Below are 461,373 nucleotides of genomic sequence, written 5' to 3'. Positions count from 1 at the left end.
CAGGATCAACTTAATCAAGCTCGCTCCGTAGTGGGGCAAGAGAACGCTGAGCCGCTCGGTGTGAAAATGACAACCGTTAGTCCAACAGGCGACACGAAAAAGATTGATGTCACGCTGTTCATGGTGAACCCGGAAGGTTGGCTTGCTCCAACGGTTACCGAAGGGTCTCCGATTACGGATCAGACCAAAGGGCAAGTTGTGGTTGATCATAAGTTGTCTGAATCTGGTGTCACGATTGGCACGGTTCTCGTCGATCAAGCTTCGGGAATGGAGTGGACCGTTGGTGGATTTGTACAAAATGAGTCCTTCAGTCACTCCCCGGTAGTGTTCCTGAATGAACAGGAATGGCTTGCGCTTCAAGGAGGTTCACGAACTTCACAAGGTTCAGCTGACACCAACGCCAATGCTCCAATGTACAATGCCATTGCGATCAAGGGTGAAGGCGAGCAGGTAGATAGTCTGAGTGCTGCAATGCCTAATACGGAAATCATCACGAAGTCGGATGCCGTATCGGCGATTCCTGGATATAAGGAAGAGCAGGGATCGTTGCTCATGATGATCGCTTTTCTATATGTCATCTCGGCGTTTGTGCTTGCGGTATTTTTCTATGTCATCACGATTCAGAAAACGAGTCAGTTCGGCATATTGAAAGCGATCGGAACGCGGAATGGTTATCTGGCGGGCAGTGTTTCTTTACAAGTCTTGGTCCTGTCCGTAGGTAGTCTAGTGATGAGCGTACTATTGGTTCGACTGTTTGAGTCCATTTTGCCAGCATCGATGCCGTTTCAATTAGGTTTATCCACCCTCGCCTTGACCTGTGTATTATTCATCCTCATGTCTGTGGCGGGTTCGTTATTCTCGGTGTGGAAGGTTACCAAAATTGATGCACTTGATGCGATTGGGAGGACTGCAGCATGAGAAACCGATTGGTATTGCAGGGAATTACACAGACTTTTGAAGATGGTGGCAGCAAACGCACGATTCTGGACAAGCTGGATCTTGAGGTAGCCGTAGGGGAACTCGTGGCTGTGATGGGGCCATCCGGCTCGGGCAAAAGTACATTCCTGTCCATTGCTGGCGCACTGCTCGAACCAACGGAAGGACAGGTTCTACTGGATGGAGCCTCTATCATGGGCAAAAGCAAACAGGATATATCCGATATGCGACTACAGCAACTCGGGTTTATATTTCAAAGTGCCAACCTCATTCCTTATCTGAAAGTGGAAGAACAACTCATGGTCGTTGCAAAGCTCGCCGGAACGGAGAAAAGCAAAGCGGAGAAAAGAGTGAATTCTCTACTTGAAACGGTAGGCTTGACTCATCGGAGGAAGGCGTATGCGGAGAAGCTGTCCGGCGGGGAACGTCAACGGGTCGCCATTGCACGGGCCTTGATGAACGATCCGGCTGTTCTGCTCGCGGATGAACCCACAGCCAGCCTGGACGCGGAGCGTGGGCTGGATATTGTCGGCATGATTGCACGGCTCGTAAAGGAGCAGGGAAAGAGTGCCGTGATGGTTACGCATGATGAGCGAATTTTGCCGCTCTGTAGCCGGGTTCTTTTTTTGGAAAAGGGAAAGCTGGTGCAGCATTAGAAGGAGCATGGTCTGAGAGTCTGGGGACAATATTGATCCAAGGCTAAAGGGCAAAGAGCGTGAGATAGATGAGGGTCACGTATTCCCGTTGGGGAAGGTGGCCCTCTTTCTGTGTTTTCATCTATAATTGGGAGAGGAGTATATAGATGAAAGATTTTATTTTACATAGAGAGGAACGGATGCGGTTGAGCAGCTTAAATACAGAACAGTTCCCGGCATTGAGTACGTCGATTCATTGGGGGATTATTGAGGCGGAGTTCAGATTAAACGAGATCGTGGATGAAACGTTAGTGAGCAATATCAGCATCATTCCGTTTGTCGGGGATCAATGTGTTGTCTTTCAACTGGATAATGGAGATTGGGAGCTGCCTGGAGGGACGCTTGAAGCAGGTGAGCCGTATATGGATGGACTGAAGCGCGAACTGATGGAGGAACTTGGGGCAGAAATGCGTTCCTATCAGATTTTTGGCCAATTCCACTGTACATCCAGTGCGTTGGAACCGTATCGACCGCATATCCCGCATCCCCATTTTGTACGAATCATCGGATATGGTGATGTTGAACTTGTCGGTGATCCGCTGAATCCAGAGGATGGAGAGCAGGTGGTTGCAGTTGAAGTGGTAGAGATTGATGAAGCAATTCGGAGGTTCCAGAAGCAGAACAGATATGACATTGCGGAGATGTATCAACTGGCTCATATGCTGCGAGAAGAAGCTAAATAGTCATTTGAGGACCAGGTAGTTTAATGCCGATATCCTACGGAGGTAATGATGATTCGAGATAAAATTAACGAGCTGCTGGATACTTTACCCGAATTGGAACTGAACCGCGCATATTGGGGAATTGAGCGTATTCATCAGGAATATATGTTCAAGAAGAATTTGCAGGATAAAGGGGTTGTTGTCACCGAACTGTACGAGGAATCCGAAGGGATTGTAAAGCAATGGGACAGAGCATTCGCTAATAATATCGATGATGTGGTCAAAGAGTCTATCCATTATAGCCAGTACAAGTGGCATATGTTCAGTTATGAACAACAGAAATGTCTGACACATGATGAAGCACGAGATGCTTTTAATGCCGAGCCAAAAGATGAAGTATATGTGATGTATGAAAATGGTGGTTGGGTGCTTTTATACGAAAACGCGAATCGGATTATTGCAGCGGATTTTAATTCGGAGCAGGATATCTATATCTTCGACCGGGCGTTTACATGGACGTACGTGTATACGCACGAATCCATGTGTGGCCCTTATTTTTATAAAATAGAACAAGTATGAATTTTGAACAAAAAGGGATAACATCGTATTCAATAAACTCTGACTTGGGAGTGATATTTCTTGCAGGAACTGTTTAAGAAGATCATCAATACAGACGTCAAACCCATATTTGCCAAACACGGCTATTCCAAGAAAGATTTGAATTTCACCAAAGCGGCTGGAAACCTCGTATATAAGTTCAACGTCCAGAAATCAAAGTATAACAGCAGTAGGCATGTGAAGTTTTATATTAACTGTAGTGTCCATTCCACCGAGCTTGCGGAGTTGCAGTCCGTTGCATCGAGTGGGGCCATATTGGAGAAACAATCGCATTTTACCTGCCGGATCGAGGAAATAGTCCCATCCGCCCCAGACCACTATTCCCTAACGCCTGATATCGATCCAGACGCTTTATCGAAAGAATTGGTGTCGCATTTGGAAGAGGGCATTTCATTCCTACACTCGCTAACAGGAGCCAAAGATATAATCCATTATTATATGGCGAAGACAGTGCTACATTTAAGTGAAGAAACTTTCTGCTTTCTGCTACAAGCCGGTGATACGGAAGAAGCCAAGCAATATTTAGAGCAACTACATGCCAAATACGGGGCCGAAAAGCGATGGGCGATATTTGAAAAGAGATATGCAGCCATTTTTGGGGAGTATGGAATGTAATCTTTATGGTAAGAAAACAAGCTGAATTTAACAATAATATCAATTGCGCTTTCTTCCAGATAATATTTCTGAGATAAAGATGTTAATTTGGAAGGACTGCTAATCATGAATAATATACGGGTTCTACTTTATATAATGTGCGCTCAATAGTTGGACCGAGATCAGCATCCGATTGATGAAATTTAATCCTGAAGTATAGACTTTTTAGAAAGTTCTTTATATTATTTTTTTGCCTAAACGATAGTAAAAATTCTGGGTCTTTCTCCACATCACCAAAACGTTCAATCCATTGCTTTATGTAAGTTTGACTAAGTATCCTTCTATTTAAGATACTAATGATGGATTTCACCATTCTTTCATCCTCCCCATCGGAGTACACGCGTTCGTTGACGGTTATCTTTTGATAAACTAGGTCGAGGATAGTTAAGAGATCAGTCTCATCTAGTTCGGTACACTGAGCTAAATCATCTAAAACATCTGCTGCGTGTGCTATGGCATGAGCCCAGCCTTTTACTTCGTCATATCCACGGTAATCACGCTCTTTTTGTACATTATAGAATACGTTCTCTTTGATCTGATGAATGTGTTCTTTTGAGAGAAATGGTGATTCTCTATGCCTGAGTAAAAAGAGCGATATAACCAACATAGAGAAAGATCGAGTGAATACAGAGTCTGAATTCGTTTCTCCAAGTCTAAAAAGCAAGTGGCTTTCATCCAAGACTATGGGTAAGATCTGCTCTAGTTCGTTTACAGATAGAGCATTACCGGGAATCCAATTCGATAAGGTAGTATAAATTAATTCATCACGCAGTTGGGCATCCAAAGAACCGATGTTATGTATCATTTCTTGTACCAATGGGAATATATCTGAAGGTGCTTGGTAGTCATTCTCTTTTATTAAGATTAAATTTTCTTTTAGATCCATTCTACACGCTCCTATGAGTAAACTTCATTCAGGTTGACTTGGTTATATTATACAATTTCTAAGGAGAGATGCCCACATGTCAAACGATAAAGGAACACTCAGAACATGCGAACAAGGCCATTCGTTTTATAAAAAAAGCGATTGCCCTACCTGTCCAACGTGCGAAGCTGAACGTAAACCTACAGAGGGATTTCTAGCTTTGCTGTCAGCTCCCGCCAGACGAGCCTTGAAGAATAAAGGCATTGCGACACTACAGCAACTTGCGGAGTACACGGAGAAAGAGATCCTGAAACTCCATGGAATCGGACCATCTGCAATGCCCAAACTGCGAAGCGCTTTGGAAGAAGAGGGATTATCGTTTAAGAAGTAACCCTCTTTACGCTGTTCCACTAATCCAAACCAGAAGCGGAAGTAATCTCCTCCATCGTTACCCGATACAACAAGTTACCTTCACTGAGTAGCAGACGATGTTGGCGAAAATCCTGCCGTGCCTGCTTAAAGGGCTGATCATCTTCATTTAGCAAATCAATCTTCTGTCCTTTGCTCAAACTTCCAGGCTTCTCCATTTTCTTAATTACAAACGTCCCATGTTTACCGTACCCGGCATCGAACAAGAAATGATAACCATCCGTACTGAAGCCCGAGGAACCGGAGATGTTTGGATTCATGAATGTAATGTTGGGTTCACGGGTGCCTCCTGAGATACAACCGAGTTCAAAATCGGTATAAAAGTAAAACCAGACCTGCTTCTCATTCACCACATTGAGTGCGTAACAATCCGCAATGTCAGCTGCGCGGTTTTCGTAGAGCTTATTGCCGTGCTCATCCCAGGCCAGCAGACCGCTTGATCCAATTGGATCGTTCCATCCGTAGTTACCAAAAATCCCTTCATCGAAGTAACTGGTCCAGATCGTTCCCTTCTCTGTGACCTGCACACTCTGGATACCGTCTCCCAACAGAAACTCGCGAATTGTATTTCCGTCCAGATCACACACTTTGGCATTCAGATCAAACTTTTCATTTCCGTAATTCGCACACCGTGCTCCGACGAGCAGCAGATGATCATGTAATGGTTGTACGTAATGATAATTGAACGTCTGTCCCCAGATGACAACTTCCTCGATAGTTTGATCAGTCACAATAAGCACTTTGTACGTATAGCTTTGATTCAATTTACTTTGGACGAACATACCTCGGTTTCTTTCAGGGATCTGATTTATCAGCAGCACATAGACAAGGCCATCGCCGCCCCACTGGGTGGAAACGATATCGAAGCCTTCGACATAATTTGAAATATCTGCAAAAGGCAAAAGTTTTACTTTGGGATTGGACATATCCATATCCTCCTTCGTATTCGAATGCAGAGTCACCATCTGCATATGTATAAGAGCATTATGACGTACGCGTACTATGTTGAACATGGTGCAAGTATAGCGAAGGTCTTTTTTGGCTTTTGCAGCATCTGAATACGATGGTTTAAAATGGATGCTTCGTCCTTGACACTCGTAGTACAATAAGGAAGTTGTGTAAAATTCTATAGGATAGGAGGATGCGAGGTAGCTATAGAAGAGTATCAGAATATACATACAACGCATTTGGAGTAAGGAGATAGAAGCACCCATAGATTTGATTTGCAATGTTGTTATTACGAGGAAGATTCATCTCAGAAAAACAAAATGATATAAGGAAGTGTTACAAGGTGGAACCACATATTCAAGAGCAAAAAACAGACTACCGTCCACTAGGCGTGTCGGGATTGGGTGGTTGGCTGATTCTCACCCAGATTGGATTATTTCTTACGGTGATTTTCCTGGCGATCCAATTGATTCTGTATTGTTTGCCCATGCTTACAACAGAGACTTGGGAGCTGCTAACTTCGGAGCAATCTGAATATTATCACCCGCTATGGGGACCGGTTGTTATTTTTGAAACAGTATATAACACGCTCTTTTTTGTGTTTGGCATTTATACGATCATTGCTTTTTATAGCAAAAAATCGATCTTTCCTCGTCTTATGATCATGTTTTATAGTGTCAGTCTGGCCGTTAGTATCATTGATTATTTATTGTTGCTTCAGATTCCGATGGCAAGAGAACTTGAGGATGGAAGCTCTTTAAGGGATATTGGCAAATCGGTACTCACTTGTGCCATCTGGATTCCCTATTTTATCAAGTCGGAACGAGTTCATAATACATTTGTAAGATAAATGGGTTGCAGGAAATGCCCGATCTTGGATAGAAGCTATCTGAGGTCGGGTTTATTGATTCTATTGAAAGTATCTATAAACGTAAAGTAGGTACCTGTGTTAAGGAATCTGTTCCAAAAAGGAGGAGAAATATTGAAAATATATCTGGTAAGGCATGGGATGGATGAGGAAGGCTATCGAGGTGGATGGAGTGAGCGTGGACTTACGGAACAGGGGATCAATCAATCTAGGAAACTGGGAGAGCATTTGCATCATCATGCTGAGGAGTACAATATACATACGATTATTAGCAGTGATCTTCCTCGTGCAGTACAGACTACACGGGAAATTGAGAAACAATTAAACATGAAGGCTAGTTTAATGAAAGATTGGCGGGAGATGAATAACGGAGAATTGGCAGGCATGCTCCATAAGGATGCGGAAGAACATTATCCAGGGGTTTATTTCAACACCCTTGAGATGCATTCCCCTTTTCCAGGAGGAGAAAGTCCAAGGGATTTTTATAACCGGATAAGCATATCTTTCGATAGTCTTCTTAGAGATATAGAGGAACACACAGTCAAGTCCAATGTCCTGTTAATTACTCACGGCGGAGTGATTAACATCCTGTATTATCTGCTTGAGAAGCGGGAATGGAGCAATCAGTCCAGCTTTTATCCCATGGACAACACCAGTGTACATACCGTTGAAAAGGGAAGGCATGGTTGGAAACTTAGCAACGCAAATGTGTTGAGTCATCTAGATTAGTTGTTTACTATATAAATTGAACTAAACATTTACAGAAAACGGAGGCGATGACATGAGTAATCAACCCATTGAACTGCTCCAACATTTGAAGTCTTTATCCGGCCCATTTCCAACGTGGGATACGGGGCAGTTGCCGGAGCGGCCGGGAAAGCTATTTTTGGAGTGGTTGAGATTGGCGGTTGAGAACGAAGTGAAAGAACCTCATGCCATGACGATCTCCACCGTGGATCACGATGGTTATCCTGATGCGCGGGTGTTGATTTTGAAAAACGTAATCGACGAAACGTTCTATTTTGCCTCCAGTTCGGAGAGCCGAAAAGGGCAGCAGTTGAAGGAGAACCCCCATGTGGCTCTCACCTTCTACTGGCCTTCACTGGGAAGACAGATTCGGATAAAGGGAATTGCCGAGGATCAGGGAGATCAAGCGGGCACTGATGATTTCCGCAAACGTTCAGCTGGAGCGCGAGCAGTTGCAATGACAGGGCATCAGAGTGAGATTTTGGATAGTGAGGAACTGCTGGATCGTGCCATTGAAGCTCAGAAAGAGCGTATTCAACGTGACCCTGATGTCGTTACACCTCACTGGCGTTTATATGCCGTGAATGCACAAGAGGTGGAGTTCTGGCAGGGAGATTCGGAGCGTAAGCATGTACGAGTCCAATATGTGATGCAAGAGGGGCAGTGGAAGACACGCCGATTGTGGCCTTGAATGTACAACAGATGAGTTAGGCAACACGGATCGAACGGTTATGTGTTTCTTTTCTTAACAATCTCAGGGAGGGTGCATCTATGAAAACGATTGAAAGTTTCCTCGAACCATTTCCGGTGTTGGAAACCGAACGGACGATACTCCGGCCGCTTACCTACGATGATCTCGATGATATGTATTGCGTTGTACCCGCTGTCTCGGAGTTCACCACCTGGGACGCGCATCAGAGCAAAGAAGACACGAAAGCTTTTTTGGATTTTGTCATGAGCCGGTATGATGTGAATTTAATAGGCCCATGGGGCATTGAAGATAAACACACCAAGAGACTGATTGGGAGTTGTAACTATCTGGGGTGTGATAGCGATAACAGGAGAGTTGAGTTGGGATATGTGTTATCTGATCAATATTGGAATCAAGGCTACATGACCGAAGTGGTGAAACGAATCATCCAATTTGGATTTGACGAGGTGGGATTGGAACGAATCCAGGCTCAATGTTTAGTGAAGAACACGGGCTCCGCGAAAGTTCTGGAAAAGGCCGGCATGCAATTCGAGGGTGTTCTGAGGAAATATATGAAGGTGAAAAATGAACTTCAGGATCTGAAGATGTATGCCATTGTAAAAGAAGATTTCAATACTTGCGTTAAATAAAGAAGGTATTTTAAAAGTCGTGTGTCATTATCATACTGGCGAGCCATGGATTTTCCTATAATCCTGAATTTATCAATTGTCTAATTCAATAATCATATGCCAAGTTCTCGCCCATTCCCGATCATTGAGGAGATGGGTTTTATTTTTGTTTTCAACAACCAACGTACATAATGTCATATCGTCAACCGTGTGCCTTCCGCTATAATCTTCAAGTTATCCAAATGTGGATTGAATGAAGGAATCAGGAGGTACAACGAATTGATAGCCAAAAACAAATATAAATCACTCGAACTGGAAACACCCGGTGTGTATGAGCTGGAAGGGCTTGAAGTGGGAGTGACATCGAACTGCAATTATAAATGTGACTACTGCTGCGCCTACAATCGGGATGATGGAGCATGCATCGGCAGTCAGGAAGTCATCCGTATTATCAGTGAGCTTCCTCGTCTCAAGCGTGTGCGATTGTCCGGGGGAGAAGTTACCCTGAAATACCAGGATTGCTTGGAGATCGTGACGTACTGCGCGGCACATGGCATTGATACACAATTGAACAGTAATGCCAGTCTGCTGACAGAAGAACGGATTCTTGCATTACGTGATGCAGGTTTGTCCAACATTCATATCTCGTTCAATTATACGGATGCGGAATCGTATGCTGCGTACTACCGTGTGCATCCCCGCATGTATGAGAGACTGGAGCAGAATATCCGTTTGTGTACGGAAGCTGGTCTGGAGACGGTGCTGGAAACGTTGCTATTTGAAGGTAACCAAGCGAACATGCAGGCCATTAGTGATAAGGTATATGATCTGGGTGTGCGCATCCATGAGATCCAGAACAGCATTAAGATGCCGCATACCGATTGGAGTCAGATTGTATCCAGAGGGTCCCTCGTTCGATCTGTGACGGAGCTGATTGCGCATAAAAAGCCGGATACAACGCTCTATTTTACCTGTATGGACCGGTTCGCTGAACAGTTGAATTTGCGTGAACAACCTGGGGTGTATTTCTCTAATTGTGTGGATGGCACGAAACAGCTGCACTTGCACGGCAACGGGGATATTCTCATCTGTGAGTTATGCCATCCTGTCGTCATTGGCAACATCTATAACGGAACGTCGTTGAAGGATATCTATGCCCAGCAGCCACCGGCGTTAACAGATTTTCTGGAAAAGCGTCCTTGTCCCGCGTACGATGCCCTTTTTGCAGATGCATAACAGCAAGATCTGACGAAGATATTTTGATATTTATGTTGAGCGAGATATGTACACGATAACAGAGACATTTAAGGCTATATAGATTGAAAATCAAGGTGATCTGATTTCCTCAATGGGAAAACGGATTGCCTTTTTTGATACTTTCATTTGGTTTCAGATTCATTTAAGCTACCCGGCCTAATATGGCCTTAAGAACTTAGATGAAGAGGTGAGCTTTACATGATGAAAATCTATCAGAAACCAACCCGGAAAGACCCACATAAAAGACCAATCTCCCCAAGAAAGCGAAGATGGCTCATCATCACACTTGTCATGGTGCTCGCGGTAGGTGGAATCCTGTACAGCCTTGCTGACCGTTATCTGATCCGGCATGTGCAGGTGGTTGTAGCGGATGAAAACACGGCAACGACAGCAACGGGCAACACGAATAATTCCACCAGCACTTCAACCACCGCAACTGATGTGAATGCAACGTCAGATGATTGGAATTATTCGAGTGATGATATGGAGGTCCATATTGATAAGGTACAGTCAGGATCTGGCTCGGATCAGACTACGTATTATGTCGCTGATGTTCAGCTAACAGATACAAGCAGCCTGCGAACCGCGCTGGCGGACAATAGCTTTGGAACAAACATTACCGAGAATACGTCAGAGATTGCCGCAGACAACAATGCGATCTTTGCCATTAACGGTGATTATTACGGATTCCGTGATGATGGTGTCATTATCCGAAATGGGACGTTGTATCGGGATAGCCCGACACGGGATGCACTGGCCCTGTTCAATGACGGAACGATGAAAACATATAACGAGAACGAGATATCTTCCTCTGAACTGCTGGCCGAAGGCGCAACCAATACGTTATCCTTTGGGCCCATTTTGATTCAGGATGGCGAGATCGTCAGTGATTTTAGCAGTGTGAAAATCGATAACAACTTTGGCAACCGCTCCATTCAGGATGCGAATCCAAGAACTGCGATCGGCATGATTGCTCCAAATCATTACGTCTTCGTGGTGGTGGACGGACGGCAGGACAACAGTCGTGGCATGACCTTGGCAGAACTGGCTGATGTCATGAAAGGCCTTGGAGCAACCGAAGCCTACAATCTGGACGGTGGCGGTTCATCCACGATGTATTTTATGGGCAGAGTCGTGAATAACCCGCTGGGACGCAACCAGGAACGTGGCGTAAGTGACATTTTATATCTGACGGAGGGACAAGGATCATGACGATATTAATTCCATCATATGAACCCGATGTGCGTTTACTGAATCTCGTTCTGCAGTTACAGACATTTAAACTTGGACCTATTGTGATCGTGGACGATGGCAGTGGACCCAGTTACCGTGGCATTTTCGAAACGGCAGAAGCCTATGGCTGTACGGTCCTGACACATCCCGTCAATCTGGGCAAGGGCAGGGCGTTGAAGACGGGATTTCAGTATATTAAGGAATACGGACCTCAGGGAGGTGTCGTGTGCGCAGATAGCGACGGACAGCATCTGCCACATGATATTAAACGTATCTTCGAAGTCCTGCTCGCACAAACGACACCCGGAATTGTACTCGGCAGTCGTCGTTTCGGTGGTAAGATTCCAGCACGCAGTCGTTTTGGCAACACAGTCACACGAGCGGTCTTTTCCCTCACGACAGGTACCAAGGTATATGATACGCAAACGGGTCTACGCGGTTTTCCCTACGCCATGCTGGACTGGTTGAACCAGATTCCCGGGGATCGGTTTGAATACGAGATGAACATGCTGTTAACGGCACACAAGGAAGGGTATGAGATTACGGAGGAGTTTATTGATACGGTGTATCTGGATCACAATGAGTCCTCTCATTTCCGCCCACTGGTTGATTCGTTCCGGATCTATATGCCCATTCTGATGTTCAGCACATCTTCGGTACTGTCTGCTCTGATTGATTTTGGATTATTATTCGTTATGCAGTATTTCACACATAATCTGTTTCTGTCGGTTGTTGCAGCAAGACTGTGCAGCTCCATCTTCAACTATACGATTAATCGGAAGTACGTGTTCTCCGCAGGACGAACTTCGAAGGTTCGGCAGTCTTTGCCCAAATACTTCTCACTTGTTCTACTGGTGCTGTTATTAAACTATGGTTTACTGTATTTTTATAATGAAAAACTGATTATTCCACTGCTCGCAGCCAAACTATTGACGGAAGTGTCCATCTTTGTATTCAGCTATTGGGCGCAGCGTAGATTTGTCTATTAACATAGAGAGAGTGGGCATATAGCTATAGCTTGCTCTCTTTTTTTTCAATCAAAACTGTTTCAAAAGAATATCCTGCGCTTCTTGTTAACAAAAAAGGTCAAGAACAGGGGTAAGCATACCCTTATTCTTGGCCTTTTAAACTCACAGGAGGACGAGTGTTACATCAGCTTCTTAATCTCATCCTTCAGGATTTCGGACTGGGTGCCGAAGATGACCTGCACAGCTCCACCACCGAGCCTCATGACGCCGGAAGCGCCGAGCTGTTTGAGCGCCCGATCGTTGACGGCTTTGTCATCCCTAACAACTAGCCGGAGGCGAGTGATGCATGCGTCGATGCTCTCGATATTATCTGTTCCTCCGATCTCTGCGAGCACTTTGCCAGCCTTGGTGTCGGCGGACGCTGACACGGCGGAAGTATCAGCGGGGGCATTGGCATCATAAGCGTCATCCTCGCGCCCGGGCGTTTTCAGGTTGAACTTGACAATCATGAACCGGAACAGGAAATAATAGACGACCGCAAATGCGAGTCCGACCGGAATCATGAGCAGCGGATTGGTCGACAGCTTCATGTTCACGAGGTAATCGATCAGACCTGCAGAGAAGGCGAAGCCCAGCTTAACATTCAACAGGTACATAATCAGGGCCGCTGCACCGGTAAGAATGGCGTGCACCACGTACAGCAGAGGCGCCGCGAACATGAAGGAGAACTCGAGCGGCTCGGTAATACCTGTTAAGAACGAAGCCACCGCTGCGCCGATAAAGATCGAAGCGACCATTTTACGCTTTTCAGGCCGAGCTGTATGAATCAAGGCAAGCGCTGCCGCCGGAAGAGCGAACATCATAATCGGGAAGAAGCCAGACATGAACATGCCTGCTGTAGGGTCTCCGTTGAAGAAGCGGGTCAGGTCGCCGTGCACAACTTCCCCGGCTGCATTGGTATAATCTCCAATCTGGAACCAGGCGATGGAGTTGAGGACATGATGCAGACCGAGCGGGATGAGTAGGCGGTTGGCGATCATAAACACCATGGAGCCAACGCCTCCAAAACCTACAATCCAGGCGCCGAAAGCGCCGATGGCATCCTGAATTGGGCTCCAGACCATGCCGAACAGGATGGCCAACACCAGCATGGAGCCGGCGGTGACCATCGGCACAAAACGTTTGCCGGAGAAAAAGCCGAGCCAATCAGGAAGCTTGATATTATGGTATTTTTTATACATATAGGCTGCAAGCAGTCCGGCAAATATCCCGCCCAATACGCCCATATCCAGCTTGACATCGTCAGGAATATAGCCGAATACACCTGGGACAGCTCCCAGAATCCGCGTCAGCACCATATAAGCGATCAGGGCGGAAAGCGCGGCGACCGCATCCCCCGCCAGTCCGATTGCCACCCCAATGGCGAAGATGAGCGCAAGGTTGCCGAAGATCGCCCCCGCTCCCTCATTCAGGAATGGAACTACATACTGATTAAGAAATCCCCCGATCACGGGACCGAGCGGAATGTCCTTTTCATAATTAAGAAGACCGAGGCCTTGAAGGATACCTGCCGCAGGCAGGGTAGCTACAGGAAGCATCAGGGATTTTCCCAGCTTTTGCAGTGATTTCAGCATATTATTCTTCCTTTCTTTGATTTAGGTTATTTGGACAAGCTGACTTTCATGATCGTTCCCATGCCTGCTTCTACGCTGCCATACTCCGGGTGCGACTCCCATGGCTGTTCAGCCGCATTCGCAACGATGACAGGGGTGATGACCGGATAACCTGCCGAAGCGATCGCATTCAGGTCAAATTCAATCAGGGTCTGACCGATAGTGACCTGATCCCCGGTTTGCACTTGGGGGGTGAAGCCCTGTCCTTTCAGGCTGACAGTATTCATACCGATATGCAGCAGCAGCTGCAGCCCGGAAGCATGCTCAACCATTACGGCATGGTGTGATTTGATCAGGTGTACCACAGTTCCGTCGATAGGGGCGACCAGCCTGCCCTCCTGGGGAATCATTGCGACTCCCGGTCCCGTAAGTCCTTGCGCAAACGCTTCGTCAGGCACTTCTTCCAAACTGACGCAGGTTCCGGTGAGCGGGGAGGCGACGGATATTGTTTCAGATGTTTTGGCAGATTTGTTGTTTTTCCATTTCCAGATCATTGTGTGTTGTCCTTTCTGTTGTTGGTTTTCGCATGGGTTTGAAAAAGCCGGTATAAATGCATTGCGAGAAAAGCCGTTTCTTCCTCGGGCACTTCTGTACCCAAACCCTCGGCCATTACAGCGCTCAGTTTTCTGGCCAGCTGATATTCGGACGTATATTCATTTTTCACATATTGTGCGAAGGTGGGCGCCGTCATCGGCTGCTGATACAGGCGTTCCATGGAGAAGCGCAGGTGTATCATGAGTCTTGCATGGCTAAGGCTGCCCTGATCAAAGCGAACGCCACCCTCCTCTTCAATAATCGACAGAAGCTTGCTGATCACATTGGATACCTTAACCAACTGTCCGACAGGGACGTGATTTACGGAGGAGTACACATGGTATGTCAGGAACCCGGCCTCATCCTCCGGTACCTCTACGCCAAAGGCCTCTCCGATCATGGCCGCCGCTTCCGAGGCGATTTCGAATTCTTTCGGAAAACTGAGCTTTGTCTCCGTAAGGAAAGGATTCAGAATCTCCATCCCGTTACGGATACGATATAAGGTGAACTGAATATGACTCGGAAGAGCAAGGTAGATCTTGTCATTCAGCTTGCCTGGAAACTGATCAGCGATGAGACGGATAATTCGGTCAGAGACGTCGATGACATTGGGGTCCAAGTCCCTCATTAGCTCCTGCGCCTGTCCCCACTCCTCCCGGTCTTCCAACCGAAATCTTTTCTCAATCCGCGGATCATCGGCCTGAACGATACTTTCCACCTTAAACGCAAATCCCAACCCTTTGCCAATCAGTACATACTCCTTGGTATTCTGGTGCGAGCGGGCAAGAACAATATTACTGCCGACGACTCGCTCCACCTGCAGAATCATTCCTTTACTCACGGTTCCCCGCCTCCTCGTTTCTAAAGTTAACGCTTTCATGCTTCCGGAACGCAAAAAGAGCCAAGAAGCGAGTATAGTTTCATGTTCGCTTCTTGGCTCATGCCCTCTGGGGTGGTAACACGCCAATTCATTTTATGTTTTTATCAGAACGTTCTTCCTACATAATATAAAAGCTGATCTGCCACCGTCAACCATAAATTTTGTCATCCATCTGTTCATTGTTTAATATAGGAATGTGTAAACGAAAAGGTACCTGCCGTAGATGGAGCCAAATCTAACATGAATAGGAGTATGCCGATGTATCTTCGAAGTGTGGAACTCATGTCGGCCAAGATCGAGAATCGGGACCAATATCCTTTTGACATCCCCGCGATCCGGTCTTTGGAACGGTTGGAACTTAGGAATAACGTTACTTTTTTTGTAGGTGAAAATGGTTCAGGTAAATCTACGCTGCTGGAAGGCATCGCTGATCAATGTGGATTCAATACCGCAGGGGGCGGCAGGAATAATGCCTATGAGACACATGCTTCGGAATCCTCACTCGGGAATTATCTCAGGCTGGCATGGTTGCCCAAAATAACGAATGGTTTCTTCATGCGCTCTGAATCATTCTATCAATTCGCATCGCATGTGGATGAGATGCCGGAGTCGCTTCCATATTATGGCGGGCGTTCATTACATGAACAATCGCACGGGGAATCTTTTCTGAGTCTGTTCGTCAACCGCTTCAGTTCTAAAGGCATCTATCTGCTCGACGAGCCCGAAGCCGCATTGTCCCCAGCCAGGCAGCTTTCCTTATTGCGTATCCTTCATGATCTGTCAGGCACTTCGCAATTCATTATTGCAACGCACTCACCTATTCTGCTCGGATATCCGGGGGCGGAAATTTTAAGTTTTGACGATAGCCATATACAAGAGGTAACCTATGAGGATACCGACCATTATCAGATTACTCGCAGCTTTCTGGAGAACCGCGACCGGATATTGAATGAACTTTTTAAGGACTAAATTAAGTTATCCGTGTAAACAAGGGAAAATACTAAACCATGCAACGTAAAATGTATTGTTGAGGAGTGATCGGATGAAAGTTGGTTTGCTGATTATTGATATGCAAGAGAGTATTGTGCGGAAAAAGATGGACCAGACTTCGATAGACCATGCCTGTGAGTACATTAATCATGTGGCTAATGTGCTGCGCACGAATGGCCATGTGGTCGTTCACGTACAGGATGTGGAAGGTATGGAAGAGGCAGCGCCAGATGAGTATCGCATTATTCCCGAGGTAGATGTGAATGAGAAGGATATCACGGTTACGAAGGAAGCGTCCAATGCTTTCTGGCAGACTGATCTGGAGCAGGTGTTGAAGAATCATGGCATTGAACTATTGATCATCGCCGGTTTTGCCGCAGAGGAATGTGTTCTATTCACCTACAACGGAGCGATGGAGCGAGGTTTCCGGCCGGTGATGTTGCAAAATGGAATTCTTAGCACACATCACGAAGCGGTGATCTCAACGTACAGGGACCGCAACGTGATCTCATATCCTGTAGTTGATTATCTAATTCAATAAGTGTTGGCTAAAGGCAAGTGGATACTTGGTGAAAAATATAGATAATAAGAACAATAATCAGGCTCTGTATGGAGTCTTTTTTTTTGCACGACTTTTCATGTCCGCTGTGAAAGTAAGGTTATCTATGGTTTAAATCAAACTTTGCCTATGTCTGCTGGGGTTGAAACGATATATTGAGATCGGGACAGAGCAAGCTCGTTGTGGATATCGTAAAGTCTTGTATGGATCATTAACGAACTAATGATAAAGGAGAGGTGCAATGAAGATGAATGTAGAAATTACGCGTATTTTGGCAGAACAAAAGGAATTGTTTCTCAATCTGTTCAACTTGTATTTATATGATCTGTCCGAATTCTCGGGCGAAGATCTGCTGGAAGAGGGTACATACGATCCAACCAACACGTATCTATATTTGGAACGCGATGAGTTGCATCCGTTTTTGATTCAGTACGATGGGAAAGTGATTGGATTCGTCCTGGTGTGTTCACCTCCATATGTGCCGGAAGAAGTGGATTATACCGTGCAGGAGCTGTTCCTGGTCAAAAAGTATCGCGGACAGGGACTGGCAGCACAAGCGGTCGATTCGGTTTTTGCTCAGTTTCAGGGTAGATTCAAAGTAGAACAGCTCGCTAACAATGCAGCAGCAGTTTCGTTCTGGAAAAAGTATTATGAGCAGCATCAGATTGAATATACCGAGTCTGAATATAACATTGAGATTGACAATATCACTGGCAGCCACCGGATTTTGTCCCAGACTTTTGTGTGTAAAAGAGAGAAATAATATGTAAATTAGAAGGTGATTAGCTTGTTTATTATCGTTGGAACTAAGGGGAATTTGAAGTGGATTTCAGGTGTATTTCAGGCAGAAGATGTCGCTAAACAGTACATGGATCTTATACCTGATGAGCTTAAGGTATACCAAGAATTCATTCAGATAGAGAACATCACCTATCCTTTTTATATTATAGAGCGTCAGGAATCTCTATTTAGGTTTCTAGGCAAAGATGAAGTGATTTCACTTTTCGATCATACGGAAGTATCAGAAGACGAAGATGAGGTGCACTTCAATATCTACACAGTGGATTCAGATTATAGACCGAAGAAACCTGGAACAGATTACATGGGAGCACTGAGGCATGATCATGTGACCAATGAATTTATAGAAATGTATCGAGAAGAAGGAACAGCGTTTCTGAATAGACGAAGGGTTTTATGAATGTAAGGAAGTTTTTTCACGGTCCTATTTTGCTTCTCCTAATTTGGGAGTTAGATAGGATCTTTTTCAATTTCCATTTACCAATACATGGGTTATGATGAATTAAGAGGAGTCTATGGGAGTGAGCGTGTAAGGGGGCGCATGTAGGTATGCCGAAGCATCATTTTGTTATCGAAAACAAATCGCAAGTAGACGGGAATATTCATACCTACTACTCATGGGATTCACAAGGGAGAATACATGGAAGTGGATTAACCACGGAGAATCATACAACCTTGGAAGACGAATTCATTGCATACCTCTATGATTCTCTTCAATGGTTGGATACATGGAATCCATCTACCTGTATGCGATGTAGTGGACTGAACAACGATGGAATAACTGTTATTGAAGAACAGGATGCTTTGTTAAAGTTTCATCAACTGATTCGGGCTTGGATTGATGTGTTCAGCCATGCGCCAGATCCGATTGTTCTAACAGGGAATTACTGTTTTGATGAAAAAGAACAGAAGGGCTGCTACGAGAAACTCGTGTACAATAAAGTTGAATTAATCGACGAATTACATAAGCTTGCGAACATGGCAGAGTATGCAGGGGTAAATGGAAAATGTATTGTGCATTTTGGGATATAAATCAATAAAAATGTTTTCTGATTAAAATCGTATGCTGTTGAGAAGCAACCCAACAGAGAGGAGCAGAGATATGACTAGTCGTATTGTAGTTACGGGTGGAGCTATTATTCGAGATCATATGGGAAGGGTTCTGCTGCAAAAGAGATCAGATTATGGAGATTGGGGATTACCCGGTGGTGGTATGGAGCCAGGTGAACGAATCGAAGAAACCATGATTAGAGAAGTGAAAGAGGAAACAGGGCTTGAAGTGAGCTCTTATGAATTGTCCTCGATCTACACGGGTGAGAGGATGCACTATACGTATCCGGATGGAAATGAAGTAGTATTTGTAATGTTTTTATTTGACGTTATTGCGGAGTTGGAAGGAAAATTCTGTGATGATCAAGTAACTCTTTTATTTGAAGATGAACAAAAGGAATCATTACAGCTTGTTTTCAGATATCTTGATGAGATTGATATTTCGACAATAAACAATGTGCAGAAGCCTATATTTGTAGATTTGAAGCAAGGAGAGTCTAAACTATTACGCGAGTGATAGCGTTAATACAGTAGTTTTATATTGATATCGAAAGGAGTTTTTACATTGCCTTGGCCTATGGTTCATTTTGCAATTGCATCCGAATTGATCTCCGAGCCATCCCCGGAATTGTTATTGGGAAGCCTCGCTCCTGATTCCATCCATGTAAGAACCAATCTCCGTACCGAAAAGGCAAAAACCCACCTCATGCCAGAGGAAGGGAGATTTGCAACAGACGAAGAATTTAAAGCCTTTTTTGAGTCAAACAAACAGTTAGCTTATAGTGATCCCAAATTTCTGCAATATCTGTGCGGTTACATCGCCCACATCTATACGGATCGCGTGTGGACATTTGATATCTATCCTGCGTATGAAGTCCGCCCCAATGGAAGAAGCGTGTATACACATGATGTTAAGAAGCTGGAGTTTATGATTTTACGGAATCGGAACAAGGCCAACGATTGGTTAAGTGAGCTGAACGTGGGGAGAGCATTTGAATTAGGCGGACTGCTGGAAGCTGAGGTGTATCAGTATAGGGCAAAGAAACTGGAGTTTTTAGATAACCCTGACAACGAACCTTTGGGTGACTTCAACATTATATCCATGGAAGCTATGGAGGAGTTCATACATACAACAGGATTAGCGCTAAAACAATTGTATACAGAATGGAATGTGTATGAAGTTTTATGTGAAAGGAAATAGCATGATGCAGAAAACAAATCCGATTTTATGTTGAAAGGAGGAGTGACGTGGTCAATATCCATAAGGGAAGGTATTCAGCTCAGATCGAGGGAGAGTTTGTTGTTTTTATCATCGGAATGAGGATTAATCGTCTGTGGGCTATACATAAATGGCTGCCTGTTCTACAGTCCATGGGCCCGATGATTAAAGAGCTGTATATGAATCCGGAGACCGGATTTCTAAGTACAGAGTATTTTGTAAGCTGGCGTGGGGTGACGTTACTCCAATACTGGCGGTCTTACGATGAATTGGAGAAATACGCACGGGGCGGACTGCACTTGGAAGCTTGGAAAAGATTCAACCGCTCCATTGGTTCCGATGGAACTGTGGGCATCTATCATGAAACGTACAAGGCTCAGTCAGGTTCCTTCGAGACCATATACGCCAACATGCCCGAATTTGGATTAGCTAAAGCGTCTGAACATGTACCTTCGACAGGGAAGATGGAGACATCCCGACGCAGAATGGGCGGCGAGAATGAACCGGCAGTGGAAACACCAAAGAATCCCTAAAGTAGTGAATAGAGAGGAGCATGTTATGAAGGCTGGACTTCGACCAGAAGATATACATTCCAAGCAACTTAGCTGGCTGTGTATTGAACCCATGCTTGTTTCGGTACGGGGCAGAGATATGGCAGCCAAAACAGAACTATACCGACAGTTAAACGAAGGGCAACAAGCTTTATTTCTATTCTATTCCTATCATAATCATACGAAGAGTCTGGCAGAGTTTTATTGGTTTTCGGCATATAACATCATCGAGATTAAGAGCTGGGATGGGATTAAAAATGGGATGCAATATTTTCGTTTAGATGAAATGGTGAATGTACTGGACCAGATTGAATGCCTGATTACGGACCGAAACAAAGTGGGTGAAGCGTGGCGTGAGGTGCTGGCAACGGATCTGGAGAAGGACCCTATCTTGCTTCAGAGAACAGAAGTGTTGTATGCGACCTATCAGACCGTGGCGCAAGCAGCGATTGCACACATGAACGAGATGATCCTGCAAAATCAGGAGATGTATCTGGAGATAAAGCAGAGTTAAGGCAGTACCTTGATAATAAAATGAACAGCTCATGCTTTGAATGTTTTGGATGAGTACATAGACGAACTGCTCCTACGGAGTGGTTCTTTTTAGTATCTATGCAGTGCTGATGCAACAAACCTGCAAGATCCTGCAACAAAACGCGATTCAGTGGGATTGTCGGAACTATGCTTGTAATATGAGTTGTGAGAGGAGGGGCAACACGTGAAAATCATTTTTGAAGAGGATTCAACAATAGAGCAAAAAGTAGCCAAGGTAACTACTCATCCGGCGGAGAAGTCGAAGTGGGACCGTATTCAGAAGGCAATCTGCGCATCGGAGACTCAATTAACGGTCATCCATGCCAAGAATAATCGCAATATACAGATCCAACTGGGTTCGGTGGTTGCCTTTGAATCAGAGGATCGGATGTGCGGTGTCCGGGTGATCTCAGGTGAGAGGTACTTGCTACCTAAACGTCTGAAATTTGTAGAAGAGGATCTGGATGACGTTCATTTTGTAAAAATCAATAATCAGACCATCATCAATACTCGATACATCACCGCATTCTCTGCAACAGACCATGCCCGAATTAAGGTAGACCTGAACGATAGCTCCAGTTACTTCGTCAGCCGTTTTTATATTAAAAACTTTAGGGGGAAATTATCATGATCACTCAACTTAGACATTCTTTTTTTCAAGTATTCACTATAATGACGCTATGGGTCACGCTCTTGGCAACAATATTCTTTGGTGATCTGCCCATTAAGATGTCCTATTTATGGAACATAGCGGGTATTGCTTTCATTGCTGCTGTAGTGTTTGGAATGATGTATAACCTGCTATGGAACCATTTTACGTTAAAACCGATTTGGAATATCGTCATTTCTTCCACATTCAATATTGCAGGAGGTATGGCAATGGTATGGTTATTCTCGGTAGACATGTTCCAATTTATCGCTCCCTGGTTCCCCGGCATGTGGTTATTATCTATCGTACTGCACATTATCGCGTTTTATTTTTATGCTAGAATGGATAGCAGGAAAAAAGCGGAAGAGTTAAACAACATCTTGAAGTAGGTAAGGGGAACAAATATGAACGAGGAAGAACTATTGCAGTTGTACGGGTTGGAACCTGATGAGGTAAACCGAGAGGCTATTCGTCAGTTGCTTCATCAAGAGATGGAGAACCGACAGTCAGAGGATAACGAAGTTCTGAAACTATTGTGTATCATGTTGTTCTGTATCGGAAATGTAGAGGACACTGGACTGATCTGGCAGGCCAAACAAATGAATCAGGATACGAGCAGTTATATTGATGTACAGTTATTATGTGGTGCAGGATATGAGGAGACCTTGTTTTATCTGGAAAAGAGGGACGGTGAACAGGCGCACAAGGAGTTGCTGTATCTTAGACAGTGCGAGCCATATGATTTTGTTGATTTCTCCAAAGTGGAATGGGTCTTGGACTATAAACGATATTACGGTGTTTGATATAAACGAGTTAACGGACATATTGGAAGGAGGGGGAGTATGCCAAGTTTGCATGACAACATCATATTAAGCTACGAAGTAGATCTAGAGAACGAAAGAATCAGGATGCGTACTCGTTCAAGTCATGCAGTGCCGAAAAATATGGATGTCTTATTCTCTGGTGTAATGGCCCATGCGTTTGATACACCGCTGCATGGGAGCATTATTTTCGATCTGGATGAGTGGGATTTAAAGCATTTTATCCCTTATAATCGAGAGGTGTTAGAGTCGGGGAAGGGCTACGGCTGGCTGTCAGTTTCGATTCCTATGACGAATTGCACACCCGGCTGATTGAGGAAAAATACAAGTACATGGTGATCTCATCCTCGTATGGATTGAGTGGTTGGGTTCTGGCGAAGAACGTAGAGATTTCTGTTCAAGAAGCGAGGTGAATGGGATGAAGCCTGAATACACGCAACATGGTAGCAAGAGGAAGACAGGAGTAAGAACAGGTATTGTTATGCTCGTTATTCTGTTCGTTGTTCTGTTAATGACCAATCCAAACGAAGAGGATTTTGTTGCTTGGCTCTCAAGTGAACATGGCATCCATTCTTCGTATGATGTGGTTGAAGGCAGGACGTTTACGCAGACAATCGACGGTGACGAAAATAGGCTTCACTATAAAGGTGGACACATACGTCATATGGGGATATTTTCAACGTACAGTTATCTTTTCTTGGATCATGAAGAAAAAGAGATCCAGATTGAAGCGGTCGGCATAATGAAAATGCTATTTAATAGGTAGGTAGATTGATTGTGGGGCAGTTACAAAAGTTGGACGAAATTTCTGCTGATAATCGCGCTCTTTGCATGAGGTAACGTGCAGAGAAGCGTGTTTTTTTTGCGTGAAAAGCGAGAGAAACAGAGAAGGTCTACTTCGTTTATTCGCAAATTCCACATTATGGGTTATGATGTACCTTGAGAGAAAATTTTACATACATAGGAAGTATTTTTATGTAGACGATTGCTGATTGGAGGACGGAATATGAAAAAGTTAACTTTAGTTTCATTAGTATTTCTACTTCTGGTGGCCTGTCAGAACCAGGGAAACACTGACGATGCACAGCAAACAATAGATTCATCACCCTTTAATGTCACAGAAAAAGAGGCACAACAGAATGAAGAAATATCGACATCCCAAGAGAAGGAAGACACCCCACCAGAGTACCTCGATGAAACAAGCTATACCGGGGATAAATTGGAAATTGTCAAACTTATGAATGCACGTATGCGTTATTTATACGAAAAGGATGAAGCAGCATATATGAGTCTGATTGATCCTGAATCTCCTATATTAGGGATGGGAAGATACACAGTTCTCAAGGTTACTTCCATGAGCGAGATAACTATACAGGAGCAGAGGAAGCTCTATCAGGCAGTGGTGATGGTTAACGAGATAAATGAGAACGACGAAGAGTATAGCAATACGATGGTGTTTTGGAAAAAGAAAGAAGATGGCGATTCTGCGCAATGGGTTATTGCAGATATTGATTAATAGAATAATGTCTGACACATGGAAGATGCTTATCTTCACACAACATAAAGGGTGATCTAATGATGACAAGGCGATTAATACTGATTGAAGGATTACCGGGTTCAGGCAAGTCAACGGTTGCCCAAATGGTATCCGAAATTTTAAAGGGCCAGGGCAAGGAGGTACAACTCTTTCAAGAAGGAAATCTGGATCACCCTGCTGATTACGAGGGCGTATCTTTTTATTATGCTGGAGACTTTGAGGTTTTATTGAAAAAACATGAAGAATACAGAGAAATTCTAGTAAGCAATGCAACTGCCCATGGCGATGGTTTTCTGATTCCTTATCGTAAGATGAGAGAACAGTGGGGAATAGAGCTTCCCGATCACATTGTACAGGATATTTTCAACCGAGATATTTACGAGATTCCTTTTGAGCAAAATGTGAAGCTGATCACCGAGAAGTGGCAAGATTTCACCAACAACGTGTTAAGCACGAATGATGACTGCATCACGATATTTGAGTGTTGTTTTATCCAGAATCCACTAACCATGGGCCTCGTAAAATGCGATCAATCCAAAGAGCAGAACGTGCAGTATGTATTGGAACTGGGGCGTATCATTCATGCGCTGAATCCGCTTCTCATCTATATCGACCAGAAAGATATATCCTTTACCTTTGATAAGGCGGTTAGTGAAAGACCCAAAGAATGGTCAGAGGGATTCATTCATTATTATACGAACCAGGGTTTGGGGCAAGCGCAGGGGTATCAGGGTGTTCAGGGTACGGTACAAGTTTTACAAGAAAGAAAGAAGCTGGAGTCCGAGATCTACGACTTACTTCAGATGGATAAGGTATGGCTGGATAATTCGGAATATGACCGCGAGGTTTGTAGGCAGAAACTAGAAAAGATTCTGAAGTAACTGATGGCGCTAGAATCATCATCGAGAGCAGGTGAACTAAACAACATGAAAAAAACGTTATTTGAACTTGTTAATGAAGTCGAAGATGAAGTGACTTTTATGGCTTTCCTGCAACAATTAGCTAAGGATCGGGAAGGTCATGCAGATGAATGGCAGAATGATTCCATAGCGTCATTTTTGGAAGCGGCAGCCGAGTGGGGGCAAGCGTCGGTAGATGGATTAATCCATTACGAGAAGCAGGTTAACCCATGGAAGAGATGTGCTCAGATCCTGTATATGGGCAAAATTTATGAGTAAATAGATAGATTTTAACGAGTGGAGGAAAAAAGAAAAAATGATGCATATTCATCTGACAGAAGAAGATTACTGGGAAATGAACAAATTTGCGATGTTTAAACTGTATGGGAAGGGGATGCTGATTGCTGTATGTGTGCTGCCTGTGGCTATTACCATCATATTTAGACAACTGGATTTTTCATGGGTACAAGCCATTATTGCTGCCGTGCTTTGCAGTACATTTGCCAATGGTATGACTTACATACGAACCAAAAGGAAAATTAAGAAATTGGCACGAGAGAGCAAAGGCATACTGGGTGATCATCAGCTTGAAATCTCAGAGCAAGAGATTCGCTGGAGCAATGATATGACTTCAGGTGCAACACAGTGGAAAGGTTTGGAGAGCTTCAATGAGACAAAAAATTATTTCTTTATTTTCATTAATAAGGCAAGTGCACATGTGATTCCAAAACGATCTTTTGAATCGCAGGCGGAAGAAGTTCAGTTTGCAGAACAGGTCCGAACATATATGAAAACTGCTCATCATAATACATAACGGAGGATTATTGGCATGGTTTTGTTGGAAGTAGCATTGATTGTTGTAACAGCTTTATTGTTAGGGATTGGGGCAAAAAGCAAAAGGAAACTGTTGCTTAAATGGGGTATAGCCAGTTTGATTTTATTGCTCGGACTCGTTATTTTTTCATTCGTCACGGGATTCATAGATGGAGTGTCTGATGGATGGTCAGCAAGATGAATATTTAGAAAACAAAAATATATCGGTTGAGCATCTTCAGGAATAGAGGGCTTATGGACATTACATTTATTCGTCATGGTCACGGTGAACACTTGTTAGATTACCCTAATCAATTAAATCGCCTGCATCCTGGTCTCACTGAATTGGGAAAACGTCAGGTTATAGCGTTGCGTAAACAAGTGGTTGTTGCGCCTGAAGACGTCATTTTGGTTAGTCCAACCAAACGTACTATTGAAACGGCACTCCTTTTAGCTGAAAATATCAATCTTACGTTCAGCCCGCTGGTTGGCCCAAGAATGTTTCCTCAGAATCCGGATTTTATTGCTTATGTCTGCGATCAGATCTATTCCAAGGAAGAGCTCAGCCATAAGTATCCTGGCATAAGAATGGTTGAGCTGGGGCTGGATTGTTGGGAAGAAAGTATTAATCAGATGGATGCATGTCGTTTCAAGATATTAGCTGAACAGCTTCTTGAATGGTGCAGGCAACAGAGTGGCAATACGTTTATCATTTCCCATGATGGCACGATAACGAACTACAGAATGTTACTCGGAGAACAAGGCTTAACCAAAAGTGATTTTCTTGGTGAATCAGGGCTGTACACAATGAGGAACGTTTAACGATTCTGTGGAGCAGGCAAATAGTTCAATCGCAGAGCTTGTTAGACAAGTTGAATTTTTCGAAGTCTACTGAATTAGTAGACAATCTCTTCTATTACACATTACAGAAGCAATCTGCTTTATAAGCCACTATAACCGCACTTAGGGGGATTTTCAATGAAGTTATCGGATTATGAATATCTAACTTTGGCTCTGGAAGAAGCAGAACAATCACTGATTGAAGGAACGTATCCGATTGGTGCGATAATCGTGGATGTGGATGGGAATGTTGTGAGTAAAGGCAGGAACCGAGTCTTCTCGGATTGCGACCCCACCGCACATGCTGAGGTGGATGCCATTCGTCGGGCCGGACAACATTTGCTGGATGTAGAGAATAAGAAATTCTCGAAGAAGAAAGACTTGACGCTTTATACTACCTGTGAACCTTGTCCTATGTGTTCTTGTACCATATTAATGTCGGGCATTAAGAAGATTGTATGGGCAGCCGATGATGAAGAGTATGGAGGGCTTCGACGTTTCAAGGAAGGGCCTCATTTTATCCATATGTTCGACACGTTATCCTGTGTTGCAGCACCATACCTTGATCTGGAAAATAAACAGAGAGCTTTGCTCGCCAAATGGAATATTGGTAGAGGGGTACTTAATACAGAGTGGGAGATTCCCAAACAATGAAATCTGTTCCGTTCTCCATACTTTTAGCCAGTGTCATTTTGGGTATCTCGTTTATTATTGGATGTATATTGTTAACGACTCAGGAGAGAAATAGTGAACTGACTCAGGCAGTAGAGCAAGAAGTGCCAAGTGATAAAGTATTATTGACGATGCAAGAAACTGCCGAGTATCTGAGTATGACTGAAGAACAGGTGATGAGTATTATTAAGGCGGAACAAGGGAGCTTTACCGTATCAGGTTTCTTTGATGGGAGAATGTTTCCGTTCATTAAGGTTCAGGATCAATTTTTTGTTAGTAGAGTCGAATTGGATCTGTGGATTCAGGAAGCATCTTCAAGTCACAGAAGATATATTAATGGACAGATGCAGTAGTCTATCGGAACGATCGCATAATCCAATGAAAGGGGATGAATCCACATGGAATTCGTAGGAGAGAAGGTCAGAATAACAACAGTTACAGAGCTAGATCTTGACTTCATAGGGCAACTGGAATGTGATGCAAGCATATGGAACTTTGAGGAGACTGTTGAGACGGATGAGGAGAAGGTTCGCGAGAAATATCGCAGCCATTTTGCAGTCGTAGATGAGAAACCGTATGCCTATGATTTCGTTATACGCCGCTTGAATGATCCGGAAGATACACCCATTGGGATCGTTCAGATGTGGAGTTATGTGGATTACCGAAAAAGCTGGGAACTTGGATTCGCAGTACTTTCAGAATACGCAGGCAACGGATATGGGAGCGAGGCCACCCGTCTTTTGTTACAATTTGCGTTCCAAGCGTTACAAGCTCATAAGGTTGTCGGCATGTGCAATTCACAGAACGTTCGCTCTGCCGCACTGATGCAGCATGTGGGTATGACACGGGAGGCCGTTTTCCAGAAAGAACTATGGTGGAACAATCAGTGGACAGACCAGTATTTTTTCTCGATTTTGGATAGTGAGTTAAGCCAGTCTAATAGAATAGGTGAGGGAGGAACTCAGATGACTACGTTGGTTCTGCTAAGTGATTTGGTATTCGAATCTAACGATACATTGGATCAGAGAATACGAAGCTTATTCAACAGTGAACAGCCTTCCATCGGATATATCCCTTCATGTTCGGATCCGGATCGGAAATATTTTCAGCACACTAGACGTTACTATAATCAGATAGGAATAGATAACATTCACTATTACGATCTTGATCTGGAGTATGATGAGAGCAGATTTAACTCTATTTTCGAGTGTGATGCAATTCATCTATCTGGCGGTAATACGTTTTATTTTCTAAGTCTATTACAGAAGAGAAATGTACTTGGTTTGTTGCGTTCCTATGTGAAGAGCGGCGGCATTCTGATTGGGGTCAGCGCAGGCAGTATTCTGACTACACCTACCATAGAGATCGCTGGGTATGGGGAAGATGCAGATGAGAACAATGTAGATCTGAAAGATATGAAAGCACTGGGGCTTGTTGATTTTGAGTTTGCACCGCACTGGGATGGTTCCGAAGATGCCTTGGATTCATTAAAAGAGTATACCCGTGTTAACCGTATGGCTGTATATGCGTGTCAAGATGGTGGCGGGCTTGTAATGGATGGTGAAAGCGTAGATTTATATGGGAATGTGCGTCTCGTAGATCACAGAGAGAGTGGGTCTGTTGATGAGTGATGTTACGGTCTACCATTATGATGCTTTCTCCACAGTTCCTGGTCAAGGTAACCCGGCAGGAGTGGTCTTTGATGCTGATCATTTCAGTGAGGAGGAGATGCAGCAGATTGCTTATCAAGTTGGTTTTAATGAGACGGTATTTGTGTTGAACTCTGAAGTAGCTGACGTCCGATTACGTTATTTTACGCCGGGCCATGAGATTAATCTGTGTGGTCATGCCACAATGGCATCACTGTATGGTTTGAAGACGCGTGGTATGTTGGGTGACCAAGAGTTAATCACGATTGAAACCAATGTAGGTATATTGCCCATACGATTTGAGCGCGATGCCGACACCCTTTACATGGAAATGAAACAGGATCAACCGCAGTTTATACCGTTCCAGGGGGATATCGAGAAGCTGGTAAACGCCATAAACCTCACTCTGGATGATGTCGACCTTTCTACGCCAATTGTTTATGGGAGTACGGGAACGTGGACGTTATTAATTCCCATTCGTGAATTGAACTCTTTTATAAAAATGAAACCGGATTCTTCCTTGTTCCCAGGAATTTTAATTGAGAATCCCAAAGCTTCCCTGCATCCCTTTTGTTTTGAAACCCGTGATGCCGATGCCATGATGCATGCCAGACATTTTTCCTCACCTTATTCAGGTACGACGGAAGATCCAGTGACTGGAACAGCCTCCGGGGTGATGGGTGCTTATTATTTAACCTATGTGAAACCGGAAATTGATGAGGTCCAGTTTGTGGTAGAGCAAGGGCATGAGGTGCGTAGAGATGGAAAGATTCAAGTGAGTGTGAAGCGGAATGGTGAGGATATGGATGTCAGAATAAAGGGGACAGCTGTTTTTGTACGTGAATTGAACGTTGAATTGCACACCTGATGATATACATAAGCAAAAAGCGTGAAGGGAGATTAACATGTTGCAAATTATCGATATTCGGCAGAAGCCGGACGTGCTGCAAGAGGCAGTACAGTATTTCTGGAAACAATGGGGCACGGAATCAAGCTTCCATTTTTATCGGGATTGCATAGAGCGTTCTGTGGATACAGCGAGTGATGTGCCCAGGTTTTATGTGATGTTGGACGGAGACCGGATTGTTGGTGGGTATGCTTTGTTACGAAGTGATCTGAATAGCAGACAGGATCTCTTTCCATGGTTTGCGTGTCTTCATGTTGATCCAGAATACCGGGGCCAGAATCTGGGTGGACAACTTCAAAACCATGCATTATATGAGGTGAACTCAAAAGGGTATGACAAGCTGTATTTGTGTACTGATCTGACGGATTATTATGAAAAAAATAACTGGGTCTATATCGGTAAAGGATATCTGCTTGATGATGAAGAGACGAGAATCTATGAATATCAGATTTGATTTCGGACATGAAGGAGGAAATGCTGTGAACGAATCATTACAGGAGCAAATTCAATTTCTCATTGAAATTGATAAACTAAAAACGATTGAACGAAAGACGAAAATTATGCACGGTGAGAGACTTGAAAATGATGCGGAGCATTCCTGGCATCTGGCGATGATGGCCTTGATTTTACAGAGTCACGCCAACAAGGATGTTGATATGCTCAAAGTCATTAAGATGCTTCTCGTTCATGATCTGGTTGAGATCGATGCGGGAGATACTTTTGCCTACGACACGGTGGGGAATATGGATAAATATGATCGTGAAATCAAAGCGGCTCATCGGCTGTTTGGTATGTTGCCTAAGGAACAGGCTGAAGAACTACTCCAATTATGGTTGGAGTTTGAAGCAAAACAGACACCTGAAGCGCAATTTGCCTCCTCTCTCGATCGGTTGCAGCCGCTTATCCACAACCATCAGAATGAGGGAGATACATGGCAGAAATATAACATTACAAGTGATCAGGTGTTAAACAGAAACCGTGAGATTGCGAGCGGTTCCGAGACATTGTGGGAATATGCGCAGCAGCTTATTCAGAGATCCGTAGATCAGGGAATCTTGACCCAATCATAGGGATACATTTTAACCTACGCACTTTGAAGATGGGGGAGAAGCATGTATGGGATATATCATGGAGCTAAGAAAACTGGTGGGTTCGCGTCCTCTAATTATGGCGGGCTCATGTGTACTCGTGTTCAATGAGGAAGGTCACCTGCTGCTACAAAAACGTACAGATAGCTTCGATTGGGGAACACTTGGGGGATCCATGGAACCCGGGGAGTCTTTGGAGGAAACAGCTGCGCGGGAATTGTATGAAGAAGCTGGACTGAAAGCAGAATCGTACAAACTCATTAGCGTTTTTTCAGGTGAGGACATGTACTATCAGTATCCACATGGTGATGATCTTTACAACGTCATGGCTGTTTATGAAGCTGTAGGTATCAAGGGCAACCCAACCATTATGGATGATGAAGGGCTTGAACTCCGATATTTTGATCTGAATCAGCCGATCCCTGAGATCAATCCGTTTACAGAGTATGTGTTGAAGAAGGCCGGATATATCCGAACTCACTAGTAAGAGGAGGGCATGTAATGACACAGGATTTCTATTGTGATGAGGTGCTCAGCGGTAAAACACAAGTCAAAGTTGTCATGGAAACCAATAACGTTATGGCTTATCATCACACTCGGCCATACTACAAGCATCACATTGTTGTAATTCCCAAGATACATATTCAGTCCTTCATTTCAGAAGAGGAAGAGAATAATGATGAGCTACTCATAGAAATGATGCAGGTCATTAAAAAAGTAGCTGCTGACCTGTTAGCTCAGACAGGCTCATCGAAGATTGTAACTAACTTGGGCAGTTATCAAGACTCGAAGCATCAGCATTGGCATATAGTCAGTGGTGAACGAACTTAGGAAACTGTATACCGGATTAACAAACTTCCACCCTTCACATACGGATGTGGAAGTTTTTTTATGTTGAATCAATAAGCACACTTAACAACTCTTACATCTACCAAAAAGATAAATAAGGGAAAATATGCTAGAATAGGGAGTGTAATTTAAAGTGTCTATTAGGAGGAATACTAATCATGATGGTTGGTTCTATCGTTACGATATTTGCAATGTTGATTAATGTGCTGTTATACGGACTGGGTGTGTATGCGCTGATCCTGTTTATTAAGCTGGCCCGACGCGGAATTCAGGCACTGGATATCTACCTGTATGAGAAACGCGGAGAGAGGTTCTAACGTTCAACATCTCATACTCGAACAGGATTATCATTTTTCTCTCAGTGTTTTATCTTTCCTAATCTAGTATGATTAACGCATCATCCTAGTAAAGAGAGGGTTAATAATATGGAAGCTTTTTTAGAGCAAATTAACGAATTAAACGAGCTTCAGAAAGACTTGGTTAGCATACATCCTTTATTTGCAGAACATTACCCAGTGGTTGTCGCCTATGAGGCTTTATTATATATCTATGATTATTCGTCCAAGACTCAACAATACGTGTGGGTAAAGACGGTGCCGGATGATTTATATATTCCAGATGAATGCCTTGCCGCCATGCCAGTGCCTCATATGGACGGACAAATGTGTGCGATCGTAACGGATGCAGCGTTCAAAGATCTGGAGCAGAAAGTTTATCTGTTCCATGAATATGTTCATTGTTATGTATATGAGAAATACGATGAGCGGATCGTGAACCGTCTTCAGATTAAACATAAAATGACGCAATTGAAGCGTGTGACATGGGAACTGGATTATGAATTTCCGTATGAGGATGAAATCGTTATGGAGCGGATTAACGCATTGTTGTCTGCTTTGAAGAGTAAAGACCTGACACGAGTACACACCGCCAGAAAGGCGTTGTTCACTTCATTAAATGAAGAACAAGCCGAGTACTGGAGTTGGTTGGAGTGGAACGAGGGTTACGCGCGTTATATTGAGAATCTCATTCGGGCAAAATTTGGACAGGAAAGCAATCATATGGGAGACACCGCCCCGTTTAACCGCCTGATGTTCTATGAATGTGGGTCGGAATACATTAGTCTGCTTGTGAAGGAGCACCCGGAGTACCATACGGATCTGGAGCAGCTGTTTGACCGGATGCAATTGGAGAGAACACAGGGTTAATTACGCAATTACGATGTGAAAAGATGTAACTTAGTGAAGGTTCACTATTCGTGTAATCTGTACGTTGCACCAGCAGGTTATATCATCTTTTATAATAGAATACTTCCCGATAAAAAGGAGATCAACTCTATGCCGTTACCTATGGTTCATCTCAATATCGCTAATCGAATTGCAGACTTGCTGCAAATGCAGGCTGCACAAGGTTCATTCTATCTGGGGAACATCGCCCCGGATTCCATACATATGCGTGAAGGCACAACCAGAGAGGATAAGGAATACACCCATTTTAACCCGAAAGATAATGAAGATTACTTTGGTGAACTGAAGGAACTTTACTCATTCTATATGCAACAACTTACTGATGAAGGATGGAAGTGGTTTGTGCGAGGATACTTTATGCATGTGCTGACAGACTATTACTGGTTCCGGAGTGTGCATCCTGAATTCATCGAACGGGTCAACAAGGTAGATCAACATACAGGCATTAGTAGGTCCAATGAAGAACTGTCGCGTTTATATTATCAGGAGACGGACCAGATCGATTTCAATCTCTATCAAGGTTCAAGTTGGAGTGAAGAGGTATGGCAGCTGCTCAACAGCTCGCCGGGTTATGACATGAGGGATCGTTTAACTGCTGATGAGATTATTCGCTGGCGGGATCACACGTTTTCTTTTCTTAATGGGGAAGAACCGGGAATTACTCCTCAGTTCATTACGGGTGAGAGAGTTCAGTTATTTGTGGAAGAGACCGTAGAGCGACTGATCGCTTTGTTGTCTTCATGGGACCCGGAGTTACGTAACTGGATATGACTACAGATAGTTTAGTGCAGTTGAGTCATTAGAAACTGTATCCATTATTTTTCTGTTCATTACTTGTCTATTTAACACGAAGTCAGGGGGGCACGCAGTATGGTGAGATATGTAGGAGTGTTGCTCATAGTCGTCATTGCCACGTTCATTGCAGGGTGCAACAAACCGAATGAATCGAACGTGAAAGAAGGGCTTCCTGTACTGATCACTTTAACGTGTAATCCCAACCCCGGCTTGGAACCATGCCAAGATGTTAAGTTTGATCGACCTGACGAGATTCAAATTATGATGGAGGCCATACATAAGGCAGTGCGTATGCAGGGTATTCTTGATTATGGTACACAGTACGTCATGAGCATAACAAATGCGGACAGCTCGATAACACGGTATGATTTTTCATTGGGAATGGATCCCAAGATGCAAGGCTTGTTAGTAAACCAGGAAGACACGCATACTGGATATAGCATATCCCTTGAGGATGCGAATCAACTAAGAAGACTGATTCAGCGACGTACAGATTAAGAAGGTATGGAACGGAGAAGAACCTGTGGATGACAAAATTACCATTGAACCTATGACACGATTGGATGCAGATGGAGCGTATCAGGTGTTTGAGAGAACCATTCCAGCGGCATTCGAGCAGGAGGGCATAGGCTCGCTTCTGGATGATATCCAGGATGAAATAACACACAAAAAAGCGATGATTCACACGGCATTGCAAGCAAAGGACCACATCAAATCAAGTGTGTTTTTCCTCGTCGCCAAGAGGGGAGATGTTATTGTAGGCACGATCTCGTATGGACCTTGTGGTGAGGAGATTCGAGAATGTACAGAGGACCGAGTAAACGACATTGGAGAACTGGGTAGCCTGTACGTGATGCCCGAGGTTCAAGGTCAGGGGATTGGTTCGGCGCTCATACTGGCACTGGTTAACGAATTGCAGCGGCGTGGAATTCAGCAATTCTGTCTGGATAGCGGTTATCAGATCGCACAAAAGAAGTGGCAACGTAAATTCGGTGAACCCTATGTGGTGGCAAAGAACTACTGGGGTGAAGGAATGGATCATATGGTTTGGTTGTGTAAAGTAGAGAATTTTATAGTAAAATGAACAAAAGAGATGACAACCTGTATTGTACAGGGGTCATCTCTTTTACTGGTTAAGTCCAACTAAATATTTTTAGTAGAACTTGTATGGCCAAATCTTTTGCATCAATCGTGGACTATTCTTCGTACAGTGTATCATGTGTGTCTTCGATGTACTCCAGCAGATCACCAGGTTGACATTGCAGGGCTTTGCAGAGTGCATTCAAGGTGGTGAAACGAATGGCCTTACCATTTTCATTTTTAAGGATCGAAAGATTGGCTGGAGTAATGCCTACGATTTCAGACAGCCGGTTCAGTGACATCTTCCGCTCTGCCATCATCACATCCAATTTGATACGAATCAACGTTATCGCCTACTTTGCGGTTAGATTGTATTTTTATTTTCCTCTACGGCGTGAACGGCTTTCTTCAGTGCGGAAGCAATGATTAGAAGAACCACTCCGCCCAGTACAAAGTCGATATACGACAGGGAACCCACCATCAGTTGACCATTGGTGATGTCTAGTTTACTCAATGCTTTGGAGAACAGGAGATCGTCGGAATAGGAAAAGAGGGAACCCATCACGATGATAAAGAGGCCAAGTCGAGATAAAATGGCAACATTCTCATACATGAACAAACTGTTATTCCCCACATGACGAAGAAGGCGATGCATATACCATAGAAACATGTGAGCCAGTACTATCATACTCATGTTTGAGAGGAATGAAAGTCCGATAAATCCTGGTTCCGTATACAATACCGGGTCCTGATTAAAGGTAATGTACCCATAACTGAATATGGGTTGAAAGGGCCCTAAGCTCTGTGTGAACCCGCTGTCTGGGAACCAAAGATGTGCGACATGATCCATAATAATAAAGAAGGTAACAATAAATAGTGCATAAAACAAGATCTTACAAATTTTAGATCCAACACTAAACATCCAATTTGATTTCATAATAAACCCCTTTGACAATTAGTTTGAGGAAGGTGTAGTGGCCGCCTCTTAACCTTAATATACGGGGAAGAAATATAAAAATCAATAATTATTTATTGATAAACGATAAAAATATATTGAAATATAGAATTGTTATTGTTAATTTATAGTTAGGAAAAGGAGTGAACATATGTCTATCCAGTGGAACATACCCGAGCAAAGGCTTTCCCCTCATGCGGTGAACTTATGGAGAATCAGCGCCATCATATGGAATGTGATAGGCCTTCTGATCCTTGCCGTCCTGTTAATACTTGATTCTATCTATGGATGGAAGGCGTGGATTGGTTGGATACTGTGGGGCGTTACGGCCATATCGGTGCTCTATGCAGTGTGGGATATTTTCATCCAGCCTTCATGGTTATACAAGCATTGGTACTATGATGTGAATGAGGAGTTTCTGCAAATAAAGCGTGGGGCGCTAACCAAGGTACATCAGACCATCCCTATGGCCAAAGTGCAATCGGTTACAACAAATCAAGGACCGTTGATGCGAAAATATGGACTCTATTCCGTATCGGTTGGCACGATGGGTTCATCTCATGAAATTCCGGCATTGCCCGAGGAAGTTGCGCTTGCGCTCCGTCATCAGATTGCGTCCTATGCACGGATTAATGAGGTGGATGAATGATCGATATGAAGCGACATCATCCATTAACCATACTGTGGAGCCTGTGGAAACTGGTGAAGAATTCGTTCGCCATCATCCTGTTTTTGTTTGTTTTCCGTCAGGGCTCAGGATCCCAATGGCTCTTCTATGGAAGAATCGCGTTTTATGCAGGTATTTCTATCGGCATCGTGTCAATTATCTGGAAGTGGATTAGCTCTCGTTATACAGCGGATGATAAGGCCTTTCACATCTACAGTGGGGTGTTCAACCGTACTCGAAGAACGATACCGTATACCAAGGTCCAGAACGTGAACCGGCATACGACGTTGTTTCATCGGTTGTTCCGCGTGACGTCGATCCGATTCGAGACAGGGATTAAGGGAGAAGATGCTACCTTTCAGTTAAACGTTGTTTCCCTTTCCGAAGCGGAGCAGTTGGAGAAGATTGTAGCGGGTTATATGGCAGAAGATGCAGGTACAGTAGGTGTAATAGAGGAACATGAACCGTTTGATACAGTTAAGGTTATGGAAGAGGGAGAAGCGAAATCCCGCTCTGTTATAACAGATGAAGCCAGTTCTCTGCCTGTAAAAGAAAAACAGGAACGGGTTGTTCATTATCTTTCCACCCGCAAGGACATATTCAAGGCATCCTTTACGTCGCTTAGTTTTCTCGTACTGATTCCGGTTCTGGGCACGCTTTATTCCTGGGTGAAAGATTTCTTCCCCGATGAAGAAGTAACGGAAAGTTTATTATTAACCTGGCTTGATTCCTGGTGGATTGCTAGTTTGATGATTTTGGTTTTATTGATCATATCTATTGCTCTAGGCATAGTCAGAACCTTCGTAAAGTATGGAAATTTTCAGATCACCTCGGATGCCAAGCGGATCTATATCACGAAGGGTATGATGGAGCAAACGTCATTTTCAATCCTGAAAGAACGCGTTCAGGCCGTGAAAATTACACAGTCACCGATGAAAAGGCTGCTTGGATTAGCCGAAGTAGAACTGACCACTGCGGGTGGTCTGGGAGAGTCTGAGCAGGAGATCAACTCGCTATATCCCTTCCTGCCTGTGAAGCAAGCATATACCCTGATTGAGGAGATTCTACCATCCTATCGGGTTACGCAGGAGATGGAAAAACTTCCACAAATATCACTATGGCTGCGCCTGCTCAAACCTAGCTGGGGATGGATCATGATCACAGGTTTATTGTGGTATTTCAAACCATTGGTGTTAGGGCAGAAGCATGCCTGGTGGATGATTTCAGCGATTCTGCTTGTGTGGATTGCAACATGTAGAGTGATGGACTTTTTCCATACCCGATACATGCTGCATCAGAATTTCATTCAACTTCGAACCGGTGCGCTCACTTCAACACTCTTTATCTCCAAACGTGAGAAAGTCATCGAAGTGCAGATCACCCGTAATGTGTTACAGCGTTGGTTTGGTGTAGCTTCCATTCATACCGTAAACCGTGCCAAACCTGTACTGCATCATCGGGCAAATGACGTTCCCCTGGATACGGCGAAAATATTTCAATCCTGGTACATGGGACGTACCCAAGATGTTCAGACTCGTTAATCACAAGAGCAAGGGCAGGAAGACCGCATCAGGTTATTCTGTACTTGCTCTTTTTACTTGAAGTCCCAGGAAGCAGATTAGAGGAGGAAGGACATTTTGATGAAAGCTGTATTCTTTGATGTGGATGGTACATTGCTGAGCGAAATAGATCGGAGTTTATCACCGCGGACAGCAGAGTCAATCCGGGAATTGATTCGTAAAGGCGTTCAAGTCGTACTCGTCACAGGCAGGCCCTATAATTTATGCGAAGAATTCAGAAATCTCGGAATCGAAACGATCATCTCGGCGAATGGGCAAGTGAAGATGGCGTCACCCATGCATTGAAGCAATTTAAGATTTTATAAGAATGTACGTATAAAAAAAGATGAAGGATATCCCAATTGTGGATTTTCATGTAGAATGATATAGCACGTATTAAGCCCTAAAGCATAGGGTGGTTATCGAAGGGTGACTTATGAAAAAGATTGTTATCGTAATCCTGTCTCTTGTCGTACTTGTTGGTGTATCCTCTTCCGCGTATGCTCATCCAGGCAGACTGGATAAGAACGGTGGACATAAGTGTTCAGCCAAATCCAAGCAAAAGGGTCTGTGCACGGGTTATCACTATCATAAAAAGAAAAAGTAACGGGTGCTTCACATTGTTGAATAGGGGGAAAGAGTGATGGATCATATTAAAGCTGTTATTTTTGATTTGGATAATACAATTCTGAACAGAACGATGACCTTTGACGTCTTCACCCAGAGTTTGATTAAGACTTATTTTGGTCACCTTGAGTCAACCGAAGATATAAGCAAACGAATTATTGAACTCGATCAGGATGGTTATAAGGACAAGCCCCTTCTGTTCAACGAGCTGCTGCATGAACTGCCTTGGGCAGAACATCCGCCACATGAAGAATTGATGGAGTTCTATGGCAGAGAGTATGTGCGAAGTTCAGTTCTGATGGAAGAGGCACGAGAAATCGTTCAGCATCTGCGGGGGAAATATCGAACCGGATTAATTACCAATGGGCAGACCGATATTCAGTATGGGAAAATCGATCAACTTGGTATCCGGGATGACTACGACCATATTATTGTTTCAGAAGAGGCTGGAGTCAAAAAGCCTGATCCTCGGATCTTTCAGCTTGCACTTGAGCATTTTGGTCTAACCCCAAAGCAGTGCATCTACATTGGCGATCATCCGGTGAACGATATTCAAGGAGCAGCAAGCGTAGGCATGAGCACCATCTGGATGAAGGTCAACCAACCTTGGCAGGACAGCATCACGACTAGTCCTTTACATACGATTGAACATCTAAGTGAGCTAAAGGAATTGCTGTAGAAGGCGATTATATTAAATAAATATAACCTTTACACAAAACGGAGTAGACTTTGATAATCACGGTCTGGAAAGCGAGGTACATATGGAGATTAGACAGATGGCTACAGCGTTTTTGAGCAATGGTTCAGATATGCTGATGATGAAGAAGGCGGGCAGCAGACTATTTGATTTTGAATTCTGGGGTGGCATCGGCGGGCACCTGGAACAAGGAGAGCTGAACACACCCATGACCGCCAGCTATCGGGAGATTGAAGAAGAGACCGGGTTCAAGCAAGAGGATATCGAACACTTTCGACTTCGATATATCCTGTTGGAAGTTAACGGTGGTGAGATTTGGCAGCAGTTTGTATATTTCGGAGAGACGAGGCATCGACATGTTGTGCCCTCCGATGAAGGAGAGTTATTCTGGATACCGCTGGATGAGGTGCTGGACTTGCATTCGTCTATTCTGATCAAAGCAACGCTCAGGCACTATTTACAACACCCAGGAGCAGAAGATATCTGGATTGGCAACGTTCAGAGCGGAACAGACCTAAAGGGCACTCCACAGGTAATATGGAACAGAATGCAAGAAACGAAATCATTTGAGCCAAAGGAGTCTGTAAAGATCAAGGTCCCTTAATCAATTCAGCAAGTAGTTTGCTGCACAATAAAAGACATGAACCCGTTGGAGGGGGTCATGTCTTTTTAATATCATCATCTGCTGTTCCTGCGGATCTCTTCTTCTCCTGTGCATTTTGTTTACTCGGCCTTCATCAAGACTACGCTATAATAATTCGATCTTTCCTTTGTCTGTTCCGATGTTCTATAGCTTCCTCATAATCCCCGATCAGTGTATCAAAAATATGCTCCCACGATCGCTGCTCAGCCAGCTTCCTGCCTTCCAATCCCATCATTCTCAATTGGTTCCTGTGATCTCCCCAGAGACATATCTCCCGTATCAGTGCGTCCGCCTGACCTGGCTCGAACAACACACCATTGCGGTGGTGAGATACCAGATCTTTTACACCTCCGGCATTAGCCGCCAATACAGGAAGCCCTGAAGCCATCGCTTCCAGCACCACATTACCAAATGTCTCGGTAGAGGAAGGAAACACAAACAGATCTGCCGAAGCATATATAACAGCAAGTTCTTCCCCATGCATATACCCTGTATAGGTGACATTGGGTGGGGTTTGAAGACGCATTTTGGGAAGAGATGGGCCGTCACCAACGATAATCCAGTGTACACGGGATTGCATTTCCTGGGGCAACTGCTGCATGGTAGTTGTGAGTGTAGCGATATCTTTTTCCGGGGCAATGCGACCAACGTAGAGTAAAATAAGGGGAGCGGTAATGTGGTATCGTTCACGGATATCCGAGCTGCGTTTATCAGGGGAGTACAAGTTGCAATCAATCCCGCGAGACCATAGCTTCAGACGCTGAATGCCTTGGACTTCAAGAGTGTTTAACGTTTCCTGTGATGGAGTGAGTGTCGCATCACAGGCACGGTGAAACCATTGGATATATTTCCAGTAGAGCGGAATCATACTCTTCAACCGGTAATATTCAAGATAACGATCGAAGTGGGTATGGTAGGAGACAACATGCGGAAGATGATGCTTGAGCGCATACCTCAGACCAAGCAGTCCCATATTAAAAGGTGTGGCGATATGCAGCAGATCGGGTTGAAAGGTCTGTAGCTGCTTGTGCGTGTCTGCTCTGTTGGGTAGAGCAATGCGACATTCGGGATACAGAAAAAAAGGAATGTTGGCAACCGATCTAACTTGAGTCTCATGGCTTCCTTCAATGACGGAGTTCGGAGTAAACAGCAGATGTTCAATTCTTCTGCGGTTCAGATGGTGACTCAAGCGGTGGAGCGTGCCAGCAACACCATTGGTTTCCGGAAGATAGGTGTCTGTGAACAAGGCCAGGCGCATCATTACCCCTCCCTAGACTCGTGATGCCAAGATCATAACAGCGGAACATTTTCCCGAGGTCAAGTGCATGTTAACTTGGCGATATTCCCAGTAAATTTGATAAAAGTGATACACATTACCATTTTCTATAAATTCAACTTGTATAGCGTATTCTGCTATGATGTAATAACGTGTCGGCGTAGTTGAAATTGAAATTTACACGATAACGGAGAGGGCAGAAAAAAACTGAAGAAGCGAAGCGGGCGCCTTTATCACCGGATTTTCCCCTTTAATAAAGGGAATGAAAAAATCTGGGGATAACAGCGATCGGAAGTTTATTCTGGCCGCGTAGTGGTCCAGTGTAAAAATTCGTTAAACTATTCAGACAGAGAGATACAGGAGGCAGAGAAAGATGAACAAGTTACAAGAAGAATTGCAGGAGTTGTTACCACTCGATCAGCTTGAAGAGATGTCAGGTGAAGAAGTGGTGGGGAGTGTTGCCATGGACCTTTATCGGGCTGAATTTGGAACGATTCGAGAGAGTGGGTCGGAACTTCCGCAAGTGCTGCGAGATATCATTCTGATCATCGATCTGGATACCGAGCTGTCCATGAACGGGATGACCGGTTTCCTTGAGAATGCCAGCGGGCAGTATCTGGTTGAGACAATAGCAGCGATGGAGCGGACCGGCAATGAGGCAGATGCTGTGATCCTGAAGAAAATAGAGCAGATGTTGTCCGAAAGCGGCATAACTCACGGGCAATTACGAGATAATGTGAATGGCCTGTCCGAAGACGACATCACGACAAGTCTGCAAACACACGGGGAACAGATTCATGAGGTATTGCAGGAGATTGAATTGGAAGCCGCGAATTTAAGCATGCAATCGGATAATGAAGAAAGCTTCGACCTGCTGTATCAGTATGTGGATATCAACAAAGATCTCCTGAAAAAGGAGATGCAGCACTTCTTGTCTAATTGAATGGGAAGAGGAGGCGAAATGACACACATGAATAAAAGATTAGCAATGGAATCCGTTCTGGTCACCTTGTTATTCATCATCGGTTTTGTGGTCTGGAATATCGTTCAAGGCATGATTAAGACTATGAATTACGTACCTGATCTGACAAACACAGCTTCTTCCAGCACCTCACTGCAATCCAAGGTTACTTTTGGAACTATTGTTCGGTGGGATACAACAACCATAATAATGGCTGTTGCCGGGTTCATTTTGCTCGCCGCTGCATATTACAGTCTTCGAATAGGAATGCAGCGCTGGACACAGCGTTCCTGAAGGTTTGTCCATATAGGACATGTTCCTTACGCTGCTTTCGCAGCACATGAATTAAAACTCAATAACACGGCCCTGAGTCTATTAGACTCAGGGTTTTTGCTATGACTAATGTTTTTCCGCTTTGAAGGGGAAATTTTCTAGATCCAAGGTCCAGGCAGAATCCGTTACAATGATCTTGTAAGCGCTTATTGTTTTGGATAGAGAGAGGAGGAGAGACAGAGATCATGATTACAACCAATCAGATTTATCTCGATCAGACATGGCATAGCAAAGAGGACATATTTGATTTTATATCTGCGGAGGCAGAGCGTTACGGCATCACTACAAACCGTGCGCAACTTGCGGCTGATCTGTGGGAACGCGAACGTGTCTACTCCACCGGACTTCAGGATCACTTTGCGATTCCCCATACCCAGAGTGAAGTTGTAACACGTCCGGCAGTGATGGTCATTCGATTACGGGAGCCCATTGATTGGGAGTCTCATGACGGCAAGCCAGTAAAATATATTTTTGCCATCCTTGTGCCTAAAGGTCACGTAGACGTATCCCATCTGCAAATCATCTCTTCACTTGCCACCTTATTACTAGAAGATTCATTCAAAGAAGCCATCGCAGAAGCGGTGCAGCCGGAAGATGTATATACGTTGCTTCATCAATATACGGAAGGACTGGTGTCATAATGAAAATCGTAGGTGTAACGTCATGTATTGCAGGTCTCGCTCATACTCCGATGGCAGCCAAAGCATTGGAGAAAGCAGCTCAGCAACTGGGTTATGAGATCAAAGTGGAACAGCAGGGAGCCATGGGGCAAGTCAATAAGCTGACGGAAGAAGATATTGCTGCAGCGAATTTTGTCCTGATTGCAGCGGATCAAACGGTGAAGGACATGGACCGGTTTGGCGATAAAAAAGTCGTTCGTGTCAAAATCGGTCACGCCGTAAGTCAGGCGGAAGCGGTATTAACCAGAGCCGTTGAGGCTGTGAACGCACAAGCTTAACCCCACCTTCCACATGAGGAGAGAGTACGATGAGAAAATGGTTTGGTGAAGCAAAAACACATCTAATGACAGGGATCTCCTATCTGCTGCCGGTCATTATCGCGGGTTCCCTGGTCGTTGCCATCTGTAAAATTATTGCACTATCGATGGGCATTACTGATCTTGATCCGTACAAAGATGGAAGCGGATTCTTGCATATTTTATATCTCGTGCAAAATGTAGGATGGAGCGGCATCGGATTGTTGACGATTGTCCTGTCCGGTTATATTGCGTACTCCATTGCCGACAAACCTGCGCTGGCCGCAGGTCTGATCGGCGGGGTGCTGGCACAGCAGACCAACGCCGGTTTCCTGGGCGCGTTGATCTCAGGCTTCTTTGCCGGATACATCACCTTGTGGGTTAAAAACAAAGTTAAGATTACAGGTCCGGCCGCTGGCTCGGTACCGTTAATTATTTTGCCGCTGATTACCGTCGGTTTAACCGGATTTCTAATGGCGGTCATTCTGGGTGGCCCGCTGGGCGCACTGAATGAATATCTCATTGCTTGGGTTCAAAACATGAGCCAGAGCGGAACGAATACTGTTCTACTTGCGATTATTCTGGGAGCGATGATCGGATTCGATCTCGGCGGACCGGTCAACAAAGCGGCATGGATGGCAGGCAACGCCCTGTTCCTGTCCGGTGTATATCTGCCAAATGTTTTCATTAATATTGCCATCTGCATTCCGCCGCTCGGTTATGGCTTGGCGACATTGCTGATGAAGAAACGTTTTTCCAAAACCTATCAGGAAGCGGGCAAAGGTGCAGTGATTATGGGCGTGATCGGGATCACGGAAGGTGCAATTCCGTTCACACTGCGTAATCCTGCCAAAATGATTCTGGTCAACATGTTTGCCTGTGCAACGGGTGCTGCTCTGACCGCATTGCTGGGAGCACATATCATTATGCCACCAATCGGCGGCTTATATGGAGCTGTATCGGTAGGTACTCCAATCGCGTACCTTGCCGGAGGCATTGTCGGCGCACTGATCGTGGCGGGAGGCACCATGCTGGTGAACTTCCGTGATGAAGAGGAGAAACAGCCTGCCAAGACTCAGGAAGCTTCGGTGAAGAAAAACGGGGAGGAAATCGAACTCGTTTTTGACTAAAAGTACATGTTCAAAAAGATCGGTTTTCAGTATCGAGAAGATGGGATTTCGGCTGAATTCCATCTTCGATGCTGATGATGCCAACAGGCATCCCTCGTAATCAAAAGCGGACTTTTTTGAACAACCTTTAAAAAAGCATCTGGAGGGATATAGAGATATGAGTGACAGAAATCGCACCAAAGTACATGTGATTCCACATACACACTGGGACCGGGAATGGTATTTTACGACCTCCCGTTCCAAAGTGTATCTCGTCAAACACGTCAAGGAAGTATTGAATGCACTGGAGAATATCGAAGGATTTCATTATTACCTGCTGGATGCACAAGGCTCGCTGCTGGATGATTACATACGCTGGTGTCCCGAAGATGAGGAACGGATCCGCCAACTGGTTTCAGCCAAACGACTGATGACGGGACCCTGGTATACACAGACGGATCAATTGGTGATTTCCAGTGAATCCATAGTCCGAAACCTGTATTATGGTATGCAAACAGCACAAAAGTACGGACATGCGATGAAGGTTGGTTATGTCCCGGATGCATTTGGACAATCGGCACAGATGCCGCAGATCTATCGCGAGTTCGGTATAGAACGTTTCCTGTTCTGGCGGGGTGTCTCGGATAATACGAATCCACATACGGAGTTTACGTGGGAAGGGTCAGATGGTAGCCGTGTATTTGCGGTGCAGATGCCATTCGGGTATTACTACGGCGGTAACATCCCGGAAAATGAGGAAGATCTGATTCCTTATCTGGAGAAGCAGATCGGTGCACTTGAGCGGAAAGCCTCCACCAAACATATCTATTTCCCTAATGGGTTTGATCAGGCCCCTGTACGATTGAACTTGCCAGAGTTGATTGAACGCTTCAATGCACTGGATACCGAACGCGAATATGTGATGAATGAACCGGAACGTTTTCTGGCGGAGATCGAAGCCGATAGTCAGGATCTGCCCGTACTTCGGGGTGAATTAATGGAAGCCAAGCACATGCGGATTCACAAGTCCATTTTTTCCACCCGGGCAGATCTCAAGCAGCAGAATAACCGGATTGAGAATCTGATCGCCAATACGCTCGAACCTGTACTTGCCATCAGCCATTCTCTTGGGAATGACTACCCGCATCGTATAGTTGAGGACATCTGGAAGCTGTTGTTCGAGAATGCGGCCCATGACAGCATCGGTGGTTGTAACAGCGACACAACGAATCAGGATGTTGCGTTCCGTTACAAACAGGCCTATGATATCGCACTGAATCTGCTCGACCTGCATATGCGGATGATCGCTTCAACGATACAGCAGGAAGAGACGTTTGCATTCACTTTGTTCAACACGCTACCGTATGTGCGAAGCGGGGTTACCGAGATCGAAGCTTATATTCCGGAAGAGTCCTTTGTGATTCGGGATACGAAGGGGCGCGAGTTGGCCTATACCATTGTGGAAAAAGCAGACCAGACCGATTATGTGCTTGGACAGCATATTGATCTTAATCCAAGTCGCAAAGTTCATCTGCCGGATCGGGTGTATCGCGCCAAATTGCTGGTGGAACTGCAAGAAGTTCCGGCAATGGGCTACACCCAGATTGTTTTTGATTTCAGTCAGGGTGCTGCACCTGTCATGGAGCGTCGTAACGGGGACACGATCGAAAATGAATATTTCAGCATCGCGCTGCAACCGAACGGCACCTTGCGAATTACGGACAAGCGATCTGGCCGAATGTATGCGGATCAAATGCTCTTCGAAGATAATGGGGATGACGGAGATTCCTACAATTATTCTCCACCCGAGCGGGATCTGATTGTTTCTTCGGCAGGCAGCCAGATGAGTGCGACGACCACACAAACGTCCGTTTCTCAGACACTATCCCTGCGTTTCACGCTGGATGTTCCCTACGATCTGGAAGAGCGCGCCGCAGGCATCACGTCGGGAGCATTGCCAATGCAGGTGCAGGTATCTCTTCGCAAAGGAGAGAATCTGATCCGTTTCCACGTTCAGGTGCAGAATGAAGTGTTCAGCCACCGTCTACGTGTCCTTTTTGATACAGGAATTGCTCCCGCCCTATCCATTGCAGATCAGCCTTTCGGTGTGATTGCCCGTCCCACCTCATTGCCAGAAGTGGAGATATGGGAGCGTGAACAGTGGCAGGAGAAACCGATCACGATTGAAGCGATGCAGAGTTATGCCGGGTTGAACAACGGTTCGCATGGTATGGCTGTGATGACGGAAGGTGTACGTGAGTACGAGATTGTTGGCGAGCATATGGATACCATTGCTCTGACCTTGTTCCGTACATTTGGTTTCATGGGTAAAGAAAACCTGTTGTATCGTCCCGGACGTGCATCCGGCGAGAAAATTGTAGCCACACCAGACGCACAATTGCTTGGGGAATTATCCTTCACCTTTGGCTTGCATATCCAGACTTCCGGATTCGACGAAGCAAATGTAGCCCGTGCAGCACGTGAATATTTGACACCGATCAGCAGTTATCAGCTATGCGACTTTTTGAACGGAAGACTGATCTTTGCTTTCCGCGATGAGGAACATGTGCTGGAACCCGACTATAGTCTGATGTCGTTCAGCGACGATTCCAATGTGGTACTCAGTAGCTTTAAGAAAGCAGAGCAGAGTGAGGGCTACATTGTACGTGTCTTCAATCCGTATCTGTCACAGCCTGCAAATGTGAACATACACTTCAATCAGCCTGTACATGCAGAGCGTGTATCTCTTGCTGAACAACCACTGGAACCTCAGCAGAGGTTAACCGATGGAGAAGAGTTTGTTCGTTTGCCGGAGCTTGCACATTGCAAATTGATGACTGTACTTGTATCGATATAAAGTGAAGTTTATATTTACACAACCCTGATCAGAAGGGAGGTCGGATATCGGTATGATTTTTCCAACAAAACGGTTGAAAAAGCTGTTCCACCTCATTCATGGTGAAGGACAGGAACAGTCTTGGACGAGCCAAGCACTTGCAGACAGGCTGGAAGTTACGGTGCGTACCATTCGGGATGATCTGAAAAAGTTGGATCATATCCTTGCGGGGCATGGCGGGAGCCTGGAATCCAAGCGTGGGCGGGGATATTCTATTCGTGTGCATGATGCACAGCGGTATGATGAGCTGTTGGAGGAACGACAGGATGATCGGCAAAAAGGTGCGCCAGTACCTGGATCGCCTGATGAGCGTATCCGTTATGAATTGTTCAAGCTGCTTGGTGAACCGGGTCATATCAAGATGGAAGACCTCGCTGATCAGCTGTATATAAGCCGTGCAACGTTGAACAATGATCTGAAAATCATTCGTCATATTCTGGAGAACTACCATCTTCAGCTTCAGATCAAGCCAGGACATGGTGTGAAGGTCGTCGGAGACGAGCAAAGGTTCCGTTATTGTCTTGCCGAGTACGCCGATGCGCGAGATGAAGAACTGGGAGCGGAAGGCATGACTGCTGCACAGGAACATTTGCTGTATCCAATCGAACCCGCACACATCCGCGAGATCGTCATTCGCCATGTAGGCAAACAGAATGTTCGTATTGCAGATGTGGCCCTGAAAGATCTGATTACGCATCTTGCTGTTATGGTATTGCGTATTAAACAGGGACATGAACTAGAGCAATTCGAGAAAGTGGAGGCGAATGTTCAGGATCAGCAACTTGCGCAGCAGATTATTCAGGATCTGGAGTTGTTATATTCCATTCATTGTCCAGTTGGAGAGCGAGATTATCTGCTGCTACACATTGTTAGCAAAAAAATGACCGCTACTGATTGGATTGGACTTCGAAGTGACCCGTTATATGTTGCTGTACAGCAGATGCTGGGTCATATCTATGATCGGTACACCTATGATCTGCGTGATGATGACCGCTTGCCAAATGATCTGTATGCGCATCTGAAACCCATGATTACGCGCTTGGAACATGGTATGAATATGCGGAATCCATTGCTGGGACATATACGTAAATATTATCCACTCGCCTATGAGATTACGATCAGTGCAGTGAAACAGCTACAGACATACGTACCTCATGAGATCAATGACAGCGAGATTGGTTACCTGGCTCTCCACATTGGTGCAGCGTTGGAACGTAAATACCAGATACCTCATCGCAAACGGAAATCCGTATTGCTGGTCTGTGGGTCAGGATACGGCACAGCTCGAATTCTTGAATCCAGATTACGTTCGTTATTTGCCGAGCTGGAGGTCTCACGTGTAGTTTCGCTACGGGAGTACGAGGAGATGGGGATTGTGCCCGAAGACTTGGTCATTTCCACGATTCGGTTACGGGAGTCCAAAGGCAAACCGTCGGCTGTCATTGCTGCGATTCCATCTGAACGCGATATGGCAACGATCACACATCTGGTGCGAACCAGTGATGAGCAGGAGGAAATGACGCTGCTGCGTTACTTTGACCCTGACTTGTTCATGTTTCGGTCCGATCAGCCTGACAAAATGACACTTATGGCTGAGATGAGCGGGGCTCTGTTGGAGAAGGGGATTGTAACGGAGCAATTCTGGCCAGCTGTGCAGGAGCGGGAAAAGATGGCTTCAACCGCGCTTGGAAGAGGCATGGCGATTCCGCATCCCATGGAGCTGAGTTCAACCCGTACGACCGTATCCGTATGTCTGCTCGAGAAGCCGATTCCGTGGGATGAGGAGAATGAAGTGCATGCTATATTTATGTTGTCCATCTGCAAAGAGGATTACGAACAGGCGATGGGTATCTATGATCTGTTTGTAGAATTGATCCGGCAGGAGGAGCAACTGGAAAGCCTGCGATCCTGCGGCAGCTTTGATGCCTTTGCCCAACTTGTATGTGAAACGTTGAGTCTGAAAAGTACCGAAGTGTATTAATATATATATTTACTAATGGATAATTACACGGACACTTCGAGTACAGAACAACCTTCCGAGCGCTGTATCCCAGATTTTTTTGATTCCCTTATATAAAAATCAAAAACCGTCCTTCATCAGATTTTTCTGACAGAGGACGGTTTTATTTTTTCACAGACGATAGATTAGATATGTTTGGATATGACTTCTTCCAGACCCTGAGCGACAGAATGTGCACCCCGCGCTAAATGTCTTTCATACAGATGCAGGCGGACAAAACTTTCATCGGTACCCATGGCTTCGGAGAAAATTCCACTGAGCCCGCGAGCGCGGCGGTCGATCTGTAATAGCAGTTCGAGCGAATCGCCCATCGGATAGAACAGTACTTCCAACTCATCCAGATGCCCACGGAACTTGTGTGTTGGTACAAATTCGAATTCCTGCACAAATGGCAGATTTCCGCCCAATTTCGGTGCATAGTCGTTGGTCACTTCACGCAGCTTGAAGCCAAGGATATCAATGGCATCGAGCACGGTATCCATGTCTTTGCTAGGAACAACATGCAGTCTGTCCCGATCTGAGGGGTCCACGGCGCTGGAGATATCGAGGCCTGTCTCTACCCACACCTCTGCACGGTGTAGTGTAATCGGCAGATTTTCTGGCAGGTCAAATGAGAAGTCTTTCTCCAATTTGGCTCCAGGCTGTAAGGTGAAACCTTCGGTGAGCAAATATTTGGCTATAACGGCTGTTTCTTTGACTTTACGATCATCGCGCTCCCGTATGTAATGGGTTTTGATTGAAAGATAGATTCGATCTACATTCTGTTCCACATCTCCACCTTCAATGTACACAACCCCCGAGATGATTCCTCCAGGTGTGACCTCTGGTGTATGCAATTCCGTATTTACTTTGGCTGCTCCAACACCTACACTGGCTAACATTTTCTTAAAAAATGACATGCGCTCAACCTCCAGATCAGATGGTTTTATTATAGGGGATACATACGACTTCGACCTTAATACGGAAACTGGAAGAGAAGCGTTTCAAATTTTAGTAAAGATATATCGCATATCCAAACAGGAGATTCGCCTAGCCGATGTCGAATATTAGAATAAAGGGATTTTTTGTCAGGAGATGAAGGCGATTGAACACAGAATTTTCAGAACAGAAATATGGTGAAACGGGTGTCAAAACCAGCTTCGAGCAGATGGCGAACGGGGAACAGAAATATAAAATGATATCAGAAGATGGCAGTTATTATTGTAGAACCGTTGCTTCTTCCCAGAGAGCATGGCAGAACAGTCATGTACATATCCATCTAACGGAGTTTTATGTGGTGCAATGCGGATGGATTGCTTATGCCAGTTATGGAGACGATCAGGTGCTTTCGATTCAAGTGATGCGTGAAGGAGAGCATATCATTGTCCAACCTGGAATCCACCATAATATATACATGTCTGTACATAGCGCGATCCATACCATCAAGCATGGGACCAATATCTCCAATGATTGGACGGCATCACCCGAGTTGGATAAGTTAACTCAATCTTTAACAGAGAAGGAGTTGCTCCAGAAGTATGATTAACCAGACGGGAGGAGCAGAAAGATGCGTAAAAGTACAATATTTTGGATTACGGGAATGACGATAATTCTCTTGGTGACTCTGCTCATATACAGTTATGTAATTCCAAGTGTGAGTGCACAGGATGTTGTGATGGCAGGCACAATCAGGCAGATTGATACGGATGCAGTTGAGATAGAGTTAGAGATAACGCGAAAAAGAGAAGACAAGGATCAACATATGGTGTATCCCGTTGTTCCGGGATGGGCAGGGGTCACATTCATTGAAGAACCAGATGATGCGTGGTACATGCCTTCGTCTGTTGGCAGCTCCTATTTTGATCAGGTCATTCTGGAAAAGTATCTGAAGGCGCAGGGGGAAACCATGAAATTAGCCGATAATCTGATGGGATTTGCGATACCTGATGAGACAGGGAGTTACAAGTTGCGGTTAACGCTCAGATCTTTCGATGGAACGACTCAGCCGCTTGAGAATCCCATGGTGTATTATGTTCACAACGAGCAGTTGTTGGGGAAGGATCTGAGTTGGGTTACGGGTGAGAATCTGGAAATTATTAAGGAGTATGCAGAGTGATGAATGTATATGAATCGAACGAAATCACCGTACGTTTCTTGGAGATTGAAGATGAACACCAGCTGATGAAGTGGCTGACGGACCCTAAGGTTCTTCAATACTATGAAGGGCGTGATCGGCCGCATGATTTGGAGATGGTTAGAGAGCATTTTTACAATCAGGATGATAATGCTACCCGTTGTATCGTCGAGTATGGAGGAAATCTGATTGGATACATTCAGTTCTATGAGCTTGAGGAAGAAGAACGAACGGAGTATGGTTATGAAGACACGGATGAGATTATCTATGGGACGGATCAGTTTATTGGTGAGGTAGATTACTGGAACAGAGGCATTGGTACACAGTTGGTACAATCGATGCAGGTTTATCTGATAAACGAAAAACAAGCCCGTAAAGTGGTTATGGACCCTCAAGCCTGGAACTTGCGAGCGATATCCTGTTACGAGAAATGTGGTTTCCAAAAGATTAAGCTGTTGGAGAAACATGAGCAGCATGAAGGACAGATGAGAGACTGTTGGCTCATGGAATATGCGCTTTAGATAATACTAAACGTTATTTTTAATCATAGTAACAAGGGGGAATAATGGATGGATGAAAGATTTCCGATAGGACCATTTGTACACACGGGTGAAGTTACTTTGGCACAGCGGGAGAAGTGGATTCAGGACATTGCTGAGTTGCCTGAACGCGCGCGAGAAGCGGTAAAGGGACTGAGTGAAGAGCAATTAAGTCTGCCGTATCGAGAAGGTGGATGGATGCTCAAACAGGTCATTCACCACATGGCAGACAGCCATATGAACAGTATGATTCGTTTCAAGTTGGCACTGACAGAGGACACACCTACGATTCGACCTTATTATGAAGAGCGTTGGGCTGAACTGAGTGATTCCAGGGACCTGGATGTCGAATTCTCGCTTCAGATTCTGGATGCGCTCCATCGTCGTTGGGTGTTTCTGTTAAACGCGTTGGCAGATGCAGATTATGCCAAGCAATTTTATCATCCCTCATCGGAAGAAACGACAAGACTGGATTACAATTTGGGCATGTATGCTTGGCATGGCAAACACCATGTTGCTCATATCACATCGCTTCGAGATCGGTTGGGAATATAGTCTAGGAGTAATACCTTTTTAAGGAGGATTCATTAATGACTGTACATATCAGACTATTAAACGAGAGTGATCCTGTCATTATATCCAAGGCGTTCCAGGAGCAGGGTTGGGGGAGATTCCCTGAGCAGTATACTCATTACTTGGCTGAACAACAGAATGGGGAACGTGTAACCTTGGTAGCGGAGTTGAACGGAGAATTTGCCGGATACGTGAATGTATTGTGGCATTCCAAATACCCTTCTTTCAGGGAACAAGGCATCCCCGAAATTAACGATTTCAATGTGCTAATCAAGTTTCAGCGCCAAGGTATTGGTTCACGGTTGATGGACCGCGCAGAGGAAGTTATTTCGGAACGAACGGATGTAGCAGGTATTGGTGTAGGTGTATTTACCGATTATGGCAAGGCGCAAGTTTTATATGCCCATCGCGGATATATACCGGACGGTCATGGTGTTCACAGACACGATCATTACATTCAGCCAGGTGAAGAAACAATTATGGACGACGATGTTGTACTTTATCTGACGAAGAAGTTAAAAGGCACGCAATAATTTCATGATATATACAATGACAAAATATGTCATGTATAGTAGTTGTTAAATATCAGATGTGTGTGACTGGCGTAAACGTGGAGTGAACCACGAGGAAGCACATATATTATATGCCGTACGCCTGGGCAAAGTGTTTGATCTTTTGATCAAACACTTTATTTATTATTCAGGGAACGAAAGGACTGGTGGCGGCAATGAAATATTATGAAGTTGGTAACTTACAAGATGTTTACATGGACACGAAGGGTAGGTAATAAAAAGATGACTATTCGCCTTTTTCAAGCGATTGATCAGTCAGCAGTGCTGAAAATGATGACGGATCATCACTTTCAATTTCCTTCGTTTATACGCGATCAGTATCCTGCACGCTGGGATTCATATTTAAATATGACGGATGAACGTATCAGTGCTTATTATGTCATGGTTGACGAAGCAGATGTTATCATAGGTCATGCTGGTTACATCTTTCAGCCTACTGTTAATCGGTATGAGATTGTTGGCGTTGTTACATGCAAATCACACCTTCGACAGGGAGTAGCACGTACACTAATCACAAACATATGTATGAAAATAGCTGAGTTCGGCAGTGGTGAAGTCATGCTTTACACACTTGATCATGAAGAAAATGAAGTAGCGCTCGTATTTTATGAACGAATGAATTTTCAAAAGGAAAGTATCGATATGAATTATTATACCTCAGGGTTTCATAGACTTTCACTTGTTAAAACACTATAAGTAACTTCATGAGATTCATTGATAACTTAAGATTGATACTCATAAATAAATCCACTTATGATAAAAAAGCTGTCTTGCATGTTATACTCTATTGGAATTTGAGGAATGATAAGCAGGATGTTGAGAGATTCGATGATCAGAGGAGTGATTGATCCATGTTTAGCAAGGTCGGCCAAATTATGTTGTATGTCAATAATCAAGATGAATCTCTGGCTTTTTGGACCGAAGTCGCAGGATTCCACATTGTGGATGAAGTAAACCTTGATGGGGGCATGAGATGGTTTGAGATTGCGCCTACCGCAGACTCGCAGACGAGTATTATTCTCCATGACAAAGAGTTCGTCGAACGGATGTCGGCGGGTGTAAATCTGGGCACACCTTCGTTAATGTTCTTCACCGAAAATCTGGATCAGTTATATGCTGACTTGTCTGGTAAACATGTAACGGTGGGAGAGATTGTTGAGATGCCCACCGGGCGTGTCTTCAACTTTGCAGATAACGAAGGAAATTACTTTGCAGTCTTGGAACGGGCGAAGTAAATTACAACTCAAAACCGCTACGATTGTAAGCGATCGACATCCATGTCGGTCGTTTTTTTGTTGGGAACATGCTTATGAAATGCAGTAGAAAAACATAAGAAAAATAGAGAATTAATGGGTAAAAATGTTATAATAGAGTGTGGCTGATTTAATGAGAATTATGAGAAATAAATAGTCGGATATGAAGGTTCGGATGGAGAATTTAAGGAGGAATGTGTTGTGGAAAAGACCATTAAAAGTGTACAGGATCTGTATGATATGCTCGATGCGGACTTCAGATCTGCCAAGCAATTCTGGGAGCCATTCTATCAAGATCGGAACAGGCCCATCCCCTTTTTCCCAAACAAACCGGATGAGAATCTGGTAGCTCATGTGAACGCAGGTCTGCTGACAGGTGGCAAGGCATTGGAACTGGGTTGTGGCCCGGGCAGAAATGCATTGTATTTAACCCGCCAAGGTTATCAGGTAGATGCTTATGATCTTTCCGAGACAGCGATTGCCTGGGCTAAAGAGAGGGCGGCAGAAGAGCAACTGGACGTGCACTTCGAATGTCGATCCGTGTTTGAACTGGCCCCAGAGCAAAAATATGATCTGGTCTACGACTCGGGTTGTCTGCACCATCTGTTACCTCATCAACGCATTCCCTACATAGATATGATCCACAATGCACTCCGGCCTGGAGGATATTTTGGAATGACTTGTTTTGCTCCTGGTTATGGCGATATTGGTGGGCCGGAGATCGTTATGAATGATTGGCAGGTGTATCAAGAGAAGTCGATGCGAGGTGGTCTTGCATTCACGGAGGAGAAACTTCGCTACATGCTGGAAGATGGTTTCGAATGTGTGGATTTCCGTGAGATGAAGGCGATGGAGCAGCATGAACCGTATTTTGGTGTACCTTTTCTCTGGGCCACGTTGTGGAGAAAGAAAAACTCGTAAGAGTAAGGGAATGATATGCATTGAAAATAGAGGAGGCGTGGTATCGGAATGGAAACAGGAACAGGAACAGGAACAGGAACAGGAAGACACTTTATCATTACAGGTACCTCCAAGGGAATCGGTTTACAACTTGCGGATTTATTATTGGCTAAGGGGGATTACGTTTACGGCATTTCACGCGGGCGTTCGGATCTGTTGGAATCAGGCGAGGAATGGAGTGGGCGTTACCGTCATATTCAGTACGATCTAGCCGATCTGACCGGGATTGATGATTTAGTTAAACGTGTATTAGACCAAATCCCATGTCAGGAAGCTAGTTTTATTGGGCTCATTAATAATGCAGCGATGCTGGAGCCACTAAGACCTATCAATCAATGCAGTGCGGAAGAGATAAGTCGGAGTCTCAACATCAGTCTTGCAGCGCCAATGATATGGAGTTCTTCTTTTATTCAACAAACGAATCACCTGTCCGCCAGACGTAAGATTGTTAATCTCTCATCGGGTTCGGCAAGTTATCCCGCTCCATCAATGGCAGTGTATTGCACATCCAAAGCAGGCTTGAACATGTTCACCCAATGTGTATCTTTGGAGCAAACGGGCCGACAGAACCCTGTTGAGATTATGGCTTTTGATCCGGGCATGGTCGATACAGACTTACAGGCTGCTGCACGCGGAAAAAGCACAGAGGAATTTGCGCTATCGGGACTGTTCAATCAAGTATACGAGGCTGGCCAACTAAGATCGCCACGAGATGTGGCACAGCAGTTGGTCGAGCGGATCGATGAACATAGTGACGCAAGCCATGCTATACAGACTATGGAGAGTTGAGTTGGATATACGTATTTCGGCCCGTGTTCGATACGAAGTATGGATACCTTTTGATATAAGCCCATCTTCCCTGTACACTGGAATCAGCGATCGGAAGAATGATTCGTAAGGGTGACGGTGACGTCTCGGCAGTAACGGGGTCTAATTACCCTTACCCTAGTCGACCGTAGAAGATCAGAAACGTGGTGAAGTCTCTTGTTTAAAATTATGCTCATTGAAGACGACGAATCGTTGTTCAGTGAAATCAAGGAACGCTTGTCCCAATGGTCGTATGACGTGTATGGTGTGCAGGACTTTGGCAAGGTATTGCAGGAGTACAGCGTAATTCAGCCGCAACTGGTCATTATTGATATTCAGTTACCCCAATATGACGGGTTCCATTGGTGCCGGATCATTCGTTCGCACTCCAATGTGCCGATTATCTTTTTGTCCTCACGGGATCATCCTGCCGATATGGTCATGTCCATGCATTTGGGTGCAGACGATTTTATCCAGAAGCCTTTTCACTTCGATGTATTGATTGCCAAGATCCAAGCAACTTTGCGGAGGGTGTACAACTATAATACAGAGCATATTGAACTTCGAACCTGGCGTGGTGCGGCTATTGAATATGTGAAAAATACGTTGACCTGTGGGGATGAATCCGTCCTGTTAACCAAAAATGAGATGTTCATTCTTAAAGTGCTGATTGAGCACAAAAATCAGATTGTTACCCGTGAGGATCTCATCCGGAGCTTGTGGGATCATGAGCATTTCGTGAGTGACAATACGCTGACGGTTAACGTGAACCGGTTACGGAAGAAGCTTGAACCCATCGGCTTGGAGCGGTACATTGAAACCAAAGTAGGTCAAGGGTACATGGCAACGGAAGAGGCAGAAGCATGATCGGAAAGTACATACGAGAAAGGGCTAGTTGGTTATGGCTAATGGCAAGTATGCAGCTTATTATTTTATTGGTGGCCTACATGGACTCGTCCATTCCATTCCAATCTGTGGTGTATATCGTAGTCCTGAATGTGGTGGTATGTGTTGTTTTTATTTGGGCGAGATACCTGAAAGAGACTCGTTTCTATAAAAAATTGAGCACATGGGATCAAACCTATGATCTGGGAGAACTCGATATCGCCGAAAGTCCATATGAGCAGATCATACATGAGGCCGTTAGTTCCCAGACAGAGCGGTATCGTAGGGAGTCGTCACATCATTTTATTGCTCTGGAACAGGAGAAGGACGAGATGTTGTCCTGGATTCATGAGGTGAAGACCCCACTGACTGCGTTGCAACTGATGATCGAGCGTTTGCCAGATGACAAGTTACAGAGCCAAATGACATATGAATGGTTACGAATCCATCAGTTGCTGGATCAGCAGCTTCATCAGAAGCGTATTCCGTTCATGCATAATGATCTGTTCATCGAAGAGACGGAATTTGAGCCGGTATTGAATAGTGAGATTCGAGCGCTGAAATCGTGGTGCATATCGAAGGGCATTGGCTTTGATGTTTCGCTAATGGCATCCAGTGTGCTCACAGACAGCAAATGGTTAGGCTTCATCCTCCGGCAATTGTTAAGTAATGCGGTGAAATATAGCGATTCATCGGACATCCTCATTGAAAGTCGGGAACAGGATGGACACATGATACTCCTAATTCAGGATCACGGGCGAGGGATTGAGGCTCAAGATCTGCCGCGTATATTTGATAAAGGGTTTACGTCTACCCGAGGCAGGATGGACGGATCGGCGACCGGGATGGGGCTGTATCTGGTTCGTCAGGTGGTCCAAACCCTTCATATGAGCATTCATGTAGAGTCTTCTCTTGGCGAGGGCACAACCGTCACACTTACTTTTCCGCGGAAGAACGACATGGTGCATCTTGCAGGCGTGTGACAACAATGTCACATGCTTTTTGGTTTTGTTCGTTGAATCACACGATAACATTGCACATCCCGCCTATGATATAGACATGGACATTTTGCAGAAGTTCAAAGAGGAGTGAGTGGGATATGTGGATACTGGAAGCCAAAAAAATTCATAAAGTCTATGGCAATAAACTGAACAAACAGGAAGTGCTAAAGGGGATTGATCTTGGGGTAAGCAAGGGAGAGTTTGTTGGTATTATGGGGCCTTCGGGTTCAGGTAAAACAACGCTGCTTAATGTACTTTCCTCCATCGATCGGGTGAGTCAGGGCACGATTGATATTGAAGGCAAGGAATTCACCGGAATGAAGGAGAAACAGCTTGCTGAGTTCCGCAAACAACATCTGGGCTTTATTTTTCAGGAATATAATCTGCTGGATACCCTTACGGTAAAGGAAAATGTATTATTGCCGCTTTCGATCACGAGCATTCCAAAACAGGAGGCACACCGGAAGTTTGAACAGATTGCCCGTGAACTGGGAATCTACGAATTAAAAGACAAGTATCCATCTGAGATTTCGGGTGGGCAGAAACAGCGAACGTCCGCAGCACGGGCATTTGTCCACGATCCAAGTATCATTTTTGCGGATGAGCCGACAGGAGCGTTGGATTCCAAGTCCGCTTCGGATCTGCTCGGCAAGTTAAGTGATATGAACAGCGCACGAAAGGCGACCATTATTATGGTTACCCATGATCCGGTTGCCGCAAGTTATTGCAGCAGAGTGATCTTCATTCGAGACGGTCAGATCTACACCCAGCTTAATAAAGGAGACGAGTCCCGGCAATCGTTCTTCAACGATATTATTAAAACCCAGGGCGTGTTGGGTGGTGTACAGCAATGAGCTTGAATTATATCATCATCCGCAATCTAAGGAAAAATCTGAAGAATTATTATCTTTATGTATTTGCGCTTGTGTTCAGTGTGGCTTTGTATTTTTCCTTTGTGACGTTACAGTATGATCCTTCCATGGATGAGGTAGCTGCTTCAACAAAAGGTGCGGCGGCTATAGGCGCGTCTTCGGTATTATTAATCGGTATTGTCGGCATTTTTCTGTTATATGCCAATACCATTTTTATTAAGCGACGCAGCAAAGAAATTGGATTATTTCAATTGATCGGACTGACAAAGGGCAGAATTTTTGGCATTTTGAGCGCGGAGAACAGTATCCTCTATTTTGGCTCCATGGCCATTGGTGTGTTGATTGGGTTTCTTGCATCCAAACTGGTATTGATGATATTGTTCAAAATTCTTGGTGTGGATGTGATAACAAAACTGTACTTCTCTCCGATGGCATTACTGCAAACGGTGATTGTTTTTACGATCATGTATCTGCTCATCATGCTGATGAATTATTTCTTTATCAAGCGGCAGAGTATTCTTTCGCTCTTTAGGGTATCGGCCACTTCGGAGCAGCAGGTGCAGAAGATGTCGTTTGGACAGATGATTGTTGGTGTTTTGGGCATTGCCCTCATTGTGTATGGATACTTCGTGTCTGCACGGCTGTTCAGCGGCGAGGCAATGGATATGCAGAAGTTGATGTATACGATGATTCTGATTCTGTTCTCGGTCATATTGGGGACATACCTGTTCTATAAGGGATCGGTAAGTTTTATTTTTAATCTGGTTCGCAAAAGTAAAAACGGCTACCTATCCATTCATGAGGTGTTATCGTTATCTTCAATCATGTTCCGAATGAAGTCCAATGCTTTGCTGCTGACGATTATTACAACCGTGTCGGCGCTTGCTATTGGCATGCTGTCGCTCAGTTACATTTCGTATTACTCGGCAGAGGCGCAGGCCAAGGAAAGTTTGCCGGAGGATTTTTCTTTTGCTCAGGTGGATGTGAAAGATCGTTTTGTAGCCGAGTTGGAACACAAACTGATTCCATATGAAGAGAATCACAGAGAGCCGATTTATATTGAAATTGATGCTCAAGAAGTGATGGATGAGTCCATGACGGAACAGTACCTGTTCAGTAGTGTGGTGAGTGACAACATGGTAGATAACATTGATTTGCAACCAGGCGAAGTGGTCTTTATGGGATATGGAAATGCCGTTCAGCAGTTAATTTCCATTCAGGAGAAAGGACCGATCGTCTTGCACGGGTTAAAACATACGCTGGCACAACAACTGATCGGAACAACCAAACGTGGTGTCCTTCCTGCGTACTATACTGGGGGTACGCCTGTAGCGGTGGTAGATGAGACGGTATATCAGCAACTGAGGCAGGATATCGATCCCAAGCTGCAGAAAGCCGAGTGGGCTGACTACTATGGTGTACGTATTGTGAACGAGGGGCAGGCTGAAGAGGCATATGCCGTGTATAAGGAGCAGGAGTTGGAAGCCCCAAGCTTCTCCCAGATTGAGTTCAGAAATAACCAGCGTACCACGATGGGACTGATTATGTTTATTGTTGGTTTCCTGGGGCTGACGTTCTTAATCACATCGGGATGTATCTTGTATTTTAAACAAATGAATGAGAGTGAAGAGGAGAAGGGGAATTATACCATTCTGCGAAAACTCGGATTTACGCAAGGCAATCTGTTGCGTGGCATTCAGATCAAGCAGTTGTTTAACTTCGGTATTCCACTCATCGTGGGATTGAGCCATAGTTACTTTGCCGTGAAATCAGGTTGGTTCTTCTTTGGTACAGAGCTGGCAACACCTACAGTCATTGTGATGATTGTGTACACGTTGTTATATTCGATCTTTGGTCTGTTGTCTGTGTGGTACTATAAACGGGTGATTAAGGAAGCTTTGTAGAACTGGTATCAGGCGTATGTGAATATAAAAAAATAGTTTGAGTAGAGGGCAGCTGTAATATATACAGACTGTTCTTTTTTCTTTTGTAAGTATATTACCTCTTAAAAAAAGGATGATAATGGAATTGAGTCGAAATGATGATAGAGTCAAGGAATCTGATCCACGGATGACAATGAATCGAGGAGAGGTGATGTTCAATGAATTTGGCAAATAAAATCACGTTGGCTAGAATTGCGTTGATTCCATTGTTTATGATCTGTTTCCTTGATCAGCATAGCTTGATGTTTGCACTAGTTATATTTGCAGTAGCGGCAGGTACGGATAAACTGGATGGATATGTAGCGAGAAAATATAATCAGATCACGAATCTGGGAAAGCTTCTTGATCCGCTGGCGGATAAACTGTTGATTGCGGTAGCGTTGATCCTGATGGTTCAGGAGAATATGATCAGTTCATGGATTGCTGTAATCATTATTGGGCGTGAAATAGTCATTACAGCGTTACGAATGGTGGCAACAGAGCAGGGCATTGCTCTTGCAGCCGATCGATATGGCAAGATCAAAATGGTACTTCAGGTGGCAGCGATTATTGCAATTTTGTTGAACAATGTTCTGTTCAGTTTGCTGACGGAGGTGCGAGTTGATTTAATTCTATTGTGGCTGGCGGCAGGCGTTACGCTGTTATCCGGTATGAATTACATTATCGTAAATTATAAACTGCTCATGAGATAAAAGGAGAGAATGGGATATGTTTAAAGGAAGTATAGCCCCTAGCACCGAGCGAGATTCAGAGTATGTTCGCGAGCAACTAATTGCATTTAATGCTGCGCATGTAAGCGAGGAATTGAGGCATCGTTACGAAGAACTGAATTTTAATATCAAAAATGAGAGCGGTGAGATTGTTGCGGGTGTGCTTAGTACACTTTGCTGGAACTGGCTGGAGATTGATATTCTTTGGGTGAATGCTAAACAACGGCATCGGGGATATGGTTCACAGTTGTTGCTTGAAGTTGAGCGAATTGCGCGAGAGAAATCTTGTGATTTTGTCATGTTGAACACCTTCTCCTATCAAGCACCGGAATTTTACAAGAAACATGGCTACCAAGTGATCACTACGATCGAGAATGCACCGACTGGACACAGTCATTATTATTTTAAAAAGGACCTCACTTAAAGGCAACGTACGCGAAATAGGATAGAATCAGGAGGGTTATGATGGTTACCATTAAAGGAATCGAACTTAAAGATTTACCGGCACTAAGCCAGCTATACCATGAGTTGATGGGAATGCCTACCAATGAGCAGCAGATGAAAAAGATGTTTCAATACATACAGCAGAACGGTCATTATCATTTGCTTGGGGCATTTTATAATGGCAAACTGGTTGGGTCCGTTATGGGGATTGAATGTATGGATCTGGTGGGTCCGTGTAAACCGTTCATGGTTGTGGAGAATGTGATTGTATCGGATCAGGTACGCAGGCAGGGCATTGGGCAGAGGTTAATGCTCCAGATTGAGCGGATTGCGAAAGATCTGGGATGTGGTTACATGATTCTGGTGTCTGGCGATCAGCGCAAGGAAGCGCATATATTTTATGAGAAACTGGGTTTCAGGGATGAGAAGGTGCAGGGTTACCGGAAGCATCTTTAAATATCCAAGCGGATGATGATTTCTTACAAAAGTGGAAGGATTACTTAAGGAGCATGGCGAATAAGGCATAGTCTTAACAAATGAAACAAATAAGAGGGAGGCACTCTCGTGCTCAAAAAATGGGCTAATGTTTTCATGATTCTGAGTCTGGTATTCGCCGTATGTTCCCCAACCTCCCATGCTGCTGCCAAAACGGTTAAAGTCACCGTGACGTTGGTGAGCGCAGAGCTTGTCGAGAATAACTCTGTCGGTAATGAGTGGGCCATCGGAGCAAGTGTGAACGGCAAAGACCTGGAAGAAGGTTCATCGGTCACCTTAAATCTGAAGTCCACAGGTACGTTGAAACTGGAGGCCATCGCCGAAGAACAGGACAAGATCCCCGATTATGGGAGTAAAAGCACCAATGTTAAACTATCTTCGTTCTCCAAATCAACCAACAAGACGCTTTCCGTAGTGGTGACCGAGAACAGAGGTCGATATTCTGGTAACACAGCAACTTGGGCGTTCAAGTTTAAGATTAGCAAGAAGTGAATAGGAACCAACTGTGAGAAAAGGGAGCCTAGCTCTCTTTTTTTAATGCGTAGATAATTGGTGATTTAAGGAAGAGAACATTTCGAGCCACACTGATCTTTGTTAAACTAAGGAAAGCAATAGACCAAAATTGAAGATGAATTATTCAAAATAATACATAGGAGGTTAACACAATCATGCGTATCGTAGATAACATTAAAGTCTGGGGGGAGCCGCTGGATAATGCTGTAAGCCAGGCGGTGACTTGCTCGCAATATGGGGATGTGCTGGGTGTGGCTCTGATGGCCGATCATCACAAAGGTTACTCGCAACCCATCGGTGGTGTTGTCGCTTATCGGAATATGATCAGTCCGTCAGGTGTCGGATATGATATCGCCTGTGGCAACAAGGCTGTGCGTACCAATCTGATGTGGGATGATATTCGGGATCAGATTCGTACGATTATGGATGACATCAATTCGACCATATCTTTCGGCGTGGGTCGGAACAATCCAACACCCGTGGATCATGAACTGTTCGACGACGCGAGCTGGAAGCTGTTTGATACCATTGAACCAGGATTACAGCATAAGCTGAAGACGCTCGCACGCAACCAACTTGGAACCGTAGGCAGTGGCAATCATTTCGTGGATATTTTTGTTGAAGAGGCCACGGGAAAGGTGTGGATCGCGAATCATTTTGGCAGCCGCGGGTTCGGTCACAAAGTGGCGAGTGGGTTCCTTAACCTGGCCGCAGGGCGTCAGTTCAGTGGCAAAGCGCCGGGTGAATCCATGGATCAGCCACCTACGTTGTTTAACCTGAACAGCGAAATGGGTGATATGTATTGGGATGGAATGACTCTGGCGGGCAGATACGCCTATGCAGGACGTGATTATGTCATTGAACAGGTGCTTGGAATTCTCGGGGCAAATGCTGAATACACCGTACATAACCATCACAACTTTGCCTGGAAAGAACAGCATATGGGTGAAGAGGTCGTCGTGGTTCGCAAAGGTGCAACGCCACTGGCACCTGGGCAGCTTGGTTTTGTCGGAGGCAGTATGGGTGATATCTCGGTGATTGTGGAGGGGATCCACAGCGAAGAGAATACCGAGTCATTCCGCAGTACCGTACATGGAGCAGGGCGCACGATGAGTCGAACCCAGGCGGCTGGCAAAATGAATTACAAGCTCCGCACACGCATGGGCGGTGAGATTAGCGAAGCACAGATGCATGAGGCGATTCGCGCCTATGGCGTGGAACTGCGGGGAGCGGGCACGGACGAAAGTCCGTTTGTGTATAAGAAACTGCAAGACGTACTGAACGCACATGCGAATACGCTGAAAATCAACCATGTGCTACGTCCCGTTGGTGTCGCCATGGCCGGAGGGAACGAATTCGATCCATACAAGGATTAGTCATATATGTGCAACTGAACATTTACACGATAACGGAGAGGGCAGAAATAACTTGAAGAAGCGGAGCGTTCGCCTAAAAGCTTTCTAAAAGAAAGCTACATCGGAAGCATACGCTATCACCGGATTTTCCCTTTCAAAAAAGGAATAAAAAAATCTGGGGATAACAGCGATCGGAAAGTTATTCTGCCATCGGAGTGCCAGTGTAAATATTCATTAGTTGAACTATATATAGAGAGAGGGTGAACTTCATGAGAAATTGTGCGATATACAGCTCTCAGTTTGACCTGGATCAGCTGTATGAAGTGATTCAATCCATTTATCCTGAGGGTACGATTAAACGCCGGGAAGACAAAACTCATATTCAAGTGACTCAGAAGAAATGGCTTAGTAAAAAAACCAAAGGCTTCAATATCATGACCAGCCAGACACATCCCGAGGAATTTACGACAATGATTCAGGGAATGCTTGGATTTTTGAGTCAGATTGAGGGGCGCAATGCTTCGCTTCAGGAAAAGGTATTGATCAAATGTTCCACACTCAATATGGTGGTTGGCATTGAGACAGAAGAGGATATCTCGGAAGAATTCTTCGGCGAGTTATTGCAACTGGCTGATGCTCTGGATGCTGTGATCTTCTGGGGAGGTGGATCTCTGCTGAATGCACAAGGCCAGTTATTGCTGGATGTGAATGGAGAGTCTGAGGTAGAGGACTACACGGTGACAGCGCACACCAGTTTCCTTGACGGGGACAGACCCCGGTCGGAGTCCGGCAATCAACGCAAAATGCGTTCAGAGCAACGGTTGACGGAACAAGGCATTCCGTATAATGCAAACTTGCCTGCAAGGGACGGAGACGAGCACACCACCATTCGGTGTAAAGAGGAAGTCGCTCGCCGTGCGGTTGCATTATGTCTTGCCGCGCTTAAGGGAGAGTGTCTGGGAGCAGGTGAAAGCGCGGAAGATACAGCTGCTCTGGTTCAGGAAGTGATCGACAAGTATGAGGCTGAATCCTTTTTCTCACCCGTAGAGAAGAGGTTTATCGACCAGCACGGAGCGGAGCAGCAGGAGATCATCGCCTTCTCTTGGGGATATGAAGCTTACCACGTGATGTTGTGGGCGCTAGGTTATGTGAAGGAACTTGGTGCACCAACGGAGTTATGTAACGTAGGGAAGGATGTCGGTTATTTGCAACAGAAGGACAGCTTTGTCGACTTTCTCTCCGATGCATCTCTGCGTAACAAGAGTGAGATTCTGGATGAAGCAGATCTGATCTACCGTTATAACTGGGTGTGTGTGGATAGTCGTGTGAATGACAAAACACTTCCTGCTGGCTTGAATGGTGGAGTGGCTTATGAGCGTCACCGTGCATTGAACTGGCTGATCTGTTATCTGGATCAGGAGTGGGATGATGTGCGAACAGATACGTAGGATAGAATGATCAAGAGTTATGGCTCAGTATTCGGGTTGTGATCTTGCTGAGAATACGCTGGATAAGTTACCGAAATAGAGCTGGTTATAAGAACTTCAATTCCAACTCGTATTGAAATCAGAGAAGGGATAGTATTCGCTGAAGAAATAAAATGCGAATGTTATCCCTTTTTTTTGTGGTGTACGATGTAGATGAAACCCCTCTATCAATAAACAATGGGAATCCGGTTCGAAAAACAATCTAGTTTGACGGGTGTAACATTGCTTGGATATTGTTATGTAAATTCACGCTGGAAGTGAATAAAATATACGATTGGTTCACTGTGCGAATCAGAATCCTTTCACTTGTACCATTGACTGGACCGATCCGAATGGCGGATGGTTCGCTGCCACCGTACGTATCATCCAGGGTGACCGATATGATATGTGCGATGGGAATCTCAATTTTGGAAAACTGCCAGCGGATGACCAGCTGATCTTCTGTTTTTTTCACGTTAACGCCAAACATAGGTTGATCTCCTCCTGTTGTAATTCATATCATTGTAGTAATCTTGTAGGTCCAGTTTATCATATTATGGATAAAATTACCTTATTAATAATGAAGGGAGTGGAACTGGTTGAACGACTGGAATGCCTATCATTATTTTGAACAAAGTCTTGGTCCTTTCAGAAATCTCTCCAGCCTGTCTGCGGATGAAGCAGAAGCAGTGACTCAGCAGATCCGTCTTCAGGGAAGAAACTTTGCCAGTCGGCGATCCGCAGATTACATGGCAATTCGCAGAACGCTTGAGCAAAGAGCTTATGAGCAGTTTGTTGCCAAAGGTGGAAAGCCGCTGCAATCATATCCCCATTACCTGACGCTTGGTGCATGTGAATGGTTGTTGTCCTGGTATTCAGAACCTGATCATGTGCTCATTCCGTGGGATGATCTTCCTGTCGATGTTGTGAGTTTTACCTACGGGGACTTGTTCCCCACAATGAGGTTTGACGATGCTAAACCTTATCGTAAGCAGATTTATACCAAAGATGAAATCATCGAAGTGATACAAACCTATGGTTGGCCTCAGGAATGGAACCGGCAGGGCAATAAGGGTCCGGAACGTTATATTGAGGTGCAAGTGTGGGACGAGCGGTTCATCCAACCGTACACATGGGTGTAAGATAATGGGGATGGAACTTGATGCTAAGCCTACAGGATTAACGGTGAGACATACCGAATACAAATAGAGAAATGAGTCAGCTTAAACTCCAACACAAAGGGCGTGCCACATGACGAATCTATTTGAACATTGTTCAGGTCAAACATTATCTGCCAACCTCGGATGGCTGAACGAGCCAGCAGATTGGTCCATTGAAGACGGCAAAGTAACGATAACCGTTTCGCCGATCAGTGATTTTTTCATTGATCCGGGAGGTGAGCCGGTGAAAGCTTCAGCACCATTTTTACATACGATAGTAAAGGGAGATTTCAGCATTGTCACTCAAGTACAGGTGGATATGAAAGAACAGTATGATTCAGGCTGCCTGATGGTGAGGGTGGACGATACGAACTGGGCTAAAGTCTGCTTTGAGTATTTCGAAGAACAGCCTTCCATTCTTAGTGTCGTGACCCGCGGTAACTCAGATGATTGTGTATCAGCACCTGTAGAAGTTAACAAGCCCTATTTACGTGTAGCCCGGGCAGGTAACAGCTTTGCATTCCATTATTCTCAGGATGGAGAGAAGTGGAAGCTGGTTCGTTATTTCGGTCTGGACTGCCCGGAAGAGATCCGTGTTGGCATTGTGGCCCAATCCCCCATTGGGCAGGGGACGACGGTTTCTTTTACAAATGTACAGCTGCAACATGGGGTGACCGGAAGTGTTCGCCGGGTAGAATAACACAACTGAAGGTCGATCTTGCATTTATTTTACCCGAATGAACAACCCGAGCAGGCCCAGTACTGCAAAGGCCAGAAATGCCGTTGTATTGGAGAACACTTCAATCGTGTACCCTGCCATGGAGGAGCCGAGAAATTGCCCAGCACCTAATGCGAGAAAGGCGAGGCTGATGCCAATGGACACATTTGGACTGAATAATCTCGTTGCCCAAACGATAAATACACTGGTCAGGAAAATATAGGTACTCCCAAACATGATGGCAGAAATTAGGCTGGCAGTCATGGATGGCAGAAGGATAACCCCGAGTGAAATAGCCAATAACATGATGCCAATTCGGTAGGACCATCCAATCTGGATCCGTTCAATAATACGGCCAGCACATCCGCCGAGGATCCCCATAACCCCCATTACAATCCAGAACAACACGGCTTCCGAATCGGAGGCCCCTTTCTCGTCTGTGAGGAAATTTCGGGCAAAGGTCCAATAGATTGCAGAACTGAAACCTGTCAACAGACAAGCCATGAGCAGAGCAGACCCGGGTCTGGTTGGTTTCATACATGTCCAGAGAGATTTGGTACAAGGCAGTGTCTGGGTTGCTGGAATGACACGTCTGTTCCACCAAAGAACGACAACACCGATTGCAGCAAACAGGATGTAGGTTAGACGCCAGTAATCCGTGAACAGAAAGTAGAGTGGGCCAGATACAACAATCCCGAAGCTGGTCCCTGTATTAATCCAACTGTTGCCTCTTGCTTGCAGATGAGGAGCCAGTTCGGCATTCACTGCATTGCCAAGGGCCGGGGAAGCCCAGCCTGTGCTTAGACCCGCTAGAAATATGCTGAAAGTTAACATCCATGCATTCTGAGATAGGGCAATGCCGGTTAGACCGAGCACAGCGCTGATTCCTGCCAGTTGGATGACATAATGATGTCCCTTGCGATTAATCAACAGGGGCGCAGTTAAAAGGGACAGACAGTAGGCAATGTACGTGCCTGAGTTGATCGCACCAGAGGCCGCATCATTTAATTGTAAAGCTTCCGAAATTTCCGGCATAAACAACCCATAACTGAATCGCCCGAATGCATAACATACAGCGATGAGTGCAATGCCTGGAAAGATGATTTTTTTCATGTAATCCACCGCCTTTTTAGATAGAACGTTCATTATAATTCTCATGAAATAAAAAAGTGAGTTGAACTACTAACTCACCCGGAATGGCATTACTTGAAACTGGTTAGCGTCATATGCATCAGTTCACGGCAGACGTCATTTACATTTTCTGTCTCAGCGAGTGCGGTGGAACCCTCCAGCAATATGGAGAACCTCAATAGGTCTCGTTCACTTGCAGCAGGCGCCAATGTATGAATTAAAGTTCGCATATGTCTTTTGTGCGCGTTGACTGTCTGGACGATGATATGATCTGCATGACCTCCAAATTCTTCCTTGGCGCGTAAAAATAAGCACCCTCTTGATTCGTGTTCTTTCAGCCAGGTTGCATGTCCTTCAGCCAGATTGAGGAACATGGGTTGTGCTTTATTGTCAGCATATTGCCGGAGCTGTTCCAAATAACGCTGTTCACGTCGCAGGAGCACCTGAACAATGAGGTCATCCTTGGATTCAAAGTGATTGTATAATGTCATGATGGCGATCCCGGCATCGGAGATAATGCGCTTCAAGCCGATGGAATGGAAACCGTGGAGGTAGAACAGTTCTTCAGCCACGTTCAAGAGCATTTCTTTTTTGCTGCTCATAATCAGTGAACCTCTCCCTTCGAGAAATAAGATAGAACGATCATTATAGTTTAAGGCTATAAAAAATGGCTCACATTGTCAAATCTTGTGAACCGTTTCAATCTCCAGTTGATGCAGGGCATTTACCCATTCTGTCGAACATCCGGAGTCGGTAATTACCATCGATAGGTTATCCATGGGGGAGATCTGTGCAAAAGTGGATCGACCAAATTTGGTGTGATCGGCTACCAAAATGGATTCTTCTGCTCGCTCCATCATTTTGCGGGAAATCAATGCTTCTTCCAGCAGATAGTCCGTTACACCATCCGTTAACGAAATGCCGCCGGCAGAGATGAATGCTTTGTTAACTTTGAATTGACTCAGCAATTCATGTGCAACAGGTCCGGTAGAAGCTTGTACCGCTGTATTGATTTCACCTCCGGCAAAGATAATTTTACCTGCAAAGTCTTCCAGCGCACAGGTGAGAATTGGAACGGAGTTGGTAATGACAGTCACCTGTGAACGATTTCTTAGTTGACGCATAATCTCCAGTGTTGTTGTGCCATTGTCCAGCATCACGGTTTCGCCATCTTCAATCAGAGAGGCGGCAGCTACGCCGATGCGCTGTTTCTCATTCATCTGAAGTTGCGCTCGCTTTTGAAAAGGGGCTTCGATCATTCCTGAACGTACACGAACAGCACCGCCGTAGACTTTACGCAACTCACCTTCCTTTTCAAGTCGATCCAGATCACGCCGTATGGTTTCTGTAGATACCTGAAACAGATCTGCCAAAACCTGTACCTGAACCTTCCCTTGGGTAGCCAGATGGGTAAGAATGGTGTTTTTGCGCTCTTCATACGTTAGAGACATACGTTGTTGAACCTCCTGTATTTCGTAACCATATGTATTTTTAATTTATAGTTATGTATTCTTGTGGATTGATGTTGATTTGTATAGTTTAAAAGGTCGAGCTGAGCTTGTCAATTTGCCAGAAATTTACGTTGAATCTGGATCGAACATATGCCATTTAAAATCTTGATTATTTCCTTTATAAAAAAACATGGAACAGATAACCGATGATAAATTTAACGATGTATTGACAGTAATAACATGTGAAGATAAGATCATATGAAACAACATAATACCACACAAAACAACATATAAAGTAGAATGAGATGCAGAGTTAATAACATGTGTTTAGTAACGAGGAGGTTAAGACAGTGAATCGACAACTGTTTTTTCGAGAAAATGGAACTTTTAAAATCGTGCAGTTTACAGATCTGCACTGGAAAGATGGTCGTCCTGAGGATATCAGGACCCGGCAGTTAATGAAAACCATTGTTGAAGCGGAACAACCCGACCTGGTTGTGTTTACAGGGGATGTGATCTATACGGGGCCGGTGGATCAGGGGAACAAGGCATGTGAGCATCCGGAGCAGGCTTTCCGTGAGGCCGTAGCGGTTGTGGAAGAGTGTGGTATTCCATGGGCATTTGTGTACGGCAATCACGATACGGAAAATCGAATTACCCCCACTGAATTAATGGATGTCATTCAGGAACACGAGTACACCGTGACAGAGCCAGGTCCAAGCGAGATTGCAGGTATGAGCAATTACACCCTGGAGATTGCCAAATCGGACGGCAGTTCGGCTGCGGTGTTGTATTTCCTCGATTCAGGGAGTTATTCCACAGTTGAATCTATTCCCGGCTATGGCTGGATTCAGCCCAATCAGATCCAGTGGCTGATGTCTGAATCCATACGCGTCAATTCCGGCCGCAGCCGCGGGAATAAGCTCCCAGCCTTGGCGTTTTTCCATATCCCCATTCCTGAATACCAGGCCATGTGGGACACGCAGATCTGTTACGGCAGCAAATATGAACCTGTATGTTGTGCCGAAGTGAACTCGGGTCTGTTCACTGCACTGCTGGAAATGGGGGATGTAATGGGGACCTTTTGCGGACATGATCATGTGAATGATTTTCAGGGGACTTACCACGGCATTCGTCTCTGCTACGGGCGTTCGAGTGGGCATAGTACATATGGAAGGGAAGGCATGCTGCGTGGAGGTCGCGTCATTCAATTGAAGGCGGGAGAACGCAGCTTTAATACCTGGCTTCGTCTCGAAGACGGCTCAGTTTTGAAGGAACAGCCAGAACATCAACCTGAGAGCGCTTCAGCACAATAGAGAATAATAGAAGAGCAATGGAGTAGAGAGGAACATTTTGATTATGATTTTACCTATAGTTCTGGTACTCGCTTCCGGGATGGCTCATGCCGTCTGGAGCATGTTTACCAAGCGCAGTTTGAACAAAAGTGTATTTTTGTGGTCCATTATGATGATTCCAACAATTATATTGCTTCCTGTACTTATTGTAGAGTTGGTACGTGAACCTTTATCTATTCCAGCCTATGCGCTGCTAATTCTGTCGATGGGGTTGCAGGCTTTGTACTCTTGGCTGTTGTCTCAGACCTACGAACTCGGCGACTTATCTCAGATCTATCCGATTATGCGGGGAACGAGCACCTTATTGGTGCCTCTAATTGGAGTTACCTTTCTAGGGGAAACCTTATCTCCGTACGGCTGGATCGGCATTGCGTGTATGCTGGGCGGTTTTACGGTACTCAGTGGTGTCGGAAGCAGAGATATTACGACGGGCTCGCGTGTAAAAGGGTTGAAGCCGGTTTTGATGGCTTTAAGTGTAGGATTATGTACAACCAGTTATGTGTTCGTGGATAAACTGAATCTGGAACATATTTCACCCTTATCGTTACTTGAAGTAACCAACATTGGTTTTGTCGCCGGATTAACGCCTGCGCTGCTGGCTTCTCGTCAATTGCGTCAGGAGTGGAAGGTGAATCGATCGACCATCATGCTTGGCGCATTGCTGAATCCGGGCTCGTACCTGTTGTTTCTGTTTGCGTTACAGCAGGCACCGATGGCTAGACTGGGTCCCCTTCGGGAAGTAGGCACGATCTTTGCCGCATTTCTCGGCATTTTGCTACTGAGAGAACAGCAGGGGAAAAAGCGTATTCTCTGTTCCATCGTTATTTTTGTCGGTATTTTGTTGATTGGGATGTGGGGCTAAGGGAAGAACTGCGTCGCTGATCAGCCTCAAAAGTATGCTTGAATGATCGCGTGCTCTTGACGCTTCCTATAGTCCGTTCCATATCATGCGTCACATGATGAAAAACTACAAATCAGATCTCTCGATGCAATCCCCTCAGGTGTAAGACCTTAAGATCCATCTGTTCAGATGAAACTTAGGGTGGCCACCTGAGGGGATTTGTTCATTTTATTGCAGAAACCAAACGTGATATATTGGAAGCTAGTGCAGTTAAGCAGGTAGAATAGATTGAAGGAGTGAGTAGAGCATCGGGAGTAAGGAGAGGGAGCATTTGTTGCATGAGGAGAAATTCATCCGGGCAATTATGGAGCACGAGCAATTAATGCACGACCTGCGGCGAGTTCGAAGTCTGCAACTGACTCAATGTTACATAGGTGCAGGATATATTCGTAATTATATCTGGGATGTTCTACATGGATATGATCTTCGGGAACTTCATAGCGATATTGATGTTGTTTATTATGATGCGCGAGACTTGCGTGAGGAGCGAGACATACAGCTCGAACAACAGCTTCGTGAGGAGACTGGCAATGCCAAGTGGTCGGTCAAAAATCAGGCGAGAATGCATCTGCGCAATGGCAGAGATCCCTATCTATCTATTGAGGATGCTCTTCGCTATTGGCCCGAAATCGTGACTGCCATAGGCGTACAGCTGGATGAAGAGGATCGGGTGAACATCTGTGCTCCGCATGGATTGCATGATCTGTATCATCTCGTGATTCGCAAAAGTCCTTTCTTCGCGGATACTGACTATTACAATCAACGTGTTCATAAGAAGTGCTGGCAGCAACAATGGCCCAAATTAACGATAATCACAGCTTGAATTATAGTGAATCATAGAGATACGCGGAATTACGGGTACAAGAAGGGGTGTTTACGGACTTGATAAAAAAGTTCTTACAAAAATATGGACTGATCATTGATCTCGTCCTGTTGGCATGTTTTGTGGCGTTTCTGGTCTTCTGGGGCCAACGATTTCCAGTCATGTTTTTCGGAATGATCACGGTGGCTTTTATCGTGTTAAGACGGATTGACTATCAGAAGCATGTTATTTTGAAACGGATTATCCTTACCGGATTTGGCGTGGCTGCCGTATCTTTTGTCATTATTGAGGCGCTTGTATTCACACAGCTGGGTGCGAATGATCCGGAAGAGGCGGACTACGTCATTATTCTAGGTTCAGGCATTCGGGGAACGGAATTATCGTTGACTTTGAAGCAGAGGTTAGATGCCAGTCTGGACTACATTCGCAGCCATCCTCAGACACCGGTTATTGTATCGGGTGGACAGGGACCCGGGGAATCAATACCGGAAGCGCTCGCTATGAAAAACTATCTGGTTGAACAGGGGATTAGCCCTGAGCAAGTCATTATGGAAGATCGCTCCACAAGTACTCAGGAGAATTTGGCCTTTTCCAAAAAAATCATTCAGGAATCCGGGTTGGAGCACCCGGAGATCATGATTGTCACGAGTGACTATCATATGTTCCGCTCCAAATACATTGCAGCCAAGAACGGTTATGCAGCAGAATACGGCATATCTGCCCCATCACCAGGATATTTGAAACCCGTCAACATGATCCGTGAATATTTTGCTACGATCAAAACCTTTATTTAATATACAAACAGGACGAAGCGAAAGACTTATGCTTCGTCCTGTTTGTATATGTGGTTGTTATTGTTCCTTAACGTTAGGTTACTTCTCTGAAGGAACACGTACAGCTTTGGTGACCTGGGCCTCGGAAGGGACGGCTACGATTTCAGAAGAACTCCCGGTAGAACCCGCGATAGAAGGAACTGTGGCTGGTTCTACAACTTCACCCTCAGAAGGTTCAACAGAAGAAGGAGCTGGCACATCTTCGGAAGCTTCATCCTCAGGAAGAGCCACGAGTTCAGGCTTTACGGAAGTAGAGGGAACAGTTACAGCTTCGGAAACTCCGGCTGTATCCGGAGTAGCTACAATCTCAGGAGTCTCAGATACGGAAGGAACAGGCACTGCTTCAGTAGCTTTGGACTCTACTTGAACGGTATGGTTTGATGCCCATACTGCGGTGGATGTACTTACTCCTGTAATAAGCAATAGGGCCCCCATACTTAACATCCAGTGTTTCTTTTTCAGTTTCTTCACATTAAACATGTTCATCAATCTCCTTTTTAATTGTTTGCCTTCACCCGACAGGGATGAACAAAATTGAGCAGGCATTTTCCTGGTTCCCGCCATCACATTTAAAATCGTCTCGCCATACCGTCTTCGCTCTTCATGCGACATCTCTCTCACCACATCTTCATCACAGGCCAACTCACTCCAGGTATGAATGTCCCGGCGAATCATATGAATCAGGGGATTGAACCAGTGTAGGGCACTAACCCCCAATGTCAGAGCCTTGACCCACAGATCTTGATGTTTCAGATGTACCAACTCATGATGAATGACCATCCTGATGTCCATCTTGACCGTATTTTCGGGTGGAAGATATATCGTTGGTTTAAACAAGCCGACCAGTATAGGGCTTCTTACTATTGTGCTGTGAGCAAGCGTGATATTGCTTTTGAGACCCAAAGCCTCTTTGATTAATGGTAGCTGCATAGCTGCTTCACTATCACAGAGGACTGGCATAGTTGTACGTGATAGTTCATTCAAAAATCTCCGATAACAGTACACCTGCCATGCAGAAAAACCGATGACGCCAATGCCCCATACGCATAACAAGAACCAGGCTGTGGTTACAGATATGGTTGGTTCCGGGATAAATGGTCCTGCAAGTAAGCTCGAAGGTGTTGCATATTCCGTACTTGGTACAGTTGATGTAGGTGGGAATGCAAAACCCAAAAACCATGAAAGGCCAAGAGATACCGGGAACAGATAGAACAAGAGAGCCATTTTACCGAGTCTGTAGAGCCACTTGGTCGGAAAAACAGATACGGGTATGAGTCGCAGTGCCAAAATACAAACGGCAACAATACTTCCAGCCACGGTCAGACTGCACAGCATTTCAAAAAAGATGTTCATGATCTGCACCTACTTTTCCGAAAGCCATTTTTTCAGTTCTGAAATGTCATCGTCTGAAAGCTTATCACCGTCATACATGGCCGAGACCAAATTCTTGACTGAACCTTGATAGAGTCCATCAAGAACGTGCTGCGTTTCCTGTAGCTTGTAATCTTCGGGCTGTAGAAGAGGTTTATAATCATTGGTTCTTCCACGTCTCGTAACCGTTAAGGCGCCTTTATCCACCAGCCTTGATAGAAAGGTAGACATGGTCTGCGCTTTCCACGCTTTTCCCTTCTCAGCGAATATGTCTAATAGCTCTGTTGAGGTAACGGGTGGATCGCATGACCATATAACAACCATTAACTCCATTTCTGTTTCGGATAATTTCTGAATGTGGTTCACCGTGAACACTCCTTCACATCGTTATGCGTCCATAACGATTGTATTACTACACTACGTAGTACATATAAACTACTACAAGTTGTAGTGGATAGTCAAGTTATCCTGATAGATGATTGCCAAACCATGTTATAATATAGGTCATTAATAGAAGAACGATGTAGGAGTGAATGATCATTACAGCATATCAATTACCTGCGCTCTATGCGCAGAAGCGAGTTTCAATGCACGAGATGGAAGAGATTGTACGCCTGTTGGCCCAAGCCCCGCTACTATATGATGATGGACAGAGCATTCAGGTTAATGATTATATGGGAGGATTAGAGGTCGAACTTGAGCATGAGGTACGTCTTGCCGTGACCGAGTTGTATGAACTGGCTGTTCAGGCTTGCCGGACCTTCATTGATCCTTTCGCGTACGAGCAGTTTCAGGATGTGCTTGGGTTACAGGCTGAGTTATGGCAGGAGGAAGTGCTCACTCTTGCAAAGTGGATGGACTGGCTGAAGCAGATCAGTGAAGGAAAGAAAACACTGCCAGAGTATAACTTTACAGCCATGCTTGGCAACTTGCCAGAAGGATTCATGATCCATGATTTTTATGATGAGCTCCGATATCAATTGGAACAAAACCCTGCAAATACCTGGGCTCTCGAAGAGCGGGATCGCTTGTACGCATCCCTAGGGGTCAATTAAATCAAACCAACGGGTCACCAGCGGTGTTTAATCTAATATCTGTATTTTGCATGTATAGAAACATGTTGATCTATTTCTTGCGAAATCTTTACCCAGTATGGGAAATGAGGGGATACCGTGAAGAAGGTTGTATTGGCTGGTGGAACGGGTTTTGTTGGACAGGATTTTGCCCAAAGGTTCAAGAAGCTGGGTTATGAGGTGTTAATCATCTCGCGTCAGCCCGGTCATATTGCCTGGGAAGATCGTGCTGGAATCATAGAGGCACTGGAAAAAGCAGAGATGTTGATTAACCTGGCAGGCAAATCGGTGAACTGCCGTTATACGGATGAAAATCGCAAAGTCATTCTGGAATCCAGAACGCGTACAACACGTATTCTTGGGGAAACCATCCTGGCTTGTAATCATCCTCCCGAACTATGGATTAATTCGAGTACAGCGACCATATACAGACATGCTGAAGATCGTCCCATGACGGAAAAAGAGGGCGAGATCGGCTCTGGCTTCTCAGTCGACGTTGCCAAGGCGTGGGAACAGGCTTTCTTTGAATTCAGTCTGCCGTCTACGCGTCAGATTGCACTGCGAATTGCCATTGTGCTGGGCGAGGGCGGCGTGATGGTGCCCATGACAAACCTCGTGCGTTTTGGCCTGGGAGGATCTCAAGGCACAGGAACACAGCAGTTCAGCTGGATTCATATCGAAGACTTGTTCCGCATGGTGATCTATTTGCAAGAGCATCCGTACTTAAATGGTGTGTTCAATGCGTCCTCTCCGCATCCGGTGACGAATCGGGAGCTGATGGCGAGCCTGAGAGAACAGATGGGTGTTCGAATCGGATTGCCCTCTCCTCGCTGGATGCTTGAACTGGGTGCACGTTTCATTCAGACCGAGACGGAATTGGTTCTCAAAAGTCGTTGGGTCATTCCTGAGCGATTGGAGATGGAAGGCTTCACATTCACATACGGAACACTAGATGAGGCACTCGCCGAGATTTTGAATAAGAAGAACTGACCACACCGTATAAATAATAAAACACAACAGGAAGGGCAGAGGCATCTGCCTTTTATTATATATTCCAAGGCTTCTATCCAATGGCGTTTCGTCATTCGAGGTGAGGTGTAAATTTCATTTAATCAGTCAGATGAACAGAAAGAGGTTGGGGAAATGCAACTTAGAAGAGTAAGGATCGCGGGAACAGGGAAGTACCTGCCTGTACAGGAAGTCACCGATGAGGAACTGGATCGCCGCTTGGGCGTGCCTGCGGGCTGGGTCAGCAAAGCAACTGGCGTAGGTGTCCGGCATTATGCTTCGGGTGAAGAGACTTCCTCCTTCATGGGCGCGCGGGCTGCTGAAGCTGCACTGGCGGATGCAGGATTGCAATTCGGGGATATCGACTGTCTGGTGTGCACCAGTGGCACGAAGGAACAACCGTTGCCAAGTACGGCGGTATTTATCCAGCAGGCCATGGGGCAGCAAGATTCGGGCGTCCCCGCCTTTGATATGGATGCAACCTGCCTGAGTTTCCTGAACGGACTCGATGTGATCTCCTATATGGTAGATGCTGGTCGTTACCAACGAGTACTGATTGTTGCCACTGAGATTGCCTCGGCCGGATTAAATTGGTCTGATAAAGAAAGTGCGGCCCTGTTCGGAGATGGAGCGGCCGCCGTCATTATTGAACGTTCACCTGAAGGATCATCGTCACAGATCGTGCATGCGTCACTTCGAACTTACAGCCGAGGTGCGCGTTTCTCGGAGATTGCAGGGGGAGGCACACGGCTGCACGCTTCAAATTACAAGGCAGATCAGCCTGAGCCTTACCTATTTCATATGGATGGACAAGCGATCTTTCGCATGGCTTCCAGACTTCTGCCGGCATTCACCAGCGATATGTTACAGGCAACCGGTAATCGGATGGAAGATTTTCAATTGGTTATTCCCCACCAGGGGAGTGCCATGGCAATGAGATTGATCCGCAAGAAGCTTGGCATCGCTGAAGATCGATTCATGGATATCACACGACACCACGGCAACACGATTGCAGCATCGATCCCGATGGGGCTGCATGAAGCGATTAGACAGCAGCGCATTCAGCGGGGAGATCGGGTGCTGATGATTGGCACGGCTGCCGGATTATCCTTGGGAGGACTCATCTTTGACTACTAGATCTGGGGAAACTGGACAGCGTACATCTGCTTCTCTCAACGTACTTCTTACAGGCGGAAGGGCTCCGGTAACGCTCGATCTGGCACGCATGCTTCATCGGGCAGGCCATCGGGTCTATGTTGCGGAGAGTGCTGTAAGGCATCTGACCAGATTATCCAGTGCAGTAGAACAGTGCGCTGTGGTCCCACCGCCCCGTCAAGACACATCTGCGTATCTGGCGGGGCTGGAACGGTTGGCACAGGATTGGCAGATCGACCTGCTGATCCCCATGTGTGAAGAAGTCTTCTATGTGGCTCAAGGGGCAGACAGACTGCGTGCTTATTGCCGTGTTCTGGTTACGACTATGGAGCAGCTGCATGAGCTGCACCATAAATATCATTTTATCCAGCTTGCAAGCTCACTAGGTCTTTCGGTTCCGGAGACACGCCTGATCAACAATCGGCAGGAATGGATGGAAGCTCAGGCTGTTCTGGAAACGGTGGGAGAATGGGTATGGAAACCGGTGTATTCCCGCTTTGCCGCCAAAGTTCGCATGCCAGCACGCATGACCGATGACACTGGCGCAGGAACTGATCAGGAAGGAAAAGCAAGTAAAAACAAACGTCGATATTTACGAAACGACCCTCCGGAACATGGGCAGTTATCCTTTGCTTCGCCTTGGGTTGCACAGGCCTACATTCCTGGTCAGATGTTATGTACATACAGCATAGCCCACGAAGGGCAACTGGTTGCGCACGCCACGTACTATAGCCGCTATCGCACGGGTAGCGTGGGAGCGAGTGTATTTTTTGAACAGATGGAACATGAAGGTGCCCTTGCATGGGTGAGACAATTTGTGCATGCAACAGCTTTTAGTGGACAGATTGGGTTTGATTTTATAGAAGGTCAGGATGGGCAACTGTACGCGATTGAGTGTAATCCAAGGGCAACGAGCGGGATTCATCTGTTTCACCCCGGAGATGACTTGGTGCGTGCACTGACAGAACCGGAGACGTTGGTCAAAGAAAGAAAATGGATCACGCCCGCAGGGGGCAGCAAAGCCATGCTCATGCTTCCCATGCTGGGAAGCGGAGTTCAGCAGATCTTCGGCAAAGGAAAGTTCCGTGCATGGATAGCTGCTTGGCGTGGAGCGAGGGATGTGGTGTATTTAAGGCAGGATATCCAGCCTTTCTTTGAACAATTCGCGGTGGTGCTGGCCGCCTGGCGTCTGGCAAGATCACAGAAGATCTCGCTGACTGAAGCTTTGACTCACGACATAGAATGGAACGGTGAACAACAATGAACAGAGCATTGGTTACAGGAGCTACGGGATGTCTGGGCAGGCACCTCGCGATACGGCTTGTAAAAGAGGGATGGGAAGTCACGGGCATGGGCCGACAATCCAAGGTTGGTACAGAACTTGAGTCCGCAGGAATCCGATTCTTAAATGGAGATATACAGGATGAGGCCGCAGTAAGCGAAGCGTGTGCGGGGCAGGATGTGGTATTTCACTGTGCGGCTCTGTCATCGCCATGGGGCCGATATCGTGATTTTTACAGCAGTAATGTAGAGGGGACACAAAACCTCATAGATGGCTGCCTGCATAATGAGGTACAACGATTTATACATGTCTCGACGCCAAGTGTATATTTCAATTACAACCCGCGATATGACGTACATGAGAATGATCCGTTGCCAGCCAAACCAGCCAATCATTACGCAGCCACGAAGCTTCTCGCTGAACAGGTCGTCATGGAAGGGCACAGAAAGGGACTTCCGTCGATCATGATTCGACCGCGAGCCATCTTTGGTCCGTATGATCAGACGTTGTTTCCCCGAATTGTCGCAGCCAACGCGAAATCAGGCGTGCCCATGATTGGTGGCGGACAAGCTGTAATTGATCTGACATGTGTGGATAATGTGGTGGATGCCCTGTTATTGTGCCGTGATGCCTCTGACGAAGCGCTCGGCAGAGCTTACAATATCTCCAATGGCGATCCGAGGGCGTTTAATGAGTTGGTGAGCACCTTGTTTGGCATGCTGGACATGTCCCTGCGTCGCCTTAACATTCCTTATCGGATGGCATATGGCGTGGCAGCATTGCTGGAGCGTGTTCATGGCTTTGTTTCTGCGCTGGGTGAACCTGCGTTGACACGGTATACCGTGGGCTCCTTATCGATCCCACAGACATTGGATATTACGGATGCAAGGGAGCGATTGGGGTACGTCCCTCGGGTGTCCATTGAAGAGGGGTTGCAACAATTTGCAGACTGGTGGAGGGCTGAATCATGCTGACAACAACTCCGGTAGAACTATATCTGGGTGCGGCGGGTTACTGCACACATCCAGAGTTTCTGACGCTGCGCGGTGGTCGGTTGAGACCGGTGCCTTTCCCGGCAGGATTTGCCTGCATCATTCACCCCGTACATGGACCGATCCTATTGGATACGGGATATAGCTCCCGCTTTTTCAAGGAAACGGCTCATCTGCCCAATGCACTGTATCGTCATATTACACCGGTGGTTTATCGTGAAGAGGATGGAGCCGTTCATTTTTTGGCTGGGATTGGGCTGAAAGCTGCGGATATCCGGTATATCATCCTCTCCCATTTTCACGGTGATCACATCGCGGGTGTACGGGATTTCCCGGAGGCACAATTCATCTATCTGCCGAGAGCTTATGATGCTGTGCGCTCACTCGGTCCGATTGCGGCTGTGAAGGCAGGTTATCTGTCTGGGTTGTTGCCTGAAGATTTTGTAGCCAGATCCTTGCCTGTTACGCGTCAGCCGGAGCGGTGGACAAGAGCGGGAGAATCGTTCCCTTACGATGAGGTCTATGATATATTCGGCGATGGTAGTCTGCTGGGGGTGGATGTATCCGGTCATGCGGAAGGCATGATGGGACTCCTGCTGCGTACAGAAGAACATGACTATTTCCTGTGTGCGGATGCAGTGTGGTCGAGTCGGGCTTTTCGTGAACAGCGTAGACCGAATATACTTGCGGGTATTATTATGTCTGATCGACAGGAATATCACCGTAACTTTGACAAGCTTGTCCAGCTGCATCAGCGGTTTCCCCACATTCGGGTTGTGCCGAGTCACTGCCGAGATGTACTGGACGCCTGGGGTGCAGGAGGGCGGAAACGATGAGTAATACCTTTCGTATAGTGGTTCATTATGCACTCGCACGTGGGCTGCGAACATGGAAAACGCGAGAACAACTGGAGCGCTGGCAAGAGCGCCGGATTATTCGTCATGTCCGTCAGATCCGTGCCCGCTCTCCGTTTTACCAGCAGTGGTGGGGTGGCGTGGATGCGTCTGAATGGAGAAGCTTCCCGTTGATTGACAAATCAATCATGATGCAGCATTTCAATACATTGAATACGGTGGGCATTACCAAGGACGAAGCGCTGGCTCTTGCAGGAGAAAGTGAAGAAACGCGTAACTTCAAACCTTCCATTCAGGGAGTGACCGTAGGATTGTCCTCGGGTACGTCAGGGAACCGGGGGATATTTCTGGTGAGTGATCAGGAGCAGGATGCGTGGACAGGCACGGTGCTGGCCAAGTTGCTGCCTGGTGGACTGTGGAAACCTGCGAAGATAGCATTTTTCCTGCGGGCCAACAGTAATCTGTATGAATCGGTACAGCGCGGTAAGTTACAGTTCCAGTACTTTGATCTGCTGGAGCGTGTGGAGACTTTGGTGAGACGATTGGAAGAGTACCAACCTACCGTGTGGGTGGCTCCCCCATCCATGCTGCGTCTGTTGGCGGATGCCTATGTGGCAGGTCAATTGACCGCTGTACCGGACAAAATCATCTCGGTTGCCGAGGTACTGGACCGCCTGGATCGCAAGGTGCTGGAGCAGGTCTTTGGACAGACCGTTCATCAGGTTTACCAGTGTACAGAAGGGTTCCTGGGTGCGACCTGTCGTTATGGCACACTGCATCTGAATGAAGACATTGTACATATTGAAAAAGAGTACATTGATTCCGCCACCCGGCGGTTCGTGCCCATTGTTACGGATTTCTCCAGAACATCACAACCGATCATTCGGTATCGGCTGAATGATATTCTGACCGAAGCGGCGATGCCATGTGCCTGCGGATCTCTGTTTACAGCTATTGAGCGGATTGAAGGCCGCTGTGATGATACGCTTTATTTTACACAACTGCATACGGGGGTGCCGGTATCTGTCTTTCCGGATTTTGTTACCCGCGCCGTCATTGCAGCTTCACCGGATATTGAACATTATCGTGTGGTGCAACGTGGGGACGGGACGATAGAGGTATCGCTACGACTTGGAGGAAATGCAGCACTGGGGCAAGTACAGGCGGATGTGTTGCAGGAATTGAACAAGTTGGCCGACAGGATGGATTGTACTTTGCCTGAGGTGAGATTCGTTCCGTATACGTTCAAACCAGGGGTCACCAAGCTACGCAGAGTAGAGAGACAGCTTCATTGAGCTGGTGAGAAAATATTGGGGAAGAGCAGGTGACTGAATGACAGTGGTGACATACAAGATAGGAGATGGACAGCAGCGGATGCAGACAGAGGAACATAGAATTGAAGAAAGAAAGAAAAAAAGACTATCAACATCTGGTGTACATGATGATTCCGTGGCTCTCATTACAGGCACATCCAGTGGCTTCGGTATGTTAACGGCCATTACTCTTGCCAAGCAGGGATACCTTGTTGTTGCCACCATGCGTGACCTGAATCGAAGAGAAGAGTTGGTCAGACTTGCAGGAGAGGCAGGCATAACAGAACGTTTGGTGTATGAGCAGTTGGATGTTACGGATTCGGAATCGGTGCAAGCCGCTATAACCAAAGTTGTTCTGAATTATGGGCGCCTCGACATACTGGTGAACAATGCAGGATTTGCAGTTGGCGGGTTCATTGAGGAAATATCGATGGAGAACTGGCGGCGCCAGATGGAGACGAATCTGTTTGGATTAATTGCGGTTACGCGTGCAGTCTTGCCAGTGATGCGTGAGCAGAAGCAGGGGCTAATTGTTAACTTGTCCAGTGTCAGCGGTTTATCCGGTTTTCCGGGATATGCACCTTATGCTGCCTCCAAATTCGCTGTGGAAGGATTTACGGAAAGTCTGCGGCATGAGATGTCTTCCTTCGGCGTTCGGGTGGTATTGGTTGAACCAGGCGCTTATCGCACGCCGATCTGGAATAAGGGTCTGGGGGAAATTCACCGGAGCGAGGACTCACCGTATAAGCATAAGCTGGATGCGGTCCTTCGTTATTCCAAACATGCGAGTGAGACGGCACCTGATCCACAGGAGGTAGCTGATCTGATCGGCCGAATTGCAAGGATGCGTGCACCAAAGCTCCGATATGCACTGGGTAAAGGCTCGCGTGTGCTGATCATAGGTAAAGCATTGCTACCGTGGAAGTGGCTGGAATGGATCATCGCCCGTGGACTAAAATAGAGATAAGGTACGATTCACGATTGCATAATTTCCGAAAGGGAGGGATTAGCCATCTTCGAATTCATCGTTATTATTTTACTTCTTGCGATTGTGGTTCTGCTCTTTCGAATCAACAGCAAGCTGCCGGAACGTGATTGGGTGAAGGAAGCGATGGAACGGGATCGGAATCAGAAACTTAATCAGGATGCTCCAAATTAAAAAGCGGAGGTTACCAATGAAAATTGCATTCGTTTTGTTTGATGGACTGACTTTCCTTGATTTTGCAGGGTTTTATGATGTGATCAATCGGTTGAATTTCTTTGAGCAAACCAAAGGAACGACGTGGGAAACCTGTGCCATGACAGATCAGGTCACGGATGAGTCTGGCTTAACGTTGAAGGTCGATCGAGTGAAGCCGGATCTGGCAGAGTATGATCTTGTATTTATCCCCGGGGGCATGGGAACGCGTAAGCTTCGGTATGACGAGGCGTTCATAGGCTGGTTGAAACAAGCGGAGGGTGTTCCTTTGAAGGTATCCGTGTGTACGGGCTCTCTTCTGCTGGGTGCGGCTGGATTTTTGTCTGGTAAAAAAGCGACGACACATCCGTATACATATGATCTGCTTCAGCCGTATGTCGCTGAGGTGATCCAGAGCCGGATCGTGCGAGATGGAAATGTCATTACTGCTGGTGGAGTAGCCACGTCCATTGATCTGGGGATCTATGTTGTGGGACTTCTGGCAGGTGAGGAAGCGGCGGCAAATGTAAAACTTCAGATCGATTATCCGTATGAAATGCAGGGAGCGATTGAGTATGAGTGAGGGATATACGCAGGATGGGTATGTCATTCGCAATATCCACCGGGATGAAGCAGACGTATATTGGCCTTTTCGATTGGAAGCACTCAAAACGCATCCTGAAGCCTTCGGGGCTTCCTTCGAATTGTCCATTCAGATCCCCATGAATGAAGTACAGGAACGCATACATAACGAGCCCGATGATTATATTCTGGGGGCATATACAACAGAAGGAGCACTCGCGGGAATGATGGGCTTCAAGAGGGAATATGGTCTGAAGCTCAGGCACAAAGGCATGATCTGGGGCGTCTATGTAACTCCGCAATATCGGGGAAACGGTCTGGCATCGCGATTGCTCCAGGAAGTCCTGGAACGGGGAAGATATCTGGAAGGCATCAAGCAAATTAATCTGAGTGTGGTAACTACGAATGAATCGGCAAGACGTTTATATGAACAATATGGATTTGAAGTGTATGGCATTGAGCGTAACGCTCTGGAAGTGAACGGGCACGGATATGACGAGGCACATATGAATTATTTCTATACAGAGCAATCAACATCCATTGAAGATGGCTCCACAGGAGGAGTCCTATGACAGATCAGGTTGAACTTGAGATCGATGGTGTTTCGTTTGTTTTAAAAGAAGCTCATTCCTTGGATTGGTTACGGCCCATGGGTACGGTATTTCGCGTATTTGATCAGCAGGATTCAGGTAATCTCTCCTTCGGTATCGTGCAAAAGGATGGCAAGAGATTGTTCGTAAAGTATGCGGGAGCACATACCATTCATGCGAATCATACAGGGAGTCCCCCGGAAGCCATTCGTAATCTGAAATCCTCTGTTTCCGTTTATGAAGATTTGGCGCATGACACGTTGATTCGACTAACGGATCACTTTGCAACGGACCAAGGGTATGTCTGTGTATTTGATTGGGTGGAGGGAGAGAATCTCCATAACCACTGGAAGTTTCCGCCTCCGGCCAAATATGAAGATCCTCGTTCGCCATACTACCAGTTCAGACAACTTCCGGTGAAGACGCGGATTGGCGCGATGGAGCAGATTCTTGATTTTCATATCGAAGTGGAGCGGAGAGGTTATGTGGCTGTGGATCTGTATGACGGCAGTCTGATCTATGATTTTGAGAGAAGCTTCATGAAAATTTGCGATATCGATCTGTATCGAAAGGGCTCTTTCACCAATACCATGGGTCGTATGTGGGGGTCTTCCCGTTTTATGTCTCCGGAGGAATTTGAACTGGGCGAACGCATAGATGCAATTACCAATGTATTCAATATGGGAGCCATGGCGTTCGCGCTGCTGGGCGGGGAGAAAGACCGTTCATATGATAGATGGAATGCCGGAGAGGCTTTATATCAAGTTGTGATTCGTGCGGTGAATGCTGATCGGTCCCAGCGGTATGAAACGATTGCAGAACTCAGTGAGGCATGGAAACAAGCTGCGGTACAAAGGTAAGGAGTGGCGTGTGCGATTTATTCGCAATTATGCAAAATCGATTCGTATGTGCGAGTGAAATCCCGTATAATGGAAATTATTAAGGGGGTGCAGACGATGTGCAGATATGCCATGTCAGGACCATACAAAGAGCAGCAGGAAGCAGATCAAGGCAGTGAAGGCAAACGATTATTGCAAAGGTTAACGTTATAGTTATGGTTCCAATATCGAACCTGTCGTCTATGGAGATGTTGAAAATACAGGCGAGCACCTTATATACAATGAACGAGCAACAGCGTCTAGTAAGCATTAACGAACCGGGTGGTGGGCAGGCACCAGCCATTTTTATTGGGATGGCTTCTGCCGGTTCACTCATCTATTACCATGAGCAGTTACCGCCGGATCTAATGAATGAGTTGGGGAAGGAATGCAAGCTTCCATTGGATATTCCCAAACTGATTCGCAAGGTGGGAACCTTTGAGCCAGTTCATCGTGTGTGGATGGGGCCAGCGTATGCTTTTCCTGAAACCTCCGACGAGTGGAGTCAGAACGTACAACGAATTGGTCAGGACCACTGTGATTTGCTGGCAGAGCATTTCCCTGAATTAACAGATCACTTGCATGAAAAATGGCCTGTTTACGCTTATGTGATTGGTGATTCTGCTGTGGCAGTATGCTGCTCTGCAAGGCTCTCCGATCATGGGGCGGAAGCGAGTCTATATACGGCAACTGGTTATAGGGGACGCGGGTATGCAGCGGAGACAGTAAAGTGCTGGCAGCATGATGTCAAGGAGCGTGGACACCTACCGATCTACAGTACATCTTGGGATAATCTCGCTTCACAGCAAGTTGCCCGTAAACTGGGATTAATTCAGTTCGGTGTGGATTTCAGTATCACAACTGTGGAGTTGAGGAAAGGCTGTGATGTCTGATGATCCGCACTTTCGTACAAAAGGATCTGCAGTATGTCATTGAAGCGCATATCCGAATCTATCGAAACGAGTATAATTATGATCAGAGCTTTGCTGAATTTATCACCCATGCGGTGAATTCGTTTGGATGCTCAGGCAATCACGCGAGGGAGATGTTATGGGTTGTAGAGTTAGATCAGACAGCTTCCGGTTCCATAGGACTTACTCAGGTGAATGAAAATATGGCTCAACTGCGCTGGTTTCTGATCGAACCGGAAGCGCGTGGTGCAGGGTGGGGCCGGAAACTTATCGAACAGGCAGTTCTTTTTGCAAAAGAAAAGGGCTACACGTCTGTGATCCTGTGGACCAATGCGTCTTTAATCAGCGCGCGGATATTATATCAGTCCTTCGGCTTTAAAGTGATGGAAGTCCGTAAGCAGATTCTGTCAGGCCAAGAGCTTACCGAAGAAAAATGGGAACTTGCTCTGTAACTGGGACTGAGATTTAGGCATTACAGACCAACCTGTTGCGTTAACTCGTTGTTGAAGGAGTGGTACAGTGAATCGCAGAAGACGGATTCTGGGTTTGTTATCCGTATGTACTGCACTGACGGTAGCCGCGTGTTCGACTCAGACGGAAGAACAAGAATTATCAGCAACCATTGAAAGCAACCTGCAGCAGATGGTTAGCGACCCTGTCCTCCTGACCAGCAGCAATCCCAATGATTACATTGCTGGTAACCGGGAGGCTTACGAGGATATTCTGAATACGGGTGAGGCGGGACGGATTCTCCTGTTACAGCAACTCGAATCCAGTCCTGAGAATGGTCTGAAGGAATGGATTATGGCTCAGGCAAGTACTGAACTGCTTGGGGAGCATAACCCTGTAGAGGCGTGGCATAGTGGCAAGGACTGGCTCAGGCAGTATAAAATGAACGTAGAATAATGGTTCATCTCATCCATAGTATCTGATGAGCCGGAAGTACAAACCTCACCTCCAGTCAGCATGAGCAGCATTGAGAGGTTCTTGGAACCCGAAAGAATACATTATAGAGGTGAAATTCTTGAATAAGAAAATTGCTTTTTTTGATTCAGGCATCGGTGGGTTAACCGTGTTGCATAAGGCATTACAACAGTTTCCGGAAGAACAGTTTCTGTATTATGCAGATACATTGCATGTCCCGTATGGAACCAAGTCTGCGGATGAGGTTAGAGGGCATATTTTTGAATGTGTGAAAGCCATCGTTCGGGAGGATGTTCAAGCCATCGTGATTGCTTGTAATACAGCAACAAGTCTCGCTGTGAAGGATCTGCGCGCCAAGTACGATATCCCGATTATTGGCATGGAGCCTGCGGTGAAACCAGCCGTGGAGATGAATCGGGATAGTGGAAAAAGAGTGCTTGTATTTGCCACGGCCCTCACCTTGAGCCAAACCAAGTATAACGAACTGGTATCGCGTGTCGATGATCACCACAGTGTGGATTCCATTGCGCTGCCAGAACTTGTGGAATGGTGTGAACGGCTGGATTTTGATCCCAATAAAATCGCTGATTACTTCCGGTTCAAGTTGGCAGATCTCGATCTTCATCGGTATGGCACAGTGGTGCTGGGTTGCACGCATTATCCATTCTATACGTCCATTCTGCGCACGGTTCTGCCAGATCATATACAGATTATTGATGGCAGTACAGGCACGGTGAACCATCTGAAGCAGCGGCTTGGACTGGTGGCTCAGCATGGAGACAGAACAGGGGAACAGGTCACTTTCCTCAGTTCAACTGGCCGACCGGAAGAGCAGGAAAAGATGTACAGGGCACTTCAATATCTTGAGAAGAACTCCATGTAGGTAACACCATAGGAGGTGATAGCTATGCAGTCCATCTATCTTATCCGTCACGCCAGGGCCACAGGTCAGGAACCGCATGCAGAGCTTACCGATGAAGGGATCAGGCAGGCCGAGAAACTTGCCGATATCTTGGCTCATCATGCCATAACGTATATTGTCTCCAGTCCATGGAAAAGAGCCGTCCAGACGGCTATGCCATTGGGCATAGCCACGTTGCAACATATACATACGGATGAACGTCTCCAGGAGAGGGTACTTAGCTCACTCGATCTGCCTGACTGGATGGATGTACTGCAACGTACATACGATGATGTGGATTGGGTGGAAGAAGGCGGGGAATCTTCGAGAAACGCAGCTGCAAGGGGACTGGAACTATTGGAAGAGTTGTGGAGCAGACCGGAACAGCACGGGGCTGTGGTTACCCATGGGAACTTGTTGTCACTGCTGATTCGGGAGTATGAACCATCCTTTGGCTATGAAGAGTGGGCCAAGCTTTCTAACCCGGATGTGTATGTGCTGGAGCGACAACGGCCAGATGCGGGATTGCCCACCATTCGAAGAATTTGGACAGATTGAACAACAAAAGAGTGCTCCAGCGATAGTACATCAGCCAGAACACTCTTTTCGTTTATCCAAGGCATATTTATAATGCGGCAATTATGATCATAACCCATCCAGCCAAAAATGCGACTCCGCCAAGTGGGGTAATGGCTCCCAATTTGCGAACACCCGTTACACTTAAAGCGTACAAGCTGCCCGAGAACAGGATGATTCCAGCGAACATCAGCCATCCGGCGAGCATAACCAGTGAAGAGGATTCGAGACGGTCTGCCAGCAAGCCGATCAGGATGATCCCAAGTCCGTGAATGAGGTGATATTGAACGCCGGTTTCATAGATTTTGATCATGTCAGCGGATAGTTTGCGTTTGAGCGCGTGTGCGCCAAAAGCACCCAAAGCCACAGCCAGAAACATCATAATACTGCCAATTATAATCAGGGTTTGCAATGTGTTTTTCTCTCCTTTTAAGGGTAATTAGATACAACATCAAGGTGTACACGCTTGTTGTCTAGAGTTTGCGCAATTGAATCTGCCCAATGGAGTGATCAGCTTCCTTTTTCAGAATCAGTCTGGCACGCCCTTTGGTTGGCAAAATGTTTTCATGCAGGTTTTTCGCATTGATATCCTGCCAGATCTGTTTGGCGGTACGCACGGTTTCTTCTTCATCAATATTGGCGAATCGTTGATGGAAAAAGGAATCCGTGTTCTGGAACGCTGTATTGCGCAGCAGCTTGAAACGCTCAACGTACCAATGTCGTATATGCTCTTCTTCCGCATCGATGTAGATGGAAAAATCGAAGAAATCACTGACCAGCAAAGGGGTTTCTTTTTTGATCTGGAGTACATTGATACCTTCAATAATGAGAATATCCGGTTGACAGATCTGCTTCTCTTCCCCTTGGATGACATCGTAGGCGAGATGAGAGTACACCGGTGCTTTCACTTCGGGCTTGCCTGATTTCACATCGCCCATGAATTGAATCAGGGATTTGATATCATAGCTTTCCGGGAATCCCTTGCGATTCATGATGCCCTTCTCTTGCAGGACGGCGTTGGGATATAAGAAACCGTCGGTGGTGACCAGGTCAACCTTGGGTTTATTCTTGCCTCTGGCGAGCAGTGCCTGAAGCAAGCGAGCGGCTGTACTTTTGCCCACGGCAACACTTCCCCCGATTCCAATGATGTAGGGGGTGGGGAGAGCTTCTTTTTTCATAAAGGAGGCCGTCAGTTGATTCAGCTCTCGTGAAACTCTTGCATATAGGTCAATAAAGTGGGTCAGAGGCAAATATATATCTTCGACTTCTTGAATCGATACCTCTTCATTCAATCCCTTTAACTGTTCTAATTCGGCTTCCGTCAGTGGAAGAGTGGTCTGATGTTCTTTAAGTTCAGCCCATTCCTTGCGGTTAAACTCGATGTAAGGAGAGTATAAATTCATGAGATCCCGCTTTCTGTATGTAATATAATTGTGGACACAACCTTTAGTGTACCAAATTTCAGGAAACTGACAACACCTTTACATTGGACCATTCCATATTGTCTTTTGTCCAAAGGGTACGAAAATCAACTTATAGGAAAGTTTAACCCAATTTATGTTAAAGTCAACGTATACCATGCGGAAGGGTGACAGCAAATGATCGTATATGAGAGAGAGCATGATTTTGTTTTGACCGCACAGCATGAGCATGGAATAGTAGCCGGAGAGATGGCTTCCCACTGGAAAAGTGAATTATTAGCCGATTCTGCGCATCGGGACGAATTGATTCTAGCGGCCAAAGAACATGACCGGGGCTGGATTGAACTGGATTCGTCTCCGTTCTGGAATGATTACAGTCAATCGCCGTATTCGTTTCGTGACTTTCCATTGCGTCCGCGTTTTGTATTCTATCAAAAAGGCATTGAAGAAGTTCGTCAGAACAACCTCTACGCCGGATTATTGTGCAGCTTGATGTATACGGAGCTGTTTCAGAAAAATCTGGGTGCCAATGCGCAGGATGATGAAGACATCCGGGAATACCTGAACCAAGAACGTGAACATCAGTTGGATTGGGAGAAACAACTTGGTGGTGATGCTGAAGCACTGAAACAGAGGCTGCAAAGCGATGTGGAAATCATGTTGTTTTGTGATCAGTTAAGTCTGTTTCTCTGTATGGAGGAACCTGGAACACCTGCTGAACGTTATGATTTTTTTGCAGAAGGTCTCAGTTGTACGTTTGATGCCTGTTCCAGGCAACCGATTCAGGCAGAGTGGTTATCCAATGAAAAAGTAGGCCTGTCTTTTTTTCCGTTTGATGAGGATTTTACGGTTGTGTTGCCTTATAAATCGGTGCCAAAGGCAAGCATCCGCAAATTCGGTATGCAACAGGCTTATCGCCGGGCTGAATGGAAGGAACGCCGGGTGTTGATTACGGAATTGAAAGGATAACTGGAAACTCCAAGCTTGGGGAACGAGCAGCATAGAATATCAAAAAACAGGCGGGCTTCTGATGTACAGGGCGTCCGCCTTTCGTATGCATAAATCAGAGTGGGAATAAAGCAGGAAAACACAGGTTATTCCCAGAAATGTTAGTGTACAGCAGAGAAGTGCACATTAGCAGGAGGACGAATATGGACACCAGAATAGAGATATTAACAATGTGTATGGTATGGGACAAAATGAATGATCAGGTGTTACTAATGAATCGGCCGGATCGCAAAGGTTTTCCGGGATACATTGCTCCTGGGGGGAAGGTAGACTTTCCGGAGAGCATCGTGGATGGTGCCGTGCGGGAGGTTCTGGAGGAGACGGGTTTAGCTGTTAATGAGATTACGTACAAAGGACTTGATGAGTTCTGTGATCCCGAACAAGGATTGCGGTACATGGTATTTAACTATCTGGCGACTTCATTCGAAGGTCAGTTATTGCAATATCCGCCCGAAGGCGAACTGTTATGGGTGCCTATGAAGCGGGTTTTTGAGCTGCCTATGCAGGATTGGTTTGCCGAACGTATCCCGCGTTTTTTCCAAAAAGGTACGTTTGAGCGGAGTGTGATCTGGGAGAAGTCATCCGGACGTACGCTGCAAGAGACATTTATGGTATATAGTGATTCAGTTCTTGAACAGAGTGAGATCCGATAAGATAAAACGTCAGAGGGAGGAAAAATGATGGGATATCAGCATGCCCTGCAAGGATACATTGCGGCGACGAATACACATCAGTTTGATGAAGTAAGCAAATGGTTATCACCACATGCCGTCTATTGGTTTACGGGAACGTCCTGTACTACCCCTAATGAAATTCGGGCTTATTTTGAGAATGCTTGGGAAACAGTCAAGGAAGAAGTGTATAGTGCTGAAGATGTAAAGTGGATTACGACTAGCAAAGATCAGGCCGTATGTATTTATACCTATCACTGGAAAGGAATTTATCAGGGAGAGTCTGCTCATGGAAAGGGCCGGGCAACAAATGTCTTTGTTGCTGGGCCTGATGGGGAATGGAAATTAATCCATGAGCATTTAAGCTTGGGTTGAAATAAAAATAATGCCTCATAATGTATCATCCATATCTATATATTTATATCCAGATATTATGATATAATGAAGGTTACTATTTTTATGGGAGATGACTAGTCTGTGAGTAATAGTGTGTGTTCAATAGATTGAGAAAACTAGTTTGTTGAAATGAAGCGTAATATATTTGTGGATCCGCCATACATAGGCTGCTGCAAACAAGACGTAAATGACTATTGTACGATGAAAAGGTGGAGATTGGCATGAAATTGTCGTTCCGGATTTTGGACTGGGAAGAAGAGAGACCGTACGAACTCTTATTGATGGCTGATCCTTCAAAAGCAATTGTGGATGAGTACCTGAGTCGGGGTGTTTGTTTTATTGCAGAGTATGAAGGAGAGATGGTTGGGGAATTCGTATTGCTCAAGACTCGTCCGGAGACTGCGGAGATTGTTAATATTGCCGTACAGGAAGAACTGCAGGGACAAGGTGTAGGCAAACATATGATTAAGGAAGCGATGGAAGCAGCACGCAGATTGGGCTGCCGGATTCTGGAGATTGGGACGGGCAACTCCAGCTTTCATCAATTGAAGTTATATCAACGTTGCGGTTTTCGCATTATCGGGGTCGACCGCGATTTCTTTGTGAGGCACTATGAGGAAGAGATTATTGAGGAGGGTATCCGCTGTGTGGATATGATCCGCTTGGCCATAGATCTGGATGATGTTACAGAGGTCGAAGACAAATAAGAAGTATTTACTGAATCCAAAGAAGCTGCTCGGATAATTCGTGTCTGAGTAAGCTTTTTTCAGTTGGTCTCCTGAAGAGACTCCCAATTATTTGTTGAATGTGATGTCAATTGGTTAATGTTTAACTGGACGGTTTGTTTTTGAACAGAATGGACCACAATTCAATTAAGGAGGTAAAATGGGAGATCGTATGCCTATTTTGTTGTAATTCAGCGTTCGCTGTTCTACCTAAATTGCTCGATTTATTCGATTCATCTAATTTATGCATCAATTGAGCTAAAAATAGGAAATGCTCCTGAGCGTAAAAGTTTATAGAATAGATATTAGAACACGGACTTCACTTGAAGAAGAGGAGAAAGTGTAACCTTCGAACGGATCAGGACAGTATTCGACATCTGTGCGACGGTATATATAATCATTGTTTTACTTTGATTTTGAAAACGCAGACAAACCTTGACGGGAGCGTCGGACTAACGTTACTACCACCAACAGCACGATTATTGGACTTCATGAAAAATTTAGCTTAAAATGTTGAACGAACGCAAATTACGGCTTAGTCAATGATTTCCGTCAAAAACTTATGACTAAATCAAGACGGAGGGAACGTCGATGACGATCGTGGAAGGCAACAAGAAGCCCTGGGAAAGTTACTATGGCCCCAATATGGGATACGTACAGGAACAATATGAATTATTTGCTCAAGACCCTGGTTCGGTTACACCGGCCTATCGTGAACTTTTTGAACAATGGGGTGCACCGCCGATGTCTGGCAAGGATGCACGCACAACCTCGAATTCCGGTAACGCCCAATCGGCTTCCGGGAACGTAGACATTCAATTATTACAGAAAGCGGTTACAGCGGGTAAGCTGGTATGGAACATCCGTACCTATGGTCATCTTGCTGCAGATATAGATCCGCTTGGAATCAGTGAAGATACAGATACATCTTTGCTGGAGCCTCAGCATTTTGAATTAAACGAAGAAGATCTTAAAGCTTTACCTGCTTCCCTGATCTGGGAAGGTGCAGATGGACAGACAGCAACCGGATGGGATGCAATCCAACGCTTGCGTCAGATATACACTGGACCGATGGCCTATGAATTCGGCCATGTACACGAAGTTCAAGAACGTGAGTGGTTGAATCGCCGTGCGGAATCCCGTACTTCACCAGCTCCGCTTACGCCGCAAGAACGTAAAGCTTTGCTGGAACGTTTGGTAGAAGTTGAGCAATTTGAAGATTATCTTCACAAAACATTTGTTGGACAGAAACGTTTCTCCATCGAAGGTAACGATGTGCTTGTACCTATGCTGGATGAAGCTGTTCGCATTATGGCAGAAGCGGGATCAAGCCACATTCTGATGGGGATGGCCCACCGTGGACGGTTAAATGTACTGGCTCATGTTTTGGGCAAACCGTATAGCAAAATTTTCTCTGAATTCCATCATGCTCCGAATAAAGATTTGGTTCCATCGGAAGGTTCAACTGGAATCAACTACGGTTGGACGGGGGATGTCAAATATCATATGGGTGCGAACCGTTTTGTAAAAGACGGGGAAACTGTACAGGCTCGCCTTACACTGGCGAATAACCCGAGCCATCTGGAATACGTCAATCCGGTTGTTCAGGGGTTTGCACGTGCTGCTCAGGATGACCGTCGTGACCCTGGATATCCGAAGCAGGATGTGACAAAGGCAGCGACCATTTTGATGCACGGTGATGCAGCATTCCCGGGAGAAGGGATCGTTGCAGAGACACTTAACTTCAAAGCTCTGCCAGGATATCAGAATGGCGGAACCATCCATATTATCGTCAACAATCGTCTGGGCTTCACGACAGATAGCAGTGATTCCCGATCAACGTACTACGCAAGTGACCTTGCTAAAGGGTACGAAATTCCGATTGTGCATGTGAATGCAGACAATCCGGAAGCTTGTATTGCAGCCATTCGTATGGCAGCAGAGTATCGCAATCGTTTCAAAAAGGATTTCCTGATCGACTTGATCGGTTACCGTCGTTATGGCCATAATGAGACCGATGATCCCGAAACGACTCAACCTATCGTTTATGACAAGGTGAAAAACCATCCAACGGTAAGCCACTTGTATCAGGATCAGTTGAAGCAGGATTCAGTTATCGATGATGCGTCCATCACGAGCATTCGCGATGGTGTAACGAACAGATTAAAAGAAGCTTATGATCAGATGAAGAAAAATGAAGTACATGAATATTACCAACGGAAAATTAGTGAGCCAGAAGCGGTTACGATTGTGCCTACTGCCGTACCATTGGAGAATCTGCGCAGCATTAATGCGGACCTGCTGAAATGGCCTGAGAACTTCAACGTGTATCCGAAGTTACAGCGCATTTTGCAACGCCGGAGCACTTCTCTGAACGAAGGGGAAAAAGTGGATTGGAGCCTTGCGGAGACACTCGCATTTGCAACGATTCTGGCAGATGGCAAGCCAATTCGGATTAGTGGACAGGATGCCGAGCGCGCTACATTCGCTCATCGGAATCTGGTACTGCATGATTCGGAGAATGGAGCGAAGTTCTGCCCATTGCATCACTTGCCACAGGCAAGAGCATCCTTTGCCATCTATAACAGTCCGTTGTCTGAAGAATCCGTTGTTGGATTCGAATACGGATATAACGTATATTCACCAGATACACTGGTGATCTGGGAAGCTCAATTCGGGGATTTTGCCAACTGTGCACAGGTTATTTTTGACCAGTTTGTATCCGCGGGTCGTGCCAAGTGGTCTCAAAAATCCAGTCTGGTGATGTTGCTTCCACATGCGAATGAAGGTCAGGGACCTGAGCATACAAGTGCCCGTCTTGAACGCTTCCTTCAGCTTTGTGCAGAAGACAATATGACGGTTGCCAATTTGTCGAGTGCTTCCCAGTACTTCCACTTGTTGCGTCGCCAAGCTTCGTTGACTGAAACGGAAGACGCTCGTCCACTTGTGATGATGTCACCGAAAAGTCTCATTCGGAATCCGCGTGTTGCATCACCGGCAGTCGAATTCAGTGAAGGCAAGTTTGAGCTTGTGCTTGAGCAAGCCGGACTGGGTACTCAGCCAGATCGCGTAGAGCGCATTATTTTGTGCAGCGGCAAGATTGCCATCGACCTGGAAGATGCTATTGAAAAAGATAAAGCAGATTGGTCATGGCTTCACATTATCCGTGTGGAACAGTTGTATCCGTTCCCGGCAGAAGAGATCAAACGTGTACTGGCACGTTTCAGCAATGTGAAAGAACTGGTATGGGTACAGGAAGAAAACAAAAACATGGGTGCCTGGACTTATATGGAGCCTCGTCTTCGTGAAGTCGCCCCGGAAGGCACAACCGTTAGATACGAAGGTCGTCCGGAACATGCAAGTCCTTCCAGCGGTTATCAGCTTGTGCATAGTATGGAACAGCAACAGATTATTACATCTGCGTTGAAACAAACGACGAAGAATAATATTCCACTGGGGAGGTAACAGCTGTGAGTGAAATTAAAGTACCTGCAATGGGTGAGTCAATAACTGAGGGAACGGTATCCAGATGGATGGTTAAAGAAGGGGATACGGTTAATCAGGGTGATGTGCTTCTTGAACTGGAAACCGATAAAGTAAATATTGAGATCAGCGCAGAGGAAAGTGGTGTGCTGGAGAAGATCATTCGTCAGGAAGGAGAGACGGTAGAGATCGGTGAAACGATCGGTACCCTCTCAGCTGGTTCTGGAGGAGGAAGCGGTGTACCCGCTTCCGAACCGGCAGCAGTTGAAGAGAAAAAGGCCGCTACTCCTGCACCTGAAGCTCCAACACCACAAGCCCCTGTTGCGGCGGCGCCGGAGTCATCCGATAGTGCCAAGACAGCTTCACCGTCTGCTCGCAAGCTTGCACGTGAACGTGGTATCGAGTTGGATCAGGTTCAGAGCAAAGATCCGATTGGACGGGTATACCAGGACGATGTGAAGAGCCATAACAATCAGGCTCCTGCTCCTGCTGCTCCACCTGCAAATAAAGCTCCTGCGGCCCCAACAAGTGCCCCGGCTGCGGGAAGTTCCACCTATACCAAACCAGTGGAGCGTCAACGGATGTCTCGCCGTCGTGCGACCATTGCCAAACGTCTGGTAGAAGCTCAGCAGACAGCAGCCATGTTGACTACGTTTAATGAAGTAGATATGACAGCAATCATGGATGTACGTAAACGCCGCAAGGACAAGTTCAAAGAGAAACATGAGATTAACCTGGGGTTCATGTCCTTCTTCACCAAAGCGGTTGTGGGGGCTCTGAAAAAATTCCCTACAATTAACGCAGAGATTGATGGCGAAGATGTTGTGCTTAAAAAGTATTATGATATCGGCATTGCCGTATCTGCGAAGGAAGGATTGGTTGTACCGGTTGTACGTGATGCCGATCGTCTGGGATTTGCCGAGATCGAGAAGAGCATTGCGGACCTGGCATCCAAAGCTCGTTCCAACACACTGGCGTTATCTGATCTGCAAGGTGGAACATTCACCATCACCAATGGTGGAACATTTGGTTCCTTGTTATCTACGCCAATTCTGAATACGCCTCAAGTGGGTATTCTGGGGATGCATAAGATCCAGCTTCGTCCAGTGGCGATTGATGCAGAGCGGATGGAGAACCGTCCAATGATGTACATCGCGTTGTCCTACGATCACCGGATTATCGATGGCAGTGAAGCTGTACGTTTCCTTGTGACCGTGAAAGAATTGCTGGAAGACCCGGAATCACTGTTAATTGAAGGTTAGTCCATAACGTTGGATCATGGCTATTATTCATATCGCTTAACAAGAGAACCCCTGAACCGGAGTGCAGCGTGAGCTGTTCATCCGATTCAGGGGTTTCTTTTGTTATAGTGTTGTTCCGACTCTATTATATAGAGTCAGCCGTCTCAGTAGGGTTCACAGGACTATGGTGTGTATTCGAGCCAGGGGTATTCCGCTCTAGCCAGTCTACAACGTGCTGAGCCACTTCTGTACGGTTGATCTCATGCAGCATTTCGTGGCGTCCACCCGGATACAGGCGATACTCAATATGCTCCAGATGAAGCTTTTTATAATGTGAGATCAGATTAAGAACACCTTTGCCATGAAGTCCAACGGGGTCCTTCTCACCAGAGAACAGATATACGGGTTTGTGTTTGGGGATGCGCTCCATATTGTGTGGAAGATGAACTTCAAGCAGCAATTTGAAGAAGTCACGGAAAAAACCTGCTGTACAGACTGCTCCGCACAGGGGATCATCAATGAATCGCTGAACCTCTTGTGAGTCCCGGGACAGCCAATCAAACGGTGTTGTCGCAGGGCGGAAAGAGCGGTTAAATCCGCCAAATACAATCGCGTTAAGCAGCATGCTGGGATGAGTCGCACCCTGAATGCCGCACTGCAAGAAGGCAAGTTTCTCTCCAAACCGGAGCAGACCGCGTCTGCCGTTTGTCCCGGATAAAATAAAGCCATGATACTGCTCATGACCAGCGTACATAAGATGTTGTACCAAAAATGAGCCCATGCTATGTCCCATGAGAAACAGGGGCACTCCTGGGTTCTCCTTGGCGGCTACTTCGCCCAGATTAATCATATCACTTGCCATCCAGCGGAAGGCATCGACACCAGCATTACCGAGTAACTTGGCATTCTCCACAGTTTTGCCATGACCCCGATGGTCATTAGCATAGACCGCATAGCCATTTTGGGTAAGAACGCCTGCAAATTCCGCGTATCGGGCTGCCGTCTCGCCCATGCCATGTGCAATTTGCACTACACCTTTAACGTTGCATTCCGGATCGGGAAGCCAGCGGTACACATGAATACGGGTACCTTCACTAGCGACCAAGGCAAAGGTAGATTCCTGCATCTCGTGTAATTCCTCCTTCACAGGTTACATATAAGCTTGATTTATGGCAAATAAGAGCGAAGAACAGTGGTATTCCCGTTCAAAGTATAAGTCCCCAGATTGGCTGGCAACAGGTAACATTGTCCGGCCTTTAATTCAATGCTGTCTGATGCAGCATTTGCCCACTCCAAAGTTCCTTCTCCTTCACAGACAACGAGAATCGTGAAGCTGTCAGGATTTGTGGAGAGTTCCCATCGATCAGTTACAATCCCTTTTTCCACCACAAAATAAGGGCATTCCGCAAGCTTGAGCCATTCACCGGGAGTAGCGTTATTTGTTTTCATCGTTGAGGCACCTGCGCCCTCATAGGCGGTGACATTTAATGAGTCTTCAACATGCAACTCACGGGGTTTGCCATCCAGGCCTGGACGATTGTAATCGTATATCCGGTACGTCGTATCCGAGTTTTGCTGAATCTCCGCGACAACAACACCTGCACATAGCGCATGTACGGTTCCCGCAGGGATAAAGAACGTATCACCAGCTTCCACAGGTACCTGACGAAGGGTATCCATCACCGTACCGTTCTCCAATGCTTCTTTTAAGGTTGCCCGATCAACGCCTTCATTCAAGCCGTAGATGATGTGTGCGCCCGGTTTTGCATCGAGTACATACCACATTTCTGTTTTGCCAAGCTCGCCAGGAGGAAGTGCCTCATACTCGTCTGTTGGATGAACCTGAACGGACAGGTCATCGTTGCAGTCAAGCAGCTTAATCAGAAGGGGAAAACGGCCGCCTTTTTCGGAAACGCCTTTGGTTCCAAGCCATTCGGTGCCCAGTTGTTCACGAACTTCATCCAGACCCTTGCCAGCAAGTGATCCATTTAATACCTTGGTTGTACCGTTTGGATGATCCGCAATCATCCATCCTTCTCCGATATGTCCTTCAGGGGGCGTAAGGCCGAATTGCTCCAGCGCACGACCGCCCCACACACGTTCTTTGAATTCAGGTTGGAATTGTAATGGATATGGCGTAGACATCAGTAATCTCTCCTCTAGTATATGAAATGGTGGATCGCTTTAATCAGTCATGGGCATGTTGTCGCCATGAGCAAACAAGTGAATACGTTTGCATATGTAGATGTAGAACACAGATCGCAGTAATAAAAAGCCGTTAATAGCTCGCTTTGCGATTGTGTCTAGTTTATTGTATTTGGTGAACAAAGGAAATTATTTTTTCTCGATGCCGATCAGAAAAGGAGAAGTTTCCCGCTGCAATTGGCGATACATTACAACCTGTGCCTGTTCTACCGGCAGGGCAGAGGACCATTCCAATACGGCTGACGCTTCCTGTGCGCCTCCGTCATGACCGGGGTAGAGCACAACCGTAATGATTCCGCGAGGACGTAATAAAGCGAGTGCAGCCTCAAGTGCAGCGATTGTGCTGTCCGTCTCGGTTATGATGGAGGAATCTGCACTCTCCGAAGGCAGGTACCCCAGATTAAACATGACTGCACCAACCGCACCAGGCCATGACTCAGGCACCGCTTCTGCCATTCGATCATGGCTTAGTTGAAGCATGGAGATGGAACCAAGCTTGGCTTCGTCGTTTTGTTTTCGAATCCGGGCCTGTGCCAGTGTAAGGGCTTCACTTTGAATATCGAATCCAATGACTTGACCGCGTCTGCCTACTTGTTGTGCCAAAAATAGTGTGTCTGCTCCTGTACCAACCGTTGCATCTATGGCCAGATCACCTGGCTGCAGACGAGAAGCAATCCACTGATGAGCACAGCTGAGAACCGAAAGAAAGCCCATCTATGCTCGCCTCCAATACTTACCTTGCCAGGAATCCCGCTCTCGTAACTCACGATCAATGGAGTTCAACACTTCCCATTTGTTCATGGACCACATCGGTCCAATCAGCAGATCACGCGGTGCGTCGCCTGTAAGACGGTGTACGATCATTTCCGGAGGAAGCATCTCCAGTGTATCTACGATCAGCTTGATATACTCGTCCTGATCCAGAAAACGTAAGAGACCGGCTTCGTATTGCTTCACCATCGGCGTTTTGCGCATCAGATGCAACAGATGAATCTTAATGCCCTGCACATCCATGTTGGCGACTGCCCGTCCAGTGTCGAGCATCATCTCATGCGTCTCTTGAGGCAGACCATATATGATGTGTGTACACACACGTATATTCCGTTTGCGGAGTTTCTCAACCGCTTCTTCGTAACACTTCGTGTCGTGTGCCCGATTAATCAATGTTGATGTGGAATCATGGATCGTTTGAAGTCCCATCTCAACCCACAGATAAGTGCGCTCGTTCAGTTCAGCCAAATAATCAACAACGTCATCTGGCAAACAATCCGGGCGAGTGGCGATGGACAAACCAACAACACCGGGCTGCTCTAGAATTTCTTCAAAATATTCGCGTAACTCCTCAACCGGAGCATACGTGTTCGTATAGGCTTGGAAATAGCCAATGTAATGGGCTGTAGGCCACTTGAGGTGCTGTTTATCTCGAATCGTATTGAACTGGGTGACCAGATCTTCACGTCTGCTGCCGGCAAAATCTCCTGATCCACGCGCACTGCAGAAGGTGCAACCACCTTTGGCAATGGAACCGTCACGGTTCGGACAGGTGAATCCAGCATCCAGCATCACTTTGAAAACCTTGTTGTTAAATTGATCTCGCATCTCATAATTCCAGGTATGGAATCGTTTATCTCCCCACAATAGTGGGGGCTGTAATGCAGGTGCATTCATCTTAAGGGTACTCCTTTGGCTGTCGAATTACAGTAATCATACGTGAACAAAAATAGAAGCGCTATGCGTTTTCTGTCATAGACGATGAATAGCGATTATAGGTGTCTTCATGAACTTTTATCATTGTATCAAAAAACTAAAAAAAAGGGGAATCGAAACGCAAAAATAGGCCGTAAAATCAAGGGTTTTTCCTTGCTATAGTTTACACCTTATGTTATATTTAAATCAGCGTCAGACACCATCCAATGGGTATTATTCATCATAGCATTTGCATCAACGTTGACGTCATGGACCATACTATACCGTGAGGTGATATGAATGAATTCCCAAGTTAAAAACAATGAATTGAATCATGTGTCTGTTGAACTGACGGCAGAAGAAGCGCTGGCTTTAACAGGTGTTCGTTTTAATGGAAATCCGAAAGTGAAAGCGGCTGCAAGACAAAAAGTTCGCGATGCTTTCGAAAAGACATTTGATTTTTCACACCAAGATAAGGTAGACTATGAACTACTAAAGTAGTTGGACCCCAATTCCAAATAAATCGAAGAGGGAATCTTTGAGATTTGCCCAAAGTGGCAGATCCGAAGATTCCCTTTTCATTGCTCTTTACAATTTGCCAGTTCTTCGGCAAAATAAGTCTGAGACAAGTATGGGACAAACGGAGGAATAAAATGCGTTTACGTGGCAGAAAAGGGATAAGAGAAAATCTGGAGCAACAAGTTGATCTTGTTGTACTGGACCCCAAGCAACATAAAGGAAAATGGTCTGAACTGTTTGGCAATGACCATCCGATCTTTGTGGAATTTGGTATGGGTAAAGGTCAATTTATCAGCCAAATGAGTTATAAATATCCGGAATTTAATTTCATCGGTATTGATATGTATGATGAACTGGTTCGTCGTGCCAGTGAGAAAGCTCGTAATGCGTGGAGTCAGGCTGATGTGGAGACACCTCCAAACCTGAAGCTTGCGCTGGCAAATATCGAACAGATCGAGGAAGTTTTTGAGCCGGAAGAACTGGAACGCATTTATTTGAACTTCAGTGATCCCTGGCCAAAAGCAAAGCATGCACGTCGCCGGTTGACGCACCCGCGCTTCCTGAAGAAATATACGGAATTGCTTAATCCCAAAGGACAGATTCATTTTAAAACCGATTCGGAGACGTTGTTTGATTTCTCGCTCAACGCCATTGCCGACTTTGGTCTGCAAATGACCAATCTTTCTTTGAACCTGCATCGTGATGGCTTGAATGAAGAACATGTGATGACCGAGTATGAGCAGAAATTCATGGGTAAAGGCATGAACATTCACCGGGTTGAAGTGATCGTTGGGGAAGAGGCGCTGCGTGAGTATCAGCAGACACGACTGGACAAGTATAAGGTCCGCGAAGCAACAGATGAGTCTGGCGAAGATCAGGATCAGGACTAAAATCGAAATCTAACTTAAACTCATTAAAGAAGAGCGACACATGAGGTGAATGATTCATTCTCATAGGCCGCTCTTTTTTTTGCATTAACAATCAATGTACAATACTTCAAACTCACGTCTGAATTGATTTCAAAAATTCTCTGAATGAAACTCTTTGCGGCGATAATCGTTTGGTGTAACACCGTTGAACTTTTTGAACATGCGATAGAAGTATGAACTGTTGGTGAATCCGGTTCTCTCGGCAATATCGGCAACAGAATTCTCTGTCTCTACCAGCAGATGCTGGGCTTTGGCTATGCGGGTTTCGTTAATTACGTCCGTGAGCCCTTTCAGGGTAAGCTGTTTGTAGAGCCTGCTTACATAGATGGGCGACATGCTGAGCTCATCTGCAATAGAAGTTAGACAAAGGTTAGGGTCCGCATAGTCTCGCTCAATAATACCGTTGATTTTACGAATCAACTCTTCGTGCTTCAGTGTACGTTTCTCCTCGACTTTGGAACCAAGCTCATCAAACATACGATAGAAGTGTTCATGTACTTCACTGATGTCTTCGGCGTCTTTGACAGGCAGCATTAAACCATCCGAGACAGAATCAAGCGTGAGTTGATTATTCTTCTTAAGGGTATTTCGTACATGGTTCAGTGTCATCGTCAGATGGGATAAGGCTAGCTGGAAGACAGTGAAGGGATAAGCGGCTGTTTCGCCGACGATATCTGCATAGACTTGTTTGGCTTCTCGTGTCTTACCTGTCATTAGATAATCGACAAGCTGTCTTTCCTTACCTGCCGGGAATGCGTACTCCTTGGCGTGATAAGCCATGATGTCAGAGGTGTAGATCAGACAGCCTGGTCCCATGAACAAACGATGCAGTGAAGCTTCGGCTGATCTGGTGTAGGATGCAATACTGTCTTCCAATGAATCTTCTTCCGTGCCAATCGTACAGGAGATGGAGCATTTCAGATGGGTCATTACAGCAGCCTGCATCATGCGCAGCAGCTCTTCAATCCGGTTATTAGCAGGTTGCCCTAGTTCTTGATATTCCGCTTTTTCATTGAAAATGAGTGTGATCAGATCACCGCCCATATCCACAGCTTCCGCATTATAGTGGAGGTCGGCTGTCTCGGTACAGATGTTCATCATGGCGTATTTGACAAGCTGGGTCTCATCACGATACGTTTCGCAGAATTCGGTAAAATGGTCAATACGCAGCAATACGAGTCTGGACGCACGCTGAATATCAATGGAGGAACCATAGAACTTCATCCGTTCTTCCAGCATACCTCCAGTTACGGTTTCGCGACCCTGCAAGGCCCCTCGCAGAAAATCCTGCCGCAACAAATGAAGACTGCCGCGTCGCTCTGCTTCCATCACACGTAAACGAACAAGCACCTTATCAATAGGGTGATATAGTTTTCGGGATACAAGGTAAGAGAGCAGCAAGCCCGCAAAGAGAAGTCCAACACAAAACAGAACCGTGTGTGTACGCATACTCCGTATATCTGAGGTAATCAGATCATAAGGTGTTATTCTCACATAACGCCAGCCCAGATCATCGGGAGCGGTATAGGTAATGAGTGATTTTTCGCCATCGACCTTCTCGGTAAAATAAGTGGACTGCTCCGTATCCTGCATAATCGGCTTCATAAAAGCTTCACTGGAGAGATTTTTCATCAATGCACGGTCACCAAAGTCTGATAATAGATCCCCATCCTCGTTCACGATAAAGGTCCTGCCTGGTTGATCCACAGCATTCATATTCGGACTGAGCCAATCATCCTTGATATTAACAATGACAGCATAGTTAAGCTTCGCGTTGTCATTGATCGTGTCATAACAGAGATAGGTGTAGCTGTTAACCTCTGTTGCTTCAGTAGAGCCGACCTGATATGTACGCGGAATGGGCACAAAAGGTTTATAGTCGTGGAAGCGTTGAAGGATGCTTGTAATTCCCTGATCGTCGATCTCCGAGATGGATTGCTGCCCATTACGCTCATTGGAACTGATAAAGAATTCATTATTTTTAGAGTTATATACATAGATGGATTCAATAAAGGGGAGGGACATGCGGTAGTTATCGAGCTGCTCCATCGCTGATGTAATCTCATAAATATTGGGTTTGGAATACAGCAGTAATGAAGAGATGGTGTAGTCCTGATAAATCTGATATGACAATGATTTTGCAGTCTCGGTCATTTTGGCCACTTCACGGCTGGTTTGTGTAAGACTGTTCATATCTGTACGATACACCTGGCGAAGAGCAATCCGATTATAGTTGACATACAAAATAGAAGAAGCCACAAGCAGGGTAGCGACGGTACTGATAATAATGCCGATCAGAATTCGTGTGAAGACCTTCTGACTGTCGTCCGAACGTTTACGCATACTTCTTCCCCCTCGAACCTCCTGTTTTGGGTGAACAACGTAGAACTTCATATCCATACGCTAGACTTCATATCTGGATGAACAGAAGAACAAGAGTAACTTGAATTATATATTATGTATGCGTTTACATCAATGCTGGACAGGCCATTTTGCTTGTTTTGTCTACATAAAGTTCAACTTTCGCTGGATTGTTCACTAGGTGCAGCCTATGCACGATATCAACATTTGTGAACGGAGACGCGTGAATGTCTGTTCATTTCATGGTTCGTTCGTTTTGTTCATAGTTCATTTCGCAGAATCGTTCATTTTCTGACGGGAAGCTTCAGTATCCGTGAGCGAAGAGTGCATCTACAATAAAAAGAGAGCTCCACCACGCAGCACCGCAAGAAATTCGGGAGGGATCGAGCCATGCTCAAAGAATTGAACAAAAACAAAATCATGTTTCTGATGCTGTTGCCCACGCTGATCTTTTTTCTGATTAACTCGTATTTTCCGATGGTCGGTATCTATTATGCGTTCACCCGGTATGATTTTGAAGGCGGACTATTTGGCAGTCCATTTGTCGGTCTGGAGAACTTTAAGTTCCTATGGCAATCCGGAATGCTGCTGAAGCTCACAACCAACACCGTGGGTTACAATCTCGCCTTCATTATATTAGGAAATGGACTGGCGATCTTCTGTGCGATCATGCTTAGCGAGATCCGGGGCAGGTTATTCAAAAAAATCACGCAATCCGTCATGTTCTTGCCGTATTTCATCTCATTTGTACTATTAAGTGTAATCGCTTACAACATGTTCAACTATGAGTCGGGTTTTGTAAATACGGTGCTCAAACGTTTTGAGGCCGGCCCAGTCGACATTTATAACACACCCTGGATCTGGGTGTTCCTGATCATCATTTTTTATCTATGGAAAAATCTTGGATACAGCATGGTCATCTACCTGGCCGCCATAACGGGTATCAGTGACGAGTATTATGAAGCCGCCCGGATCGACGGGGCCAATATTTTTCAGCGGATCTGGTACATCACGGTACCAATGTTGAAGCCAACCTTTGTCATCCTGCTATTGTTCTCGCTGGGTAGCATTATGAAGGGGCAGTTTGACCTGTTCTATCAACTGATCGGCAACAACGGGGTGTTGTACAACGCTACAGATATTATTGATACGTATGTGTATCGTTCACTGAAAGTGACGTTTGATATCGGAATGGCAACTGCTGCTGGTCTGTATCAGTCCTTGTTTGGATTCATTTTGATCATGACCGTCAACTATATTATCCGCAAAGTTAATGAGGACTACGCCTTGTTCTAGAAGGCCCGCAGGGCAGGAGGGAGAACGATCATGAACACGCCAATGAACACTCATACGCGTACCAATACGCGTCTCAGAGATTCGGAATTCACTTTCATGTTTCAACTGATTTCCTACGGCTTCATCATTATTTTATCCATCATGTGTCTGTTGCCGTTTCTGCTTATTCTATCCGGTTCATTCAGCAGCAACGAGTCCATTGTAAGGGATGGTTATCACCTCTTTCCAACGGACTTTTCCCTGGAAGGTTACAAAATGGTGTTCAAATTCCCGACTCAGGTACTCAAGGCTTATGGGGTAACCGTCTTTACAACAGTGGTGGGCACGACGCTAGGACTGTTCCTCATCACGATGGCTGGATTTGTGCTCCAGCGTAAGGATTTTAAATATCGGAATACGTTCTCGTTTTTTATCTACTTCACAACCCTGTTTGGTGGGGGGCTTGTGCCCTGGTACATTATGTTGGCGAACTACTTCAATCTCACGGATACGTACACCGTACTAATTTTCCCGGGATTGATGACACCATTCCTCATTATCCTGATGAAAAACTTCATTCGCTCGGCAGTGCCGGATGAGTTGATTGAGTCCGCCAAAATTGATGGAGCCAATGACTTCCGTATCTATTTCAGCATTGTGTTGAAACTGGCGATGCCCGGGATCGCCACCGTAGGTCTGTTTCTGGCATTGGGTTACTGGAATGACTGGTTTACCTCATCCCTCTTCATTAACAATCCGGATATGTACCAACTGCAATTTTATCTCTATAACACGATGAACACGATTACCTTTATTGACCAGATGGCGATTGGCACAGGGATCACGCTTAGTCAGGATGTGCCAACTGAATCAACCAAGATGGCGATGGCAATCGTTGTGACGGGACCGATTTTGTTCCTGTATCCGTTTGTACAACGTTACTTTGTCAAAGGACTTACGATTGGTGCAGTGAAAGGTTAGAACGTGAACGCGCTCTGGATATCAGGCCTTTGGCATCTACTTCGGTCTGAAACATGGCGAGTCTGCGCTAACATATAAAGGTTCACCACAAAAAGGGAGGATGCGTATGCGTAACAAAACAATTCGGCACCTGTCTCTGGTACTTGCCCTGATGTTGTTCGCCGGGGTGCTTGCCGCATGTAACAACGGTTCGGGGGGATCGACGCAAGGAAGTGAGCAAGGAGGAACATCCGATAACAAAGGCGAGAAAGTAACGCTGCAATTCTACATGCTTGGGGATGCTCCCAAAGATCTGCCTGTCATTGAATCCGAGATCAATAAGCTGGCTGAGGCTGATCTGAACGTCAATGTGAAATTCAACTACACCTCCTGGACCGACTGGGATCAAAAATATAAACTGCTGCTGTCTTCCGGACAGCCGATCGATCTGATCTTCACAGCGGATTGGACATTCTACCAGTCCTATGCCAAGAAAGGCGCGTTCCTGGCACTGGATGAAATGCTGCCTACAGCAGCGCCAGCGCTGAAAGCTCACGTACCTGATGACATGTGGAATGCTGTCAAAATCAATGAAAAAATCTATACGGTTCCATCCACTTGGATTGAGTATGTAACCGAGGGAATTGCGTACCGCGAGGATTTGCGTGAGAAGTATAATCTTCCGAAGCCAGAATCGCTCGAGACACTCGAAGCGTATCTGGAAGGCATTAAGGCCAACGAACCCAATATGATTCCGATCGCGGATAGCAATGCCAACCATACGCATGGTATCCGTCAATTGACATCCAAGCTGGTTAATACAGCAGGTCAACTTCCATATGGACTGGATATTATGTATGACACACCTTCGACCGTGACGTCCTACTGGGGATCTGCGCAGCATCTGGAAGATCTGAAAACATATAAACGCTGGATGGACAAAGGATTTTTCCCGAAAAACGTACTGAATGTAAAAGACACTTCCAACTCATTGCTGCAAAATGGAAAAGCGGCTGTGGTTCTGTCCGGGGAAAACCCGAACAAATTTAATGCAGATGTAATCAAGGTGCAGTCTACGCATCCAGATTGGAAACTGGCTTATTTCCCTTACCCGAATGCGAAAGGGTTTGCACAACCGGTTCACCCGATCCACAATGGCTTTGCGATTCCGCGTAGCAGTAAAAACCCGGAAAGAGCGTTGGCATTTTACGAGAAGCTCGTGACAGACAAACGATATAACTGGTTGACTGAATACGGCGTAGAAGGTAAAAACTTTGAGGTAGACAATGGATATTACAAAATGTTGGGCGATGCACAAACGAACGGCTTCCCGCGTGAGGGCATGAACGGCTGGGCTTGGCGCAATCCGGAATTCATGCTCTATGATAAAACGTTTGATGATGTCCTGACCATGTTCGAAGATCTCGACAAAATCAAAAAGCCGGATATTTATACCGGATTTGCTGAAGACTGGACCCCGTACCAAGCCGAGAAGGCTGCATTGGAACAGGTGGAGAAACAATATTTGTATCCACTTAATGTAGGTTTGGTGGCAGATGTGGAAGCTGGATTGAACACATTTATGGAGAAGGCTAAACAAGCCGGATTGGAAAAAATTCAGGCAGAATACACCAAGCAGTGGCAGGAGTACTTGAAGTCAGCAGGCATTCAATAGTTTGTACTTTCCTTCATAAAGAAAAGGTGCCCTCAAATCCGAAGGCACCTTTTCAATGTGGTTGCAGGCTTGTTTGAAGCCGTTGGTTAGAAACATAATTGGACGAAATCTGCGGTAAGCAACAACCTGTTCGGATAAATTCATAAACGGGCCTCTTCTGTGGATGAAGGACGAACGTCCTCCAGCAGATCGATAATACTTTGAGCGCTCTCCATCGGATGAACCTTGGCGATTTCCGCCAGGTGACGTTTGCGTTTACGAACAACATCCGGGTAGTGATGAAGCAGCTTGTTCATCCATTTGACCACTACGTCAAGCGAAGTGATGGGTTCTCCCAAACCTCTTGCGGTAAAATAATGGACGTTTTCTTCTTCCTGCCCAGGGATAGGGTTGTGGAATAACATTGGAATTCCTTTGGCCAAGCCTTCGCTGCATGTCATTCCCCCAGGCTTCGTGATCAGCAGGTCGGATACTTCCATCAATTTGTCCACTTCATTGGTGTACCCGATAATATGAATGTTTTCTTTGCGATACATGGGGTTCTGTTCCATGCTGATCCGTGCTTTATCATTGCGACCCAGACAAAAAATGATCTGAATATCTTCATGCCAGCGTGTCAGCAACGGATGGACCAGCTTGTCGCTGAGCATTCCCCAACCGCCGCCCATGACAAGTACAGTGGGCATGTTCTTGAGGTTGAATCTGCTTCGGATCTCTTCTCGCCCGGGATGCTCCCAGAAGTTCGGATGCACGGGAATACCCGTGACTCGAATTTTGTCTATAGGTACGCCACGCAGCAATAGTTTGGACTTAACCTCATCTGAAGAAACCAGATAAAGATCTACTTCGCGGTTAATCCACGTCCCATGTGCATCATAGTCGGTGATGACTGTGCACAGGGGAATCTGTGCACCCAGACGTTTCAGTCTGGATATGACAGCACTTGGAATCGGATGGGTACAGACGATTGCATCGGGACGTAACTGACGGACAACGCTGCGTGTATGTGTATAGAACAGTTTATGCAACGCGAGTGTTGTCAGCCGGTTCAATGATTTTTTATATTGATGCCTGTATACGTATCCGACAAGTTTGGGTTGATTAGTAACCGTTTTTTTGTATGCCGTTATAATAAGAGGTGCAACCTTGGGATTTAAAAAACTTCCCAGTTCCAGCACTTTCGTCTGCACGTCTGGCGAGAGCTTTCGCAAATTGCTGGACAATGCATAGGCGGCTTGAGTATGCCCCGTACCAAAGCCTTCAGATAATAGTAATACTCTTTTTTTCTCCACGCTTACTTCACCTGTTCCTGCTAGGTTTTTCTGAGTCTAACATATCGGCTTTAAGACCAGAATGCAACTGTTGCAAGTGCGACTAAAGTACCTATTGTAGCACCTGCCAGAACATCGGAAGGATAGTGTAATCCCAGATAAATTCGAGAGAATCCGACAATAAGGGCCACAGGCAACAATATTAGCAATAAGATCGGATCAGTGGTCATAAATGGAACCGTGACCGAAAAAATGGCAGTTGTGTGTCCTGAAGGAAACGAGTGATCCGTCAGGGGATTACGGAATGTAATTGTATCCGGCAAGGCCAGATAAGGTCGAATGCGGGGATACAATTTTTTCGCGATGGCTACAGGAATGTGGCTAACCGCAAGAGCGATACAAGCCTGGAGCCCTGTTGTGCTCCATGGAGCTGGAGCAAGCAGCCAGATTAACAAGGATATTGCAATAGAAGAAGTTGCTCCACCCAGATGGGTGAAATAATACAGCCAAAAATTCATAAAACGATTATGAAGCCGGCCGTTGATCCACATAAAAACATTTCGATCATAATCTTGAAACTTTAAGAATAAACGGCTCATATTGGCCTCCTGCCAGTCAGGCCACCCATAATGGCGGCATTATTTCCGGTGATTTTCTGCATCCGGTTTCGTCCTGATTAGTATATAACCGTTTTTCATGAACTTGAGGTTATTTCAGGTATATGTTTATCATATTTTTAAATGTTGTCCTTTTCAAGAAGAACCCATGTAAAGAAAGTTAAATTCATGTTAAAGAGTGGATATATACCCATCTTAACTTTTTGACTTGAGCCAGCCAAAAAAGATACAATGATTCAACATGGCTGAAATGAGGTAAAAAAAATGTGAGTTTTGTTTCAAACTTTTTGAGGTCTGTTTGCGTTATTTGTTATAGAGCCTCTGACGAAGAAGAACATGCTGATGAAAAAAGCAGGGACTTTAGAAATAAAAATCAAGTAAACGGCTGAAAATAAGATATAACAGGCATGAATGCGAGGTTGTGGTATCACGAAGTGTCTATTCAGCGTTTAAAGATCACATTTCTGCTTCAGAAAGTGGAATTGGGGTTTTGACAAATGACTGAAAAGAATACAGAATCGATAAAGCAGCCAACTGATAGCAACCAAGCTTTGAAACATTGCCTGATAAATTCACGTATTACACAAAAGAACAGGGTCATATTCTGCAGATTACAAAAAAAATAAATGCAGAATCAGGAAGAGAAATGCTTGAGTAAACTGGGTTTGAAAAAAAGGGGGTAACAGAGAACGATGTTGGACGCTATATTCGTCACGATGCAGGTCATTTTGGCACTGCTAGCCGTGTACCAATTCACGTTTTCGCTGTTCGGTCTGATTAAGAAAAAGAAAAAGAAACATTATCCGGCGACAAAATCATTCGCTGTACTCGTCGCAGCACACAATGAGGAACAAGTCATTGGTGCCTTGATGGAGAACTTGAAACAACTTGATTATCCGGAAGATCTGTACGATGTGTTTGTCATCTGTGACAACTGTACGGATGGAACGGCTCAGATTGTTAGACAACATGGGTTGAACGCCTGTGTACGTACTAACGCCGATCTAAGAGGTAAAGGGTATGCCATCGAATGGATGCTTAAGTACCTGTGGAAATTGCCGCGTCAGTATGACGCAGTTGTTATGTTTGACGCGGATAACCTGGTTGACCGTAACTTCTTGCTTGAGATGAATGATGACTTGAACAATGGTTCGCGTGTTATCCAAGGATACATTGATACGAAAAATCCGGAGGATTCCTGGATTACTGCAGCTTACGGTGTATCTTACTGGTATATCAACCGTCTGTGGCAGTTGTCTCGTCATAACTTGAATATGGCGAATTTCCTCGGAGGAACCGGAATGTGCTTCGAGACTAACCTGTTGAAGGAAATTGGCTGGGGCGCAACAAGTCTGGTCGAGGATCTGGAGTTTACGATGCGCAGTGTGCAACGTAATGTGTATCCTGTTTTTAACTATGACGCCAAAGTATTTGATGAGAAGCCATTAACATTCAAAGCTTCAGCGAGACAACGCCTGCGCTGGATGCAAGGTCACTTTACAGTGGCACGCAGATATTTCTTCCCATTGCTCTGGCAGTCCATCAAGGAAAGAAGTCTGGTGAAATTTGACCTTGCTATCTATGGAGCCAATGTCTATGTTGTGTTGCTTACGTTCCTGATGACCGCTGTTATGTGGGTAGACATGGCTATATTTAGTGGTCCGCACATTGCGAATATTTATGGATACTTCCCGTTATGGGTTGGATTCGTGGCTATTGGTCTGAATATTCTGACGTTCCTGTTGTCCATGGCACTGGAGAAGGTTACTTTTGCCAAAGTTTATCTATATCTGATCTTGTTCCCGATTTATCTGCTGTCTTGGTACCCGATTACGTTCTACGCTTTCTTTACGCAGAACAACAAACAGTGGAGCCACACCCAACATACACGTGTTGTGCGGTTGGATGAGGTACAAAGCAAACAAGGGTAAGGAACATGCATGCGATACTTTGTCGGCATCGGATATAACCAATGTATAATTCACGAAAAAAAGTTGTGAAGATGTTGACAATGTGTTTTGTGGATGATATAGTATTCAAGTGCCTTAAAACGAATAGCAATGGAATCACAAGCAGAAGTCCGACTTCTCACCTGATCAACAAACATGTTGGCTGGTCAACGATCCCAATAATTTATGAAGTGTATACTCATGAAGAATTGTGTTGATTACAGGGATGTCGGTAGCTTAACCGGCATCCCTTTTATTTTTGTGTAACAGGATATTCAAAATGACCTGGAGGTGGACGGTTATTAGTAAAGATCACATGATTAATGATGAGATTCGGGCGAAGGAAGTACGCCTTGTTGGAGCTGAAGGAGAACAAATTGGGATCACGCCCATTCGCGAAGCACTGCAAATGGCGATTGACCTGAATTTGGATCTGGTCAATGTGGCACCACAGGCTAAACCGCCGGTGTGTCGTATTATGGACTATGGCAAATTCCGCTATGAGCAACAAAAGAAAGAAAAAGAAGCCCGTAAGAACCAGAAAATTGTTGACATTAAAGAAGTATGGTTCCGTTCCAATATTGAGGAGCACGATTATCAAACGAAGCTTCGTAATGTAGTTAAGTTTTTGAACGAAGGCGACAAAGTGAAATGTTCTGTTCGTTACCGCGGACGTGAAATTGCACATGCCGCGATTGGTCAACGGATTTTGGAGCGCGTTAAGGTAGAAGTTGCAGAACTTTGTACTATTGAACGTCAACCGAAATTGGAAGGCCGCAGTATGATCATGATCTTGGCTCCTAAAGCCTGATAACATTGGAGGAGGAAACACAAAATGCCTAAAATGAAAACACACAGCAGTTTGAAAGGACGCTTCAAAATTACCGGTTCCGGTAAAGTCCTTCGTTACAAAGCTCACAAAAACCACTTGCTTTCCCACAAATCCAAACGTGCTAAGCGCGTTCTGAACGGTAACCCAGTTATGGCTGCCGGGGATGTTAGACGTTTGAAACAAGGTTTGGCTAACTTGAAAGGCTAATTCTAATTAGTACATTCCGTATGGGGGATCGGCTTCGGTCGTACACATACCACGGATACATTTATATTTATTTGGGAGGTTCTTTAATATGGCAAGAGTAAAAGGCGGTTTTGTAGTACGTCGTCGTCATAAAAAGGTTTTGAAACTGGCAAGAGGTTATTTCGGTTCCAAACACCGTATTTTTAAAACAGCTAACGAGCAAGTAATGAAATCCCTGGTATACGCATACCGTGACCGTCGCAACACGAAACGTAACTTCCGCAGACTGTGGATCGTTCGTATCAATGCTGCAGCACGTATGAATGGTTTGTCTTACAACAAACTGATCCATGGTTTGAAACTTGCTGGTGTAGACATGAACCGCAAAATGTTGGCTGATCTGGCCGTTAACGACATCAATGCGTTCAACTCTTTGGCTACTGTAGCTAAAGGCAAAATCAACGCTTAAATTGTATGATACAAGCCGCCGTACCTATATGGCGGCTTTTTTTACGGCTTGGAAGAAATTCGAAGCTGAATCTCTGAATGAGTAGAGCGGATAGGCTATAGTTTGGAAGGGAACAATGAAGCCAGATAACTGGTTGAATAACAGACGATGGCAATACATAAAATACGAACGGTGAAATAATACAAAAGAAAACAGGTAAATTCCACTTAGCACTAAAGTTCACGATATGTTTTTGTTATATAACATCACATCGTTGTAACGTTAGTGTGTTAAATCACTAAATTATTAAGCGTTTTCAATAAAAAAAGAACAAAAATATGTGATATTTGGTGATGAAACATCTGGATTTTAACACTGGTTGATTGTATAATCACCTCTAGTAGGCTAGTCCTAGATTTTTCTCTCCATGTCATAATGTTCGGTTTTTCGACAGATGATACAATGCTTCAAGGGTGAGAATGCGCTTTTAATGTCGAAGAAACCATACATTCTGCATAAAAGTCATTCCTGCTATCTGTTAACCGTTCAATTGTAGGCTGGATTGGAATGAGGGATATATCATTAAGGGGGAAAAAGAGAAATGAAAAAGATGCTCAGCTTGTCTTTGGTAATGTTGCTGGCGGTATCGGTTATGCTCGCAGGTTGCGGTAGCAAACCGAAAGAAGAAACAAATGCCGGAGGAGATACAGGTGGCACTTCCACTGAAGCAAAATCCGATCTCAAAATCGGTATGGTTACTGACGTAGGTGGAGTTAATGACAAATCCTTTAACCAATCCGCTTGGGAAGCTCTGCAAGCGACTGAAACAGAAACAGGTACTGCTGTTAAATACCTGCAAAGTAAATCCGATGAAGAATACATTCCTAACTTGAACGAATTCGTTAAAGGTGGATATGATCTGACTTGGGGTATCGGTTTCCAATTGGCTGATGCAATCAAAACGGTTGCTGACCAAAACCCGGATGCTAAACTCGCGATCATTGACAGCGTAGTGGATTCTCCTAATGTTAAATCCGTAACTTTCGCTGAAGAAGAAGGATCTTTCTTGGTTGGTGTTGTTGCAGGTCTGACAACAAAAACAAACAAAATTGGTTTTGTTGGCGGTATGGAAAGCCCACTGATCAAAAAGTTTGAAGTAGGATTCAGAGAAGGCGTTAAAGCAGTTAATCCTGATGCTCAATTCATTTCTAACTACACAGGTGCATTCGATAAACCTGACTTGGGTAAAGCAGCAGCAGCAACTCTTTACAATGAAGGTGTAGACATTATCTTCCACGCTTCTGGCGCAACAGGTAACGGTGTGTTTAACGAAGCAATTGCTCGTAAGAAACAAGGTCAAGATGTATGGGTTATCGGTGTAGACAAAGACCAATCACTTGAGTTTGGTGATGAGGTAACGTTGACTTCCATGATCAAAAAAGTTGACGAAGCGGTTAAACGCGTAAACCAAGAAGTTGTTGATGGTACATTTGCTGGTGGTTCTGAGAACCTGACACTGAAAGAAAATGGTGTTGGTGTTGCTGATACTTCTACTGCTAATGTATCTGCCGATGTTCTTGCTAAAGTAGATGAGTACAAAGAAAAAATCATCAGCGGCGAAATCAAAGTTCCTACTGAGTAATTTGATCTTCGTTGGAAATAAATAATCATTGAGGCCGGTCTAGACCGGCCTTATGATTGTAAGAACAGGAACATTTGATCAAGTCATTATAACAATTGTACAAGGTAACTGTGTATCAACGCTCCGGTAGGAGCTTTTCTTTCGTTTGCGGAACCACACTATATCAGTTATAAGGGTGATTACATGGGTGCAGCAACCCCCGTCGTTGAGTTAAAACAAATTACGAAGCGTTTCCCAGGCATTGTTGCCAACGACGCCATCAGCCTTCAGCTTCGTAAAGGCGAGATCCATGCGCTACTGGGCGAAAATGGCGCTGGTAAGTCAACGTTGATGAATATTGTATTTGGTCTCTATCAGCCAGATGAAGGTTCCATTGAAGTGAATGGCAAGCCTGTCATCATCGACAGTCCTAACCGAGCAATCGATCTTGGCATCGGCATGGTGCATCAGCACTTTAAGCTTGTACAGCCGTTCACGGTAACAGAGAACATTATTTTGGGATCTGAACCAACGAAGGGTCTCAATATTAACTATAAAAAAGCAGCTGCTGAAGTTCAGCGTTTGTCCGAACAGTATGGACTCAAGGTGAATCCTCATGCCAAAATTCATGATATCTCTGTTGGAATGCAGCAACGTGTGGAGATTGTAAAAACGTTGTATCGCGGTGCAGACATTCTGATTTTTGACGAGCCTACAGCCGTATTGACTCCTCAAGAGATCAAAGAACTGATGATCATCATGAAGAAGCTTGTAGCTGAAGGCAAGTCCATTATTTTGATCACACACAAACTGAAAGAGATTATGGAAATCTCCGATACCGTAACGATTATTCGTCGGGGCAAAGTCATTGATTCGGTTAAAACATCGGAAACCAATCCGAATGAGCTGGCAGAGAAAATGGTGGGGCGGAATGTCACATTCAAAGTGGATAAAAAGCCAGCTACACCTGGAGCGAATGTGCTCGAAGTCAGTAAATTAACCGCCAAAAATAAAGAAGGTATTGCAGTTCTGAACCAACTTAACCTGAACGTACGTGCAGGAGAGATTGTCGGAATCGCAGGCGTGGATGGTAACGGTCAAAGTGAACTGATTGAAGCCCTTACCGGACTTCGGAAAGTCGAGAGTGGTTCGATTCTTTTGGAGGGCAAGGAGCTGTCCAATCATTCTCCGCGCCATATTTCGGAGTCGGGTGTAGCCCACATTCCGGAAGATCGACACAAACACGGACTTGTACTTGATTTTTCAGTAAGTGAAAATATCGTTCTGGAATCGTATTATAAAGCACCATACACCCGTAAAGGGTTCCTTAACTTCGATGCGATCAAAAAGCAGGCGAAGCGGCTTGTAGAGGCATTTGACGTGCGTACACCAAGCATCGAGACCAAGGCTCGTTCCTTGTCTGGAGGAAACCAGCAAAAGGCCATTATCGCCCGTGAGGTAGATAAAAACCCTGAACTGCTTATCGCTGCCCAGCCAACGCGTGGTTTGGACGTAGGGGCTATTGAGTTCGTTCAAAAGCAACTGATTGCACAGCGTGATCAAGGTAAGGCTGTTCTGCTGATTTCATTTGAGCTTGACGAGATTATCAATGTATCTGACCGAATTGCTGTCATCTATGAAGGCCAGATCGTTGGCGAGGTGCTGCCGGAAGAAACCAATGATAGGGAGCTCGGCTTGATGATGGCGGGCAGCACTCAAAAGAGAGGTACTGCGCATGAATAACGTATTGAAATGGTTTACGCGAGATTCATTTATTTTGCCTGTAGTAGCTATAATTATGGGTCTTATTCTCGGTGGAGTTGTTATGCTGATTGGTGGCTACAATCCAATTGAAGCTTACGGCGCATTGTTCACCAAGGTGTTTGGAGACATGTACAACTTTGGTGAAGCAGTACGGGAAATGACACCATTAATTATGACTGGACTTGCATTTGCATTTGCATCACGTGCAGGGCTGTTTAATATCGGGGGAGAAGGTCAATTTCTCGTCGGAATGACAGCTGCGACATTTGTTGGTGTTAAATTTGCGGGTTTGCCGATCTACCTTCATGCGCCACTGGCTTTGATTGCTGGTGCACTGTTTGGTGGTCTCTGGGCAGCTATTGCTGGTTATCTGAAAGCGGCACGTGGGGTTAATGAAGTTATCAGTAGTATCATGTTGAACTGGATTGGTCTGTATCTGGCCAACCTTATCGTACGCCAATTCTTGCTGTTGAAGGGCGAGAATCGCTCCGTGGATATCAGCGAATCGGCTTCGATTAGTCTCACTTGGTTATCTGAACTGATGGGCAACTCCCGTGTACACATGGGGACGTTGATTGCCCTTGTGATGGCTGTGCTCTTTTATATCTATATGTGGAAAACAAAACAAGGTTTTGAAATCCGCGCGGTAGGTTACAACCCTAATGCGGCTGAATATGCAGGTATGCATGTTAACCGGAATATCGTAAAAGCGATGTTTATCAGTGGTATGCTTGCCGGCCTTGGTGGAGCATTCCAGGTTCTTGGTGTGTTCCATTACCAGACCGTAATGTCGGGTTCACCAGGTACAGGCTTTGACGGAATAGCAGTTGCCCTGATTGGTTTGAATCATCCGTTTGGGGTGTTGTTGGGTGCAGTGTTGTTTGGTACCCTCACGTACGGATCTGCAGGTATGAGTTTTGCTGCGGATGTTCCGCCTGAGATTATTCGGATTGTGATCGGTTCGATTATCTTCTTCATTGCGGCACAAGGCATCGTGCGCTGGATACTCAAACCGTTCTATTCGAAGCGTAAGAAAGAGAAGGTGTTGTAGATGGACTTGTTGACAATTGGGCAAATTATCAATACGACGCTTGTCTTTGCTACGGCATTGATTTTTGCATCACTCGGCGGAATCTTTTCTGAAAAATCAGGGGTGACTAACCTTGGACTTGAAGGTTTTATGGTCTTCGGTGCCTTTGCAGCTGGAATCGGGGCGCATTATGCTCAAGAAGCGGGCATGGGCGGAACGACATCAGCCTGGGTGGGGGTTCTGCTTGCGATTGTATTGGGCGTACTGGTATCGCTGATTCATGCCGTTGCGTCTATCACATTTAAGGCAGATCAGATTATCAGTGGTATCGTCATTAACTTTTTGGCAGCAGGAAGTACGTTGTACTTGGTTAAATTGTTGTTTGAAGGTTCTGGTGATTCACCGTTGGTTCAAGGCTTCAGCAAGTTTGATGTGCCGTTCTTGAAAGACATTCCCTTGCTCGGAGAAGCCTTCTTCAAGAATGTATATCCAACGACATATCTGGCCATTCTGTTTGTATTCCTGACGTATTACATTATGTTTAAAACGCCATTTGGTCTGCGCCTTCGTTCTGTAGGTGAACATCCAAGTGCGGCTGATACGGTTGGTGTTAAAGTGCGTCGTTATCGCTATGTTGGCGTTATGATCAGTGGTGCGCTTGCAGCCATTGGTGGCGCTGCAATCACGTTGACAACTACGGGTACATTCTCACACAATACGGTTTCCGGCCAAGGTTATATTGCCATTGCAGCTATGATCTTTGGTAAGTGGAATCCGATTGGTGCATTTGGTGCGGCTGTCTTCTTTGGATTCTCACAAGCAATCCGAAACTATGTGCAGTTGTTTGAATGGTCACAAAGTATTCCCCAGGAAATTATTTTCATGTTGCCTTACCTGCTTACCATCATCGTTCTCGTTGCAGCGGTTGGACGTTCTTCGGCTCCGTCTGCACTCGGTGAAGCGTATGACCCGGGTAAAAGGTAAACTTGCAATATATCAATTTACTAGCCAAAAGCTTGATAAAAGGGTCCGCCTTGTGCGGGCCTTTTTTTTTGTTTTTTTGAGGGTCTCCAATCCACTTTTTCACGTTTGTTTTGGTTCTCATGCAGATACCCATATTTTCAGGTAGGGACAAAGAAACAGGCGAATTCAGTGATGGACGAATACACTGTTTTGAACGATCCGAGGAGGAGGGGAAAGTATGAAACAACAAGTTACGCGTGATGAAGCGATGAAATTAATAGGCAAAAATATTGTTGCAATCAAAAAAGACGGCACTCGGGTTACGGGAAAGCTGTTGAAAGTATCAGGTAACAAATTGGTACTAAAACGTCTGAATGGCAAAAAAGTACGCACAAAAGCGATTCTGCCACTGGTATTGTTTGATCTGCTTGCTATTGCCACACTGCCTTATGCTTATGGCGGAGGTCCCGGCTTCGGTCCGGGTTACGGACCTGGACCAAAACCAGGCCCAGGATATGGTCCAGGCTACGGACCGGGATATGGACCTGGAGGACCTGGTGGCGGTTTTGGCCCGGGGCCTGGGTTCGGTCCTTATGGTCCGGGTCCACGTCCGCCAGGATTTTTCTAGGACATTCTATAATGTTTTTTCCAATTCGTAGCAGCGGCTGATCATGATGTATCGAATCGCGCTGTATCCATTTTTTTGATAAAACTGAAGCCCTTTGGTATTGCCCTCATCCACCATCACTTTTGATCTTCGACAACCCCGGGATACTGCAAAGCTCTCTGCTTTGAGCAACAAAGATTGCCCGTAACGTTTGCGTTGCTCTTTCGGACTAACGGCCATCATATCAACATAGAGCAGTTCTCCATGCATGAGAAAATGGATGAATGCCACAGCAGCTTTATCTGGCTCCGGCGAGACAACAAAGGTCATGCCCCTGTTCATTCGCAGGGGTATTTCTTTGCGGATTTTATTAATTTCCTTTTCGCTCATATGGGATAAAGGAACAAGTTGAGTGTCAATCAGCTTCATGATGGCGCCATCATCCAGCTTGGATGTGCGTTGCCGAATCACCATGCGGAGCCTCCTTTCAGGACCAGTCGTGCTGCTCGTATATCCTATGCCCGAAGCAAGATAAAAGGTGACTGAATGAAGCGCTAGGATTAGGGCAACCTTAAAGGTTGAAGAGGGAGGAATGATGGTTCTCTGAATTTTTATGCAAAACAGGTATTGACTTATCGGTTGGAGGAATCATATAATGTTCCTAACATTTAACGAGAATATTTCATCGGCTATGAAGAGGACGAAGTTTTAAGGGCTCTTTTGATCAGAGAGTGGCTGGAATTGCTGAAACCACCACCATTATCCCTTATATACGAGCTCACCTCGGAGCTGTTTTCCTGAAAAGCACTGGATGTCACTCCTTTCGCGTATTAGGGAAAATCGTATGTCTGCGTTACAGACAACAGGTATGGGAAACGACTATGTTCGTTTGAGCTATTCGTTTTGTTGTACCTGGTAAGGTCCGTTATTGCGAAATTTCGGGCAAAGTTGGGTGGTACCACGGAAGCGATAACCTTTCGTCCCTCGCAAGCATGAACTTGTTTGCAGGGATGGAAGGTTTTTTTTGTAACTTTAAATGTCAGAATGGTGTAAATTTCGAGAGGAGGATGACTGATGGGAGCTCAAATTCCAGAAGTGCGGTCAACAGATGAATTACGTGAAAAATGGATGAAGCCGGAGGTCATTAGCGGATCCGAAATTCTGCTGAGAAGTTTGTTACTTGAAGGTGTCGAGTGCGTATTTGGTTACCCGGGCGGCGCAGTGTTGTACATTTACGATGCGATGTATGGTTTCGAGGATTTCAAACACGTTCTCACTCGTCACGAACAAGGTGCAATACATGCAGCTGATGGATATGCACGTGCAAGCGGTAAAGTTGGTGTCTGCATCGCTACTTCCGGACCAGGAGCAACGAATCTGGTTACGGGAATTGCAACAGCGTATATGGATTCAGTACCACTCGTAGTTATTACGGGGAACGTTATTTCAAGCCTGATTGGTTCAGATGCTTTCCAGGAAGCGGATATTACCGGGATTACAATGCCAATCACTAAACACAGTTACCTGGTGAAAGATGTAAAGGATCTGTCCAGTGTGATTCATGAGGCATTCCATATTGCCAATACTGGTCGTAAAGGTCCCGTACTGATCGACATCCCAAAAGATGTATCAGCGAACAAAACATTGTTTGAACCAACAACTGAACCTGTTATATTGAGAGGGTACAATCCACGGACAGTACCAAACAAACTGCAGGTTGACCGTTTGGCTCAGGCCATTCAGGAAGCAGAACGTCCAATGATTCTGGCCGGTGGCGGTGTGGTGTACTCCGGTGGACATGAAGAACTGTTCGAGTTTGTTGAGAAGACAGGCATTCCAATTACAACAACTCTTCTTGGTCTGGGGGCTTTCCCGAGCGGTCATGAATTATGGACGGGTATGCCAGGTATGCACGGAACGTACACTTCCAATCAGGCTATTCAAAAAGCTGACCTGCTGATTAATATCGGCGCACGATTCGATGATCGGGTAACAGGCAAGCTGGATGGATTCGCTCCACATGCCAAGATCGTTCATATCGATATCGATCCGGCTGAGATTGGTAAAAACATCGCAACCGATATTCCAATCGTTGGTGATGTGAAGACCGTACTGGAAATAGCCAACAAAGAAGTTGGACGTGCCGAGCGTGCAGATGCATGGAGAGACCAGATCAAACAGTGGAAACAAGAGAAACCTTACAGCTATACGGATTCAGACGAAGTGCTGAAACCCCAGTGGGTTGTTGAAATGCTGAATGATACAACCAAAGGTGAAGCAATTGTAACTACGGATGTAGGACAACATCAGATGTGGGCAGCACAATATTATAAATTTAATCAACCTCGTTCATGGGTAACTTCGGGTGGTCTCGGAACAATGGGCTTTGGATTCCCTTCTGCTATTGGTGCTCAGATGGCCAATCCGGACAGACTCGTTATCTCCATTAACGGTGACGGCGGAATGCAGATGTGTTCCCAAGAACTCGCGATCTGTGCCATTAACAATATACCGGTGAAAATTGTAATCATTAACAATCAGGTACTCGGAATGGTTCGCCAATGGCAGGAGATCATCTATGAGAACCGTTACAGCCATATCGATCTGGCAGGAAGTCCGGATTTTGTAAAATTGGCTGAAGCATATGGCGTAAAAGGGTTGCGTGCAACCAACAAGGAAGAAGCCCAGCGTGCTTGGCAGGAAGCCTTGGATACACCAGGACCGGTCGTTGTTGAATTCGTAGTGCGTAAGGAAGAAAATGTATATCCAATGGTTCCGCAAGGAGCGACAATTGATCAAATGCTGATGGGGGATGCTGACGAATGATAAGACATACGATCTCAATACTGGTAAACGATCAGCCTGGCGTCCTTCAGCGGGTATCAGGGTTGTTCGGTCGACGCGGATTTAACATTGAGAGTATTACAGTAGGTCAATCGGAAGAACCTGGGCTCTCCCGGATGGTTATTGTTACCATTGGTGATGATAAAACACTGGAGCAGATTGAGAAACAATTGTACAAAATCATCGATGTTATTAAAGTGGTTGATTTCAGCCTGAAACCGATGGTAGCCCGTGAACTTGCCCTGATCAAAGTTAAAGCAGAGCCTTCCGAGCGTCCTGAGATTCTGGGTGTGGTAGAAACATTCCGCGCATCCGTTGTAGATGTTGGTCCTGGCAGCCTGATTGTGCAGGTGGTCGGAGATACGGACAAAATTGATGCTATGATTGAATTGCTCAAGCCATACGGCATTCGCGAATTGTCCCGTACAGGCATAACTGCATTGGTACGCGGCAACGTATAAGGCTATAATGATTGAAGAGGGACGACGGTTAACTAACATATACAGTTGATCTTATGTGAGAGTGTCAGTCCCTTAAAAGTTGCAATGTAACATTTTAGTGATGTAACGCTTGAAAATATAGCTACATTCCCGCATTAATGGGCGGGTGTCTGAACGGATCGAATCAGACCAGAGACGCTTTTGATACGCCAAGCGAGTCGGTCCCTTGAGACACCCGCTCATTAATGAAGGGTTCTTTACAATACAAAGGAGGACTTATAAACATGCCAGTAACTACTTATTATGAACAAGATGCAGAGCTTAACGTATTGAAAGGAAAAACGATTGCGGTAATCGGTTATGGTAGCCAGGGCCACGCCCAAGCCCAAAACCTTCGTGATAGCGGATTGAACGTAGTCATCGGACTTCGTGAAGGTAAATCCTTCGACTCTGCAAAAAATGACGGATTTGAAGTTCTGTCCCCGGCTGAAGCTACAAGCCGCGCAGATGTAGTTCAAATCTTGCTGCCAGACGAAACTCAAGCTTCTGTATACAAAAACGAAATCGAACCAAACCTGAAAGAAGGCGCTGCATTGCTCTTCTCACACGGTTTCAACGTTCATTTCGGTCAAATCGTTGCTCCAAAAAACAGTGATGTATTGCTGGTAGCTCCTAAATCCCCTGGTCACATGGTACGTCGTACTTATGTGGAAGGATTTGGTGTACCGGGCCTGATCGCAATCGAGCAAGATGCAACAGGTAAAGCGAAAGAAATCGGTTTGGCTTATGCTAAAGGTATCGGTTGTACACGCGCAGGGGTTATCGAAACTTCCTTCCGTGAAGAAACAGAAACAGATCTGTTCGGTGAGCAAGCTGTTCTGTGTGGTGGCGTGAGTGCATTGGTAAAAGCTGGATTCGAAACATTGACAGAAGCGGGTTACGCTCCTGAAATGGCATACTTCGAATGTCTGCACGAACTGAAACTGATCGTTGACATGATGTATGAAGGCGGACTCGCAAGTATGCGTGATTCCATCAGTAACACAGCTGAGTACGGTGACTATGTAACTGGACCTCGCGTTGTAACTGAAGATACGAAGAAAGCAATGAAAGAAGTGCTGACGGATATCCAACAAGGTAAATTCGCACGCGACTTCATCCTGGAGAACCAATCCGGCCGTGCATTCTTGACAGCAACTCGTCGTAACGAAGCTGAACACCCAATCGAAGTGGTTGGCGGACAATTGCGTGAGATGATGCACTGGATCAAGAAATAAAGCATTAACTTTTAGAACATGCACTTTAAGGTATTCAAGTAAACTTAGAGCTTTAACTGGGAATAGCGGCCGTGCTTATGCGTGAGCCGCTATTGCTGGTTCAGAGAAACATTATAATACAAGTACAGGAGGTGCGAAGCGTGCGTAAAATCTATGTATTTGACACAACGCTGCGTGATGGAGAGCAATCCCCGGGAGTCAATCTGAACACTCGTGAAAAGGTGGAAATTGCCCATCAGCTCGAGCGGCTTGGCATTGACCGGATGGAAGCTGGTTTCCCGGCGGCATCTCCAGGTGACCTGGCAGCTGTCAATGCAGTGGCAAAAGCAGTTAAAAATGTGACTGTAATTGGCTTGTCCCGTTCCAGAGAGCAAGACATTGATGCGGTTAAGGAAGCGCTTAAAGGTGCACAGGACCCGTGTATTCACGTTTTCCTGGCAACTTCGCCTATTCACCGCCAACATAAATTGCGTATGGATAAAGCGCAGGTATTGGATACAGCTCGTTCCGCGATTCGTTATGCAAAGAAAACATTTTCGAAGATCGAATTCTCACTTGAGGATGCAGGTCGTACCGAGTATGATTTCCTCGTGGAAATGGTAAATATGGCTGTGGAAGAAGGCGCAGCCGTTGTGAATATTCCGGATACAGTTGGTTACCTGAGCCCATATGAATACGGAAACATTTTCAAACATCTCAAGGAGAATGTGCATGGCATTGAAAAGGTACAGCTGAGTGCCCACTGTCATAATGACCTGGGTATGGCGACGGCCAATACACTTGCAGCTATTCTCAACGGAGCCGATCAGATCGAAGGTACGATCAATGGTATTGGTGAACGTGCAGGCAACACGGCGATCGAGGAAATTGCTATGGCGCTGGAGACACGTCAGGAATTTTTCCAGGCGAAAACATCGCTGCAGTTGTCCGAGATTGCACGGACCAGTCGTTTGGTTAGTCGTTTGACAGGTATGGTTGTGCCAGGAAACAAAGCCATTGTTGGGGCGAATGCCTTCGCACATGAATCCGGAATTCACCAGGACGGCATGCTGAAGGAAAAAACAACGTATGAGATTATGACTCCAGAGTCCATCGGTCTGAAGGAAAGCAAACTGGTATTGGGTAAACACTCTGGTCGTCATGCCTTCCGTGAGCGGTTGATTGATCTGGGATATGAGCTGGAAGAAGAAGCATTGAATCGGGCTTTCGCCCAGTTCAAAGAACTGGCTGATAAGAAGAAAGAAGTGACTGATGAAGATCTGCTTGCCGTAATTGAAGAGAAATTGCAGGATGCACCTGAGGTGTATAAACTGGAATCCATCTTTGTTACGTACGGAGATGAATCGGTACCAACAGCCAAAGTCCGCATTGCGACGCTTGACGGGGATACGGTGGAGAAGCAAGCAGAGGGTAACGGATCCGTAGATGCAATATACAATGCAATTGACCAAGTGAGTGGGGAAGACGTAACGTTGTCTGACTATTCCATCAAATCGGTAACACATGGTAAGGATGCATTGGGTGAAGTACATGTTGTGCTGACTCAAAATCAGGTGTCGGTGCAAGGACGTGGCGTAAGCACAGATATATTGGGTGCAAGTGCACGTGCCTATGTGGACGGTCTGAATCAATTGATTGAAAAACGGAAGACATATACGAACCGTGTAAACGTGAACCTTTAGGTTCTGGTGCAGCAAGCACGAATCCTTCATTGAACTGAACTTTAAGCTGTGACATATACATCTGACAGGATAACATTTTGATGGATATAAAAGATCGCTTGGCCTATTTTGTTCCGTTCAGTGAGGTACGTAAAGAGTCTGACTCTCCTGTGGAGGGTCAGACTCTTTTGCTTGTATTTATAGGATTATGGCCGTAAAACACAGTACATTTTCTACAGTTTCCTATTGCATCGCCTTACGCTATCAAGCTGTTACCACGCGTATGCATTAGGTGCATGTCCACCTGGACCCGGGAAAATCTCATCCAGACGTTTAAGCACGGCCTCATCCAAAGTCACATCCAGACATTTGAGTGCGGTCTCAAACTGCTCCAGCGTACGTGGTCCGATAATCGGGGCGGTCACTGCCGGATTGGCTGCAACCCAGGCCAAAGCCACCGTATCCTGTGGTTCGCCGAGATCACGACAGAGTGCGGCAAAGTCTTCAAGCTGAGTCTGCTGCTGCTCAATCCGCCCAGCGATGCCTCCGCTGCGTGTTCCTTCCAGCTTCTGGAGAGCATTACGTCCCAGTAATCCACCATCCAGTGGACTCCATGGAATGACGCCGAGGCCCAGCTCTTTGGCTGCGGGCAATACTTCCAACTCAGGCAAACGACAGTTGAGGCTATATTTATGTTGTTCGGAAACCAGGCCGAGGAAATGACGATTGTTAGCTTCGCTTTGTGCGATTGCAATCTGCCAAGCAGCAAAGTTGCTTGATCCTACATAACCGATTTTACCCTGATGAACGGCATTCTCAAATGCGCCCCACAATTCGTTCCACGATACGGCAGGGTCCACATGGTGCATCTGGTACAACTCGATATGATCGGTCTGTAAGCGGCGGAGGGAACCTTCCAGATGCCGTCTGATTTTGTAAGCGGAGAGGCCAGCTTCGTTATTGGGGCCATCTGTATCATCATGCATGGAGCCATAGACTTTGGTGGCTAGAACCACTTTCTCGCGTCGGCCACCACCCTGGTTGAACCAACGTCCGATAATTTCTTCGGTAAGACCGGAATTTTCACCCCAACCGTAGATGTTAGCGGTATCAAAAAAGTTCACGCCTGCATCGAGTGCTGCGTCCATAATGCGAAAAGCTTCTTTTTCATCTGTAGCAGGCCCGAAATTCATGGTACCGAGACAGATTCGACTGACCTTGAGGCCTGATTTACCCAAATACGAATATTGCATGTTGCTTATCCCTCCTGCGTACCTGATTTGAATTCAGCTATATTTTAACCCAGCCGGGAGGTCAGAACAACTTGGAAAGGCTAATCTCTATTGGCTTATAGGTAAAATCTATTAAAGTCATAGATTGTATATCTTGGTCAAATGACCGTAGAATATGATACAAAAGAGAGAGTTACTATGAGACGTTACATTAAGAATCATTCATGAGTGAAATATAAGGAGTGGACAACCCAATGGCAGACGTGAAAAAAATTGCAGTTATTGCAGGTGACGGAATCGGCCCTGAAGTCGTAGCTGAGGCTGAGAAAGTACTTAAACGTACGGAGGAAGTATTCGGTTATCGTTTTGAGACAGAGCACGCGTTGTTTGGCGGAATCGCAATCGATGAGAAGGGCACACCTCTTCCTGAAGAAACACTGAGCGTATGTAAAAGTGCAGATGCAGTCCTGCTTGGAGCCGTTGGTGGTCCCAAATGGGATAACAACAGCAAGGAGCTTCGCCCGGAAACAGGCCTGCTGGGTATTCGTAAAGCACTCGGATTGTTCTCCAACCTGCGTCCGGCTGTCGTATTTGATTGCCTGAAGGATGCTTCAACTCTGAAGCCGGAAGTACTTGAAGGTACAGATCTGATGGTGGTACGTGAGTTGACAGGTGGTATCTATTTCGGTGAGAAGTTCAGACGTGAAAGTGCACAGGGCGAAGAGGCTGTAGATACATGTGCATATAATGTAACGGAAGTAGAACGGATCGTTCGTCAAGCATTCGAAATTGCCCAAGGACGTCGCAAAAAGCTGGCTTCTGTAGACAAAGCCAACGTATTGGAAACTTCCCGTCTCTGGCGTGAAGTCGTAAACCGGGTAGCACCGGATTATCCGGATGTTGAACTGGAGCATGTGCTTGTAGACAACTGCGCGATGCAATTGCTTCGTCGTCCAGCAAGCTTTGATGTTATTGTAACGGAAAACATGTTCGGAGATATCTTGAGTGATGAAGCAGCGATGTTGACTGGTTCCATCGGTATGCTTGCATCTGCATCACTGGGAGAAGGCAGCTTCGGACTCTATGAGCCGGTACACGGTTCTGCACCAGATATCGCAGGTCAAGGTCTCGCTAATCCGATTGCAACCATTCTCTCATTGGCGTTGATGTTCCGTACGACCTTTGGTTATACAGAGGGTGCAGATGCCATTGAAGCAGCTGTGTCGGATGTATTGAACGCAGGGCACCGCACAAGTGATATTGCTGTAGATAAGAGCACAGCGATCAGCACGACCGAAATGGGCGATTTGATCGTAGCGGCTATTCAGAAACAGGCGTAATTATAGTACCACCAACATGACAGCCCTTTGTTTCCAGTTATGGAATGTACAGAGGGCTGTTCCTTTCTGATTTTTGCCACGAAAAATCCTTATTTATAATTATTATAAAAAAATAATGTTTATAATCTTGACTTTAGCAAGTCCGAATGATAACATTTTACTTGTACTTGTTATCAAGTATCAAATCATTTTAATTACAGGAAAATCGTTCGCGTTTTTCTTGATGATGAGCAATCCGCAAGGATGCTTACATAATCCCAAAGGAGGAATTTTTAGTTATGGCAGAACGTTTGGTTGGTAGACCAGCACCGGATTTCGCAATGGAAACAGTATCGGGAGATGGACAAGATTTCGGTTCCGTTAAACTGTCCGATTATCGTGGCAAATGGCTTGTATTCTTCTTTTATCCTTTGGACTTCACATTTGTGTGCCCAACTGAAATTACAGCTTTGAGCGTTGCTTCCGAGCAATTCAAAGCTTTGGATACTGAAATCCTTGGCGTGAGCGTAGACTCCGTACACAGCCACAAAGCATGGATCAACACACCTGTAGACAGCAATGGTCTGGGTCAATTGAACTTCCCGCTGGCTTCTGACATCACGAAGCAAGTGGCTAAAGATTACGGCGTACTGATCGAAGAAGAAGGCGTAGCATTGCGCGGCTTGTTCATCATCGATCCAGAAGGCGAATTGAAATATCAAGTGGTTAACCACAACGATGTAGGTCGTAGTGTTGAAGAAACACTTCGCGTACTACAAGCACTGCAATCCGGCGGATTGTGTGCAATGAACTGGAAACCAGGCGACAATAACCTGTAAGCCAGATTAACTTGAACGTTTTTTGTTCAAGCCCTCATCCCGTTAGGGATTGAGGGCTTTTTGCACCCTTTTGCCGAAACTTATCACGAAGTTAATCAAAATTGTTTGAACAAGCAGCTAAGCGTGTTAATAATATATTAGAAGAAAGTCTTCTTTTTATCTGCTGAAAGAGGAATTGATGGCCGTTAAGGCGAATAGGGTATGGAAACCCGGTAAATATTCCGGTGCTCTGCATTTATAATCTGTACATGAATGTGATACACTGATGGAACTATTCCTTTTCGGAAGTGCTGGAAGTGTACGGGATTGCATTTTAACAAAAAAGTCCCGGCACGTAATAAGGAGGGTGAACAAAAATGAGTTACTGTTGTGGGGCAAGTATGGTTGGAACGAAGGGCACGCTGAAGCATTACCGCACCCAGGTTCATAATGTTCCCCTGCTGTTTTGCCCGGTGTGTCATCGGGTTGAGGTGCATTATAAAGTGGAAAACGAATATGAAATTCTGGCTGAATATGCCCATGGAGACGGTGCATCCGAGATTGACTTTCAAGATTATGTGACAGAAGATGAGGATGCGATTTTCGAAAACTGTGTAAACCGTGAGAGTGAAGATGCCATGGTCATTGTACAGCGCCAGATTGATATGGCTCTGGATTTGCTCAGACTCGCCAAAGAAACCAAAGACGAGAAGTGGGAAAGCGAACTTAAACGTCGATTAGCTGTGATGAGTCAGCGCCGACTGAAAATTCAGCATAATAAGACCGGACTATAGATGAACTCCGATATATCACAAATTAAAGATATTAAAAACGAAGCTGATTTACCTATTGGGTGAAACGGCTTCGTTTTTGTGCGTTGTTCTGGAACTAATTCGAGGTTTTTTTTAAAATAATTTCCATTCGACACTTTCTCCGATTGACTCTCTTCTATAAACTTGTCTATGATAAAAACAGACTTGCAAAAGAGGCGGAGCAAAAAATGTTCGTGTTTGGGAATAGGAGAAGGTCAGAATGGGACAAATGTATATGATTTTCCGGATCAACTGTTGGTTACCGGGAAGAATAGACCAGCTTAAGTTCCGGACATGCCATCCATATTTTCGGCTCAGCCCCCCAACGAAAGGGCACCGGTAATGAAAAATAAAATCGGCCCTTCCTGTTTCTGTGATGATATGATGTCCGAATGGCAAGTTTATCATTTACGTGAAAAGGAGGAACCTGACATGATTAGTGAATTTCAGGATACAGTGCCTCAACCAACGGATGGATTCCCGCCTGTGCATCTGGATAACAACAAGTACGAAAATGTACTGGAACATCTGGATAGCGGTATTATGTTGTTTGACAGTCACGGTGTATTGACGTTTATTAACGTTCAGATGGCAAAGTTGTTGGAGCTTCCAAGAAGTCTGTTGAGCGGCTGCACCCTGATGCAAATGCTGCATCATCCGCAGATGAGCCGATTCAAGAAAAAGAAAATATTACGTATTTATCGGGAAACCATCTTTCATCGTAAGCGCTATCATGAGTTGATTGATGAATATGGAAGGCATTGGCTGGTTACTGTGACGTATGGTGATCAGATGGATGGCGATTTTTTGTTCAGCGTCAAAGATGTATCTGATTATAAACAAATTGAACAGACCGCTTATCAAAATGACAAACTTGCGATGCTTGGGCGGATTTCAGCATCTATTGCTCATGAAATTCGTAACCCTTTGACTGCAATCCGTGGGTTCATCCAATTGCTCAGACCCCATTTGTTGCAGCTCGGCAAAGACGAGTATGCTCGGATCATACTGACGGAGATTGACCGGGCGAACGACATCATCTACGAATTTTTGAATTCTTCCAAACCGTCAGCACCACAGAAGACCGTGATGTCCGTCAACTCTTTGCTCAAAGAGGTGGTCTTGCTGACAGAAAGCGAAGGTTTGATGAAGGGGTGCGAGATCACACTGGATGAAGGGGATATCCCGCTGAATGTATCCATTGATGTCAAACAGATTAAGCAGGTTATTTTGAATATGGTGAAAAACGCAATGGATGCCATTGAGGAAGTCGGCGAAGAACATACCGGTCTAATTCGAATATCTACGGCCACGGAAAACAAGTTTGTACAGATCTCCATCGTGGATAATGGTCATGGAATGGACCATAACACGCTTGTACGTCTGTTTGATCCATTCTTCACGACCAAGGAGAGCGGAACGGGGCTTGGGCTCTCGGTGAGTTACCGCATTATCAAGAATCATGGAGGTACCATCTCTGTGGATAGCAAAAAAGGAGAAGGTACGCGGTTTATGATTATGTTACCCTTGGTATTTTGAGAAGAGTGGGGAGTCAAGGAGTCGGCCATTTGCCGACTCCTTTGTTTTATGTTGCCAATTAGGGTTATAGTTAGTAATGAATGCGAATACATAAGCTCCATAACGGAAGGATGAGATGCAGATGGAAATCCAAGGAATGGAACGAATGAATCAACAATTGATGGATCACGTGGGCAAAGTGATTGTGGGAAAAGAACATACTATAGAACTGGTGATGACAGCGATCATAGCTTCAGGACATGTGCTGCTGGAGGATGTACCGGGTACCGGGAAAACGATGCTTGCCAAATCGGTAGCTTCTTCATTGGACTGCACATTTCAACGGATACAGTTTACACCGGACTTGCTGCCCTCTGACTTAACAGGGATACATTTTTTTAATCAAAAAGAAGGTGATTTTGAATTCAGACCGGGGCCTTTGTTCGCCAATCTTGTACTTGCTGATGAGATTAACCGGGCTACACCACGTACGCAATCAAGCTTGCTGGAGTGCATGGAAGAGCGCCAGATCAGTATCGATGGCTCAACTAGACAGTTGGAACGGCCATTTATCGTTATCGCCACCCAGAACCCTGTAGATAACCAGGGAACTTTTCCGCTACCTGAGGCTCAGATGGATCGTTTTATGATGAAAATTCGCATGGGTTATCCAAGCAGTGAAGAGAGTATAGAAATTTTGAGACGTACGGTAGCCAGTCGTTCTGTTGAAGATCTCTCGGCAGTCATCAGTCGTGAAGAACTTTTGAAGGCGCAGGATACGTATAAAACCGTGCAAATCAACGAAGATTTGCTGCGATATATCATTCAGTTAACCGAAGCAACAAGACAACATCCCGAGCTCTCGCTTGGCGTAAGTCCACGTGGGGCACAAGCATTACTCAAGGCAAGTCAGGCCTGGGCTGCACTGCATGGCAGAGACTTTGTATTGCCTGATGATATTAAAGTTCTGGCGGAACCTGTGCTGGCCCACCGGCTTGTATTCCGTAACCGGGTCAGACAACAAGAGGGCTTGGCTGAGCGTATCATCCAGGAACTTCTGAATCAGACAGAAGTGCCTACGGAGAATCTCGCTACAAGCGGGCGTTAATCTTATGGCATTATTATGGCTTGTCCTGGTTGGAGGCATTGTCGTTGTTATACATGGTGTGTGGTTCGGACGACCAGCACTGCGAAAGCTCAAGTACAGCAGACAATTCAGCAAGCTTCGTTGTTACGCTGGAGATGAACTTGAGATGGTGGAGACGATATCGAATGAGAAACGGGTCTCCGTACCGTGGCTCAGACTTGAATCGATGATGCCAGTGTCGTTTGTATTTCGTTCCGGTTCGGGTATGGATATTAGCCAAGGCGAAATCTATCAGAACCATAAGAGTATTTTTACGTTGAAACCGTTTACTCGTATTACGCGCAAGCATCCTTTTGTATGTACTCAGCGTGGGATTTATCCATTAAATACAGCAACGATGACAGGTGGGGATCTTTTTGGCGTGTGGCGTTCCACCAAACCGATTCCTATGCAAATGTCTATGGTTGTGTATCCTTCATTAGTGAATGCAGAGGATCTTCCTGCAATTTATCAGGTATGGCAGGGAGAAGTGGAAGTATCACGATGGATCGTTGAGGATCCTTTCTTGATTCTGGGTGTTAGGCCTTATGGCGCAGGCGACCCCATGAATCGTATTCACTGGAAAGCGAGTGCACGTACAGGGGAATTACAAGTCTACAAACAGGGATGGACAGCTGATCCGCAGTCCTGGATTGTAGTGAACATTCAGGAATCTGCAGATATGTGGAGTGTAGTCACTCGACCGGAAAAGATTGAACGGGCACTCCGTTATGCTGCCACGGCTGCCGTGGATGCCATCGGTAGAGGGTTGCCGGCAGGATTCGCCCATAATGGTTATCATGTGGGTGGAGGCCGAGACACACTGCGGATTGAGCCGGATTATGGCACGCCCCATCTGGAACGGTTACTTGAAGCTATGGCGGAGACAGAGTTGAAATGCATGGTGCCTATGGAGCAATTCCTGAATGATGAAGTACGTTTGAATGAAGAAGCACAGCAAATCCGCAGCTATCTGCTGATTACATCCTATGTATCTGCCGCTATGGAGCATGAGATTGCACGTCTGCACGAACAAGGACATCGTGTGACGATTCTCCCGGTAGAGGACGTTAAGGGGAATACAAAGGCGGTGAGTGCATGAGAAACAGACAGGAAGCGACGACAAAGGGACTCATAGCGATGCTTGCCGTCTTGATGGCTGGCATATATCTATTTCCGATATTTACGCTCACATCATTCTACGCAATGGAACATTTGCCGTACACATTATTCATCCTGGTTGTTCTCGTAGGTGGGTTGGGACAATTCATCCAGCATAAAATTCCGGGTTTTAGCGAGAAAAGTACATTCATTCGTGGACTAACGGCACTCGTCTTAGGACTTCTCTTTGCATTCGTTGTTGGGATGAGCCTCATCCTCCCGTTGCCGGATATCATCACATTGCTACTGTGTGGAGTCATCTTGGCTTATGCAGGTCTGACCTTCCAGCCAGTCTTTCATTCTGTGTTGTTATGGCGCTTGCAGATTATGGGTGTAATCAGTGCGATCGTGCTGATGATTGCTTCGAATTCGTTGGAGTTTATGCAGCCGATACGAACCTATACCACATGGATCTATATTGCGGGAGTGATCAGCTTTGCTTTTTGGCTGGTTGGACGATATATGCTGCAATTGGATCAGGCAATGCTTAATGACGGCAAGAGAAGATTGGTATTACGAGATTTTGCACGTGCGAATCATCAGCGATTCATGTGGATGTTTGTTGTCATCGTCGCGATTGGTGCTTTCCCAAGTTTGGCTGCCTGGCTGGGGCCGCTACGTGACCGCTTGCTTGCATGGATCAGGGGATGGTTTGGTCCGATTTCCGGCGAGGAGCCACGATTACCAATGGACAATCCCAATCAGCCGCTAAATATACCGAATGATTGGAGAGAGCCGCCATCCGAGCCCTCAGTCTTCTGGAACATTCTGGGGTGGGTAGTGATGTGTGCTGTAGCAGGAGCAATCCTGTGGCTGCTTCTGAGGTTGGGACGAAAAACGATAAACAGACTTATGGAACGATTCAAAGGGATGTTACAACCAGGTGACAAAAAGGCAGAACCACGGACGGAGTATATCGATGTCAGTGAGACGCTTGATGCGCCAGCAAAAGTTAAAAAGAATTGGTTTCGGAAGAAAGAAGTGATACCTGCACAGGATGTTGAACGTGTTCGGTATTACTATCGGACTTGGATTGACAGAGCTGCTCATCGAGGAGTGGGAGTACAGGGGACACACACTCCACTCGAGGCTGCACAGACCATTATTCAGAATGGTGTGAAGTTAGAAGAAGATGAGCTGTCTGTGAGACTGCCAGACACGTATAACAGCGTACGGTATGGAGGAAAGGCTCCAGATCATTCCGATATGGTTGAGATTGACCGAATCTGGAAATCTTATCGAAGTAAATAAGTCCGGAATCCCTTTACTTTTCTTGTCACGTTCAAGTATCATGAGAGGAATACACAAGTTGGTCAGAAAAGGAGCAGACATTAATGAAGACAAATCATTGCAAAATTGTAGATTGTACGATCCGTGATGGCGGATTGGTGAATAATTGGGACTTTAGCGTGGACTTTGTTCAACAGCTGTATGCTGGATTGAATGAAGCTGGCGTTGATTATATGGAAATTGGATACAAAAACTCTCCGAAGTTACTGAAAGGTGCTGAGGAAGCAGGACCGTGGCGTTTTCTGAATGATGATTTCCTGCGTAAAGTTATTCCTCAAAAAGGAAACACCAAATTATCTGCACTGGTTGACGTTGGACGTGTGGACGAGAATGATATCTTGCCTCGCAGCGAGAGCATGCTGGATCTGATCCGGGTTGCCTGCTACAGCAAAGATGTGGACAAGGCACTTGCTCTGGTTCAAACATTCCATGATCGTGGATATGAAACTACACTGAATATTATGGCACTCTCCAATGTAATGGAGAATGAGTTGCTGGAAGCATTTGAATTGATCAAAGAAAGTACTGTAGATGTTGTCTACATTGTCGATTCTTACGGTAGTCTGGATCATAATGATGTGAAATATCTGGTGGAGAAGTTCAAGACTCACTTGCCTAACAAACGTCTTGGTGTTCACACACATAATAATATGCAGCTTGCGTTTTCTAACACATTGGTTGCGGCGGAACTTGGCGTTGAGCTGCTTGATGCTTCTGTGTATGGTATGGGACGTGCGGCAGGTAACTGCCCAACCGAATTGCTGGTAGCTCATCTGAAAGGAACGAAATACAATCTGCGTCCAGTACTTGGTGTATTGGAACAATTGATGGTTCCACTGAGAGAAAAAGAAGAATGGGGTTACATTCTGCCTTACATGATCACAGGTGCGTTGGACGAGCATCCACGTTCGGCGATGGCGATTCGTTCATCGGAAGACAAGGATAAGGTTGTTGATTTCTATGATAAATTAACAACACCAGAAGTGAATTTTGATAAGTAATTTAGTCTGAAATACAGTTGCAAATTAGGAAAACATGGACTCTAACTGGAGATCCATGTTTTTTTAGTTCTTAATGCCTTGTTTTTCTCTATATTTATGAATAAATATTCCTAGGAGTAACTATTTTTTAGTTCACGTATACAAAATTAAATGTTATTATGTACCAGATAGCATGTGTATGCATGTGAATTGAACGTTGGTTAATATGTTTATTTGTCGAATCGTGTAATAAGTTATTGAGTTTGGTAAATGTAATTCAGGATAGGTGATCCCGGGAAGGAAAACACGAATGAAGGTTAATCTGCAAGATCAGAGAAAAATAAGTTGGGTCGCTGTGTGCGGCTTATTGTGTTTCCTCGCAAGTCAATGGTTTCGTTCTTCTTCACGCTCTGATCTGTTCATATCGGGTTACCCGATTTTGACACTCTTGGGTGGGTTCGCTGCGGTAGCGGCTTGTATCGGCATCTATAATCAAAGCTGGTTGTTCAGGACACAGAAGCTAACTCTTCGTAGGACATTATTGACAACACTCTTTTTATTGATTGGTCTGTTTGAACTGGTGCATATCGTTTCATTTGCAGAAGAGATTCCAAATGGAGCCATGATGGAATCGGAGTTCTCCTTAATGATGTCAACCATGGGATCGTTGGTATGTTCAGTAGGTTTACTGCTCGTGTATACCATAAATGAGAAAGAAATTGCATTACCACGCAAATTCTTAGTGTTCAGTGGGACATTGGGTACCTTTGTTATTTTGTACATACTGGCTATTCAGGAATGGAGCATGTTGCCAAGTATGCTTGATGGGGATGTGCTTGGTGGAATCTTCACCCGAGTTCATTTTGTGGTCGGATTGCTCTATGGCATTATTGCCGTTATTTTGTTTGTACAATGGAAAAAAACCAAAGATGGTGACCTGCCAACCATTCTATGTGGTATTCTGTGTTTCTTTTTTGGTGAATGTTATTTTGTCTCAGCAACCGGGGTGAACGATCTCAATTTGCTATTAGGATTGCTGAGTAATTGTATGGCATATTTTTTCATTCAAAAAGGGCTGTATACATCCGTAGTGGACACGCCTTTCCTGCAACAGCAGGTCGCGGAAGCCAAGATGAACTATATTGCTCATCATGATGATGTAACGGGACTTCCAAACCGTCGTCGCCTTTCACAGCGGTTAAAAAAGATGATGGATGATGCCGTGGTGCAGGAACAGCTTGTTGGTGTACTGGTCCTGAATATTAATCGGTTCAAGACCATTAACGATTCGCTCGGACAGCAAGCAGCTAACCGGGTTTTGCGTCAGGTAGGTCAACGACTGAAACATTCGTCACTTCCCGGTGAAGAAGTTTTTGGGTTGGGTAGAGATGAGTTTGCATTAACGATGACAGAATTCAGTTCAACCGATACGGCGTTACGTCGGACAAGATCCATTTTGCAACTTTTTGAGAAGCCGGTCTTGGTTGATGGTAATGAGTATCATCTTACACTTGGGATCGGCATGGCCATTTTCCCACATGATGGTGAGTCACCACTGGAGATTATTCAGAATGCCGATACGGCTCTGCACAGTGCAAAGGAACAAGGAATGGAACTGAATCGATTTGCCCATGCGATGCAGATGAAGGCACAGGAGCGTTTGCAGCTTGAGAATGATCTGCGCAAGGCGTTGGATCGAGGTCAGTTCTACCTGGTCTACCAGCCGCAGGTTAATCTGCAAAGTGGGCTAATCGTGGGCATGGAAGCATTGGTGCGTTGGCAGCATCCGCAGCGGGGATCGGTATCTCCGGCGGAATTTATTCCTCTGGCAGAAGAGAGCGGGCTCATTGTACCGCTTGGTGAATGGGTGCTTCGTGAAGCGTGTGCACAGAATAAACAGTGGCAGGAAGCCGGTTATCGTAAATTGTGTGTTTCGGTGAATTTGTCGATGAGACAATTCAGACATTCCCATTTGTTGGACAATATCAATGGCATTCTCAAGGAGACAGGACTAGAGCCTGTATGGCTTGAACTGGAGATTACAGAGAGCATGACATTTGACAAAGACCGATCATTCGAACAATTGCGCAAAATCAAAGAAATAGGTGTGCATATCAGTATTGATGATTTTGGAACGGGATACAGCTCGTTGCACTATCTGAAGGATCTGCCGATTGATCGGCTCAAGATTGACCGTTCATTCGTTAATGAAGTCATGGAGGACAGCAATAACGCTGCGATTGTATCTACCATTACTTCAATGGCTCACCATTTACAACTGAAAGTGACAGCTGAGGGTGTGGAGAACGAAGATCAGATGGTCTTTCTTCGCAATCAACACTGTCATGAGGCTCAGGGTTATTACTTCAGCAAACCGATTAAAGCCGCTGAATTTGAAAAGCAGTTTTTGAGAGATGTGGATAAGCCTACAGGATAGGGGACAGCGGGGGCGCGAGGGTGCTCCTGCTTTTTTAAGATGGGGGCGTAATGAAAAAAATGGGAAATATGACTTGCATGCTATAGAGGATCATGGTATATTATTATTTGTAAAATCACTGTTAAATTCCTAAGGAACTTAACAATTAATTTTTCAATCATGCGGGTGTAGTTCAATGGTAGAACTTTAGCCTTCCAAGCTAATAGCGTGGGTTCGATTCCCATCACCCGCTTTACGAAGCAGTACCGGAGCCCTTGCAGCGCAAGGGCTTTTTCTTTTGCTCTAAAAGAAACCCAGGGATAAAAGCGAGCTATAGGATGTGTTTTGATATCGGAGTGGCGAGTAGAAAGCATTCTTTAGTTTAATGTATATAACCTTTGCTTTTTTACAATGATCTGGTACAATTACGGAGAAATTGATACTACACATGAATGAGAGGTAACCATACGTCCCATGAAGTAAACACATGAATTGAACCCCAGTTAACTGCAGACGGTTTTATAACGCAGTCAGCCAGAGCGGCTGAGCAATGAGGGGATTCGTGTGTCCAAATTCAGCTATGGGATCAGGTATGGAGCAAGTAAACCTTGAGGTTTACGTGTACCCTGTGTTTTGGGTTTCTTCGTTCATGCCATAACTTACCTTAGATCTGTCTTTGAATGCTTGATCCAACCCTAAATTGCCAAACCGCCGGCTGATGCCAGCGGTTTTTTTTGTTCAGCAAAAAGGATGCAGGAAGGATGAGGCCTCATGATGACATTGGTGCGTTTGCATGAAGTATCAAAAGAGTGGAACGGTAATGAATTGTTTACAGGATTAGATCTGGAGATTAATGAGGGCGAACGACTCGCCATTTTGGGTCGCAACGGTTGCGGCAAGACGACGTTGTTACGCATTATTTTGGGTGAAGAGCACGGTGGTGGACGGATTGAACGTCATATCCCGCAGCAGGAATGGGGGTTCATGCGCCAGCGCTCGGAGATTGCGACGGGGATGAATGTACTGGATGCGGTCCGGAGAGAGAGCGGTCAGATCTATGAAGTGAAACGGAACTTGGAAGAACTGGAACAACGTTTGAGCATTAGCACTGAAGCTGATGAAAAGCTGCTTGCAGCCTATACGCAAGTGATGGAGCAATATGAACAGCTGAACGGTTATATGTGGGAGACTGAGGTAGAGAAGGTACTGACACGTCTTGGATTATCCGCAGAGCATTGGAACAGACCCTATCATTCCTTGAGTGGTGGACAAAAAACAAAGGCACGCCTAGCGGGGCTGCTTGTCAGCAAGCCCAAATTTCTGATTCTGGATGAACCGACGAATCATCTGGATGAGGGAAGCATGCGCTGGCTTGAAGAGTGGTTATCCTCATATGAAGGTACGCTGTTATTTGTATCTCACGATCGAACCTTTATTGATCAGGTAGCATCAGGAGTGATTGAATTCAGTGCAGATGCCCTGACCAAATACAAAGGCGGATACTCCGAATACAAGGTCCACAAAGAGCGTGAATTACGGGAACAGGAAACGATCTACCGCAGGCAGGAATTGGAGCGTAAGGCGCTGGAAGAAACGATTCGAAACTACCAGGAATGGTTCCATAAAGCGCATAATTCAGCGACCGATGTGGAGGTGAAGATCACCCAGAGCTTCTACAAGGCCAAAGCTAACAAAAATATTTCACGTTACCATGCAAAACAAAAACAGCTGGAACGTTTGGAGCGGGAACGGGTGGATAAACCTCGTGAAGCTGCAAAGTTGAACATGGAATTGCAGATGAATCCATTGGCTGCGCGACAGCTTGTTGCCTTGGATGAGGTGAGTTTTTCATATACGGGTAACGAGCCAGTGCTTCGTAACCTTCGAATCACCGTTGAACGTGGAGATCGGCTTGCCGTACGAGGCCCTAATGGAACGGGCAAAACAACACTGTTGAAGTTGATGATTGGTGAACTGGAACCTTCGCAAGGCAAGGTCACACGGCATCCACAGCTGAGAATCGGTTACTTTTCACAGGAGCTGGAAGGGCTCCCCGAGAATCTGACACTTCTGGATAGTTTGCTTACCCTTCCATCCATGACACAAAGTGCAGCACGTACCATTCTGGGATGTTTCCTCTTTTCCAGGGATGATGTGTTCAAGCGCATTGGGGATTTGAGCATGGGGGAAAAGTGTAGAGTGGCATTTCTGAGACTGTATTTTGGCGGAGCAAATCTGCTGGTGCTGGACGAACCGACCAATTATCTGGACATCGATACCCAGGAAGTCATGGAGAATGTATTAAAACAGGCTACAGGTACTTTGGTGCTTGTATCCCATGACCGGATGCTGACAAAGGCACTTGCCAATCGATTGTGCGATCTGGAAGCAGGAGGAACAGCAACCCTGTTTGAAGGAGATGTGTCGGACTGGGAGCAGTCCAGCAAACTTCGGGAGCAGGCGCTGGAGACCCGGGAGTCTGATGACGAGCGGTTACGACTGGAGATGCGCCTGTTGGAGTTGCTGTCTCCTGTGAGCACTGCTGGAAAAGATAGTCTGACACAGATAGAGCATTCGAATGAGCGAGCAGTCGAGGCAGCTGAGATTCGCGAAATCCAGCAGCGCCTGAAACAATTGAAAGATAAGGGTGCAAGTATAAATTAGAACATGGACGGCTTGCTATTTCGATCTATTTTGCATATAATTATGAACGATCATCGATGATTACATCGATATAGGTTTAACTCAAAAGCAAACGTGATGATGGAGATAAGTAAGCAGTGCCTCTGGACAGGGAGGAAGCGCCGTAGATTGAGAGCGTTTCTGTAGAACAAGGCTGCCCAAATTCACTCCGAAGCGGTTCCCTGAACCTGTTTGTGTGCAGACACAGAGGCAACAGTAGGGGCAAACGGTTAACGGTCGTTATTCCGTACAAAGTGAGACAGAACCAGTTGCAGGCCAGAAGGTCCGTGCAGCATTGGATGTCTAACAAGGGTGGTACCACGGTCTTTTCGTCCCTTCAGGGGAGAGAAGGCCTTTTTTTGTTGCAATAACACCACAAAAAGGGGGCAATTACACATGAAAGAACGTTTAGAGGCATTGAAGATCGAAGCGCTGGAGCAGTTGTCTGGTGTGAATGATCCGCAGACGCTCGGTGATCTGCGTGTAAAGTATTTGGGGAAAAAGGGTGCATTGACTGAGATTTTGCGCGGAATGGGTGCACTTAGTGCAGAGGAACGTCCGGTTATTGGTCAAGTAGCCAATGATGTTCGGGCTGCCATTGAGGAAGTCATCGACAGCAAGCAGGATCAGTTCCAGAAGGAAGAGACGGCGAAACGTCTGCAATCTGAGAAAATTGATGTAACTCTGCCAGGACGTCGTGGACGTCAAGGCGGACTGCATCCACTGACCAAAGTGGTACAGGAGATCGAAGATATTTTCATCGGCATGGGATACCGCATTGCGGAAGGTCCTGAAGTCGAAATGGACTATTACAACTTTGAAGCATTGAATCTGCCAAAGAATCACCCGGCGCGTGATATGCAGGATTCCTTCTATGTTACAGAAGACTTGTTGATGCGTACCCATACGTCTCCGGTTCAAGTGCGTACCATGCAGAGCATGAAGGGCGAAGTGCCTGTTAAAGTCATCTGCCCAGGTAAAGTATACCGCCGTGATGACGACGATGCGACACACTCTTTCCAATTCAACCAGGTTGAGGGATTGGTCATCAGCGAAAACATTCGTATGAGCGATCTGAAAGGAACTCTGCTGCAATTCGTGCGCGAAATGTTCGGTTCCCACACGGAAATTCGTCTGCGTCCAAGCTTCTTCCCGTTCACGGAGCCAAGTGCGGAAGTGGATGTAACCTGTGTACAATGTGGCGGCAGCGGCTGTCGGGTATGTAAGCAAACTGGCTGGCTTGAAATTTTGGGCGGCGGTATGGTTCACCCGAAAGTACTGGAAATGGGTGGTTATGATCCGGAGAAATACAGCGGTTTTGCATTCGGAATGGGTGTAGAACGTATCGCCATGCTGAAGTATGGTGTGGATGATATCCGTCACTTCTACAATAGCGATCTGACCTTCCTGAAGCAATTCGGACGGCTGTAACTTAACAAGATTAACAAGACAATGGATCAACATATATAGAGCAAGCTTTATGAACCGGGAATACCAATTTATAGATGAAGGAAGTGAACGTCCATGAGAGTATCGACAGATTGGCTGTCTGATTATATTTCCCTTGAAGGTGTGACGCCACAGGAATTGGCGGAGAAAATCACCCGTGCGGGAGTCGAGATTGATGTAGTGGAAAATCGCAACAAGGGTGTGAATAAAGTTGTTGTAGGTTATGTGAAGAGCAAGGAGAAACACCCCGATGCAGACAAACTGAATGTATGTGTCATCGATGCCGGCCAAGAAGAAGATCTGCAGATCGTGTGTGGTGCGAAAAATGTGGATGCAGGCCAAAAAGTAGTCGTAGCTCTGGTGGGAGCGAAGCTCCCTGGTGGATTGGATATTAAAAAAGCCAAACTGCGCGGCGTTGTATCCCTTGGCATGATCTGTTCCGCCAAAGAGCTTGGCATGAACGATAAATTGCTGCCCAAAGATCAGCAGGAAGGTATTCTCGTTCTGCCGGAACAAACAGAGGTTGGCACGCCAATCAGCCAGGTTCTTGGTCTCGACGACCATGTACTTGAACTGGACCTGACACCGAACCGTTCTGACTGTCTCAGCATGCGTGGTGCGGCTTATGAAGTGGGTGCGATCCTGGGTCGTGAAGTGAAGCTGCCAAGTCCGAAAGACCAACTGGTTGAAGTGGGTGATGCAGCCGCGAATCATATCTCTGTAGAGATTAAGGCGCAGGAGCAATGCAGTCACTATGCAGCTCGTTATGTAACTGGCATTAAGCTGGGTGCTTCCCCGCTGTGGATGCAAAACCGTCTGATGGCCGCAGGTGTTCGTCCTATCAATAACATCGTTGATATCACAAACTATGTCATGCTGGAATACGGTCAACCGCTGCATGCATTCGATGCGGATAAGCTGGAAAAAGGCCATATTGAAGTGCGGATGGCCAACGAAGGTGAAACGATCGTTACGCTCGATGGCCAAGAGCGCAAGCTGGAGCCGCACATGTTGCTCATCACGGATGGCGTGAAACCTGTAGCCATCGCTGGGGTTATGGGTGGCGAGAATTCCGAGGTATCGGAAGGCACAGTGAACCTGCTCTTGGAGTCCGCCAAGTTTGACGGCGGAACCGTTCGGAAAACGTCGCGCCAACTGGGGCTGCGTTCCGAAGCAAGCATGCGTTTTGAGAAGGAAGTAGACCCGGGTGCGGTGATTACGGCTTTGGATCGTGCCGCTGAACTGATTCAGCGATATGCTGAAGGTGAAGTGCATCAGGGAATCGTGGAAGCTGGAGCGGAAGCTGCGGAGAAACGTGTCATTCAATTGTCCCTGGACAGACTGAATCGTTATCTGGGAACCGATCTTTCTTTGCTTGAGGTGAAAACGATCTTCGCTCGCTTGCACTTTGCATGTGGTGATGCAGATCAAGGATTGCTGGATGTGGAAGTACCTACACGCAGAGGGGATATTACGCTCGATGTAGACTTGTTTGAAGAGATTGCACGCCTGTACGGATACGACAACATTCCAACCACATGGATTGAAGGACCGACAACTCCGGGGGCATATACACGCTCTCAAGCCATGCGTCGCACCATTCGTGGATTGCTCTCAGGCAGTGGCTGGCAGGAAATGATCAGTTACTCCTTTGTACACCCGGATAAAGCGACATTGTTCCCGGCATTAACACAAGGCAGTAAAGCCGTAAAACTCGCGATGCCTATGAGTGAGGACCGCAGTGTGCTTCGTACGAGTATTTTGCCGCAAATGCTGGATGCTGCGGTGTATAACATGAACCGTAAACAGGATTCACTCGCTGTATTTGAAGTGGGCAATGTGTTCTTCACCGAAGAAGACCAGTTGACTAAGCAACCGCATGAGATCCCAGTACTGGGGCTGCTGCTCACCGGGAATCGTGCAAGCCAGCAATGGAATGTTGGAGCGGAGAAAGTAGACTTCTTTGATCTGAAAGGTGCACTTGAGCATCTGTTCGCCTATGTGGGGCTTGAACAACGCATTCGCTTGGTAGCAAACAGCCCTGAAGGATTCCATCCGGGACGTTCCGCATCGGTTTATCTGGAAGGCAAGGATGGTGGGGAAGGCACATTGATCGGTACAATGGGTCAATTGCATCCGGAACTGCAACAGCAGTATGATCTGAATGATGTGTACATCGCAGAAATTGCACTTGAATCGATCTACAGTGAAGCAGACGCTCATATTCGTTATCGTGAACTTCCACGTTTCCCAGCCATGGAACGTGATATCGCGGTTGTTGTGAATGAGGATATTGAAGCGGGAGATATGCTGCGCGTCATTCGTGAATCGGCGGGTGAATTGTTACAAACCGTACAGGTATTCGATGTGTTTACTGGCAGTAAACTGGGTGAACACAAGAAGAGCGTGGCGATGGCACTGGTATACCGGAATCGTGAACGTACACTGACCGATGAGGAAGTTACTGAAGTTCATGCCCGTGTCGTGGCTCGTCTGGAAGAGCAATTCGGAGCGGAATTGCGTAAATAGGACAAAAGAAGATTTTTTGAACAAAGATTAGCAGGAATTGTTTGAAGTCACATCGAATCCTTAGCATTAGAGGATCGATGTGACTTTTTTGTGATTACAGCTTAGAATCAACATACAGACTTGAAGGAGGGCACAACTGTGACTACACCTGATCGTACACGCGTCACCGTAGAAATCTACGGGACTTCCTATAAACTGGTTGGCAGCAGTGCCGACTATATGAAACAAGTAGCTAACCTGGTAGATGAGCGTATGGGCGCAATCTCCAAGCAAAATTCCCGTCTGGATACTCCGCGTATTGCGGTACTGGCGGCTGTACATATGGCTGAACAGTCTCTTCAGACTCAGGAAATCCGTAATGAACTGAAGATGCTTACTGGAGAACGTACAGAACTGAGAAACGAATTGAATCGGTTGAACGCCATACAAAATGAACATCAAAAAGAATTGGAACGACGTGACCAGGCTCTTGCTGAATTGCAGAAGCTGAAGCTTGAAGCAGAGCAGGCGCTGCAAAAGGCTGAAACGGACAAGCAAGCAGAAATGGCAAAGTTAAATTCATTGCTTGAGCAGGAGCGTGCCCAGGCCACAGAGCGATTGCAGAAATTGCAGGCTCAAGCTACGGCACAACTCAAGGAAGCAGAAGCCAAGGGAACGAGACAGCTGAAGGAAATGGAAGAAAAAGCGGCAAATCAGCTTAAAACTGCACAGGCACAGGCCGCTTCTCAGCTAAAAGAAGCTCAGAACCGTTCTGCAGCCGAATTGCAGCAGGCGCAAGCCAAAGCTGCGGCGCAATATAAGGAATTGCAGGACAAGGCTGCAGCTCAATTAAAAGCAGTCGAAAGCCGTGCTGTTGCAGAACGTCAACAAATTGAAGCCAAGGCTGCACAGCAGGTTCAGACAGCCAAGGAAGAAGCCGAGTCCGCCATTCTGTTAGAGTTGGAACAGGCTGAGAACAACCTGAAGAAAGCTCAGGAGGAAGCAGCGCTGCAATATAACGAACTTCAGCAACAGATGGAACTTCGGCTCCAGCAGGTTGAAGAAAAAGCGCTGGAACAGACTAAGGCTCTGACGGATCAGGCGAATCAGGAGCGGACTGCCTTGCAGGAACAAGCGGAGCAGAAGCGCCTGAATCAGATAAACCAATTAAATGCGGAGTTCAAAGCATTATCCGAACAGTCAGAACTCGAATGGATGGAGAAAGAAGCAGCTCTCGAGGAACAATTGCAACAAGCCAAGGAAGCCGCAGCATCTCAGGCAACGGAAGCGGCTGCGGCGGCAGAAGCCGTATTGCAAGAAGAACGAAGCAAGCTCAAGCAGCAGCTTGAGGAACAACGTAAACAGGCGGAGTCTCGACTGTTAGATGTCGAAGAGCAATTGGAAGAAGTGATGACCCAGCTCATCAGTGCACAGGACATGGTTGCAGAGCAAGAACAGCAGCTTCAACACGAGCGTGGTCAATTGGAAACGTTGCGTCATGAGCATGGGGTCCGTAAACAGGAGCAGGAAGTTCAGAGTCGCCGAATTACGGAACTGGAGCAGCAACTGGAGCAGTTGAAAGAGGACCGTTCTCAGTTGCAGGAGCTTCTGCGTGAAACGGAGCAGGCTGCCCAGCAATCCCGTGATTCACAGGAACAATGGAAACAGAAGTATAATGAAACTGTGGATAGAGAAACTTCTCTTACTGCTCAGCTGCGCAAACTTCAGGAGCAGCACGCACAGCTTGAACAGGAAGTTCAAAAGCTTCGTGAGGCTGAAGTGAAGTCGGAAGAGGAACAGCGCAGGTTGCATAAGGTGCTTGAACAGGCTCATGCCGCAGTGCGCACATTGCAGAATGAGATTGGCACGCTTACGGAACGTGAGCAATCCTGGAAAGACCTTGCTGAGCAGCGATTGGCTGAGATTGGGGACCTGGAGAACCAGATTCTCGAAGTTGCTGAACAAAATGAAACGTTGGAGTCTGGTGTGCAATCTCTTCATGATGAATTGTCCGTAGTGAAGGAAGAGTCTCGTTTCAACCATGAAGAAGCTGTGCAATACCAGAAGGACGCAGAAATTTTGGAAGAGAAACGCAAAGAGCTTGAAGTTGAGCTCAATGTTGTCCGGGAAGAGCTGAACCGACTTCAGGATAATTATAAACAAATCCGTAACGATTACAGTGATGCATTACAACGTGAAGAGAATTACAGCTCCAAGATTGATGAGTTGAGCACGGAGAAGCAAGAAATTGTGAGGGCGCTTGAAGAAGCAAGACAGTCTTCAGCTAAACTTTCCGAGCGCTACTCCGAGCAAGAGAGCCGGCTCGCCCAGACCGAGGAAGAAGCGTTGGAGTGGCAGATCAAACACGAAGAACTGTCAGCCAAACAGGCCGAGTTGTCATCCCGTCTGGAGCAGATGACGAGACGTGAAGAAGAACTCCGCTCCAGCGTTGCACAAGCGGAGCAGAATGACCAAGTGTGGCAACGCCGGGCAGATGAATGGGCGGCTCAGGAGCAATCCTGGCAGGAACGCTGGGCTGCACTTGAGAATGAACTGACCGTTTGGAAGAAAGAAAGTGCTGCAAGTAGCGAGTTGCTGGAGGGACTGGAGCAAGAACGACAGCAGCTGGACAAGTTACGTGCAGAAGCGACCCAAGAGAAAGAGATCATGGAAACTGAACTGCTTGAGATGGGGGAGCGTTACGAACTAGCGGCGAATCAATTACGTTTGTTACAGGTTGAACGTGAAATGGAGCAGGAGAAGGCAGAGCAGCTGAATACGGAATATCGTCAGTTGCATGATGAATATACGAAGTTGCAGACGGAATATAACGAATGGATTGAATTGATTGAACAGGACCAGACCTAGCGGAATGAATGGAGCAGAACTGGCTCGTGGGCAACGTACTCTGGTACAATTTGTTATACTAAAGAAGGAGCTCCCGTCGCTGCGGGGGCTCCTTGTCTTGAAACTTATTCTTCAACGATAATTTTGGAGATCATGCTGCTGTGTCCTGAACCACAGAAGACAGAACAGGACATTTCAAACTCACCAACTTTGTCCGGGGTTATGACTTTGGAGCTATTTCTGGTATCCAGTTGAAGATTCAGCTCAGGCACAAGTATACCGTGATTTCCGTTTACATTTTCATAAACAATGTTAACCGGAACGCCTTTTTTAAGACGGTACTCAGGTTGATCGAATTCGTAGTTGCTTGCCTTGATGACCAGTTCTTCACTGGCTGTAACTTCAGCATCGGATCCATTACTGTCAGATTCTGCGGACTGTTTCGCCGCTCCACACGCAGTGAGGACCAGAATTAACATACAGGCAGCGAGCCATCTTATGCCTTTCTTCATCATGTGCCTCCTTAAGCTTGATATGGATAAAATTTGAATGATTGCTCCAGTCATCATACCGCATTATGTGGATGCCTGTACACGCTGCGTATGTCGTTTTTTTGAAAATTGTACGTGTACGGCAGAGTGTTACTACCCGAATGAAATAAACCTCTTCCGGCACTGGGCCTTCAGAGGTTTAATAGAATTCATGGGGACGTTGGTGGGAGTTAGATTAACTTTTGGAGCTTCGTCCGGCATCAAAAGGGGTGGATACCGGGATGAAAAGATCGATAATCCCGATGACCAGCGCAGCGAGAATGGCACCGAGCAGGCTGACTTCAACATGATCTACAACATATTGACCAAGCCAAATTACCAGTGCGCTAACGATAAATCCGACAATACCGCGACCAAACGGGTTGACCCTTTTGCCGAAGATACCTTCAACGATCCAGCCGAGCAGGGCAATGACGAGAGCAAGCAGCAGGGCGCTCCAGAAGCCACCAACGGCGAATCCGGGAACGATCCAGCTGACCACCATTAATACAATTGCGGCGATAATAAATCGCACGACATGTCCCAGGAAATTCATGGTGTTTACCTCCTTTTATTCGGATTGAACTGAGCAGGACAACTCCAAGGGGATGGAGAGGTTGCACAATCCTGACACCTGTAGTTTGTGGTGGTATGGTTTAAGTTATGTGTGGAAGGATTCGTTAAATAGCGTAAGAAAGTTTCTTTCGTTATAATACAGATATAGTTTGGAAGGAGTTGTACACTTGGACACGAAAATTTTACACACACTGGAATATCGCAAAATTTTAAATACATTGCTTAGCTTTGCCCAGACGACCATGGGAAAAAAGAAAGCGGAGCAACTTGAACCCAGCAGTGAGCTGGAAGAAGTGAAGCGATTGCTGCAGCAAACCGATGAAGCCTTCACATTTGATCGCCTGAAAGGTTCACCTTCGTTTGGGGGGATTGTAGATATTACGGCTTCCATTAAACGTGCTGAAATTGGAGGCACACTTAACCCTCACGAACTTTTGGGAATATCCAATACAACCTTTGCAGCGCGTCGATTGAAACGTCAGATTGGTACTTTACATGAAGATGAGCCCATCGAATCACTGTTTTATATCAGTGATCAACTGTCAGAGCAAAAAACACTTGAGGATGCCATCAAAATCTGTATTGACGATAATGCAGAGGTTGCCGACAGTGCAAGCGTAACATTGGCACAGATTCGTCGTGAGTTGCGAGGCGGAGAAGCGCGGATTCGTGAAAAACTGGATTCCATGATTCGCTCCTCTACCGTATCCAAAATGTTGCAGGATCAGCTCATAACCATCAGAGGAGACCGTTTTGTTATCCCGGTGAAAGCTGAATATCGTTCGTATTTTGGCGGGATTGTGCACGATCAGTCCGGTTCGGGTGCAACATTGTTCATTGAGCCGGAATCGATTGTTGCGATGAACAACAAATTACGCGAAACCCGGATTCGGGAAGAACGCGAAATAGAAATTATTTTGCAGAAATTGACGGCGCTTGTCAGTGAGCAGGGAGAATGGCTGTTGTATGATGTCGACTTGCTGGGATCACTTGATTTTATCTTTGCCAAAGCACGTCTGGCTCGTGAATTGAAAGCAACATTGCCACGCATGAATGACCGCGGGTTCATCAAACTTAAAAAAGGCCGGCATCCGCTGATAGCGATCGAAAACGTGGTTCCAATCGATATTGAGCTGGGCAATGATTACACATCCATTATCGTGACAGGTCCGAATACGGGTGGTAAGACGGTAACACTCAAAACGATTGGATTGCTGAGCTTGATGGCGATGTCCGGTTTATTTGTTCCGGCTGAGGACGGCAGTCAGCTATGTGTATTTGATGCGATCTATGCAGATATTGGGGACGAGCAGAGTATCGAGCAGAATCTGAGTACGTTCTCCAGTCATATGACCAACATCATTCGCATTCTGAAAAACATGACGCCGAAAAGTTTGGTATTGCTTGATGAACTTGGCGCAGGGACAGATCCGGCTGAAGGTTCCGCACTGGCCATCTCGATGCTGGAGCATATGCACCGGACAGGATGTCGCATGGTTGCGACCACCCACTACAGTGAGCTGAAAGCATACGCATATGAGCGTAAAGGTGTCATTAATGCCAGCATGGAATTTGACATCAATACACTGAGTCCAACCTATCGCCTTCTGGTAGGTGTACCTGGACGAAGTAATGCATTTGCCATTGCGGAGCGACTGGGACTGCCGGGTTACATTCTCGACTACGCCCGTGGCGAAGTGAAGGAAGAGGACCAACGAATTGAACATATGATCGCATCTCTTGAAGAGAACCGTCTTACGGCTGAACAAGAGCGTGAGAAGGCAGAGAGCTTGCGCCAGGATATGGAGAAATTACGCAGTCGTCATCAGAGTGAACTGGAGAAGCTGGAACAGCAGCGTGATCGCCGGATTGAAAAAGCAGAAGAGGATGCACGCAGCATTGTGGACAAGGCTCGTGCGGAAGCGGAGAAAATTATAGCGGATCTTCGCCTGTTGGCTATGGAAGAAGGAGCTTCCGTCAAGGAGCACAAACTCATTGCTGCCCGCAAACAGCTGGACGAGGCTGAACCGGAGAAACGCAGGAAAACGGTCAAGAAGACGACAACAGCGCCGAAGACACGTGCCATTGGTCCTGGGGATGAAGTGCTTGTGTATAGTTTGAATCAAAAAGGTCATGTTGTAGAGATGTCGGGCAGCAAAGACGCTATGGTACAACTGGGGATTATGAAAATGAAAGTATCTCTGGATGACCTGGAACTACAGCAATCAGCTCCCACAGCCAAACCGAAGCAAAAACCGGTAACGGGTATGAAACGCACACGTGATGACAATGTGAAAAGTGAATTGGATCTGCGTGGCACCAACCTGGAAGAAGCCCTGATGGAGACAGACCGATTCATTGATGAAGCTTTTCTTGCCAACCTGGGCCAAGTTTATATTATTCACGGTAAAGGTACAGGAATTTTACGTTCCGGTATTCAGGATTACCTGCGTAAGCATAAACATATTAAAAGTTACCGGCTGGGCAATTACGGAGAAGGCGGAAATGGTGTGACCGTCGCAGAATTGGAATAGCCGGTCCATGAATCAATGATATTCTGCGACCTTATTCATGAAGGCCGCAGATGGGGAGAGGGGAACGGTGCGTGAAAGAAAGCATTGACCAATTGCTGTCTCATCCCTTGGGGATGGTACTCGGTTTTTTCTCGGTAGCGATTATGGAGCTGCTTGTATTTCTGGCTTGCTTCGAACTGGTGACCAAGTATAAATGCTGGACTGAGATCAAGAAGGGTAATGTGGCCGTTGCGATGGCTACAGGAGGCAAGATCTTCGGGATCTGCAACGTACTGCGGTTCTGCATACAAGCCAAATCTTCAGTGTATGAAGCCATGACGTGGTCATTTGTAGGGTTTATTCTTCTGATCATTGCCTATTTTTTGTTCGAATTCCTGACACCCGTGTTCTCCATTGATAAGGAGATCGAAGCGGATAACCGAGCTGTCGGATTGATATCCATGATTATTTCAGTCTCGCTGTCGTTTGTTATCGGCGCGAGCATTATCTAGGGGGACCAGTCATGAAGATATTGATACGGATTCTGTTTGCGGCATCGATCGTGTTTTTTGCCATCGGTGTGATCTATGTAATGAATACATGATATGAAAGAGAAAGGTTGATTCAATATGGAAACAACAATATGCCCTTGGTGTCACACGGAAATTGTATGGGATGAGGAACTTGGTCCTGAAGAAGAGTGTCCATACTGCCACAATGAATTAAAGGGATATCGAACCCTCAACATTAACATCGGTGACGAAGAGAACGATGAAGCTGAGGACGACATCTATGATGTGGATGATGTAAAGGATGAGGAACAGACTACGGATCTTACAGATCTGTGGGGGGATGAAGTTGAACTCAAATTGCCGGAGTTGCGAACATTGACCAAATATGCGGATGAAGGTAATGACCTCATTCAGTATGAACAAGGTGTCCAGAAGCAACTTGATCATCAGGAAGAAGTGCCGGAGTGCCCGAATTGCCGGGAATTCATGATTCTCGCAGGTACGCAAGCTGCAACACAGGATAACTTCATGCCAGTTGCTAACGCAGCTTCAGGCGAAGGGGCACTATTGTCACCACCGTTTAAGGTGTTGACCTATGTATGCTCGGGATGTTTCCAAGTTCAATACAGTTTGTCTGAGGAGGATCGTTTGCGTATGATTAAGAACCTGAGTACGCAGGAATAAGTGTTTCGTAGATAAGAACCACAATTTCAAAGTAATCCTAAAGATTCATCATGTTTTCCTCTGGCTTGGGGTACGTTAACCCTAAGACCTACCTGTACACAGTTCACATCAGGTGGATGAAGGAGGAGCAGATGAAGATTACTTTAGGCCGACAATCCATTCTGCTTTTGGGCGTGAATGGATTGTTTGCGTTAGCCGGAGCGCTGTCGGGAACCTTTTTGAATGTGTTTCTGTGGAAAAGCCGTCCGGATTATGCCATGTTAGGGTGGTTCACTCTCAGCCAGCAACTGGCCATTGGACTAACGTTCTGGCTTGCTGGCAAATGGGTCAAGGAACACAATAAAATGAGTGCACTACGACTAGGTACTGCGCTGTCCGGCATATTTTATATGATCGTCCTCTGGGCTGGTTCCCAAGCTGTAGACTGGATATGGCCTCTGGGTATACTACTAGGTTGTTCCCTGGGGCTATTCTGGATTGCATTTAATGTTGTGTATTTTGAAATAACGGATCGGGAAAACAGGGATCTATTCAATGGTTGGGTGGGGTTACTTGGTTCGATGACAGGAATTATAGGTCCCTGGTTCTCTGGTCTGATTATTACTCGCATGACAGACAACACAGGATATCGGCTCATCTTCACGGTATCACTCGTCTTTTATGTCATAGCGGTAGTCTTCAGTTTTTTTCTGAAAAAAAGAAAGGTGAGCGGTACATACCGCTGGTCTGAACCCTGGATACAGCTATCCAAGCCGGAGAGTCCCTGGAGGACCCTAGCCGTGGGTTTGTTCGCTCAGGGCGCAAGGGAAGGTGTCTTTGCCTTCCTGATAGCACTCCTTGTATATGTGGCCACAGCACAGGAGTACAAATTGGGGCAGTTCTCACTCATCACTTCAGCTGTGGCACTCGTAAGTTATTGGGCAGCCGGAAAATGGTTCAAACCGCAGTACAGATCGAAAGGCATGTTGATCGGCGCGCTCATTCTGCTCGTTGTGCTCCTTCCTCTTCTCTGGAAAGTAACCTACGGTACGCTGTTAATCATGGGGATTGGGAGTGCTGTTGCGATGCCGTTGTATGTACTGCCAATGATCTCGGCGGGATTCGACATGATGGGCACGAGTGGCGAAAATGTGGAGAAAAGGGTTGAACTTGTCGTATTGAGAGAGTTATGCCTGATGCTTGGCAGACTAAGTGGTTTGGTCATATTCATTGTGACGGTCATAAATAACCCATCTCTACGCATGTTAACCTGGCTTATTATTGTCCTCGGGGCTTCTCCGCTAATCGGATGGATTTTCATGCGCAAATTATTGAACCGAACACAAGGGCAAGAGCCCGCGGCTTAGCAGACTTTCATATATATAAACAGGGTACAGCTGCGGGAAAGGAAAACTTTCCTTATGCTGTACCCTGTTTGTATTGATTCATTTGCATGTTACACAGGAGATGGTTTACTTGTACGTGTCAGTGAGAACAGGTTCATATCAGGATTTGGTTTGCCCGTAATGGCATCCACAATGAAGGAAGCAGCAATCATGCTGTATACGGTCCCGTTACCTCCATACCCTTCTACAAAATATGAATGTGGATAATCGGGATGTGTACCGATCAAAGGGAGGCCATCATTCGTGTTACCAAACACGGCACCCCAGGCATAATCGACTTCAAGGTCATCTAAAAGGAAATAGGAACGGACCTCTTCAAGGAGTGTATCTCCCCGGTGCTTAGCCCGTATTTCACGTTGATCCTCCCGAGGTGTTTCTTCATCCAAACCACCTGCAATGATTCGTCCGTCTGGAGTTGTTCGCATATACAAATATGGGCGCGCTGTCTCCCAGATCATGCTGTGTTCAAACCATTCACTAAGATCAGACAAGGGTTTGGTAGCAATCGCATAGGTCGTTTTCAGATAGGCGCCACGATCCTTTTTGATGTCCTGTGTCTCGTAACCGGCAGCAAATACGACCTTTTTGGCACGGATTTTACCGTTGGAAGTGTGGCATAATACACCATCTTCATCGTATTCACAGTGTATCATCTCTGTCTGACCATAAATTCTAGCGCCACGTTTATTTGCGGATTCAAACAAGGCATGAACAAAACGATAGGGGTTCACTTCCGCATCTCCCATGGTGTACAGTGCAGCGGGTTTGCTGAAGGGGAAATGTGAGCTTATTCTATCGGCATCCCACAGTTCAGCTTCAAAACCATAACGTTTCAAGGTCTGATATTCTTCCTCCAAAAGGACTACATCATCTTCACTGCTTGCAAAACAAAGACTTGTTCGCGGGATAAACCAAGGGTCTGTATCCAGACTGCCTGCAATGTGAGTAAGCTGTTGCATGGCTTCACGACAAAGCTCATAAAAACGTACGCCTGTTGCTTCACCAAAAGTGTTAATACATGAGGTTAGTGTTTTGTCATTGGTATATTGTAAAAGACCAGTATTGGCAGAACTGCTGCCGTGGGCAATGTCTCGTTTATCAATGACAACTGTGTTAACACCCTGTTCCGTGAGTAGTTTAGATATGAGTGCGCCTCCCATGCCCCCACCAATGATGAGGCAGTCACAAGAGATGTCTTCTTGTAGCGGAGAATAATTAAATGTTGAATTGAAAGTGGAGGGCCAGAAAGGTGTGCCATAGACCAGATCCATTAGAAACATCTCCTTTATAATTAAAATTTGTATACTTTTGTGTGACCGGGTTAACAATAATTGCGCATAAACTTTATGCCGAGGAGGCCATCGAAACATGCAGAATCATACGATGCAAGCGCTGAGTCCCAAGGAATTGAACTACATTGCGGACTCTATCACCAATGAAGAACTGCTGATTAAGCAGTGTGCAGCCACAGCTTCCATCACACATAATCCACAAATTCAACAAGCATTGAATCACTATGTTCGCTCACATGAACAGCATCTGAACACGCTTGTTAATGCGCTGCAGCAACATCAGTCTCTCGCACCTACGCAAGTTCAGTAATTGAAGACAACCCTAACTGTATAGGAGGAAAACGCATGTATTCTCAATCTTTATCATCTAATGGCGCTTTTATGCAGGAGCAGGATCTGCTGAAGTCGATTCTTGCAGATTTAAGACGAACCTCGCGCGAATATACAACTGCGACAACGGAAGCTTCCTGCCCCATGACACGTCGAATGTTCACAGACCTGACCAACGATACCCTAAGATTACAAGGGGAACTGTTTAATCTGATGCAGCAAAACAACATGTACTCTGTTTCGTCCAAGGCACTGCGTCAGGATGTGGACAAGCAAATTCAGTCCGCCCACCAGACCCAACAGAAGTGTCAGCAGTTCATTCAGGAAAAGAATACGCAGAACAGTTCATATAGCCAAGCTCCTAATGTGTCTCAGCATCAACCGAATTACGGTAACCCTTATTACATGTAACCTTTGCAAAAGAGGTTTGAAGCACCTAACGTTCCAGGACCATACCACCGCTTGCCCGAATTCAGGGCAGGCGGTCTTTTGTCTATGCATCAACGTTAAATTCATGTAATATAAGTATTAATTCATTTTCAGGAACCTGGATGACGCTGGAGGGAAAACCATGAAAGATTTGAACGATCTGCAATTAAAAGTGCTGGATCTGTTGAAGGAAGACGCGAGAAGGACTCCCGCACTGCTGTCGACGCTGCTGGGGGAGTCGGAAGACAAGATCAAAAACGCCGTGGCACAGCTTGAACAAGACCACGTCATCGTGAAATACGCAACCGTCGTGAACTGGAGCAAAATAGATGATGAAAAAGTAACGGCCCTGATTGAGGTGCAGATCACGCCGGAGCGTGGTCGTGGCTTTGAAGGGATTGCTGAACGCATTTATCTCTATCCGCAAGTGAAGTCCGTATATCTCATGTCAGGTGCATACGATCTGCTCGTTGAAGTGGAAGGTGGCAACCTGCGTGAAGTCGCTAATTTTGTGTCGGAGAAACTGTCTCCGATAGACTCTGTACTTTCAACCAAAACGAATTTTATTCTTAAAAAATATAAACAGGACGGGATTATCTTTGAAGACCATCAGGAAGACAACCGTCTCATGATCTCGCCGTAAAGGAAGATGTGTCATGATAGTGAATGAACAGACAACCGGGAACAACAAGAAAATGACATCTTATCTGGCACCCCTCGTGCAGCAGATACCTCCATCCGGAATTCGTAAATTTTTTGATCTGGTTGGAGACAACAAGGATATTATTACATTGGGTGTGGGGGAACCAGATTTTGTTACACCTTGGCATATGCGTGAAGCCTGTGTCTACTCTTTGGAACGAGGCATGACTAGCTACACTTCCAACGCAGGTATGCCAAAGCTGAGAGAAGCCATTAGTGAATACCTGGATACACAGTTTGATACCAAATACGATCCCAAGGATGAGATTATTGTTACCGTGGGTGGCAGTGAAGCGATTGATCTGGCTTTGCGCGCATTAATCGTACCAGGCGACGAGATTCTCATTCCTGAACCTTCATACGTGGCGTATTCACCAATCGCTTCCATCGGTGGCGGTATACCGGTTGGTGTTGAAACCTATGCGAAAGATCAGTTCAAGTTAACGGCCGAAGCTCTTGAAGCTGGCATCACACCGAAGTCGAAAGTGGTTATTCTGTGTTATCCGAGTAATCCCACTGGAGCCATCATGACGTATGAAGAGTGGCTCCCTATTGCTGAAGTGATTAAAAAGCATGATCTGATTGTGATCGCTGATGAAATTTACGCTGAATTGACGTATACGCAAAAACATGTTAGCTTTGCAGCGATTCCTGACATGAAGGAGCGGACCATTCTCGTCAGTGGATTTTCAAAGGCTTTTGCAATGACAGGTTGGCGGATTGGTTACATGTGTGGTCATCCTGAACTTATTGCAGCCATGCTCAAAATCCATCAGTATACAGTCATGTGTGCACCGGCCATGGGTCAGGTTGCTGCACTTGAGGCATTGACGAACGGTTTGGGTGAGAAAGATCGGATGGTAGAATCGTATAATCAGCGTAGACGTTTGATTGTGCAGGGATTCAGGGATATTGGACTTGAATGCCATGAACCTCAGGGAGCATTTTATGCATTCCCGAGCATTCAAAAGACGGGTATGAGTTCCGACCTGTTTGCTGAGCGATTGTTAACGGAGAATAAAGTTGCTGCTGTTCCCGGCAATGTTTTTGGCCCTCAGGGTGAAGGTTTCTTGCGCTGTTCTTATGCTACTTCTGTAACCCAATTGAATGAAGCATTGGAACGAATCGGAAACTTTGTTTACAAACTGCAAAAAGAGGGTTAATACTAAAGTAAAATCGTTTCACAAATCCAACATTATTATCGTTGGAAAAAAATAACTTTCTTTTACAAAATAATGTGATATAATTTCAATTTGAAATAAGTTTTCATATATTTGGAAGCCATTTTTCCAAGGAGGGGTTAGCTTTGTTTTGTGTTGAATATGATTTACCGACGATTCGTGGGCACGTTCTGGCAGAAGGCGATCATGGCGACCGATGGTCGGTGAAACCCGATAACGCATCTTTGCATGACATTTCCTTGGAAGATGAAATTCATATGCTTCGTCGCAAGATGGAACAGATCTTCCTCGAAGAGAAATCATTCACATCCGATATTGTAATTGAAATTAGCAGTTTGCTGGATTTAAAGATTAATGAATATATGAAGGCTAACCCGATTAAAGGAAAATAACGTTTATGCTGAATTGAAACGTTTCATTAATCGAATTAGAAGGAGACCTGAGAGGGTCTTCTTTTTGTGTGTAAAGGTAGGGTAATCCCCCGATAAGCCAGGTTATTTTTTTGCGTGGAACAATTGTGATATATTGGACATAGGAGACTAAAGGGGGAACTGGAATGAAGAGATTTTGGGGGCTTACTGCGATCATTTCTATCGTTTTTCTGCTTGCTGGTTGTGGAGGTAAAGATGGATTTTCCATTTTTATTATTGATAACCAAGGAAATCCATCTGTAATCTCAGAACAGTTACAGGCCAATCTGCAACAGAAACTGGGTGAGGAACCCAAGGTGGAAGTGATCACCAGTGCGATGTATGATGTTCAGAAAATTATGGTAGAGTATGCGGCTGGAGGACATGATATCTTCATTTTGCCAGAAGCTGACATGAAACAATACGGAAGTAATGGCTCCAATGTTCCGCTGGATGATACGTTTGATCCCAAGAAGTATGAACGGGGGGTATTTGAGGGTGGAGTATTGGTTGAGAAGGGTGAAGGAGATGGAGGTTCAGATCTCAAGCAAGAATCTCATCTTTACGGCATTCCACTTGAAGATATGAAAATGTTTAAAGATGTAGAATATGCTGCGAGCAATTTGTTCGCCACCATTCCAGTGTCATCTTCCAATGTCGAAGAATCCAAGAAAGTGCTGAAGGCGCTGACAGAGTAAAGAAAATTCAGAATGGCTATGGAAGGAGGGAAGCGGATTGCTGATTACGGTCACAGGCGGCATAGGTAGTGGTAAAACCAGGTTTGCCCTCAAGTACGCAGCCGGGATTAGCCGGGAGGGTGTATATTTATCCACTGGTGATCATGATCCCGTTATTCCCGAATTGCCATCCGCTCATTATCGTGCCATTCATGCCGGGAACGGTCAGCATCTGACAGAGGTGATCACCCAGATTAATCGGGAATCCAATCTGTTTTTGGCGGATCAGCGAATTGTAATTGTAGACAGTCTGACTTCCTGGATGGCTGCCGGTTTCAGGGCAACAGAGGATCTGAATCATCAGCGTTCAGAGACACAGCTTTTGCTTGATGCGTTATTGTCTTATCAGGGGAAGTTGCTTGTGATTACCAATGAAATGCATGGCACATTGCATCCTACCGAGGAAGAACGAATATTTACAGCGAGAATGGCTTCGGTTAACCGGATGCTGCAGCAACATGCTGAAAAGATGTACATGCTGGTATCTGGTCTGGCTATCGATCTTAAGAGTCAGGGCATGCGAAATGAAGATGAACGATAGCGAGATGACATAGACGGGTGACATAAAGAAGCCTCCTTAACCACGAAATGGTGGCGAGGAGGCTATATTTATTAATCTATCCTTTTTATTTCTGTTTTTTGCTACGTCTGATCCACCAGATGATACATCCGATGACAATGATGGCAAGAATGACGTACACTACAATGGAATAAACGTCCATAAAGTGCAAAATGCTCTCCCATGATGCGCCAAGCGCAGCACCAATGCAGACAAGAATGATATTCCAGATCAATGTACCAATGGTTGTAAAAAGAAGGAATAAACCAAATTTCATATTGGACATGCCTGCGGGAATGGAGATCAGACTACGGACGAGGGGAACCATTCGGCAGAATAATACGGTCCACATACCATATTTGTCAAACCATGCATCGACACGGTGAATATCCTCTTTTTTGATGCGCAGAACATGTCCCCAACGTTCCACAATTTTCTCAAGGCGTTCGACGTCAATGAGTAGGCCAATACCATACAGCAACACAGCACCAAGGACGGAGCCGATGGTTGCGGCGATAATCACACCTGGAAGAGTGAGACTGGTATAGGTGGTCATGAATCCGCCAAACGGCAAGATGATTTCGGATGGAATTGGGGGAAATACGTTCTCAAGAGCAATAATGAGTGCAATGCCTATGTAGCCGTATTGTTCCATGAAATCGGTTATCCAGTTTTGCATAATCGTCTCCTTTACTTTTGGTTTCCTTCGATTTGTCGTATACTCGGCAGAGCACACCAATTCTTATATACGTGTAAAGCGATAGACGGGTTTCTGAAAAAATGGCATTCCCGTATTCATTATTATATTACCAACTGGAGGGATAACGATGGGCATATATACACGAACAGGTGACGAAGGACAGACTTCGGTTATCGGTGGACGCGTCATCAAGGATGATGACCGAGTTGAGGCTTATGGCACGATTGATGAGTTGAACTGTTTTGTAGGCCAGGCGATTAGCCTTATTGACTCTGCTCAAGGAGAATTCGAAGACCTGCGTGAACATCTGCTGGAAGTTCAACAGGAACTATTTGATTGCGGGTCGGATCTGGCCTTTGTGAAGATTAGTGAGACCAAATATAAGGTGAAAGATGAAATGGTCACACGTCTGGAACAATGGATCGACCAGTATGATGCAGAGAATCCAAAAGTGGAACGGTTCATTATTCCAGGTGGCAGTCAGCTGTCTTCTGCTCTTCATGTGTGCCGTACGGTATGTCGTCGCGCAGAGCGTCGCACGGTAACACTCGGACAACATACAGATATTAATCCGTCTGTACGACGGTATCTAAACCGACTGTCTGATTACTTCTTCGTGGTTGCACGGACGGCCAACGCGAGACAACAGGTGGCGGATATTGAATATGTGCGGAGCAAAAAAGTTTTCCGCCGCAAAGAATGAGCCAATACTATTCACCAATTGTTTACACGGTGACTGAACAAGAAGATGGCTGGCTGCTGAAGACCGTGCTTCAGCGGCGGCTGCTGGTTTCGCGTAAGCTTTTGTCCAAAATCAAGCTGACGGAGCAAGGTGTCATGTTAAATGGAGAGCGCGTATACATTAGCGTGAAGGTAGCTGCGGGTGATGTCGTTGAAATTCGGATGGAGCAAGAGGAATCGGATGATATTTTGCCTGAACCTATTCCCTTTACCGTTCTGTATGAAGACGAGCACTTGCTTATTGTAAACAAGGATGCGGGCATCATCGTTCATCCGACACATGGACATTACACAGGTACTTTGGCGAATGGAGTCGTCCATTACTGGAAATCCAAGGGCGAGCGCTTCCGGTTCAGACCAATTCATCGACTTGATCAGGAAACGTCAGGTGTGCTGGCCATAGCCAAGAACCCTTATGTGCATCAGCATGTGTCTGAACAGATGATCGCGGGAACGGTGGATAAGAAATATATTGCACTTGTACACGGCAGCATTGTCCCGGAACAAGGATCGGTGGATGGACCGATTGATCGCGATCCAGAGGAACCACACCGCCGAATCGTAACACCTGATGGTTACGCTGCAAGAACGTTGTACACGACCTTAACACGTTGGTCAGGGGGCAGTGCCAGTGCGATAAGTCTCAAGCTGGAAAGTGGCAGAACCCATCAGATCAGGGTACATATGACGTCCATCGGCTGTCCATTAATCGGTGATCGAATGTACAAGACACTACCTGTGCACGAGATCGATGAGCAGACCATGGCTGTTCGGGAAGAACGAGACAGCTGGATCGAACGGCAGGCATTACATGCCTGTGAGTTGACGTTTGAACATCCGATTCGACAGGAACGCATAACGTTCCAGGCCCCTTTTCCAGCAGATATGGCTGCGCTAGAGAAGCGTTTGAATGATGAAGCAGCTCCCAGAGAAGAACTGTAGGAAGCTGCGACGAGGGCTCTAGATTTCCTTAGATACGCACACACTGTGTTATAGCTTTCTGAACGGTCCATTCGGCTAGGCACGTTCTGCTTTAGGTTCAACCCTAGTGGGCTAATCATGTGAGGGAAGCTTCATACACCCGAACAGCATGCCGTAGGCTAATCATTATGGTTTCATGTTTTAATGTACTGATGTTTAGTAGTTTCATAATAGATGCGTTAACATGTCCAAACTTTAATAACTTTAAAGTGATTAAAGCAACGTAGTAAGGTCTTGATTCAAAAAATATAGCGAATGTGTGTTTTTGAACTCATTCGCAAAAGTCAGTAAAATTACATGGCGATGGTATCGATTTGGAGCGACTTTTGGATTTGCGAAGCAAACCAAGGGAAGCGAGAAGTCGAGACCGGAGCCACAGGAGGAACACATACATGAGCAACTTAAAAGTATATCAATATGCCAAATGCGGCACATGCCGCAAAGCTGTAAAATGGCTAGAAGCGCAAGGACATGAGATGGAGCTAATCCCCATTTTCGACTCGCCGCCGTCAGAATCTGAACTAACAGAACTGATTCAGAAGAGCGGACTGGAAGTGAAAAAGTTCTTTAATACAAGCGGGGAAGTGTACAAAGAACAACAACTGAAGGACAAGCTGCCAGGCATGTCCGCTGATGAACAGATTCGTTTGTTGGCTTCCAATGGTCGGCTGATCAAGCGTCCAATTGTTACGGATGGAGAAAAGGTGACGGTTGGATTCAAGGAAGAAACGTACGAGCAGGAATGGAATAACGCATAAAAGGTGCCAAATATCAGCCTTGAATTATTTAAAATTCAGGGCTTTTTTGGCTGAACGATGGTTGGCGGAAATATGCTATAATGATAGAATTAGTTTCGTATTTTATATGCTAGATCACGATAGGAGAGAACAAATTCAAGTGAATCAACGTAATGAACCTACTTTGTTGCTGGTGGACGGTATGGCGGTGTTGTTCCGTGCTTTTTATGCGACATCTGCAAGCGGATATATCAGACGTACAAAGGCAGGATTGCCTACCAACGCAGTCTACGGATTTATCCGTTATTTCTGGGATGCGGTTCAGACTTTTGGGCCAAGTCACGTCGTATGTTGTTGGGATATGGGCGGTAAGACGTTCCGCGGTGAAGAATATGCAGCCTACAAAGGCAACCGGGCCGAAGCTCCGGATGACCTGATTCCCCAGTTTGCCCTGATTCGTGAAGTCATGGATAGCCTGGGTATTCCGAATATAGGTGCACAAGGATTCGAAGCCGATGATTGCATCGGGACGCTTGCGAAGTATTATACCGAAGAGACCGATATGAATGTTATGGTACTGACGGGAGACCACGACATGTTGCAACTGATTAACGACCGCACGAGTATCATTATTATGAAAAAAGGCCATGGCAACTACATGGTGTACAACCCTGAAACGCTCATGGCAGAGAAACAACTGACACCTCGTCAAGTGATTGACATGAAGGGTCTGATGGGAGATGCCAGCGACAATTATCCCGGAGTACGGGGAATTGGTGAGAAAACAGCTTTGAAGCTTGTACAGGAATACGGCTCCATTGAAGGGATTTTGAGCAACATGGATAAACTGACCCCTTCGGTACGTAACAAGATTGAGAATGATCTGGACATGCTTCATCTGTCCCGCAAACTGGCAGAGATTCATTGTGCTGTTCCGGTTGCCTGTGCGCTGGATATCTGTGAATTGCGTCTTGATCCGGATATGGTGATGGACAAGTTTGAACAACTTGAGATGAAGAGCCTTGGCTCTTGGATGGGAGTGGCAATAGGGTGAGCAACAAACAGAACGTACGAACAGGAAAAAAGTGGTGGACAGGGGCTATGGCCCTCGTCCTGGCCTTGCCCGTAATTCTTTCGGGAGCAGTAAGTGCGCCACAGACAGTGGATGCCAAAGCAGCAATTAGTACCAAAGTACAGAAAGTAAAAGCAGCAGGGCGTAATTTTACCGTACAGACCGTTTCAATTCCGAAGGGAACACCGGTTACCGTGGGACTCGCGAAGAAGCAGGTTGGCCAGACGGCTACATTGCCATCGATTGTGAAAGCCTATGGTGCACAAGCAGCGATTAACGGAGCATTTTTTGAAGCATATAACGGAGCACCAGATCCATACGGTATGTTAATAGCAAATGGTAAGGTTATACATATTGGAAGATACGGAACATCCATCGGATTTAAGGAAGATGGCTCGGCGATTATGGATTCACTTCAGGTGAGTTTGACAGGTAAAGTAACGGATACAAAAGGCAAATCACGCAGTTGGTATGCGACATTTATTAATCGAACACCCTCTGCGAATGCAAGCATTACGATGCTGTACACGCCTGAACGAGGTGCCACAGTCGGGTTCAAAGGTGGTACTGCGGTTGTTATGGAGAATGGCATCGTGACCAAAAAAGTCCCTAACACCAATGTAGCCATTCCTAAGAATGGTTCCGTATTGGTCTTCACAGGCAACCAAAAGTCCTCTTCGGATCGTTTTACCGTTGGTTCAACCGTAGAAATGAATTACAGATATACTAACGCAGCGGGTAAAGAAATCCCTTGGCAAGATGTAGTGACTGCCGTGGGAGCAGGCCCGCGTTTGGTGAAAGATGGAAAAGTAGCTGTAAACCCGACGAGCGAAGGTTTCAAGGATGCCAAGATTCTTAATGCTTCCGGAGCCAGAAGTGGTATCGCAATCATGGCGGACGGTTCGGTTATGCTGGCTACCGTTTCCGGAGCGACAGTCAAGGAGTGGGCAGCGGTGATGCAGAAACTTGGAGCCAAACAGGCCATGAATCTGGATGGCGGTGCATCCTCAGGCATGTATGCCGCGGGCAAAATGCTGACTTCGCCAGGTCGGCTTTTGAGTAATACGCTGGTATTTGGTGGATCTGTGCGTTAAAAGAAAGTGATTACGGGAGGTATGATGCAAATGACACTCACATCTGATCGAAAGCCAGGGGAGGGTAATACAGCTGTTCTGGCCATTAATGTAGGACTGCCGCAGCCTCTCCCTGGGCAGAAGCGTGAAGTGCTGAGCGGCATTGTGAAACATCCTGTATCCGACGCGGTTTTCCTGTCATTCACTGGAATGACAGGGGATGCGCAGGCGGATCTGGTGCATCATGGCGGACCCGACAAGGCCGTTTGTGTATACGATTACAGTCGTTATCCAGCGCTGGAACAGCTGATGGATCGCAAGCTGGATTGGGGAGCTTGTGGAGAAAATCTGACGGTTGAAGGCTGTGCCGAAGAGGACGTCCGGATTGGTGATGTCTACGAGTTGGGCGAAGCCACAGTGCAGGTCAGTCAGCCGAGACAACCTTGCTTCAAGCTGGGAGCGCGGTATGATTATAAGGAACTGCCTGTTTATTTTCAGGAGAGTGGATATACCGGCTTTTACTTTCGTGTATTGCAAGAAGGTGAGGTAAGGCCTTCAGCGTTATTTCGACGGATCAGCACCGATCCAACTTCTATGACGGTTCTTGAAGCCAATCGAATTATGCATCAGGGGAAAGAAAATGTCGATGGTATCCAGAGATTGCTGGCCATCCCTTCGCTGTCAGACAGCTGGAGGCAAACGTTAATGAAACGATTGTCCAAGCTGGAGAACAAGTAGCAGGGTAATTATAGTGTCATCAAGTAAAGCAATGCGAATTCCTTTTTAAACTAACTTGGGAGTGTGACTAACATGACGATCTTAGGCGCAATTGAAGCAGGCGGAACCAAATTTGTATGTGGTATTGGCACGGAAAAAGGAGAAGTTCTGGAACGCGTAAGTTTTCCAACAACAACACCGGAAGAGACCATGGCTCAAGTGATTTCTTTTTTTGAAGGCAAAGGTATTGAAGCTTTGGGTGTAGGTTCATTTGGTCCGATTGATCCAATTGAAGGAAGTCCAACATATGGCTATATCACAACAACACCAAAACCACATTGGGGACAGTATAACGTGATTGGCAAGCTCAAGGAGCATTTTGATGTACCGATGACATTTGATACGGATGTGAATGGTGCGGCACTTGGAGAAGCAACCTGGGGCGCTGCACAAGGACTTGAGAGCTGTCTGTATATCACTGTGGGTACAGGTATTGGTGCAGGTGCTGTGGTTGGCGGTAAAATGGTCCATGGATTGTCACATCCCGAGATGGGACATATCATTGTACGCAGACATCCGGAGGATACATACGAGGGTTTCTGTCCGTATCATGGTGACTGCCTCGAAGGGCTTGCAGCTGGGCCAGCCATTAACAAACGTTGGGAGCAACCGGCTTATGAACTGCCTGCAGATCATAAAGCTTGGGAGATCGAAGCGCATTACCTGGCACATGCACTGATGAATTATGTTCTCATTCTCTCTCCACAGAAAATCGTCATGGGTGGTGGAGTAATGAAGCAGGAGCACCTGTTCCCGATGGTTCGTAGCAAACTGCAGGCGTTGCTGGCTGGATACGTTCAGCATCCTGCACTTCAATCCGATATCGACCAGTATGTTGTTTCACCTGGACTTGGTGACAATGCGGGACTATGTGGTTCGCTCGCGCTTGCCAAATTGGCATTGAATAAGTAGATTATTAGGGATTGACGAATTTTACCATTGTGGTATGATATGGGCAACAGCATAGCACGGTTAATGAGGAAGCACCTCTCTTGCATGGATTTTGCAGGAGAGGTGTTTTTTTGTGCTGCCTGTAGGTAGCATAACTAACCCGTGTAGGCTGAAATGTTAAGGGAGGGAACGGAAAATGGAAGTCATTTTCATGAACAGATTGTCCAGAATGTCAGATCAGAATGCAGAGTATGCACAGCTATGGATTGGAGAAGAGGAAGATAGTTGGCAGCTGGGATGGAGTCGCTACGAGGAAGGAGAGCGTGAGGACAGCATCTGGTATGAAGGGACTTCTTGGGAGGAGCTGCTTCATATTTACCGTCATCAGCTTGCCATACAGATGAGTGAGGGGTACCGACCGCAGTTGCAGGGGTTATTTCATGAGAATGATGATCTGAAGTCACGCAGTTATGGTGGACAGCGGCTCCATTGTTACAGTGAGTTGTACGGCAATGAGCAGTTATATACGGATCTGTGCACATGGCGCAGGAAGAGAGCTGTGTCTGACCGGAAGGCACCGTATTTTGTTGCAACCAATCGTCTGCTGCGCTTGATCAGTGCCTTTGTTCCGCAATCGATGGATGAACTGATGCAACTGCCGGGTGTAGGGGAGAGCAAAGCAACTGAGTATGGTACGGAATGGATGGAGATTACAAACGGGTTGGAGCGTTCAACAACATTCCCGCTGGACTGGGTATACACGGCGCTGAAGGAAGAAGAGTATGAGAGCTGGTTATACAAGCAGAGAGAGCAGAAGTACAAGCAGGAGCTGGATAAGTTCACTACGCGCAAGCAGGTGCTTGAAGGCATGAAGGAAGGATATACGTTAGAGGAAATTGTTAATCGATCTGGATTATCCCGACGCGAGTTGATTGAGCTGTTAGAAGCACTGGATCATGAAGGGTATGACACCGATTGTCTTCTTGATGTGGAACTTGCGGTGATGCCAGAGAACGAGCAAGAGGCCGTATGGAGTGCGTATGAGGAGCTGGGAGATACGTTCCTGAAGCCAGTATTACATAAGGTGTATGGAGGAGAGAAGCCCGACGGAGGAAGTCTGGAGCAGGTCTATGAAAGACTGCGCATGATTCGAATCCGCTTTCGTCGGCATGCAGAGACAGAGAAGCAAGTTGGTTAATGATCGGGAAATGAAAAAAGACGAGGCGTTTCTCCAAGAGGAGCGCTTCGTCTTTGTTATTTCATACGAGTTCATACCCAGTCTTTTTTGCGGAAAATGAAGAACATGCTGAGGCCTAGTGTAACCATCAGGCCAATCACAACAAAATAGCTGTATTTCCAGTTAAGCTCTGGCATATTCGTAAAGTTCATGCCGTATATACCGGTAATGACCGTCAGCGGCATGAAGACCGTTGTAATGGCAGTAAATACACGCATGATCTCATTCGCCCGGTTTGCAATACTGGATTGGTAGGCTTCTCGCAAGTTGCCCATCAGGTCGCGATAAGTCTCAAAGGTTTCCGATATTTTTACAGCATTCTCATAGATGTCACTGAAATACTTTTGCAGTTGGTCATCGATGAGACGCAGATCTTTTTTGTTTAGTGTGTTAATGACCTCTTTCTGAGGTCCAAGGACTTTTTTCAGCCACAGAATCTCACTGCGCAGCCCAATGATTTCATTCAGATGTGACTTTTTGGTGTGCATCAAAATGTCTTCCTCAAGCTTCTCGATCCGTGCTTCAATTCGGTCACCTACGGTGAAATAATTATCAACGATCAAGTCAACCAGCAAGTAGAGCAGACGATCCGGTGTACTGATTTCCTGTTCCCACAGGATTGGTTTCAGTGTGCGTAATTCGCTGACCTTTTGCTTCGTAACACTAATAATGAAATGTCTGCCGAGGAACAGGTTGACTGCACGCAGAAATATCTCTTCATCATCGAAACGGATGCTATTAATCACAATAAAATAATGGTTCTCATAAATTTCAATCTTTGGACGTTGTTCTTCGTCACTCAGACAGTCTTCCACAGCCAGATCATGCATCAAGAACAGCGGCTGAAGTACCGCCAAATCGTCTACGTCTGCATCAATCCAGTAAAATCCTTCCGCTGGTGGAGTCAGCGCCTGCTGAATGTCGTCCACCGGAATAAATACACCGTTGTTTACCAACCGGATTTTCATCGTTAATCTACTCCTTCTGCACCCGCCAACTTGGCGGATATTATCATTATGGGCGCAAAAAGAACAAATCAGCCGGTCGGCAGCGGAGCCTGGAGATCAGGGCTGCGTTCACTATATAATCAAACGGAAGTCACGTCCCGCTGCCGGCATGCTGATGTCAATTCTCTATGCAGTTTGTCGGAATTCGGCTGCCAGTCAGGCCTCGGGTCGCCATCCATTTAATATGTCACCTCTCACATAAGGGTTTATAACACCTTGTTTAGTATACCGCTGGTACAAGGTGCTTTCAAGCGCAAAAATGTGTCTATTTCGCGCCCTGAGGCAGTGTATGACAACGGATGATGAACGGTTCCGATCTGGAAAGCAGACGGAGAACTGCAACTTGACGTGAGGGCATTAATGTAATAAAGTAGACGGTGAACCATATTAAATTACAATCTAATACAGCGAAATCTTATCAAGAGTAGGTGGAGGGACTGGCCCGATGAAACCCGGCAACCGGCGGTATACCGCACGGTGCTAATTCTTGCAGCGACCAAGTGTCAAGTGGCACTGTTGTAACTGAGAGATGAGAGAGGCGCATATCTATTTACATATGACCTTTCTCGAAATCCGAGGAAGGTCTTTGTCATATGCCCCGACTTCTCAGCAGTGATTTTCGCTAAGGAACTTGAGGTTGTTTGTAACGTTGGATGAAAGAGTAATTCAATGTTTTTACAAGCTCAAGGCAGTCCATACCTGTATTGATGTAAAGACATCAAGCCAGGGGTGGCTGCATCTATCTATGCACAAGGAGGAGTTAGACTTACCATGCCAATCAAAATACCCGATACTCTACCAGCAAAAGAAGTACTTGAAGGAGAGAATATCTTCGTCATGGATGAAACTTCTGCATACCAGCAGGATATTCGTCCACTCCGTATCGCTATATTAAACCTGATGCCCACAAAGGAAACGACTGAAACACAATTGCTTCGTCTGGTGGGAAACACGCCTATCCAGGTGGATGTTGTTCTCGTACATCCCAAATCCCATACGTCGAAGAATACGTCTCAGGAGTATTTGGATCTGTTCTATAAAACCTTCGATGAGATTGAGCACCGCCGTTTCGATGGAATGATCATTACGGGTGCTCCGGTGGAACAGATGGATTTTGAAGACGTGAACTATTGGAATGAAATCCAGGAGATCTTCGAATGGACCAAAACCAATGTGACTTCAACCCTCCACATATGTTGGGCCTCCCAGGCAGGTTTATACCATCATTTTAACGTACCTAAGGTTGCACTTGATGAAAAGTGTTTTGGCGTTTTCCCACATACCATCAATAAACCACATGTTCCTTTGTTGCGTGGGTTCGATGAAGTATTCAACGTTCCACATTCCCGTCATACGGAAGTGAGACGCGAAGATATTGAAAAGAATGAGAATTTAGAGATTTTGGCTGAATCCGAGGAAGCGGGTATCTTCCTGGTTGCTACCAAAGACGGCAAACAGATTTTTGCCACAGGACATGCCGAGTATGACCCGTTCTCATTAAAGTGGGAGTATGATCGGGATGCAGCCAAAGGGTTGGATATCGCATTACCTAGACATTATTATCCAAATGACGATCCTTCCCGTGTGCCACCGGCTACTTGGCGCGCTCATGCCAACTTATTATTCTCTAACTGGCTCAATTACTATGTGTATCAAGAAACACCTTACGATATTGGCCCGCAAATTTAATCGAGATTACAGGAGGATGCAGCAATGGAAGACAACAGCAAGTTGAAAATCGAAAGCCGCTTAGCACAAATTGGGTCCATCAATGAACCGGTAACAGGGGCCATTAACTTTCCGATCTATCAATCCACTGCGTTTCGCCACCCGAAGCTTGGACAAAGCACGGGGTTTGATTATATTCGTACAACGAATCCAACCCGTAAAGTGTTGGAAGAAGCGGCTGCAGCGCTGGAGTCCGGTGATGCAGGGTTCGCCTGTAGCTCAGGTATGGCCGCACTGCAAACGATTTTTGCCATGTTTGGTCAAGGGGATCATCTGATTGTATCGCTGGATCTGTATGGTGGAACCTATCGTCTGCTTGAACGCATCTTGTCCCGTTTCGGTGTAACCGCAAGTTATGTGGACACGAATGACCTTGCAGCACTGGAGAAGGTTCGTCAGCCGAATACCAAAGCTGTATTTATTGAGACACCAACCAATCCACTGATGATGATCACCGATGTGGAAGCCGTTGCTTCCTGGGCGAAAAGTTACAACTTGTTGACCATTGTTGACAACACGTTGTTGACTCCATTTTTCCAACGTCCGATTGAACTGGGTGCCGATATCATCATTCATAGCGCTACCAAATATCTGGGCGGACACAATGATGTGCTGGCCGGACTAATTATAACCAAGGGTGAGGCATTATCTGCAGAGATGGCGTTCCTGCATAATTCCATTGGAGCGGTATTGTCTCCAAGTGACTCCTACCAGTTGATGAAAGGGATGAAAACGCTGGCTCTTCGCATGGAGCGTCATGAGTACAATGCGCTTACCATTGCCAAATACTTGCTTGAGCATCCAGCGGTGGGTGAAGTGTATCATCCAGGACTGTCGGATCATCCGGGGTATGAAGTGCAGAATAAACAATCTACGGGTAACACAGGTATCTTCTCTTTCAAAGTGAAGGATGCTCGTTATGTTGAACCGTTGCTGCGTCACATCAAACTGATCGCTTTTGCAGAAAGTCTCGGTGGAGTGGAATCACTCATGACCTACCCGGCGGTACAAACACATGCGGATATTCCGCTTGAAATTCGTGATGCCGTAGGAGTGGACGATCGACTGCTCCGGTTCTCTGTAGGCATTGAACATGCGGATGATCTGATTGCGGATCTTGGCAATGCTCTGACAGCTGCACAGCAGGAAGTTGAAGGAGGCGTGCACTCATGAGTGAGTCCAACAACAAGCCGAATTCCGAGTTGAAGTTTGATACCAAGTTGCTTCATTTCGGTGATGAAATCGACAAAACAACTGGAGCTTCCAGTGTACCGATCTATCAAGCTTCAACTTTCCATCATTTTGATATCTTCAATCCGCCTCAACATGATTACAGTCGTTCGGGTAATCCGACACGTCAGGCTCTGGAAGATTACATCACACTGCTGGAGGGAGGAGCACGGGGGTTCGCCTATTCATCGGGAATGGCGGCGATCTCCAGCGTGTTCATGATGTTCTCCGCAGGAGATCACATGATTGTAACGGAAGATGTTTATGGAGGTACGTATCGGTTGCTTACTACTATATTAAGCCGTATGCAGATCGAGACGACCTTTGTAGACATGACCAATATAGATGAAGTAAAAGCGGCGCTCAAGCCAAACACCAAGGCAGTTTATATGGAAACACCGTCCAACCCAACCCTTCGTATTACGGATATCGCTGCCGTGACGGACTGGTCGAAGGAACATGACCTGATCACAATTCTGGATAACACCTTTATGACACCGTACTATCAGCGTCCCATTGAGCTTGGTGTGGATATTGTCGTACATAGTGCTACCAAGTTTCTCGGGGGTCACAGTGATGTGTTAGCGGGGCTGGCCGTTGCTCGTACGGAATCACTTGGCGTACAACTGAAACAGTTGCAAAATGGACTTGGAACTGTACTCGGGGCACAAGAATCCTGGCTTCTGATGCGCGGGATGAAAACCTTGGGGGCTCGCATGGCTCATAGTGAACGGAGCACAGCCAAACTTGCGGCATGGCTTAATGAGCGCAGTGATATTACCGCTGTCTTTTATCCTGGACTGGAGGATCATCCGGGCCGCGAGGCACATGAGCGCCAGTCTACAGGATATGGAGCTGTCGTTTCATTTGACGTCGGTTCAGGAGATCGCGCAAAAGCAGTTCTTAACCGGGTGAAGCTACCTATTGTTGCTGTAAGCTTGGGAGCTGTGGAGAGTATTCTGTCCTACCCAGCGATGATGTCTCATGCGGCAATGCCGGCTGAGGTTCGCCGTGACCGTGGCATTACAGATGGGTTGCTGCGTTTCTCCGTAGGTCTGGAAGATATCGAAGATCTCATTGTAGATTTGGAACAAGCACTGCAGGAATCCTAGCAAAAGCGGGTGCCCAAATACGCCTATCCGCATCACTTAAGTTCGAATAAATTCTATTCCATATGTAAAAATTTTTACTTATTTTTAAAGCACCTGTACATAAGGTGCTTTTTTTCACATGTAACCTGTGTTACGATATGTGGAGTACAGAAATACGATGTTGCCACCAGAACTTGTTTCTCTTGAACAAGTTGGGACGGATCGTTATATAATTTCTCTTCATGAGGGAGGCTTTTTTACGATGAGTACGGTAGACCGTATCTTAGATAAAGCCCTTCGGGGCGAACGTTTGGACTTGGAAGACACGATTCAGTTATTTGAATCCAATGAAGTGGACAAAATCGGGGCAGCTGCTAATGTCATTATGAAACGTATGCACCCTGAACCATACAGAACATTTGTAATTGGGCGTAACGTCAACTACACGAACGTGTGTGATGTGTACTGCCGTTTTTGTGCTTTCTATCGCAGACCTGGTTCGGATGAAGGTTATGTACTTCCGGACGAAGTGATCTTCCAGAAGATTCAGGAAACGGAAGATGTGAATGGTACTGAGATTTTGATGCAGGGTGGAACGAATCCAAACTTGCCTTTCAGCTATTATACAGACCTGCTGAAAGCGATCAAAGAGCGTTTCCCAAACATCACGATGCACTCTTTCTCCCCAGCGGAGATTATGAAAATGGTTGAAGTATCCGATGGTCTTACATTGGAAGAGGTTGTTCGTGCCATTCACGAAGCTGGACTGGATTCCTTGCCTGGCGGCGGCGCTGAAATTCTGGATGACCGCACACGTCGGAAAATCAGCCGCTTGAAAGGTTCATGGCGGGATTGGATGGACGTTATGCAAACTGCACACCGCATCGGTATGAACACCACGGCAACGATGGTTATCGGCCTTGGTGAATCAATGGAAGAGCGTGCACTACACTTGCTCCGTGTACGTGAAGCTCAGGACGAATGTATTGCGAACAAGTATGATTCCGAAGGTTTCCTGGCGTTTATTCCTTGGACTTTCCAGCCGGACAATACCAACCTTAAGCTAGAGCGTCAGACTCCGGAAGAGTACTTGAAAACTGTAGCCATCAGCCGACTGGTGCTGGATAATATCAAGAACATTCAATCCTCTTGGGTAACCATGGGTCCTGAGATTGGTAAGAAGTCGCTTGAATTTGGCTGCAATGACTTCGGTAGCACCATGATTGAAGAGAACGTTGTATCTGCTGCTGGTGCAACTTACAAAGTTAATATTGAATCCATTCTGCGTTTGATTCGAGAGTCCGGTTATATTCCGGCCCAACGTAACACCCGATACGAGATTGTGCGTATGTTCGACGAAGAGAATTCCGTGCATGAAGATTTCGTAATGCAGAACTAATTATATTTTTTTACTACTACTCTCGTAACTACTTATCGTCAGGTGAGTAGTTATGAATCCAAGCCCGCTGACTACTCCGTTAAGGAGAGACGGCGGGCTTTTTGCTTTTTTCCGCGGATCGAGGTCATCAAACAGTACATGTTACGCAATTGCCGATATTTTATATTGAAATTGAACTGTTACAATGAAAGGGAACTTGTGTAGTCAGACATGCTGGAAGGGGAAAACCAATGAAAAGAAGAATACTTGGCAAGACAAAACTGAACGTACCTGTATTGAGCTTTGGAGCATCCTCTCTCGGTTCTGTATTTCGTGACATTGACCGGGACGAAGGGATTCGCACTGTACATGCGGCCGTAGATGCGGGGATGAATTACATAGACGTTTCGCCCTACTACGGACTGACAAAGGCGGAGATGGTGTTGGGTGAAGCCATCCGCAGCTTGCCGCGCAGTTCATATATGTTATCAACCAAAGCCGGACGGTATGGGGAAAATGAGTTTGATTTTTCACGTAAGCGCATTCTCAATAGTGTACAGGAAAGCCTGGATCGACTGCATACAGACTATATCGACATTCTGTTCCTGCATGATATTGAATTTGTGCCAGCAGAAATTATTATCGAAGAAGCTTTTCCAACATTGCTGCGTCTGAAAGAGCAGGGAGTTATTCGTCATGCGGGCATTTGTGGATTGCCCTTGCCGTTATTCGAGAAGGTACTGCCACAGATTGATGCAGATGCGATCATCTCGTATTGTCATTATTCATTGAACGATACCTCATTGTTGTCTTTGTTGCCTTTGTTGGAAAAGAAAGAAATTGGCCTTGTGAATGCTTCGCCTCTTTCTATGGGCTTGTTAAGTACCCGAGGTGCTCCTGCCTGGCATCCGGCAGATGAATGGGTGAAAGAGCTCTGCCTGAAAGCTGCCCGCTTCTGTGCAGAACAAGGCAGTGACATTGCCAAGCTGGCCGTACAATTCTCCACGTCGAATGAACGTATTCCTACAACACTGGTGAGCAGTGCCAGTCAGCATAATATCGTCAACAATGCAGCATGGATCGAAGAACCGTTGGATCAGAGTCTACTGGAGGAAGTACTGCGCATTCTGGCACCGTTGCATAATGAGACGTGGTCAAGCGGACGTCCTGAATATAATAATACAAAGCATAACAACATGACATCAGAAGCGTCCAAGGGGGAACAAGGATGAGAGCCATTGTATGTGAAGAAATAGACCGTTTGGAGCTGAAAGATCTGCCTCAACCGGAACGAGCAGAAGGGGAGGCATTGGTTGCCATTCGACGAATTGGGATCTGTGGAACGGATCTGCATGCGTACAAAGGCAATCAGCCATTCTTTACCTATCCTCGCGTACTTGGTCATGAACTGGCTGCTGTTATTGAAGAGATCGGTCCGAACGATGCAGGGCTACAACCAGGGGATCAGGTAAGTATTATTCCGTATCTGCATTGCGGTCATTGTATTGCATGTCGCAGTGGAAAAACCAATTGTTGTGCGTCCATGCAAGTCATGGGTGTGCACGTGGACGGAGGCATGAGAGAAAGGATCAGTGTGCCTGTCTCACATCTGCTCTCAGCAGAAGGTTTGACACTGGATGAGACAGCAATGGTTGAACCATTAAGCATTGGAGCCCATGCCGTCAGGAGAGCGGGAATCAAGCCTGGTGAGCATGTGATTGTTATTGGAGCCGGCCCTATTGGACTTGGCGTGATGGCGTTTTCCAAACAGGCGGGAGCCCGTGTTATCGCCGTTGATCGTAATCTGGACAGGCTGGAGCTTAGCCGGACTTGGGCCGGAGCGGATGACCTTGTACAGGCCAATGAACATACGGTGCAACAAGTCGCTGAAATCACGGGAGGCGACTATGCTACGGCTGTCTTCGATGCAACCGGTAACGTGAATTCCATGAACGAGGCCATTCAATATGTGGCGCATAGTGGTCAACTCATTTTTGTAGGGCTGGTGAAAGCGGATATTACCTTTCATGATCCTGAGTTTCACAAGCGGGAGATGAGCATCCTGGGTAGTCGAAACGCAACCCGTGAAGATTTTGAACAGGTCCTGTCCACCTTGCGTCAAAAGAAATTAAGCATGGATGGTTATATCACACACCGAGTGGAGTTTGATGCGTTGCCTTCTGCAATGGACCAATGGTTATTGCCAGATTCACATGTAGTCAAAGCCATCGTTGAACTATAATCACTACTAAGTCTGATAACAAAAAAAACGCTCTCTGACCTTGTTGGACAATACTGTCCATCCATAGGGTAAGAGAGCGTTTTTTTATTTTTCCGGATTCGTCATAATGCCCGCATGGGGATCAATGTGACGCACAATGGACTTCAACCAGATCAACTCCAGGACATGTACCTCATAATAAAGTGCACCCGGGATCTGCCTGATCCATCCTTCCGCCATCGCGAGTTGTGTTGAGTCAGAAGTAGCTTCCAGTGTTCCAGGTTCACGGCGCAGCCGTTTGCGTACAGCTTTTTCAACTTGAGAGCTTTGTGTGGTCAAAATGCATACTTTGCGTTTGGAAGAGAAGCCCCTGAACGCAATGTACACCATTTCATAAGCAATAAGGTAGGCGATTACGGAATACATCGCTTGGTCCCAGCCAAAGACAACACCAGCGGCTGTCAGTATCAACAAGTTAAGTAGCATGATTATTTTTTCGATAAGCATCCGTTTTCCGCTAAATACACGTTCAGGTGGACGGGAAGACGGATCACCGATTTCCAGCGTATCCAGTGTCCCACCATACCGCACGACGAGTCCAATTCCAAGTCCGAGGCATAATCCGCCAAACATGGCGGCAGCCAGCGGGTGCTCTACAAGTGGCGGCATGGGATGAAGCACAATGGCACCGATCGAAAAGACAACCAGACCCAGAACAGTAACCAGTACAAATTTCTTCTGCACAATCTTGTAGGACAGAAATATAAACGGAACATTGAATAAAAATAGGAATAATCCAATTCTCATTTCAGTCCAGTGGGCGAACAGGGAGGAAATGCCTGTAATGCCTCCAATAATGATCTTATTGGGGTGTAAGAACAATTCAAGTCCCACGGAGGCCAGAATTCCACCGACAATCACAAGCAACAGGTTTAACCAGCGGCGGGTTGACGATATTCTGGTCTTGGCGGTGTTTGGCACCGGATTAGCCGATATCAGAGGTGCTTTCATAGGTCAGCCTCCTTTGTGCGGCTTTCGAGCCATTCTCCCTGGGTTAGTCACAGAAAGATCGGCGTAGAGCCGCGAAATACGATAGTATGTCTGTTCTGCACAGACATGGGCATTATCCTTCTTTCTGCAGAACCTTCGGTTCTTCCTTCTTTTTCCGAGGATCTTTGAACTTGAATAGTTTATCCAATAAACGGAATACATGTTTGGACTCTTTGGTTAATAAAGGACCCAGAATGGCCAGAATTAGGACATACAGCGCGGCAAACGGTTGAATCATTGGCAGCAGTCCTCCGGCTTTACCCATGTTGGCCAAGATGATGGAAAATTCACCACGTGACACAATGGTTAATCCAATGTTGGCCGATGCTTTTGGTGATAGTCCTGCACTGCGTCCGGCCAGCATACCTGCCAGGAAGTTACCGAACAATGTAATAACTACTGCAATCAGAGCCAACCACACGGCTTCGCCACCCAGGGACAACGGATCAATGGACAATCCAAAGCTAAAGAAGAAGATGGCTCCGAAGAAGTCACGGAAAGGCAGAATCAAGTGCTCAATCCGTTTCGCATGCTCTGTTTCAGCAAGCACCAGTCCAACCAGTAATGCACCAATCGCTTCGGCAACATGAATGGTTTCTGAGAAACCGGCTACCAGGAACAAGGCTCCAAATACAACGAGAGAGAATAACTCATTTGATCGGATTTTAAGCAATTTGTTTAGTAGCGGTGTTGCTTTGCGTCCCAGGATAATCACAATAAGCATGAATCCGAGGGCAATAAGTGCGGACATGATGACGCCTCCGATGGAGGATGAATCACTAAGCACAAGTCCGGATAAGATCGAGATATATACAGCGAGGAATACATCTTCGAACATAATAATTCCGAGTATCATCTCGGTTTCCGGATTGGCCGTTCGTTTCAAATCGACGAGTACCTTGGCCACAATGGCACTGGAAGAGATGGTAGTTATACCTGCGATAATAAGTGCTTCTGCAACGGGGAAACCGGACATAAATCCGAATATTAATCCCAGCGTAAAGTTAATCCCGATGTAGATCGAGCCGCCAACTGCAATAGAGCGACCCGATTTAATTAAACGACCTACCGAGAATTCAAGTCCAAGGTAGAAGAGAAGGAACAGAATACCGATCCGGCCCATGAAATCAATAAAAGGCTGACTTTCAATGAAGCGGAAGTCCAGATGCCAGATTTTCATGGCATGTGGTCCAACGGCCATCCCGATCAGAATATAAAACGGAACGACCGAAAATCTTAGTTTTGCCGATAAAAGGCCGGCTGCCGCAATGAGCACAAGGGCCAGACCTACTTCGAATATCAAATGATCCATCTATTTACCCCCTTCCAGTCAGGAGGAGGGATTTAAACAGTTTCTGCTGATTGCGTTCGCCAACGGCTACCACCGTGGATTCTGCACTGATAACTACCTCCGGACCTGGGCTGATATGTTTTTTGTGATTTTTCTCTACAACGGCAATAACCGTTGCCCCAGAGTTTTGACGTACATCCAATTCACCGATGGATTTACCGATACATCCAAAGGTTGGTTCGATTTTGTACCACTCAATAATCAGGTCATCAAACGTGACTTCAATATTTTCAAGCTGCTTTGGTTTGTAAGTTAATCCACCAACAATAGCAGCAATTTGTCGTGCTTCGTAATCGTCAAGTGTGATCATTGAGATGCTTTGATCGGGATCATCATACTCGAAGTGGTACATTTCCCGGCGACCGTCATCATGAATAATAATGATAATTTTATCACCGCTGCTTGTTTCAACTTGGAATTTTTTGCCGATTCCCGGCAAGTCTGTTTCGCGTACATCCATGGATTGTTGCCTCCTTATAATTAGGGGCTGGCCACAGAAGACAGGCTTATTTCCCGAAAATGATAAATCTGCTGCTCAAAGGAACATCAAAAGATGCGGGTAAACAGAGCCAGAAATTCCTGACACAGCCATATGATTTGAATTTGTCGATGTGGGTACAACCAAAATAGGTACTGTCGTAAATATTGGTTTATCTAACGTGTGCTAAAAGGGTTATAAGTTATGCACAAGCGCACCGTCTTAACTACAGAGGTGTCTCCATGCAAAAGCAACCTGTTAATACGGTGTAACGGCTAGTGAAGAGCGTTCACGTATTTTGGTGCTATAGGGGTGAGGGATACATACATGCTGGTAAACTTAATAGGTAGCAGAAATAATCTGCGTTTAAACAGACAATACCACGGTTTAAAGGACAGACCCGTTGTAGGGATTCGCAGCATCAATAACAATGCGAGGACAAGAAAGACAGGCTTATTATGCGTAACCGCAATCAGCTTGGACATGACTTGTGGATATTTGCGAATAACAGGTTTCTGCTGGGATTCGGGTATTTGCGACAGCACTTCCTTGTTGGAAGTTGCGTCAACAGACACCCCAACGGCAGATTCGGACTGCATCGGAATAGGGAAGCACAAGGCTTGGAAAACGCACAAAATGATAATGATCGTGTAGTGGAGTATTCTAGGTTGTTGTCTCATTTTGGCTTCCCTCCTTTTCCGTGAAACATACTGTTATTAAAATAATAACACATTTTTGTCTTAACTCCAAACCTCTTCATAATATACTGAGAAATCATGACACGCTTTCCATCAATCCGCTTCGTATATCCCCATCGGCCTTGCCATATACTTTGAACAGGAAGGAAAGGAGTGATTCTTGTGGAACTGTTTGCTGTATGGACGGATGTATCGGGGCAAGAGGAAGCGGATCAATTTTATCGTTGTATCAAGGAAAAAACCAAAGGTTTACATATAAGTAAAAGAGGATTCCGGCTCACCTTCAAACATAATGATGGAAGAGCCACCTGGGTGTGCAGAGGGAATGAGAATCACGATGACTTCCAGCAATGGCTTCCCCGGATCAGTGATCTGCTCTCCCTTGGACTCGCCGACTTCATTATGGAGACACAAGAACGGAACATGGTAGAGGATATGATTGCCAAAGCATGTTCTGTCATGGATGAGCATGAGGTGGAGAAGGTCAATCGAATCTGCATGCCCCTTCTATTAAATGGTGATCTGGATCAGCCCGGACTTCGGGAGCGCAGGCGTACTACATTAGCCAGTGGACTACGGCAGGATCTGGAGGATGTTCACTTTTTTCACCTTGAGGGCATTATCAACTTCCGCATCCGGCCATATAAGCAGGAGCTTCAGGAATTAGTGGAGTATGCGCTGGATGAGTTCTGGATGGATCGGCAGTATGAAGAGTTTATGGGGCTATTAAAATATTTTGTTTTTTTTCAAGAAGCCAAAGTACCTCTGGTCCATCTTGTACACAAGGGAATGCATGAATTTCAGGTGCTGGATGCTGGACTTAATCTGTTACCTGTGCAAAAGGATGAACAGGTCGTTGTGGAAATGCCGGGTCTGGAACTGGAGATGGATATTGAAGATATGATTGTAAGTACACTCATCTCGATCTCTCCTGAGAAAGTAATGCTTCATACACGTACCCCGGATCTGCCAATCATCTCGACCATATGTCAGATCTTTGAAGACAAAGTGCAAATATGTAATCATTGCCCGGAATGCGAAGTGCTGCGCTCAGGATTGTTGACAGGTCTTGACGCAAGTGATCTCGGCAATTATAATAACTGTTGATCCATGATTTTTTCATGTGAACCATTGAACTAAAAGCGTTGACAAAGACAACGACCACACGCAAGATCGGTGCAGAGAGAGGAACCTAGGCTGAAATTTCCTCCGGATATCACGTATGGTTTACCCCTTTGTAGCTGCAATTTTGAAAGTGGAGTTCGAATATCGCCTTTACTGGGGATAATCCGCGAGTAAGGATCTGCCGGGTCATGCCCGTTATCGACATGCCAATGAGGGCTGTATTTCCGAATAGGATGAATCAGCTGAATTAGGGTGGAACCACGAGTATATAACACTCGTCCCTTTACCGGGACGGGTGTTTTTTGCGTTCCTTTGCATAATGACTGGAATAGCAATAGATCATCAGTCCATGAACTTTTGGACGTAAAGGTTACATTAACAGGAGGTATGAGAGAAATGGCAGTGAACATTAAATTACCGGATGGTTCGGTACGTGAGTATGCGGAAGGCAGCACCATTGAGGACGTAGCCGCTTCGATTAGCAGCGGATTGCGCAAAAATGCCGTAGCCGGCAAGCTGGATGGTATCGTGGTGGATTTGTCCACAACACTTCATGAAGGAGCGTTGGTGGAGATCGTAACTTTGGATTCCCCAGAAGGACTTGAAGTGATGCGTCATAGTACAGCTCATTTGATGGCTCAAGCAGTGAAACGTTTATATGGTAACCAAGAGGTACGCCTCGGTATTGGCCCTGTCATCGAAGATGGTTTCTACTATGATATGGATCTCGAACACCCGCTTAATCCTGAAGATCTGCAAAAGATCGAGAAGGAAATGGAACGTATTGTAAACGAGAACTTGCCCATTGTACGTAAGGAAGTTAGCCGCGAGGACGCGATCAAAACGTTCGAAGAAGTGGGCGATCCTTACAAACTGGAGTTGATTCGTGATTTGCCAGCGGACAGCGTGATCACGATTTATGAGCAAGGTGAATTCTTCGACTTGTGTCGTGGTCCTCACGTACCATCAACCAGCAAAATCAAAGTGTTCAAACTGATGAATGTTGCTGGTGCTTACTGGCGTGGAGATAGCAAAAACAAAATGCTTCAACGTATCTATGGTACGGCTTTTGTGAAAAAAGCACAGCTGGACGAACATTTGCACTTCCTGGAAGAAGCTCGCAAACGGGATCACCGCAAGCTTGGTAAAGAGCTCGAAATGTTCACATTCTCCCAACTGGTCGGACAAGGTCTGCCAATCTGGTTGCCTAACGGTGCGAAGCTGCGCCGTACATTGGAGCGTTATATTGTGGATCTGGAAGAAAGCCTTGGATACCAGCATGTATACACACCGGTTCTGGGTAACGTGGAATTGTACAAAACATCTGGACACTGGGAGCACTACCAGGAAGATATGTTCCCGAAAATGGTTATGGATAATGAGGAACTCGTTCTCCGTCCAATGAACTGTCCTCACCATATGATGGTGTACAAGTCCAGTATGCACAGCTACCGTGATCTGCCAATCCGTATTGCTGAGCTTGGAATGATGCACCGTTATGAAATGTCGGGGGCATTAACAGGTCTGCACCGTGTACGTGCAATGACACTGAACGACTCACACATTTTTGCACGCCCGGATCAGATCAAAGAAGAGTTCGCTCGTGTTATCGAGTTGATTCAAACTGTGTACAAGGATTTCGGTATCAATGAATATCGTTTCCGTCTGTCCTATCGCGATCCGCAGGACACCGAGAAATACTTCCAGAACGACGAGATGTGGGAGATGTCCCAACGCATGCTGCGTGAAGTTGTGGAAGAGCTTGACCTTCCATTCTATGAAGCAGAAGGTGAAGCGGCCTTTTATGGTCCGAAGCTGGATGTGCAGATTAAAACAGCCCTGGGCAAAGAAGAGACATTGTCTACGGTACAACTGGACTTCCTGTTGCCTGAGCGCTTTGAACTTGAATATGTGGGAGATGACGGACAGAAACATCGTCCGGTCGTTATTCACCGCGGTGTAATTAGTACAATGGAACGTTTCACAGCATTCTTGCTGGAGAACTTTGCAGGAGCTTTCCCGCTGTGGTTGTCTCCGGTTCAGGCCAAAGTGATCCCGGTATCCGGAAACTTCGACGATTATGCGCGTGAAGTGGAAGCGAAGCTGAAACGTGCGGGAATCTCTGCTGAAGCCGATCTGCGGAATGAGAAGCTTGGATATAAAATCCGTGAGGCGCAGCTGGAGAAAATGCCTTATATGTTTGTAGTCGGTGAGAATGAGCGTAATGCAGAAGCAGTATCCGTGCGTAAGCGTGGAGAAGGCGATCTGGGGATGAAACCGGTTGATGAAATTATCGCTCAATTGAAAGAAGAAATTGCAACACGTTTGGTGTAAATGAACAAATGATCTAGTAGATAACCAGTGCATAAGTTTGCGCTGATGCATCTGAATAACGTCTGGATAACATGGGTTTGACCTATGTTGTTTAGGCGTTTTTTCGTAGTTTTTGCCATGAAAAGTATAGATTCATTGCTTTTTGGAAAACCTTTGCAGTGAGGGGGAGGTTGTACAATGAAAAAGCAATTCTCAATTCAAAAGAAAACGATACGGTGTTTACTGGTTGGTTGTGTTATGTTCGCGGGAATGATGATCAGCCTGAATCAGGCAGATGCTTATACATTTGAAGAGGAAAGTGCAATACTGCATGTCGAGAGTCGGAGCAGTGAGGCTTCGATTGAGACTTCGAGCAAGCCTGATCAAGAATTTCCGGAACAGGCCGACCATCTATACAGCGATGAAGCCCAGCTGACAACCATGGTGTATATGGCTTTACTGTGGTCCCCACAACCGATGGTTATTCCGAGGCCTGAGCTTCCAGAGAAACAAGTGGCTGATCCGTCTATGCCTGTGCTAGCTCCACGTTCAGAACAGGTACTCGGTACACAGAAGGTGACAGCAACGGGATATACGGCAGGTGTTGAGTCTACAGGAAAAGGACCCAAACATCCACAATACGGAATTACGTATTCCGGTGTAAAAGTACGCCGTGATAAAGAAACGGTCTCCACGATTGCAGCTGATCCGAAGTTGTTTCCAATGGGCTCCATTCTGTATATTCCGGGCTATGGCTACGGGATTGTTGCAGATACCGGTTCGGCGATTAAAGGTAATAAAATTGATCTGTATTTTCCGACAACCAAGCAAGTGTACAAAGAGTGGGGCAAAAAGGATGTGGAGGTTCAGGTGATCAGGCAAGGTGCTGGAAAGTGTACAGAAAAGATGCTCAGCGAGTTGGCTGATGCGATCAATGTGTACAAATCTGTACCGGACTCTTGGCTGGACAAAGCCATATAATTTCACATGTGAACATGAATAACAAAAGTGCTCTCTCCACATAATACTGACTGGGGACGAACCCCGCGGTGCAGCAATGCATCGTAAATATGAAGAGAGAGGTGATTCGTTGTGGCTAAAAAATCACAAGGATTCCAAACGCCGAACGAGAAGTACAATGCTGAGTTTGGAGAAGAGAATGCAGCAGCTAAAGTGAAGCAATCCGCTCAAAACAAAGTACAAGATAATTTCCAAACACCTGATGAAAAATTCAATGCCGAGTTTGGTGTAGAAAACACAGGCCAAACAGGCCAAACAAGCCAAGGCAAAGCATCAAAATACAAAAAATAAATGAAGATTCATTAACTCAATGAAGATTCAGCACCCTGGAGCAGTAGCTCCGGGGTGTTTTACATATGCGAAGTTTTACAAAAATATCCTCACATCTCAGTCTCGAGACCGAGTTGACTTCCACCTGCCGCCGCTGTTCTCATTGCCTTGTCTGAGTTACACTGGATACATAATACAGATGAAGGAGACATGAGCGATGAAACGATCGACGCGTGACCGCTGGTGGGTTGGCATACCTCTTATTGCTATTGGTGCGATGATCTTGTTCAGACAATTGGGCTATGACATTGATGTAGGATATATTTTTAGAACATATTGGCCGTTATTTCTAATCTGGTGGGGGGTCAAAGGAATCTCCGAGATTCGCCGCAACGGGGGTTACACCTTTATTGGACCGGTAATTGTACTGGGAATCGGCGGTTACTTTCTTGCCCGTAACCTGGGATGGATTGATTATTCCATGGGGGAGTTCATCCGTTATCTCATTCCGGTAATGCTGATTGGCGGAGGATTGTTTGTATTGATTGGGCCACGACGTCGTGATCGGAAACATCATGACAAGATGCAGCCGCCTCCAGCACCTGAGCAACCATATAAACCGTTGTCTCCTGAGGATCTGGAGATGCCATCGTCGTTTGACGAACAGTTCGAGAAAACATTTGGCAAACCGAAACAGGAACAGAAGAACGATCCACATGGCCCTCATTTTACAGGATCAACAGACTCATCATCACAAGGGCATCAATATAAGAAGAAATATCAATCGTATAACTCAAATAATACCGGATATGAAGAACATTATGATGATGGCTATGGGAATGGTTATGGAGGTTATGGCAGCGGCAGTACCATTAATAAATCAGCGTTCATTGGGGATTTGTACATGGGACAGGAAGTGTTCTCGTTGAAACCGATGAACATCTCGGCTTTTATCGGAGATACCGTAATTGATTTGACCAAAGCACAGATTCCATACGGTGAGACAAAGATTGTCATTTCTTCATTTATCGGTGATGTGAAAGTATTTGTACCAGAGGATATGGATCTGGGTGTGACGGTGACGACGAATTCGTTCATTGGAGACATGTCATTGTTGAATCAGAAACGCGGCGGATTCCTGAGTAGTGCTCAGGCTGAAACTGCTCATTATCGTGAAGCCAGCAAAAAGGTGCGGATTATTGTAAGTGTGTTTATCGGAGACGTCAAAGTAAATAAGGTGGGTTAACGCATGATTCGAACAATTCTCAAGGCCAATAAGTGGGAACTGATGATGTATTTTGCGCTAACGGGTCTGATTACACTGGGCGGATTCTATCTATTGTATGGAGAGGTATTAATGGGGGCTGGTCGTCAACGAGCATGGACTTATGTTGCCGTTGTTGTGCTGGCCACCGTTATCACCGGATATATCGCTGCATTACGACTTCAGCGCAAGATCGATCTGCTTGATCTTAACATGTTGAAAGTGTCCAAGGGTAATCTGGCGGTGCGCATGCCTGAAGCGGATGACGCTTCGTTTGGTCGTGTCTACCAGGAGTTTAATGTCATGATGGATTCGATTGAGAAAAAGATGAGACTTCTTCAGCGCCTTGGTGAGCAGGAAGTCATTGAGAAGGAGCAAGCCTCGGAGCGCGCTGTGATTGAAGAGCGCAAACGAATGGCAAGAGACCTTCATGACACGGTTAGCCAGCAGCTGTTTGCAATGCATATGTCGGCTTCGTCCTTACCACGTCTGCTGGAGATGAATCCGGAACATGGCGGCAAAGTACTGGACCAGTTGATTCAGATGTCTCATATTGCTCAACGTCAGATGCGAGGACTTATTGCCCAACTTCGACCAGTGGAGTTGGAAGGGCGTGATCTCACGGCGGCACTGGATAGCTGGTTTCCTGATTATTGCAGACAGAATGGTCTTAATGGTGTGAAAGAGCTGGAACTGGATGGCGGAATCTCGGATGCCATTGAGCACCAGCTGTTTCTTGTTATTCAGGAGGCGGTAGCCAATGTCGTGAAGCATGCAGAGGCAGGGGTGGTGAGTCTGTCCATACGGGAGAGTGAACATCAGATCAGCATGAGCATCAGCGATGATGGTCAGGGATTTTTGCAGCAAGCTGAACGTCCGGGTTCATATGGGTTATCTACCATGCGTGAACGGGCGGAGAAGCTTGGGGGGCAAGTTCAGATTATATCGAAGCCAGGAGCGGGAACGACGGTACGGGTATTGATCCCCAAATTTCCGAATGTTTCTGAATGATCTAGAGGGGGAGACGGAATGAGTGGGAAAGTAAACGTGATGATTGTGGATGACCATGACATGGTACGAATGGGGTTAAAAACATACTTGATGCTGGAACCTACTTTTCATGTGATGGGAGAAGCGGGCCACGGGCAGGATGCGCTTGATCAGTTGCGTAAGTTAAATGATAGTGAATTGCCAGACCTGATCCTCATGGATCTGATGATGCCCATAATGAATGGTGCTGAAGCAACACAAGCCATCATGACTGAATTTCCAGGGATGAAGATTGTGATGCTCACCAGTTTCCTGGAGGATGATCTTGTTGTGCAAGCGATTGAAGCGGGTGCGGTAAGTTATGTACTGAAGACAGTCTCTGCTGAAGAACTGATCTATGCACTTCAAGGGGCATACAGAGGCATGCCTGTTATGACAGGTGATGTGTCACAAGCATTGACTCGGGGAATCAGACAACGAACAGCGAGAGAGAGTGAATCAGGTCTGACTGAACGGGAGAAGGAAGTGTTGTTGCTTATTGCAGAGGGGAAGACCAACAAAGACATTGGAGAAGAATTACATATCAGTATCAAAACCGTCAAAACACATGTCAGCAACTTGCTGATGAAATGCGAGATGGACGATCGTACACAATTGGCAATCTATGCGCATCGACAGGGTTGGGTGAAAACAAAAGGATAAAATCCCGTCATGACGGGAAAAACAATCTATTCATCCGTGCTTTTATCTCCTTTTTAATTGTTTTTAAGGTACGGTTAAGGTTTAAAGTACAAAATAAGGACAGTTAAAGAATATCTCTTGGGAATAAGAGATTGGGAGGTAGAGAGGCATGGACGAACGCAATTATAGATCGAACCGTCAAGACGAGGAAAACGAAACCAAACAAACGGAGAATCGCAATTCTTCCGGAACGGACGAATCCTCCTATTATTATTCTTATGGACCTTTTCAGTCCGTGAATCAGGAAGATACAGCAAATCACATGGGAAGCAATAATCAACGTGAAGAAGGCAATGTAGAGATTACAAAACCTGATCCGGTGAGACCCGTACCTACTTACTATAATAGTGAATCATCCGAGCAAGCGAAAAGATCATCGGGAGGCGGCGGAAACGGCTCAGGTAACGGTGGAGATCAAGGTAATGGCGGCAAAGGCAACTGGAACTATAATAACCGCAAGCCGCGTTCTTCCGTAAGATCACTGTTGTTCTCTTTTATTGCCGGCATGCTGGTCATTACCGTTCTGATGTACACAGCCGATAGAACAAACATGTTCACACCGGAGACCGCACTTACGAACACAGCTAATCAAAGCTCAGGACAGGAAGCGTCCACCAACACAGGCGGAGGCAACAATGTGACAGCGTCGTTACTGCCAACAGGCAAAGAAGATGTTTCTTCCGTAGTGACAAGTACAAGTCCAGCTGTCGTCAAAATCGAAACACTCGCAAAGCAGTCCTCACGTACAGGGTTGGGTCAGGGTGGATCGAATACAAGTGATCCGTTGTACCAATACTTCTTTGGCAATGGGGGCGGAACGGAAGGCAATCAAGGCCAAAGCCAGCAACCACAAAGTAGTAATCAGCTTGTGCCTATGGGCATTGGTTCCGGATTTATTTTTGACAAAGAAGGATATATCCTGACGAATCAACACGTAGTTCAGGGTGCAGATGTAATCCAGGTAACCCTGGAGAACAACAGTAAACCTTATGAAGCTAAACTGCTGGGAAGCAGCTTCGATCTGGATTTAGCTGTATTGAAAATTGAGAAAAACAGTGGTGACGATGCATTCCCTGTAGCCCCACTGGGTGATTCCAATAGTACTCAAGTCGGTGAGTGGCTTGTAGCGATCGGTAACCCTGAAGGATTCGAACACACGGTTACAGCAGGTGTGCTGAGTGCCAAAGAACGTACGATCAGCATTCCAGATGAAGAAACAGGAAAAACACGTGAGTACAGCCATTTGCTGCAAACAGATGCTTCGATTAATCCGGGTAACTCCGGTGGTCCGTTGCTTAACCTGAATGGGGAAGTTATAGGAATGAACGTTGCCGTAAGCGCAGATGCACAGGGAATTGGTTTTGCGATCCCGTCGAGCGTTATCTCTGAAGCCGTTAAATATCTCAAAGAGAACAAAGAAGTTCCCAAAGAGCCAGTACCATTTATCGGTGCATCTCTGATGGCTCTCACGCCTGAAGTTGCTAAACAAATGGGAACAGACATCACCGAAGGTTCTGTCGTTGCCAGCACGATCTTCCAATCACCAGCTTACCAAGCAGATCTTCGTGCATACGACATCATCACAGGTGCCAACGGTACACCATACGCCACAAGTCAGGATCTGATTGATTTTATCAAGAAACAGGAAATTGGCAGTGAAGTGACATTAAACGTGGTGCGTGACGGTAAAAAAATGGATCTGAAAATTAAAATCGGCAATAAAAATGATTTTGATACTTCACAAACTACAGATACACAACAGCAGCAACAACCTTAATATCGAGTAAGGATTGGCAGAACGGAAGGGTTTGAAGGCCCTTCCGTTTTTTTTGCCCTGATGATGCAGGGTTACCATGGACCAGGACGGATTGAAGACGTCTACATGAAGATGCAGATTGTGCTTCTGCCTGTTACAATGGGATAAAACGTTAGGATAAAGGAGAAAGACCATGCGCTCAACTATTTTAATTGTGGATGATGACGAAAAAATTGTATCCATGCTCCGCCGGGGGCTGGCTTTTGAAGGATATGAGGTACAGACCGCTTCCAACGGAGCCGAAGGCCTCAGCAAACTGATGGATAAGGAACCGGACATCGTTGTGCTGGATGTAATGATGCCGCAGATTGATGGATTTGAGGTATGCCGCAGATTAAGAGAAGCGGGCAGCAAAGTGCCTGTATTGATGCTGACGGCCAAGGATGAAGTACAGAGCCGGGTAACCGGACTGGACACGGGAGCCGATGACTACCTTGTAAAACCTTTTGCGCTGGAAGAATTATTGGCACGTGTCCGGGCATTGCTGCGCCGCAAGTCAGATAGTGCGGGCACGCCGGACAACCGCTTAATGTATGAAGATATCATTCTGGATAATGACTCACGTGAAGTATTCCGAGATGGGCAACGCCTGGAGCTGACGGCCAAGGAATTTGAGCTGTTGAATCTGTTTATGCAAAATCCAAGACGGGTACTGTCCCGTGATCTGATTATGGATAAAATCTGGGGTTATGATTACAGCGGTGAGTCTAACGTGCTTGAAGTGTACATTGCCATGCTCAGACAGAAGACAGAAGAATACGGTGGCAAGCGTCTAATCCAGACCATCCGGGGAGCCGGCTATATTCTGAGAGGTGACTCCTGATATGTCCATCCGGTTAAGACTAACCGCATGGTATTCTGGCATTTTGGCGGCTGTTCTTATCTTTTGGGGCGTTGTAATCTATGCCTTTGTTTATTTTAACTCCTACCAGGAAGTCGAACAGCAATTGAAGGTGAAGAGTACCCGAATTACGGAACAGATTGGTGTTAATCCTCTTTCACAGTCGCTGGATCTGGACCCATTTACAGAGAGTCAGCTTCAGGAGGCACAAATCTATATTCAGCTCTGGGATTATCAGAGCCGATCAGGCAGAATTTCCGGTAATATGGAGAAATTGGGGATTCAGTTTCCAGTATTAAAAGCCAATGAGATACTTAAAGAGCGCGGGATATCCAAAATTTATGTGGATGGGACACCGTTTCTGGTGAATCAGCTTCCCCTTTCTCTTCAGGGTACCAACGAAGTACGTGGAATCCTTCAGGTAGGGGCCAATGTAAGTTCACAGGAGCGATTGCTGGAGGCATTGCTTAATATTCTGGTCTTTGGTTGGCTGGTGGCCATGGCATTGGCCATAACCTCAGGTCTCGTTCTGGCCCGCAAGTCGATGCGTCCGCTTGTGAATGTCATTGATGCCGCCAATCAGATTCAATCGGGAGATGACTTAAGTGTACGCATTCAATATGCGGGGCCTAAGGATGAGATCGGGCGTCTGATTGAAACGGTTAATAATATGCTTGAACGTACCGAATTGTCATTCCGTGGTTTGGAGGAGACGAATGCTGCCCAGCGCCGCTTTGTATCCGATGCATCGCATGAATTGCGTACGCCGCTGACCACCATTCGCGGGAACGTAGACTTCCTGAAAAAGCTGTGGGATCAGGAGGGAACCGACAGACCGAATCTGGACGAGGAGACCGTCAAACAAATGTCGCTGGAAGCCATTGAAGATATGGCCGACGAGGGAAAACGTATGAGCAGGCTGATCAGCGACATGTTATCCCTGGCGAGAGCGGACACGGGGCAGAAGATTGAACTGAATCCGATCCCGCTGCAAATTCTCGTACAGGAAGTGGCACGCAGAGCGCAATTTTTGGATCGTGAGGCAGACTGGAATCCAGGAGATTTTTCCGTCCTTAACGGCATTTATGTTAACGGTAGCAAGGACTATCTGCAACAGATGTTGTTCATTTTCATCGAAAATGCGTTTAAATACACACCTGAAGGCTCTGTGACGCTGGATGCCGTATTATACAAAGGTCAGGTTGGACTACGCATCAGCGACACCGGTATTGGGATGGATCGGGACGAAGTGCCGTTCATCTTTGATCGTTTCTATCGGGCAGATGAATCTCGTGGGGCTACACCGGGCATAGGACTGGGACTTTCGATTGCGAAGTGGATTATTGAGGAACACCACGGATCAGTTGAGGTTGTGACCAGACGTGGAGAAGGAACCACCTTTATTATCTGGTTGCCGGTTGTCTTTGCTCCGCCTATCGAATAAAGGTATAATAGAGAGGACTGCAATTACATCGGCAACGTTGCCGAGAAAGAAAGCGGGTGGCAACCAAGTGGAAGTACTGCGAATTTCGCCGCGGGGATATTGTTACGGCGTTGTGGATGCGATGGTGCTCGCGCGTCAAGCGGCACGCAATCTGGATTTACCACGACCTATTTATATATTGGGTATGATTGTGCATAACCAACATGTGACGGATTCCTTTGAAGATGAAGGTATTATTACATTGGACGGTCCGAACCGGATGGATATTTTGAGCCAAGTAGAGAGTGGCACGATTATTTTTACAGCTCATGGTGTATCTCCTGAAGTGCGTAAGCTGGCAAGGGATAAAGGTTTGACAACAGTGGATGCAACATGCCCTGATGTCACCAAGACACATGATCTCATTCGGGAGAAGACGGCAGAAGGTTATCAGATCATCTATATTGGCAAAAAGAATCATCCGGAACCAGAAGGTGCTGTAGGTGTTGCACCAGATCTCGTTCATCTGATCGAGAAGGAAGAAGAGATCGAAGAACTGAACGTACCTTCAGGCAAAATCCTTATTACGAATCAGACCACGATGAGCCAGTGGGATATCAAACACATTATGAGCCGTCTGCTGGAGAAGTTTCCGGGCGCAGAGATTCATAATGAGATATGTCTCGCAACTCAGGTTCGTCAGGAAGCTGTTGCTGAACAGGCGGGACAGTCGGATCTGGTTATCGTTGTGGGTGATCCTCGCAGCAATAACTCTAACCGTCTGGCACAAGTGTCTGAGGAGATTGCAGGTGTGACGGCCTACCGTGTATCCGATGTCTCCGAGATTCAGCAAGAATGGCTGAAAGGTGTTAATAAGGTGGCGGTTACCTCGGGTGCATCAACACCAACACCGATTACGAAGGAAGTCATCCTTTACCTGGAGCAGTATGAGCATGACAAGCCGGAGACTTGGGAGATCAAGCGTACCGTGAACATGAGCAAATTGTTGCCTCCAGTCAGAGAAAAAACACGTACACCGTAGGGCGAAGGAAATGTAAGTCGAAGTGTATGTGGATTACAAACAAGATGTGAATAAGAAGAATCCTGTTATGCAGAACCTATGTTGGTGCTGTGGAGCGGGGTTCTTTTTTAATACATGGATAAGGAATGTGTATCTTGACGCAATAGGAGAACTATGGTATATTCACTTTAACGGATAAAAGCTTAAAAGCGAACAAGCGTTTAAGCGCGACAGAGTTTTTGGATTTAATCAGACGCACGATAAGAAATTATTGTGCTCTCATACAAGGAAGGATGGGAATTAATATGATCGTTATTGCAGGCAAGGCTACTCCGGAGGAACAGATTCAGGATATCGTTGCAGTTATTGAAAAAGAAGGGCTTCAGGTGCATATCTCTCGCGGAGAGGATCGTACGATCATTGGTCTGATTGGCAAAGTTGAACCTAAAATGCAAGAGCATCTTCGCCAAATGAAAGGTGTCGAGAATGTTGTAAAAATCTCGAAATCGTACAAATTGGCAAGTCGTGACTTCCATCCGGAAGATACGGTGATCTCCATCAAAGGTGTAGATATTGGCGGAAAAGAACTTGTTGTCATGGGCGGACCATGTGCAGTTGAATCCGCTGCGCAGATTGATGAGATTGCCGGGCTTGTAAAAGCTGCTGGTGGGCAAGTGTTGCGTGGTGGTGCATTCAAACCGCGTACAGGTCCTTACAGCTTTCAGGGAACGGGCGTAGAGGGATTGATCATGATGGCGGAAGCAGGCAAGAAACATGATCTGCTAACGATTACAGAAGTCATGACACCTGAGTATGTGGATATTTGCGCCGAGTACGCAGATATTCTGCAAGTGGGTACACGTAACATGCAGAACTTTGACCTGCTCCGAAAATTGGGCGAGTGTGGCAAACCGGTATTGTTGAAACGTGGCTTCAGTGCGACATACGATGAGTTGTTGAATGCGGCTGAATACATTCTTGCGGGTGGTAATCCTAATGTTATGCTGTGTGAGCGTGGTATTCGTACGTTTGAATCCTACACACGTAATACGCTTGATCTGTCAGCGATCCCTGTTCTGCAGTCTCTCAGCCATTTGCCGGTTATTTCTGACCCGAGCCATGGTACTGGGCGCCGTGAACTGGTGGAACCAATGACGAAAGCTTCTGTTGCTGCGGGTGCCAATGGTCTGATCATTGAGATGCATACCGATCCGGATAACTCCATGACAGGAGATGGTGTGCAGTCCTTGTTCCCTGACCAATTCGCCAACCTGCTGCAGGATCTGGAGAAATTGGCACCAATCGTGGGTAAATCATTCAGCACAGCCAAACAACCGGCAGAATTTTTCCCGGCACGTGTAGGCGTTTAATAAAAATTCTTAGTCAAGGTCTGGCTTATCAGCCGGGCATCTCATCTGCTCTCGTTTATTGCGACGAAATCAGATAGATGCTCGGTTTTTTGCATATTTTGCAGTTTTGAACGTATTTATTAATCAATGGTGATAAGAAACATTTATGATGTGAAGTTTTTTCCATGATTTAGGATAAAAAAGGGGTCGCTTTACCGCATTAAACCAGTTAAATGTATATTAAACTAGTTGTTATATGAATTTAGGTTATTTATAAAATGTGAGTATAGCTAACATACTCGCAAAAAATACCTTACATAAGTATTGACGATGTCAGGTTTTAAAATTTATAATGACGACAGAAAAAAATTCGAATTTAGACATTTTCTTTAGTGGGGTTGTTTAATGTTCGGAATATTTGGGAGGACGAATACATGTCGGTTGAAAACGTATTGAAATCAATTCAAGAGAACAACATCGAGTGGGTAGATTTTCGTTTTGTAGATTTAGCTGGTCGTGCACATCACATCTCGTTGCCAGCTTCGGCTGTTGATGCAGACACGTTCGTAAATGGAGTAGCTTTTGACGGTTCTTCTATCCAAGGTTTCCGCGGAATTGAAGAGTCCGATATGGTTATGATGCCAGACCCTGAAGCGACTTATGTCGATCCGTTCACTGCACACCCTACATTGAATGTTATGTGTGACATCTTCACTCCGGATGGCGAGCGTTATGAGCGTGACCCACGCAGCATCGCTGTAAAAGCAGAAGCTTATTTGCAAGAGAGCGGTGTAGGTACTGCTGCATTCTTCGCACCTGAATCCGAGTTCTTCATCTTCGACGATGTACGTTATGAGAGCGGCACAAACAGCTCTTCCTACTTCGTAGATTCCGAAGAAGCTTCATGGAACACCAACCGCAAAGAAGAAGGCGGAAACCTGGGCTTCAAAGTACGCACTAAAGGTGGATATGTTCCGGTAGCACCAGTGGATACACAACAAGATATTCGTAGCGAAATGTGTCGCCTTCTGGAAGAAGCGGGCTTGTCGATCGAGCGTCATCACCATGAAGTGGCGACAGCGGGTCAAGCCGAAATCAACTTCCGTTTTGATACACTGAAGAAAACAGCAGATAACCTGCTTGCATACAAATACATCGTGCACAACACTGCACGTCAATATGGTAAAGTAGCAACATTCATGCCAAAACCATTGTTCGGTGATAATGGTAGCGGAATGCACGTTCACCAATCCATCTTTGATGGCGATTCCCCATTGTTCTATGACAAAGCGGGATATGCTAACCTGAGTGAAATGGCTCTGCACTACATCGGCGGTATCCTGTACCATGCTCCGGCACTGATCGCTTTGACTAACCCGAGTACTAACTCGTTCAAACGTCTTGTACCTGGTTACGAAGCACCAGTAAACCTGGTTTACTCCAAAGGTAACCGTTCCGCAGCAGTTCGTATTCCGGTTGCAGCTGTGACACCAAAAGGTTGTCGTATCGAGTTCCGTACACCAGACTCCACAGCTAACCCATACTTGGCATTCTCCGCAATGTTGATGGCTGGTCTGGATGGAATCAAACGTAAAATCAACCCAACTGAGCTTGGATATGGTCCGCTCGACAAAAACATCTATGACCTGTCTGATGCAGAGAAAGAAAATATCCGCAGTGTGCCAGCTTCCCTCGAAGAAGCACTGGATGCATTGGCAGCGGATAACGAGTTCTTGACTGAAGGCGGCGTATTTACAAAAGAATTCATTGAAAACTACATCAACCTCAAACGTGATGAAGCGAAAGCAGTAGCGATCCGCATTCATCCGCACGAGTACAGCCTTTACTTCGACTGCTAATCAGTCGGGGATCGGAACAGAAGTTGTTCCAACTCAAAGCCTCCGGGATACGCTCTCGGAGGCTTTTACTTGAATTAAACAATGTAGTGCTTTAACTTTGCAGGGTGATAAAGGAATTTGATGACCTGAATTGGACACTTCAGTGCATATTGCTCTTGAAGCAGATAGAGAATACTGATATCATTGCGATAATATTCACCTAATATGTCAGTTACGGATGGAAAGGGCGGGGGATTTTGTGACAAAAAGAGCGTATAATTTTAATGCAGGACCTGCGGCGTTGCCACTTGAGGTACTGGAGCGTGCACAGGCGGAATTTGTAGATTTTCGTAATACAGGCATGTCGATTATGGAGATGTCACACCGTGGAGCGGTGTATGAGTCTGTACATAATGAAGCTCAGGAACGTTTGTTGTCGCTTCTAGGCAATCCAAAAGGATATAAGGTTCTGTTTTTGCAGGGCGGTGCAAGCACTCAGTTTGCGATGTTGCCAATGAACCTGCTTGGGGCAGGGCAGACTGCAAGTTACGTGATGACTGGCAGCTGGGCCAAGAAGGCTCTGTCTGAGGCGAAGTTGATCGGTGAGACGCATGTTGCTGCATCTTCGGAAGCAGAGAAATTTATGAAATTGCCGGATGTTTCGAATCTGAGCCTGCCGGAACGTACGGCTTATGTGCATCTCACTTCCAACGAAACGATCGAAGGTACGCAATTTAAGTCGTTCCCGGATACCGGTTCAGTACCTCTGATTGCGGACATGTCGAGTGATATTTTCTGTAAACCATTCGATCTCAATCAGTTCGGTATGATCTACGCGGGTGCACAGAAGAACCTGGGTCCATCCGGAATTACGGTTGTGATTGCTCGTGAGGAACTGGTGAGTGAATCACCTAAAACGATCCCAACGATGCTTCGTTACAGCACACATGTAGATAATAACTCCCTGTATAATACGCCGCCATCCTTCTCGGTATATATGGTGAATGAAGTATTGAAATGGATTGAAGAGCAGGGCGGATTGGCTGGTATTGAGCAGAAAAATACGAAAAAAGCGGAATTGCTCTACAACACAATTGATGCTTCCGGCGATTTCTACCGTGGATGTGTGGAAGCAGTAGATCGTTCCCTGATGAATGTAACCTTCCGTCTTGCTTCCGAGGAACTGGAGAAGAAGTTCATCAAGGCATCGGAGGAAGAAGGATTTGTAGGTCTGAAAGGACATCGCAGTGTGGGTGGTCTCCGTGCATCCATATATAATGCTGCTCCTTATGAGAGTGTTAAGGCACTGACAGACTTCATGAGCCACTTCCAGAAGACAAATGGATAATTAAAAGTATAGGTACGGTGTCATGGAACTTCGTGTCTAATGTTGTGCCTTACCAGAGCCTTCCACATTGACGTGTGGAGGGCTTTTCTTTAAGATTAGAGGGTTGTCGTCAACATGAAATGAAAAGGAGATTGAACACATATGGCTTTACACATCGTTCTGGTTGAACCAGAAATTCCGGCGAACACAGGCAATATTTCGCGTACTTGTGCGGCAACCGGTACCCATCTGCATCTCGTGCGTCCACTTGGATTTCGAACAGATGATGCTACATTGAAACGGGCAGGGCTGGATTACTGGCATGCCGTTCATATTGAATACCACGACTCATTCGAAGAGGTTCAGGAAAAATATCCGGAAGGTCGCTTCTTCTACGCAACTACGAAGGCAAAGAACCGTTACAGTGACTTTAATTTTCAGGATGGGGATTTCCTCGTTTTTGGTAAAGAGACGAAAGGCCTGCCACCTGAATTAATTGCTGCGAATCCCGATACATGCATGAAAATGCCAATGACTGGTGATGTTAGATCATTGAATCTATCCAATTCGGCAGCCATTATTGTATATGAAGCATTGCGTCAGCTCGATTTTCCGGGGTTAGAAGGGTAAATTGAGGTTATAAATAACGGCTAGAATTCGGTAAAAAAACATTTTTCAAAAAAAAGGACAAAAAATGTTTATTTCCAGCAGGATTCGACAAAATGTTGGCGAATCTATAAACATAGTACAAATGTACCTAGAAATTTAGAGTAAGATAGGAGAGGTGTGCCGTAGCTATGAAGCCAGCTGGAGTAGTTCGCAAAGTTGACCAATTAGGTAGGATCGTATTGCCTAAATCTTTGCGTAAAAGGTATCAAATGAATGAGGGAGATCCTGTAGAAATTTTAGTACAAGGGGACCATATTATCTTGGAGAGATATCGTCCAAAATGTATTTTCTGCGGATCCATCGAGGAAGTCAACGAGTTCAAAGAGCGTTACATATGCGCACAATGTTTAGATGAAATGACTCAGCTTCCACAACACGGATAAGAAGTAACGCCATGGGGGTTTATCAACCCCGTGGCGTTTTTTTTGTTTTCAGTATCCAGTGCATGGTTCAGTTCCATATGAATAAAAGAAGAGTATGAAATCTAAGGTTGAATGCACATAGGTAAAATCTTATCCCATACGGCATTCAGGATGCCTTGCATATTTTCTTCCTGACTATTAATACATATGACAGCTTCCTTTGAGGGAAGGATGATGCATAACTGACCATAGGCGCCATCGGCGCGGTAAGCACCATGGGAACACATCCAGAACTGATATCCGTACCCTTCTCCCCAATCACCGTCTCCAGTCTTTTCGATCTGCTGGGACGTAGCCTGCCTGATCCAATCCGCAGGTACAAGCTGTGTGCCTTCCCAAAGGCCCTCCTGCAGCAGTAACTGTCCAAATCGACTTAGTTCCTCATTGCTTATCCAAAGACCTGCACAGCCAAGTGTTACCCCCAGTGGAGAGGTTTCCCATTCCACATCATGAATGCCAAGCGGCTCAAATAACCGTGGAGTCAGGTAATCTTTCACGGTTTGGCCGGTAGCTGCCTGTAGCATGGCTGAGATCATAAACGTATCTCCACTGCTGTATGTAAAATGTTCTCCGGGCATCCGGTCCAGAGGGAGAGACATATAATGTTTTGCCCAATCTTTCTCGGTCAAAGAAGCCCGTTCATCAGCCCAAAGAGGCGGGGAGTCATGACCGGAAGACATTCGGAGCAGATCACGTAACTTCAATTCCCGTGGAGATGGGAGATTGTGATGAGCACTGGATACATGATTATAGGTGAAATAATCACCAAGTGTGGCATCCAGATGTAAGAGACCTTCTTCAAGCGCAAGACCAACAGCCATACATGTAAAGGATTTACTGATGGAATGTTGTACACGGCGTTGATCCCGATCCCTGTCCCAATGGGCAAGCAGATGCCCTTTTTGTAATATGCGAATGGAGAAAACGTTCAATTGTTGCTCAGTAATCGTTTGAATGAAACCTTTGAGTTGCTCAGACATATTAACCTCCCTAATATCAGGTGAAACCTGAGTAAAATCGGTTGGTGAAACGTTTCCGTAATTCGAATGCAAAATCAGAACCCATGTTAGTATAAACCTGGTTTGGTGTCAATTAAAGTTGTAATAACACTGACTAAAATTTCATTTTTTCGTAATAATAGTGTCTTTTGGCGCAACTTTCGGTGTAAAAAAGCATTTTTTCGAGAAAATAACGCGAAATTTGTAAAAAGGTTATTGACAGGATTTACTCATCGGGCTTATGATTTATTCGAAACGATTCGAAGAAATCGCTTCCACATTAAAAGTGTTGTAATGAAGACCAAGTGAATCAACGTTGGCTATGTTTTGAAACGATTCGAGAAAATCGTTTCGATAACCCATCGTAATACAAGGGAATCTACAACAGCCTGCAATCCAACGCCAGAGAAACGTATGAGTAAAGACAGCAGGCGATGATGAGAGGGGTTACATTATGGCACATATAACGATCGAAACTGGATCGCCAACCTTATGCATGAATACCAGCATACATGTTGTGTCCAGTGACTCCGGAGAGACTTCAGGCGGTACACTATATCTGTTGCACGGGGCGGGCGATAACGCAAGTACCTGGCAGCGATTAACCACAATTGAGATGTATGCAGCGCAATATGGTTGTACCATCATTATGCCGGAAGCGAATCGAAGCTATTACACCGATATGGAATACGGCCTGAATTACTTCCACTACATCACTCAGGAATTGCCTGAAGTATGCAAGCGTCTACTCAATCTGAATCCTGATCCTGAGAAAACGTACGTCGCCGGTTTATCCATGGGTGGATATGGTGCACTGAAATGTGGACTAACTTATCCAGAGAAGTATCGAAAAGTAGTGTCTCTATCCGGCGTAACGGATATTCAGACTCGGCTTCATGATCCCCATATGCCAGCGACCATGATCAAGGAAATGAAAGCGGTTTTTGGAGAACGTTTACAGGTAAAAGCCGATCAGGATATTTACACACTGTCGGCCAAGCTGCTGGAACAGGGTGTTCCTTTACCGGATATCCTCAGTTGCTGTGGCGATTGTGACCCCTTCGTAGAGATGAATCGCGACTTCGCGAAATACATGCAGGGGACTGCCTTTGATTTTCGGTATGTGGAGACGCCGGGGGCTCATGAATGGAGATTTTGGGAGCACCACCTGAGAACGATGTTTGATTTTCTGTACAACGACAAGACCAAAGTAGAGTGAGGAGATGCAATGTGAAACCTGCAGCCGAAGGACCTAGCAAAAAGCTGAAGGGAAACGTGAAGGGCAATTCGCTCTGGACTGAAATCTGGAAGCACCGAATGACATACACCCTGCTTATTCCGGGACTTGTCTGGCTAATCCTGTTTGCCTACATGCCGATGGGTGGCCTGTCTCTGGCATTCAAAGATTACAAGGCCAACCTGGGCATCTGGGGAAGTCCATGGAGCGGATTCGAGAACTTCAAATATGTTTTCCGTGATCCAACCTTTATTGATGCGGTATGGCGTACGCTGTACATCAATATTCTGAAACTGATTATTCAGTTCCCGTTCCCGATCATTCTGGCGTTGTTGCTGAATGAATTGCGGATGCGCAGAGGGAAAAAATTGTTCCAAACGGTTCTTACGTTCCCTCACTTTCTGTCCTGGATCATCGTATCCGGCGTAGTTATCAATGTGCTGGCATATGACGGACTGGTAAACAGCGCGCTCGGATTACTTGGATTGCCAACGATTAACTTCCTTGGATCCGAATCCAACTTTGTACCGATGTTGCTGTTGACTGATATCTGGAAATCAAGTGGATGGGGCGCGATTATATTCCTGGCTGCCATCTCCGGTATTGACCAGGATCAGTATGAATCAGCACAGATTGACGGGGCTTCCCGTATGCAACAGATGTTCAAAATTACTTTACCGAACATCCTTCCAACCATCACAATCATGTTTATTCTTTCGGTTGGTGGATTGATGTCTTCCGGGTTTGACCAGATCTTCAACTTGGCAAATGCCGCTACCAAAAATGTATCGGAAGTACTCGATGTATATATCTATCGGATTACGTTCCAGTCATCAACCGATTTCTCATTCTCGACAGCGGTCAGCTTGTTCCGTTCCCTGGTGAATATGGCCTTGCTGCTTCTTGCTGACAGATTTGCCAAATGGCTTGGCGGAGACGGTTTGTTCCGATAAGAGAGGAGGGAAAATGAGATGAGCAAGAAAGCTAACAAAAAACCGAGAATTGGTACAGAAAAAATGACACTTCTCGATTATATTATTTTCGCCGTATTACTCGTGCTTGCCCTGATGATCCTGATTCCGTTCTGGAATGTCATCATGATCTCGTTTGCAACACAAAAAGAATATGCTGACAATCCATTTTTGATGTTCCCTAAAGAATGGACATTGGATTCCTATAAGGCCTTGTTCGCTGACGGAACGATTCTGTCGGGGTACAAAAATACAATTATATTGCTAGTTATCGGCTTGCCACTCAGCTTGTTCCTGACAACAAGCATGGCGTATGGCCTTAGCCGTAACAAATTTCCGTTTAAGAAATTTCTCTTTTTCCTGGTACTGTTCACCATGATCTTTAATGGTGGTATCGTACCGCTGTACCTGATCATGAAATCACTTCATCTTACTGGTACGCTGTGGTCCGTTATCCTGGCGGGAAGCTTCAGTGCGTTTAACATGATCCTGATGATGAACTACTTCTACACCTTGCCTGAATCGCTGATGGAATCGGCGAGACTGGATGGAGCAGGAGAGTGGAGAATTTTGTTCTCCGTTGTTCTTCCGTTGGCTACACCAATTATGGCTACAATCACGTTGTTCTACGGTGTGGCTTATTGGAACAGTTGGTATGATGCGATGATATTCCTTCGAAAAGCGGATCAGTTACCGCTCCAGAATGTTCTCCGAAATATTATTGTGACATCTACGACGAATGCATCCAATGCATCCAGTGTGGATGCTGCCCAGGCAAGCAACTTCTCCATGGGCATGAAGATGGCGGCCGTATTTGTCACCATGGTACCAATTATGTGTTTCTTCCCAATGCTGCAAAAACACTTTGCCAAAGGGGTATTAACAGGGGCAATCAAGACCTGATTATACGTATAGGATTTTGCAATAAATTCTACTAAAAAACATGGGGGTAAAACATGAAAACGAACAAAAAGTTGTCAGTAAGAGCTCTCTTTGCCATCACGCTTAGTGTAGTTATGCTGATGGTGACCGCTTGTTCCAGCCAAGGAGCTTCAGGTGGTAACGAAAAAGATGCAGAGGGAAATTACAAAGATAACCTGACCATCTCTGTAGCTAACCTGACAGAAATCAAAAACGGGAACCTGGATAATGACTTCCACAAGTTCTGGACAGACAAATTCAATGTAACATGGGACTACAACTATATCGATTGGGATTCATGGGGCGAGAAGCTTCGTCTGTGGATCAACTCTGGCGACCTGCCGGATGTAGCAGTATGGAACTACGTACATGGCGATGCCATTAACAGTATTGAACAAGGTTTGTTCTACAAATTCCCGGATGACTGGAAAGAACGCTGGCCTAACGTGGCAGCAGCTTACAACTTGACAGGTCTTGGAGACAAGTTGGAAGAATTGACGGGTGGAACATATGTCCTGCCTAGACCAATCTATTTCGAGAACAAACCGGCTGACCCGCTGACAAACCAAATTGGTGTCATTGCGCTTCGTAAAGACTGGGCTGAAGCAGTTGGTTTTGAATTGAAAGATGCTTATACAACAACCGAATTGAACGAATATGCTGCGCTTGTGAAAGAAAAAGATCCAGGCAAAGTGGGTAACAAACTTGTACCTCTGTCCTACAATGCGGCAGATGCCATGACAAACATGATTATGCCAAACAGTGTGCATGCCATGACTGATTCTCCGTTCTATAAAGGAGAAGATGGCCAATTCCACTGGGGACCAGCAGATCCTGAAACGCTGACAGGACTTAAATTGATGCAAAAAGCCTATAAAGATGGCCTGCTCAATCCTGAGTTCTACACATGGAAAAACAATGAAGGTCAAAACAACTTCAAAGTAACCGGTACAGCTGCAGTAACAAGTCTGGGCGGACTGGCTTCGTACAGACAAGGTCTGGATTCCGATATGAGAAAAAATCTGGGTGTAGATAGTGATGAATTGGTACACACAGCGATCGTAGTGGGCGATGACGGGAAATACCGTAACATGGAGCAAGCCAACTTCTGGTCGGCGTTGATCTTCAATCCGGACATCAGTGATGAGAAATTCGAACGGATCATGGATCTGATCGATTACTCCGCAACAAAAGAAGGACAGTTGCTCATCAACATGGGCTTTGAAGGAACGGATTGGAAATATGATGAAAACAACGAACTCGTTAGCTTGTTGCCAGAAGGAACGGTATTGGAAGATAAATACCCAGCGCGTTTTGAAGGTCTGTACCTGCTCGGTGACGACTTCAGTGTTGTAAACCCTGCAATCAAAAAGGATTACCGTGATAGAGCTGTGAAATTGTTCCAAGAAAAAGCAAAACTCGGTACAGAAGGCAACTCGCTTGCAACATACGATTGGGATGTCAACCTGTACGATTCCAAAGCGAAGAGTCAGGCTTCATTCGACTACCAGAACGAATATGCCAACTTGATCCTCAAAAGTGGAGATCTAGAGGCGAACTGGAAAGAATGGGTAAACAGTAAAATGTCCCTGGTTCAACCTTACCTGGATGAACTGAACAAAGAATTCAAGTAATCATTCAGTCATTAATTTTGAACCCGGTGCGCGGTCTCTCCCCGAACGCAGCCGGGTTCTTTATTTCAACAACTTGTAGTGGAGGATACGATCAGATGAATAACGAGCAGTTGCTAGACCTGGTAAAACAGATGACGTTGGAGGAAAAGACAGCTCAGCTTCTTCAGTTGACTGCCAACTTTTATGAAGGAACAAATGTCGAAGGTCAGATCACAGGGCCAATGGAAGAGATGGGAATTACGGAGCAGTCCGTGGATGCCAGTGGGTCCATTCTGGGGTTGTCCGGTGCGCAGGCCATCATTGATGTACAGCAAGCTTATATGAAAAAAAGCCGTTTGGGCATTCCGCTCTTGTTCATGGCTGACGTCGTTCATGGATTCAAAACCATTTTCCCGATTCCACTGGCAATTGGTTGCTCATGGGACACAGAACTGGCTGAGAAAAGTGCTGAAATTGCAGCTCGTGAATCGGCAGTATCCGGTTTGCATGTTACCTTTGCACCTATGGTGGATCTGGTTCGTGACCCGCGCTGGGGCCGTGTGATGGAAACGACAGGAGAAGATCCCTATTTGAACAGCTTGTTCGCGGCTGCATTTGTACGTGGATATCAGGGCGATAGCTTGAAAGATGAGCCAGATCGTCTTGCAGCCTGTGTTAAACATTTTGCGGCGTACGGAGCGGCTGAGGGTGGTCGGGATTATAATACGGTGGACATGTCCGAGCGTAACCTGCGCGAGTATTATTTGCCAGCGTACAAAGCAGCGTTGGATGCGGGCGTGGAGATGGTCATGACTTCGTTCAATACGGTTGACGGTATTCCGGCAAGTGGCAATGAGAAGTTAATGCGCGGCATTTTGCGTGACGAGTGGGGCTTTGATGGTGTATTGATCTCGGATTGGGCTTCCATTCGCGAAATGATTGCGCACGGTGCTGCCGAAGATGATCGTGAAGCGGCATATCGTGCTATTCGCGCAGGAGTAGACATGGAGATGATGACACCTTGTTATGTGCATCATTTGCCTGAGTTGATCGAGAGTGGTGAAGTGGAAGAGAAGCTCATTGATGAAGCCGTTCTGCGAATTCTGCAACTGAAAGAGAAGCTGGGATTGTTCGACAATCCGCTACGTGCAGCTGATCCGGTTCGTGAACGTGAGATTGTGTTCTCCAAAGAGCACCGTCAGGTAGCGTATGAATTGGCAACCAAATCGGCTGTCCTGTTGAAGAATGATGACAGCGTGCTTCCGCTTCAACCTGATGCGAATGTAGCCCTTATTGGTCCTTTTGCACAAAGTCCTGATATTCTGGGTTGGTGGTCCTGTGAAGGCGTCAAGGAAGATGCAGTCAAGCTCGGAACAGCTCTGCAAGAACGCCTGACGAGTGGGAAAGTTCAATTCGCTCAAGGCAGTCATGTTCATACGATTACAGCTGAGCAAATTGCTGAAGCCCTGGATGTGGCAAGCAAAGCGGATCTGATTGTCCTTGCTCTGGGTGAAGACTCCGAGATGAGTGGAGAAGGTGGCTCACGTACGGATATTCGTCTGCCAGCAGCCCAATTGGAATTGGTTAAACAGCTTAAAACAGCGGGAAAACCTATTGCCAGCGTTATTTTCAACGGCCGACCATTGGATCTGCATGGTGTAATGGATGAATCGGATGCGGTTCTTGAAGCCTGGTTCCCGGGTAGTGAAGGCGGGGCAGCGATCGCAGATGTTCTGACAGGTGTAGTGAATCCATCTGCACGTCTGACGATGTCCTTCCCACAATCCGTAGGTCAGATTCCGGTCTATTACAATCATTTCAATACAGGTCGTCCGCTGAACCCGGAGAAGACGGAAGAACGTTATGTCTCCAAATACATTGACAGCCCGAATGAACCTCTGCTTCCGTTTGGTTATGGTCTCTCATACACTTCTTTCTCTTATGGTGATCTTGAAGTGTCAAGTAACGAGATGACTGCCGAAGAGTCCTTGAGCATCCAAGTACGTGTAACGAACACGGGTGAGCGCGCAGGTGAGGAGACTGTCCAGTTGTACGTTCGTGATGTAACGGGTGAGGTTGTTCGTCCTATGCGTGAGCTGAAAGGATATGTGAAGCTTGCACTGGCGCCAGGCGAGAGTGGTATAGCTACGTTTACTTTAAATGAAGAACAGCTTCGTTATCACCATTCTGACTTAAGCCATCGTAGTGATCGAGGTGAGTTCCATATTCTTGTAGGTGCAAACAGTCGGGACACGCAGAAGAAATCATTCAGACTCGTGTAATCCGGTGAATGGAAATAGTAATGTGTCAGGCCTTTTGTTATGAAAGGTCTGATGAACATAACAGGGGAGCGAAGAATGTGGTCAGTATCAAGGATATCGCCAAACAGGCGGGAGTTTCCATCTCAACTGTGTCATATGCGCTGAATGGCAGCAACAAAGTGACCGATGAGACGAGTTCCAAAATTTTGGCCATTGCCAAAGAGCTGAACTATGTTCCAAATGCCGCTGCAAGAACACTGAAAAAAAGGGAATCCAAAATTTTGGGTGTATTCTTGACCGATTTTAGTGGAGATGTGTACGGAGACTTGCTGAGTGGCATGAAAGCTGTATGTAATGCTCAAGGCTATGACCTGATCGTGTGTAGTGGTAAACAATCCCATCGCATGCTTCCAGAGAGGATGATTGACGGTGCAATCATTCTGGATCATACGTTTGCAAGTGAGGAACTGATGCAATATGCCGATCGTGGGCACAAAATCGTTGTATTGGACCGTGAGATGGATCATCCCAACATTAATCAGGTTCTGCTGGATAATAAGGCCGGGGCGACACTTGCGATGGAACATCTTATTGAACAGGGACATAAAAAAATCTACGTGGTGACTGGCCCGGAAGGTTCGTTTGACTCTGTGCAGCGGTTAAAGGCTGTGAGACAGGTGGCGGAACGTGAAGCCGATGTGGAATGGATTGAGATCACGGGAGATTTTGAGAAGAGTGGCGGAGAACGAGCCGCAGATCAGATTGTGCAGGTGTATGATGGGCCCGCAGCGGTATTCTGCCTCAATGATGAGATGGCCATTGGCTTGTGTGATCGTCTGGCAGAAAGTGCACTTGGCGTTGGTCAGGAGATTGATGTCATTGGATTCGACAATATTGAATTGAGCAAGTATGTCCAGCCGAGATTGGCAAGCATTGATTATTCCAAACGCAAGTGGGGATCACTCGCTGCTGAACAATTAATCAAAATTATTGCTGGAGAACCTGTCGATCATGAACGAATTTATGTGACATTAGTTGAGGGTGGATCGGTAAATGGACCTATGCCGTCTGATTCGGTTATATCTATGCGGAATGAACGGGCGGTCAGCTATTGATCCGGAATTTGCGTCTCGTGACAGGATTGATGCGTAAAGCAAACGGTACAGCAAGAGACAAGGCTTAGAAGAATCGAATCCTTCTTTTAAGCCTTGTCTCTTGCTATTTCGAGGATGAAGCATAGAAAAAGCCTCTCCGGAGAGAGGCTTGGCCTTTACAAGCCTTTTGTCTTGTCATTGTTGTAGGATGAAGTGAGAATGCCTGTAATGAAGAGAGTCAATACGATTGCAATAATCCAGAATGTCAGTGAAAATGACATACCCTTCGCACCTCCTGCACAAGCTCATTTTCTTCTATTATAACCATTATAAGTAGAAAAGAAATGCTTCGTTCTATTATTTGTAAAATAAAAAGTGAGTAGGCACCGGTCTGAGACTACCGTCCGAAGGGTTATTCACAACCCGATTATTCAGAATAAGCGAGGAAGATCCACCGCCATCCAGATTATAGGCGTCGATGACCCCAAGCTTGTACAAGCGCCCTTGCAATTCTTCAAGGGTAGCACCGGAACTTCCGCCTTCATTATAACCATCGACCACAATGATTAACAACTGATCATCCTTATAATTGCCAATGACTGTACGTGGTGCTCGTTTGGGGGATACTTTCCATTTGTCGGGAATTGTGGTTTTACGCCCATTCTGTAGCAGTACCGGAACAAACGTAGCCCCAAATTGCGGTTTCAGGCGATCCAGTGAGTTTTTGTCGAAGAACTTGCCTCCAACCAGCTTGCCGGCATCGTTAAGTCCTACAAAAAACAGATCTTTGAAACTGGCCTGAAAACCATTCACGTATTTCCCGTCCATGACGGTTGTGCTAAGTGGATAGCGTTTGCCACCACTGTCGGCAAAACCACCTGCGTTGATCCCGGCAATTGCGCCGTTACGCTTCACAGCCTGCATGGTCGTCTCAGAGCGCCCAGGTTCACTGTCTAGCGCCATCTGCATGGCAGTAGGGTCTTTTAGCTTGATCTTCATGGCATAGCCCTTATAGTTGCCAGGATTCACTCTGTACATTTCAATCGTTAGTCGATCACTGTCTACCCGTTCAAATGGAACGCCAAGCTTGGATGTAATGCGTTTGTTGTAGATCGTTTCCGGACGGTCCGCCTGGGCGGAAGCTTTCTGCACAAGTGTAGACATCGTACTTGTTGTTTTATTATAGAGCTGTGTCGTTCTTTTAATAGAAGAAGAAGTCTGAACAGCAGCATCTTTTGCCCCGGCAAGCTCTTGGCTAATTGCTTGGGTCCGGGGTGTAATCGTGTCCTCTGACAGTTCGGTAGGAATCAAACCTCCGGGTTCAAGCGGAGGACGAAGCAGCAGCAGGCATAATATCAATCCAACAAAAGGAGCGAGTGCAAGCATAAAAAAACGATTAACCTGTTTGACGGGTGTAATCATTTGAGCAGGTCCATCTTTTTCTGGAGTGTCTCCAGTTGTTTTTTGACTTCGCTCAGCTGGGTATACAGTTTGTTGCTGTTGTCCGTTTTGTCGCTTGCATTATCCTTGGTGAAAGTCAGCAATTCATTGAAGGATTGAACTTGTCCCTGAAGGTCTTTTACTTCCTTTGATATCGTTGTTAGCTGATTTTCGTAGTCAGTTTTTAGCGCTGCAATCTGCTGCTGATTATGGGCCTGAAGCTGGTTAATCATCTGTTGCTGGAGATGGTTACTATAATAGTAGGTTCCAACGACTCCTAGTGCAATGAGAACAATCCACATTACCAGAAACAGCTTGATTGAAGATCCGGCCTTGCCTTTGGCGCTCCGGGTGTGATGGATGTCAGAGGGCGGGGCAGATGGTTTCATATCATCACTCCTGGTCATTTATAGGTACAAAAATTTTTCCAGTCCTCATTCTATCATGCCCCTATTGATTACGCAAAAATGAAATTCTTTACTTAATAGAGTAAAAAGAGATTGCATCGGAAGGAAGTCCTAGGATACAATTTCTTATAGATGCAATAAGTAGGAACTTTGGGCAGGTTTTTCGACTTTTTTAGATAGAAATGCAGGAAGTTTATACTATATTTTGACCTTTCCGGGGATGGGAAGATGGACGTCATGGTGTTTTTATAACAAAATACGGTGAAAATAGAGCTTTTTTATCGGCTTCATCCTGTATTTTTCTGTTTTTCGACATAATCCGACCTATGCTTCGTCTATACTCGGACTGTCGCATAGACGATGGAATCATCATGACAGAAGCTAGAAGCTATTTGTCCAATACATAACAGGGGGAACAACAATGAAAAAAGTATGGCAGGTGGTCATCGTAGATATCCACCCCACCAGCATGCTCGGTACAAAATTGATTTTGGAAGAGCAGCAAGATCTGACGGTACGCGGCATGACTTCGACCGGGACAGAAGGGCTCGATCTGGTGAATATGTACCAGCCTGATCTGATTCTGATGGATTATCGTCTTCCAGAGGGACAGGCAGATCAATATATTGCCCAGATGAAGAATCTCTCAGCTCACAGTCACATCATCATTTTGACGGATGAAGACAATGTGAAGCTGTTTCGTCATCTGATGAGTCTTGGTGCAAGCGGCATGCTATCCAAACAGGCTTCCCCTAGCCAGCTGATTCATCTGATCTCTGGGTTACGTGAGGGCCATGTATCCATTCCATTGTCGTGGTTAAACAGTGCGGAGTGGGCGCAACCCGTGGAGTCTCCGACAGAAACACGTGTAATTGAATTAACAGAAACCGAAACTTTTATCATGGAAAGAATTGTTCAGGGTGTAACCTATGATAAAATAGCGAATGAGATCAACGTTAGTAGACGTTCCATTGATAATTATCTGCGTAAAATATACGTGAAGCTGGAAGTAAGTAGTAGAGCACAGGCCATCGAACGTTACGCCTTACATGCAAGACAAGTGAAGACGGGATCCTGACGAAACAGGTTTGTTTATAATCACAAACGTGTTGGTATGTTTCCGGTCATATTCGATGGCGAGCACGAATAGGTTGTAGGGCTGCGGACTGCGAGTACAGTTTCGGAATAGGGATGAAAGGGGAACGGATCGATGAAATATTTCTTTGCTTCCCGTACCAACAGGCTTTTGTCATCACCGCTGAGGGATATACGTGAGATGTCTGGCAGGGATTATTTCATTTCACTGGCAGAAGAATTGCCTGCGGAGGAGTTGTTTCCTTTCAAATTGTTGGAAGAAGCAGCGGTGTCTGTTTTTAGTTCAGGCCCCTCCGCATTGCAATATGGAGAGCCAGCAGGCTACACCCCCCTAAGAGAGTGGTTGAACAAAGACTGGAATGCACGCAAAGGCATACGAACGGTACCCGAGCAGATTCTGTTGACCACTGGTACCCAGCAGGCCATCGATCTCGTGATGCGTCTATTGCTTGAACCAGGAGATTCCGTACTGGTTGAACATCCCACATCTCCAGGCTGTCTTGAGGTCCTGGAGATGCAAGGAGCCAAGATTGTGCCCGTAATGGGTGATCGGGACGGCATACTGCCAGACCTTTTGGAGCAGCACATGCAGCAGGTTAGACCGAAGCTGCTTTTTGCTGCACCCAGTTTCTCAAATCCGACTGGTGCTTTGTGGAGTATGGAGCGGCGGGAGGCTGTTCTTGAGCTGTGTTCGCGCTATGGTGTACTGCTTGTCGAAGATGATTCTTACGGGGAGCTCCATTTCGATGGCCTTGAGCCAACGGAATTCTATCGTAAATACCCTTCACTCTTTGCACTGGATACTGCAGATCAGGGTGGACATGTTCTCTACATTGGTTCATTCAGCAAAACGGTAGCGCCCGCACTTCGAACCGGATGGGCCGCTGGACATCCGGCGCTGATTCAGGCGATGGCTTCCGTTAAACGTATTGCAGATGGTCAGTCCAGTCCGATGAATCAGCGGCTGTTGTATCAATTGCTTGCCCATTCTCCTTTTCGTTGGAGTGATCATCTATCCATGTTGAATCGGGAGTATAAGACACGTCTCAAACTGATGCTTGAACTGTTGAAGAGACCGGGCTGGAAAGGGTGTCAGTACAACATCCCTGAGGGTGGAATGTATCTGTGGGTACAGTTGCCGGAAGGATTGGATAGTGGCGCTCTGCTTAAGGCTGCTCTGCCCAAAGGTGTATCTTTTCTTCCTGGATCGTTATGCTCCACAGGTGTGCAGGATCAACGTTACATTCGATTGAACTTTAGCCATCCGGGCCGGGATGAACTGCTGCTCGGCATGAACTTAATTAGTGAAGCCATTTCCGAATTTACGGCTCGTAGCTAAGTCAGATCAAAAATAGATTATAGGCAAAATTAAAATTGGTTCATGACCAAAGTGATTACGTTATTGCATCCACTAACATTTTTATATATAATATGAATTAATGAGTTGTTGATTTCTTTATATAAGCTACAATGGTGGCCAGTTCAGAAAAAGCACTCATATATTTTATCTAACGGGGGAAAATTCAACATGTCTAATATTTTATTCGTTAAAGCAAATGACCGTCCTGCAGATCAAGCAGTCAGCGTTAAATTGTACGATGCATTCTTGAGCGCATACAAAGAGTCCCACCCAGGTGACACAGTTACTGAGCTGGATCTCTACAATACAGAATTCCCATTCTATGGTAACACTGCAATCACTGGTACTTACAAAGCGGCTAACGGTTTTGAACTGACAGCTGACGAGCAAAAAGCAGCTTCACTTGCAGCACAATTGCAAGATCAATTCCTGGCAGCTGACAAAGTGGTATTTGCATTCCCACTGTGGAACTTCACTGTTCCAGCTCCATTGGTAAACTACATTGCTTACCTGAGCCAAGCTGGTAAAACATTCAAATACACTGCTGAAGGTCCTGTAGGACTTGCTGGCGACAAAAAAGTAGCTTTGCTTAACGCACGTGGTGGCGTATATTCCGAAGGCCCAATGGCAGCTGCTGAAATGTCCCTGAACTTCCTGAAAACTGTTCTCGGCTTGTGGGGTATTCAAAACCCAGAAGTAGTTATCGTTGAAGGACATAACGCTTCTGCAGATCGTGCTGAAGAAATTGTTACTGCAGGTCTGAAATTGGCTTCCGAAGTAGCAGCAAGCTTCTAATAGCCTTCTTCTATATAGAACACACCAAAACACCTGTTGTCTCCACTGGAGATGACAGGTGTTTTTTTTTGCCTTTTCATTTTTTCGCATCCGTTACTTCAAGTGATTCCTTATCAGATATGGCCTGTATTTTTCAGGTATTGCTCCGCTGTTTCAGCGATGTGTGCAAGATCGTTCTTATGTTCAGCAGATACAGAATACGTGACATCAAGTTCATTAATGGTTCGTTCAAACATATCATTATCCTCAAGCATGTGTGCATGCTCGGTTAACGCCTGTACTCCCTTAATGGTCAGAATGTATTTCCCGCGGGAGAGACGCTCAAACCAGCCATAATAATTCTTTTGCAGAATCGCCGCGGCAGAACCTACACCGGTCTGTCTGGCAAGGGTTGCGGGAGAGGCTTCTCCGTTCGTTCGCAGAGCGGATGCGACTCGTAAGGCCTTCTCACGATATGCGGTGACCAGCTGTTTGCGTGTGCTGCCTCCGGTATTGTAATCTCCGCTGCGTTCGTCGAATTCCTTAAGCAAGCGTTTACGTCGAACCCCGCTTTTGCGGGCAACCTGATTGCGGTCCGTGAGGGGGATTGGGGCTGAGGGCTCGCACAATACATCAATCAGGGGAGCTTTGGTTTTGTAAAATGTGACCGTTAGCAGTCCCAGACCGAGTTGTCTGCACAATGCAGTCAGTTCGCTCCAGCGTTGGTTCACAGCTCCACGTTTGCTGCGATTGCGCTCAACGGCCAAATACACAAACGGGCTAAGCTTTAAGCGCTGCATGCCCTGCAACAACAGGGAGAGGTTAAATGTTTTTTTCATCTCCACAATCAGTGGTTCCTCCTGGTCCGATCTGACCCCTACGAGGTCACAATGTCTGACTTCCGCCTTCACATCGAAGCCACGCTGCTCGAAGAAAGCCTTCACAGGCGAATATAATTCGGATTCGTATTGCACTGCCATCGTTTGTGCTCCTTTCCTAAAGTGGCCTGGGATCTGGCCATGCATTGTCCGGTTTCCTAAATTTAGAACCCTCATTATATCATATTCGTTCTTTTTTTTCTGAAGGCACAAGATGTCTGATAGAACAGGGAAAAGCCAAAATTCGAAGCCGTGGATTGAAAAAAAGAGGTCAACTTATCCGAATTGCCGCATAGGTATGTAATACACTTTTCACAACAATACAAGATGTTTGGACAGAGGGTGGCGGAACTACACAGGACCGCAAGATTGGTATTCAAGCAGGAGCCGCAATTCTATTGATTTCTTCATACCATTCGGAATGGTTGACAATCACACTAAAGGAGCCATGGGAGGTACCAAGCATGAATATTTTTGAACGCGTTGCGGAACATCGGGCAGAGAGTGACCGTTTGACATGGAACGGAACATTTGAAGATTATATCGAACTGCTGAGAGAGGACCCGACTCCGGCAATGACGGCTCACGCCAGAGTGTATGAAATGATTGAATCGTTTGGCGTTGAAGAAGTAGGTGGGCATAAGCGGTACAAGTTTTTTGAGCAGGAGATCTTTGGACTGGATCGATCCATTGAAAAGTTGGTTGAGGAATACTTTCACTCAGCAGCACGCCGTCTGGATGTACGTAAGCGGATATTGCTGCTTATGGGTCCCGTAAGTGGAGGTAAATCAACGTTGGTTACTTTGCTGAAGCGGGGTCTTGAACAGTTTTCGCGGACAGAGAAAGGTGCCATATACGCCATTGATGGATGCCCGATGCATGAGGAGCCACTGCATCTGATTCCATTGGAGCTTCGTCCTGAAGTGGAAAAGGAAATTGGCGTCCGCATCGAGGGAAACCTTTGCCCATCTTGCCAAATGAGACTTCGTACCGAATATGACGGTGATATCAGCAAGGTGCCGGTGGAGCGGGTTATTGTTTCCGAAGATAATCGGGTGGGGATAGGAACGTTCAGTCCATCCGATCCAAAATCGCAGGATATTGCCGATCTGACCGGTAGCATTGACTTCTCCACCATTACCGAGTTTGGTTCCGAATCCGATCCACGTGCCTATCGTTTTGATGGGGAGTTGAACAAGGCGAACCGCGGATTGATGGAGTTCCAGGAGATGTTGAAATGTGATGAGAAATTCCTGTGGAATCTATTGTCACTCACACAGGAGGGGAATTTCAAAGCAGGACGCTTCGCCTTAATCAGTGCGGATGAGATGATTGTGGCGCATACGAATGAATCGGAGTATAAGTCATTTATCTCGAACAAGAAAAATGAGGCACTGCAATCCCGGATGATTGTCATGCCGATTCCGTACAACTTGAAAGTATCCGAGGAAGAGAAAATCTATGCCAAGCTCATTCAGCAAAGTGACATGAAGCATGTTCATATTGCACCGCATGCATTGCGGACTGCAGCTATTTTTTCCATACTTACCCGCTTGAAGGAAACGAAGAAACAAGGCATGGATCTCGTTAAAAAAATGCGGATGTATGATGGTGAGGAAGTGGAAGGATATAAAGAAGCCGATCTGCGCGAGATGCAAAATGAGTATCTGGATGAAGGGATGTCCGGCATTGACCCGCGGTACGTCATCAACCGAATCTCCAGTGCTTTGATCAAGCAAAATCTTCAGTGCATTAACGCGTTGGACATTCTGCGGGCCATCAAAGACGGTCTGGACCAACATGCTTCGATTACGAAAGAAGAGCGGGAGCGTTATCTGAATTTCATTGCTCTTGCACGCAAGGAGTATGACGAACTGGCCAAGAAGGAAGTACAGAAAGCATTTGTGTATTCATTCGAGGAGTCGGCAAGAACACTATTCGAGAATTACCTGGATAACATTGAAGCATTCTGCAACTGGTCCAAAATTCGTGACCCGCTCACAGATGAAGAAATGGACCCGGATGAGCGTTTGATGCGTTCCATCGAGGAGCAGATCGGGATCTCCGAGAATGCAAAGAAAGCGTTCAGGGAAGAGATATTAATCCGAATCTCGGCTTACTCCCGTAAGGAGCGCAAATTCGAGTACAGCAGCCATGACCGTCTGCGTGAAGCGATTGAGAAGAAGTTGTTTACAGATCTGAAAGACATCGTTAAGATTACAACCTCAACCAAAACACCGGATGCAACCCAATTGAAACGAATGAATGAAGTGATCAAACGCTTAATTGAAGAACACGGATATACCGCAGCCAGCGCCAATGAATTGCTACGTTATGTGGGCAGTCTGCTTAATCGCTAATTGGCAACGAACCATTCCGAATCAGGCTTCTGATGTCTGCTGTGAGGCTCCTTCACAGCAGAGTCAGGGCCTTTTTAGTTCAATGAGCATCTTATTAATCTAAAATGCTGACAAATAAGGTTAATTTTAAAGAGAAATAGTTCTAATGGTATATGTATGTTTAGGTATTTTAGTCTATAATCAATACATATATTTACAATTTAAAGTAATGGTGTTTATTAAGGAGCTGACTGAACCAGATATGAGCAGTATTTCCGCAACAAGACAGAAGCAACTTGATTACATGGGATTAACCGCAGGAGATCTAACACTGCTTGCCGACCATCGGCCTGTTTTTAAAAAAGTTGTTAATGAAGTCGTGGACCATTTCTACAATCATGTGGGAAATTATCCTGATCTGGTAGATCTGATCGCAAGATTTTCTTCCATTGATCGTTTAAAAGAGACGCAGAAGATGTACTGGTTATCGATGACGGATGGAATCGTGGACGACGCATATATTGAGCAACGCATTGCGATTGGGCTTGTTCATTCCCGTATTGGCCTGTCCGAAGATTATTATCTGGGTACCTATATGGTATACCTTGATATTGCAACGAGCATATTCCAGCAGGTTATCCCTGATTCTTGGCATCTTGTCATTCAGGCGCTCAGTAAAATGTTTAATCTGGATTCACAGCTTGTCCTTGAGGCATATGAGAAGAAAGAAAAAGAAAAATTATCTCAGCTTGCTGATGATCAACAACATACCTTGCAGGCGATCACGCAAATTACCCAAGAGCTTACAGGCATGATTAGTGAACTGAATGAAAATGCTCTAGCCATCTCCAATGTAGCCAAAGAAACAGCTGCTTCCCAGGATCAGGCTCAAGTTCTGCTCACGGAATTGACGGGAGAGATCCAGCAGATTGGAAAAATGGGTGAACTCATTCGCGAGATATCGGATCAAAGTCATCTTGTCGGTCTGAATGCAGCGATTGAAGCTGCCCATGCAGGAGAGTTCGGCCGTGGCTTTGAAGTCGTTGCCAGTGAGGTACGCAAGCTTGCAGCCAGTTCCCGGGATGCCCAAGGTAAAATTCAGTCTAATCTGGAGCAGATCATGAAGAAACTGAGCAATGTGCAGCAGGAGTCGGATCATACATCTCGCGGAGCACGTAGCCAAGCTTCACGCTCGGCTGAACTCGCTGTATTTGCAACAACAATGGAGAAACTGTCTCTGGATTTGAAGAATCTGGAACAGCAGGAATAGAGGTTAAAAGCATTAGGAACCTTCCATACCGTTTCAGGCTGTTTTAAGCTATAATGGGTAGACAAACCTGCCGATGTTATAGAAAATGCAGCCGGAGACAGGGGATTTGAAAGAGGTTGAGGTGATCAGATGGCTTCTATCCATGATGTAGCCAAGGAAGCGGGAGTATCTGTTGCAACCGTTTCCAAAGTGATAAACGATTATCCTGATGTAAGTGAAAAAACACGCAAAAAAGTCAATATAGCCATCGAATTATTGAAATATCAACCCAATGTGGTCGCACGTGGACTTGTAAAACGCCGTTCATGGACGGTAGGCGTATTGTTGACGGTTCCATTTACAAATCCTTTTGTGTCAGAGTTGCTGGAAGGGATCAAGACTGCACTGGAGAACAGTGGATATGATCTGGTTCGGTTGTCTACTCGATTCGATGATCCGGCGTACTCATTCATCAAACATTGCCGAAGTCGTAATGTGGATGGCGTTGTGGTATTTGGTGAAGGCAGAGAAAACGCGAGTATTCAGGAACTGGTGGATGCAGAGATTCCAACAATGTTTATTGATACGGATATGTTGGGCAAGCGTGCCGGTTACATTACTACGGATAACGCGAACGGGATCTCGATGAGTGTCAAACATCTGCATGAGCTTGGGCACCGGAAAATTGCCTATATCTCAGGGACACTTGGCCCTGCCGTAGCTAATCTGAGATTGGAAGGATATCGGGAAGGGCTGCGAGAATGTGGCATTCCGTATTCTACAGTATATCTGGAGGTCTGCGATTATTCATTCGACGGGGGAAGCAAGGCTGCCCGGCGATTGCTGGCACTTGAGGATCAACCAACGGGGATTGTCTGTGCATCAGACATGTCTGCCTTTGGAGCGATTCATGAAATTGAAAAGCATGGACTGAGTGTGCCAGAAGATATCTCGGTTGTCGGATTCGACAACACCTATTATGCGGAGGTGTTTAAACCCGGGCTGACGACGGTGAATCAGAATATCTATTCCATTGGCATTAAGTCCATCGAATATCTGATTGCCATGATTGAGAATCCGGCTTATTCTCCTCCTGTTGTGACGGAACCATCCAATCTGGTGATCCGTCAGACGACAGCACCTTTAAAAGTCTAAAGAAGTTGACACGGAGCACAGCTAATAAGCTGTGCTTTTTGGCGTTCTATATGATTAAGAAGATTTTAGAATAAGTCCTATAGTTTAACGGGTAAACAAAGTTTGATGGCAATCGTATAATGAAAGTGCTTACAATTTCTGTTGAATACGTCTATTTAATCCTGCACAACGATCTTGTAAAGGGCTGGCGCATGACAGAACAAAGGTTAATCTTCACTAACAACCAACCAAGGAGGAGATCGGATGCATTTGAGAAAATGGTGGGGCTTGTGCTTGTCGGCTGTATTGATCCTCAGTTTGTTCCCAAGTGTGGGAACAGGAGGGGCACGTGCTCAAGCGGCAGCAGACGTTAAAACTGGGGATAATGAAGTACTGTTTGAGGCTAATTTTGAAGATGGTGTGTTGGGACAATGGCGTGCACGTGCGAGTGAAAAGCTTGATATCGTAACGCAAGTAGGTCACGACAGCACACGCAGTCTCAGAACCTCTTCCCGTACCGAAACGTTCCATGGACCATTAATTGAAGTCATAGACCATGTACAGAAGGGCAGCACGGTTCATATTTCGTTTTGGGCCATGTATGATGAAGGACCTGATAGTCAGGTCATTAACGGTTCACTGGAGAAAGAGTACAATAACGATGCTTCAAGTCGTGAATATGCTACGTTTGCCTCTGCAACGCTGAACAAAGGACAATGGAAAAAAATCGAGGCGGATGTGGTGATTCCCGGAGAAAATAGTGGCATCACCGGATTCCGGATCTATGCAGAGACTCCATGGAAGACGTCAGCGGAAGTGACGCCGGACGATACGATTACCTTTTACGTGGATGATGTTCTGATTACGGAAGCCGAAAAAATTGAAATTGAGCCGAACATTCCGAATCTCGTGGATGTTGTGGGACAAGATTATGCAATGGGAGCGGCAATCGACCAGTCTGCACTGGATGCGGAAGATCCGCATTCCCAGTTGTTGACGAAACATTTTAATAGTATTACAGCCGGTAATTTTATGAAAATGGATGCGATGCAACCAAAGGAAGGGCAGTTTGTCTGGTCAGAGGCGGATCGTCTGGTGAACTTCGCCGAAGCCAATGACATGGAGGTAAGAGGTCATACGCTGTTATGGCATAGTCAGGTGCCGGACTGGTTCTTTACCGATCCGAATGATGCTTCCAAACCTGCCACGCGGGAACAGTTGCTTGCACGGATGAAAACTCATATTCAGACCATCGTGACTCGTTACAAAGGAAAGGTTCATACATGGGATGTCGTCAATGAAGTCATCTCAGATGGAGGCGGCTTGCGGAATGGGGCCAGTAATTCCAAGTGGAGAGATATTATTGGGGATGTGGACGGTGATGGGGATGACAGTGATTACATTGAGCTGGCTTTCCGTTATGCCCGTGAGGCTGACCCCGATGCTGTACTGGTGATTAATGACTATGGAATGGAGGGCAATGGAAACAAGGTAAATGATATGGTGAAGCTTGTAGAGAAGCTGCTTGCCAAAGGAACACCGATTGATGCCGTTGGATTCCAGATGCATGTGTCCATGTACGGACCGGATGTAAAGCTCATTCGTGAGGCTTTTGAGAAAGTGATTGCTCTTGGTGTGAATGTACAGGTTACAGAGCTGGACGTTTCGATCTATTCAAGTAATTCTGAACTGGAGATGCCTGTCACAGATGAATTAATGTTGCAACAAGCTTATCGTTATCGTGAATTGTTTGACCTGTTCGACGAGTTGGGAAAACGCGGCGTAATGGACAGTGTTACAGTATGGGGACTTGCGGATGATGGGACATGGCTTGATAATCATCCAGTCAAAGGACGCAAAGATGCACCATTGTTATTTGATCGTAAATTAAAAGCAAAACCGGCCTATTGGGCACTGGTGGACGCTACCACACTCCCAATATATCGTAATGAGTGGACAGCATTAAAGGCCGGCCCTGCTTTCCCGGATCACAAAGGAAAGCAAGATATTCTTTGGGGTGCTGTGAAAGGACTTGAAATTAATCATCTTGCAGATGGTACATCCGCAGTTACGGGTGAGGCTCGTGTGATGTGGGATGCCAAAAAGGTGAATTTACGAGTGGAGGTGAAGGATACCACACGTCGTAAAGGTGATCAGGTGCAGGTTTTCCTCGCGGAAGAAGTTAAGGGTACGAGTGATGCAACTTCTGAAGCTGATCTATCTGCCAAAAAGAAAAATCCGCCGACTTCAATTGGTCAATATACGTTCAAACGGGATGGCAGTAAAGGCAAGGATAAAAATGTTTACAACGTACAGGAGACCAAAACAGGTTATGTTGTATACGCATCACTGCCTATGTCAGCTGCTTTACTTACCGAAGGCCAGATTTTGTCTCTGGATTTTCGGATCACGGATGAATATGCGGCTGGAAAGACAGCTGCGATTGTATGGAATGATATTTCCAATCAGCAGCCTGACAAACCAGCCAACCGCGGGAAACTGAAGCTGGGTTCTGTTTTGAAACAAACCAAGGTCACTTATGGTAAACCTGTAATTGATGCGAAAAAGGATGACATCTGGAAAAAGGCTGCATCTGTTAAAACGGATGTCTGGGTCATCGGAAACTCAGGTGCAACGGCGACTGCACAGCTGTTGTGGGATGAGAAATACCTCTACGTATTGGCAGATGTGAAAGATCCTCTGCGAAGCAAATTAAGTTCTAATGCGCATGAGCAGGATTCAATCGAGATTTTTATTGACCAGAACAAAGACCAAACAACGTTCTATCAGGAGGATGACGCCCAGTACCGGGTTAATTTTGATAATGAGACTTCTTTTGGAGGAAATGCACGGAAAGAAAGCTTCAAATCAGCTACCCGATTAACAAGCGGAGGGTATACAGTTGAAGTGGCAATCCCGCTAGATAGCGTTCGTGCTGATGGGCAAAGATGGATTGGATTCGATCTTCAAGTTAATGATGATGGCGCGGGAGATGGCAAGCGAAGCAGTGTGTCCATCTGGAGTGATTCATCCGGTAATTCGTATCAAGATACGTCCGGTTTTGGCAGTCTGTTCCTGACTCGCAAATAGAATATTCAGCTGTATATTAGAATGTGAGAATGTCAGCTATTCAACATCGAATATCTGGAAATAAGTGTTGATTTTACAGGCTGGGACGTTTAGACTATATACATTCAAATAAACGGGTTCCAATGTATGGCAACGGCTTCAACGAAGTCTGTGGTCAAGAGTCAAATGATGCGGAGGGAGTGCCTGTCATCCAGACAGCGCACTCGCTTCTTTTTTACATTTTTGCATACATATGAGGCATTTCCCGGTTGAAAGGACAGAGTCAGTGGAGCACCTACATGGTACGTACAACTTAGAACTTGTTATTTTATCCTATATTATTGCATCGTTAGCTTCATACGCAGCCCTTGACCTTGCAGGCCGTGTAAGTCAGGCTAGCGGGGTGGCGCGGAATATATGGCTTACCTGCGGCGCAGTCTCGATGGGGCTGGGAATCTGGTCCATGCATTTCGTAGGTATGCTGGCTTTTGTTCTGCCTACGCAAGTCTCCTATTCCACCGGTAAGGTTATTTTATCTGTTCTACTGGCTATTGTCGCATCTGGGGTGGCCTTGAACATCGCGGGTAGACAATCGGGCAGGATAAGCAAGCTCATGATTGCTGGAGTACTGATGACAGCAGGGATCAGCTCGATGCATTACGTGGGAATGGCAGCAATGTCGACTCCGGTTACGTATGAACCGGGCAGAGTGGTATTATCCATTCTGATTGCAGCACTTGCTTCATTTGTGGCATTGTGGCTCATGTTTTTCTTCCGTTATCATCGATCAAGACATACTTGGGTTTACAAGATGGGCAGCGGTCTGATTATGGGTGTTGGAATCTCTGGCATGCATTATACCGGGATGTCAGCTGCACAGTTCCATCATTCACATGGCGCGATGGCAAGTTCAGGGATGCAGATTGCGCCAGGCATTCTCGCCTATTTGATTGCATCGGGCACATGTATTGCCTTGGGGTTGACGTTATTCGGGATATTTATCAATCAGCGAATGTCTCAGAAGGATCAACGGATTCATGAGAATGAGCAATGGTATCAGGCCTTGTATCATAATCATTCGGATGCGATCATTTCAGTAGACAAGGAAGGCATTGTCAAAGGTATTAATGCCGCTGTAACAACAATCACCGGTTATTCTGAAAAAGGGGTCATGGATCGTTCCATTGATGAAATCGCTCAGCGAATCGATATAGAATGGATCAGTGAATTTGATTCCATCGATTGGGATGATCATAAGCTGGAGCAGGCGCATTATATGGCCAAGATGAGGGATGTACAGGGTGAACTTCTGGACCTTAGTATTGTTGTGGTTCCTGTTGTCATTGATGGTAAACATGTGGGAAGCCACATTCTGATCAAGGACATCACGGAGGAGAAGCAGGCTCAGGAGAGTATTCGTCACCAGGCTCTGCATGATCCGCTGACGGGGCTGCCCAATCGGCGCAAGCTGGATGAAGTGCTGGCTTCTACAATTCAAGATTCAGAAGAAAAGGGGAACTCTTTTGCCGTTATGGTGATGGATATTGACCGGTTCAAGATGATTAATGACTCGCTGGGACATTCCATTGGAGATGTATTTCTAAGGGAAGTCAGTAACCGGATCATGAAAGCTATAGAAGAATCTGATCCCTTGGCTATGGAGAATGTCATGTTGGCCCGGATGGGCGGTGATGAGTTTACATTAGTTGTGACCCAGGATCAAGCGACAGAAGTACGAGTGGCAGAACTTGCAAAACAGATTGTTGAAGCCATTAAGGTGCCGTATCGACTGAAGGAGAATGACTTTTACGTGACCGCAAGCATCGGAATTGCAATGTATCCCGATCATGGGGCGGGCGTGGATGCTTTGCTGAAACATGCGGATTCCGCCATGTATGAAGTTAAGAAAAACGGCAAGAATGGTTTCCAATTCTACACGGCCCAACTGGATTCGGAACTTTATGAACGCATTGAGCTGGAAGGTTACTTGCGTAAAGCGTTGGAGCGAGATGAGATGGTTCTGTACTATCAACCACAGATTCGTACCGAGGATAGCCGCATGATTGGTGTGGAGGCGCTTATTCGTTGGAATCATCCACTCAAAGGTCTGCTCGCTCCCAATGTGTTTATCCCGCTTGCAGAAGAGACAGGCATGATCTATGAGATTGGCAACTGGACGCTACGGGAAGCATGCAGGCAGATGAAGCTCTGGCACGCCAGTGGCGGACCGCTCATTCCGGTCTCTGTTAACTTGTCCAGCCAGCAGTTCCACCAACCCAACTTGGTAGAACAGGTCAAGAATGCACTCCATGAGACAGGGCTGGATGCTCGATATCTGGAGCTGGAGATTACAGAGAGCATGATGATGGATGCAACGGTATCCACGGCGATTCTGAATGAACTGACAGCACTGGGTGTCAAGATCAGCCTGGATGATTTCGGTACGGGATACAGTTCACTGAGTTATCTGAAGCATTTCCCGATTCATAAGCTCAAGATTGATCGTTCATTCGTGACGGATATTACAGAGAGTCACAGCGATCAGGCGATTGTGGCGACAATTATATCGATGGCTCAGAATCTCCAGATGGAAGTCATTGCCGAAGGCATTGAGACAAAAGGTCAGCTGGATATTCTGATGCAAAATGATTGCCGCGAGATTCAGGGATATTATTTCAGTCGTCCGCTACCTGCGAGTGAAGTGGAGCATGATTTTTTTGTTCCTCTGCGATTGCAGGGGAATGGTGCACCAGCGGTATAATCAGAGTGAACATTTCAATTTGCCGGTCTGGAATATGAAATCCATAACCCGGTGGATGAGCTAGACTCCGATCCGGAGATACGGCAAATGATTGAAGCTTCCGAGAAAGACATTAAACAAGGCAAGCTGTATTCAACAGATGACTTGATTGAACTGGTGTGATCACTTCATTCAAGCATGGTGCAATGAAACGCAATTTTAAATATTAATTATGAAATACCAAGCGGCAAGTTCCTGTGTATGTTGGGAACTTGCCGCTTTTTTGTGTCTTATCTTACGATAATTTTATTCAAAACCTTACATAAACTTGCGGTGGTGTTTCTTGCCATCATACGTAAACCAAATCGGTTTATCTTCGACCCGTGTCTCCACATGCACCGTGCGTCCCCAGAGGCGATATAGATAAGGCAGTGTGCGTTCCATATATTTCAGATCCAGTTCAATACCCTCATATTGATGTTTGAGCACGAGTTCCCCGGTCCGCAGATAATCGGCATCCTGCACAACCAGATAAGGGGAGCCCCCGTTGACACGTGAGAATACAAGCTGATCCCGTATGTTCTCCCAGGACTTGTCGGTGATTTTCCAATCCGGCCCTTTTTTCTCAAATACGTAGAGGTCGAGATCCTCGGTTAATTGCTTGGTCATGTAATTGCGGATAAAAGAGGTATCAGAATCGAATTCACGCACCTCGAACATTTTGGCACGACCTTGCCCTGGTTTGCGGCCCCAACGTTCCTGTTCTTCACGGGTCGGGTTATCCCAGCGCCGTTCAATATCCTCGAAAATCTTCAGTCCCAGATAATACGGATTCAGGCTTTGTTTGGATGGCTGCACCACGGAGGAGTTGAGCTTCGCAAATTCGATCGTATCCTCACTGTTCAGATCGAGTTCGCGGATAATGCGCTGATGCCAGTAGGAGGCCCAGCCTTCATTCATGATTTTGGTTTCCATCTGTGGCCAGAAATATAACATTTCCTCACGCATCATACTCATGATATCCCGCTGCCAGTCGGTCAATACTTCCGAGAATTCCTGAATAAACCACATGATATCCTTCTCCGGTTCAGGTGGAAAGTGATGGACCTGAATACCTTCGGAGGGGGCTTCTTCGGTCTGCACGTCATCAAGTGACCATAGATCATCATAGCGACCTTCCGGCCGTGGGGCTTTCTCACCGCGCTGCTCCCGCATTTTCAACTCCATGTAGCGTTGTTTGTCCAAATGGCGGGGTTTAATCAGCTGTGGGTCTACATGTTCCTGAATTGCGATCACGGCATCGATAAATGCTTCAACGGCTTCCGTGCCATACTCCATCTCATAATTGCTGATCCGATCCGCCGTAGCAGCCATGCTTTCGACCATATTCCGGTTGGATTTGGAGAAGCGGGCATTGTTTTTGAAAAAATCGCAGTGGGCCAGGACGTGGGCTACGATCAATTTGTTCTGGATCAGGGAATTGCCGTCCAACAAGAAGGCATAACAAGGGTTGGAGTTGATGACAAGCTCATAAATTTTGCTGAGTCCAAAATCATATTGCATTTTCATCTTATGAAATGTTTTGCCAAAGCTCCAGTGACTGAATCGGGTCGGCATGCCGTAGGCTCCAAAGGTATAAATGATATCCGACGGGCAGATTTCGTACCGCATGGGGTAATAATCCAAGCCGAATCCATTGGCAATCTCCATAATTTCGGCAATAGCGTATTCGAGGTCGCGGATCTCATCTGTCATCTAACGCTGCCTCCTTCCCTTTTCTGGAAAAAGCTGCGCAAAGCTTTGTACACTTCGCCTTTTTCTTTGATCACATAATACATGAACTGATCCATCTTGATATGACGGTAAGCCGACATCAGTGTGCTGCTGCGGTTGTACTGATTCACCTCGCCGTACCCAAACATGTTGCTACGCTTCATTAACTCGCCGATCAGCTTCACACAGCGTTCGTTATCCGAGGTTAGATTATCCCCGTCAGAGAAGTGGAAAGGGTAGATGTTGTAACTTGAAGGTGGATAACGGCTGTCAATAATATCCAGTGCCTTCATATATACAGAGGAGCAGATGGTGCCTCCACTCTCTCCACGGGTAAAGAACTCTTCTTCAGTTACTTCCTTGGCTTCCGTATGATGGGCGAGGAAAACAATCTCCACTTTCTCATACTGACGGCGCAGAAAACGGGTCATCCAGAAGAAAAAGCTGCGCGCGCAGTATTTCTCAAACGAACCCATGGACCCGGATGTATCCATCATGGCAATGATAACGGCATTGGATTGTGGAATGATTTTGTCTTCCCACGTCTTGTATCGCAGGTCATCCGGACTGATGTGATGGATGCCAGGGGTACCAGTCGTTGCATTGCGACGCAGATTCTCCAGAATGGTACGTTTCTTGTCAATATTGGACTGCATGCCTTTTTTGCGAATATCGTTGAATACCACCGTATGTGTCTCAATCAGGTCTTTGTCTTTCTGCTTCAGATCGGGTAACTCCAGCTCAGCGAATAACATATCTTCCAATTCCTCAATACTAACTTCGGCCTCCACAATATCATGACCAGGCTGATCGCCGGCTTTTTCGCCTTTGCCGGGTTTCTGCGAAGCAGCGGGATCACGACCGATGACGTCTCCGACCTGACTGTCACCGTCTCCTTGACCAACATGTTTTTGCTTCTGGTAGTTATACACAAAACGGTACTCATCCAGACTGCGGATTGGTACCTTGATGATTTGTTTTCCATCAGACATGATGATGTTTTCTTCTGTAATCAGATCAGGCAGATTCTGCTTGATGACATCTTTCACCTTTTGCTGATGGCGCTGTTGGTCCTGGTACCCTTTGCGGTGAAGCGACCAATCTTCCTTCGACACGACGAACGAGTAAGGCTGGTGTGAATTTGACATGTAGGCACCCCCCATTGATTACGCGGCACAGTTTGGCCTGTCGGTAATTAAGTATATTCACGGGCGAGGACGATATGTGATGAGAGTGGATATAAAATGAACCAATTACGCAAGTTTACCTCGGAGGAAAGGTGTCTCGTAGGAACAGAACTGCTCCCCATTTTTTACAGAAACAGTGAACAAGTATGATATCCTTCCTTTACAATAGGAGAAAGACATCGATCTGGCATCTAATAGAGGTCGTTTAAAAAGGCCAGTTACACGTTCTGAACACAGACTATAGAGATGCATGAAAAGGAAGGATTTATGTGAATAAAAAGGCGATCAAGGCTTGGATTATGTATGATTGGGCCAACTCGGCTTATGCAACAACCGTACTGGCGGCAGTACTGCCTGTGTTCTATGCTTCGGTGGCTGCGGCAACACTGGATAAGGATACCGCCGCCTCCTATCTGGCCTATACCCATTCCATTGGCATGTTGTGCGTAGCGCTGCTGACACCGCTGCTTGGCACGCTGGCTGATTTGTCAGGACGGAAGGGTGACTTCCTGCGTGGTTTTGCAATCATCGGTGTCCTTGCCACATTGGGATTCAGCGCAATCGGAGAAGGGGACTGGTTACTTGCTTCTGCCTTACTGGTCATATCCACGATTGGTTTTGCAGGTGGAAATACCTTTTACGATGCAATGCTGCCGGATCTGGTACCTGTGGAACGAAGAGACATGATATCTTCCAAAGGTTATGCCTATGGTTATATTGGAGGAGGTTTACTGCTTGCGGTGAACCTGCTGATGATTCAGCAACCGGGCTGGTTTGGGATGGGAAGTACACTGGCAGGCACAAGACTTGCTTTTATCTCCGTATCGTTGTGGTGGTTACTGTTCTCGATACCGATCTTTCGGCATGCTCCGAGACGGCCTGCATCACCGGAGCTGCCCGGCACGTGGAAAGGGTATGCTACGGTGGGCGTGCGCAGGTTGAAACAAACTTTTCGTCAGATGCGGCGTTTTCCCCACTTAATCCGGATGTTGGTGGCTTTCTGGTTTTTTAATGACGGCATTAATACCATCATTCTGATGGCTACGATCTATGGGACAAGTATAGGCATAGGTACAGCCGACCTGATGCTCGCGCTACTGTTAACCCAGTTTATCGGTTTCCCATGCACCTTGTTACTGGGAGCCTGGGCACAGCGCTGGGGAGCGAAGAGGGTATTAATCTTTAGTTTATCTGTATACATATGTATCGTAATTCTCGGTTATTTCATGACGCAAGCGATTCACTTCTATCTGCTCGCCGGGTTGGTTGGTGTTGTGCAGGGTGTGAGTCAATCCACAGCTCGTTCCCTGTTTAGCAATCTGATGCCAGCTGGCAGAACAGGAGAGTACTTTGGGTTTGTGAATATTACAGGCAAATTCTCTTCGATCTTTGGTCCATTTGTGTTTGGTTATGTTGGGCAAATCACAGGTTCCACCCGTTGGGGAATTCTGTCCCTCATTTTCTTTTTCGTAGCGGGAATTGCTGTATTGTTAACCGTGAACGCACAAAAGGGGATGCAGGATGCTACACAGGCAGATCAGGAAGAAGAACAAAATGGGAGCATCGAAGCTCTGCTGGGAAAAGTTTAAATGTAAAAGGCTTCTCCATAAATTAGTTATGGCTTCTGGCGTTGTCCTCATAGGACATGTCTGAAGCTTATTCGCATTTGTGCAACTTGATCAAGATTGATCAGGATGAAGTGATGAAACAACAGACAGCAGAATACAGTGAAAGAGTAACAATTTATGAAAAGGTGAAAATAAAAGATTGACATGATACATTTTGTATCATAGAGTAAAACTATGAATACATACTGTATCTGAGAGTTGTCGAATGTAACCATGTGTTTTGCTTCATTCCCGGCAAGTTTCCGAACCGAATATTGCAAAATGCTGACCTATAGCGTGCGTATTACTCGTTTTGCCAAACACAAAGGTAGAGTCTGGTCTATCCCGGCTACATATCTATACTAATGAACAGAGGAGAGGCTGCCATTGATCGATGCTCAAGGTAAAGGACTTGTTTTCTTACTATGTGTTCCCCGCAGTGGTAGTTCCTTATCCACCGTCATGCTGCAAAATCATAGTCGTATATTTGCCACCCAGGAAATGTGGTTTCTGATGAATCTTGTCGATCTGCCCAAGGCTGATTCACGCGCTTATGGTGGTAGCTCCATTATTCGTCAGTTCTACAATGCCATGGTATCCGAGGATGTCTTCGAGAAGGCGTGCAGAAGTTTTGCTCTTGAAATCTACAATGGTTTCCTTGAAGGGAGCGGAGCAGACTTCATCGTTGATAAATCTCCACGGTACTATTACATGCTTGAATGGCTGGATCGTCTGTTCCCTCAGTCCAAGCGCATTCACCTTCAGCGTAATCCTCTGTCCATAGCTGCATCATTCAAAAAGGTAAATCGCCACACAGGAGAAGGATTCGACCTGATTCATAGTCTGCAGAGCCCCAAATTAAATATGAAAGCCGTTGATCTCACACTTGGGATGCTCCGCTTAAATGATTATTTTGCCAAACCTCATTCCAATGCGTACGAATTGCAATATGAGCGATTGGTTTCCAGTCCTCAGGAAGAACTTGAGAAACTATGCGCGTTTCTTGGGATTCCATATGAACAGGGAATGGAGCAGTATGGACAGTTTCTGGACAGTGCCAAGTCTGACATGTTCTACAGTATGGGCGTGGGAGATCCATTCCTCTCTTCACATCAAGAGGCACATCAGGGTTCTGTTAACAACTGGAAAAGTATATTAGAACCCCGTGAAGTTGAACTGTATTGCCGTGTGATGGGGGCAGATCTGTTCCACCGGATGGGATACAGTGAACAGCTCGCAGAAGCCGAACAATGGACGGGTGTACATTATGATGCAAGTCCTGATCAAGAGGTCATCGACCGAATCACGCATCAGTTGACAGCAGCGACCGGTTGCCAGTGGCAACCGCAATACCAGATTCTGCCGGCAGATTCTGCCGTTCGTGATCCGCTTGGGAATCTCAATGACCCAGTTGTTGAAGAACCGGAAAAGACAGACCCGACGCTGGCTGCACTGGTAACGATCAGACAGTTGCAAGCCGCATTACGGGCGGCAGATCATCGTCTGGAGCGGGGATACAGTGAGCGAGAACGCTTGAAAGTACAGCTGGCTTCTGCACAAAGCAAAATACAACGTATCAAATCATGGGTACCATTTGGTCATCAGATCAGCGCCTGGGCTTCACAGCGCAAGATTCTACGGGGAGGCAAGTCATGAGCGCCATAGCAGGAATTGTTCACAACGATGGTCAGCAGGCGCTATGGGAAGACAGCTGGCGCTTGTATGCAAGCCTGGGGCATGTCCCTGCGGATACAACAGGGGTCTGGAAAGGCAATGAGGCGTTCCTCAGCTGTCATGCCCAATGGATTACACCAGAATCGGTTAGCGAGAAATTGCCTTTATATGATGAGGAAAGTGGTCTGACGATCACGGCAGATGCCATTCTGGATAATCGGGAACAACTGGCTGATCAATTACAGATATCCAGAGCTGAACTGGCTATGTTGGCGGATAGTGAATTGATCTTGCGTGCCTATCAGCGCTGGGGAGACGATGTGGCTGTCCGATTGCTGGGGGATTTTGTATTCGCCATATGGGATGAGCGGAAGCGCAAACTGTATGCAGCGAGAGACATTACAGGCATGAGAGCTTTTTATTACCGACATGATGGTTCACGATTTGCGTTCTGCACACTCATGAATCCGTTGCTCGGGCTTGAAGGGGTACATAAAGAACTGGATGAGACCTGGTTGTCCGAATTCCTTGCCATTCCTGACATGCATGATTCAGCAGATATCAATTCGACCGTATATCGGGGAATAAGCCAGCTGCCTTCTGCACATACACTTGTCTTCCGGGATGGGAGACTGGAGCTGAAGCAATATCATCGCTGGAATGAAGTGGAACCTTTAAGGCTTAAATCGGATGGTGAGTATGTAGAAGCGTTTCGGGAGGTCTTTGGGCAGGCGGTTGGATCACGATTACGAACGCATAGGCAGGTAGCTGCTGCATTAAGTGGAGGACTGGACTCGGGAGCCGTGGTTGGTTTTGCTTCCGGAACACTGAGAAGTCAGGGCAAACGCCTGCAGGCCTACAGTTATGTTCCCGTGCCGGATTTCACAGATTATACGTCGAAAACGTTGCTCGCAGACGAACGGCCTTTCATACGTTCAACCATTAATCATGTCGGCAATATCACAGAGAACTACCTTGATTTTGAAGGCAGAAGTCCACTTAGTGAAGTAGATACCTGGCTCGACATTATGGAGATGCCCTATAAATATTTTGAAAATTCATTCTGGATTCGCGGATTCTATGAAAAAGCGAGCCAGCAAGATGCAGGCATCCTGCTCACAGGTGCACGTGGTAATTTCACCATCTCCTGGGGGCCGGCTCTGGATTATTACGCCAGTCTACTGAAAAGTGGCCGCTGGTACCGCTGGTTCCGTGAGATGCAGCAATATAGTGAACGGACCGGCATGCCCTTCTCCCGTATAGCCAAGATTACTGGGCGAAAGGCATATCCGGAATGGTTCAAGGCTCAGTCCAAAGCAGCAAGCCAGGCGGCATCTGTGCAGTTGATCCATCCTGATTTTGCACAAAGAACGGGTGTACTGGAACGACTCAAATCCATTATTGTTCTGCAAGGCGGTGCCCAAGCGGATGCACTCAAGGTCCGTGCCGAGAAATTTAATAACCTGGCCATCGCGAACAAAAATGGTGCTGTAGCCACAAAATGTTCTCTCCGTTATCGGGCTTGGGAACGTGACCCGACCAGTGACGTCAGAGTCATTCAATTCTGCCTGTCTGTACCGATTGAACAATATGTGAAACACGGGACGGATCGTTCATTGATTCGTCGGGCTACTTCACCGGAGTTGCCTGACAAGGTCAGACTGAATCAGCGGGTACGGGGTGTGCAGCCGGCAGATTGGTTACATCGCATCATTCCGAATTGGGAGGCCTTTACGGCCGAGTTGCGTGCTTTGTGTTCTGACAGCAAGGTCGCTGGCATATTAAACACGGAGCGTATCAAATCTGCCCTGGCCAACTTTCCCAGTCCCAGACCGGACCTTGCTTCACATCCAGATCTGCGATTGATGATGCACAGTCTGATTGTCTATCGGTTCATTCGGAAATTCTGAATGAGCGCACATGAAAGGAGGTGAATACGATGCAAATGGAAAAAAAGGAATGGCAAGCACCAGCTCTTGAAGTGTTGGAAGTCAATCAAACGATGGCCGGTACTGGCTACAGACAAATTGACTGGGTAACGGTACATGATGCGGATCTGTACGATCCAACTTCCTAAGTTATTAAGTTTTAATAAGTGTCATCATACTTAAAGGGCGGAAATGCAACAAATCCAGCTTTTCGCCTCCGCCCTTATATTGAGCAACATGAATATAAGGGCTTTTTTTCCATTTTAATTACGAAGGAGGCGTCGTTCATTGTTGCCTGTGCATTATGTAGCGTATGGTCTGCGCTGGTCGAGCCAAATTCGAATGCCTGAACTTCAGATCGCACCCATAAATGCGGAGACTGATTCTGATGAAGCGGATGTACACATCGAGTCTTCAGATCTGACCCTATTGTGGGAGGACTGGGATGTAGGCAGCGACAACTTTGTGGCACGAGAGGGCAGCCTTTTTTTCAAGATCGAAGATACAGGGCTGTTTCTAATGGAGCAAGGAAAACGCATTGTCGTATGCCCTATACCAGGTGCAGATGAGAAAAAGGTCAGATTATTTATCCTGGGCACATGTATGGCAGTCATTATGATGCAGCGTGGCATTCTTCCACTGCATGGGAGTGCAGTTGTCATTGATGGCTGGGCTTACGCATTTGTCGGACATTCGGGAGCAGGCAAATCGACACTTTCGGCCGCACTGGCATCACGCGGATATCCGCTTCTCACCGATGATGTTGTTGCACTGACCTGGGATGCCGGGGGAAGAGCCATCGTATCGCCTGGTTATCCACAACAGAAATTGTGGCAGCCCAGTCTGGATGGTTTCGGCATGAAGGAACAGGATTATGCAACGGTTCACGCGGAGATTACGAAGTATGCGATACCTGTTCAGCACTATTTTCATGAGATGGCTGTACCCCTAGGTGGAATATTCGAACTTGCTCCGCAACCGGAGGAAAACCTTACGTCTGTTCAACTGGTTGATGTGGCAGGGTTGGAACGATTGCATCTGTTATGCTCGCATACGTTCCGTGGTGGACTCGTTGCAAGACAGGGATTGGCACAGTGGCTGTTCGAGACGGTTTCAAGACTTTCGGCAAGTGTGGAGATTGGCAGATTGGTCAGAACGGGTGCTGAGTTTACAGCATTTGAGATGGTGGAGCGGATCACAGATCATATACGTAAAGGAGTGCATACAGGACAATGACAGCAACTACGCCGATGAATGTGGAAGACCGGGTAACCCGGAAGGAGGGCAATCTGGTCAGTGATATGGGCAGTGAGAAAGTGATGATGAGCATTAGCTCTGGAAAATACTATAATCTCGGGAGTACCGGCGGACGAATCTGGGATCTGATCGCAGAAGAACGCACGCTCGGTGAAGTGGTTGAGGTACTGGCTGCGGAATATGAGATTGAGCCGGATGTATGTCGGGAGCAGGTGGTACAGTTTCTGGAACATCTGTCCCGCGAAGGATTAATCGACGTTACTCGCGGAGTATAGAATGATGTTGCGAAAAATAAAGACTTATCTCTCGCTCCCGCGGTCGATGCGTCGACTGGTATGGGAGGCTTACATCCTCCTTGGCTGGGCACGCATACAGAAGGCTATGCCTTTTGCCAAAATCGCACCAGGGCTGGGGACGCCCATGGTTGAAACACCGATGACTGGACTTGATCGCAGCGAAGTGATCGCAATACGGAATATTTCCAAAGCGATATCGCTCGCCAGCAAATATACGTTATGGGAAAGCCGCTGCCTGGTAATGGCGATTGCCGGGATGAAGATGCTTGAGCGACGCAAGATAGAGAGTACGTTATATATGGGGACTGCGCGGAATAAGCAAGGACATATGATGGCTCATGCCTGGCTGCGAAGTGGTAAATTGATCGTGACCGGAGCTGATACTATGGACCAATATACGGTTGTCGGCGTGTTTGGCAAACGCTGTCCGGAGAAGGGATCTGGGGAGATTGTCTATGATACATGAAAGTGAACTCTATTCGTCAGGATTTCCAAAGGAGCTTAAGCTGATTTTGAGCATGATTAGAGGTGATCTGACGGCTCTATCCCCTGAAGAACTCAAGGCGCGTTTGAAGGGAAAAGATTGGCAACTCTTTCTGCGGCTGGTCTATCATCACCGTTTATACGCTGTACTTTACGTGAAAATGAAAGAATGGAACTCTGCGATCATTCCTGCAGATGTTATGGAGAGCCTGCGACAACAATATACGGCCAATACGTTCCGCATGTTACATCTGACAGCTGAGATGGAGCAGGTGTGTGGAGCTTTCCGTGAACGCGGCATCCGCAATATTACGCTGAAGGGTCCGGCGCTGGCCCATGATCTCTATGGAGATGTATCGATGCGAACCTCCAAAGACCTCGATATCCTGATTCCGTTTGATGATGTGGAAGCGGCTGAAGGCATTCTGTCTACCCTCGGTTACGTATCCAAGGAAGGTGAGCGGGCACCTACGGTGCGCAGCTGGAAATGGCGGGAACATCATATCTGTTACATCCATCCGGTCAAAAGGACTCAAGTGGAGATCCATTGGCGGCTGAACCCGGATTCGGGCAAAGAAACCGATTTTGAGTTGCTGTGGAAACGCAGCCGGTTCAGTTCCTACACACAGACACCTGTCCGTATGTTAGAACAAGAAGATCTATGGGCTTATTTGGTAACACACGGGGCACGTCATGGCTGGTTCAGACTGCGCTGGTTGCTGGATATCGATCAGATGATTCGAAGCATGCCACTCGATGTGAAGAAAGTAGAAAGGCGTCTGAAAGCGGAGGGACGTTTATCCATTGGTGCACAGGCTCTTCACTTAGTCTCAGATCTGCTGAACACACCGCTGGATGCCGAGTACAAGTCCTTGATGTTCTTGAGTGATCGTACAGGCAAACGATTAGCGAGTGAAGGCGCAAAGTTCATGAACGATATGTTGGAAAGTCCGGCTGATATGAAGTCTTATCCATCGTATCTGTTTAAACTTCGAAGTACAAAACAGAAATGGTTTTTCTTTATCGAACGTTTATATCCAAGTACATGGGATGTGGATCAACTGCCGCTTCCGCGTTCTTTGTTTTTTCTGTACTTTCCGTTACGTCCGTTTCTCTGGTTCTGGCGGCGAATTAAAAGGTATACGGTGACGGAGAGGGGTAAAGTATGATCTCGGAACTAAAGTATTTTATGCGAAAATTGCATCATGTCACGGGGCCCATTTTATACTGGAATCTGCTAGGGATGATCTCTATCAGTCTCATGGAAGGGATTGGCATCTATATGCTTGTTCCGATGCTGAGTCTGATCGGCATATTTGAGATGGGCTCCACAGGGTTAAACATTCCCTGGATTGGAGAAGTGTTGAATCGTTTTTCTGAGAATAGCCAATTGTTACTCGTATTGTTTACCTTTGTGTTGATAGTCTCCGGACAGGCATGGATGCAGCGTCTTCAGACGATCCGTAATACTCGAATCCAGCAGCAATTTGTACGAACGCTGCGCATGGAAACCTATCGTGCCATTATTATGGCGCAATGGTCATTTTTTCTCCAAAAACGAAAATCCGATTTTAACCATATATTAACGACTGAGCTTGCACGTGTGAGCCAGGGTACGAGCATTGTGCTGCAAATGACAGCCTCCCTGATCTTTACGGGGATACAGATTGGTCTGGCTTTCTGGTTATCCGCCAGATTAACAGCACTTGTGCTGGTCTGTGGATTGTTTTTATTTATTGTCTTGAGAAAATTCGTCAAGCGTGCCAAGCAGATCGGAGACCAGACCTCTGAATTCTCGCAAAGTTATTATAATGGCATTACCGAGCATTTCAACGGCATTAAGGATATCAAGAGCAATATGCTCGAGCGTTCACATATAAACTGGTTTGAGCGCATGTGCAGACAGATTGAACGCAATGTCATCCAGTTTAGCCAATTGAACAGTGGAACACAACTTATTCATCGGATGTCCGCGGCGATCATTATTGCGGCATTCATCTATCTTTCTCTCCGTGTAATGACGGTGCCTCCAACCAGTCTGCTGCTCATCATCCTTATCTTTTCCCGCTTATGGCCAAGGTTTACGGCAATTCAGTCCAATCTGGAGTACATCAGCTCCATGTTGCCTGCGTTTCGTGTGGTAAGAGAACTGCAAGCGCAGACGGCGAAGAGTCGTGAGATTAGTGAAGAGATTGCTTCATCGGATGACTCTGGACTTCATAGGATTGAGCCAACGTTACTGAAGGAAACGATCACGTGTGAGGATGTCTGCTATCGTTATGAGGGAAGTGATACGTATTCATTGAGGAATGTATATGCTTCGATTCCCGCAAGGGGCATGACCGCGATTGTGGGTAAATCCGGAGCAGGCAAGAGCACACTGATCGATCTGATAATGGGCCTTGTAAAGCCGGAGAGCGGTCGTATTCGGATTGACGGTGTGCCTCTGTCAGAGGAACAATTGCTGAGCTGGCGAAGCTCCATCGGATATGTCTCTCAGGACCCCTTCCTGTTCCATACGAGTATCCGTGAGAATCTGCGTCTGGTTGATCCCAATGCAAGTGAAGAACAGATGTGGCAGGCTTTGCAGTTTTCCTCCTCGGCAGCTTTTGTGCGGAAGTTGCCTCAGGGTCTGGATACGATTATCGGTGATCGGGGTATTCGTCTATCCGGGGGCGAACGTCAGCGATTGGTGCTCGCCCGGGCCATGCTGCGGAATCCTTCGGTACTGGTACTGGATGAAGCAACAAGTGCGCTTGACAGTGAGAATGAACGGTACATTCATGAGGCGTTGGAACGGTTAAAAGGACATGTGACCATTATTGTGATTGCACACCGATTGTCCACGATTCGGACAGCAGATCGTGTCATTGTGCTTGATGAAGGCCGGGTGATTCAAGAGGGCGGCTACCAGCAGTTATCTACTGATCCGGTAGGGACGTTCAGCAAACTTCTGAATATGCAAGCGGGTGTTGTGGGGCAGTAAAGTGAGTGGGTGACATAACGTAAAAAGGCGCGCCACTAAGGGCGCGCCTTTCATGTAAGTAGATTAGTATAATGAGCAAATCAAGAATTAATGGACCAGTTCTGTATTGGAAGGACGCGGAAACTGAAGAGCGCCGATCTGTTCCAAATGTTGTACGATTTCTTGCACGGCTTCCTCTATGGAAGAATGCTCTGTATCAATGATGAATGAAGGGGATTTTGGTACATCATAGGGAGCGGAAATGCCTGTGAAATGCGGGATGTCACCGTTGCGTGCTTTTTTGTACAGCCCTTTGGGATCACGCCGCTCACATTCTTGTATTGAACAGCGCACATAGATTTCAATGAAATCATCTGGTTCAAATAACTGTCTAACCATCTCCCGATCCTGTTCATGAGGGGAGATAAAAGCCGAAAGGACAAACAACCCGGCATCTACCATTAACTTCGATACTTCACCAATTCGCCGCAGATTTTCCTGACGATCCCCTGCTGTAAAACCGAGATCACGGTTCAGTCCATGACGTACATTATCCCCGTCTAACACATAACAGCGTACGCCTTGGTCGTAGAGATACTGCTCCAGGGCAAATGCAAGGGATGACTTTCCTGCACCTGATAACCCGGTAAACCATATGGCACGACTACGGTGCCCATTATGTTTCTCCCGGTCTTGTCTGTTGATGCTGGATGATTGCCAAGTTATATTGCGCTCTTCCTTCGACATGAGTATCCCGCCTTTTCCCTACCATGATATGTATAGTATTTTAACATATTTACAAGATTATAGCACCTTACAGATTTCTTCAAAATAAGCGTGAATCGACAAAATATCGGGTATAGATGTAGTACATACATAAGCATTATGCATATATCCAAGGCGTATTTTGCATTGAATGATGCGAAATGCCCACATCGCAGGAGGAACAATGTCATGAGCGAAAACATACAAAACATACAAGTTGGATTCAAATGCCCGGATTGCCAGCAGGATGTCCGAGCGGAGTTTATAGATGAACAGGTCAGTACGGTTCGTTGTATAGGTTGTGGCAGAGCGTATACACTCTTGAAGCCTACCATTGGTGATGAAATTCTACTGGATTGGGAACAGGAGGCTTTGTATCACAAGCTGAGGGCAGATCGGTCTGAACTGGATAATCACAATATGTCGGCTTTGATTATCAAAGTTATTGAGCTGTTGACATGGCGTGACCGGGGAGATGGACAGACCCGCGCCATACAGACCGTGAGGGAATGGCTTGCTTCCAGTGGCAAACCCCAGACCTTGCTTGAATTGTTCCATCAATCCCCGCCACAACCTAAAAATAAACGTTTTGATCGTTAATTTACATACATTAGCTGCTCCTGTGGCATATTACCTGAAGGTGTTCGTGTGTGCAAACGACTAACCGAATTTTCAGGAACAGGAGCGGATAGAATGAAGCGAATGGTTCTATATATACTGTTGGGGCTATTATCCATCAATATGGTACCGGAACAGGCTGAAGCATCACCGGTTACCGGAGCGTATCACTTTGGCTTCAAAAAGAGTCAAAACGGTCAACTGCCCTCCATTGATCAGGAAGGTTTTAAATCGATCTTACAACATAACGATGCCATTTTCCTGGGGGATACAAAGCAAAAGGAATTGTATCTCACGTTTGATAACGGGTATGAGAATGGGTTCACACCTGCCATATTGGATGTTTTGCGTACCAAGAAGGTACCAGCTGCTTTCTTTGTGACAGGTCATTATCTGAAAGATCAGCCTGAGTTGGTCAAACGCATGGCGGCTGAAGGTCATATTGTCGGTAATCATTCATGGAGTCATCCGGATATGACTCGTATCTCCAATGAAAAGCTTAGAGTGGAGCTGGAGAAGGTCAAGTCGGAAGTGAATCGTCTGACGGGTCAACAAGCGACCTTTTTACGCCCACCACGCGGGATTTTTAACAATCGCACGCTTGCGGAGAGTCATGCTCAAGGTTATGTGAATGTGTTCTGGTCCGTTGCTTACAAAGATTGGGATACGAATGTGCAACGTGGTGCACAATATGCTCATCAAGAGGTACTGAAGCAACTTCATCCGGGGGCTGTCATTTTGCTTCATTCGGTATCCAAAGACAATACGGAAGCGCTGGCTTCCATTATTGATGAGGCGCGCAAGCAAGGATATGTATTTAAAAGTCTGGATGATTTGCGGACCAAAAGTTATTGATTCATGTCATAATGAACAATGGACTAAATGTAGGTCATTCAAAAGTGTAGCAAAATATTAAAGGGCATCCTGAGCGATCAAGCTCGGAATGCCCTTTTTGTTTGTATCGTATATAGCGTATGCTACTCCAAGTACTGGATGTAACCACGTACAGATCCAGAAGAAAAGTTGGGTCATACGATACGATGTTGCGTGTAATACTATAAAACAGTGTTATAGATGATCCCAATTGTTTTCGGGCCGCAGTGACTGCATATTACACACCCAGCCGTGGTTAGTTCCACTCGGGCTCCTGTCTGTTCTTGTAAAGACTTCTGCAAGTCCAGCGCATCCTCTTCAGCCATGGTGTGCACAACGATCAGCAGGTCGGGATCAATCTGATCCTTCTGGCTAAGTGTATTTTTCAGCATTTGTTCCAGGGCTTTCTCCCGTTTTCCGCGCACTTTATAGGCAGGTGCCATCTTGCCATCCGTTACCCGGATGACAGGACGGATCTTCAACAGGCTGCCAATCAGGTTCTGCATGCCCGAACAACGTCCGCCTTTATGCAGATACTCCAGTGTATCGATGACAAACTCCGTGCGTACATTTGGTTTCATCGCCTCAATCAGGTGTGTAATCTGAGTCAGGGTGTGTCCTTTATCGGCAGCATGTACGGCTTTCATCACCATCAACGCAATTCCTGATGAGAGATTCTGTGAGTCAATGACCGAAATACGACCTTCCGGGAACTCGGAACTCGCCAGTCGTGCATTTTGATAAGTGGAGGAAAGTTCAGAAGATAAGCTGATATATAAAATCTCATCCCCTTGATCTATGTAAGGTTGAAATGCCGTCATGAAATCAGCGGGGGAAGGTGCAGCCGTTTTGGGAAGACGCCCATCTTGGCTAACACGTTCATATAGCTGTTCAGGCTTAATCTCAGCACCGTCTTTCAGTGATTCCTCACCGAACACCACATATAAGGGGATGATGCCGATATCGTGCTGCTGGATCCATTCTGGAGCCAGATCACTTGTGCTGTCCGCAAAAATTTTGATTCGTGACATGTCAATCTCCTTTGAAAACAATGATTTTGGCGAAAAATATAGATTATACTTATGTGTATACATATTCATTTTAATTATAAGGAAACATCACGCTGATGCAAACCTTTACATCATGTTGATGCCTACCAAAATAAGTGCAACAAATAACAGAATCATGATTCCGTTTAATAGGGTCCCGATCATGGCAAAGACTTTCTTTCGATTCTTGAGGACAAGACCAATAATTCCAAGGATGCTTCCAGCCAGATTGAGAATCAGACCGACCAGAATGGCTAATGAAGCCAGAACCACTGCTGGATGCAAGGCTATCTGTTCTGCCTGCAACGGGGTGAGAACTCCGATGGACTCGTTTACAGCCATGGTGGCAATAAAGAATATCAGAATGTAACCCAAGATGGCAACCAACCCAATGACAAAGCTGGCAATTCCAGGTCCAGAATGTTTCAGTGGTACCGTTGGTTGCCTCTCATGATCTGGGGGGGATGCATAATAACTGTTGTTATTGTATTGATCTGCATGGCCAGGGGGTTGATCCGTGTTGTTATAACCTGAATTATAAGAATCGTGATTATCCATAATTGTGACTTACCTCCCTTAATCATCATACTGGGTGTTATTAACCTAATCGATGAGTAATGATTCTCCTTTTAGAGGTTGTTCGAACTCGGTACTGAAATTTTGAAATTGCACTTAAAATACAACGATGACATACCTGTTTACTTTTCCATAAATATCGATAAAAATCAAGGATTTACGCTTGTTTTCTACAATTTATTGAGCAGGGATAGGATGGTTAAGTACAAACAGACATATGATCTTGGAGGTTTCGTGCCGACTGGTAAAGGAGGAGTGGATTCGCTACAATAATAGGAGTGAAGTGTAGTTGAATTAAGGGAGAGAACTTACATGCAACGAAGATGGATGATGCTTGGAGCTGTAATGACCATGCTATCGGTGGCGATCGGCGCGTTTGGTGCTCACATGCTTAAGGATACGATTGGGCCAGCGGCCATAGCTACATATGAGACGGGTGTTCAATATCACATGATTCATGCATTGGGTCTGCTCATTATTGGCTTGACGGTTGGTCAGCTTGGGGCATCGACGAAACTAAAGTGGGCAGCACGTTTGTTATTTATCGGAATTATCGTGTTCTCAGGCAGTTTGTATGTGCTTAGTATTTCTGGCATCAAGATTCTGGGCGCAATTACACCGATTGGTGGGGTAGCCTTCATTGCCGGATGGTTGTTATTGGCATTAGATGTATGGCAGCGAGGTAAGGATCGCTCCTGATTGGGCAGACGGGAATTGTGCAGGGTTTAATTCTGCATGAATCATTGAACTAAAAAAGCAACTTGCGTTAGAATGTCCCGTCATTCTAACGCAAGTTGCTTTTGGTTTTAATTCGATGAAGTTAGTTACAGAAACTCATCGATTTCATTGGTTCGGAAGGTATATACTTGTTTTTCATCGACATGGTATATGCTCACAATACTAGTATCCCGATCAAAATTCAAAATACGGCAAGGAATGCTCTGATGTTTACCGTTCTTGTTATTGACAACAATACGGGTGAGTTTATTCTCTTTAATGAGCGTGTCAATCCACGCATCAAACGAATTTCCATCGGAAACATTGGATGTTTGGGAAGATGCCTTTTTCTCATCAGCAGGTGTTTCTTGTTTGTTCTGTGTTTTGGCTGGAGCAGGTGAGGTAGGTGTCTGTGTTGCGCTGGACGCCTTCTGTGCTGCATTGGCTTGTGATTTTTTACGTTCATTGTGAAGTGTGACAAAAGAGTCCTTCTTGGACTGGAGTGTCACTTCAATAATTTTGCCTAGCTCTATGCCGGATTGAATCCGAAAGTCTGCAATTTGTTCCTCTTTGTTTATGAACTCCAACAGGGACTGCAGTGCCAATGCATTTGAGCGGCTCTTAATAAGTATATCGACATTAAATAAAAAGCCGATTTCCTCTTGATTGGATAAGGTTTCTTTCATTCATCCCAGCCCCGTTAAAAGATATGTCAGCTTAAAAAAACGCTTCACTCCACTATATCATTAAAAATGAAATTATCATAGTGCTAGAGGAGCAGAAATATGCCGATTCAAAATGAATCAACTTGCGGAGTGCCCCTTAATTCCTCCCCATAATAGAACAAATATTCTTCCTTTTTCATCCCCTGATCATCCTCTTTGCCTGCGTCAGTCGTGCATGTCTAATCTATAATTTATTTAATCAGGACAGGAAGCAACAGGGGGAATCGGGAATGGGAAATTCATATCAGGATCGATTGAGATACGTTTATAAAATTACATCTTCCAGAATTAGAAAAGCGGATTATGATCTGCATCTTACTTATCAAGAAGCAACAGTAAATGGAGAAGTGGCATCCATTGGAAATCATCAAGTGTTTCGTTTTATAGATCGTATTCGAGGCTATAAGGAGAGGGAACAAGATCTGGCAAGAATCAAGCTGGAGATCCAACAATTAAAGACCTTGAAAACCAATGCTGAACATAGAAGAACAATAAAGAAACTGCATGAAGAACTGAATAATCTGAAATTTGCCGATGATTATTTGCTGGTAGTCATTGAAAACAATAAGGATTATGACCGACTGAATTCATCAAAAGCCTTCTCCATCAACGGCAAAAAATACAAGCGTCTATTGGCGACAACAGGTGGAGCCAAAAGTTCGACGGTTATCTATGTGAGTGAGGATATTCACCCGCTTTTGGAGAAAAGATTGAATAACGGCAGAGATCCCAATAAGGAGTTGGTTCCTGCCAAACTGGAGGCATACAAGGCCCTGGCTTGTAGTACAAGCAGACCTGTGTCACATCCCGAACGGGTATTGGTTGTTCAAGATTGCATGACCCAATTTGACGCGAACATCATTCAGATTGATGATACCGAGACAGAGTACCCTCGTATTGAGCGTAGGAAAAATGAGACTATTCAGATGAATATGAGTGACGGATTTGGTCTTATCTCTCCTGCACTTAGTGAACGATGGGCATCCGAACTGGGGCATGAATATATCCCGAGTGGATTTTGTATTCGCAATAGCTTCTGTAAAGGGATGGTATTTACGTTCAATTATCACGAATTTGCAGATCAAGTTGCAGGCAAGCATATGGTGAATGATGCCTGGGGTAACCCTGTGGATATTCGAGAAGTAGACTTAATTCTCACAACGTCCATGCTCAAACTATGGAGCTCGTATGACAGTATTGACGATTACCTGTTATGTTGCGGGTATTATGGCTACACGTTCAGCGTAACGAAGGTTACACCCGAAGAATTGGAGGACGAGCGTCATTTAAACTATCAGTTCATTCAATCGCTTCAATTGGATGATAACGAGATTGTTGAACTCATTCGTCCCACAATTGACTCGATTACAGATGTACTGGGTGAAGATTATCGCAAGGCACTGTTATTTCTCAAAGGGATTCATATTCATGAGAATGACTACAGAAATAGTCCGGATGATTATATTAAAGGGCTGATGGTAGACTCGCGACTTATAGATGATCCTTTTGTACGGAGCAAAATCCATACATTAATACGTAAGCGAATGAATGAAGCCAAGATCGGAGTTCTAAGAGTCAAAGGCAATTTCAGCATTATATCTGGTGATCCCTATACATTGTGTCAGAGCATATTTGGTTTGCCTTTAACAGGATTGCTGAGTTCAGGTGAGTTCTACTCGAAATATTGGAATGAACGCCATGTTGACCGCGTAGCCTGCTTCAGGGCACCAATGACTTGTCATAACAATATCAAGGTGCTTCGTTTCCAGAATACGGATGAGATGCAGCATTGGTACCGCTATATGAATACGGTCACGATCTTGAATTCTTGGGATACGACCACGCATTCTCTAAATGGTGCAGATATGGATAGTGATCAAGTCTTAACTACGGATAACAAAACGATTCTTGGGGCAATTCAGGAGCTGGATGCGATTGTGTGTGTGCAGAAAACCGCTGCCCCAAAAATTCCGGGTGAAAAGGATCTGATCCAGGCCAATAAAGACAGCTTCGGTGATCTGATCGGTTTCACAACCAACAAAATCACATCGATGTTCGATGTATTAGCCAATTACAAGGAGCATAGTGCAGAATATCAGGAAATGATGTACCGGATTCAGTGTGGTCAGCATTATCAACAAAATGCGATTGACCAGGCCAAAGGGATTGAATGTAAAAAGATGCCGAAGCACTGGTATGATATTCGCGCTGCGGTGACCGACGAGTCTTCCCTGAAAATGGTAGCGCACAAAAAGCCTTATTTTTTCATATACAATGACCCGGAGCAGAAAAAAGAGTATACCACCTATGTAGAAAAAACGACTCAGAAGTGCTTGCAGTTATTCGGCATGACTGTTGATGAATTGTATTCGAAGAAGGAGCTGTCTCCGGATCAGGAACAGTTTCTGGCACAGTATGAACAGAGAATGCCTGTGTCTACGGCACCTTCTGTGATGAACCGGCTATGCCATCAAGTGGAAGACGAGTTCAACAAGTTAAAGCTAAAACAGACCCAAAGCCCGTTTGATCATACGATATTGAAGAGTACCAAGAAATACTCCCAAGCTCGTTATAAAGAGATTCAACGATTATATCAGATGCATAACGAAGAACTACGTAGCTATATGACCAATCTACGCAAGAGCAAGGTGAAAAAGGAAGAAAGATCAGCCCGATGGCAGTTATTTGTTTCACGTTTCAAGGAGCAGGCGTTGGAGATCTGCAATAACGAAGAAGATCTGTGCAATATGATTGTGGACATGTGTTATCGAAATGCGGAGAAATCCAAGCAATTTGTATGGGATGTCTCGGGGGAACAGATTATTCGCAATCTATTGCTCAGCAATGATCACATCATCCATTATCCGGTTAGAGACCCGGAGGGTGATATGGAATACGCGGGAAGAACCTTTAAAATGACCCAAATGCAAGTGAAGGAGCAAACTCTTGAAAATCATTCTGAATGAACGCCATCATGCCGAGCAGGCCATTGCGCATGGGAAAATGGATAAGAAGCCCACCAAAACATTGATTTGTTTAGCTAAGTATGGGCTTGAGCAGGGGAAGAGCGTCGAAGATGTGTACACGTTGTTAAATCGGTTTATGACCCAATACTATCCAGACTACAATGCTCTCCAGTGGGAGACATTTCTCAACCGTATCATTAAGCGGTTTCAGAAGTACATCCAGCTAAGAGAAGAGGCTAACAAGAGCACGTTAATCGAGATCGATCAAGTACCTGTGATGTACGAAGAACTTCAAAAGATCAAACAACTTAAAAGTAAACGACTCGAGAAGTTGGCCTTTGTTTTACTTGTCTACAGCAAGATTAACAATCGAATCAATGAAAATGATACGTACTGGATTAATAATGAATGGAAAGAAATCTATGGCGATACCCAAATGGCAGTAAGCAAAAAAGATCAGGGGTTATTGGTGCACAAACTTATTCAGTTAGGTTATCTCAAGGAAAGTCAACGTGTTGATTCAACTAACGTACAAGTTTTATTCGCTGCAGAGCATGGTGAAGTTGCCTTCCAGTTAGTTCGCTTCGATGACTTTGTGTTGGAGTACTCCCGCTGGAAAGGAGAAAATATTAAAAATTGTACCGTATGCGGGAAACGGGTGCTGGCAAAATCGAATCGAATAAAATACTGCAAGGAATGCAAAAAAACCGGTATTAATCCCATTAGAAAACCTCTCTAAAGTTAGACACAGCAATGCTTTGCATGGTTGTTCAAGAATTTCTTTAATGATAAGCCAGAGACAGGTTTCCTAGTTATGGGGGAGGTATCAACTTGGAAACAGCCTCACAAAGAAAATATGCTACATTACGCTTAGGTAGGTGAATTATGTCAAATGGGATAACTTTAGCACATGTAGAGTCTTTAATTAGAGAAGCGGTGAAACATAGTAGTCCAGGACAGCCTGGAGAAACGGGCGAAACTGAACTCGCCATCAAGCGTGCATTGGAGGCAGCTAACGAAGCTTTACAGGCTGCCGGAAAAGCAAAAGAGGCTTATCAGACGACTCGACTTGACTACCAGAGTCCAGTTGCTGATTTTGAGGAGTTAAGCATGCGGTACCCTTCTCCTGAAATAGGCTGGACGGTACAGACGTACAAGGATGGCAAACGATATCGATATGATGGAAAGACATGGGTAGAGATTGATGTATTTGGTCAAAACCTTCAGGTAGTTAATTCCGATGTGGATGGGCTCATGAGTACAGCTGAACACCTGAAATTAAATGAGATTCCGTTGGAAGTACAGGATCGGGTTTTGGTCTTTTGCAAAGAATCAAGGGTGTACCCGGAAGTATTAGGGATTCTTGCCCCCTTTCCATTCGATGGCGAGATTTTGCATGTAAAAGGCTACTGTGGAGTTTCTGGAGATACTACAACTGAAATAAGAATTGAACGATCCAAGGACCTCATTCACTGGCAGGATGTGATGGGGAGTTCACTGAAGTTTGAAGGATTTCAACATCAAGATGACGGTGAGGCTACATTTGAGATGAAAAAAGTCGAGGCTGGAGATATCTTCAGAATCAACATCATCGAAGCAGCTTCAGACATTCAACACCTTACGATTCAATTAAAGATCAGAACATAAAAAAGGAGATGGAATATAATGACACAACCAATTATTTCATGGATGGATGCTACACATAGCAATGAGATTATTACCCCTTTTGACTACAAGGTTATTGATGCGGATAGCAAAAGTGATATTTTTATTTTCAATGTATGGAACAATAAAAATGGTGCTTCGGACGTATCTAAAATGGAAGATTGCACGATTACAACGCGAGATATGACGGGTGGTACTGGTGACACGGAGGCTCATGATGTAGAAGTCGTGAAGAATAACTGGTTCCACGTTCAGGTTGACTCCTTGGGGGAGACAGATCTGGAAGAAGAAAGTTCACGTATTGGCAAGGATTTCTCCAAACCCATCGGAACAACAGGCAAGACAACCAAAGATCATACAGGAACTGCTTATGCAACACCATATACACCGGGACCGAAAGAAATCTTGGGCGTTAGTAACAATGGAAATCCTCAAGATGCGGCTGGTAACTATGTGACCCTATCCATTCAATGTGTAGTACCGCTGAATGCAAAAAGTGGCAAACAACAGTTCAAGAAGCGCATTTCCTACCGTTACGTGTAAAAAGAAATAATGAGGTGGACAGGCTGTTGCAGCCTGTCCTTTTTATTAAAAGGAGGAAGTTCTGTGATTCTAGGTAATAGACAATATACGCGCTCACCTGTATCTCAAGCTTACATATGGATTGCTGATTACTATGATGGTACTTATTTAAGCGAATTTGATCTGCAGACACAACAGGCAAACAGTTTTTATACAATTAACAAGGAAAAGTTGGTCTCTTTCGGATTGATTGGGCAAGGATCTCACGTGTATCACAATGTTGCCAACGGTGTGTTTCATATTAATGCCGATCGGTACTCTATATCTTACGTATGTAAGGATCAAGAATACCCGTTAACAGGGAGGACCTTTCTGTACAGTGATATCATTCAATTCAAGAATGTTTCTTCAGATGTAAACATGAGTGGACACCCAGGTCCTGGGAGTTCAGGAGCTTTCCATAATACGATTGAATGCTTTAACTTCGGTTACAAAAAAATGATGAATTTGAATGATGTGCAGATTAACTTTCAATGTGTGTGTTCCCTGCCGCTCAGCGGAAATGCTTTTCTCCAAATTAAAATCACCTCAGACCAGAACCTGCCAGGGGAATTGGTTATTCGTAAAAATGGATTTGTCATAGATCAAGTTGTAGCCCCGTTGAAGGCAAATTATGCTGGAATCATAAACTGGGACATTCGTTGAGATTTTGATATGAGATAGGTGGTGAGAGTATGGCGATTCAAGAAATTGCACTGGATATAGATCTATCGATTGGTGTTTTTCAAGATACGATAGTTGAGGATCAAAAGTTGAAATTAAGAGTGTTGAGCCAAGACGCTGACGGAAATTCAATCTATACAGCTAATGGATCTTGGGAGTCCACTCCCATTCGGATTCAGGATAAGATCGCTTCATTTAAAGGTGTGGCTGCAAATGTAGACGTAATGGGTGGGGCATCATACAAAATCTACTGGACTACATCTGAGGATGGCTTTGAGTGGGGGGCGTATGAGGAAATCATAGCAGATGTGACTGCTCCTAAATCTCCAGCAAAGTATGCGAAGGTGAAAATTGAAATTTTTGCTGAGAAGGAATATTCGAATTTCTACATAGATGATTTCAAGGAGAAGGGGAAATACAGTAATCCTTTTATTGAAAGTGACGCGGGTTCACTAGGCTTAAAGAAGACATATCAATTGAACATGGAACGAGCAGCGGATACTCCAACAGGGATATTGTTAAGACAGAAGGTTGAAAATATGAAATTTAAAAAAGTAGATCGAATCAGAGTAAGTAAGGGGTGAATTTATGGCAGTTCCAGCCACGACAGGCGTATTGAGATCGAATATAAGTGATATGGAGATTGGCGACTATATTGTATGTAGTGCTATACGTTTAGCAACAATAAGCGCATCAACAGCATTTTATGATCTTGGTTATTCCAATTCTAATGAAGTACCTTTGAATGGATTTGATGCAACCACTCAACAAACTGGAGTTTTTTATCTTGTCAAAGTTAATAAAGGCATTCTTGTGGCTGACCGGGTTGTGTTTAATATGGTTAGTTGGGACGCTCTTAATACAAGAGGGTTAATAGAAGGTTACGCGGATTGGAATCCTTTCGTTTTAACTCCAAAGATGACTAGCAATATTGCTCCTTATGGCGAAGCAAGTGCAAGTTCAGAGGTAAGTGCTACAAAACAAGCTTATCAAGCATTTGATCAAATTTATAGTGGAAATAAGTTTTGGCAAGCTAGTAAAGAGACAGGATGGCTTCAATATAGATTCCCAGAAGGGAAGAGAGTGTCTAAGTACAGTTTGACCGGGATTGATATAGGACAATTTTCTTTACAGATCAACCCTAAAGATTGGACATTCGAAGGTTCAAATGATGGTTTGAATTGGACAGTGTTGGATACAAGAGTTGGTGAAAATTTCACAACTTTACAAAAAAAATTATATACCTTTAGCAACACGCAAAAATTCACACACTACCGTTTGAATATAACCAAGAATAACGGTCTGAATGGCTATGTTGCGCTAACTGAATTAGAGTTGATGGACAATAATGTCGGAACATTTCGAAGTCTTACAGGTGGAGTGGCTTTTATTGATTCGGATGGAAAGAAGTCTACTTCAAAAACAGATTTAAATTTTGGGGCTTGGCCTAGAATCAACGAGTGGGACAAGTACATTGTTAATTTCCCTATAGGTAAAATTCAAGCTGGCAAAACTCTAGACGATGTTTTTCACTGGAAAAACGGTTATTCATTTACACAGGATACTCCAGAGTTGAATATATCTTTTAGTGTTTCTAATTACAGAATGCCAAGAGGAATGACTACACCTCAAGGGACTCTAATAATACTTTCGACTTCAATTCATACAAATTATGGGTATCGTCCTGTATTTGAATATAAGGAGGTGTAATGATGGCAACTGTAGGACAGCAATTAGCAACGCCCCAAACAGGATGGAAAAGATCCAATGCAATTTCCTCAGGAATTTCATATGTAGGAACTTGGGAGAGATTTGAAACAACTATAGGCTCCTATCAGTTTACTGATAATGTTGGTATGTTCTCTATTACAGCGAACGATACAATGAAATTTAACTTTACTGGTAAAAAACTTCTTTTGAAAGCATATGGAAACAATGACACAAGTGGATTTGTACTAATACTTGATGGAGTGAATCAGGGGAACATTAAGACTGCTTTCGGAACTCCATCTACTGTAGTTGTTTATGAAAAAGTTGATTTGGAAGATCGTGAACATAGCGTTGAAATAAAAGTCTTACCCTATACATCCGTTTCAGGGGCAACTAGGACAAGACTTTTGTTTGACTCCATTGATATCGATCAAGATAGGGATATTGGATTGGTAAGAGCAGTGGTAGGATCTCGATTAACAGCGCCAGAATCAGGATGGAAGAGATATGATGACAATATTTCCTCAATTAAATATGTTGGAAGTTTCACTAATGGTGCTGGTACAGGTGCATTCAACGGGTACTCTAATTACACTTCAACGATAGGCGACAAAATTGTCTTTGATTTTGAAGGAACTAAGCTAAGAATTATTGGAGCACGTTACACCAATCGAAGTGATTTAATTGAAATTTACGTTGATGGAAAATTGCATGGCACTCATTCACAACTAGGATCAGAACTTGCACAAGTACTACAGGTTGAAATTGTGGGATTACGGAAAGCAAGGCATCGGATAGAAATGGTGAATAAGTCCAGTGGATCAACGACTACTTTTATGGCTCTTGATGCAATCGATATTGATTCTGATGGTCGATTATTTCATCCAGATGAAGTAACAATTATTTCTGAACTTGAGATTGGAAAGCGAATCAGATGTAATTATGCTGTGGCTTCAAATGGTGGAGAGGGAGTGTTTAGTGGTCTTGGGAAAGAAACAGACGGCTTCATTAGAACTTCTACTACTGTACCTGCAATCAATAAAGGTGACTTTTACTTTATTATGGCAGATGAATTCAACAACAAGAATATTCTGATAGCGGATAGAAACATCCAGAGCTTTGTTTCGTGGGATCAATTAAATAGCTATGGTAGAGTTTTTGGTATTCCAGTCGATATGGGTAGGGTAGAATTTAATTTCATAGCACGTCTTTTGACAGGGAGTATAACATCTAATGATGATTATAGTGAATGGTATAAATACATTGTAACATCTACGTTAAATAACACTATTTCGGCAGGAGATAATAGTGTTTGGAATTGGAACAGTAGTAGTGCATACAGTTGGACAACAACAACTGTAACAGCCAGTTCATCTTCTAGAGCAAGGAAGGGTTTAAGTGCGGTCAATGCGTTCAATGCAGCCGCTAGTAGTACTGTAACTTCAAATACTGGATATAGACCTTTGTTTGAAGTTGAAACTCTTCCAATGAACAGATCGTTTATTAACTATAAAGGGTCGTATAAAAGGTTTGCCGCAGGAACTCCTCAAATACCCGAAACACATGCATCCACCGATAGCATTCCACCAATGACATCAAGCACCACGCCTAGTGGATTTGCAAGTGCGAGCGGATACTTCTCAACATCTGAAGCTTGGCAAGCTTTTAGCGATAAACCTTCGGGAAGTATGGTTTGGATAAGTAATGCAAGAACTGGGTGGATTTGCTATAGATTTAATATGCCTATTGTTATAACCAAATATACTATATTACCCCCATCAGATAATACTTCTGTCCTCACAAGAAGTCCAAAAGACTGGATTTTAGAAGGTAGCAATGATACCACAAACGGTTCTGATGGATCATGGGTTACACTTGACACTGTAACAGGCACTACAGGTTGGGAAATGAATAAAAAGAAAGAGTTCACTTTTTCCAATACTAACAGTTATCTTTCCTATCGGATAAGAGTTACGCTAAATAGCGGAGATTCCTCATACGTTTCAATTTGGCAAATTGAGCTGATGGAAAGAATATTAGCTGTTCCTGCTATTCCTTCAATGTGGAATACAATTTCAGTTACTTTACCATCAGAAGATTCTTTTATTAATGATGGAATGGATGATTTATCAGTTCTAGATAGGAAAAAAGAAGATTTCGTTCAGAATATGACTGTCAATGGATCGATAGGATCAGGCAAGTTATTCAAAGGAAGTATTAATCTGAAAAAATACTTCGAAATAACAAATGTAAATGTGAAGTAGTGTAAAATGCTCTAATTCTTTTAGTTTGTAGAACAATAATTAATTAGGAAGGAGATGATTATATGGCAGTTGGGGATGTATTAGCTAATCCAACTACAGGATTTTCGCGTATTGATGAACGTGACACAAATATTACATATTTTAACATAGGCACACAATCAACCAATTCCAATAACCATGGAGGAACCTATTCTACAATTCAAACTAATACAGAAATTAGATTTAATTTTGTGGGAAGTTCTCTTAAATTAATTGGTGGATTAATAGGAAGCGCTCTTTCATTTAAAGTTATGATTGATTCAGAACAAGATGGAAAAACATACATGTGTCCAGTTAATAGCAATAACAAGGTTGTTTTTTTTGAAATAGATGGACTCAGAGATAGCGAACATTCTATTATAATAAAGGATTTTAGTGTGACTTTCAGGTTGGATGCTATAGACATACTTATGGGTAAAAGTTTAATGCCCTATAGAATAACAATTCAAAATAAAATTTTACTTTCATTAGGTGATAAATATTATTCTCTATTAAATGATGGTATTCAAGAAACGACTTCTATACCTAAAATGACTAGCAATACCACTCCAGAAGGAGAAGTGCTTGTGAGTAATTCGCCTAATGGCAATGCAACTTTCGGATGGGAAGCATTTGATGGTGGATTAAGTACTAATTGGGGAGGGAATACTCTTCCTAGTACTATGCCAAAGTGGATAGGGTATAAATTCATAAAACCAAAGGTGATAGTAAAGTATAGGCTTTATGTTACCAATACAACTTATTATCCTCGTAACTATGAATTCCAAGGAAGTAATAATGGTATTAACTATGAAACTCTTCACTCAATTGTTGGAGGGGCTAGTGGTATATTGGATTATGTTATTCCGAACAGAAAATCTTATATATATTATAGGCTCTATATTACTTCGCTCAGCTCAGGTTCAACTCTTCCTTCTGTATACGAACTTGAAATGTTTGAAATGAAACCATCTTATCTAGTTCAAATGGAATCCGCAACCGAATCGAGTTTTCTGGATCGAGGTATTGAAGATATAAATGAATTCAATCAAATTTTAAAAACAAAGAAAAATCTAATAAGATTAACTACTATGCTTGGGTCAGGTAAAAGCTTTGAACACATAATTCATATGTCAAAACGCCGAGTAGATAAAATTACCCTCGGCTAATCGAGAACACTCTATACGATGTGTTCTATTTATTTTTGGGAAGGAGATGCTCCATTTATGGAAATAATCCCAGTTACATTAAACCCAAACGATATGGGTTCAGGGTTCACTCTATCTAATGGTAACCTTACCGTAGTCACCTCAACTGATTATCGTGCTATTCGTGCTACACATGGTAAGTCAAATGGTAAATGGTATTGGGAGGTTAAATATGATGCAGGAGTAAAAAACGTTCATATTGGGGTATCCAACAAATCATTCCTTTTAACAGGGAATATTGTTGCAGATAGCTCAATGTGGAGAACTTATTATGGTAACAGTGGGAACAAGTATCCGGAAAATACAGCATACAGTACAGTATGGGATATTGGGACTGTGGTGGGTGTCGCACTTGATCTTGACAATGGGACATTAGAGTTTTTCAAGAATGGTGTTAGTATGGGCATTAGTCACACTAATGTAAAAGAATTAGGAGAAGTTTATCCTACTCTAGGCTCATTTAGTGCAAATAGTAAAACAGTCACAGTTAATTATGGTGTAAGACCCTTTGTACATAATGTTCCTTCCGGATTTAAAGCATACAACTTAGTTTACTCTAATAAATTTTTAATTTCATCAGACGGCAAGCACTGTAGCATTACAAATAAATACAAAGATAATGCTATACCTGCAATGACATCTAACACTGCTCCATCAGGTGTTGTTGATGCAAGTTCGACTTATACAACATTTTATCCTTGGAAAGCATTTGATAGAATTGTGGACCCAAATGGATGGGTTGCTGCTAGTGGAATTTTGGTGGGTTGGTTAAGCTATGAGTTTCCACAGGCCAAACTGATAACTGCATATTCCATAAAATCTGGAACAACTCCAGTCAACAGACCTCCAAAAACTTGGACATTTGAAGGATGGGATGGTACGAAATGGGTTATCCTTGACACCCGAATAAATGAGCCTAACTTTACTGTAGAAGAGTTCCGTCTCTACGGGTTTAAGAATAAAGTTGGATTCAAGAAATATAGAATTAATGTTACTGCCAACCAAGGCGCTGGAGACTTCTTGGCGATTGGTGATTTTGGCATGTATGAATCCGAAAGGTTCATAACCTCCGTGGAAAGTTCAGAAGTAAGTATTCTTGAACATGGGATGAGCAAAGGAATGATTATTGATTTGGAGGATGAATTCAGCGAAAGAAGGTCATTGGTTAAAGAAAGTGAAAAAATCGGTTCAGGGAAAGTTTTTAAGAAAAAAATCGACACTAACAAAGTGCCAATCAAAAAAGCATCAATTATTTAAATCAGTAAAATGAAATTGTCTATTTATAGAAAGGAGATGGGATTATGGCAAAGCTTGTGAATATCGTACCACCTATGACATCGTATACTTCACCTTCAGGGGTAGTAAGCTACAATGGTCAAAATGGTGCATATCACGCTTATAAAGCCTTTGATAGAAGTCAAGGTACGTTCTACGGAACCTATCGTGTCACTAATACATGGGTTTCTTACAGGTTTCCAACCTCTATAAAATTGGCAGGGTACTCGATATATTGCTTGGAAAACAACTCGCCACCTCGATCTTGGGTTCTGGAAGCAAGTAATGATGCAGTTACATGGGATCTAATTGACACAAGAAATGATTATGTAGTCGCATCATGGACAGACAATAGAAAAGTCACTTTCAATATCGCTCCCACTAAAGCCTATCTCAACTATAGAGTACGGGTAACAAGAAATAACACCTCTGAAGTAATCAATATCCATGAGATTGAATTTATGGATTGGGTCTATGACAATAAGTATTTAGTGCAAAATAGCTCAACCTACAAGTATTACGCAAGCGGACAATGGCAAGTGATTTCAGGTTCACCCACCGAGCAGGACTATTTAAACTATGGTATGGACGACATCTCCATCATACCTGAATCCGCATGGTCCCAACTTCAAGGGGAAGTGGAACTATGCTACTACACGGACGATCCAACCAAAACAGAAGCATCCTTCAACATTGAAACTTATCCCTTTACCCTAGCCGAAGAATGGGAAGACAAAGAGATCAAAATCATCGAATACACCGATGACCCAAATCAAACCGAATCAACGATTACAATCGAAACCGAACCATTTACCCTCTACGACGAGTTGGGTGACAGCGTTGATGTTCTATACTACACGGACGATCCATCCAAAACATCAGCGGAACTGAATATCACGGCTAACTACTCCCCATTGGATGAACTTGAGGGAGATTTTGACGTGGTTACGTGGACGAATGATGAAGAGGTTATTGCCGGAACCCGGGACATGATGCTAACGTATGACGCGCTACCGTTTGAACAATTAATTGTGCAACCAACGGACATGGCACTCTATGGAGATGTCAAAAAGGTTATTGCTACAAAAGTAACGGGGAACAGCCCGGAAGGTATATTAAGAATGGCTGCTTCGTTCGACTCGGGGCTGACATGGAAAACGTACCGTTTCAACAAGTGGCTCGATTTGGATATTCAGAATACAACCCTATTCAAGAGAAAAGGAATGAATCTGGACACGCTCAACGCGATCCCTGAAAAGGATTTAATCGGTATTACACGAATCGCCTATTACTTCGATAGCAGCAAGCATTATGAAAACAGCTATTTGCTGGACGAAGTGAAGATGGTCGTTGATGCACCGCGTCATACTGTTGAATTAAGAGATATGTCATTACAACTGTTAAACACCACAGCAACTATCAATCTGACCTTCTCTGGTAACAAACTAACAGGTGTGCTGGAGGATGCAGATCAAGGCAAGGTTAAGTACCGCGTGTTTTTGAACGGTAAAACGTATTATCCTGCGGATGGCAATTTTACGCGACTCGCAGCTTCTCCATTCAATATTGAACTCAATATTGACGAGAGAAATGTACATTTTGGTGTAGAGAATACATTGAAGGTTGAATTTCAGGATTATTGGGGTGCCGTAGACTCATGGGAAACCCAGTTTATCGGATCGTATTCTGGATTAATGTTTATGGATGAGTCTGGAGACTTTCTGTCTGATACCTTTGGCGGTATTTTGAAACAACTTGATTATGGGGTGATCATTGCCGGACAGACGACGTTAACGAAGAGAGTCAGAATCAAAAACTTGCTTGGATATGCTGTGGATCATGTATACCTAGAGATGGATAAGAAATTCGAAACGGATGGTGTTGAAGTCCAATTATCCAGACAGGCCGACCCGTTTCTTCCGATCGAATATCTGACCTATGGTCTGATTCAGCCGGAGGATAGCATCGATTTTTATATTCGTATCGCAACGGATATTCATGCCAAGCCGAACCCGAATGGTAATTTTGAAATGAAGGTCACAGCTGACCGGGTGTAGCTCTCAATACAATGAGACAGGAAGTGAGTGTAATTAATAGCGAGGAGACTCTATTAGATAGTGTTATACATATTAAAAGTCCTGAAAATCGTTTTGCAGCAAAGTATGTTCTTTACAATCAAGTCGATGAAGAACTGTCTTCGACCCTAATAGCTGCTACAAGAAAAGTGTCCGAGATCGTATCCAGTGTATCCGTACGTGTCAGACGGTCACAGGAATTGAGCAATTCGCTATATGTAATGTACAAGGCGCAAGGAGATCTGAGCGCAACCATTCAAGCGGCATCCAAAGTTGATCTTGAAGGCATGTTGTACGTTCGGCCACATAACCGTGCACACGGCAAATATGAATTACTGGAAGCACCGCGTGTAACTGTTAATCTTAAGCCTGTTGCTGATGCAACCACGCGAAGTCAAACTCACTTGCAGACGATCAACTTTGGTGATACACAGCGTATGATGATCGGCAGAGACGAGATGGAGCAATTCGAATCGTTTATACATTTCGGTGATCTGGATACCAGAATACCCGATTTGTTACATTTGGAAGAAGCTAAATTGAGGTTATATTACACAGGAACCCTGGCACCAGGAGCACACATTGAGCTGCATCAGCCGGATACACTGTGGCGGGAGTACGGGATTACGTATGCGAACAGACCTCAGTCCATACAGCTCTTATCGTCCAGTTATATCATTGATACGACTGAACGTTATGTTGAGTTTGATATGATGGCATTACTCCAAATGTGGAGAGAAGGTATTCTTTCAAATGTTGGAATGATTATTCAGTCTAGCGGTAACACGCCAATATATTTCAACACTCGTGAGTCTTCCAAGCCACCTGTTTTGCAGATTAAATATATTACTTCTCAGATCTATTCCATCGGTCGAACCGAAATCGAAAGTGAAGTTTTTATTTATGGTGCAGGTCGTAAGGATATTAGTTCAACGTTAGTTGTACACAGTGATATTGGACTGGATTGGCTCAAATCTCAGTTGTACGTCCACCGCTATGAGGATCACATGCATCATGATATACCTCAAGTCATCGCGGTCAGCCGTCCGGATCTCGATGTAGACCTGACTGTAGCTAAACGTATCGATGCGGAACTGGATTCGAACATTTCTATTGCTGAAAGTAGAACAGAAGAGAAGGAAACATGGGTTGCTGTTTCTAAACCCGAGCTTCATTCGCAGTTCATTACTGCTATACGAACAACTATGGATACAGACGGTAATCTTGCCGTTAGAATAGGTCTGGACGACGAAAAAACTGTAGAAATCGCAGTGTCTCATCCTGACTTACCCTCAGTTATTACGGTAGATAGACAAATGTCTCTGGTCAGTACGTTAACGATATCACAGCTGTTCGATGATGGACGGGATACGAGTTTAATTGTATCCATACCTGATCTTCATGCTTCATTGGAAGTCTCCAATTATACAAAAGCAACTTCAACGTTGGGTTCTTCGCTAACGGTCATGTACGACGGTGATTCGACCGTGATTTCGGAAATTATGGTTAATAAACCTGATCTGAATAGTGTTCTTCAAGTCAGAGCCTTAGATCATGATGAGAGGGCAGCCAGTGTTGAGATTCCTTATTTGGAAGAACAGCCTGGACAAGTCTATATCTCCAGACCTGACGTGCTTTCCAGCATTGAGGTCAAGTATATGGATGTTTTGGATGGCCACATTAGTATCAAGGAAAGAGAATACTTGGATGGCTATCTTCAGGTGCGAGAGTGGAAGGATATGCAGTCTACGTTAGATGTGAGACAGATTGTCGAGATAGCTACTGAAATGACGATTTCCAAGCCTGATCTGGCCGCTTATGTCCTACCAAGAGTTATTGCGAATGAAGATTTAGATTCAATCGCAAGTATCCGTAAACGGGATGCCAGTGATTTAGTGACCACAGTGATGGTGAAGAGTCCAGGGAATCAAGCATATTTTTACATTTTATAAAATGAGTTAACTATCAAAGAGGGCATTGACCCTCTTTTTTTTGCGTTTTAGGCTCTTGCCCGACTCTAAGCACCTGTACATTATTGTGTAACAGTCGTCTTCTCGTTATGATACAATGTGTTCATCACATATTAAGGAATGAAGACCATGCGTCAAGAAGACAGCGTATTTGAACAGATTATGAAGCAAAAGAGACTGAGGCGGATCAAGGCTGAAACTAATAATCATCAAGTCAAACCAATACATAAAAGGAAACTAGCTAAGGAACCATTAAGTGAATTGGATGTCCAGTTCAAAAAGTCGGTGGCTGAATCAATAGATCGAAGTGTACTTCATAGACGTGTACTGGGAATTAGAAGAGAGTTAACGGAGATAAGGCGATTGAAAAATGATGAGTATACGTTTTAAGGAAGGCCGAATTTGATCAGTTAAATTAAATTCTGACTCCTAAACTCGAGAAGTTGATTGGATGTTGTCAAATGTGGTTAACTCCGAGATAAACACTTAAACGCTCAAAAATATTAACGATTATTATGAGAGCTGCCTCAATTCTGAGGTGGCTTTTTATATTTCAACTAAAGCATATTTTTACTATCTAAGTCTGAGAGAAGAATTACCAACAATATATTCGAACTTTAAGTACCTACATTTTCTCAAACACGGCAGGTGTCCACACGACAATCCAGAATGAGGCATACAATTATCGTGACCTGTGGAAGAGGAGGTGGATCGGGAAATTATGGTGACGATGGAGCCTATTGTAGTTGGAGAGCATGTATTGGTTGGGGTAGAAGTCAAGCTGCCCAAAACAACGTTGTTGACCATTAATACATCCAAAGGATATATCATGTGCGGAGCACTCGATGTGGGATTACTTAATGAGAAGCTCGGGGATCGCAAAATTATTGCGGCTCGGGCGGTTGGTGTGCGTACACTGGAGCAGTTGCTGCATGCACCTATGGAGTCGGTGACAACAGAAGCCGAGGCCATGGGCATTACGGTTGGCATGACGGGTGTAGAGGCTTTGTTGAAAATGATCTAATCACTAACAAAAGGGCTCCCCATATGGGAAGCCCTTCTTTAGCGTCTTAGCATTCTAATACAGAGCCGGGCACATCAGCAGCCACTAGCTCTATACACGAACTTTTTTTTGAATACTCTTATTAAATTAAGCTTCTTCCTTCGCGAACAAGGCAGCCAGATTTTCTTGGAAAGGAGCACGAACAACGCCTTTTTCCGTGATAATAGCTGTTACATATTCATTAGGCGTTACGTCGAACGCTGGATTGTATACTTTAACACCTTGCGGTGCGGTACGTTTGCCAAATCCTTCGGTCACTTCCTCCGCGGCTCGTTCCTCAATCGGAATAAGATCTCCGGATGGAGTAGACAAGTCGATCGTCGACAATGGGCTTGCTACATAGAACGGAATATTGTGAGCCTTGGCAAGCACGGCTACGCTATAAGTTCCGATCTTGTTAGCTACGTCACCGTTCGCTGCAACACGGTCTGTTCCGACGATAACGGCTTGAATCCAACCTTTGGACATGACCATGCCTGCCATGTTATCACAGAGCAGGGTAACGTCAATGCCAGCTTGCTGTAACTCAAATGCAGTCAGGCGTGCACCCTGAAGTACAGGACGAGTCTCGTCTGCAAATACTTTCAGGTGAATACCACGTTCCTGTGCGAGATACATTGGAGCAGTTGCCGTACCATATTTTGCTGTAGCGAGTCCACCTGCATTACAGTGAGTGAGTACTCCCATACCATCTTCGAACAAGGGCAGTGCATTTTCGCCGATCATGCGGCATACTTCCTCGTCTTCCTTCTGAATCAACAGAGCTTCTACTTCAAGAGCATCATTGCCCTCTTCCAGGCTCATGCCGGATTCAACGACATCATTTGCTTTTTGCATCATACGATCCAGTGCCCAGAACAGGTTCACCGCTGTTGGACGGGAAGTAGCCAGATGAGCACATATGGATTTTACGTGATCCAGCCAGCCTTGAATAGTTGTTCCGTAGTATGATTTGGCACCCAATACGACACCAAATGCAGCAGCAATACCAATCGCTGGAGCACCGCGTACTTTCATGGAGTGGATGGATTCCCATACTTCCTCGGGTGTATAGAGTTTCAGCATAAGAATAGTTTCGGGCAACAGACGCTGGTCAAGCATTTCAAGTTTGTCCTTTTTCCAGACCAGAGAGGACAGAGGCTGATTTTCAGGGGTTGTCATGGGGTGGTTCCTCCGTTCCTTATGTTAAGCCTTAGTAGTAGTAACAGCTGTAGATACAATATCCAGTACTTCACCGATGGTATTCAAGCGACGATTGTTTTTGATTAACGCTTTGCCAATGGCCAATGATTTACGCTGAGAACGTTCACGTTCAGTTGCATTTGGAATGGTATCTATATCCGCCACGTGAGCGAGTCCCACGATACGACGAACCATTTTGGTACCTGCAAAGCCGATCGAATCTCTGAACAATTGTTGCACATACAGATCCTGGTACCCTGGCACTTTTGCCATCGGATCTACCAGATCATTAGTCCAGAGGGCACGGAAACGGGATTCAAATTCAGTCCATACATCACGAACCATTTTCAGTAAAAGCGTTTCACGCTCACGCAAAGCAGTCTCATCCTGAATCCGTCCTGGCAGAGATGCGTAATTCAAGAGCAGGTTCGCAAGGACTGCCCCCACATCGAATCCCATGGGTCCGTAAAATGCAAATTCGGGATCGATGACTTTGGTCGATTCAGGTGTAACAAAAATACTGCCTGTATGCAGATCTCCATGAAGCAGTGCCTGACCATGTGTCAGGAATTTTTCCCGCAGCAAGGCCACTTCAAGGTGAAGCTCTCCATCCGTGCGAAGGGCCTCAGCTTCATCTTCAATGGAAACATCATAATTATTTTTTTCAGCGATCCGGTAGGGTTCATCAAAGATCAGATCTTCCGTTATTTTGCATTGGTCCGGATTAATGAATCTGCCCTGTTGTTCCTTCTTCAATTGCTGATCCATGCCCAAGTCGGATGTGAAGAACAGCGTTCTTGCCATGAATTCCCCAATATGCTCTGCAAAAAGAGGATAGGAAACACCTTCGATAAGGCCTTTGCGCATGATCACATGATCACTCAGATCTTCCATAACTGTTAACGCAAGGTCATCATCGTAATGATACACTTCGGGTACCATCCCCGGACACAGGCGGTACTCTTCCTGAAGAATTTCACGTTCAATGCGGGCACGTACCAGAGAGAGCGGCCATGATTCTCCAACCACTTTCGCATAAGGAAGCGCCTGTTTGATAATGATACTTTTATCGGAGTTCTGATCCGTGATGTGGAATACCAAATTCAGATTGCCGTCGCCGATCTCGTGACAATCCAGATTCGCATCTGCCGCAAATGGACCCGGTAATATTTTGGCCAGTTCAATTGCATCCTGGGGGGTTAAAGGGCGATATTGGGACAAAGGTGCCACCTCCATATATATGAAGAAACAGGAAAACCCACTTCTTTGCTTGGTATATGTCAGTATATCGGAAATAGAGCGGTTTTTGAACTTTTTTTTGAGACAAGCCAAGTTGATCCTGATTCGAACTTCCTGTTCAAGGGTAAAAACAAATAGGCCGGACAGTTGACAGAAACGCTGTTCATAAGCCTCTCCGCTACCAAGCGGTGACACATTGTTAACTCTCTGTTATGCATTGCGGGACAACCTGCTTATCACGGCATGACAGACTAATTTTAAATAAAAGGATGGGATTAATATGGCTACAAAAAACAAAACAGATCAAGCAAAATCGGTGGAACAAGTACTTAATCGTCAGGTAGCTAACCTGAACGTATTGTATGTCAAAATTCATAACTATCACTGGTACGTTAAAGGACCTAACTTCTTCACGTTGCATGTGAAATTCGAAGAGTTCTACAACGAAGTTACCGTGCAAATGGATGAAATCGCGGAGCGTATTCTGACACTAAAAGGTAGCCCAGCGGCTACAATGAAAGAGTATCTGGAGCTTTCCTCTATCCAGGAAGCAGCAGGTGGCGAAGATGCGAAGACCATGGTGCAAAACCTGATCGAGGACTTCGCTACACTTTCGAATGAATATCAGGAAGGTATCGAAGTTGCGGATGCAGCTGAAGACCAACCGACATCCGATATGCTGACAGGTTTCAAGGCTGACCTTGAGAAACACATGTGGATGCTTCGCTCTTTCCTGGGTTAATACAGCCAAAATTTAATCTAATATAGGTATGTTTCTTACGTAAGCCGTCTGCTCCCCAATCGGTTGTCAGAAATGCCTTGAGCGTCTATACTGCTGACAAGAACGATAGGGGAGGGAACCGCTTATGTTAGAACCAACGATACCGGCTTTAAAAGAATGGGCTTCTGCAATCAAAGCACTGGAAACGGGTCGCCAAATTATGGTGATGCGCAAAGGTGGGATTGTAGAGGAAACCCGACATTTTGAGCTGAAAAGTCCGGCGTTTTACCTGTATCCGACTTATGAACATCAGCGTAAAGAACTGATTAAGTCCTCGGATCAATCCTATGTTGAAGAATCACTGGCCGAATGGGTGCCCGAAGCTTCGACAATCCGTATTACTGCATATGCCGAAGTAACACAGGATCTGGAGATACGAGATCAGGAGATGTTGGATCGACTTCTTGACTTTCATATGTGGACAGCGGATTTTGCCGAAGACCGTTTGAAATGGAAACGGAAAGATCCACTCCATGTATTGATTTTACGTGTGTACCTTTTGAAAGAACCGATGGAAATCCCCGTACTGCCTGAATATAATGGTTGTCGTTCATGGATTTCTATTCCGAATGGTCCGGTGCCGCGCGAAATGACGCCGGTGGTGGACGTTGCGGATTTTGACGAACAGGTACAGAAGATTAACGAGATGCTCAAATTGTAATATTATTAATGAAGGGGCTTGTCCATAATATGGATAAGTCCTTTTTTTAGATTAGTGTGTAGCAGATACGATAAAAGCTTGATTTTCTGTGATTTTTCTCACTGTCCATCTCGACGGGAGATGTTTTCTCATTTGATTCAATCTGGTATTTATTATAGAATCAGAAAGAATAATGTTTCCTGCAAGGAATATACACTCTTAGGAAATAGCTTGATTATCATTGAGAATCAGTTTAGAATTATTCTAAAGTGTTCTTGCTTTAAAGGAATCGAGTACAAGAGAAATTCAGGGGAAGCCCTGTTCAGATATAATAGGCGCTTTTTCGTTTTCGACAGCAAACATCAATTTAATCAATGGAGGGAAACAATACACATGGCTACGAATTTCGTCATTGAAGGTCTGAAAGCGACGATCGAAGGTAAGGAAATCCTGAAAGGTATCAACCTGGAAATGAAAGGTGGAGAAATCCACGCAATCATGGGTCCGAACGGAACAGGTAAATCAACTCTGGCTTCTGCATTGATGGGCCATCCGAAATATGAAGTAACTGACGGTACAATTACACTTGATGGTGAAGATGTATTGGATATGGCAGTAGATGAGCGTGCACGTGCAGGTCTCTTCCTGGCTATGCAATATCCAAGTGAAATCGCTGGTGTTACTAACTCCGACTTCTTGCGTAGTGCAATTAATGCACGTCGCGGCGAAGGCAACGAGATCTCCCTGATCAAGTTCATTCGTCAAATGGAAGGTAAAATGAAAGAACTCGACATGAACCCTGAGTTCGCTCACCGTTACCTGAATGAAGGTTTCTCCGGTGGTGAGAAAAAACGTAACGAGATTCTGCAAATGATGCTGCTTGATCCGAAAATCGTAGTACTTGATGAAATTGACTCCGGTCTCGACATCGATGCTCTGAAAATCGTGGCAAACGGTGTAAATGCAATGAAGAGCGAAGATCGTGGTTTCTTGATCATCACTCACTATCAACGCCTGCTTAACTACATTACTCCTGACTACGTACACGTTATGATGCAAGGTCGTATCGTGAAATCCGGCGGACCTGAACTGGCACACCGTCTGGAAGCTGAAGGATATGATTGGGTTAAGGAAGAGCTGGGAATTACAGACGAAACTGTAGGTCAAGAAGCGTAAAGACAAAACGGAGGAGGATTAATCAATGACTACACAAACAATTCTTCCGGTTGAATCTGAAGCGCTTCGCGCCTTGTCGGAAAGCAACAATGAACCCGGCTGGTTGACCGAACAGAGACTCGAAGCTTTGAAGCTTGCGAGTGGGCTTGCGCTTCCTAAACTGGAAAAACAAAAAATTGAACGCTGGAATGTCAGCGAGTACGGAACATATAAAACAAGTGAAGCTATTTCTTCTTTGACAGAAGTACCTGCTTCTATCAAAGATCTGGTTCAGGATCAAGCGGAAGGCAGTCTGGTTATCCAGCGCAATTCCGGTACGGTGTACTCCAAAGTGTCTGCTGATTTGGCAGCTAAAGGAGTTATCTTCACGGATCTGGCTACAGCAGTTCGCGAACACGGCGATTTGGTAAAACCATATCTGAACACAGCAGTGAAAGCAGATGAGCATTCCCTTGCTGCGTTACATGCGGCACTTTGGAATGGCGGGGTCTTCCTGTATGTTCCGAAAAATGTCGAAATCGAAGTACCCCTGCAAGCAGTGTTGCTTACCGATGATGCATCTGCAACGTTTGCACCTCACGTGCTTGTGATTGCAGAAGCAAACAGCTCAGTAACTTATGTGGATAACTATGTATCCGGCGAACTGTCCGCACCTGTTTTCCATAATGGTGTTGTGGAAGTATTCGCAAAATCCGGTGCTAAAGTACGTTTTGCATCGGTTCATCAACTGAGTGTGAATGTAACTGATGTTTCATTCCGTCGTGCAGTCTTGGAAAATGATGCTTCGATCGAGTGGATAGTTGGTGAAATGAACAATGGCGATACAGCAAGCAACACGATGACTGTGCTCAAAGGCAATGGATCAAGTTCCGACTCCAAAGTCATCGCTGTAGGTTCCGGTTCGCAGAAAATCAACTACACCACAGAAGCTCGTCACTTCGGTAAGAATACGCCAAGTCAGATGATTACACGTGCAGTTATGCGTGAAGAAGCTTCTGCAATCATCAACGGGATCACGAAGATTGAGAAAGGCGCTACCAAAGCTGATGGACAGCAGACAGAGAAAGTATTGATGCTGAGCCCCAAAGCACGTGGAGACGCCAACCCAATCCTTCTGATTGATGAGGATGATGTAACAGCAGGTCACGCGGCTTCTGTTGGTCAAGTCAATGCCGAGCAGATTCATTACTTGATGTCGCGCGGAATTAACCGTACGGATGCCGAACGCCTGATCATCTATGGCTTCCTGGCTCCGGTGGTGGCGGATATTCCTTTGGAAGCACTGCGCACCCAATTGCAGTCCCTGATTGAGAAGAAGCTGGGACAATGAACCCGTCCATTCGCGAGCAGTTCCCGATCCTCCACCAGGAAATTAACGGACACCCGCTCGTATATTTAGATAGTGCTGCGACTTCACAGAAGCCTCGCGCTGTGATCGAAGCAGTCAAACATTATTATGAGTATGAGAACTCCAATGTACATCGCGGTGTTCATACCCTTGGAAGCCGTGCAACCGACGCTTACGAAGGCGCACGTGAGAAGGTAGCCAAGTTTATCAATGTCCGCAGTACACAGGAGATTATCTTTACCCGCGGGACAACGACAGCCCTGAATCTGGTGGCTTCGTCATACGCCCGCGCCAATTGCAAAGAAGGCGATGAAATTGTTATCACGCAAATGGAGCACCATAGTAATCTGATTCCTTGGCAGCAGGTTGCCAAGGAGACAGGTGCAACATTGAAATACATCCCGCTTCAGCCTGACGGTCATATTGAATTGGCTGATGTCGAGAAGACGATTACGAACAATACTAAAATTGTAGCAATCGCTTATGTATCCAATGTAATGGGGCTGGTCCATCCCGTGAAACAAATTGCTGAAATTGCACACCGCAATGGTGCTGTCATCGTTGTTGATGGCGCACAAAGCACACCTCATATGAAGGTGGACGTGCAGGATCTGGACTGTGATTTCTATGCATTATCTGGTCATAAAATGTGCGGACCAACCGGAATCGGTGCACTCTACGGCAAAAAGGCGCTGCTGGAGTCCATGGAACCCATTGAGTTTGGCGGTGAAATGATTGATGATGTGGGTCTATACGAATCCAACTGGAAAGAGCTTCCCTGGAAGTTCGAAGGTGGAACCCCGATTATCGCAGGTGCGGTAGGATTGGGAGCTGCCATTGATTTTCTGGAGCAGATTGGTATGGATGAGATTGCACATCATGAAAGTGTGCTGGCAGCTTATGCAACGGAACGTCTGGCCGAGATCGATGGGTTAACCATCTATGGCCCAGCGAAGCGGCATGTGGGTGTTGTTACCTTTAATCTGGGGGATGTTCATCCGCATGATGTCGCAACCGTACTGGATGCGAGTGGTGTAGCCATTCGTGCCGGACACCATTGCTGTCAACCGCTAATGCGCTGGCTTGAAGTTAGCTCAACAGCTCGTGCCAGCTTCTATCTATACAATAACGAACAAGATGTAGATCGGCTTGTCAGCGCCTTAATCCAGACAAAGGAGTATTTTGGCGATGCAACTTGATGATCTGTACAGACGTGTTATAATGGACCACTACAAAAACCCGCGAAACCGCGGAACTTTTGATAATGACGCTGTCACGGTGAATTTGAACAATCCAACGTGCGGCGACCGGATTTCACTGCAAATTTTGCTGAAAGACGGAATCGTTCAGGAAGCCAAATATACGGGTGAAGGCTGCTCCATCAGCATGTCCTCTGCATCAATGATGACGGAGGCCGTCAAAGGCAAAACGATGGAACAGGCACTCGATATCGCTAACCGTTTTTCCTCACTGATGAAAGGTGAAGAAGTCGATTTCGACGATTATGAAGATCTCGAAGCCCTATCCGGTGTGAATAAGTTCCCTGCACGCATCAAATGTGCCACTCTGGCCTGGAATGCATTACGCAAAGGGATTGACGAAGAGAACAAAGTACAATAACGATAGGGAGGTAGAGCAAGATGGCTAAAAAAGCACCAGAAATGGAAGAGTATAAATATGGTTTTCGCGATGAGCACAAATCCATCTTTCAAACCGGTAAAGGTCTGACACCAGAAGTCGTTACCGAGATTTCCCGGATTAAGAACGAACCGGAATGGATGTTGGAATTCCGACTGAAATCCTTGAAACAATTCGAAAAGATGCCAATGCCAAAATGGGGCGGAGATCTCGATGGATTGGATTTCAATGAAATTCAGTACTACGTTCGTGCTTCTGAAAAACAAGGGAAAACATGGGAAGAGGTTCCTTCTGAAATCAAGGAAACCTTTGACAAATTGGGTATCCCTGAAGCAGAACAAAAGTTCCTGGCAGGGGTATCGGCTCAGTATGAGTCTGAGGTTGTATACCACAACATGCAAAAGGAATTGGAAGACCAAGGTGTAATCTTCATGGATACGGATACGGCTCTCAGAGAGCATCCGGAAATCCTGCGCGAATATTTTGCAACAGTTATTCCGCCAGCAGATAACAAATTTGCTGCATTGAATAGTGCGGTATGGTCCGGAGGAAGCTTCATCTACGTGCCTAAGGGCGTTAAATGTGAAGTGCCTCTGCAAGCCTACTTCCGGATTAACTCCGAGAATATGGGACAATTCGAGCGTACACTCATCATTGCGGACGAAGACAGCTTTGTTCACTATGTAGAGGGCTGTACAGCTCCGATCTACAGCACGAACTCACTGCACAGTGCGGTCGTTGAGATCATTTGTAAGAAAAATGCCCGTGTTCGTTACACAACGATTCAAAACTGGGCACCAAACATCTACAACCTCGTTACAAAACGTGCGGTTGCAGAAGAAAATGCAACAATGGAATGGGTCGATGGTAACATCGGTTCCAAACTGACGATGAAATATCCAGCGGTTGTACTGAAAGGCCGTGGAGCTAAAGGTTCCGTACTTTCCATCGCTGTTGCCGGTAAAAACCAGCACCAAGATGCAGGTGCGAAAATGATCCACTTGGCTCCGGATACAACATCTACGATAGTATCCAAGTCCATCAGTAAACATGGTGGTAAAGTAACGTACCGTGGTTTGGCTTCCTTCGGACGCCAGGCAGAGGGCGCGAAATCCAACATCAAGTGTGATACACTGATTCTGGATAATGAGTCCACATCGGATACCATTCCTTACAATGAAATCATGAATGATAACATCATGCTGGAGCATGAAGCTACGGTATCCAAAGTATCCGAGGATCAACTCTTCTACCTGATGAGCCGCGGTCTGACGGATGCAGAAGCTACACAGATGATTATCATGGGCTTCATTGAGCCATTCACGAAGGAATTGCCAATGGAATACGCCGTTGAGATGAATAGATTGATCAAATTCGAAATGGAAGGCTCTATTGGTTAATACCGATACAGCGCCTTTTGAAGCTGTGAAGTTGAACCTGACTGTTGATATTAAGTGGCAGAAGGGTTCAGTTGATCGCTTATGAATATAAAAAAGATCAAGGGAGATATTCCCTTGATCTTTTTTTGTTGCCCAAAAAAGATGATGAGTAAGTGGTATATGGGATCAATGGGTCAGATATGTCTGACCGAACTATTAGATTATACAAATGAATAGAACAGATTTATTCTTCCCTTAATGAATGTTACATATATTTGAATAGATTCTAATATGAGGTGGGATATGATGCGAAGAAATATAGTTAAAAAGGGAGCAGCGATAATATTGTCTGCTGTTGTTGCCTTTACGAGCTCTCCGTTATTTTTATCAACGGCGAATGCAGCAGAAGGTGGGACGGTATCCGGTTCATTCAACGTGCTTAGTTATAATGTAGGTGGTCTTCCCGATTTGGTATCCAGTTCCAATCCCAAGGAGTACACCGTTCAGATATCTCCCAAATTAAATGAATATGACATCATTAATGTGCAAGAGGATTTTAATTATCATAATGAGTTGATATCCCAGGTCACTCTGCCCTATTTAACGACAACAAGCGGAATTGCAGGTTTTGGTAGTGGGTTGAACAGTCTGTCCAAGTTTCCATTCCGTGACTTGAAGCGTATTACCTGGGATAAGCGATCCGGTCTTTTTGACAATGGAAGTGATGAATTAACTCCGAAAGGATTTACAGCAGCTACATATGAGATCACACCTCAGGTGAAACTGGACGTGTACAACTTGCATGCAGACGCAGGGAGCGATGATAAATCGCTTGAGGCCAGACGAGATAATATCAGACAACTCTCCAATTACATCAAGGAGCACTCGGACGGGAACGCGGTTATCGTATTTGGGGATACCAATACACGGTACACCCGTGCGGCTGACAATATAGAGTTGCTCATGTCTGAGAATGGATTAAGAGATCCGTGGATCGATTTGATTCGAGGTGGAAGCATTCCAGCTGATGGGGATGCTCTTATGGATGCAAGCGATATACATGGCCCGAACTATGAAATAGTCGATAAAATTTTGTATCGCGGAAGTAAAGCGGTGTCCCTTAATGCACAGAGTTATCGTTTGGAAAATCAAACGTTTGTTGATCCGAGTGGAAAGCAACTCTCTGATCATTATCCGATTACAGCGGAATTCTTGTACAGCACATCTTCTCAGTACCAACTAAGTTCAACGATTGGAGGATCTGGGGGGACCGGTTTTAATGATCTGGATCATATTCCGGAGTCCAGACCTAGTTCAGTGGTGCTTAACTCGGGCAATCGTGTAGACGGGATTTCAACGCTGTACAGGGATGGAACGAATCTGACACATGGTGGTCAATCAAACATTGCCACACTTAACTTGGCAGACGGAGAGTACTTAACCGAGGCAACCATTAGTCAAGGGACGCGAAATGGAAATAAACGGATCTTTCACCTGGAGTTGTTGACCAATCATGGGAATAAAATTGAAGGCGGACAAAAGACATCGGATCAAATTAAACTTGAGGCACCAGCCGGTTGGTATATAGCCGGATTTTATGGAAGAGCAGGGCAGGAAATCGATCAGTTAGGTGTCATATACAGACCTCTGAATTAGGAGTATGTAGTGGTTGAACTAAAAACATAATATATGTAACTGATAGAGTAATCATAGTAGCATAATACGCCGCTTGGAAAATACGTTGGAGAGCCACAAGGTTTTCCCCAATGTTATTCTGGGTGGTGTTTTTTTGTAATAAAATAAGACCAATAGCACAAGCCATTTCATAGATTTAAGCATCTAATGATAGAAAAGGATGTGAGTGTATGAGCGTGAACCCTTTCGAGGGATATCGGATTACAAGTTCATTCGGCTATCGCATTCATCCCATTCATGGTGGACAGACATTTCATCGCGGAATTGACCTCGTGACAGAGCCCTGGAATGGTCCCGTCTATGCCTTCATGGAAGGTAGGGTACGTTTTGCTTCCGAAGGAGTTACAGGCTCCGGATTCGGCGGTTACGGGCTTACAGTTGCCCTTCAAGATCATCGAGGTTATTTGCATTGTTATGCTCACCTTTCGCGTATTGCTGTAACTGTTGGACAGCGAGTGAAGCGAGGTCAGCTTATCGGGAATCAGGGAAGCACCGGTCAGAGTACTGGACCGCATGTACATTATGAGATTCGTAAAACAAGTACGCCCTCTTACGGGTATACAGCCAGCGAAGATGGTGTGACGGAACCTGGTGCATATCTGGAGGCCGAATACGGAACTGTGACTCAGGAACAGGAGGATCCGCCGATGACCACTGAGCAGAAGAGAATAGTTGAAGCCATGCAGAAAACGCTGGAGATTCAAGGGGGATGGATTCAGCAACAGCAGCAACTTTCCAATATGGATTGTCCCACATGGGCGCAGCAAGCATTTGATTATTATCGACCGTTTATTATGAATGACAAAGGCAGTTATGAATTTTGGAGATTACTTGTTATCATGTACCGCAAGGAAAAAGGCATCCAGGTTCATTCGGACTCCGACATATAGATCTCTGCAAAGAACAGGAAGTAGCAAAGGCTGATCCACTCAGGTAGATACAGACAGACAACCATTTAACGAATGTTGCCTGTTCGCCCGGTTCATTCCACTGGAAACGTCATATGTTAGGGTATACCTGATGAAGAGGAGGCAATCACATGAGCGAAGTTGGATATGGCTGTGGGGGCAATGTAGGCGGAGTAGGCGGCGTTGGTGGATACAATATGTTCACTAACACTGGTGCAATCTTGGTACTGTTCATTCTGTTGGTTATCATCACAAAAGCATTCTGCGTGTAATCCAACATAATAGAATCGGAATAAACAAAGGGAAGCCGATTACGGCTTCCCTTTTGTCATATGCCAACATGTAAGTTGGTTATTTAAGTTACTTCTTTTTGGTTCTTCGTATGCATGCTGTCTACAATGAACAGTTACTGTACATAGATCTCAACAATAGCAATATCTCTTTCTTTCGCTAAATCGATAAAGGCCGTGGAGGTCTGAACGAGTGGTCGGAAGTAATCTGCAGGATTATTCATCACAATTAGTCCCGTCTGACCCGTGGTGAGCAGAACCCTTTTACCGATAAAATTAGGCAGCATGTGTTTGATCAGTTCCTGCGTTGCTTCAGCATTTAGCTGACCGAAGCTAAGGCTGTACAATTCACACAGAACAGAGATGAGTTCCTGTTTGGTCTGGTATACCCGATTGGTCGTCATGGCGCTGTAAACGTCTGCTACAGCAGTTATACGGGAATATGGGTGGATCTCGTCTCCACGCAGTCCATGAGGATAACCACTTCCATCCTCGCGCTCATGGTGCTGAAGTGCCACCGTTGCCAGAATTTCATCCTGAGTGGATTCTTTAATGATATCGTACCCATAGAAGGTGTGTTTCTTCATTTCATCAAATTCTTCTGTGGTCAATTTACCAGGTTTATGTAACATTTCAGAAGGAATCTTGGACTTGCCAATATCATGAAGATATCCTGCTTTGGCTACCGTTAGACATTCCTCGGGGTTATAACCCATCCAGCCGGCGATATAAAAAGCGAGCATTCCGACTTGCAATGAATGGTTATACGTATAATCGCTATCCCCGTCCAGCATAAGTAACAAGGAGACAACATCTTTTTGTTTTTCCAACTGTCCCGTTAGGGTAAGCAAAATCTCATCGACCTGTGTCTCATCAATAAAACCCTTCTCCATCGCTTGTTGAAATAGAGATTCAGTACCTTTGATCGTATCGTTAAACAAGTTAGTTAACAGACGGGTTTGATCGGAAGGTAAGGTTTGTGCATCAGAGTGTAGGTCGGATGTTGTGTGTTCTACATCTGCGTACTCGATTCCATGTTGCAGCAGTTTGGATAGGTCATCTTCACTGAGGGTGGAACCTTTCATCAGCATGTGGAGACCCGAACTGTTGTATACATCATTTTTTAACAGGTCACCCGGTTTAAGATCAGTAACATGCACTCTCACGTATAAACCACCTTTTCTCGACTAATATCGACACATATGATTATAATAACAAGAAAAAAATGGGTTGACAACGACTTATTTACTATTAACCCACTCTGTCTAAAAGGTGTAAAGGCTCATTGTTTAGTCCTCCATGGGGTTCCATGGTCCTAATTGATGTCCCTTCCATTCAGATCCATCTTCCCAGATTTCCTTTTTCCAGATCGGAACGGTCTGTTTGAGTCTTTCTATGGCGTAACGGCTTGCATCATAACAGTCGTTGCGATGAGGCGAGGAAACGGCAATGACTACACTAATCTCTGCCACATCCACTTTGCCGATTCGGTGACTGATTGCACATAACACACCAGGCCAGCGATCGGAGATTTCCACACCAATGGCCGCCATCTGAGAAAGAGCCATCGGCACATAGGCCTCGTATTCAAGATGGACGGTGCGCTGTTCACCAGTCATTTCACGAGTCGTACCTACAAAAGTAAGAGCTGCCCCGTGATTCGGTGTAATCACTAATGCGGTTGTTGCTTCCACAGACAAGGTGGACTCTGTGATTAGAAATAAGCCATCTTCAGTCCGATGCTCCAGGGAGGCAGAGCGATGTTTCTCATCGGAAATATCTGTACCATCGCCTCCAGAGACGGGAGGAATCAACGCAAGTTCATCTTCTGAGCTAAGTATAGTATCGGCAGGAGCGTATTGCTGGTTAACTGCCAAAAAGGATGTCTTTATCTGAGAAGCTGCTTCGGGGTAGGCCAGACTCAGTTTTTCTTTTAAGTCGGCAGCGGTTGGAATGTCTCCAATATACTCAAACTCCAGAAGGGATGTATTTAAACGTTCTGCAATGCCTGCAAATAGTTGAATTGTCAATTTCATAGATAGGACTCACCTCTTTTTGTTCTCTAAACCCTTTAAATATATCATAACGAAGCGGAAAATGTTATGCTTATCCATTAGAAGAATGAACGTTTATTGAAGAGCAGGGGAGGCGGTGTGATGAGCACCAGGGAGAAGCAAACATTAACGATTCTGCACACCAATGACATCCATAGCCACTTTGGCTCCATGAGCACCATCGCCGCTATGATCAATGAAGAACGTGACCAAGGTGGCAACATCCTTGTATTGGATATCGGCGATCATATGGACCGGATGGCCGTTGAAACAGAGGGAACGCTGGGTACGGCTAATGTTGATGTTATTAACCTGACGGGCTACGATGCCATTACAATTGGTAATAACGAAGGACTGACATTTACGCCAGATCAGCTCTCACAATCCTACGCTGGACTTCTGTGTCCTGTGGTATGCGGCAATGTTGTGGAGCAAGATACGGGTCTTCCGCCCGTATGGATGAAACCTTCTCTGATTGTGGAGAAAGGTCCATTTCGCGTTGGTCTGCTGGGGGCAACCGCGCCATTTACCACGTTTTACGAACTGCTTGGGTGGGATGTTTTGGACCCTGTGGAGTCACTAAGACCACAAGTGGAAGCATTACGTGATGAAGTGGATGTGGTGGTTATTCTTTCACATCTGGGACTTTCGACAGATCGGAGACTGGCGGAGCAGATTACTGGAATTGATGTTATCCTCGGTGGACATACCCATCATGTTCTCGAAGAACCACTAGTCATTGGTCAGACCGTGCTGGGCGCAGCCGGGAAATTTGGCCAATGGCTTGGGAAAGTGGTTCTTGAACGAACAAGCGTGGGAGAACCTCTCCAACTGGTAAGTAGCGGTTGTATGGCTGCCAAGCGTACATTACTGGATGATCATGTCGCGCTGGCAATTGCCACGAATCGTACGGAAGCCGAAAGGACACTTAATCAGACGGCAGTGATAACGGATCGGGTGTTGCCCATCGCGTATGACCGAGAATCCCCGTTTGCAACATTGCTTGCACAAGCTGTTCGTCATTTCACGGGGGCCCAGCTGTCTCTGGTGAATGCAGGCCAGCTTCTCGGAGATCTTCCACAAGGTAATATTACAAAAGGAATGTTGCATTCCCTATGTCCATCTCCTATAAATGCTTGTACAATATGCTTGAGTGGAAGTCATATTCGTGAAGCACTTGAGCAGTCCTTGTTGGACGATTATTCAGGTAAGCCTATTGTGGGATTTGGTTTTCGTGGTCAAATTCTAGGTACATTATGTATCGACGGAATGGAAGTTCAATACAATCCACATGCGCCTGCCTATGAGAAGATCCAGACCATATCCATCAATGGGAAGCCGATGGACGAACAAGGTGAGTATATCGTTGGAACACTGGACATGTTTACGTTCAATGTGGGGTATCCTCCTCTGGCTCAAGGATCCCGTACGCTCTATCATCTTCCGGAATTCATACGCGATTTGCTGGAAACGGAAATAAAACGACCAGGGGCTCTGGACGACAGCCTGCGAGCCCGATGGCGTCAAAGCTAAATTAAAAGTACTTGCCTTCTGCTGAAGCGGCGGCTAGTGGTAATTACATCTACGGAGCGGGAGAGGATAGGCTGTGCGTTTAGTACATATAAACTTATTGCAGCCTGGCATGAAGCTGGGGAAACGTATTTATAGTGAAGAAGGCCTTGTATTACTTAGTGAGGATGTAGAGCTAACCAGTCGGTTGATTGGACGTCTCAAGGATCTCGGAGTCGGTTATGTGTATATTAAAGATGCTGCGACAGAGGACATCATTGTTCCTGATATGTTGCAGGAAGAGACCAGAAGGAAGGCACTGGTAGAAATCAAACAGCAATTTCAGAGCATGTCAGGACTGAAAACCAAAAGTCAGATTCCTCATTTCGGTAAAGCGCTCAGTGGTGTGATGAATGCCATTCTGGAAGACATCGGCAGTCAGAAGGAAGCCATGATTATGCTGATGGACATGAACGCCAGCGATTTTGACCTGTATAATCATTCGCTGAATGTATGTGTGTACACACTGGTTCTTGGTGTCGCTTCGGGTTATACACGCCAGCAATTAATGGAGATTGGTCTGGGTGCTTTGTTGCATGATATCGGCAAGACACAGATTGCACCAGAAATCTTGCATAAACCCTCCAGATTGAGTGACGAGGAATTCAAAATCATTCAGCAGCACACTACATATGGGCACCGTATTCTCAAAGATGAACCAGGCATACCGCTTCTATCTGCGCATTGTGCATTGCAGCATCATGAACGAATTGATGGTAGCGGGTATCCCTTCGGGTTGAAAGACAAGGAGATTCATGAATATGCCAAATGGATTGCGCTTGCTGATTCCTATGATGCCATGACGACAAATCGGGTGTACAAGCAAGCCTTGCTGCCGCATCAGGCCGTCGAGGTACTGTATACAGGCTCAGGAACCCTCTATGAACAGCGGATGCTGGAGAAGTTCAGGGATTGTGTCGCAATATACCCGGTTGGTATTTCAGTCAAGCTGAGTACAGGAGAGGTTGGGGTAGTTGCATCTATTCATTCACGTGTTCCTCAACGTCCGCTTATCCGTGTTCTCAAAGATGCGGACGGCCAGACATTATCTTCCCCTTATGAAATTAACCTGCTGACGGCTCTGTCTGTGATGATCACAGGTGTAGAAGGTGTGGAGGATACACCTTCAGCGGCCCAAAATGAACAGGTGGAAAGCTGAACAACTTGAAAGATGATTAACGCTCATGTCGTAATATCCGGGCCGTTTCGTGATTCGGTCCAGAGTTGCCTGAGCGTTTTTTGTCATGTAATGGACAGGGTCCACATATGCCGGAACATTGAAAATTGTGCTATGATAAAAGATAACTCCAAAAAGAGGAACACCAGGTATGATGTAAATAAAACTTTTTAGGTTAATAAAAGGAATAAGGTGAAGAACAATGACCATGCTAAACTCAGGATCGATACAACCGATGCCTTTATCGCCGACGAATGATCCGTGGGATCCGATTGGCTCTCTGCGTACATATGGACGCCATGTGCTGACCAGTGTAGAAATGACCGTGACACATCTGTGCAATATGAGGTGTGAGCATTGTGCGGTGGGAGATATGCTTACGATGCGTGAAGCGCCGGCTCTTCCGCTCCCTCTGATGCTGAAACGATTGGATGAAGTGGAGCATCTGCAGACGATTAGTCTGACGGGTGGCGAGCCAAGCTTTAGCCAGAAAACAGTGGATGAGATGATCATCCCACTGCTCAAATATGCCAAGGAACGTGGAATTCGTTCCCAGATCAATTCGAATTTAACACTGGATATCAGCCGGTATGAGCAACTGTTACCTTACCTGGACGTGATGCATATATCTTTCAACTATCTGAATGCTGACGATTTCCATCAGGTTGGATTTGCGAATAGTGGCAGACCTGTGAAACGTGAAGTAGCAGTGAAGATGTATGAGAAAATGATTGAAAATTCCCGCAAATTGAGTGAAGCAGGCATGTTTATCTCTGCGGAGTCCATGATTAACTTCCGTACGCACGACAAGCTGGATGGGATTCACCAATTGATTCGTGAGATGGGCTGTGTTCGTCATGAAGTACATCCGATGTATAACTCAAACTTCGCTTCGTCGTTGCCCGTGTTATCACTGGACCATATGAGAGCAGCGATTCATCGTTTGCTTGATGTGCGTGACAAGGATATGTGGATGCTATTCGGAACACTACCGTTCTTCGCTTGCAGTGCAGCAGAGCAGGATCGGGAACTGATTAACCGACTGTACAGCGAACCAAATGTGACGGTACGCAACGATCCGGATGGACGCAACCGCGTGAACGTTAACATGTTTACAGGCAATGTGTACGTGACGGATTTTGCGGATATCCCGGCGTTTGGCAATATTCGAGATCGTAAGCTGGATGATGTGTTCCATGAGTGGTCAGCAGAACATCCGCTCAATCAGACAGTTAACTGCCATTGCGATATGGCTTCTTGCTGTGGGCCAAACCTGCTGGTGGCAGATATGTACTACAAAGGTGTGGATTTCAAATCAAGAAAGGCAATCACACGTTGATATTCCAGGTGTATTCCTGAAATAGATAGAAAAGGGGAGTTTCAACTTGGATATTCATACCGAATTTCATCTTGGGCAGCTGGTATTTAATCTGGTCTGTGTCTTTTTGCTCGTATTTTTGAATGGCGTATTTGTTGCAGCAGAGTTTTCTCTTGTGAAAGTAAGGCAGACACGCTTAACTCAATTGCAGAGTGAAGGAAACCGTATGGCTGGTTATGCATTGAAGGTGAATAGTAAACTGGATTCCTATCTATCGGCAACGCAGTTTGGGATTACGCTGACATCGCTTGGACTTGGGTGGCTGGGAGAACCGGCCATCTCCGAATTGCTCGTGGAGCCACTGATGTTTAAACTTGGTGTAGGAGATACAGGGCTTATATCGACGGTATCTGTCATTATCGGTTTTTGTATCATCACGTTTCTGCATATCGTGCTGGGTGAGCTTGCACCTAAATCGTTGGCAATTCAAAAAACAGACGGAGTGGCATTGTTCTTATCAGCACCTCTGCTGTTGTTCTACAAAATTTTCTTCCCGTTCATCTGGGTATTGAATATATCGGCCAATGCATTGCTGCGTCTGGCCGGGATCGAACCTGCCAGTGAAGGAGAAGCTCACTCGGAAGATGAGCTTCGTATTCTGATGAAGCAGAGTGCCAAAAGCGGGGTCATTGATAAGGATGAGATCAAACTGATGGATAACATCTTTGATTTCTCCGATATGCTGGCACGTGAAGTCATGCTGCCTCGTACCGATATGGATTGTTTGTATACCCACATGTCTTTGGAGGAAAATCTGGAGATTATTAATGCAACCAAACATTCCCGGTATCCTGTGGCAGTCGAAGACAAGGATGAGATCATTGGGTTTATCCATATCACCGATCTGCTGCTCGCTAAACCGGAGCAACAACATGATCTGGCTTCACTTGTCCGTCCCATCTTGAATGTTCCCGAATCCATGGAGATCAGCCATGTGCTGCGTCTGATGCAGAAGAAACATTCTCAGATGACGCTGGTTGTGGATGAATATGGCGGCACAGCTGGATTGCTGACTGCGGAAGAAATTCTGGAAGAGATCGTGGGAGACTTGTATGACGAGTTTGAGGATGAGCGTCCGCATATGGAACGCAGCGGGGATTCATTTTCCGTTGATGGTCGTTCGCTTATTGAAGAAGTTCATAAGTGGACCGGTGCCATCATTGAGGATGAAGAGGTGGATACCATTGGCGGATGGCTGTTTAAAGAACTTGGAGGTAGTCCAGCTAAGGGCAAAACCAAGGAACTGAATGGATACGTTTTTGAAGTGGAAGAAGCCACTCGCTTGCGAATTACCCGGGTTCGAGTGTACAAGCAATCTGTCTCTCAAAACTCTCAAAACTCTCAAAACATAAATTCGGAAGATCAGTCCACACAATAAAAAAAACCTCAAACAGACCTCTGTAAGTACCGCCTTTATGGTGGACTTTCAGAGGTTTTTTTTGATGTGTCAGCTTAAAGTGGATTAACTTACCAACCTGAAACATATGGATATAGAGACGGGAAACAATCGATTAAAATGGATGTTGCATACATGTGAACATTGAGAAAGGAGAGTTGTTCTGTGAAAGATCCGCAGCTTCGAGCATACGTTCCGTTTGTGGGACCGTTTGATCCTTGTCCGCCTGTAGAGATTCGAACGTATCTGGTTCCTCCGCAATTATTTATTCCGTTTCAGCCTATGGGGTGGCCGCAGTACAGCCCGGCGGAAGCTTTAAGAATCGGAACGTTGTGGCCAGCATTGTACAGCCCTTATACACCAGCGAGATCCAAAGGGAGGAAGGTGGAATCGGATGGAGCCTGAAGTGCCCAAAGCCTGTGATGCAAGGTATTATGAGATGTTAGAGGAGCTCCAGGCACTGGATTTTGTATTAGTTGAGCTGAACCTGTATCTGGACACCCATCCGGGTGATTTTCAGAGTATTGAACAGTACAACAAATTCAGTCAGGAGCGCATGAGAGTTGCACATGAATTTCAACAATTGTACGGACCGCTGATGAACTTTGGCCATGCATTCTCCAAATATCCATGGGAGTGGTCACAGACACCATGGCCATGGCAGGTTTGAAATAACGCCTCGGGTTTCCGTGCAACAGTGTAACGCCGGGGACTCGGGGAATATGCCAGCAATTTCGATTTTATTCAAAAAGGAGGGCTCTGCATGTGGGTGTATGAGAAAAAATTGCAGTATCCTGTTCGGGTTAGCAAATGTGATCCTCATATGGCAAAATTGCTGGCTGAACAATATGGGGGAGCGGATGGTGAGCTGGCGGCAGCTCTGCGGTACTTGAACCAGCGGTATACCATTCCGGATAAAATTATAGGGCTATTAAATGATATCGGCACAGAAGAATTTGCCCATTTGGAAATGATTGCCACCATGATCTACAAGTTAACAAAGGATGCGTCGGTGGAACAATTGGAGGAAGCGGGACTCGGGCCGAACTATGCTCAGCGCGATTCTGCCTTATTTTACACGAATTCCTCAGGTGTACCTTTTACTGCAGCATACATTGCTTCAAAGGGAGATCCGATTGCGGATCTGTATGAGGATATTGCAGCAGAAGAGAAAGCCAGGGCTACATATCAATGGTTAATCGATCTGACCGATGACGTGGATCTGCAGGATAGTCTGAAGTTTCTGCGGGAACGGGAGATCGTGCATTCGTTACGGTTCCGTGAGGCCGTGGAGATTCTGAAAGACGATCGGGATACGAAGAAGATATTTTGAAAAGGTGGAAATAGGATCCTGGCAGTCCGGTGAGGGCTGCTTTTTGTTTTGGAGTAATAGAGAACTGGAAGAAGTGTTTATGCTGAAATTGGGGTTGCTTTCTAATAAAAAAGACGACCCATTTTGAAAAGAAAAAGGATCGTCCTGGTTATAATTTTGGCGAATTAAGGCCTAGTATTCAACCACCATGGCAACATTTTGCCACCCGGCTCCAACGGTCCAGAACAAGACTTTGTCACCACGCTGAATCTGCCCGGTTGTAACCGCTCGATGCAATGCGATGAATGGACTGCTGGTTGATGTGTATCCGAACTCATCTCCGATATAGACAGCTATATCATCACCAATGCCAACGTTCTCGGATACAGCCCGAATGTTACTAATGGATAGCTGAGAGAAGCAGGCGGCTCTGATCTCGTCTGGTCCAATCTCGTTGCGTGTCAGCAAGGTACGAATGGACTCTGAAGCGGCATCCACACAGATCGAATCATCAAATGGGATGAATTTCACATGAAAGGCACCTGCATCTACACCTGTTTTGCCCAGCTTCGCCAAACCTTCTGCAGGAAAAAGAGAATTGCCATACACGCAGGTATCCGTCTGATAGATGGAATCAATGAAACCGACAGCTTGTTCATCCCGCTCTATAATAACCGCCGCTGCTGCATCACCAAAATTGGCGAAGTATACGGGATCATCGGGACTGGCGTGAGGAGCTACGTAATCAGAGCCAATGATTAAAGCCCGGCGAATTCGAGGATTGCCCAGCATCTGCCGGCTAACCTGTTCAAAAGCAGCAGTCATGCCTGCACAGTTCGCATTACTGTCAATGCAGATCGTGTGAGAAGCTCCGTTAATCAGGCGATGAATCATCAGGGAATTCGTAGGAAAGATGTATTCTGGCGTTTGGCTTGCATAAGCAATCAGATCAATATCTGCACCGGTAAGTCCGGTTTTTTCCAGTAGATTACTGGTTGCCTCAAAGGCCATGCTTAGTGAGTTTTCGTCATCGTTGTCAATTTTATAACGTGTATCACGACCAAGTGCCTTTAACAATCCACGAATATCTACACCTCTTGCATCAAAATGTTCAATATAAAAATCATTGTGCACCTTGGTTGCTGGATGATAGATATCGATATCTACAATACGAATTCCGGCCATCTTCATTCTCCTCTTAAGCGGAAGGGTGAATTCACAGCTTGTCCGCCTGGTTTATTAAGTGGTAACGGTAGATATGATTTCGAGATTGTCCAGGCCAACAGACCGACCAAGTCGGGACAATTGCATTTTTAGAATCGCGTTGTTCTCGAGGGTCAACACGACTTTTTTATATTCATCTTTTTTGAACATTTGAAGGCAGCCTTCCAAAAGAGGAACAATCTCCGGAGCAGTAACATTCAATTTTTTGCAATCGATGTTCAGGTCATACTCCTTGGTGTTAATAGGAGCGATCGTATCCTGATAGGCCGAGATGGAACGCAAACCGTCTTCTTGAGAGAAAGAACCCTCCAGTTCAATGTTTAACACCTTGTTTGGAACGTCAGTCTTAAGAATGAAATTTCCCATGCTTGATCTCTCTCCTTTAAATGAGTTAAGGCTATCCTGCTAATGGTTACACAGCCCCATTGAACCTCTGCTGAATGCTTCTAAGATGAGAGCTGGTTCGAAGGATAATTTAACCATATTATAAAGGTAGGAATGTAAAAAGATCAATAAAAAAGTCGAATCGTGTATAAAAATGTAGAAAAGTGAATTACTGTATTTCATCCAAGGTGGCCAGCAAAATATTAAATGCGCTAATAATGCGCGGGGCACCCACGCATGGTGCCAGATGCAGCAATATTCCCTTGATCTGATCCACCGTCACTCCCACACTCAGAGCCATTGTGTAATGTACCCCCAATTGTTCATACTGCCCTTGGGTAATCAATGAAGAGATAATAGCAACTTCCTTCCATTGATCCGTAATCGTGGTGCGCTGAAAAATATCCCCGTATGCCGTCCCCATAATAAATTCAGACAACTCGGGAAAATGTTCTTTGATGGGGGCTAGGGCTCTTGCACCGTACTCCCCGGAAAGTTTAGCAAAACGGTCGAGTCCCTGAGCTACATGTTCACTCATGATCTGCTCCTCCTAATTCAAAGTTACGGTGCGGTGAGCCGTGGGTGGAATTTCATCCCGATCCGTCAGAAGTTCAATAACAGTTACCTGATTTAACGTCTGGGCGGTGTTCAGCGCAGATGAGAACTCAGCAAGGGTCTCTGCTCGAAACGCAACCGCACCGAGAGATTCGGCAAATTTGGCTGCATCCATAGGCACTTCATATACTGTGCCATCAATTCTGCCTGTTGTTTTTTCCATTCCTTTGAGTGCCATGTCCAGTTGTTTGTTATTAACAACAATGAAAATGACATTCAGATTGTTGCATACCGCGGTATGGATCTCTGTCCCCAGCATCATGAAACATCCGTCACCGGTGATGCATACAACGGTCTCTCCTGGTGAAGCGGCCTTAGCACCTATCGCCATACCAATGGCATTACCCATGCATGCAAAGTACGCGTCAAACACAAAGCTGCCTGGTTTCTTGACTTTATATCGCTGGACCGCATGAAATCCATGGCTGCCATCATCGACAAACAGCTTATGATCGTACGGAAGCATTTCACTCATCCCGTCCAGCACAGAAGCCAGAGAAAGATGGGGGAGATCTGGTAAAGGAGTAGTGTAATCCAGGGGTGTCAAGGTTCTCGTTGGAGCAGAATGGTCGATCAGTGTACCCAGTAAATATTGCAGGTTTTCCTTCAAATCACCCGTGATATGTAAGGTTTGAGCGCTCAGTATCTTGCCCACAAACGTAGAATCAGCGTCAAATTGAATAAGGTGTGCCGGGTGGTTCTCAGGCTTCAGATTGCAGAGGGTCATATCACTCAGACGTGAACCGAGTACGATATAAAGGTCACTTTGGTTCAGCATGTCGTCTGCATGCGGGAAGCCACCCACACCACAAGGTCCATGGTACAGGGGATGGTCCCACGCAATCGCTCCTTTTCCACCAGGAGTAGTAATAACGGGAATGTTGAACGATTCGGCCAAATGAAGTAATTCATCATGGGCTCTGGCACGACTTACACCTTTACCAGCAATAATTAAAGGGCGGTTGGATTGTTGAATGAGAGGAAGAATGCGATTCAGGTTAGATACGCTAAGTAGAGGTTCTGGTTCGGGAATGACAATCCGGCATTGAGATAACAATTCGGTTTGTACGTCAAAAGGAAGACAGAGGTGAACGGGGCCTTTATTGGGGCCGAGTGCAATGGAAAGGGCATGATTCAGCAGTGTGCCGAAGTGATCTCCACGCTCAACCAATTTGCTGAATAACGTAGCAGGCCTGAACATCTCGGCCAGATCGGCCAGATAGGAAGAGGAGTCCTGACACTGCGGTAACCCCAGTTCCTGAATGGATTGATGACCCGTAATAAACAGTACGGGCAGATTGTTGGCCTTTGCATGGGCTGCAGCCGTAAGCAGATTGGTTCCGCCTGGACCGGATGTGGCAAAGGCAACGCCAAGTTTACCCGTCTGTAATGCATACCCGGATGCGGCAAATCCTGAGCTGGATTCATGACGGCCTGGAATGAATTCTAATCCATAATCTACCATCTTCAGGACGGCAGGACAGATGGATTTACCAATAATACCAAAGACATGAGTAACGCCTAAATTATGCAGAGTTTCTGCCAAATAGTCCGCAACTGTTCTCACGCGGGACACCTCGCTTCATGAAATAGGTTAATCGAACCATACGCATATTCCATTTGTTGAATGCAAGTTAATGTCTAAGGTTGTAAGAGGAAATATTCATTGTTATTAGGAAGAGTATCTTTTTTTGTGGTTTTTTGTCAACTTGTTTTTATGAGTCTAATTTCCTGAATCTTAAGTTGGTAACGCTTTAAGTGTTGCTGGATAAAGCAAAAATAAATGGTTATATATCCCTGCAACGAATTACCCAATCAATAGCGGGTGACAAATAATGTAAAATAATGACTGGCAATGATGAATTTCAGTCTCTGATAGCGACTTGAAAGCTGGGTGATTATTTTTTTTCGTATCAACGCATCGCATTCGTAATTCTTTGCTTTCTGCTATACTGGAAAGGAATTGGGAGGGGATGAAATGGTAGTCATCAAGATGGCTCTGATTGGTCTGGGTAAAATGGGATTACATATGGTTCATCAAATCGAGAATACAAAGATGGATACAAAGATTGATATTGTAGCGGTGTGTGATGCGAATGAGGAAGGTTTGGCGTCTTTTGCAGCTTCTCGTCCCGGGGTTCGAACGTATACGGATTACAAGCAATTGATGAATGAACATCAAATTGATCTGCTGTACATTGCAGTTCCGCCGAAATTTCATTATCCGGTTGTTATGGCAGCACTGGAGCGCAAAATTCATGTGTTCTGCGAGAAACCGTTAGCCAATAGTGTGGAAGAAGCGAAAGAGATGTTGGATGCAGCGGAGCAGGCGGGTGTCGTTCACGCCATCCACTTCTCTATGCCTCATGAACCTTCCGTGCTGAAGTTGCAAGAGATGATTGAGCAGGGTACCGTGGGGGCAATTCGCAAAATAGATCTCATTCTGCAATTCCCGCAGTGGCCACGATCATGGCAACAGAATGCATGGATTACGAGCCGGGAACAGGGCGGATTTATTCTTGAAGTGGGCATTCACTGGATTCATATGATTCAAAGCGTGTTTGGTCCCATCCGGGTAGTGAGTACTCAGGTTCAATATCCTGAGAATGGAGAATGTGAACTAGAAGTACAGGCTGCTATGGAACTGGAAGATGGGACTCGAATTCAGCTAAACGGCATCTCTCAATTTGCGGGAGAAGAACGTGTATCGATGGTGGTGTACGGTACAAAAGGTACGATTGCCCTTGAAAATTGGGAAGAATTGAAGACGGGGCTGGTGGGGCAGCCACTGTCTCCAGTGGAAGTGCTTGAATCTGACAGCGAACTGCCTGTACTTAAACATGTCATTGCCCGTGTACAAGGCAAACCAGCTAAGATATATGACTTTAACGATGGATATCAGGCACAGGTTGTGCTTGAAGCGCTGCGAAACACGGGACAATGGAGATAAGAAAAGGTGCAATCCGTTTTACTCATGGAAAAGGCACCAGTGTACCTTTTCCATGATAAGCTCCCGTTAACACCAAAGAAGCATCGCAGAGGCTCGTGTGAGCCGTCTGTGATGCTTCTTTGCTTAGATATATGCACGCGATAAGCTATATAGATATTTTCATCCATAGGTGGGTCGGGATCAAGCAAGCTTGAATCGTTTAACCAGTTGATCAAGTGCATCGGACATTTCATTCAACTGTTTGGACGTATCAGACATTTCCTGCAAAGAAGCCAGTTGTTCCTCCGTCATCGCAGATACTTCTTCTGTAGCGGAAGCGGTATCCTCCACAACAGCCGATACTTCATGAATGGACCTCATCACGGCCTCGCTACCGGAAGTTAACTGCTCGACAACAGCAGATACCTCCAGAACTTCACCACTGAGGTTATGAATATGCTGAGTAATGGTTGAAAACGCATTACCTGCATCCTCAATGGTTCGCAATCCTTCATTCACATGTAGAGTACTCTCATCGACCACCTGAACCGTACTTTGAACACCTGCTACCACGGTTTCCAATATACTTGTAATCTCTTTGGCTGAGGTTGCACTCTGGTCTGCAAGATTACGGATTTCCGAGGCCACGACAGCGAAGCCACGTCCATTTTCCCCGGCACGGGCCGCTTCGATTCCAGCGTTAAGTGCAAGCAGATTCGTTTGTCTTGCAATACCCGACATGGAGTCTGCAATGTTGATCACCTGATCAGACATCTTCGAAATGTCATTAATGGCTTCCTGTACAGAGAGGAAGGATTGTTCAATGGAACTCATTTTGCCTACCGCATTATCAATGCGTTGTTGCCCATCCACGGCAATGGATTCGGTACGCACAGCACGTTCTGCCACATCACCTGCCGAGGAGGCGACACGATTAAGTCCGGTCAGGGATTGCTGCATCGCAGCTACCATGGTTTGCGTAAGAGCAACCTGTTCATCAGCCCCTTCAGCGACACGTTCCATGGCAGTGGCAACCTCTTTTCCAGCAAGATGGCTATCGGCAACCCCTTTATCCAATCGATCGGAAGCAGTACTCAGAATCATCGCATTGCTCTGAACATCCAGCATCATTTGCTGCAAACCAGCGAGCATAGTGTTGGCTGCCTCCGCAAGTTCACGAGTTTCATCTTTCATTGGCGTAGCAATTCTCAGTGTCAGGTCACCATTGGAAGAACCGATGTCATTCAATGCCTGCTTCACGGTACGGATGTTCTTAACAATGGCACGTGACAGGACCAATGCAGTGATGAACGAGATAATGGCCACCACGACAAGTGCCCCATACAGTTCCAGGTTCAGGAGTACATTTTTTTGCTTCAGCGCTTCTGTACGATTTTCGGTTAATGTATGCTCATTGGTTCGAAACGTATCGAGGGCAGTGCGAATCTGGTCCATGTCTCTTTTACCGGGATCATCTGCAAAAAAATCTCGAATGGCTTGTGTATTATTTGCTTGGCGAAGGGCGATCACAGGTTCTCCAGCGACCTGGACCCAATCCTCCATACTAGTATGTATATCTTCCAGAAGTGCAAGTTGAGCCGGATTGTCCGAAATTAAAGCAGCAAGTTCATCTCTGAGTGTAACAAGTTGCTCTTTTCCCTGGGTGTAGGGATCAAGGTAATTGTCCTGACCCGTGATGATGTAACCACGTTGACCTGTTTCCATATCGACCATGTTTCTTTCGATTTCGTAGGTTAGGGCGTGTACTTTCATATCGTGATCAACCAGAAAATCCAGTTCTCGTTGAAGCTGACTTGTGCTGTTCTGAATCAGCAGGATGCAACCAGCCAGTACAGCCAACACGAGTAAATATCCTAATCCGATCTTATAAAAAATCTTGAAGGCCTTATGCTTTTTCATGTTTGTTATTCCTCTCTATGGGGTATATGTAGTTGTCGAAAAAAGCGGAAATGTGATAAATGTAGGTCTTTAGATAAGGTGTCTAAAGCACTATTTTTTAGTATTATACGTAAAGAAAACACTTTTGTATATAGTTTGTTTAACTATAATATAATGTTTAGGGGATTTTGTATAAGGTTAGTGGGATGATGTTTACAATCGTTGGTTTACACGTTCAAACGTTATGTTTATCATGGGAAGGGAACGATTCCAATTACACATACATATCCCAATCCGAAAGGAACATTGGACATGACTAAAAAGAAGGTATTGCTCAAACCGGAAGCAATGATTTTTGACATGGATGGTACGTTATTCCAGACAGAGACCCTGTTGTTGCCAGCTTACCAGCAACTATTTGATACATTGCGTGCCGAAGGGCATTTTGAAGGAGAAACTCCACCCGAGGAACGGATGCTGGGAAGTTTGGGCATGTTGCTCGAAGATATATGGAAAGTGGTTATGCCTGAGGCATCGGAAGCGGCACATCGCCGGGCAGACGAACTGCTGCTTCAACTGGAGATTGAGGGGCTTGATCAAGGAAGTTCTCAATTGTATCCGGGTGTGAAAGAAACGCTGCAAGCATTAAAACAACAAGGAGTACGTCTTTTTGTCGCAAGTAATGGGCTGGAGGACTACGTAAAAGGTGTAGCGTTTGCACACGAGATTATGCCTTTCTTTGAAGGGGTATACAGTGCAGGCCAGTACAAGACTCCCTCCAAGATTAATCTGGTGCAGATCCTGCTTGAGAAACATCGTATTCAGGACGCATGGATGGTAGGGGATCGCTCTTCTGATGTGGAGGCTGGTAAAATGAACGGTCAGGCGGTCATCGGCTGTGCCTATGCCGGTTTCGGCCGTGATGAGGAGCTTGCGGGCTCAGATGTGCTCATCTCTGATTTTACAGAACTGCTGCGTCTGTATGATGAAGCAGAGTAAGGCTAGTCGCGGATCAAAATGTCAGTAATCATATGAAAGCCCCCAATCCAAGATGTATCCAAGGGTTGGGGGCATTTTTATTGGGGATCAACCGATCATCTTTTTTTGCGTGTTTTCTTCAATGCAGATGGCCTGTTGCTTGCAAGCCGGGTGGTTTTTATTGGTTTGACCGGACGAATGGCTTGGTTGCGATATAGCCAAAGGGCGTACTCCAGCGGTTGAGTGATGGCTTTATAATAGATGTCCCGCTCACCGATGCGAGCAAATACTTCACGTGCAGGTTTGGGGTTAACTTCTAGCAGGTAGATACGTCCGCTTCTGTCAATCGCCAAATCCAGTGCCAACTCACATAGGTCCCCATACGTATCTTCCAGAAACGAAGCAACATCAATGCCAAACTTCTCTGCAGTTGTGTTAATCTCTGCACGGAGATCATCATCCTCGATCCATTGCTTCATGAGCCGATTCATCGCTACTGCCTGACCGCCGCCATGCAGATTGGAGGTTACGCTTTTTTCTGCACCCATACGTCCGGCACATCCGGTGAGCTCCCATTGTCCTTCTCCATTCTTCTGAACCAGCATGCGGTAATCATGCACACGCCCATTCGGAAGCTGAAGTTGAATGCCCTTTTGTACAAGATACTTGTCTTTCATATTCCAGTGCTGGAGCAACGAGCCTAGTCGTGATAAATGAACTTTACGTGGAGTGATGATACGTCGTTTCTGATCCCGCCCCTGAACAAGCACCGTATTCGCCTCGCTACTGCCACGTTCAATGCGCAGAATACCACGTCCGCCTGTTCCATTAATGGGTTTGAGATAGACCAGAGAAGAAACTTTGAGCATCCGATTCACATCAGACATATCCTGAAATAGTGTGGTTTCCGGCAGGTGCTCCCGAAAGTTGGCCTTTTGCAAAAGGGTCTGGTGGATGGTCCATTTATTGCGCAGAGGTCTGTTCAGAAAGAGCAGATGCCCATATTTCTCACGAAAAGCAAGCAATTGCTGGAACCTGCGATTACGCTGAATCCGGCAGCGATCAAAGATTAGGTCCGGGAATGATCGCCACTCCCTGGACCAGCCTTTTCCCTCATGAAAAACCATGGCTTCAATCTGTTTGCCGCCGGGGTGGACGTCGGCTGGTGTGAACACATAGATATCGAGTCCCCGCTTGCGCCCTTCAACAATCATTCTGCGATAGATGGTGCGTTCTTCAAGAGCGCGATGTTCATTTAAGTACAACGTCATAATGCCCAGAACAGGTGAGGACACAAACAATCACCTTCTTTTTGCAGTATTCCTGTCTATCATCGTTTGGACTGACGGGCAAGATAAGCGCTGTAGTGAAATATACGTTCCAATGAACGCCGTCTGATCTGTGGTTCATCAAACTTCATGGGCTTTGCATTGGCTTCAAAGAACCAGAGTTCTCCCAGGTCATCAATGCCCAGATCCATGGACATTTCTCCGAGTGTGTAACCCGATCCCCGTTCTACCTGTCTTGCGATCATTAATGAAGTGGATTTCACACGTTTCATCAGGGTCGTTGTCATTTCTTCGCCAAAAAGATCGGTCAGCAGCTTCTCAGGGTCTTCTACGCTTCCGCCGCGCGGCACATGAGTGGTAATGCTGCGGGAGCCAGCAAGTCTCGCACCTACACCGGTTACGCTCCATTGACCCTTGCTGTTCTTTTGTACAAGAACACGCAGATCGAAGGGACGTTTACGAGAGGATGCCAGTTCAATGCCTTGTTGAATGATATAGGGCGTATGTCCGGTTTCTCTGCGAATTCGTGCCCATAACTTGGCAAGTGTAGCTGCTTTATAGGTTGTGCTTTTACGTGTGGTTTGTATTTTGAGTCGATAGGGAAGACGTTCTTTTTCCTGAAATTTAAGCATCATGATTCCTTTGCCAGCTTTGCCGCTCTCAGGCTTGAGGTACAGATAGGGATACGTCCGAAGAACGGCACCCAGAGATGAAGCACTTCGCATCCGTCGAGTATAAGGGATCAGTTGCTGAGTTGATTTGGACTTCTTAAGCCATTCGAACAGATCCCATTTGTTGAAAAAGAACGGGTTATACAGTTCGATTCCTGATTGCATGCATTCATCAATTTTGCGCTGAACGGAAGGTTTTCCTTCGTCTTCCCGGTTGGGAATACGATTGTACAGAACGTGGGGAAGAGGGAAGGGTTGTGAGACCCACTTTCCACTCCCCTTGTTGTACGTATATCCTTTCACGGTGGGACCACCCACGTTCAGATCCCGCACTGTCACAATGTACACCACATATCCCATGCTCTCGCCTGTCTGTAGGATATCTTGAAAATTTTGATGATTCCCCCTGAACATGCGCTGATTATCATGCATGGTCAACACAGCAATGACAGGTTTGAAATCATCATGAAGGCTCATCAAATTTCTTCCTTCTTCCGGAACTTGCTCAAATACAGGCAGTGTTCCAAGATGTGCTCCACCGACATTTTTCCCTCCACCCGGAGTGAAGGGTGACGGAAAATGGAGCGCCCGGGTTTGGCGTTCGCTTCGAACATCCATACATGTTCCTCCTGATCAATGCCCAGATCAAAGCCAATCTCACCAATCAGATGCTGGTGCTGGGTTTCAATCGCCTGGGCCAGTGTAATAGCGACGGATTTGGCATGCTGAAGAACTTCTTCCGCACGATCGCCGAAGTTGCGACTGAGCGCCTGCTCAGGAGTCATTAGGGAGCCGCCATTTTTGATGTGTGTTGTGACGCTGCCACGTCCTGCCTTTTTGGCTCCAATTCCAACAACAACCCATTGATTGTTACCATTTTTGTGCATGTGAAAACGGAAATCAATAGGACATTCATCAATCTCAATTAGACGTATTCCCTGCTGAACAACATATCCGCGAAGTTGTTTGCCGTGTCTTCCCTGAAGCATGCGCATGAGACTGTTGAAGGACCCAAACCGCAGGAGTGCATTACCGCCTTTTTTGCGATAACGTGCGAAATATCCACGTTTGGGCGAATACGTTAGGCGGTAGATCCCGTTCCCCAGACTTCCGGCAGTAGGTTTATAGTAGACAAACTGATGGCGTTCCAACATTTCCTTCATCTGTTCAACGGATGGATTGGTAATGGATTCAGGGATATACCGTCCTGCTACCGGTTCATTCTCCAGCAATGTATAGATATCCGATTTGTTGAAAAAGCTCCAGTTGAAAAACGGAATTTTCCGACGAATAAATCGTTCCCGCAGTTGGTTAATGGCTGGTGAGAAATCTGAACGGCGGCTTGGTAACCGGTTGTAGACAACATCGGGCAGAGGTACCGTTTTACGGGTAAAGCTTCCGTTTTCATTCAGAAAAAAACCGGATACCGTCTCATTCTGCCAATTGATATCCCGGGGAGTAAAGGCATAAATATAGGATTTTCGGCTACCTTCACGGAGTAACTGTTTGATGAAACCCGTACGGGAACCAAATGGATTAGTGCTCGTTGAAGGCCCATCAGAGAGTACGCCGATCAGTGGACCTAACTGAACCTCATCATTTTGCAAGTTTCGAAGATAAATACTGCCCCGTTTGGGAACGTTCATCATATTACGGATACCTGAAGCGAGATACAGATGTTTACCTGCTTTTTTGATTGGTTTGATTGTTGCAGGTACCCGGTCACGCCCGAAGCGAAGATGCACCGTTTTTTTGCCGGACAGGTTGAGGCTCTTCATTAAAGCGTTGGATACATAAACCACTTTATCCGGTTGCTTGGTGAAATGCAGATTGCAAAAGGTCAAACTCATGATTTATCCTCCTATCCTGAAAAGATCCTTGGGCTCCATGGCAAGCGGGCGCTGCGGGCCTCAGCCGCCGTGAATCGGGATGGGTTTCAGGCCAGCTTTGCTGGATGTATTCGGCAATTTCATTGGACGAATGACGTCCGTGAGAACATGTTGTTGCAACAGATAACGGGCATAGGCAAGCGGCCGGGTATAAGTCAGGATATGCATGCGTCGGTCGCCCGCTTCTGCGAATGAGGTGCGGCCTGGTTTGGAGTTGACTTCAATTAGCCAGAGCTGGCCCTCTGCATCTGCTCCGAAATCAAGCCCCAATTCGGCTAGCCTGCCGAAACGGCTCTCCAGCAGGGTGGGGATAAGAGTAGCAGTCCGCCGGATCCTCTTCAGCAGAGTTTCTGTGCGGATCGTTCCATATCGCTGGAGCAGATATGCGTGGGCAGGATATGCTTTACCCCCACCGTGAAGGTTGGACGTGAGTGAACCTTCGGGTCCTTCTCGTACCATACATCCGGTAAGTGTCCAGCGACCTTGCCCATTCTTTTGCATTAACGCCCGTATGTCGAATGCTCTTCCATGATGGCTAAGCTCCAGATATGGCTGCACGATCATCTTACGCTCAGCCTGATGTGATGCGAGCCAGGAAGATACAGCCTGGGGATCGTTGAATGGAAGAAAAAAAGGTTCATTATCCTCGTTACGACCCTCCACGATCCATGTTGATGGAGTCGCTCCCCGAGACAAGCGAAAGGTATTTTTGCCATGAGTCCCGGATATCGGTTTGAAGAACAGTCCTCTGGGCCAACGGTTCAGCCATGTTTCCCAAGGAATATGCGATCTGATCGGGGTTGTCGGGGCAAGTTGTGACCGCAATTCAGGATTTCGAGCCAACACACGATGTACCTCCCATTTTCCTGGAAGAGAAGCGGACCAATAACGGTGTTGATCTGTGCCGTTGGTTCGTATCCGTTCCTTAAGTTGTTGTCTGACGTTCCTTGGGAGAGGGCGAAGACAACGATCCATAATAAGGTCAACCGCAGGAACAGGTACCGAATCCCACTTCCCTTGATGATAGGCATATCCCCATTGAAGAGGAAGATGGGCTGCATCATTCGATATCGGGATCACAATAATCTGAAGGGCATATTGCATACTCCCCAAACTGAGACGACGGCAGAAAAGTTCATCCGTGAAGGGAGGTGAGCCTTCGGTTGCACGTACCAGAATGGCCAGTGTCTTGATCTGAGATGATGGAAACATTACGCTGCACCTCTCCTTTATGGAATGACTTTTCAAAAACCTGCCAGGTACGTAGAGTATTCGAGCATGGCTTTGACGGAAGGGCGGATCTTGCTCTCACTCAGTGGTGTATTATCATTCTTGGATGGTTTGGAGTTAACTTCGAGCAGCCATACGCGTCCAGTGGTGTCCAGGGCCAGATCAATACCAAGTTCACCAAAATGAGCAGGGATGGCGCTCTCGATCCCTTTTGCGATATCCAGTGCTGCGGTGTGCAATCCTGCATATGCGGAAGCTTTGGCTGATCCGGACAACTGCGTTTTGGCAACAGCATCCTTGACGGTGCTGAGGCTTCCACCCCGTGCCAGATTGGATACGTAGTGACTCCCGCCGGCAATCCGTGCGACGATGGAGGTTACACTCCATTTACCGGTACGGTTCTTTTGCACGAGCGCACGGAAATCCACGGGTCTGCCACTGTTGTCAATGAGAGTCAGCCCTTGTTGGATCTGATAACGCGTTGTTTTCATTTTCCCAGACATACTGGCATACAGTTTATCCAGAGAAGCATACGTTTGTTTCCGGGTACCTCCGACGCCAGTCGCCAGAGTCAGGAAGTTTCCGTCCGTCTGACGTGAGACCCGGATGATCCCTTTGCCCAAAGAACCACGTACGGGCTTCAGAAATACAACCGGATATCGGTTGCACATCGTCTTGAGCATGGTGGATGTCTTGAGCAAATGAGACTCGGGAAGAACTCGTTTAAGCGTTGAAATGGACTTGAGTGCGTCAAATACTTCGTTTTTGTCCAGAAACTTTTCATTGAAGGTTTGCGTGCCGTAGAGCGATTTTACTTCTTTCATAAAATGCTGTACGCTAGGTTTGTTCTCAAGCTTGCGGGACGTTAGCCGGTTATTGACGACGTCTGCTACAGGCAGAACAGTCTTTTTCCAGCCGTCATCATACACCCAGCCTTTCATATAACCCGTTACCGCTCCAATATCCTCCGGTGTGAAAAAGGATACATAGGCGCCTTGCTTACGGCAGGCGTTCACCAGTTCTTGACAGAACATCGTGATGGAGCCAAAGGGCCGATCGGGCTGATCGGGATAATCCTGGCTAACCAGTACACTGATGTAGGGTCCAAGGCGAAGCGTACGGCTGGCTGAACGATAGGATACCCTCAGGACCGAACGTGGAACGAGACCGGTCTTGCTGGCAACGGTCTGATTGATGCGCAGCCCGTCATACCTTGGAACCGGAATGACAGTGACTTCTCGGCGGAAAGAGCCAAATTGCAGCTGAAGCGGCCTTCCTGAAGGGATTTTAAGCGCCTTAAGCACCCCTTCGCCCAGCATGATGACGTCGTCCTGCAGGATGCCCGAGCCGGTAACCTGAATCGTTACTTTTTTAGTGGACATCACGGATCTCCTTCCGGGCGGCAACTTGATGTCTGATCTCGAAGTTGAACGGCATCTGAACATGGCATGTGCTTCATCATATGAGGACATATAACCCTTGGTGATTGACCCATATGGATTAAATGCATTTGATTCGAGGCTGGTTATCGACGGCCTGTTTCAGATCTCCCTTGTTTGACAGGAGAGAAAAGCGTGTATTAACACGCATGAACAAACCAATCTGAGGAGGAATATTAGTGAACATTTATGACAAAGCCAATGATTTGGCCAAAGCACTGAGAGAAAGCAGCGAGGTGGAAGAGATTACTTCCGCGATGAAGCTGATTGAAGCGGATCCGGATGCAAAAGCAATGCTGGATAACTTCCGTGATCAACAAATGGAATTGCAACAACGCATGATGAGCGGGGATATGCCAGCTCCGGATGAGATGGAGAAAATGGAGAAACTGTTTGAAGTACTGAGTTTGAATCTGAACATCCGTCGTTTGTTTGATGCGGAGCGTCGCCTTAGTGTCATTATTGAAGACGTGAACAAAATTATTGCTGACAGTCTGGGTCATCTGTATGGTGGCGCTGAAGCGTAAAAAGGTAGTTCAAAAAGTCCACTTTTGATTATGAAGGATGCCTAGCGGCATCATCAGCATCGAATATGAAATTCAGCCGAAATAAGTGTGGGCTTACGAAGGTTGTTTTTTTACCTGAACCTTTCATATTAGCTCCTTACCGTTCATAGACTAGACATATAGAGTCGATCAAGAACGAAGGAGCTGTGAATGGTGAAGAGGTTGAAAAAAGCAAAACATGTGATCTATCTGCTTATTGCGTTGTCGATGCTGGTCATTGCACTGCCGCGGATTTCCTTTGCTGGAGGAATGGACTGGGTTAATATTTTTGGCATCGTATGGGTGCTGTTCTCCTTATTAATCGTTGGTGCACATCTGCATTTTATTCTCGGTGTGGATGAAGAGAAGAAACGTGCACTGGAAGCCATTCGCCGGGCGAAGCTGCGGCAGTGGGAGATGAAATTGCTGGACAAGCAGGAGCGGAGCGAGTCTGTATAAGGTACAGCACGAGATCCAACATGAGAGACCGGAATCCCTTGACACAAGGGAGCCGGTCTTTTTTGGTACCTATACGATTAGAGGTTAATTGAATGATTAAATTCAGATGGCGAACCTTCCTGTGAGAATGGGATAGGGGTGGGGTTATTTTCCTAAAGCCGTGTTATAATAGATACAGTATAGTACAGATGCATCTTCGGGGGTGGTACAGTTGGACGGACAGGAAGAGAACGTAACGAAGCATGAACAATTACTTCAACATATTGAACAACTGAAGGTTGGCAGTAAAATATCGGTACGTGGACTTGCGCGGGAGCTGGGCGTAAGTGAAGGGACAGCTTATCGCGCGGTGAAAGAGGCGGAGAACTTTGGGCTGGTCGTGACCAAGGAACGAATTGGAACGGTGCGGATTGAGAAAAGACCTCGGGGCATGTCGGAACAGTTGACCTTCGCTGATGTTGTGACCATTGTCGAGGGCCATGTGTTAGGTGGTAACGAAGGTCTCGCCAAACCGTTGCATAAGTATGTGATCGGTGCGATGAAAGAACAGGCGATGGCCCGTTATATTGACGCTGGGAGTCTGCTTATTGTGGGTAACCGTGAAGATGCTCACTCGCTTGCCCTCGAACAGGGAGCGGGCGTGTTGATTACAGGTGGTTTTGGGACAAGCCGCGAAGTACGAATTATGGCTGACGAGCTTGGGCTGCCGATTATTTCATCCAGACATGATACATTCACGGTGGCTTCAATGATTAACCGAGCGATCTTCGACCGGCTGATTAAGAAAAAAATCATGCTTGTTGAGGATATCATTGGTCAGAAACCTCGTTTGCAGGTATTGAAGGTGACCAGTTCAGCCGCAGATTTTCATATGTTGGTATCGGAGACGGGCGAACATCGCTTCCCGGTCGTGGATGAATGGAACCGGGTCATCGGGATTGTGAGCCTGAAGGATGTCAGTGAGCTGAAAGAAGATCAAAGTATTGAGAAATGCGTGATACGCCGCCCGATAACGGCCTCATTGCAGACTTCTCTCGCTTCTGCTGCCCAGATTATGACCTGGGAAGGCATCGATTTTCTGCCAATCGTGGATCGGAACCGCAAACTGATTGCGTCCGTCACACGCAAGGAAGTGCTTCAGGCCATGCGGGATGCACAGAAGCAGCCACAACTGGGAGAGACGTTTGATCATCTGATCTGGAACGGGTTTGCCGAGGAGCGCGGGGATCAGAACGAACTGTTATTTCACGGATTCATCATTCCCCAGATGGCGACGGATCTCGGTACGATCTCCGAAGGAGTTCTGTTGAATGTGATGACCCAGGCGGGCCGGCGGGCAGCGTGGGATGTTACAGGGAACGACCATGTGGTGGATAATGTAACGACTTATTTTGTTCGACCGGTACAGATTGAGGATCAGATTTTGGTTCGACCGGTCATTCTGGAAACCAGCCGTCGAACGTGCAAAATGGACATTGTGGTTACTCGTGAAGGCAGTGTGGTATGCAAAGCGGTAATGACATTGCAGTCCATTGACCATGCCTAGCAGGGTGAGTTGCCTCAGGCATGGACAAAGAGAGTACTCCCTCATTGAGAAGCTCTGCCGGGTTGCGCTGTAGCGCGGTTCTGGCTTTGCTTCAATGGAGGGAAGTACTCTCTTTTTGTTTTTGCAGACACAACAAAGCGATTCAACGAATCAGGCGGATTGTCCAGAAGTTTTACCTGATCCATTATTGGACCGTTGTTGAAGCCGGGCATAATAACTGCGGTTACGTATTCCGGCAAATACGTTATACGCACCCATAATCAGAAATAGCGCTTCCACAACCACAGATAAAGTGGAACCCGTGAAGACAAACATCAGGATCAGCGCAAGAACAACAAGCATGCCACCCATCCAGATATTCGTCCACGAACGGTACAGACCGGCGCTGGTCACATCCGAGCTTCGGTGTGAACGAATGCTGTTCAACGCTGCAAAAACCATGGCAACAGCAAAGATGGCGATTAGAGCATATTTGAGTACATCAATGAACACAAAGACGCAGCTCCTTTTCTGGAAAGCATTTACTGCCCTTATTGTACCATGCAGCGATGCAGACTAGGGCAGTTTTTTTGCTATTATCCTTGTGTTACGCAGGAACGTGCATGCGAATCTGTACCCAAACTTGCAGTACGCCTTCCATAACCAGCATCGTTTTGACCTGAACGGTGTACTCCTTTTCCCTAACCGAGTACACTTTTTGATTCAGCATGATTCGCGTCATTTTGCTATACTCGTCGATGTTGAATACATCTCTGCCCCGAAGTACCTCAAGTTCGTCTCCGAGCTTTTGTAACATCACTTTCAGAGAGGCCTCGTCTGGCCCCTTATCCGATTCTTCTGCACGGACCTTGATTTCCTTGATCACCGTTTGGCGTTTACTGTATTTTTTCAGCGTTTTGATATCCTCCTCATTCTGATGCAGCTGAAGCTGCAGCTCCTGATTGTTCAGCCACAACGCATTGTAACTCAGGTGAAATACACCATTGTAGACGACACATCCAGCGATCATTCCCAGAACAAATACAGCGGTCATTCGCATCAGCGGGCGGTAACGGGAGAATGGCGGAACCCTCATGAACGCTGTTCCCGTGTCATATTAACTCCGGCCTCCGCCGCACACCCACTTCACCAGTTCGGTTCCCATATGGGCACCCATAAAAGCAGAGATCAGATACAGGATTTGTTTGACCGCGGGAGACAGGTTACCATCCAGAAAATTGCTCTCGATGACACGCATGGGATCGATGGTGCCGCCAACAGCAGCTGCGAGTGCCCATATCTTTATTTTCCCGGAAATATCGAGCATCGTCTGTGTCGGAGGTTGAAGAGAGATCACGGCTCCAATACCCCCGATCATCGCGCCGCCCAGCACGATTCCAAACGCAATAAAAAAATCAAGAATAGCTTTGGACAAAAATGTGCTCACCCGCAACACCCCTTTCAGACCCAGCAGCACACCTCCTGTCTTCCGTCTGTAAACAGGGGGAGCGGCTTGTACTTCTATTGTATGGGCGTGCCCCCGATCGTTATGATAAAATAGAATAATAAAGTCTCCTTTTAAAGAGGTTGTTACAAATTTTAATAAGGTGATCCCATTTTTTTGATTTATCTAATTCATATATATATGAGATAGATAGGGTAGCAGACGGATCAGAAGATCATTGCTGCGACTATCTGCGGCGAAAGGAAGAAAAAAACATGAGTTCTTTTGTGCATTTGCACGTTCACAGCGAATACAGTTTGCTGGACGGCGCTGCGCGTATTCCGGATCTCGTGAATAAGGCTGCAGATCTCGGAATGACGACACTTGCGCTGACCGACCATGGCGTGATGTATGGTGCAATTCCTTTTTATAAAGCATGTATTGAACGGGGTATCAAACCGATTATAGGTTGCGAGGCATACATGACAGCAGGGTCCCGCAAAGAGCGGGGGAGCCGCAAAGATCAACCAATTCATCATTTGATTTTGCTGGCCAAAAACATGACCGGATACCGTAATCTGATGAAATTGTGCTCGATTGGACATCTCGAAGGTTTTCATTACAAACCACGTGTAGATATGGAAAGCTTGGCTGCCCATCATGAGGGCATTATCTGCCTCAGTGCGTGTCTGGGTGGTGAAGTACCACAGCACCTGCTGCATGGGCGAGAAGAAGAGGCAAGACGTGCGGCGTTACGCTACAAAAATATCTTTGGTGCCGACTTCTATCTTGAACTCCAGGATCATGGGCTTTCCGAGCAAAAAAGGGTAAATCCGCAGTTGATCAAACTGGCGGCCGAGCTGGAGATTCCGCTTGTAGCGACCAATGATGCGCATTATCTGGCGGAAGAGGATGCGGAGCTTCAGGATGTGCTGATCTGTATCGGAACGGGCAAAACTGTGGATGATGAGAATCGGCTTCGAATTGGAACGAATCAGCTTTATCTCAAAAGTGAAGAAGAGATGGCTCGTTTGTTTCCTCATGTACCGGAAGCTCTGGCAAATACCGTCCGCATTGCGGAGTCTTGTGAATTGAAGCTGGAATTCGGCAAATCGATTTTGCCGGAATACAGACCACTTCCCGATGGACTCAGCCCTTCGGCGTATCTGCGTCAACTCTGCGAAGAAGGCATGGAGGAGCGTTACGCGCAGTCCACACGATGGACTGATGCGGACCTTCGATCCGAGCTCGAACAACGTTTGTCGTATGAACTGGGTGTAATCGACAGTATGGGCTTCTCGGATTATTTCCTGATTGTCTGGGATTTTATCGCCTATGCGCATAAACAAGGCATTGTTACTGGACCGGGCCGGGGCTCCTCGGCAGGAAGTCTGGTAGCGTACACGTTGCACATCACGGATGTTGATCCGATGAAATACAACCTGCTCTTCGAACGGTTCCTGAATCCCGAGCGGATCTCCATGCCGGATATTGATATTGATTTCAGCGATGAACGGCGGGATGAGGTCATTGATTATGTGGCACATAAATATGGTAAAGCCCATGTCGCCCAGATAATTACATTTGGAACAATGGCTGCCCGTGCAGCCGTACGTGATGTCGGACGGGCACTGAATGTGCCTTATGGCGAAGTGGACAAGGCTGCAAAGCTGATTCCAGCGCAGCTTGGCATTAACATCGAACGTGCCATGGAAGCTACGCCTGAGCTGAAGGCGCTGTATGAAACTAAACCGAAAACGCGTGAACTGCTGGATATGGCCATGAAGGTCGAGGGTATGCCACGTCATGCTTCAACACATGCGGCGGGAGTGGTCATCTCCCGTGACCCGCTGACCGATGTGGTGCCGCTTCAGGAGGGCAGTGAAGGGACAGCGTTAACCCAGTATTCCATGGAAAACCTGGAGTCGATCGGGTTGCTTAAGATGGACTTTCTTGGTCTGCGTACCCTCTCGATCATTGAGCGGTGTGTACGCTGGATTGGGGAACATGGAGAAATTCCGGACTTCCGTCTTATTCCCGATGATGATGCGTTAACCTACGAGATGCTTGGGCGAGGGGACACGATGGGCATATTCCAGCTGGAATCTGCCGGGGTACGCCGTGTGCTGAAAGAGATGAAGCCAAGTAGTTTTGAAGATGTTATCTCTGTACTTGCCTTGTACCGTCCGGGTCCGATGGAGTTCATATCCAAATACATTCAGGGTAAACATGGACAGATTGAAGTGGATTATCCGCACGTGGATCTGGAGCCTATCCTGAAAGATACGTACGGTATTATCGTGTATCAGGAACAGATCATGCAGATAGCCTCCCGGATGGCGGGTTTCTCGCTGGGTGAGGCAGATTTGCTTCGCAGAGCGGTTTCCAAGAAGAAACGTGAAGTGCTGGATCTGGAGCGTGGACACTTTGTGCAAGGCAGTCTGAAACAGGGATATAGCGAGGAAGAGGCAGACCTGGTCTATGATATGATCGTCAAGTTTGCCAACTATGGCTTCCCGCGTGCGCATGCCGCGGCATATGGCGTGCTTGCATTCCAGACGGCTTATCTGAAGGCACACTATCCGGTTCATTTTATGGCATCCATGCTGACAGCCGTGATGGGCAGTCATCGGAAAGTGGCAGAGTATGTGGTGGAATGTCGGCGTATGGATATGGAGGTGCTTCCGCCGGATGTGAATGAGAGCGGTATTCTGTTTACACCTGTATTTGTATCGTCCGGCAGCACAGGAACCAGGGATCAGAGCGATGTATCGGACCAGACTGCGGGAGCAAATGCAGAGATTGACGCTGGAAACCCTGCCGAAGAACATGCTACGAACGGTAATGGAAGCTCCTTCATGGAAGATCGCGTTCATGAGCATGATGGGTATTCGGGACAAGCTGAATATGGTGAAGCACCTCTGCCGGATGATCCCGGTCCTGGACCGGATGAGGACAGTGGCGGAGTTGAGTGGCAGGCATCGACATCCATGCCTGAAGCATCCGACAACCGGAAGGAACCGGGAGTGGTGACGGCTGCTTCAAAGGGTGCAATCCGATTCGGTCTGGCTGCTGTGAAAAATGTCGGTACCCAGGCAATGGAAAGCATTATGATCGTAAGGCAGGAGAGACCATTCGACAGTCTGCTCGATTTTTGTCGTCGTGTGGATCTGCGTGTATGCAACAAACGTGTGATTGAATCGCTGATCCAGGCCGGAGCTTTTGATACATTACCTGGACACCGCGCCCAATTGCTGGCGATGCTGGATGAGACTGTTGAGGCGGCTCTGAAATGGCGCAAGGAACGTGAGGATCTGCAGATTCAATTGTTCGACTTTGTTGAGACGCCGAACTGGGAGATTGAATACCCGGAGATTCCTCCTTATTCCTCAGGGCAGCAACTGGAGCTGGAGCGTGAGTTGTTAGGCTTGTATCTTTCCGGGCATCCGCTGGATGACTATGAAGATGTGCTGGAATCGAGTGGGGCTGACCGGATCATGGAGCTGACCGAGGCGGCGGACGACACAATGACGGTCGCCGCGGGTATGGTTGTGTCTGTGAAGTCGATCACGACGAAACAGGGCAAAGCCATGGCGTTCATGGAGCTGGAAGACCAGATCGAACGCTGCGAAGTGGTTCTCTTTCCCGAGGTTTGGCGGCGTAGCCAGCAGCATGTCGGGAAAGGTGAACTGCTCGTCGTGCGTGCCAAAGTGCAGCAGCAGGACGAAGGGTTTAAGCTGCTGGCTGAGGAAGTGCTGCCGTTGTCACCGGCGGCACTGGAACAGCAGCTGCGCAGCCGTGACCGGCGCGGCAAGCCCGGCAGCGGCAGCTCTTCGCGCCCGGCGCAGTCGGCTTCGCCGCGGCGGCCAGCGGGCGCAGGAGCCGAAGCGCAGCGCAGTAGCGCAGGCGGGGATGCTTCCGCTGCGCGTAGCAGCGGGAGCCACGGCTCGGCAGCGACGCGCAGCGATGGGGCGGGCGCAGCCACGGCTGCGGCTTCCCGGCCTGGCGGTGCCGCCGAGGCGGCTGGCAGCCAGGCGCAGAACCGCGAACCGCGGGCGGTGGAGCAGCGGGTGTTTGTGAAGATTGCCCCGCATGCGGAGAAGCCTGAGCTTCTGGCACGTCTGAAGCAGCTGCTTCAGGAACATCCCGGACCTGTAGCGACAGTGCTCTTCTATGAGCAGCAACAGAAGCTGCTCGCGCTGAGTGATGCCTACCGGATTAAGCCATCACCAACCTTGTTCTCCGATATGGAGAAGATGCTGGGTGAAGGTACGGTCAAGATTAAATAAGAGGTTCTCCCGTAAGTGATAAATTCTTATTCCATATGATGAAACCTGTTTGGCTAAATGCCGAGCAGGTTTTTTTGTAATTGTTTTAGCGTGGGTCCCTCGCTTCAACCATCTGCACATTTTATGAACATTTTAACAGGTTGCTGCATACACTTGAGAACACCGAAGGACCTCGCGGTCCTCGGGGGATTGATGCGGGAGGTCGAGATATGTCATATGAAATCGTAGAAGCCATGCTGGCCCGGCGGGGAGTACGGATTGATGCAATCGCCGCAATTGTATACCGTCTGCAAAAAGGGTACCACCCCGAACTGACCATGGACGACTGTGTAACCAGCGTGAAATCCGTTCTGCAGAAACGAGAAGTGCAATATACGCTCTATACCGGTATTGCTCTCGACGAACTTGCGGAGAAACGACTCTTGCCCCAACCGTTACAAGCTATTATGGAAGCGGATGAATCCCTGTATGGAGTGGACGAGACTCTGGCCCTCGGCATTACTCATGTGTATGGTATGATCGGTTTAACCAGCTTTGGTTATCTGGATAAAGAAAAAATAGGTGTCATTCATGATTTGAACGAACACGCAACTGCCATTCATGTCTTTTTGGATGATCTGGTTGCAGGGGTGGCCGCTGCAGCTTCTGCCCGGATTGCACACAAAAATATTAAAGCCAAAAAATACCCCTCAGACCTTTAACCCCCTGTATTTCCATGCTTGTATGCTTTGGTCAATCTAATGACTTTTATGAAGGTCTTCAAGGGCGGCTGACGCTGCCCTGATAAGCTTGGGGCTACTTGCGGAAGAGGTATCAACAAGAAGATTACGTCAACCATATGAGTTATTTGTGGGGGACAAATGTCCCTCATGATCCCAAATTCTCCCCAAAGGTCCCGAACCCTTTCTTGCAGAAAAAAAGTGAGGTATGTTATCATTAGTCCAATATACGGGCTCTGAACATTAGCTTAGGGGGCGGACAAGGCATGTGGACGGTGATTTACATTGCGCCGACAGCAAAGGTTGCGGACAAGATCAAGACCAAGCTTTCGGAAGAAGGTTTTCTGGTACAGACCCGTCCCATCAGTTTATCCAAGCAGCAATTTGAGATTCGCGTCCCTTCTGGGGAATTGGAAGAGGTCCAGGAAGTGCTGAATTCCATTCTGCATTCCTGATTCGTTCGACATTGACGTGCCTTGGCAGATGAAGAAGTACCATCGGTACATAAGGGACTAATCGCGTAAGCGGAGAGAGGAATCGACTTGCATGTATTGTATGCTGCTGTCCTTCCTTCTTTTTTTGTTAGGACAAGGACCGACCTGGTTGCTCCCGGAGACCCTACCAAGATAGATTCAAACATCGGCGCAACAATCTTTCGGTTATTGCAGGTAACATCAATCGTGCTGACAGAAGCCGCTGATCCTTGCCCTGTACCGGCGGATTTTTTTGTTGTGAATGCTGGACAAGGCCCAAGGCAGCGTGTGGGTCGTAAGCGGTTTACCGTAGCACGCGGATGAAGCTGCCACAAGCAGCGCACTGCAGGTTGCGGCCATCAAATCAACGGCTGGAGAGGTGTAGTTGTGTTCAAAGATATATTCCAGAAGAAACGGAAGTACGCTACCATACCTTCCGAGCGTGCACTTCCCGGTGAAGGCCAGGAAGTCCTAGAACGCCCAAAACGTGAAATACCTGAAGGGCTTATGAACAAGTGCAGCAAATGCGGCACCATTCAATATAGCAAGGAATTGGAGAAAAACCTGAAAGTATGTCCTGCCTGTGGTTACCATATGCGTCTTAACGCCATGGAGCGCATTGCTATGGTACTTGATGATCAAGGGTTTGTTGAGTTTGACGCGGATATGATATCGGTTGATCCGCTCGGCTTTCCTGGATATAGCAACAAATTGGAGCAACAACGTCTGAAATCGGGCCTGAAGGAAGCGGTAATTACAGGGGAAGGAACCATTGAGGGCCTGCCTGTAGTTGTGGCTGTCATGAGCTTTGATTTCTTCACAGGCAGCATGGGTTCGGTTGTAGGGGAGAAAATTACCCGTGCCATTGAGCATGCAACAGAGAAGCGTTTGCCAATGATTATTTTCTCCACATCAGGTGGTGCCCGGATGCAGGAGAGTATTCTCAGCCTCATGCAAATGGCCAAAACAAGCGCGGCTTTATCCCGTTTGGATGAACAGGGGGGGCTGTACATTTCGGTCATTACGGACCCAACGACAGGTGGAGTCTCGGCAAGTTTTGCGAGTCTGGGCGATATTAATATTGCCGAACCTGGCGCTGTATTTGGTTTTGCCGGCAGAATCGTTATCGAACAGACGATCCGTCAGAAGTTACCTGATGATTTCCAGACGGCTGAGTTTAATATGCAACACGGTCAGTTGGATATGGTTGTCCACCGGAAAGAACTTCGGGCCACTCTTGGCAAGCTTTTGGATATGCATAGTGAAAAAGGAGGGGTCTAAATGGCGGGTGAGTTGCCATATGAAGCGCCTCTGGTTGAGATGCGCAAAAAGATTGATGAACTCGTACAGTTTGGACAGGAAAAAGGGATCGACTTCACCGACGAGATTGCCCGCCTGGAAGAACGTTACCATAGACTTGAAGAAGAGATCTACACTGGCATAACGGCAGCTCAGAAAATGCATCTGGCCCGGCATCAGCAGCGCCCAACGGCGCTGGATCTGATCCAGTTGATATTTACGGACTTCATTGAGCTGCACGGTGATCGCATGTTCGGAGACGATCTTGCGGTTGTTGGCGGGCTTGCCAAGTTGAATGGAAAGACAGTAACGGTAATCGGACAACAGCGGGGGAAAGATACGAAGGATAATATCGCCCGCTTTTTCGGCAGCGCTCATCCGGAAGGTTTTCGAAAAGGACTTCGCCTGATGAAACAAGCGAACAAATTTGGTCGCCCTATTATTACGTTTATTGATACTAAAGGGGCGTATCCGGGTAATACTGCAGAAGAGAGAGGTCAATCGGAAGCTATTGCTCGCAACCTGATGGAAATGGCGAAACTTTCGGTACCTGTTATTGTTGTGGTCATCGGCGAAGGTGGAAGCGGCGGTGCGCTCGCTATGGCTGTGGGTAATCGTGTGTTGATGCTGGAACATGCGATCTATTCTGCGATCTCTCCGAACGGGGCTGCTTCGATTCTCTGGAAGGATGCGTCCAAGGCAGATCAGGCGGCTGAAGCGATGAAAATAACAGCCAAAGACCTGCTCGAGATGGAAGTCATTGAAGAGATCGTCCCTGAGCCACGCGGCGGTGCTCATCGGGATTATGAAGCGTCTGCTGCTTTCATCAGTGAAGCTTTGGTCCGTCATCTCGATGAGATGAAAGGATGGAGCGGCGATCAGCTGAAACAGGATCGTTATGAGAAATTCCGTAAAATTGGATCGGTCACGTTTGAACCTCAAGCATCCATTGAAGCTCCTCAAGAGCTTGTAGAAGTCGATGCAGCGAGTAATTTGTCGGGAAATGCTGAATAATGTGACGAATTTCCTATACAAATGATTAAAAGTATAGTAAATTTAATAGTTGGAAAAAGAAAAATAGATAAAGAGTAATACCTTTAAAATCGGAGGAAACCCAAAATGCGTAAAACGAAAATTGTATGTACCATTGGTCCATCCAGTGAATCTCTGGAGAACACCAAAAAATTGATTATGGCCGGTATGAATGTGGCCCGTCTGAACTTCTCCCACGGTGATTTCGATGAGCACGGCGGACGGATCATTGCGATTCGCCAAGCATGCGAAGAGTTGAACAAAACAGTAGCAATCTTGCTGGACACCAAAGGACCGGAAATTCGGACAGGTAAACTCGAAGTTGAACCTATCGAATTGGTTCAAGACGAGTACATCACTTTGACAACAGAAGAAATTCTGGGCACCAAAGAACGTCTTTCCATTACGTATACAGATCTTCCGAATGATGTTGAACCGGGATCTACAATTCTGATCGACGACGGTCTGATCGGACTGACTGTGGTGGAAGTGCAAGGCACCGAGATCAAATGCCGTATCGTTAACGGCGGATCGATCAAAAGTAAAAAAGGTGTTAACGTTCCGGGCGTTGCCATTTCTCTGCCGGGTATCACCGAAAAAGACGCTAACGATATCGTATTTGGTATTGAGCAAGGTGTTGATTTCATCGCGGCTTCTTTTGTACGTAAAGCAAGTGACGTACTTGAGATTCGTGAATTGCTTGAAAAACACAATGCTGGACATATCCAAATCATCTCCAAAATCGAGAACCAACAAGGTGTTGATAACCTCGACGAAATCCTTGAAGTTTCTGACGGCCTGATGGTTGCTCGTGGTGACCTGGGTGTTGAGATTCCTGCGGAAGAAGTACCATTGGTACAAAAACGCATGATCGAAAAATGTAACGTTGCAGGTAAACCGGTAATCACAGCTACACAAATGTTGGATTCGATGCAACGTAACCCGCGTCCAACACGTGCGGAAGCAAGTGACGTGGCGAATGCGATCTTTGATGGTACGGACGCAATCATGTTGTCTGGTGAGACAGCTGCGGGTAAATACCCGGTTGAATCCGTTCTAACCATGTCCCGTATTGCTGAAAAAGCAGAATCGGCTCTGCCTTATCAAGAGTTGTATCTGAAACAACGTGTTGCTCAACAAACAACAGTTACAGAAGCAATCAGCCAATCGGTTGCCCTCTCAGCTCAAGATTTGAACGCAAAAGCGATCATCACTTCAACTGAATCAGGACACACTGCACGCATGATTTCCAAGTATCGTCCTGAATCTCCAATCATCGCTGTGACTACGGAAGACAGAACTTCCCGTCGTTTGGCTCTGGCTTGGGGTGTAACTCCTGTCAAAGGAAGACTGGTTGATTCCACGGATGCTTTGTTCGAAAATGCAATTGAAGGCGGCGTAAAATCCGGACTTGTTAAAGAAGGAGACCTGGTTGTGATCACAGCAGGTGTACCTTTGGGTCGTTCCGGTTCTACCAACCTGATTAAAGTAAGCCAAATTCCAAACAACGCTTAATAGCGCTTTGGATGGAGAAGCAACAGGAAAGAAGCAATGGGGCTTTATTGTCCCGTTGCTTTTTTCCATCTTATTGACACTTTACAACGATGTAACACGTATGAATGGTAGAGTGAAGGAGGCCGATCACGTGCGAGAACAGATCAACGGTAGCTGGTATGCGGCACGTCTTCGTGTACGCTATCAAGAAAGTGACCAGATGGGCGTGGTCTACCACGCGAACTATTTGAATTGGTTTGAAATCGGTCGAACTGAGATGATTCGCCAAATGGGGTATACATATCGTAAAATGGAGGAACAGGGGTTACTGCTTCCCGTAACCGGACTGGATGTGAAATATCACAAGCCTGCTCGATATGATGATGAGATTATCATTTTCACCCGTATTGCTGCATTTAGTGGTCTGCGACTGAACTATGAGTATGACATAAGACGCATGTCTGAAGAACCTGATGAGCATATGGCGATTGGAGAACGGGTATGGTCAGCTGATGAATCACTCCCAGGTGAACGGCTAGTTACAGGTTCTACCCAGCATGTGTGGGTAAATGGGGACTGGAAGCCAGTTCGGTTGGATAAGTCAGCTTCTGAGCTATACAGCGCGCTTGAAAAGGTGTGGCTTTCGGGAAAGGGGTAATACGTCAATGCGAAAATGGATGTGGGCTTTACTCTTAATCATTCCGGTGATTGAATTATTTGGTTTTATTCTGATGAGTGACTGGATCGGAGCCGGAAAGACATTGCTTCTCATGATTCTCACGTCCTTGATTGGTATAGCAATGTTGCAGTTTGAAGGGCGAAAAGTACTTGTGGACGCCAAATCCGAGATGGAGCGTGGCAAGGTACCTGGAAGAAAAATGGTCGATGGTCTTTTTATTTTTGTCGGTGGTTTCCTGCTTTTGATTCCAGGTTTTGTAACGGATCTGATCGGGTTTACACTGGTATTTCCATTAACCCGCCCGGTGTACCGCCTGTTCTTGCTGGGGTGGCTGGAGAAAAAAATGAAAAGTGGAAAAATTACGTTTTATCGTCGTCCGAAATGACAGCCGGTTGTCATGCAAAACTGGAAAAGGCTTCGCTCAGCAGATGATTTCTGTTGAACGAAGCCTTTTCTATTGACCCAGTGTGCTCATAAGATGATGCCTCATCGGACACGTCCGTTGATGATATACGTCCGGAGGTCGCGTAGTACGTTAGCCCGATTGAACGCATCAAGTATCACGAGACTGACAGGGCCGATAATCAAGCCAAGCACACCAAACAACTTCAAACCCACAAACATGCCAACCAGCGTGGCGAGTGGGTCGAGCCCTACACTACTTGCAAGTACCTTTGGTTCAATAATCTGACGGGCGATCAGTAAAATCAGATAGATAACACTAATGCCAATGCCCAGATAGAGATCCCCATTCATAAACAGGTATGCAGCCCAAGGCACCATGACCAGACCGACACCCAGATAAGGAAGCAGATCGACCAAACCAATCATCAGAGCGATGGTGAAGGCTGAGTTAACTTGCAATATAAGCAGTCCAATCATGACAAATAGTGCTGTAATCGAGATCATGATCAATTGTGCTCTTACATACCCAAACAATGCCTTTTTCAGGTCAATCCATATGTCTGATATTGGCTTGCGAATGGAAGAGGGCACCCAGCCCGATACGGTGATGCTATGCCGGGTCCAACTTTTGCTAATGAAAAATGTAGACAGCAGGACAACAATTAATACCGCGCCCATGTTCGGCAGGGAGGTCAGAAGACTCAGGATCATATTGAAAAATCCGGTGACCAGATCGGTAACGGCTGTACCTACCGTTTCGGTCGTTTTACTAATATTGCTGTTGATGGTTTCCTGATAGTTGGGATTTTCCTTGTAAAATTCATTGATCTGCGCAGTCAAACTCTGAATGGTGTCATTCTGCGTCCAGCGTACAAACGTGTCCTTGATCTCATCTACATGAAGATCAAAACTTGTCGTCAGTGAAATGACTTCTTTTACCATGCGGGTAATCGCCGCAGATAGCACCACCGCAATGGCTCCAAAATAAAGGATTAATGAAAGAGTCACAGCCAGCCAACGGGGGAATCGTGCTCGATGCTGAAGCAGTTTCACTAATGGATTCATGGCATAGGCGATAATCCAGGCAATCGCAAAAGGATACAGAAGCGGGAACAGCCAGTATATGGCAACAGCGATCAGAATGGTCGCAATGATAACCCATAAGCCGCGGAGCAGACGTTTCAGTATAATTTTATCCAAGCATCAACTCTCCTTATTTCAATTAAGCCGACCTATATATGCTCAAGATGACAGGATTAAAAATAGATGGCTATCTTAATAGATATAGAGCATTTACCACGTTTTGAAACGCCGTGATGTTACCTGAGCTTGTTCAAAAGCTGACTTTTAAACAAGCTTTGCCGGGATTCTTTCTTTTGCCTAGAGTATGCCTTAGTATTACAGAATATAGCAATATAAAGTTCTTCATACGACAGAATTGTTTAAAAAACATTAAATGTCAACCTTGTTTTTGTAAAGGCTTTCAAAAATGCTTTATCGGTCCGATAAAGAAGTTTGATGTGCGAATGAACTCTCATCATGTTCACATAAACGACAAAATCCAGTATGATGTTATAAGTAAATACCGATTGACAGATAGGAAAACCGCATTTTGAAATATTTGTTAATTTTAAAATGAAAATGTTTACAAAAAGAGGATAGGTGCACTTTGGCACTTATATGGCACTCTGGAATGGTTCCTGATTTCGCTTATTAAAGGAGAGATGTAATATGACAGCTACCAAAGGTCTGGAAGGCATCGTTGCAACAACCTCTTCGATCAGTTCTATTGTAGACGGTGTGCTCACATACCGTGGTTACGATATCGACGATTTGGCTGAACATGCTAGCTTTGAAGAAGTTGCCTATTTGTTGTGGTTTGGTAAATTGCCAACAACAGATGAATTGAAATCCCTTCGCAAAAGCCTGAGCGATTACGCGCCGATTCCGAGCGAGTTGATTGCACAAATCCAATTGTATCCGAAAAACGTCAGCACCATGGCAGCACTTCGTTCCGCTGTTTCTGCACTTGCATTGTACGATGAGCAAGCGGATGAGATGACAACGGAAGCGAATGAGAACAAAGCGGTTAAGTTGCAAGCCCAGTTGCCAACGATTGTGGCAGCCATCGCCCGTATCCGTCAGGGCAAAGAACCTGTGGCTCCAAAAGAAGGCGCTTCCATCGCAGAGAACTTTTTATATATGATGACTGGTGAAGAACCATCCGAGACTGCAGTGAAAGCATTGGACCAAGCGCTTGTCCTGCATGCGGATCACGAGTTAAACGCTTCGACATTTGCAGCCCGTGTAACGGTTGCTACGCTGTCGGATATCTATTCCGGTGTAACTTCCGCTATTGGCGCCCTGAAGGGGCCACTGCATGGCGGTGCTAATGAAGCCGTTATGAAAATGTTGAATGAGATTGGCACGCCTGATCGTTTGGAAGCGGCTATTCAGGAAAAACTGAACAACCGTGAAAAGATCATGGGCTTTGGACATCGCGTATACAAAAACGGTGATCCACGCGCCAAACATTTACAGAAGATGTCCAAGGAACTTGGCGAGATGAACAATGATACGCGCTTGTATGAAATGTCTGTGAAGATCGAGGAACTGGTAACAGGACAAAAAGGACTGAAGCCTAACGTAGACTTCTATTCTGCTTCTGTATATACCCAACTGGAGATCGAACAGGAACTGTTTACTCCGATCTTTGCCATCAGCCGGGTGTCTGGATGGACTGCGCATATTCTGGAACAACTTGCGGATAATCGCATCATTCGTCCACGTGCGGAGTACACTGGCCCTACAGAACAGAAATACGTTTCTATTGAACTTCGCTAATAGCCGCAAAAACAGTATAATAATATGGACGAGGTGAAGGGTTGGAAAGCAGGGGCGTTACTAGCTTAAGCTCTCAGGACCCTTCTCTCAACAAGACTAGTGGTATGATGAATACTGCATATACGAAACTTAGGAGGAATTTTAACTATGAAATTAGAAAAATTTGCTCACCCAACTGAAGGCGAAAAAATTCAAATTGATAACGGTACACTTCAAGTACCTAGTAATCCGATCATTCCATTTATCGAAGGTGACGGTACAGGCCGTGATATCTGGAAAGCTTCCAAACGTGTATTGGATGCAGCTGTTGAAAAAGCTTATGATGGCAACAAAAAAATCGCATGGTATGAAGTGTTTGCTGGACAAAAAGCATTCGATACATACGGTGAGTGGTTGCCGAATGATACACTGGAAGCCATTCGTGAGTATATCGTAGCGATCAAAGGACCATTGACTACACCAATCGGTGGTGGTATCCGTTCCCTGAACGTAGCCCTGCGCCAAGAGCTTGACCTGTACACTTGTTTGCGTCCTGTTCGTTATTTCGACGGCGTACCTTCTCCAGTTAAACGTCCTGAGCTGGTAGACATGGTCATTTTCCGTGAGAATACGGAAGATATCTATGCAGGAATCGAGTATGCTGAAGGTTCTGAAGAAGTGAAAAAAGTGATCCAGTTCCTGCAACAGGAGATGGGCGCTAACAAAATTCGTTTCCCTGAAACTTCCGGTATTGGTATCAAACCAGTTTCTTCCGAAGGTTCGAAACGTTTGGTACGTGCAGCAATTCAATACGCAATTGATCATAACCGTAAGAGTGTTACCTTGGTACACAAAGGTAATATCATGAAATTTACTGAAGGTGCCTTCAAAAACTGGGGATACGAAGTGGCTGAAGAAGAGTTCGCTGACAAAGTATTCACTTGGGCACAATATGATATCATCAAAGATAACGAAGGTACAGATGCAGCGAATGCAGCACAAAAAGCCGCTGAAGATGCTGGTAAAATCATCGTAAAAGATGCGATTGCCGATATCGCTCTGCAACAAGTACTGACTCGTCCAGGCGAATTTGATGTTATCGCAACATTGAACCTGAACGGGGACTATCTATCCGATGCACTTGCAGCGCAAGTGGGCGGAATTGGTATCGCTCCTGGAGCAAACATCAACTATGTAACAGGACATGCCATCTTCGAAGCAACTCACGGTACTGCACCTAAATACGCGGATAAAGATGTCGTGAACCCTGGTTCTGTTATCCTGTCCGGAGTAATGTTGCTTGAGCACTTGGGATGGCAAGAAGCAGCTAACCTGATCTACAAAGGTATGGAAACATCCATTAACAATAAAACAGTAACGTATGACTTTGCACGTCTGATGGACGGCGCTACTGAAGTGAAATGTTCTGAATTCGCGGATCAAATCATTAAAAACCTGTAAGGGGAGATGTGAATCTTGACTATTCAGCGCAAAAAAATCACAGTAGTCGGCGCCGGGTTTACCGGTGCTACGACCGCATTAATGCTTGCCCAAAAAGAACTCGGGGATGTTGTGCTGGTTGATATTCCTCAACTGGAGAACCCGACGAAGGGGAAAGCACTCGATATGATGGAAGCAAGTCCTGTTCAAGGATTTGACAGTCATATCGTCGGTACTTCCAACTACGAAGATACTGCAGGTTCTGAGATTGTAATCATCACCGCTGGTATCGCCCGTAAACCCGGGATGAGCCGCGACGATCTGGTCAATACGAATGCGGGTATCGTGAAGTCCGTTTGTGAAAATGTGAAAAAATATTGCCCTGATTCCATCGTCATTATTCTAAGCAACCCGGTGGATGCGATGACTTATGCTGCTTATCAGACCCTTGGTTTTCCTAAAAACCGTGTTATTGGTCAGTCAGGTGTTCTTGATACAGCGCGTTATTGTACCTTCATTGCACAAGAGTTGAACGTATCTGTTGAAGATGTTCGTGGATTCGTTCTTGGTGGTCACGGAGACGATATGGTGCCTCTCGTTCGTTATTCGAGCGTGGGGGGCATTCCAATTGATACCCTGATTCCGGCTGACCGGATCGAGTCCATTGTTCAGCGTACACGTGTTGGCGGTGGTGAGATTGTGAATCTGCTCGGTAACGGCAGTGCATATTACGCACCGGCGGCTTCACTTGTTCAGATGACGGAAGCGATTTTGAAGGACAAGAAACGTATCATTCCAGTGATCGCTTATCTTGAAGGTGAATATGGTTATCATGATCTGTTCCTCGGTGTACCAACCATTCTGGGTGGTAACGGCATTGAGAAAATTTTTGAACTTGAACTGACAGCAGAAGAAAAAGCAGGATTGGATAAATCTGCTAATTCGGTTCGCAACGTCATTTCAGTAGTAAATCTGTAAGTTTGAAAACTTTTTGAACAGAAGCTAAAAGAAAACCTCCGGTAAACCCGGAGGTTTTCTTTTCTTTGGATAAGTTCCCCAGTATAATGGAATGTGATGTATAGCACACCGAAAATGTTGAGGAGGATGAAAATTTTGACAATGATTATGTATCTGCTCCATATTGTTGGAGCACTGGCGATGGGATTTTATTTGATTCTGCCATTCGTGGTCGGTAAGATCCGTACCTTGAATGCTGCAGCACAAGAGGGTGCATTTGCGTCGCTTCGTTCTTTGAACAAAGTTGCACAGTATGGACTTGTAATCCAACTTCTTACTGGTGGTTACCTGATGACAAAAGGTGAGTATTCTCATGTCTGGATGGCTGTCGTTGTTGTTCTACTCTTGGCTATTGCGGCTATTGGAGGAATTATGGGCAAACCGCTGCGACTCGCTGCAGAAGGTGTGAAAAACAAGCGTGATGTGGGTCCTGAGCAAAGCAAAATTCGTATGTTCAGTACACTTCTGGCGGTATTCTTGCTAATCATGGTGTATCTGATGGTGAATAATCAGGTGATCTAAGTCTGTTAAGTACGGTTAATCCATCCTACAAAGATGTATTGGTAGTGGTTGGTTAAGCGTTTGCAGACGTAATTAGGACAAGCCCGAATGATATGTAAGATGGTGTTACATTGTAACAAATGAAAAATAGACAGCCTCATTGGCTGTCTATTTTTGTTATTGCCAAGATGAAATCAGCAGCCCTCGGTTTATTTGAACTGGAACTATAGGGATCACTACCATACATATTATCATCCATGTTCCATCAGACACGGGCTGCATTGGTTAGGTTGTACTCACCGTATATGCACGCACTGCATTTCGACCATTACGCTTGGATTCGTACAAGGCAGTATCAGCGTCTCGTAACAAGGACTCCAGAGAATCTATTCCTCCATTGTACTGGGCAATACCAAAGCTTGAGGTTAACGTAATAGGGACTCCCTTAACATCCAGGGGGTCATTCAACAAGGCAACTCTCATTTGCTCGGCAAGTTTCTCAGCTTCTTGAAGCGATGTATTCGGAAGAGCGATGACAAACTCTTCTCCTCCATAACGGGCGAACAACATCTCAGGGCTTAAATATCGATTACATACAGAGACAACATGAATAATGGCCTGATCGCCAACATCATGTCCGTAGGTATCGTTGATGCGTTTAAAGTAATCAATATCAAATAAAATAAATGAGACAGGTCGCAGATTAAGATGAGCTTCACTCAACATTTCCCGACCCTTGTGCAAAAATTGAGTGCGATTATAGATTTTGGTCAGACCATCGAAGTAAGCCAGTTGTTTCAGCTGTTCTTGCAAGAAGCGTTGTTCCGTTATATCAATTAGCATAATCAGACTGCCTACAATCTGTGCATCCTTGTTATACACGTAAGATGTCCTGACCTGATAACATACGGTCTCTCCATTTAACTGCCAGTATAGATCGGTCTGCAAACCTTCCTTGTGGTAATCGACGGGAAACGTCTCTCCAGAAAGATTAAGCCAGATGTCATCCAAGAGTTGGCCAACCATGGTTGTATTAAGCTCTGGCAACATGTCACGCAGAGATCTGTTGTAATCAACGAGTCGGTTGGAACTATCCAGTACAATAACACCTTCACGCATGCTCTCGAAAATACTGTCTTTGGCGATGGGTACGATGGTCAGGAGACGAGAGGATAGAATGGCCCAAATATACATGGCAGAGGTGATACACATAAGTACGGGGACGGGGTCCATCCCGCCAGGAGTCAAACCAAGCAAATACAGAAAAGCGGCGACCATAGGGATAATCTGTGAAGTAATCAGTGTAAGCAATTGACGACGATACATCTTCTTGGTGTGTCTCCATTGTGCAATTAGAATGAGGCAGGCACATAACAGACAGGAGAACGTAAATGCACCGTGTACAACATACCATTGCCCCACAGCGATATCCATCAGAGGAACGGGACTATCTTCTCTCAACCATACTTTTTTATAAAAAAGATGATGAAAGTCATTGGTTGCAACCATAACTAAAGTGATGGAAGGGATTACAAACAATGCGGCAGTTATCTTTTTGGATAACGTTCTCCCTGTGTACTTGATCATCAACATGAGGCCAAGCGATGCGGAGAAGGGCATGCCGATATACTCTACGGTGGTCCAAAACTTCATCTGCTCCAGCGTGTTGCTGGCCAGCTCAATTGCATAACCAAACGTGTATATGGAGAGTGCTGCTGTGTAGAAAATGAATATTTTGGAGCTGGGGATCTCGGATCTTCTGAAATAGGTATATAAACACAAAAAGACATTCAGCACGGCTGAAGTGGCTACGAGTGTTATATATGAATTAATATGCGATTCCATTGACAGGTCTCCATGTTAGGTTAGGATGATTAAACGAATAAAATGATAATTTAAGCACATCTGTATACTGTACATTGTACATCAGCCCAAGCAGCATAGGAATACACTTTGTGTCCTGAAACAGTCCAATTTCGAATAATTTTCGAATTGGGGCAAAACAAGCATTGAAGCAAACAGGTTGTTTGATATCCAAAGAGAGTGGTAAATAACCATTAGAGACAGCACACTGCGGTGTAAGTTGTTGTTCACCACAGAAGAATAATCTGAACTGTTCATGCCATCCTACAGAATGAGACTTTTTTCAGAGAACGAAAGACAAGGAAGTGTTTACAGTTAGAGCCCATGTCTTCTGTAATCCAAACATGTTCACATTTTGAGAGGAGAATGTTAGATGTCAACCAATACACAACAAAATCAAAAAACAATGCCAGCACAGCACCAGGATCAACGCCCCGGTATTGAATCGGAGATGCATCCCAGACCGGAGTTTGAGAAGCCTGAATATAAGGCAGCAGGTAAACTGACGGGTAAGGTGGCGCTCATTACAGGGGGAGATAGCGGAATTGGACGTGCTGTTGCCGTTACGTATGCCAAGGAAGGCGCGGATGTTGCCATTGTATATCTGAACGAGCATGAAGATGCCAAGGAAACGAAGCGTCAGGTCGAACAGGAAGGACGCAAATGCATCCTGATTGCCGGGGATATTGGGGATGATGCTTTTGCCAAGAAGTCGGTTCAGCAGACCGTGGATGAACTGGGCAAACTGGACATTGTCGTGAATAATGCTGCAGAACAGCACCCGCAGCAGAATCTGGAGGATATTACGCCAGAACAACTGGAGCGAACATTCCGTACCAATATCTTTGGCATGTTCTATGTGACGCAGGCAGCCCTGCCACATCTGAAGAAAGGCAGTACAATTATTAACACAACATCGATCACAGCCTATCGTGGCAGCCCGACCCTGCTTGACTATTCATCTACCAAAGGAGCCATCACTTCGTTCACTCGTTCTTTATCGATGAATGTAATTGAGAAGGGAATTCGTGTCAATGCTGTTGCACCAGGGCCGATCTGGACACCGCTCATTCCATCCACTTTTGATGAGAAAAAGGTAAGCGAGTTTGGTGCAACACAACCGATGAAGCGGCCGGGGCAACCGGATGAACTGGCTCCAGCCTACGTATATCTTGCTTCAGATGATTCCTCATATGTGAGTGGTCAGGTGATGCATGTGAATGGCGGCGAAGTGGTGAACGGATAAATGTTAAAGAAGGTTTAGATTTGGGATAGGATTGATTATATAGAGAGGCGTATCGCTTTCAGCATGGCTGAGCGGTGCGCCTTTTTGATATAAAGGGAATGTGTAAGTCCAAGATGCGGTTTAGCACCTGTTTACAAAAGTCGGCATCTCTGTTGATAGAACTATGATAATTTATTATTAGCCATGTCTGACTGGAAGCTCCCTAATCTGTGATATGATAGATCGAGCAAATTATACTCGGAGGGACAAGTCATATGAAAATGAGCAAACAGAATGCAGCGCATTATATATGGGGTGGACAGTGCGATGGCTGGCATCTTGTTCAAAACGATAAATTAAGCATCATTCATGAGCGAATGCCTGCAGGAACGGCTGAAATACGACATTACCATTCGGTAAGCCGTCAGTTTTTTTTCATCCTCAGTGGTGAAGCATGTATGGAACTAAATGGAGAAACGTTTGTGCTGGAAACCCATGAAGGAATAGAGATTGCACCCGCAATGCCGCATCAGATGATGAATCGCAGCAACGAAGAAGTGGAGTTTCTCGTTATTTCCAATCCGGGCACTCGTGGGGACCGAATTGAACTGGATTCAATGTAGGGCAAGTCATTAGATGTTAATCTGACATAAAGGAAGAGATAGATGAGACCGTTCCGAATTCGCCTTGCCATCATTATGATGGTGCTGATCGGTGTATCCGTCATTGTAGCTGGATATACGATGGGCAGAGTGTTTAAAACTACGCATATAACGGCATTGGAGCAAACGATGGTGCGCGAGATTAATTTGCTCAAAGCCACTTTTCCGTTCCATGATGCAAGTGACCCAACCTCGGAAGCCACACGAAAGTATTATTCAGATCGGGCGCTGGAACTGGATCGTCTGACGGATTCCCGAGTAACCTTCATCAACAAAGACGGCACGGTCATTGGAGATTCCGAGAGTAATCCGGCAGCGATGGATAATCACTTGAACCGGGAAGAAATCTTGGGTGCGGTCGGGGATGGATACGGGCAGTCCATACGATACAGTGAAACACTGGGACAGGACATGCTGTATGTCGCGCTACCTGTCAATTCGGATCAAAGTGACATGATTGAAATGCCCAGCGGCAAATTTGATGGCTACATCCGCCTTTCGATGAGTCTGCATGCGGTTGATCAGGGGTTACAGCGTGGTTGGATGATTATGTTTGCTGCACTTGGCCTGCTGTTCTTAATTGTCGCGTTTGTCAGTTATCGGGTTGCACGCGGATTAACCTCCCCGATTGAGCATATTACCAAAGTGGCTCATCGGATCACCAAGCTGGAATACGATGCGAGAGTGGATGTCACGCGCAGAGATGAGATCGGACAGCTGGGGCTTGCGATAAATGGAATGGCAGACAGTTTGCAGTCCCAGCTGAAGACGATTCGGGACAATGAAGCATTGCTACAGAGTGTGCTCGCGAATATGACCGGAGGCATTGTCATGATTGACGCAGGGCAATCCATTGCACTGGTCAATCGGGAAGCGGAGCGTATGCTTGGTATTGAGGCAGAAAAAGTTACGGGTAAGCCGTATACTGAACTGAAAAGACATTACGAATTAACACGTACCATCGAAGAAAGTGTTGCACTGAAGGATCGGATGCATGAAGAAGTGAGTGTGTTCAACCCGGAGGAAAAACTCATCCGTATTGATGGAGTACCCATGACCGAAGATGATGGCGGGTATCGGGGCATGTTGTTCCTGTTGCAGGATGTGTCGGCAATTCGCCGATTGGAGTCGATGCGCAGTGAGTTTGTCGCAAATGTCTCTCATGAACTCAAGACACCTGTTGCTGCGGTCAAGGGGTTTGCCGAAACGTTACTCAGTGGCGGGGTACAGGATAAGGAGACGGAGCGTTCATTCCTGAAAATCATCTATGATGAAGGAGATCGACTTAACCGATTAATTGGAGATATTCTGGAGTTATCCAAAATTGAATCCAAACGTGCGCCGCTGCAATGCTCACCTGTTCATGTGTACTCTTTCTTCGAAATGGTGCTGGGCACCTTGTCCAAGGTGGCGGAGAAAAAGCAGATTCGTCTGGAAATGCATGTTCCGGAGGAACTGTACATTGAAGCGGATGAGGACAAGATGAAGCAGATATTCATCAATCTGTTATCCAACGGTATCAACTATACCCCGGATGGTGGACGAGTGAAGTTACAGGTGACGATGGATAACGATGATGAAGTGGTCTTTGCGGTGTCCGATACAGGCATTGGCATACCGAAAAAAGATTTGCCGCGAATCTTCGAACGGTTCTATCGCGTGGATAAAGGCAGATCCCGTAATTCAGGCGGCACGGGCCTTGGACTTTCCATCGTTAAACATCTGGTGGAATTGCATCATGGGAAATTGTCTGTAGAGAGTGAACTGGGGATGGGGACAACGTTCCGGGTTATCCTTCCATTCATTCAGGATGAAGAGATGTAGGCGTCTGGTATCAAAATGTAAAAAGGTTGTATTGTTTTACACCACGTTAACAAAATAGTGCTATGATATAAAAAGTGTTGTGGCAACAAGACAACCTATGAAGAGAGAAGGGGTATCATGGCACAGCGTTTGCTAGTTATTGAAGATGAACCTACATTATCAAGATTACTCACGTATAACCTGACACAGGAAGGTTACGACGTTACGGCAGAGGATCACGGATCTGCAGGATATGATCGGGCCTTGTCCCAGGAATTTGATCTCATTTTGCTGGATCTGATGCTTCCGGGCATGAATGGTCTGGACATTCTGAACAAGTTAAGAATACAGGGTGTAAGTACACCTGTTATCATTCTGACAGCCAAGAACGGTGAAGCCGAAGTTGTACAGGGACTGAAATCGGGTGCCGATGATTATATTACCAAACCCTTTGGTGTATCTGAGTTATTAGCCCGAGTGGATGCAGTATTAAGACGTTATTCCAATGGTGAAGACTTACCACAGCCTGAGGATAAGGATGGTTCACGAATTATTTTGGGAGAGCTGGAGATTTATCCTCTGAAATATGAAGTGACACTGGGTGGACAATCCATCAGTCTTCGTCCGAAAGAGTTCGAAGTTCTGCTATATTTGGCCAAAAAACCGGGTGTGGTACTAACAAGAGATGATCTGATGAACGCTGTGTGGGGCTTTGATTATATCGGAGGTCAACGAACGGTGGACGTACACGTCAGCTCATTACGTAAAAAGCTGGAGCTGGACCCGGAATCGGTTCACATTGATTCCATTCGTGGTGTAGGTTATAAATTGGTTGTCAAAAGAAAAACTCCCCATCATTCAAGTTAGCAATGATCGGGGAGTTTTATTTTACGTTCGTTTAACATAAAGGAGGATTTTCCTTTACGTAGAGGGAGTAGCATGGACTTATCTGGGTGATACTTTATACCTACATAATCTATCTCAAGACGGAGCTAATACGTAAAGGAGATTGCGCATTTATGCCCATGTTGCTCGAAGTGAAACCCGACCAGCCTCATGTTGTTTTACATAGTGAAGAATTAATAACATCCGAAATGAAGCAGAGTGAAGTATCGATGGTTGCTGAAGAACCTGTAATCCGTTTGCAAGACTATTACCGTCAGGTTCCTGTCGCCGGGGTCCATACGACCTGTGGAGAAGCTGCGATGATGATGAATCAGGATCAGGAGCACCCTTGCATCGTATTATGTGATGAGCAGATGAAACCTACTGGATTGTTAATGCGAGAGACGTTATACCGGATGTTAAATGGCCGTTTTGCCGCAGATCTGTTCTACCGTAAGCCAGTCATCCAAGTCGTGAATACATCTCCGGTTATTGCAGATATTCATATGGAAGCCACATCGATTATTGATATTGCACTTGGACGGAATGAACAACATTTCTATGATTGTCTGCTCGTTACGGAACAGGGAAGACTGCTCGGTGTACTGACGATGCGTGATGTGATGTCCCTCTCCCGCAGATTGCAACAAGCTTCGGCGGCAGAACGGGTACGTACGGTATCCGAGAGCAGGCAGGAGATATCGAGAATCAATGATGCAGTCACCAAGCTGGTGCATGCAGCGAATCAGACCGTTCATGAGGCCCGTGAGATCATGGCATTGTCCACGCAGGGTGAAGAGAGTTTGCAACACGTCGATGCTTCATATAACCGGGTACATCTGCATATGGAGAGTCAAGGACAACATGCGGATCACATGCTGCATTCGATCAAAAGAGGCTCAGGTATGGCACATTCCATTCGATCCCTGGCAGATCAGAGTGGGCTCCTTGCCCTGAATGCTTCCATTGAAGCAGCTCATGCCGGTGAATATGGACGAGGTTTTCAGATTGTTGCAGGCGAGATTCGCGCGCTCGCGAAACAGACCCGTGAAGTTGCGGGCAACATGTCTTCATTGCTGGATAATATTGGTGGATTGACCCTTCAGACAGTTGAACTGGTTAAGGCAAGTGGAGTGGAGATTGACGACAGTTCGGTGCATGTCACCGCAGGGGGAGCAACGTTCCGACAACTGAACCGTGCGGTGAGAGATCTGTCCCGGATAGCAGAGGAGATTGCCATGGAAGGCGGGAAAGCTGGAGAAGTCGCAGAGCACATTCGTACGAAACTGGATGAGATGGTTTCGGATAGCGAGTAATATATCACGCAGTCCAAAAGGCAGGCATCAGGAATCAGATTGATCATCAAGCAGATCATGAAGGTTTAGGATGTCTTTTTACATTCCGTTAACATGAAAGTGATACTGTTTTTACAATGAAAGGGTAGGATATTATAGATGGCCGAGCAGCGATGAACAATTATCAGCATCGGTCTCAACGTAAAGGGAGTTTCCGTGTCCCTGCAGCGAAGGAGAAGTGAACATCCATGAAGGACCTCATTCAAATTGATAAACTTAATTTATATTATGATACGCATCACGCGCTTAAAAATATATCGATGGATCTGCCGGAAAAAACCGTTACGGCGTTCATCGGGCCGTCAGGTTGTGGTAAATCGACATTACTTCGCACGTTAAACCGGATGAATGACATGATTCCGGGTGTTCGTGTGGAAGGACAGGTTATGCTGAATGGCTCTGACATTTACAGTAATGAGATTGAAGTGGAGACACTGCGCAAACGCGTAGGAATGGTGTTCCAACAACCAAATCCGTTTCCGAAGTCCATCTATGATAATGTGGCTTATGGACCGCGCTTGCACGGGGTAACCCAAAAGGCTGAACTGGATCAGTTGGTGGAACAGAGTCTTGTCCATGCTGCCCTGTGGGATGAAGTGAAGGATGTATTAAAAAAGTCGGCACTTAGTCTGTCCGGAGGACAACAGCAACGTCTCTGTATTGCTCGGGCGCTGGCTGTACAGCCCGACGTTCTGCTGATGGATGAAGCAACGTCCGCACTCGACCCGATCTCCACATTGAAGATTGAGGAGCTTGTGAAGGAGTTGCATCACAAGTACACCATCGTTATGGTTACCCACAATATGCACCAGGCGGCACGGGTATCTGGACGCACGGTATTTTTCCTGAATGGTGAAGTGGTGGAGGCAGCTGATACGGAGACGTTATTCTCCACACCGCAAGATTCCCGAACCGAGGATTATATCTCCGGAAGGTTCGGTTAAGCGAGCTGAGTTGGAATGATCCCGGCATAACCGGAGATGATGGACAAGGAGGACATGAAATCTATGATTCGCAGAAAAGAATTTGATCAGGAGCTTGAAGAGCTGCGTACCTTGCTCAAACAAATGGGTGAACATGTTGGAGCAGCACTGGATGGTGCTATTGAAAGTTTACAAACGATGAACGCCGAGAAAGCTCAGGTCATCATCAAGAATGATGCGAATCTGAATGCCCTTGAAGACAAAATTATGGAACTTGGCTCCAAACTGATCATCACACAACAGCCGGTGGCGAAGGATCTCAGACGTATAATCGTGGCCTTCAAAATTTCCAGTGATCTGGAGCGTATGGGAGATCTTGCTCTCGACGTGGCGAAGGTAACTCTCCGGATGGATGGCCAGAAGCTGATTAAACCTCTGGTGGATATCCCGCAAATGGCAGAAATCGTGAAATCCATGATTGATGAATCGATTGAATCTTTCCTGAAAGAAAACACAGATTTGGCCTACAAAATGGCTCAGACGGACGATCAGGTTGATCAACTGTACAGCCACATGATCAGTGATCTCTACACGTTAATGACAGAGCATCCTAATCAGGCTTCACAGGCTATGCTGCTGATGATGGTTGGACGATACATTGAACGGATTGGCGACCATGCAACCAACATTGGTGAGAGCACGGTATACCTGGTGACAGGGAAACGCCCGGATCTGAACCAATAGAAGAGTATTGCTTTAGAATTGGGAAATCAGTGCTGATTAGATAATGAAATCATATGAATGGAAAAGGACTTTCTCTCAGGTAGGCTGTGTCACAGCTGTCTGCGGAGAAGGTTCTTTTTTGCGAATAAAATGAAGTGAAAAGAGGCTATTCTTTTTGATGTGACAGGTGGGTATGGTATCATGAGAGTAGATGTAATTTGAAGAGATTGAACATATAACACGCGAGGTGCTGGAATGGACAAGTTTATTCTCATAGATGGAAATAGCATTATTTACAGGGCGTTTTTTGCAATGCCGCCTCTGACCAACTCGAAAGGTCTGCATACCAATGCGGTATATGGCTTCACTACGATGCTGCTGAGACTTCTTGAAGAGCATAAGCCTACACATGTCATGGTTGCATTTGATGCAGGCAAAATCACGTTCCGCCACGAAGGGTATCAGGAATACAAGGGTGGTCGGGAGAAAACACCACCAGAGTTGTCCGAGCAATTCCCGTTGCTCAAAGAACTGCTGAAAGGACTTGGCATTGCCCAGTTTGAGCTGGCTGGATTCGAAGCGGATGACATCATCGGAACGTTAACCAAACGCGCAGATGAAGCGGGCAGACAGGTGCTTGTTGTATCGGGTGACAAAGATATGCTGCAACTCGCCTCCGAACATGTACATATCGGGCTGACGCGTAAAGGGGTAACCGATATTGAACTGTATGACCCTGCTCAGATTAAGGAGCGTTATGGTCTGACGCCGCTGCAAATCATTGATCTCAAAGGTCTGATGGGCGATGCGTCCGATAATATTCCGGGAATTCCCGGAGTTGGAGAGAAAACAGCGTTGAAGCTGCTGCACCAGTTCGGATCCGTAGAGGATGTGCTGAACGGTACAAGTGAGCTGAAGGGTAAGATGAAAGAGAAGATCGAGGCTCACGCCGAAGATGCCCGGATGAGCAAACAACTCGCGACGATTCATCGGGAAGTTCCGCTGGAGCAATCGTGGGAGGATATGCAATTCGCCGGATTAAAAGAAGAACATGCCGGCCCTGCATTGGCCAAGCTGGAATTCAAATCCTTGCTCGAACGCCTGTCGTTCAGTGGCAGCATCGGTTCTGAACAGGAAGCGGTTCCTGCTGCCGAGGTGGAAACCTCCATTGCTACTGAGGATAATATAAGTGAGCTGTTCAGTTCCCTCGACTCTATTGATGTACTTCACGTAGAGACACATGGGGATAACCCGCATCAAGCGAAATTGATTGGACTAGCTGTAGGTTCTGCTGGATCATATACATTCATATCTCCCGAATTACTTCATTCCGAGGCAGCGGCTCCAGTGCGGGCATGGCTTGGTAATTCAGACCAGCCAAAGCGCGGGTATGATCTTCATCGCGTAGACCTGGCCCTGCATGCGCATGGCATTGAATTTGCTGGCGCGGCATTTGATGTACAGCTGGCGGCGTATTTGCTTGATCCAACGGAATCCAACCAGACGATTAGTGGACTTACGACCAAGTATGGTTTGCCATCACTCGTGGAGGATGACACGGTTATGGGCAAAGGGGCCAAGTATAAGGTGCCGGATGTGGAGATCTTGGGTGATTTCCTGTGCCGCAAAGCTGCTGCAGTCGCAGCCATTATTCCACTTCAGGAGCAGGTGCTGGAAACGGATGAGATGAATTCATTGTTCCATGAACTGGAGATGCCGTTGTCACGCATATTGGCGGACATGGAGAAACAGGGCATCAAAGCCAATACGGCCGATCTACAGGCTCTGGGTAGCGAGTTTGAAGAACAGATCAGCAGGTTGATGGCGGAGATCTACAAGCTGTCAGGAACGGAGTTTAATCTGAATTCACCGAAACAGCTGGGTGAGATTTTATTTGATAGACTGGGTTTGCCAGTGGTGAAAAAAACCAAAACGGGCTACTCCACAGATGCTGAAGTATTGGAGAAATTGGCTCCTTATAATGATGTGGTCAAGCATATTCTCCAATATCGTCAGCTTGCCAAGCTGCAATCCACTTATGTGGAGGGCTTGCTTAAAGAGATTTCGGATCGGGATGGCAAAGTGCATACGTTTTATCGTCAGACCATTGCTGCCACTGGACGACTTAGCAGTCAATTTCCGAACTTGCAGAACATTCCGATTCGGATGGAAGAAGGTCGCAAAATCCGGAAGGTATTTGTTCCTTCTGAGCCTGGATGGTCCATTTTGGCAGCAGACTATTCCCAGATTGAACTGCGTGTACTGGCCCATATTTCAGACGATGAGCGCTTGAAGGAAGCGTTTGTCAATGATATGGATATTCATACGAAGACCGCTTCGGATGTATTTGGCGTGAAACCTGAGGATGTGGACGGGGATATGCGTCGTTCCGCCAAGGCAGTTAACTTTGGTATCGTGTATGGAATAAGTGATTATGGTTTATCCCAGAACCTGCATATTACTCGTAAAGAGGCCGCGCAGTTTATTGATCAGTATTTTGAAGTCTTCCAGGGTGTGCGTCGATATATGGATGACATTGTGAAGGAAGCTCGCCAAGATGGGTACGTGAAAACGCTGTTGGAACGGCGTCGCTACCTGCCAGAGATTAATGCCAGCAACTTCAATCTGCGTTCCTTTGCAGAGCGTACAGCGATGAATACACCGATTCAGGGAACTGCGGCAGATATCATCAAGCTGGCCATGGTACAGATGGATGAAGCGCTGCGGGAACGCAAGTTGAAGAGCCGTATGTTACTTCAGGTGCACGATGAACTTGTTTTCGAAGTACCTGCGGATGAATTGGAACTGATGAAGGAGTTAGTGCCTTCAGTTATGGAAAAAGCATTGGAACTGTCGGTTCCGCTGAAAGCAGAAGTCAGCTTTGGTGATAACTGGTACGAAGCGAAATAAATCAAGCGCCGCGCGGTTTTCCCGGTATTTTACAATAGGCCTTTCCATGTATGCGATATAAGAAAAGGGTCCCGCTGAGCGTCATCTTCCGTTATAATATAGGGGAGGTGAGAACATCATGCCGGAATTACCGGAAGTCGAAACAGTCAGAAGAACATTGAATCAACTTATTGTGGGCAAAACGATTGATCATGTTACCGTTAGCTTGCCGCGGATTATTCAGCGGCCGGACGACATAGATGCATTTGCAATGGAACTCGCGGGACATACCGTGATTGGGGTGGAGCGCCGAGGCAAGTTTTTGCGTATTTTGCTGGACGGGCTGGTGCTTGTCTCCCATCTGCGGATGGAAGGAAGATACGGAGTGTACGAGCAGCATGAAGATGTGGAGAAACATACACATGTGATCTTCCATTTTAATGATGGTACGGAATTGCGTTATAAGGATGTACGGCAGTTCGGTACGATGCATCTGTTCAATACAGGTGAGGAACTGGTATCGAAACCTTTGCTGAAGCTGGGACTGGAGCCGCTTGATCCAGCCTTTACGGTAACTGCATTCCGCGAGGCGGTTGGCAAGCGTACAACCAAAATCAAGGCTGTGCTGTTAAATCAGGCATATGTGGTGGGTATCGGGAATATTTATGTGGACGAGGCTTTATTTCGCGCAGGTATCCATCCCGAGACCATCGCCAAAACCTTGACCGAAGCTCAATTAACGGTGCTCCACGAAGCGATTGTGGCTACGTTGCAAGATGCAGTGAATGCAGGTGGATCTTCGATCAAGTCCTATGTGAATGGACAGGGTGAGATGGGGATGTTCCAGCATCAACTGAAAATCTATGGTCGCAAATCAGAACCTTGTACAACATGTGGGACATTAATTGAAAAAACGGTGGTTGGTGGCCGTGGCACGCATTTTTGTCCGAACTGTCAGCTGCTGTAACATGAACTGAATGAACGAAATGATGAAATCATAGCACCCTTGGATTCCTCCCTCCATATACTGATATGGCAGAAATAAGCGGGCGTATACCCATACTGGCATCTTCAGTTGGCACGAGTACCGCACAGAGGAGGAGTCCGGGGTGCTGCATCATTTTATTTCATTGCTGGCGCTTGCTTTGGCGCTTAGTTTAGATGGTTTTGGAGTCGGGATTACATATGGGTTACGGAGGACTAAGATTCCCCTGTTATCTATCGCTGTTATTTCGATCTGTTCGGGATTGGTTATTGCCTTGTCGATGCAAGTAGGTGTGTTGTTGTCCCATGTGGTGTCACCGGATATCGCTTCGATTGTGGGAGCCGTCATATTGATAGGTATTGGCGCATGGTCATTGTTGCAACTTCTTCGAAAGCAAGGCAAAGAACAGCTGGAAACAGACACTGGAACGGGTGAGGGAAGAGAAGCAACGGTAACTGGGGTGGGAGAAGCACAACAGAGACTGGCGGATTCAAAGGGCAGAAATCAGGTGCTTGCACTGGATCTGGAGCAGTCGGCTTCAAGTGGATCACTGGAACGAATGGTATTTACATTGGAACTGCGTAAACTGGGCGTTGTCATTCAGATCCTTCGCAGTCCCTCCAAGGCGGATATGGATAACTCGGGGAGTATCTCTGCTCAAGAAGCGATGTGGCTTGGTATTGCCCTGTCTCTGGACGCGTTTGGAGCAGGATTGGGAGCAGCGCTTTTGGGGTTCCCTACACTATGGACAGCACTTATTATTGCACTGTTTAGTGGGGCGTTTCTGTCACTCGGCATGAAGGTTGGCCTACGATTCTCAGCTCTGCGCTGGATGCGAAGACTGTCTGTATTGCCAGCGCTATTGTTAATGATTATGGGAATAATGAAGCTGTTATGAGGTGAAACGATGAATATAGGCTTAACCGGCGGGATCGCGACAGGCAAAAGCAGTGTTTCCGCCTATCTCGCCAGTAAGGGAGCGTTGCTCATCGATGCAGACGTTATTGCCCGGGAAGTTATGATGCCCGGGCATCCCGTGTTGGCCGCCGCTGTTAAGCGGTTCGGACAAGCCATACTGAACGAAGATGGAACACTGAATCGGAAAAAGCTTGGAAGTATTGTTTTTGAACAACCCGAGGAACGAAAGGCTCTGGAGGCGATCACACACCCGGCAATCCGTAAAGAGATGCGTGAACGGGCTGCTGCATACGAATTGCAACATCCGGATAAACTTGTGGTGTCTGATATTCCTTTGCTCTACGAATCGGGTCTGGAAGATGGTTTCGAGGAAGTCATGGTAGTATATGTCCCGAGATCGGTGCAACGAGATCGCTTGATGGGTCGGGATGGAATGACTGCAGCACAGGCTGAGGCCCGAATGGATGTACAGATGGATATTGAGCGCAAAAAACAGTTGGCAGACATTGTCATTGATAACAGCGGTTCATGGACTGAGACGGAGCAGCAAATTGACTCATTTCTAAAGCGTAAGGGTTTGTTATGAGAGTATTACGCAAGAAACGAGTACTGCTGTTGATGTTTGTGTCCTTTGTACTGGTATTATTTCTGAATACAAACTGGATGGCGTGGTTCTATCCCATTCATTATAAGGATGAGATCCGTGCCCAATCTCAGAGCTATGAGGTTGATCCGTTTCTGATTGCTTCGATTATTAAGGTGGAGACCAATTTCAAGACAAGCAAGGAATCCAAACGCGGTGCCATCGGGCTCATGCAACTGATGCCGGACACGGCCAACTGGATACTGGAACAAGCCAAAATTCCCGACACTTCGCTGGATGAATTGAAGCATGAGCCGGAACGTAATATTCAGTTAGGCACATGGTATCTGCGCAATCTGTCTGATCAATTCGAGGGCAATGAAGTGGTCATGATTGCTGCCTATAATGCAGGTCCAGGCAAGGTAAACAGCTGGCTTAGAGATGGTGTATGGGATGGTTCGATTGATACGGTGAAAGATATTCCATTTGGTGAGACGCGTCACTATGTACAAAGGGTCATTTACTATTATAATCAGTATGTAAAGATCTATAATACGTTCTGAGTAAATATAAGTAGAAGCACAGAGCAGGCCGGTTTTCACCGGCCGCTCCATGCTCCTCTGTGTTGCGTATTACGTTACGATGCAGATATTATTGGTATTGACCTGCCAATTGCTGTTCTGCAATTGTTACCAGACGCTTCGTGATGTATCCACCGATCGAACCGTTCTCGTAAGAAGTCATGTTACCTTGGTATCCGTCTTGTGGGATGCTGATTCCGAGTTCTTGAGCAACTTCATATTTCATTTGCTCGAGTGCTGCGGAAGCTTTAGTTACCACCAGGTTGTTGGAGTTACCATTGCTTTGTGCCATTGCTGTTCACCTCCTCGCGGGTTGGTAAAAGTATTATGTGTCGGCAATACGTTTTTCATTACAAAATCAGTACAGGGAATATGTGGTAAAAGTAAAACATGGGAAGTGATCTGATTTGAAGTGTCCTTATTGCGGTTATATGGGTACCAAAGTGCTTGATTCGCGTCCGGCTAACGAAGCAAAATCCATTCGTCGTCGCCGGGAATGTGAGCAGTGTGCCCGAAGATTTACAACGTTTGAGATGATTGAGGAGACTCCACTGATTGTCATTAAGAAAGATGGCAGCCGGGAAGAGTTCAGCCGGGACAAGATTCTCCGCGGGCTTATTCGTGCCTGTGAGAAACGTCCAGTCTCCGTAGAGACCCTGGAGATGATGGTATCTGAAGTGGAGAAATCTCTGCGTAATACAGCTGATGCTGAGGTCGAGAGTCGCCAGATTGGTGAGTTATTGATGGAACAGTTGTTTCCGGTTGATGAAGTGGCGTATGTCCGTTTTGCGTCGGTATACCGCCAGTTCAAAGATATCAATATGTTTATGAAAGAGCTGAAATCCCTTTTGTCCAAAGACAATCTGGAGGATTAGTGAAGTGGGGAAAGGGAGAAGAGCAGTCTGGAGTTCCAGTCCGTGTGTACCAGAGAAATCGGTTGTTCTTCTCCAATCACTTTGGATCTTAAAAAGTGATTGACAGCGAAAGCTGGATTTTATATGATATAGGAGTCGCCTGTGGAACGTAGCAGTGCTGGACAAGTTATCTATTTCATATCCTGGGGCCTTAGCTCAGCTGGGAGAGCGCATCGCTGGCAGCGATGAGGTCAGGGGTTCGATCCCCCTAGGCTCCATAGTCAAGAACGCCATCACATTATTGTGATGGCGTTTTTTGTGGTGAAATAAATCAGAATATGCATTAATTAATTAGAACTTTTGGACTTGGGAACGAATATTCTAGATGTCAAAAAAAGTGCAGTTTGAGAACTAGGAGACCCATCCGGCTGGATATTGTCCAACCGGATGGGTCTGCATTTTCTGTACGCGCTCTCAATTAGCCGAATATTCGACGAATCTTACAAAGATCGTGGTTACTTCGGCGCGGCTGGCGGTTGCTTTGGGAGCAAAAAAGTTGTCCGGCTTGCCTAATACAATGCCGGTGCCCCGCAGTGCCTGAACGGCCTCAAACGCCCAAGAACTGATCTCAGTCTCATCTGCGAAGGACTTAGAGTGGCTTTCAGGTATCTCATAGCCCTTGTACTTCATGTAGTTGTACAGGATCACCAGCATCTGCTCGCGTGTCATCGGTGAATTGGGGTCAAACAGGTCTGCGTTTGTACCGTTGACTATACCTTCTTCGGCCGCCCACTCGGCTGCCGCCGTGTACCACTGTCCGTCCGTTACGTCGCTAAAGCGGGAACTCGTGTAGCTGGAGAGATTTACGTTCTCCAGATTGGCCAGTACTTTCACGAACATTGCACGCGTCATTGCGGTGCCCGGTGAGAACGTCGTGGACGTCGTACCGTTGAAAAGATCGTATGTGTAGGCTGAATTTACATCGTTGTAGAACCAGTCGTCCATGTTGGCATCCCTGAAAGGGTTGCCCGATATTACGAGGAAGCCCAGTGGGGTGGCGTCATCAAACACCAGCTCCGTACCCTCACGTATGTTCAGCGACAAGCCGTTGTCTAAGCTGATTCTTGCGCCGCTCAGTCCTACCACAACCGCGCCGCTACTCCGTATCTTCGATCCGTCAAGGATTTGCACTTGATTGCCGTTTGGCAGATTCACATGCGCGTCTTTGCCGCCTACTGTGATCGTACCGTCGCTCCCGATCGTCGAGCCGCCCGGAATGGTCACTGTGCTATTGCCACCGGGTAGTGTCACTTCGGCGCTTTTGTCGGCTGGAATGGTCAGCTTACCGTATGAGTCTATCGATGTGCCTTCGGGTACCTTAATCTCCGTCCCGCCCTTGTTCGTAATCGTGCCGCCGCCGGGTAGGGTGGTGTTGCCGTCTTTGTCTGTGATTGCGGGTTTATCCTTCGGTGTATTCACTGTGTAGGTCAACTTCGACATTCCAGCGTCAGTCCCGGTGTTCGTATTGTTGGTGTTGTGTGTATTACTACTGTTGCTTGTATTACTGGTGTTGCCCGTATTGCCTGTAGTGCCACCAGAACCAGGTACGGTAGGAGTCGTCGTCTTTGTCGGCATCGCCGTTACACTGATCTCCGCGCCGTCTCCCTTCGCGTTCACCGCAACGATCTTGAAGTTGTAATTTTGGCCGTTTGTCAGGTTATTGAAGGTATATTTGGTCTCCGTCGCATCCAATGTGACTGGCGTTACGTTGTTATACCATACCTTGTAGCCCAAAATCGCACTGCCACCATTGTCAGCAGGAGCAGTCCAGCTCAATGTGACCTGTACGTCACCCGCTGTCGCTTTGAAGCTGCTAGGCGCACCGGGCACGACAGGTTTTCTTTGCGCGAACATCCAATCAAAGACATCTGTGTAGTCGTTGTTCCAAGCCGGCAAGTTAGAGGACTGCGCTGTGGGAGCTATTGTCCAAGTTCCCATAGTGATCTCGTTGTAAAGAACAGCCGCTTCCACTTCATGCGCTATATAATCAGCCAGAACAGGTGTGTTGGCAGGATTCGGCCTCAGATTCGGCTGATCAAATTGATTGTAGGGCCACGTAAGTACCTCATTACTCTCAAAGCGGGAAGCTCTCGCGTTAATCATTTTTGGCATATTGTTATTGATGTAGTTATTGAGGTTAGACTGGTAGCTTCCAACATTATGAGCATTTAAAAACATCCAGTAGGCCAGGGTGTTGTGAGCATCATTGGCGTTAGCATTCGGTGAACCGCTTACCGGGGCCATAGGTGCGGCAGCAGCGAAGAAGCCGGGATAGCTGTTAACTAAGTTGTTGGTATACTGGCCTCCCCAGGAGAAGCCTGCTGCGTAAACACGGTTAGGGTCTACTTCGCCGCTGGTAATCAAGGCGTCTATGACCTTCTTAACATTCTCTGTGGAGGGAACAGATACGCCATTATAGGAAATATTCAGTACATGGCTGGCGTATTTATCGGGATTTTGTTCCATCTTTTTCATTAGAGCGACCGAGCCGTTGGCGGATTTCATGGCCGCTTTTTGGTCTGTCGCAGCGTTTGTGCCGCCACGTGACATGCCATGAGTATAAACATACAGCGGCAATCCTTTCATCACGTTACCGTCTTCACCCTTGTGAAGGTAAAGCGAACGATTGACCGAATTGTCCGTGAATGTTGTAAATTTATCGAGGATTGGATTAACAACCTTTTCCTGTTCAAAAACCACGTTGTGAAGCGGATTTCCTTCTGTCAGTACGATTTCATCTTTTTGGACAACGGTGTAAACCTGCTTTGTCGAGTTACTGCTGCCATCCAGCGTTGTATTGCCGCCGCTCTCTGAATAAAACTCAGACTCAATGACGATGTAACGACCGCTCGCCAGTCCGTCCTGATAATCGGGTGAATTGCTTACCGGCCCCACATAGCCGCGTACCTTCGGTTCTTCATTAGCGTATACCCTTGTGATTTTGCGTGGTCCTTCAAAGGTCACTGCTTCGCCGTTCAGGGTCGTGTTCCTAGCCGACAAGGCAAACAAGTCGGGATGAAGCGCGGAGCCTAACGCCGACTTCCCCTCGCCTAAATCAATGATAACAGCCGTTGTGTACTCACCACTGGCGAAGTTGTCATTCCATACGATAAAAGGGAGTATGCCCGCGTCCGGATCGTTTTTGAATGTCACATGAATGGTATGATCAGCCTCAATATTCGAAAAGGTATAAGTGCCATCAAATAGAGTCACGGTCTCGCCGTCTACCGTTACGGTATCCACAATTTTACCGGAGTCGGGAACAAACGTAATTTCTTTGTTAGAGCCTCGATCTACTCTTAGAACATCGCCGGGTGGAATCGACGTTATTTGGCCGCCCGGACCTGCAGTTGCGGTAATTGATAATCTGGTGTCTAACTCATGGGCTGGGATGAGCTGCAGGCTGTCTGTAAATGAATCAGAGCTGTTATAAGCCGCGTCGGGAATTCCAAAAGAGGAAACGACTTCATAGCGATCAGCGCCTTGTTCTGTCGAGTTATTGATATAGACCTCAAAGGTAAGCGTTCCCTCCTGTAAGATCAAATTTCTTTTGGGTATTCTCATCTCCACGATATATCCTGTTTCCGTGATCTGGGTCCATGCTGCTCTGCCTGGAGCGGCCTGCCCTGAAAACACACCCGTCGAGCTGACGCGCCATTGGTTTGAGCCTCCGGTTCCGGTACCAACATAAAACTCCAGGCTGTCATACCGATGATCTGCGCCAGCTCCCTGATATAGATTACTGTCATTCACAACTACGCGGGCATAAAGGTAGTCATGATCCCAAAGGATTCTTGCTGTGCCCGTGGCATGGGGTCTGGGGTCGGTGGGCACCGTGCTTTTGTTGATGTGATGCTCCATGGTTTGGTCCCAGAGGGGATCGTTTGACCCGAGTTCGGGAGTTCCAAAAATGGCGGTTGGTGTTTCATTCGTTACTGCTGAGATCTCGATGTCTTCATTGTCGGCAGCATAGCTCGTAGGCATTAGCGAGGCCACCATGACCAAGCAGCAAAGGAACGCGAGCATTTTGCTAAATCGTTTTGGCATAGATTGCAATCCTCCTTATTTTTTGATCCGGTGCGCTCATGGTTTCACCTGCACCATATTTGGAAGCGTTTTACAAGCGCCCAACTATATATATTATGTTCCTCAGGTGTTCAATCCTTTAATTTAAACCTAGCGTATATTTACAAATGAAAACGACTACTTCGAAGTATAGTGATAGTGTTGCAGTCTGCATTAATTTCAAATTGCAATAAAAAAGTCCACGTTATTAACATGATAGTACATTGAATAGAAATCGTTGAAGACGTAATATGAGAAGGAATGTAAGCGCATTCATTATGAAAAGGGGATCTCTATCTCCTTGAGCGAGGTGGTCTTGATTTAAAGGTAAGCAATGGGGTTGTATACAACAGAAAATTAAACGAAGGGGAGAATGCTATGCGAAACCGAATTTCAATCATAACGTTAGCTTTACTTTTAACCTTCAGTAACTGTTTGAATCTTGTTATGCCATTGAACAATCTAGCTTCAGCGGACACAATAACACCAACGATGTTGGGGCATTATCCATTGCTTGAGGATGTACAGGATATATCAGGTAATGAAAAGCATGGAACGGCCGTAGGAGATATTACGTACACCGATGGTCTCACTCTACCTGGGGGAACAGATAGTAATACGAACTACGTTCAGCTTCCTACGGGTTTGTTTGATCATCAAGAAAATACAACGATTTCTGTATGGATTAAAAGTAACACGGGAAGTGGGAACTTCTCCGCATTATTCTATGGTACGCCAGCAGATGGCAATAACTTGCCAACGAATTACTGGATGTTGAATCCATCGAATCCAAGCGGTGATTTTAAGTCAGTATTTACGAATAGCAATAATGTTGACCAGCCTTGGACGACTGAGGTAGGCGTATCAGGCACTTCTACGTCACAGTACAAAGGTCAATGGGCTCACTATACGACGGTCATTACAGAAAGCTCTATTACAGGTTATATTAACGGGGTTAGTATCGGCACGGCCGCCAAAGAGAAAACAACAGCAAGCTTTGGTACGGATTTGCAAGCTTACATCGGTCGCTCCAATTATTTAGGGGATGCTACTTTTGCAGGCAGCTTTCAAGATTTAAGAATTTATGGAGAAGCACTAAATAGTGAGGATATCGCTGTAGTATATGAACAATCATTTAATGAAAAGCAAGTACAACAAGGCAAAATAGAGCTAACGTTAGGTGATATATCGGCAGTTACAGAATCTCTTGTACTGCCCACTGAAGATAAGAATGGCGCAATGATATCATGGACTTCCAGTGATGAGAGTGCGATTAGTCCAACTGGTGAAGTGATCTTACGAGAAATGGAACAACAAGTGACTTTAACAGCATCCATCTCTTTAGGTGGGAGCCAAGCAACGAAGGAGTTCGTGGTTACCTTATTGCCTAAGGATGACTCTATTGAGCAGAATGCCGTTCAAGAAAAGTTGCTAAACGATGATCTGCTTCTTCATTACAACATGAAAACGACTGCCGAAATAGACGGTCAACTCGTACTGAAGGATGTTGCCAACAAGGAAGTTACCTTTGATGGGATATTTAAAAATCCAGACCATGGGCAATTCATTTCAAATAGTGAAGTTGGCTTTATCTCCTTCAATGGCGGGAGCTCTACATCTAATAGTGGCTATGTTGAGATTCCTAAGGGCTCAAACGGACTAGATCTATTACAAGGTCTGAATGAGATTACCGTATCTTCCATCGTGAACTGGACAAATGATGGTACAAATCGCTGGATTTTCGGTTTGGGTACGGTGTTAACACCGGAAACGAACAAGTATTTTTTCATAACCCCACGTCACGGCAGTGGATCCGGCAATATGATTGCTACAGGTATATCCAAAAATGGCTGGCCGAACGAAGCATTAATTACAGGCAGTGCAAACTCCAACCTGATCGGTGGAGAGTGGAAGCAGGTAACGGTGTCCTTCTCCGAAGCCAGCAACAAGATGACATTATTCGTTGATGGAGCTAAGGTTGCTTCAGGTAATGCGAAGGGACTAAAGCTGTCAGACATTATTAATCCGGATGTTACGTTCTCTGGTTTTATCGGTAAGTCCATCTTTTCGAACGATCCGTATCTTCAAGGTAGCATGGCTGATTTCCGAGTATATGATCGCGCGTTGACGGAGCAGGAAGTGGGCGAGTTATATCACCAAGAAGCAGTAACTCACATCTCCCAAATACGTCAGCTCACGGTTGATGATGCAGCGAATCAACTTAACATCGGTCATTACTTAGACGAGGCAGATCAGAGTGCTGAACAGATAACGAGAAATGTTAACTTACCGACAAGCGGTAAAAACGGCGTAAACATCACTTGGAGTTCCAGTCATCCTACGGTTATCTCTGACAGTGGTAATGTAGAACGTCCAAATGCTCAATCCAGTGATGTTCAAGCAGAGCTTACGGCCACTTTAACATATCAGGGAGTATCTACAACTGCTTTATTCCCTGTTACGATCTTGAAGCAATTCGATGATCAGCAGAAGGTTGATCTGGATGCTGAACAATTAGAGATTTACAATGCAGATAACGTTAAAGGCAACTTACGTCTTGTTACTTCAGGTGAACAAGGCTCCACCATTACATGGACATCTAGCAAGCCGGCGGTTGTTAAAGGAACCGCTGAAGCAGCTGGTAACGTTGCACAGCTAGGATGGGTAAGCCGTCAATCTACGGATATACCCGTTACACTAATTGCTACAATCACGAATGGTGCAACTTCCAAAGAGCGTACGTTTGACCTTACGATTAAACAGGCAGCTGCGTCAGTACAGCTTGATGCGTACTTCTTTGCTTACTTTACAGGTGAATATGAGGGTGGTGAAGAGATCTCCTTCGCTACAGCTGAAGATCCATTGTATTGGAAAGCGCTGAATAATGGGAAGTCTATCCTTCAATCGGACATGGGTGAAAAAGGACTTCGTGATCCATTCGTGATCCGGTCAGCAGAAGGGGATAAATTCTATATGCTGGCAACCGATTTGAAAATGGGTGAAAGTACAGATTTCGACCAGGCTCAAATTACAGGCAGTCATTACATGATGGTTTGGGAGTCGGAGGATCTCGTGAATTGGAGCGAGCAGCGGATGATCAAGGTTGCGCCCAAGACGGGAGGAAATACGTGGGCACCAGAGGCGATCTATGATCCGGTAACTGGAGAGTATATCGTATTTTGGGCATCATCGATGAAAAATACAGAAACATATGGTGATTACAACGGAAGGCCGGAAGGTCAGTACAATGTGATGTACTACGCAACAACAAGAGACTTTTACAACTTCTCAGAGCCAAAGGTCATGATTGATGAGTCACTTCCAACCATTGATACAACGTTTATTGAGCATGATCAGATGTTGTATCGTTTCACCAAATCAGAAGTGAACACAAAAGTGTATGTGGAGAAAGCACCAACTTTCTATTATGACAAGGACGGTATTGCAGCAAATGGCCTTCAATACGACGCTGTTCCGGGTACACGTGATAACAAACTTGGCTTGATCGGAAAAAATGGAAATAATGAAGGGCAAACGATTTTTAAAGATATTCATAAAGACAAATGGTATCTGTTCCTTGATTCCTGGCCATATCATGTACGGTATACAACTGATCTGGATAGCAGCACGCAATATATGAACAATGTGTTAAGCAGTGATCAATATGCACTTCCGCCAGGGCCACGACACGGAACGGTGATTCCAATCTCACGTGCAGAGTATAATGCTTTGCAAGAGAAGTATGCATTGAAAGGTCCAACACCATCCACAGACCCGGTTGTACATTACTCATTTGATGCAGATACAGTGAATGGTACAACGTTGAACGACATTTCTGGTAATGGCCATCACGCAACACTCGTAGGTGGAGCAACGATTAATGAAGAGGATCGTATCGGTAAAACGGGTGCTTCGCTAGAGCTTAATGGTTCAACAGGATATGTGAAGCTGCCAGATCATTTGATTCAATCCTTGAATCTGGAGAAGGCTACGTTCTCTACATGGGTTCAAATGGATAAAAATCAAGCCAATCAAAGAATATTTGATTTTGCTTCCGAAACAGGCAGACAGGTTAACCGTAATACGATGTATTTGAGTACACAAGGGGATACAGGTAGTTTAGAGTTCGCTGTCGTAACCCCTTTTACTGAGAAATTTAGCAATGACAGCACGAAACTCGGATCAGATTATAAATATGCAGTGAGAAATGCCGACCTTTTACCAACGAAGGCTTGGCAACATGTTGCCATTACAATGGATGAATTTGATGCAGTATTGTATGTGAATGGTCAAGAGGTTAAACGCAGCTCGACATTTAACGTGGAGCCAAGAATGTTACTGGAAACAACGATGAATTATATTGGTAAATCGAGAAACGGCTCTCATAGTCTATTTGATGGTAAATTGGATGATTTCCGTATTTATAATCGTGCATTATCCGGTGAAGAGATTACAACATTAGCGGATGAAGACGTTACTCCTCCAGTAGAGCAGCCGTCTGGGGCTGAGCTCATTCTTCACTATGATATGAATGATATCGATCGTGCGACTGCGACGGTTACTGACCAAACAGGTCACTTCAACGGAAAATGGATGAACCCGTCTAAGGCAGAATGGATTCGTACTGAAGATGCGGGTGTGCTGAGCTTTACTGGGGGCGGGGCGGACTCCTATGTAGAGCTACCACCAGGAGTTCTCGATGGATTAACAGATATGACCGTTTCATCCATTGTGAACTGGAGCGGTAAAAACGCTGCGGAGTGGTTATATGCATTAGGAAGACCAGACAATAATACGCACTATACGTATTTCACACCACGTTATAACGCTAATGGTCTGGCTCGTTTAGGGATCGCAACAAATGCCTGGAATAATGAGTCTTCAACTTCGACCACGGGTTTAAAGAACAATGAATGGAAAGTAGTTACGACTGTTGTTTCAGGCACGGATGGTACACTAACGCTTTATATTGATGGTGTTGCTGTTGCTTCAGGCTCAACAAATGGAATGACGCTGGAACAAATAAAAAATACTTCAGGCAGTAGTGGAACCATCGGTAAGTCATTCTATCCAGCTGATCCATACTTTGGCGGGTTGATTGCAGACTTCCAAATCTATGATGGTGCGATGACTGCGGCAGATATTACATCACTTAAGGCTCGTGCAGATCAGAAGATTGCTAAAATGGAAGGTATGCTTGTATCGGCTGCAACAGAGAAATTAATGATGGATGATCTCCTTGCTTCGAATACATCCAAAGATGCGATTATAAGCAATGTAACACTGCCAACATCAGGTGCGTATGGAACAACAATAAGCTGGTCTTCAGATAAGGGGAATGTAATCTCAACTACAGGTGCTGTAACCAGACCAGCTAACGCAACGGGTGATCAAGTTGTAACCTTAACAGCGGTATTTACAGATGGTACAGAGACCGTTAACAAAACCTTCACGTTGATCGTTAAGGCATTGCCGAGCGATTCCACTTCTGTAGATGAAGCCAAAGCAGCACTAGTCGTTCATAACATTACGGATGTTAGAGGTCATATAACACTACCAGCATCTGGACTATACGGAACAACAATTACTTGGGCTTCTGCTCAACCAAACGTCGTTTCAGTGAATGGTGAAGTACAACGTCCGGCGCACGGTAGTGGACATATAGACGTGAAGCTTACAGCTACGATTACATTAAATTCAGCATCCACTACGAAGGAATTTATTGCAAAGGTGAAGGAACGGCCTGCTGATGAAAATTACGCGGGATACTTCTTCACATATTTTACTGGAGAAGGTACTTCAACAGGTGAGCAAGTTCACTTTGCACTAAGTAACGGCAATGATCCGTTGAACTGGCGAGAATTGAATGAGGGTAAACCTGTATTGACATCTACCTTGGGGGAAAAGGGGGTACGTGATCCGTTCATTATCCGTTCGCCTGAAGGTGACAAGTTCTATATGATCGCTACGGATCTGAAAATTAACGGCAATGGTAACTGGGGCAGAGCACAGACATGGGGCAGTCGTTCCATTATGGTGTGGGAATCGAATGATCTAGTCAACTGGACAGATCAACGCATGGTAGAGGTTGCACCGGAAGAAGCGGGTAATACCTGGGCTCCAGAAATCATGTACGACAAGACAACAGGTGAATATATCGTATTCTGGGCATCAAGAATGTTTGACGATGCATCTCATACCGGTAGTGCATATCAAAAAATGATGTATAGCAAGACAAGAGATTTCCATACGTTTACGGAACCGCAAGTATATTTGGATTACGGCTATTCCATCATTGATACAACGATGATTGAGCATGATGGAAAAGTGTATCGTTTTACGAAGGATGAGCAAGACAACGGAGCTTCTGCTCCATTTGGCAAAATGATCTTCCAAGAGGTTGGTAACTCGATCTTGGACCCAGCCTTCAAGATGATTAATCAAGGTGTGGGTAACATGAAATGGGTTGAGGGTCCAACGATTTTCAAATCCAATACAGAGGAAAAATGGTATTTATTCGTAGATGAGTTTGGTGGAAGAGGTTATATTCCATACGAGACAACCAATCTTGCATCAGGAGTCTGGACATTATCTTCCAACTACAACTTACCCGCTAGTCCGCGTCACGGAACAGTCATTCCCATTACACAAAGTGAGTATGATGCACTCAGTGGGAAGAACGTACCCGTTAGCGGAATTAGCTTGGACAAATCGACGTTGTCCATCGTAGAAGGTCAATCAGGGCAATTGACAGCTACCGTATTCCCAGCTAATGCAACGAAAAAAGCAGTAACATGGAACTCTAGCAATCCAGCTGTAGCGACTGTAAGTGCGACAGGTCTAGTGACAGCTGTGGCACCAGGAACGGCAAGTATTACAGTAACTACAGTCGATGGTGGTATATCATCCAGTGCTACGGTTACGGTAACACCATTGGTTGATGGAACACCACAAGCACCAGGCAGTGGTAATGGAAATGGTGGCGGTAATATCCCTGCTACAGCACCACCAGCTACAGGTGGAAGTAAGCCAGTGGTCATGAACAACGGAGAAATAACCATTAAGCCAGTCGTAAATGAGAGCGGTACTTCTGAAGTGAAGTTAAGTGCAGATACGGTGAAGCGTGCGCTTGATCAAACGACAGGCGGTAAGCTGCAGGTGCGAGTTGATGGTGATCAAAGCTTGAACGAGCTAATTATTGAGCTGGCAGTAGATCCACGTTTAACAAATGGAACGTCTACGGTAGATCGCATCGAGATCAACACAGGCTCAGCAGTCGTAATCGTGGCAACGGAAATGCTTGGAACAGGAACAAGCTCAGGGAAAACGTTAGGATTGTCGCTTAAGAAAATACTAGCTAATCAACTGTCAGCTGGTGCACAAGCTGGGCTAACCGATGAGGTCGTATACGATATCGAGTTAACGATGGATGGTAAGAAGCTTACAACGTTTGATGGTAGAGATGATCTCCTGATTGCATTGCCATACACATTAAAGGCTTCCGAAAATCCAAACAACGTCATCGTATACATTGTGAAGGACAACGGTGAGCTGAGCGTGGTGACGAATGGTAAATACAATGCAGCGACAGGAAAAGTAGAGTTCAAACCAACGCTTCCTGGCAAGTATACGGTAGCCTATGTTGCAACGAGCTTTAAGGATGTGACCCAAGACTGGGCGAAGGATGCAATCTCAGCATTGGGAGCAAGAGGTATTGTGAAGGGTGTGGGCGACGGCGAGTTTAATCCAAATGGTCAAGTGACAAGAGCAGAATTCATCACCATGCTGATGAATATGTTGGAGTTATCGGATGAGCGCGCATCGACAAGTTTTGGTGATGTGAAGCAAGGCGAATGGTACCACGGAAATATTGCAACCGCGCAGAAGCTGGGGATTGTGAACGGAAAACCAGATGGAACATTCGGAGTTCATGAGAACATTACACGAGAAGATATGGCCGTGATGGTATATAAAGCGATCCAAATGAAGCAACTAGCGCTGTTAAATGGTGAAGCTACTGCCTTCAAGGATGAAGCAAACATCGCAAACTATGCGAAGCAAGCGGTAGAGGCAATACAGGGAGCGGGCATCATAAACGGTGTAGGTAACGATGAGTTTGCACCGAAGAAAAATGCCAGCCGTGCAGAAGCAGCAGTGATGATTTATAAACTGTTGGTTTTGATGTAGGCACGTGCTCCTTGCATCAAGGAATAACAAAGCCAAAAACGTTACCACTTCTTGTGGTAACGTTTTTTTTGCATACCTTTACTAGCATCAACGTTCTCATCACTTTAGATTGATATCGGATGGATTTTTCCCCTAAGATTCTCGGTGTACGCCAGGTCCCCTTCAGTTGTAATTACGGCAGCCTCGATATGTTTTATTTGATTTACTTTATGAATAATCGAGACCGCATCTAACCCAAACAATTCTGTTGTATAGGTATCACAGTCCAGCGATCTATCCGCAATAATCGTTAACGAAGCAATATTACTTTGGATGGGATATCCTGTTTTACTGTTGAATATATGATGGTACTGCGTTCCTTCCTTCTCTAAAACTCGCTCATAGATGCCGGAGGTCACGACGGATTGTTCCCTGATACTAACGAGTGCGGCTGCATTGCCTCTGGGTAAAAAAGGATTCTGTATTCCAACCTTCCAGTGACTGGAACCGGAGGGGGAATCGCCATGAACAAGCACATTTCCGCCCATATCAACCATAGCAGAGCTAGCTCCATTGTTCTTGAAAAATGCCATCACTTGATCGGCAAAATAACCTTTAGCGATAGCTCCAAGGTCGATCTCCATGCCCTTTTTTAATAAATGTACGGTTTGCTGCTCATCATCAAGCTGTATATGCTCCGGATTCAACAGCTCCAGCACCGCTTTAATATCTGCATCATGGGGCACCTGTGCCTCACGGAAACCAATTCTCCACAACTTAATTAAGGGACCTATCGCAATATTCAAAAAAGAATCTTCGTTCATACTGTGTTCTTTGCCTATTTTGATGAGATCGTACAGTTCCTTGTCTACGTTGAGCGGATATGTTGCGGCTTCTCTTTTAAGCACAGCAAGCTGTGAGTGATCACTGTTGGCACTAAAGACTTTCTCATAACGGAACAACATGTCCGCTGCTTCCTGAGCGAGTTCTTCAGCATCTGTCCCCTCGATATAGAGGGATATTTTAGTTCCCATAAGAGGGATCGTTTTCGTAAAAGTGTTCATAACTGCCTCCTACACTGCACATTGTTGTCCATGATTCAGAAAAGTATGGATAAGGTCATGATCAACGCTAGTCAGCTTTCTTTCTCCATGATGAGCTATAAAATAATCCAAACTGATCTTATCAATCGGAAGGGGATAGATGTTGTATTCCGAGGCACGCTCCTCGATATGCACACTTTCAGGTACAATGGTCACGCCCATATTATGTTTTGCAAGGTTTAATACCGTTCGGATCTCGTTACTTTCCATCACGATGTTGGGTTGTATCTTGTATACACTAAGTAATTGATCAATCTGTTTCCGGATCGCAGAGCCTTTGGACGTTAGAATGAGCCTTTGATTCAAAATGGTGCTGATATCAAAAGTTCCCTCCGGAATCACTGCAACATCCTTCTGATATAATTCACAGCAACGTGGAATAACCGCCCGGTAACTGTGCCTGCCCCAGCTAACGAAGTTCACGTTTGGGGATATACTGCTCGAATTTTGACCAATCCAGAAGTCCAACTCATTATTTTGGAGGCGCTTCTCGTTTTTCTCCGGTAGATCCTCAACAAGGTTTATTGAACAAGCAGGATGAAGCTCCAGAAAATCCGGTAAAAAAAGGGGTGTTAAATAGGAACCAAGGCTGGGAAGAATCCCGATCCGTAACACCTTATTGCTGACATCCGATACATATGAGATTTCCCTCATAAGCTTGGCGTAGCTGTTTTCGAGTGAAGTTAAGTATTGATAATATATTTTTCCTTGCTCGGTTAATCGGTAAGGAAGTTTGTTGCGAGTGATTAACTCACAGCCCAACTCAATTTCAATTTTCTTGATCACCTTTGTGAGGTAGGGCTGAGATATGTAAAGGGATTGTGCGGCCCTGCTATAGTTGCTGTATTTCAAGAGGCTGTCGATGTAACATAAGATATCCTGAGATTCTAATTTGGACATGTCTCTCATCCTTTGTGAAAAAAATAACAAACTTTAAATTTGAGCTGATTATAACAAATTGGTTATGAAACTGCAATGAATAACTATTAGATCAATCTATCATTCATATGTTAGAGTTATGCCGAAAGAACGAGTCTGACATGTACGAATATCATTTCGAATGACAGAAGGGGGATTACGATGAATTATTTAGCTATTGTGGGCACAAATTCGGATGTGTCAACGAACCGCATGCTGCTTCAATTTATGCAAAAGCATTTCTCGAGCGAGGCCAAGATTGATTTATACGAAATCAAGGATTTGCCTGCTTTTATTGAAAAAGAGGATATAGAGGATGCTGAGGTTGATATTCCTGAAAAGGTAAAAGACCTATCGGATCGAATTGCCGAAGCTCATGGTGTCATTATCGCCACCCCGGAATATGATCATGCCATCCCTGCCGTTCTGAAAAGTGCGCTGGAATGGATCAGCTACACCACTCAAACCTTGAAGGACAAACCTGTTCTAATCGTGGGTGCTTCACACGGTTCACTTGGTTCTTCCAGAGCGCAAGCGCATCTTAAACAAATTCTGGATTCGCCTGAGCTGGGTGCAAGAATGATGCCTAGCAGCGAGTTTCTTCTGGGAAAATCGCAGAGTGCATTTGATACCGGTGGTAAACTCATTGATGCTGCGAAAGTAGCGGAGCTGGAAGAAATCTTCAGAGAGTTTGTTTTGTTTACGGAGATCACTAGGGAGCTACTTTCCAAAAGAACGTTGAAAAGAAAAACGAAAAAATTTTCCTGGCAGGAGTAGGGGGCTAATCATAATGAAAATCATAGCGATCGTGGGTACAAATGCTAAGAAATCGTACAATCGCAAGCTTCTCCAGTTCATGAAAGGACATTTTGAATCCAGAGCAACCATTGAAATCCTTGAAATTACAGATGTTCCGATGTTTAATCAATCCGATAACCAAACGAACAGTGAAATCATACAAACGTTTAATAAGAAAATTAGTGCAAGTGATGGTGTCATTATTGCGACTCCAGAATATAACCATTCCATCCCTTCATCCCTTAAAAGCATTCTTGAATGGTTGAGCTTTGAAATCCATCCGCTTGCTGGCAAACCCGTGATGATCATTGGTGCGTCACAGGCAACACAAGGCTCTTCGCGTGCACAGCTACATCTTCGTCAGATCCTGGATGCACCAGGTGTTGAAGCTAATGTGATGCCAGGATATGAGTTTTTACTTGGAAGTGCACATAAAGCATTTGACGAATCAGGTAAGCTGAACAGTGACGGAACAATTGATTTCCTGGAGGTATGTTTCCTGCGCTTCCTGCGCTTCGCCAAAATTTCAAATCAGCTTAATGAAGAAGAGGAGTTCACCTATAAACCGGGTGTATATGAGGTTAATGCGATAGGTCACAGCGGCAATCTGCCGATGAAGGTATCTTTTAGTGAAAATCGGATTGAGCGTATTGATATCGATGCCAAGGGGGAAACCGAAGGGATCGCCGATGTTGTTTTTGTAAGGATTCCGAATAAAATTATCGAAGGACAGACGCTCAATGTGGATGCACTCTCAGGTGCTTCTGAAACCAGTAACGCTGTCATCAACGGTGTAGCCAAGGCGGTTAAGCTTGCCGGAGTGAACCCGGACATCCTGAAAAGACGTGCAAAACCTGAGAGCAGCCAGATGAAGGACGACGAGGAGTACACTTGTGATGTGGTCGTTGTAGGTGGCGGTGGTGCCGGACTAAGTGCTGCTGCTACTGCTTTACAACAGGGAGCAAGTGCGATTGTTCTTGAAAAATACCCTGCTGTTGGGGGGAACACGATCCGTTCAGGTGGTCCTGTCAATGCAGCAGATCCAATATGGCAACAACAGTTTAGTGAGAACCCAGGAGAAAGACAAACGATTGAGAATTTATTAAGTACGGATGAGAGCCAGGTTCATCCGGAATATATCGATGATTTTCATGCACTACAAGAAGAGTTTGCAGCGTATCAGGACAAGTTCGGATCAGAAAAAGCGTATCTATTCGACTCCCCACTGCTGCACAGAATGCAAACCTATTTTGGAGGAAAACGTACGGACCTGAATGGCAACATGATCTATGGACAATATGATCTGGTCAAAGTACTTACAGACCGTGCCTTGGAAAGTGTGCAATGGCTTGAGGATATCGGTGTTGAATACGATAAAAGCATCGTGTTTGCTCCGGTGGGTGCCCTTTGGCGCCGTGGTCATAAACCTGTCAAAAGTTATGGTTCTGCCTTTATCATTGCGCTTAGCAAATATGTAGAAGAGAATGGCGGACAAATCATTACAGACACTCCGGTCAAACAACTGATTATCGAAGATGGCAAAATTGCAGGTGTGATTGCAACGGGTGTCAATGGTCAGAAAATCACGGTTCATGCCAAAGCGGTTGTGCTTGCCAGCGGCGGTTTTGGTGCAAATACACAGATGCTCAAGGAGTATAACACCTACTGGAGCCATATTGAGGATGATATCAAAACAACGAATTCTTACGCGATGACAGGTGATGGAATATCGCTTGGTAAGAGCGCAGGAGCGGCACTGACAGGCATGGGCTTCACTCAAATGATGCCTGTAGCCGATCCGGAGACGGGCGAACTCTTCAGTGGACTGCAAGTCCCTCCTGAAAACTTTGTCATTGTTAACAAAAAGGGAGAACGATTCGTTAACGAATTCTCTGGCCGAGATGTCTTAACCAAAGCGGCTATTGAGCAAGGGAGTTTATTTTACCTCATCGCTGATGATGAGATCAAGAAAACCGCAGCGAACACCAGCCAGGAAAAGATAGATCGCCAAGTCGAAGCAGGTACTCTGTTTAGAGCGGATACGATCGAAGAGCTGGCAGTGAAAATCAAGATGGATCCAGAAACTCTTAGAACTACGATTGATAAGTATAACTCTTATGTGGATGCGGGGTTTGATCCGGAGTTCCATAAGGATACGTTTAGCTTAAAAGTCGAGAAGGCTCCATTTTACGCTACGCCTAGAAAACCTGCCGTTCACCATACGATGGGCGGTATCAAGATCGATACCCAAACCCGTGTATTGGACGAAAAGGGTCAGCCCATTGCACATCTGTATGCCGCCGGGGAAGTTGCAGGAGGTATACATGCAGGTAACCGTTTGGGTGGTAATGCTTTGACAGACATCTTTACGTTTGGACGTATTGCTGGTAAAACGGCTGTTGATGAGATGAATGAGTTGGAGAATATAAAATAAGAAATGTAGATGATTCCAGGTTTCATATGCAAAGAACCCGCTTAACACAAGGATTTTTGAGTGTTTTGCGGGTTTTTTCTATGTGAAATTGATTCTTAACATACCCCAAACCAAGCCCGGTGAAGGGCATATACGCCTTCTGTAATATCCTCAATACTCAATCCACCAAAACCAATCTGAACCATAGATTTCTCCGCTTGAGCTTGTTGTGCCCAAAAGGAGGATACCGGGTAGACCCGAACGCCTTCCTTCTCAGCAGTACGAATCAGCTTCTGTTCATCCATTCCGTTATGTACACGCAATAAAATATGAAGTCCTGCATCCTGACCAATGATTGTAACCTTAGAGCCCATTCGTTGCTGAATTGTTGAGATCAGTGTGGATTGCTTTTGTCGGTACACTTTTCGCATCTTGCGAATGTGGGCTTCCCAATGTCCATTACTCATAAACAACTCTAAGGTGTTCTGCTGAAAATGAGAGACCGTTTGATCATATAATCTGTAGTCTTGTTTACGGTGTAGCTCTAACATGGTCTGTGGTAGAACCATATATGCAATACGTAATGAAGGAAATAGGCACTTTGAAAATGTCCCCAGGTACACGGTTCGCTGTTGGGCATCGAGGCTCTGCAGGGAAGGGATCGGTTTGCCGACATATCTGAACTCGCTATCGTAATCGTCCTCAATAATGATCCCATCCTGGTCTGTTGCCCATTTCAGTAATTGCATTCTCTTGGCGAGTGGCATGACCATGCCATAGGGGAACTGATGTGACGGTGTAATGTAGACGATGCGGGCGTTGCTTTCATATAACTTATGGATATGAAGTCCATCTGCTTCTAACGGAATAGGGTGAATGTTTAGACCTTTATGTTGAAAAACCGTCCGGACACCGTCATATCCCGGGTCTTCCATCGCGATACCCTGACTAACGTCACCTACTAATCCAGATAACACACCGAGCAGATACTGAACACCAGCTCCAATTATAATTTGATCGGGTGAACAATTCACACCCCTGGAGCTGTGCAGGTAATTTGCAATTTCCGATCGAAGTCCCGGTTCTCCAAGAGGATCGCCATAAGAAAACAACTTCCTTTGGTTCTGGAGCAAGCTCTGATTGGATAACCTGCGCCAAGTGGCAAATGGAAAATGCTCAGCATCTACGTCACCATAGCGAAAATCGTATCGAATCTCTGGGCTATCCTGAATATGGTTTTCCAACCGATTCTTACTCACTACATTGGATAGGGGCAGTGCTTCCAGCTTCAAATCCATTATGTACAAGCCACTTCTAGGTCTGCTCTGGACATAACCTTCCGCTAATAACTGTTGATATGCCATATCCACTGTATTACGGCTTATGTGGAGGTGGCTCGATAGGGAGCGAATAGAGGGAAGTCGGGTATCGGCTGGTAACTTTCCGTTCAAAATATTTTTCTTAATATAGAGATAAAGCTGAGCGTATAACGGATCTCCAGACTCTCTGTTCAACAATAATGTCAAATCAATCATGCTAATCCTCCTCGTTGCCAAACTGACCCTATTATTTTGTTGAGAGTTGTCACTACGTATGGGGTCAATCGATTGTTACAATTATATCAGTTCCGGTCGAATTAAAAAGATACCCGTATAATGCAATACGATTGTTTTAGGAGGAGAAGGAATGAACAAACCTAGAGATGTTATGGAACGAATCGAAAATCCGTCAACACAAGGGATAGAAAACTTCAATCAACACCCTGGTTTCCGTCGTATGTTTGCCCCAGACCAATTGACGATTGGGCTGTTTTTACCATTTAAATTCTATAAAGGTCACATGGATGTTCTAAAAGGTCAAGCTGACCTCGTGGAAAGCATGGATCAACGAAATTTCGCAGCCGTTTGGGTGCGAGATGTCCCTTTATTTGAGCCTGGATTTGGAGATGCCGGGCAGGTATTCGATCCATTTGTGTATCTGGCCTACCTTGCTGCAAGAACCCAAAACGTCTCCCTAGTAACAGGAAGTGCGATCTTCACGCTTCGCCATCCGATTGATTTAGCCAAGGCAGCTGCATCCATTGATGTACTTTCGGGCGGACGACTTGTACTAGGTATTGCATCAGGTGATCGTCCTGCTGAGTTTCCGGCGTATGGGATAAATGGAGAGCATCGTGATGTGCGATTCCGAGAGACGGTGGAGTTTTTCCGTGAGCTTATACAGGATAGAACTGGTGCCATTCAATCTTCGCTTGGTCAGATGAGCGGACTTGAATTGCTCCCGAAGCCCGCAACCGGTGGCATTCCGCTCGTTGTGACGGGTTCAAGCAGGCAGTCTTTAGATTGGATCGCAGAGCACAGTGATGGCTGGCTTACCTATCCCGAAGCGACGGCTAATGACTCCGGTCCTCGCATGCTCGGACGTAAGATTAATGCCTGGCGCGAGAAAATACCTAATGGCATGTTCAAGCCGCATATGACGAACGAATGGATAGATCTGGTGGAAGATGTTAATTATCCACGAACACCGCTTCGAGGCGGATACATATTGCGTACAGGACGAGCAGGTCTGATTCAACTTTTGGAGGAATGGAGAGCGGTGGGTGTTAATCACGCTGCACTAGGCATTCATTTTTCGAGTCGGCCAACTTCAGATGTGATTCAGGAATTGGCTGAGGAAGTGCTGCCACTCTTTCCTACGCATGTGGGTCCTAAGCCGTTGTTTACAGGGTGGTAGAGAATGAAGTCACGTAATGTGATGGCGTTTTTTCGCATGGAATGTTCATATAGCAATTGCCTAGCTTAGTCCCCGCGCATGAAGCTGTAAATCAACCTGATACAGTAGATTAGGGATGATATCAAAGGTAGGATATACTTTTTTTGTAAGCGCTCTAATTATATATAGACAAGGGGGACCGATGGTGCTAATATTGTTTCTATAAGAAACTATATTGTTCTTATTGGATATAATATGTTTCTTTCATTCTATTGGGTATTACAAGGACTTCATTCGTGAGTATACTAAAAAACGCCCTGTGCTAAAGAATTGTCTGGTGCTTGAGCGTAGTGAGAGGGATGGAAAATCATATGACTAAAATTGAAACAACAATCAAATCCTTTGACGGTACACAGCTTTATTTCAGCAAGGATACAGTGGAAAATGCAAAAGCCGCTGTCGTTATTGTACACGGACTTGCTGAGCATGCAGGGCGCTATGATTATGTGACAGAGAAGCTGAGCCAGCGCGGGTTTAACGTATATCGGTTTGACCATCGCGGTCATGCCAGATCCGAAGGACAGCGTGCGTTCTACAGTGATTTCCATCAGATTATAGAGGATGTCAACGTTGTGGTGGAAAGCGCATTGCAAGAGAGCGGTGATCTTCCGCTGTTTGTGATCGGACATAGTATGGGCGGCTTTGCAACCTCATCCTTTGGAACGAAATATCCTGGTAAGGTTAAAGGCATCGTGTTATCCGGAGCGCTCACTCGTTACAATACAAAAGTTGCCGGAGAACTGCCGATGGATCTTCCTACAGGCACGTATTTCCCGAATGAACTGGGCAGCGGTGTATGCAGCGATCCTGAAGTTGTATCCGCTTACGCAAATGACCCGCTGGTGGAAAAGCAGATCTCTGTAGATTTATTTAACAGTCTGGGATATGGCATAACATGGCTCAAGGAGAACGCTAAACAGTTTACAGATCCCGTGTTTGTTTTGCATGGAGCGAATGACGGATTAGTTAGCGAAAAGGATTCTCGTGACTTTTACGGGGATATCGCTTCAACGGATAAAACACTCAAAATCTATGCTCATCTGATGCATGAGATATTTAATGAAACGACTCGTGATGATGTTATTGAAGAAGCAATGACATGGATTGAAAAACGGATCTGATTTCAGTAGAGTAAGAGAGAGAAACTGAATATGAAAGGGATTACTCATGAAATTAGATTGGATGGGCGACCATCGGGCACTGATTGAGAAAATTATCAAATACGGTAATGCGTACTCAAACACCTATAAGCTGCAGCGAAGTTATGGTACAGACATGATGTTCTCGGCTTCACAGATTCAGACGCTGGAATACATTCTGGAAGCCGAGGAGAAGGAAGAGAAGATGTCGGAAATGGCCGCACGTTTGGGCGTAAGCCGAAGTACTTTTTCCAAGAACGTGAAGAATCTGACGGAAAAAGGTCTGCTCGAAAAATTTCATTTAAGCGGCAACCGGAAAGACATATACGTCAAACCTTCGGCAAAAGGTCGCGAGGTATATGCGAAGTACACCGAATTTGTAAGGGAGCTATGCTTTGATGAGATTTTCAAGTATGCAGATCAGATTTCGGATGCGGACAAGCAGAACTTTATTCGCATCATGGATTTGTTTGCCGATGTGCTCGTCTGGTATGGTGAAAAAGAACAGGAAGCGCGCAAGTTAATCAGAATTGATTCTGATTTGAGCAAAGACTAGTTCAACAACATGAAAGGGATTTTCCTCAAGGCTGTCTGTGGCCTGAAAGGGAAATTCCTTTTTGCTTGCTCTGAGACACTAACCTCGAAATTAAGGCACTAGCCCATTCCCTCCGCGAATGTCCGTCATACAGTATAAAGTGCTTGATGCAGCAGAGGCTGTAGGACAATTATTCAGCAGGGAGTGGGATGTGTGAAATCATCAACCAAGCTTACCGGACGGGTTATTTACAAAGGTGATCCAGGATATGAAGCGGCGCGGAAGAACTGGGACCCGCATACGGACAGATTTCCCAAAGTTTTTGTTTTTGCCCAACGGACGAAGGATGTATCCAACGCGATCCGATGGGCTCGTGAGAATAATGTTCCGATTCGTCCGCGGAGTGGCAGACACGCACTGGAAGTGAATCTTTCCCAAGTGAATGGTGGTATCGTGATTGATGTGAGTGATCTGAATTCCATCAAACTTGATAAAAAAAATGGAACGGTTGTTGTTGGAACAGGAAACCGCGTGGGAAGAATTGCGAATACCCTTGCCAAACAAGGTTTCATAGCTCCTTTTGGTGACAGCCCTACTGTCGGGATCGGTGGAATTACATTGGGTGGGGGTATTGGGCCTCTCCAACGTACCATTGGTCTCATCAGTGATAACCTGCTTGAGGTAGAGATGGTGGACGCCAAAGGAAAAGTGATTCGGGCCAATAAAAATCGTAATTCGGATCTCTTTTGGGCCTCGCGGGGAGGAGGCGGTGGTAACTTCGGAGTATACACCCGTTACAAATTCAAAGTGCGCCGTGCTCCAGCAAAGGCTACTGTATTTAAAATCACCTGGCCATGGTCTCAATTCGAAGAGGTACTTAAAGTTTGGCAGAGATGGGCTCCCTCAGTTGATACGAGATTGGGCAGCGAGTTGTCCATCGGACCGAAAAAGGGTGGCAATGTCCTTATGGAAGGGCTGTTCTTAGGCTCTAAAACAGAGGCTCTCCGGTTATTGCAGCCAATTACGAGTGTTGGCAAACCGACGAGCTCCGTTGTTCGTTTGTTACCTTACACGGAAGTTGTGAAGTTCTTATTACAACCTGATCCGACCGAGACTCAACGGTATAGCAACCAGTTCTCGTCCGGTTTTGGACAGAAACCATTCCCTGACAAAGCCATCAAATCGATGCGCGCATTTTTGGAGAACTTGGAAGAGGGGCCAGGCGGCTTCTATTTCCTCAACTGGGGCGGAGCAGTAAGTCGCAAATCACCTAGATCAACCGCCTTCTTCTGGCGTAAAGAGAAGTTCTATGTGGAATGGACCAGTACGTGGCTCAAACCATCCCATGCCGCCAAAAATATCGCACTCGCTCGTAATACTCGCAAGAAATTGCAACCATACATTGTCGGTTCCTATATCAACGTTCCAGACCAAGGGATCAAAAATTCCGGTCCGGTGTACTATGGAGCCAACTATGCGAGACTGCGGAGAGTCAAAGCCAAGTATGATCCCAAAAATGTGTTTAACAATCCGCAAAGTATCACTCCCGCCCGGATCGTGTAGTTGAACACCAAGTCATCGTGAATCTGATGTGAACATATTTTCAAAAAGGAAACTAAAAAGCTGCCCTCGGTCTTATGACCAAGAGCAGCTTCTCCACATGCGAGATACGCATGGCAACCGTTCTGCTATTATGCTTTCACTTGTTCTCCAGCAAATACTTCAACGTTCATGGGAGCGGCCATAAATGCTGCTGCTTGTTGTACAAAAGCTTGGAAATGTGTGCTTGTGTTATGGGATGCTGTAGCAGCTTCATCTTTCCACAGCTCGATCATCGTGTATTGTTGTTCGCGTTCCGTGCTTTTTACCAGGTCATAGCTGATGTTGCCTTCTTCTTGACGTGTTGCAGCGATCAGTTCTTTCGCAGCTGCGAGGAATGCTTGTTCTTGGTCTGCTTTAACTTGCAAATGAGCGTGAATGATAATCATAATGTGTAACCTCCATATTGTGTTGTTTGGAATGTATGAAGAATGTATGCTTATTGACCAATATAATCGTAGCTTACAGGGAAAGCGTTCCTGTTATTATGCCCAAGTTGTGATGGTTTCTACAGGCAGACGGTAGGATGGGTGACCTTCTTTGGCTGATTTACCGATCGAGATCAGCATCACCGGTTGATAACGCTCTTTATCCATGCCGAATGTTTCAGCAATTTGATCTTTTTCGTAACCACCAATTGGATTGGTATCATAACCATGGGCACGTGCAGCGAGCATCAACTGCATGGAAGCAAGACCTGCGTCAATCAGGTTAACGTCGCGAAGAGCGGAAGCAGGAATGTTCTCATAATAAGGTTTAACCACATTGATTTGGGCATTCTTAACTTCTTCTGGCATATAACCATGCTCTACAGCTTTACCAAAAATCTCTTCCAAATATTCAGCATTGTTCATATCGATAAATACACCAATAACAGCTGCGGAAGTCAGAACCTGGTTTTGATTGAACTTGGCAAGAGGAGCAAGCTTTTCTTTGCCTTCTGCTGTATCCACAACCAGGAAACGCCATGGTTGCATATTGATTGAAGATGGTGCACGGGAAGCTTCCGCCAGAATCTCAGTCATTTCTTCACGGCTGATTTTCACCTCAGGATCGTAAAGCTTAACGGAACGGCGACCGTAGGTAATTTCGTTAAAATCATTGGTTTTTTGGAATTTGCTTTGAATTGTACTCATGAATGAATCTCTCCTCTATATATGGGTTTAGAAATTGTTTTGCATACGTTCCAGGAAATCGGCGAGTGCCTGAACTTCGTCTTCACTGAAATCCTGTAAAATCTGGTTGATAAAATTGGTCTTCTCTGCTTTGTAGCCTTCAATCTGCTTCCGACCGTGGTCCGTCAGACGAACAAAAGTTACCCGATTATCTTCGGGGTTCTTGCGTCTTGTAACCATCAGGTCCGCCTCAAGCTGTTTCAAGTGGCGTGTAATCGCAGCACTATCAATGTTAATGATTTTCTGCAGCATGGATTGGTTAATCTCATCTACCTGATCCAGCTCATGCAGAATTTCAAAGCGAGAGGAACTGATCCCTGTACAGCGTTCGAACTTGGGACTGATTTTGTTACCCAGCACGTTCAACAGATTGATGATTTGTTCTTCTTTGGAAACAATACGTGTCATGACTAGACCTCCCGGGTGAATCTGAATCATGAACAACGGCGTATGTTAACCAATAATGAAAGTTGCAGTATACAATGCCATTGCCTAATGATTATTTGGATGCTCTCGATCATTGATGTATCAATAGTTGATGCCTCAATCATTGATGGCTCAATTAATATATCATGCCTTTTATGATTTTGCAACAGGTTAGAAAATGTTGCTGATTCTAGCGGTAATATCCCGGTACATAAGGAACGTAGTCTGTATAGGATGTCCATCTGCATGAGTTTATATCGACTGGCTATGCTGTTAGAATTATTATCCATTTAGAAGGAATATATTTTTTTGGATAGATGTAATTGATTGATTAATAACTACGAAGCGATACCTGATGTAGTCATTACACTACTGACACAGCGGGCAGTGCTGGGAAGCGGTACAGTTACTTTGGCGGTAGAAGTGGCATTGAATGCTGTAGATGTGATTGGACTGTTCTATACGTGCATGAGATTACCTGAAAACTTCCCGACGGATGGAGCCTATGGACAAATTCGTAAAATTGTAATAAGTTAGTTTGAAGATATTCGAAATATCTTTTGGAAAGTGGACTAACAAGTGAGGTGGATTTCATGATTCCTATTTTGGGACGCATTAACGAATTAAGTCGAAAGCAGCGCAGCAGCGTTGGTTTGACAAAAGCAGAACAAAGCGAGCAGCACGAGCTTAGAAAACAATATTTGCAGGCTATTCGAGGTCAGGTACTGACAACCATGCTGGCAGTATCCGTTGTGGACCCACTGGGTCATGATGTGACCCCTGAGAAATTAACCAATGAAAAATTGCAGCGCCGTGAACAGGCCGGCCAATAGCATTCCTTTAATAAGACAGACCAAGGTTACATCTTGGTCTGTCTTTTTTTTGTTTTCTGCAACTCTACCGTCTAAAAGCAAGCATATCAGAAGAGGAAGGTACCCTTCCGTTAGGTCTTTCGTGAAGATTAACAAGCATGTCAGTTATTTTTAGTGGTGATGACAATAAATCTGACGCCAACTTCAATTCATCCCCGTTTACACATATAATAACGCTAATATATCTCAGCAACACAAGGTAAAAGCACAATTATGCTCAATACAACTGACAACAAACTAACATGAATAATTAAAGAAAGACTAGTTCACATATGTATCTCGAAAGGGTTGAGGAATCATGAGCCTGGAAGCTTTGAATGAACGTGTGAAAAATGATCTGGATTATTTGTCATTTGGTGGCTCCAATTGGGTACGTCCAAGAGAACATGCAGATGGTCATGTCTATGATGTAGTCATTGTGGGCGGGGGACAGAGTGGATTAGGGGCGGCATTTGGACTTCTTCGGGAACGGATCTCCAATATTGTCGTCATTGACGAGAATACATCAGGGCTTGAAGGACCTTGGGAGACTTATGCGCGTATGGTTACTTTGCGTACCCCCAAGCATCTGACTTCCATCGATCTGGGAATCCCCTCCTTAACTTTTCGTTCATGGTGGGAAGCGCAGGTTGGGCGCGAAGGTTGGGAAGAGGTAGACAAGATCCCGCGTGGAGACTGGATGAATTATTTGCGCTGGTATCGGGAAGTGCTGAATCTGCCTGTGCTTAATGAGGTGAAATTGACACTTGTGGAGCCAATAGAGAACGGAATCCATCGACTTCATGTGAACAAGGCAGGAACTCAGATGGATGTCATACTTGCTCGCAAAGTTGTCCTTGCTACGGGAATACAAGGTGGTGGAGAGTGGCATGTACCTTCCATGATTGCTGATCGATTACCTCGGGAACTGTATGCCCATACGTCGGAAGCAATTGATTTTGAACGGTTAAAAGGTAAAAGGGTTGCAGTGCTTGGCGGTGGCGCTTCAGCTTTTGATAATGCGAGTTATGCCCTTGCCACAGGTGTGGCGGAAGCTCATGTATTTGTACGACGGGAACAACTGCCGAGTGTTAATCCTATTCGTCAGATGGAGCAATCCGGTATGATTGAGCGATACCACGCTCTTCCGGTTGCTGATAAATATGAAGTGATCTCTCATTTCTTCAAATTCAATCAACCTCCAACTAACGATACGTTTAATCGTGCGGCAGCCTGGCCTGGATTCGAACTGCATCTGAACTCGCCTTGGCTGAGTGTAGAGGCGACGGACCAAGGCGCAATTGTGCATACGGCACAGGGGGCATTTACGTTTGATTTTCTGATTATTAGTACAGGGCTTCTCAGTGATCCGGCACTCCGCCCTGAACTGAGGCTCGTAGAGCCATACATCGCGCGCTGGGAGGACTGTTATCAGGCTCCGCCAGAGCATCGCAATGCACTGCTGGATGCACATCCGTATCTGAGTTCCGGGTTTGCAATGACCAGCAGAAGTGAACAGGGTGAGAAACCGTTGCACGGACTGTTTGTGTTTAATTACTCTGCACTTGCCAGCTGCGGTCTGTCGGCATCGGCCATATCGGGGACCAAGAGTGCGGTGCCCAAACTGGTCACTGCTATAGCAGATCAATTGTTCCTCGATGATCGGGAGGTTATTTTACAACAGTTCTATAAGTATGAAGAACAGGAATTTACGGCTACGTGGGTGAAAACGGGTGCCCTCGCTGAGTAATCGCACTCCATAAGATTGTGAACGTGTGGCATCTGATGCTGCACGTTTTTTTGTTTTTCACATGATGAAGGTTACACTTGCCTTTAATTTGTTGTAAAATGTCGGTTGGAACATGTTAAAGGCAGGGATAATAGATGAATGAAATGAACTATGAACAATTTAGAGCCCATTTGAAGAAAGCGTCACGTAAACGAAATGTACCTTTGATTAAGATCGTTGCATTTCAGGAGAAATACATGAAGATTGAAGAAGTGCAGTATTTTGATGTGGAACAAAATCATATGAGTGTTCAGGCCTGCAATACGTTGTGGATGCATCTGGAGAATAAATCCTTCCGTAATATGGTGTCCCAACATTTGCAGTTTTATAGAGATATGGAGAACCTGGGTCGGCATTCATTTGAGAACCTGATCAAAGAACTATATGATACATCTGTTCCTGTGCTGCTCGATTACAATCCCGCTCATTATTACACCTCTGGGCAGCTCGCTGATATTCTGGTCATGGACGAGGAGAGGCTGATCGAACAATTGGAGATGGGCCGCTTCAAGGGGGCGTTTATTAATGAGGATGGCAAATGGCTTAAACCCAAACCGGATGTAATGCTTGTAGAGTCATAAACGTCATGAGATTCCCGTGAAAAGCAAAATCCTGCAACGCTGCGCATCAAGCGCTGGACGCTGCAGGATTTTTAATGGAGATACGAGAGGATGCGTGTTCAGTAGCTGGGGAAGGGACAATTAGACAAGAAAATAAGTCGAAAGATGCATTCTTTTGAAGGTTTTTAAATTATTTTGAATGAAAGTGGTTGTTTTTTGAGGAGATTATGATACTATAGAAGCAGTTGGAGGAATGAAGATGCTGACTGAAGAACGATATGCTGCAATTATAGAGCGCTTACATGTACAGGGGATTGTGAAATTGCAAGAGCTTGTTGATGTGTTAGGTGCTTCTGAATCAACGATTAGGCGTGACTTGATCGATCTGGAGAGTCGTCAGATGCTCAAACGCATCCACGGCGGTGCCGCCCTGGTGAACGAAAAAACGCTGGAACCGGGTATGGAAGAAAAAACGTTCAAAAACATTCAACAAAAAACAACGATTGCCCGTTTGGCTGCACAGGAGATCGAAAATGGCGAATGCATTTATCTGGATGCAGGAACGACAACGTTAGCCATGATTCCTTTTATTGAAGCTAAGGACGTAACGGTGGTTACCAATGGACTTTCTCATGTGGAAGCTTTGGTAAGCAAGCGTATTCGCAGTTACTTGCTCGGAGGTATGATGAAAATTCATACAAAAGCGGTCATTGGCAGTATCGCATTACAGAACATGGATAATTTCCGTTTTGATAAATGTTTTCTTGGAAGCAACGGAGTTGACCCCGAAATGGGGTATACAACACCGGATCCGGAGGAAGCCTTGATTAAAAGGCGTGCACATCAATTGTCGGGAAAATCTTATGTGCTGGCTGATTCCAGCAAAATAGGGGAAATTACTTTTGCCAAATTGTTTGATTTGGAGGAGGCCGATTTGATTACCGAGCAGATGCCAGAACACTGGCGGCCTGGAATCGCCCAGAAAACTAAAATAATTGAGGGATAACGATGATATATACGATAACACTTAACCCGTCCATTGATTACATCGTGGAAGTGGATGAGCTGAAGCTTGGTGGACTGAATCGAATGAATCGGGATTTGAAGCTCCCTGGAGGCAAGGGTATTAATGTCTCTCGCATACTGAATCAACTTGGAGCAGATAACACGGCTATTGGTTTCCTTGGTGGATTTACGGGACGTTTCATTAATGACAGGTTGCAAGAAGATAACATCCGGACAGACTTTGTCACGATTGCCGACGATACTCGCATTAACATCAAGTTGAAGCATGGAGAAGAGACAGAGATTAATGGTCTTGGACCGGCAATACGTGCAGAAGAGGCAGAGCAGTTGCTTCACAAATTGTCTTCATTACACAAAGGAGATATTGTCATTCTCTCCGGAAGCGTCCCCCCGTCACTTGGAACGGATTTTTATGATCGTCTCATTAAAGTCTGCAAGCAAACGGGTGCCGAATTTGTGATTGATACAACGGGCCCTGCGCTAATGGAAGCTCTGGAACATGCACCATTGCTGGTGAAGCCGAATCATCATGAACTAGCTGAACTGTTCGGTGTAACGATTGATACCCGCGAGGAACTGGTGTTATACGGACGTAAGTTGCTGGAAGCCGGTGCCAAACATGTGTTGATCTCGATGGCAGGTGAGGGTGCACTATTCATTACCAAAGCGGAAGTTCATCATGCAAGTGTGCCAAAAGGTACTGTGAAAAACTCGGTTGGTGCCGGTGACTCCATGATTGGCGGATTTGTAGGTACCTATGTACAGAGCGGTGATCTGCTTGAAGCTTTCCGCACAGGGGTTGCATCTGGAAGCGCGACTGCGTTCTCGGATGATCTGGCAACACGTGAATTGATTGATGAATTGCGCAATCAAGTAACCATTACGACGATCTAGTCTAACGGTCATATAAAAGGTTTTCATTGTAATTGTAATGTAATGAGGCCTGCCCATGCAGGCCGACTGAACTTAAGGGAGTGTACCGAGATGAGAATAACAGACTTGATGATCCAGGAAACGATGATCATGGACCTGCAAGCCACAACCAAAGATGAGGCTATTGATGAACTCATTGCAAGCCTGAGCCGAAGCGGACGTATTAATGATCCGGTCCTGTTCAAGGAAATGATCTATAAAAGAGAAGCTGAATCCAGCACGGGTATCGGTGGCGGAATTGCTATGCCACATGCCAAGACAACAGCAGTGAATGAACCAACGGTTGTATTTGCCAAGAGTAGAAAAGGGCTTGATTTTGAAGCGCTGGATGATCAGCCAGCTCATGTGTTCTTTATGATTGCAGCTCCAGAAGGAGCAGGTAATACCCATCTGCGTACCCTTGCCGCTCTTTCCAGGCTGTTGATTGATAGCGATTTCATCTCACAGTTGATGAGTACAGACACACCTGCGGAAGTTAGTGCATTGTTTGATGCCAAACAGGCAGAAGCAGCTGAGAAGGAAGCAGCCAAAGAAAAAGCAAAAGCTGAAAAAGAAGCAAATGCCGCATCCGCTTCTACTACTGGTCAGCAACAGAGTACTTCTGGTGTGATTGTAGGTAATGCCAATTCGGAGGATTTTGTTGTTGCGGTTACAGCCTGTCCAACAGGGATAGCTCATACGTTTATGGCTGAAGATGCACTTAAAAAGAAAGCTCAGGAAATGGGCATCAATATTCGTGTAGAGACGAACGGTTCCGAAGGAGCACAGAATGTTTTGACGGCTGATGAGATTGCCCGCGCCAAAGGGGTTATCGTTGCCGCAGACAAGAATGTAGAGATGGCACGTTTCGATGGCAAACCGGTATTGCAAAGACCGGTGAGTGATGGAATACGCAAACCCGAAGAGCTGATTCGCAAGGCCGTTAACGGCGATGCACCGATCTATCGCAGCCAAGGCGGAAATGCCAAGGAAGATGGTGCAAGCGAGGGCAAGATCAGTGTAGGTAGCAAAATCTATAAAGATCTGATGAATGGTATCTCGCATATGCTGCCATTTGTTGTAGGTGGCGGTATCCTGCTTGCAATCTCCTTCTTGTTTGAGCAGATTGCTAGTCCTGAAAATCCGATTGTACAGCTGCTTCAAACGATTGGTGGCGGAACAGGTGCATTCCACTTCCTGATTCCGGTACTTGCCGGATTTATCGCGATGAGTATTGGTGATCGCCCAGCCCTGATGCCTGGTATGGTCGGTGGATTGATGGCAGTTAACTCAAACGCCGGTTTCCTTGGTGGTTTGGCAGCCGGTTTCCTGGCGGGTTATGTCGTTATTGGTCTTCGTAAGTTGTTCAAAGGATTGCCAAAAGCAATTGATGGCTTGAAACCAATCTTGCTGTACCCGGTATTCGGCTTGCTGATCGTGGGTGCAATCAGTTTCTACGTCTTTGATCCAATCTTTGGTTCCCTGAACACATGGCTTGTAGATGCACTTGGTAATCTGGGTACAGGTAATGCGGTATTGCTGGGCTTGCTGCTTGGCGGTATGATGTCCATTGATATGGGTGGACCGTTCAACAAAGCGGCTTACACGTTCGCTATCGGCGTATTCACATCCAGTGGTAACACAGACGGTGCATGGATGGCAGCGGTAATGGCAGGCGGTATGGTGCCTCCTCTGGCGATTGCACTTGCAACAACATTCTTCAAATCCAAATTTACAGAGCAAGAACGCAAATCAGGCCTGACTAACTATGTACTTGGATTCTCTTTCATTACAGAAGGTGCAATTCCATTTGCTGCGGCTGATCCATTGCGTGTATTAACTTCTTGTATTCTGGGTTCCGCTGTTGCTGGCGGATTGACACAACTGTGGCACATTAATGTACCAGCTCCGCATGGCGGGATTTTTGTTGCAGCACTGGCGAACCACGCATTATTGTTCCTGCTCGCTGTTGCGATTGGTTCCGTGATTTCCGGTCTGATTCTGGGACTGTGGAAGAAGTCACTAACGCTTGTGAAGTAACAAATACAAGTAACATCTCCTGGGTGAAATTCACTCGGGGGATGTTTTTTTATTTCAGCTTTTTCGTCGCGTAGTGGAAAGTGGCCTCCGGATTTGTGTAAAATGCTTATTTAGCTTTTACATTTATGTGTGGTAAAATAAATAATATAATTATATTTTGAAACTATGTTTTGTCTGATGAAACTCATGCAGGAGGAATTAGAATGTCTGATGTAATCAAAAGTCAGGTGCAAAAGCAGTTTGCTGAAAATGCAGGAAAATACGTGACGAGTGCGGGGCATGCCAAAGGTGAGGATCTCGCATTGCTTGTGGCGTCATCTCAAGCCACTCCGGATATGAACGTGCTGGATATTGCCACTGGTGGAGGGCATGTTGCGAATGCACTGGCTCCACTTGTTCAGCGGGTGACAGCCCTCGATCTAACGGAAGAAATGCTTCAGGCAGCTGAAACATTTATCCAGGGGAATGGACACGATAATGTAGATTTTGTAGTAGGGGATGCAGAGAAGCTGCCATTCGACGATGATTCCTTTGACATTGTAACTTGCCGAATCGCTGCTCACCATTTTCCGGACGTTTCTTTGTTTGTTCATGAGGCATTAAGAGTGATGAAGCCCGGTGGAAGGTTGTTATTTATTGACAACGTGGCACCTGAACGTGATGAGAATGACCAGTTTTACAATGAAGTGGAGAAGTGCCGGGATGCAAGCCATGTTCGAGCGTGGCGTAAGACGGAATGGATTCATATGCTGGAGTATGCGGGCTTCCGAATGGAAACGATGATTTCCTTCCAGAAGCGTTTTAAATTTGAAGAATGGTGTAACCGTGCAGCACTGCCGGAACGGGAGAGAGGGGAACTTGAAGCAAGCATGTTGAGTGCACCGTCCATCATCCGAAAATTTTTTAATTTTGAAGTGACAACAAATGGGAAGCTCGACAGCTTCCAAGGAGAAAGTGTGTATATCCAAGCGATTAAACCTACTCATGTCTGATTAGGTGTCGATAAAATAAAACAAGCAGAGTACCTTGAACAGGTAGATCTGCTTGTTTTATTTTGCATATTTATATTCAAAGCGACAGTTCAGGGTTTTAGTATAACTTTGGTACATTCGTCTTCGTGATCGTTGAAAATGCGATATGCATCGCTTGCATTTTCCAGAGAAATCCGATGGGAGATGATCTCGGTTGGATCAAATTCACCAGCCGTGATTTTGCGAAACAATTCAGGCATGTAATGTATAACAGGAGCTTGTCCCATTTTAAGGTTGATATTGCGTTCAAACAGATTGCCTAATGGGAACATGTTGTAGGAAGAGCCATATACACCCGTAAGTTGGAGTGTGCCGAATTTGCGGATCGCTTTCATGCCTATTTCAATCGCACTCAGTGAACCGCCATGAAGTTTCAGCTTCTGCCCGATTTCTTCCAGCATGTTCTTTTTACCATCCATACCTACACAGTCGATAACAATGTCCGTCCCGCCTTGTGTAATCTCACGAATGTGCTCACCCATATCATCGTAATCTTCGAAATTAAAGATCTCTGCGTCATTCAAACGTTTGGCTTTCTCCAGTCGATAGGGCAGGCGATCCACAGCAATAACACGTTTGGCACCTTTCATCCAGGCGAACTTCTGCGTCATCAGCCCAATGGGGCCACTTCCGAGTACAGTGACTGTATCTCCCGGTTTAACCCCGGCGTTCTCTACACTCCAGTAAGCGGTTGGAAGAACATCGGACAGGAACAATAAAGCTTCATCCTCCAGTTCACAGGATTCCGGAATCACAAACGGAGTGAAGTTCCCGTAGGGAACACGCAATAATTCTGCCTGACCTCCGGGGTGATTTCCGTAGCGTTCGGTGAACCCAAAATAACCACCTGTATGAATATCCGGATTTCCATTGGAATGATCACACTGGCTCTCCATGTCATGATTACAATAGAAGCATTCACCACAAGCGATGTTAAAAGGCAGGACCACTCGGTCCCCCTTCTTCACACGTGTCACTTCCGGACCTACTTCTTCTACAATGCCCATCGGTTCATGACCGATAACGTAATCTTTGGCAGCAGGCAGAGCTCCCTGATAAATATGCAAATCGGATCCACATATGGCTGTGGAAGTAATACGAACGATAATATCATCCTTCTGTTGCAGTACAGGATCTTCAACCTCTTTGACTTGAATGTCCTTTATTCCCTGAAACGTAACGGCTCTCATCTTCATATTCCTCCTTGTATAGTGGGATTCTCTGACAATTACCCTTTTTTAGCACAAATGATAGAGGTGAATACTAAATTAAACGACAGGCCATTTCACTTTACGCAAGGCATCGAGCAACTCAGGCGGTGCATTCAGATTGTCACGGACCAGATCCCGAGGGGTTAACGCCATCCACTGATTCAGCGATACATCTTCGAACCGATCACTTCGGAATATTTCCAAAAACCATAAAGTGTCTGTGCCGGTATTCTGTATATAGTGTCCCATTGCTACGGGAACATATCCGACATCTCCAGCCCGATAATCAAATGTGCGAGCAATGCCATTGCCTCCAAAGACGGTCATTCTTCCTTGGCCTGTTAGATAGTATTGCCATTCATCTGCATTGGGATGCCAGTGCAGTTCACGCATGGCGCCAGGTCGGATCTCAACGAGGGCGGCTGCAACGGTAGTTGAGATGGGGAAGTTGGTGGAATCGACAATCCGTACACTTCCGCCAGGTGTAATGAGCGGTTCTTGGGCCAGCAATCGGTGTTTGAATGTAAGAGGAACGGTACCGTATGGGGATTGAACTTCCTGGCTCTCGATGGAACCCGGGACAGTATCCTGGAAAATATAAACCTGTTCCTTCGGCATGGACTGAAAAGCAGATTCGGGTACGCCGAAATTGACAGACAATACCTCTGGTGGTGTATGAGCAAACCAGTCGGATATGGATAACGTATTCAGATCGGAGAAGGACCCGTCATCAAACACAAGCAGAAATTCACAACCATCTTCCAGTCCTTGAATGGAATGGGGCAGACCTTTTGGGAAAAACCAGAGATCGCCAGGCCCAACATCGGCAATAAAATTACGTCCGTTCTGATCTACCGAGGTGATTCTAGCCGTTCCCCAGATCATATAGGCCCATTCGGATTGCTGATGCCAATGCAACTCCCGTACACCTCCGGGTGTCAAACTCATGTTCACACCAGCGAGTGTAGTGGCAATAGGGAGATCCCGTACGGTGATCTCACGTGACCAACCCCCATGGTTCAATTGCATATGGGTATCGGAAAAAGACATTCTCAGATTGGGCAATAACCCGTTATCGGTTGCTGGAGGTACCAGCATATCGGGGTTCTGTCTATCTCTCATCACATCTCTGGGTCCCAGATCAGGTCCACCGGCGCCATCACTGCGAATGGGTTGCGGGATAAGCATTGGTTTCTCATTTGGTTGTTGTCCTTTGGTCATTAAGTAATCCCTCCAGATTCAGTAACATGTTACACGCGATATTGTATCGTTATGTTTACACCTATGAATCAGGGCCTGGATAATATGAAGGACAAACGACAAAAAAAAGGCGTGACCGTATGCGGTCACGTCTTTATACGTAATTTGAGATAGTCAAACAATCCATAAATCCGGTTATCGAATCAGATGAAGGCAGAATTCCAGATCGGATTGTAGGTGCTCTTTCATCAGCCGTTCGGCCGTCTGGCCGTCATGTGCCTTGATCGCTTCGCAAATCTGATGATGCTCTTCAATGAGGAAGGGGCGCTGATAATATACAACCGTCTGACGGAATAGATAAATGACAGATTGCATTTTATCGAACAAATCAATCATCAATGCGTTATTACTCGCGCGCATGATGATTTCGTGAAACTCTTTATTGGCTTCCATAATCTCTTCTTTGCTTCCGGTATGTCCCACGTGCACGCAATGCTCAAGAGTCGTCACTTCCTGTGCAGATAAGAAGGCAGCAGCGCATTGTGCCGCATGTCCCTCCAGTAACTTCCGCAATTCAAACGTATTTCTCAGATCCGTCTCGGTTAGCTTGACGACCCGCTTGTTCACGACTAATCCTTCCTGTTCCAGGCGGCGGATGGATTCACGGATCGGGGTTCGGCTTACATTCAGATCGGTCGCCAGCTTCTCTTCCACAAGTTTGGTTCCGGGGGGAAGGGTGCCTTGCAAAATCATGTCCCGCAGCACTTCATAGGCCTGCTGATAGGCTGGGCGGGACTTGTCCGTACTTGGTTGCATTGTATTTCACCTCTACCTTTACTTTAGCGAAAATGAGGGCAATAAACAACCAGATAAAAAACCGAATTTTAATTTTCGGATACATAAATAATAAAATTGTATACAAAAATTAAAATGTTGTGTACAATAACGAATGTGAACAGCGATGACAGCGATTACAAATAGTGAAAAGCGAAGAATTTAGGCTGGAGGGATTGCAAGATGAAGAAACGAATTGGATTTATTGGACTCGGTATTATGGGACGTCCTATGTCATTGAACCTGATCCGGGCGGGATATGATGTAAGCGTATACGATATTAATCAGACCGCTGTGATGTCATTGGCTGATGCGGGAGCGCGAGGAGCAACGTCTCCAAAAGAGGTAGCTGAACATAGTGATGTCATCTTCACAATGCTGCCCAACTCAGAGCATGTTCGCAGCGTGATCACAAGTGAACAAGGTGTGCTGGCAGGGGCTAATAAGGGAAGTATCATTATCGATATGAGCTCCATCTCACCGGTCGTTTCCAAAGAGCTGGCTCAGCTTGTATCCCAATCCGGATTATATATGTTGGATGCACCAGTAAGTGGAGGAGAGCCCAAAGCAATAGACGGTACACTCGCCATCATGGTGGGTGGTAATGAAATGATTTTTGAATCTGTGAAAGAAGTTCTGCAAGTGGTCGGACAGGATGTAACACGAGTGGGGGATAATGGTTCCGGTGCAACCGCCAAGCTGGCGAATCAGATTATCGTGAACCTGAATATTGCCGCCATGTCCGAAGCGCTTGTATTTGCAGCGAAGGCTGGTATCGATGTGGAGAAGATGTATCAGGCGATCCGCAGTGGGCTCGCCGGAAGTGCGGTACTGGATGCAAAAGTACCACTCATTCTGGATCGTAACTTTGTCGCTGGGGGACGGATTGATATTAACCTCAAAGACATGACCAACGTGATGGAAACGGCGCATGATATCGGAGTTCCTTTACCGCTCAGCAGTCAGTTGCTGGAGATCTTCCATGCGCTGAAGATTGATGGGAAAGCCGCAGATGACCATGGCGGAATTGTACAGTATTTTGAGAAACTCGCAGGTGTAGAAGTGAGTCGAACCCAATAAAGAATTTAAAAAAGAAAAATAATTTTAATAGATATAGATATGAGGTGGAGAGACATGACCTATCAAACGTTATCGGATATCCCCGCAGCTCTTCGGACGGACAACTCTTCTGAAGGATTGAGAGGACAGATTAAACAGTTGCAGGATGCGAGGGCTCGCAAAATTATCGTGTTGGATGATGACCCAACCGGTGTACAGACGGTTCATGATATTGATGTGTTGACACAGTGGGACAAGCCGCTGTTGCGGGAGGCGTTTCGATCCGCCGAATCGTTATTCTATATTTTGACCAATACACGAGGGCTGGATGCAACTACAGCGGAACGTATTAATCGGGAGATTGCCCGCAATGTGCAAGAGGTTGCGGCAGAGGAAGGAACGGGTTTCACCTTTGTGAGTCGTAGTGACTCCATGCTGCGTGGGTATTACCCACTGGAGACGGATGTACTGGCCGAAGAAGTGGCCCGGGTCAGCGGACACGCATATGACGGTCAACTGATCATTCCGGCATTCTTTGAGGCAGGACGGGTTACGATCGGCAACACGCATTATATGGTCGAAGGTGAACAGTTGATTCCAGTTCATGAGACGGAATTTGCCAAGGATAAAGTATTCGGATATGAGCATGGTGACCTGCCATCATGGGTCGAGGAGAAGACTTCAGGCCGTATTCAGGCTAATCGTTGCCTTACCATTTCATTGGAGGAGATTCAACAAGGTACCGAGGTGGTCAAAGCAATTTTGCTGAAAGCCGAAGGCAATGTACCGATTATTGTGAATGCGCTCTCTTATGCAGACATGGATGTACTTTCTCTGGCTTTGCTGCAAGCGGAGGATGAGGGAAAAGCTTTTATTTTCCGGACGGCGGCCTCCTTTGTCAAATCATATGCGGGCATCTCGGATCAGGCATTTCTGCCTAAAGAACAGCTGATCGCAAGTGGTCAGGAACAACATGGCGGTATTGTTGTTGTCGGTTCCTATGTACAGAAGACGACACGTCAACTGGAACAACTGCTTACCTTTCCGGGCATCATAAGTCTAGAGATCGATGTGGAGCGTGTATTAACTTCGGATGGATATACCGAGGAGATTCGACGTGTAATTGGGGAAGCGAACAGGCAGCTTGCGGAGGGGAACAATGTTGTTGTATACAGCAGCCGTAAGCTCATCACAGTGGAAGGACATGAGGGCAATTTCAAGATCAGTCAGACGGTATCGTCAGCTTTGGTTGAGATTGTGCAATCCCTTGAAGTCGTGCCAAAGTTCATTATTGCCAAAGGTGGCATTACATCCAGTGATGTGGCAACAAAAGGTCTGGCCATACGCAAAGCAAGGGTGCTTGGTCAGGTGGCTGCGGGTATTCCGGTATGGTTGACAGGGGAAGAAGCCAAATTTAATGGTATCCCATATATCGTATTTCCGGGAAATGTTGGCGGGGAAAAAGCCCTTCTGGAAACGGTTGAAAAGATCGAAGCTTAAGCTTATTACGAAGGCACGTAGTGTTCAGGTCGTTTGGGCCAGAGTAATACCGCGTGCTGACACAACATAACAACTTGGGGGAGGCTATTCGGATGTATTCCGTATTCGGTCTTAGTCATGATGCAAGTCTGCTGCTCTACGCACTGATATCTATTCTTGGTTTGATTTTGTTGATTGCCAAATTTAAAATGAATCCGTTTGTTGCCCTGATTGTGGGCGCTGTCTTTATGGGATTGATCTCGGGTATGCCGTTCACAGATATCGTGAAGTCTTATCAGGAAGGTGTTGCAAGCGTTCTCGGATTTATCGCGATTGTTCTGGGACTTGGAACGATGCTTGGTAAACTTATGGCCGAGTCTGGTGGTGCCGAACGAATAGCCCAGACACTCGTACGTGTCTTCGGGGAGAAGAACGTACACTGGGCGATGATGGTTGTTGCGCTGATCTGTGGTATTCCGGTATTTATCCAGGTCGGGATCGTGCTGCTCTTCCCGCTGGTGTTTGTTATTGCCAAACATACAGGGACATCACTCATCAAAATCGGACTCTCACTTGTTGCGGGTCTTGCTGTGGTGCATAGTCTGATTCCACCTCACCCGGCGGCAATGCTTGCTGTAGGAATCTTCAATGCGGATATCGGTAAAACGATCTTCCTGGCGCTGATTGTATCTCTTCCAGCCGCAGCCATTGCAGGTCCGCTCTATGGAACATGGATTTCCAAGCGAATCAAAGTTGAGACCTCAAGTGAGCTGATGGAACAGTTCACCGAGACCAAAGATCGGGAATTGCCTGGTTTCGGTATCACGCTCTTTACGATTTTGCTTCCGGTCATCCTGATGTTGCTGGCAACGATTGTAGATCTGATGCTGCCAGAGACGAACGCGTTCCGTCAGGTCGTTGATTTCATCGGTAGTCCAATTATTGCACTGCTGCTGGCTTTGCTCTTTGCCTTCTATTCCTTTGGCTATGCACGTGGTTTCAGCAAACAGCAGATATTGAAATATACAAATGATTGCCTCGGTCCAGTGGCTTCCATCATCTTGTTGATTGGTGCGGGGGGTGGATTCAACCGCATCCTGACAGCCAGTGGTGTAGGTGATGCGATCGCAGGCTTTGCCCAAAGTGCGCATCTGTCGCCACTCGTGCTAGCCTTTGTCATTGCTGGCTTGATTCGTGCAGCGGTGGGTTCAGCTACGGTGGCGATGACAACGGCGGCAGGTATTGTGGCTCCAATCGCCATGACGATGCCCGGTGTAAGCCCTGAATTGCTCGTACTTGCAACGGGAGCGGGTTCGATTATTTTGTCCCATGTGAATGATTCGGGGTTCTGGATTGTCAAAGAGTATCTGAATCTGTCTGTGCCGCAGACACTCAAGACATGGACGGTCATGGAGACGATTCTCGGATTTGCCGCCTTTGGCATGGTCTTATTATTGAGTGTATTTATCTAACCGGACAAACTTCATATGGTTTTGCGACAATGAAAAGATACTCATAATACCCATAAAACTCATAATGCGATAAACCTAGAAACACGCCACTTTGGCGTGTTTTTGTTATATTTGGTACCCACGATCTATCATGGTTATGATGGGGTGGATGCGGGTTTTCCAGACTGCATTTTAGGAAAACGCTGCTCATAAATCTCGTGTACTCGATGGAGAACGGCAGGACCCTGCTCTGTGAAACGAAGCGCTGCCGCTTTATTTTTCACCAGAAATGTACCGGATTCATGTCTGGTGGGTGATAGAGCCGCACTGTAGAGCAATGAAGCGCCATGACTTGGATGTGGAAAGAACCATTTCATAATGGGTTTGATATAGAAGGGGAGGCCGGATGTTTTGTTGCCTCGTAACGTATTATTTCCACCGGGATCTACGCTAAGCAGTTGTATACCTTCCACATTGGCAGATTTGGCAACCTCGCGTGTCCATAGAGATAAGCCGAGCTTGGAAATGGCATAGGGACCAAACAGCTTTTTGAATTCAGTCGGACGCTCCAGAATGTTCAGATCAAATTGTTTAACCATTTTGAATGCGGTGGTGGAAGTATTAATGACTGTTTTCATCTGTCCTTTGAGCAATAGTTCAACCAATTCCATATAGATGATATAAGGGACTACCGTCTGAAGTTCGAAGTGCAGTTCATGCCCCTGGTCAGAGAAACGAAGTTCGGAAGCACTGCCCCCGGCATTGTTAAACAAGACATCAATCGAATCGGTATCGGATTTGATCTGATCCAGTGCAGTTCTCAGACTGTCGTAGTTGGTCAGATTAGCCTGAACCCAACGGAGCTCTCCTGTACGTAAGGCGTTCTGAATATCGGTATCCTCGGATGGGAAAGCCGAACGGTTGAGACCGATTACCTTCCAGCCTTCGGCCAGTAACTTTCGTGTCAGTTCAAGACCTATTCCTGACGTTGAGCCTGTGATGAGAGCGGTGCGAAGCTGATGTTGTGTATTCATATATACCTCCAGAAGAATGGGATTACAGAATGAATCTGTATGCTGCGCTTATTCTATAACTTGGAGTCGACTCCAAGTCAAGGGGTGTTGGGCTGGAACGAATGATGCTTGACTTGGAGTCAGCTCCAAGTTGTAATATGGAGAGAAATGAATGTGGAGGAGGCCCATATGATGAGTGATAATGACGTGTTCTCCATTAAAGAAACGTCAGAACAGGCCGGATTATCGGAAGATACCATTCGTTATTATGAGAAGATTGGACTGCTTCCCCAAGCGAAACGAAAGGCCAATCGCCATCGGGTATATCGCCCGGAGGATATCCATACGATGAAATTGATCACTTGCCTGAAAAAAACAGGAATGTCTCTTGAGGAAATGAAGCCTTATTTACAGATGTCCATGGATTCCGATCTCGCTGATTTCCCGGAGGAACGGGAGATGCTGGTGAATTACCGGAAGAAAGTTGAAGCACAGATCGCTTCGCTACAGCAAGTCGTTGATTTTATCGATGAGAAGTTGGAGAAACGAAGTATGTATCCTGATGAATGTCCTATTACCGGGGAGAATCAGTTGACTGTTTTTGAAAAAAAGAGTGTATTCTCCTAAAAGTACGTTTGATCATATTGAATGTGAAGACCCAGGTCATAATGACCTGGGTCTCTGTGTTTAATTATCATATCAGCATTCGATATCCAGTGTATGTCGGAGGCGTTTGATATCGCTTTTTGGAGGAAGACCATACATCCTGGCATACTCCCGGCTGAACTGGGAGGGGCTCTCATAGCCTACGTGGAACGCAGCATCAGCAGCGTCGGTTGAGCCTGTAAGCAATATTCGCCGAGCTTCCTGCAAACGAATCTGTTTCTGGAATTGCAGTGGACTCATGGCAGTAATGGCTTTGAAGTGATGATGCAAAGAGGAAGAACTCATGTTAACCCTGGAAGCAAGTTCTTCGATCCGAAGTGGTTTGGCGTATTCCGATTGAATGACTTCAATTACTTCAGCGATGTGCTGTGCATGGCTGTTCTGGACCGCAAACTGCATAATGGATGGCCCGTGTTCATCTTGAATAATGCGATACAGAATCTCGCGAATGAATAGTGGGGCCAGAACGGGAATGTCCTCAGGTGTGTCCAGCAATCTAACCAATCGGAATACGGCTTCAAGAAGTGGGAGTTTGGCTGAGCTCACAAACAATCCCCGGCTTGTTGGATGGTCAGGTTTGGGTGATGCAGTAGGTGTATCCCGGATGAGATCGAAGATCTGCCCTGGATCAAAATCCAGTCTCATACATAAATAGGGGTGTTCAACGGTAGCTTGGACAACCTGCCCTGAAATAGGCAAGTTTATGGAGGCTACCAAGTATTGTGTCAGGTCGTAGGTATAGCTTTCCTGTCCGAGTATAACTAACTTGGAGCCTTGGGCGACAATACAGAGGGCGGGTTGATGAACGTAATAGATGGGTTGTGAGATCTTGGAGGCGCGGATTAAGGCAAGTGAAGGAATTGCTGTTGAATGAATTCCGTCAGTAGGGGTGAAACGTTTGATTAGATCAGCCAACTTTTGCTGTTGCTCGGTAACTCCATGATCTATATTTGCTAGATTTAACTTCATGATTTGCAGCCCTCCTGTATAAAGATCTTGATATTATTTTAGAATTTCCCGGAGTAATAGGCAAGAAATCAATGGGATCCTTCTATCGTGCAGCTGCTAATCCCCTTCATAATGATGATAGCAAGAAAATCTTTTGAGGCATGGAAGGCAGGTTGGAGTAGTGGGGAATGATCGTGTGGTAAGCAAACAAGATCAAAATCATCCGTATGTGGGAATGTGGGTCACGAAGGATGGGTACATCCGGCACCAGCTTCTCCCAAATGGTAGATATGATGAAGCAAGAGGTGATCGACAACACGCATATCAGGGTTCCTATGTTGTCAAGGGCAATCATATCGATTATGTCGATGACACGGGTTTTACAGCTGATGGAGATTTTAAGAAAGGCGTATTGTTTCATGGCGGCATGATATTTTATCGGGAAAATGTGCAATGACAAAGAATAAGGAGATGGTTATGTTGTTGAATGTTAAAGGAAAAGTGGTTGTTATTACCGGTGCAAGTAGTGGAATAGGAGAGGCAACATCTCGTTTACTGGCACAGCATGGTGCGCATGTGGTTATTGGTGCCAGACGTGTGGAGCGCTTGGAGGAATTGGCTTCTTCCATTCGTTTGCAAGGCGGTTCGGTTGAATATCAACCGCTTGATGTGACTCGATTGGAGCAGATGCAGGCGATTGTAGAACAGGCATATACTCGTTACGGGCGTATTGACGTTATTATTAACAATGCTGGTGTTATGCCGTTATCCCCCATTGAAGCACTAAAGATTGATGAATGGAATCACATGATTGATGTCAACATTCGTGGGGTGTTGCATGGTATTGCTGCTGGACTTCCCCTTATGAAACAGCAAGGTTCCGGCCAATTCATCAATATCGCCTCCATCGGTGCCTATGCTGTATCTCCAACAGCTGCGGTGTACTGTGCAACGAAATATGCAGTTCGTGCCATTTCGGAGGGGCTTCGTCAGGAAGTCGGTGGTGATATCCGCGTGACGCTCGTTTCTCCTGGAGTGACCGAATCGGAACTGGCGGATACGATCACCGATGAAGGCGCGAAAGATTTGATGAGAGAATATCGGAGTATCTCCATTCCTGCCTCAGCGATTGCCCAGAGTATCCTATACGCCATCAATCAGCCGGCCGGTGTGGACGTAAATGAGATTGTAGTGAGACCTACAGCGAGTATGGCTTAAGGTTGGATCCTCTTTTGGTATATAATAGGTTCAATTGATACGAAAAGAGGAATAGTGCAGTGACATTACAACAACTAAAATATGTGATCGAAGTTGCCACGCGCGGTTCCATGAATGAAGCAGCCAAAAGGTTATTTATATCTCAGCCGAGCCTCTCAAATGCCATTAGGGATCTGGAGCAGGAGCTACGCATTACCATTTTTGAACGTACCAATAAGGGGATATCTCTGTCCAAAGAAGGCGTTGAGTTTCTAAGTTATGCACGTCAGGTGGTAGAACAAGCTGAACTGCTGGAGAATCGGTATCTGAACGCCAAGCCATCCCCGCAGCATTTCTCTGTATCCACGCAGCATTATGCGTTTGCGGTGAATGCTTTTGTTCGTCTGGTACAGCAGTATGGTCAGGATGAATATGAGTTGGCGCTTCGGGAGACAAAAACCTACGAGATTATTCAGGATGTGAAAAGCCTGCGTAGTGAAATTGGCATCCTGTATTTGAATGAATTCAATGCCAAAGTAATTAACAAATTGTTAAAAGATGCAGGCTTGGTCTTCACGAGTTTGTTCACAGCCAAACCCCACATCTTTATCAGTGTGAAGAACCCGCTGGCGAAGCAGGAGTCGGTTGCGATTGAGCAACTGCAAGATTATCCGTACCTGTCATTTGACCAGGGAGAGTACAATTCCTTTCATTTTTCCGAAGAGATCCTGAGTACGTTATCTCACCCCAAAAGCATACAGGTCAATGACCGCGCAACATTGTTTAACCTGTTAATTGGTTTGAATGGTTATACGATCTCTACAGGTGTACTTAGCGCTGATCTGAACGGAAACGAGATTATTCCTGTACCCCTGGAATGTGAGGAAACTATTAATGTGGGCTGGATAAGCCACAAGAGTACTTCTCTCTCCAATCTGGGCGTGGAATATGTCCAGGCTCTGCATGAGGCTATAGGGTCTTAGTGGTGTTAAATGCTTCATCAAAAGGCCGTTTCCGTATCATCGGAAACGGTTTTTTTGTTCTGCTACGATCACTCAAGTATAGGGTGGTATGTTGTTATCCCGTGTAATAGAATGAAGGTATATGTCGAATAGGTGTGAAAGCACGAAGGGAGAACGGTTAGTGAGAGTTCTGTATCGAAATAAAAGTGAACAGCATGAGCTGACGGTATATGATACCCAAAAGCTTTATGGAGAGAAGGGGCGATTTCGTGTATTAGAGTTCTCCAACACAGCTGTTCAGGGCGCAATGGATCTGGATGAGCCTGCCCGGATGGTGTTGGAGTATCCAAGAGCGATGGTACATCTAATGGAACAGAATGAGCCTGCATTTGATAAGGTATTTGTGGTAGGACATGGTATTGGCACATTGCCCACCTACTTGTCTGATCGTCAGGTAAAGGTGGCTGAACTGGATGCAGAGGTGGCGGAGTTGAGCCAAACCTTTTTTGGATATAATGGAAGTCCTGTACTCATTGGAGATGGCCGTGAATTATTAGGACAGGAACCTGCAGGGACATATGATTATATTATTGTTGATGCCTTTACGGCAACGGGTACACCCGAGCAGTTTATATCCAGTGATTTTTTTGCCATGGTCAAGGACAAGCTGGACTCGGATGGAGCGGTGCTCCTTAATGTGTTCGGGCGTGCTGGCAATGACCGGCTTGTAAGTGCCATTTACACGACACTTCAGACACAGTTTGCTTATACACGTGCATTCGCATTGCCAACAGAAACAGCGGATGAAGTTCAAAATCTTATTTTAATGGGCAGTCATCATCCGATCGAATTTCAGATTCGCCACATGGCGGGGTTTGTTGAACAGGAGCCAGAAGAAGGATATATTATCAGTGATCCAGGTTGAACCTGAACAGTGATTCTTCCAGGGAAAGTAAAATGTCATTAAATCGTCAATCTTACGATGTAATTGTTAAGATTTCTCAATCTCTTTATTTGATTTTAACAACTTTCGTATAAGATAGAAGGAATATGCCTTTTCATGAAAATCCGGGGGAAGTAAACGATGATTGCACAGATCAAGAGATCCAAATTACGAAGAAAAATAAAAAACATCAAGAAAATCAGCCTTACGGCTTTGCTCGGCGGGCTGGTCACCATTTCAGTTTTAATGACATTGACCATCATGGTCATCTCATCTTACACATCTCAGAAACAGTCACTTATTGATAACACCCTGTCGCTGAACTATGCAAGCGCTGTGCAAATGAGCCAAACCCTGGATTCACTTTTTTATTCCATGCAGGAGAGTTTGAAATATGCAGCCCAATATTCCCCGGATATGGATCACTCCAATACAAATGAATTGAACTCTACATTGGATCTCGTTCGCAATAGCAGTAATTTTTTTAATTCCGTTGCTTTGGTAGACAAAGAGGGAGTAGTCAGGTCTACCTCACCTTACTCACAGGCTAGCGTAGGTCACCATGTTAGTTCCAATGCAGCAAAAGCAGCGATTAAATCAAAGGCTCCGTATATCTCGGAAGCTTACCGGACATCCAGAACAAAGCGCAGAATTGTATTTGTCAGTGAACCGATCTTTGATTCGGCAGGGACGTACCAAGGGATGATCGGTGGAAATATCTTTTTGCAGGAAAATAATATATTGAGTCTGTCTTTTGGCAGTCAGCTCAAGGCAAGCAATGGTTCATACTTTTTTATTGTGGATAAAAAGGGCACTTTGTTATTTCACCCAAACACCAACCGAATTGGTGAAAATGTCAGTGAAAATGAAGTGGTGCAAAAGCTGTTAGTAAACGGGAACGGTAAAGAACAATACAAAAACCTGGCAGGTGTAGATTCACTTGCAGGTTATTACAAGGTTCCATCAACAGGCTGGGGTATCGTAATCGTGTCTCCAACCCAAACGGTGTACGATCAGTTGAATCATCATATCCGTATGTTGTTGCTGTACACTTCAGTGCCTTTCCTGATCCTGACCCTTATTGTGGTTCGGGTTGCACGCAAGCTGGCCAGTCCTTTTGTTATGTTGGCTGATTTGGTGAATCAGGTCGATAAGGGACAAGTGGATCTGCCGGTGATGAAGCCTCACTGGAATAGAGAGGCAGACCTTCTCACAAGAGCGGTTGTTGGCGCACTGGCGAACTTTAGGAAACAGACGACCCAGCTTGTCTATGATGCCAGAACAGATGTGTTAACAGGCATGAACAATCGTAGAACCTTCGAAGAAGTCATCCAGGAATGGATTCAGGATGAGGTGTCATTCTCCATTATTGTTCTGGATATTGACCGCTTCAAATCCATTAATGATACATTTGGGCATCATGCTGGGGATGAAGTGCTGAAGCACATTGCCAATATCATTCAATTGTCTGTTCGCACAGAAGATGTCTGTGCCCGGTTTGGTGGAGAGGAGTTTGTTGTGTTGTTAAGGAACTCCGAATCCAACGTGGCTTTTGAGACGGCTGAACGTATCCGAATAACGGTCGAGGAAAGTATACTGCCTATAGATCGTTCCGTTACCATCTCGGCTGGAATTGCTGAATATCCGAAGCATTCGACAACAGCCACAGCACTGTTTCACTTGGCGGATAATGCACTGTATCAAGCGAAGGAAGAGGGGCGTAATCGTACGGTTACAATCCAGACGGTTATCAAATAAACAAAGAAGCTGTTTCCTAAAAACAAGGGACAGCTTCTTTTGTTTTCTATACCTCTTGTGAGGATCTGGCCAGAACCTCGTTTGTATACGTTTCTCCCCAATCTCGCATGCTGAAGATGATCGGCCGCAGCGTTTCACCAAATGGTGTGAGGGAGTACTCCACTTTGGGTGGAATCTGGGGGTATATTTCACGATGAACAATTCCGCTGCCTTCCAACTCTCGAAGTTGCAGGGTGAGCATACGCTGGGTGATGTCAGGAAACAATTTGCGGAGTTCATTGAATCTCAAAGGACCAGAGAATAAATGATACAAAATGGCACCTTTCCATTTGCCTCCGATCACACTAAGGGTAACTTCCACGGAACAACCGTATGGCGCTGGACATGGCTTGGTTGCATCCTTTTTCATTATAAGTGCACCTCCACTTTACGGTGATTTTCTATGGTATCCATTTGGGTGGTTACATTACACAAAGTACGTATAGTTCATGAAAGAGCATATCATTTATGAACCAGATTATAAACCCTAATCCTAGGCGCAGGCAGATGTGATGATGTCTAAGAAAAAAGAGCCCCAGTTTCGTCATGCGAAACATGGAGGCTCCATGGGATGGATTTTGTACAGTATTATATCAGAGCATCGAGAGAATAAGCCCCGGCACCAGCAAAGGCAACACCAATTAATGATCCAAGCATCACAAGGTTATATTCGAATCCTCCGTTCAGATTCCATAGACCTTTATTTGCGTGCACCTTGGCTATGGCTACAATCATCGGGAGCATGAGCAGAACGGCACCAACGATCATCCACAGACCGGCTCCAAACAGGAATCCACCGATCAATTCAGCAAGTCCGGCGCACACGGCCAAGGCTCTAGCTGGTTTCAGGCCAATCGCTCCGAAAAATTCAACCGTCCCTGATACACCCTCACCACCAAACCAGCCAAACAGTTTCTTGCATGCATGTCCGATCATAATGAGACCAATTACGAGACGAATGATGAGTAGACCAGTGTCCAACATGAGATTATTTCCTCTTCTCTGGATGTATAAAATATAATATCGAACGTATATACGTCACTTCAGTGATGATAGAATGGAGTCACATAGAGCCATCGTTGCAATATTATCCTTGGCGCTGGAATGTGGGACGGTCTGATTCTGGCAACATGCGATAAAGTGCGCCATTTCACCAACAAACCCGCGTAGATAAAGGTCGCGATAAGCTCCTGACATGGGAGATCCGGAAGGTGTATATACGGTGTCTTGCTCCTCAAGGGATTTCCAGGGAAGGCTGTTCGAGCTTCGGGAGTGATGAACAGTAAGTGTATTGATCTCTTCGGATGACGCAAATCCGTTGTCGAAGGTGACGAGTACACTTTCACTCTCCCGTGACCAGGCGCTCATGCCGGTAAAATAAGCGCTGCCTACTACGTTATTCTCAAATACAAGTGAAATGCTTTGATTAATGTGTTCTCCATCCTTCACGGTTGTGCCTGTAATTTGTATTGCTTCTCCGAATAGGAAACGCATCAGATCTACCATATGAATGGCAGCTAGCTTCATGAACTGTTCCTCATCCTTGCAAAATGGGGTACTGTCTACAGCAAATTTCATCTGGAATGAACGCACCTTACCAAGCGAACCCCCATCAATGAGTTCCTTCAACTTCATGTATATCGGAGCATAACGTTTCATAAAACCGACCATGACAACAACGCCAGCCTGCTCGGCAGCTTCGGCAACAATGGAGGCTTCCGCTGCGTTCCATCCGAGCGGTTTATCCACGTACACATTCTTGCCAGCCCGAATGCATTCAAGAACAAGAGCGGTCTGATCTATAGGCTGGGCGACCACAACGACTCCATGACAAGGTTCCTGCTGTAACATAAGCTGAGCGTTGTCGTAAGCTCTTCCATTGCTGCCAAATCGCAGCAGAGCTGCTTCAGAGCGTTCCATACTGCGCGTGGCAATAGCCTGGATCTGCGCTCCGGCTTCAACAACAGAAGGATATATATTCGTGGATGCATGAAACCCGGCACCGATAAAGCACAGATGGGTAGTTTTCAAAATGGAATCTCTCCTTCATTGTATCTTTTGTATAGGTGGTTTATTTGCTTAATGGATACAATAGGATGTTTGGCATTGAGAAAAAAGGACATATGTCCTATTCCTGAATGGATAAAAAGAAGTTGCATTTTTATTTTGGAGCATGTATACTCTGAATTACGGTAAAACAAGGAATTGTTTCACCGGAACACTTTTCATCGATGGATGAGGAGATACATATTATGCGGTCGTGGCGGAATTGGCAGACGCGCACGGTTCAGGTCCGTGTGGGCTAACCCCCCGTGGAGGTTCGAGTCCTCTCGACCGCATCAAACCAAAGAAAGGTTCGTGAGTTGCTCTAGGGCAATCCGCGAACCTTTCTTTATTTAAATTCGATCTTTTGCTGCTGGCATTTTAATGTTGCCGCTGCCGCAGAATGACTGCCATAATCACTCCGGTGATAGCTCCTGCTATGCCGAACAGGGAAACACTGGCAATCACTTCAACCGACTGAAGGCGAAATAAAAAAGCGATACCACTGCCAAAGGTAGTTCCTGCGAGAAATCCGAGCGAAATTCCTAATTCTTTGGTTAATTTCATTGCTTCACCTACTTGGAAATGTGAGATATGGATTTGCAAATATGGGGTACAGGAAGTAAAGTGTGATCAGGAAAATCATCACATTTTATTTCCTTTTTTTATCTTGTGGTTTTCACCCTTTAATTATGCATGATATCTCATATGGGAGGGCAAGAGCGAATGAATATGAATGAACGAATTGCAGCATGGAATGTGGAAGCACAGCAGTGCGCTTGCGGTCATCAACACCGAGTGGTGGAAATGCTCATTCATCTGGAAGCTGGGGCCATTCAGAGGTTACCGGGTTATTTGTCTGAACAAGGATACCATCAGGTGACGGTTGTTTATGATCGGCATACGTTTCGAGTAGCCGGATCTGATGTGCTGAACAGTATTCGAGAAGCGGGAATGCATGTGGATGAGATCGCTCTACCGGAGAATCGTACGGGTGATATTGTTGCGGATGAAGCAGCTATTGTGCAGGTCATGTTGGGTGTGAAACTGGAAAGTCAGGCTGTCATTGCGGTAGGTTCAGGTACCATTCATGATCTGGTGAGATTTGTATGTTCCAAAATGAACAAGCCCTTTCTGTCGATACCAACAGCGGCTTCAGTGGATGGGTTTACCTCTGCGGGTGCACCCTTAATTGTAAGCGGCGTCAAACAGACATTTCAGGCTGTTCCGCCTGAAGCCATCTTTGCGGATATGAATATCCTGGAGCAAGCTCCCCAAGGGATGACGGCTGCTGGATTCGGAGATATGCTTGGCAAATATACTTCCCTTGCAGACTGGGTTGTTTCTCGTGAGCTGGGAGGAGAACCGTTCTGCCCAGTTGCTTATCGGATGACAGAAGAAGCGCTGAATTCCTGCATAGATCATGTACAGGCTATTGCGGAGGGGCGAGCAGAGGGAGTAGCTGTATTAATGGACGCATTAATCGTTTCTGGCATCTCCATGCTGATCATTGACCATTCCCGTCCGGCATCCGGAGGTGAGCATCATCTGTCCCACATCATGGAGATGGATCTGATGCAAGCGGGAGAAAGACCGGTTCTGCATGGCGCCAAAGTTGGCGTAGCTTGTGCATTACTTACGGTGAAATATAAAGAACTTGCACAGACATCGGATGAACCAGTGTTTGGGATATATAACCAATTGCCAGAGCCTGGTCAGCTTATTGCATGGTTGGAGCAAGTAGGTGGACCTGTGACTACGGAACAACTTGGTGTAACCCCGGAGATGGTGGAACATGCGTTTACCATAGCGCATACGCTTCGCCCTCGATATACCGGGTTGAAATATATCAACGAAGTGTTAAACACGAGGTAAGGGTTACTTTTCAGAAAGTTCGGTCTCCAAGATTACGTAAACGTAGCTTCTGGAGCGTTAAATTGGCTTTGGTTGGGATTAGAAGGCAGAGAAGGGGGATTGCCTGACATTGTTGATGGAAGAGCCAGGAGGCTGCTTCAAGGTCGGGAGAGAAGAGGGACGTGTTTCATTTTAAAAAGGCTCTGGCCTCCTGGGAGGAGATCAGAGCCTTTTGGCTGTTCGCTTATTTAGTTGTTGCGACGATCTTTCAAGATGACATCTGCGAACAAAATAGTTTTCGGGATGCGGAAAAATTGTTCCGCTTGTTCCTGAAACGCAGCGGAAGGCAGTGTTCCCTGATGCAGCCATTTGCGGAAAGTGCCGGGATGAACCCCGATCCAGTGGCTGACATCTGTCACCGACAAATCATGGACCATACACAAGCCTGTCAAAATACGGTTACTAACCGGAGAACGGGTCACCGTACGCTTCATGAAGCGAGATGACTCGGGTTGACATATAACAGGGCTATTACGCACAACTTCCTCATTAAAGAGAATGTGGCGGGGGTAGCCGAGTAATTGGCATGTCTTGTCCAAATTGGTACTGCCGGGTATCCGTCCTTCATATACCCACGCACTGACACTGCGTGAAGAGATGGAGAGGTCTTCGGCGAGCTGCGACAATTTGATATCATTGGCCATCAGCACGGCAAGAAGAACACGATTACGGATTTGACAGCGTGTCGGTTTTCGGAATCGTTTAACACGGACGCCTTTTCCCAAGTATTTACGGTTGATCAGAGACCACGCCTGGATGGAATGTTGTTCTGGTTGATTAGGCATATTTCCTCCGATTTTTTTTAACCAAATACTACAATAAACAACGGGGTACTTTCAAGTGCCGGGTTTACCTGTTTCAAATGCGTCAATGCGTCAATTCGTGATAAAGAGGGAACTACGAACTAGACCATACGCAATTCACATCCTAGTATATTCCTAGATTACAATGTTTCACTAAAAATGAGGGGGCAAAATGAGCAGGAATAAAGATAATGTGGTTCTAATTACTCATTATTAGGTCTAAAGAACTTTTATCTGTTTTTTGTTGATATGATGCGGTTTATTTCCCTGAATTCCCCAAAAAATATTGGATATGCTTCACCATGCCCGGTAGAAGGTGTGCACAAATCTGAAAGATAAATCCGCAAGTTCAGCATGACATGTGACCTGTCAAATCTCTTACTTTTACATATATTGTAGGGTACTCAAGTGAAGGGAGAGGTGAGGAACGTGAATCTGTCTGTGAATACCTTTGCTGCCGTCTCGGGAGCAATTGTTACGTTTGCTTTTGGTGGGTGGGATCAATTGCTGAGCCTGCTCGCGGTTGCAATGGCTGTGGATTATATTACAGGCTTGGCAGCTGCGGTAAGAACGGGGACCGGGTTGAATAGCAACATTGGCTTCTGGGGGCTTGCTCGCAAAGGGCTCATGCTGACTGTTGTCTTGCTTGCTCACCGAATTGACCTGATCATGGGAACCGATATTATCAAGGGCGGGGCTATTTATTTCTACCTGGTCAATGAACTGATCTCGATAACTGAAAACTATGCGAGAATCGGCCTCCCATTGCCCAGCAAGCTCAGACAGGCTATAGCAGTGTTGAAGAAACAGGAAGATCAGGAGTATCTGCCAGATCGGAAATGGTCGATTCCGCAAAGCGAGGATAGCCTCGAACAGCAGGCTGAAACAGGACAAACTTCGCGGGATAAATCCGCGAAACAGCTGGATGATGGTCCCCAAGAGAAATCCGAACCGAAAAAAGATGGTTCGGATTAGTTTTCTTTTCAAGAGAACGTTTCCAAGTATCCTTTCGTAATAGAGAACGTTATGATATATTTTGGATACATGAAAAATCATTCATTTCTACTATTATTATAATAAACGAGGTGCTTGCTCAGATGATAAAACATATTGTCCTGTTCAAAATGAAAGATCGCTCAGCAGAAAGTATTGAAGCTGCTGCCCAGGTTCTTCGTAATCTGGACGGTAAAATTGATGTTCTGGTTTCCCTTGAAATCGGGATTGATGTGCTTCGCTCGGAGAGATCGTTCGACATTTCACTCACGGCGGAGTTTGCGTCACTGGAGGATCTTCAGGCGTATCAGGTACACCCGCTTCATCAGGAAGTTATCAAGTACATGAATGAAGTCAGAGAACAGTCGATTGCAGTGGACTACGAAATCTGATCTGTCTTTCAAACTACGTTGAGATAAAGGGGACTCTGCATGAGCGATTTAAGAGACGTTATGGAATTTCTATATATTTTTGTTGTGTTTCTAATCGCTTGTCCTGTGATGATATTCTGGCTTAAGCGAAGAGGGAAACGGAACCGATAACTCACTGAACGGGAAGTGAACGAATGTATTATGTGAACAGGGAACAGATTGCCCGCCGGCTTGCTGCTGTACCGGAAGTAGCTGAAGGGCTTCGCCGGGCAGCACAGGCCTGGGATGGCAGTCTCATGCTGGGGATGGTTCAGGAGCGGTGTCTTCATCTGGCGATCGAGATTGTTACCGATGTGGGAAGTTATCTGATTGACGGCTTCATCATGAGAGATGCGAGCAGTTATGATGATATTATTCAGATTAATTATGAAGAAAAGGTTTTTGACCATTCGACCTATGAGATCTTGCGTCAACTTGTCACGTTACGCAAACCACTGGTGCAGGATTATTACAGTTGGGAGCGGTCTGAGCTCCATCCGCTTAGCGTAGAATTGCCGAGCATACTTGAACATTTTACTACACAGGTTAGTGCATACGTGGAAACAGAACTTGGTCCTTTCAATGCGGCACAGGCCGAGGGACAGCGCAAGGAATGAGGGAAAATGCATGGCAAATGAATCAAAGGAATTCAATCAAGTAAATACTAATAGTACTGAACCGAATGAAACTCCTTCCGGATTCCATCCGGTGTATATGGTTGAACTCTTGTTCCGGGAACGTCCAGAGGTAGATCGCCTGCGTTTGCAGGAATCGATGATTCGTCATACGGGACAAGTCCGACTGGATGTAAAACAAGGGAATGGAGAGCAAGAGCATGAGATGCTGGTCTTCTATCATCTGGACCATAAGGTGTCCTTCCAGGAAGGAAATATCCCTGCTCAGACCTGCATGCTCCCTGTGAATAAAATTGCAGATCGTGCACGCTTTGGCGGGGCTCTCCAGCAAGCATGGCATTGGCCGGAAGTGGGACAAGTTGTAGAAGCTTCGCGTTACTCCATCCGGATACATGATATGTTCACGGCTGCCATGCCTCGTAAACAGCGCTTGGAGCTGTTTCAGAAGACTGTACTGGCAATCATGGAGAGTGTCACCTGTGACGCGCTGTACTGGTATGGCAGTGATAAACTGGTTGAACCAGAAGCGTATACGCAGGCTCAGGAACGTGAGGAACATCTCTATGCTGCTATGAACGTTCGAATGTATCAGGCCGGAGGTACGGAGGAACAGCGCGGGTTGGTCATGGATACCGTAGGATTGTCTGCGTTGGGTGTACCTGATGTCCAGTGTCACTTTGTTGGTCTTGATCCGGATACGGTGGCTCAGACCTTACTGGGCGCGGCGTATTACATATTTGATCAGGGGGATGTCCTGCAAGATGGACAGACACTGGGTTCTTCAGGTGGACGTCGCTGGCGTTGTGAACATCAGGCGGCATTGATTGCACCAGGACGATATGTCATTGATTTGGACCCGGGGGATGAGCATGCAGCGGCTGATCTCGAGCCGGCTCGTCAGAACTGAGTTAGGCCAAGACATTTTGCAACCCTTCAAAAAGGGCGTTCAGATTATTTTTAACATCTGGAGTGTCAAGTCAAGCCTGTGCTGCTTATAATGCATCAACAGAGTAGGCATTCGCCCGGATGGCTGAGCGACAGACCGTTGCTTCTGATCCGGTACTTAAACCATAGTAAAGGGAGAGATGTGACGTGAAGGATTCTAACAAAAGTTTGTTGTGGGGAGCTCTTATTGGCTCCGTGGTAGGTTCTGTAACGGCATTATTGCTGGCACCAAAATCGGGCCGTGAACTTCGTCAGGATATTACAGAAGGTGCTCGGCAGGTATCGGAGAAAGGTCAGGAACTGGCTGGTATCGTGGGAGAACAAAGTTCACAGATCGTATCCAAAGTTAAAGAGACCGCAGATGTCGTGATTCAGGATATTCAATCCTGGCGCAATTGCGCTGAAGGGAAAGAAATTCGCATATCGGCAGCCATTGTAGATACCGATACCGATATCGATAAAGCCGCTGATGAATCCGGAATTGACATCGTAGCGAAGCTTCCTGCAGATGAGTCCAAGGACGACAACTAAGCAAAGCTTGAGATAAGCAGGCTTTCCTCTGTTTAGAGGAGAGCCTGCTTTGTTGCGTGTCGACACATAGATGACGTTGCGCGGATTTAATTTGAACGCTGCGATGAAATCGGGTAAGATGTAGGTACCTTTTTGCCGGAATGTTCATACGGTAGGAAGAAAGCTCTGGAAAACAAACGTTTTGAGAACCAATTCAATGAAGAAGGAAGCGGTGTGTTCGTGCAGCAAGCAATCGCTATATTAGACTCCGGTGTGGGGGGATTGACCGTCGCCAAGGAAGTGATGCGTCAGCTCCCGCGGGAAAAGATCATTTATTTTGGGGATACTGCCCGGACACCGTACGGACCCCGTTCGTCCGAACAAGTAAAACAATTTACGGAACAAATCGTTGATTTCTTGATCCAATTCGATCCGAAGGTTATCGTTATCGCCTGTAACACAGCAACAGCAGCAGCGTTGGAGTATATTCGTTCCAAGGTGAACATGCCTGTCATTGGTGTTATACATCCGGGTGCGCGGGCAGCAATCACAGCGACACGTACAGGACGTATTGGTGTGATTGGTACCACGGGGACCATAAGTAGTGGGGCTTATACATCGGCACTCAAGCAGTTGTCCCCCTATATTGATGTGGTCAGTCAGGCTTGTCCGGCGCTGGTGCCGTTGGTGGAACAAGGTGAATTTCGTTCCGAGCACACGACACATACGGTGGAACAATCATTGGGCGAGATCAAACAACAGCCAATAGATTGTCTTATTCTGGGTTGTACGCATTATCCCTTTCTCATGGACACGATTCAGGAAGTTATGGGGCAGGAAGTGAAGTTGATCAGTTCGGCAGATGAAACGGCACGTGAAATTAGTACGATTTTATATGATAAGCGAAAGCTGGCCAGTGGGGATGAGACCCCGGTGCATCAATTTTTCTGCACTGGCGACCCTCGCATGTTCCAGAATATCACCCGTCGATGGTTGGGGGAACAGATCTCCAAGACTCCTGTGGTCTGGCAGGTCACGCAATTATCATAGTTATATTCCAAATATCCATGAATAAGACTTTTAATTTATTTTGGTTGTGAACGATCCCGGAACTGTGAAGTTTCGGGATTTTTTGTCGTGATTATACATCAACAGGTGATGAATATGATTCATGTCACATGACGGACAACCCAACCTGCATACATATGTTACATGCACAGTTGGGAGTACCGGACAGGAGACCCGTCTTTTCCTGTGGAAAGGAGAGTAACATGGAACTGCAATGGATTATCGTTCAGCGGGGAGATACGCTGCCGCGAATTGCGTCAGCATACCATATGACCAGGGAGTTACTAGCTGCACTGAACCCGGAAGCGGCCTCCCAGCCTTACTTGCTGGCAGGTCAGATGCTGCGTATTGTGCCCGGGACAGGTCGCAGATACGCTGTACCGCCTGGAGAAAGTGTAGGACAGATTGCAGGGAGATTTGGTATGGAAGAAGAGGTCTTGCGCCAGGCCAATCCCGAGATTACCAATATAACCGACTGGGTTGGTCGCTGTATTCATATTCCGGCTACGAATGGAAAAACTATTGTGAAGATTCAGGGAGAGTATGGTTACAGAGAATTAATCAAGGATATAGACAAGCTGGAGCATCAATACCCGTTTATCGGGACGGGGTCCATTGGAACAAGTGTCATGGGGAAGTCGCTGCCTTATTTGCGTATCGGGCAAGGGCCGAGACATATCCATGTTAACGCTTCTGTTCATGCGAATGAGTGGCTGACATCAGCAGTTCTGATGAGGTTTATCGAAGAGTACGCCGAGGCGTATAGTACACATGGGACATGGCATCAATACCAGACAGAACGCTGGATGCAAGAGACGACACTCTGGGCAGTGCCGATGGTTAATCCGGACGGGGTCGAACTGGTTCAGGAAGGTGTGGTTAACCAGCACCCACATGCACAGCAGTTGTTAGCCTGGAATGCAGGCAGATCACATTTCACCCATTGGAAGGCCAACATCAGGGGGGTGGATCTGAATGATCAATTTCCCGCCCATTGGGATGAAGAGGCAGCGAGAAGAGGTGTTACTTCACCTGGGCCTAGGGATTATGCAGGGACAGCGCCATTGACAGAACCGGAGGCACAGGCGCTTGCCCAGTGGACGCAGCAACACACATTCGATGCGGTTGTATCCCTGCATAGTCAAGGACAGGAGATCTATTGGAACTACCGTGATCTGGAACCCAGAGAGAGTGCGCCGCTGTCGCGTAGACTCGCCAAAGCTTCGGGTTACAAAGCAGTGAAGCTTGGTGGAAGTGATGCAGGATACAAAGACTGGTTTATCCAAGCTTTTGGTAAACCCGGTTTCACGGTGGAAGTGGGACTGGGTGTTAATCCACTTCCCATAGAACAGTTTGATGATATCTGTATAGAAGTCGGAATGTTGCTGGCTGAGCTGTTAACCAATGGCTAATGTGGTTTAGGGCTTGGTTATGAAGGTGTGAAACTTAACAGCAGATCATTCGTATAACAGGAACGGACGCTACGAGCGACGTTCCGTTTTTATTTTTTTATTAATCGCATTGTGCATCATTCGTTCTGGAAGATTTTTGAACGGGTAATGATGGATGTGCCGTTTAGGAAACATATATTATTATACGGAGGGATTCGAATGAAGTGGAGAAGATTGCTGTCGTTCAAACGATGGACACAAGTTTTCAAAAGGCTCCCCCGGCTGCTCCGGGCTCCGCAGATTCCTTTGGGAGAAAAGCTGTTATTTATTATTCCGGCGCTGTTGTACTGGGTGCTTCCTGACGTGATGCCGTTTATGCCCATTGATGATATCGGTGTCACTTTGATTCTGATGAACTGGTTTGTAAGCCGGGCAGAACGTAAGTATCCCCTGCTTCAGGAGGGCGGACCTACTTAATTTGCAGCCCAATGGATCATTTTAACAATGAATTCGCATCAATGTTATTGCGAAGAGCGGTAACTTTCTTTACAATAGATGCTGTAGTTTAAGAATGCTGAAATTGTTGAAACCTGCAATTACAATATAGGAGATGAAGAGAATGAACTGCAAAATTACGCGTAATGCGGCTAAAGTATTGAAGCTTGAATTGGACAAGCCGGAGAACGAAGGAAAAAAACTGCGCGTTGTCATCACCCATGCACATGGTGACCATGCTCACTACGGACTTGATCTCGACACACCAAAAGAAAATGATACGGTTGTATCTACCGATAAAGAGATTGATGTCATTCTTGCGAATGACCAACCTTTGTTGAACGGTGTTAAAATTGACTATCTCTACTTCCCGGAAGAGGGATTTGTTATTACGAATCCGTCCCAAGGCAATCACGGCGACCACTAAGGGCGCGAAGAAGGGGAACTCATGGCTAACGATATCCGCGTATGCGAAAAGTGTAATCATGTCAGGCTGAAATCGATTGTGCCCAAGTTGCAAAAAATGGCTCCAGACACGGAGATCAAGATTGGGTGCAAATCCTATTGCGGTCCTTGCGCGAAACGTGCGTTTGTCTTTATCAACGGTCGGTATATCAGTGCGCCGACAGAAGAAGAAGTGCTCGTCAAAGTTGCAAAGTTCGTTAAGTAAAGGATATAACAAGGTGAATGGGGATAAACTGTCCACACACCGGAAAGGAGAGGCGACATGCCTCTCCTTTTTTTGCTTTTTGACGGCAGCGATAGAAATGTGTTACTTCATAGCGCCTTCAATCATTTCAGTAATCTGGAAAGAATCTTCTCGAATTTCAATGGCAATCACGGTAGTATCCTTTTTCAGAAAATGTACATCTCCCAGTCGTTCTTCCTCCAATTCCATCCAACCTGCATCCGCTAACTTCTGAAAGTAATCCATTGGCGGGTATAGTCCTTGTTCGCCCCCGATATGTTTCAGCTCATACTTAACACCTTCTTTAAAGGTGGGATGATCGGAATAAGCTATGTTTTCAATGAGCTTGGCATTGGATGGAACCGGGATTTCTGGGTTAATGGATGATTCAGTATATCCTTCAATCTCGTATGTAGCAGGAGCACAGCCTTGTACGCAAATGAGCAGAGGTAACATGCAGAGTGTCAGTACTATTCTCTTCAAATGAATTCCTCCCGATTCAGCATGATTACCTAATTAACGTAGGGGAATCGATTAAAGTTACGATAAAAATACAAAAGAAGAATAAGGAAGGCGTGTGTTATCCATCCTAAAGGGGTAACAGGAACATGATAATCCCAAGGAGGAATACTCATGCCGAAGCGTTATGATTCCAGTTTGCAAGCCGATACCACCGTATCTCAGGCGCAAAATGCGGTGAACAAGCTTCATTATGCTGTATCTCAGGCCCTGTCACACCCGACAGCACAAACCATTGTACAGGCGGAACGTCGTCTGGCACATACGGAGCAGGCGATGCGTCAAGCAGAGCTTTCACTCGGTGGACAAGGTGTTGAGTTGGCAGAAGAGATGTTCATCGAGGAGAAGAGAAGATTGAATTCAATCCAGAGTCAGCACGGTCGAGGGAATTAAAAACGTTCCTGTCACACCAGAACCCGCAGGGCAGCGATGTCTGCGGGTTTTTCATATCTTTTGCAACGACTCCCGACTCATGAGATACTCCGACAGTATGTCGAATAGTCGCTTAAATTTCTGTGAGCAGGTTAATAGAACAAGAGCGGGCAAAATTCCATACGGGAGGTACAAATGACAAAACATATTACAGATTGTACAATTCTGAACAACGGAGTAACGATGCCATGGCTAGGATTCGGAACGTATAAAGCAAAAGGTAAGGAAGTACAACAGGCGGTTGAAACTGCTTTGGAGGTTGGATATCGCAGTATTGATACCGCGTCCATCTATGGTAATGAAGAAGAAGTGGGACAAGCTATTGCAAGCAGTGGTGTTGCCCGAAACGAACTGTTTGTGACCACCAAGCTCTGGAACGAGGATCAGGGATTTGATTCAACGTTGAGAGCATTTGAAGCGAGTCAGAAGGCACTTGGACTGAATGTGATTGATCTTTACCTAATTCACTGGCCTGGCAGAGACCAGTATAAGGAGACGTGGAGAGCGTTCGAACGTCTATATAGCGAAGGAAGCATTCGTGCGATTGGTGTGAGTAACTTTCAAGTACATCATTTGCAAGACATCATAGATGAGGGCGGAACGGTGCCTGCGGTAAATCAGGTAGAGCTGCATCCGGGGTTGATCCAGCAGGAACTTCAGGATTTCTGCGGGGCGCAGGGAATTCAGTTGGAGGCTTGGAGTCCGATCATGAAAGGCAAGTTGAACCAAGAGTCTACACTTAAGGCGCTGGCCCAGAAATATGGGAAAACTCCGGCACAGATTATTCTGCGCTGGGACATTCAGAATCAGATTGTGACGATTCCGAAGTCAGTTACCCCGGCCCGTATTCGTGAGAATGCGGACATCTTTGACTTTGAATTGACACCGGATGAGTTGAAGCAGATTGATGCGCTGGATTCGGATAAACGGACGGGTCCGCACCCGGATCAACTGTTTTGGGATTAAGTGGGTGGGCGCTAATTGAATATAAGTGTTTGATGAACTAATGGTGTTTGTTCCGGTTACGGAATCGTTCTTTTGATCGCAGTTGTCTCCAAATTTTTTTTGATTCCTCTTCTCAGAGGATAAAATTTGGAGACAAAGGCGAACGCTTCGCTTCTTCAGAATCGATTCCATCCCCTCCACAGTAACTGTTCATCAAACATAAAAGTATGCAATGAGCTAAGTTGTGAGTAGTATAAAAAAAGCAGCAGGATCAGGGAAGTATCCCTGAATCCTGCTGCTTTTGTGTTATTTATTTGAATCGGATGGGGGAACTGCGCAGCCGTCATCTGTGCAGACACCGCTGCCGTCTGTTTCTGTTGTGTTGGATTCAACCATGGTGAATGGGGAGCGCTCGTCCCATGCTTTCTGAATGGCATCCAGGAACACCTCGTCCGGTTGAGCACCCGATACAGCGAACTTGCGGTCGAATACAAAGAACGGTACACCACGGATGCCCAGTTGCTCACCTTCCGCTTGGTCAGCGCGGACATTGTCTGTGAATTGATCACTGGACAGCACTTCCGTAGCTGCATCACGATCCAGTCCAACTTCCTCTGCCAACTGAGCCAAGACCTCAGGGTCTCCCGAATGTTTACCTTCAATGAACACAGCTTGGAAGATACGTTCACTCAGTTCAAGCGCTTTGCCTTGTGTATCTGCCCAGTGGGTCAAGCGATGAGCCGAGAAGGAGTTCGTAGGGATCATGGCATCGATATTGTATTCCAGTCCTGCCGTGCGAGCATTGGCATTCATCTGGGCATTCATGCCTTGGGCCTGCTCCACGCTAATGTTATATTTGGATGCCAGATATTCCGTATTGGTTTTGCCTGGGTTCAATGCAGCATTCTGATCAAGCTCGAAGCTCTTAAATTGCAGCTTCACTTCGTCACGGTGTGGAAACTGTTGTAATACATTCTCCAGGCGGCGTTTGCCGATATAACAGAATGGGCACAGAAAATCAGACCATATCTCAATATTCATTATGTTAAAACCTCCATTATTCTTAGTTGAAACTATTATAGTTACAATTATAAGGCGACTTTCTATAATTCGCAAGAAGATTGCTATTTACCCCGATATGCTTTGGACCAATGGTAAGGTTGAATCTCATCCAGTCTCTTGAAGACCAGTTGACCAGAAGGATCGTATACGGCAGCTTTAACTTCTTCGCCCCAGTAAAATAATCGTTCCTGGCATACGCCGCAAGGTGTAAGGACCTTGAATTCTGAATGCTCGTCATCACGAGCAATACAGAGGGAGTGGGTGACGCGTTCGTTCAATTTGTGGGCTTCCAGATAAGCCCCTGTTTCCATACATAGATGCGTGGCATCGTTGATGACCTCTGGCGCTACACTAATCAGCAGGGAGCCGGCTTCGGTATAGACGGCGCCCGCACCGCCCCATCCCTGAGGATAACGTTGCTTCACAAAGTTGGCGGCTGCATCGAACAATTGCTGTTCAATATGGATTGGTTCAGTATGTGATGTCATGTAATGAGAATTCCCCTTTTGAAATCCGATTCGATTCAATTCATTTCGTGTATTTGTGTGGCTTGTCATTACGATCTTGCTCATTGCGATGTTATTGCTCCACTGTCTTCCTCTCGAAAGCGCTGAATCAAATCATAGGTAATTACAGTGTCCGAGACATGCAATCGCTTGGCTGCTTCATCATGACCAGGGCGGCAGGCGTTAATATCTGTTTTGTCACGTGTGGACAGGTCATAACAAGCGCCGCTCTCGTAGATATAATCATCTGATGGAATATAGAATACAGAACCATCTGAGAATGCGCCATTACGAAGCACAACCGTACGTACAGAGCTGTCATATATGTCGTTACCCATATGATAATAGGACTGGTCAGACAAACCGAGCAGATGTAACACGGATGGTGTGATGTCCAGTTGACCCGAAGGTTCGTCGATGGTTCCAGCAGCTGCACCGTCCGGTAAATGCACGAGCAGAGGAACCTCGTTCATGATCTGTGCCATATCCAGGTCGTTCAACGAACGTCCCAGGAACTGCTCATATTGGGATTGTTCCTTGATCGAGTTGTCGTGGTCCCCGTAGAACATAAAAATGGTATTTTCCCATAATCCCCGATTTTTCAGATCCTCCACCATCTTGCCTAGCGCCGAATCCACGTAATGAACGGATTGCAGATAGTTACCAAACATTGTTCCCTGGAACTTACCTACATCCAGCTGCTGTTTCTCTTTAGGCAGGGCATAGGGGTGATGACTGCTGAGTGTAATGAGGAACGAATAGAACGGTTCGGTCACCTCACTGCTCATTTTCTCAACGGATTGACGGAAGAAAGATTCATCAGACAGGGACCAGCCAAGCGGGTCGTCCTGTGCAAAATCATTTTTGCTATAAAACTTGTCATATTTCATGTTCTGATACATCGTATATCGATTCCAGAAGCCACTCTCATAAGCATGAAATACGTTGGTGCTATACCCGTTATCCTTCAGGATGGAAGGGAGGGAATCATACGTATGGTCTGCATATCGCACAAAGGCTGAACCAACCGGTAGTGGATGCAGGGAAATGTTTGCTCCAAAATCGGCATCTGACGTTCTGCCCTGACCGGTCTGGTGGTAAAAGTGACTATAATACTGACTTTCCTTCATCAGTTCATTAAAATGGGGTGTGATCTCCTGACCGCCAATGCTCTGACCAATCATGAAATTCATAAAAGCCTCACCCTGAACAATAATGACATTGCTGTCTTTATATTTGCCAAACAAGGCATCGTTCTGTGGGGGATCTTGCTGCCTTTCAGCGAAAAACGCTTTTGCTTGCTCAACATCAGCGGGTTCTGCTTCTGGCCCGGAACCGATGTGGTCTTTGGCATAGTTGTACAGGTCGTAACCGTGAAAAGCGAGCAGTCCGGTCACATTGTACATGGATACATTCCACCAGTTGTTATCAAACAGGCCTTTGGCCCATGTTTTGCTGTAGAAATAAATCGGGCCAACGGCGAGTCCCATGCCCAGCACAAAAGCGATGCTGCCAGCCGTGAGACGACGGCGTAACCGTGCCTTGCCATCGTTATAAGAATAACTCCCGTAACCATGAACAGACGTACTGGGGTGTTTCGAACGGTAACGTCTGCTGAACAGTACGATAGCTGCAAACGGAATGACGACAAGCCAATCGGCAAAGAACCAGAGATCACTTGTATAGATCAGTGTAGCTATACTGTCACCCAATGCGTCAACTTGTCTGGCTTGCAATAATACCGGTATCGTCAAGAAATCCTGGAAATAGCGATAATACACCATATCGGCATAGATTAGTGCGGTAAGCAGCAGGTTAAGCACGACAAGAGACACGATCATCCCTCTACGTGGCAGCCACCAGGTCCAGAAGGACAGGAGTAATAATGATCCAATGGCAATGACTTTATCCAGCAGTCCCATCGTAATGTTATAGGCATGAAGATTGTGATGGAGCCACATGAGTTTGAGTAGCATGAGTGCTAGAAAAATAAGATATAACATTAGTGGATGATTCAGAAGCCCGCGTGGCATGGAGCCGCGCGTAGGCCGAGTGACAACCATATATATGTCCCCCTTGCTTTCGTTGTTTTGTTATCGGAATGTAAAATAGGGCTCCATTCATTATAGCGTGGCCTCAAGGGTTTTCAACTATGCCTCAGGGAGAATCGAATTCGGTCCGGACGAAGGCCGATGACAGAGAATTCATATGACCAGAAAAGCGCACAAAAAAAGCGCCCCAGCCACGGATGACAGGGGCGCTTTATATTCGAAACAATTATGAAGATTGTGGTGTTTTATTACGTGGGGGCAGTGGGCCTAAATACTGATAGTACTGGGTTTCAATTCGGCCGTTGAACAACTTGCGACGTTTGTCTGCCTTATGACCGAAATACTCCTCGAAAGCTTTGGTTGATGTGATTGCAAAAAAGGACCATGTTGGCATGTCGAGGTAACTGCGCCCTAATGAGCGGAGTAACTTCTGAACTTCTTTTTCTTCACTCAGACGTTCACCATACGGGGGATTGGTGATGATGACACCATATTCACCCTGTGGTCTTGCGCGATGAGCTGGCAGGACACTGACTTCAATCTCTTTGGCGAAGCCGGCACTCTTGATTGCTGCCAGAGCTACTTCGATCGCTTCCGGATCAATATCACTACCTGAAATCTGTAGAGGGACATCGTCTCGCACAGCGTCGAATGCTTCTTCGCGCGCCTGTTCCCACAATTCTTCAGGAATGACAGCCCAATCCTCGGAGTTGAAGGTCCGACGGAGTCCTGGTGCAATGTTCCAGCCGATCATAGCGGCTTCAATCAGCATTGTGCCTGATCCACAGCATGGGTCATAGAATGGACGGGAGACATTCCAGCGACTGAGCTGAATAAGAGCTGCAGCAAGGGTTTCTTTGAGTGGTGCTTCGGTTACGAGTTTACGATATCCCCGTTTATGCAGACCTGGTCCGGTTGTATCCAAAGTAAGCAGGGCGCGATCGTTTAGCAAAATGACTTCAATCACATAACGAGACCCATCTTCGGGGAACCACTCTGTATCATAGGTCAGCTTCAGTTTCTCTACGATTGCTTTCTTCACAATCCCTTGTGATGCAGGCACACTGCTAAGTTGGGATTTTTGAGAGCGACCTTCTACAGGGAATTCACCATCGGCGGGAATCCACTCTTCCCAAGGCAGTGCTTTGGTGCCTTCAAACAATTCATCAAAAGTCGTGGCAGGGAATTCACCCATTTTGACCAATACACGATCCGAACTTCTCAGCCACAGATTACAACGGCAAATATCAATATAATCTCCTGTAAAGAAAACCCGGCCGTTGTCGATCGTAACATCTTCATACCCCAGTTGTTTCAGTTCCCGGGCAACAACAGCCTCGAGTCCCATCGCCGAGGTTGCAATCAATTGCAATTGAGCCATGTGATTCATTTCAACTCCATTTCAAGCTGGAGAAGGAACATCCTTCTCTCTGCTGTATAGTGACGGTGCGGCCTTGCCGCTTTCCGTGAAAAAACTTACAATGAGAAATGCGGTGAACGTATACACGCCTCCTTCGAGGTGATGCACCAATCAACCGCCTGTGTTGATAACAAACATTTATTATAGAACATTGGCATCCATATGGAAAGCAGTCCAAGTGTCCAAGGAGGATTTTGTGGTGAATCTGACCCCTGATGAATATGTAAATCAATTATTTCAAGAGGATGATCTTTTGCTGAAAGTGAAAGAGGCCATCCGTTCGAACGGTATGCCTGAAGTTTCCGTTGCGGCGGCGTATGGACGTCTGCTCACGTTTCTAGCCAAGACATCCAAAGCGGAAGCTGCGCTCGAAATCGGTGTGCTGGGCGGTTACAGCGGGATCTGCATTGCACGCGGTTTGCGTGAGAATGGAACCCTGACTTCGCTGGAACTGAAAGAGGAATATGCGGCAATGGCGCGTGGTCATCTGGAAGAAGGCGGTTTTGGCGAAAAGGTGGAATATCGCATTGGCCCGGCGGCAGACAGCCTGGTGCAATTGGAGCAGGAAGGTCGCACATTTGATTTCTTCTTTATTGACGCAGATAAGGAGAATTATCCGGTATATCTTGACTATGCCATTAACCTGGCCCGGCCAGGTGCTGTCATTGTAGGTGATAATTGTTTCTTGCGTGGTCGTACGCTGAATCCGGACAAGCAGGGCCCGGCCGTGCTTGCTGTTCGTCGCTTCAATGAACAGATGGCAAGTGACCCGCGTCTTGTGACGACGATGTTGCCGGACTACGATGGGCTCGTACTTGCTTGGGTGAAGTGAAAGTAAAAATTTCCTAAAGATAAAACTCTGATGAAACACGATCTCACGCTTCTATTTTTGTGAGGGGGCGTGTTCCATCGGAGTTTTTTTGTGTAAAAAATATTGATTGTTGAGAATGAGTTTTTATTGAGGTTTATCTAAAAATGAATTGATTTTTTAGCGAAGAAGAGATCATAACTAACTTTCAGATAATTTTATGGTAATATTTTATATAAGTAGTTATAAATTTCTATATATGGAGGTGTTAAATTGAGACCTTTATTCATTTTTCTTTCTTTGCTTCTGATCTCAGGTTTCGTATTTCATTTTCTTAACGTATACACGCCCTTTTTAATACTGCCAGTTTATATTGTACTTATTGCGATACTCGTTTTTTTGATTTTTCATCTTTTTAGGTATTATTTTACTAAATAAGAAGTAATTTGAAATTAATCAGAGAATTTATAAAAGGAGTGATTATAATACTAGGGAGGATACTTTTTATGAAGAAACAATTCACTGCACTTTTGATGTCGTTGTCACTTTTGGTAGGAGGCGCTGTTACAGTCTCAGCAGATTCATTAGAAGGAAAAGAAAATTTAAATAACATTGCAGAAGCTCGGGCCTATATAATTAAGAGTAGTTCTGAAATAGCGAATGAGTTGGAGAACTTAAAAATGTCTAAGGAGAATGTAACTCTGATTGAAATTCATGATGTTATTGAGAGCTATTATGAGAACAATCCCGCACCCTTAGAATTGGCTAATAATGACTCGATTTCTCTAGAAGATGTATTTCCAAATGAATCACAAAAGAATCAGTTAAATAACGAGGAAACATTCAGTTTAAATGAGTTTATTTCACAGCAAAAAGAAAACGAGGAAGTCCTAAGTTTCTCAACAGAAACTACAAAAACAGATGTTTATGTTGATAAATCAGGAATTTTTATTTTACATTCTGAAATTGACCCTAATAGTGCCATCAGAGCTGCTGCGTGGAGTTACACCGCTAACGAAAGGACGACCGGATCAGCTTATAATGCCTTAGGTCTAAAAATGTTTGATCTTTGGGCATCGGGAAGTTTTAGATATGATGGTTCAAAGGTAGAGGTTGCTACTAAAGATGGTGGTTACGAACGTAAATTCTGGGGATCGACATTGGAGTTAACTGATAGAGGGAGGGGACTTTCAAGAACGGTGGATCTTGAAGGGTACAAATACGCGGAAGTGTATAGCAGACTTAGAACAGAATCGACTCTTGGCTTTAGATGGTTTGGGCTTACACTTACTGATACTACTGTAGAGGTTAAAATTGGTAGTACAGTTAATGGTAATGTGTATACTGGAGGTGGCTCCATTTAAAATAGAACCGTACTTGAATTAATAGCCCACCGCGATGTGGGAAAGTAATACACAAAATCTGAAAACACACAAAGAAAGAGACGACACACCTTGAATCACAGGGAGCATCGTCTCTTCTTTGTCCAGATTTATAAAGGATGAGTTTTATTTATACTTCAGGCGTTCCGTACGTTTCAAACCATTTTTTGATGGTGTCAAAATCATCACTGAAGGACAAGCCCAGCATCAATAATACACGAGCTTGTTGTGGACTCAGATTATCGCCTGCAATGATACCTTTGCCACCACCGTATACACTTCCTGAACCCGTCCGAGTGGTAGTCACAAAGATGACACCTTCTTCGATAGCTTTGGTACGCGCTTGTCCCATCGCTCTGGAGATGCCGCCGGCTCCGGTACCGGAAGTCACGATTCCTTTGGCGCCGCTGCTCACGAATCCTTCGATGGCTCCGCCGCCAGCTTCTTGATACGAGATCGCAATTTCTACTTTGGCCAGATCGGCCTTTGTGATTTTACTTAGATCAAATACGGGCTTTGCTGTGCCTTCAGGTTTCAAGGCGCGTGCAGGAGCACGGTAGATTCGAATGTTTTCTTCATCAATATATCCTACAGCCCCAAGCATTGGGGTTTCAAATGTGTCTGTCCGATAATCATTTGTCTTGGTTACACCACGAGCAAGCTGGATCGTGTCATTCAACATGAGTACAGTGCCGAATGAAGTGGTACGACCACTGCCTGCAAGTTTGATTGCGTTGTACAGATTGGCTTGAGCGTCAGAACCGATAACAGTCCATGGACGCATGGAGCCTGTGATCACGACCGGTTTGTCACTCTGAACCGTCATATCGAGGAAATAGGCGATTTCCTCCATTGTGTCTGTACCTGTGGTAACGACAACACTGTCATACATTGCAAGAGCTTTGTCTACCGTCTGCGACAAGTCATAGAGGTCGGCCATGCTATAAGAACCCGAACCTGAGTTTCCAAATTGGAGTGTGCTAACATCAGCAATCTTCTGTTTATCCGGTAAGGCGTCTACCATCTCTCCAATGGGGAGTGTACCTGCCTTGTAATTCTGGAAGCTGGTGGCATCTTCGGATTGTCCGGCAATTGTTCCGCCTGTTCCGATTACCAGTACATTAGGCAGTGCAGATTGTTTGGAAGAGTCCGGTATTGCAGGGATGGATGTATTGCGAGCCGGCGTAGTGGTTGCTGTTTGAACAGCGCCTGTTGTGCCTTTCACCTCTACCGTAGCTGCGTGTGCAGCGTAGGTACCAATGGGTGACAACGAGATGGTTAGTGCTGTTAAAGCTGCGGTGCTCCATACGGCCCAGGGACGAAGATTGGATGTTTTACTCATGAATAGCACTCTCCTTCAAGTAAGTGTGATGTTAAGTTTGTTAAGAAGAATATGTATACCATTTCAAATTGATTGTATTTCATGTTAAATAATATGACAAACGAAGATAATGATAGAGTAATCGGTTACATTCGAAGATAATGAGAGTAAAATGATTGTTTATAAGGAATTATGAAAGATTATTCATTTTAATAGAGATAGAAAAGAGCTGGTTTTAGTAGTTTTAAAAGAAAACAAGCCCTTTTAATGTAAGTTAACTTCACATATTGAGTCTTTTGTCCTGATAAAACGAAGCATTTTAATAAAAGAATGTCGAATTGGGTCTCATAGCAGAAGTGGGTAACAGAATGAGAGGATGGTAGTAACAGACATTAGGTAATGGGGCTCAATTACGGTCTAAAGATTGGTTTCGTTATAGAGTTATGTTTATAATAGGGGTGATCAACATATGTAAATAAATATATAATATTGATTGGAGGAGAAACGATGAAACAGGCACCGAGAAAGTATGCAAATTACATTCCGATTCGGGAACTGGAGACTTTGGAAGAGAGGTTATCCCCCTTCAAGGTGTATGCAGAACTTCGTGATAACACTCCAGTCCGATATGATGAGCATCGAGAATGTTGGGATGTTTTCGGTTATGAAGATGTGAAGTACGTATTGAAAAACCCGAAACTGTTCTCTTCTGCACGTGATCGTGCCAATACGAGCATGTTGACGACAGACCCTCCCAAACACAAACAGTTGCGTGATCTGGTGAACCAGGCGTTTACACCCAAGGCAATCGAAGCGTTGGCTCCACGTATTCAGGAAATCACGGATGAGTTAATTGCTCCACATCTGTCAAAAGGACATATGGAACTTATCGATGACCTTGCAACGCCACTACCCGTCATTGTGATTGCAGAATTAATCGGAGTCCCTGCGGCGGATCGTCAAAAGTTCAAAGACTGGTCTGATGTATTGGTGAAAGGTGCACGTGATGATAGTGAACAGGCCTTTCAGGAGATACTGGAGGAGAAAAAAAGAAATATGCAGGAGCTGCATATCTATTTCACTGGCATTATGGAAGAACGTCGGTTGCAGCCAGAGGATGATCTGATCTCGTTATTGCTTGCTGCGGAGATTGAGGGTCAGAAGTTGACTGCAGATGAAGTGGTAGGCTTCTGTATTCTCTTGCTTGCTGCCGGTAATGAAACAACAACCAACCTGATCACTAATGCGGTTCGTATACTGTCTGAACAACCCGAGCTACAACAGGAGTTGCGCGAACATCCTGAACGGATTACTTCTGCGATTGAAGAGACGCTGAGATATTATCCGCCAATTGTCGCGATTGGGCGGGTCGCCAAGGAAACTGTAGAGTTGAATGGTCAGACGATTCAAGCTGGAGAGCAGGTGATTTCCTGGGTTGGAGCAGCCAATCGGGATCGTACCCAATTTGAACACCCGGAAGATTTCATCTCTGATCGCAAGCCCAACAGGCATATGGGATTTGGGTTTGGCATTCATTTTTGTCTGGGGGCACCACTCGCTCGTTTGGAGGCAAGGGTAGTTCTTCATACATTGCTTCAGCACATGGAGCGTATTCAGCTTGTGCCGGAAACAGTCTTGGAACCGATACAAAGTGCCTTTGTATTTGGTGTGAAACATTATCCGATTCAATTCAAACTAATAAATAAATAATGAATGGCACATGAATCACAAAAGCCGCTCTCAGGCCAATTAGGCTCTGGAAGCGGCTTTTTCAATAAAATAGTAAGATGGACTCGTTAAAAAATGGATGGGGAATCAGGATTCCCGAATAGAAGCAGGTTTGTTATACAATTTGAATCTGACCCAAACCATATTAAGCAGTAACAGTCCGCCAGAGACGATAAACAGACCTTCGATCCCGATGAATCCTGCCATAAAACCTCCAATGATTGCTCCAAGCATGTTGCCCAGCGCCAGAGTGCTCGTATTAAAACTGAATGCACGGCTGATCATGCTATCGGACGTATAGGAACGGATCAAGGCATTAACGCTCGGAAGCAGGCCACCCATGAACACACCCATCATGAATCGAACAAGAATGAGTTGCCACACGGTCTGAACAAATGCCTGCGGAATAAGCATGAGTCCTGTTCCTATGAGGGAGAACGTCAGCACCTTGTGAGGACCAATCCGGTCACTCAGCTTGCCGAGGATCGGAGACATCGCCATATTGGATAATCCCGTAACTGCACCGACAAGTCCTGCCCAGAAGGCCACATTTACATCCGAACCATGCAATTTTTGCACATACAACGGCAAGAGTGACATGGGGCTAATCATCGCAAACTGCAACAGAAACGTCACAGCAAACAGCGCAGGTAGTTGAGGTGACTTGTTCAGCTCCTTCAGACCGGACAATACGGATTGTGCCGGCAGTTTGGCTGCTTCTTGGCGGTCAAATTTCTCTCTCACCAGGAACATGGCGAGCATGGAAGCAACAAAGATCAGTCCACCTGTAATGTAGAAAATGGGGCGGAAGCCTACTGCATCCGCTAGCAATCCACCAATAAGCGGACCCAGGATTGTGCCGGCAACCTGCCCGGACTGACTGATTCCCATGGCAAAACCCATGCGGTCTTTCGGAGTGGTACCCGATATCAGCGCAACAGCCGCAGGATTGAAACCGGAGATTGTACCGTTAAGCAAACGCAATAAGAGAAGCTGCCAGGGATTCTGTGCCAGACCCATAAGGGCAATGACGATGGCCATCCCGAATCCCGAACGAAGCAGCATAACTTTTCGACCATACTTGTCGGATAACTTGCCCCACAGCGGTTGGAACAAAAATGAGGTGAGGAAATTGGCTGCAAAAATAAATCCCGCCCAAATGCCAATTTCATGTTCGCCAACAACGCCCAGATCTCTCGCGAGATAAAGAGACAAAAATGGGGTAATCATGGTCATGCCCGAATTGACCAAAAATTGTCCAAACCAAAGCACAATGAGGTTCACTTTCCACGTTTTCAAAGTGCTTTCACTTCCTTTCAAAGATATTTCTGTAATTCTCTAAAAAAAACCATTCTTTCATTATAACATAATTGGCATATGGGGGATGGGTGTAAGGAATGTCATAGTATTGTCACGTAGAACGCATCTGCATGTGGTTGTTACGGCTGTTTAAAAAGGGCATAATGGTAATTATGAGTCCAAAAACTATTGGAGGCTTCTTACATGAGCTATAATGATCGACTGATTCGGGCAAGTTTCAAACAACAGGTAGACCGTGTCCCGGTATGGTACATGCGTCAAGCTGGACGTTATGATCCTGAATATCGCAAAGTTAAAGAAAAGTACTCCTTGCTAGAAATCTGCAAACAACCCGAGCTGGCGGCTGAAGTTACTCTTATGCCTGTACGCAAACTTGGTGTAGATGCGGCTATTTTGTATTCCGATATTATGAATCCGGTTGCCTCATTGGGCATTGATTTTGACATTGTAAAAAATATTGGACCGGTAATCGATAATCCTATTCGTTCAGCTGCAGATGTGGATCGGCTGCGCCCCATCGACGTAGAAGGGGATCTGTCGCATATTCTGAAGACCATTCGAATTCTGGATAAGGAGCTTGACGTGCCTCTGATTACATTTGCGGGTGCACCTTTCACGATTGCGAGTTATCTGATCGAAGGCCGACCTTCGAAAGGGTATATCCGCACCAAAACGATGATGTACAGCGAGCCTGAGGTGTGGCATAAGCTGATGCAGAAGCTTGGTGATATGGTTATTACATATGTCCGTGCGCATATTGCGAATGGCGGTAAGGCATTCCAGTTGTTTGACAGCTGGGTTGGAGCACTTTCTCCCAAAGACTTCAGAACATATGTGTTGCCTACGATTACCCGTATCTTTACCGAATTATCGGATTTGAATGTACCGAAGATTTATTTCCCTGGTGTTGCATCCGGCGAGTTGTTGCCAGCGCTGCATAATCTGCAAGCCGATGTGATTGGTTTGGACTGGAGAGTATCCATTTCGGAAGGGCGTCAACGTCTTGGCGGCAAATTTGCAGTACAGGGTAACCTGGACCCCTATGTGCTGACTGCCCCGATGGAACTGATCAAGGAGCAAGCCAAAGTGATTATTGACGAAGGAATCAAGGAGCCGGGGTATATTTTCAACCTGGGACACGGACTATTTCCTGAAGCATCTCTTGATAAGCTCAGAGAACTAACGGCTTATATTCATGAATATTCTGCCGAAGCAATGAAGACTGGGGTGACGGTAACCAATGACTAATACTGTAGGTGTACTGGTGATGTCGTATGGCACACCTGAAAATATGGAGAGTGTTGAAGCGTATTACACACATATCCGCAGAGGGCGTCCGCCTGAACCGGAACAATTGAAGGAACTGAAGGATCGTTATGAAGCCATTGTTGGCGGTGTTTTCCCACTTCGGGAGAATACAGACAATCAGGTCAAGGCTCTTCAGGAGACGTTGAACCGCGATGAGCGTGGCACTGGTGTGGAATTCCGTTGTTATCAAGGACTGAAGCATGCCTATCCGTTTATTGAGGACGGCGTGGAACAGATGGCGAAGGATGGAATTCGTACAGCGATTGGTATTGTACTGGCTCCTCATTTCTCCACGATGAGTGTAGGCAGTTATATCAAACGTGCGCGTGAAAAAGCAGAAGAGCTGGGCGTTCACATGTCCTTTATTGAGAGTTATCATCTGCATCCGAAGTTAATTCAGGCGTTGTCCACACGTGTCAGTGCCAAGTTGGATGCGTTTGAGGAAGCTGGAGCAAAACGCGGAGATGTGAAGGTGTTGTTCAGTGCTCACAGCCTGCCGGCACGTATTGTGGAGATGGGTGATCCATACCCGCAACAATTGCTGGAGACTTCGGAAGTGATTGCCTCTCATGTAGGAATAACCAATTGGCAATTTACGTGGCAAAGTGCCGGACGAACAGCTGAGCCTTGGCTTGGACCAGATATTCTGGATACGTTACAGGAACTTTCGCGTGAACAGGTAGAGGATGTACTTGTTGCACCAATCGGGTTTGTCTCGGATCATCTCGAAGTGCTTTATGATCTCGATATTGAGGCCAAATCGATTGCCAAAGAGATCGACATGCGCCTGATGCGTATTGATTCTCTCAATAGCGATCCTCTTTACATGGAGACCTTAAGCGACGTTATTATAAGCCAATGGCAGCAAGGGTCGGATGAGTAATGGGTGAGAAGAAACGCCGTGTTGTTGTCGTCGGCGGTGGCCTCACCGGCCTCAGCGCGGCATTTTATATCCGCAAGCATTACCGTGAAGCGGGAGTTGAACCCGTGATTACTCTAGTTGAGAAAAGCTCGTCCATGGGGGGCATGATTGAGACACTGCACCGGGATGGATTTGTGATTGAAAAAGGGCCGGATTCCTTCCTGGCCCGTAAAACGGCAATGATTGACTTGGCCAAAGAATTGGAGATTGATCATGAGTTGGTCAGTCAGAATCCGGAATCGAAGAAAACGTATATCATGCAGCGTGGCAAGCTTCATCCAATGCCAGCAGGACTTGTTCTCGGTATTCCGACAGAACTAAGACCATTCCTGAGAAGTGGTCTCGTCTCTCCGGCAGGCAAACTGCGGGCGTTGATGGATTTTGTCATCCCGCCTCGTCGTTCAACAGAGGATGAATCGCTCGGTTATATGATTGAGCGCCGTCTTGGAGCAGAAGTGTTGGAGAACTTGACAGAACCACTGCTCGCGGGAATCTATGCAGGTGATATGCAACGCTTGAGCCTTCAGGCTACTTTCCCGCAGTTCGGTGAAGTAGAACGTGATTACGGAAGCTTGATCCGGGGCATGATGACAGGTCGCAAACCGGCTGAGACGCATACCGGTACAAAACGGAGTGCTTTTCTGAACTTTCGCCAGGGTTTGCAGAGCCTTGTTCATGCACTCGTCCATGAGTTGCAGGATGTGGATCAACGTCTGAACACCGCGGTGAAGTCACTGCAACATCTGGATGGAGCACAGACCCGATACCATGTGGAGCTGGAGAATGGTGAAATGCTTGAAGCGGACGATGTCGTGGTTACTGTGCCGACGTATGTCGCTTCGGAGCTGTTGAAACCTCACGTGGACACAGCGGCACTGGATGCAATTAACTATGTGTCAGTAGCCAATGTAGTGCTCGCTTTTGAGAAAAAAGAGGTGGAGCATGTATTCGACGGATCAGGGTTCCTTGTTCCAAGGAAAGAGGGCCGGAATATCACGGCTTGCACCTGGACATCGACGAAATGGCTGCATACCAGCCCGGATGATAAAGTACTGCTCCGCTGTTATGTGGGTCGCTCCGGTGACGAACAGAATGTTGAGCTTCCGGATGACGCGCTGACGGATCTGGTTCTCAAGGATCTGAGAGAGACGATGGGTATCGAAGCCGTACCGATCTTCTCCGAGATTACAAGGCTTCGTAAATCCATGCCACAGTATCCGGTGGGGCACCTCCAACATATTGCTGCGCTTCGTGAGGAGCTTGGTAGCAAGTTACCAGGTGTGTACATTGCAGGTGCAGGTTATGAGGGCGTAGGTCTGCCGGATTGCATCAGACAAGCGAAGGACATGTCTATCCTCGCAACACAAGAGCTTGCAGCAGATTAAGTACAGCAGGAGAGCTGTCTCGAACGTAGAATTATCTACTGGAGAGATGGCTTTTTTTACGTGAAGATCTGGAAGCTAATTGAGTTAATACCCTTTCAATCGATACAGTTCCAAGGAATGATGGAAATCCAGAATATGCCTGATATAATGGTATGTATGGCTGTGAAGAAGAAGAGGAGTTGCTTATGTATCCCCCAAGATCAGATCGAAGTGTAGAGAGGAAAAAAAGAAAGCGTACCATCAATAGAATCATCTGGACAGTTAATCTTGTATTGATCATGGCAATTGGTCTGGTGGGCATTTTTTATGTCATGAATACACGTCAGCAACAGGCAGACCAGCCGGTGAAGCAAGAAATTGTTGATCCGAATCAACCTTCCAATGGAGACGATGCCAAAGGCGGGGATCAAGTAAGTACTCCAGACCCGAAGTCCGTTGAGACTCCAGAAGAACCCGAGGCTACGGATGAAGAGACAACAGCGGATGCAGATAAGACATCCGGAGTAGCGACACCTGATACTTCAGGCAATACCAATAGTGGGAAAGCCGAATCTGGAACGAAAAAACCAGCGGCAGATTCGACACCGTCCGGCACTAAAGGAAATGCAGGTGTGGATACCGAATCAGGGACGTCGAAACCTTCCAATTCAGCGAAGGATGTCACGATTAATTTTGTTGGCGATATCCAGTTCTCAGGCAAAGTTGCTGAACTGCTGGATAAGAACGGTTATGATTATCCCTTTGCCAAACTCGGCAGATTATTCAAGGATGATGATCTTACCATCGGCAACTTAGAGACACCGATAACCCTGGGTGGTACGGGGGCAGCTGACAAAACATATGTATACAAATCTTCGCCCAAAGCATTGGCGGCAATGGCCTCTGCGGGTTTTGATGCTGTCAATTTGGCTAACAATCATATTCTGGATCAGGGAGTAGAGGGTTTGGTAGATACGTTAACCTATCTCAAGGAATATGGTATAGCTCACACCGGGGCTGGCATGAACAGGGATGAAGCGTATGCTCCAGCGTATCTGGAACGCAAAGGCATGAAGATTGCATTGCTGGGGTTCTCCCGTGTTGTACCCGAAACGAGTTGGAAGGCGGAAGGCAACCGGGCTGGCGTGGCTGAAGCCTATGATTCTACAGGAGCAGTCAAAGCAATTCAGGATGCCCGTAAGAAGGCTGATCTGGTGATCGTGGTTGCACACTGGGGGGAGGAACGTGTGAGTACTCCAAACAGTGACCAGACACGATTGGCTCATGAGTTTGTCGATGCTGGCGCGGATCTCGTCATAGGTGGTCATCCTCATGTGTTGCAAGGGTTGGAGTACTATAAGGGAAAGTGGATTGCATACAGTACGGGAAATTTCATTTTCTCCAGATCAACAACCGAAGAGACATGGAAAACAGCGGTATTTCAGGCTCGCTGTAGTCGGGATGCAGCTTGCAGTATGAAAGTTATCCCTTATGAAGCGGGGCTTGGTCAGGCCATTCCGATGATTGATGAGGCGAACAAACTGCTGTTGGAACAGATGGCAAAGCTCTCCCCAGGCATTCGTTATGATGGGAATGGAGTTGCCTCGCCTAATTAAAAACCTTTTTTTGAGGAGCGAATCAAATGAACAACCTTTGTGTAGCGCACCGTGGATTTTCTTCTATTGCACCAGAGAATACGATGGCTGCATTCCTAATGGCCATGGAACGGCCTGAAGTTCAGTGGATGGAGCTGGATGTGCAGTTGTCGCGTGATGGTGTGCCCGTAATCATTCATGATTTTACATTGGATCGCACGACGAATGGCAAGGGTCTGGTTCGGGAAACCGATTGGGCTGATCTCCAGCGTCTGGATGCGGGAGCATGGAAAAACAAGTCTTACAAAGGCGAACGGATTCCGGCACTTAGTGAATTATTAGATCGCTCTTGCGGCAGAGTGCGTTTGAACATTGAACTGAAAACGCAGGGAGATATGTACCCGGGTCTGCCTGCGGCGGTTATACATGAAGTTAGAAAAAGACATATGCAAAATGATGTTGTGATCACCTCATTTGAACCATCCGCTCTGATCGAAGTGAAGAAACTTGCACCGGAGATCCAGACGGGGCTTATTATCGATGCACGACCAGGGGATCTGTTAACCGCGCTGCGGCAGATGAATTGTACATTCCTCTCGATTGGATACACCAATGTAGACAAATCCTTAATGAACGAGATGAGGAGTGCGGGCATTCGAGTGATGGCTTGGACAGTGGATGACAAGACCATTATGAAGAAACTGGCGGCTGTTGATCCCGAACTCATGTTATGTACGAATCGTCCTGATGTATGGGAACTTGCGTTTCAGGAGACGAGCAGCCGATTCTTCAGACCATAATTTGCACGATATACACTAATGAACCCGATAAAGGTGGTAATATCCCCATGTTGACTAACATTCGCAATGTATACTGTGTAGGACGCAATTATAAACTTCATGCGGAAGAATTGGGTAACGCGGTTCCGGATGAACCAATGATCTTCATGAAACCTTCTCATGCAGTCGTGCCTCTGAATGGTGAAACAATTGAATTGCCTGCTACCAAGGGTGAGGTTCACTATGAAGCTGAATTGGTCGTGCAAATCGGCCGCAGTTATGAGCCAGGTATGACGGTAGATGAGCTGGTGGATGCGTATGCGTTTGGTATCGATTTTACGTTACGTGACGTACAGTCCGTGATTAAGAAAAAGGGCCATCCGTGGACAGCGGCCAAAGGTTTCAAAAATTCGGCTCCGGTTACTGCATTCCAGGCGTTCCCGGGGGCGGCAGCACTGCTGGAGAAAGATTTTACGTTGACTAAAAACGGTGAGGAAGTCCAGCGCGGTAACATTCGTAACATGATTTTCAGTTTACAGGATATTGTGAATTATGTAGGTCACCATTACGGCTTGGGGCCGGGAGATGTTATTTTTACAGGAACACCCGAAGGTGTTGGACCAACACAAGCAGGAGATGTGCTCGAACTGGCATGGGACGGCGAATCCTTGGGTGCATGCACCATTGGGGCAGCGCAATAAGGATTACACATCATACCTGCTTGATAAGAGAATAGGGTACAAAAAAGGGGCGTGCATACGCTCCTTTTTGCCATGTTATTAATAGCAAATTCATATTTTCATCGTACGGATTGGTCGCTAATTATATCAGGTTATAAGCTGTGTTTGCGCTCTGCGTGACCAACTCTTCCAGTTCAGCTTGTTGTGCAGCATGTTGCTTCGAGCTGATACTTCCATTTGCGAGTCGCTCATCCAACTGCTCTCTGAGCTGTCTTACTTGTATAGCAATCACTTCATCCAAGTCCCCGTTGTTTTCTTCCGTAATTGTTCTCAGCGATTTGCCGTTGTACAGCTCCTGATACAGATCCGCTTCTGAAGGCTGATTGAGAGCGCTGAGCAGCTCGTCATTGTTTCCCTCACGAGTATCCAGGTCAACGATGGACCATTTAGCAGTAGGTATGGGGGAGATGGCGGATTGGCCCCATGCTGTTCCGGCGAAGGACATGGTGACAATCATTGTGCCTATAATAATGACTCGTTTCATGTTCATATGCATATTCCTCATTTCTGTAGTAGAGTACGAACGAACTGATTCGTAGCTTGTCGTAGATGTATTTGTTGATGTATCGATCTGAGAATAGTGTAAATGGAGAACCTGAAGTGAAACTTAAAACGGAATAAATAATCTCAATCATAATTCGCACTTGACAGGTTGGGTTAGTTGGTTATATGATGATCTCAATTATTTTAATACTCATTAAATGAACAGTGAACTAATTTGAATCGAATAATAAATCGAGCTGATTGGACCGCCAAAGGCTCCCGGGACTACTCCACTATGGAATGTCCACGGGGGCCTTTTTTCATGTGCTGTTGAGGTTTCAGACGATCAAGGAGGTTATGAAAATGAGTGATAGAGACTGGGAAGCATTGGAGCGGACGGACTGGTTATTCCGCAAAATGGTCAGACGATTTGTCAAAGAGCGGGATCGCATCTCTGTCGAAGGTATCAGCCTGCCAGGCATGCTTATCTTGCACAAGATCATTCGTGACGGGGAACAGCGGCTTGGCGATTTGGCGGAACAATTGGACTTTACATCGGGTGCCATTACAGCTCTGACCGATAAGTTGGAGAAAAAGGGACTCACCATCCGCAGACGAAAGGAAGACGACCGCCGGACGGTTTTACTGGACATCACATCCAGCGGGCGGGAGATGTATGAGAGAAACAGCAACATCGGTGCCCGATGTATCACGCTTCTGTTTGAGGGTTTTACAAAGGAGGAACTGGAGCAGCAAAGTCAATTCTATGAGCGGGTGATAGCGAATCTGGAGGGGTTCTCGGACACGGTGCTGGAATTGGCGGAGAACAACGGGATACAAGAACAGGATCGGTCCTCCACAAGTGACTTTGAGCAGAAGCAGCGGGACTATAGCGGGAAGAGTAACTATCTCAGTTATTGAGGTTGGGTCAAGTTAACGACATTTGATATACCACATACTTTCTAAGGGAGAGATGATCAATGGGACACTCAACAATATATCCAACTGGAGCGACGCTATACAATCCGGACAAGGCTTGGGGCGGTTATACCGTCTATCAGGCAGGTGAGGAAGGCGTAGTGCTGATTGATATGAATGGCAAGGAGGTTCATCTGTGGAAAGGGTTGTTAGGATTCCCGGCCAAAATATTGCCTGGCGGCTACGTGCTGGGCAGCACAGGTCGCAGAGATCCGAAGTTTGGTATTCAGGATAATGTCGATCTGGTTCAGGTAGATTGGGACGGCAACATTGTATGGAAATACAATAGTTACGAACACATCGAAGATCCGGGGTATGAGCCACTATGGTATGCCCGCCAGCATCATGATTATCAGCGTGAGGGCAATCCGGTCGGTTACTATGCACCTGGGCTTGCGCCGAAGGCAAAGAGTGGGAAAACACTTATCCTGGCTCACAAAAATGTGAGTAACCCGCACATTTCAGATAAGCCATTGCTTGATGATGCCATTATCGAAGTGGATTGGGAGGGGAAGGTGCTATGGGAGTGGCTGCCTAACGAGCACTTTGAAGAATTAGGTTTTGATGAAGCTGCTCGAAATGTGCTGTTCCGTGATCCGAATACACGTTCTTTCGGTCATCTGGGTGGTGGTGTTGGTGACTGGTTACATATTAATTCTGCTTCTTATGTTGGACCCAACCGCTTCTATGAAGCCGGAGACGAACGGTTCCATCCCGACAATGTTATCTGGGATGCAAGAGAGGCCAATATAATCGCGATTACAGACAGACAGAGCGGAAAAATCGTATGGAGACTAGGACCGGACTATTCTTCATCTGAAACGAAACACATCGGCACAATTATCGGGCAGCATCATGCACATATCATTCCTCAGGGCCTGCCCGGAGAAGGGAACCTGCTCGTATTCGACAATGGCGGCTGGGCGGGTTACGGCCTTCCGAATCCGGCTTCCCCATTTGGATTAAAACATGCGGTTCGGGATCACTCGCGTGTGCTGGAGATTAACCCGGTCACGCTGGAGATAATCTGGCAGTATACATCGGCAGAAGCCGGATTTTCCGTTCCAACGGATTCCTACAAATTTTATAGTCCATATATCAGTTCAGCCCAGCGTTTACCTAACGGCAATACCCTGATAACCGAAGGTTCCAATGGCAGATTATTCGAAGTGACAGCGGAGCATGAGTTGGTGTGGGAGTATGTCTCCCCGTACACGGATGGGCGGAATACCAATATGGTTTATCGCTCGTATCGAGTTCCTTATCAGTGGGTTCCACAGTTGGAGAAGCCGCAGGAGGTCGCCATCGAAGCCATTGATGTCTCGACCTACAGGGTGCCGGGAGCTGCACCCAAAGGTTCCGCATCCATCGTGAGTGTGGAGACAACTCTTCCATTTGTGGAGGGGGCAGCCTGTGTGGCAACGTCGGATGAAGGCAAATCGGGCGGTTAGGCGTCAAGAATCATGACTAGATCGAATGGGGTGTATATTGTGAGAAAACCATCCATAATTACCGGCGTATTGATATTATTCCTGGCTACGGCACTCCTATTATCCGGCTGCAGTTCAAACGCAGCAGGATCTGGAGCAAAAGGCGCTAACGGCAAGAATACCGATAATGTAAAAATTCGCATCGCAGATACAAGTACCAACCCAACGTTCAGGGTAGCCATTGCCAAAGGTTTCTTTGAGAAACGGGGCATTGATGCCGAGAGTATTACGTTTGGCTCACCGGCTGAAGGTGTAAATTCATTATTTATCAAACAGGTGGATATTGCGTATGGGGCCGATTTCCCCGTATTAAATGCATTGGCTAAAGGAGAATATTCAGTCATCGCTTCCGCAGGCCAGGCTACGGATGAAGCAGCCGCCGCCTGGAAGCTATATGCAAGGGATGATATACAGAGTGGAGCGGATTTGAAAGGTAAGAAAGTTAGCTTCATTCGAGGTACATTTATTCCATATCTGTGGGATGAATATTTGAAAGATCAGGGATTAACGCTGAATGATGTGACACAGATTGGTCAAGGGGCTTTTGATGAGTCCTACATTGCACTGAAACAGGGAGACCTTGATGCCACTTGGGTCATAGGTTCAGCGTTAACGGATAAATTTGACGCACTCAAAGGGGTACATCAGCTGACGGATATGTCTCAGACCCCTATACGCCTTGGTATGGGATTGATATCGAGTAATGAATTCATCCAGGCGAACCCCGAAAAGATAAGTGACTTCCTTGCTGCACTTGATGAGGCGTCTACGTATGCCCAAGCGCACCCTGAAGAAGTAGCTGATCTGATGTATCAAGAGACCAAACAGCCTAAAGATGCCACGTTAAAAGACCTTCCGATCAATCCATGGGAAGTTGGATTTACGCAGGCCGCTTATGATAGCTTGGCAGGTCAGAAGCAATATATGGTGGAGAACGGAATCATTGAACAGGATTTTGATCTTGATACCAAACTCAATCTGACCTCTCTCAAGCAGGCTCTGCCGGAAAAAGTGACATACAGTAAATAATATATATTCAAATGGGAGGTGTCCGTGATGTCCTTACCTGCAACTCAGCATACCATTCATATTGAACAGCTTCGGAAAACGTATCATGCCCCGACCAATGGGGATGTGCATTATATCATCAAGGATGTCGATCTGGTTATCAAGGGAGGAGAGTTTTTTGTCCTGCTTGGTCCCAGTGGATGCGGGAAGTCTACGCTGCTGAACATGATCGCGGGTTTCATCTCCAAGTCGGGTGGGCAGCTCAAGATGGACAACAAGGAGATTGACAGACCGGGCAGGGATCGCGCGATGGTATTTCAGCAGGCGGATTCCTCTCTCTTTCCGTGGTTAACCGTGAGAGAAAATGTTGAATTCGGACTCCGAATGTCCAAAGTGCCTAAGTCACAACGGCGTGAGATCTCCGATCGATACATCCAACTTGTTGGACTGAGTGCTCATGAAGGCAAATTTCCGAAAGAGCTCTCCGGTGGCATGAAGCAGAGGGTTCAGTTGGCTCGGGTGCTTGCGAATGACTCCGCGATCTTACTGATGGATGAGCCATTCGGTGCACTGGACGCGATGACGAGGCGAACGATGCAGAAGGAACTGGTGAATATTTGGAAAGAAACCCATAAGACTGTTATCTTTGTCACCCACGATATTCAGGAGGCCTTATTGCTTGGTGAGCGCATAGGCATTATGTCCGTAGGTCCATCTTCAAATATAACGGATATTTACCACAACACGTTACCTTACCCGAGGAACATCGCCTCATCTGAGTTCAACACCCTGTATGACCGAATTCAAGGCCACTTTGAAGAATAACTGAGGTGATATGTGAGATGAAATGGTTGGAGAAAAAATCGGTGTCCATCCCGCTCCTATGGGTAACGGTCATCCTGATCTGGCAGCTTGGTGCCCTCATCTATGGGCCTGACGTAATCCCTGGTCCCTGGGATACGATCCTGGGAGCTCGTGAACTGATTGCTGACGGTACCTTGATGCAGTACATCGGAATCAGCTTCACGCGTGTACTGGCGGGGTGGGTACTGGGAAGCATCATTGCTATTCCGGTAGGTCTGATTATTGGCAAGGTGCATATCATCCGGCTGTTTGCCGAGCCGTTCCTTAACTTTATACGTTTTATCCCGCCAATCGCCTTTATTACCTTATTCCTGGTATGGTTCGGTATTGGAGAGCAATCCAAGATTGCGCTTATCATGTACGCAACTTTCTTCATTGTTGTGCTTAATACCTTAACAGGTGTTCTCTCCGTTGAAGAAGACAAAATCCGTTCGGCCCGCAGTATGGGAGCCAATGAACGGCAGATTCTGCTGCATGTGATTGTTCCGGCCACAACCCCGTATATTTTCACAGGTGTGCGCCTGGCAATGGGAACCTCATATATGGCCATCATTGGTGCGGAGATGATTGCCGCAAATGAGGGAGTGGGTTACCTGATCTGGAATTCAAGGCTCTTTTTCCGAACGGACTGGATCTTTGTCGGGTTGATTTCCCTGGGGTTTATGGGATTCCTGACGGATCGATTGTTCAACTGGTTTGGTCGCAGGGTACTTTACCGATATGGGGTCGTTGGCGGAGCGAAGCGGGTCTGAATGAAAACCTAGGAACACCGAATTACAGACGCTACTTGAAAAGGGGATTTATGTTGTTGTAACGTGTGATCAATAACCTGTTTTGGCACTTCTACACGAGGCCAAAACAGGTTTTTTGTGTGCTGGCCTCAGGAGTTTCGGCATTGGCATCAAACCGTGGTATAATTGAATTTCAAAAATACAATAAACGTCATGCTGGCTTTACATACGCTGCATGCAGGAGACATTATGGATTGGATTATTGGCGCCGTATGCGCTTCTATGGTGGCAGGTGCTGCCTATGCAAAAAAGTCGCTAACCCTGTCTGGCTGCCTGGCAGCCATCATGATGGGAACGATATATTACGGAGCGGGTAACCTGTTCTGGTTTGGCACGTTATTGTTGTTCTTTATGACTTCAACGTTGCTCTCCAGGTTCCGTAAAGATCGGAAGCAGGAGCTGGAGAAATCCTATGCCAAGTCAGGAAACCGGGACGCCGGGCAAGTGATGGCTAATGGTGGGATGGGCATGTTCCTATGTCTGGGATACTGGATATTTCCACATCCGGCATGGGTGTATGCTTTCATTGGTGTAATGGCTACCGTTACATCGGATACATGGGCAACCGAACTCGGAAGTCTCAGTCGCAAGCCGCCGCGCTCTGTTCTCACATGGAAGGTACTTACGCCAGGTGCTTCAGGAGGTGTCTCACTTCTCGGCACCGTGGCTGCAGCCTTAGGTGGGGCTCTGATCGGAGTGGGAGCCTTCTTGTTTTCATGGATCGCCGGGATCGAAGGGCTTGGTCTGTTTAGTTGGACTTTTGTCGGCTTTGTAGGCGGGTTGGCAGGTGCTTTTGCCGATTCCTATCTGGGCGCAACGGTGCAAAAGATGTATCGATGCACTGTGTGTGGCCGTGAAGTTGAGGTACATGAACATTGCGGGCATCCAACGGTTCGGGCTCGTGGCTGGGCATGGATGAGTAACGACCTGGTGAACGTGCTTAGCTCGGTTATCGGAGGATGCGTGGCGATAGGTTTAGGTAACATTTTGGCTTTGTAAGGGGGAGTACATTTGAGCACGATACAGGGAGACAAATCGGAGGCTATTTTGGATGCGGCCTATGGTATTTTTGGCTCGAAAGGTTTTTATGAGACCAAAATGTCTGATATTGCAGACGAAGCCGGCATCGCAAAAGGCACCATTTATTTATATTTCAAAAGCAAGGAACAATTATTTATCGCAGTATCCAAGCGGGACTGTAACAGCTTTATCAGTCGTCTTGAATATGCTTTGAACTCTCATGAGAACACAGGTGATAAACTTGGAGCAATAGCCAAGACCCACCTTACGTATTATTATGAGCGCCGCAATCATACCAAGCTCTTTTTTATGGCACCCAATAATGATCCGGATCTGATGAAATTCATGAAGGCATTCATGAACCAATACATGAGCATGGTACGTGAGGTACTGGAGAGCGCAAGTGTACCTGAGCCTGTATTGCTCGCTGAAGCCTATATTGGAATTCTGGACCGGCTGAAGATGGATATCATGTTAAATCCGGAGTTCAATGAGGAACATCTGAACAAACGAATTGCCTTTGCAGCAGCATTGTTTCTGGACGGTTGCCGTTCTTTTTTGCAAGTTTAAAGTGAGTTCACGGATGTACGTAATATTGAATTTTATTTTACAGAGAAGTGGGTACAAGCAATGAACATAATGACGGTAGAGCAAATTACAAAAAGTTATGGCGAAAAAATATTGTTCAAGGATGCTTCATTTGGCATGGCTGATCAGGACAAGATTGGTGTCGTTGGGGTAAATGGTACCGGTAAATCCACGTTTTTGCGTGTGATATCAGGTATGGAACCTGCAGATGCGGGACAGATCTCCATCGGTAATGACGTACGCATTCAGTTCCTAGCGCAGAATCCGGACTTCAATCCGGATAATACGGTACTGCAACAAGTATTCGAAGGTGACAGCATGGAAATGAAAACCGTGCGCGAATATACGGAAACGATGGAATTACTGGAACTGAATGCCTCCGATCCGGCGTTGCAGGAGCGATTATTACGTTTGAATCAACAAATGGAGCAGCTTCAGCTCTGGCAGATGGAGAGTGAAGCAAAGAGTATTTTGTCCAAACTGGGTATTCGTCAATTCGATGCACTGATGGGCACATTGTCTGGTGGACAACGCAAAAGGGTAGCACTCGCTGCTGCGCTGATTCACCCTTGCGAACTGCTCATTCTGGATGAGCCGACGAACCATATTGATAATGATTCGGTAGTATGGCTCGAACAGTACTTGCAGAAGCGACGCGGCGCATTGCTTATGATCACGCATGATCGGTATTTCCTGGATCGTGTGGCGAATGTCATGCTCGAATTGGATCATGGTCGTTTGTTCCGCTATGAAGCCAACTATACACGTTTTCTGGAACTGAAGGCAGAGCGTGAAGAACGGGAAGCCTCTTCCGAACAGAAACGCAAGAACTTGCTTCGGACGGAGCTCGCATGGATTCGTCGTGGTGCCAAGGCACGGACGACGAAACAAAAAGCGAGAATTGATCGCTTCGAACAACTCAAAGACCAACAAGGAGTCCAGCGCTCGGGTTCTTTGGAAGTATCGGTTGGTTCCACTCGTCTGGGGAAAAAGATTCTGGAGATCGAACATCTTTCCAAAGCCGTTGATGGTCGCAAACTGATTGAAGATCTGAGTTATATTGCCGTACCTGGAGATCGGGTCGGGATTGTCGGACCGAATGGTAGTGGTAAGTCCACGCTGTTACAGATGATATCTGGCAAATTGGAACCCGATGCAGGCGTGGTTGACGTCGGTCCTACGGTCAATCTGGGTTATTTCACACAGGAACATCAGGAGATGGATGAATCTCTTCGTGTCATTGAGTACATCAAGGAAGTAGCGGAGAATGTGAAAACAGCCGATGGCTCACTGATTACAGCATCCCAGATGCTGGAGCGCTTCCTGTTTACCCCGGCATCCCAGTGGACGCCAATCTCCCGCCTGTCTGGTGGAGAGAAGCGTCGTCTATATTTGCTGCGTGTGCTGATGGCTGCGCCGAATGTATTACTGCTGGATGAGCCGACGAATGATCTGGACATCCAGACACTCGCTGTACTGGAAGACTACCTGGACGATTTCCCGGGTGTTGTCTTTGTGGTCTCCCATGATCGCTATTTCCTTGATCGTACTGTGGATAAAGTGCTGTCTTTTGAAGGCAATGGTGCTGTACGTGTACACGTCGGCGACTACAGCGAATATGCGGAATGGATGCTGAAAAATGCACCTGGAGCTACGCAAGAGAGTGACACAGGAGCAGCGAAGGTGAAGCAGTCCTCGGAGAAAACAACGCCTGCTGTGTCAGCGGCTAAACCGAAGTTGAAATTCAGCTTTAAGGAGCAACGTGAATACGATCAGATTGATGAAAATATTGAGAAGGCTGAAGCCAATCTTGTCCGGATTAACAAAGAGATGGAAGAGTCATTTAGTGATTCTGCCCGTCTGCAGGAGTTGATGGCGGAGCAGGTTGAGGCAGAGCGTCATCTGGACGAATTGATGGAACGCTGGACCATTCTGAATGAACTTGCAGAGCAGATTGAACAGAGCAAGTCTTGATTTATAATTAAACATCGCCCTTTCTTCTATCGTGACTTTAAGTCGCAATTAGAGGAGAGGGCGATTTTTTTGTCTGTGGATTTTCGCTTTAAAGTGAAACGTTCCGTATGTTCATTACGTTGTATAAGTAAAGAATTCCATAGAAGGGAGAGAACACCACACTTATGTATAAAGAAATTAATGAACAGTTGGCAGTGCTCAAGGAAAAGGGAAGAATTTACGAGAAATGGACCAAGCGTTTGGAAAAGCTTCAAACAGAAGAAACAGAATGGGAAACAAAGGTAATACGTCGTCAGATGCATCTCCAGAAGGAGCAGAAAGATGTTGATCGACTGAACAGTATGACATTGTCAGCATTTTTCTATCAATTGATTGGCAAGAAGACAGAGCGTCTGGAAAAGGAAGAGTTAGAACTGATGGAGAGTAAGGCTGCGTACGATACGGCTTGTCGCATGTTACAAGACGTACAGGAGCAACGAATTCATGTAGAGCAGGAGTTGGAGGGCGGGCGGCAGTATCAGTACTGGCAGAGTGACTACAACGCTCTGTGGGGGAAGAAGGAAGGTCGTCTGTTGGACCAGGATGCGGAATTGCAACACATGGCTGAGAATCGGGAACATCTGGCGAGTGAACTTCAGGAATTGGATGAAGCTTTCCGGGAAGGGGGAATATCTGGTCTATGCCCTTGAACGTGCGGAGAAGGCTTTGGCTTCGGCAGGTAATTGGGGCGTATATGACATGATGGGTGGAGGGGTAATCTCCACACATATCAAGCGGGGACGTATGGATGACGCTCAGGTTGCCATTATGGATGCAGGAAAGCGCCTACGACGATTTCAGAAGGAGTTGGAGGATGTAGAGATGGCCGTACACGCGGATCTGCAACTTGGAGGTCTGCTTTCATTCGCAGACTATTTCTTTGATAACCTCTTTGTGGACTGGATGGTTCAGGACAAAATTCGTAAAGCGGAACGTCAGGTAAAAGATGGACTGAGTGCGGTTCGAAAGACCATGCATGTACTGAGAAATGAAATGCGTGACCATAAGGCAGAGTTAGAGATTTTGGAGCGTAAATATCTTGCTTATGTGGAACAGGCAGATTAAGAGATATGACAGCAAAGGACACTTCCGATCGCACACCGACTTCTGTGCCTGGAAGTGTCCTTCTGCTTAGAAGTACATATGGATGTTATTCATGATAATTTCATCGATACATAATTCTGTTTACTTGGTTGTAATGTAGGCTGCGAGCAATCGTGCCGTATTCAGGACAGCATCCTTATGTGTACGCTCCATGGAATGAGATGCGTGAACACCTGGACCGATCAGTGCTGCTCGGATATTGTTCCCTCCGCGTAATGCTGCACTGCCGTCTGAGCCATAGTGGGGATAAATGTCGACGACGTAATCCAACCCATCTTGTTTGGCCAGTTCAATGAGACGACTGGTCATATCGTAGTCATACGGGCCTGAAGAATCTTTGGCACATATGGAAACGTCAGTCTCTTTGCAACTGAGATCGTCACCCATGGCTCCCATATCTACTGCGATCATTTCACTGATTTCCGCAGGGATATACGATGCGCCATGTCCGACTTCTTCGTAGTTAGAGATGAGCAGAGAAACATTATGTAGTGGTTTCCAGCCTTCGCGGTGTGCAGACTCAAGGATGCCGAATAAGGCAGCAACGCTGGCTTTGTCGTCGAGATGACGTGATTTGATATAACCACTCGGAGTGATGATTGCACGAGCATCAAAGGAGATAAAGTCACCGACAGCGATCCCAAGTTTCAACACATCATCCTGGGAGGAGACAACTTCATCAATTCGAACTTCCATATGGCTCTCGGTCCGTTCAAAGGTACGTGCATCTGGATAAACATGTACAGACGGATGAAGGGAGAGAATGGTGCCTGTGTATGTCTTACCGTCCCGAGTGTGGATGCTGCAGTACTCATTTTCGATACTTTGCATGGAAAATCCACCGACAGAGGTCAGTTTCAATGTACCGTAAGATGTAATGGAGCGTACCATGGCCCCTAGCGTATCCACATGGGCACTCAAAGCAATTGTCTTGGAAGAATCCTGCCCTGGCAATGTAAGCACCGCACCACCCTTGTTATTCAGCTCACATGCGATACCCAGTGATTCTGCTTCCTTGCGAATCATCTCGATAATATGATGGGTGTAGCCACTTGGACTGGGTGTGTCCAGCAATTTTTTCAGAAAAGATAAAACGTAAGATTCATCAATTGTAAAACTCATTGTATAATTTCCTCCTTGGAACGTGGGTATGGTATGAAACAAAATACAGCCTGTCTGGGGGAGTGAATGTGATACTACCATTCCTGACTCGCCAGCAGGCTGATTCTGTTGCTTACAATGTCCCCGTAGGGTTTCCTTTGCGCTGACTCTGGATCGAATCATTGTCCACTAGGCTGTCAGCTTGAGTTGAATCAAGCGAATCCATCGATTTGAAAGAATCAAACGAAGAGTTGCTTGTTGCCGCCGAACTTTCCAATTCAGATACACGCAATTTCAATTGCTTGTTCTCGCGTTGCAGTCGGTATTGGCGATAGATACCATATGAACCTACAATAATTCCACCGATCAGGGTGCAACCGAGGATCAGCAAAATCAGCGGGATTTGAACGGTGTTAAATAACAGGTTCACTTGTACGGAATCTACATTAATAACCGCAAAGATTCCTGTGAGCAGTGCAAAAACAAGACCTGCTATGAGTGCCCATTGCATTTTCATGGTGTTGCCTCCTTGTTGAACAATTGAGAACTAGTATGCATTACCCGAATTCGGGTATATTGCATCTTGCATTGATTATAAAATCCCCTGCCCTAACGGGCAAGGGATGCAGGTCACATGGAAAGACAACCTTATTTGGTTAGTTGCTCCATCTGTTCAATCAATTCCTTGAACACACTCATGGCTTCACGAATTGGCTGTGGTGTAGACATATCCACACCTGCTTTTTTCAGAATGTTAATGGAGTAATCACTGCCGCCACTCTTCAGGAATCCAAGATAACGGTCTACAGCCGGCTGGCCCTCTTCCAGGATTTGCTTGGAGAAGCTGGTCGCTGCGGAGAAGCCAGTTGCATATTTGTAAACATAGAAGCTGTTATAGAAATGGGGAATACGAGCCCATTCCATCTCAATATCTTTGTCAACAACCATGTCTTTACCATGATATTTAACGTTCAGATCATAATAGATCTCGGATAACAATTGTGGTGTTAATGCGTCACCTTGTTCCGCACGTTCGTGAATGATTTTCTCGAATTCAGCAAACATGGTCTGGCGGAATACTGTTGTACGGAATTGGTCGGCATAATAGGTCAGCAGATACAATTTTTCCTTTGGATCTGTTGATTTGTTAAGCAGATAATCCATCAGCAACGCTTCGTTGGTTGTGGATGCAACCTCAGCCAGGAAGATGGTGTACTGGGCATCACGATACGGAAGTGTGGTATCCGAGTAATGTGAATGCAGAGCGTGACCCATTTCGTGTGCGAGTGTGAACATGCTGTTCAGATTATCTTTGTGATTCAACAGAACATACGGGTGAGTCCCGTAAGCGCCCCATGCATAAGCACCTGAACGTTTATTTTCATTCTCATATACATCGATCCAGCGGTTATCATATCCAGTCTGCAATGCATCAGCATAGTCCTTGCCCAGTGGTTTCAGACCGTCTTTGACCGTTTGTTTGGCTTCCTCATAGGTAATATCCATTTTGTACTCGTCTACAAGTGGAGCGAACAGGTCGTACATATGCAATTGATCCACACCCAGCAACTTTTTGCGCAGGTCCATATAACGATGCAATAATGGAAGGCTCTCGTGAATCGTGTCTACCAGATTCGTATACACATCCGTTGGGATGTTATCTCCATATAAGGACATTTCCATCACGGAAGGGTACTTCCGAACATTAGCATAGAACATATTTTTGGTTACATTTGCATTCAAGGCAGCCGCAATCGTGTTCTTCTGTTTGGCATAGGTTTCATATACCGCTTTGAAGGCACGTTCGCGGACTTCACGATTAGGATTCTCAAGGAACTGAATGTAGCTGCCATGTGTCAGTTCAACTTCGTTACCATGTTCATCCTTGATTTTTGGAAACTTGAGATCGGCGTTATTCAGCATGCTGAAGATGGTCTGTGGTGCTTGTGAAAGGTTGCCTACCTGTGCAAGCAAAGCTTCTTCTGCTTGGCTAAGAACGTGGGCCTTTTCCCGTTTCATCTCTTCCAGTGTAAATGTGTAAGCAGAGAGTTTTTTGTTTGCAATCAATGCGTCCAACTGATCATCCGGAAGGGAAAGGATCTCCGGTGTTACAAAAGAAAGTGCTTCACCAACCCGTACGCCTAATTTCTGGGCTTTTTGGGACAGGTTTTGATATGTAGGATTAGCTGTGTCTTCATCTTGATGCATACGTGCGTATACAAAGAGGCGTTCTATTTTGAGGCTGATCTCATCTTCAAATTCGAAGCAAGATTTGAGTACATCCGGTTGACCCAGTTTGCCTCGAAATTCGGAGGCTTTCTTGGTCAAAGACGATACTTCTTCATATTCCTGATCCCAGGCTTTCTGATCGGCAAATAAATCTTCCAGTTTCCAGCTATGCTCAGCGGGCACCTCGGAACGTTTCAATAATTGACTCATGGAAATCCTCCTTTGATGATCTGATGAATGGTTGGACGAAGCTGCCTTCGTCTCGCTCGCCTGTGCGGAGAGAGACGAAGGAATCAGACTAAGTACCAGGATAACAGATAGCGATTTCTGGTATTTCAACGGCCTTCCTCCTTACCATACGAATAATCTCGTATAGTATGACCAAAGACACGTTGAAATATTTGAGTATCACGCTCTCCTTGGGATTAGGTTCCCATGTTATACAAGAAATAAACGATCAGGAAAAAGGCGAAACAAATGAGCAGGGTAGCAATAAGCGCCATTCCCCGTCTCAGTTGATCCGGGATGGAATTGCGTCCGAGAATAAGCACAATACCAAGAGAGAAGGCAAGAATGATAAAGATGACGACATTGCTAGAGTCAAGCTGCATGGGTTAGACCCCTTTGAAGGCAGCCATCAATTGACGCCATTCATCCTCACGGTTCTCAAAATCTGCTTTTGGAAAACGGCGTTCAGCCCAGTGCATTAAGGCAGGACGGCTAAGGAATGTATGGCATTCTTCGCCCCACTCTTCCGAAATTTCGCGCAGTACGAGATATTTGCCTTGAACTTCTACGGTCATCATATTCCACTTGTCTGTTTTGTATATTTCATGTTTTTTTATCATAGGTAGTCTCCAAACTAACGGTTTTGGTAAAATGATACCGTACCCTACGATTCAAAGCAAATTTTTTCGACATTTATGGAAAGATAAATTGCAAAATGGAAGCCCATACAGTATAATAAGGGTATTCGCCATAGATGGCGATATTTTTAGGAGGTTTTTCATTTGAAAGGTACAGTTAAATGGTTTAACGCAGAAAAAGGCTATGGCTTTATTTCAGTTGAAGGCGGCGAGGACGTATTCGTACATTTCTCCGCAATCCAAGGAGACGGCTTCAAAACATTGGAAGAAGGTCAAGCGGTAGAATTCGAAATCACTGATGGAAACCGTGGTCCTCAAGCAGCTAACGTAAACAAACTGTAAGAATTTTTCCGGTCAACGGACTTCTTATACATGATAAATTTATAGCTGAATATTAAGAATCCAAGCACAGTCCCCTGAGGGAGGCTGTGCTTTTTTTGATTCTAAATTTTCAGTAAAAATAACAATTGAATATGATGTAGGTTCACTGTTGTTTAAGACACACGATTGGTCATGCTGGACCATAACTTCAATCCGAAACCGATCAGTGCAGCCAGGGAGAACGCCATAGCGGTAAGATAGAAGGTTTGTCTGCCTGCATGTTCCAGCAGCAGTCCGCCCAACGTTCCACTAAGCAGTCCTGAAGCACTGGACCAAACAATGGTGAACAAAGCCATACCTGTAGCCCTGTAGCCGTCCGGAACCAGGCGAATGATATAACGGACCGCCGTAACGTAGAAAATACCAAAGGTAACACTGTGCATGGTCTGAATTGCAACAACAGCTGCAGGTGTATCGGATATGGACATGAGAAGCAAACGAACTGTATACATCAATGCAGCAAAAGCGATTAGCGGCAGTTCCTTATAACGGTTGCCATACTTGCTCAGCAGAAGAAATATGGGAATTTCACTTACGGAAGAGATCAGCAAAGACCAACCAATCAGCCCCTCACTGGCACCCAGTTCTTTCAGCGTGATGGTAAGAAAAGCTTCGTTCATCCGATGTCCCATGGCAAGCAAAAATACACAGCCAAAAAAGGTGAGCACATCTCTGCGTTTCAAAATAGCCCATAACCCCGATAGGTCCATTTTGCTACTACTTCCTGAAGGTTGATCCTTCAATTGGAAACTGATCAATAGTGTAGTGGCAGCAAGACCAACGCAAACCCAGATCGTCCATGCTGGACCAAAAGATCCAAGAAAATACCCGATACTTAATGCAAAGAAGGCATAACCGATCGATCCGAAGACTCGAATGGAAGTGAAATTTCGACCGTACTTGCTGGCCGTAGTGATAGCCATCGTATCAGATAGTGGATAGACCGGATAATAGAAAAAGTAAAACAGGGTTACGAGTACAAATACCTGACCAAAAGTTGTTGCATTGGCCAGCATGATCCCTGTGATCAATTGGCCACCAAGCAGAATAATCATCACTTTGCGTACCGTTTGGTAGCGGTCGCTGGCCATGCTCCAGAACATATTGGAGAACACAGAGATGAGTGGGCCAATTCCGTAGAGATAACCAATCTCAGCCCGACTGAAGCCTAGATGACTGAAGTAAAGCTGAAAGTAGGATACCACCAGAACGGTGGAACCGAAAATGGTGAACATGAGAGCCCGCAGCCAGTTCTGATCCGGGCGGGCGTTGTGACTTAATTTCATGATGAGAGACTCCAATCCTGATCACAGTTCAATGATTTTTTACCCTTTCAGGGATGATGATTTACCGGTAGATGGAACGGACATGGTTGGTTCTTTCTGCGTGCGACGGATGACAAGCCAGACAATAATAAGTTCGGCGAGCAGGCCAAGGGATTGGGCTACAGCGCCAATCATGCCGTTCCACGCAGGGAAAATACTAACAAGAATAAGCAGCACGATTACCGTGCAGATTGCATTCGCCGTTTGTGAACGAAACATCGTTTTTGTCTGACCACGGAGCAGAATAAGGCCATTGCTGAAATCCAGAAAAGGGAAGATCAGCGGAAATAAGACAAACGCACGCAGTGTCCACAGACTTTGTTTCAACAGTTCGCCCTGAACGCTCATGACATTTTCGAGTACCCATGGTCCCAAGGGGGTATAGGCAATCGAAACCATCATCGCAAACGGAATAAATCCGGTGACAAGTGCGAATTTTCGTACCAGTTTGGCATCCACAAGGTAGAAATTAAGCACGATCTGATGGATGTATGTAAAGAAGCTTAGCATCAACTGCATCAGACTGCTTGCTATGGCAAAGGAAGAAATGGCCAGTGCGATCCCGGTCGTTTTGCCAAGTACGATGTTAATGACGGGTCCTATAAACAGGGCTACAAAGCTGGATAACAGCAGGGGTTTATAAAAGCGAAATACGTCTCCCTTGTTCTCGACGGGATGATCCTCAAGCTTGGCTGGCATCTTGCGTTTGATGCTGTTTCCCTCCAAAAAGCTGACCAGCGCTTCAATCATCATGCCAGCAGCGAAAATGATAGCGCCTACACGACCACTGTCAATGCTGTCTGTGTAGATGAAATAGAGGGATAAGCCGTACATGCCGGCTAAACGGAATATCATGCCGATGGTTAACCACTTGGTTCGGTTATTCGTAATGATGATCCCTTGGTAGATGTTGCGGATCACTGAGAAGATACTCACATACATGAGAATTTCATAAACGTCGATGACTTTGTCCAGCAGATCGGGACTTACACCAAACAGGTATTTGAACACCCCGGTACCAACGGGAGAGTATACGATAAGAAATCCAATTAGAAGCACACAGGCAAGAAATATTTTGGTCACAAACGTGAGGGCCTGAAAGGATAGGCGATCGCGAACCAGTGCGGAACAGGTTTGCCGCAGCAGGGTGGAGGGGCGTTCCGTGAGGGTTAACAAGCTGCCGGCGATGGCATAGCTGGCAATAACCGTCTCGGGATGAGCGGAACGTGCTAATGTGCTGTTTATAATGACGTGAGAAATGGTGACGAGAGAGGCGGAAATGCCAAGTGGCACAAAAAAAGAAAATAACCGTCTCCACGAAAGTGATTCACTTGACGACATGTCAACGACTCCTTTGATGGATGAAATATGCCTAGTATATCACAAAGCTTTGAGCGCGGATGCGATTTTTTGTGCGGAATATGCGGCAGATCATTTGTACAATTAAGGGGATCATATTATAATAGGAATGGTTAAAAATCGCTCTAATACGTATTCAACCAAGTGGAGGCACATTTATTTTGAGCCAATCAAATCGAAAACGTCATCAATATCCGCGTGGACCGCTGGCATTGATGAGAGGGGTGTACAAATACACCATTCCGGAAACACGGAAGGCATTGAATGGATGGCGTGCTCAAGCTGAGGTAATTCCAAATGAGGAATTGCGTACGCAAGCACTTGCCAGTCTCAAGGATAAGCAGTTTCACTGTGAAGGCGGAACCGTCTACGCATTAGCTGACCTGCCCAACAGACACATTCTGATTCCGTTGATCGTTTCATATCAAACTATCAGTGATTATTTGGACAATCTGTGCGACCGCAGCACGTCGATGGACCCGGATGACTTTCGTCTTCTCCATCAATCTATGCTTGATGCGGTAGATCCCGAAGCAATTCCCGTCAATTATTATGCCCTCCGTGAGGAGCAGGATGACGGTGGATATCTGCGGAATCTGGTGACCACATGTCAGGAACTGACCCGTCAGTTACCAGGCTATGCGTCCGCCAAGCCCCAAATTCAGGATCTGGCAGGCCTATACACGGACCTGCAGGTATATAAGCATATCAAGCCGGAACTGAGAGAAACGGCACTGCTCGAATGGTGGTCGGAGCATCGTCATCGCACACCTCAGTTTCGTTGGAACGAATTTGCTGCTGCAACTGGCTCTACACTGGGCGTTTTCATGCTGTTTCTGGCTGCGAGTGACGATCAGTTGACTGAAGAGCAAGCGGCCTCGATCCACACGGCCTATTTCCCACATGTATGCGCATTGCACATTATGCTCGATTATTTAATTGATCAGGATGAGGACCGCATCGGGGGAGATCTCAACTTCTGCAACTATTATGAGAATGTAGAGACAATGCTGGACCGAATTGCTTTTATTGTGGAGATGGCACGCAGCGATGTGCAGAAGATTCCGGGAAGCTCCTTTCACCGGATGATTATCGAAGGACTGATTGCCATCTACCTGTCTGATCCCAAAGTCAGCGAACAGCAGGAAGTTCGCGTTGTATCCAAACGTCTGATGAAGAATAGTCCGATGACAAGAATATTTTTCTTCATCTTCAGTCGCTGGATACGGAAGAATATGTAAGTCAGGTGTAATATTGCGGAGCCTGAAGTGAAACTAGAGGAGGAAGAAACATCATGACAGCAGTAAAGAAAATCGCAGTATTAACGAGCGGTGGTGATTCACAGGGGATGAACGCGGCTGTTCGTGCGGTCGTTCGCAGCGGACTGTTTCACGGTCTCGAAGTATATGGCGTTCAACGTGGATACCAGGGTCTTTTGAATAATGACATTTTCCCAATGGATTTGCGGAGTGTAGGGGATATCATCCAACGTGGGGGAACGGTTCTTCAATCGGCACGTTGCAAGGAGTTCTATACCGCTGAGGGTCAGCAAAAAGGTGCGGATATTCTGCGTGCGCGTGGCATTGACGGTCTGGTTGTTATCGGTGGGGATGGTTCTTACAACGGAGCAAACAAACTGAGTAAACTGGGTATTAACACAATGGGTCTGCCAGGAACAATTGATAACGATATTTCATTCACCGACTATACGATCGGATTTGATACAGCTGTAAGCATCGTGGTTGATGCAGTAAACAAATTGCGTGATACGATGTCTTCACACGAACGTTCTTCCATTGTTGAAGTTATGGGTCGTCACTGTGGGGATATCGCTCTGCATGCCGGACTTGCTTCGGGTGCTGAAACGATTCTTGTGCCGGAAGTTCCGTTTGACATGGACGAAGTGGCAGATCGGATGAAAGCTAACTTTGCACATGGTAAACGTCACAGTATTATCATCGTTGCAGAAGGTGTAGGCAAGGGTGAAGATGTAGCAAAAGAACTGATGGAACGTTGCCCAACATATGAGCCGCGTGTAACCGTTCTGGGTCACATTCAGCGTGGGGGTACGCCAACACCTTTCGACCGTAACCTGGCAAGCCGTCTGGGCGACTTCGCTGTTCGCAGTCTGATTGCAGGCGAGACAGACAAAGGTTGTGGCATTATCAAGGGTGAACTTACCCTGACGGATATTGATAAAGTGGTTAACACGAAAAAAGATTTCGATATGGAGACTTACGAGCTTGCACAACGTTTGTCCCAATAATTCGATCCATAAGCAAAGAGCACAATCCCGCATGAACGCGGATTGTGCTCTTTTTTTGTTTTCAGAGTGCGTATATTGATGTTACGCCTTGCGCTGTGCGGCTTGTTTTTGTACCAGGAAGAGCCTCCATAGAAGCGCTGTTGCTCCTACAGCAAGACCGGCTATGAGTCCGATCCAGTATCCGAAGGCACCGAGTGAAGTATACGTAGCAGTTAGATAACCTACAGGCAATCCAATAATCCAATAAGCTACAAATGTAATGATTAGTGCCGGATTAACATCTTTGTAGCCACGTAATGCTCCCTGGGTCGGTGTAGCAATCGCATCCGAGATCTGAAAGAAAATAGCGTAGATGAGGAAATGCTGCGTAAGTGCAATAACCTCTCGATCGTTCGAATACACACCTGCAATCTGTTCGCCAAACACAATCAACACGATGGCTGTTAGCAGTGAGAGTCCGATAGCTCCACCAATTCCGAGCAGACTGTATTGTTTGGCATCTCTCAGACGCCCTGCACCTGCCTCAAAGCCCACAAGGATCGTAAGAGCCATACATATGCTGACAGGCAGCATGTAGAGCGTAGAAGCGAAGTTCAGAGCCGCCTGATGGGCAGCGATCGTTGTGGTGTCAAAACGGCTCATCAATAAAGTCACGGCAGCAAAGATGGACGTTTCGAAAAAAGTTGCGAATCCAATCGGAACCCCAATTTGGAGTAACTCTTTCCACTTGGCCAGGGATACGCGGGTCAACTGACGGAAAATGCCGTATTGGGCGAAAGGTTCAACCCGATGGACAAAAAATAGACTGATGAGAAAGATGAGCCAGTATGTACAAGCTGTAGCGACGCCCGCACCAACTCCGCCCAATTGTGGAAATCCCCAGCGACCAAATATCAGCAGATAATTCAGCAAGATATTAACGGGCAGGGAGACCAATGTAATGAACATTGTAGTTCGGGTCTGACCTAGTGCATCCATGAAGCTGCGCAACACGGTATACCCAAAGAGCGGGATAATGCCAAAAGCGAGTGCACACAGAAAATAGAAGGCGACCTGGGCGACCCTTGGCTCCAAAGGCATCCCGCTCAGTATAGGGCCAAGTAATAAGGCTCCTGCTCCGATAACGACGAGACTGACAACAATTCCAAGATACAACGCCTGTATAACGTTATACCCGATTTGGTCATTTCGTTTGGAACCTAACAGATGGGATACGATGGGGGTTATGCCAATTAGAATCCCGCTTAGTCCCGTTTGAACTGGCATCCACAGACTTGTACCGATCGCAACTCCTGCAAGGTCGGCCGGGGAAAACTTGCCTGACATATTCGTGTCGAAGAACGACATGGCAGAGAGGGCGATTTGAGTGGTGAAAATGGGCAAAAATATAATCAGGAATTGTTTCACTTTTTGTGAAAAACTTGTTGTGTACATGTTCACTGGCAGTGCCTCGCTATTCTAAAGTGATGTCATCCAAGTGTCATATCTGGACAGCTATTCATTGTAGTGGATTTTGTTCGTTTTGAATAGGGACAGAAGCAGAGAAAGGACATAACGGATAAAGATGAACATTAAAAACCTCGTTCCGCCTGACGCGGAGCGAGGTTGAATGAATACAATAATATGCAAAAGTGCGGATTACTTATATTGTACACCGGATGTATAACGATTGGACGCATTCCAGAGCAGATATTCATGCACATCCATGTCTTTCATCGCTCTAATCTGGTCTTCCACTTGTTTCTTGCCATACTTGATATAATGCCCACTTCCCAGCCAGCTTGCTGTGAAGTCCTGAATCCACGGACGAATGACGGGTTTGAGCTCTTTGGTTGGGTCCAGTTTCTTGTGTGTGTCTTCCATCGAGCCCTTGATGGTGGTGTAAGGATCTTTGTCGGGGTCCTTCACCCCATACCATCCAGTTGAATAGTGACTAGGGTATACCATCGGTGAGATCACGTCTACATTTTCGGATATTTTAACAAAATCCTGTCCAATACCTTCAGCCGCAGGTACAGAAGCGGCATAACCGAAAATATCAACCGACACACGGACACCTAGCGGGGCCAACTCCTTGCGTGCATATTGCACGAATTCAGCTACAACATCGACGCGTGACTTGTCGGATTTGGTATATTTCAGTACATCGGCTCGAGTTTCGAACCCTTCCGGGAACCGGACGTAGTCAAATTGAATCTCTTTGAATCCAAGTTTGGCCGCTTCCTTTGCAATCTCAATATTATAATCCCATACTTCCTTGCTGTACGGATTCACGAAGCTGTCGCCTTTACCATTCGCCCATACAGATCCATCCTTGTTGCGGAAGGAGAACTCCGGATTTTTCTTGGCAAGAATCGTATCTTTGAATACAACGACACGTGCGATCGGGTAGACCTCATGTTTTTGCAACCGTTTCATCAAGGCATCGATATCCCGAATAAAAGGTTGGGACTTGCCCATTTTCTGTAGCGCTTTGTTTTCTGTGGGATAAGTTATGTATCCGAGATCGTCTTTGATATCAATGACCATGGCATTCAGTTCGGTACTGTCTGTCAGTTCCAGCAATTCTTTCATACGTGCGCCGCCGGCGCTGTAGGCCGTTACATAGATACCTTTGACCACAGGTGCATCAGGTTGAGGATCGATTTTGGCAGGTGGGTTATCGGCATCAATAACAACCTGATCTTTTTGAGATTGGATAATTGCGGTGTTAAAACTGTTGGTTAACGATTGGAACTGGGGATTTCCCTGGTCCGCTACTGCGGGGGCACCACCAAAGCTTCCAAAGGCCATAGCCAGTAAAGCCCATAACATGTTCATTCATTTCCACTCCCTTATGTGCATTCCATGTATGAATTATACATTAAAGCCTCTGGGCTTTTAACCATATTAATCAAGTAATGAAACACATGGAAAAAATGAAAACCGCTTCCTGTTGAGGGAATCCCCAGCAAAAAGCGGCGTGATCAATCTGAAAAAAATTATTGAATGTAAATCTCATTTTGATGCTCACAAATACTGTACTGAATGATTTCCATTGCGTCTCCCTGTTCCAGGATGCCCAGCCCATCCCGGAGGACAATCAGTGAGTCGAGTTCATTCGGTTTCAAGAAAGGGAGCATTTCCGGGCACCATCTGTTGACAATTTCAAACAGTTTTACCGTTTCCATATCCACAATAATCACCCTTTCCTAGTCGAATTCCAAAATGGTAAGTCATTCGGTGCAATTCGGGAAAGCATATGGCCTGTGAAATTGAAGGGTTGAACCTGCTATACAACATATTTAGGAGCCGTACACAGTTATTATACCACAATGTTGTGAATTGTTAACCGTACAGGTGTCTTAACTTCTGCGAAATGAACCCATAACACCAACCGTTTCCACAATGTTAACAAAAGCGTTTGGATCTGTATCCTTGATAATGCGTTTAATTTCAACCAACTCGTAACGGGTGGTAACGGTCATGAGCATGTCCTTTTCAATATCCGTGTATGCTCCCTGAGTCTTGATTTTGGTAACTCCGCGAGGCCGAACAAGTAATTTTTTTAACATGGCATCGGTTTCGTTAGTAATAATGTACAGTGTTACTTTGACATGACTGATATGGATCAGATCAAGCACTTTGCCTGTAATATAAATGGATACCATGGAGGCCAAGGCTGTATTCCAATTGTCACTCAGATATCCTGCAAGCATAATGATCGTACCGTTCATGCCCGCCATCACTGTACCAATTGGAAAGTCTCGTTTACGCGTAAAAATGGACCCAACAATGTCGAGTCCTCCTGTGGAGCCGCCGACCCGGAAGGAAACGCCAGTACCCATTCCAATGAGCACACCACCAAATACGGAACTAAGTAAAGGATCTGTAGCCACAGCAAAAACAGGCAGAAGCGCAATGAACCAAGAAGTGGCTGCTACCGAGAGAATGCTTAATGTAATGAAGCGTCGTCCAAGAATAAACCAACCTGCAACAAGCAGGGGAATGTTAAGAACAAAATACATTATACTAAGATTCAACGTTGTAAAATAACCCAGAAGCATTGAAATACCGGACACCCCGCCGCTTAAAAGCTGATGGGGGACCAAGAACCAGTTAAAGCCGCAAGCGATAGCTGCGGCACCCAAAATGATCACTAAAGAGTGCCAAATTATTTTGGGCAATTTAATCACCTCATTTATATTTAAAACCAGATTGCTGGTAATCTTGAATTGTTTTGTGATATAATGATTTGTGGATATTCTTGAGTAGGAAACTTTTCCCAAATGGAACAATAAAATTTGAAATGTTTCAAACACATGTATGTAGTTTTAGTCTTATGTTGGGGACCCATTCATGGAATTATAATCGTTTGTGAAAATAATTTGCCCTGTTGGGATACCCTATAAATATTAACGCTACTTAAGAATACAGACAACAAAGTGGATTGTCCACCATGTCCACCATATAAAAGGAGTATGAATAATTTTGACAAATTTAAATTTCTCAGATTTCAATCTTGAACCGCTGGTGCTGCAAGCCATCACTGAGCTCGGGTTTGAAGAAGCAACACCGATCCAATCCAAAGCAATTCCTTTGGCACTCGAAGGAAGAGATTTGATTGGTCAAGCCCAAACAGGTACTGGTAAAACAGCTGCATTCGGTATTCCGTTGATCAGCAAAATCACTAAAAGTGACGAAAAAATCCGCGCCCTCATTATGGCACCTACACGTGAACTTGCAATCCAAGTTGCTGAAGAGATCGAAAAACTCACTCGCTTCAAAGGTCTGCGCTCCCTGCCAATCTATGGCGGACAAGATATCGTTCGTCAGATTCGTGCACTGAAAAGAAAACCACAAATTATCATTGGTACACCTGGACGTCTCCTTGACCACATCAACCGCAAAACAATCAAACTTGATGATGTACAAACTGTTGTATTGGATGAAGCAGATGAAATGCTCGACATGGGTTTCATGGAAGATATTCAATCTATCCTGAAACAAGTACCGGACGAGCGTCAAACGATGCTGTTCTCAGCAACAATGCCTCCTAACATTCAAAAATTGGCTCAACAATTCTTGAACAACCCAGAACACGTATCTGTAATTCCTAAACAAGTAAGTGCACCATTGATTGACCAAGCTTACATTGAAGTTCCTGAGCGTCAAAAATTCGAAGCACTTAGCCGTTTGCTCGATATGGAATCTCCTGAACTGGCGATTGTATTCGGACGTACCAAACGCCGTGTTGATGAATTGGCTGAAGCTCTGCAAAAACGTGGATATTCTGCTGATGGTCTCCATGGTGACCTTTCCCAGAATCAACGTGATACAGTAATGCGTAAGTTCCGTGACGGCAGCATTGATGTACTCGTTGCAACAGACGTAGCTGCGCGTGGTCTCGATGTATCCGGTGTAACTCACGTTGTGAACTTTGACCTTCCGCAAGATCCGGAGAGTTATGTTCACCGTATCGGTCGTACAGGTCGTGCGGGTAAAGAGGGTGCTGCTTGGTCTTTCGTTACACCGCGTGAGATTGATCACTTGCACTTCATTGAGCGTGTAACACGTCACCGTATTCCACGTAAACCATTGCCAACAATGGCAGAAGCGGTTGAAGGAAAACAACGTTTGACAGCAGAGCGTTTGCTGGAAATCGTACAATCGGGCGAACTGAACGAATACAAAGGTATCGCGATTCAAATGCTTGAGCAATATGATTCTGTTCAACTGTTGTCGGCTGCTCTGAAGCTCCTGACAGGTGACAAAAAAGACGCTCAAGTTGATCTTACTCCTGAAGATCCAATCCGTGCGAAACGTCGCAAACCGGATGTTCGCTCTGGCGGACGTAAACCATCTGGCTACAGTGGTAACCGCAGCAGTGGTAGCGGCGGCAGTGGTGGTGGTTACAACCGTGATCGCAACAGCAGTGGCGGCGGACGTGGTGGCTACAACCGTGATCGTAACAGCGGCAGCAGTACTGGTGGCGGAAGCAGAGAAGGTGGTTATAACCGTGACCGCAAACCTCGTCCAAGCAACAACGAAGGACGTCGTCCAGCGAAAGATTCTTCTTTCGAGTAATATATATGTGTGAACTGGAAAATGGAGCAGGCAACTGCTTCATTTTTTTTATTTCCAAAAGGTTATTTTCTCTTTTGCTCATTATCAAAAGCACTGGTCAAGAGCAAAGCCGATCTCTTTTCCGGAAGTACTGGCTTTTCTTATCTATAATAAGGTATATTAATATTAGAATTCAGGTAATACGCAAGGCTGCGGAGGAGGAGAAATGTTTGGAATTTAAAGGAGCTATGGGTGGGATCTACCGGCTTACAGAGTGGATTACGAGACTGGCCGCAACCAATCTGTTGTGGGCTATTTGTTCGTCTCCGTTCTTGTTTTTCTTGATTATGAAACTGCTCGTTATGCAGCAGAACCTCGCCAACGAATCATTGCAAATGAACTGGGCTATAGCCATTGTGGCACCGCTTACACTGTTCCCGGCGACGTCGGCGCTGTTTACGGTTGTTCGTAAATGGAATATGGGGGATACGGATGTGCCGATCTTCCGTACGTTCTTTGTAGGTTACAAGGAAAACTATAAGCAAAGTTTAATCGGGGGCATTTTTTACACACTGTTGTTCGCGATAATGTATCTGGATTATACCGTGTACATGACGCAGTTCCGCAACATGCAGCTCGTAGGAATCATTATGCTTGTGCTGCTTCTCTTGTTATTTGTATCACTCTTTAACTTTTTCTCGATGGTTGTACATTATCACATGTCCATTGGACTCATTATTAAAAATGCAGTACTGTTAACGCTGATCAGACCATTCCGTGTATTTTCCACATTACTGGGAAGTGGATTGCTGTTCTACATCGGTTTCCGTTATCCGGTCTTGTTCGTCTTCTTCATTATCAGTATCATTGCCTGGTTCGCGTTCTTTAACTTCTACGCAACCTTCAACAAGATGCAAGAACAGATGGAGAAGATGCAGCTGAAGAAGGAAGAAGAGGAAGCTGCTGCGCTGGCTGAACAATCCGCAGAGAATGGTGAAACATCTGAGCCGTCAGACGACAAAAACATTACATTGCAAAAATAAAACATGTTGAATCGCCATTTACTTTTTACACAGTTAGGGATATAATAATTGTACATCCTGCGATGTACGTTTCGGTTATTCGTTGTTTTGAACCAATGATGATGTCTTCGGGAGATCAACACAGAATGTTGCTGAAAAGCCCTGTCTATACGACATGGGGACTTCAAAAAGCATTTTTGCGGTCACCCACCTGCCAAGCAGGTTCATAAGACAATGTAGCCGGACGGCATAGGCGGGTTCCTAAATTTTCATGTACAGCACCCTGACTTTTCCTCTTCTGAAGGAATTTCAGGGTGTTTTTAAGTTGTAATGAATGGTTTTGATTGGTTTTGTGATAAATATGATGCATACCCTTTTGTTACTACTTGAACAATGTTACACTTAGATACATAAATGGAACGGTTACAATCAAAGGAGGAAGGGTCTTGACCTTAAAGAGAACGCTCGTCGGTATCATCCGCAGCATGGAGGGGACCAGCGATCGAGCCAAGGATCCCAAATTAAAAACACGGTATTATAACTTATCCAAAGACAGAGCCTGGGAAGAGGTCTCTTCGACTCTCAAAAAGATTCCGGGTTATAAAGTGCTGCATGAAGTGCCTTCTGTTGGAGAAGTTATTCTGGAGAAGCGGACTACCTTTGGACGGACGATGGATATTACAGTTTCCATTATCTCGGTAAGTCCTGTTCGCAGTGCGGTGGATATGTATTCAGCTTCACGTGGTTCACTTGGAGACTTGGGTTCCAATTATCGCACGATTATGAACTTATTTTCTGTTCTGGATAAGAAGCTAAGCAAGTATAAAGCGAATGATTGAAATAGATGATAAATAACAAAAAGCGAGTGAAGGTTAACCTTCCTCGCTTTTGTTCTGAACGTGTGGTAACTTCTACAGCAAAGCTTTTACAGCAGCAATGGCTTGTTCGAAGTTAGGGGAGTCTGTCATTTCAGGCAAATACTCCACATATGTAATCCGGTCTTCGGCATCCAATACAAAAATGGAGCGCATGTCGAGTTGGAATTCTTTGATCAGAACGCCGTAGTCTTCACCAAAAGAACGTGTTTTGTAGTCTGACAGTGTAACTACGCGGTCAACACCAGCTGCTCCACACCAACGGGCTTGAGCGAACGGAAGGTCAACGCTTACTGTCAAGACAACAACATTGTCTCCGAGTTCTCCAGCTTCAACGTTGAAACGACGAGTTTGCGCATCACATACGCCAGTATCCAGGGATGGAACAACGCTGATTAATTTGATTTTGCCTGCGAAGTCTTTCAGGGAAGCATCTTCAACCAGGTTTTTGCTCAGGGTAAAATCAGGTGCTTGATCGCCCACTTTCAGTTCGGGTCCGATCAATGTAATAGGGTTGCCTTTGAATGTGGCTGCGCCTGTACGTTCTTGTGTCATAATAATGTGTTCCTCCTTATAAATTGGTGATCCGTGCCAAAATCCATTATAATCTTTTATGAAAGGCATTGTCCAATTCGGACATGTACCATTACGATGGATCAGAGATGTAAGTCCGATCTGAACAGGGTGGAGTGAAAGAAGAAATTTATGATATTTATTCGCTATGAGAACTGGAAAAGTTATTTGAAGTATTTCCCTTTGACGTCGATTTTATTAATTGCCAATGTTGTGATGTTTATTGTGTTAACGTTGAACGGTGGCTCAACGAACAATATGGTGCTGCTGAAATTTGGGGCACTTACGAATCATGAACTGTTCGCACAGGAATGGTGGCGTTACATCACATCCATCTTTCTGCATGCGGGCTTCAGTCATTTATTGTTTAACAGCTTTGCATTAATCGTGTTTGCACCACCGATGGAGCGTTTGCTCGGTTCCGTAAGGTATGGTGTATTGTATCTGGGTGGCGGCGTATTGGGTAATATTCTTGCTGTTGCATGGTACAACTCGATTGGGAGTATTACCATCTCGGTAGGTGCTTCAGGAGCGATCTATGCCGTCTATGGTGCATTCCTGTACGTAGCGCTGTTCCAGCGAACGATGATGGACGAGGCTTCACGCAAAACGATGTACACGCTGCTTTTGTTCGGGATCATATTCTCCTTCGCCATGTCGGGCATCAATTGGATGGCACACCTCGGAGGATTGTTGGGTGGATTCTTTATTTACGGACTGTTGATCAGATTGTGGAAACCCCGCAGCTTAAAGCGGTAGTCAGAACGTTCTCAAGATGGAATGCAATCAAGGATAAGTAGGGTATAACAGATTGGAGCGATCAGGACGAGTGGAATTAAGACAGTTGCATTACTTTTTGAAAGTGGCACAGAAGGAACATGTAACACAGGCTGCTGAAGAGTTGCATGTGGCACAGTCGGCGGTGAGTCGTCAGATTCATCAGCTGGAAGAAGAACTGGGCGTGGACCTTTTTATGCAAAAGGGGCGAAACCTGCAGTTGACTGCAGTAGGACAACTTTTTTGCAAACGAATTGAAGGCATATTGAAAGATTTGGACAAAGCAGTCGGGGAAGTTCATGAGTTTCTTGATCCGGAGCATGGGGAGATTCGAATTGGATTTCCGCATAGCCTGGGGATTCATCTCATTCCTTCCGTTGTGGCTGCTTTCCGGCAGCGCTACCCCAACGTGAAATTCAGATTCAAGCAGGGGATGTTTCCTACACTGATTCGTGATGTGTTATCGGGAGAGGTAGACTTGGCATTCATTTCTCCTTTTCCGGAGAAGCATGATCAAGTAGATGGTGATATTGTACTTACGGAAGAATTACATGCCATCCTTCCTCCTAATCACCCTTTAGCCGGTGAAGAGACCATTGAGCTTGAACAACTCAAGGATGATAAATTTGTATTGTTTAGCAAAGGTTATTCTCTTCGTCCTATTGTGTGGCATGCATGTCTGGAAGCTGGTTTTACACCCAAAATCGCTTTTGAAGGGGAAGAGACCGACACGATCCGTGGATTGGTCGCTGCGGGCATGGGCGTTAGTCTCCTGCCGGAGATGGCGCTATTCCAGACGAACCCGTTGCAACCGGCACATGTGGCCATCTCACATCCCAAAGTAACACGGACCATTGGGTTAATTCACCGTGCGGATGACAAGTTGCCGCTGGTTGCCCAGTCCTTTCGTTCATTTTTGCTTCATTATTTTGGTTTACAACAAAACAATACCCCAACCGATTAACGGTGGGGTATTGTTTTTGTTGTATTGATAATTGATTAATCACGGCTGTTGAAGATTCCGATGTAACGGATTAACTCAAGCAGTGAGATCAACGCTGCAGCAACGTAAGTCAAGGCTGCGGCATTCAGAACTTTTGCAACCCCTTTTTCTTCTTCATTACGGATGTAACCTTCCGATACCATAATCTCTCTGGCGCGATTACTTGCATTGAACTCAACCGGCAAAGTGATGAGTTGGAATGCTACAGTTACGGAGAAGAAGATGATACCGATACCTACAAGGTTCATGGCATTGAAGAGGAATCCTGCAATCAACAGGAATGGAGCTAATCCGGATGCAAAGTTCACAATGGGGAAGATCCGGTGACGCAGTGCCAGCATTGGATAACTTTCCTTGTGCTGAATGGCGTGACCAACTTCATGACACGCTACCGAAACAGCTGAGATTGAGTTTTCATAATATACTGGTTCTGATAAACGTACAACCCGATTGATCGGATCATAGTGATCAGAGAGTGTACCACGTACAGGTTCAATGGGAACATCATGCAGCCCGTTAGCATCAAGCATCTGGCGAGCGGCATCATAACCTGTCATTCCGTTCTGGTTCGGTACCTCCGACCAACGTCTAAACGTACCTTTAACGCGAAATTGCGCCCATAAAGAGAGCAAAAAGGCGATAATGATCAATACGAACATACCGTTATTAAAACTCATATTCATTCCTCCGCTTTCTGAAATAAGCTACATCATGGTGTTCTCAAGCAAGATTTTAAGTGCCTCCATTGTACCGGCACTTTTGGTGAGAAGTCCTGCCATCATTTTGCGTGCTTGTACAGGTTTCATCTCTCCGAGTAGCGGTTTGAGTTCGTTAACCTCTCGCTCAAGTTGTTGTACATGAAGCTCCAACGTTGTCAATTTGCTGGCAACTTGTTCTTCTGTACTTACCAGACGCCACTTCTCAAGAGATTGCTTAATCTCGTCGAGACTATACTTCTCTTGTTTCATCTGTACAATACGTTCAAGCCTCGTTAAAGTTTCATTACTATAGAGACGATAATTTTTTTGTGTACGTTCTTCGGGAGCGATCAGTCCAAGCTTTGTATAATAATCGATCGTCCGTTCACTAACACCGGCGGTCTTGGCAAGTTCGCCAATCCGAAAAAGTTTCATATCCCCAATGATATTCACCTCGCTTGCAAGTTCAAATGTAGGGAATTGTAGTTTCCACTTGCGAATTTCTATACTACGCCCAATTTTTCTTACTAATAAGTATGATACATGATCTTTAACCGTACAGTCAAACGTTATGCTTTGGCAGTCAGCGTACTGCATTTCTATATCTATGTACTCATAGAATGTGATTATGTACTTAAGTGCAAGAAAAAGACGTATGACTTTATTCCCAGAAATAATTTTCAATTTTGATGAAAATACTCTTGTCAACTTTCCTCTCTTCTGCTTATAATGACATTAAGAGTTTCACGTTATGTGAAGAAACTTAACATAAGAGGGAGTGGGGTACATGAGAAAGAAATGGTTAGTTTCCGTGTTAGTAATGCTTACTTTGTTTGCTTTTCCGATCAGCGCATTTGCGGCTGCGGAGGGGCCAACTAACATTGAACTTCAAAGTGGTTTGAACTCAGCCTTTACGTTTTTGGCTGTAGTGCTTGTGTTCTTGATGCAAGGGGGATTTGCTTTACTCGAAGCGGGTTCAACACGAATGAAGAATGCAGGACACATTGCGGGTAAGACCATCCTGACATTGGGTATTTCGGTTATTGCCTTCTGGGGACTGGGTTTTGGTCTAGGCTTCGGTAATGGTAATGGATTTTTTGGAACTACCGGATTCTTCCTAAGTGGAGACAGTATGGCAGCTTCATTTGAATCACTGGCTTTCTCGGATGTTCCACTGACTATTAAATTCGTATTCCACCTTGCTTTTGCAGCAGTATCTCTGGCCATTGCCTGCGGTGGTATGGCAGAACGTGCAAAAATGAGCGTATATATCGTATTTGGTACATTGTATACCATTATCATGTATCCAGTTGTTGCTCACTGGGTATGGGGCGGCGGCTGGTTGGCTGAGCTGGGTATGCAAGACTTTGCAGGATCAACGGTTGTTCACTTAACTGGTGCGACTGCAGCATTGGTAGCTACCATCTTGTTGAAACCACGTATTGGTAAATATAACAAAGACGGCAAACCTAACATCATACCGGGTCACAACCAAGTTTACTCTGTACTCGGGGTTATTATCCTCTGGATCGGTTGGTTCGGATTCAACCCAGGTAGTACATTATCTGCCATGGGAGATGGATTCTTCGGTTATGTTGCATTAACTACTAACGTAGCTGCTGCAGCTGGTGGTGTTGCTGCACTGTTGATCTCATGGGCAGTACTTGGTAAATCTGATATTCCTAGCATGTTAAACGGTGTGCTTGCGGCACTCGTTGCGATTACAGGAGCATGTGCATTCGTTGAACCTTGGGCAGCTCTGGTTATCGGTGCTTTGGCAGGTGTCATCACATTCTTCACAGCACAATACTTTGATCGTAAAGGAATTGACGATCCAATCTACGCTTTCTCCGTACATGGTATTGCTGGTATGTGGGGTGCGATCTCCACAGGTTTGTTCGCTACTCCTGAACTTGCCGAGAATGCTGGTGTAGGTCAAGCGGGTCTGTTCTATGGCGGTGGCTTCCACCAATTGGGCGTACAACTTCTAGGTCTGGCAGGTGCATTTGCCTTCGTACTCGTAATGTCCTTCATTATTCTGGGTGGAATGAAAGCAATCATGGGCATCCGTGTTACTGAAGAAGAAGAAACCATGGGTCTGGATATCAGTGAGCACGGTACTTACGGATACCCTGAACAAATGAAAAATGTAGATTCTAAATCGGGTGGCGGTACGTTCAGCTCCTGAGGTGAATAATGCTGAAACATGCTTCAAGGAGGCTGGACATGATGGAACCCATCTCGTTTACAAACTATTCCTGGTCTTATCAGGGAATCGATGGTGCGGTGTCTGTTCCAGAACTGCGCCAGGCACGTGTGATATTACAGAATGAGCTCCAGGAATTGTTCTCCGCTTCCTTGTCGCCAATCGAGTGGTACCAAACGGTAAATGAACTGCATGACCGGATTGCACGGAAAGCAGTAGAGCTATGCATCCAGGGGATGGTTGAGGAAGGCTTCGGCCAACCTCCCGTCCCCTATGCCTTTATCGTATTTGGCAGTTCAGGCAGGGAAGAAGCAACGTTATGGAGTGATCAGGACAATGGCATGATCATTAGCGATATCCCGCATGAGGGTAAAGGGGCATACTTTGCCGAGCTTGGACAGCGAATGACAGATATGTTGGAGGGGCTTGGTTACGCCAAGTGCGAAGGCAAAGTCATGTGTTCAGAGCCGCTGTGGAGAAAAACGCTGGCGTCATGGAAGCAACAATTAACAGAGTGGAGTTCGGATCTGAATTGGGAGCCCGTTCGTAATCTGATCATCGCTTCAGACATGCGTTTTGTTGCGGGGGAGCAAAGTCTGGCAGAGGAATGGATCACGAGTTTTTATGAACAGTTCAGACTGGTTCCTGAGCTTTCGGATGCCGTTCTTCGCAATACGGTTAAACATAAAGCTACATTAAATGTACTTGGACGTGTGGTCACAGAACGATTTGGTGAACATGCGGGCGGATTTGATGTCAAGTATGGTTTGTATATTCCGCTGGTGAACAGTGCCCGTTATTTGGCCTTACAACACGGGATCAAGGAGTCATCTACGTTAAAAAGAATGGAGAGACTCACTTCACTTGAAGCTGTTCCGTTTACATTACTGGATGCTTGTCAGCGGGCCTTCATAGCCGCTTTGAAGTTTCGCAGGAGCACACCGGTGGTTATCCAGGGGGATCTGCAACATAGTAGCGGATTCCTAAATGAGAAACAGATGAAACAAAAACAGATTCATTATGAGCTCAGGGATACGCTCGGATTGGTACGACGAGTGCATCGTGCTTTGCAAAGACAGTTGCGTTTTGCAGAAAGGAGACGTCCATGAGAGAGCCGGCAAGGGGCAATACAGGATTCTGGAATTCGCTGCGTCAGGGAGGGGTTCCTTCCGCCATCGCTTCCATTATGGGAGCCCCTACGGCGCAACACATGGCGTTTATCCGCTCAATGATGAGAGAACAGCGCAGACCTGAGGTTCTGCATACGCCTCTGAATGAGCTGGACGCAGTTGTATTTGATCTGGAAACGACGGGGTTTTCACCTCAGCATGGGGATGAGATTATCTCATTTGGTGCGGTACGTATACATGGTGGTGTGGTGCTGGAAGGAGAACAGTTCTATACGGTGGTGCAGTCCAAGACTGCGGTTCCGGAACATATTACTGAACTTACAGGTATTACACAGGAGATGACGCAGGACGCACCAACTTTGCTGGAGGGATTGCACGATTTCATGTCTTTTGTTGGCGGGAGTGTTCTGATTGCACACGCAAGTGCACATGATCGAGCTTTTCTGAATGCTGCCCTGTGGCGGACTTCAAAAGTAAGACTGACGCATCGTTTAATTGATACGATGATGTTGGCCCGCTGGCTTGAACCAAGCAGGCCAGGGTATGGTCTGGATGAATTACTGGAATCCAGAGGCATTCCGATCCATGGACGTCACCATGCACTGGAAGATTCGAAAATGACTGCACAGTTATGGTCCTGTTATCTGGAGGACATGATGGGTAAACATGTGGAGACCTTGGGGGATTTGTACACCCAGTTAAGTCACGCATAACGGAACGGGAAGCAGATTATATGAAGGCACAACTTGTTGTTCCTGATCCTGCGATTCCTTCGAGGATTCAATCTGATAACCGTTCAGAAGCATATGAGATCGCAACCCGCTTGTTGGGTCAGGTGAGCCAATGAGGTACATCTGAAGCAAACCGGCGAAGGCTGGAAGAGCTCGCATGTCCTCTAAGGAAGGAACAGGCTTGGACTGTGGATGAGAATGGAAGATGCCAATGAGTGTAGGTTCGGAGAATATGCACCGAATCCATTCGGCACCGTCCAGAGCAAAATGATGCAGCGGGTCAGGTGCTACGTTACGAATGGGCTGAAACCGACTGATTCGTATACCGCCCGCTGCGGTTTCACCCAGCATAACCCCGCAGGCTTCTTGCGGCAGCGAAAGGAACATGTGCTCACACATCTCTTGTTCTACGGAAGAAGGGATGTAGAAGGTGTTTTGCTGTCCGTGAAGTGCTGCCATTTGTATTCACCCCCTCTCTCTTTGGCTCCTGCTTTTGCAGGAGTCCTTTTTCATTTTATTTTCTGTGATGCGGATTGTAAAATTTTAAAGGAAAAGGGTACAATAATAAAGAAAAAACATTGGGGAATCATGTTCTGGGAACGGTCATAGAGCGTGATAAACACTTAGCATGTCAGAAATTACGGTTTCAGTTACAAAGATGCTAATTATATAAAAGGGTGGCGGGTCATGAAACGAAATATATACATACTCCTTGGAGTTGTCTTGCTGGTTGGCATTGCGCTGGCTCAGAATGCAGGCGACGGAATTGCAGCCGTATTTAAACAGGAAGAACCCATGCCTACAGAGACGGGGCCTCGTGCGGGTCTTCTGGCACCAGCATTTTCGCTAACGGCAATGGATGGTAAAACGTATAGTGTGGGTGGCGCCAAAGAAAAGGCCACTTTTGTCAGTTTCTGGGCATCATGGTGTGAGCCGTGTAAACAGGAGGCTCCGGAGCTGAACAAAATGGCTGAGAAATATAAGGATAAGCTGGACCTCTATGGTGTAAATGTAACATCCTACGATAAGCTGAAAGACGCCAAAGCTTTTGTAGATGAGTACCAGCTGACGTTCCCAATTCCGTTGGATGAAAAGGGAACAGTGTATGCTCAATACAATGGGGTCGCTTTTCCAACAAATGTTCTGATTGACTCCAGAGGTGTTATACAGGAGATTGTTCTGGGCATATTGCCCGAGAAAGAACTGGAACGTAAGATTAAAGAGTTAATCGCAAATTAAATTTTCTGCAAAGAAAGAAGCCTCTGCATCCATGAATAATGGGTACAAAGGCTTCTTTTTATTTTCCGGGAAATACACTTTAATGATTACTTAGCCCGTGAGCAGGAACGGGGAGTATACCCGGCTCATCCTGCAATTTTTCTTGAAGCAGCGCATAGCGGAAACTGTGCACGAGAGCTTCCCAACTTGCTTCAATGACGTTCTCGGATACACCAACCGTGTTCCATGTGTTTTCCGTATTTTTGGATTCGATCAAAACACGAACTTTGGCAGCAGTGGCATCTTTCTCATCCAGTACACGTACTTTGTAGTCCGAGAGATGCATGTTGGCAAGTGAAGGGAAGTATTGTACCAGTGCTTTCCGAAGCGCGTTATCGAGTGCATTAACCGGACCGTTACCTTCAGCAGCGGTGTAGACACTTGTTCCAGCTACATTAAGTTTGACAAAAGCTTCAGAAACAACGGATTTGCCTGCCGTTTTCTCCACAAGCATTTTGAATGATTCGAAAGTGAACAATTCTTTCATGTCACCGTTCGCTTCACGAATTAACAATTCGAGCGAGGCATCTGCGCCTTCGAATTGGTAACCCTGATGCTCCAGATCTTTGATTTTCTCAATAATCTGACGTGAATTGGCACTGCTTGGGTCGAACTCAAGCCCCAGTTCCTGTGCTTTGGATACAATATTACTCTGTCCGGCAAGTTCCGAGACCAGTACACGTTGCTTGTTACCGACCAGTTCAGGCACGATGTGTTCATAGGTGCGTGAATCCCGCAGGATGGCAGAGACGTGAATTCCACCTTTGTGAGCAAAAGCAGCATTGCCGACATAAGGCTGATTAATCGGCATATTCACATTGGCAATCTCGCTAACATAACGAGCCACGTTTGTAAGTTGTTTCATTGAATCCTCAGTAACACATTCATAGCCAAGCTTCAGTTGCAGGTTCGGGATAATGGATGCGAGGTTGGCGTTACCGCAACGCTCTCCATAACCGTTCATCGTTCCTTGAACCTGACGGGCTCCGGCTTGTACAGCGCTGAGTGTGTTGGCCACAGCCAGTTCACAATCATTATGTGTATGGATGCCGAGATGGGCGTGAGGCAGGCTTCTGTGCAGTGTGGATACGATCTCGTGCACCTCATTAGGCATTGTCCCGCCGTTGGTATCACACATAACGAGCCAGTCCGCTCCAGCTTCGTGAGCCTTGGTCAAGACCGCTTGAGCATACTCCGGGTTATGTTTGAATCCATCGAAAAAATGTTCTGCATCAAAGATGACTTCCATACCATTCTGTTTCAGATAGGCGATGGAATCATAGATCATGGACAGATTCTCTTCCAGTGTGGTTTGCAAAGCGGTGTGCACATGGAAGTCCCAGGATTTTCCAACAAGGGTTGCGGCCTGAGCACCAGATTCGATCATACGTTTCAGGTTGGCGTCTTCACTGGCAACGCTGCCTTTACGGCGTGTACTGCCAAAAGCAACGACCTTTGCATTCAGGTTTAATTCCTTGACTCTTTTGAAAAACTCGATGTCCTTGGTATTGCTGCCGGGAATTCCGCCTTCAATATAATGGACACCCAGGTCATCAAGCTTCTTGGCAATTTTGAGTTTGTCGTCTGCCGATAAGCTGACACCCTCCCCTTGTGTGCCGTCACGTAAAGTCGTATCGAAGATGGAAATGGCCTTTGACATGAAGATCCTCCTTTGAGATAAAGCGCTCTTTTAAAAGATTGGATTGTAAGTTGGGAATAGCAGTTAAGTGCGTTATTGGATAAATCCTTCGATTCGGCAACGCTACACTGTGTTAAACTGGATGCGTTGATTTGTCCTAAAGTCGTCAATTTGTATAATTAATTATTATAGCACCATTATAACCAAAAGCTACATCGAAATCGCAGTTTCATGTAACAATTCTCGGATTTTAGACTAAAAAGAAGGATGTTAATCATAATCCGAATGTATGTTATAATCTATTATTAAGGTTTAATTGGAATATATGGAATAAAAGGAGGGTTGATTTTGAGTTTTGTATGGGAAAATACGGTTATAGCCCTGATCACTTTGATCCTTTTTGTGAGTGTAGGCTGGTTGATTATTAGGTCTTTGATCAGATCTCGCAGAAAATAAAATCCGGCAACTGAATTAACATAACAGGTTTGATATACTATAGAAGAAAGTAATTTAGTTTTCATTATTTAGTGTGCATGAAAGGGCGGGGGTCATGATGTCTTCAGACGGCAATCCTCCAGCGAATGTGGATCAATATTACCCTACAGCCGGACGGGTGATTCTACATGTGGATATGAATGCTTTCTACTGCTCTGTACATGAAGCGGAAGAACCGGATCTATATAGAGGAAAAGCAACGGCTGTTGCAGGCAGTAGCGAGCTGCGCAAGGGTGTAATCGTAACCTGCTCATATACCGCTCGTAACCGGGGGATCTCAACAGGCATGGTTGTACACCAAGCGATGAAGAAGTGCCCTGATCTTATTGTGATTCGTCCCGATTTTCATTTATATCGTCAATATTCAAGAGCGTTCATGCAGATTGCGTATAGTTATACCCCTCTGCTTGAGGCGACGTCCATTGATGAGTGTTATCTGGATATTACAGGCTCAAGACAATTCGGGAATCCAATGGAGATTGCAGAGAGCATTCAGCGTCGAATCAAGGATGAATTGGGACTGCCTTGTTCCATTGGCATTGCACCCAATAAATTATTGGCGAAAATGGCCTCGGACTTGAAAAAACCGAACGGTATATCCATTTTACGCATGAGGGACGTACCTCGCATTCTTTGGCACAGGCCGTGTAACGAGATGTTTGGCATTGGCAAAAAAACGGCTGAAAAGCTGAAAAAATTGGGCATTGAAACGATTGGTCAACTGGCCAAGTCGGATGAGAACATGCTGACCGACATATTCGGAGTCAATGGATCGTGGCTCAAAAATTCTGCGAATGGCATTAACCATTCCGCAGTTCACGCGGAACGGGAAGCCAATAAATCCATTGGGCATACAACCACGCTGCCGGCGGATGTATCGGATATAAATGAGATTCATCGGGTATTCCTCAATATAAGTGACCAGGTCGCCAGAAGATTGCGCAAGCATGAAATGTTCAGCCAGGGGATTCAGATTACGATCCGGACACCGGATATGAAGACCATCACCCGATCACGTTTAATGGAAGTTCCTACAGAGGATGCAACGGTGATATACCGTGAGGCATGTAAACTATTCGAGAAGCATTGGGGGAGTGGCAAGCCTGTACGGATGCTGGGTGTGACACTTCAAAACCTGATTCCAAGAGAAGAATCCGCTGTTCAGATGGACTTGTTCGAATATGAGCAGAAGCCCAAGAAGGACAATCTGATTCGGATTATGGATCAGTTACGTGATAAATTTGGTGAGAATGCTGTTGTGACTGCTGGCATGCTTGGAGATGATCCTTCCGTGCTGCTTCGCAATCATAAAGTGCGCGGTACTTCCCTGCAAAAAGATAACTTGCAAAGTCTTGATTAAATAGGGGATAATAGAGACTTGTGGTTGCAAAATGATTTGTAATTATTCTTACTTTGGTTTAATATGTTTCTAGATAAAAACACTGTACGTTTCGAATTTTAGGAGGAGAGAATGTAAATGAGCAAATATACTTGGGTTGAAAAAGACACTTGCATCGCATGTGGCGCTTGTGGAGCAACGGCTCCAGACATCTACGATTACGATGATGAAGGTTTGGCAGAAGTTATCTTTGACGGCGATGCTAACCACGGGATAAAAGCTATTCCAGAAGACTTGTTTGACGATATGCAGGATGCATGCGACGGCTGCCCTACAGATTCAATCAAAGTAGCGGATGAGCCTTTCAATAAAGAGGGTTAAGGTTTTCTTGCATGAACACAGAGCACTTTCTTTTGTCTTTGCGACAAGGGAAGGTGCTTTTTTTCATTTTAACGGGCATTATCTGATCTGTGGATCAAGGCCGAACCTTGTCGAAATGTCTTTTTCCCACCGGGTACTGAAGTCCTATGGATTCAACACATGCTTATGCCGATATATAAGGATATACGGAAAAAGGCGAAATAGTGGAGGATCGGATGCAAAATACTCATCTAAGAACATATGTCAAGAAACATCCAGACAATAAAATGGCCTGGTATCTGCTTGGAAAGGAGTACCTGGGCGAAGGACAGGAGGCCAAAGCCAACTATTGCTTTCAGCAAGCGGGCGAGGTTTACGAGGCATTTGAACGCAGTAAAGCTCCTGCTGACATCTGGGTGGACTATCAGGAGAAACTGGTGGAGATGTCTGAGCAAAAGGAGAAAAAACAACGTAGACGCAAAATGTGGCTTACGTTATTCATGCTGCTTGTGCTGGCAGGTCTGCCACCTGCGGACGCTCCAGGTTTCAATCGCGAAGCGGCTGATGCACTCTCAGCAGCATTGGAATCTACAGACGATATCACAGCGCCTGTAGAGGCTGATCAACAGGCCGGGACTGCGTCCATTCCACCAAGTAATGTGTTCACTGCTGCGGCATTTGGTGGAGGCAATCATGGCGAGGTTGCGCTCGCAGCTGCCTGGTCCGGGTCCGGACCAAAAGTGGAGACTTCTGCTGTATTGGGAATGCAAACCTCGGAGGACTGGTCTTTATGGAAGCGAAATATGCCTGTGAAATACATTGTGCAGACGAATACAAGCGGGAAATTAACTGCACAGAGTTATGATGCCAAGCAGTGTAACTGTGAACCTCCTGAAGTCACACCGAAAATCAAAAAGATGGCTATGGCATGGACCGCGAAACAGGAAGCGGCTGCATCATTATCAAGTGCAATCGTTGCCTATCGCAAAAAAAATGGTACCTGGCCCAAAAGTGTAACGCAAATGGCTCAGCCATTTCCAAATAATATTCTCGGAGAGACTGCGCCAGGCATGACCGAGATGTTTCCGAAGCTGCTGGCCTTGCATCAAGGAAAGGCACTGGAAGGAAAGGGCGATGCGAGCGGTGAAGAGAACGGTTCGACGACTTCGAATTCATCTCAAGGCCAAAATGCCGCTTTTGCGGATACGCTGGGAGGTCAGCCTTTTTTGCAGGAACCACTTGAAATTGTCATTGATAAGGATATACATAAACTTGCATTAATCAGTGGGGATACCATTGTTCGTATGTATGATGTGGGGCTTGGCGGTGATCGAACACCGGAAGGTTCATTTGTGATCACGGATAAAGTGGTGAATCCGAATGGACGCTCGAATGGTGAGTTTGGAAGCAGGGGCATGCAGCTCTCCAACACGAATTATGCCATCCATGGGACCAACGAGCCAGACAGTATTGGACTGGATGAGTCCCTTGGATGTGTGAGAATGCGTACAGGAGATGTAGAAGAGTTATTTGCTCTTGCTCCGCAAGGCACTCCGGTACGCATTGGAGAAGATGTACTGCCAGATCTGACGCTTGTTCCAGAAGCCAAGCAGCGTTATCAGCATACGCTTGTTCCACGGCAAAATAATCCGAACAAAACGTATCACTGGCTGAATTGATCTGTTGGATATGTAGAATCAGATGGATTCAGCCTGAATCATCTACATATTGGCAATAATGATAAGAGCACCAATAATGATGATCAAGCCGCCTACACTGGCTGCAGTCCATGCAATGGCTTTGCGATTCACTTCTTCTTTCTTTTGTTGTAATGCAGGTGGTTTACGTTTGGGAGCCATGAGTTATTCCTCCTTATTGGAATAGAACTGGTGTAGAGTAACCATGCTCTCATTGTAAAGAATTCAACTCGTCATTTCCAGTGGGCGGGTGGATTTCTTGTGAGCATTTTGCATCATTCGATTTGTGGTGTCTATGCGCAAACTACTTTCCTTTTGAATAAGAAACAGATAGACTTGTGTGTAGAGTGTTTTTTTACATATGAAAAGACGGAAAACGGCTTTTTGGCGTACCGGACCAGAACGGAGTGAGTGATTTGTTATACAGAAGTCTTGCTAAACCTTTGTTGTTCAAAATGGACCCTGAACAGGCCCATCATCTGATTATTGGCGGCCTTAGTGGCGTGGGCAGCATCCGTCCGGTTCCTTCCGGGCTGCGGGTGATGTACGGCGTTCGTGAAACGTCTGATCTGGCTGTTGACATGTTTGGGTGTCATTTCCCTACACCTGTTGGTCTGGCTGCGGGTCTGGACAAAAACGGACAGGCTGTAACGGGCTTTTCTTCCATCGGATTTGGATTCATGGAAGTGGGAACCGTGACACCACTTGCACAACCAGGCAACGATCAACCACGGCTGTTCCGTTTGCCTCCAGATGAGGCTTTGGTGAACCGAATGGGCTTCAACAATCTGGGTGCGGAAGCGATGGCAGGAGAACTTTCACGTCTACAGGATCGGCGTATTCCAGTGGCTGTTAACATCGGCAAGAATAAGGCAACGTCGAATGAGGAAGCTCACCTGGACTATTCGAAGTGCATTCAGGCACTATATGATTATGCAGATCTGTTCGTGGTTAATATCAGTTCACCAAATACACCGGATTTGCGTAATCTGCAACATGGAAATGAATTGAAGGAACTGCTTGCTGCGGTTATGAACGAGATGAACGTGCAGCATGCACGAGCAGGCGGAGCGGCCAAATCGGTTCTGGTGAAGATTGCACCGGATGTGAATGATCAGGAACTTGAATATATGGTTCGCACTATAGCGGACAGTGGTGTTGCGGGCATTATTGCAACGAACACAACCATCAGTCGTACAGGACTTTCCCACCAACATGCGAAAGAGACTGGCGGTCTCAGCGGTAAACCGCTGCGTGAGCGTTCTACGGAGATTATTCGCCAGATCTATCGTCAGACCGAAGGCAAACTTCCGATTATCGGTTCAGGTGGCATTTTCACAAGTGAGGATGCATACGAGAAAATTAAAGCGGGAGCAAGCCTGGTCGAAATATATACAGCATTGATCTATGAAGGACCTGAAGTGAATCGGCGTATTCATGCCGGACTGCGTGAGTTACTGCGCAAGGACGGTTATCGTCATATCTCTGAAGCGGTTGGAGCGGAGCATCGTTAAGAAGGATTGTGGATCCCCGGAATGAAAATATAGAAGCATGGAAGAGCGTTAAAATGCTTCGGGACTCTTCCCCCCACCAAACATCATGTATAATGGAATAGAACAGGGGACGCTATAGAGACAGGAGGCATAAGCATGGACGGTAGAGACTGGGGTACATTTTTACTTCCTTATGAACAAGCGGTAGAGGAATTAAAAGTCAAGTTTAAGACAATGCGGGCGGAGCTGAAAAAACGGGAAGAGTATGCCCCGATTGAATTCGTTACCGGTCGTGTCAAAAAAATATCCAGTATTCTGGAGAAATCCAGACGACTGAATGTGTCGCTTGATGACGTGGAGACAGGCATTGAGGATATTGCAGGTATCCGTATCATGTGCCAATTCGTAGATGATATCCGTCGGGTCGCCGAATACATTCGCGGTCGCAAGGATCTCACGGTACTTATTGAGAAGGATTATATTACGAATTTCAAAGAGAGCGGTTATCGCAGCTTCCATATGATTATTGAATATCCCGTTCAGACGGCTCTGGGACAAAAGATCGTTTTGGCCGAGATTCAGATCCGGACACTTGCCATGAATTTCTGGGCTACCATTGAACATTCTCTGAGTTACAAATTTCGGGAGAGCTTACCGGATGACATGCGAGCCAGGTTGAAAAAAACAGCTGAGGCCGCTTTTGTACTGGATAACGAGATGTCTGCCATTCGTCTACAGATTTTGGAGGCGCAGAAGGCCTTTGAGGATGATTCCAATATCGTGTCAAGAACTTTGAACATCATTCATCAATTATACTTCTACCACCTTGTCAGTGAAGCGATTGAAGCACAGAAGCGTTTTAACGATTACTGGGAACGACATGATATGGAAGGGCTCAAGGACTTGCTGGATGACGTGAAAAAACTTCTGAACAACGCCAGAAAGGGCGAAAACCCGGATGAGCATCTATGAGCCGCTGTACATTGACTACTTAATCTACTTCAATCGGGATCAGGATTATTTCGAGTGTCATGAAGTGCTGGAAGAATTGTGGCTTGAGCGGAACCTGGATTCTCTCTATAAAGGATTGTTACAAATTGCGGTTGGTTTATATCATTTCAGGAATGGCAATCTCCGCGGAGGTACGATGATGTTACAGAGCTCACTTGATCTTCTGGAACCTTATCCTGATACAATTCTGGGTATTGACCTTGGGGCTTTGGTACGGGATGTAAAGGAAATCGTGAAGGAACTGTCCCAATCCGATGTTCAGTCTGTGACTTACAGGGATTTATCGATACGAATTGTGGATGGGGTCTTGGAACAGGAGATATCTAGAAGATCGCTTGAGCTAAAACCTAATATTCCGCAACGCCGGAGTCCTACCAGAGGGCGTATATACGAAGAGAAGATGAAGGCGATAAAGCAGGGTGAAAGTTGAGTTGTAACCAGCTTTACCATTCATACGAGCATCTCATGGATATGAAATTCCATGGTTATGAAACACCCCGATTATTCCTGTGAAGGGAACAATCGGGGTGTTTTTGAATGTTGCGTCATATTCAGATAATTGCAGGTGGCACAGCCTGTCCTCTATTAGAACAGTGTATGATGATCGAAGTGCCTGCTCGGCGATACTGTGGAAACGTATCTATCCGTTAGCTTGCCGAAGGAGTGGCATTGCCTTTATATTTTTCGAAAAATTGTTTGTAATCGTCCAACGTGTAGCCTTGATCACTGCCATTCTCTTGCAGTCCGCCAACCATACGGTCTTTCTCGACACCAGCTTCATAATAGACGAGTGTAGGCGTGAACTCGATGTTGTAATCGGTCCATCCCGCTTCGAATTCGCGCAGATTGAACTGCGGAAGTTCGATACCTTCACTGTCAACCAGCGGCATTAACTGAGGTGTTGTGGCGCGGCAGTGCGAGCAGTCGGAAGCGAAGAAATAAACAAAGAAACTGTCTTTGTTATCGATTTTGGCTTTGAGATCAGCGGGGAGAATGATTTGTTGGTAGTTGGGATCGCTAAGCAGCTCCCGTGTCGCTGGATTAAGCTTGGAAGCAGCGATGCCATAAGCATTTTCCACTGAATCCATCTGTTTCTTGGATTGTTGGTCTACGACAACCAGTGCAGCAATCATAACGACTAAAATACCCAGGAAAATAAGGATCGCAGCACTTTTCTTTTTCTTCTTGGATTTCATCGGACATCCCCCATCGATCATATCGAAATATAGTTTGGGCAAAAATAAAGGTTGGGATAATATGCATAAACACCCGGATTTTTGCTCAGGAATCAATCTACTTGCCATTATACTACATTACACGCTGTAGTGGAATAGATACGATATGATAGGAAAGCAAAGCTTGGATATGATAAAATAAAACGATATTGCAATCTTACCAAGACAGGATGAGTGGGAATATGGGTGTAAAGTTACCTTTAATATTTGCTGAGCGAATGGAACGTTTGCTGGGTGATGAGTTTGAACAATTTATGAAATCGTATGAACAGTCTCCCCATGCGGGATTGAGAGTGAATACGCTGAAAATATCGATGGAACAATTCGATGAGATTGCTCCGTTTGATCTAAGACCTATTCCATGGTGTGAGACAGGGTTCTATGTACCTCACGGTGTTAAACCGGGCCTGCACCCTTATTACCATGCTGGCTTGTATTATATACAGGAACCGAGTGCAATGGCTCCCGTTGAATTATTGCAGGTGGAGCCTGGAGATCGTGTGCTTGATCTGTGCGCTGCTCCGGGAGGGAAAACGACACAGATTGCTGCAAAGCTGCAAGGCAAGGGTGTACTTGTCACAAATGATATCCATGCTGAACGCACAAAAGCGCTGGCCAAGAACGTGGAATTGTACGGGGTGCGTAACGCCGTTGTGTTGAATGAGTCGCCCGAGCGGATCGCAAATGCATTTCCTCATTATTTTGACAAAGTATTAATTGATGCGCCTTGTTCAGGTGAAGGGATGTTCCGCAAGGATGAAGACATGGTGAAATCGTGGGAACATCATTCGGTGGAAAAATGTGTACTCATGCAGCGCGATATCCTTGAGACTGCGGCACGATTGCTGGCTCCGGGAGGTACGATTGTATATTCAACCTGTACCTTTGCGCCGGAGGAAAATGAAGCGATGATTGCGGAGTTTCTGAATGTAAACCGTGATTTCGTTGTCAGGGACATCTCTGAAGAGGCAGGATTTGCTCCAGGGCGTCCGGAATGGGTGCGTCAAATGATGCCTGAGAAGGCCGATGAGACCAAAGATGTGCTGGATCTAACGCGTGGTACCGCAAGATTGTGGCCTCACCTT

At 45.8% G+C, this 461,373-nt stretch carries 445 protein-coding genes, 3 tRNA genes, 1 other RNA gene, 2 pseudogenes and 2 riboswitches (2 of these 453 running past the window's edge); of the genes and pseudogenes, 343 read left to right on the top strand and 108 right to left on the bottom strand.

The window, feature by feature from the left end:
* The 5 genes from ACE3K2_RS28625 to ACE3K2_RS28605 all read left to right on the top strand — a co-directional run.
* Nucleotides 1-918: the 3' portion of an ABC transporter permease gene (locus tag ACE3K2_RS28625; protein WP_421898174.1), read on the top strand. It extends 213 nt beyond the left edge of the window; 918 of the gene's 1,131 nt are visible here — the last part of the coding sequence; its start codon lies off the left edge, out of view; its stop codon occupies nucleotides 916-918.
* Nucleotides 915-1,592, top strand: coding sequence for an ABC transporter ATP-binding protein (locus tag ACE3K2_RS28620; protein ID WP_421898171.1), 678 nt, complete (start codon nucleotides 915-917; stop codon nucleotides 1,590-1,592). Before ACE3K2_RS28625 ends, ACE3K2_RS28620 begins: the two co-directional genes overlap by 4 nt.
* A gap of 146 nt (nucleotides 1,593-1,738) precedes the next feature.
* On the top strand, nucleotides 1,739-2,314 hold the full coding sequence (locus tag ACE3K2_RS28615) for an NUDIX hydrolase (RefSeq protein WP_421898168.1): 576 nt from the start codon (nucleotides 1,739-1,741) through the stop codon (nucleotides 2,312-2,314).
* 45 nt (nucleotides 2,315-2,359) lie between these two features.
* Entirely contained in the window at nucleotides 2,360-2,872 is a 513-nt protein-coding gene (locus ACE3K2_RS28610; RefSeq protein WP_421898165.1) for a DUF4275 family protein, read from the top strand.
* 60 nt (nucleotides 2,873-2,932) lie between these two features.
* Nucleotides 2,933-3,526: a DUF4304 domain-containing protein gene (locus ACE3K2_RS28605; protein WP_421898162.1), complete on the top strand. Its 594-nt coding sequence runs from the start codon at nucleotides 2,933-2,935 to the stop codon at nucleotides 3,524-3,526.
* A 103-nt stretch (nucleotides 3,527-3,629) separates the two neighbouring features.
* Here the strand turns inward: ACE3K2_RS28605 and ACE3K2_RS28600 are convergent, their stop codons facing one another.
* Nucleotides 3,630-4,451 (bottom strand): DUF2785 domain-containing protein, encoded by an 822-nt coding sequence (locus ACE3K2_RS28600; RefSeq protein WP_421898159.1) that lies wholly within the window; start codon nucleotides 4,449-4,451, stop codon nucleotides 3,630-3,632.
* Nucleotides 4,452-4,527: 76 nt separating this feature from the next.
* Between ACE3K2_RS28600 and ACE3K2_RS28595 the strand changes: the two genes are divergently transcribed.
* Nucleotides 4,528-4,821: an RNA polymerase alpha subunit C-terminal domain-containing protein gene (locus ACE3K2_RS28595; protein WP_421898156.1), complete on the top strand. Its 294-nt coding sequence runs from the start codon at nucleotides 4,528-4,530 to the stop codon at nucleotides 4,819-4,821.
* Nucleotides 4,822-4,840: 19 nt separating this feature from the next.
* Here ACE3K2_RS28595 and ACE3K2_RS28590 read toward each other — a convergent pair whose 3' ends face one another.
* Nucleotides 4,841-5,785 carry a hypothetical protein gene (locus tag ACE3K2_RS28590; RefSeq protein WP_421898153.1) on the bottom strand — a complete coding sequence of 315 codons (945 nt, stop codon included), beginning with the start codon at nucleotides 5,783-5,785 and terminating at the stop codon, nucleotides 4,841-4,843.
* A 365-nt stretch (nucleotides 5,786-6,150) separates the two neighbouring features.
* Here ACE3K2_RS28590 and ACE3K2_RS28585 point away from each other — a divergent pair, with 365 nt between their 5' ends.
* From ACE3K2_RS28585 to ACE3K2_RS28555, 7 genes are all read left to right on the top strand, one after another.
* Nucleotides 6,151-6,657, top strand: coding sequence for a DUF2569 domain-containing protein (locus ACE3K2_RS28585; protein ID WP_421898150.1), 507 nt, complete (start codon nucleotides 6,151-6,153; stop codon nucleotides 6,655-6,657).
* A 132-nt stretch (nucleotides 6,658-6,789) separates the two neighbouring features.
* Nucleotides 6,790-7,404, top strand: a complete 615-nt coding sequence (locus ACE3K2_RS28580; RefSeq protein WP_421898147.1) for a histidine phosphatase family protein — start codon at nucleotides 6,790-6,792, stop codon at nucleotides 7,402-7,404.
* A 52-nt stretch (nucleotides 7,405-7,456) separates the two neighbouring features.
* Nucleotides 7,457-8,113, top strand: coding sequence for a pyridoxine/pyridoxamine 5'-phosphate oxidase (locus tag ACE3K2_RS28575; protein WP_421898144.1), 657 nt, complete (start codon nucleotides 7,457-7,459; stop codon nucleotides 8,111-8,113).
* Between the two features lie 80 nt (nucleotides 8,114-8,193).
* Complete coding sequence (locus ACE3K2_RS28570) at nucleotides 8,194-8,763, top strand: GNAT family N-acetyltransferase (protein ID WP_421898141.1); 570 nt, start codon at nucleotides 8,194-8,196, stop codon at nucleotides 8,761-8,763.
* 258 nt (nucleotides 8,764-9,021) lie between these two features.
* Nucleotides 9,022-9,978, top strand: a complete 957-nt coding sequence (locus tag ACE3K2_RS28565) for a radical SAM protein (protein WP_421898138.1) — start codon at nucleotides 9,022-9,024, stop codon at nucleotides 9,976-9,978.
* A 219-nt stretch (nucleotides 9,979-10,197) separates the two neighbouring features.
* Nucleotides 10,198-11,211, top strand: coding sequence for a phosphodiester glycosidase family protein (locus tag ACE3K2_RS28560; protein ID WP_421898135.1), 1,014 nt, complete (start codon nucleotides 10,198-10,200; stop codon nucleotides 11,209-11,211).
* Complete coding sequence (locus tag ACE3K2_RS28555; RefSeq protein WP_421898132.1) at nucleotides 11,208-12,221, top strand: GtrA family protein; 1,014 nt, start codon at nucleotides 11,208-11,210, stop codon at nucleotides 12,219-12,221. The genes ACE3K2_RS28560 and ACE3K2_RS28555 overlap by 4 nt, the downstream gene beginning before the upstream one ends.
* Nucleotides 12,222-12,379: 158 nt before the next feature.
* Here the strand turns inward: ACE3K2_RS28555 and ACE3K2_RS28550 are convergent, their stop codons facing one another.
* Genes ACE3K2_RS28550 through ACE3K2_RS28540 form a run of 3 tightly spaced genes read right to left on the bottom strand, consistent with a single transcriptional unit; the run spans nucleotide 12,380 to nucleotide 15,248 of the window.
* Entirely contained in the window at nucleotides 12,380-13,834 is a 1,455-nt protein-coding gene (locus ACE3K2_RS28550; protein ID WP_421898129.1) for a PTS transporter subunit EIIC, read from the bottom strand.
* 26 nt (nucleotides 13,835-13,860) lie between these two features.
* Nucleotides 13,861-14,367 (bottom strand): PTS sugar transporter subunit IIA, encoded by a 507-nt coding sequence (locus ACE3K2_RS28545; protein ID WP_421898126.1) that lies wholly within the window; start codon nucleotides 14,365-14,367, stop codon nucleotides 13,861-13,863.
* Nucleotides 14,364-15,248: a PRD domain-containing protein gene (locus ACE3K2_RS28540; protein ID WP_421898123.1), complete on the bottom strand. Its 885-nt coding sequence runs from the start codon at nucleotides 15,246-15,248 to the stop codon at nucleotides 14,364-14,366. The genes ACE3K2_RS28545 and ACE3K2_RS28540 overlap by 4 nt, the downstream gene beginning before the upstream one ends.
* A 297-nt stretch (nucleotides 15,249-15,545) precedes the next feature.
* On the opposite strand from ACE3K2_RS28540, the gene ACE3K2_RS28535 reads away from it, so the two are divergent.
* The 33 genes from ACE3K2_RS28535 to ACE3K2_RS28375 all read left to right on the top strand — a co-directional run bounded on the left by ACE3K2_RS28535 (nucleotide 15,546) and on the right by ACE3K2_RS28375 (nucleotide 34,835).
* A complete protein-coding gene (locus ACE3K2_RS28535) occupies nucleotides 15,546-16,256 on the top strand; it encodes an AAA family ATPase (RefSeq protein ID WP_421898519.1) in 711 nt (236 codons plus the stop codon).
* A 73-nt stretch (nucleotides 16,257-16,329) separates the two neighbouring features.
* Nucleotides 16,330-16,818, top strand: a complete 489-nt coding sequence (locus ACE3K2_RS28530) for a cysteine hydrolase family protein (protein WP_421898120.1) — start codon at nucleotides 16,330-16,332, stop codon at nucleotides 16,816-16,818.
* Nucleotides 16,819-17,077: 259 nt separating this feature from the next.
* Nucleotides 17,078-17,599, top strand: a complete 522-nt coding sequence (locus ACE3K2_RS28525; protein ID WP_421898117.1) for a GNAT family N-acetyltransferase — start codon at nucleotides 17,078-17,080, stop codon at nucleotides 17,597-17,599.
* Between the two features lie 24 nt (nucleotides 17,600-17,623).
* Nucleotides 17,624-18,034 (top strand): hypothetical protein, encoded by a 411-nt coding sequence (locus ACE3K2_RS28520; protein WP_421898114.1) that lies wholly within the window; start codon nucleotides 17,624-17,626, stop codon nucleotides 18,032-18,034.
* A 149-nt stretch (nucleotides 18,035-18,183) separates the two neighbouring features.
* Nucleotides 18,184-18,666: a hypothetical protein gene (locus tag ACE3K2_RS28515; protein ID WP_421898111.1), complete on the top strand. Its 483-nt coding sequence runs from the start codon at nucleotides 18,184-18,186 to the stop codon at nucleotides 18,664-18,666.
* A gap of 70 nt (nucleotides 18,667-18,736) precedes the next feature.
* Nucleotides 18,737-19,201 (top strand): NUDIX domain-containing protein, encoded by a 465-nt coding sequence (locus tag ACE3K2_RS28510; RefSeq protein WP_421898106.1) that lies wholly within the window; start codon nucleotides 18,737-18,739, stop codon nucleotides 19,199-19,201.
* Nucleotides 19,202-19,249: 48 nt separating this feature from the next.
* Nucleotides 19,250-19,885 carry a zinc dependent phospholipase C family protein gene (locus ACE3K2_RS28505; protein WP_421898103.1) on the top strand — a complete coding sequence of 212 codons (636 nt, stop codon included), beginning with the start codon at nucleotides 19,250-19,252 and terminating at the stop codon, nucleotides 19,883-19,885.
* 47 nt (nucleotides 19,886-19,932) lie between these two features.
* Nucleotides 19,933-20,436: a DUF4188 domain-containing protein gene (locus ACE3K2_RS28500; RefSeq protein WP_421898100.1), complete on the top strand. Its 504-nt coding sequence runs from the start codon at nucleotides 19,933-19,935 to the stop codon at nucleotides 20,434-20,436.
* Nucleotides 20,437-20,461: 25 nt separating this feature from the next.
* Complete coding sequence (locus tag ACE3K2_RS28495; protein ID WP_421898097.1) at nucleotides 20,462-20,968, top strand: hypothetical protein; 507 nt, start codon at nucleotides 20,462-20,464, stop codon at nucleotides 20,966-20,968.
* A 204-nt stretch (nucleotides 20,969-21,172) separates the two neighbouring features.
* Nucleotides 21,173-21,619 carry a LytTR family DNA-binding domain-containing protein gene (locus ACE3K2_RS28490; protein WP_421898094.1) on the top strand — a complete coding sequence of 149 codons (447 nt, stop codon included), beginning with the start codon at nucleotides 21,173-21,175 and terminating at the stop codon, nucleotides 21,617-21,619.
* Nucleotides 21,616-22,026 (top strand): hypothetical protein, encoded by a 411-nt coding sequence (locus ACE3K2_RS28485; RefSeq protein WP_421898091.1) that lies wholly within the window; start codon nucleotides 21,616-21,618, stop codon nucleotides 22,024-22,026. Before ACE3K2_RS28490 ends, ACE3K2_RS28485 begins: the two co-directional genes overlap by 4 nt.
* A gap of 15 nt (nucleotides 22,027-22,041) precedes the next feature.
* Nucleotides 22,042-22,440, top strand: a complete 399-nt coding sequence (locus ACE3K2_RS28480; RefSeq protein ID WP_421898088.1) for a hypothetical protein — start codon at nucleotides 22,042-22,044, stop codon at nucleotides 22,438-22,440.
* 39 nt (nucleotides 22,441-22,479) lie between these two features.
* Nucleotides 22,480-22,770 (top strand): hypothetical protein, encoded by a 291-nt coding sequence (locus tag ACE3K2_RS28475; RefSeq protein ID WP_421898085.1) that lies wholly within the window; start codon nucleotides 22,480-22,482, stop codon nucleotides 22,768-22,770.
* A 106-nt stretch (nucleotides 22,771-22,876) separates the two neighbouring features.
* A complete protein-coding gene (locus tag ACE3K2_RS28470; RefSeq protein ID WP_421898082.1) occupies nucleotides 22,877-23,224 on the top strand; it encodes a hypothetical protein in 348 nt (115 codons plus the stop codon).
* Nucleotides 23,225-23,464: 240 nt separating this feature from the next.
* Complete coding sequence (locus ACE3K2_RS28465; RefSeq protein WP_421898079.1) at nucleotides 23,465-23,974, top strand: hypothetical protein; 510 nt, start codon at nucleotides 23,465-23,467, stop codon at nucleotides 23,972-23,974.
* 59 nt (nucleotides 23,975-24,033) lie between these two features.
* Nucleotides 24,034-24,876, top strand: a complete 843-nt coding sequence (locus tag ACE3K2_RS28460) for a hypothetical protein (RefSeq protein ID WP_421898076.1) — start codon at nucleotides 24,034-24,036, stop codon at nucleotides 24,874-24,876.
* Between the two features lie 45 nt (nucleotides 24,877-24,921).
* Nucleotides 24,922-25,173, top strand: coding sequence for a DUF7660 family protein (locus ACE3K2_RS28455; protein WP_421898073.1), 252 nt, complete (start codon nucleotides 24,922-24,924; stop codon nucleotides 25,171-25,173).
* A gap of 37 nt (nucleotides 25,174-25,210) precedes the next feature.
* Nucleotides 25,211-25,708: a YcxB family protein gene (locus ACE3K2_RS28450; protein WP_421898070.1), complete on the top strand. Its 498-nt coding sequence runs from the start codon at nucleotides 25,211-25,213 to the stop codon at nucleotides 25,706-25,708.
* 15 nt (nucleotides 25,709-25,723) lie between these two features.
* A complete protein-coding gene (locus ACE3K2_RS28445; protein WP_421898067.1) occupies nucleotides 25,724-25,909 on the top strand; it encodes a hypothetical protein in 186 nt (61 codons plus the stop codon).
* Nucleotides 25,910-25,962: 53 nt separating this feature from the next.
* Nucleotides 25,963-26,529: a phosphoglycerate mutase family protein gene (locus tag ACE3K2_RS28440; RefSeq protein ID WP_421898064.1), complete on the top strand. Its 567-nt coding sequence runs from the start codon at nucleotides 25,963-25,965 to the stop codon at nucleotides 26,527-26,529.
* 156 nt (nucleotides 26,530-26,685) lie between these two features.
* Nucleotides 26,686-27,201, top strand: coding sequence for a nucleoside deaminase (locus ACE3K2_RS28435; protein WP_421898061.1), 516 nt, complete (start codon nucleotides 26,686-26,688; stop codon nucleotides 27,199-27,201).
* On the top strand, nucleotides 27,198-27,572 hold the full coding sequence (locus tag ACE3K2_RS28430; protein WP_421898058.1) for a hypothetical protein: 375 nt from the start codon (nucleotides 27,198-27,200) through the stop codon (nucleotides 27,570-27,572). Before ACE3K2_RS28435 ends, ACE3K2_RS28430 begins: the two co-directional genes overlap by 4 nt.
* A 45-nt stretch (nucleotides 27,573-27,617) precedes the next feature.
* On the top strand, nucleotides 27,618-28,850 hold the full coding sequence (locus ACE3K2_RS28425; RefSeq protein WP_421898055.1) for a GNAT family N-acetyltransferase: 1,233 nt from the start codon (nucleotides 27,618-27,620) through the stop codon (nucleotides 28,848-28,850).
* Nucleotides 28,843-29,736 (top strand): PhzF family phenazine biosynthesis protein, encoded by an 894-nt coding sequence (locus ACE3K2_RS28420; protein ID WP_421898052.1) that lies wholly within the window; start codon nucleotides 28,843-28,845, stop codon nucleotides 29,734-29,736. Before ACE3K2_RS28425 ends, ACE3K2_RS28420 begins: the two co-directional genes overlap by 8 nt.
* Nucleotides 29,737-29,773: 37 nt before the next feature.
* Entirely contained in the window at nucleotides 29,774-30,229 is a 456-nt protein-coding gene (locus ACE3K2_RS28415; protein WP_421898049.1) for a GNAT family N-acetyltransferase, read from the top strand.
* A 25-nt stretch (nucleotides 30,230-30,254) separates the two neighbouring features.
* On the top strand, nucleotides 30,255-30,845 hold the full coding sequence (locus ACE3K2_RS28410) for an HD domain-containing protein (RefSeq protein WP_421898046.1): 591 nt from the start codon (nucleotides 30,255-30,257) through the stop codon (nucleotides 30,843-30,845).
* A 46-nt stretch (nucleotides 30,846-30,891) separates the two neighbouring features.
* Nucleotides 30,892-31,347 carry an NUDIX hydrolase gene (locus ACE3K2_RS28405; RefSeq protein WP_421898043.1) on the top strand — a complete coding sequence of 152 codons (456 nt, stop codon included), beginning with the start codon at nucleotides 30,892-30,894 and terminating at the stop codon, nucleotides 31,345-31,347.
* A 17-nt stretch (nucleotides 31,348-31,364) separates the two neighbouring features.
* The gene (locus ACE3K2_RS28400) at nucleotides 31,365-31,694 is read left to right on the top strand and encodes an HIT family protein (protein ID WP_051449651.1); all 330 of its coding nucleotides are present in this window, start codon (nucleotides 31,365-31,367) and stop codon (nucleotides 31,692-31,694) included.
* Between the two features lie 176 nt (nucleotides 31,695-31,870).
* Entirely contained in the window at nucleotides 31,871-32,029 is a 159-nt protein-coding gene (locus tag ACE3K2_RS28395) for a hypothetical protein (protein WP_162158967.1), read from the top strand.
* A 108-nt stretch (nucleotides 32,030-32,137) separates the two neighbouring features.
* Entirely contained in the window at nucleotides 32,138-32,917 is a 780-nt protein-coding gene (locus ACE3K2_RS28390) for a hypothetical protein (RefSeq protein WP_421898039.1), read from the top strand.
* A 129-nt stretch (nucleotides 32,918-33,046) separates the two neighbouring features.
* Nucleotides 33,047-33,727 (top strand): zinc dependent phospholipase C family protein, encoded by a 681-nt coding sequence (locus ACE3K2_RS28385; RefSeq protein ID WP_421898036.1) that lies wholly within the window; start codon nucleotides 33,047-33,049, stop codon nucleotides 33,725-33,727.
* Between the two features lie 99 nt (nucleotides 33,728-33,826).
* On the top strand, nucleotides 33,827-34,249 hold the full coding sequence (locus ACE3K2_RS28380; RefSeq protein ID WP_421898033.1) for a hypothetical protein: 423 nt from the start codon (nucleotides 33,827-33,829) through the stop codon (nucleotides 34,247-34,249).
* Nucleotides 34,250-34,274: 25 nt separating this feature from the next.
* Complete coding sequence (locus ACE3K2_RS28375; protein ID WP_421898030.1) at nucleotides 34,275-34,835, top strand: GNAT family N-acetyltransferase; 561 nt, start codon at nucleotides 34,275-34,277, stop codon at nucleotides 34,833-34,835.
* A gap of 112 nt (nucleotides 34,836-34,947) precedes the next feature.
* Here the strand turns inward: ACE3K2_RS28375 and ACE3K2_RS28370 are convergent, their stop codons facing one another.
* Nucleotides 34,948-35,175: a helix-turn-helix transcriptional regulator gene (locus ACE3K2_RS28370; RefSeq protein ID WP_339303364.1), complete on the bottom strand. Its 228-nt coding sequence runs from the start codon at nucleotides 35,173-35,175 to the stop codon at nucleotides 34,948-34,950.
* A 20-nt stretch (nucleotides 35,176-35,195) separates the two neighbouring features.
* Nucleotides 35,196-35,525, bottom strand: coding sequence for a DUF2975 domain-containing protein (locus tag ACE3K2_RS28365; RefSeq protein WP_421898516.1), 330 nt, complete (start codon nucleotides 35,523-35,525; stop codon nucleotides 35,196-35,198).
* Nucleotides 35,526-35,937: 412 nt separating this feature from the next.
* On the opposite strand from ACE3K2_RS28365, the gene ACE3K2_RS28360 reads away from it, so the two are divergent.
* The 6 genes and pseudogenes from ACE3K2_RS28360 to ACE3K2_RS28335 all read left to right on the top strand — a co-directional run bounded on the left by ACE3K2_RS28360 (nucleotide 35,938) and on the right by ACE3K2_RS28335 (nucleotide 39,940).
* A complete protein-coding gene (locus ACE3K2_RS28360; RefSeq protein WP_421898026.1) occupies nucleotides 35,938-36,435 on the top strand; it encodes a PH domain-containing protein in 498 nt (165 codons plus the stop codon).
* Complete coding sequence (locus tag ACE3K2_RS28355; protein ID WP_421898023.1) at nucleotides 36,432-37,994, top strand: PH domain-containing protein; 1,563 nt, start codon at nucleotides 36,432-36,434, stop codon at nucleotides 37,992-37,994. The genes ACE3K2_RS28360 and ACE3K2_RS28355 overlap by 4 nt, the downstream gene beginning before the upstream one ends.
* A 96-nt stretch (nucleotides 37,995-38,090) precedes the next feature.
* Nucleotides 38,091-38,288 (top strand): annotated as a pseudogene (locus ACE3K2_RS28350) (HAD family hydrolase); the annotation flags it as partial.
* 160 nt (nucleotides 38,289-38,448) lie between these two features.
* A complete protein-coding gene (locus tag ACE3K2_RS28345) occupies nucleotides 38,449-38,619 on the top strand; it encodes a YHYH domain-containing protein (RefSeq protein ID WP_421898020.1) in 171 nt (56 codons plus the stop codon).
* 36 nt (nucleotides 38,620-38,655) lie between these two features.
* The gene (locus tag ACE3K2_RS28340) at nucleotides 38,656-39,318 is read left to right on the top strand and encodes an HAD family hydrolase (RefSeq protein WP_421898017.1); all 663 of its coding nucleotides are present in this window, start codon (nucleotides 38,656-38,658) and stop codon (nucleotides 39,316-39,318) included.
* Between the two features lie 97 nt (nucleotides 39,319-39,415).
* Nucleotides 39,416-39,940, top strand: coding sequence for an NUDIX domain-containing protein (locus tag ACE3K2_RS28335; RefSeq protein WP_421898014.1), 525 nt, complete (start codon nucleotides 39,416-39,418; stop codon nucleotides 39,938-39,940).
* Between the two features lie 139 nt (nucleotides 39,941-40,079).
* Here the strand turns inward: ACE3K2_RS28335 and ACE3K2_RS28330 are convergent, their stop codons facing one another.
* Nucleotides 40,080-41,240, bottom strand: coding sequence for a glycosyltransferase family 4 protein (locus ACE3K2_RS28330; RefSeq protein WP_421898011.1), 1,161 nt, complete (start codon nucleotides 41,238-41,240; stop codon nucleotides 40,080-40,082).
* 388 nt (nucleotides 41,241-41,628) lie between these two features.
* Between ACE3K2_RS28330 and ACE3K2_RS28325 the strand changes: the two genes are divergently transcribed.
* From ACE3K2_RS28325 to ACE3K2_RS28295, 7 genes are all read left to right on the top strand, one after another.
* Nucleotides 41,629-42,198, top strand: a complete 570-nt coding sequence (locus ACE3K2_RS28325) for a DMP19 family protein (protein ID WP_421898008.1) — start codon at nucleotides 41,629-41,631, stop codon at nucleotides 42,196-42,198.
* Between the two features lie 27 nt (nucleotides 42,199-42,225).
* Entirely contained in the window at nucleotides 42,226-42,510 is a 285-nt protein-coding gene (locus ACE3K2_RS28320; protein ID WP_421898005.1) for a hypothetical protein, read from the top strand.
* Between the two features lie 224 nt (nucleotides 42,511-42,734).
* Nucleotides 42,735-43,190, top strand: a complete 456-nt coding sequence (locus ACE3K2_RS28315; RefSeq protein WP_421898002.1) for a PTS sugar transporter subunit IIA — start codon at nucleotides 42,735-42,737, stop codon at nucleotides 43,188-43,190.
* Nucleotides 43,190-43,507 carry a PTS fructose transporter subunit IIB gene (locus tag ACE3K2_RS28310; protein ID WP_421897999.1) on the top strand — a complete coding sequence of 106 codons (318 nt, stop codon included), beginning with the start codon at nucleotides 43,190-43,192 and terminating at the stop codon, nucleotides 43,505-43,507. Before ACE3K2_RS28315 ends, ACE3K2_RS28310 begins: the two co-directional genes overlap by 1 nt.
* A gap of 29 nt (nucleotides 43,508-43,536) precedes the next feature.
* Nucleotides 43,537-44,655 (top strand): PTS fructose transporter subunit IIC, encoded by a 1,119-nt coding sequence (locus tag ACE3K2_RS28305; RefSeq protein WP_036669590.1) that lies wholly within the window; start codon nucleotides 43,537-43,539, stop codon nucleotides 44,653-44,655.
* Nucleotides 44,656-44,812: 157 nt separating this feature from the next.
* Complete coding sequence (mngB, locus tag ACE3K2_RS28300; protein ID WP_421897995.1) at nucleotides 44,813-47,491, top strand: mannosylglycerate hydrolase; 2,679 nt, start codon at nucleotides 44,813-44,815, stop codon at nucleotides 47,489-47,491.
* Between the two features lie 52 nt (nucleotides 47,492-47,543).
* Nucleotides 47,544-49,511, top strand: coding sequence for a BglG family transcription antiterminator (locus tag ACE3K2_RS28295; protein WP_421897992.1), 1,968 nt, complete (start codon nucleotides 47,544-47,546; stop codon nucleotides 49,509-49,511).
* 164 nt (nucleotides 49,512-49,675) lie between these two features.
* On the opposite strand, the gene ACE3K2_RS28290 is transcribed toward ACE3K2_RS28295, so the two are convergent.
* Nucleotides 49,676-50,449: a sporulation protein gene (locus ACE3K2_RS28290; protein ID WP_421897989.1), complete on the bottom strand. Its 774-nt coding sequence runs from the start codon at nucleotides 50,447-50,449 to the stop codon at nucleotides 49,676-49,678.
* 185 nt (nucleotides 50,450-50,634) lie between these two features.
* Here ACE3K2_RS28290 and ACE3K2_RS28285 point away from each other — a divergent pair, with 185 nt between their 5' ends.
* The 19 genes from ACE3K2_RS28285 (at nucleotide 50,635) to ACE3K2_RS28195 (ending at nucleotide 66,033) form a co-directional block, all read left to right on the top strand.
* Entirely contained in the window at nucleotides 50,635-51,075 is a 441-nt protein-coding gene (locus tag ACE3K2_RS28285) for a hypothetical protein (RefSeq protein ID WP_421897986.1), read from the top strand.
* Between the two features lie 21 nt (nucleotides 51,076-51,096).
* On the top strand, nucleotides 51,097-51,645 hold the full coding sequence (locus tag ACE3K2_RS28280) for a hypothetical protein (protein ID WP_421897983.1): 549 nt from the start codon (nucleotides 51,097-51,099) through the stop codon (nucleotides 51,643-51,645).
* Nucleotides 51,645-52,184, top strand: coding sequence for a GNAT family N-acetyltransferase (locus ACE3K2_RS28275; protein ID WP_421897981.1), 540 nt, complete (start codon nucleotides 51,645-51,647; stop codon nucleotides 52,182-52,184). The genes ACE3K2_RS28280 and ACE3K2_RS28275 overlap by 1 nt, the downstream gene beginning before the upstream one ends.
* A gap of 48 nt (nucleotides 52,185-52,232) precedes the next feature.
* Nucleotides 52,233-52,757, top strand: a complete 525-nt coding sequence (locus ACE3K2_RS28270; RefSeq protein ID WP_421897978.1) for a YfiT family bacillithiol transferase — start codon at nucleotides 52,233-52,235, stop codon at nucleotides 52,755-52,757.
* Between the two features lie 35 nt (nucleotides 52,758-52,792).
* Nucleotides 52,793-53,308 carry a GNAT family N-acetyltransferase gene (locus tag ACE3K2_RS28265; RefSeq protein ID WP_421897975.1) on the top strand — a complete coding sequence of 172 codons (516 nt, stop codon included), beginning with the start codon at nucleotides 52,793-52,795 and terminating at the stop codon, nucleotides 53,306-53,308.
* 52 nt (nucleotides 53,309-53,360) lie between these two features.
* Nucleotides 53,361-53,442, top strand: a riboswitch (ZMP/ZTP riboswitch).
* 70 nt (nucleotides 53,443-53,512) lie between these two features.
* Nucleotides 53,513-54,043, top strand: a complete 531-nt coding sequence (locus ACE3K2_RS28260) for a GNAT family N-acetyltransferase (protein WP_421897972.1) — start codon at nucleotides 53,513-53,515, stop codon at nucleotides 54,041-54,043.
* A 155-nt stretch (nucleotides 54,044-54,198) separates the two neighbouring features.
* Entirely contained in the window at nucleotides 54,199-54,582 is a 384-nt protein-coding gene (locus ACE3K2_RS28255; protein ID WP_421897969.1) for a VOC family protein, read from the top strand.
* 219 nt (nucleotides 54,583-54,801) lie between these two features.
* Nucleotides 54,802-55,521 (top strand): class I SAM-dependent methyltransferase, encoded by a 720-nt coding sequence (locus ACE3K2_RS28250; protein ID WP_421897966.1) that lies wholly within the window; start codon nucleotides 54,802-54,804, stop codon nucleotides 55,519-55,521.
* A 48-nt stretch (nucleotides 55,522-55,569) separates the two neighbouring features.
* Entirely contained in the window at nucleotides 55,570-56,349 is a 780-nt protein-coding gene (locus ACE3K2_RS28245) for an SDR family NAD(P)-dependent oxidoreductase (RefSeq protein WP_421897963.1), read from the top strand.
* Between the two features lie 195 nt (nucleotides 56,350-56,544).
* Nucleotides 56,545-57,234: a response regulator transcription factor gene (locus tag ACE3K2_RS28240; RefSeq protein ID WP_421897960.1), complete on the top strand. Its 690-nt coding sequence runs from the start codon at nucleotides 56,545-56,547 to the stop codon at nucleotides 57,232-57,234.
* Nucleotides 57,231-58,235, top strand: a complete 1,005-nt coding sequence (locus ACE3K2_RS28235) for a sensor histidine kinase (RefSeq protein WP_421897957.1) — start codon at nucleotides 57,231-57,233, stop codon at nucleotides 58,233-58,235. The genes ACE3K2_RS28240 and ACE3K2_RS28235 overlap by 4 nt, the downstream gene beginning before the upstream one ends.
* Before the next feature lie 116 nt (nucleotides 58,236-58,351).
* Nucleotides 58,352-59,107 carry an ABC transporter ATP-binding protein gene (locus ACE3K2_RS28230; RefSeq protein WP_339785079.1) on the top strand — a complete coding sequence of 252 codons (756 nt, stop codon included), beginning with the start codon at nucleotides 58,352-58,354 and terminating at the stop codon, nucleotides 59,105-59,107.
* A complete protein-coding gene (locus ACE3K2_RS28225) occupies nucleotides 59,104-61,029 on the top strand; it encodes an FtsX-like permease family protein (protein ID WP_421897953.1) in 1,926 nt (641 codons plus the stop codon). The genes ACE3K2_RS28230 and ACE3K2_RS28225 overlap by 4 nt, the downstream gene beginning before the upstream one ends.
* Before the next feature lie 197 nt (nucleotides 61,030-61,226).
* Nucleotides 61,227-61,760 carry a CDP-diacylglycerol--glycerol-3-phosphate 3-phosphatidyltransferase gene (gene pgsA, locus ACE3K2_RS28220; RefSeq protein WP_421897950.1) on the top strand — a complete coding sequence of 178 codons (534 nt, stop codon included), beginning with the start codon at nucleotides 61,227-61,229 and terminating at the stop codon, nucleotides 61,758-61,760.
* Nucleotides 61,761-61,776: 16 nt separating this feature from the next.
* Nucleotides 61,777-62,202, top strand: coding sequence for a GNAT family N-acetyltransferase (locus ACE3K2_RS28215; RefSeq protein WP_421897947.1), 426 nt, complete (start codon nucleotides 61,777-61,779; stop codon nucleotides 62,200-62,202).
* Nucleotides 62,203-62,243: 41 nt separating this feature from the next.
* Nucleotides 62,244-62,678 (top strand): GNAT family N-acetyltransferase, encoded by a 435-nt coding sequence (locus tag ACE3K2_RS28210; RefSeq protein WP_421897944.1) that lies wholly within the window; start codon nucleotides 62,244-62,246, stop codon nucleotides 62,676-62,678.
* A gap of 108 nt (nucleotides 62,679-62,786) precedes the next feature.
* Entirely contained in the window at nucleotides 62,787-63,209 is a 423-nt protein-coding gene (locus ACE3K2_RS28205) for a hypothetical protein (RefSeq protein WP_339303336.1), read from the top strand.
* 176 nt (nucleotides 63,210-63,385) lie between these two features.
* Nucleotides 63,386-64,606 carry an RtcB family protein gene (locus tag ACE3K2_RS28200; RefSeq protein ID WP_421897941.1) on the top strand — a complete coding sequence of 407 codons (1,221 nt, stop codon included), beginning with the start codon at nucleotides 63,386-63,388 and terminating at the stop codon, nucleotides 64,604-64,606.
* A 248-nt stretch (nucleotides 64,607-64,854) separates the two neighbouring features.
* The gene (locus ACE3K2_RS28195) at nucleotides 64,855-66,033 is read left to right on the top strand and encodes a DUF4272 domain-containing protein (RefSeq protein ID WP_421897938.1); all 1,179 of its coding nucleotides are present in this window, start codon (nucleotides 64,855-64,857) and stop codon (nucleotides 66,031-66,033) included.
* Between the two features lie 241 nt (nucleotides 66,034-66,274).
* Here the strand turns inward: ACE3K2_RS28195 and ACE3K2_RS28190 are convergent, their stop codons facing one another.
* Nucleotides 66,275-66,541 carry a hypothetical protein gene (locus ACE3K2_RS28190; protein ID WP_421897935.1) on the bottom strand — a complete coding sequence of 89 codons (267 nt, stop codon included), beginning with the start codon at nucleotides 66,539-66,541 and terminating at the stop codon, nucleotides 66,275-66,277.
* A gap of 109 nt (nucleotides 66,542-66,650) precedes the next feature.
* Between ACE3K2_RS28190 and ACE3K2_RS28185 the strand changes: the two genes are divergently transcribed.
* Complete coding sequence (locus ACE3K2_RS28185; protein WP_421897932.1) at nucleotides 66,651-67,193, top strand: hypothetical protein; 543 nt, start codon at nucleotides 66,651-66,653, stop codon at nucleotides 67,191-67,193.
* A 109-nt stretch (nucleotides 67,194-67,302) separates the two neighbouring features.
* Nucleotides 67,303-67,911, top strand: coding sequence for a DUF1349 domain-containing protein (locus ACE3K2_RS28180; protein WP_421897929.1), 609 nt, complete (start codon nucleotides 67,303-67,305; stop codon nucleotides 67,909-67,911).
* 24 nt (nucleotides 67,912-67,935) lie between these two features.
* Here the strand turns inward: ACE3K2_RS28180 and ACE3K2_RS28175 are convergent, their stop codons facing one another.
* The 3 genes from ACE3K2_RS28175 to ACE3K2_RS28165 all read right to left on the bottom strand — a co-directional run bounded on the left by ACE3K2_RS28175 (nucleotide 67,936) and on the right by ACE3K2_RS28165 (nucleotide 70,511).
* The gene (locus tag ACE3K2_RS28175) at nucleotides 67,936-69,042 is read right to left on the bottom strand and encodes an MFS transporter (RefSeq protein WP_421897926.1); all 1,107 of its coding nucleotides are present in this window, start codon (nucleotides 69,040-69,042) and stop codon (nucleotides 67,936-67,938) included.
* A gap of 89 nt (nucleotides 69,043-69,131) precedes the next feature.
* On the bottom strand, nucleotides 69,132-69,662 hold the full coding sequence (locus ACE3K2_RS28170; protein WP_421897923.1) for a TetR/AcrR family transcriptional regulator: 531 nt from the start codon (nucleotides 69,660-69,662) through the stop codon (nucleotides 69,132-69,134).
* 78 nt (nucleotides 69,663-69,740) lie between these two features.
* Entirely contained in the window at nucleotides 69,741-70,511 is a 771-nt protein-coding gene (locus tag ACE3K2_RS28165) for a DeoR/GlpR family DNA-binding transcription regulator (RefSeq protein WP_421897920.1), read from the bottom strand.
* A 350-nt stretch (nucleotides 70,512-70,861) separates the two neighbouring features.
* Here ACE3K2_RS28165 and ACE3K2_RS28160 point away from each other — a divergent pair, with 350 nt between their 5' ends.
* From ACE3K2_RS28160 to ACE3K2_RS28145, 4 genes are all read left to right on the top strand, one after another.
* Entirely contained in the window at nucleotides 70,862-71,827 is a 966-nt protein-coding gene (locus ACE3K2_RS28160) for a metallophosphoesterase family protein (protein WP_421897917.1), read from the top strand.
* A gap of 43 nt (nucleotides 71,828-71,870) precedes the next feature.
* Nucleotides 71,871-72,728, top strand: coding sequence for an EamA family transporter (locus tag ACE3K2_RS28155; protein WP_421897914.1), 858 nt, complete (start codon nucleotides 71,871-71,873; stop codon nucleotides 72,726-72,728).
* 310 nt (nucleotides 72,729-73,038) lie between these two features.
* Nucleotides 73,039-73,590 carry a nucleotidyltransferase family protein gene (locus tag ACE3K2_RS28150; RefSeq protein ID WP_421897911.1) on the top strand — a complete coding sequence of 184 codons (552 nt, stop codon included), beginning with the start codon at nucleotides 73,039-73,041 and terminating at the stop codon, nucleotides 73,588-73,590.
* A 59-nt stretch (nucleotides 73,591-73,649) separates the two neighbouring features.
* Nucleotides 73,650-74,384, top strand: coding sequence for a YdcF family protein (locus ACE3K2_RS28145; RefSeq protein WP_339303318.1), 735 nt, complete (start codon nucleotides 73,650-73,652; stop codon nucleotides 74,382-74,384).
* 78 nt (nucleotides 74,385-74,462) lie between these two features.
* On the opposite strand, the gene ACE3K2_RS28140 is transcribed toward ACE3K2_RS28145, so the two are convergent.
* Nucleotides 74,463-75,776: a M56 family metallopeptidase gene (locus ACE3K2_RS28140; RefSeq protein ID WP_421897907.1), complete on the bottom strand. Its 1,314-nt coding sequence runs from the start codon at nucleotides 75,774-75,776 to the stop codon at nucleotides 74,463-74,465.
* 9 nt (nucleotides 75,777-75,785) lie between these two features.
* Nucleotides 75,786-76,160, bottom strand: a complete 375-nt coding sequence (locus tag ACE3K2_RS28135; protein ID WP_421897904.1) for a BlaI/MecI/CopY family transcriptional regulator — start codon at nucleotides 76,158-76,160, stop codon at nucleotides 75,786-75,788.
* Between the two features lie 167 nt (nucleotides 76,161-76,327).
* On the opposite strand from ACE3K2_RS28135, the gene ACE3K2_RS28130 reads away from it, so the two are divergent.
* The 16 genes from ACE3K2_RS28130 to ACE3K2_RS28055 all read left to right on the top strand — a co-directional run bounded on the left by ACE3K2_RS28130 (nucleotide 76,328) and on the right by ACE3K2_RS28055 (nucleotide 89,992).
* Nucleotides 76,328-76,849 (top strand): hypothetical protein, encoded by a 522-nt coding sequence (locus ACE3K2_RS28130; RefSeq protein WP_421897901.1) that lies wholly within the window; start codon nucleotides 76,328-76,330, stop codon nucleotides 76,847-76,849.
* A gap of 117 nt (nucleotides 76,850-76,966) precedes the next feature.
* Complete coding sequence (locus ACE3K2_RS28125) at nucleotides 76,967-77,857, top strand: TIGR01777 family oxidoreductase (RefSeq protein ID WP_421897899.1); 891 nt, start codon at nucleotides 76,967-76,969, stop codon at nucleotides 77,855-77,857.
* Nucleotides 77,858-78,010: 153 nt separating this feature from the next.
* Nucleotides 78,011-79,012, top strand: coding sequence for a beta-ketoacyl-ACP synthase III (locus tag ACE3K2_RS28120; RefSeq protein ID WP_421897896.1), 1,002 nt, complete (start codon nucleotides 78,011-78,013; stop codon nucleotides 79,010-79,012).
* Nucleotides 79,002-80,294, top strand: a complete 1,293-nt coding sequence (locus tag ACE3K2_RS28115; RefSeq protein WP_421897893.1) for an ATP-grasp domain-containing protein — start codon at nucleotides 79,002-79,004, stop codon at nucleotides 80,292-80,294. Before ACE3K2_RS28120 ends, ACE3K2_RS28115 begins: the two co-directional genes overlap by 11 nt.
* Entirely contained in the window at nucleotides 80,291-81,286 is a 996-nt protein-coding gene (locus ACE3K2_RS28110; RefSeq protein WP_421897890.1) for an NAD-dependent epimerase/dehydratase family protein, read from the top strand. The genes ACE3K2_RS28115 and ACE3K2_RS28110 overlap by 4 nt, the downstream gene beginning before the upstream one ends.
* On the top strand, nucleotides 81,280-82,140 hold the full coding sequence (locus ACE3K2_RS28105; protein ID WP_421897887.1) for an MBL fold metallo-hydrolase: 861 nt from the start codon (nucleotides 81,280-81,282) through the stop codon (nucleotides 82,138-82,140). The genes ACE3K2_RS28110 and ACE3K2_RS28105 overlap by 7 nt, the downstream gene beginning before the upstream one ends.
* Nucleotides 82,137-83,453 (top strand): F390 synthetase-related protein, encoded by a 1,317-nt coding sequence (locus ACE3K2_RS28100; RefSeq protein ID WP_421897885.1) that lies wholly within the window; start codon nucleotides 82,137-82,139, stop codon nucleotides 83,451-83,453. The genes ACE3K2_RS28105 and ACE3K2_RS28100 overlap by 4 nt, the downstream gene beginning before the upstream one ends.
* Before the next feature lie 37 nt (nucleotides 83,454-83,490).
* On the top strand, nucleotides 83,491-84,432 hold the full coding sequence (locus tag ACE3K2_RS28095; protein WP_421897882.1) for an SDR family oxidoreductase: 942 nt from the start codon (nucleotides 83,491-83,493) through the stop codon (nucleotides 84,430-84,432).
* A 214-nt stretch (nucleotides 84,433-84,646) separates the two neighbouring features.
* Nucleotides 84,647-85,231, top strand: a complete 585-nt coding sequence (locus ACE3K2_RS28090) for a DJ-1/PfpI family protein (RefSeq protein ID WP_421897880.1) — start codon at nucleotides 84,647-84,649, stop codon at nucleotides 85,229-85,231.
* Nucleotides 85,224-85,802, top strand: coding sequence for a GNAT family N-acetyltransferase (locus tag ACE3K2_RS28085; RefSeq protein ID WP_421897877.1), 579 nt, complete (start codon nucleotides 85,224-85,226; stop codon nucleotides 85,800-85,802). Before ACE3K2_RS28090 ends, ACE3K2_RS28085 begins: the two co-directional genes overlap by 8 nt.
* Nucleotides 85,799-86,680 carry a protein kinase domain-containing protein gene (locus tag ACE3K2_RS28080; protein WP_421897874.1) on the top strand — a complete coding sequence of 294 codons (882 nt, stop codon included), beginning with the start codon at nucleotides 85,799-85,801 and terminating at the stop codon, nucleotides 86,678-86,680. The genes ACE3K2_RS28085 and ACE3K2_RS28080 overlap by 4 nt, the downstream gene beginning before the upstream one ends.
* Before the next feature lie 260 nt (nucleotides 86,681-86,940).
* The gene (locus ACE3K2_RS28075) at nucleotides 86,941-87,591 is read left to right on the top strand and encodes a GNAT family N-acetyltransferase (protein ID WP_421897871.1); all 651 of its coding nucleotides are present in this window, start codon (nucleotides 86,941-86,943) and stop codon (nucleotides 87,589-87,591) included.
* Nucleotides 87,591-88,061: a GNAT family N-acetyltransferase gene (locus ACE3K2_RS28070; RefSeq protein ID WP_421897868.1), complete on the top strand. Its 471-nt coding sequence runs from the start codon at nucleotides 87,591-87,593 to the stop codon at nucleotides 88,059-88,061. Before ACE3K2_RS28075 ends, ACE3K2_RS28070 begins: the two co-directional genes overlap by 1 nt.
* Before the next feature lie 67 nt (nucleotides 88,062-88,128).
* Nucleotides 88,129-88,515, top strand: coding sequence for a hypothetical protein (locus ACE3K2_RS28065; protein ID WP_421897865.1), 387 nt, complete (start codon nucleotides 88,129-88,131; stop codon nucleotides 88,513-88,515).
* A gap of 118 nt (nucleotides 88,516-88,633) precedes the next feature.
* On the top strand, nucleotides 88,634-89,416 hold the full coding sequence (murI, locus tag ACE3K2_RS28060) for a glutamate racemase (protein WP_421897862.1): 783 nt from the start codon (nucleotides 88,634-88,636) through the stop codon (nucleotides 89,414-89,416).
* 24 nt (nucleotides 89,417-89,440) lie between these two features.
* Nucleotides 89,441-89,992: a histidine phosphatase family protein gene (locus ACE3K2_RS28055; RefSeq protein ID WP_421897859.1), complete on the top strand. Its 552-nt coding sequence runs from the start codon at nucleotides 89,441-89,443 to the stop codon at nucleotides 89,990-89,992.
* A gap of 67 nt (nucleotides 89,993-90,059) precedes the next feature.
* Here ACE3K2_RS28055 and ACE3K2_RS28050 read toward each other — a convergent pair whose 3' ends face one another.
* Nucleotides 90,060-90,422, bottom strand: coding sequence for a DUF423 domain-containing protein (locus ACE3K2_RS28050; protein WP_421897856.1), 363 nt, complete (start codon nucleotides 90,420-90,422; stop codon nucleotides 90,060-90,062).
* Nucleotides 90,423-90,483: 61 nt separating this feature from the next.
* Nucleotides 90,484-91,413 (bottom strand): type I pantothenate kinase, encoded by a 930-nt coding sequence (gene coaA, locus ACE3K2_RS28045; RefSeq protein ID WP_421897854.1) that lies wholly within the window; start codon nucleotides 91,411-91,413, stop codon nucleotides 90,484-90,486.
* 195 nt (nucleotides 91,414-91,608) lie between these two features.
* On the opposite strand from coaA, the gene ACE3K2_RS28040 reads away from it, so the two are divergent.
* The 6 genes from ACE3K2_RS28040 (at nucleotide 91,609) to odhB (ending at nucleotide 98,976) form a co-directional block, all read left to right on the top strand.
* A complete protein-coding gene (locus ACE3K2_RS28040) occupies nucleotides 91,609-92,400 on the top strand; it encodes a DUF3891 family protein (RefSeq protein ID WP_421897851.1) in 792 nt (263 codons plus the stop codon).
* A gap of 182 nt (nucleotides 92,401-92,582) precedes the next feature.
* Nucleotides 92,583-93,092 carry an 8-oxo-dGTP diphosphatase gene (locus ACE3K2_RS28035; RefSeq protein WP_421897848.1) on the top strand — a complete coding sequence of 170 codons (510 nt, stop codon included), beginning with the start codon at nucleotides 92,583-92,585 and terminating at the stop codon, nucleotides 93,090-93,092.
* Between the two features lie 27 nt (nucleotides 93,093-93,119).
* The gene (locus ACE3K2_RS28030; RefSeq protein WP_421898513.1) at nucleotides 93,120-93,485 is read left to right on the top strand and encodes a YybH family protein; all 366 of its coding nucleotides are present in this window, start codon (nucleotides 93,120-93,122) and stop codon (nucleotides 93,483-93,485) included.
* A gap of 242 nt (nucleotides 93,486-93,727) precedes the next feature.
* Nucleotides 93,728-94,213, top strand: a complete 486-nt coding sequence (locus ACE3K2_RS28025) for a GNAT family N-acetyltransferase (protein WP_421897845.1) — start codon at nucleotides 93,728-93,730, stop codon at nucleotides 94,211-94,213.
* A 609-nt stretch (nucleotides 94,214-94,822) separates the two neighbouring features.
* On the top strand, nucleotides 94,823-97,696 hold the full coding sequence (locus ACE3K2_RS28020) for a 2-oxoglutarate dehydrogenase E1 component (protein ID WP_421897842.1): 2,874 nt from the start codon (nucleotides 94,823-94,825) through the stop codon (nucleotides 97,694-97,696).
* A 5-nt stretch (nucleotides 97,697-97,701) separates the two neighbouring features.
* Complete coding sequence (gene odhB, locus ACE3K2_RS28015) at nucleotides 97,702-98,976, top strand: 2-oxoglutarate dehydrogenase complex dihydrolipoyllysine-residue succinyltransferase (protein ID WP_421897840.1); 1,275 nt, start codon at nucleotides 97,702-97,704, stop codon at nucleotides 98,974-98,976.
* Nucleotides 98,977-99,100: 124 nt separating this feature from the next.
* Here the strand turns inward: odhB and ACE3K2_RS28010 are convergent, their stop codons facing one another.
* From ACE3K2_RS28010 to ACE3K2_RS27995, 4 genes are all read right to left on the bottom strand, one after another.
* The gene (locus ACE3K2_RS28010) at nucleotides 99,101-100,081 is read right to left on the bottom strand and encodes an alpha/beta fold hydrolase (protein WP_421897837.1); all 981 of its coding nucleotides are present in this window, start codon (nucleotides 100,079-100,081) and stop codon (nucleotides 99,101-99,103) included.
* A gap of 41 nt (nucleotides 100,082-100,122) precedes the next feature.
* Nucleotides 100,123-101,100 carry a type I phosphomannose isomerase catalytic subunit gene (locus ACE3K2_RS28005; RefSeq protein WP_421897834.1) on the bottom strand — a complete coding sequence of 326 codons (978 nt, stop codon included), beginning with the start codon at nucleotides 101,098-101,100 and terminating at the stop codon, nucleotides 100,123-100,125.
* Nucleotides 101,101-101,289: 189 nt separating this feature from the next.
* Nucleotides 101,290-101,874 (bottom strand): class I SAM-dependent methyltransferase, encoded by a 585-nt coding sequence (locus tag ACE3K2_RS28000; RefSeq protein ID WP_421897831.1) that lies wholly within the window; start codon nucleotides 101,872-101,874, stop codon nucleotides 101,290-101,292.
* Nucleotides 101,875-102,828 (bottom strand): TIGR01212 family radical SAM protein, encoded by a 954-nt coding sequence (locus ACE3K2_RS27995; protein WP_076330245.1) that lies wholly within the window; start codon nucleotides 102,826-102,828, stop codon nucleotides 101,875-101,877.
* Nucleotides 102,829-103,146: 318 nt separating this feature from the next.
* On the opposite strand from ACE3K2_RS27995, the gene ACE3K2_RS27990 reads away from it, so the two are divergent.
* On the top strand, nucleotides 103,147-103,347 hold the full coding sequence (locus tag ACE3K2_RS27990; protein ID WP_036610190.1) for a hypothetical protein: 201 nt from the start codon (nucleotides 103,147-103,149) through the stop codon (nucleotides 103,345-103,347).
* 152 nt (nucleotides 103,348-103,499) lie between these two features.
* Nucleotides 103,500-104,255 carry a tRNA (guanosine(46)-N7)-methyltransferase TrmB gene (gene trmB / locus ACE3K2_RS27985; protein WP_421897826.1) on the top strand — a complete coding sequence of 252 codons (756 nt, stop codon included), beginning with the start codon at nucleotides 103,500-103,502 and terminating at the stop codon, nucleotides 104,253-104,255.
* 129 nt (nucleotides 104,256-104,384) lie between these two features.
* On the opposite strand, the gene ACE3K2_RS27980 is transcribed toward trmB, so the two are convergent.
* Nucleotides 104,385-106,637 carry an AraC family transcriptional regulator gene (locus ACE3K2_RS27980; RefSeq protein ID WP_421897823.1) on the bottom strand — a complete coding sequence of 751 codons (2,253 nt, stop codon included), beginning with the start codon at nucleotides 106,635-106,637 and terminating at the stop codon, nucleotides 104,385-104,387.
* Nucleotides 106,638-107,045: 408 nt separating this feature from the next.
* Here ACE3K2_RS27980 and ACE3K2_RS27975 point away from each other — a divergent pair, with 408 nt between their 5' ends.
* The 3 genes from ACE3K2_RS27975 (at nucleotide 107,046) to ACE3K2_RS27965 (ending at nucleotide 110,565) form a co-directional block, all read left to right on the top strand.
* Nucleotides 107,046-107,951: an ABC transporter permease gene (locus ACE3K2_RS27975; protein WP_017689672.1), complete on the top strand. Its 906-nt coding sequence runs from the start codon at nucleotides 107,046-107,048 to the stop codon at nucleotides 107,949-107,951.
* Between the two features lie 96 nt (nucleotides 107,952-108,047).
* Complete coding sequence (locus tag ACE3K2_RS27970; RefSeq protein ID WP_421898510.1) at nucleotides 108,048-108,911, top strand: carbohydrate ABC transporter permease; 864 nt, start codon at nucleotides 108,048-108,050, stop codon at nucleotides 108,909-108,911.
* Between the two features lie 100 nt (nucleotides 108,912-109,011).
* Nucleotides 109,012-110,565 carry an ABC transporter substrate-binding protein gene (locus ACE3K2_RS27965; protein WP_421897819.1) on the top strand — a complete coding sequence of 518 codons (1,554 nt, stop codon included), beginning with the start codon at nucleotides 109,012-109,014 and terminating at the stop codon, nucleotides 110,563-110,565.
* 140 nt (nucleotides 110,566-110,705) lie between these two features.
* On the opposite strand, the gene ACE3K2_RS27960 is transcribed toward ACE3K2_RS27965, so the two are convergent.
* Complete coding sequence (locus ACE3K2_RS27960; protein WP_421897816.1) at nucleotides 110,706-111,857, bottom strand: MGDG synthase family glycosyltransferase; 1,152 nt, start codon at nucleotides 111,855-111,857, stop codon at nucleotides 110,706-110,708.
* A 50-nt stretch (nucleotides 111,858-111,907) separates the two neighbouring features.
* The gene (locus tag ACE3K2_RS27955) at nucleotides 111,908-112,435 is read right to left on the bottom strand and encodes a phosphatase PAP2 family protein (RefSeq protein WP_017689668.1); all 528 of its coding nucleotides are present in this window, start codon (nucleotides 112,433-112,435) and stop codon (nucleotides 111,908-111,910) included.
* 710 nt (nucleotides 112,436-113,145) lie between these two features.
* Here ACE3K2_RS27955 and ACE3K2_RS27950 point away from each other — a divergent pair.
* The 9 genes from ACE3K2_RS27950 to ACE3K2_RS27910 all read left to right on the top strand — a co-directional run bounded on the left by ACE3K2_RS27950 (nucleotide 113,146) and on the right by ACE3K2_RS27910 (nucleotide 121,874).
* Complete coding sequence (locus ACE3K2_RS27950; protein WP_421897813.1) at nucleotides 113,146-114,384, top strand: glycosyltransferase family 2 protein; 1,239 nt, start codon at nucleotides 113,146-113,148, stop codon at nucleotides 114,382-114,384.
* A 334-nt stretch (nucleotides 114,385-114,718) separates the two neighbouring features.
* A complete protein-coding gene (gene infC, locus ACE3K2_RS27945) occupies nucleotides 114,719-115,213 on the top strand; it encodes a translation initiation factor IF-3 (RefSeq protein WP_062833422.1) in 495 nt (164 codons plus the stop codon).
* 24 nt (nucleotides 115,214-115,237) lie between these two features.
* A complete protein-coding gene (rpmI, locus tag ACE3K2_RS27940; RefSeq protein ID WP_017689665.1) occupies nucleotides 115,238-115,441 on the top strand; it encodes a 50S ribosomal protein L35 in 204 nt (67 codons plus the stop codon).
* 88 nt (nucleotides 115,442-115,529) lie between these two features.
* Nucleotides 115,530-115,889 carry a 50S ribosomal protein L20 gene (gene rplT, locus ACE3K2_RS27935; protein WP_017689664.1) on the top strand — a complete coding sequence of 120 codons (360 nt, stop codon included), beginning with the start codon at nucleotides 115,530-115,532 and terminating at the stop codon, nucleotides 115,887-115,889.
* 580 nt (nucleotides 115,890-116,469) lie between these two features.
* Entirely contained in the window at nucleotides 116,470-117,510 is a 1,041-nt protein-coding gene (locus ACE3K2_RS27930) for a BMP family lipoprotein (protein WP_421897808.1), read from the top strand.
* Between the two features lie 183 nt (nucleotides 117,511-117,693).
* Nucleotides 117,694-119,232: an ABC transporter ATP-binding protein gene (locus tag ACE3K2_RS27925; protein WP_421897805.1), complete on the top strand. Its 1,539-nt coding sequence runs from the start codon at nucleotides 117,694-117,696 to the stop codon at nucleotides 119,230-119,232.
* Nucleotides 119,225-120,304, top strand: a complete 1,080-nt coding sequence (locus tag ACE3K2_RS27920; protein ID WP_091032853.1) for an ABC transporter permease — start codon at nucleotides 119,225-119,227, stop codon at nucleotides 120,302-120,304. The genes ACE3K2_RS27925 and ACE3K2_RS27920 overlap by 8 nt, the downstream gene beginning before the upstream one ends.
* Nucleotides 120,305-121,267, top strand: a complete 963-nt coding sequence (locus ACE3K2_RS27915; RefSeq protein ID WP_339303279.1) for an ABC transporter permease — start codon at nucleotides 120,305-120,307, stop codon at nucleotides 121,265-121,267.
* A 217-nt stretch (nucleotides 121,268-121,484) separates the two neighbouring features.
* The gene (locus ACE3K2_RS27910) at nucleotides 121,485-121,874 is read left to right on the top strand and encodes a hypothetical protein (RefSeq protein WP_076330250.1); all 390 of its coding nucleotides are present in this window, start codon (nucleotides 121,485-121,487) and stop codon (nucleotides 121,872-121,874) included.
* Between the two features lie 6 nt (nucleotides 121,875-121,880).
* On the opposite strand, the gene ACE3K2_RS27905 is transcribed toward ACE3K2_RS27910, so the two are convergent.
* On the bottom strand, nucleotides 121,881-122,324 hold the full coding sequence (locus ACE3K2_RS27905; RefSeq protein ID WP_421898506.1) for a GNAT family N-acetyltransferase: 444 nt from the start codon (nucleotides 122,322-122,324) through the stop codon (nucleotides 121,881-121,883).
* Nucleotides 122,325-122,927: 603 nt separating this feature from the next.
* Here ACE3K2_RS27905 and ilvB point away from each other — a divergent pair.
* The 4 genes from ilvB (at nucleotide 122,928) to ACE3K2_RS27885 (ending at nucleotide 128,096) form a co-directional block, all read left to right on the top strand.
* Nucleotides 122,928-124,679: a biosynthetic-type acetolactate synthase large subunit gene (gene ilvB / locus ACE3K2_RS27900; protein ID WP_091032851.1), complete on the top strand. Its 1,752-nt coding sequence runs from the start codon at nucleotides 122,928-122,930 to the stop codon at nucleotides 124,677-124,679.
* On the top strand, nucleotides 124,676-125,158 hold the full coding sequence (ilvN, locus tag ACE3K2_RS27895) for an acetolactate synthase small subunit (protein ID WP_024628317.1): 483 nt from the start codon (nucleotides 124,676-124,678) through the stop codon (nucleotides 125,156-125,158). The genes ilvB and ilvN overlap by 4 nt, the downstream gene beginning before the upstream one ends.
* 263 nt (nucleotides 125,159-125,421) lie before the next feature.
* Nucleotides 125,422-126,414, top strand: a complete 993-nt coding sequence (gene ilvC, locus ACE3K2_RS27890; RefSeq protein ID WP_192134654.1) for a ketol-acid reductoisomerase — start codon at nucleotides 125,422-125,424, stop codon at nucleotides 126,412-126,414.
* 140 nt (nucleotides 126,415-126,554) lie between these two features.
* Entirely contained in the window at nucleotides 126,555-128,096 is a 1,542-nt protein-coding gene (locus ACE3K2_RS27885; protein ID WP_421897797.1) for a 2-isopropylmalate synthase, read from the top strand.
* A 251-nt stretch (nucleotides 128,097-128,347) separates the two neighbouring features.
* Here the strand turns inward: ACE3K2_RS27885 and ACE3K2_RS27880 are convergent, their stop codons facing one another.
* A complete protein-coding gene (locus tag ACE3K2_RS27880) occupies nucleotides 128,348-129,328 on the bottom strand; it encodes an aldo/keto reductase (RefSeq protein ID WP_339240818.1) in 981 nt (326 codons plus the stop codon).
* Nucleotides 129,329-129,561: 233 nt separating this feature from the next.
* On the opposite strand from ACE3K2_RS27880, the gene leuB reads away from it, so the two are divergent.
* The 14 genes from leuB to zapA all read left to right on the top strand — a co-directional run bounded on the left by leuB (nucleotide 129,562) and on the right by zapA (nucleotide 150,254).
* Nucleotides 129,562-130,647 carry a 3-isopropylmalate dehydrogenase gene (gene leuB / locus ACE3K2_RS27875; RefSeq protein WP_192134660.1) on the top strand — a complete coding sequence of 362 codons (1,086 nt, stop codon included), beginning with the start codon at nucleotides 129,562-129,564 and terminating at the stop codon, nucleotides 130,645-130,647.
* A 278-nt stretch (nucleotides 130,648-130,925) separates the two neighbouring features.
* A complete protein-coding gene (locus ACE3K2_RS27870) occupies nucleotides 130,926-131,465 on the top strand; it encodes a peroxiredoxin (protein ID WP_091032840.1) in 540 nt (179 codons plus the stop codon).
* Between the two features lie 356 nt (nucleotides 131,466-131,821).
* The gene (locus ACE3K2_RS27865; RefSeq protein WP_017689649.1) at nucleotides 131,822-132,238 is read left to right on the top strand and encodes a hypothetical protein; all 417 of its coding nucleotides are present in this window, start codon (nucleotides 131,822-131,824) and stop codon (nucleotides 132,236-132,238) included.
* Between the two features lie 450 nt (nucleotides 132,239-132,688).
* Nucleotides 132,689-133,795 carry an ATP-binding protein gene (locus tag ACE3K2_RS27860; RefSeq protein ID WP_421897790.1) on the top strand — a complete coding sequence of 369 codons (1,107 nt, stop codon included), beginning with the start codon at nucleotides 132,689-132,691 and terminating at the stop codon, nucleotides 133,793-133,795.
* Nucleotides 133,796-133,916: 121 nt separating this feature from the next.
* Nucleotides 133,917-134,882, top strand: a complete 966-nt coding sequence (locus tag ACE3K2_RS27855; protein ID WP_421897787.1) for an AAA family ATPase — start codon at nucleotides 133,917-133,919, stop codon at nucleotides 134,880-134,882.
* Nucleotides 134,883-134,886: 4 nt separating this feature from the next.
* Nucleotides 134,887-136,002, top strand: coding sequence for a DUF58 domain-containing protein (locus tag ACE3K2_RS27850; RefSeq protein WP_421897784.1), 1,116 nt, complete (start codon nucleotides 134,887-134,889; stop codon nucleotides 136,000-136,002).
* Complete coding sequence (locus ACE3K2_RS27845; protein ID WP_421897781.1) at nucleotides 135,999-137,312, top strand: hypothetical protein; 1,314 nt, start codon at nucleotides 135,999-136,001, stop codon at nucleotides 137,310-137,312. Before ACE3K2_RS27850 ends, ACE3K2_RS27845 begins: the two co-directional genes overlap by 4 nt.
* An 83-nt stretch (nucleotides 137,313-137,395) precedes the next feature.
* A complete protein-coding gene (locus tag ACE3K2_RS27840; protein ID WP_339198382.1) occupies nucleotides 137,396-138,352 on the top strand; it encodes an aldolase catalytic domain-containing protein in 957 nt (318 codons plus the stop codon).
* A gap of 289 nt (nucleotides 138,353-138,641) precedes the next feature.
* Nucleotides 138,642-140,768, top strand: a complete 2,127-nt coding sequence (locus tag ACE3K2_RS27835) for a bifunctional diguanylate cyclase/phosphodiesterase (protein ID WP_421897778.1) — start codon at nucleotides 138,642-138,644, stop codon at nucleotides 140,766-140,768.
* 161 nt (nucleotides 140,769-140,929) lie between these two features.
* Nucleotides 140,930-141,000: transfer RNA gene (locus ACE3K2_RS27830), tRNA-Gly, on the top strand.
* Between the two features lie 518 nt (nucleotides 141,001-141,518).
* Nucleotides 141,519-143,411, top strand: a complete 1,893-nt coding sequence (gene abc-f, locus ACE3K2_RS27825; RefSeq protein ID WP_421897775.1) for a ribosomal protection-like ABC-F family protein — start codon at nucleotides 141,519-141,521, stop codon at nucleotides 143,409-143,411.
* 414 nt (nucleotides 143,412-143,825) lie between these two features.
* Nucleotides 143,826-144,860, top strand: coding sequence for a phenylalanine--tRNA ligase subunit alpha (pheS, locus tag ACE3K2_RS27820; protein WP_124113690.1), 1,035 nt, complete (start codon nucleotides 143,826-143,828; stop codon nucleotides 144,858-144,860).
* A 93-nt stretch (nucleotides 144,861-144,953) separates the two neighbouring features.
* Nucleotides 144,954-147,407, top strand: a complete 2,454-nt coding sequence (gene pheT / locus ACE3K2_RS27815) for a phenylalanine--tRNA ligase subunit beta (RefSeq protein ID WP_421897772.1) — start codon at nucleotides 144,954-144,956, stop codon at nucleotides 147,405-147,407.
* Between the two features lie 138 nt (nucleotides 147,408-147,545).
* Nucleotides 147,546-150,254, top strand: coding sequence for a cell division protein ZapA (gene zapA / locus ACE3K2_RS27810; RefSeq protein WP_421897769.1), 2,709 nt, complete (start codon nucleotides 147,546-147,548; stop codon nucleotides 150,252-150,254).
* A 104-nt stretch (nucleotides 150,255-150,358) separates the two neighbouring features.
* Here the strand turns inward: zapA and ACE3K2_RS27805 are convergent, their stop codons facing one another.
* Nucleotides 150,359-150,745, bottom strand: a complete 387-nt coding sequence (locus ACE3K2_RS27805) for a cytochrome C oxidase subunit II (protein ID WP_421897766.1) — start codon at nucleotides 150,743-150,745, stop codon at nucleotides 150,359-150,361.
* A 214-nt stretch (nucleotides 150,746-150,959) separates the two neighbouring features.
* On the bottom strand, nucleotides 150,960-151,319 hold the full coding sequence (locus ACE3K2_RS27800; protein ID WP_017689637.1) for a phage holin family protein: 360 nt from the start codon (nucleotides 151,317-151,319) through the stop codon (nucleotides 150,960-150,962).
* 187 nt (nucleotides 151,320-151,506) lie between these two features.
* Between ACE3K2_RS27800 and ACE3K2_RS27795 the strand changes: the two genes are divergently transcribed.
* From ACE3K2_RS27795 to ACE3K2_RS27780, 4 genes are all read left to right on the top strand, one after another.
* The gene (locus ACE3K2_RS27795) at nucleotides 151,507-153,873 is read left to right on the top strand and encodes an endonuclease MutS2 (protein ID WP_421897763.1); all 2,367 of its coding nucleotides are present in this window, start codon (nucleotides 151,507-151,509) and stop codon (nucleotides 153,871-153,873) included.
* Nucleotides 153,874-153,986: 113 nt separating this feature from the next.
* A complete protein-coding gene (locus ACE3K2_RS27790) occupies nucleotides 153,987-154,364 on the top strand; it encodes a DUF350 domain-containing protein (RefSeq protein ID WP_421898503.1) in 378 nt (125 codons plus the stop codon).
* 117 nt (nucleotides 154,365-154,481) lie between these two features.
* Complete coding sequence (locus ACE3K2_RS27785) at nucleotides 154,482-155,048, top strand: hypothetical protein (protein ID WP_421897760.1); 567 nt, start codon at nucleotides 154,482-154,484, stop codon at nucleotides 155,046-155,048.
* A 131-nt stretch (nucleotides 155,049-155,179) separates the two neighbouring features.
* Nucleotides 155,180-156,394, top strand: coding sequence for an MFS transporter (locus ACE3K2_RS27780; protein ID WP_421897757.1), 1,215 nt, complete (start codon nucleotides 155,180-155,182; stop codon nucleotides 156,392-156,394).
* 89 nt (nucleotides 156,395-156,483) lie between these two features.
* On the opposite strand, the gene ACE3K2_RS27775 is transcribed toward ACE3K2_RS27780, so the two are convergent.
* Nucleotides 156,484-157,704 carry an NAD(P)/FAD-dependent oxidoreductase gene (locus ACE3K2_RS27775; protein WP_421897754.1) on the bottom strand — a complete coding sequence of 407 codons (1,221 nt, stop codon included), beginning with the start codon at nucleotides 157,702-157,704 and terminating at the stop codon, nucleotides 156,484-156,486.
* Between the two features lie 97 nt (nucleotides 157,705-157,801).
* Here ACE3K2_RS27775 and ACE3K2_RS27770 point away from each other — a divergent pair, with 97 nt between their 5' ends.
* The 7 genes from ACE3K2_RS27770 to ACE3K2_RS27740 all read left to right on the top strand — a co-directional run bounded on the left by ACE3K2_RS27770 (nucleotide 157,802) and on the right by ACE3K2_RS27740 (nucleotide 162,055).
* A complete protein-coding gene (locus ACE3K2_RS27770; protein WP_421897751.1) occupies nucleotides 157,802-158,035 on the top strand; it encodes a hypothetical protein in 234 nt (77 codons plus the stop codon).
* Between the two features lie 35 nt (nucleotides 158,036-158,070).
* Nucleotides 158,071-158,466 carry a spore coat protein gene (locus ACE3K2_RS27765; RefSeq protein ID WP_017689630.1) on the top strand — a complete coding sequence of 132 codons (396 nt, stop codon included), beginning with the start codon at nucleotides 158,071-158,073 and terminating at the stop codon, nucleotides 158,464-158,466.
* Between the two features lie 160 nt (nucleotides 158,467-158,626).
* On the top strand, nucleotides 158,627-159,127 hold the full coding sequence (locus tag ACE3K2_RS27760; RefSeq protein WP_024628343.1) for an Lrp/AsnC family transcriptional regulator: 501 nt from the start codon (nucleotides 158,627-158,629) through the stop codon (nucleotides 159,125-159,127).
* Between the two features lie 13 nt (nucleotides 159,128-159,140).
* Complete coding sequence (locus ACE3K2_RS27755; protein ID WP_421897746.1) at nucleotides 159,141-160,349, top strand: aminotransferase class I/II-fold pyridoxal phosphate-dependent enzyme; 1,209 nt, start codon at nucleotides 159,141-159,143, stop codon at nucleotides 160,347-160,349.
* A gap of 188 nt (nucleotides 160,350-160,537) precedes the next feature.
* Nucleotides 160,538-160,759: an aspartyl-phosphate phosphatase Spo0E family protein gene (locus ACE3K2_RS27750; RefSeq protein ID WP_176872852.1), complete on the top strand. Its 222-nt coding sequence runs from the start codon at nucleotides 160,538-160,540 to the stop codon at nucleotides 160,757-160,759.
* A gap of 164 nt (nucleotides 160,760-160,923) precedes the next feature.
* Complete coding sequence (locus tag ACE3K2_RS27745) at nucleotides 160,924-161,475, top strand: hypothetical protein (RefSeq protein WP_421897743.1); 552 nt, start codon at nucleotides 160,924-160,926, stop codon at nucleotides 161,473-161,475.
* A gap of 37 nt (nucleotides 161,476-161,512) precedes the next feature.
* Nucleotides 161,513-162,055, top strand: coding sequence for a bifunctional adenosylcobinamide kinase/adenosylcobinamide-phosphate guanylyltransferase (locus ACE3K2_RS27740; RefSeq protein ID WP_421897740.1), 543 nt, complete (start codon nucleotides 161,513-161,515; stop codon nucleotides 162,053-162,055).
* A gap of 85 nt (nucleotides 162,056-162,140) precedes the next feature.
* On the opposite strand, the gene ACE3K2_RS27735 is transcribed toward ACE3K2_RS27740, so the two are convergent.
* Nucleotides 162,141-162,752 (bottom strand): DedA family protein, encoded by a 612-nt coding sequence (locus ACE3K2_RS27735; RefSeq protein ID WP_421897737.1) that lies wholly within the window; start codon nucleotides 162,750-162,752, stop codon nucleotides 162,141-162,143.
* 148 nt (nucleotides 162,753-162,900) lie between these two features.
* Here ACE3K2_RS27735 and ACE3K2_RS27730 point away from each other — a divergent pair, with 148 nt between their 5' ends.
* The 8 genes from ACE3K2_RS27730 to ACE3K2_RS27695 all read left to right on the top strand — a co-directional run bounded on the left by ACE3K2_RS27730 (nucleotide 162,901) and on the right by ACE3K2_RS27695 (nucleotide 170,243).
* Nucleotides 162,901-163,476, top strand: coding sequence for a cob(I)yrinic acid a,c-diamide adenosyltransferase (locus tag ACE3K2_RS27730; RefSeq protein ID WP_421897734.1), 576 nt, complete (start codon nucleotides 162,901-162,903; stop codon nucleotides 163,474-163,476).
* On the top strand, nucleotides 163,473-164,456 hold the full coding sequence (locus tag ACE3K2_RS27725) for an RluA family pseudouridine synthase (protein ID WP_421897731.1): 984 nt from the start codon (nucleotides 163,473-163,475) through the stop codon (nucleotides 164,454-164,456). The genes ACE3K2_RS27730 and ACE3K2_RS27725 overlap by 4 nt, the downstream gene beginning before the upstream one ends.
* Before the next feature lie 431 nt (nucleotides 164,457-164,887).
* Nucleotides 164,888-165,253, top strand: a complete 366-nt coding sequence (locus ACE3K2_RS27720) for an arsenate reductase family protein (protein ID WP_421897729.1) — start codon at nucleotides 164,888-164,890, stop codon at nucleotides 165,251-165,253.
* Between the two features lie 139 nt (nucleotides 165,254-165,392).
* Complete coding sequence (locus ACE3K2_RS27715) at nucleotides 165,393-166,286, top strand: 5'-3' exonuclease (RefSeq protein ID WP_017689620.1); 894 nt, start codon at nucleotides 165,393-165,395, stop codon at nucleotides 166,284-166,286.
* Nucleotides 166,283-167,398 (top strand): phosphodiester glycosidase family protein, encoded by a 1,116-nt coding sequence (locus ACE3K2_RS27710; protein WP_421897724.1) that lies wholly within the window; start codon nucleotides 166,283-166,285, stop codon nucleotides 167,396-167,398. Before ACE3K2_RS27715 ends, ACE3K2_RS27710 begins: the two co-directional genes overlap by 4 nt.
* Before the next feature lie 30 nt (nucleotides 167,399-167,428).
* Nucleotides 167,429-168,115, top strand: coding sequence for an MOSC domain-containing protein (locus ACE3K2_RS27705; protein ID WP_421897721.1), 687 nt, complete (start codon nucleotides 167,429-167,431; stop codon nucleotides 168,113-168,115).
* Nucleotides 168,116-168,187: 72 nt separating this feature from the next.
* Nucleotides 168,188-169,066 carry an ROK family protein gene (locus tag ACE3K2_RS27700; protein ID WP_421897718.1) on the top strand — a complete coding sequence of 293 codons (879 nt, stop codon included), beginning with the start codon at nucleotides 168,188-168,190 and terminating at the stop codon, nucleotides 169,064-169,066.
* 175 nt (nucleotides 169,067-169,241) lie between these two features.
* Entirely contained in the window at nucleotides 169,242-170,243 is a 1,002-nt protein-coding gene (locus ACE3K2_RS27695; RefSeq protein ID WP_421897715.1) for an HRDC domain-containing protein, read from the top strand.
* Between the two features lie 71 nt (nucleotides 170,244-170,314).
* Here the strand turns inward: ACE3K2_RS27695 and corA are convergent, their stop codons facing one another.
* Nucleotides 170,315-171,250 carry a magnesium/cobalt transporter CorA gene (gene corA / locus ACE3K2_RS27690; RefSeq protein ID WP_062833460.1) on the bottom strand — a complete coding sequence of 312 codons (936 nt, stop codon included), beginning with the start codon at nucleotides 171,248-171,250 and terminating at the stop codon, nucleotides 170,315-170,317.
* Nucleotides 171,251-171,701: 451 nt separating this feature from the next.
* Nucleotides 171,702-171,825, top strand: a riboswitch (SAM riboswitch).
* Between the two features lie 235 nt (nucleotides 171,826-172,060).
* Between corA and metA the strand changes: the two genes are divergently transcribed.
* From metA to ACE3K2_RS27660, 6 genes are all read left to right on the top strand, one after another.
* Entirely contained in the window at nucleotides 172,061-172,978 is a 918-nt protein-coding gene (gene metA, locus ACE3K2_RS27685) for a homoserine O-acetyltransferase MetA (protein WP_253432811.1), read from the top strand.
* 24 nt (nucleotides 172,979-173,002) lie between these two features.
* Complete coding sequence (locus tag ACE3K2_RS27680; protein ID WP_421897712.1) at nucleotides 173,003-174,190, top strand: PLP-dependent transferase; 1,188 nt, start codon at nucleotides 173,003-173,005, stop codon at nucleotides 174,188-174,190.
* A complete protein-coding gene (locus tag ACE3K2_RS27675; RefSeq protein ID WP_421897709.1) occupies nucleotides 174,187-175,359 on the top strand; it encodes a trans-sulfuration enzyme family protein in 1,173 nt (390 codons plus the stop codon). Before ACE3K2_RS27680 ends, ACE3K2_RS27675 begins: the two co-directional genes overlap by 4 nt.
* 241 nt (nucleotides 175,360-175,600) lie before the next feature.
* Nucleotides 175,601-176,737: a cyclic dehypoxanthinyl futalosine synthase gene (gene mqnC / locus ACE3K2_RS27670; RefSeq protein ID WP_215076942.1), complete on the top strand. Its 1,137-nt coding sequence runs from the start codon at nucleotides 175,601-175,603 to the stop codon at nucleotides 176,735-176,737.
* A gap of 230 nt (nucleotides 176,738-176,967) precedes the next feature.
* The gene (locus ACE3K2_RS27665) at nucleotides 176,968-177,948 is read left to right on the top strand and encodes an aldo/keto reductase (protein WP_421897706.1); all 981 of its coding nucleotides are present in this window, start codon (nucleotides 176,968-176,970) and stop codon (nucleotides 177,946-177,948) included.
* Nucleotides 177,945-178,958 carry a zinc-binding alcohol dehydrogenase family protein gene (locus ACE3K2_RS27660; protein ID WP_421897704.1) on the top strand — a complete coding sequence of 338 codons (1,014 nt, stop codon included), beginning with the start codon at nucleotides 177,945-177,947 and terminating at the stop codon, nucleotides 178,956-178,958. The genes ACE3K2_RS27665 and ACE3K2_RS27660 overlap by 4 nt, the downstream gene beginning before the upstream one ends.
* 84 nt (nucleotides 178,959-179,042) lie before the next feature.
* Here the strand turns inward: ACE3K2_RS27660 and ACE3K2_RS27655 are convergent, their stop codons facing one another.
* The 4 genes from ACE3K2_RS27655 to ACE3K2_RS27640 all read right to left on the bottom strand — a co-directional run bounded on the left by ACE3K2_RS27655 (nucleotide 179,043) and on the right by ACE3K2_RS27640 (nucleotide 182,496).
* Entirely contained in the window at nucleotides 179,043-179,948 is a 906-nt protein-coding gene (locus ACE3K2_RS27655) for a YitT family protein (protein ID WP_421897701.1), read from the bottom strand.
* A gap of 112 nt (nucleotides 179,949-180,060) precedes the next feature.
* The gene (locus ACE3K2_RS27650; RefSeq protein ID WP_421897698.1) at nucleotides 180,061-181,299 is read right to left on the bottom strand and encodes a cation:proton antiporter; all 1,239 of its coding nucleotides are present in this window, start codon (nucleotides 181,297-181,299) and stop codon (nucleotides 180,061-180,063) included.
* Nucleotides 181,300-181,303: 4 nt separating this feature from the next.
* On the bottom strand, nucleotides 181,304-181,798 hold the full coding sequence (locus tag ACE3K2_RS27645) for a cation:proton antiporter regulatory subunit (protein ID WP_421897695.1): 495 nt from the start codon (nucleotides 181,796-181,798) through the stop codon (nucleotides 181,304-181,306).
* A gap of 293 nt (nucleotides 181,799-182,091) precedes the next feature.
* Nucleotides 182,092-182,496: a hypothetical protein gene (locus ACE3K2_RS27640; protein ID WP_339784935.1), complete on the bottom strand. Its 405-nt coding sequence runs from the start codon at nucleotides 182,494-182,496 to the stop codon at nucleotides 182,092-182,094.
* 171 nt (nucleotides 182,497-182,667) lie between these two features.
* Between ACE3K2_RS27640 and ACE3K2_RS27635 the strand changes: the two genes are divergently transcribed.
* The 16 genes from ACE3K2_RS27635 to ACE3K2_RS27560 all read left to right on the top strand — a co-directional run bounded on the left by ACE3K2_RS27635 (nucleotide 182,668) and on the right by ACE3K2_RS27560 (nucleotide 200,904).
* Nucleotides 182,668-183,621, top strand: a complete 954-nt coding sequence (locus ACE3K2_RS27635) for a putative sporulation protein YtxC (RefSeq protein ID WP_421897690.1) — start codon at nucleotides 182,668-182,670, stop codon at nucleotides 183,619-183,621.
* 414 nt (nucleotides 183,622-184,035) lie between these two features.
* Nucleotides 184,036-185,973, top strand: coding sequence for a threonine--tRNA ligase (gene thrS / locus ACE3K2_RS27630; protein ID WP_421897687.1), 1,938 nt, complete (start codon nucleotides 184,036-184,038; stop codon nucleotides 185,971-185,973).
* Nucleotides 185,974-186,150: 177 nt separating this feature from the next.
* Entirely contained in the window at nucleotides 186,151-186,933 is a 783-nt protein-coding gene (locus ACE3K2_RS27625; RefSeq protein WP_421897684.1) for a 3D domain-containing protein, read from the top strand.
* A 111-nt stretch (nucleotides 186,934-187,044) separates the two neighbouring features.
* On the top strand, nucleotides 187,045-187,263 hold the full coding sequence (locus tag ACE3K2_RS27620; protein ID WP_421897681.1) for a hypothetical protein: 219 nt from the start codon (nucleotides 187,045-187,047) through the stop codon (nucleotides 187,261-187,263).
* Nucleotides 187,264-187,459: 196 nt separating this feature from the next.
* On the top strand, nucleotides 187,460-188,488 hold the full coding sequence (gene liaF, locus ACE3K2_RS27615; RefSeq protein WP_421897678.1) for a cell wall-active antibiotics response protein LiaF: 1,029 nt from the start codon (nucleotides 187,460-187,462) through the stop codon (nucleotides 188,486-188,488).
* Between the two features lie 3 nt (nucleotides 188,489-188,491).
* Nucleotides 188,492-189,517 (top strand): HAMP domain-containing sensor histidine kinase, encoded by a 1,026-nt coding sequence (locus ACE3K2_RS27610; RefSeq protein WP_421897675.1) that lies wholly within the window; start codon nucleotides 188,492-188,494, stop codon nucleotides 189,515-189,517.
* An 18-nt stretch (nucleotides 189,518-189,535) separates the two neighbouring features.
* Nucleotides 189,536-190,198, top strand: coding sequence for a response regulator (locus ACE3K2_RS27605; RefSeq protein ID WP_421897672.1), 663 nt, complete (start codon nucleotides 189,536-189,538; stop codon nucleotides 190,196-190,198).
* A 148-nt stretch (nucleotides 190,199-190,346) separates the two neighbouring features.
* Complete coding sequence (locus ACE3K2_RS27600) at nucleotides 190,347-192,014, top strand: S1C family serine protease (protein WP_421897669.1); 1,668 nt, start codon at nucleotides 190,347-190,349, stop codon at nucleotides 192,012-192,014.
* Between the two features lie 172 nt (nucleotides 192,015-192,186).
* The gene (locus ACE3K2_RS27595) at nucleotides 192,187-192,876 is read left to right on the top strand and encodes a response regulator transcription factor (RefSeq protein WP_421897666.1); all 690 of its coding nucleotides are present in this window, start codon (nucleotides 192,187-192,189) and stop codon (nucleotides 192,874-192,876) included.
* A 1-nt stretch (nucleotide 192,877) separates the two neighbouring features.
* The gene (locus tag ACE3K2_RS27590) at nucleotides 192,878-194,338 is read left to right on the top strand and encodes a sensor histidine kinase (protein WP_421897663.1); all 1,461 of its coding nucleotides are present in this window, start codon (nucleotides 192,878-192,880) and stop codon (nucleotides 194,336-194,338) included.
* Nucleotides 194,339-194,405: 67 nt separating this feature from the next.
* Nucleotides 194,406-195,359: a 4-hydroxy-3-methylbut-2-enyl diphosphate reductase gene (locus ACE3K2_RS27585; protein ID WP_017689593.1), complete on the top strand. Its 954-nt coding sequence runs from the start codon at nucleotides 194,406-194,408 to the stop codon at nucleotides 195,357-195,359.
* A 284-nt stretch (nucleotides 195,360-195,643) separates the two neighbouring features.
* Complete coding sequence (aroF, locus tag ACE3K2_RS27580; protein ID WP_036610039.1) at nucleotides 195,644-196,708, top strand: 3-deoxy-7-phosphoheptulonate synthase; 1,065 nt, start codon at nucleotides 195,644-195,646, stop codon at nucleotides 196,706-196,708.
* Nucleotides 196,709-197,121: 413 nt separating this feature from the next.
* A complete protein-coding gene (gene glnA, locus ACE3K2_RS27575) occupies nucleotides 197,122-198,546 on the top strand; it encodes a type I glutamate--ammonia ligase (protein ID WP_421897658.1) in 1,425 nt (474 codons plus the stop codon).
* 238 nt (nucleotides 198,547-198,784) lie between these two features.
* Nucleotides 198,785-199,873, top strand: a complete 1,089-nt coding sequence (gene serC, locus ACE3K2_RS27570; RefSeq protein ID WP_421897655.1) for a 3-phosphoserine/phosphohydroxythreonine transaminase — start codon at nucleotides 198,785-198,787, stop codon at nucleotides 199,871-199,873.
* Nucleotides 199,874-200,014: 141 nt separating this feature from the next.
* The gene (trmL, locus tag ACE3K2_RS27565) at nucleotides 200,015-200,482 is read left to right on the top strand and encodes a tRNA (uridine(34)/cytosine(34)/5-carboxymethylaminomethyluridine(34)-2'-O)-methyltransferase TrmL (protein WP_421897652.1); all 468 of its coding nucleotides are present in this window, start codon (nucleotides 200,015-200,017) and stop codon (nucleotides 200,480-200,482) included.
* Between the two features lie 167 nt (nucleotides 200,483-200,649).
* Entirely contained in the window at nucleotides 200,650-200,904 is a 255-nt protein-coding gene (locus tag ACE3K2_RS27560) for an AbrB/MazE/SpoVT family DNA-binding domain-containing protein (protein WP_036610032.1), read from the top strand.
* A 101-nt stretch (nucleotides 200,905-201,005) separates the two neighbouring features.
* Here ACE3K2_RS27560 and ACE3K2_RS27555 read toward each other — a convergent pair whose 3' ends face one another.
* A complete protein-coding gene (locus ACE3K2_RS27555; protein ID WP_421897649.1) occupies nucleotides 201,006-201,923 on the bottom strand; it encodes a serine hydrolase domain-containing protein in 918 nt (305 codons plus the stop codon).
* 472 nt (nucleotides 201,924-202,395) lie between these two features.
* Here ACE3K2_RS27555 and ACE3K2_RS27550 point away from each other — a divergent pair, with 472 nt between their 5' ends.
* From ACE3K2_RS27550 to ACE3K2_RS27525, 6 genes are all read left to right on the top strand, one after another.
* Nucleotides 202,396-203,160 carry an alpha/beta hydrolase gene (locus tag ACE3K2_RS27550; RefSeq protein ID WP_421897646.1) on the top strand — a complete coding sequence of 255 codons (765 nt, stop codon included), beginning with the start codon at nucleotides 202,396-202,398 and terminating at the stop codon, nucleotides 203,158-203,160.
* 11 nt (nucleotides 203,161-203,171) lie between these two features.
* Nucleotides 203,172-204,131 carry an ABC transporter permease gene (locus tag ACE3K2_RS27545; RefSeq protein ID WP_017689585.1) on the top strand — a complete coding sequence of 320 codons (960 nt, stop codon included), beginning with the start codon at nucleotides 203,172-203,174 and terminating at the stop codon, nucleotides 204,129-204,131.
* An 18-nt stretch (nucleotides 204,132-204,149) separates the two neighbouring features.
* Entirely contained in the window at nucleotides 204,150-205,052 is a 903-nt protein-coding gene (locus ACE3K2_RS27540) for a carbohydrate ABC transporter permease (protein ID WP_076209164.1), read from the top strand.
* Between the two features lie 53 nt (nucleotides 205,053-205,105).
* Complete coding sequence (locus tag ACE3K2_RS27535; protein ID WP_421897641.1) at nucleotides 205,106-206,704, top strand: ABC transporter substrate-binding protein; 1,599 nt, start codon at nucleotides 205,106-205,108, stop codon at nucleotides 206,702-206,704.
* 95 nt (nucleotides 206,705-206,799) lie between these two features.
* Entirely contained in the window at nucleotides 206,800-208,965 is a 2,166-nt protein-coding gene (gene bglX / locus ACE3K2_RS27530) for a beta-glucosidase BglX (protein ID WP_421897638.1), read from the top strand.
* 77 nt (nucleotides 208,966-209,042) lie between these two features.
* The gene (locus ACE3K2_RS27525) at nucleotides 209,043-210,059 is read left to right on the top strand and encodes a LacI family DNA-binding transcriptional regulator (RefSeq protein WP_421897635.1); all 1,017 of its coding nucleotides are present in this window, start codon (nucleotides 209,043-209,045) and stop codon (nucleotides 210,057-210,059) included.
* Nucleotides 210,060-210,395: 336 nt separating this feature from the next.
* Here ACE3K2_RS27525 and ACE3K2_RS27520 read toward each other — a convergent pair whose 3' ends face one another.
* Together ACE3K2_RS27520 and ACE3K2_RS27515 are read right to left on the bottom strand one after the other, a co-directional pair.
* Nucleotides 210,396-211,460 carry a phosphodiester glycosidase family protein gene (locus tag ACE3K2_RS27520; RefSeq protein ID WP_421897632.1) on the bottom strand — a complete coding sequence of 355 codons (1,065 nt, stop codon included), beginning with the start codon at nucleotides 211,458-211,460 and terminating at the stop codon, nucleotides 210,396-210,398.
* A complete protein-coding gene (locus ACE3K2_RS27515) occupies nucleotides 211,457-211,867 on the bottom strand; it encodes a hypothetical protein (protein ID WP_421897629.1) in 411 nt (136 codons plus the stop codon). The genes ACE3K2_RS27520 and ACE3K2_RS27515 overlap by 4 nt, the downstream gene beginning before the upstream one ends.
* A 439-nt stretch (nucleotides 211,868-212,306) precedes the next feature.
* Here ACE3K2_RS27515 and ACE3K2_RS27510 point away from each other — a divergent pair, with 439 nt between their 5' ends.
* The 3 genes from ACE3K2_RS27510 (at nucleotide 212,307) to ACE3K2_RS27500 (ending at nucleotide 215,135) form a co-directional block, all read left to right on the top strand.
* The gene (locus ACE3K2_RS27510) at nucleotides 212,307-212,963 is read left to right on the top strand and encodes a response regulator (protein WP_421897626.1); all 657 of its coding nucleotides are present in this window, start codon (nucleotides 212,307-212,309) and stop codon (nucleotides 212,961-212,963) included.
* Between the two features lie 132 nt (nucleotides 212,964-213,095).
* Nucleotides 213,096-214,319: a PLP-dependent aminotransferase family protein gene (locus ACE3K2_RS27505; RefSeq protein WP_338593042.1), complete on the top strand. Its 1,224-nt coding sequence runs from the start codon at nucleotides 213,096-213,098 to the stop codon at nucleotides 214,317-214,319.
* Between the two features lie 189 nt (nucleotides 214,320-214,508).
* Complete coding sequence (locus ACE3K2_RS27500) at nucleotides 214,509-215,135, top strand: FMN-dependent NADH-azoreductase (RefSeq protein ID WP_215076900.1); 627 nt, start codon at nucleotides 214,509-214,511, stop codon at nucleotides 215,133-215,135.
* Nucleotides 215,136-215,248: 113 nt separating this feature from the next.
* On the opposite strand, the gene ACE3K2_RS27495 is transcribed toward ACE3K2_RS27500, so the two are convergent.
* On the bottom strand, nucleotides 215,249-216,094 hold the full coding sequence (locus ACE3K2_RS27495) for a DUF2161 domain-containing phosphodiesterase (protein ID WP_421897621.1): 846 nt from the start codon (nucleotides 216,092-216,094) through the stop codon (nucleotides 215,249-215,251).
* A gap of 362 nt (nucleotides 216,095-216,456) precedes the next feature.
* Between ACE3K2_RS27495 and ACE3K2_RS27490 the strand changes: the two genes are divergently transcribed.
* The 5 genes from ACE3K2_RS27490 (at nucleotide 216,457) to ACE3K2_RS27470 (ending at nucleotide 226,544) form a co-directional block, all read left to right on the top strand.
* Nucleotides 216,457-218,352, top strand: coding sequence for a PrkA family serine protein kinase (locus tag ACE3K2_RS27490; RefSeq protein ID WP_421897618.1), 1,896 nt, complete (start codon nucleotides 216,457-216,459; stop codon nucleotides 218,350-218,352).
* A gap of 241 nt (nucleotides 218,353-218,593) precedes the next feature.
* On the top strand, nucleotides 218,594-219,601 hold the full coding sequence (locus ACE3K2_RS27485; protein WP_421897615.1) for a protoglobin domain-containing protein: 1,008 nt from the start codon (nucleotides 218,594-218,596) through the stop codon (nucleotides 219,599-219,601).
* A gap of 129 nt (nucleotides 219,602-219,730) precedes the next feature.
* Complete coding sequence (locus ACE3K2_RS27480; RefSeq protein WP_421897612.1) at nucleotides 219,731-220,735, top strand: LacI family DNA-binding transcriptional regulator; 1,005 nt, start codon at nucleotides 219,731-219,733, stop codon at nucleotides 220,733-220,735.
* A 243-nt stretch (nucleotides 220,736-220,978) separates the two neighbouring features.
* A complete protein-coding gene (locus tag ACE3K2_RS27475) occupies nucleotides 220,979-223,804 on the top strand; it encodes an endo-1,4-beta-xylanase (protein WP_421897609.1) in 2,826 nt (941 codons plus the stop codon).
* Nucleotides 223,805-224,069: 265 nt separating this feature from the next.
* A complete protein-coding gene (locus ACE3K2_RS27470; protein WP_421897606.1) occupies nucleotides 224,070-226,544 on the top strand; it encodes an EAL domain-containing protein in 2,475 nt (824 codons plus the stop codon).
* A 297-nt stretch (nucleotides 226,545-226,841) separates the two neighbouring features.
* Here ACE3K2_RS27470 and ACE3K2_RS27465 read toward each other — a convergent pair whose 3' ends face one another.
* Both ACE3K2_RS27465 and yhbH read right to left on the bottom strand, forming a co-directional pair.
* Entirely contained in the window at nucleotides 226,842-228,278 is a 1,437-nt protein-coding gene (locus tag ACE3K2_RS27465) for a SpoVR family protein (protein ID WP_421897603.1), read from the bottom strand.
* The gene (yhbH, locus tag ACE3K2_RS27460; RefSeq protein WP_074094335.1) at nucleotides 228,275-229,444 is read right to left on the bottom strand and encodes a sporulation protein YhbH; all 1,170 of its coding nucleotides are present in this window, start codon (nucleotides 229,442-229,444) and stop codon (nucleotides 228,275-228,277) included. Before yhbH ends, ACE3K2_RS27465 begins: the two co-directional genes overlap by 4 nt.
* A 308-nt stretch (nucleotides 229,445-229,752) precedes the next feature.
* Between yhbH and ACE3K2_RS27455 the strand changes: the two genes are divergently transcribed.
* The 9 genes from ACE3K2_RS27455 (at nucleotide 229,753) to ACE3K2_RS27415 (ending at nucleotide 239,714) form a co-directional block, all read left to right on the top strand.
* Nucleotides 229,753-231,072 carry an MFS transporter gene (locus ACE3K2_RS27455; protein WP_421897599.1) on the top strand — a complete coding sequence of 440 codons (1,320 nt, stop codon included), beginning with the start codon at nucleotides 229,753-229,755 and terminating at the stop codon, nucleotides 231,070-231,072.
* 405 nt (nucleotides 231,073-231,477) lie between these two features.
* Nucleotides 231,478-232,746, top strand: a complete 1,269-nt coding sequence (locus ACE3K2_RS27450; protein WP_421897596.1) for a sulfotransferase family protein — start codon at nucleotides 231,478-231,480, stop codon at nucleotides 232,744-232,746.
* On the top strand, nucleotides 232,743-234,674 hold the full coding sequence (locus tag ACE3K2_RS27445) for an asparagine synthase-related protein (protein WP_421897593.1): 1,932 nt from the start codon (nucleotides 232,743-232,745) through the stop codon (nucleotides 234,672-234,674). The genes ACE3K2_RS27450 and ACE3K2_RS27445 overlap by 4 nt, the downstream gene beginning before the upstream one ends.
* Before the next feature lie 29 nt (nucleotides 234,675-234,703).
* A complete protein-coding gene (locus tag ACE3K2_RS27440; RefSeq protein WP_017689562.1) occupies nucleotides 234,704-234,841 on the top strand; it encodes a paeninodin family lasso peptide in 138 nt (45 codons plus the stop codon).
* A 139-nt stretch (nucleotides 234,842-234,980) separates the two neighbouring features.
* Nucleotides 234,981-235,928: an aldolase gene (locus ACE3K2_RS27435; RefSeq protein WP_421897591.1), complete on the top strand. Its 948-nt coding sequence runs from the start codon at nucleotides 234,981-234,983 to the stop codon at nucleotides 235,926-235,928.
* A complete protein-coding gene (locus tag ACE3K2_RS27430; protein ID WP_017689560.1) occupies nucleotides 235,925-236,224 on the top strand; it encodes a lasso peptide biosynthesis PqqD family chaperone in 300 nt (99 codons plus the stop codon). The genes ACE3K2_RS27435 and ACE3K2_RS27430 overlap by 4 nt, the downstream gene beginning before the upstream one ends.
* A gap of 4 nt (nucleotides 236,225-236,228) precedes the next feature.
* Nucleotides 236,229-236,711, top strand: a complete 483-nt coding sequence (locus ACE3K2_RS27425) for a lasso peptide biosynthesis B2 protein (RefSeq protein ID WP_421898500.1) — start codon at nucleotides 236,229-236,231, stop codon at nucleotides 236,709-236,711.
* Between the two features lie 52 nt (nucleotides 236,712-236,763).
* Nucleotides 236,764-237,897, top strand: a complete 1,134-nt coding sequence (locus ACE3K2_RS27420) for a nucleotidyltransferase domain-containing protein (RefSeq protein WP_421898497.1) — start codon at nucleotides 236,764-236,766, stop codon at nucleotides 237,895-237,897.
* Nucleotides 237,894-239,714, top strand: coding sequence for an ABC transporter ATP-binding protein (locus ACE3K2_RS27415; RefSeq protein WP_421897587.1), 1,821 nt, complete (start codon nucleotides 237,894-237,896; stop codon nucleotides 239,712-239,714). Before ACE3K2_RS27420 ends, ACE3K2_RS27415 begins: the two co-directional genes overlap by 4 nt.
* Nucleotides 239,715-239,801: 87 nt before the next feature.
* Here the strand turns inward: ACE3K2_RS27415 and cysC are convergent, their stop codons facing one another.
* On the bottom strand, nucleotides 239,802-240,440 hold the full coding sequence (gene cysC / locus ACE3K2_RS27410; protein ID WP_421897584.1) for an adenylyl-sulfate kinase: 639 nt from the start codon (nucleotides 240,438-240,440) through the stop codon (nucleotides 239,802-239,804).
* Nucleotides 240,441-240,647: 207 nt separating this feature from the next.
* Between cysC and ACE3K2_RS27405 the strand changes: the two genes are divergently transcribed.
* Both ACE3K2_RS27405 and pdaA read left to right on the top strand, forming a co-directional pair.
* Nucleotides 240,648-241,058: a hypothetical protein gene (locus tag ACE3K2_RS27405; RefSeq protein WP_421897581.1), complete on the top strand. Its 411-nt coding sequence runs from the start codon at nucleotides 240,648-240,650 to the stop codon at nucleotides 241,056-241,058.
* A gap of 93 nt (nucleotides 241,059-241,151) precedes the next feature.
* Complete coding sequence (gene pdaA, locus ACE3K2_RS27400) at nucleotides 241,152-241,931, top strand: delta-lactam-biosynthetic de-N-acetylase (protein WP_421897578.1); 780 nt, start codon at nucleotides 241,152-241,154, stop codon at nucleotides 241,929-241,931.
* A gap of 200 nt (nucleotides 241,932-242,131) precedes the next feature.
* Here the strand turns inward: pdaA and ACE3K2_RS27395 are convergent, their stop codons facing one another.
* Nucleotides 242,132-242,980 (bottom strand): DegV family protein, encoded by an 849-nt coding sequence (locus ACE3K2_RS27395; RefSeq protein WP_421897575.1) that lies wholly within the window; start codon nucleotides 242,978-242,980, stop codon nucleotides 242,132-242,134.
* A gap of 105 nt (nucleotides 242,981-243,085) precedes the next feature.
* Nucleotides 243,086-243,556 carry a hypothetical protein gene (locus ACE3K2_RS27390; protein WP_421897572.1) on the bottom strand — a complete coding sequence of 157 codons (471 nt, stop codon included), beginning with the start codon at nucleotides 243,554-243,556 and terminating at the stop codon, nucleotides 243,086-243,088.
* 330 nt (nucleotides 243,557-243,886) lie between these two features.
* Here ACE3K2_RS27390 and ACE3K2_RS27385 point away from each other — a divergent pair, with 330 nt between their 5' ends.
* On the top strand, nucleotides 243,887-244,273 hold the full coding sequence (locus tag ACE3K2_RS27385; RefSeq protein WP_421897569.1) for a DUF423 domain-containing protein: 387 nt from the start codon (nucleotides 243,887-243,889) through the stop codon (nucleotides 244,271-244,273).
* Nucleotides 244,274-244,398: 125 nt separating this feature from the next.
* Here the strand turns inward: ACE3K2_RS27385 and ACE3K2_RS27380 are convergent, their stop codons facing one another.
* Complete coding sequence (locus ACE3K2_RS27380) at nucleotides 244,399-244,977, bottom strand: hypothetical protein (RefSeq protein WP_421897566.1); 579 nt, start codon at nucleotides 244,975-244,977, stop codon at nucleotides 244,399-244,401.
* 269 nt (nucleotides 244,978-245,246) lie between these two features.
* Here ACE3K2_RS27380 and ACE3K2_RS27375 point away from each other — a divergent pair, with 269 nt between their 5' ends.
* From ACE3K2_RS27375 to ACE3K2_RS27315, 13 genes are all read left to right on the top strand, one after another.
* Nucleotides 245,247-247,982, top strand: a complete 2,736-nt coding sequence (locus ACE3K2_RS27375; RefSeq protein ID WP_421897563.1) for a hypothetical protein — start codon at nucleotides 245,247-245,249, stop codon at nucleotides 247,980-247,982.
* Nucleotides 247,963-248,721, top strand: a complete 759-nt coding sequence (locus ACE3K2_RS27370) for a hypothetical protein (protein ID WP_421897561.1) — start codon at nucleotides 247,963-247,965, stop codon at nucleotides 248,719-248,721. Before ACE3K2_RS27375 ends, ACE3K2_RS27370 begins: the two co-directional genes overlap by 20 nt.
* A 146-nt stretch (nucleotides 248,722-248,867) precedes the next feature.
* The gene (locus ACE3K2_RS27365) at nucleotides 248,868-249,629 is read left to right on the top strand and encodes a hypothetical protein (RefSeq protein WP_421897558.1); all 762 of its coding nucleotides are present in this window, start codon (nucleotides 248,868-248,870) and stop codon (nucleotides 249,627-249,629) included.
* Between the two features lie 18 nt (nucleotides 249,630-249,647).
* Complete coding sequence (locus tag ACE3K2_RS27360; protein WP_421897555.1) at nucleotides 249,648-250,190, top strand: hypothetical protein; 543 nt, start codon at nucleotides 249,648-249,650, stop codon at nucleotides 250,188-250,190.
* Nucleotides 250,191-250,253: 63 nt separating this feature from the next.
* Complete coding sequence (locus ACE3K2_RS27355) at nucleotides 250,254-250,874, top strand: hypothetical protein (protein WP_421897552.1); 621 nt, start codon at nucleotides 250,254-250,256, stop codon at nucleotides 250,872-250,874.
* A gap of 29 nt (nucleotides 250,875-250,903) precedes the next feature.
* Nucleotides 250,904-251,476 (top strand): hypothetical protein, encoded by a 573-nt coding sequence (locus ACE3K2_RS27350; protein WP_421897549.1) that lies wholly within the window; start codon nucleotides 250,904-250,906, stop codon nucleotides 251,474-251,476.
* Nucleotides 251,477-251,480: 4 nt separating this feature from the next.
* Nucleotides 251,481-252,602: a discoidin domain-containing protein gene (locus ACE3K2_RS27345; protein WP_421897546.1), complete on the top strand. Its 1,122-nt coding sequence runs from the start codon at nucleotides 251,481-251,483 to the stop codon at nucleotides 252,600-252,602.
* Nucleotides 252,602-254,866, top strand: coding sequence for a hypothetical protein (locus tag ACE3K2_RS27340; protein WP_421897543.1), 2,265 nt, complete (start codon nucleotides 252,602-252,604; stop codon nucleotides 254,864-254,866). The genes ACE3K2_RS27345 and ACE3K2_RS27340 overlap by 1 nt, the downstream gene beginning before the upstream one ends.
* A 62-nt stretch (nucleotides 254,867-254,928) precedes the next feature.
* Complete coding sequence (locus ACE3K2_RS27335; protein WP_421897540.1) at nucleotides 254,929-256,053, top strand: discoidin domain-containing protein; 1,125 nt, start codon at nucleotides 254,929-254,931, stop codon at nucleotides 256,051-256,053.
* 57 nt (nucleotides 256,054-256,110) lie between these two features.
* Nucleotides 256,111-257,349: an SPRY domain-containing protein gene (locus tag ACE3K2_RS27330; protein WP_421897537.1), complete on the top strand. Its 1,239-nt coding sequence runs from the start codon at nucleotides 256,111-256,113 to the stop codon at nucleotides 257,347-257,349.
* 479 nt (nucleotides 257,350-257,828) lie between these two features.
* Nucleotides 257,829-259,424 (top strand): hypothetical protein, encoded by a 1,596-nt coding sequence (locus ACE3K2_RS27325; protein ID WP_421897534.1) that lies wholly within the window; start codon nucleotides 257,829-257,831, stop codon nucleotides 259,422-259,424.
* Nucleotides 259,425-259,447: 23 nt separating this feature from the next.
* On the top strand, nucleotides 259,448-261,394 hold the full coding sequence (locus ACE3K2_RS27320) for a DUF7594 domain-containing protein (RefSeq protein WP_421897531.1): 1,947 nt from the start codon (nucleotides 259,448-259,450) through the stop codon (nucleotides 261,392-261,394).
* Nucleotides 261,395-262,133: 739 nt separating this feature from the next.
* On the top strand, nucleotides 262,134-262,436 hold the full coding sequence (locus ACE3K2_RS27315; protein WP_017689545.1) for a YunC family protein: 303 nt from the start codon (nucleotides 262,134-262,136) through the stop codon (nucleotides 262,434-262,436).
* Between the two features lie 126 nt (nucleotides 262,437-262,562).
* Here the strand turns inward: ACE3K2_RS27315 and mtnA are convergent, their stop codons facing one another.
* Both mtnA and mtnK read right to left on the bottom strand, forming a co-directional pair.
* The gene (mtnA, locus tag ACE3K2_RS27310) at nucleotides 262,563-263,636 is read right to left on the bottom strand and encodes an S-methyl-5-thioribose-1-phosphate isomerase (protein WP_421897528.1); all 1,074 of its coding nucleotides are present in this window, start codon (nucleotides 263,634-263,636) and stop codon (nucleotides 262,563-262,565) included.
* A gap of 24 nt (nucleotides 263,637-263,660) precedes the next feature.
* Nucleotides 263,661-264,878 (bottom strand): S-methyl-5-thioribose kinase, encoded by a 1,218-nt coding sequence (mtnK, locus tag ACE3K2_RS27305; protein ID WP_421897525.1) that lies wholly within the window; start codon nucleotides 264,876-264,878, stop codon nucleotides 263,661-263,663.
* 298 nt (nucleotides 264,879-265,176) lie between these two features.
* Here mtnK and ACE3K2_RS27300 point away from each other — a divergent pair, with 298 nt between their 5' ends.
* The 10 genes from ACE3K2_RS27300 to ACE3K2_RS27255 all read left to right on the top strand — a co-directional run bounded on the left by ACE3K2_RS27300 (nucleotide 265,177) and on the right by ACE3K2_RS27255 (nucleotide 274,733).
* Nucleotides 265,177-265,638 carry a Dps family protein gene (locus ACE3K2_RS27300; protein ID WP_017689542.1) on the top strand — a complete coding sequence of 154 codons (462 nt, stop codon included), beginning with the start codon at nucleotides 265,177-265,179 and terminating at the stop codon, nucleotides 265,636-265,638.
* Between the two features lie 124 nt (nucleotides 265,639-265,762).
* The gene (locus ACE3K2_RS27295; protein ID WP_017689541.1) at nucleotides 265,763-266,338 is read left to right on the top strand and encodes a DUF1802 family protein; all 576 of its coding nucleotides are present in this window, start codon (nucleotides 265,763-265,765) and stop codon (nucleotides 266,336-266,338) included.
* A gap of 372 nt (nucleotides 266,339-266,710) precedes the next feature.
* Nucleotides 266,711-267,493 carry a Fe-S cluster assembly ATPase SufC gene (gene sufC / locus ACE3K2_RS27290; protein ID WP_062833524.1) on the top strand — a complete coding sequence of 261 codons (783 nt, stop codon included), beginning with the start codon at nucleotides 266,711-266,713 and terminating at the stop codon, nucleotides 267,491-267,493.
* 25 nt (nucleotides 267,494-267,518) lie between these two features.
* Nucleotides 267,519-268,823 (top strand): Fe-S cluster assembly protein SufD, encoded by a 1,305-nt coding sequence (sufD, locus tag ACE3K2_RS27285; protein WP_421897520.1) that lies wholly within the window; start codon nucleotides 267,519-267,521, stop codon nucleotides 268,821-268,823.
* The gene (locus ACE3K2_RS27280) at nucleotides 268,820-270,040 is read left to right on the top strand and encodes a cysteine desulfurase (RefSeq protein ID WP_421897517.1); all 1,221 of its coding nucleotides are present in this window, start codon (nucleotides 268,820-268,822) and stop codon (nucleotides 270,038-270,040) included. The genes sufD and ACE3K2_RS27280 overlap by 4 nt, the downstream gene beginning before the upstream one ends.
* Entirely contained in the window at nucleotides 270,030-270,461 is a 432-nt protein-coding gene (gene sufU / locus ACE3K2_RS27275; protein ID WP_017689537.1) for a Fe-S cluster assembly sulfur transfer protein SufU, read from the top strand. Before ACE3K2_RS27280 ends, sufU begins: the two co-directional genes overlap by 11 nt.
* 20 nt (nucleotides 270,462-270,481) lie before the next feature.
* Nucleotides 270,482-271,879, top strand: a complete 1,398-nt coding sequence (gene sufB, locus ACE3K2_RS27270) for a Fe-S cluster assembly protein SufB (protein WP_421897513.1) — start codon at nucleotides 270,482-270,484, stop codon at nucleotides 271,877-271,879.
* A 282-nt stretch (nucleotides 271,880-272,161) separates the two neighbouring features.
* The gene (locus ACE3K2_RS27265) at nucleotides 272,162-273,514 is read left to right on the top strand and encodes a jacalin-like lectin (protein ID WP_421897510.1); all 1,353 of its coding nucleotides are present in this window, start codon (nucleotides 272,162-272,164) and stop codon (nucleotides 273,512-273,514) included.
* A gap of 209 nt (nucleotides 273,515-273,723) precedes the next feature.
* Nucleotides 273,724-274,443 (top strand): M23 family metallopeptidase, encoded by a 720-nt coding sequence (locus ACE3K2_RS27260; protein WP_421897507.1) that lies wholly within the window; start codon nucleotides 273,724-273,726, stop codon nucleotides 274,441-274,443.
* A gap of 149 nt (nucleotides 274,444-274,592) precedes the next feature.
* The gene (locus ACE3K2_RS27255; RefSeq protein ID WP_017689533.1) at nucleotides 274,593-274,733 is read left to right on the top strand and encodes a hypothetical protein; all 141 of its coding nucleotides are present in this window, start codon (nucleotides 274,593-274,595) and stop codon (nucleotides 274,731-274,733) included.
* 134 nt (nucleotides 274,734-274,867) lie between these two features.
* Here ACE3K2_RS27255 and ACE3K2_RS27250 read toward each other — a convergent pair whose 3' ends face one another.
* A complete protein-coding gene (locus ACE3K2_RS27250) occupies nucleotides 274,868-275,917 on the bottom strand; it encodes an HD-GYP domain-containing protein (RefSeq protein ID WP_421897503.1) in 1,050 nt (349 codons plus the stop codon).
* Between the two features lie 123 nt (nucleotides 275,918-276,040).
* Nucleotides 276,041-276,787, bottom strand: a complete 747-nt coding sequence (locus ACE3K2_RS27245; protein ID WP_421897500.1) for a molybdenum cofactor biosynthesis protein — start codon at nucleotides 276,785-276,787, stop codon at nucleotides 276,041-276,043.
* Between the two features lie 120 nt (nucleotides 276,788-276,907).
* Between ACE3K2_RS27245 and ACE3K2_RS27240 the strand changes: the two genes are divergently transcribed.
* The 7 genes from ACE3K2_RS27240 (at nucleotide 276,908) to ACE3K2_RS27210 (ending at nucleotide 283,658) form a co-directional block, all read left to right on the top strand.
* A complete protein-coding gene (locus tag ACE3K2_RS27240; RefSeq protein ID WP_421897497.1) occupies nucleotides 276,908-278,338 on the top strand; it encodes a bifunctional metallophosphatase/5'-nucleotidase in 1,431 nt (476 codons plus the stop codon).
* Between the two features lie 73 nt (nucleotides 278,339-278,411).
* Entirely contained in the window at nucleotides 278,412-279,533 is a 1,122-nt protein-coding gene (locus ACE3K2_RS27235) for an HD-GYP domain-containing protein (protein WP_421897494.1), read from the top strand.
* Nucleotides 279,534-279,753: 220 nt separating this feature from the next.
* Complete coding sequence (gene yfkAB, locus ACE3K2_RS27230) at nucleotides 279,754-280,890, top strand: radical SAM/CxCxxxxC motif protein YfkAB (protein WP_421897491.1); 1,137 nt, start codon at nucleotides 279,754-279,756, stop codon at nucleotides 280,888-280,890.
* 46 nt (nucleotides 280,891-280,936) lie between these two features.
* Nucleotides 280,937-282,307: a hemolysin family protein gene (locus tag ACE3K2_RS27225; protein WP_421897488.1), complete on the top strand. Its 1,371-nt coding sequence runs from the start codon at nucleotides 280,937-280,939 to the stop codon at nucleotides 282,305-282,307.
* Between the two features lie 183 nt (nucleotides 282,308-282,490).
* On the top strand, nucleotides 282,491-282,730 hold the full coding sequence (locus ACE3K2_RS27220; protein ID WP_253432997.1) for a spore coat associated protein CotJA: 240 nt from the start codon (nucleotides 282,491-282,493) through the stop codon (nucleotides 282,728-282,730).
* Nucleotides 282,720-282,995 carry a spore coat protein CotJB gene (locus ACE3K2_RS27215; RefSeq protein ID WP_421897485.1) on the top strand — a complete coding sequence of 92 codons (276 nt, stop codon included), beginning with the start codon at nucleotides 282,720-282,722 and terminating at the stop codon, nucleotides 282,993-282,995. The genes ACE3K2_RS27220 and ACE3K2_RS27215 overlap by 11 nt, the downstream gene beginning before the upstream one ends.
* Nucleotides 282,996-283,088: 93 nt before the next feature.
* On the top strand, nucleotides 283,089-283,658 hold the full coding sequence (locus ACE3K2_RS27210; protein ID WP_091014606.1) for a manganese catalase family protein: 570 nt from the start codon (nucleotides 283,089-283,091) through the stop codon (nucleotides 283,656-283,658).
* 171 nt (nucleotides 283,659-283,829) lie between these two features.
* Here ACE3K2_RS27210 and ACE3K2_RS27205 read toward each other — a convergent pair whose 3' ends face one another.
* The 4 genes from ACE3K2_RS27205 to ACE3K2_RS27190 all read right to left on the bottom strand — a co-directional run bounded on the left by ACE3K2_RS27205 (nucleotide 283,830) and on the right by ACE3K2_RS27190 (nucleotide 287,427).
* Nucleotides 283,830-284,822, bottom strand: coding sequence for a 3-oxoacyl-[acyl-carrier-protein] synthase III C-terminal domain-containing protein (locus ACE3K2_RS27205; protein ID WP_421897481.1), 993 nt, complete (start codon nucleotides 284,820-284,822; stop codon nucleotides 283,830-283,832).
* Nucleotides 284,823-284,876: 54 nt separating this feature from the next.
* Nucleotides 284,877-285,227, bottom strand: coding sequence for a hypothetical protein (locus tag ACE3K2_RS27200; protein ID WP_062833535.1), 351 nt, complete (start codon nucleotides 285,225-285,227; stop codon nucleotides 284,877-284,879).
* Between the two features lie 187 nt (nucleotides 285,228-285,414).
* Nucleotides 285,415-285,783, bottom strand: coding sequence for a carboxymuconolactone decarboxylase family protein (locus ACE3K2_RS27195; RefSeq protein ID WP_421897478.1), 369 nt, complete (start codon nucleotides 285,781-285,783; stop codon nucleotides 285,415-285,417).
* 12 nt (nucleotides 285,784-285,795) lie between these two features.
* Nucleotides 285,796-287,427 (bottom strand): thiamine pyrophosphate-binding protein, encoded by a 1,632-nt coding sequence (locus ACE3K2_RS27190; protein WP_421897475.1) that lies wholly within the window; start codon nucleotides 287,425-287,427, stop codon nucleotides 285,796-285,798.
* Nucleotides 287,428-287,838: 411 nt separating this feature from the next.
* On the opposite strand from ACE3K2_RS27190, the gene ACE3K2_RS27185 reads away from it, so the two are divergent.
* Nucleotides 287,839-288,810, top strand: coding sequence for a Gfo/Idh/MocA family protein (locus tag ACE3K2_RS27185; RefSeq protein WP_421897472.1), 972 nt, complete (start codon nucleotides 287,839-287,841; stop codon nucleotides 288,808-288,810).
* Nucleotides 288,811-288,990: 180 nt separating this feature from the next.
* On the opposite strand, the gene ACE3K2_RS27180 is transcribed toward ACE3K2_RS27185, so the two are convergent.
* The gene (locus ACE3K2_RS27180) at nucleotides 288,991-290,709 is read right to left on the bottom strand and encodes a methyl-accepting chemotaxis protein (protein ID WP_421897469.1); all 1,719 of its coding nucleotides are present in this window, start codon (nucleotides 290,707-290,709) and stop codon (nucleotides 288,991-288,993) included.
* Nucleotides 290,710-291,000: 291 nt separating this feature from the next.
* Here ACE3K2_RS27180 and ACE3K2_RS27175 point away from each other — a divergent pair, with 291 nt between their 5' ends.
* Nucleotides 291,001-291,687 (top strand): HAD family hydrolase, encoded by a 687-nt coding sequence (locus tag ACE3K2_RS27175; protein ID WP_421897466.1) that lies wholly within the window; start codon nucleotides 291,001-291,003, stop codon nucleotides 291,685-291,687.
* A gap of 95 nt (nucleotides 291,688-291,782) precedes the next feature.
* Here ACE3K2_RS27175 and ACE3K2_RS27170 read toward each other — a convergent pair whose 3' ends face one another.
* The 5 genes from ACE3K2_RS27170 to ACE3K2_RS27150 are packed head-to-tail and all read right to left on the bottom strand — an operon-like array spanning nucleotide 291,783 to nucleotide 298,127.
* The gene (locus tag ACE3K2_RS27170; RefSeq protein ID WP_421897463.1) at nucleotides 291,783-292,961 is read right to left on the bottom strand and encodes a YheC/YheD family protein; all 1,179 of its coding nucleotides are present in this window, start codon (nucleotides 292,959-292,961) and stop codon (nucleotides 291,783-291,785) included.
* A gap of 35 nt (nucleotides 292,962-292,996) precedes the next feature.
* The gene (locus ACE3K2_RS27165; protein WP_421897460.1) at nucleotides 292,997-294,103 is read right to left on the bottom strand and encodes a YheC/YheD family protein; all 1,107 of its coding nucleotides are present in this window, start codon (nucleotides 294,101-294,103) and stop codon (nucleotides 292,997-292,999) included.
* Nucleotides 294,103-295,476, bottom strand: coding sequence for a YheC/YheD family protein (locus ACE3K2_RS27160; protein WP_421897457.1), 1,374 nt, complete (start codon nucleotides 295,474-295,476; stop codon nucleotides 294,103-294,105). Before ACE3K2_RS27160 ends, ACE3K2_RS27165 begins: the two co-directional genes overlap by 1 nt.
* A 60-nt stretch (nucleotides 295,477-295,536) precedes the next feature.
* Nucleotides 295,537-296,727, bottom strand: a complete 1,191-nt coding sequence (locus ACE3K2_RS27155) for a YheC/YheD family protein (protein ID WP_421897454.1) — start codon at nucleotides 296,725-296,727, stop codon at nucleotides 295,537-295,539.
* A gap of 32 nt (nucleotides 296,728-296,759) precedes the next feature.
* A complete protein-coding gene (locus tag ACE3K2_RS27150; protein WP_421897452.1) occupies nucleotides 296,760-298,127 on the bottom strand; it encodes a YheC/YheD family protein in 1,368 nt (455 codons plus the stop codon).
* 236 nt (nucleotides 298,128-298,363) lie between these two features.
* Here ACE3K2_RS27150 and ACE3K2_RS27145 point away from each other — a divergent pair, with 236 nt between their 5' ends.
* The 3 genes from ACE3K2_RS27145 (at nucleotide 298,364) to ACE3K2_RS27135 (ending at nucleotide 300,734) form a co-directional block, all read left to right on the top strand.
* The gene (locus ACE3K2_RS27145; RefSeq protein ID WP_036609862.1) at nucleotides 298,364-298,711 is read left to right on the top strand and encodes a YlbF family regulator; all 348 of its coding nucleotides are present in this window, start codon (nucleotides 298,364-298,366) and stop codon (nucleotides 298,709-298,711) included.
* 192 nt (nucleotides 298,712-298,903) lie between these two features.
* A complete protein-coding gene (locus ACE3K2_RS27140) occupies nucleotides 298,904-299,188 on the top strand; it encodes a hypothetical protein (RefSeq protein WP_278299293.1) in 285 nt (94 codons plus the stop codon).
* Nucleotides 299,189-299,399: 211 nt separating this feature from the next.
* Complete coding sequence (locus ACE3K2_RS27135) at nucleotides 299,400-300,734, top strand: DRTGG domain-containing protein (RefSeq protein ID WP_421897448.1); 1,335 nt, start codon at nucleotides 299,400-299,402, stop codon at nucleotides 300,732-300,734.
* Nucleotides 300,735-300,884: 150 nt separating this feature from the next.
* On the opposite strand, the gene ACE3K2_RS27130 is transcribed toward ACE3K2_RS27135, so the two are convergent.
* From ACE3K2_RS27130 to ACE3K2_RS27120, 3 genes are all read right to left on the bottom strand, one after another.
* Complete coding sequence (locus ACE3K2_RS27130; protein WP_421897445.1) at nucleotides 300,885-301,226, bottom strand: YtpI family protein; 342 nt, start codon at nucleotides 301,224-301,226, stop codon at nucleotides 300,885-300,887.
* 94 nt (nucleotides 301,227-301,320) lie between these two features.
* Nucleotides 301,321-301,809 carry a hypothetical protein gene (locus ACE3K2_RS27125; protein WP_036609856.1) on the bottom strand — a complete coding sequence of 163 codons (489 nt, stop codon included), beginning with the start codon at nucleotides 301,807-301,809 and terminating at the stop codon, nucleotides 301,321-301,323.
* Between the two features lie 21 nt (nucleotides 301,810-301,830).
* A complete protein-coding gene (locus ACE3K2_RS27120) occupies nucleotides 301,831-302,160 on the bottom strand; it encodes a YtrH family sporulation protein (RefSeq protein ID WP_026081169.1) in 330 nt (109 codons plus the stop codon).
* Nucleotides 302,161-302,432: 272 nt separating this feature from the next.
* Here ACE3K2_RS27120 and ACE3K2_RS27115 point away from each other — a divergent pair, with 272 nt between their 5' ends.
* The 8 genes from ACE3K2_RS27115 (at nucleotide 302,433) to ACE3K2_RS27080 (ending at nucleotide 312,527) form a co-directional block, all read left to right on the top strand.
* Nucleotides 302,433-306,446, top strand: a complete 4,014-nt coding sequence (locus tag ACE3K2_RS27115; RefSeq protein WP_421897441.1) for a DNA polymerase III subunit alpha — start codon at nucleotides 302,433-302,435, stop codon at nucleotides 306,444-306,446.
* 209 nt (nucleotides 306,447-306,655) lie between these two features.
* Entirely contained in the window at nucleotides 306,656-307,147 is a 492-nt protein-coding gene (locus tag ACE3K2_RS27110) for a phosphatidylglycerophosphatase A (RefSeq protein WP_421897438.1), read from the top strand.
* A 284-nt stretch (nucleotides 307,148-307,431) separates the two neighbouring features.
* Nucleotides 307,432-307,620, top strand: a complete 189-nt coding sequence (locus ACE3K2_RS27105) for a hypothetical protein (RefSeq protein WP_017689496.1) — start codon at nucleotides 307,432-307,434, stop codon at nucleotides 307,618-307,620.
* Nucleotides 307,621-308,025: 405 nt separating this feature from the next.
* On the top strand, nucleotides 308,026-308,919 hold the full coding sequence (gene accD / locus ACE3K2_RS27100) for an acetyl-CoA carboxylase, carboxyltransferase subunit beta (protein ID WP_339240998.1): 894 nt from the start codon (nucleotides 308,026-308,028) through the stop codon (nucleotides 308,917-308,919).
* A complete protein-coding gene (locus ACE3K2_RS27095) occupies nucleotides 308,920-309,951 on the top strand; it encodes an acetyl-CoA carboxylase carboxyltransferase subunit alpha (protein ID WP_421897433.1) in 1,032 nt (343 codons plus the stop codon).
* 105 nt (nucleotides 309,952-310,056) lie between these two features.
* A complete protein-coding gene (pyk, locus tag ACE3K2_RS27090; protein WP_062833547.1) occupies nucleotides 310,057-311,484 on the top strand; it encodes a pyruvate kinase in 1,428 nt (475 codons plus the stop codon).
* Between the two features lie 130 nt (nucleotides 311,485-311,614).
* On the top strand, nucleotides 311,615-312,121 hold the full coding sequence (locus ACE3K2_RS27085; protein ID WP_421897429.1) for an acyl-CoA thioesterase: 507 nt from the start codon (nucleotides 311,615-311,617) through the stop codon (nucleotides 312,119-312,121).
* Nucleotides 312,122-312,128: 7 nt separating this feature from the next.
* Nucleotides 312,129-312,527, top strand: a complete 399-nt coding sequence (locus ACE3K2_RS27080; protein WP_421897426.1) for an FxsA family protein — start codon at nucleotides 312,129-312,131, stop codon at nucleotides 312,525-312,527.
* 101 nt (nucleotides 312,528-312,628) lie between these two features.
* Here the strand turns inward: ACE3K2_RS27080 and ytvI are convergent, their stop codons facing one another.
* Entirely contained in the window at nucleotides 312,629-313,747 is a 1,119-nt protein-coding gene (ytvI, locus tag ACE3K2_RS27075; RefSeq protein ID WP_421897424.1) for a sporulation integral membrane protein YtvI, read from the bottom strand.
* Nucleotides 313,748-314,278: 531 nt separating this feature from the next.
* Here ytvI and citZ point away from each other — a divergent pair.
* From citZ to ACE3K2_RS27055, 4 genes are all read left to right on the top strand, one after another.
* Entirely contained in the window at nucleotides 314,279-315,391 is a 1,113-nt protein-coding gene (gene citZ, locus ACE3K2_RS27070) for a citrate synthase (RefSeq protein ID WP_421897421.1), read from the top strand.
* Between the two features lie 147 nt (nucleotides 315,392-315,538).
* Entirely contained in the window at nucleotides 315,539-316,831 is a 1,293-nt protein-coding gene (gene icd, locus ACE3K2_RS27065) for an NADP-dependent isocitrate dehydrogenase (RefSeq protein ID WP_076330335.1), read from the top strand.
* Between the two features lie 15 nt (nucleotides 316,832-316,846).
* Complete coding sequence (gene mdh, locus ACE3K2_RS27060) at nucleotides 316,847-317,788, top strand: malate dehydrogenase (protein WP_421897417.1); 942 nt, start codon at nucleotides 316,847-316,849, stop codon at nucleotides 317,786-317,788.
* A 135-nt stretch (nucleotides 317,789-317,923) separates the two neighbouring features.
* Complete coding sequence (locus tag ACE3K2_RS27055; RefSeq protein ID WP_017689485.1) at nucleotides 317,924-318,349, top strand: hypothetical protein; 426 nt, start codon at nucleotides 317,924-317,926, stop codon at nucleotides 318,347-318,349.
* Between the two features lie 264 nt (nucleotides 318,350-318,613).
* Here ACE3K2_RS27055 and ACE3K2_RS27050 read toward each other — a convergent pair whose 3' ends face one another.
* Complete coding sequence (locus ACE3K2_RS27050; RefSeq protein ID WP_421897413.1) at nucleotides 318,614-320,173, bottom strand: histidine kinase N-terminal 7TM domain-containing protein; 1,560 nt, start codon at nucleotides 320,171-320,173, stop codon at nucleotides 318,614-318,616.
* A 391-nt stretch (nucleotides 320,174-320,564) separates the two neighbouring features.
* Between ACE3K2_RS27050 and ACE3K2_RS27045 the strand changes: the two genes are divergently transcribed.
* The 12 genes from ACE3K2_RS27045 (at nucleotide 320,565) to ACE3K2_RS26990 (ending at nucleotide 333,705) form a co-directional block, all read left to right on the top strand.
* Nucleotides 320,565-321,437, top strand: a complete 873-nt coding sequence (locus tag ACE3K2_RS27045) for an SDR family oxidoreductase (RefSeq protein WP_421897410.1) — start codon at nucleotides 320,565-320,567, stop codon at nucleotides 321,435-321,437.
* A 254-nt stretch (nucleotides 321,438-321,691) separates the two neighbouring features.
* The gene (locus ACE3K2_RS27040; RefSeq protein ID WP_421897407.1) at nucleotides 321,692-322,039 is read left to right on the top strand and encodes a cupin domain-containing protein; all 348 of its coding nucleotides are present in this window, start codon (nucleotides 321,692-321,694) and stop codon (nucleotides 322,037-322,039) included.
* Nucleotides 322,040-322,081: 42 nt separating this feature from the next.
* Nucleotides 322,082-323,902: a two-component system histidine kinase PnpS gene (pnpS, locus tag ACE3K2_RS27035; protein WP_421897404.1), complete on the top strand. Its 1,821-nt coding sequence runs from the start codon at nucleotides 322,082-322,084 to the stop codon at nucleotides 323,900-323,902.
* Between the two features lie 117 nt (nucleotides 323,903-324,019).
* Complete coding sequence (locus ACE3K2_RS27030) at nucleotides 324,020-324,748, top strand: response regulator transcription factor (RefSeq protein ID WP_253433078.1); 729 nt, start codon at nucleotides 324,020-324,022, stop codon at nucleotides 324,746-324,748.
* Nucleotides 324,749-324,900: 152 nt separating this feature from the next.
* Nucleotides 324,901-326,082, top strand: coding sequence for a methyl-accepting chemotaxis protein (locus tag ACE3K2_RS27025; protein WP_421897401.1), 1,182 nt, complete (start codon nucleotides 324,901-324,903; stop codon nucleotides 326,080-326,082).
* A gap of 227 nt (nucleotides 326,083-326,309) precedes the next feature.
* Nucleotides 326,310-327,065 (top strand): phosphate ABC transporter ATP-binding protein PstB, encoded by a 756-nt coding sequence (gene pstB / locus ACE3K2_RS27020; protein ID WP_421897398.1) that lies wholly within the window; start codon nucleotides 326,310-326,312, stop codon nucleotides 327,063-327,065.
* Between the two features lie 63 nt (nucleotides 327,066-327,128).
* Nucleotides 327,129-327,788: a phosphate signaling complex protein PhoU gene (gene phoU, locus ACE3K2_RS27015; RefSeq protein WP_017689478.1), complete on the top strand. Its 660-nt coding sequence runs from the start codon at nucleotides 327,129-327,131 to the stop codon at nucleotides 327,786-327,788.
* A gap of 234 nt (nucleotides 327,789-328,022) precedes the next feature.
* On the top strand, nucleotides 328,023-330,677 hold the full coding sequence (gene polA / locus ACE3K2_RS27010) for a DNA polymerase I (RefSeq protein WP_421897394.1): 2,655 nt from the start codon (nucleotides 328,023-328,025) through the stop codon (nucleotides 330,675-330,677).
* A gap of 118 nt (nucleotides 330,678-330,795) precedes the next feature.
* A complete protein-coding gene (gene mutM, locus ACE3K2_RS27005) occupies nucleotides 330,796-331,623 on the top strand; it encodes a DNA-formamidopyrimidine glycosylase (protein ID WP_421897391.1) in 828 nt (275 codons plus the stop codon).
* A gap of 142 nt (nucleotides 331,624-331,765) precedes the next feature.
* A complete protein-coding gene (locus ACE3K2_RS27000; RefSeq protein WP_421897388.1) occupies nucleotides 331,766-332,539 on the top strand; it encodes a manganese efflux pump in 774 nt (257 codons plus the stop codon).
* A gap of 9 nt (nucleotides 332,540-332,548) precedes the next feature.
* The gene (gene coaE, locus ACE3K2_RS26995; RefSeq protein ID WP_421897385.1) at nucleotides 332,549-333,145 is read left to right on the top strand and encodes a dephospho-CoA kinase; all 597 of its coding nucleotides are present in this window, start codon (nucleotides 332,549-332,551) and stop codon (nucleotides 333,143-333,145) included.
* A complete protein-coding gene (locus tag ACE3K2_RS26990) occupies nucleotides 333,142-333,705 on the top strand; it encodes a lytic transglycosylase domain-containing protein (RefSeq protein ID WP_421897382.1) in 564 nt (187 codons plus the stop codon). Before coaE ends, ACE3K2_RS26990 begins: the two co-directional genes overlap by 4 nt.
* A gap of 88 nt (nucleotides 333,706-333,793) precedes the next feature.
* Here ACE3K2_RS26990 and ACE3K2_RS26985 read toward each other — a convergent pair whose 3' ends face one another.
* On the bottom strand, nucleotides 333,794-334,015 hold the full coding sequence (locus ACE3K2_RS26985) for an alpha/beta-type small acid-soluble spore protein (protein WP_017689472.1): 222 nt from the start codon (nucleotides 334,013-334,015) through the stop codon (nucleotides 333,794-333,796).
* Between the two features lie 115 nt (nucleotides 334,016-334,130).
* Between ACE3K2_RS26985 and nrdR the strand changes: the two genes are divergently transcribed.
* Together nrdR and ACE3K2_RS26975 are read left to right on the top strand one after the other, a co-directional pair.
* On the top strand, nucleotides 334,131-334,598 hold the full coding sequence (nrdR, locus tag ACE3K2_RS26980) for a transcriptional regulator NrdR (protein WP_026081166.1): 468 nt from the start codon (nucleotides 334,131-334,133) through the stop codon (nucleotides 334,596-334,598).
* 184 nt (nucleotides 334,599-334,782) lie between these two features.
* Nucleotides 334,783-334,855 (top strand) — tRNA-Ala (locus ACE3K2_RS26975).
* 196 nt (nucleotides 334,856-335,051) lie between these two features.
* On the opposite strand, the gene ACE3K2_RS26970 is transcribed toward ACE3K2_RS26975, so the two are convergent.
* Nucleotides 335,052-338,684 (bottom strand): S-layer homology domain-containing protein, encoded by a 3,633-nt coding sequence (locus ACE3K2_RS26970; RefSeq protein WP_421897378.1) that lies wholly within the window; start codon nucleotides 338,682-338,684, stop codon nucleotides 335,052-335,054.
* A gap of 396 nt (nucleotides 338,685-339,080) precedes the next feature.
* Between ACE3K2_RS26970 and ACE3K2_RS26965 the strand changes: the two genes are divergently transcribed.
* The gene (locus ACE3K2_RS26965; RefSeq protein WP_421897375.1) at nucleotides 339,081-346,889 is read left to right on the top strand and encodes an immunoglobulin-like domain-containing protein; all 7,809 of its coding nucleotides are present in this window, start codon (nucleotides 339,081-339,083) and stop codon (nucleotides 346,887-346,889) included.
* A 104-nt stretch (nucleotides 346,890-346,993) separates the two neighbouring features.
* Here ACE3K2_RS26965 and ACE3K2_RS26960 read toward each other — a convergent pair whose 3' ends face one another.
* Together ACE3K2_RS26960 and ACE3K2_RS26955 are read right to left on the bottom strand one after the other, a co-directional pair.
* Entirely contained in the window at nucleotides 346,994-347,932 is a 939-nt protein-coding gene (locus ACE3K2_RS26960) for an FAD:protein FMN transferase (RefSeq protein ID WP_421897372.1), read from the bottom strand.
* A 9-nt stretch (nucleotides 347,933-347,941) separates the two neighbouring features.
* Nucleotides 347,942-348,871: a LysR family transcriptional regulator gene (locus ACE3K2_RS26955; protein WP_421897370.1), complete on the bottom strand. Its 930-nt coding sequence runs from the start codon at nucleotides 348,869-348,871 to the stop codon at nucleotides 347,942-347,944.
* Between the two features lie 180 nt (nucleotides 348,872-349,051).
* Here ACE3K2_RS26955 and ACE3K2_RS26950 point away from each other — a divergent pair, with 180 nt between their 5' ends.
* Both ACE3K2_RS26950 and ACE3K2_RS26945 read left to right on the top strand, forming a co-directional pair.
* Nucleotides 349,052-349,666, top strand: a complete 615-nt coding sequence (locus tag ACE3K2_RS26950) for an NADPH-dependent FMN reductase (protein WP_421897367.1) — start codon at nucleotides 349,052-349,054, stop codon at nucleotides 349,664-349,666.
* Nucleotides 349,667-349,679: 13 nt separating this feature from the next.
* The gene (locus tag ACE3K2_RS26945) at nucleotides 349,680-352,121 is read left to right on the top strand and encodes a flavocytochrome c (protein ID WP_421897364.1); all 2,442 of its coding nucleotides are present in this window, start codon (nucleotides 349,680-349,682) and stop codon (nucleotides 352,119-352,121) included.
* Between the two features lie 95 nt (nucleotides 352,122-352,216).
* Here the strand turns inward: ACE3K2_RS26945 and ACE3K2_RS26940 are convergent, their stop codons facing one another.
* Complete coding sequence (locus ACE3K2_RS26940) at nucleotides 352,217-353,635, bottom strand: PLP-dependent aminotransferase family protein (RefSeq protein WP_421897362.1); 1,419 nt, start codon at nucleotides 353,633-353,635, stop codon at nucleotides 352,217-352,219.
* A 151-nt stretch (nucleotides 353,636-353,786) separates the two neighbouring features.
* Between ACE3K2_RS26940 and ACE3K2_RS26935 the strand changes: the two genes are divergently transcribed.
* The 4 genes from ACE3K2_RS26935 (at nucleotide 353,787) to ACE3K2_RS26920 (ending at nucleotide 358,112) form a co-directional block, all read left to right on the top strand.
* On the top strand, nucleotides 353,787-354,836 hold the full coding sequence (locus ACE3K2_RS26935; protein WP_421897359.1) for an LLM class oxidoreductase: 1,050 nt from the start codon (nucleotides 353,787-353,789) through the stop codon (nucleotides 354,834-354,836).
* 350 nt (nucleotides 354,837-355,186) lie between these two features.
* The gene (locus ACE3K2_RS26930) at nucleotides 355,187-355,996 is read left to right on the top strand and encodes an alpha/beta hydrolase (protein WP_421897356.1); all 810 of its coding nucleotides are present in this window, start codon (nucleotides 355,187-355,189) and stop codon (nucleotides 355,994-355,996) included.
* A gap of 46 nt (nucleotides 355,997-356,042) precedes the next feature.
* A complete protein-coding gene (locus ACE3K2_RS26925; protein ID WP_421897353.1) occupies nucleotides 356,043-356,570 on the top strand; it encodes a MarR family winged helix-turn-helix transcriptional regulator in 528 nt (175 codons plus the stop codon).
* A gap of 192 nt (nucleotides 356,571-356,762) precedes the next feature.
* The gene (locus ACE3K2_RS26920) at nucleotides 356,763-358,112 is read left to right on the top strand and encodes an FAD-binding oxidoreductase (RefSeq protein WP_339784820.1); all 1,350 of its coding nucleotides are present in this window, start codon (nucleotides 356,763-356,765) and stop codon (nucleotides 358,110-358,112) included.
* Between the two features lie 128 nt (nucleotides 358,113-358,240).
* On the opposite strand, the gene ACE3K2_RS26915 is transcribed toward ACE3K2_RS26920, so the two are convergent.
* From ACE3K2_RS26915 to ACE3K2_RS26905, 3 genes are all read right to left on the bottom strand, one after another.
* Entirely contained in the window at nucleotides 358,241-358,537 is a 297-nt protein-coding gene (locus ACE3K2_RS26915) for a putative quinol monooxygenase (protein ID WP_421897350.1), read from the bottom strand.
* Between the two features lie 96 nt (nucleotides 358,538-358,633).
* Nucleotides 358,634-359,284 carry a nitroreductase family protein gene (locus tag ACE3K2_RS26910; RefSeq protein WP_421897346.1) on the bottom strand — a complete coding sequence of 217 codons (651 nt, stop codon included), beginning with the start codon at nucleotides 359,282-359,284 and terminating at the stop codon, nucleotides 358,634-358,636.
* 27 nt (nucleotides 359,285-359,311) lie between these two features.
* Entirely contained in the window at nucleotides 359,312-359,731 is a 420-nt protein-coding gene (locus ACE3K2_RS26905) for a MarR family winged helix-turn-helix transcriptional regulator (RefSeq protein WP_253433129.1), read from the bottom strand.
* A gap of 345 nt (nucleotides 359,732-360,076) precedes the next feature.
* On the opposite strand from ACE3K2_RS26905, the gene ACE3K2_RS26900 reads away from it, so the two are divergent.
* The 8 genes from ACE3K2_RS26900 to ACE3K2_RS26865 all read left to right on the top strand — a co-directional run bounded on the left by ACE3K2_RS26900 (nucleotide 360,077) and on the right by ACE3K2_RS26865 (nucleotide 367,919).
* Nucleotides 360,077-360,286 carry a hypothetical protein gene (locus ACE3K2_RS26900; RefSeq protein ID WP_421897343.1) on the top strand — a complete coding sequence of 70 codons (210 nt, stop codon included), beginning with the start codon at nucleotides 360,077-360,079 and terminating at the stop codon, nucleotides 360,284-360,286.
* Nucleotides 360,287-360,342: 56 nt separating this feature from the next.
* On the top strand, nucleotides 360,343-360,582 hold the full coding sequence (locus ACE3K2_RS26895) for a DUF896 domain-containing protein (RefSeq protein ID WP_036670038.1): 240 nt from the start codon (nucleotides 360,343-360,345) through the stop codon (nucleotides 360,580-360,582).
* A 337-nt stretch (nucleotides 360,583-360,919) separates the two neighbouring features.
* Nucleotides 360,920-362,350, top strand: coding sequence for an NAD(P)-binding domain-containing protein (locus ACE3K2_RS26890; RefSeq protein ID WP_421897340.1), 1,431 nt, complete (start codon nucleotides 360,920-360,922; stop codon nucleotides 362,348-362,350).
* Nucleotides 362,351-362,484: 134 nt separating this feature from the next.
* A complete protein-coding gene (locus tag ACE3K2_RS26885) occupies nucleotides 362,485-362,970 on the top strand; it encodes a hypothetical protein (RefSeq protein ID WP_421897337.1) in 486 nt (161 codons plus the stop codon).
* A 238-nt stretch (nucleotides 362,971-363,208) separates the two neighbouring features.
* Nucleotides 363,209-363,955, top strand: coding sequence for a DeoR/GlpR family DNA-binding transcription regulator (locus tag ACE3K2_RS26880; RefSeq protein WP_342572478.1), 747 nt, complete (start codon nucleotides 363,209-363,211; stop codon nucleotides 363,953-363,955).
* A 2-nt stretch (nucleotides 363,956-363,957) separates the two neighbouring features.
* Nucleotides 363,958-364,869: a 1-phosphofructokinase gene (gene pfkB / locus ACE3K2_RS26875; protein ID WP_421897335.1), complete on the top strand. Its 912-nt coding sequence runs from the start codon at nucleotides 363,958-363,960 to the stop codon at nucleotides 364,867-364,869.
* Nucleotides 364,870-364,959: 90 nt separating this feature from the next.
* Nucleotides 364,960-366,927, top strand: coding sequence for a PTS fructose transporter subunit IIABC (locus tag ACE3K2_RS26870; protein WP_421897333.1), 1,968 nt, complete (start codon nucleotides 364,960-364,962; stop codon nucleotides 366,925-366,927).
* A 203-nt stretch (nucleotides 366,928-367,130) separates the two neighbouring features.
* Nucleotides 367,131-367,919 (top strand): class I SAM-dependent methyltransferase, encoded by a 789-nt coding sequence (locus tag ACE3K2_RS26865; RefSeq protein ID WP_421897331.1) that lies wholly within the window; start codon nucleotides 367,131-367,133, stop codon nucleotides 367,917-367,919.
* 89 nt (nucleotides 367,920-368,008) lie between these two features.
* Here the strand turns inward: ACE3K2_RS26865 and ACE3K2_RS26860 are convergent, their stop codons facing one another.
* The 3 genes from ACE3K2_RS26860 to ACE3K2_RS26850 all read right to left on the bottom strand — a co-directional run bounded on the left by ACE3K2_RS26860 (nucleotide 368,009) and on the right by ACE3K2_RS26850 (nucleotide 371,185).
* Entirely contained in the window at nucleotides 368,009-369,148 is a 1,140-nt protein-coding gene (locus ACE3K2_RS26860) for a zinc-dependent alcohol dehydrogenase (protein ID WP_421897328.1), read from the bottom strand.
* Nucleotides 369,149-369,226: 78 nt separating this feature from the next.
* Nucleotides 369,227-370,390, bottom strand: a complete 1,164-nt coding sequence (locus ACE3K2_RS26855) for an oxalate decarboxylase family bicupin (protein ID WP_091032333.1) — start codon at nucleotides 370,388-370,390, stop codon at nucleotides 369,227-369,229.
* Between the two features lie 174 nt (nucleotides 370,391-370,564).
* The gene (locus tag ACE3K2_RS26850) at nucleotides 370,565-371,185 is read right to left on the bottom strand and encodes a GntR family transcriptional regulator (protein WP_421897324.1); all 621 of its coding nucleotides are present in this window, start codon (nucleotides 371,183-371,185) and stop codon (nucleotides 370,565-370,567) included.
* Between the two features lie 201 nt (nucleotides 371,186-371,386).
* On the opposite strand from ACE3K2_RS26850, the gene garR reads away from it, so the two are divergent.
* The 3 genes from garR to ACE3K2_RS26835 all read left to right on the top strand — a co-directional run bounded on the left by garR (nucleotide 371,387) and on the right by ACE3K2_RS26835 (nucleotide 375,213).
* Nucleotides 371,387-372,283, top strand: a complete 897-nt coding sequence (gene garR / locus ACE3K2_RS26845; protein ID WP_421897322.1) for a 2-hydroxy-3-oxopropionate reductase — start codon at nucleotides 371,387-371,389, stop codon at nucleotides 372,281-372,283.
* A gap of 54 nt (nucleotides 372,284-372,337) precedes the next feature.
* Entirely contained in the window at nucleotides 372,338-373,762 is a 1,425-nt protein-coding gene (locus ACE3K2_RS26840) for a four-carbon acid sugar kinase family protein (RefSeq protein WP_421897320.1), read from the top strand.
* A gap of 92 nt (nucleotides 373,763-373,854) precedes the next feature.
* Complete coding sequence (locus ACE3K2_RS26835) at nucleotides 373,855-375,213, top strand: GntP family permease (protein WP_315936514.1); 1,359 nt, start codon at nucleotides 373,855-373,857, stop codon at nucleotides 375,211-375,213.
* Between the two features lie 134 nt (nucleotides 375,214-375,347).
* Here the strand turns inward: ACE3K2_RS26835 and ACE3K2_RS26830 are convergent, their stop codons facing one another.
* Nucleotides 375,348-376,226: an SDR family NAD(P)-dependent oxidoreductase gene (locus ACE3K2_RS26830; protein ID WP_421897316.1), complete on the bottom strand. Its 879-nt coding sequence runs from the start codon at nucleotides 376,224-376,226 to the stop codon at nucleotides 375,348-375,350.
* A 168-nt stretch (nucleotides 376,227-376,394) separates the two neighbouring features.
* Between ACE3K2_RS26830 and ACE3K2_RS26825 the strand changes: the two genes are divergently transcribed.
* A complete protein-coding gene (locus tag ACE3K2_RS26825) occupies nucleotides 376,395-376,832 on the top strand; it encodes a MerR family transcriptional regulator (RefSeq protein ID WP_421897313.1) in 438 nt (145 codons plus the stop codon).
* Between the two features lie 72 nt (nucleotides 376,833-376,904).
* On the opposite strand, the gene ACE3K2_RS26820 is transcribed toward ACE3K2_RS26825, so the two are convergent.
* Nucleotides 376,905-377,840: an AraC family transcriptional regulator gene (locus ACE3K2_RS26820; protein WP_421897310.1), complete on the bottom strand. Its 936-nt coding sequence runs from the start codon at nucleotides 377,838-377,840 to the stop codon at nucleotides 376,905-376,907.
* 175 nt (nucleotides 377,841-378,015) lie between these two features.
* Here ACE3K2_RS26820 and ACE3K2_RS26815 point away from each other — a divergent pair, with 175 nt between their 5' ends.
* From ACE3K2_RS26815 to ACE3K2_RS26795, 5 genes are all read left to right on the top strand, one after another.
* Nucleotides 378,016-378,276, top strand: coding sequence for an Atu4866 domain-containing protein (locus ACE3K2_RS26815; protein ID WP_421897307.1), 261 nt, complete (start codon nucleotides 378,016-378,018; stop codon nucleotides 378,274-378,276).
* Nucleotides 378,273-379,037: an SDR family oxidoreductase gene (locus tag ACE3K2_RS26810; RefSeq protein ID WP_421897304.1), complete on the top strand. Its 765-nt coding sequence runs from the start codon at nucleotides 378,273-378,275 to the stop codon at nucleotides 379,035-379,037. Before ACE3K2_RS26815 ends, ACE3K2_RS26810 begins: the two co-directional genes overlap by 4 nt.
* A 59-nt stretch (nucleotides 379,038-379,096) precedes the next feature.
* Nucleotides 379,097-379,999, top strand: coding sequence for a LysR family transcriptional regulator (locus ACE3K2_RS26805; protein ID WP_091017588.1), 903 nt, complete (start codon nucleotides 379,097-379,099; stop codon nucleotides 379,997-379,999).
* Nucleotides 380,000-380,159: 160 nt separating this feature from the next.
* Nucleotides 380,160-380,903 (top strand): spermidine synthase, encoded by a 744-nt coding sequence (locus ACE3K2_RS26800; protein WP_421897300.1) that lies wholly within the window; start codon nucleotides 380,160-380,162, stop codon nucleotides 380,901-380,903.
* A 159-nt stretch (nucleotides 380,904-381,062) separates the two neighbouring features.
* Entirely contained in the window at nucleotides 381,063-382,679 is a 1,617-nt protein-coding gene (locus tag ACE3K2_RS26795) for a sensor domain-containing diguanylate cyclase (RefSeq protein WP_421897297.1), read from the top strand.
* 46 nt (nucleotides 382,680-382,725) lie between these two features.
* On the opposite strand, the gene ACE3K2_RS26790 is transcribed toward ACE3K2_RS26795, so the two are convergent.
* The 3 genes from ACE3K2_RS26790 to ACE3K2_RS26780 form a co-directional block, all read right to left on the bottom strand.
* Entirely contained in the window at nucleotides 382,726-383,088 is a 363-nt protein-coding gene (locus ACE3K2_RS26790) for a winged helix-turn-helix transcriptional regulator (protein WP_421897294.1), read from the bottom strand.
* A 218-nt stretch (nucleotides 383,089-383,306) separates the two neighbouring features.
* Complete coding sequence (locus tag ACE3K2_RS26785; protein WP_421897291.1) at nucleotides 383,307-383,702, bottom strand: DoxX family protein; 396 nt, start codon at nucleotides 383,700-383,702, stop codon at nucleotides 383,307-383,309.
* A gap of 54 nt (nucleotides 383,703-383,756) precedes the next feature.
* The gene (locus ACE3K2_RS26780) at nucleotides 383,757-384,749 is read right to left on the bottom strand and encodes a Gfo/Idh/MocA family protein (RefSeq protein ID WP_421897287.1); all 993 of its coding nucleotides are present in this window, start codon (nucleotides 384,747-384,749) and stop codon (nucleotides 383,757-383,759) included.
* Between the two features lie 223 nt (nucleotides 384,750-384,972).
* Between ACE3K2_RS26780 and ACE3K2_RS26775 the strand changes: the two genes are divergently transcribed.
* Nucleotides 384,973-385,057: transfer RNA gene (locus ACE3K2_RS26775), tRNA-Leu, on the top strand.
* Between the two features lie 85 nt (nucleotides 385,058-385,142).
* Here ACE3K2_RS26775 and ACE3K2_RS26770 read toward each other — a convergent pair.
* Complete coding sequence (locus tag ACE3K2_RS26770; RefSeq protein WP_421897284.1) at nucleotides 385,143-385,328, bottom strand: hypothetical protein; 186 nt, start codon at nucleotides 385,326-385,328, stop codon at nucleotides 385,143-385,145.
* Between the two features lie 159 nt (nucleotides 385,329-385,487).
* On the opposite strand from ACE3K2_RS26770, the gene ACE3K2_RS26765 reads away from it, so the two are divergent.
* Nucleotides 385,488-386,636, top strand: a complete 1,149-nt coding sequence (locus ACE3K2_RS26765) for a sn-glycerol-1-phosphate dehydrogenase (protein WP_421897281.1) — start codon at nucleotides 385,488-385,490, stop codon at nucleotides 386,634-386,636.
* A 227-nt stretch (nucleotides 386,637-386,863) separates the two neighbouring features.
* Here ACE3K2_RS26765 and ACE3K2_RS26760 read toward each other — a convergent pair whose 3' ends face one another.
* Nucleotides 386,864-387,460, bottom strand: coding sequence for a helix-turn-helix domain-containing protein (locus ACE3K2_RS26760; RefSeq protein WP_017689431.1), 597 nt, complete (start codon nucleotides 387,458-387,460; stop codon nucleotides 386,864-386,866).
* Nucleotides 387,461-387,898: 438 nt separating this feature from the next.
* Here ACE3K2_RS26760 and ACE3K2_RS26755 point away from each other — a divergent pair.
* The 10 genes and pseudogenes from ACE3K2_RS26755 to ACE3K2_RS26710 all read left to right on the top strand — a co-directional run.
* Nucleotides 387,899-388,291 (top strand): annotated as a pseudogene (locus tag ACE3K2_RS26755) (phage holin family protein); the annotation flags it as partial.
* Between the two features lie 284 nt (nucleotides 388,292-388,575).
* Entirely contained in the window at nucleotides 388,576-388,863 is a 288-nt protein-coding gene (locus ACE3K2_RS26750; protein ID WP_264929710.1) for a Dabb family protein, read from the top strand.
* A gap of 173 nt (nucleotides 388,864-389,036) precedes the next feature.
* On the top strand, nucleotides 389,037-389,498 hold the full coding sequence (locus tag ACE3K2_RS26745; RefSeq protein ID WP_421897277.1) for a DUF86 domain-containing protein: 462 nt from the start codon (nucleotides 389,037-389,039) through the stop codon (nucleotides 389,496-389,498).
* Nucleotides 389,499-389,508: 10 nt separating this feature from the next.
* A complete protein-coding gene (locus ACE3K2_RS26740; protein ID WP_421897274.1) occupies nucleotides 389,509-390,423 on the top strand; it encodes a DUF4261 domain-containing protein in 915 nt (304 codons plus the stop codon).
* 185 nt (nucleotides 390,424-390,608) lie between these two features.
* Entirely contained in the window at nucleotides 390,609-390,992 is a 384-nt protein-coding gene (locus ACE3K2_RS26735) for a YtxH domain-containing protein (RefSeq protein ID WP_421897271.1), read from the top strand.
* Between the two features lie 219 nt (nucleotides 390,993-391,211).
* Nucleotides 391,212-392,021 carry a glutamate racemase gene (gene racE, locus ACE3K2_RS26730; RefSeq protein WP_421897268.1) on the top strand — a complete coding sequence of 270 codons (810 nt, stop codon included), beginning with the start codon at nucleotides 391,212-391,214 and terminating at the stop codon, nucleotides 392,019-392,021.
* A 221-nt stretch (nucleotides 392,022-392,242) separates the two neighbouring features.
* The gene (locus ACE3K2_RS26725) at nucleotides 392,243-393,451 is read left to right on the top strand and encodes a M14 family metallopeptidase (protein ID WP_421897265.1); all 1,209 of its coding nucleotides are present in this window, start codon (nucleotides 392,243-392,245) and stop codon (nucleotides 393,449-393,451) included.
* Between the two features lie 198 nt (nucleotides 393,452-393,649).
* A complete protein-coding gene (locus ACE3K2_RS26720) occupies nucleotides 393,650-393,907 on the top strand; it encodes a hypothetical protein (protein WP_421897262.1) in 258 nt (85 codons plus the stop codon).
* A gap of 142 nt (nucleotides 393,908-394,049) precedes the next feature.
* Nucleotides 394,050-394,352, top strand: coding sequence for a heme biosynthesis protein HemY (locus ACE3K2_RS26715; RefSeq protein WP_036670085.1), 303 nt, complete (start codon nucleotides 394,050-394,052; stop codon nucleotides 394,350-394,352).
* A gap of 21 nt (nucleotides 394,353-394,373) precedes the next feature.
* On the top strand, nucleotides 394,374-394,595 hold the full coding sequence (locus ACE3K2_RS26710; RefSeq protein ID WP_091032287.1) for a DUF1450 domain-containing protein: 222 nt from the start codon (nucleotides 394,374-394,376) through the stop codon (nucleotides 394,593-394,595).
* 102 nt (nucleotides 394,596-394,697) lie between these two features.
* Here ACE3K2_RS26710 and ACE3K2_RS26705 read toward each other — a convergent pair whose 3' ends face one another.
* Complete coding sequence (locus tag ACE3K2_RS26705) at nucleotides 394,698-395,096, bottom strand: hypothetical protein (RefSeq protein WP_421897257.1); 399 nt, start codon at nucleotides 395,094-395,096, stop codon at nucleotides 394,698-394,700.
* A 150-nt stretch (nucleotides 395,097-395,246) separates the two neighbouring features.
* Here ACE3K2_RS26705 and ACE3K2_RS26700 point away from each other — a divergent pair, with 150 nt between their 5' ends.
* The gene (locus tag ACE3K2_RS26700; protein ID WP_421897254.1) at nucleotides 395,247-395,525 is read left to right on the top strand and encodes a hypothetical protein; all 279 of its coding nucleotides are present in this window, start codon (nucleotides 395,247-395,249) and stop codon (nucleotides 395,523-395,525) included.
* Between the two features lie 174 nt (nucleotides 395,526-395,699).
* Entirely contained in the window at nucleotides 395,700-396,530 is an 831-nt protein-coding gene (locus tag ACE3K2_RS26695; protein ID WP_421897251.1) for an aldo/keto reductase, read from the top strand.
* A gap of 285 nt (nucleotides 396,531-396,815) precedes the next feature.
* On the opposite strand, the gene ACE3K2_RS26690 is transcribed toward ACE3K2_RS26695, so the two are convergent.
* The 4 genes from ACE3K2_RS26690 to ACE3K2_RS26675 form a co-directional block, all read right to left on the bottom strand.
* The gene (locus ACE3K2_RS26690) at nucleotides 396,816-397,550 is read right to left on the bottom strand and encodes a DsbA family oxidoreductase (protein WP_421897248.1); all 735 of its coding nucleotides are present in this window, start codon (nucleotides 397,548-397,550) and stop codon (nucleotides 396,816-396,818) included.
* A gap of 83 nt (nucleotides 397,551-397,633) precedes the next feature.
* The gene (locus tag ACE3K2_RS26685) at nucleotides 397,634-398,059 is read right to left on the bottom strand and encodes a cytidine deaminase (RefSeq protein ID WP_421897245.1); all 426 of its coding nucleotides are present in this window, start codon (nucleotides 398,057-398,059) and stop codon (nucleotides 397,634-397,636) included.
* Nucleotides 398,060-398,139: 80 nt separating this feature from the next.
* A complete protein-coding gene (locus tag ACE3K2_RS26680; RefSeq protein ID WP_421897242.1) occupies nucleotides 398,140-400,140 on the bottom strand; it encodes an LTA synthase family protein in 2,001 nt (666 codons plus the stop codon).
* A 214-nt stretch (nucleotides 400,141-400,354) separates the two neighbouring features.
* Nucleotides 400,355-401,509, bottom strand: coding sequence for a THUMP domain-containing class I SAM-dependent RNA methyltransferase (locus tag ACE3K2_RS26675; protein ID WP_421898493.1), 1,155 nt, complete (start codon nucleotides 401,507-401,509; stop codon nucleotides 400,355-400,357).
* A gap of 238 nt (nucleotides 401,510-401,747) precedes the next feature.
* Here ACE3K2_RS26675 and ACE3K2_RS26670 point away from each other — a divergent pair, with 238 nt between their 5' ends.
* Both ACE3K2_RS26670 and ACE3K2_RS26665 read left to right on the top strand, forming a co-directional pair.
* Nucleotides 401,748-402,380, top strand: a complete 633-nt coding sequence (locus ACE3K2_RS26670; protein WP_421897239.1) for an O-methyltransferase — start codon at nucleotides 401,748-401,750, stop codon at nucleotides 402,378-402,380.
* A 482-nt stretch (nucleotides 402,381-402,862) separates the two neighbouring features.
* The gene (locus ACE3K2_RS26665; RefSeq protein WP_421897236.1) at nucleotides 402,863-403,720 is read left to right on the top strand and encodes a hypothetical protein; all 858 of its coding nucleotides are present in this window, start codon (nucleotides 402,863-402,865) and stop codon (nucleotides 403,718-403,720) included.
* 148 nt (nucleotides 403,721-403,868) lie between these two features.
* On the opposite strand, the gene ACE3K2_RS26660 is transcribed toward ACE3K2_RS26665, so the two are convergent.
* Nucleotides 403,869-405,080 carry an asparaginase gene (locus ACE3K2_RS26660; RefSeq protein ID WP_421897233.1) on the bottom strand — a complete coding sequence of 404 codons (1,212 nt, stop codon included), beginning with the start codon at nucleotides 405,078-405,080 and terminating at the stop codon, nucleotides 403,869-403,871.
* Nucleotides 405,081-405,566: 486 nt separating this feature from the next.
* Here ACE3K2_RS26660 and ACE3K2_RS26655 point away from each other — a divergent pair, with 486 nt between their 5' ends.
* Complete coding sequence (locus ACE3K2_RS26655) at nucleotides 405,567-406,769, top strand: cytochrome P450 (protein WP_421897230.1); 1,203 nt, start codon at nucleotides 405,567-405,569, stop codon at nucleotides 406,767-406,769.
* A 105-nt stretch (nucleotides 406,770-406,874) separates the two neighbouring features.
* On the opposite strand, the gene ACE3K2_RS26650 is transcribed toward ACE3K2_RS26655, so the two are convergent.
* Complete coding sequence (locus ACE3K2_RS26650; RefSeq protein ID WP_017689411.1) at nucleotides 406,875-408,086, bottom strand: MFS transporter; 1,212 nt, start codon at nucleotides 408,084-408,086, stop codon at nucleotides 406,875-406,877.
* A gap of 204 nt (nucleotides 408,087-408,290) precedes the next feature.
* Here ACE3K2_RS26650 and hemE point away from each other — a divergent pair, with 204 nt between their 5' ends.
* From hemE to ACE3K2_RS26620, 6 genes are all read left to right on the top strand, one after another.
* Entirely contained in the window at nucleotides 408,291-409,355 is a 1,065-nt protein-coding gene (gene hemE / locus ACE3K2_RS26645) for a uroporphyrinogen decarboxylase (RefSeq protein WP_421897227.1), read from the top strand.
* On the top strand, nucleotides 409,348-410,298 hold the full coding sequence (gene hemH / locus ACE3K2_RS26640) for a ferrochelatase (RefSeq protein ID WP_421897225.1): 951 nt from the start codon (nucleotides 409,348-409,350) through the stop codon (nucleotides 410,296-410,298). Before hemE ends, hemH begins: the two co-directional genes overlap by 8 nt.
* Nucleotides 410,298-411,722 (top strand): protoporphyrinogen oxidase, encoded by a 1,425-nt coding sequence (hemY, locus tag ACE3K2_RS26635; protein ID WP_421897222.1) that lies wholly within the window; start codon nucleotides 410,298-410,300, stop codon nucleotides 411,720-411,722. The genes hemH and hemY overlap by 1 nt, the downstream gene beginning before the upstream one ends.
* A gap of 185 nt (nucleotides 411,723-411,907) precedes the next feature.
* Entirely contained in the window at nucleotides 411,908-413,317 is a 1,410-nt protein-coding gene (locus ACE3K2_RS26630; protein WP_421897219.1) for a CapA family protein, read from the top strand.
* Between the two features lie 26 nt (nucleotides 413,318-413,343).
* The gene (locus ACE3K2_RS26625) at nucleotides 413,344-414,096 is read left to right on the top strand and encodes a glycerophosphodiester phosphodiesterase (RefSeq protein ID WP_421897216.1); all 753 of its coding nucleotides are present in this window, start codon (nucleotides 413,344-413,346) and stop codon (nucleotides 414,094-414,096) included.
* Nucleotides 414,097-414,143: 47 nt separating this feature from the next.
* On the top strand, nucleotides 414,144-414,776 hold the full coding sequence (locus ACE3K2_RS26620; RefSeq protein WP_421897213.1) for a fumarylacetoacetate hydrolase family protein: 633 nt from the start codon (nucleotides 414,144-414,146) through the stop codon (nucleotides 414,774-414,776).
* 121 nt (nucleotides 414,777-414,897) lie between these two features.
* Here ACE3K2_RS26620 and ACE3K2_RS26615 read toward each other — a convergent pair whose 3' ends face one another.
* A complete protein-coding gene (locus tag ACE3K2_RS26615) occupies nucleotides 414,898-415,305 on the bottom strand; it encodes a hypothetical protein (RefSeq protein ID WP_421897211.1) in 408 nt (135 codons plus the stop codon).
* 356 nt (nucleotides 415,306-415,661) lie between these two features.
* On the opposite strand from ACE3K2_RS26615, the gene ACE3K2_RS26610 reads away from it, so the two are divergent.
* From ACE3K2_RS26610 to ACE3K2_RS26565, 10 genes are all read left to right on the top strand, one after another.
* Nucleotides 415,662-416,219 (top strand): MarR family winged helix-turn-helix transcriptional regulator, encoded by a 558-nt coding sequence (locus ACE3K2_RS26610; protein WP_421897208.1) that lies wholly within the window; start codon nucleotides 415,662-415,664, stop codon nucleotides 416,217-416,219.
* 59 nt (nucleotides 416,220-416,278) lie between these two features.
* Complete coding sequence (locus tag ACE3K2_RS26605) at nucleotides 416,279-417,727, top strand: aryl-sulfate sulfotransferase (RefSeq protein ID WP_421897205.1); 1,449 nt, start codon at nucleotides 416,279-416,281, stop codon at nucleotides 417,725-417,727.
* A 12-nt stretch (nucleotides 417,728-417,739) separates the two neighbouring features.
* Nucleotides 417,740-418,795, top strand: coding sequence for an ABC transporter substrate-binding protein (locus ACE3K2_RS26600; protein WP_421897202.1), 1,056 nt, complete (start codon nucleotides 417,740-417,742; stop codon nucleotides 418,793-418,795).
* Between the two features lie 27 nt (nucleotides 418,796-418,822).
* Entirely contained in the window at nucleotides 418,823-419,599 is a 777-nt protein-coding gene (locus tag ACE3K2_RS26595; protein ID WP_421897199.1) for an ABC transporter ATP-binding protein, read from the top strand.
* 17 nt (nucleotides 419,600-419,616) lie between these two features.
* Nucleotides 419,617-420,390 carry an ABC transporter permease gene (locus ACE3K2_RS26590; protein ID WP_421897196.1) on the top strand — a complete coding sequence of 258 codons (774 nt, stop codon included), beginning with the start codon at nucleotides 419,617-419,619 and terminating at the stop codon, nucleotides 420,388-420,390.
* Nucleotides 420,391-420,618: 228 nt separating this feature from the next.
* Nucleotides 420,619-421,428 carry a DUF92 domain-containing protein gene (locus ACE3K2_RS26585; protein WP_421897193.1) on the top strand — a complete coding sequence of 270 codons (810 nt, stop codon included), beginning with the start codon at nucleotides 420,619-420,621 and terminating at the stop codon, nucleotides 421,426-421,428.
* Between the two features lie 12 nt (nucleotides 421,429-421,440).
* Nucleotides 421,441-422,019, top strand: coding sequence for a TetR/AcrR family transcriptional regulator (locus tag ACE3K2_RS26580; protein WP_339303121.1), 579 nt, complete (start codon nucleotides 421,441-421,443; stop codon nucleotides 422,017-422,019).
* A 60-nt stretch (nucleotides 422,020-422,079) separates the two neighbouring features.
* A complete protein-coding gene (locus ACE3K2_RS26575; RefSeq protein WP_421897190.1) occupies nucleotides 422,080-424,011 on the top strand; it encodes an ABC-F family ATP-binding cassette domain-containing protein in 1,932 nt (643 codons plus the stop codon).
* 164 nt (nucleotides 424,012-424,175) lie between these two features.
* The gene (locus tag ACE3K2_RS26570) at nucleotides 424,176-424,700 is read left to right on the top strand and encodes a hypothetical protein (RefSeq protein ID WP_421897187.1); all 525 of its coding nucleotides are present in this window, start codon (nucleotides 424,176-424,178) and stop codon (nucleotides 424,698-424,700) included.
* Nucleotides 424,657-425,115 carry a hypothetical protein gene (locus tag ACE3K2_RS26565; RefSeq protein WP_421897184.1) on the top strand — a complete coding sequence of 153 codons (459 nt, stop codon included), beginning with the start codon at nucleotides 424,657-424,659 and terminating at the stop codon, nucleotides 425,113-425,115. The genes ACE3K2_RS26570 and ACE3K2_RS26565 overlap by 44 nt, the downstream gene beginning before the upstream one ends.
* 120 nt (nucleotides 425,116-425,235) lie before the next feature.
* On the opposite strand, the gene ACE3K2_RS26560 is transcribed toward ACE3K2_RS26565, so the two are convergent.
* From ACE3K2_RS26560 to ACE3K2_RS26540, 5 genes are all read right to left on the bottom strand, one after another.
* Entirely contained in the window at nucleotides 425,236-426,276 is a 1,041-nt protein-coding gene (locus ACE3K2_RS26560) for a M42 family metallopeptidase (protein WP_421897181.1), read from the bottom strand.
* A gap of 112 nt (nucleotides 426,277-426,388) precedes the next feature.
* Nucleotides 426,389-426,772 (bottom strand): LapA family protein, encoded by a 384-nt coding sequence (locus ACE3K2_RS26555; protein WP_421897178.1) that lies wholly within the window; start codon nucleotides 426,770-426,772, stop codon nucleotides 426,389-426,391.
* 131 nt (nucleotides 426,773-426,903) lie between these two features.
* On the bottom strand, nucleotides 426,904-428,694 hold the full coding sequence (gene pepF / locus ACE3K2_RS26550) for an oligoendopeptidase F (protein ID WP_421898490.1): 1,791 nt from the start codon (nucleotides 428,692-428,694) through the stop codon (nucleotides 426,904-426,906).
* 215 nt (nucleotides 428,695-428,909) lie between these two features.
* Nucleotides 428,910-429,095, bottom strand: coding sequence for a hypothetical protein (locus tag ACE3K2_RS26545; protein WP_421897176.1), 186 nt, complete (start codon nucleotides 429,093-429,095; stop codon nucleotides 428,910-428,912).
* A 3-nt stretch (nucleotides 429,096-429,098) separates the two neighbouring features.
* Nucleotides 429,099-429,332 carry a hypothetical protein gene (locus tag ACE3K2_RS26540; RefSeq protein WP_017689395.1) on the bottom strand — a complete coding sequence of 78 codons (234 nt, stop codon included), beginning with the start codon at nucleotides 429,330-429,332 and terminating at the stop codon, nucleotides 429,099-429,101.
* A 162-nt stretch (nucleotides 429,333-429,494) separates the two neighbouring features.
* Between ACE3K2_RS26540 and ACE3K2_RS26535 the strand changes: the two genes are divergently transcribed.
* A complete protein-coding gene (locus ACE3K2_RS26535) occupies nucleotides 429,495-429,692 on the top strand; it encodes a cold shock domain-containing protein (protein ID WP_017689394.1) in 198 nt (65 codons plus the stop codon).
* 152 nt (nucleotides 429,693-429,844) lie between these two features.
* Here the strand turns inward: ACE3K2_RS26535 and ACE3K2_RS26530 are convergent, their stop codons facing one another.
* Nucleotides 429,845-431,017 (bottom strand): MFS transporter, encoded by a 1,173-nt coding sequence (locus ACE3K2_RS26530; protein WP_249911163.1) that lies wholly within the window; start codon nucleotides 431,015-431,017, stop codon nucleotides 429,845-429,847.
* Between the two features lie 39 nt (nucleotides 431,018-431,056).
* Entirely contained in the window at nucleotides 431,057-432,397 is a 1,341-nt protein-coding gene (locus ACE3K2_RS26525) for a multi antimicrobial extrusion protein MatE (protein WP_421897171.1), read from the bottom strand.
* A gap of 179 nt (nucleotides 432,398-432,576) precedes the next feature.
* Here ACE3K2_RS26525 and ACE3K2_RS26520 point away from each other — a divergent pair, with 179 nt between their 5' ends.
* Together ACE3K2_RS26520 and pfkA are read left to right on the top strand one after the other, a co-directional pair.
* Entirely contained in the window at nucleotides 432,577-433,656 is a 1,080-nt protein-coding gene (locus tag ACE3K2_RS26520) for a tetraprenyl-beta-curcumene synthase family protein (protein WP_421897168.1), read from the top strand.
* A gap of 53 nt (nucleotides 433,657-433,709) precedes the next feature.
* The gene (gene pfkA, locus ACE3K2_RS26515; RefSeq protein ID WP_253433325.1) at nucleotides 433,710-434,681 is read left to right on the top strand and encodes a 6-phosphofructokinase; all 972 of its coding nucleotides are present in this window, start codon (nucleotides 433,710-433,712) and stop codon (nucleotides 434,679-434,681) included.
* 81 nt (nucleotides 434,682-434,762) lie between these two features.
* Here the strand turns inward: pfkA and ACE3K2_RS26510 are convergent, their stop codons facing one another.
* The 4 genes from ACE3K2_RS26510 to ACE3K2_RS26495 form a co-directional block, all read right to left on the bottom strand.
* Entirely contained in the window at nucleotides 434,763-436,115 is a 1,353-nt protein-coding gene (locus ACE3K2_RS26510) for an MATE family efflux transporter (protein WP_421898487.1), read from the bottom strand.
* A gap of 204 nt (nucleotides 436,116-436,319) precedes the next feature.
* On the bottom strand, nucleotides 436,320-437,501 hold the full coding sequence (locus ACE3K2_RS26505) for a putative glycoside hydrolase (RefSeq protein WP_421897165.1): 1,182 nt from the start codon (nucleotides 437,499-437,501) through the stop codon (nucleotides 436,320-436,322).
* Between the two features lie 161 nt (nucleotides 437,502-437,662).
* Complete coding sequence (locus tag ACE3K2_RS26500; protein WP_029880762.1) at nucleotides 437,663-437,851, bottom strand: hypothetical protein; 189 nt, start codon at nucleotides 437,849-437,851, stop codon at nucleotides 437,663-437,665.
* Nucleotides 437,852-438,025: 174 nt separating this feature from the next.
* Nucleotides 438,026-438,847, bottom strand: coding sequence for a YitT family protein (locus ACE3K2_RS26495; protein ID WP_421897162.1), 822 nt, complete (start codon nucleotides 438,845-438,847; stop codon nucleotides 438,026-438,028).
* Between the two features lie 304 nt (nucleotides 438,848-439,151).
* Here ACE3K2_RS26495 and ACE3K2_RS26490 point away from each other — a divergent pair, with 304 nt between their 5' ends.
* From ACE3K2_RS26490 to ACE3K2_RS26475, 4 genes are all read left to right on the top strand, one after another.
* Nucleotides 439,152-440,747, top strand: coding sequence for a DEAD/DEAH box helicase (locus ACE3K2_RS26490; protein ID WP_421897159.1), 1,596 nt, complete (start codon nucleotides 439,152-439,154; stop codon nucleotides 440,745-440,747).
* A 209-nt stretch (nucleotides 440,748-440,956) separates the two neighbouring features.
* Nucleotides 440,957-441,769 carry a YesL family protein gene (locus tag ACE3K2_RS26485; protein ID WP_017689383.1) on the top strand — a complete coding sequence of 271 codons (813 nt, stop codon included), beginning with the start codon at nucleotides 440,957-440,959 and terminating at the stop codon, nucleotides 441,767-441,769.
* 51 nt (nucleotides 441,770-441,820) lie between these two features.
* Nucleotides 441,821-442,012: non-coding RNA, 6S RNA (ssrS, locus tag ACE3K2_RS26480), on the top strand.
* 182 nt (nucleotides 442,013-442,194) lie between these two features.
* The gene (locus ACE3K2_RS26475; protein WP_017689382.1) at nucleotides 442,195-442,587 is read left to right on the top strand and encodes a DUF1499 domain-containing protein; all 393 of its coding nucleotides are present in this window, start codon (nucleotides 442,195-442,197) and stop codon (nucleotides 442,585-442,587) included.
* 72 nt (nucleotides 442,588-442,659) lie between these two features.
* Here the strand turns inward: ACE3K2_RS26475 and tpx are convergent, their stop codons facing one another.
* Nucleotides 442,660-443,178, bottom strand: coding sequence for a thiol peroxidase (gene tpx / locus ACE3K2_RS26470; RefSeq protein WP_036609653.1), 519 nt, complete (start codon nucleotides 443,176-443,178; stop codon nucleotides 442,660-442,662).
* A 150-nt stretch (nucleotides 443,179-443,328) separates the two neighbouring features.
* On the opposite strand from tpx, the gene ACE3K2_RS26465 reads away from it, so the two are divergent.
* Both ACE3K2_RS26465 and ACE3K2_RS26460 read left to right on the top strand, forming a co-directional pair.
* A complete protein-coding gene (locus tag ACE3K2_RS26465; protein ID WP_421897154.1) occupies nucleotides 443,329-443,955 on the top strand; it encodes a rhomboid family intramembrane serine protease in 627 nt (208 codons plus the stop codon).
* Nucleotides 443,956-444,025: 70 nt separating this feature from the next.
* On the top strand, nucleotides 444,026-444,937 hold the full coding sequence (locus ACE3K2_RS26460; RefSeq protein ID WP_421897151.1) for a LysR family transcriptional regulator: 912 nt from the start codon (nucleotides 444,026-444,028) through the stop codon (nucleotides 444,935-444,937).
* 35 nt (nucleotides 444,938-444,972) lie between these two features.
* On the opposite strand, the gene ACE3K2_RS26455 is transcribed toward ACE3K2_RS26460, so the two are convergent.
* The gene (locus ACE3K2_RS26455) at nucleotides 444,973-445,653 is read right to left on the bottom strand and encodes a zinc metallopeptidase (protein WP_338593613.1); all 681 of its coding nucleotides are present in this window, start codon (nucleotides 445,651-445,653) and stop codon (nucleotides 444,973-444,975) included.
* Nucleotides 445,654-445,680: 27 nt separating this feature from the next.
* Complete coding sequence (locus ACE3K2_RS26450) at nucleotides 445,681-446,109, bottom strand: MerR family transcriptional regulator (protein ID WP_017689377.1); 429 nt, start codon at nucleotides 446,107-446,109, stop codon at nucleotides 445,681-445,683.
* Between the two features lie 352 nt (nucleotides 446,110-446,461).
* Between ACE3K2_RS26450 and ACE3K2_RS26445 the strand changes: the two genes are divergently transcribed.
* From ACE3K2_RS26445 to ACE3K2_RS26435, 3 genes are read left to right on the top strand one after another with little or no spacing between them, the layout of a single operon-like run.
* The gene (locus ACE3K2_RS26445) at nucleotides 446,462-447,862 is read left to right on the top strand and encodes an ammonium transporter (protein WP_421897146.1); all 1,401 of its coding nucleotides are present in this window, start codon (nucleotides 446,462-446,464) and stop codon (nucleotides 447,860-447,862) included.
* Nucleotides 447,863-447,903: 41 nt separating this feature from the next.
* Nucleotides 447,904-448,989, top strand: a complete 1,086-nt coding sequence (locus ACE3K2_RS26440) for a DUF294 nucleotidyltransferase-like domain-containing protein (RefSeq protein WP_421898484.1) — start codon at nucleotides 447,904-447,906, stop codon at nucleotides 448,987-448,989.
* Nucleotides 448,986-449,723 (top strand): exonuclease domain-containing protein, encoded by a 738-nt coding sequence (locus ACE3K2_RS26435; protein WP_421897143.1) that lies wholly within the window; start codon nucleotides 448,986-448,988, stop codon nucleotides 449,721-449,723. Before ACE3K2_RS26440 ends, ACE3K2_RS26435 begins: the two co-directional genes overlap by 4 nt.
* Here the strand turns inward: ACE3K2_RS26435 and ACE3K2_RS26430 are convergent.
* A complete protein-coding gene (locus ACE3K2_RS26430; RefSeq protein WP_421897141.1) occupies nucleotides 449,709-450,200 on the bottom strand; it encodes a Mov34/MPN/PAD-1 family protein in 492 nt (163 codons plus the stop codon). The two genes, ACE3K2_RS26435 and ACE3K2_RS26430, sit on opposite strands and share 15 nt — an antisense overlap.
* 228 nt (nucleotides 450,201-450,428) lie before the next feature.
* On the opposite strand from ACE3K2_RS26430, the gene ACE3K2_RS26425 reads away from it, so the two are divergent.
* A complete protein-coding gene (locus ACE3K2_RS26425) occupies nucleotides 450,429-450,980 on the top strand; it encodes a TlpA family protein disulfide reductase (RefSeq protein WP_421897138.1) in 552 nt (183 codons plus the stop codon).
* 79 nt (nucleotides 450,981-451,059) lie between these two features.
* Here ACE3K2_RS26425 and cimA read toward each other — a convergent pair whose 3' ends face one another.
* Nucleotides 451,060-452,679: a citramalate synthase gene (gene cimA, locus ACE3K2_RS26420; protein ID WP_421897135.1), complete on the bottom strand. Its 1,620-nt coding sequence runs from the start codon at nucleotides 452,677-452,679 to the stop codon at nucleotides 451,060-451,062.
* A gap of 532 nt (nucleotides 452,680-453,211) precedes the next feature.
* On the opposite strand from cimA, the gene ACE3K2_RS26415 reads away from it, so the two are divergent.
* From ACE3K2_RS26415 to ACE3K2_RS26405, 3 genes are all read left to right on the top strand, one after another.
* A complete protein-coding gene (locus ACE3K2_RS26415; protein WP_421898481.1) occupies nucleotides 453,212-454,513 on the top strand; it encodes a DNA polymerase IV in 1,302 nt (433 codons plus the stop codon).
* Between the two features lie 117 nt (nucleotides 454,514-454,630).
* Nucleotides 454,631-454,873: a ferredoxin gene (locus ACE3K2_RS26410; RefSeq protein WP_421897132.1), complete on the top strand. Its 243-nt coding sequence runs from the start codon at nucleotides 454,631-454,633 to the stop codon at nucleotides 454,871-454,873.
* A 215-nt stretch (nucleotides 454,874-455,088) separates the two neighbouring features.
* Entirely contained in the window at nucleotides 455,089-456,531 is a 1,443-nt protein-coding gene (locus ACE3K2_RS26405) for a L,D-transpeptidase family protein (RefSeq protein ID WP_421897129.1), read from the top strand.
* A 42-nt stretch (nucleotides 456,532-456,573) separates the two neighbouring features.
* Here ACE3K2_RS26405 and ACE3K2_RS26400 read toward each other — a convergent pair whose 3' ends face one another.
* A complete protein-coding gene (locus tag ACE3K2_RS26400) occupies nucleotides 456,574-456,711 on the bottom strand; it encodes a hypothetical protein (RefSeq protein ID WP_017689367.1) in 138 nt (45 codons plus the stop codon).
* A gap of 254 nt (nucleotides 456,712-456,965) precedes the next feature.
* Here ACE3K2_RS26400 and ACE3K2_RS26395 point away from each other — a divergent pair, with 254 nt between their 5' ends.
* From ACE3K2_RS26395 to ACE3K2_RS26385, 3 genes are all read left to right on the top strand, one after another.
* Nucleotides 456,966-458,063 carry a quinone-dependent dihydroorotate dehydrogenase gene (locus tag ACE3K2_RS26395; RefSeq protein WP_338593635.1) on the top strand — a complete coding sequence of 366 codons (1,098 nt, stop codon included), beginning with the start codon at nucleotides 456,966-456,968 and terminating at the stop codon, nucleotides 458,061-458,063.
* A gap of 135 nt (nucleotides 458,064-458,198) precedes the next feature.
* Nucleotides 458,199-459,014 (top strand): GTP pyrophosphokinase, encoded by an 816-nt coding sequence (locus tag ACE3K2_RS26390; protein WP_091032183.1) that lies wholly within the window; start codon nucleotides 458,199-458,201, stop codon nucleotides 459,012-459,014.
* Nucleotides 459,001-459,483: a DUF309 domain-containing protein gene (locus tag ACE3K2_RS26385; protein ID WP_421897124.1), complete on the top strand. Its 483-nt coding sequence runs from the start codon at nucleotides 459,001-459,003 to the stop codon at nucleotides 459,481-459,483. The genes ACE3K2_RS26390 and ACE3K2_RS26385 overlap by 14 nt, the downstream gene beginning before the upstream one ends.
* Nucleotides 459,484-459,700: 217 nt before the next feature.
* On the opposite strand, the gene ACE3K2_RS26380 is transcribed toward ACE3K2_RS26385, so the two are convergent.
* The gene (locus tag ACE3K2_RS26380; RefSeq protein ID WP_339241208.1) at nucleotides 459,701-460,249 is read right to left on the bottom strand and encodes a thioredoxin family protein; all 549 of its coding nucleotides are present in this window, start codon (nucleotides 460,247-460,249) and stop codon (nucleotides 459,701-459,703) included.
* 221 nt (nucleotides 460,250-460,470) lie between these two features.
* Between ACE3K2_RS26380 and ACE3K2_RS26375 the strand changes: the two genes are divergently transcribed.
* A protein-coding gene (locus ACE3K2_RS26375) for an RsmB/NOP family class I SAM-dependent RNA methyltransferase (protein ID WP_421897120.1) crosses the window boundary here: on the top strand, nucleotides 460,471-461,373 show its 5' portion. Its footprint extends 795 nt past the window's final position; only the first 903 of its 1,698 coding nucleotides appear in the window; it begins with the start codon at nucleotides 460,471-460,473; its stop codon lies beyond the right edge, outside the window.

This window comes from Paenibacillus sp. (assembly GCF_048976745.1).
In the GTDB taxonomy this organism is placed as follows: domain Bacteria; phylum Bacillota; class Bacilli; order Paenibacillales; family Paenibacillaceae; genus Paenibacillus.
Note: the sequence above shows the minus strand (reverse complement) of the source record. Positions and strands in the feature narration are given on the sequence as shown.

What these genes read in the sequence shown, in the direction of transcription:
- ACE3K2_RS27765 (WP_017689630.1), top strand. Translation starts at nt 158,071, where the DNA reads ATGTATTCTCAATCTTTATCATCTAATGGCGCTTTTATGCAGGAGCAG.
- ACE3K2_RS27930 (WP_421897808.1), top strand. Translation starts at nt 116,470, where the DNA reads ATGAAAAAGATGCTCAGCTTGTCTTTGGTAATGTTGCTGGCGGTATCG.
- ACE3K2_RS27195 (WP_421897478.1), bottom strand. Translation starts at nt 285,783, where the DNA reads ATGAGTGAACATGTAGCTCAGGGACTCGACCGTTTTGCTAAACTTTCC.
- ACE3K2_RS27360 (WP_421897555.1), top strand. Translation starts at nt 249,648, where the DNA reads ATGACACAACCAATTATTTCATGGATGGATGCTACACATAGCAATGAG.
- ACE3K2_RS26745 (WP_421897277.1), top strand. Translation starts at nt 389,037, where the DNA reads ATGTATTATGTGAACAGGGAACAGATTGCCCGCCGGCTTGCTGCTGTA.
- ACE3K2_RS27560 (WP_036610032.1), top strand. Translation starts at nt 200,650, where the DNA reads ATGAAGCCAGCTGGAGTAGTTCGCAAAGTTGACCAATTAGGTAGGATC.
- ACE3K2_RS28330 (WP_421898011.1), bottom strand. Translation starts at nt 41,240, where the DNA reads ATGATGCGCCTGGCCTTGTTCACAGACACCTATCTTCCGGAAACCAAT.
- ACE3K2_RS28590 (WP_421898153.1), bottom strand. Translation starts at nt 5,785, where the DNA reads ATGTCCAATCCCAAAGTAAAACTTTTGCCTTTTGCAGATATTTCAAAT.
- ACE3K2_RS28245 (WP_421897963.1), top strand. Translation starts at nt 55,570, where the DNA reads ATGGAAACAGGAACAGGAACAGGAACAGGAACAGGAAGACACTTTATC.
- ACE3K2_RS28535 (WP_421898519.1), top strand. Translation starts at nt 15,546, where the DNA reads ATGTATCTTCGAAGTGTGGAACTCATGTCGGCCAAGATCGAGAATCGG.
- mutM (WP_421897391.1), top strand. Translation starts at nt 330,796, where the DNA reads ATGCCGGAATTACCGGAAGTCGAAACAGTCAGAAGAACATTGAATCAA.
- ACE3K2_RS27780 (WP_421897757.1), top strand. Translation starts at nt 155,180, where the DNA reads ATGAAGATTACTTTAGGCCGACAATCCATTCTGCTTTTGGGCGTGAAT.
- ACE3K2_RS26795 (WP_421897297.1), top strand. Translation starts at nt 381,063, where the DNA reads ATGATTGCACAGATCAAGAGATCCAAATTACGAAGAAAAATAAAAAAC.
- ACE3K2_RS26765 (WP_421897281.1), top strand. Translation starts at nt 385,488, where the DNA reads ATGAATATGAATGAACGAATTGCAGCATGGAATGTGGAAGCACAGCAG.
- ACE3K2_RS28380 (WP_421898033.1), top strand. Translation starts at nt 33,827, where the DNA reads ATGGTGAGATATGTAGGAGTGTTGCTCATAGTCGTCATTGCCACGTTC.
- ACE3K2_RS27675 (WP_421897709.1), top strand. Translation starts at nt 174,187, where the DNA reads ATGAGTGAGTCCAACAACAAGCCGAATTCCGAGTTGAAGTTTGATACC.
- ACE3K2_RS27865 (WP_017689649.1), top strand. Translation starts at nt 131,822, where the DNA reads ATGAGTTACTGTTGTGGGGCAAGTATGGTTGGAACGAAGGGCACGCTG.
- ACE3K2_RS27150 (WP_421897452.1), bottom strand. Translation starts at nt 298,127, where the DNA reads ATGTCCACTAAAAAAGTAACGATTCAGGTTACCGGCTCGGGCATCCTG.
- ACE3K2_RS28120 (WP_421897896.1), top strand. Translation starts at nt 78,011, where the DNA reads ATGCAACTTAGAAGAGTAAGGATCGCGGGAACAGGGAAGTACCTGCCT.
- ACE3K2_RS27680 (WP_421897712.1), top strand. Translation starts at nt 173,003, where the DNA reads ATGGAAGACAACAGCAAGTTGAAAATCGAAAGCCGCTTAGCACAAATT.
- ACE3K2_RS27975 (WP_017689672.1), top strand. Translation starts at nt 107,046, where the DNA reads ATGCTCAAAGAATTGAACAAAAACAAAATCATGTTTCTGATGCTGTTG.
- ACE3K2_RS28025 (WP_421897845.1), top strand. Translation starts at nt 93,728, where the DNA reads ATGAAATTGTCGTTCCGGATTTTGGACTGGGAAGAAGAGAGACCGTAC.
- ACE3K2_RS26740 (WP_421897274.1), top strand. Translation starts at nt 389,509, where the DNA reads ATGGCAAATGAATCAAAGGAATTCAATCAAGTAAATACTAATAGTACT.
- metA (WP_253432811.1), top strand. Translation starts at nt 172,061, where the DNA reads ATGCCAATCAAAATACCCGATACTCTACCAGCAAAAGAAGTACTTGAA.
- ilvB (WP_091032851.1), top strand. Translation starts at nt 122,928, where the DNA reads ATGGGAGCTCAAATTCCAGAAGTGCGGTCAACAGATGAATTACGTGAA.
- ACE3K2_RS28395 (WP_162158967.1), top strand. Translation starts at nt 31,871, where the DNA reads ATGATGGTTGGTTCTATCGTTACGATATTTGCAATGTTGATTAATGTG.
- ACE3K2_RS27965 (WP_421897819.1), top strand. Translation starts at nt 109,012, where the DNA reads ATGCGTATGCGTAACAAAACAATTCGGCACCTGTCTCTGGTACTTGCC.
- ACE3K2_RS28455 (WP_421898073.1), top strand. Translation starts at nt 24,922, where the DNA reads ATGAAAAAAACGTTATTTGAACTTGTTAATGAAGTCGAAGATGAAGTG.
- ACE3K2_RS26680 (WP_421897242.1), bottom strand. Translation starts at nt 400,140, where the DNA reads ATGGTTGTCACTCGGCCTACGCGCGGCTCCATGCCACGCGGGCTTCTG.
- ACE3K2_RS27105 (WP_017689496.1), top strand. Translation starts at nt 307,432, where the DNA reads ATGTGGACGGTGATTTACATTGCGCCGACAGCAAAGGTTGCGGACAAG.
- ACE3K2_RS28560 (WP_421898135.1), top strand. Translation starts at nt 10,198, where the DNA reads ATGATGAAAATCTATCAGAAACCAACCCGGAAAGACCCACATAAAAGA.
- ACE3K2_RS26945 (WP_421897364.1), top strand. Translation starts at nt 349,680, where the DNA reads ATGAAAATCATAGCGATCGTGGGTACAAATGCTAAGAAATCGTACAAT.
- ACE3K2_RS27325 (WP_421897534.1), top strand. Translation starts at nt 257,829, where the DNA reads ATGGATTGGGTCTATGACAATAAGTATTTAGTGCAAAATAGCTCAACC.
- ACE3K2_RS26820 (WP_421897310.1), bottom strand. Translation starts at nt 377,840, where the DNA reads ATGAAGTTAAATCTAGCAAATATAGATCATGGAGTTACCGAGCAACAG.
- ACE3K2_RS26685 (WP_421897245.1), bottom strand. Translation starts at nt 398,059, where the DNA reads ATGACATCACATACTGAACCAATCCATATTGAACAGCAATTGTTCGAT.
- ACE3K2_RS27840 (WP_339198382.1), top strand. Translation starts at nt 137,396, where the DNA reads ATGAAGACAAATCATTGCAAAATTGTAGATTGTACGATCCGTGATGGC.
- ACE3K2_RS27790 (WP_421898503.1), top strand. Translation starts at nt 153,987, where the DNA reads ATGGTACTCGGTTTTTTCTCGGTAGCGATTATGGAGCTGCTTGTATTT.
- ACE3K2_RS27025 (WP_421897401.1), top strand. Translation starts at nt 324,901, where the DNA reads ATGCCCATGTTGCTCGAAGTGAAACCCGACCAGCCTCATGTTGTTTTA.
- ACE3K2_RS28415 (WP_421898049.1), top strand. Translation starts at nt 29,774, where the DNA reads ATGTTGCAAATTATCGATATTCGGCAGAAGCCGGACGTGCTGCAAGAG.
- ACE3K2_RS28405 (WP_421898043.1), top strand. Translation starts at nt 30,892, where the DNA reads ATGGGATATATCATGGAGCTAAGAAAACTGGTGGGTTCGCGTCCTCTA.
- ACE3K2_RS26830 (WP_421897316.1), bottom strand. Translation starts at nt 376,226, where the DNA reads ATGAATACACAACATCAGCTTCGCACCGCTCTCATCACAGGCTCAACG.
- ACE3K2_RS27845 (WP_421897781.1), top strand. Translation starts at nt 135,999, where the DNA reads ATGAGAAACAGACAGGAAGCGACGACAAAGGGACTCATAGCGATGCTT.
- ACE3K2_RS27390 (WP_421897572.1), bottom strand. Translation starts at nt 243,556, where the DNA reads ATGGATAATCACGATTCTTATAATTCAGGTTATAACAACACGGATCAA.
- ACE3K2_RS27785 (WP_421897760.1), top strand. Translation starts at nt 154,482, where the DNA reads ATGGAAACAACAATATGCCCTTGGTGTCACACGGAAATTGTATGGGAT.
- pdaA (WP_421897578.1), top strand. Translation starts at nt 241,152, where the DNA reads ATGAAGCGAATGGTTCTATATATACTGTTGGGGCTATTATCCATCAAT.
- ACE3K2_RS27505 (WP_338593042.1), top strand. Translation starts at nt 213,096, where the DNA reads ATGAAATATTTCTTTGCTTCCCGTACCAACAGGCTTTTGTCATCACCG.
- ACE3K2_RS27605 (WP_421897672.1), top strand. Translation starts at nt 189,536, where the DNA reads ATGAGTGGGAAAGTAAACGTGATGATTGTGGATGACCATGACATGGTA.
- ACE3K2_RS27495 (WP_421897621.1), bottom strand. Translation starts at nt 216,094, where the DNA reads ATGGCAGTGCAATACGAATCCGAATTATATTCGCCTGTGAAGGCTTTC.
- ACE3K2_RS26505 (WP_421897165.1), bottom strand. Translation starts at nt 437,501, where the DNA reads ATGAACATGTTATGGGCTTTACTGGCTATGGCCTTTGGAAGCTTTGGT.
- ACE3K2_RS26430 (WP_421897141.1), bottom strand. Translation starts at nt 450,200, where the DNA reads ATGGCAGCACTTCACGGACAGCAAAACACCTTCTACATCCCTTCTTCC.
- ACE3K2_RS27265 (WP_421897510.1), top strand. Translation starts at nt 272,162, where the DNA reads ATGATGCGAAGAAATATAGTTAAAAAGGGAGCAGCGATAATATTGTCT.
- ACE3K2_RS26725 (WP_421897265.1), top strand. Translation starts at nt 392,243, where the DNA reads ATGGAACTGCAATGGATTATCGTTCAGCGGGGAGATACGCTGCCGCGA.
- ACE3K2_RS26835 (WP_315936514.1), top strand. Translation starts at nt 373,855, where the DNA reads ATGTATTCCGTATTCGGTCTTAGTCATGATGCAAGTCTGCTGCTCTAC.
- abc-f (WP_421897775.1), top strand. Translation starts at nt 141,519, where the DNA reads ATGATGACATTGGTGCGTTTGCATGAAGTATCAAAAGAGTGGAACGGT.
- ACE3K2_RS26665 (WP_421897236.1), top strand. Translation starts at nt 402,863, where the DNA reads ATGAAGAAACAATTCACTGCACTTTTGATGTCGTTGTCACTTTTGGTA.
- ACE3K2_RS26770 (WP_421897284.1), bottom strand. Translation starts at nt 385,328, where the DNA reads ATGAAATTAACCAAAGAATTAGGAATTTCGCTCGGATTTCTCGCAGGA.
- ACE3K2_RS28385 (WP_421898036.1), top strand. Translation starts at nt 33,047, where the DNA reads ATGCCGTTACCTATGGTTCATCTCAATATCGCTAATCGAATTGCAGAC.
- ACE3K2_RS27365 (WP_421897558.1), top strand. Translation starts at nt 248,868, where the DNA reads ATGTCAAATGGGATAACTTTAGCACATGTAGAGTCTTTAATTAGAGAA.
- ACE3K2_RS27590 (WP_421897663.1), top strand. Translation starts at nt 192,878, where the DNA reads ATGTCCATCCGGTTAAGACTAACCGCATGGTATTCTGGCATTTTGGCG.
- ACE3K2_RS27760 (WP_024628343.1), top strand. Translation starts at nt 158,627, where the DNA reads ATGAAAGATTTGAACGATCTGCAATTAAAAGTGCTGGATCTGTTGAAG.
- ACE3K2_RS26990 (WP_421897382.1), top strand. Translation starts at nt 333,142, where the DNA reads ATGAGAGTATTACGCAAGAAACGAGTACTGCTGTTGATGTTTGTGTCC.
- ACE3K2_RS26935 (WP_421897359.1), top strand. Translation starts at nt 353,787, where the DNA reads ATGAACAAACCTAGAGATGTTATGGAACGAATCGAAAATCCGTCAACA.
- ACE3K2_RS28365 (WP_421898516.1), bottom strand. Translation starts at nt 35,525, where the DNA reads ATGAGTATGATAGTACTGGCTCACATGTTTCTATGGTATATGCATCGC.
- ACE3K2_RS27385 (WP_421897569.1), top strand. Translation starts at nt 243,887, where the DNA reads ATGCAACGAAGATGGATGATGCTTGGAGCTGTAATGACCATGCTATCG.
- ACE3K2_RS27490 (WP_421897618.1), top strand. Translation starts at nt 216,457, where the DNA reads ATGAATATTTTTGAACGCGTTGCGGAACATCGGGCAGAGAGTGACCGT.
- ACE3K2_RS28495 (WP_421898097.1), top strand. Translation starts at nt 20,462, where the DNA reads ATGAAGGCTGGACTTCGACCAGAAGATATACATTCCAAGCAACTTAGC.
- ACE3K2_RS27045 (WP_421897410.1), top strand. Translation starts at nt 320,565, where the DNA reads ATGTCAACCAATACACAACAAAATCAAAAAACAATGCCAGCACAGCAC.
- ACE3K2_RS26710 (WP_091032287.1), top strand. Translation starts at nt 394,374, where the DNA reads ATGGCTAACGATATCCGCGTATGCGAAAAGTGTAATCATGTCAGGCTG.
- ACE3K2_RS26390 (WP_091032183.1), top strand. Translation starts at nt 458,199, where the DNA reads ATGGACGGTAGAGACTGGGGTACATTTTTACTTCCTTATGAACAAGCG.
- rplT (WP_017689664.1), top strand. Translation starts at nt 115,530, where the DNA reads ATGGCAAGAGTAAAAGGCGGTTTTGTAGTACGTCGTCGTCATAAAAAG.
- ACE3K2_RS26810 (WP_421897304.1), top strand. Translation starts at nt 378,273, where the DNA reads ATGACAAAGAATAAGGAGATGGTTATGTTGTTGAATGTTAAAGGAAAA.
- ACE3K2_RS26380 (WP_339241208.1), bottom strand. Translation starts at nt 460,249, where the DNA reads ATGAAATCCAAGAAGAAAAAGAAAAGTGCTGCGATCCTTATTTTCCTG.
- mtnA (WP_421897528.1), bottom strand. Translation starts at nt 263,636, where the DNA reads ATGACAACCCCTGAAAATCAGCCTCTGTCCTCTCTGGTCTGGAAAAAG.
- ACE3K2_RS28030 (WP_421898513.1), top strand. Translation starts at nt 93,120, where the DNA reads ATGGGATATCAGCATGCCCTGCAAGGATACATTGCGGCGACGAATACA.
- ACE3K2_RS28200 (WP_421897941.1), top strand. Translation starts at nt 63,386, where the DNA reads ATGCGTATCGTAGATAACATTAAAGTCTGGGGGGAGCCGCTGGATAAT.
- pyk (WP_062833547.1), top strand. Translation starts at nt 310,057, where the DNA reads ATGCGTAAAACGAAAATTGTATGTACCATTGGTCCATCCAGTGAATCT.
- ACE3K2_RS27095 (WP_421897433.1), top strand. Translation starts at nt 308,920, where the DNA reads ATGGCGGGTGAGTTGCCATATGAAGCGCCTCTGGTTGAGATGCGCAAA.
- ACE3K2_RS27160 (WP_421897457.1), bottom strand. Translation starts at nt 295,476, where the DNA reads ATGAGTTTGACCTTTTGCAATCTGCATTTCACCAAGCAACCGGATAAA.
- ACE3K2_RS28195 (WP_421897938.1), top strand. Translation starts at nt 64,855, where the DNA reads ATGAGAAATTGTGCGATATACAGCTCTCAGTTTGACCTGGATCAGCTG.
- ACE3K2_RS27165 (WP_421897460.1), bottom strand. Translation starts at nt 294,103, where the DNA reads ATGAGCCTTCATGATGATTTCAAACCTGTCATTGCTGTGTTGACCATG.
- ACE3K2_RS27110 (WP_421897438.1), top strand. Translation starts at nt 306,656, where the DNA reads ATGTCATATGAAATCGTAGAAGCCATGCTGGCCCGGCGGGGAGTACGG.
- ACE3K2_RS26545 (WP_421897176.1), bottom strand. Translation starts at nt 429,095, where the DNA reads ATGCAGCTTGACTCTAGCAATGTCGTCATCTTTATCATTCTTGCCTTC.
- sufB (WP_421897513.1), top strand. Translation starts at nt 270,482, where the DNA reads ATGGCTAAAAAAGCACCAGAAATGGAAGAGTATAAATATGGTTTTCGC.
- ACE3K2_RS28305 (WP_036669590.1), top strand. Translation starts at nt 43,537, where the DNA reads ATGAGAAAATGGTTTGGTGAAGCAAAAACACATCTAATGACAGGGATC.
- ACE3K2_RS28175 (WP_421897926.1), bottom strand. Translation starts at nt 69,042, where the DNA reads ATGAAAAAAATCATCTTTCCAGGCATTGCACTCATCGCTGTATGTTAT.
- ACE3K2_RS28255 (WP_421897969.1), top strand. Translation starts at nt 54,199, where the DNA reads ATGTTTAGCAAGGTCGGCCAAATTATGTTGTATGTCAATAATCAAGAT.
- ACE3K2_RS28570 (WP_421898141.1), top strand. Translation starts at nt 8,194, where the DNA reads ATGAAAACGATTGAAAGTTTCCTCGAACCATTTCCGGTGTTGGAAACC.
- ACE3K2_RS27640 (WP_339784935.1), bottom strand. Translation starts at nt 182,496, where the DNA reads ATGAGACAACAACCTAGAATACTCCACTACACGATCATTATCATTTTG.
- ACE3K2_RS28335 (WP_421898014.1), top strand. Translation starts at nt 39,416, where the DNA reads ATGGCTACAGCGTTTTTGAGCAATGGTTCAGATATGCTGATGATGAAG.
- ACE3K2_RS26760 (WP_017689431.1), bottom strand. Translation starts at nt 387,460, where the DNA reads ATGCCTAATCAACCAGAACAACATTCCATCCAGGCGTGGTCTCTGATC.
- ACE3K2_RS28325 (WP_421898008.1), top strand. Translation starts at nt 41,629, where the DNA reads ATGAACAAGTTACAAGAAGAATTGCAGGAGTTGTTACCACTCGATCAG.
- ACE3K2_RS26615 (WP_421897211.1), bottom strand. Translation starts at nt 415,305, where the DNA reads ATGAACATGAAACGAGTCATTATTATAGGCACAATGATTGTCACCATG.
- ACE3K2_RS26600 (WP_421897202.1), top strand. Translation starts at nt 417,740, where the DNA reads ATGACTAGATCGAATGGGGTGTATATTGTGAGAAAACCATCCATAATT.
- ACE3K2_RS26540 (WP_017689395.1), bottom strand. Translation starts at nt 429,332, where the DNA reads ATGATAAAAAAACATGAAATATACAAAACAGACAAGTGGAATATGATG.
- ACE3K2_RS26625 (WP_421897216.1), top strand. Translation starts at nt 413,344, where the DNA reads ATGAACAACCTTTGTGTAGCGCACCGTGGATTTTCTTCTATTGCACCA.
- ACE3K2_RS28275 (WP_421897981.1), top strand. Translation starts at nt 51,645, where the DNA reads ATGAATGTATATGAATCGAACGAAATCACCGTACGTTTCTTGGAGATT.
- sufU (WP_017689537.1), top strand. Translation starts at nt 270,030, where the DNA reads ATGCAACTTGATGATCTGTACAGACGTGTTATAATGGACCACTACAAA.
- ACE3K2_RS28035 (WP_421897848.1), top strand. Translation starts at nt 92,583, where the DNA reads ATGGACACCAGAATAGAGATATTAACAATGTGTATGGTATGGGACAAA.
- ACE3K2_RS26700 (WP_421897254.1), top strand. Translation starts at nt 395,247, where the DNA reads ATGCCGAAGCGTTATGATTCCAGTTTGCAAGCCGATACCACCGTATCT.
- ACE3K2_RS28320 (WP_421898005.1), top strand. Translation starts at nt 42,226, where the DNA reads ATGAATAAAAGATTAGCAATGGAATCCGTTCTGGTCACCTTGTTATTC.
- ACE3K2_RS27660 (WP_421897704.1), top strand. Translation starts at nt 177,945, where the DNA reads ATGAGAGCCATTGTATGTGAAGAAATAGACCGTTTGGAGCTGAAAGAT.
- ACE3K2_RS28445 (WP_421898067.1), top strand. Translation starts at nt 25,724, where the DNA reads ATGGTTTTGTTGGAAGTAGCATTGATTGTTGTAACAGCTTTATTGTTA.
- ACE3K2_RS27520 (WP_421897632.1), bottom strand. Translation starts at nt 211,460, where the DNA reads ATGATTACACCCGTCAAACAGGTTAATCGTTTTTTTATGCTTGCACTC.
- sufC (WP_062833524.1), top strand. Translation starts at nt 266,711, where the DNA reads ATGGCTACGAATTTCGTCATTGAAGGTCTGAAAGCGACGATCGAAGGT.
- ACE3K2_RS27870 (WP_091032840.1), top strand. Translation starts at nt 130,926, where the DNA reads ATGGCAGAACGTTTGGTTGGTAGACCAGCACCGGATTTCGCAATGGAA.
- ACE3K2_RS26985 (WP_017689472.1), bottom strand. Translation starts at nt 334,015, where the DNA reads ATGGCACAAAGCAATGGTAACTCCAACAACCTGGTGGTAACTAAAGCT.
- ACE3K2_RS28340 (WP_421898017.1), top strand. Translation starts at nt 38,656, where the DNA reads ATGGATCATATTAAAGCTGTTATTTTTGATTTGGATAATACAATTCTG.
- ACE3K2_RS26965 (WP_421897375.1), top strand. Translation starts at nt 339,081, where the DNA reads ATGCGAAACCGAATTTCAATCATAACGTTAGCTTTACTTTTAACCTTC.
- ACE3K2_RS26630 (WP_421897219.1), top strand. Translation starts at nt 411,908, where the DNA reads ATGTATCCCCCAAGATCAGATCGAAGTGTAGAGAGGAAAAAAAGAAAG.
- ACE3K2_RS27080 (WP_421897426.1), top strand. Translation starts at nt 312,129, where the DNA reads ATGCGAAAATGGATGTGGGCTTTACTCTTAATCATTCCGGTGATTGAA.
- ACE3K2_RS27485 (WP_421897615.1), top strand. Translation starts at nt 218,594, where the DNA reads ATGAGCAGTATTTCCGCAACAAGACAGAAGCAACTTGATTACATGGGA.
- ACE3K2_RS27550 (WP_421897646.1), top strand. Translation starts at nt 202,396, where the DNA reads ATGGCACATATAACGATCGAAACTGGATCGCCAACCTTATGCATGAAT.
- ACE3K2_RS27855 (WP_421897787.1), top strand. Translation starts at nt 133,917, where the DNA reads ATGGAAATCCAAGGAATGGAACGAATGAATCAACAATTGATGGATCAC.
- thrS (WP_421897687.1), top strand. Translation starts at nt 184,036, where the DNA reads ATGGCAGTGAACATTAAATTACCGGATGGTTCGGTACGTGAGTATGCG.
- ACE3K2_RS27115 (WP_421897441.1), top strand. Translation starts at nt 302,433, where the DNA reads ATGAGTTCTTTTGTGCATTTGCACGTTCACAGCGAATACAGTTTGCTG.
- ACE3K2_RS26970 (WP_421897378.1), bottom strand. Translation starts at nt 338,684, where the DNA reads ATGCCAAAACGATTTAGCAAAATGCTCGCGTTCCTTTGCTGCTTGGTC.
- ACE3K2_RS26595 (WP_421897199.1), top strand. Translation starts at nt 418,823, where the DNA reads ATGTCCTTACCTGCAACTCAGCATACCATTCATATTGAACAGCTTCGG.
- ACE3K2_RS28310 (WP_421897999.1), top strand. Translation starts at nt 43,190, where the DNA reads ATGAAAATCGTAGGTGTAACGTCATGTATTGCAGGTCTCGCTCATACT.
- ACE3K2_RS28155 (WP_421897914.1), top strand. Translation starts at nt 71,871, where the DNA reads ATGATTTTACCTATAGTTCTGGTACTCGCTTCCGGGATGGCTCATGCC.
- ACE3K2_RS26880 (WP_342572478.1), top strand. Translation starts at nt 363,209, where the DNA reads ATGCTGACTGAAGAACGATATGCTGCAATTATAGAGCGCTTACATGTA.
- ACE3K2_RS27445 (WP_421897593.1), top strand. Translation starts at nt 232,743, where the DNA reads ATGAGCGCCATAGCAGGAATTGTTCACAACGATGGTCAGCAGGCGCTA.
- ACE3K2_RS27500 (WP_215076900.1), top strand. Translation starts at nt 214,509, where the DNA reads ATGTCTAATATTTTATTCGTTAAAGCAAATGACCGTCCTGCAGATCAA.
- ACE3K2_RS27725 (WP_421897731.1), top strand. Translation starts at nt 163,473, where the DNA reads ATGAGCCAATACTATTCACCAATTGTTTACACGGTGACTGAACAAGAA.
- ACE3K2_RS26555 (WP_421897178.1), bottom strand. Translation starts at nt 426,772, where the DNA reads ATGAAAATGCAATGGGCACTCATAGCAGGTCTTGTTTTTGCACTGCTC.
- citZ (WP_421897421.1), top strand. Translation starts at nt 314,279, where the DNA reads ATGACAGCTACCAAAGGTCTGGAAGGCATCGTTGCAACAACCTCTTCG.
- ACE3K2_RS27625 (WP_421897684.1), top strand. Translation starts at nt 186,151, where the DNA reads ATGAAAAAGCAATTCTCAATTCAAAAGAAAACGATACGGTGTTTACTG.
- ACE3K2_RS26750 (WP_264929710.1), top strand. Translation starts at nt 388,576, where the DNA reads ATGATAAAACATATTGTCCTGTTCAAAATGAAAGATCGCTCAGCAGAA.
- ACE3K2_RS26850 (WP_421897324.1), bottom strand. Translation starts at nt 371,185, where the DNA reads ATGCAACCAAGTACGGACAAGTCCCGCCCAGCCTATCAGCAGGCCTAT.
- pepF (WP_421898490.1), bottom strand. Translation starts at nt 428,694, where the DNA reads ATGAGTCAATTATTGAAACGTTCCGAGGTGCCCGCTGAGCATAGCTGG.
- ACE3K2_RS26525 (WP_421897171.1), bottom strand. Translation starts at nt 432,397, where the DNA reads ATGTCGTCAAGTGAATCACTTTCGTGGAGACGGTTATTTTCTTTTTTT.
- ACE3K2_RS28215 (WP_421897947.1), top strand. Translation starts at nt 61,777, where the DNA reads ATGTTTAAAGGAAGTATAGCCCCTAGCACCGAGCGAGATTCAGAGTAT.
- ACE3K2_RS26690 (WP_421897248.1), bottom strand. Translation starts at nt 397,550, where the DNA reads ATGAATATTGAGATATGGTCTGATTTTCTGTGCCCATTCTGTTATATC.
- ACE3K2_RS27770 (WP_421897751.1), top strand. Translation starts at nt 157,802, where the DNA reads ATGCAGAATCATACGATGCAAGCGCTGAGTCCCAAGGAATTGAACTAC.
- coaE (WP_421897385.1), top strand. Translation starts at nt 332,549, where the DNA reads ATGAATATAGGCTTAACCGGCGGGATCGCGACAGGCAAAAGCAGTGTT.
- ACE3K2_RS27705 (WP_421897721.1), top strand. Translation starts at nt 167,429, where the DNA reads ATGACACTCACATCTGATCGAAAGCCAGGGGAGGGTAATACAGCTGTT.
- ACE3K2_RS27245 (WP_421897500.1), bottom strand. Translation starts at nt 276,787, where the DNA reads ATGAAATTGACAATTCAACTATTTGCAGGCATTGCAGAACGTTTAAAT.
- ACE3K2_RS27040 (WP_421897407.1), top strand. Translation starts at nt 321,692, where the DNA reads ATGAAAATGAGCAAACAGAATGCAGCGCATTATATATGGGGTGGACAG.
- ACE3K2_RS26930 (WP_421897356.1), top strand. Translation starts at nt 355,187, where the DNA reads ATGACTAAAATTGAAACAACAATCAAATCCTTTGACGGTACACAGCTT.
- ACE3K2_RS26890 (WP_421897340.1), top strand. Translation starts at nt 360,920, where the DNA reads ATGAGCCTGGAAGCTTTGAATGAACGTGTGAAAAATGATCTGGATTAT.
- ACE3K2_RS28555 (WP_421898132.1), top strand. Translation starts at nt 11,208, where the DNA reads ATGACGATATTAATTCCATCATATGAACCCGATGTGCGTTTACTGAAT.
- ACE3K2_RS26425 (WP_421897138.1), top strand. Translation starts at nt 450,429, where the DNA reads ATGAAACGAAATATATACATACTCCTTGGAGTTGTCTTGCTGGTTGGC.
- ACE3K2_RS27405 (WP_421897581.1), top strand. Translation starts at nt 240,648, where the DNA reads ATGAGCGAAAACATACAAAACATACAAGTTGGATTCAAATGCCCGGAT.
- ACE3K2_RS26530 (WP_249911163.1), bottom strand. Translation starts at nt 431,017, where the DNA reads ATGAAATTAAGTCACAACGCCCGCCCGGATCAGAACTGGCTGCGGGCT.
- cimA (WP_421897135.1), bottom strand. Translation starts at nt 452,679, where the DNA reads ATGTCAAAGGCCATTTCCATCTTCGATACGACTTTACGTGACGGCACA.
- ACE3K2_RS28450 (WP_421898070.1), top strand. Translation starts at nt 25,211, where the DNA reads ATGATGCATATTCATCTGACAGAAGAAGATTACTGGGAAATGAACAAA.
- ACE3K2_RS28355 (WP_421898023.1), top strand. Translation starts at nt 36,432, where the DNA reads ATGATCGATATGAAGCGACATCATCCATTAACCATACTGTGGAGCCTG.
- ACE3K2_RS26960 (WP_421897372.1), bottom strand. Translation starts at nt 347,932, where the DNA reads ATGAACACTTTTACGAAAACGATCCCTCTTATGGGAACTAAAATATCC.
- ACE3K2_RS27215 (WP_421897485.1), top strand. Translation starts at nt 282,720, where the DNA reads ATGGAGCCTGAAGTGCCCAAAGCCTGTGATGCAAGGTATTATGAGATG.
- ACE3K2_RS27240 (WP_421897497.1), top strand. Translation starts at nt 276,908, where the DNA reads ATGAGCACCAGGGAGAAGCAAACATTAACGATTCTGCACACCAATGAC.
- rpmI (WP_017689665.1), top strand. Translation starts at nt 115,238, where the DNA reads ATGCCTAAAATGAAAACACACAGCAGTTTGAAAGGACGCTTCAAAATT.
- ACE3K2_RS26940 (WP_421897362.1), bottom strand. Translation starts at nt 353,635, where the DNA reads ATGATTGATTTGACATTATTGTTGAACAGAGAGTCTGGAGATCCGTTA.
- yfkAB (WP_421897491.1), top strand. Translation starts at nt 279,754, where the DNA reads ATGACCATGCTAAACTCAGGATCGATACAACCGATGCCTTTATCGCCG.
- ACE3K2_RS28290 (WP_421897989.1), bottom strand. Translation starts at nt 50,449, where the DNA reads ATGTCATTTTTTAAGAAAATGTTAGCCAGTGTAGGTGTTGGAGCAGCC.
- ACE3K2_RS26955 (WP_421897370.1), bottom strand. Translation starts at nt 348,871, where the DNA reads ATGTCCAAATTAGAATCTCAGGATATCTTATGTTACATCGACAGCCTC.
- ACE3K2_RS28270 (WP_421897978.1), top strand. Translation starts at nt 52,233, where the DNA reads ATGGATGAAAGATTTCCGATAGGACCATTTGTACACACGGGTGAAGTT.
- ACE3K2_RS28225 (WP_421897953.1), top strand. Translation starts at nt 59,104, where the DNA reads ATGAGCTTGAATTATATCATCATCCGCAATCTAAGGAAAAATCTGAAG.
- ACE3K2_RS28095 (WP_421897882.1), top strand. Translation starts at nt 83,491, where the DNA reads ATGACAGTGGTGACATACAAGATAGGAGATGGACAGCAGCGGATGCAG.
- ACE3K2_RS26590 (WP_421897196.1), top strand. Translation starts at nt 419,617, where the DNA reads ATGAAATGGTTGGAGAAAAAATCGGTGTCCATCCCGCTCCTATGGGTA.
- ACE3K2_RS27990 (WP_036610190.1), top strand. Translation starts at nt 103,147, where the DNA reads ATGAATTCCCAAGTTAAAAACAATGAATTGAATCATGTGTCTGTTGAA.
- ACE3K2_RS28170 (WP_421897923.1), bottom strand. Translation starts at nt 69,662, where the DNA reads ATGAGCAGCAAAAAAGAAATGCTCTTGAACGTGGCTGAAGAACTGTTC.
- ACE3K2_RS26695 (WP_421897251.1), top strand. Translation starts at nt 395,700, where the DNA reads ATGACAAAACATATTACAGATTGTACAATTCTGAACAACGGAGTAACG.
- ACE3K2_RS27745 (WP_421897743.1), top strand. Translation starts at nt 160,924, where the DNA reads ATGAAGAGATTTTGGGGGCTTACTGCGATCATTTCTATCGTTTTTCTG.
- mngB (WP_421897995.1), top strand. Translation starts at nt 44,813, where the DNA reads ATGAGTGACAGAAATCGCACCAAAGTACATGTGATTCCACATACACAC.
- bglX (WP_421897638.1), top strand. Translation starts at nt 206,800, where the DNA reads ATGAATAACGAGCAGTTGCTAGACCTGGTAAAACAGATGACGTTGGAG.
- ACE3K2_RS27375 (WP_421897563.1), top strand. Translation starts at nt 245,247, where the DNA reads ATGGGAAATTCATATCAGGATCGATTGAGATACGTTTATAAAATTACA.
- ilvC (WP_192134654.1), top strand. Translation starts at nt 125,422, where the DNA reads ATGCCAGTAACTACTTATTATGAACAAGATGCAGAGCTTAACGTATTG.
- ACE3K2_RS26855 (WP_091032333.1), bottom strand. Translation starts at nt 370,390, where the DNA reads ATGACCAAAGGACAACAACCAAATGAGAAACCAATGCTTATCCCGCAA.
- ACE3K2_RS27655 (WP_421897701.1), bottom strand. Translation starts at nt 179,948, where the DNA reads ATGAAAGCACCTCTGATATCGGCTAATCCGGTGCCAAACACCGCCAAG.
- ACE3K2_RS27730 (WP_421897734.1), top strand. Translation starts at nt 162,901, where the DNA reads ATGGGCATATATACACGAACAGGTGACGAAGGACAGACTTCGGTTATC.
- ACE3K2_RS28460 (WP_421898076.1), top strand. Translation starts at nt 24,034, where the DNA reads ATGATGACAAGGCGATTAATACTGATTGAAGGATTACCGGGTTCAGGC.
- ACE3K2_RS27300 (WP_017689542.1), top strand. Translation starts at nt 265,177, where the DNA reads ATGGCTACAAAAAACAAAACAGATCAAGCAAAATCGGTGGAACAAGTA.
- ACE3K2_RS27465 (WP_421897603.1), bottom strand. Translation starts at nt 228,278, where the DNA reads ATGACAGATGAGATCCGCGACCTCGAATACGCTATTGCCGAAATTATG.
- sufD (WP_421897520.1), top strand. Translation starts at nt 267,519, where the DNA reads ATGACTACACAAACAATTCTTCCGGTTGAATCTGAAGCGCTTCGCGCC.
- ACE3K2_RS28005 (WP_421897834.1), bottom strand. Translation starts at nt 101,100, where the DNA reads ATGTCTACGCCATATCCATTACAATTCCAACCTGAATTCAAAGAACGT.
- pfkA (WP_253433325.1), top strand. Translation starts at nt 433,710, where the DNA reads ATGACAGCAGTAAAGAAAATCGCAGTATTAACGAGCGGTGGTGATTCA.
- ACE3K2_RS28130 (WP_421897901.1), top strand. Translation starts at nt 76,328, where the DNA reads ATGATCATTACAGCATATCAATTACCTGCGCTCTATGCGCAGAAGCGA.
- ACE3K2_RS28075 (WP_421897871.1), top strand. Translation starts at nt 86,941, where the DNA reads ATGAACGAGCAACAGCGTCTAGTAAGCATTAACGAACCGGGTGGTGGG.
- ACE3K2_RS26925 (WP_421897353.1), top strand. Translation starts at nt 356,043, where the DNA reads ATGAAATTAGATTGGATGGGCGACCATCGGGCACTGATTGAGAAAATT.
- ACE3K2_RS28550 (WP_421898129.1), bottom strand. Translation starts at nt 13,834, where the DNA reads ATGCTGAAATCACTGCAAAAGCTGGGAAAATCCCTGATGCTTCCTGTA.
- ACE3K2_RS28090 (WP_421897880.1), top strand. Translation starts at nt 84,647, where the DNA reads ATGAAAATTGCATTCGTTTTGTTTGATGGACTGACTTTCCTTGATTTT.
- ACE3K2_RS26720 (WP_421897262.1), top strand. Translation starts at nt 393,650, where the DNA reads ATGAAGTGGAGAAGATTGCTGTCGTTCAAACGATGGACACAAGTTTTC.
- ACE3K2_RS27515 (WP_421897629.1), bottom strand. Translation starts at nt 211,867, where the DNA reads ATGAAACCATCTGCCCCGCCCTCTGACATCCATCACACCCGGAGCGCC.
- ACE3K2_RS27665 (WP_421897706.1), top strand. Translation starts at nt 176,968, where the DNA reads ATGAAAAGAAGAATACTTGGCAAGACAAAACTGAACGTACCTGTATTG.
- ACE3K2_RS28530 (WP_421898120.1), top strand. Translation starts at nt 16,330, where the DNA reads ATGAAAGTTGGTTTGCTGATTATTGATATGCAAGAGAGTATTGTGCGG.
- ACE3K2_RS27210 (WP_091014606.1), top strand. Translation starts at nt 283,089, where the DNA reads ATGTGGGTGTATGAGAAAAAATTGCAGTATCCTGTTCGGGTTAGCAAA.
- pstB (WP_421897398.1), top strand. Translation starts at nt 326,310, where the DNA reads ATGAAGGACCTCATTCAAATTGATAAACTTAATTTATATTATGATACG.
- ACE3K2_RS26455 (WP_338593613.1), bottom strand. Translation starts at nt 445,653, where the DNA reads ATGAGTTTTAATAACGGTATGTTCGTATTGATCATTATCGCCTTTTTG.
- ACE3K2_RS27350 (WP_421897549.1), top strand. Translation starts at nt 250,904, where the DNA reads ATGGCGATTCAAGAAATTGCACTGGATATAGATCTATCGATTGGTGTT.
- ACE3K2_RS27030 (WP_253433078.1), top strand. Translation starts at nt 324,020, where the DNA reads ATGGCACAGCGTTTGCTAGTTATTGAAGATGAACCTACATTATCAAGA.
- ACE3K2_RS28575 (WP_421898144.1), top strand. Translation starts at nt 7,457, where the DNA reads ATGAGTAATCAACCCATTGAACTGCTCCAACATTTGAAGTCTTTATCC.
- ACE3K2_RS27915 (WP_339303279.1), top strand. Translation starts at nt 120,305, where the DNA reads ATGGACTTGTTGACAATTGGGCAAATTATCAATACGACGCTTGTCTTT.
- ACE3K2_RS27645 (WP_421897695.1), bottom strand. Translation starts at nt 181,798, where the DNA reads ATGGATGTACGCGAAACAGACTTGCCGGGAATCGGCAAAAAATTCCAA.
- polA (WP_421897394.1), top strand. Translation starts at nt 328,023, where the DNA reads ATGGACAAGTTTATTCTCATAGATGGAAATAGCATTATTTACAGGGCG.
- ACE3K2_RS28440 (WP_421898064.1), top strand. Translation starts at nt 25,963, where the DNA reads ATGGACATTACATTTATTCGTCATGGTCACGGTGAACACTTGTTAGAT.
- garR (WP_421897322.1), top strand. Translation starts at nt 371,387, where the DNA reads ATGAAGAAACGAATTGGATTTATTGGACTCGGTATTATGGGACGTCCT.
- ACE3K2_RS26570 (WP_421897187.1), top strand. Translation starts at nt 424,176, where the DNA reads ATGTATAAAGAAATTAATGAACAGTTGGCAGTGCTCAAGGAAAAGGGA.
- yhbH (WP_074094335.1), bottom strand. Translation starts at nt 229,444, where the DNA reads ATGTCAAATTCACACCAGCCTTACTCGTTCGTCGTGTCGAAGGAAGAT.
- ACE3K2_RS26840 (WP_421897320.1), top strand. Translation starts at nt 372,338, where the DNA reads ATGACCTATCAAACGTTATCGGATATCCCCGCAGCTCTTCGGACGGAC.
- ACE3K2_RS26435 (WP_421897143.1), top strand. Translation starts at nt 448,986, where the DNA reads ATGAGAGAGCCGGCAAGGGGCAATACAGGATTCTGGAATTCGCTGCGT.
- ACE3K2_RS28100 (WP_421897885.1), top strand. Translation starts at nt 82,137, where the DNA reads ATGAGTAATACCTTTCGTATAGTGGTTCATTATGCACTCGCACGTGGG.
- ACE3K2_RS27440 (WP_017689562.1), top strand. Translation starts at nt 234,704, where the DNA reads ATGCAAATGGAAAAAAAGGAATGGCAAGCACCAGCTCTTGAAGTGTTG.
- ACE3K2_RS28210 (WP_421897944.1), top strand. Translation starts at nt 62,244, where the DNA reads ATGGTTACCATTAAAGGAATCGAACTTAAAGATTTACCGGCACTAAGC.
- ACE3K2_RS26585 (WP_421897193.1), top strand. Translation starts at nt 420,619, where the DNA reads ATGGATTGGATTATTGGCGCCGTATGCGCTTCTATGGTGGCAGGTGCT.
- ACE3K2_RS26510 (WP_421898487.1), bottom strand. Translation starts at nt 436,115, where the DNA reads ATGTACACAACAAGTTTTTCACAAAAAGTGAAACAATTCCTGATTATA.
- ACE3K2_RS28085 (WP_421897877.1), top strand. Translation starts at nt 85,224, where the DNA reads ATGAGTGAGGGATATACGCAGGATGGGTATGTCATTCGCAATATCCAC.
- ACE3K2_RS28470 (WP_421898082.1), top strand. Translation starts at nt 22,877, where the DNA reads ATGAAGCCTGAATACACGCAACATGGTAGCAAGAGGAAGACAGGAGTA.
- ACE3K2_RS26860 (WP_421897328.1), bottom strand. Translation starts at nt 369,148, where the DNA reads ATGAGAGCCGTTACGTTTCAGGGAATAAAGGACATTCAAGTCAAAGAG.
- ACE3K2_RS27340 (WP_421897543.1), top strand. Translation starts at nt 252,602, where the DNA reads ATGATGGCAACTGTAGGACAGCAATTAGCAACGCCCCAAACAGGATGG.
- ACE3K2_RS27175 (WP_421897466.1), top strand. Translation starts at nt 291,001, where the DNA reads ATGACTAAAAAGAAGGTATTGCTCAAACCGGAAGCAATGATTTTTGAC.
- ACE3K2_RS27880 (WP_339240818.1), bottom strand. Translation starts at nt 129,328, where the DNA reads ATGCAATATTCGTATTTGGGTAAATCAGGCCTCAAGGTCAGTCGAATC.
- ACE3K2_RS28465 (WP_421898079.1), top strand. Translation starts at nt 23,465, where the DNA reads ATGAAAAAGTTAACTTTAGTTTCATTAGTATTTCTACTTCTGGTGGCC.
- ACE3K2_RS27995 (WP_076330245.1), bottom strand. Translation starts at nt 102,828, where the DNA reads ATGAATGCACCTGCATTACAGCCCCCACTATTGTGGGGAGATAAACGA.
- ACE3K2_RS28390 (WP_421898039.1), top strand. Translation starts at nt 32,138, where the DNA reads ATGGAAGCTTTTTTAGAGCAAATTAACGAATTAAACGAGCTTCAGAAA.
- ACE3K2_RS26905 (WP_253433129.1), bottom strand. Translation starts at nt 359,731, where the DNA reads ATGACACGTATTGTTTCCAAAGAAGAACAAATCATCAATCTGTTGAAC.
- ACE3K2_RS26885 (WP_421897337.1), top strand. Translation starts at nt 362,485, where the DNA reads ATGAATGAAATGAACTATGAACAATTTAGAGCCCATTTGAAGAAAGCG.
- ACE3K2_RS28010 (WP_421897837.1), bottom strand. Translation starts at nt 100,081, where the DNA reads ATGCAGGAATCTACCTTTGCCTTGGTCGCTAGTGAAGGTACCCGTATT.
- ACE3K2_RS27255 (WP_017689533.1), top strand. Translation starts at nt 274,593, where the DNA reads ATGAGCGAAGTTGGATATGGCTGTGGGGGCAATGTAGGCGGAGTAGGC.
- ACE3K2_RS28105 (WP_421897887.1), top strand. Translation starts at nt 81,280, where the DNA reads ATGCTGACAACAACTCCGGTAGAACTATATCTGGGTGCGGCGGGTTAC.
- ACE3K2_RS27720 (WP_421897729.1), top strand. Translation starts at nt 164,888, where the DNA reads ATGAGCAACTTAAAAGTATATCAATATGCCAAATGCGGCACATGCCGC.
- ACE3K2_RS28615 (WP_421898168.1), top strand. Translation starts at nt 1,739, where the DNA reads ATGAAAGATTTTATTTTACATAGAGAGGAACGGATGCGGTTGAGCAGC.
- ACE3K2_RS26385 (WP_421897124.1), top strand. Translation starts at nt 459,001, where the DNA reads ATGAGCATCTATGAGCCGCTGTACATTGACTACTTAATCTACTTCAAT.
- ACE3K2_RS28620 (WP_421898171.1), top strand. Translation starts at nt 915, where the DNA reads ATGAGAAACCGATTGGTATTGCAGGGAATTACACAGACTTTTGAAGAT.
- ACE3K2_RS27205 (WP_421897481.1), bottom strand. Translation starts at nt 284,822, where the DNA reads ATGGCCGGAATTCGTATTGTAGATATCGATATCTATCATCCAGCAACC.
- ACE3K2_RS28510 (WP_421898106.1), top strand. Translation starts at nt 18,737, where the DNA reads ATGACTAGTCGTATTGTAGTTACGGGTGGAGCTATTATTCGAGATCAT.
- ACE3K2_RS27535 (WP_421897641.1), top strand. Translation starts at nt 205,106, where the DNA reads ATGAAAACGAACAAAAAGTTGTCAGTAAGAGCTCTCTTTGCCATCACG.
- ACE3K2_RS28260 (WP_421897972.1), top strand. Translation starts at nt 53,513, where the DNA reads ATGAAGTTGGTAACTTACAAGATGTTTACATGGACACGAAGGGTAGGT.
- ACE3K2_RS27430 (WP_017689560.1), top strand. Translation starts at nt 235,925, where the DNA reads ATGACAGCAACTACGCCGATGAATGTGGAAGACCGGGTAACCCGGAAG.
- cysC (WP_421897584.1), bottom strand. Translation starts at nt 240,440, where the DNA reads ATGTCGAAGGAAGAGCGCAATATAACTTGGCAATCATCCAGCATCAAC.
- trmB (WP_421897826.1), top strand. Translation starts at nt 103,500, where the DNA reads ATGCGTTTACGTGGCAGAAAAGGGATAAGAGAAAATCTGGAGCAACAA.
- ACE3K2_RS28315 (WP_421898002.1), top strand. Translation starts at nt 42,735, where the DNA reads ATGATTACAACCAATCAGATTTATCTCGATCAGACATGGCATAGCAAA.
- ACE3K2_RS26675 (WP_421898493.1), bottom strand. Translation starts at nt 401,509, where the DNA reads ATGGCTCAATTGCAATTGATTGCAACCTCGGCGATGGGACTCGAGGCT.
- ACE3K2_RS27950 (WP_421897813.1), top strand. Translation starts at nt 113,146, where the DNA reads ATGTTGGACGCTATATTCGTCACGATGCAGGTCATTTTGGCACTGCTA.
- ACE3K2_RS27125 (WP_036609856.1), bottom strand. Translation starts at nt 301,809, where the DNA reads ATGAGGGTTCCGCCATTCTCCCGTTACCGCCCGCTGATGCGAATGACC.
- ACE3K2_RS27925 (WP_421897805.1), top strand. Translation starts at nt 117,694, where the DNA reads ATGGGTGCAGCAACCCCCGTCGTTGAGTTAAAACAAATTACGAAGCGT.
- ACE3K2_RS27050 (WP_421897413.1), bottom strand. Translation starts at nt 320,173, where the DNA reads ATGGAATCGCATATTAATTCATATATAACACTCGTAGCCACTTCAGCC.
- ACE3K2_RS28420 (WP_421898052.1), top strand. Translation starts at nt 28,843, where the DNA reads ATGAGTGATGTTACGGTCTACCATTATGATGCTTTCTCCACAGTTCCT.
- ilvN (WP_024628317.1), top strand. Translation starts at nt 124,676, where the DNA reads ATGATAAGACATACGATCTCAATACTGGTAAACGATCAGCCTGGCGTC.
- ACE3K2_RS26410 (WP_421897132.1), top strand. Translation starts at nt 454,631, where the DNA reads ATGAGCAAATATACTTGGGTTGAAAAAGACACTTGCATCGCATGTGGC.
- ACE3K2_RS27775 (WP_421897754.1), bottom strand. Translation starts at nt 157,704, where the DNA reads ATGGATCTGGTCTATGGCACACCTTTCTGGCCCTCCACTTTCAATTCA.
- ACE3K2_RS27600 (WP_421897669.1), top strand. Translation starts at nt 190,347, where the DNA reads ATGGACGAACGCAATTATAGATCGAACCGTCAAGACGAGGAAAACGAA.
- ACE3K2_RS28515 (WP_421898111.1), top strand. Translation starts at nt 18,184, where the DNA reads ATGCCGAAGCATCATTTTGTTATCGAAAACAAATCGCAAGTAGACGGG.
- ACE3K2_RS26825 (WP_421897313.1), top strand. Translation starts at nt 376,395, where the DNA reads ATGATGAGTGATAATGACGTGTTCTCCATTAAAGAAACGTCAGAACAG.
- ACE3K2_RS27330 (WP_421897537.1), top strand. Translation starts at nt 256,111, where the DNA reads ATGGAAATAATCCCAGTTACATTAAACCCAAACGATATGGGTTCAGGG.
- ACE3K2_RS26915 (WP_421897350.1), bottom strand. Translation starts at nt 358,537, where the DNA reads ATGATTATCATTCACGCTCATTTGCAAGTTAAAGCAGACCAAGAACAA.
- leuB (WP_192134660.1), top strand. Translation starts at nt 129,562, where the DNA reads ATGGCAGACGTGAAAAAAATTGCAGTTATTGCAGGTGACGGAATCGGC.
- pgsA (WP_421897950.1), top strand. Translation starts at nt 61,227, where the DNA reads ATGAATTTGGCAAATAAAATCACGTTGGCTAGAATTGCGTTGATTCCA.
- pfkB (WP_421897335.1), top strand. Translation starts at nt 363,958, where the DNA reads ATGATATATACGATAACACTTAACCCGTCCATTGATTACATCGTGGAA.
- ACE3K2_RS28190 (WP_421897935.1), bottom strand. Translation starts at nt 66,541, where the DNA reads ATGTTTGGCGTTAACGTGAAAAAAACAGAAGATCAGCTGGTCATCCGC.
- tpx (WP_036609653.1), bottom strand. Translation starts at nt 443,178, where the DNA reads ATGACACAAGAACGTACAGGCGCAGCCACATTCAAAGGCAACCCTATT.
- ACE3K2_RS27155 (WP_421897454.1), bottom strand. Translation starts at nt 296,727, where the DNA reads ATGTTTCCATCATCTCAGATCAAGACACTGGCCATTCTGGTACGTGCA.
- ACE3K2_RS27475 (WP_421897609.1), top strand. Translation starts at nt 220,979, where the DNA reads ATGCATTTGAGAAAATGGTGGGGCTTGTGCTTGTCGGCTGTATTGATC.
- ACE3K2_RS26605 (WP_421897205.1), top strand. Translation starts at nt 416,279, where the DNA reads ATGGGACACTCAACAATATATCCAACTGGAGCGACGCTATACAATCCG.
- ACE3K2_RS28110 (WP_421897890.1), top strand. Translation starts at nt 80,291, where the DNA reads ATGAACAGAGCATTGGTTACAGGAGCTACGGGATGTCTGGGCAGGCAC.
- ACE3K2_RS27860 (WP_421897790.1), top strand. Translation starts at nt 132,689, where the DNA reads ATGATTAGTGAATTTCAGGATACAGTGCCTCAACCAACGGATGGATTC.
- ACE3K2_RS26870 (WP_421897333.1), top strand. Translation starts at nt 364,960, where the DNA reads ATGAGAATAACAGACTTGATGATCCAGGAAACGATGATCATGGACCTG.
- ACE3K2_RS27850 (WP_421897784.1), top strand. Translation starts at nt 134,887, where the DNA reads ATGGCATTATTATGGCTTGTCCTGGTTGGAGGCATTGTCGTTGTTATA.
- ACE3K2_RS26445 (WP_421897146.1), top strand. Translation starts at nt 446,462, where the DNA reads ATGAGAAAGAAATGGTTAGTTTCCGTGTTAGTAATGCTTACTTTGTTT.
- ACE3K2_RS28360 (WP_421898026.1), top strand. Translation starts at nt 35,938, where the DNA reads ATGTCTATCCAGTGGAACATACCCGAGCAAAGGCTTTCCCCTCATGCG.
- ACE3K2_RS26910 (WP_421897346.1), bottom strand. Translation starts at nt 359,284, where the DNA reads ATGAGTACAATTCAAAGCAAATTCCAAAAAACCAATGATTTTAACGAA.
- ACE3K2_RS26565 (WP_421897184.1), top strand. Translation starts at nt 424,657, where the DNA reads ATGAAGCTTTCCGGGAAGGGGGAATATCTGGTCTATGCCCTTGAACGT.
- ACE3K2_RS27755 (WP_421897746.1), top strand. Translation starts at nt 159,141, where the DNA reads ATGATAGTGAATGAACAGACAACCGGGAACAACAAGAAAATGACATCT.
- ACE3K2_RS26610 (WP_421897208.1), top strand. Translation starts at nt 415,662, where the DNA reads ATGAGTGATAGAGACTGGGAAGCATTGGAGCGGACGGACTGGTTATTC.
- infC (WP_062833422.1), top strand. Translation starts at nt 114,719, where the DNA reads ATGATTAATGATGAGATTCGGGCGAAGGAAGTACGCCTTGTTGGAGCT.
- ACE3K2_RS26415 (WP_421898481.1), top strand. Translation starts at nt 453,212, where the DNA reads ATGTCTTCAGACGGCAATCCTCCAGCGAATGTGGATCAATATTACCCT.
- ACE3K2_RS27610 (WP_421897675.1), top strand. Translation starts at nt 188,492, where the DNA reads ATGATTCGAACAATTCTCAAGGCCAATAAGTGGGAACTGATGATGTAT.
- ACE3K2_RS28545 (WP_421898126.1), bottom strand. Translation starts at nt 14,367, where the DNA reads ATGATCTGGAAATGGAAAAACAACAAATCTGCCAAAACATCTGAAACA.
- ACE3K2_RS28610 (WP_421898165.1), top strand. Translation starts at nt 2,360, where the DNA reads ATGATGATTCGAGATAAAATTAACGAGCTGCTGGATACTTTACCCGAA.
- ACE3K2_RS26400 (WP_017689367.1), bottom strand. Translation starts at nt 456,711, where the DNA reads ATGGCTCCCAAACGTAAACCACCTGCATTACAACAAAAGAAAGAAGAA.
- ACE3K2_RS28485 (WP_421898091.1), top strand. Translation starts at nt 21,616, where the DNA reads ATGATCACTCAACTTAGACATTCTTTTTTTCAAGTATTCACTATAATG.
- ACE3K2_RS27700 (WP_421897718.1), top strand. Translation starts at nt 168,188, where the DNA reads ATGACGATCTTAGGCGCAATTGAAGCAGGCGGAACCAAATTTGTATGT.
- ACE3K2_RS28595 (WP_421898156.1), top strand. Translation starts at nt 4,528, where the DNA reads ATGTCAAACGATAAAGGAACACTCAGAACATGCGAACAAGGCCATTCG.
- ACE3K2_RS26660 (WP_421897233.1), bottom strand. Translation starts at nt 405,080, where the DNA reads ATGAGTAAAACATCCAATCTTCGTCCCTGGGCCGTATGGAGCACCGCA.
- glnA (WP_421897658.1), top strand. Translation starts at nt 197,122, where the DNA reads ATGTCGGTTGAAAACGTATTGAAATCAATTCAAGAGAACAACATCGAG.
- ACE3K2_RS26950 (WP_421897367.1), top strand. Translation starts at nt 349,052, where the DNA reads ATGAATTATTTAGCTATTGTGGGCACAAATTCGGATGTGTCAACGAAC.
- ACE3K2_RS26450 (WP_017689377.1), bottom strand. Translation starts at nt 446,109, where the DNA reads ATGAAACTTTTTCGGATTGGCGAACTTGCCAAGACCGCCGGTGTTAGT.
- ACE3K2_RS26865 (WP_421897331.1), top strand. Translation starts at nt 367,131, where the DNA reads ATGTCTGATGTAATCAAAAGTCAGGTGCAAAAGCAGTTTGCTGAAAAT.
- ACE3K2_RS26465 (WP_421897154.1), top strand. Translation starts at nt 443,329, where the DNA reads ATGATATTTATTCGCTATGAGAACTGGAAAAGTTATTTGAAGTATTTC.
- ACE3K2_RS27980 (WP_421897823.1), bottom strand. Translation starts at nt 106,637, where the DNA reads ATGCGTAAACGTTCGGACGACAGTCAGAAGGTCTTCACACGAATTCTG.
- ACE3K2_RS27200 (WP_062833535.1), bottom strand. Translation starts at nt 285,227, where the DNA reads ATGGGAAATTTCATTCTTAAGACTGACGTTCCAAACAAGGTGTTAAAC.
- ACE3K2_RS27835 (WP_421897778.1), top strand. Translation starts at nt 138,642, where the DNA reads ATGAAGGTTAATCTGCAAGATCAGAGAAAAATAAGTTGGGTCGCTGTG.
- ACE3K2_RS27335 (WP_421897540.1), top strand. Translation starts at nt 254,929, where the DNA reads ATGGCAGTTGGGGATGTATTAGCTAATCCAACTACAGGATTTTCGCGT.
- ACE3K2_RS26405 (WP_421897129.1), top strand. Translation starts at nt 455,089, where the DNA reads ATGCAAAATACTCATCTAAGAACATATGTCAAGAAACATCCAGACAAT.
- ACE3K2_RS27260 (WP_421897507.1), top strand. Translation starts at nt 273,724, where the DNA reads ATGAGCGTGAACCCTTTCGAGGGATATCGGATTACAAGTTCATTCGGC.
- hemE (WP_421897227.1), top strand. Translation starts at nt 408,291, where the DNA reads ATGAGCTATAATGATCGACTGATTCGGGCAAGTTTCAAACAACAGGTA.
- aroF (WP_036610039.1), top strand. Translation starts at nt 195,644, where the DNA reads ATGATCGTTATTGCAGGCAAGGCTACTCCGGAGGAACAGATTCAGGAT.
- ACE3K2_RS28080 (WP_421897874.1), top strand. Translation starts at nt 85,799, where the DNA reads ATGACAGATCAGGTTGAACTTGAGATCGATGGTGTTTCGTTTGTTTTA.
- pnpS (WP_421897404.1), top strand. Translation starts at nt 322,082, where the DNA reads ATGAGACCGTTCCGAATTCGCCTTGCCATCATTATGATGGTGCTGATC.
- coaA (WP_421897854.1), bottom strand. Translation starts at nt 91,413, where the DNA reads ATGAATTTATACTCTCCTTACATCGAGTTTAACCGCAAGGAATGGGCT.
- ACE3K2_RS28525 (WP_421898117.1), top strand. Translation starts at nt 17,078, where the DNA reads ATGAAGATGAATGTAGAAATTACGCGTATTTTGGCAGAACAAAAGGAA.
- pheT (WP_421897772.1), top strand. Translation starts at nt 144,954, where the DNA reads ATGAGAGTATCGACAGATTGGCTGTCTGATTATATTTCCCTTGAAGGT.
- ACE3K2_RS26440 (WP_421898484.1), top strand. Translation starts at nt 447,904, where the DNA reads ATGGAACCCATCTCGTTTACAAACTATTCCTGGTCTTATCAGGGAATC.
- ACE3K2_RS28235 (WP_421897957.1), top strand. Translation starts at nt 57,231, where the DNA reads ATGATCGGAAAGTACATACGAGAAAGGGCTAGTTGGTTATGGCTAATG.
- ACE3K2_RS28140 (WP_421897907.1), bottom strand. Translation starts at nt 75,776, where the DNA reads ATGAACATCTTTTTTGAAATGCTGTGCAGTCTGACCGTGGCTGGAAGT.
- ACE3K2_RS27425 (WP_421898500.1), top strand. Translation starts at nt 236,229, where the DNA reads ATGTTGCGAAAAATAAAGACTTATCTCTCGCTCCCGCGGTCGATGCGT.
- ACE3K2_RS28165 (WP_421897920.1), bottom strand. Translation starts at nt 70,511, where the DNA reads ATGTCTCTAACGTATGAAGAGCGCAAAAACACCATTCTTACCCATCTG.
- icd (WP_076330335.1), top strand. Translation starts at nt 315,539, where the DNA reads ATGAAATTAGAAAAATTTGCTCACCCAACTGAAGGCGAAAAAATTCAA.
- ACE3K2_RS26620 (WP_421897213.1), top strand. Translation starts at nt 414,144, where the DNA reads ATGTTGACTAACATTCGCAATGTATACTGTGTAGGACGCAATTATAAA.
- ACE3K2_RS27480 (WP_421897612.1), top strand. Translation starts at nt 219,731, where the DNA reads ATGGCTTCTATCCATGATGTAGCCAAGGAAGCGGGAGTATCTGTTGCA.
- ACE3K2_RS27280 (WP_421897517.1), top strand. Translation starts at nt 268,820, where the DNA reads ATGAACCCGTCCATTCGCGAGCAGTTCCCGATCCTCCACCAGGAAATT.
- ACE3K2_RS27345 (WP_421897546.1), top strand. Translation starts at nt 251,481, where the DNA reads ATGGCAGTTCCAGCCACGACAGGCGTATTGAGATCGAATATAAGTGAT.
- ACE3K2_RS28295 (WP_421897992.1), top strand. Translation starts at nt 47,544, where the DNA reads ATGATTTTTCCAACAAAACGGTTGAAAAAGCTGTTCCACCTCATTCAT.
- ACE3K2_RS27800 (WP_017689637.1), bottom strand. Translation starts at nt 151,319, where the DNA reads ATGAATTTCCTGGGACATGTCGTGCGATTTATTATCGCCGCAATTGTA.
- ACE3K2_RS28020 (WP_421897842.1), top strand. Translation starts at nt 94,823, where the DNA reads ATGACGATCGTGGAAGGCAACAAGAAGCCCTGGGAAAGTTACTATGGC.
- ACE3K2_RS27380 (WP_421897566.1), bottom strand. Translation starts at nt 244,977, where the DNA reads ATGAAAGAAACCTTATCCAATCAAGAGGAAATCGGCTTTTTATTTAAT.
- ACE3K2_RS27185 (WP_421897472.1), top strand. Translation starts at nt 287,839, where the DNA reads ATGGTAGTCATCAAGATGGCTCTGATTGGTCTGGGTAAAATGGGATTA.
- ACE3K2_RS27395 (WP_421897575.1), bottom strand. Translation starts at nt 242,980, where the DNA reads ATGTCACGAATCAAAATTTTTGCGGACAGCACAAGTGATCTGGCTCCA.
- hemH (WP_421897225.1), top strand. Translation starts at nt 409,348, where the DNA reads ATGACTAATACTGTAGGTGTACTGGTGATGTCGTATGGCACACCTGAA.
- ACE3K2_RS28280 (WP_421897983.1), top strand. Translation starts at nt 51,097, where the DNA reads ATGCGTAAAAGTACAATATTTTGGATTACGGGAATGACGATAATTCTC.
- ACE3K2_RS26785 (WP_421897291.1), bottom strand. Translation starts at nt 383,702, where the DNA reads ATGTTGGACACTGGTCTACTCATCATTCGTCTCGTAATTGGTCTCATT.
- ACE3K2_RS27315 (WP_017689545.1), top strand. Translation starts at nt 262,134, where the DNA reads ATGGTGACGATGGAGCCTATTGTAGTTGGAGAGCATGTATTGGTTGGG.
- ACE3K2_RS26715 (WP_036670085.1), top strand. Translation starts at nt 394,050, where the DNA reads ATGAACTGCAAAATTACGCGTAATGCGGCTAAAGTATTGAAGCTTGAA.
- ACE3K2_RS28425 (WP_421898055.1), top strand. Translation starts at nt 27,618, where the DNA reads ATGGAATTCGTAGGAGAGAAGGTCAGAATAACAACAGTTACAGAGCTA.
- ACE3K2_RS27415 (WP_421897587.1), top strand. Translation starts at nt 237,894, where the DNA reads ATGATCTCGGAACTAAAGTATTTTATGCGAAAATTGCATCATGTCACG.
- ACE3K2_RS28000 (WP_421897831.1), bottom strand. Translation starts at nt 101,874, where the DNA reads ATGGGCTTTCTTTCGGTTCTCAGCTGTGCTCATCAGTGGATTGCTTCT.
- ACE3K2_RS28040 (WP_421897851.1), top strand. Translation starts at nt 91,609, where the DNA reads ATGATCGTATATGAGAGAGAGCATGATTTTGTTTTGACCGCACAGCAT.
- ACE3K2_RS27180 (WP_421897469.1), bottom strand. Translation starts at nt 290,709, where the DNA reads ATGAAAAAGCATAAGGCCTTCAAGATTTTTTATAAGATCGGATTAGGA.
- ACE3K2_RS26895 (WP_036670038.1), top strand. Translation starts at nt 360,343, where the DNA reads ATGATTCCTATTTTGGGACGCATTAACGAATTAAGTCGAAAGCAGCGC.
- ACE3K2_RS27555 (WP_421897649.1), bottom strand. Translation starts at nt 201,923, where the DNA reads ATGTCTGAGCAACTCAAAGGTTTCATTCAAACGATTACTGAGCAACAA.
- ACE3K2_RS27970 (WP_421898510.1), top strand. Translation starts at nt 108,048, where the DNA reads ATGTTTCAACTGATTTCCTACGGCTTCATCATTATTTTATCCATCATG.
- ACE3K2_RS28070 (WP_421897868.1), top strand. Translation starts at nt 87,591, where the DNA reads ATGATCCGCACTTTCGTACAAAAGGATCTGCAGTATGTCATTGAAGCG.
- ACE3K2_RS27955 (WP_017689668.1), bottom strand. Translation starts at nt 112,435, where the DNA reads ATGAGCCGTTTATTCTTAAAGTTTCAAGATTATGATCGAAATGTTTTT.
- ACE3K2_RS28480 (WP_421898088.1), top strand. Translation starts at nt 22,042, where the DNA reads ATGAACGAGGAAGAACTATTGCAGTTGTACGGGTTGGAACCTGATGAG.
- ACE3K2_RS26500 (WP_029880762.1), bottom strand. Translation starts at nt 437,851, where the DNA reads ATGGAAACGGTAAAACTGTTTGAAATTGTCAACAGATGGTGCCCGGAA.
- ACE3K2_RS27650 (WP_421897698.1), bottom strand. Translation starts at nt 181,299, where the DNA reads ATGGATCATTTGATATTCGAAGTAGGTCTGGCCCTTGTGCTCATTGCG.
- ACE3K2_RS27920 (WP_091032853.1), top strand. Translation starts at nt 119,225, where the DNA reads ATGAATAACGTATTGAAATGGTTTACGCGAGATTCATTTATTTTGCCT.
- ACE3K2_RS28430 (WP_421898058.1), top strand. Translation starts at nt 27,198, where the DNA reads ATGAAATCTGTTCCGTTCTCCATACTTTTAGCCAGTGTCATTTTGGGT.
- ACE3K2_RS26560 (WP_421897181.1), bottom strand. Translation starts at nt 426,276, where the DNA reads ATGAGTTTTACAATTGATGAATCTTACGTTTTATCTTTTCTGAAAAAA.
- ACE3K2_RS27695 (WP_421897715.1), top strand. Translation starts at nt 169,242, where the DNA reads ATGGAAGTCATTTTCATGAACAGATTGTCCAGAATGTCAGATCAGAAT.
- ACE3K2_RS27735 (WP_421897737.1), bottom strand. Translation starts at nt 162,752, where the DNA reads ATGCAAAACTGGATAACCGATTTCATGGAACAATACGGCTACATAGGC.
- corA (WP_062833460.1), bottom strand. Translation starts at nt 171,250, where the DNA reads ATGAAAATCCGGTTGGTAAACAACGGTGTATTTATTCCGGTGGACGAC.
- pheS (WP_124113690.1), top strand. Translation starts at nt 143,826, where the DNA reads ATGAAAGAACGTTTAGAGGCATTGAAGATCGAAGCGCTGGAGCAGTTG.
- ACE3K2_RS26790 (WP_421897294.1), bottom strand. Translation starts at nt 383,088, where the DNA reads ATGAAAAAGGATGCAACCAAGCCATGTCCAGCGCCATACGGTTGTTCC.
- ACE3K2_RS28435 (WP_421898061.1), top strand. Translation starts at nt 26,686, where the DNA reads ATGAAGTTATCGGATTATGAATATCTAACTTTGGCTCTGGAAGAAGCA.
- ACE3K2_RS28400 (WP_051449651.1), top strand. Translation starts at nt 31,365, where the DNA reads ATGACACAGGATTTCTATTGTGATGAGGTGCTCAGCGGTAAAACACAA.
- ACE3K2_RS28600 (WP_421898159.1), bottom strand. Translation starts at nt 4,451, where the DNA reads ATGGATCTAAAAGAAAATTTAATCTTAATAAAAGAGAATGACTACCAA.
- trmL (WP_421897652.1), top strand. Translation starts at nt 200,015, where the DNA reads ATGGCTTTACACATCGTTCTGGTTGAACCAGAAATTCCGGCGAACACA.
- ACE3K2_RS27510 (WP_421897626.1), top strand. Translation starts at nt 212,307, where the DNA reads ATGAAAAAAGTATGGCAGGTGGTCATCGTAGATATCCACCCCACCAGC.
- mqnC (WP_215076942.1), top strand. Translation starts at nt 175,601, where the DNA reads ATGAGTACGGTAGACCGTATCTTAGATAAAGCCCTTCGGGGCGAACGT.
- hemY (WP_421897222.1), top strand. Translation starts at nt 410,298, where the DNA reads ATGGGTGAGAAGAAACGCCGTGTTGTTGTCGTCGGCGGTGGCCTCACC.
- ACE3K2_RS28345 (WP_421898020.1), top strand. Translation starts at nt 38,449, where the DNA reads ATGAAAAAGATTGTTATCGTAATCCTGTCTCTTGTCGTACTTGTTGGT.
- ACE3K2_RS28265 (WP_421897975.1), top strand. Translation starts at nt 52,793, where the DNA reads ATGACTGTACATATCAGACTATTAAACGAGAGTGATCCTGTCATTATA.
- ACE3K2_RS28055 (WP_421897859.1), top strand. Translation starts at nt 89,441, where the DNA reads ATGCAGTCCATCTATCTTATCCGTCACGCCAGGGCCACAGGTCAGGAA.
- ACE3K2_RS27805 (WP_421897766.1), bottom strand. Translation starts at nt 150,745, where the DNA reads ATGAAGAAAGGCATAAGATGGCTCGCTGCCTGTATGTTAATTCTGGTC.
- ACE3K2_RS27295 (WP_017689541.1), top strand. Translation starts at nt 265,763, where the DNA reads ATGTTAGAACCAACGATACCGGCTTTAAAAGAATGGGCTTCTGCAATC.
- liaF (WP_421897678.1), top strand. Translation starts at nt 187,460, where the DNA reads ATGAAACGATCGACGCGTGACCGCTGGTGGGTTGGCATACCTCTTATT.
- ACE3K2_RS28180 (WP_421897929.1), top strand. Translation starts at nt 67,303, where the DNA reads ATGACGAATCTATTTGAACATTGTTCAGGTCAAACATTATCTGCCAAC.
- ACE3K2_RS26655 (WP_421897230.1), top strand. Translation starts at nt 405,567, where the DNA reads ATGAAACAGGCACCGAGAAAGTATGCAAATTACATTCCGATTCGGGAA.
- ACE3K2_RS27540 (WP_076209164.1), top strand. Translation starts at nt 204,150, where the DNA reads ATGAGCAAGAAAGCTAACAAAAAACCGAGAATTGGTACAGAAAAAATG.
- ACE3K2_RS27420 (WP_421898497.1), top strand. Translation starts at nt 236,764, where the DNA reads ATGATTAGAGGTGATCTGACGGCTCTATCCCCTGAAGAACTCAAGGCG.
- ACE3K2_RS26575 (WP_421897190.1), top strand. Translation starts at nt 422,080, where the DNA reads ATGAACATAATGACGGTAGAGCAAATTACAAAAAGTTATGGCGAAAAA.
- ACE3K2_RS28475 (WP_421898085.1), top strand. Translation starts at nt 22,480, where the DNA reads ATGCCAAGTTTGCATGACAACATCATATTAAGCTACGAAGTAGATCTA.
- ACE3K2_RS28230 (WP_339785079.1), top strand. Translation starts at nt 58,352, where the DNA reads ATGTGGATACTGGAAGCCAAAAAAATTCATAAAGTCTATGGCAATAAA.
- ACE3K2_RS27595 (WP_421897666.1), top strand. Translation starts at nt 192,187, where the DNA reads ATGCGCTCAACTATTTTAATTGTGGATGATGACGAAAAAATTGTATCC.
- phoU (WP_017689478.1), top strand. Translation starts at nt 327,129, where the DNA reads ATGATTCGCAGAAAAGAATTTGATCAGGAGCTTGAAGAGCTGCGTACC.
- ACE3K2_RS27910 (WP_076330250.1), top strand. Translation starts at nt 121,485, where the DNA reads ATGAAACAACAAGTTACGCGTGATGAAGCGATGAAATTAATAGGCAAA.